At 67.8% G+C, this 459,725-nt stretch carries 423 protein-coding genes, 8 tRNA genes, 1 other RNA gene, 18 pseudogenes and 1 riboswitch (2 of these 451 running past the window's edge); of the genes and pseudogenes, 227 read left to right on the forward strand and 223 right to left on the reverse strand.

Features of this window, described 5'->3' with window-relative positions; genetic code table 11:
- From QAD21_RS01505 to QAD21_RS01515, 3 genes are all read left to right on the forward strand, one after another.
- Positions 1–44, forward strand: the 3' end of a protein-coding gene (locus QAD21_RS01505; RefSeq protein ID WP_223259011.1) for an MmpS family transport accessory protein. 424 nt of this gene lie to the left of the window's left edge; only the last 44 of its 468 coding nucleotides appear in the window; its start codon lies beyond the left edge, outside the window; its stop codon occupies positions 42–44.
- Between the two features lie 27 nt (positions 45–71).
- Positions 72–3,020, forward strand: coding sequence for an RND family transporter (locus QAD21_RS01510; RefSeq protein WP_223259010.1), 2,949 nt, complete (start codon positions 72–74; stop codon positions 3,018–3,020).
- A 76-nt stretch (positions 3,021–3,096) separates the two neighbouring features.
- Positions 3,097–3,414, forward strand: coding sequence for a hypothetical protein (locus tag QAD21_RS01515; RefSeq protein ID WP_058250957.1), 318 nt, complete (start codon positions 3,097–3,099; stop codon positions 3,412–3,414).
- Positions 3,415–3,432: 18 nt separating this feature from the next.
- Here the strand turns inward: QAD21_RS01515 and QAD21_RS01520 are convergent, their stop codons facing one another.
- From QAD21_RS01520 to QAD21_RS01535, 4 genes are all read right to left on the reverse strand, one after another.
- Complete coding sequence (locus QAD21_RS01520) at positions 3,433–4,074, reverse strand: response regulator (protein WP_058250958.1); 642 nt, start codon at positions 4,072–4,074, stop codon at positions 3,433–3,435.
- A 74-nt stretch (positions 4,075–4,148) separates the two neighbouring features.
- Entirely contained in the window at positions 4,149–5,570 is a 1,422-nt protein-coding gene (locus tag QAD21_RS01525) for an MFS transporter (protein ID WP_217491645.1), read from the reverse strand.
- 72 nt (positions 5,571–5,642) lie between these two features.
- The gene (locus tag QAD21_RS01530; RefSeq protein WP_058250959.1) at positions 5,643–7,073 is read right to left on the reverse strand and encodes an ATP-binding protein; all 1,431 of its coding nucleotides are present in this window, start codon (positions 7,071–7,073) and stop codon (positions 5,643–5,645) included.
- A gap of 163 nt (positions 7,074–7,236) precedes the next feature.
- Positions 7,237–8,829, reverse strand: coding sequence for an NAD(P)/FAD-dependent oxidoreductase (locus QAD21_RS01535; protein ID WP_068972000.1), 1,593 nt, complete (start codon positions 8,827–8,829; stop codon positions 7,237–7,239).
- A 109-nt stretch (positions 8,830–8,938) separates the two neighbouring features.
- Here QAD21_RS01535 and QAD21_RS01540 point away from each other — a divergent pair.
- Positions 8,939–9,720, forward strand: a pseudogene (locus tag QAD21_RS01540) (aldo/keto reductase).
- Between the two features lie 49 nt (positions 9,721–9,769).
- Here QAD21_RS01540 and QAD21_RS01545 read toward each other — a convergent pair.
- The 6 genes from QAD21_RS01545 to QAD21_RS01570 form a co-directional block, all read right to left on the reverse strand.
- The gene (locus tag QAD21_RS01545) at positions 9,770–10,282 is read right to left on the reverse strand and encodes a GtrA family protein (protein WP_083229456.1); all 513 of its coding nucleotides are present in this window, start codon (positions 10,280–10,282) and stop codon (positions 9,770–9,772) included.
- Between the two features lie 75 nt (positions 10,283–10,357).
- Complete coding sequence (locus tag QAD21_RS01550; RefSeq protein WP_068971998.1) at positions 10,358–12,991, reverse strand: dipeptide ABC transporter ATP-binding protein; 2,634 nt, start codon at positions 12,989–12,991, stop codon at positions 10,358–10,360.
- Positions 12,988–13,953, reverse strand: coding sequence for an ABC transporter permease (locus tag QAD21_RS01555; RefSeq protein WP_068971997.1), 966 nt, complete (start codon positions 13,951–13,953; stop codon positions 12,988–12,990). Before QAD21_RS01555 ends, QAD21_RS01550 begins: the two co-directional genes overlap by 4 nt.
- A 1-nt stretch (position 13,954) precedes the next feature.
- On the reverse strand, positions 13,955–15,565 hold the full coding sequence (locus tag QAD21_RS01560; protein WP_068971996.1) for an ABC transporter substrate-binding protein: 1,611 nt from the start codon (positions 15,563–15,565) through the stop codon (positions 13,955–13,957).
- Positions 15,566–15,731: 166 nt separating this feature from the next.
- Complete coding sequence (locus QAD21_RS01565; RefSeq protein ID WP_068972004.1) at positions 15,732–16,610, reverse strand: TIGR03619 family F420-dependent LLM class oxidoreductase; 879 nt, start codon at positions 16,608–16,610, stop codon at positions 15,732–15,734.
- Between the two features lie 132 nt (positions 16,611–16,742).
- Positions 16,743–17,216 carry a helix-turn-helix domain-containing protein gene (locus QAD21_RS01570; RefSeq protein WP_065631230.1) on the reverse strand — a complete coding sequence of 158 codons (474 nt, stop codon included), beginning with the start codon at positions 17,214–17,216 and terminating at the stop codon, positions 16,743–16,745.
- A 54-nt stretch (positions 17,217–17,270) separates the two neighbouring features.
- On the opposite strand from QAD21_RS01570, the gene QAD21_RS01575 reads away from it, so the two are divergent.
- Both QAD21_RS01575 and QAD21_RS01580 read left to right on the forward strand, forming a co-directional pair.
- Positions 17,271–18,098, forward strand: a complete 828-nt coding sequence (locus QAD21_RS01575; RefSeq protein ID WP_205333329.1) for a thioesterase family protein — start codon at positions 17,271–17,273, stop codon at positions 18,096–18,098.
- Positions 18,083–19,510 carry a DHA2 family efflux MFS transporter permease subunit gene (locus tag QAD21_RS01580; protein WP_205333288.1) on the forward strand — a complete coding sequence of 476 codons (1,428 nt, stop codon included), beginning with the start codon at positions 18,083–18,085 and terminating at the stop codon, positions 19,508–19,510. The genes QAD21_RS01575 and QAD21_RS01580 overlap by 16 nt, the downstream gene beginning before the upstream one ends.
- 173 nt (positions 19,511–19,683) lie before the next feature.
- Here the strand turns inward: QAD21_RS01580 and QAD21_RS01585 are convergent, their stop codons facing one another.
- From QAD21_RS01585 to QAD21_RS01600, 4 genes are all read right to left on the reverse strand, one after another.
- Positions 19,684–20,604, reverse strand: coding sequence for a glycosyltransferase family 2 protein (locus QAD21_RS01585; RefSeq protein WP_205333287.1), 921 nt, complete (start codon positions 20,602–20,604; stop codon positions 19,684–19,686).
- A complete protein-coding gene (locus QAD21_RS01590; protein ID WP_068971148.1) occupies positions 20,601–21,440 on the reverse strand; it encodes an ABC transporter ATP-binding protein in 840 nt (279 codons plus the stop codon). Before QAD21_RS01590 ends, QAD21_RS01585 begins: the two co-directional genes overlap by 4 nt.
- An 11-nt stretch (positions 21,441–21,451) precedes the next feature.
- Entirely contained in the window at positions 21,452–22,315 is an 864-nt protein-coding gene (locus tag QAD21_RS01595) for an ABC transporter permease (RefSeq protein ID WP_065631226.1), read from the reverse strand.
- 85 nt (positions 22,316–22,400) lie between these two features.
- Positions 22,401–22,961, reverse strand: a complete 561-nt coding sequence (locus tag QAD21_RS01600) for a bacterial proteasome activator family protein (RefSeq protein ID WP_068971149.1) — start codon at positions 22,959–22,961, stop codon at positions 22,401–22,403.
- Between the two features lie 60 nt (positions 22,962–23,021).
- Here QAD21_RS01600 and QAD21_RS01605 point away from each other — a divergent pair, with 60 nt between their 5' ends.
- Together QAD21_RS01605 and QAD21_RS01610 are read left to right on the forward strand one after the other, a co-directional pair.
- Positions 23,022–24,218, forward strand: a complete 1,197-nt coding sequence (locus QAD21_RS01605) for a cysteine desulfurase-like protein (RefSeq protein WP_205333286.1) — start codon at positions 23,022–23,024, stop codon at positions 24,216–24,218.
- A gap of 145 nt (positions 24,219–24,363) precedes the next feature.
- Positions 24,364–24,786, forward strand: coding sequence for a MarR family transcriptional regulator (locus QAD21_RS01610; RefSeq protein ID WP_159369850.1), 423 nt, complete (start codon positions 24,364–24,366; stop codon positions 24,784–24,786).
- A gap of 7 nt (positions 24,787–24,793) precedes the next feature.
- On the opposite strand, the gene QAD21_RS01615 is transcribed toward QAD21_RS01610, so the two are convergent.
- On the reverse strand, positions 24,794–25,765 hold the full coding sequence (locus QAD21_RS01615) for an NAD(P)H-quinone oxidoreductase (protein WP_205333285.1): 972 nt from the start codon (positions 25,763–25,765) through the stop codon (positions 24,794–24,796).
- 77 nt (positions 25,766–25,842) lie between these two features.
- Between QAD21_RS01615 and QAD21_RS01620 the strand changes: the two genes are divergently transcribed.
- From QAD21_RS01620 to QAD21_RS01630, 3 genes are all read left to right on the forward strand, one after another.
- Positions 25,843–25,930, forward strand: a tRNA-Ser gene (locus tag QAD21_RS01620).
- A 334-nt stretch (positions 25,931–26,264) separates the two neighbouring features.
- The gene (locus tag QAD21_RS01625) at positions 26,265–27,434 is read left to right on the forward strand and encodes a Fic/DOC family N-terminal domain-containing protein (protein ID WP_159369852.1); all 1,170 of its coding nucleotides are present in this window, start codon (positions 26,265–26,267) and stop codon (positions 27,432–27,434) included.
- A 28-nt stretch (positions 27,435–27,462) separates the two neighbouring features.
- Positions 27,463–28,335, forward strand: coding sequence for an exodeoxyribonuclease III (locus QAD21_RS01630; RefSeq protein WP_159371785.1), 873 nt, complete (start codon positions 27,463–27,465; stop codon positions 28,333–28,335).
- A gap of 257 nt (positions 28,336–28,592) precedes the next feature.
- Here the strand turns inward: QAD21_RS01630 and QAD21_RS01635 are convergent, their stop codons facing one another.
- Positions 28,593–29,408, reverse strand: coding sequence for a methyltransferase domain-containing protein (locus QAD21_RS01635; RefSeq protein WP_159369853.1), 816 nt, complete (start codon positions 29,406–29,408; stop codon positions 28,593–28,595).
- Between the two features lie 204 nt (positions 29,409–29,612).
- Between QAD21_RS01635 and QAD21_RS01640 the strand changes: the two genes are divergently transcribed.
- Positions 29,613–30,287 carry a helix-turn-helix domain-containing protein gene (locus QAD21_RS01640; protein WP_159369854.1) on the forward strand — a complete coding sequence of 225 codons (675 nt, stop codon included), beginning with the start codon at positions 29,613–29,615 and terminating at the stop codon, positions 30,285–30,287.
- Between the two features lie 15 nt (positions 30,288–30,302).
- On the opposite strand, the gene QAD21_RS01645 is transcribed toward QAD21_RS01640, so the two are convergent.
- From QAD21_RS01645 to QAD21_RS01655, 3 genes are all read right to left on the reverse strand, one after another.
- The gene (locus tag QAD21_RS01645; protein ID WP_159369855.1) at positions 30,303–31,103 is read right to left on the reverse strand and encodes an ABC transporter permease subunit; all 801 of its coding nucleotides are present in this window, start codon (positions 31,101–31,103) and stop codon (positions 30,303–30,305) included.
- Complete coding sequence (locus QAD21_RS01650) at positions 31,100–32,071, reverse strand: ATP-binding cassette domain-containing protein (RefSeq protein ID WP_159369856.1); 972 nt, start codon at positions 32,069–32,071, stop codon at positions 31,100–31,102. Before QAD21_RS01650 ends, QAD21_RS01645 begins: the two co-directional genes overlap by 4 nt.
- 124 nt (positions 32,072–32,195) lie before the next feature.
- On the reverse strand, positions 32,196–33,281 hold the full coding sequence (locus QAD21_RS01655) for a magnesium transporter CorA family protein (RefSeq protein ID WP_277244729.1): 1,086 nt from the start codon (positions 33,279–33,281) through the stop codon (positions 32,196–32,198).
- A 149-nt stretch (positions 33,282–33,430) separates the two neighbouring features.
- On the opposite strand from QAD21_RS01655, the gene QAD21_RS01660 reads away from it, so the two are divergent.
- Positions 33,431–34,678 (forward strand): hypothetical protein, encoded by a 1,248-nt coding sequence (locus QAD21_RS01660; RefSeq protein ID WP_159369858.1) that lies wholly within the window; start codon positions 33,431–33,433, stop codon positions 34,676–34,678.
- Here the strand turns inward: QAD21_RS01660 and QAD21_RS01665 are convergent.
- On the reverse strand, positions 34,652–35,161 hold the full coding sequence (locus tag QAD21_RS01665; RefSeq protein ID WP_159369859.1) for a thioesterase family protein: 510 nt from the start codon (positions 35,159–35,161) through the stop codon (positions 34,652–34,654). The genes QAD21_RS01660 and QAD21_RS01665 overlap by 27 nt on opposite strands.
- A 192-nt stretch (positions 35,162–35,353) precedes the next feature.
- On the opposite strand from QAD21_RS01665, the gene QAD21_RS01670 reads away from it, so the two are divergent.
- Positions 35,354–36,331 carry an alpha/beta hydrolase family protein gene (locus QAD21_RS01670; RefSeq protein WP_058250980.1) on the forward strand — a complete coding sequence of 326 codons (978 nt, stop codon included), beginning with the start codon at positions 35,354–35,356 and terminating at the stop codon, positions 36,329–36,331.
- Positions 36,332–36,358: 27 nt separating this feature from the next.
- On the opposite strand, the gene hisC is transcribed toward QAD21_RS01670, so the two are convergent.
- Entirely contained in the window at positions 36,359–37,426 is a 1,068-nt protein-coding gene (gene hisC, locus QAD21_RS01675) for a histidinol-phosphate transaminase (RefSeq protein WP_159369860.1), read from the reverse strand.
- Positions 37,427–37,544: 118 nt separating this feature from the next.
- On the opposite strand from hisC, the gene QAD21_RS01680 reads away from it, so the two are divergent.
- The 4 genes from QAD21_RS01680 to QAD21_RS01695 all read left to right on the forward strand — a co-directional run bounded on the left by QAD21_RS01680 (position 37,545) and on the right by QAD21_RS01695 (position 38,890).
- Positions 37,545–37,636, forward strand: a tRNA-Ser gene (locus QAD21_RS01680).
- A 36-nt stretch (positions 37,637–37,672) separates the two neighbouring features.
- A tRNA-Arg gene (locus QAD21_RS01685) sits at positions 37,673–37,745 on the forward strand.
- Between the two features lie 120 nt (positions 37,746–37,865).
- Positions 37,866–38,504 carry a nucleotidyltransferase domain-containing protein gene (locus tag QAD21_RS01690; RefSeq protein WP_159369861.1) on the forward strand — a complete coding sequence of 213 codons (639 nt, stop codon included), beginning with the start codon at positions 37,866–37,868 and terminating at the stop codon, positions 38,502–38,504.
- Positions 38,504–38,890 (forward strand): hypothetical protein, encoded by a 387-nt coding sequence (locus QAD21_RS01695; RefSeq protein WP_159369862.1) that lies wholly within the window; start codon positions 38,504–38,506, stop codon positions 38,888–38,890. The genes QAD21_RS01690 and QAD21_RS01695 overlap by 1 nt, the downstream gene beginning before the upstream one ends.
- Before the next feature lie 198 nt (positions 38,891–39,088).
- On the opposite strand, the pseudogene helR reads toward QAD21_RS01695, so the two are convergent.
- A pseudogene (helR, locus tag QAD21_RS01700) lies at positions 39,089–41,184 on the reverse strand (RNA polymerase recycling motor ATPase HelR).
- Between the two features lie 618 nt (positions 41,185–41,802).
- Here helR and QAD21_RS01705 point away from each other — a divergent pair.
- Entirely contained in the window at positions 41,803–42,588 is a 786-nt protein-coding gene (locus tag QAD21_RS01705) for a hypothetical protein (protein ID WP_068972623.1), read from the forward strand.
- 160 nt (positions 42,589–42,748) lie between these two features.
- A complete protein-coding gene (locus tag QAD21_RS01710; protein ID WP_082652894.1) occupies positions 42,749–43,303 on the forward strand; it encodes a putative glycolipid-binding domain-containing protein in 555 nt (184 codons plus the stop codon).
- A gap of 50 nt (positions 43,304–43,353) precedes the next feature.
- Here the strand turns inward: QAD21_RS01710 and QAD21_RS01715 are convergent, their stop codons facing one another.
- Entirely contained in the window at positions 43,354–44,328 is a 975-nt protein-coding gene (locus QAD21_RS01715; protein ID WP_226512220.1) for a prephenate dehydrogenase, read from the reverse strand.
- A 78-nt stretch (positions 44,329–44,406) separates the two neighbouring features.
- On the opposite strand from QAD21_RS01715, the gene QAD21_RS01720 reads away from it, so the two are divergent.
- The 5 genes from QAD21_RS01720 to QAD21_RS01740 all read left to right on the forward strand — a co-directional run bounded on the left by QAD21_RS01720 (position 44,407) and on the right by QAD21_RS01740 (position 46,376).
- A complete protein-coding gene (locus QAD21_RS01720; RefSeq protein WP_058250986.1) occupies positions 44,407–44,949 on the forward strand; it encodes a tRNA adenosine deaminase-associated protein in 543 nt (180 codons plus the stop codon).
- A 19-nt stretch (positions 44,950–44,968) separates the two neighbouring features.
- A complete protein-coding gene (locus tag QAD21_RS01725; protein WP_171011642.1) occupies positions 44,969–45,433 on the forward strand; it encodes a nucleoside deaminase in 465 nt (154 codons plus the stop codon).
- Positions 45,434–45,556: 123 nt separating this feature from the next.
- Positions 45,557–45,826 (forward strand): hypothetical protein, encoded by a 270-nt coding sequence (locus tag QAD21_RS01730; protein WP_137810127.1) that lies wholly within the window; start codon positions 45,557–45,559, stop codon positions 45,824–45,826.
- 172 nt (positions 45,827–45,998) lie between these two features.
- Positions 45,999–46,208 carry a CsbD family protein gene (locus QAD21_RS01735; protein ID WP_055476094.1) on the forward strand — a complete coding sequence of 70 codons (210 nt, stop codon included), beginning with the start codon at positions 45,999–46,001 and terminating at the stop codon, positions 46,206–46,208.
- Positions 46,209–46,285: 77 nt separating this feature from the next.
- Positions 46,286–46,376, forward strand: a tRNA-Ser gene (locus QAD21_RS01740).
- Between the two features lie 61 nt (positions 46,377–46,437).
- Here the strand turns inward: QAD21_RS01740 and QAD21_RS01745 are convergent.
- On the reverse strand, positions 46,438–47,118 hold the full coding sequence (locus QAD21_RS01745; RefSeq protein ID WP_280360415.1) for an MspA family porin: 681 nt from the start codon (positions 47,116–47,118) through the stop codon (positions 46,438–46,440).
- Between the two features lie 47 nt (positions 47,119–47,165).
- A complete protein-coding gene (locus QAD21_RS01750) occupies positions 47,166–47,834 on the reverse strand; it encodes an MspA family porin (RefSeq protein ID WP_068972621.1) in 669 nt (222 codons plus the stop codon).
- Between the two features lie 294 nt (positions 47,835–48,128).
- Between QAD21_RS01750 and QAD21_RS01755 the strand changes: the two genes are divergently transcribed.
- Positions 48,129–48,812, forward strand: coding sequence for an AMP-binding protein (locus tag QAD21_RS01755; RefSeq protein WP_280360417.1), 684 nt, complete (start codon positions 48,129–48,131; stop codon positions 48,810–48,812).
- Between the two features lie 14 nt (positions 48,813–48,826).
- Here the strand turns inward: QAD21_RS01755 and QAD21_RS01760 are convergent, their stop codons facing one another.
- Positions 48,827–50,332 carry a sigma factor-like helix-turn-helix DNA-binding protein gene (locus QAD21_RS01760; RefSeq protein WP_280360418.1) on the reverse strand — a complete coding sequence of 502 codons (1,506 nt, stop codon included), beginning with the start codon at positions 50,330–50,332 and terminating at the stop codon, positions 48,827–48,829.
- 271 nt (positions 50,333–50,603) lie between these two features.
- Between QAD21_RS01760 and QAD21_RS01765 the strand changes: the two genes are divergently transcribed.
- From QAD21_RS01765 to QAD21_RS01780, 4 genes are all read left to right on the forward strand, one after another.
- Positions 50,604–52,070 (forward strand): AMP-binding protein, encoded by a 1,467-nt coding sequence (locus QAD21_RS01765; RefSeq protein ID WP_137810122.1) that lies wholly within the window; start codon positions 50,604–50,606, stop codon positions 52,068–52,070.
- Between the two features lie 127 nt (positions 52,071–52,197).
- Entirely contained in the window at positions 52,198–54,060 is a 1,863-nt protein-coding gene (locus QAD21_RS01770; RefSeq protein WP_259935604.1) for a DUF3556 domain-containing protein, read from the forward strand.
- Positions 54,057–55,478: an NAD(P)/FAD-dependent oxidoreductase gene (locus tag QAD21_RS01775; protein ID WP_280360423.1), complete on the forward strand. Its 1,422-nt coding sequence runs from the start codon at positions 54,057–54,059 to the stop codon at positions 55,476–55,478. Before QAD21_RS01770 ends, QAD21_RS01775 begins: the two co-directional genes overlap by 4 nt.
- A complete protein-coding gene (locus tag QAD21_RS01780) occupies positions 55,475–56,797 on the forward strand; it encodes a helix-turn-helix domain-containing protein (protein ID WP_280360425.1) in 1,323 nt (440 codons plus the stop codon). The genes QAD21_RS01775 and QAD21_RS01780 overlap by 4 nt, the downstream gene beginning before the upstream one ends.
- A gap of 23 nt (positions 56,798–56,820) precedes the next feature.
- Here QAD21_RS01780 and QAD21_RS01785 read toward each other — a convergent pair whose 3' ends face one another.
- From QAD21_RS01785 to QAD21_RS01795, 3 genes and pseudogenes are all read right to left on the reverse strand, one after another.
- Positions 56,821–58,557 carry a SulP family inorganic anion transporter gene (locus QAD21_RS01785; protein ID WP_280360426.1) on the reverse strand — a complete coding sequence of 579 codons (1,737 nt, stop codon included), beginning with the start codon at positions 58,555–58,557 and terminating at the stop codon, positions 56,821–56,823.
- 73 nt (positions 58,558–58,630) lie between these two features.
- A pseudogene (locus tag QAD21_RS01790) lies at positions 58,631–59,148 on the reverse strand (hypothetical protein).
- A gap of 59 nt (positions 59,149–59,207) precedes the next feature.
- Positions 59,208–59,804, reverse strand: a complete 597-nt coding sequence (locus QAD21_RS01795; RefSeq protein WP_280360427.1) for a helix-turn-helix domain-containing protein — start codon at positions 59,802–59,804, stop codon at positions 59,208–59,210.
- Positions 59,805–59,840: 36 nt separating this feature from the next.
- Here QAD21_RS01795 and QAD21_RS01800 point away from each other — a divergent pair, with 36 nt between their 5' ends.
- Complete coding sequence (locus QAD21_RS01800) at positions 59,841–60,797, forward strand: DMT family transporter (protein WP_280360428.1); 957 nt, start codon at positions 59,841–59,843, stop codon at positions 60,795–60,797.
- A 28-nt stretch (positions 60,798–60,825) separates the two neighbouring features.
- On the opposite strand, the gene QAD21_RS01805 is transcribed toward QAD21_RS01800, so the two are convergent.
- Complete coding sequence (locus QAD21_RS01805) at positions 60,826–62,610, reverse strand: DUF3556 domain-containing protein (protein ID WP_280360430.1); 1,785 nt, start codon at positions 62,608–62,610, stop codon at positions 60,826–60,828.
- Positions 62,611–62,739: 129 nt separating this feature from the next.
- Here QAD21_RS01805 and QAD21_RS01810 point away from each other — a divergent pair, with 129 nt between their 5' ends.
- Positions 62,740–66,117 carry a DEAD/DEAH box helicase gene (locus QAD21_RS01810; protein ID WP_280360432.1) on the forward strand — a complete coding sequence of 1,126 codons (3,378 nt, stop codon included), beginning with the start codon at positions 62,740–62,742 and terminating at the stop codon, positions 66,115–66,117.
- A 174-nt stretch (positions 66,118–66,291) separates the two neighbouring features.
- Positions 66,292–67,254 (forward strand): hypothetical protein, encoded by a 963-nt coding sequence (locus tag QAD21_RS01815; RefSeq protein ID WP_058251002.1) that lies wholly within the window; start codon positions 66,292–66,294, stop codon positions 67,252–67,254.
- A gap of 12 nt (positions 67,255–67,266) precedes the next feature.
- Here the strand turns inward: QAD21_RS01815 and QAD21_RS01820 are convergent, their stop codons facing one another.
- The 3 genes from QAD21_RS01820 to QAD21_RS01830 all read right to left on the reverse strand — a co-directional run bounded on the left by QAD21_RS01820 (position 67,267) and on the right by QAD21_RS01830 (position 69,067).
- Positions 67,267–67,992 carry a GNAT family N-acetyltransferase gene (locus QAD21_RS01820; protein WP_058251003.1) on the reverse strand — a complete coding sequence of 242 codons (726 nt, stop codon included), beginning with the start codon at positions 67,990–67,992 and terminating at the stop codon, positions 67,267–67,269.
- A gap of 22 nt (positions 67,993–68,014) precedes the next feature.
- Positions 68,015–68,431: a DUF3761 domain-containing protein gene (locus tag QAD21_RS01825; protein ID WP_091344293.1), complete on the reverse strand. Its 417-nt coding sequence runs from the start codon at positions 68,429–68,431 to the stop codon at positions 68,015–68,017.
- 117 nt (positions 68,432–68,548) lie between these two features.
- The gene (locus QAD21_RS01830; protein WP_058251005.1) at positions 68,549–69,067 is read right to left on the reverse strand and encodes an OsmC family protein; all 519 of its coding nucleotides are present in this window, start codon (positions 69,065–69,067) and stop codon (positions 68,549–68,551) included.
- A 293-nt stretch (positions 69,068–69,360) separates the two neighbouring features.
- Here QAD21_RS01830 and QAD21_RS01835 point away from each other — a divergent pair, with 293 nt between their 5' ends.
- Positions 69,361–70,020, forward strand: a complete 660-nt coding sequence (locus QAD21_RS01835) for a hypothetical protein (RefSeq protein WP_058251006.1) — start codon at positions 69,361–69,363, stop codon at positions 70,018–70,020.
- A 7-nt stretch (positions 70,021–70,027) separates the two neighbouring features.
- On the opposite strand, the gene QAD21_RS01840 is transcribed toward QAD21_RS01835, so the two are convergent.
- The gene (locus QAD21_RS01840; protein ID WP_058251007.1) at positions 70,028–70,252 is read right to left on the reverse strand and encodes an amphi-Trp domain-containing protein; all 225 of its coding nucleotides are present in this window, start codon (positions 70,250–70,252) and stop codon (positions 70,028–70,030) included.
- A 133-nt stretch (positions 70,253–70,385) separates the two neighbouring features.
- On the opposite strand from QAD21_RS01840, the gene QAD21_RS01845 reads away from it, so the two are divergent.
- Complete coding sequence (locus tag QAD21_RS01845) at positions 70,386–71,987, forward strand: alkaline phosphatase D family protein (RefSeq protein WP_068972617.1); 1,602 nt, start codon at positions 70,386–70,388, stop codon at positions 71,985–71,987.
- Positions 71,988–72,054: 67 nt separating this feature from the next.
- On the opposite strand, the gene QAD21_RS01850 is transcribed toward QAD21_RS01845, so the two are convergent.
- From QAD21_RS01850 to QAD21_RS01945, 20 genes and pseudogenes are all read right to left on the reverse strand, one after another.
- Positions 72,055–73,845, reverse strand: a complete 1,791-nt coding sequence (locus QAD21_RS01850; RefSeq protein ID WP_280360433.1) for a penicillin-binding transpeptidase domain-containing protein — start codon at positions 73,843–73,845, stop codon at positions 72,055–72,057.
- A gap of 99 nt (positions 73,846–73,944) precedes the next feature.
- Positions 73,945–74,871: a serine hydrolase gene (locus QAD21_RS01855; protein ID WP_165630739.1), complete on the reverse strand. Its 927-nt coding sequence runs from the start codon at positions 74,869–74,871 to the stop codon at positions 73,945–73,947.
- Entirely contained in the window at positions 74,868–75,746 is an 879-nt protein-coding gene (locus tag QAD21_RS01860) for a LysR family transcriptional regulator (RefSeq protein ID WP_280360435.1), read from the reverse strand. Before QAD21_RS01860 ends, QAD21_RS01855 begins: the two co-directional genes overlap by 4 nt.
- A gap of 58 nt (positions 75,747–75,804) precedes the next feature.
- Positions 75,805–76,050 (reverse strand): hypothetical protein, encoded by a 246-nt coding sequence (locus QAD21_RS01865; RefSeq protein ID WP_223259070.1) that lies wholly within the window; start codon positions 76,048–76,050, stop codon positions 75,805–75,807.
- A gap of 49 nt (positions 76,051–76,099) precedes the next feature.
- Positions 76,100–76,543, reverse strand: coding sequence for an LpqN/LpqT family lipoprotein (locus QAD21_RS01870; RefSeq protein ID WP_159369887.1), 444 nt, complete (start codon positions 76,541–76,543; stop codon positions 76,100–76,102).
- A 367-nt stretch (positions 76,544–76,910) separates the two neighbouring features.
- Entirely contained in the window at positions 76,911–78,683 is a 1,773-nt protein-coding gene (gene nuoN / locus QAD21_RS01875; protein ID WP_165630737.1) for an NADH-quinone oxidoreductase subunit NuoN, read from the reverse strand.
- Positions 78,683–80,287: an NADH-quinone oxidoreductase subunit M gene (locus QAD21_RS01880; protein ID WP_165630736.1), complete on the reverse strand. Its 1,605-nt coding sequence runs from the start codon at positions 80,285–80,287 to the stop codon at positions 78,683–78,685. The genes nuoN and QAD21_RS01880 overlap by 1 nt, the downstream gene beginning before the upstream one ends.
- Complete coding sequence (gene nuoL / locus QAD21_RS01885) at positions 80,284–82,197, reverse strand: NADH-quinone oxidoreductase subunit L (protein WP_165630735.1); 1,914 nt, start codon at positions 82,195–82,197, stop codon at positions 80,284–80,286. Before nuoL ends, QAD21_RS01880 begins: the two co-directional genes overlap by 4 nt.
- Positions 82,198–82,207: 10 nt before the next feature.
- The gene (gene nuoK, locus QAD21_RS01890; protein WP_058251017.1) at positions 82,208–82,507 is read right to left on the reverse strand and encodes an NADH-quinone oxidoreductase subunit NuoK; all 300 of its coding nucleotides are present in this window, start codon (positions 82,505–82,507) and stop codon (positions 82,208–82,210) included.
- Positions 82,504–83,292 carry an NADH-quinone oxidoreductase subunit J gene (locus QAD21_RS01895; RefSeq protein WP_137810097.1) on the reverse strand — a complete coding sequence of 263 codons (789 nt, stop codon included), beginning with the start codon at positions 83,290–83,292 and terminating at the stop codon, positions 82,504–82,506. The genes nuoK and QAD21_RS01895 overlap by 4 nt, the downstream gene beginning before the upstream one ends.
- The gene (nuoI, locus tag QAD21_RS01900) at positions 83,289–83,852 is read right to left on the reverse strand and encodes an NADH-quinone oxidoreductase subunit NuoI (RefSeq protein WP_137810096.1); all 564 of its coding nucleotides are present in this window, start codon (positions 83,850–83,852) and stop codon (positions 83,289–83,291) included. The genes QAD21_RS01895 and nuoI overlap by 4 nt, the downstream gene beginning before the upstream one ends.
- Complete coding sequence (nuoH, locus tag QAD21_RS01905; RefSeq protein WP_068972607.1) at positions 83,845–85,125, reverse strand: NADH-quinone oxidoreductase subunit NuoH; 1,281 nt, start codon at positions 85,123–85,125, stop codon at positions 83,845–83,847. Before nuoH ends, nuoI begins: the two co-directional genes overlap by 8 nt.
- A pseudogene (locus tag QAD21_RS01910) lies at positions 85,122–87,538 on the reverse strand (NADH-quinone oxidoreductase subunit G). Before QAD21_RS01910 ends, nuoH begins: the two are co-directional and overlap by 4 nt.
- Complete coding sequence (gene nuoF / locus QAD21_RS01915) at positions 87,535–89,670, reverse strand: NADH-quinone oxidoreductase subunit NuoF (protein ID WP_280360437.1); 2,136 nt, start codon at positions 89,668–89,670, stop codon at positions 87,535–87,537. Before nuoF ends, QAD21_RS01910 begins: the two are co-directional and overlap by 4 nt.
- The gene (nuoD, locus tag QAD21_RS01920) at positions 89,667–90,980 is read right to left on the reverse strand and encodes an NADH dehydrogenase (quinone) subunit D (protein ID WP_065631169.1); all 1,314 of its coding nucleotides are present in this window, start codon (positions 90,978–90,980) and stop codon (positions 89,667–89,669) included. The genes nuoF and nuoD overlap by 4 nt, the downstream gene beginning before the upstream one ends.
- A complete protein-coding gene (locus tag QAD21_RS01925) occupies positions 90,980–91,687 on the reverse strand; it encodes an NADH-quinone oxidoreductase subunit C (RefSeq protein ID WP_065631168.1) in 708 nt (235 codons plus the stop codon). Before QAD21_RS01925 ends, nuoD begins: the two co-directional genes overlap by 1 nt.
- A complete protein-coding gene (locus QAD21_RS01930) occupies positions 91,684–92,238 on the reverse strand; it encodes an NADH-quinone oxidoreductase subunit B (RefSeq protein ID WP_004021558.1) in 555 nt (184 codons plus the stop codon). Before QAD21_RS01930 ends, QAD21_RS01925 begins: the two co-directional genes overlap by 4 nt.
- Positions 92,239–92,276: 38 nt before the next feature.
- Positions 92,277–92,681: an NADH-quinone oxidoreductase subunit A gene (locus tag QAD21_RS01935; RefSeq protein WP_004021559.1), complete on the reverse strand. Its 405-nt coding sequence runs from the start codon at positions 92,679–92,681 to the stop codon at positions 92,277–92,279.
- A 162-nt stretch (positions 92,682–92,843) separates the two neighbouring features.
- Complete coding sequence (locus QAD21_RS01940) at positions 92,844–93,251, reverse strand: hypothetical protein (protein ID WP_065631167.1); 408 nt, start codon at positions 93,249–93,251, stop codon at positions 92,844–92,846.
- A gap of 85 nt (positions 93,252–93,336) precedes the next feature.
- On the reverse strand, positions 93,337–94,413 hold the full coding sequence (locus tag QAD21_RS01945) for a D-alanine--D-alanine ligase family protein (protein WP_065631166.1): 1,077 nt from the start codon (positions 94,411–94,413) through the stop codon (positions 93,337–93,339).
- 69 nt (positions 94,414–94,482) lie between these two features.
- Between QAD21_RS01945 and murF the strand changes: the two genes are divergently transcribed.
- Positions 94,483–95,796 (forward strand): UDP-N-acetylmuramoyl-tripeptide--D-alanyl-D-alanine ligase, encoded by a 1,314-nt coding sequence (gene murF / locus QAD21_RS01950; protein WP_226512249.1) that lies wholly within the window; start codon positions 94,483–94,485, stop codon positions 95,794–95,796.
- A gap of 69 nt (positions 95,797–95,865) precedes the next feature.
- On the opposite strand, the gene QAD21_RS01955 is transcribed toward murF, so the two are convergent.
- Positions 95,866–97,290 (reverse strand): glutamate decarboxylase, encoded by a 1,425-nt coding sequence (locus tag QAD21_RS01955; protein WP_058251027.1) that lies wholly within the window; start codon positions 97,288–97,290, stop codon positions 95,866–95,868.
- 46 nt (positions 97,291–97,336) lie between these two features.
- Positions 97,337–98,101, reverse strand: a complete 765-nt coding sequence (locus tag QAD21_RS01960; RefSeq protein WP_280360441.1) for a MerR family transcriptional regulator — start codon at positions 98,099–98,101, stop codon at positions 97,337–97,339.
- A gap of 224 nt (positions 98,102–98,325) precedes the next feature.
- On the opposite strand from QAD21_RS01960, the gene QAD21_RS01965 reads away from it, so the two are divergent.
- Positions 98,326–99,219, forward strand: coding sequence for an SGNH/GDSL hydrolase family protein (locus tag QAD21_RS01965; RefSeq protein WP_280360442.1), 894 nt, complete (start codon positions 98,326–98,328; stop codon positions 99,217–99,219).
- Positions 99,220–99,283: 64 nt separating this feature from the next.
- A complete protein-coding gene (locus QAD21_RS01970) occupies positions 99,284–99,769 on the forward strand; it encodes a DUF1877 family protein (RefSeq protein ID WP_165630734.1) in 486 nt (161 codons plus the stop codon).
- 82 nt (positions 99,770–99,851) lie between these two features.
- On the opposite strand, the gene QAD21_RS01975 is transcribed toward QAD21_RS01970, so the two are convergent.
- Positions 99,852–100,355: a hypothetical protein gene (locus QAD21_RS01975; protein ID WP_165630733.1), complete on the reverse strand. Its 504-nt coding sequence runs from the start codon at positions 100,353–100,355 to the stop codon at positions 99,852–99,854.
- A 90-nt stretch (positions 100,356–100,445) separates the two neighbouring features.
- On the opposite strand from QAD21_RS01975, the gene tgt reads away from it, so the two are divergent.
- The gene (gene tgt, locus QAD21_RS01980; RefSeq protein WP_165630732.1) at positions 100,446–101,714 is read left to right on the forward strand and encodes a tRNA guanosine(34) transglycosylase Tgt; all 1,269 of its coding nucleotides are present in this window, start codon (positions 100,446–100,448) and stop codon (positions 101,712–101,714) included.
- A 13-nt stretch (positions 101,715–101,727) separates the two neighbouring features.
- Here the strand turns inward: tgt and QAD21_RS01985 are convergent, their stop codons facing one another.
- From QAD21_RS01985 to QAD21_RS02000, 4 genes are all read right to left on the reverse strand, one after another.
- Positions 101,728–103,425 (reverse strand): HNH endonuclease signature motif containing protein, encoded by a 1,698-nt coding sequence (locus QAD21_RS01985; protein ID WP_165630731.1) that lies wholly within the window; start codon positions 103,423–103,425, stop codon positions 101,728–101,730.
- A 285-nt stretch (positions 103,426–103,710) separates the two neighbouring features.
- On the reverse strand, positions 103,711–104,628 hold the full coding sequence (locus QAD21_RS01990; protein WP_078111811.1) for an SDR family NAD(P)-dependent oxidoreductase: 918 nt from the start codon (positions 104,626–104,628) through the stop codon (positions 103,711–103,713).
- Between the two features lie 49 nt (positions 104,629–104,677).
- Positions 104,678–105,631 carry a carbohydrate kinase family protein gene (locus QAD21_RS01995; RefSeq protein ID WP_078111810.1) on the reverse strand — a complete coding sequence of 318 codons (954 nt, stop codon included), beginning with the start codon at positions 105,629–105,631 and terminating at the stop codon, positions 104,678–104,680.
- A complete protein-coding gene (locus QAD21_RS02000) occupies positions 105,628–106,287 on the reverse strand; it encodes a class II aldolase/adducin family protein (protein WP_078111809.1) in 660 nt (219 codons plus the stop codon). Before QAD21_RS02000 ends, QAD21_RS01995 begins: the two co-directional genes overlap by 4 nt.
- 265 nt (positions 106,288–106,552) lie before the next feature.
- Here QAD21_RS02000 and QAD21_RS02005 point away from each other — a divergent pair, with 265 nt between their 5' ends.
- Positions 106,553–108,019: a hemolysin family protein gene (locus tag QAD21_RS02005; protein WP_058251033.1), complete on the forward strand. Its 1,467-nt coding sequence runs from the start codon at positions 106,553–106,555 to the stop codon at positions 108,017–108,019.
- Entirely contained in the window at positions 108,012–109,025 is a 1,014-nt protein-coding gene (locus QAD21_RS02010; RefSeq protein WP_058251034.1) for a hemolysin family protein, read from the forward strand. The genes QAD21_RS02005 and QAD21_RS02010 overlap by 8 nt, the downstream gene beginning before the upstream one ends.
- Positions 109,026–109,052: 27 nt before the next feature.
- Here QAD21_RS02010 and gluQRS read toward each other — a convergent pair whose 3' ends face one another.
- Entirely contained in the window at positions 109,053–109,961 is a 909-nt protein-coding gene (gene gluQRS / locus QAD21_RS02015; protein WP_078111808.1) for a tRNA glutamyl-Q(34) synthetase GluQRS, read from the reverse strand.
- 138 nt (positions 109,962–110,099) lie between these two features.
- On the opposite strand from gluQRS, the gene QAD21_RS02020 reads away from it, so the two are divergent.
- A complete protein-coding gene (locus QAD21_RS02020; protein ID WP_280361867.1) occupies positions 110,100–111,152 on the forward strand; it encodes an ATP-dependent DNA ligase in 1,053 nt (350 codons plus the stop codon).
- A gap of 2 nt (positions 111,153–111,154) precedes the next feature.
- On the forward strand, positions 111,155–112,255 hold the full coding sequence (locus QAD21_RS02025) for a DNA primase small subunit domain-containing protein (protein WP_226512266.1): 1,101 nt from the start codon (positions 111,155–111,157) through the stop codon (positions 112,253–112,255).
- 19 nt (positions 112,256–112,274) lie between these two features.
- On the opposite strand, the gene QAD21_RS02030 is transcribed toward QAD21_RS02025, so the two are convergent.
- On the reverse strand, positions 112,275–113,123 hold the full coding sequence (locus tag QAD21_RS02030; protein WP_078111806.1) for an NmrA/HSCARG family protein: 849 nt from the start codon (positions 113,121–113,123) through the stop codon (positions 112,275–112,277).
- Between the two features lie 78 nt (positions 113,124–113,201).
- On the opposite strand from QAD21_RS02030, the gene QAD21_RS02035 reads away from it, so the two are divergent.
- From QAD21_RS02035 to QAD21_RS02055, 5 genes and pseudogenes are all read left to right on the forward strand, one after another.
- Positions 113,202–113,290: transfer RNA gene (locus tag QAD21_RS02035), tRNA-Ser, on the forward strand.
- Positions 113,291–113,437: 147 nt separating this feature from the next.
- Positions 113,438–113,532, forward strand: an RNA gene (gene ffs / locus QAD21_RS02040) — signal recognition particle sRNA small type.
- A 71-nt stretch (positions 113,533–113,603) separates the two neighbouring features.
- Positions 113,604–114,878: an aminotransferase class I/II-fold pyridoxal phosphate-dependent enzyme gene (locus QAD21_RS02045; protein ID WP_226512267.1), complete on the forward strand. Its 1,275-nt coding sequence runs from the start codon at positions 113,604–113,606 to the stop codon at positions 114,876–114,878.
- Between the two features lie 88 nt (positions 114,879–114,966).
- The gene (locus tag QAD21_RS02050) at positions 114,967–116,475 is read left to right on the forward strand and encodes a glycosyltransferase 87 family protein (RefSeq protein WP_280360444.1); all 1,509 of its coding nucleotides are present in this window, start codon (positions 114,967–114,969) and stop codon (positions 116,473–116,475) included.
- A 43-nt stretch (positions 116,476–116,518) separates the two neighbouring features.
- Positions 116,519–118,995: pseudogene (locus QAD21_RS02055) on the forward strand (DNA polymerase III subunit gamma and tau).
- A gap of 107 nt (positions 118,996–119,102) precedes the next feature.
- Here the strand turns inward: QAD21_RS02055 and QAD21_RS02060 are convergent.
- Complete coding sequence (locus tag QAD21_RS02060; protein WP_280360446.1) at positions 119,103–120,425, reverse strand: class I SAM-dependent methyltransferase; 1,323 nt, start codon at positions 120,423–120,425, stop codon at positions 119,103–119,105.
- Positions 120,422–121,804, reverse strand: a complete 1,383-nt coding sequence (locus QAD21_RS02065) for an FAD-binding oxidoreductase (RefSeq protein WP_280361557.1) — start codon at positions 121,802–121,804, stop codon at positions 120,422–120,424. Before QAD21_RS02065 ends, QAD21_RS02060 begins: the two co-directional genes overlap by 4 nt.
- A gap of 82 nt (positions 121,805–121,886) precedes the next feature.
- Between QAD21_RS02065 and QAD21_RS02070 the strand changes: the two genes are divergently transcribed.
- The 8 genes from QAD21_RS02070 to QAD21_RS02105 all read left to right on the forward strand — a co-directional run bounded on the left by QAD21_RS02070 (position 121,887) and on the right by QAD21_RS02105 (position 127,792).
- Positions 121,887–122,324 (forward strand): SRPBCC family protein, encoded by a 438-nt coding sequence (locus QAD21_RS02070; RefSeq protein WP_058251042.1) that lies wholly within the window; start codon positions 121,887–121,889, stop codon positions 122,322–122,324.
- A gap of 124 nt (positions 122,325–122,448) precedes the next feature.
- Positions 122,449–123,342, forward strand: coding sequence for a pseudouridine synthase (locus QAD21_RS02075; protein ID WP_280361559.1), 894 nt, complete (start codon positions 122,449–122,451; stop codon positions 123,340–123,342).
- Positions 123,343–123,364: 22 nt separating this feature from the next.
- Positions 123,365–123,694, forward strand: a complete 330-nt coding sequence (locus QAD21_RS02080; RefSeq protein ID WP_280360447.1) for a hypothetical protein — start codon at positions 123,365–123,367, stop codon at positions 123,692–123,694.
- A 22-nt stretch (positions 123,695–123,716) separates the two neighbouring features.
- Complete coding sequence (locus QAD21_RS02085) at positions 123,717–124,088, forward strand: YbaB/EbfC family nucleoid-associated protein (RefSeq protein WP_058251044.1); 372 nt, start codon at positions 123,717–123,719, stop codon at positions 124,086–124,088.
- A gap of 67 nt (positions 124,089–124,155) precedes the next feature.
- Complete coding sequence (recR, locus tag QAD21_RS02090; protein WP_058251045.1) at positions 124,156–124,767, forward strand: recombination mediator RecR; 612 nt, start codon at positions 124,156–124,158, stop codon at positions 124,765–124,767.
- A 44-nt stretch (positions 124,768–124,811) separates the two neighbouring features.
- Entirely contained in the window at positions 124,812–126,443 is a 1,632-nt protein-coding gene (locus tag QAD21_RS02095) for an alpha/beta hydrolase (RefSeq protein WP_165630729.1), read from the forward strand.
- Positions 126,440–127,000 carry a (d)CMP kinase gene (locus QAD21_RS02100; RefSeq protein ID WP_068972275.1) on the forward strand — a complete coding sequence of 187 codons (561 nt, stop codon included), beginning with the start codon at positions 126,440–126,442 and terminating at the stop codon, positions 126,998–127,000. The genes QAD21_RS02095 and QAD21_RS02100 overlap by 4 nt, the downstream gene beginning before the upstream one ends.
- Before the next feature lie 69 nt (positions 127,001–127,069).
- Positions 127,070–127,792, forward strand: a complete 723-nt coding sequence (locus QAD21_RS02105; RefSeq protein ID WP_068972276.1) for a uracil-DNA glycosylase — start codon at positions 127,070–127,072, stop codon at positions 127,790–127,792.
- Positions 127,793–127,827: 35 nt separating this feature from the next.
- Here QAD21_RS02105 and QAD21_RS02110 read toward each other — a convergent pair whose 3' ends face one another.
- Together QAD21_RS02110 and QAD21_RS02115 are read right to left on the reverse strand one after the other, a co-directional pair.
- Positions 127,828–128,550: a type 1 glutamine amidotransferase gene (locus QAD21_RS02110; protein WP_159369903.1), complete on the reverse strand. Its 723-nt coding sequence runs from the start codon at positions 128,548–128,550 to the stop codon at positions 127,828–127,830.
- Positions 128,547–129,848 carry a MurT ligase domain-containing protein gene (locus tag QAD21_RS02115; RefSeq protein WP_165630728.1) on the reverse strand — a complete coding sequence of 434 codons (1,302 nt, stop codon included), beginning with the start codon at positions 129,846–129,848 and terminating at the stop codon, positions 128,547–128,549. Before QAD21_RS02115 ends, QAD21_RS02110 begins: the two co-directional genes overlap by 4 nt.
- 75 nt (positions 129,849–129,923) lie before the next feature.
- On the opposite strand from QAD21_RS02115, the gene QAD21_RS02120 reads away from it, so the two are divergent.
- Entirely contained in the window at positions 129,924–131,006 is a 1,083-nt protein-coding gene (locus QAD21_RS02120; protein ID WP_068972277.1) for an alpha/beta hydrolase, read from the forward strand.
- On the opposite strand, the gene QAD21_RS02125 is transcribed toward QAD21_RS02120, so the two are convergent.
- Both QAD21_RS02125 and trxA read right to left on the reverse strand, forming a co-directional pair.
- Positions 130,995–131,987 carry an EamA family transporter gene (locus QAD21_RS02125; RefSeq protein WP_165630727.1) on the reverse strand — a complete coding sequence of 331 codons (993 nt, stop codon included), beginning with the start codon at positions 131,985–131,987 and terminating at the stop codon, positions 130,995–130,997. The genes QAD21_RS02120 and QAD21_RS02125 overlap by 12 nt on opposite strands.
- A 75-nt stretch (positions 131,988–132,062) precedes the next feature.
- A complete protein-coding gene (gene trxA / locus QAD21_RS02130; RefSeq protein WP_058251053.1) occupies positions 132,063–132,425 on the reverse strand; it encodes a thioredoxin in 363 nt (120 codons plus the stop codon).
- A gap of 103 nt (positions 132,426–132,528) precedes the next feature.
- On the opposite strand from trxA, the gene QAD21_RS02135 reads away from it, so the two are divergent.
- Complete coding sequence (locus QAD21_RS02135) at positions 132,529–133,410, forward strand: LysR family transcriptional regulator (protein WP_137808664.1); 882 nt, start codon at positions 132,529–132,531, stop codon at positions 133,408–133,410.
- Between the two features lie 83 nt (positions 133,411–133,493).
- On the opposite strand, the gene QAD21_RS02140 is transcribed toward QAD21_RS02135, so the two are convergent.
- The 6 genes from QAD21_RS02140 to leuA all read right to left on the reverse strand — a co-directional run bounded on the left by QAD21_RS02140 (position 133,494) and on the right by leuA (position 140,128).
- Positions 133,494–134,645 carry an acyl-CoA dehydrogenase family protein gene (locus QAD21_RS02140; RefSeq protein ID WP_165630726.1) on the reverse strand — a complete coding sequence of 384 codons (1,152 nt, stop codon included), beginning with the start codon at positions 134,643–134,645 and terminating at the stop codon, positions 133,494–133,496.
- A 51-nt stretch (positions 134,646–134,696) separates the two neighbouring features.
- Complete coding sequence (locus QAD21_RS02145) at positions 134,697–135,368, reverse strand: TetR/AcrR family transcriptional regulator (protein ID WP_058251056.1); 672 nt, start codon at positions 135,366–135,368, stop codon at positions 134,697–134,699.
- The gene (locus QAD21_RS02150; protein WP_068972280.1) at positions 135,361–136,554 is read right to left on the reverse strand and encodes an acetyl-CoA C-acyltransferase; all 1,194 of its coding nucleotides are present in this window, start codon (positions 136,552–136,554) and stop codon (positions 135,361–135,363) included. Before QAD21_RS02150 ends, QAD21_RS02145 begins: the two co-directional genes overlap by 8 nt.
- Positions 136,555–136,730: 176 nt before the next feature.
- Entirely contained in the window at positions 136,731–137,051 is a 321-nt protein-coding gene (locus QAD21_RS02155; RefSeq protein WP_068972281.1) for a putative quinol monooxygenase, read from the reverse strand.
- 137 nt (positions 137,052–137,188) lie between these two features.
- Positions 137,189–138,208: an LLM class flavin-dependent oxidoreductase gene (locus QAD21_RS02160; protein ID WP_058251059.1), complete on the reverse strand. Its 1,020-nt coding sequence runs from the start codon at positions 138,206–138,208 to the stop codon at positions 137,189–137,191.
- Between the two features lie 69 nt (positions 138,209–138,277).
- Entirely contained in the window at positions 138,278–140,128 is a 1,851-nt protein-coding gene (leuA, locus tag QAD21_RS02165; protein ID WP_280360452.1) for a 2-isopropylmalate synthase, read from the reverse strand.
- Positions 140,129–140,485: 357 nt separating this feature from the next.
- Between leuA and QAD21_RS02170 the strand changes: the two genes are divergently transcribed.
- Entirely contained in the window at positions 140,486–141,889 is a 1,404-nt protein-coding gene (locus QAD21_RS02170) for an MFS transporter (RefSeq protein WP_259935289.1), read from the forward strand.
- Positions 141,890–141,987: 98 nt separating this feature from the next.
- On the opposite strand, the gene QAD21_RS02175 is transcribed toward QAD21_RS02170, so the two are convergent.
- From QAD21_RS02175 to QAD21_RS02185, 3 genes are read right to left on the reverse strand one after another with little or no spacing between them, the layout of a single operon-like run.
- The gene (locus QAD21_RS02175; RefSeq protein ID WP_280360455.1) at positions 141,988–142,893 is read right to left on the reverse strand and encodes a glycoside hydrolase family 16 protein; all 906 of its coding nucleotides are present in this window, start codon (positions 142,891–142,893) and stop codon (positions 141,988–141,990) included.
- 59 nt (positions 142,894–142,952) lie between these two features.
- Entirely contained in the window at positions 142,953–143,531 is a 579-nt protein-coding gene (locus tag QAD21_RS02180; protein WP_068972284.1) for a nitroreductase family protein, read from the reverse strand.
- A gap of 40 nt (positions 143,532–143,571) precedes the next feature.
- Entirely contained in the window at positions 143,572–145,188 is a 1,617-nt protein-coding gene (locus QAD21_RS02185; protein WP_280361560.1) for an MFS transporter, read from the reverse strand.
- Positions 145,189–145,308: 120 nt separating this feature from the next.
- Here QAD21_RS02185 and QAD21_RS02190 point away from each other — a divergent pair, with 120 nt between their 5' ends.
- Complete coding sequence (locus QAD21_RS02190) at positions 145,309–145,971, forward strand: TetR/AcrR family transcriptional regulator (protein WP_058251062.1); 663 nt, start codon at positions 145,309–145,311, stop codon at positions 145,969–145,971.
- A 336-nt stretch (positions 145,972–146,307) separates the two neighbouring features.
- Here QAD21_RS02190 and QAD21_RS02195 read toward each other — a convergent pair whose 3' ends face one another.
- Complete coding sequence (locus QAD21_RS02195; RefSeq protein ID WP_280361562.1) at positions 146,308–147,531, reverse strand: mannosyltransferase family protein; 1,224 nt, start codon at positions 147,529–147,531, stop codon at positions 146,308–146,310.
- A 226-nt stretch (positions 147,532–147,757) separates the two neighbouring features.
- On the opposite strand from QAD21_RS02195, the gene QAD21_RS02200 reads away from it, so the two are divergent.
- Both QAD21_RS02200 and QAD21_RS02205 read left to right on the forward strand, forming a co-directional pair.
- Positions 147,758–149,023, forward strand: a complete 1,266-nt coding sequence (locus tag QAD21_RS02200) for an aspartate kinase (RefSeq protein ID WP_058251064.1) — start codon at positions 147,758–147,760, stop codon at positions 149,021–149,023.
- 2 nt (positions 149,024–149,025) lie between these two features.
- Positions 149,026–150,051 carry an aspartate-semialdehyde dehydrogenase gene (locus QAD21_RS02205; protein ID WP_058251065.1) on the forward strand — a complete coding sequence of 342 codons (1,026 nt, stop codon included), beginning with the start codon at positions 149,026–149,028 and terminating at the stop codon, positions 150,049–150,051.
- On the opposite strand, the gene QAD21_RS02210 is transcribed toward QAD21_RS02205, so the two are convergent.
- The gene (locus QAD21_RS02210; protein WP_058251066.1) at positions 150,048–150,767 is read right to left on the reverse strand and encodes an FCD domain-containing protein; all 720 of its coding nucleotides are present in this window, start codon (positions 150,765–150,767) and stop codon (positions 150,048–150,050) included. The two genes, QAD21_RS02205 and QAD21_RS02210, sit on opposite strands and share 4 nt — an antisense overlap.
- A gap of 125 nt (positions 150,768–150,892) precedes the next feature.
- Between QAD21_RS02210 and QAD21_RS02215 the strand changes: the two genes are divergently transcribed.
- The 7 genes from QAD21_RS02215 (at position 150,893) to QAD21_RS02245 (ending at position 157,517) form a co-directional block, all read left to right on the forward strand.
- Positions 150,893–151,411: a gluconokinase gene (locus QAD21_RS02215; RefSeq protein ID WP_058251147.1), complete on the forward strand. Its 519-nt coding sequence runs from the start codon at positions 150,893–150,895 to the stop codon at positions 151,409–151,411.
- Complete coding sequence (locus tag QAD21_RS02220; protein ID WP_058251067.1) at positions 151,411–152,808, forward strand: gluconate:H+ symporter; 1,398 nt, start codon at positions 151,411–151,413, stop codon at positions 152,806–152,808. Before QAD21_RS02215 ends, QAD21_RS02220 begins: the two co-directional genes overlap by 1 nt.
- Before the next feature lie 31 nt (positions 152,809–152,839).
- Positions 152,840–154,261 carry a hypothetical protein gene (locus tag QAD21_RS02225; protein ID WP_058251068.1) on the forward strand — a complete coding sequence of 474 codons (1,422 nt, stop codon included), beginning with the start codon at positions 152,840–152,842 and terminating at the stop codon, positions 154,259–154,261.
- Between the two features lie 127 nt (positions 154,262–154,388).
- On the forward strand, positions 154,389–155,651 hold the full coding sequence (locus tag QAD21_RS02230) for a lipase family protein (RefSeq protein WP_058251069.1): 1,263 nt from the start codon (positions 154,389–154,391) through the stop codon (positions 155,649–155,651).
- Positions 155,652–155,714: 63 nt separating this feature from the next.
- Positions 155,715–156,404 (forward strand): hypothetical protein, encoded by a 690-nt coding sequence (locus QAD21_RS02235; protein WP_058251070.1) that lies wholly within the window; start codon positions 155,715–155,717, stop codon positions 156,402–156,404.
- A 129-nt stretch (positions 156,405–156,533) separates the two neighbouring features.
- The gene (locus QAD21_RS02240; RefSeq protein ID WP_058251071.1) at positions 156,534–156,965 is read left to right on the forward strand and encodes an organic hydroperoxide resistance protein; all 432 of its coding nucleotides are present in this window, start codon (positions 156,534–156,536) and stop codon (positions 156,963–156,965) included.
- Positions 156,966–157,043: 78 nt separating this feature from the next.
- Positions 157,044–157,517, forward strand: coding sequence for a DNA starvation/stationary phase protection protein (locus QAD21_RS02245; RefSeq protein ID WP_280360458.1), 474 nt, complete (start codon positions 157,044–157,046; stop codon positions 157,515–157,517).
- 77 nt (positions 157,518–157,594) lie between these two features.
- Here the strand turns inward: QAD21_RS02245 and QAD21_RS02250 are convergent, their stop codons facing one another.
- Positions 157,595–158,119 carry a hypothetical protein gene (locus tag QAD21_RS02250; protein ID WP_137808653.1) on the reverse strand — a complete coding sequence of 175 codons (525 nt, stop codon included), beginning with the start codon at positions 158,117–158,119 and terminating at the stop codon, positions 157,595–157,597.
- Positions 158,120–158,384: 265 nt separating this feature from the next.
- On the opposite strand from QAD21_RS02250, the gene QAD21_RS02255 reads away from it, so the two are divergent.
- Together QAD21_RS02255 and QAD21_RS02260 are read left to right on the forward strand one after the other, a co-directional pair.
- Complete coding sequence (locus QAD21_RS02255) at positions 158,385–159,761, forward strand: DUF2252 domain-containing protein (protein ID WP_137808652.1); 1,377 nt, start codon at positions 158,385–158,387, stop codon at positions 159,759–159,761.
- 78 nt (positions 159,762–159,839) lie between these two features.
- Positions 159,840–161,145 (forward strand): annotated as a pseudogene (locus QAD21_RS02260) (dipeptidase).
- Here QAD21_RS02260 and QAD21_RS02265 read toward each other — a convergent pair.
- The gene (locus QAD21_RS02265) at positions 161,132–162,199 is read right to left on the reverse strand and encodes an acyl-CoA dehydrogenase family protein (RefSeq protein ID WP_137808651.1); all 1,068 of its coding nucleotides are present in this window, start codon (positions 162,197–162,199) and stop codon (positions 161,132–161,134) included. The pseudogene QAD21_RS02260 and the gene QAD21_RS02265 sit on opposite strands and share 14 nt — an antisense overlap.
- A gap of 212 nt (positions 162,200–162,411) precedes the next feature.
- On the opposite strand from QAD21_RS02265, the gene QAD21_RS02270 reads away from it, so the two are divergent.
- The gene (locus QAD21_RS02270; RefSeq protein ID WP_165630708.1) at positions 162,412–162,855 is read left to right on the forward strand and encodes an AraC family transcriptional regulator; all 444 of its coding nucleotides are present in this window, start codon (positions 162,412–162,414) and stop codon (positions 162,853–162,855) included.
- 64 nt (positions 162,856–162,919) lie between these two features.
- Here QAD21_RS02270 and QAD21_RS02275 read toward each other — a convergent pair whose 3' ends face one another.
- Positions 162,920–163,534 carry a lipocalin family protein gene (locus QAD21_RS02275; RefSeq protein ID WP_068969838.1) on the reverse strand — a complete coding sequence of 205 codons (615 nt, stop codon included), beginning with the start codon at positions 163,532–163,534 and terminating at the stop codon, positions 162,920–162,922.
- 142 nt (positions 163,535–163,676) lie between these two features.
- Positions 163,677–164,102 carry a hypothetical protein gene (locus tag QAD21_RS02280; RefSeq protein ID WP_058251076.1) on the reverse strand — a complete coding sequence of 142 codons (426 nt, stop codon included), beginning with the start codon at positions 164,100–164,102 and terminating at the stop codon, positions 163,677–163,679.
- 200 nt (positions 164,103–164,302) lie between these two features.
- Between QAD21_RS02280 and QAD21_RS02285 the strand changes: the two genes are divergently transcribed.
- A tRNA-Pro gene (locus QAD21_RS02285) sits at positions 164,303–164,376 on the forward strand.
- A gap of 71 nt (positions 164,377–164,447) precedes the next feature.
- Here QAD21_RS02285 and QAD21_RS02290 read toward each other — a convergent pair.
- From QAD21_RS02290 to QAD21_RS02305, 4 genes are all read right to left on the reverse strand, one after another.
- On the reverse strand, positions 164,448–164,642 hold the full coding sequence (locus QAD21_RS02290; protein WP_058251077.1) for a hypothetical protein: 195 nt from the start codon (positions 164,640–164,642) through the stop codon (positions 164,448–164,450).
- Entirely contained in the window at positions 164,639–165,364 is a 726-nt protein-coding gene (locus QAD21_RS02295) for a haloacid dehalogenase type II (protein WP_238995003.1), read from the reverse strand. Before QAD21_RS02295 ends, QAD21_RS02290 begins: the two co-directional genes overlap by 4 nt.
- Positions 165,361–166,368: a metallophosphoesterase gene (locus QAD21_RS02300; protein WP_159369925.1), complete on the reverse strand. Its 1,008-nt coding sequence runs from the start codon at positions 166,366–166,368 to the stop codon at positions 165,361–165,363. Before QAD21_RS02300 ends, QAD21_RS02295 begins: the two co-directional genes overlap by 4 nt.
- A gap of 84 nt (positions 166,369–166,452) precedes the next feature.
- Positions 166,453–168,900 (reverse strand): penicillin-binding protein, encoded by a 2,448-nt coding sequence (locus tag QAD21_RS02305; RefSeq protein ID WP_159371798.1) that lies wholly within the window; start codon positions 168,898–168,900, stop codon positions 166,453–166,455.
- Positions 168,901–169,222: 322 nt separating this feature from the next.
- Here QAD21_RS02305 and QAD21_RS02310 point away from each other — a divergent pair, with 322 nt between their 5' ends.
- Positions 169,223–169,531, forward strand: a complete 309-nt coding sequence (locus tag QAD21_RS02310; protein ID WP_004022078.1) for a WhiB family transcriptional regulator — start codon at positions 169,223–169,225, stop codon at positions 169,529–169,531.
- Positions 169,532–169,708: 177 nt separating this feature from the next.
- Here the strand turns inward: QAD21_RS02310 and QAD21_RS02315 are convergent, their stop codons facing one another.
- Together QAD21_RS02315 and QAD21_RS02320 are read right to left on the reverse strand one after the other, a co-directional pair.
- On the reverse strand, positions 169,709–170,803 hold the full coding sequence (locus QAD21_RS02315; protein WP_058251081.1) for an ArsA family ATPase: 1,095 nt from the start codon (positions 170,801–170,803) through the stop codon (positions 169,709–169,711).
- A complete protein-coding gene (locus QAD21_RS02320) occupies positions 170,803–171,873 on the reverse strand; it encodes an ArsA-related P-loop ATPase (protein ID WP_058251082.1) in 1,071 nt (356 codons plus the stop codon). The genes QAD21_RS02315 and QAD21_RS02320 overlap by 1 nt, the downstream gene beginning before the upstream one ends.
- Positions 171,874–171,916: 43 nt before the next feature.
- On the opposite strand from QAD21_RS02320, the gene QAD21_RS02325 reads away from it, so the two are divergent.
- The 8 genes from QAD21_RS02325 (at position 171,917) to QAD21_RS02360 (ending at position 178,642) form a co-directional block, all read left to right on the forward strand.
- Positions 171,917–172,081: a DUF4177 domain-containing protein gene (locus tag QAD21_RS02325; protein ID WP_004022081.1), complete on the forward strand. Its 165-nt coding sequence runs from the start codon at positions 171,917–171,919 to the stop codon at positions 172,079–172,081.
- Positions 172,082–172,083: 2 nt separating this feature from the next.
- Positions 172,084–172,557 (forward strand): RidA family protein, encoded by a 474-nt coding sequence (locus QAD21_RS02330; RefSeq protein WP_159369926.1) that lies wholly within the window; start codon positions 172,084–172,086, stop codon positions 172,555–172,557.
- 8 nt (positions 172,558–172,565) lie between these two features.
- Positions 172,566–173,327 carry a TSUP family transporter gene (locus QAD21_RS02335; RefSeq protein ID WP_165630705.1) on the forward strand — a complete coding sequence of 254 codons (762 nt, stop codon included), beginning with the start codon at positions 172,566–172,568 and terminating at the stop codon, positions 173,325–173,327.
- 187 nt (positions 173,328–173,514) lie between these two features.
- A complete protein-coding gene (locus QAD21_RS02340; RefSeq protein WP_311199281.1) occupies positions 173,515–175,014 on the forward strand; it encodes an MFS transporter in 1,500 nt (499 codons plus the stop codon).
- Positions 175,011–176,246 (forward strand): MFS transporter, encoded by a 1,236-nt coding sequence (locus tag QAD21_RS02345; protein WP_247451102.1) that lies wholly within the window; start codon positions 175,011–175,013, stop codon positions 176,244–176,246. Before QAD21_RS02340 ends, QAD21_RS02345 begins: the two co-directional genes overlap by 4 nt.
- Positions 176,247–176,286: 40 nt before the next feature.
- Entirely contained in the window at positions 176,287–176,523 is a 237-nt protein-coding gene (locus QAD21_RS02350; protein WP_058251086.1) for a hypothetical protein, read from the forward strand.
- A 77-nt stretch (positions 176,524–176,600) separates the two neighbouring features.
- Positions 176,601–177,743 carry a flotillin family protein gene (locus tag QAD21_RS02355; RefSeq protein WP_058251087.1) on the forward strand — a complete coding sequence of 381 codons (1,143 nt, stop codon included), beginning with the start codon at positions 176,601–176,603 and terminating at the stop codon, positions 177,741–177,743.
- Between the two features lie 77 nt (positions 177,744–177,820).
- Entirely contained in the window at positions 177,821–178,642 is an 822-nt protein-coding gene (locus tag QAD21_RS02360; RefSeq protein WP_277244110.1) for an MBL fold metallo-hydrolase, read from the forward strand.
- 65 nt (positions 178,643–178,707) lie between these two features.
- On the opposite strand, the gene QAD21_RS02365 is transcribed toward QAD21_RS02360, so the two are convergent.
- Entirely contained in the window at positions 178,708–179,382 is a 675-nt protein-coding gene (locus tag QAD21_RS02365) for a Crp/Fnr family transcriptional regulator (RefSeq protein ID WP_004022089.1), read from the reverse strand.
- Positions 179,383–179,561: 179 nt separating this feature from the next.
- Entirely contained in the window at positions 179,562–179,825 is a 264-nt protein-coding gene (locus QAD21_RS02370; RefSeq protein WP_058251089.1) for a hypothetical protein, read from the reverse strand.
- A gap of 333 nt (positions 179,826–180,158) precedes the next feature.
- On the opposite strand from QAD21_RS02370, the gene nth reads away from it, so the two are divergent.
- Genes nth through QAD21_RS02390 form a run of 4 tightly spaced genes read left to right on the forward strand, consistent with a single transcriptional unit; the run spans position 180,159 to position 183,572 of the window.
- Entirely contained in the window at positions 180,159–180,848 is a 690-nt protein-coding gene (nth, locus tag QAD21_RS02375) for an endonuclease III (protein ID WP_249356304.1), read from the forward strand.
- A complete protein-coding gene (locus QAD21_RS02380; RefSeq protein ID WP_065630680.1) occupies positions 180,845–181,549 on the forward strand; it encodes a TlpA disulfide reductase family protein in 705 nt (234 codons plus the stop codon). Before nth ends, QAD21_RS02380 begins: the two co-directional genes overlap by 4 nt.
- Positions 181,546–182,382 carry a CoA pyrophosphatase gene (locus QAD21_RS02385; RefSeq protein WP_137808648.1) on the forward strand — a complete coding sequence of 279 codons (837 nt, stop codon included), beginning with the start codon at positions 181,546–181,548 and terminating at the stop codon, positions 182,380–182,382. Before QAD21_RS02380 ends, QAD21_RS02385 begins: the two co-directional genes overlap by 4 nt.
- Positions 182,379–183,572 carry a MarP family serine protease gene (locus QAD21_RS02390; RefSeq protein ID WP_065630682.1) on the forward strand — a complete coding sequence of 398 codons (1,194 nt, stop codon included), beginning with the start codon at positions 182,379–182,381 and terminating at the stop codon, positions 183,570–183,572. The genes QAD21_RS02385 and QAD21_RS02390 overlap by 4 nt, the downstream gene beginning before the upstream one ends.
- Here the strand turns inward: QAD21_RS02390 and QAD21_RS02395 are convergent.
- The 3 genes from QAD21_RS02395 to acs form a co-directional block, all read right to left on the reverse strand.
- Complete coding sequence (locus QAD21_RS02395; protein WP_137808647.1) at positions 183,487–184,551, reverse strand: alpha/beta hydrolase; 1,065 nt, start codon at positions 184,549–184,551, stop codon at positions 183,487–183,489. The genes QAD21_RS02390 and QAD21_RS02395 overlap by 86 nt on opposite strands.
- Positions 184,552–184,554: 3 nt before the next feature.
- Complete coding sequence (locus tag QAD21_RS02400; protein ID WP_165630700.1) at positions 184,555–185,064, reverse strand: phage holin family protein; 510 nt, start codon at positions 185,062–185,064, stop codon at positions 184,555–184,557.
- 192 nt (positions 185,065–185,256) lie between these two features.
- Positions 185,257–187,197 (reverse strand): acetate--CoA ligase, encoded by a 1,941-nt coding sequence (gene acs, locus QAD21_RS02405; protein ID WP_068970209.1) that lies wholly within the window; start codon positions 187,195–187,197, stop codon positions 185,257–185,259.
- Between the two features lie 394 nt (positions 187,198–187,591).
- Here acs and QAD21_RS02410 point away from each other — a divergent pair, with 394 nt between their 5' ends.
- The 14 genes and pseudogenes from QAD21_RS02410 to QAD21_RS02475 all read left to right on the forward strand — a co-directional run bounded on the left by QAD21_RS02410 (position 187,592) and on the right by QAD21_RS02475 (position 200,256).
- Positions 187,592–188,347: an oxidoreductase gene (locus QAD21_RS02410; RefSeq protein WP_165630699.1), complete on the forward strand. Its 756-nt coding sequence runs from the start codon at positions 187,592–187,594 to the stop codon at positions 188,345–188,347.
- Positions 188,348–189,302: 955 nt separating this feature from the next.
- Positions 189,303–190,364: a septum site-determining protein Ssd gene (gene ssd / locus QAD21_RS02415; protein WP_065630697.1), complete on the forward strand. Its 1,062-nt coding sequence runs from the start codon at positions 189,303–189,305 to the stop codon at positions 190,362–190,364.
- Positions 190,361–191,569 carry a TadA family conjugal transfer-associated ATPase gene (locus QAD21_RS02420; RefSeq protein WP_159369934.1) on the forward strand — a complete coding sequence of 403 codons (1,209 nt, stop codon included), beginning with the start codon at positions 190,361–190,363 and terminating at the stop codon, positions 191,567–191,569. The genes ssd and QAD21_RS02420 overlap by 4 nt, the downstream gene beginning before the upstream one ends.
- Positions 191,566–192,417 (forward strand): type II secretion system protein F, encoded by an 852-nt coding sequence (locus QAD21_RS02425; protein ID WP_165630698.1) that lies wholly within the window; start codon positions 191,566–191,568, stop codon positions 192,415–192,417. Before QAD21_RS02420 ends, QAD21_RS02425 begins: the two co-directional genes overlap by 4 nt.
- The gene (locus tag QAD21_RS02430) at positions 192,417–193,034 is read left to right on the forward strand and encodes a type II secretion system F family protein (RefSeq protein WP_159371800.1); all 618 of its coding nucleotides are present in this window, start codon (positions 192,417–192,419) and stop codon (positions 193,032–193,034) included. Before QAD21_RS02425 ends, QAD21_RS02430 begins: the two co-directional genes overlap by 1 nt.
- 35 nt (positions 193,035–193,069) lie before the next feature.
- A complete protein-coding gene (locus QAD21_RS02435) occupies positions 193,070–193,444 on the forward strand; it encodes a VOC family protein (RefSeq protein WP_165630696.1) in 375 nt (124 codons plus the stop codon).
- Positions 193,445–193,583: 139 nt separating this feature from the next.
- Positions 193,584–193,766: pseudogene (locus QAD21_RS02440) on the forward strand (DUF4244 domain-containing protein); the annotation flags it as partial.
- Between the two features lie 23 nt (positions 193,767–193,789).
- Entirely contained in the window at positions 193,790–195,169 is a 1,380-nt protein-coding gene (locus QAD21_RS02445; RefSeq protein ID WP_280360463.1) for a recombinase family protein, read from the forward strand.
- Positions 195,170–195,929: 760 nt separating this feature from the next.
- Entirely contained in the window at positions 195,930–196,184 is a 255-nt protein-coding gene (locus QAD21_RS02450) for a hypothetical protein (RefSeq protein WP_280360464.1), read from the forward strand.
- Positions 196,177–197,826 carry a DUF3631 domain-containing protein gene (locus QAD21_RS02455; RefSeq protein WP_280360465.1) on the forward strand — a complete coding sequence of 550 codons (1,650 nt, stop codon included), beginning with the start codon at positions 196,177–196,179 and terminating at the stop codon, positions 197,824–197,826. Before QAD21_RS02450 ends, QAD21_RS02455 begins: the two co-directional genes overlap by 8 nt.
- A 2-nt stretch (positions 197,827–197,828) precedes the next feature.
- A complete protein-coding gene (locus QAD21_RS02460) occupies positions 197,829–198,131 on the forward strand; it encodes a hypothetical protein (RefSeq protein ID WP_280360466.1) in 303 nt (100 codons plus the stop codon).
- A 154-nt stretch (positions 198,132–198,285) separates the two neighbouring features.
- Complete coding sequence (locus QAD21_RS02465; protein ID WP_280360467.1) at positions 198,286–198,798, forward strand: hypothetical protein; 513 nt, start codon at positions 198,286–198,288, stop codon at positions 198,796–198,798.
- Between the two features lie 145 nt (positions 198,799–198,943).
- A complete protein-coding gene (locus tag QAD21_RS02470) occupies positions 198,944–199,789 on the forward strand; it encodes a phage major capsid protein (RefSeq protein ID WP_280360468.1) in 846 nt (281 codons plus the stop codon).
- Positions 199,790–200,037: 248 nt separating this feature from the next.
- Entirely contained in the window at positions 200,038–200,256 is a 219-nt protein-coding gene (locus tag QAD21_RS02475; protein ID WP_280360469.1) for a hypothetical protein, read from the forward strand.
- 21 nt (positions 200,257–200,277) lie between these two features.
- On the opposite strand, the gene QAD21_RS02480 is transcribed toward QAD21_RS02475, so the two are convergent.
- The 3 genes from QAD21_RS02480 to QAD21_RS02490 all read right to left on the reverse strand — a co-directional run bounded on the left by QAD21_RS02480 (position 200,278) and on the right by QAD21_RS02490 (position 203,307).
- On the reverse strand, positions 200,278–201,537 hold the full coding sequence (locus QAD21_RS02480; RefSeq protein WP_096905832.1) for an IS256 family transposase: 1,260 nt from the start codon (positions 201,535–201,537) through the stop codon (positions 200,278–200,280).
- Positions 201,538–202,501: 964 nt separating this feature from the next.
- Positions 202,502–203,044: a hypothetical protein gene (locus QAD21_RS02485; protein WP_280360470.1), complete on the reverse strand. Its 543-nt coding sequence runs from the start codon at positions 203,042–203,044 to the stop codon at positions 202,502–202,504.
- Complete coding sequence (locus tag QAD21_RS02490; RefSeq protein ID WP_280360471.1) at positions 203,041–203,307, reverse strand: hypothetical protein; 267 nt, start codon at positions 203,305–203,307, stop codon at positions 203,041–203,043. Before QAD21_RS02490 ends, QAD21_RS02485 begins: the two co-directional genes overlap by 4 nt.
- Before the next feature lie 97 nt (positions 203,308–203,404).
- Between QAD21_RS02490 and QAD21_RS02495 the strand changes: the two are divergent.
- The 3 genes and pseudogenes from QAD21_RS02495 to QAD21_RS02505 form a co-directional block, all read left to right on the forward strand.
- Positions 203,405–203,482: pseudogene (locus tag QAD21_RS02495) on the forward strand (DUF4244 domain-containing protein); the annotation flags it as partial.
- Positions 203,482–203,877 (forward strand): TadE family type IV pilus minor pilin, encoded by a 396-nt coding sequence (locus QAD21_RS02500; RefSeq protein ID WP_065630535.1) that lies wholly within the window; start codon positions 203,482–203,484, stop codon positions 203,875–203,877. The pseudogene QAD21_RS02495 and the gene QAD21_RS02500, both read left to right, overlap by 1 nt.
- Positions 203,874–204,245 (forward strand): Rv3654c family TadE-like protein, encoded by a 372-nt coding sequence (locus QAD21_RS02505; protein WP_165630695.1) that lies wholly within the window; start codon positions 203,874–203,876, stop codon positions 204,243–204,245. The genes QAD21_RS02500 and QAD21_RS02505 overlap by 4 nt, the downstream gene beginning before the upstream one ends.
- 20 nt (positions 204,246–204,265) lie before the next feature.
- On the opposite strand, the gene QAD21_RS02510 is transcribed toward QAD21_RS02505, so the two are convergent.
- Positions 204,266–204,817, reverse strand: coding sequence for a hypothetical protein (locus tag QAD21_RS02510; protein WP_065630533.1), 552 nt, complete (start codon positions 204,815–204,817; stop codon positions 204,266–204,268).
- Positions 204,810–207,137 carry a DEAD/DEAH box helicase gene (locus QAD21_RS02515; protein WP_068970205.1) on the reverse strand — a complete coding sequence of 776 codons (2,328 nt, stop codon included), beginning with the start codon at positions 207,135–207,137 and terminating at the stop codon, positions 204,810–204,812. The genes QAD21_RS02510 and QAD21_RS02515 overlap by 8 nt, the downstream gene beginning before the upstream one ends.
- A 337-nt stretch (positions 207,138–207,474) precedes the next feature.
- Here QAD21_RS02515 and QAD21_RS02520 point away from each other — a divergent pair, with 337 nt between their 5' ends.
- The 6 genes from QAD21_RS02520 (at position 207,475) to QAD21_RS02545 (ending at position 214,716) form a co-directional block, all read left to right on the forward strand.
- Positions 207,475–207,678, forward strand: a complete 204-nt coding sequence (locus tag QAD21_RS02520) for a cold-shock protein (protein WP_004022110.1) — start codon at positions 207,475–207,477, stop codon at positions 207,676–207,678.
- Between the two features lie 173 nt (positions 207,679–207,851).
- Positions 207,852–208,436 carry a hypothetical protein gene (locus QAD21_RS02525; RefSeq protein WP_065630531.1) on the forward strand — a complete coding sequence of 195 codons (585 nt, stop codon included), beginning with the start codon at positions 207,852–207,854 and terminating at the stop codon, positions 208,434–208,436.
- Positions 208,437–208,621: 185 nt separating this feature from the next.
- The gene (gene topA / locus QAD21_RS02530) at positions 208,622–211,705 is read left to right on the forward strand and encodes a type I DNA topoisomerase (RefSeq protein ID WP_165630693.1); all 3,084 of its coding nucleotides are present in this window, start codon (positions 208,622–208,624) and stop codon (positions 211,703–211,705) included.
- A 200-nt stretch (positions 211,706–211,905) separates the two neighbouring features.
- Positions 211,906–212,202: a hypothetical protein gene (locus QAD21_RS02535; protein WP_280360472.1), complete on the forward strand. Its 297-nt coding sequence runs from the start codon at positions 211,906–211,908 to the stop codon at positions 212,200–212,202.
- Positions 212,203–212,213: 11 nt separating this feature from the next.
- The gene (locus tag QAD21_RS02540; protein ID WP_159370889.1) at positions 212,214–213,599 is read left to right on the forward strand and encodes an IS256 family transposase; all 1,386 of its coding nucleotides are present in this window, start codon (positions 212,214–212,216) and stop codon (positions 213,597–213,599) included.
- Positions 213,600–213,651: 52 nt separating this feature from the next.
- Positions 213,652–214,716 carry a transposase gene (locus QAD21_RS02545; protein WP_165630692.1) on the forward strand — a complete coding sequence of 355 codons (1,065 nt, stop codon included), beginning with the start codon at positions 213,652–213,654 and terminating at the stop codon, positions 214,714–214,716.
- Positions 214,717–215,020: 304 nt separating this feature from the next.
- Here the strand turns inward: QAD21_RS02545 and QAD21_RS02550 are convergent, their stop codons facing one another.
- Entirely contained in the window at positions 215,021–216,481 is a 1,461-nt protein-coding gene (locus tag QAD21_RS02550; RefSeq protein ID WP_083207337.1) for an adenylate/guanylate cyclase domain-containing protein, read from the reverse strand.
- A gap of 172 nt (positions 216,482–216,653) precedes the next feature.
- Here QAD21_RS02550 and QAD21_RS02555 point away from each other — a divergent pair, with 172 nt between their 5' ends.
- From QAD21_RS02555 to QAD21_RS02570, 4 genes are all read left to right on the forward strand, one after another.
- Positions 216,654–217,940: a DNA polymerase III subunit delta' gene (locus QAD21_RS02555; RefSeq protein ID WP_058251106.1), complete on the forward strand. Its 1,287-nt coding sequence runs from the start codon at positions 216,654–216,656 to the stop codon at positions 217,938–217,940.
- 47 nt (positions 217,941–217,987) lie between these two features.
- Positions 217,988–218,431, forward strand: coding sequence for a metalloregulator ArsR/SmtB family transcription factor (locus QAD21_RS02560; protein WP_068970201.1), 444 nt, complete (start codon positions 217,988–217,990; stop codon positions 218,429–218,431).
- Positions 218,428–218,952: an SRPBCC family protein gene (locus tag QAD21_RS02565; RefSeq protein WP_280360474.1), complete on the forward strand. Its 525-nt coding sequence runs from the start codon at positions 218,428–218,430 to the stop codon at positions 218,950–218,952. Before QAD21_RS02560 ends, QAD21_RS02565 begins: the two co-directional genes overlap by 4 nt.
- Before the next feature lie 103 nt (positions 218,953–219,055).
- On the forward strand, positions 219,056–219,235 hold the full coding sequence (locus QAD21_RS02570; protein ID WP_065630547.1) for a hypothetical protein: 180 nt from the start codon (positions 219,056–219,058) through the stop codon (positions 219,233–219,235).
- Positions 219,236–219,332: 97 nt separating this feature from the next.
- Here the strand turns inward: QAD21_RS02570 and QAD21_RS02575 are convergent, their stop codons facing one another.
- Complete coding sequence (locus tag QAD21_RS02575; RefSeq protein WP_280360476.1) at positions 219,333–220,175, reverse strand: alpha/beta hydrolase; 843 nt, start codon at positions 220,173–220,175, stop codon at positions 219,333–219,335.
- 153 nt (positions 220,176–220,328) lie between these two features.
- On the opposite strand from QAD21_RS02575, the gene QAD21_RS02580 reads away from it, so the two are divergent.
- Both QAD21_RS02580 and QAD21_RS02585 read left to right on the forward strand, forming a co-directional pair.
- Positions 220,329–220,889 (forward strand): TetR/AcrR family transcriptional regulator, encoded by a 561-nt coding sequence (locus QAD21_RS02580; protein ID WP_280360477.1) that lies wholly within the window; start codon positions 220,329–220,331, stop codon positions 220,887–220,889.
- A gap of 110 nt (positions 220,890–220,999) precedes the next feature.
- Entirely contained in the window at positions 221,000–221,716 is a 717-nt protein-coding gene (locus tag QAD21_RS02585) for a phytanoyl-CoA dioxygenase family protein (RefSeq protein ID WP_226514346.1), read from the forward strand.
- A 22-nt stretch (positions 221,717–221,738) separates the two neighbouring features.
- Here QAD21_RS02585 and QAD21_RS02590 read toward each other — a convergent pair whose 3' ends face one another.
- Together QAD21_RS02590 and QAD21_RS02595 are read right to left on the reverse strand one after the other, a co-directional pair.
- Positions 221,739–222,893, reverse strand: coding sequence for a hypothetical protein (locus QAD21_RS02590; protein WP_068970196.1), 1,155 nt, complete (start codon positions 222,891–222,893; stop codon positions 221,739–221,741).
- A gap of 108 nt (positions 222,894–223,001) precedes the next feature.
- A complete protein-coding gene (locus QAD21_RS02595) occupies positions 223,002–224,267 on the reverse strand; it encodes a Fic family protein (RefSeq protein ID WP_065630523.1) in 1,266 nt (421 codons plus the stop codon).
- Between the two features lie 554 nt (positions 224,268–224,821).
- On the opposite strand from QAD21_RS02595, the gene QAD21_RS02600 reads away from it, so the two are divergent.
- Together QAD21_RS02600 and QAD21_RS02605 are read left to right on the forward strand one after the other, a co-directional pair.
- Complete coding sequence (locus tag QAD21_RS02600) at positions 224,822–225,076, forward strand: hypothetical protein (RefSeq protein WP_280360478.1); 255 nt, start codon at positions 224,822–224,824, stop codon at positions 225,074–225,076.
- A 6-nt stretch (positions 225,077–225,082) separates the two neighbouring features.
- On the forward strand, positions 225,083–225,331 hold the full coding sequence (locus QAD21_RS02605) for a hypothetical protein (protein ID WP_280360479.1): 249 nt from the start codon (positions 225,083–225,085) through the stop codon (positions 225,329–225,331).
- On the opposite strand, the gene QAD21_RS02610 is transcribed toward QAD21_RS02605, so the two are convergent.
- Genes QAD21_RS02610 through QAD21_RS02625 form a run of 4 tightly spaced genes read right to left on the reverse strand, consistent with a single transcriptional unit; the run spans position 225,328 to position 228,156 of the window.
- Complete coding sequence (locus QAD21_RS02610; protein WP_280360480.1) at positions 225,328–226,794, reverse strand: terminase family protein; 1,467 nt, start codon at positions 226,792–226,794, stop codon at positions 225,328–225,330. The genes QAD21_RS02605 and QAD21_RS02610 overlap by 4 nt on opposite strands.
- Positions 226,791–227,276, reverse strand: coding sequence for a hypothetical protein (locus QAD21_RS02615; protein WP_280360481.1), 486 nt, complete (start codon positions 227,274–227,276; stop codon positions 226,791–226,793). The genes QAD21_RS02610 and QAD21_RS02615 overlap by 4 nt, the downstream gene beginning before the upstream one ends.
- A complete protein-coding gene (locus tag QAD21_RS02620) occupies positions 227,276–227,536 on the reverse strand; it encodes a hypothetical protein (RefSeq protein ID WP_280360483.1) in 261 nt (86 codons plus the stop codon). The genes QAD21_RS02615 and QAD21_RS02620 overlap by 1 nt, the downstream gene beginning before the upstream one ends.
- Positions 227,536–228,156, reverse strand: a complete 621-nt coding sequence (locus QAD21_RS02625; RefSeq protein WP_280360485.1) for a hypothetical protein — start codon at positions 228,154–228,156, stop codon at positions 227,536–227,538. Before QAD21_RS02625 ends, QAD21_RS02620 begins: the two co-directional genes overlap by 1 nt.
- 230 nt (positions 228,157–228,386) lie before the next feature.
- Here QAD21_RS02625 and QAD21_RS02630 point away from each other — a divergent pair, with 230 nt between their 5' ends.
- The 4 genes from QAD21_RS02630 (at position 228,387) to QAD21_RS02645 (ending at position 233,535) form a co-directional block, all read left to right on the forward strand.
- Positions 228,387–232,604, forward strand: a complete 4,218-nt coding sequence (locus tag QAD21_RS02630; protein ID WP_280360486.1) for a phage tail tape measure protein — start codon at positions 228,387–228,389, stop codon at positions 232,602–232,604.
- Entirely contained in the window at positions 232,604–232,834 is a 231-nt protein-coding gene (locus tag QAD21_RS02635; RefSeq protein ID WP_280360487.1) for a hypothetical protein, read from the forward strand. Before QAD21_RS02630 ends, QAD21_RS02635 begins: the two co-directional genes overlap by 1 nt.
- Positions 232,835–232,896: 62 nt before the next feature.
- Positions 232,897–233,133, forward strand: a complete 237-nt coding sequence (locus QAD21_RS02640; RefSeq protein WP_280360488.1) for a hypothetical protein — start codon at positions 232,897–232,899, stop codon at positions 233,131–233,133.
- A 24-nt stretch (positions 233,134–233,157) separates the two neighbouring features.
- Positions 233,158–233,535 (forward strand): hypothetical protein, encoded by a 378-nt coding sequence (locus QAD21_RS02645; protein WP_280360489.1) that lies wholly within the window; start codon positions 233,158–233,160, stop codon positions 233,533–233,535.
- Positions 233,536–233,653: 118 nt separating this feature from the next.
- On the opposite strand, the gene QAD21_RS02650 is transcribed toward QAD21_RS02645, so the two are convergent.
- The 7 genes from QAD21_RS02650 to QAD21_RS02680 form a co-directional block, all read right to left on the reverse strand.
- Positions 233,654–234,496 (reverse strand): hypothetical protein, encoded by an 843-nt coding sequence (locus QAD21_RS02650; RefSeq protein WP_280360490.1) that lies wholly within the window; start codon positions 234,494–234,496, stop codon positions 233,654–233,656.
- 232 nt (positions 234,497–234,728) lie between these two features.
- Positions 234,729–235,061, reverse strand: coding sequence for a hypothetical protein (locus tag QAD21_RS02655; RefSeq protein ID WP_280360491.1), 333 nt, complete (start codon positions 235,059–235,061; stop codon positions 234,729–234,731).
- Positions 235,062–235,355: 294 nt separating this feature from the next.
- Positions 235,356–236,726 carry a phage/plasmid primase, P4 family gene (locus QAD21_RS02660; RefSeq protein ID WP_280361567.1) on the reverse strand — a complete coding sequence of 457 codons (1,371 nt, stop codon included), beginning with the start codon at positions 236,724–236,726 and terminating at the stop codon, positions 235,356–235,358.
- Positions 236,727–237,835: 1,109 nt separating this feature from the next.
- Complete coding sequence (locus QAD21_RS02665; RefSeq protein ID WP_280360492.1) at positions 237,836–238,087, reverse strand: hypothetical protein; 252 nt, start codon at positions 238,085–238,087, stop codon at positions 237,836–237,838.
- 238 nt (positions 238,088–238,325) lie between these two features.
- The gene (locus tag QAD21_RS02670) at positions 238,326–238,502 is read right to left on the reverse strand and encodes a hypothetical protein (protein WP_280360493.1); all 177 of its coding nucleotides are present in this window, start codon (positions 238,500–238,502) and stop codon (positions 238,326–238,328) included.
- A complete protein-coding gene (locus QAD21_RS02675) occupies positions 238,502–238,933 on the reverse strand; it encodes a hypothetical protein (protein ID WP_280360494.1) in 432 nt (143 codons plus the stop codon). Before QAD21_RS02675 ends, QAD21_RS02670 begins: the two co-directional genes overlap by 1 nt.
- Positions 238,930–239,304: a hypothetical protein gene (locus tag QAD21_RS02680; RefSeq protein WP_280360495.1), complete on the reverse strand. Its 375-nt coding sequence runs from the start codon at positions 239,302–239,304 to the stop codon at positions 238,930–238,932. Before QAD21_RS02680 ends, QAD21_RS02675 begins: the two co-directional genes overlap by 4 nt.
- Before the next feature lie 519 nt (positions 239,305–239,823).
- Here QAD21_RS02680 and QAD21_RS02685 point away from each other — a divergent pair.
- A complete protein-coding gene (locus tag QAD21_RS02685) occupies positions 239,824–240,420 on the forward strand; it encodes a helix-turn-helix transcriptional regulator (protein WP_280360496.1) in 597 nt (198 codons plus the stop codon).
- 2 nt (positions 240,421–240,422) lie between these two features.
- Positions 240,423–241,523, forward strand: a pseudogene (locus QAD21_RS02690) (tyrosine-type recombinase/integrase); the annotation flags it as partial.
- Positions 241,524–241,774: 251 nt separating this feature from the next.
- Here the strand turns inward: QAD21_RS02690 and QAD21_RS02695 are convergent.
- From QAD21_RS02695 to QAD21_RS02715, 5 genes and pseudogenes are all read right to left on the reverse strand, one after another.
- A tRNA-Thr gene (locus tag QAD21_RS02695) sits at positions 241,775–241,850 on the reverse strand.
- Positions 241,851–241,933: 83 nt separating this feature from the next.
- Complete coding sequence (locus QAD21_RS02700; RefSeq protein WP_065630522.1) at positions 241,934–242,785, reverse strand: alpha/beta fold hydrolase; 852 nt, start codon at positions 242,783–242,785, stop codon at positions 241,934–241,936.
- Positions 242,786–242,845: 60 nt separating this feature from the next.
- Positions 242,846–242,953: pseudogene (locus QAD21_RS02705) on the reverse strand (VOC family protein); the annotation flags it as partial.
- Between the two features lie 59 nt (positions 242,954–243,012).
- The gene (locus QAD21_RS02710) at positions 243,013–243,513 is read right to left on the reverse strand and encodes a helix-turn-helix transcriptional regulator (RefSeq protein ID WP_083229310.1); all 501 of its coding nucleotides are present in this window, start codon (positions 243,511–243,513) and stop codon (positions 243,013–243,015) included.
- Between the two features lie 50 nt (positions 243,514–243,563).
- A complete protein-coding gene (locus QAD21_RS02715) occupies positions 243,564–244,145 on the reverse strand; it encodes a hypothetical protein (protein ID WP_068970195.1) in 582 nt (193 codons plus the stop codon).
- Between the two features lie 223 nt (positions 244,146–244,368).
- Between QAD21_RS02715 and QAD21_RS02720 the strand changes: the two genes are divergently transcribed.
- From QAD21_RS02720 to QAD21_RS02755, 7 genes are all read left to right on the forward strand, one after another.
- Complete coding sequence (locus QAD21_RS02720; protein WP_223258840.1) at positions 244,369–245,244, forward strand: hypothetical protein; 876 nt, start codon at positions 244,369–244,371, stop codon at positions 245,242–245,244.
- Between the two features lie 41 nt (positions 245,245–245,285).
- Entirely contained in the window at positions 245,286–246,473 is a 1,188-nt protein-coding gene (locus QAD21_RS02725; protein WP_277244086.1) for a hypothetical protein, read from the forward strand.
- Between the two features lie 18 nt (positions 246,474–246,491).
- Complete coding sequence (locus tag QAD21_RS02730) at positions 246,492–246,977, forward strand: hypothetical protein (RefSeq protein ID WP_065630519.1); 486 nt, start codon at positions 246,492–246,494, stop codon at positions 246,975–246,977.
- Positions 246,978–247,001: 24 nt separating this feature from the next.
- Entirely contained in the window at positions 247,002–247,490 is a 489-nt protein-coding gene (locus QAD21_RS02735; RefSeq protein WP_065630518.1) for a hypothetical protein, read from the forward strand.
- A gap of 649 nt (positions 247,491–248,139) precedes the next feature.
- Entirely contained in the window at positions 248,140–248,622 is a 483-nt protein-coding gene (locus QAD21_RS02745) for an enoyl-CoA hydratase (RefSeq protein ID WP_083229308.1), read from the forward strand.
- Between the two features lie 6 nt (positions 248,623–248,628).
- Positions 248,629–249,336, forward strand: coding sequence for a hypothetical protein (locus QAD21_RS02750; protein WP_277244085.1), 708 nt, complete (start codon positions 248,629–248,631; stop codon positions 249,334–249,336).
- A 48-nt stretch (positions 249,337–249,384) separates the two neighbouring features.
- Complete coding sequence (locus QAD21_RS02755) at positions 249,385–250,056, forward strand: VOC family protein (RefSeq protein ID WP_058251398.1); 672 nt, start codon at positions 249,385–249,387, stop codon at positions 250,054–250,056.
- Positions 250,057–250,180: 124 nt separating this feature from the next.
- Here QAD21_RS02755 and QAD21_RS02760 read toward each other — a convergent pair.
- Positions 250,181–251,376, reverse strand: a pseudogene (locus QAD21_RS02760) (NADP-dependent malic enzyme).
- A 267-nt stretch (positions 251,377–251,643) separates the two neighbouring features.
- Here QAD21_RS02760 and QAD21_RS02765 point away from each other — a divergent pair.
- The 4 genes from QAD21_RS02765 to QAD21_RS02780 all read left to right on the forward strand — a co-directional run bounded on the left by QAD21_RS02765 (position 251,644) and on the right by QAD21_RS02780 (position 256,981).
- Positions 251,644–252,309 carry a GntR family transcriptional regulator gene (locus QAD21_RS02765; protein ID WP_065630510.1) on the forward strand — a complete coding sequence of 222 codons (666 nt, stop codon included), beginning with the start codon at positions 251,644–251,646 and terminating at the stop codon, positions 252,307–252,309.
- The gene (locus tag QAD21_RS02770; protein ID WP_165630658.1) at positions 252,306–253,568 is read left to right on the forward strand and encodes an MFS transporter; all 1,263 of its coding nucleotides are present in this window, start codon (positions 252,306–252,308) and stop codon (positions 253,566–253,568) included. The genes QAD21_RS02765 and QAD21_RS02770 overlap by 4 nt, the downstream gene beginning before the upstream one ends.
- 111 nt (positions 253,569–253,679) lie before the next feature.
- Complete coding sequence (locus QAD21_RS02775; RefSeq protein ID WP_165630657.1) at positions 253,680–255,761, forward strand: DUF6541 family protein; 2,082 nt, start codon at positions 253,680–253,682, stop codon at positions 255,759–255,761.
- Between the two features lie 350 nt (positions 255,762–256,111).
- Entirely contained in the window at positions 256,112–256,981 is an 870-nt protein-coding gene (locus QAD21_RS02780; protein WP_165630656.1) for a hydrolase, read from the forward strand.
- Here QAD21_RS02780 and galE read toward each other — a convergent pair.
- Both galE and rfbB read right to left on the reverse strand, forming a co-directional pair.
- Positions 256,966–257,985: a UDP-glucose 4-epimerase GalE gene (galE, locus tag QAD21_RS02785; RefSeq protein WP_280360498.1), complete on the reverse strand. Its 1,020-nt coding sequence runs from the start codon at positions 257,983–257,985 to the stop codon at positions 256,966–256,968. The two genes, QAD21_RS02780 and galE, sit on opposite strands and share 16 nt — an antisense overlap.
- Before the next feature lie 365 nt (positions 257,986–258,350).
- Positions 258,351–259,355 (reverse strand): dTDP-glucose 4,6-dehydratase, encoded by a 1,005-nt coding sequence (gene rfbB, locus QAD21_RS02790; protein WP_159369962.1) that lies wholly within the window; start codon positions 259,353–259,355, stop codon positions 258,351–258,353.
- Between the two features lie 130 nt (positions 259,356–259,485).
- Here rfbB and rfbA point away from each other — a divergent pair, with 130 nt between their 5' ends.
- A complete protein-coding gene (rfbA, locus tag QAD21_RS02795) occupies positions 259,486–260,361 on the forward strand; it encodes a glucose-1-phosphate thymidylyltransferase RfbA (RefSeq protein ID WP_065630504.1) in 876 nt (291 codons plus the stop codon).
- 52 nt (positions 260,362–260,413) lie between these two features.
- The gene (rfbC, locus tag QAD21_RS02800; protein ID WP_137808614.1) at positions 260,414–261,031 is read left to right on the forward strand and encodes a dTDP-4-dehydrorhamnose 3,5-epimerase; all 618 of its coding nucleotides are present in this window, start codon (positions 260,414–260,416) and stop codon (positions 261,029–261,031) included.
- Between the two features lie 57 nt (positions 261,032–261,088).
- On the opposite strand, the gene QAD21_RS02805 is transcribed toward rfbC, so the two are convergent.
- From QAD21_RS02805 to QAD21_RS02815, 3 genes are all read right to left on the reverse strand, one after another.
- Complete coding sequence (locus QAD21_RS02805) at positions 261,089–261,883, reverse strand: ABC transporter permease (RefSeq protein WP_137808613.1); 795 nt, start codon at positions 261,881–261,883, stop codon at positions 261,089–261,091.
- A gap of 8 nt (positions 261,884–261,891) precedes the next feature.
- Positions 261,892–262,833, reverse strand: coding sequence for an ATP-binding cassette domain-containing protein (locus QAD21_RS02810; protein WP_137808612.1), 942 nt, complete (start codon positions 262,831–262,833; stop codon positions 261,892–261,894).
- A gap of 132 nt (positions 262,834–262,965) precedes the next feature.
- Entirely contained in the window at positions 262,966–263,508 is a 543-nt protein-coding gene (locus QAD21_RS02815; protein WP_068970632.1) for an EXLDI protein, read from the reverse strand.
- A 138-nt stretch (positions 263,509–263,646) separates the two neighbouring features.
- Here QAD21_RS02815 and QAD21_RS02820 point away from each other — a divergent pair, with 138 nt between their 5' ends.
- On the forward strand, positions 263,647–264,366 hold the full coding sequence (locus QAD21_RS02820) for a hypothetical protein (protein ID WP_207624924.1): 720 nt from the start codon (positions 263,647–263,649) through the stop codon (positions 264,364–264,366).
- On the opposite strand, the gene QAD21_RS02825 is transcribed toward QAD21_RS02820, so the two are convergent.
- On the reverse strand, positions 264,363–264,716 hold the full coding sequence (locus QAD21_RS02825; RefSeq protein ID WP_065630498.1) for a DUF2304 domain-containing protein: 354 nt from the start codon (positions 264,714–264,716) through the stop codon (positions 264,363–264,365). The two genes, QAD21_RS02820 and QAD21_RS02825, sit on opposite strands and share 4 nt — an antisense overlap.
- A 7-nt stretch (positions 264,717–264,723) precedes the next feature.
- On the reverse strand, positions 264,724–265,425 hold the full coding sequence (locus QAD21_RS02830; RefSeq protein WP_137808611.1) for a glycosyltransferase family 2 protein: 702 nt from the start codon (positions 265,423–265,425) through the stop codon (positions 264,724–264,726).
- 91 nt (positions 265,426–265,516) lie between these two features.
- Between QAD21_RS02830 and QAD21_RS02835 the strand changes: the two genes are divergently transcribed.
- A complete protein-coding gene (locus QAD21_RS02835; protein ID WP_137808610.1) occupies positions 265,517–266,371 on the forward strand; it encodes a glycosyltransferase family 2 protein in 855 nt (284 codons plus the stop codon).
- 298 nt (positions 266,372–266,669) lie between these two features.
- Here QAD21_RS02835 and QAD21_RS02840 read toward each other — a convergent pair whose 3' ends face one another.
- Positions 266,670–267,947: a polysaccharide biosynthesis protein gene (locus QAD21_RS02840; protein WP_137808609.1), complete on the reverse strand. Its 1,278-nt coding sequence runs from the start codon at positions 267,945–267,947 to the stop codon at positions 266,670–266,672.
- 8 nt (positions 267,948–267,955) lie between these two features.
- Positions 267,956–269,323: a M1 family metallopeptidase gene (locus QAD21_RS02845; RefSeq protein WP_280360503.1), complete on the reverse strand. Its 1,368-nt coding sequence runs from the start codon at positions 269,321–269,323 to the stop codon at positions 267,956–267,958.
- A 222-nt stretch (positions 269,324–269,545) separates the two neighbouring features.
- Here QAD21_RS02845 and QAD21_RS02850 point away from each other — a divergent pair.
- Positions 269,546–269,970, forward strand: a pseudogene (locus QAD21_RS02850) (DoxX family protein).
- A gap of 4 nt (positions 269,971–269,974) precedes the next feature.
- Here the strand turns inward: QAD21_RS02850 and QAD21_RS02855 are convergent.
- Positions 269,975–270,556, reverse strand: coding sequence for a hypothetical protein (locus tag QAD21_RS02855; RefSeq protein ID WP_280360504.1), 582 nt, complete (start codon positions 270,554–270,556; stop codon positions 269,975–269,977).
- A 129-nt stretch (positions 270,557–270,685) separates the two neighbouring features.
- On the opposite strand from QAD21_RS02855, the gene QAD21_RS02860 reads away from it, so the two are divergent.
- A complete protein-coding gene (locus tag QAD21_RS02860) occupies positions 270,686–271,180 on the forward strand; it encodes a DUF5709 domain-containing protein (protein WP_058251378.1) in 495 nt (164 codons plus the stop codon).
- Here the strand turns inward: QAD21_RS02860 and QAD21_RS02865 are convergent.
- The gene (locus tag QAD21_RS02865) at positions 271,177–272,028 is read right to left on the reverse strand and encodes a Clp protease N-terminal domain-containing protein (protein WP_137808606.1); all 852 of its coding nucleotides are present in this window, start codon (positions 272,026–272,028) and stop codon (positions 271,177–271,179) included. The genes QAD21_RS02860 and QAD21_RS02865 overlap by 4 nt on opposite strands.
- A gap of 172 nt (positions 272,029–272,200) precedes the next feature.
- Between QAD21_RS02865 and egtB the strand changes: the two genes are divergently transcribed.
- Positions 272,201–273,514, forward strand: a complete 1,314-nt coding sequence (egtB, locus tag QAD21_RS02870; protein ID WP_078111738.1) for an ergothioneine biosynthesis protein EgtB — start codon at positions 272,201–272,203, stop codon at positions 273,512–273,514.
- Positions 273,511–274,500: an L-histidine N(alpha)-methyltransferase gene (egtD, locus tag QAD21_RS02875; protein ID WP_058251376.1), complete on the forward strand. Its 990-nt coding sequence runs from the start codon at positions 273,511–273,513 to the stop codon at positions 274,498–274,500. The genes egtB and egtD overlap by 4 nt, the downstream gene beginning before the upstream one ends.
- Here egtD and QAD21_RS02880 read toward each other — a convergent pair.
- Positions 274,481–275,545, reverse strand: a complete 1,065-nt coding sequence (locus tag QAD21_RS02880) for an LLM class flavin-dependent oxidoreductase (RefSeq protein ID WP_078111737.1) — start codon at positions 275,543–275,545, stop codon at positions 274,481–274,483. The genes egtD and QAD21_RS02880 overlap by 20 nt on opposite strands.
- Before the next feature lie 192 nt (positions 275,546–275,737).
- On the opposite strand from QAD21_RS02880, the gene QAD21_RS02885 reads away from it, so the two are divergent.
- Positions 275,738–276,127 carry an SHOCT domain-containing protein gene (locus QAD21_RS02885; RefSeq protein WP_058251374.1) on the forward strand — a complete coding sequence of 130 codons (390 nt, stop codon included), beginning with the start codon at positions 275,738–275,740 and terminating at the stop codon, positions 276,125–276,127.
- A 77-nt stretch (positions 276,128–276,204) separates the two neighbouring features.
- Here the strand turns inward: QAD21_RS02885 and thiD are convergent, their stop codons facing one another.
- Together thiD and thiC are read right to left on the reverse strand one after the other, a co-directional pair.
- Positions 276,205–277,125, reverse strand: coding sequence for a bifunctional hydroxymethylpyrimidine kinase/phosphomethylpyrimidine kinase (thiD, locus tag QAD21_RS02890; RefSeq protein ID WP_078111736.1), 921 nt, complete (start codon positions 277,123–277,125; stop codon positions 276,205–276,207).
- A complete protein-coding gene (gene thiC / locus QAD21_RS02895) occupies positions 277,125–278,813 on the reverse strand; it encodes a phosphomethylpyrimidine synthase ThiC (RefSeq protein ID WP_078111735.1) in 1,689 nt (562 codons plus the stop codon). The genes thiD and thiC overlap by 1 nt, the downstream gene beginning before the upstream one ends.
- A riboswitch (TPP riboswitch) is annotated at positions 278,805–278,919 on the reverse strand. Its footprint overlaps the gene before it by 9 nt.
- A 210-nt stretch (positions 278,920–279,129) precedes the next feature.
- Between thiC and QAD21_RS02900 the strand changes: the two genes are divergently transcribed.
- The gene (locus QAD21_RS02900; protein WP_058251372.1) at positions 279,130–279,477 is read left to right on the forward strand and encodes a GNAT family N-acetyltransferase; all 348 of its coding nucleotides are present in this window, start codon (positions 279,130–279,132) and stop codon (positions 279,475–279,477) included.
- Between the two features lie 166 nt (positions 279,478–279,643).
- Here the strand turns inward: QAD21_RS02900 and QAD21_RS25300 are convergent, their stop codons facing one another.
- Both QAD21_RS25300 and QAD21_RS02905 read right to left on the reverse strand, forming a co-directional pair.
- A complete protein-coding gene (locus QAD21_RS25300) occupies positions 279,644–280,123 on the reverse strand; it encodes a hypothetical protein (RefSeq protein WP_348534514.1) in 480 nt (159 codons plus the stop codon).
- A gap of 27 nt (positions 280,124–280,150) precedes the next feature.
- Positions 280,151–281,313: pseudogene (locus QAD21_RS02905) on the reverse strand (AMP-binding protein); the annotation flags it as partial.
- A 157-nt stretch (positions 281,314–281,470) separates the two neighbouring features.
- Here QAD21_RS02905 and QAD21_RS02910 point away from each other — a divergent pair.
- From QAD21_RS02910 to QAD21_RS02935, 6 genes are all read left to right on the forward strand, one after another.
- Positions 281,471–282,811 (forward strand): salicylate synthase, encoded by a 1,341-nt coding sequence (locus QAD21_RS02910; protein WP_058251433.1) that lies wholly within the window; start codon positions 281,471–281,473, stop codon positions 282,809–282,811.
- 46 nt (positions 282,812–282,857) lie between these two features.
- A complete protein-coding gene (locus QAD21_RS02915; RefSeq protein WP_058251371.1) occupies positions 282,858–283,106 on the forward strand; it encodes an acyl carrier protein in 249 nt (82 codons plus the stop codon).
- 17 nt (positions 283,107–283,123) lie between these two features.
- Entirely contained in the window at positions 283,124–284,305 is a 1,182-nt protein-coding gene (locus QAD21_RS02920; protein WP_058251370.1) for an acyl-CoA dehydrogenase family protein, read from the forward strand.
- A gap of 41 nt (positions 284,306–284,346) precedes the next feature.
- Positions 284,347–285,654: a wax ester/triacylglycerol synthase domain-containing protein gene (locus QAD21_RS02925; RefSeq protein WP_058251369.1), complete on the forward strand. Its 1,308-nt coding sequence runs from the start codon at positions 284,347–284,349 to the stop codon at positions 285,652–285,654.
- A 58-nt stretch (positions 285,655–285,712) separates the two neighbouring features.
- Positions 285,713–286,600, forward strand: coding sequence for a hypothetical protein (locus QAD21_RS02930; protein WP_280360507.1), 888 nt, complete (start codon positions 285,713–285,715; stop codon positions 286,598–286,600).
- A gap of 63 nt (positions 286,601–286,663) precedes the next feature.
- Positions 286,664–287,638, forward strand: a complete 975-nt coding sequence (locus QAD21_RS02935) for an ABC transporter substrate-binding protein (protein ID WP_058251432.1) — start codon at positions 286,664–286,666, stop codon at positions 287,636–287,638.
- Positions 287,639–287,954: 316 nt separating this feature from the next.
- On the opposite strand, the gene QAD21_RS02940 is transcribed toward QAD21_RS02935, so the two are convergent.
- Genes QAD21_RS02940 through QAD21_RS02970 form a run of 7 tightly spaced genes read right to left on the reverse strand, consistent with a single transcriptional unit; the run spans position 287,955 to position 300,683 of the window.
- Entirely contained in the window at positions 287,955–289,289 is a 1,335-nt protein-coding gene (locus tag QAD21_RS02940) for a SidA/IucD/PvdA family monooxygenase (RefSeq protein WP_058251367.1), read from the reverse strand.
- Positions 289,286–290,830 (reverse strand): pyridoxal-dependent decarboxylase, encoded by a 1,545-nt coding sequence (locus QAD21_RS02945; protein WP_280360510.1) that lies wholly within the window; start codon positions 290,828–290,830, stop codon positions 289,286–289,288. The genes QAD21_RS02940 and QAD21_RS02945 overlap by 4 nt, the downstream gene beginning before the upstream one ends.
- Positions 290,831–290,880: 50 nt before the next feature.
- Positions 290,881–292,341: a condensation domain-containing protein gene (locus tag QAD21_RS02950; protein WP_058251365.1), complete on the reverse strand. Its 1,461-nt coding sequence runs from the start codon at positions 292,339–292,341 to the stop codon at positions 290,881–290,883.
- Positions 292,329–294,746 carry a penicillin acylase family protein gene (locus QAD21_RS02955; RefSeq protein WP_078111734.1) on the reverse strand — a complete coding sequence of 806 codons (2,418 nt, stop codon included), beginning with the start codon at positions 294,744–294,746 and terminating at the stop codon, positions 292,329–292,331. Before QAD21_RS02955 ends, QAD21_RS02950 begins: the two co-directional genes overlap by 13 nt.
- Before the next feature lie 5 nt (positions 294,747–294,751).
- On the reverse strand, positions 294,752–296,566 hold the full coding sequence (locus QAD21_RS02960) for an IucA/IucC family protein (RefSeq protein WP_068971005.1): 1,815 nt from the start codon (positions 296,564–296,566) through the stop codon (positions 294,752–294,754).
- Between the two features lie 4 nt (positions 296,567–296,570).
- Positions 296,571–297,179, reverse strand: a complete 609-nt coding sequence (locus QAD21_RS02965; protein WP_058251362.1) for a GNAT family N-acetyltransferase — start codon at positions 297,177–297,179, stop codon at positions 296,571–296,573.
- Positions 297,180–297,236: 57 nt separating this feature from the next.
- On the reverse strand, positions 297,237–300,683 hold the full coding sequence (locus tag QAD21_RS02970; RefSeq protein ID WP_280360514.1) for an amino acid adenylation domain-containing protein: 3,447 nt from the start codon (positions 300,681–300,683) through the stop codon (positions 297,237–297,239).
- Between the two features lie 378 nt (positions 300,684–301,061).
- Between QAD21_RS02970 and mbtM the strand changes: the two genes are divergently transcribed.
- Both mbtM and QAD21_RS02980 read left to right on the forward strand, forming a co-directional pair.
- A complete protein-coding gene (gene mbtM / locus QAD21_RS02975) occupies positions 301,062–302,711 on the forward strand; it encodes a long-chain-fatty acid--ACP ligase MbtM (protein WP_078111733.1) in 1,650 nt (549 codons plus the stop codon).
- 105 nt (positions 302,712–302,816) lie between these two features.
- A complete protein-coding gene (locus QAD21_RS02980) occupies positions 302,817–303,563 on the forward strand; it encodes a siderophore-interacting protein (RefSeq protein ID WP_058251359.1) in 747 nt (248 codons plus the stop codon).
- A gap of 61 nt (positions 303,564–303,624) precedes the next feature.
- Here QAD21_RS02980 and QAD21_RS02985 read toward each other — a convergent pair whose 3' ends face one another.
- The 6 genes from QAD21_RS02985 to QAD21_RS03010 all read right to left on the reverse strand — a co-directional run bounded on the left by QAD21_RS02985 (position 303,625) and on the right by QAD21_RS03010 (position 307,850).
- The gene (locus QAD21_RS02985) at positions 303,625–304,047 is read right to left on the reverse strand and encodes an organic hydroperoxide resistance protein (protein ID WP_068970669.1); all 423 of its coding nucleotides are present in this window, start codon (positions 304,045–304,047) and stop codon (positions 303,625–303,627) included.
- 25 nt (positions 304,048–304,072) lie between these two features.
- Entirely contained in the window at positions 304,073–304,504 is a 432-nt protein-coding gene (locus QAD21_RS02990) for a MarR family transcriptional regulator (protein ID WP_068970670.1), read from the reverse strand.
- An 84-nt stretch (positions 304,505–304,588) separates the two neighbouring features.
- A complete protein-coding gene (locus QAD21_RS02995) occupies positions 304,589–305,377 on the reverse strand; it encodes an exodeoxyribonuclease III (protein ID WP_068970671.1) in 789 nt (262 codons plus the stop codon).
- Positions 305,374–306,369, reverse strand: a complete 996-nt coding sequence (locus tag QAD21_RS03000; protein WP_280360516.1) for a GNAT family N-acetyltransferase — start codon at positions 306,367–306,369, stop codon at positions 305,374–305,376. The genes QAD21_RS02995 and QAD21_RS03000 overlap by 4 nt, the downstream gene beginning before the upstream one ends.
- 12 nt (positions 306,370–306,381) lie before the next feature.
- The gene (locus QAD21_RS03005) at positions 306,382–306,984 is read right to left on the reverse strand and encodes a peptide deformylase (RefSeq protein WP_068970680.1); all 603 of its coding nucleotides are present in this window, start codon (positions 306,982–306,984) and stop codon (positions 306,382–306,384) included.
- Positions 306,985–307,004: 20 nt separating this feature from the next.
- The gene (locus QAD21_RS03010) at positions 307,005–307,850 is read right to left on the reverse strand and encodes a lipase (RefSeq protein ID WP_065630536.1); all 846 of its coding nucleotides are present in this window, start codon (positions 307,848–307,850) and stop codon (positions 307,005–307,007) included.
- Positions 307,851–308,123: 273 nt separating this feature from the next.
- On the opposite strand from QAD21_RS03010, the gene QAD21_RS03015 reads away from it, so the two are divergent.
- From QAD21_RS03015 to QAD21_RS03030, 4 genes are all read left to right on the forward strand, one after another.
- Positions 308,124–308,489, forward strand: coding sequence for a DUF3263 domain-containing protein (locus QAD21_RS03015; protein WP_065630471.1), 366 nt, complete (start codon positions 308,124–308,126; stop codon positions 308,487–308,489).
- A 47-nt stretch (positions 308,490–308,536) separates the two neighbouring features.
- Positions 308,537–309,022 (forward strand): LytR C-terminal domain-containing protein, encoded by a 486-nt coding sequence (locus tag QAD21_RS03020; RefSeq protein WP_065630470.1) that lies wholly within the window; start codon positions 308,537–308,539, stop codon positions 309,020–309,022.
- 85 nt (positions 309,023–309,107) lie between these two features.
- Complete coding sequence (locus QAD21_RS03025) at positions 309,108–309,788, forward strand: superoxide dismutase family protein (protein ID WP_065630469.1); 681 nt, start codon at positions 309,108–309,110, stop codon at positions 309,786–309,788.
- A gap of 33 nt (positions 309,789–309,821) precedes the next feature.
- Complete coding sequence (locus QAD21_RS03030) at positions 309,822–310,949, forward strand: glutamate--cysteine ligase (RefSeq protein ID WP_058251353.1); 1,128 nt, start codon at positions 309,822–309,824, stop codon at positions 310,947–310,949.
- 38 nt (positions 310,950–310,987) lie between these two features.
- Here the strand turns inward: QAD21_RS03030 and QAD21_RS03035 are convergent.
- The 7 genes and pseudogenes from QAD21_RS03035 to QAD21_RS03065 form a co-directional block, all read right to left on the reverse strand.
- Positions 310,988–311,375, reverse strand: a pseudogene (locus QAD21_RS03035) (DUF1304 domain-containing protein).
- Positions 311,376–311,683: 308 nt separating this feature from the next.
- Entirely contained in the window at positions 311,684–312,016 is a 333-nt protein-coding gene (mnhG, locus tag QAD21_RS03040; RefSeq protein WP_068970673.1) for a monovalent cation/H(+) antiporter subunit G, read from the reverse strand.
- Positions 312,013–312,276 carry a monovalent cation/H+ antiporter complex subunit F gene (locus QAD21_RS03045; protein ID WP_068970674.1) on the reverse strand — a complete coding sequence of 88 codons (264 nt, stop codon included), beginning with the start codon at positions 312,274–312,276 and terminating at the stop codon, positions 312,013–312,015. Before QAD21_RS03045 ends, mnhG begins: the two co-directional genes overlap by 4 nt.
- Positions 312,273–313,130 (reverse strand): Na+/H+ antiporter subunit E, encoded by an 858-nt coding sequence (locus tag QAD21_RS03050; protein ID WP_058251349.1) that lies wholly within the window; start codon positions 313,128–313,130, stop codon positions 312,273–312,275. The genes QAD21_RS03045 and QAD21_RS03050 overlap by 4 nt, the downstream gene beginning before the upstream one ends.
- Positions 313,127–314,743, reverse strand: coding sequence for a Na+/H+ antiporter subunit D (locus QAD21_RS03055; RefSeq protein WP_058251348.1), 1,617 nt, complete (start codon positions 314,741–314,743; stop codon positions 313,127–313,129). Before QAD21_RS03055 ends, QAD21_RS03050 begins: the two co-directional genes overlap by 4 nt.
- Positions 314,740–315,534 carry a Na(+)/H(+) antiporter subunit C gene (locus tag QAD21_RS03060; protein ID WP_065630107.1) on the reverse strand — a complete coding sequence of 265 codons (795 nt, stop codon included), beginning with the start codon at positions 315,532–315,534 and terminating at the stop codon, positions 314,740–314,742. The genes QAD21_RS03055 and QAD21_RS03060 overlap by 4 nt, the downstream gene beginning before the upstream one ends.
- Positions 315,531–318,476, reverse strand: a complete 2,946-nt coding sequence (locus QAD21_RS03065) for a Na+/H+ antiporter subunit A (protein ID WP_068970675.1) — start codon at positions 318,474–318,476, stop codon at positions 315,531–315,533. Before QAD21_RS03065 ends, QAD21_RS03060 begins: the two co-directional genes overlap by 4 nt.
- Before the next feature lie 73 nt (positions 318,477–318,549).
- On the opposite strand from QAD21_RS03065, the gene QAD21_RS03070 reads away from it, so the two are divergent.
- A complete protein-coding gene (locus tag QAD21_RS03070) occupies positions 318,550–318,978 on the forward strand; it encodes a hypothetical protein (RefSeq protein WP_058251345.1) in 429 nt (142 codons plus the stop codon).
- A gap of 8 nt (positions 318,979–318,986) precedes the next feature.
- Here QAD21_RS03070 and QAD21_RS03075 read toward each other — a convergent pair whose 3' ends face one another.
- From QAD21_RS03075 to glp, 6 genes are all read right to left on the reverse strand, one after another.
- Positions 318,987–319,844: a universal stress protein gene (locus tag QAD21_RS03075; protein ID WP_068970676.1), complete on the reverse strand. Its 858-nt coding sequence runs from the start codon at positions 319,842–319,844 to the stop codon at positions 318,987–318,989.
- Entirely contained in the window at positions 319,841–321,520 is a 1,680-nt protein-coding gene (locus QAD21_RS03080) for an MDR family MFS transporter (protein ID WP_068970677.1), read from the reverse strand. Before QAD21_RS03080 ends, QAD21_RS03075 begins: the two co-directional genes overlap by 4 nt.
- Positions 321,521–321,713: 193 nt before the next feature.
- Positions 321,714–324,008, reverse strand: coding sequence for an AAA family ATPase (locus QAD21_RS03085; protein ID WP_068970678.1), 2,295 nt, complete (start codon positions 324,006–324,008; stop codon positions 321,714–321,716).
- Entirely contained in the window at positions 324,005–325,051 is a 1,047-nt protein-coding gene (locus QAD21_RS03090) for a phosphatidylcholine/phosphatidylserine synthase (protein WP_223258885.1), read from the reverse strand. The genes QAD21_RS03085 and QAD21_RS03090 overlap by 4 nt, the downstream gene beginning before the upstream one ends.
- 26 nt (positions 325,052–325,077) lie before the next feature.
- The gene (locus QAD21_RS03095) at positions 325,078–325,809 is read right to left on the reverse strand and encodes a phosphatidylserine decarboxylase (RefSeq protein ID WP_058251340.1); all 732 of its coding nucleotides are present in this window, start codon (positions 325,807–325,809) and stop codon (positions 325,078–325,080) included.
- A gap of 104 nt (positions 325,810–325,913) precedes the next feature.
- Positions 325,914–327,155 carry a gephyrin-like molybdotransferase Glp gene (glp, locus tag QAD21_RS03100; protein ID WP_058251429.1) on the reverse strand — a complete coding sequence of 414 codons (1,242 nt, stop codon included), beginning with the start codon at positions 327,153–327,155 and terminating at the stop codon, positions 325,914–325,916.
- Between the two features lie 99 nt (positions 327,156–327,254).
- On the opposite strand from glp, the gene QAD21_RS03105 reads away from it, so the two are divergent.
- Positions 327,255–328,055 (forward strand): HAD-IIA family hydrolase, encoded by an 801-nt coding sequence (locus QAD21_RS03105; RefSeq protein WP_065630114.1) that lies wholly within the window; start codon positions 327,255–327,257, stop codon positions 328,053–328,055.
- Positions 328,056–328,330: 275 nt separating this feature from the next.
- On the opposite strand, the gene QAD21_RS03110 is transcribed toward QAD21_RS03105, so the two are convergent.
- The 4 genes from QAD21_RS03110 to QAD21_RS03125 form a co-directional block, all read right to left on the reverse strand.
- Positions 328,331–328,789, reverse strand: coding sequence for an SRPBCC family protein (locus tag QAD21_RS03110; RefSeq protein WP_058251338.1), 459 nt, complete (start codon positions 328,787–328,789; stop codon positions 328,331–328,333).
- 101 nt (positions 328,790–328,890) lie between these two features.
- Positions 328,891–329,376 carry a DUF350 domain-containing protein gene (locus tag QAD21_RS03115; protein ID WP_058251337.1) on the reverse strand — a complete coding sequence of 162 codons (486 nt, stop codon included), beginning with the start codon at positions 329,374–329,376 and terminating at the stop codon, positions 328,891–328,893.
- Positions 329,377–329,518: 142 nt separating this feature from the next.
- Entirely contained in the window at positions 329,519–330,631 is a 1,113-nt protein-coding gene (locus tag QAD21_RS03120; RefSeq protein ID WP_058251336.1) for an acyl-CoA dehydrogenase family protein, read from the reverse strand.
- A 41-nt stretch (positions 330,632–330,672) separates the two neighbouring features.
- Positions 330,673–331,866: an acyl-CoA dehydrogenase family protein gene (locus QAD21_RS03125; RefSeq protein WP_058251335.1), complete on the reverse strand. Its 1,194-nt coding sequence runs from the start codon at positions 331,864–331,866 to the stop codon at positions 330,673–330,675.
- 209 nt (positions 331,867–332,075) lie between these two features.
- Here QAD21_RS03125 and QAD21_RS03130 point away from each other — a divergent pair, with 209 nt between their 5' ends.
- Positions 332,076–332,702 carry a TetR/AcrR family transcriptional regulator gene (locus QAD21_RS03130; protein WP_058251334.1) on the forward strand — a complete coding sequence of 209 codons (627 nt, stop codon included), beginning with the start codon at positions 332,076–332,078 and terminating at the stop codon, positions 332,700–332,702.
- Between the two features lies 1 nt (position 332,703).
- Here QAD21_RS03130 and QAD21_RS03135 read toward each other — a convergent pair whose 3' ends face one another.
- Complete coding sequence (locus tag QAD21_RS03135) at positions 332,704–333,957, reverse strand: MFS transporter (RefSeq protein WP_058251333.1); 1,254 nt, start codon at positions 333,955–333,957, stop codon at positions 332,704–332,706.
- 87 nt (positions 333,958–334,044) lie between these two features.
- On the opposite strand from QAD21_RS03135, the gene QAD21_RS03140 reads away from it, so the two are divergent.
- The 3 genes from QAD21_RS03140 (at position 334,045) to QAD21_RS03150 (ending at position 338,066) form a co-directional block, all read left to right on the forward strand.
- Entirely contained in the window at positions 334,045–334,659 is a 615-nt protein-coding gene (locus QAD21_RS03140; protein ID WP_068970598.1) for a TetR/AcrR family transcriptional regulator, read from the forward strand.
- Between the two features lie 23 nt (positions 334,660–334,682).
- On the forward strand, positions 334,683–336,095 hold the full coding sequence (locus QAD21_RS03145) for an amidase (protein ID WP_058251331.1): 1,413 nt from the start codon (positions 334,683–334,685) through the stop codon (positions 336,093–336,095).
- Positions 336,096–336,284: 189 nt separating this feature from the next.
- Positions 336,285–338,066, forward strand: coding sequence for a PQQ-binding-like beta-propeller repeat protein (locus tag QAD21_RS03150; protein WP_280360521.1), 1,782 nt, complete (start codon positions 336,285–336,287; stop codon positions 338,064–338,066).
- A gap of 89 nt (positions 338,067–338,155) precedes the next feature.
- On the opposite strand, the gene QAD21_RS03155 is transcribed toward QAD21_RS03150, so the two are convergent.
- The 7 genes from QAD21_RS03155 to QAD21_RS03185 form a co-directional block, all read right to left on the reverse strand.
- Complete coding sequence (locus QAD21_RS03155; protein ID WP_065630162.1) at positions 338,156–339,781, reverse strand: sodium/solute symporter; 1,626 nt, start codon at positions 339,779–339,781, stop codon at positions 338,156–338,158.
- 26 nt (positions 339,782–339,807) lie between these two features.
- Positions 339,808–340,164 carry a DUF485 domain-containing protein gene (locus tag QAD21_RS03160; RefSeq protein WP_058251329.1) on the reverse strand — a complete coding sequence of 119 codons (357 nt, stop codon included), beginning with the start codon at positions 340,162–340,164 and terminating at the stop codon, positions 339,808–339,810.
- Positions 340,165–340,337: 173 nt separating this feature from the next.
- Positions 340,338–342,101, reverse strand: coding sequence for a cation acetate symporter (locus QAD21_RS03165; RefSeq protein ID WP_280360522.1), 1,764 nt, complete (start codon positions 342,099–342,101; stop codon positions 340,338–340,340).
- A complete protein-coding gene (locus QAD21_RS03170) occupies positions 342,098–342,496 on the reverse strand; it encodes a hypothetical protein (protein WP_247451212.1) in 399 nt (132 codons plus the stop codon). Before QAD21_RS03170 ends, QAD21_RS03165 begins: the two co-directional genes overlap by 4 nt.
- Positions 342,489–343,304 carry a LytTR family DNA-binding domain-containing protein gene (locus QAD21_RS03175; protein ID WP_247451214.1) on the reverse strand — a complete coding sequence of 272 codons (816 nt, stop codon included), beginning with the start codon at positions 343,302–343,304 and terminating at the stop codon, positions 342,489–342,491. Before QAD21_RS03175 ends, QAD21_RS03170 begins: the two co-directional genes overlap by 8 nt.
- Before the next feature lie 79 nt (positions 343,305–343,383).
- Entirely contained in the window at positions 343,384–344,574 is a 1,191-nt protein-coding gene (locus QAD21_RS03180) for a histidine kinase (RefSeq protein ID WP_058251325.1), read from the reverse strand.
- The gene (locus QAD21_RS03185) at positions 344,567–345,160 is read right to left on the reverse strand and encodes a TetR/AcrR family transcriptional regulator (protein WP_058251324.1); all 594 of its coding nucleotides are present in this window, start codon (positions 345,158–345,160) and stop codon (positions 344,567–344,569) included. Before QAD21_RS03185 ends, QAD21_RS03180 begins: the two co-directional genes overlap by 8 nt.
- Before the next feature lie 81 nt (positions 345,161–345,241).
- On the opposite strand from QAD21_RS03185, the gene QAD21_RS03190 reads away from it, so the two are divergent.
- Positions 345,242–346,192 (forward strand): SDR family NAD(P)-dependent oxidoreductase, encoded by a 951-nt coding sequence (locus tag QAD21_RS03190; protein WP_058251323.1) that lies wholly within the window; start codon positions 345,242–345,244, stop codon positions 346,190–346,192.
- On the opposite strand, the gene QAD21_RS03195 is transcribed toward QAD21_RS03190, so the two are convergent.
- The 6 genes from QAD21_RS03195 to QAD21_RS03220 all read right to left on the reverse strand — a co-directional run bounded on the left by QAD21_RS03195 (position 346,186) and on the right by QAD21_RS03220 (position 351,046).
- Entirely contained in the window at positions 346,186–347,748 is a 1,563-nt protein-coding gene (locus QAD21_RS03195; protein ID WP_280361571.1) for a polyamine aminopropyltransferase, read from the reverse strand. The genes QAD21_RS03190 and QAD21_RS03195 overlap by 7 nt on opposite strands.
- A gap of 67 nt (positions 347,749–347,815) precedes the next feature.
- Positions 347,816–348,241, reverse strand: coding sequence for a DUF350 domain-containing protein (locus QAD21_RS03200; RefSeq protein WP_068970523.1), 426 nt, complete (start codon positions 348,239–348,241; stop codon positions 347,816–347,818).
- Between the two features lie 57 nt (positions 348,242–348,298).
- Positions 348,299–348,832, reverse strand: a complete 534-nt coding sequence (locus tag QAD21_RS03205) for a DUF4247 domain-containing protein (protein ID WP_137808566.1) — start codon at positions 348,830–348,832, stop codon at positions 348,299–348,301.
- A complete protein-coding gene (locus QAD21_RS03210; protein ID WP_068970517.1) occupies positions 348,829–349,377 on the reverse strand; it encodes a DUF2617 family protein in 549 nt (182 codons plus the stop codon). Before QAD21_RS03210 ends, QAD21_RS03205 begins: the two co-directional genes overlap by 4 nt.
- A gap of 59 nt (positions 349,378–349,436) precedes the next feature.
- Positions 349,437–350,072 carry a DUF4178 domain-containing protein gene (locus QAD21_RS03215; RefSeq protein WP_068970516.1) on the reverse strand — a complete coding sequence of 212 codons (636 nt, stop codon included), beginning with the start codon at positions 350,070–350,072 and terminating at the stop codon, positions 349,437–349,439.
- Complete coding sequence (locus QAD21_RS03220) at positions 350,057–351,046, reverse strand: TIGR03621 family F420-dependent LLM class oxidoreductase (RefSeq protein ID WP_277243876.1); 990 nt, start codon at positions 351,044–351,046, stop codon at positions 350,057–350,059. Before QAD21_RS03220 ends, QAD21_RS03215 begins: the two co-directional genes overlap by 16 nt.
- Positions 351,047–351,278: 232 nt before the next feature.
- Between QAD21_RS03220 and groL the strand changes: the two genes are divergently transcribed.
- Positions 351,279–352,904 carry a chaperonin GroEL gene (groL, locus tag QAD21_RS03225; RefSeq protein WP_205334474.1) on the forward strand — a complete coding sequence of 542 codons (1,626 nt, stop codon included), beginning with the start codon at positions 351,279–351,281 and terminating at the stop codon, positions 352,902–352,904.
- A gap of 51 nt (positions 352,905–352,955) precedes the next feature.
- Here groL and QAD21_RS03230 read toward each other — a convergent pair whose 3' ends face one another.
- The gene (locus QAD21_RS03230; protein WP_159370018.1) at positions 352,956–353,339 is read right to left on the reverse strand and encodes a VOC family protein; all 384 of its coding nucleotides are present in this window, start codon (positions 353,337–353,339) and stop codon (positions 352,956–352,958) included.
- A gap of 26 nt (positions 353,340–353,365) precedes the next feature.
- On the opposite strand from QAD21_RS03230, the gene QAD21_RS03235 reads away from it, so the two are divergent.
- The 8 genes from QAD21_RS03235 to QAD21_RS03270 all read left to right on the forward strand — a co-directional run bounded on the left by QAD21_RS03235 (position 353,366) and on the right by QAD21_RS03270 (position 362,257).
- Complete coding sequence (locus tag QAD21_RS03235; RefSeq protein ID WP_159370019.1) at positions 353,366–353,764, forward strand: helix-turn-helix domain-containing protein; 399 nt, start codon at positions 353,366–353,368, stop codon at positions 353,762–353,764.
- A gap of 44 nt (positions 353,765–353,808) precedes the next feature.
- Positions 353,809–354,468 carry a DsbA family oxidoreductase gene (locus tag QAD21_RS03240; RefSeq protein ID WP_205334473.1) on the forward strand — a complete coding sequence of 220 codons (660 nt, stop codon included), beginning with the start codon at positions 353,809–353,811 and terminating at the stop codon, positions 354,466–354,468.
- 441 nt (positions 354,469–354,909) lie between these two features.
- Positions 354,910–355,971 (forward strand): IS110 family transposase, encoded by a 1,062-nt coding sequence (locus QAD21_RS03245; protein ID WP_159370021.1) that lies wholly within the window; start codon positions 354,910–354,912, stop codon positions 355,969–355,971.
- A gap of 234 nt (positions 355,972–356,205) precedes the next feature.
- Positions 356,206–357,132: an MSMEG_6728 family protein gene (locus QAD21_RS03250; RefSeq protein ID WP_165630635.1), complete on the forward strand. Its 927-nt coding sequence runs from the start codon at positions 356,206–356,208 to the stop codon at positions 357,130–357,132.
- Between the two features lie 362 nt (positions 357,133–357,494).
- Positions 357,495–358,520, forward strand: a complete 1,026-nt coding sequence (locus QAD21_RS03255; RefSeq protein WP_165630634.1) for an alpha/beta hydrolase family protein — start codon at positions 357,495–357,497, stop codon at positions 358,518–358,520.
- Positions 358,521–358,548: 28 nt separating this feature from the next.
- Positions 358,549–359,352 carry a tyrosine-protein phosphatase gene (locus QAD21_RS03260; RefSeq protein WP_205334390.1) on the forward strand — a complete coding sequence of 268 codons (804 nt, stop codon included), beginning with the start codon at positions 358,549–358,551 and terminating at the stop codon, positions 359,350–359,352.
- 154 nt (positions 359,353–359,506) lie between these two features.
- A complete protein-coding gene (locus QAD21_RS03265; protein ID WP_165630632.1) occupies positions 359,507–360,028 on the forward strand; it encodes a hypothetical protein in 522 nt (173 codons plus the stop codon).
- A 30-nt stretch (positions 360,029–360,058) separates the two neighbouring features.
- The gene (locus QAD21_RS03270) at positions 360,059–362,257 is read left to right on the forward strand and encodes a glycoside hydrolase family 3 C-terminal domain-containing protein (RefSeq protein WP_165630631.1); all 2,199 of its coding nucleotides are present in this window, start codon (positions 360,059–360,061) and stop codon (positions 362,255–362,257) included.
- Between the two features lie 5 nt (positions 362,258–362,262).
- On the opposite strand, the gene QAD21_RS03275 is transcribed toward QAD21_RS03270, so the two are convergent.
- Positions 362,263–362,745 (reverse strand): PaaI family thioesterase, encoded by a 483-nt coding sequence (locus QAD21_RS03275; protein WP_058251304.1) that lies wholly within the window; start codon positions 362,743–362,745, stop codon positions 362,263–362,265.
- A 123-nt stretch (positions 362,746–362,868) separates the two neighbouring features.
- Here QAD21_RS03275 and QAD21_RS03280 point away from each other — a divergent pair, with 123 nt between their 5' ends.
- The 8 genes from QAD21_RS03280 (at position 362,869) to QAD21_RS03315 (ending at position 371,002) form a co-directional block, all read left to right on the forward strand.
- Positions 362,869–363,477 carry a TetR/AcrR family transcriptional regulator gene (locus tag QAD21_RS03280; RefSeq protein ID WP_058251303.1) on the forward strand — a complete coding sequence of 203 codons (609 nt, stop codon included), beginning with the start codon at positions 362,869–362,871 and terminating at the stop codon, positions 363,475–363,477.
- Between the two features lie 138 nt (positions 363,478–363,615).
- Complete coding sequence (locus QAD21_RS03285) at positions 363,616–364,293, forward strand: DUF4166 domain-containing protein (protein WP_058251302.1); 678 nt, start codon at positions 363,616–363,618, stop codon at positions 364,291–364,293.
- A 114-nt stretch (positions 364,294–364,407) separates the two neighbouring features.
- The gene (locus QAD21_RS03290) at positions 364,408–364,848 is read left to right on the forward strand and encodes an SRPBCC family protein (protein WP_058251301.1); all 441 of its coding nucleotides are present in this window, start codon (positions 364,408–364,410) and stop codon (positions 364,846–364,848) included.
- A gap of 109 nt (positions 364,849–364,957) precedes the next feature.
- Entirely contained in the window at positions 364,958–365,479 is a 522-nt protein-coding gene (locus QAD21_RS03295) for a DUF6764 family protein (protein ID WP_058251300.1), read from the forward strand.
- A 102-nt stretch (positions 365,480–365,581) separates the two neighbouring features.
- A complete protein-coding gene (gene ppk2, locus QAD21_RS03300) occupies positions 365,582–366,532 on the forward strand; it encodes a polyphosphate kinase 2 (RefSeq protein WP_058251299.1) in 951 nt (316 codons plus the stop codon).
- A 26-nt stretch (positions 366,533–366,558) separates the two neighbouring features.
- Positions 366,559–367,371 carry a hypothetical protein gene (locus QAD21_RS03305; protein ID WP_058251298.1) on the forward strand — a complete coding sequence of 271 codons (813 nt, stop codon included), beginning with the start codon at positions 366,559–366,561 and terminating at the stop codon, positions 367,369–367,371.
- A 380-nt stretch (positions 367,372–367,751) separates the two neighbouring features.
- Complete coding sequence (locus QAD21_RS03310; protein WP_275892326.1) at positions 367,752–369,128, forward strand: IS1380 family transposase; 1,377 nt, start codon at positions 367,752–367,754, stop codon at positions 369,126–369,128.
- A gap of 629 nt (positions 369,129–369,757) precedes the next feature.
- The gene (locus tag QAD21_RS03315) at positions 369,758–371,002 is read left to right on the forward strand and encodes an HNH endonuclease signature motif containing protein (protein ID WP_068970974.1); all 1,245 of its coding nucleotides are present in this window, start codon (positions 369,758–369,760) and stop codon (positions 371,000–371,002) included.
- Between the two features lie 88 nt (positions 371,003–371,090).
- Here QAD21_RS03315 and QAD21_RS03320 read toward each other — a convergent pair whose 3' ends face one another.
- The 5 genes from QAD21_RS03320 to QAD21_RS03340 are packed head-to-tail and all read right to left on the reverse strand — an operon-like array spanning position 371,091 to position 378,228.
- The gene (locus tag QAD21_RS03320) at positions 371,091–372,761 is read right to left on the reverse strand and encodes a thiamine pyrophosphate-binding protein (protein ID WP_068970975.1); all 1,671 of its coding nucleotides are present in this window, start codon (positions 372,759–372,761) and stop codon (positions 371,091–371,093) included.
- Positions 372,761–373,540 carry a cyclase family protein gene (locus tag QAD21_RS03325; protein ID WP_065630168.1) on the reverse strand — a complete coding sequence of 260 codons (780 nt, stop codon included), beginning with the start codon at positions 373,538–373,540 and terminating at the stop codon, positions 372,761–372,763. Before QAD21_RS03325 ends, QAD21_RS03320 begins: the two co-directional genes overlap by 1 nt.
- 14 nt (positions 373,541–373,554) lie before the next feature.
- Complete coding sequence (locus QAD21_RS03330) at positions 373,555–374,289, reverse strand: tellurium resistance protein (RefSeq protein WP_078111705.1); 735 nt, start codon at positions 374,287–374,289, stop codon at positions 373,555–373,557.
- Positions 374,290–374,298: 9 nt separating this feature from the next.
- Positions 374,299–376,524 carry an Ig-like domain repeat protein gene (locus QAD21_RS03335; RefSeq protein ID WP_280360529.1) on the reverse strand — a complete coding sequence of 742 codons (2,226 nt, stop codon included), beginning with the start codon at positions 376,522–376,524 and terminating at the stop codon, positions 374,299–374,301.
- Positions 376,525–376,551: 27 nt separating this feature from the next.
- Entirely contained in the window at positions 376,552–378,228 is a 1,677-nt protein-coding gene (locus tag QAD21_RS03340) for an Hsp70 family protein (protein ID WP_083229398.1), read from the reverse strand.
- 76 nt (positions 378,229–378,304) lie between these two features.
- Here QAD21_RS03340 and grpE point away from each other — a divergent pair, with 76 nt between their 5' ends.
- On the forward strand, positions 378,305–378,814 hold the full coding sequence (grpE, locus tag QAD21_RS03345; protein WP_065630140.1) for a nucleotide exchange factor GrpE: 510 nt from the start codon (positions 378,305–378,307) through the stop codon (positions 378,812–378,814).
- Here grpE and QAD21_RS03350 read toward each other — a convergent pair.
- Complete coding sequence (locus QAD21_RS03350; RefSeq protein WP_065630141.1) at positions 378,775–380,829, reverse strand: prolyl oligopeptidase family serine peptidase; 2,055 nt, start codon at positions 380,827–380,829, stop codon at positions 378,775–378,777. The two genes, grpE and QAD21_RS03350, sit on opposite strands and share 40 nt — an antisense overlap.
- 212 nt (positions 380,830–381,041) lie before the next feature.
- On the opposite strand from QAD21_RS03350, the gene QAD21_RS03355 reads away from it, so the two are divergent.
- Positions 381,042–382,619: a serine hydrolase gene (locus tag QAD21_RS03355; RefSeq protein WP_065630142.1), complete on the forward strand. Its 1,578-nt coding sequence runs from the start codon at positions 381,042–381,044 to the stop codon at positions 382,617–382,619.
- 3 nt (positions 382,620–382,622) lie between these two features.
- Here the strand turns inward: QAD21_RS03355 and QAD21_RS03360 are convergent, their stop codons facing one another.
- From QAD21_RS03360 to QAD21_RS03370, 3 genes are read right to left on the reverse strand one after another with little or no spacing between them, the layout of a single operon-like run.
- On the reverse strand, positions 382,623–383,111 hold the full coding sequence (locus tag QAD21_RS03360; RefSeq protein WP_058251289.1) for a DinB family protein: 489 nt from the start codon (positions 383,109–383,111) through the stop codon (positions 382,623–382,625).
- Between the two features lie 10 nt (positions 383,112–383,121).
- Positions 383,122–384,381, reverse strand: a complete 1,260-nt coding sequence (locus QAD21_RS03365) for an NADH:flavin oxidoreductase (protein WP_159370035.1) — start codon at positions 384,379–384,381, stop codon at positions 383,122–383,124.
- Positions 384,382–384,403: 22 nt separating this feature from the next.
- Entirely contained in the window at positions 384,404–385,006 is a 603-nt protein-coding gene (locus QAD21_RS03370) for a TetR/AcrR family transcriptional regulator (RefSeq protein WP_058251287.1), read from the reverse strand.
- Between the two features lie 118 nt (positions 385,007–385,124).
- Here QAD21_RS03370 and lpdA point away from each other — a divergent pair, with 118 nt between their 5' ends.
- Together lpdA and QAD21_RS03380 are read left to right on the forward strand one after the other, a co-directional pair.
- The gene (gene lpdA / locus QAD21_RS03375) at positions 385,125–386,510 is read left to right on the forward strand and encodes a dihydrolipoyl dehydrogenase (protein WP_159370036.1); all 1,386 of its coding nucleotides are present in this window, start codon (positions 385,125–385,127) and stop codon (positions 386,508–386,510) included.
- 4 nt (positions 386,511–386,514) lie between these two features.
- On the forward strand, positions 386,515–387,399 hold the full coding sequence (locus QAD21_RS03380) for a 3-methyladenine DNA glycosylase (RefSeq protein ID WP_159370037.1): 885 nt from the start codon (positions 386,515–386,517) through the stop codon (positions 387,397–387,399).
- A 13-nt stretch (positions 387,400–387,412) separates the two neighbouring features.
- Here QAD21_RS03380 and QAD21_RS03385 read toward each other — a convergent pair whose 3' ends face one another.
- Positions 387,413–388,057 carry a methyltransferase domain-containing protein gene (locus QAD21_RS03385; RefSeq protein WP_159370038.1) on the reverse strand — a complete coding sequence of 215 codons (645 nt, stop codon included), beginning with the start codon at positions 388,055–388,057 and terminating at the stop codon, positions 387,413–387,415.
- Positions 388,058–388,073: 16 nt separating this feature from the next.
- Positions 388,074–388,610, reverse strand: coding sequence for a carboxymuconolactone decarboxylase family protein (locus tag QAD21_RS03390; protein WP_247451241.1), 537 nt, complete (start codon positions 388,608–388,610; stop codon positions 388,074–388,076).
- A gap of 25 nt (positions 388,611–388,635) precedes the next feature.
- Here QAD21_RS03390 and QAD21_RS03395 point away from each other — a divergent pair, with 25 nt between their 5' ends.
- Positions 388,636–389,100: a MaoC family dehydratase gene (locus QAD21_RS03395; protein ID WP_065630148.1), complete on the forward strand. Its 465-nt coding sequence runs from the start codon at positions 388,636–388,638 to the stop codon at positions 389,098–389,100.
- A gap of 20 nt (positions 389,101–389,120) precedes the next feature.
- Here the strand turns inward: QAD21_RS03395 and QAD21_RS03400 are convergent.
- A pseudogene (locus tag QAD21_RS03400) lies at positions 389,121–390,395 on the reverse strand (lipase family protein).
- Between QAD21_RS03400 and QAD21_RS03405 the strand changes: the two are divergent.
- Both QAD21_RS03405 and QAD21_RS03410 read left to right on the forward strand, forming a co-directional pair.
- A complete protein-coding gene (locus QAD21_RS03405) occupies positions 390,319–390,561 on the forward strand; it encodes a hypothetical protein (RefSeq protein ID WP_280361869.1) in 243 nt (80 codons plus the stop codon). The pseudogene QAD21_RS03400 and the gene QAD21_RS03405 sit on opposite strands and share 77 nt — an antisense overlap.
- 260 nt (positions 390,562–390,821) lie before the next feature.
- Entirely contained in the window at positions 390,822–392,237 is a 1,416-nt protein-coding gene (locus tag QAD21_RS03410) for a lipase family protein (protein ID WP_083229437.1), read from the forward strand.
- Here QAD21_RS03410 and ramB read toward each other — a convergent pair.
- A complete protein-coding gene (gene ramB / locus QAD21_RS03415; protein WP_065630150.1) occupies positions 392,234–393,664 on the reverse strand; it encodes an acetate metabolism transcriptional regulator RamB in 1,431 nt (476 codons plus the stop codon). The genes QAD21_RS03410 and ramB overlap by 4 nt on opposite strands.
- A 60-nt stretch (positions 393,665–393,724) precedes the next feature.
- Here ramB and QAD21_RS03420 point away from each other — a divergent pair, with 60 nt between their 5' ends.
- From QAD21_RS03420 to QAD21_RS03435, 4 genes and pseudogenes are all read left to right on the forward strand, one after another.
- On the forward strand, positions 393,725–394,495 hold the full coding sequence (locus QAD21_RS03420; RefSeq protein ID WP_068971645.1) for a hypothetical protein: 771 nt from the start codon (positions 393,725–393,727) through the stop codon (positions 394,493–394,495).
- A 466-nt stretch (positions 394,496–394,961) separates the two neighbouring features.
- Positions 394,962–396,257 (forward strand): isocitrate lyase, encoded by a 1,296-nt coding sequence (gene aceA / locus QAD21_RS03425; protein WP_068971642.1) that lies wholly within the window; start codon positions 394,962–394,964, stop codon positions 396,255–396,257.
- A 162-nt stretch (positions 396,258–396,419) separates the two neighbouring features.
- The gene (locus tag QAD21_RS03430) at positions 396,420–397,286 is read left to right on the forward strand and encodes a 3-hydroxybutyryl-CoA dehydrogenase (RefSeq protein ID WP_068971643.1); all 867 of its coding nucleotides are present in this window, start codon (positions 396,420–396,422) and stop codon (positions 397,284–397,286) included.
- 287 nt (positions 397,287–397,573) lie between these two features.
- Positions 397,574–398,360: pseudogene (locus tag QAD21_RS03435) on the forward strand (heparin-binding hemagglutinin).
- A 158-nt stretch (positions 398,361–398,518) separates the two neighbouring features.
- On the opposite strand, the gene QAD21_RS03440 reads toward QAD21_RS03435, so the two are convergent.
- A complete protein-coding gene (locus QAD21_RS03440) occupies positions 398,519–399,457 on the reverse strand; it encodes a hypothetical protein (RefSeq protein ID WP_165630622.1) in 939 nt (312 codons plus the stop codon).
- Between the two features lie 142 nt (positions 399,458–399,599).
- Positions 399,600–400,124, reverse strand: coding sequence for an XRE family transcriptional regulator (locus QAD21_RS03445; protein ID WP_058251418.1), 525 nt, complete (start codon positions 400,122–400,124; stop codon positions 399,600–399,602).
- A gap of 73 nt (positions 400,125–400,197) precedes the next feature.
- Between QAD21_RS03445 and QAD21_RS03450 the strand changes: the two are divergent.
- Together QAD21_RS03450 and QAD21_RS03455 are read left to right on the forward strand one after the other, a co-directional pair.
- A pseudogene (locus QAD21_RS03450) lies at positions 400,198–401,390 on the forward strand (benzoate/H(+) symporter BenE family transporter).
- A gap of 365 nt (positions 401,391–401,755) precedes the next feature.
- Entirely contained in the window at positions 401,756–402,973 is a 1,218-nt protein-coding gene (locus QAD21_RS03455; RefSeq protein WP_159369979.1) for an IS110 family transposase, read from the forward strand.
- A 125-nt stretch (positions 402,974–403,098) separates the two neighbouring features.
- Here the strand turns inward: QAD21_RS03455 and QAD21_RS03460 are convergent, their stop codons facing one another.
- The 3 genes from QAD21_RS03460 to QAD21_RS03470 are packed head-to-tail and all read right to left on the reverse strand — an operon-like array spanning position 403,099 to position 405,598.
- On the reverse strand, positions 403,099–403,950 hold the full coding sequence (locus QAD21_RS03460; protein WP_165630621.1) for a polyphosphate kinase 2 family protein: 852 nt from the start codon (positions 403,948–403,950) through the stop codon (positions 403,099–403,101).
- Positions 403,947–404,771 carry an SDR family NAD(P)-dependent oxidoreductase gene (locus QAD21_RS03465; RefSeq protein ID WP_058251275.1) on the reverse strand — a complete coding sequence of 275 codons (825 nt, stop codon included), beginning with the start codon at positions 404,769–404,771 and terminating at the stop codon, positions 403,947–403,949. Before QAD21_RS03465 ends, QAD21_RS03460 begins: the two co-directional genes overlap by 4 nt.
- The gene (locus QAD21_RS03470; protein ID WP_176455861.1) at positions 404,771–405,598 is read right to left on the reverse strand and encodes a TetR/AcrR family transcriptional regulator; all 828 of its coding nucleotides are present in this window, start codon (positions 405,596–405,598) and stop codon (positions 404,771–404,773) included. Before QAD21_RS03470 ends, QAD21_RS03465 begins: the two co-directional genes overlap by 1 nt.
- Positions 405,599–405,639: 41 nt before the next feature.
- Here QAD21_RS03470 and QAD21_RS03475 point away from each other — a divergent pair, with 41 nt between their 5' ends.
- The 6 genes from QAD21_RS03475 to QAD21_RS03500 all read left to right on the forward strand — a co-directional run bounded on the left by QAD21_RS03475 (position 405,640) and on the right by QAD21_RS03500 (position 411,215).
- On the forward strand, positions 405,640–406,980 hold the full coding sequence (locus tag QAD21_RS03475; protein WP_078111699.1) for a DUF445 family protein: 1,341 nt from the start codon (positions 405,640–405,642) through the stop codon (positions 406,978–406,980).
- Positions 406,981–407,126: 146 nt separating this feature from the next.
- Positions 407,127–407,648, forward strand: a complete 522-nt coding sequence (locus QAD21_RS03480) for a helix-turn-helix transcriptional regulator (protein ID WP_280360533.1) — start codon at positions 407,127–407,129, stop codon at positions 407,646–407,648.
- A gap of 3 nt (positions 407,649–407,651) precedes the next feature.
- Positions 407,652–408,824, forward strand: a complete 1,173-nt coding sequence (locus tag QAD21_RS03485; protein ID WP_068970379.1) for a heparin-binding hemagglutinin — start codon at positions 407,652–407,654, stop codon at positions 408,822–408,824.
- A 68-nt stretch (positions 408,825–408,892) separates the two neighbouring features.
- Positions 408,893–409,216, forward strand: coding sequence for a DUF2516 family protein (locus QAD21_RS03490; protein ID WP_068970378.1), 324 nt, complete (start codon positions 408,893–408,895; stop codon positions 409,214–409,216).
- A 6-nt stretch (positions 409,217–409,222) separates the two neighbouring features.
- Complete coding sequence (locus tag QAD21_RS03495) at positions 409,223–410,041, forward strand: MerR family transcriptional regulator (protein WP_068970377.1); 819 nt, start codon at positions 409,223–409,225, stop codon at positions 410,039–410,041.
- A 58-nt stretch (positions 410,042–410,099) separates the two neighbouring features.
- The gene (locus tag QAD21_RS03500) at positions 410,100–411,215 is read left to right on the forward strand and encodes an alpha/beta hydrolase (RefSeq protein ID WP_068970376.1); all 1,116 of its coding nucleotides are present in this window, start codon (positions 410,100–410,102) and stop codon (positions 411,213–411,215) included.
- Between the two features lie 13 nt (positions 411,216–411,228).
- On the opposite strand, the gene QAD21_RS03505 is transcribed toward QAD21_RS03500, so the two are convergent.
- A complete protein-coding gene (locus QAD21_RS03505; RefSeq protein ID WP_068970375.1) occupies positions 411,229–412,323 on the reverse strand; it encodes a UDP-N-acetylmuramate dehydrogenase in 1,095 nt (364 codons plus the stop codon).
- Between the two features lie 38 nt (positions 412,324–412,361).
- On the opposite strand from QAD21_RS03505, the gene QAD21_RS03510 reads away from it, so the two are divergent.
- The 5 genes from QAD21_RS03510 to QAD21_RS03530 all read left to right on the forward strand — a co-directional run bounded on the left by QAD21_RS03510 (position 412,362) and on the right by QAD21_RS03530 (position 416,267).
- Positions 412,362–412,868 carry a DUF2505 domain-containing protein gene (locus tag QAD21_RS03510; protein ID WP_068970374.1) on the forward strand — a complete coding sequence of 169 codons (507 nt, stop codon included), beginning with the start codon at positions 412,362–412,364 and terminating at the stop codon, positions 412,866–412,868.
- A 10-nt stretch (positions 412,869–412,878) separates the two neighbouring features.
- Positions 412,879–413,391 (forward strand): DUF2505 domain-containing protein, encoded by a 513-nt coding sequence (locus QAD21_RS03515; RefSeq protein WP_058251265.1) that lies wholly within the window; start codon positions 412,879–412,881, stop codon positions 413,389–413,391.
- 110 nt (positions 413,392–413,501) lie between these two features.
- Positions 413,502–414,200, forward strand: coding sequence for a methylase (locus QAD21_RS03520; RefSeq protein ID WP_068970384.1), 699 nt, complete (start codon positions 413,502–413,504; stop codon positions 414,198–414,200).
- Between the two features lie 10 nt (positions 414,201–414,210).
- Positions 414,211–415,086: a carbon-nitrogen hydrolase family protein gene (locus QAD21_RS03525; RefSeq protein ID WP_068970383.1), complete on the forward strand. Its 876-nt coding sequence runs from the start codon at positions 414,211–414,213 to the stop codon at positions 415,084–415,086.
- Positions 415,083–416,267, forward strand: a complete 1,185-nt coding sequence (locus tag QAD21_RS03530; protein ID WP_068970373.1) for a DUF2993 domain-containing protein — start codon at positions 415,083–415,085, stop codon at positions 416,265–416,267. The genes QAD21_RS03525 and QAD21_RS03530 overlap by 4 nt, the downstream gene beginning before the upstream one ends.
- Positions 416,268–416,280: 13 nt before the next feature.
- Here QAD21_RS03530 and QAD21_RS03535 read toward each other — a convergent pair whose 3' ends face one another.
- Positions 416,281–416,904 (reverse strand): hypothetical protein, encoded by a 624-nt coding sequence (locus QAD21_RS03535; protein ID WP_068970372.1) that lies wholly within the window; start codon positions 416,902–416,904, stop codon positions 416,281–416,283.
- A 231-nt stretch (positions 416,905–417,135) separates the two neighbouring features.
- Between QAD21_RS03535 and QAD21_RS03540 the strand changes: the two genes are divergently transcribed.
- A complete protein-coding gene (locus QAD21_RS03540; RefSeq protein WP_275892296.1) occupies positions 417,136–417,264 on the forward strand; it encodes a hypothetical protein in 129 nt (42 codons plus the stop codon).
- Positions 417,265–417,363: 99 nt separating this feature from the next.
- On the opposite strand, the gene QAD21_RS03545 is transcribed toward QAD21_RS03540, so the two are convergent.
- Together QAD21_RS03545 and purU are read right to left on the reverse strand one after the other, a co-directional pair.
- Positions 417,364–418,623 (reverse strand): IS256 family transposase, encoded by a 1,260-nt coding sequence (locus QAD21_RS03545; RefSeq protein WP_096905832.1) that lies wholly within the window; start codon positions 418,621–418,623, stop codon positions 417,364–417,366.
- A 616-nt stretch (positions 418,624–419,239) separates the two neighbouring features.
- A complete protein-coding gene (purU, locus tag QAD21_RS03550; RefSeq protein WP_205333407.1) occupies positions 419,240–420,136 on the reverse strand; it encodes a formyltetrahydrofolate deformylase in 897 nt (298 codons plus the stop codon).
- A gap of 27 nt (positions 420,137–420,163) precedes the next feature.
- Here purU and deoC point away from each other — a divergent pair, with 27 nt between their 5' ends.
- The gene (gene deoC / locus QAD21_RS03555) at positions 420,164–420,841 is read left to right on the forward strand and encodes a deoxyribose-phosphate aldolase (protein WP_189340044.1); all 678 of its coding nucleotides are present in this window, start codon (positions 420,164–420,166) and stop codon (positions 420,839–420,841) included.
- A 33-nt stretch (positions 420,842–420,874) separates the two neighbouring features.
- Here deoC and QAD21_RS03560 read toward each other — a convergent pair whose 3' ends face one another.
- Together QAD21_RS03560 and QAD21_RS03565 are read right to left on the reverse strand one after the other, a co-directional pair.
- Positions 420,875–421,852: an NAD(P)/FAD-dependent oxidoreductase gene (locus tag QAD21_RS03560; protein ID WP_068970371.1), complete on the reverse strand. Its 978-nt coding sequence runs from the start codon at positions 421,850–421,852 to the stop codon at positions 420,875–420,877.
- Positions 421,849–422,742 (reverse strand): class I SAM-dependent methyltransferase, encoded by an 894-nt coding sequence (locus tag QAD21_RS03565; RefSeq protein ID WP_205333408.1) that lies wholly within the window; start codon positions 422,740–422,742, stop codon positions 421,849–421,851. Before QAD21_RS03565 ends, QAD21_RS03560 begins: the two co-directional genes overlap by 4 nt.
- Positions 422,743–422,789: 47 nt before the next feature.
- Between QAD21_RS03565 and QAD21_RS03570 the strand changes: the two genes are divergently transcribed.
- Positions 422,790–423,392, forward strand: a complete 603-nt coding sequence (locus tag QAD21_RS03570; RefSeq protein WP_058251259.1) for an XRE family transcriptional regulator — start codon at positions 422,790–422,792, stop codon at positions 423,390–423,392.
- A 63-nt stretch (positions 423,393–423,455) separates the two neighbouring features.
- Positions 423,456–424,712 carry an Ig-like domain-containing protein gene (locus QAD21_RS03575; protein ID WP_068972262.1) on the forward strand — a complete coding sequence of 419 codons (1,257 nt, stop codon included), beginning with the start codon at positions 423,456–423,458 and terminating at the stop codon, positions 424,710–424,712.
- Between the two features lie 3 nt (positions 424,713–424,715).
- Here QAD21_RS03575 and QAD21_RS03580 read toward each other — a convergent pair whose 3' ends face one another.
- Positions 424,716–425,480 (reverse strand): SDR family NAD(P)-dependent oxidoreductase, encoded by a 765-nt coding sequence (locus QAD21_RS03580; RefSeq protein WP_068972261.1) that lies wholly within the window; start codon positions 425,478–425,480, stop codon positions 424,716–424,718.
- A gap of 38 nt (positions 425,481–425,518) precedes the next feature.
- On the opposite strand from QAD21_RS03580, the gene QAD21_RS03585 reads away from it, so the two are divergent.
- From QAD21_RS03585 to QAD21_RS03595, 3 genes are read left to right on the forward strand one after another with little or no spacing between them, the layout of a single operon-like run.
- Positions 425,519–426,646, forward strand: coding sequence for an ROK family transcriptional regulator (locus QAD21_RS03585; RefSeq protein ID WP_068972260.1), 1,128 nt, complete (start codon positions 425,519–425,521; stop codon positions 426,644–426,646).
- Positions 426,647–426,704: 58 nt separating this feature from the next.
- The gene (locus tag QAD21_RS03590) at positions 426,705–427,514 is read left to right on the forward strand and encodes a transglutaminase-like domain-containing protein (protein WP_068972259.1); all 810 of its coding nucleotides are present in this window, start codon (positions 426,705–426,707) and stop codon (positions 427,512–427,514) included.
- A 4-nt stretch (positions 427,515–427,518) separates the two neighbouring features.
- Positions 427,519–428,670 carry a putative zinc-binding metallopeptidase gene (locus QAD21_RS03595; RefSeq protein ID WP_068972258.1) on the forward strand — a complete coding sequence of 384 codons (1,152 nt, stop codon included), beginning with the start codon at positions 427,519–427,521 and terminating at the stop codon, positions 428,668–428,670.
- A gap of 158 nt (positions 428,671–428,828) precedes the next feature.
- Here QAD21_RS03595 and otsB read toward each other — a convergent pair whose 3' ends face one another.
- From otsB to QAD21_RS03615, 4 genes are all read right to left on the reverse strand, one after another.
- Positions 428,829–429,617 (reverse strand): trehalose-phosphatase, encoded by a 789-nt coding sequence (gene otsB / locus QAD21_RS03600; protein ID WP_068972257.1) that lies wholly within the window; start codon positions 429,615–429,617, stop codon positions 428,829–428,831.
- Complete coding sequence (locus tag QAD21_RS03605; protein ID WP_068972256.1) at positions 429,614–431,101, reverse strand: trehalose-6-phosphate synthase; 1,488 nt, start codon at positions 431,099–431,101, stop codon at positions 429,614–429,616. Before QAD21_RS03605 ends, otsB begins: the two co-directional genes overlap by 4 nt.
- A gap of 46 nt (positions 431,102–431,147) precedes the next feature.
- Positions 431,148–431,318: a hypothetical protein gene (locus QAD21_RS03610; protein WP_165630609.1), complete on the reverse strand. Its 171-nt coding sequence runs from the start codon at positions 431,316–431,318 to the stop codon at positions 431,148–431,150.
- A 164-nt stretch (positions 431,319–431,482) separates the two neighbouring features.
- Entirely contained in the window at positions 431,483–432,979 is a 1,497-nt protein-coding gene (locus QAD21_RS03615; protein ID WP_068972255.1) for a threonine/serine exporter family protein, read from the reverse strand.
- A 189-nt stretch (positions 432,980–433,168) separates the two neighbouring features.
- On the opposite strand from QAD21_RS03615, the gene QAD21_RS03620 reads away from it, so the two are divergent.
- Both QAD21_RS03620 and QAD21_RS03625 read left to right on the forward strand, forming a co-directional pair.
- On the forward strand, positions 433,169–433,555 hold the full coding sequence (locus QAD21_RS03620; RefSeq protein ID WP_058251249.1) for a RidA family protein: 387 nt from the start codon (positions 433,169–433,171) through the stop codon (positions 433,553–433,555).
- Positions 433,556–433,623: 68 nt separating this feature from the next.
- Positions 433,624–433,698: transfer RNA gene (locus QAD21_RS03625), tRNA-Thr, on the forward strand.
- Positions 433,699–433,770: 72 nt separating this feature from the next.
- Here the strand turns inward: QAD21_RS03625 and QAD21_RS03630 are convergent.
- The gene (locus QAD21_RS03630; RefSeq protein ID WP_058251248.1) at positions 433,771–434,124 is read right to left on the reverse strand and encodes a hypothetical protein; all 354 of its coding nucleotides are present in this window, start codon (positions 434,122–434,124) and stop codon (positions 433,771–433,773) included.
- 72 nt (positions 434,125–434,196) lie between these two features.
- Here QAD21_RS03630 and QAD21_RS03635 point away from each other — a divergent pair, with 72 nt between their 5' ends.
- On the forward strand, positions 434,197–435,834 hold the full coding sequence (locus tag QAD21_RS03635; RefSeq protein WP_189340147.1) for a carboxylesterase/lipase family protein: 1,638 nt from the start codon (positions 434,197–434,199) through the stop codon (positions 435,832–435,834).
- Between the two features lie 12 nt (positions 435,835–435,846).
- Here the strand turns inward: QAD21_RS03635 and QAD21_RS03645 are convergent.
- A pseudogene (locus tag QAD21_RS03645) lies at positions 435,847–439,619 on the reverse strand (hypothetical protein).
- 499 nt (positions 439,620–440,118) lie between these two features.
- Here QAD21_RS03645 and QAD21_RS03650 point away from each other — a divergent pair.
- The 4 genes from QAD21_RS03650 to QAD21_RS03665 are packed head-to-tail and all read left to right on the forward strand — an operon-like array spanning position 440,119 to position 443,217.
- Positions 440,119–441,324 carry a winged helix DNA-binding domain-containing protein gene (locus QAD21_RS03650; RefSeq protein WP_280360538.1) on the forward strand — a complete coding sequence of 402 codons (1,206 nt, stop codon included), beginning with the start codon at positions 440,119–440,121 and terminating at the stop codon, positions 441,322–441,324.
- Between the two features lie 42 nt (positions 441,325–441,366).
- Positions 441,367–441,729 (forward strand): metalloregulator ArsR/SmtB family transcription factor, encoded by a 363-nt coding sequence (locus QAD21_RS03655; protein ID WP_280360539.1) that lies wholly within the window; start codon positions 441,367–441,369, stop codon positions 441,727–441,729.
- Entirely contained in the window at positions 441,726–442,814 is a 1,089-nt protein-coding gene (gene arsB / locus QAD21_RS03660; RefSeq protein WP_280360540.1) for an ACR3 family arsenite efflux transporter, read from the forward strand. Before QAD21_RS03655 ends, arsB begins: the two co-directional genes overlap by 4 nt.
- Positions 442,807–443,217 carry a low molecular weight phosphatase family protein gene (locus tag QAD21_RS03665; protein ID WP_280360541.1) on the forward strand — a complete coding sequence of 137 codons (411 nt, stop codon included), beginning with the start codon at positions 442,807–442,809 and terminating at the stop codon, positions 443,215–443,217. The genes arsB and QAD21_RS03665 overlap by 8 nt, the downstream gene beginning before the upstream one ends.
- 62 nt (positions 443,218–443,279) lie before the next feature.
- Here QAD21_RS03665 and QAD21_RS03670 read toward each other — a convergent pair whose 3' ends face one another.
- Positions 443,280–443,765 carry an ArsI/CadI family heavy metal resistance metalloenzyme gene (locus tag QAD21_RS03670; RefSeq protein ID WP_159370062.1) on the reverse strand — a complete coding sequence of 162 codons (486 nt, stop codon included), beginning with the start codon at positions 443,763–443,765 and terminating at the stop codon, positions 443,280–443,282.
- Positions 443,766–443,866: 101 nt separating this feature from the next.
- Here QAD21_RS03670 and QAD21_RS03675 point away from each other — a divergent pair, with 101 nt between their 5' ends.
- Entirely contained in the window at positions 443,867–444,229 is a 363-nt protein-coding gene (locus tag QAD21_RS03675; RefSeq protein WP_058251241.1) for an Rv2640c family ArsR-like transcriptional regulator, read from the forward strand.
- A gap of 28 nt (positions 444,230–444,257) precedes the next feature.
- On the opposite strand, the gene QAD21_RS03680 is transcribed toward QAD21_RS03675, so the two are convergent.
- A complete protein-coding gene (locus QAD21_RS03680) occupies positions 444,258–444,497 on the reverse strand; it encodes a hypothetical protein (protein ID WP_247451289.1) in 240 nt (79 codons plus the stop codon).
- 172 nt (positions 444,498–444,669) lie between these two features.
- Here QAD21_RS03680 and QAD21_RS03685 point away from each other — a divergent pair, with 172 nt between their 5' ends.
- From QAD21_RS03685 to QAD21_RS03700, 4 genes are all read left to right on the forward strand, one after another.
- Positions 444,670–444,879: a hypothetical protein gene (locus QAD21_RS03685; protein ID WP_058251239.1), complete on the forward strand. Its 210-nt coding sequence runs from the start codon at positions 444,670–444,672 to the stop codon at positions 444,877–444,879.
- Between the two features lie 114 nt (positions 444,880–444,993).
- Entirely contained in the window at positions 444,994–445,680 is a 687-nt protein-coding gene (locus QAD21_RS03690; protein WP_247451291.1) for a DUF899 family protein, read from the forward strand.
- Between the two features lie 95 nt (positions 445,681–445,775).
- On the forward strand, positions 445,776–446,498 hold the full coding sequence (locus QAD21_RS03695) for a response regulator transcription factor (protein WP_247451293.1): 723 nt from the start codon (positions 445,776–445,778) through the stop codon (positions 446,496–446,498).
- A 61-nt stretch (positions 446,499–446,559) separates the two neighbouring features.
- Complete coding sequence (locus QAD21_RS03700) at positions 446,560–447,954, forward strand: HAMP domain-containing sensor histidine kinase (RefSeq protein ID WP_247452049.1); 1,395 nt, start codon at positions 446,560–446,562, stop codon at positions 447,952–447,954.
- Here the strand turns inward: QAD21_RS03700 and QAD21_RS03705 are convergent.
- Both QAD21_RS03705 and QAD21_RS03710 read right to left on the reverse strand, forming a co-directional pair.
- Positions 447,951–448,790, reverse strand: a complete 840-nt coding sequence (locus QAD21_RS03705; RefSeq protein WP_259936646.1) for a hypothetical protein — start codon at positions 448,788–448,790, stop codon at positions 447,951–447,953. The two genes, QAD21_RS03700 and QAD21_RS03705, sit on opposite strands and share 4 nt — an antisense overlap.
- Positions 448,791–448,807: 17 nt before the next feature.
- Positions 448,808–449,803 (reverse strand): DNA adenine methylase, encoded by a 996-nt coding sequence (locus QAD21_RS03710; protein WP_247452050.1) that lies wholly within the window; start codon positions 449,801–449,803, stop codon positions 448,808–448,810.
- Positions 449,804–450,003: 200 nt separating this feature from the next.
- On the opposite strand from QAD21_RS03710, the gene QAD21_RS03715 reads away from it, so the two are divergent.
- Positions 450,004–450,429: an HIT family protein gene (locus QAD21_RS03715; protein ID WP_004020640.1), complete on the forward strand. Its 426-nt coding sequence runs from the start codon at positions 450,004–450,006 to the stop codon at positions 450,427–450,429.
- Positions 450,430–450,520: 91 nt separating this feature from the next.
- On the opposite strand, the gene QAD21_RS03720 is transcribed toward QAD21_RS03715, so the two are convergent.
- The gene (locus QAD21_RS03720) at positions 450,521–452,641 is read right to left on the reverse strand and encodes a DEAD/DEAH box helicase (RefSeq protein WP_280360542.1); all 2,121 of its coding nucleotides are present in this window, start codon (positions 452,639–452,641) and stop codon (positions 450,521–450,523) included.
- Positions 452,642–452,778: 137 nt separating this feature from the next.
- Between QAD21_RS03720 and QAD21_RS03725 the strand changes: the two genes are divergently transcribed.
- The 3 genes from QAD21_RS03725 to purD are packed head-to-tail and all read left to right on the forward strand — an operon-like array spanning position 452,779 to position 457,427.
- A complete protein-coding gene (locus tag QAD21_RS03725; RefSeq protein ID WP_159370074.1) occupies positions 452,779–454,044 on the forward strand; it encodes a bifunctional glycosyltransferase family 2/GtrA family protein in 1,266 nt (421 codons plus the stop codon).
- Complete coding sequence (locus QAD21_RS03730) at positions 454,041–456,119, forward strand: glycosyltransferase family 39 protein (RefSeq protein ID WP_280360543.1); 2,079 nt, start codon at positions 454,041–454,043, stop codon at positions 456,117–456,119. The genes QAD21_RS03725 and QAD21_RS03730 overlap by 4 nt, the downstream gene beginning before the upstream one ends.
- A gap of 54 nt (positions 456,120–456,173) precedes the next feature.
- On the forward strand, positions 456,174–457,427 hold the full coding sequence (gene purD / locus QAD21_RS03735; protein WP_175401151.1) for a phosphoribosylamine--glycine ligase: 1,254 nt from the start codon (positions 456,174–456,176) through the stop codon (positions 457,425–457,427).
- A 68-nt stretch (positions 457,428–457,495) separates the two neighbouring features.
- On the opposite strand, the gene QAD21_RS03740 is transcribed toward purD, so the two are convergent.
- From QAD21_RS03740 to QAD21_RS03755, 4 genes are all read right to left on the reverse strand, one after another.
- Positions 457,496–458,440 carry an alpha/beta hydrolase-fold protein gene (locus tag QAD21_RS03740; protein WP_280360544.1) on the reverse strand — a complete coding sequence of 315 codons (945 nt, stop codon included), beginning with the start codon at positions 458,438–458,440 and terminating at the stop codon, positions 457,496–457,498.
- 81 nt (positions 458,441–458,521) lie between these two features.
- A complete protein-coding gene (locus QAD21_RS03745; RefSeq protein WP_280360545.1) occupies positions 458,522–458,668 on the reverse strand; it encodes a hypothetical protein in 147 nt (48 codons plus the stop codon).
- A gap of 54 nt (positions 458,669–458,722) precedes the next feature.
- Positions 458,723–459,013, reverse strand: coding sequence for a nucleoside deaminase (locus QAD21_RS03750; RefSeq protein ID WP_280360546.1), 291 nt, complete (start codon positions 459,011–459,013; stop codon positions 458,723–458,725).
- Positions 459,014–459,066: 53 nt separating this feature from the next.
- Positions 459,067–459,725, reverse strand: the 3' portion of a protein-coding gene (locus tag QAD21_RS03755; RefSeq protein WP_280360547.1) for a DUF6882 domain-containing protein. 97 nt of this gene lie beyond the right edge of the window; 659 of the gene's 756 nt are visible here — the last part of the coding sequence; the start codon falls outside the window, past its right edge — the gene reads right to left on this strand; the stop codon is at positions 459,067–459,069.

The raw sequence follows: 459,725 nt of genomic DNA on the forward strand, positions 1-459,725 counted from the left end.
CCGATGGCAGTACGGTCGCCAATTGTCTGGTCCCGGTGGCGTAGATGAGCGCCGAGGACGGGGAGCGATCGATGACCGCACGTGAGCGGTTCGCTCGACTCAGGCGTGGGCTCGCCGCGGAGGTCCGGCGGCCGGTGCATCGTGAGGTACTGCGCGACAAAGATTCTGCTCGGCCACGTTTCGCACGATTTCTCTACGCGTGTTCGGTACCGGTCATCGTCATCTGGCTTCTCATCGCAGGTGGTCTCAACATCGTTGTACCGCAACTGGAATCGACGGTCACCGAACATGCGCAGTCCTTCCTGCCCGACGAGGCGTCGTCCGTGCAGGCGCTCGTCAAGATGGGTGAGTACTTCGGCGGCGGGGGCAGCAACAACTTCGTCTACGTCCTGATGGAGGGCGACGAACCCCTTGGGCCCGAATCCCGTACGTACTACACCGACCTGTTGGCCGAGTTGACCGCGGACACCGAGCACGTCAACTCTGCGATGGACCTGTGGTCGAACCCCGACCTCGCCCCGGCCGCGCAGAGTGCCGACGGCCACGTCGCCTACGTCCTGGTGAACCTCGCCGGCAACATGGGCACCGCGCTCGCCATGGAATCGACCCAGGCAGCGCGTGACACCATCGCCGCGTCGACGCCGCCACCCGGCATCGACGTGCACGTCACCGGGCCGTCGGCCGTCGTCAACGACGAGATGGTCGCGATCAACGACTCCATCATCCTGCTGGTGTCGGTGTGCGCGTTGCTGGTCGGTGCCGTGTTGCTGCTGGTCTACCGGTCCGTCGTCACCGCGATGGTGCCACTGCTCGGGGTGGGGCTGGCGTTGGCCGTGGCCCGCGCAACGATCTCCTTCCTGGCCGAGAACGAGGTCATCAAGGTCTCGATCTTCGCCGCGGCGCTGTCGGCGGTGATCGTCCTGGGCGCGGGCACCAACTACGGGATCTTCCTGGTGGGCCGATATCAGGAGGCGCGCCGAAAGGGACGTGACCCCGAAGACGCCTACTACGACGCACTGGCCGGCGTACAGCACATCGTCGTGGCGTCGGCGCTGACAGTGGCCGGTGCGATGGCGTGCCTCGCGGCAACGCGTCTGGCGATGTTCAGCACCTCGGGATTACCCTGCACCATAGCCATTCTCATCACCCTCGCGGCTGCGCTCACCCTCGGCCCCGCGGTCCTGGCCCTCGCCACCCGGCTCGGGTTCGTGGAGCCTCGCGAGTCGGCGTCGCCACGCCGCTGGCGCCGGATCGGGACCACGGTCGCCCGCTGGCCCGGCCCGATACTCGCCGCGGCACTCGCTGTTCTCGCCGTCATGATCATCCCGCTCGCGATGTACGCGCCGAGCTACAACGAACGTCGCGCCCAGCCGGCGGACTCGCCGGCGAACGTGGGTTTCGCTGCGGCAGAAAGGCACCTGCCGCCGAACATCATGGCGCCGAGCGTGCTCATCGTCGAATCCGACCATGACATGCGCAATGCGGCGGATCTGATCGCTCTCGCGCAGATGACCGATGCCGTCGCCTCGATCGACGGCGTGAACGCGGTGCAGGGGATCACCCGACCCCTCGGGGAGACCCTCGACCAAGGCACCCTCACCTCGCAGGCGGGGTACATCGGCAACCGCTTCGGACAGATGACATCGCTTCTGCGCGACCGCATCTCCGAACTCGACGCAATCGGTGCAACGGTCGATCGCCTGGACACCGCCATCGACGGCCTCGACACCGCGCTGCAGCAAGGGGCGGCCGGCGCGGGCTCATTGTCCGATGCCACTGCGCAATTGCAACGAACGAGCGAGTCGACACTCACCAAGGTCGACGAACTGTCGGCGGGGATCGCGCCGGTGCGTGGACTCGTCGAATCGGTCCCGCAGTGCCGGGGTGTCGACGCGTGCCGTACCGCGCTTACCGGACTTTCGGTGCTCGATGACGTTCCCGCACTGCGTGATTCCGTGCGGGAACTGGCGAGCGGCACTCGTTCCCTGGGCGATGCGCTGCCCACTGCGGCCGCGCAGATCCCGACGCTGCGCGCGACGGTCACCGAGATCCGCGAGCTGATCGGCCCGCTACGCACGACCCTGGGGGCCCTGCTGCCGCAGATCGGCGAGATCACCGACTTCCTCGACGAGGTCAGCGGGGCGTACTCGGCGGGCAGTCCCGCTTCCGGCGGGTTCTTCCTACCCAGCCAGGCGCTGGAGAGTCCGCTCTTCCAGAGCGGCATCCCCTACTACTTCTCCGACGACGGCAAGGCGACCCGGATGATCGTCACGCCGCAGCGCGAAGGTTTCAGCCGCGACGCGATGGACGTCAGCGCGGAGGTGATCCCGACGTCACTGGCGGCGATCAAGAACACCTCGCTCGCCGGATCGACCGTCAGCATCGGCGGGCCGGGCGGCACGCTGCTGAACATCGAGTCGTTCGCGCACGAGGACTTCATCGCGATTGTCGTCGCCGCGTTCGCCTTCGTGTTCTGCGTCGTCCTCTTCCTGCTGCGCAGTCTGGTCGCCGCGCTCGCGGTGATCGGGACCGTCGGGCTTTCCTATCTGTCCGCGATGGGTGTCTCAGTCTTCCTGTGGCAGGGCCTCATCGGCAATCCACTGCACTGGTCGGTCGCACCCATCGCGTTCACCTTTCTGGTCGCCGTGGGTGCCGACTACAACATGTTGCTGTTCAGTCGTTTTCGTGAGGAGTACGGCGCGGGCGGTGGAACCGGTCTGATCCGCGCGATGGTCGGTACGGGCAGCGTGGTCACCCAGGCCGGCCTCACCTTCGGGATCACGATGCTGGCCATGCTCGCCAGCTACGCCCACAACGTCGCGCAGATCGGCACGACCGTGGCGATCGGACTGCTGATCGACACCCTTCTCGTCCGCACGTTGGTGATGCCGGCGATCGCGCGACTGTCCGGTCGCTGGTTCTGGTGGCCGACGCCGTTCGTGTCGCTACCCGCGCGAAAGGCGGATCGGGCGACGACGACCATCGCCGATGACCGTCCCCTCGCCGAGATGCGCTTGTAGGGCCCCGTCGACGGTTTGGCGCCTGGCTCCGACGGGCACGCGGATATCTCACGACCCCGACGACAGGAGCGCGCAGATGAGTCACAAGCCACCGAAGGACGTCCAGGAGGCTGCCCAGCGCGCGGTGCGATGGATCGACGACGGCAAGGCGGGTAAGGGGTTCACCGACACCGGCCGTCATCGGGCCCATCAGTTGGCCGACGGCAAGGACGTCGACGACGACCAGATCAAGAAGATGCGCAACTACTTCTCTCGTCACGAGGTGGACAAGAACGCGACCGGGTTCAACAACGGCGAGGACGGCTTCCCGACAGCGGGACGTGTGGCCTGGGATGCGTGGGGCGGCGACCCGGGACGCCGGTGGGCGAATGCGCAGAAGATCGATGGGGACTGAACCGGATCGGGTCGATGATCACTGGTCCACCGCCACGTCGAAGCGAAGGATGTCGCGGACCAGAGTGGGGAGGCTGTCCGCACGAGATTTCGTCTTGATCCGTGTGCGGTGCACATCGACGGTCTTGACGCTCATGCCGAGTCTGGTCGCGATCTGCTGGCTGGGAAAGCCTTCGACGACCAAGCTGAGGATCTCCCGTTCACGCGGGGTCAGGATCGCCAGGTTCTCTTCGATCTCTCGCTTCTGCCGGAAGTTGGCGAACCTGTCCACCGCCGCATTCACGCCGCTCTCCACCGCGTCCAGGAGTTGCTGGGGATCGTAGGGCTTCTCCAGGAAGTCGAGCGCACCGGCACGCAGGGTCGTCACCGACAACCGGATGTCTCCGTGTGCCGAGACGAAGATGATCCCCACGTGTGGTGCGATCTCGTTGAGACGTTGCTGCAGCCTGGTGCCGCTCATTTGGGGCATCCGCACATCGAGGATGATGCACGCCGGATGCTCCCCGTCGTAGCGGGCCAGGAAGTCGTCGGCGGACAGGCAGATCTCCGGCGTGATGCCGATGGTCTCGAGGAGCAGCGCCACCGAATCGCAGAGGTCTCGGTCGTCGTCGACCACATAGACCTGCGGTTCTGGCGACTGGCTCGTCGACGGTCCCGGCATGTGTTCATCCTAAAGCGGTCCGGGGACGGTGGCGCGCGCTCAGGTGCGCCGCCGCCACCCGGTGCCGCTGTGGGTCATACCCGCGATCCCGCGTCGCTCGGTTCGTGCGCATCGCGAACCTGTCGGCGGATCGGAGCGGTCTCGGGGAGCACCAGCAGACACAGGAAGGACACCACGAGCAGCGCCGCGAGGTAGTAACCCACGTACTGTCCATTGCCGGTCTCGGCGATGATGCGATTCGCCACCAGCGGCGAGATCCCGCCGCCGAGGACCGCGCCCATGTGGAACGCGAATCCGAGGCCCGACTGGCGCTGCTCCTTGGGGAACAGCTCGGCGTAGAAGGTGTACATGGGTCCGAACAGGAAGCCCGTGGCGATGAAGCCGATGAAGATCGCCGTGTTCACGGCCGTGACGGTGCCGGCGGAGGTGATCTGGAACATGAACAACGCGGAGAAGAAGGACGCGACCGCGCCGAAGATCATGACGGGCTTCCGTCCGATCCGGTCGGACAACCATGCCGCGAACACGTTGACCACCGCGTGTCCGGCGAGGGCGAGCAGGGTGCCCTCGACGATGGGCTGACGTGAAAGCCCGAGGCCTTCCGGCGCGTCGGCGGCGGCGTAGGACAGCATGAAGGTCGCCAGCGCGAAGGTCGAAGCGTTCAGACCGATGTTCACGCCCGCGGCCAGCAGGAGGACACGCCAGCGGCGCCGCAGCACATCCATGAGCGGGACCTTGGGCAACTCGTCGGCCGGCTCGCCCTCGATCTCTTTGAACGCGGGGGTCTCGTCGACGCCCTTGCGTACCCAGATCCCGAACACCAGCACGACGCCGCCGGCGAGGAACGGCAGTCGCCATCCCCAGTCGGTGACCGCGTCGTCGGGCAGGAGTAGGACCAGCGCGAAGGCGAAGTTGGCCAGGATCAGTCCGATCGGCGACCCGATGGCGACGAAGGAGCCGTAGAGGCCTCGACTACGGTCCGGCGCGTGCTCGATGGCGAACACCGCGGCACCCGCGTTCTCACCGCCTCGAGCCAGCCCGTGACACAGGCGCAGCAGGACGAGGAGCAGGGGTGCGAGGATGCCGATCGCCGCGTATGTCGGGAGCAGCCCCATCAGGAGAGTCGATGCGCCCATGAGGCCGAAGGCGAGGAACAGCGACGGGCGGCGGCCGTAACGATCACCGATCCACCCGAACAGAACCGCACCCACCGGGGCCATCAGAAAGCCCAGAGCGAACGTCGCGAGGCTCATGAAAGTGGCGAACCATGCGTCGTCGGTCTGGAAGAAGATGTGCCCGAAGACGAGTGCGGCCGCAGTGCCGTAGATGGCGAAGTCGTAGAATTCCAGCGCTGTCCCGACGCCGGCGGCGAGCCCGACGCGGACTCTGCTGCTCTTGGTGTGGTGGGGGCTTGATGTCCGAGTCTTCATGTAGACCTTTTTCGTGGGGGCTGTGAAGTGCAATCCGTTGCGATCGGGCTGATCGATGAGTTGCATCTGCACAAAAATGCTAGGAACTACGCGAGTCACGGGCCATGAGGGAAGAGTGACAGGACCTAAAGGTTTCCCCTAGCGGCCTGAGTCAATCCCCCGACGGTTGGGTAGTCGGAATCCGAACTGGGAACCGACGGACAGGCGTCTCGCCCAGATCTGACCGCTCTGACGTGTGATGATCCGGTAGCTCAGCGCCAACCCGATGCCATTCCCGTCGGGCTTCGATGTGAACGATTCGGTGAAGGGATCGCGGGTGATCCCACGGCCTCGATCCTCGACGGTGAAGATCCCGGCCTCGTCGGCACTCCGGGTCGAGACGGTGATGGTGCGGACGTCTCGTTCGCTCTCCGCCATTTCGTCTATCGCGTTGAAACACAGGTTCAAGACGACCTGTCCGGTCAATACGCGCTCGCACCACACCGATACCTCGGTCGGTGAGATGTCTGTATTGACGGTGACCGCAGAAGCCTCCGCCCTCAGTCGGACGAAGTACAAGCACTCGTTCACGATGACGTTCAGATCGATTTGTTCCTGCGAGTGTTCGAGGTGCCCGACGAAGCGTCGCATGCTGGCGATCACCGCCGAGGCCCGGTCGACCTGCTTCTGGGCCCCCTGTAGGCCCCGGGTCACCGAGCCCGCAGCGATGTCATCGGCGACATGGCCGTTGGACACCGACGCCAGCGCGGCGGCGATGAAGTTTCTTGCCGCAGTCAGTGGTTGGCCGAGCTCGTGTGCGACGGCCATCGCGAGATCGCCCATGACGTTATAGCGGGCCTGATAGTTCTGCTGCTCCACATCGCGGGTGCGCTGCTGCTCGCGACGAATGCGATCGGAGATGTCGTAGACGGTGAGCAGCAGTTCCTCGTCAGGTCTGCCGGCCACGCGTTCGAGGGTGCCGCCGAGGAACGACGGGCCGCGTTGCAAACCGATTCGGACGGGGATCTCGAACTGCACGGTCGCGATCGGATCCATCGCCGCGACCGCGGCGCTCCACCCCGAGGCGTCATCGTCGGATCGGACACTGACGAACTCCTCGATCCGGTGATCGATGAAGGCGTTGCGCCTGATCCCGAACTGTTCCAGTGCGCGGTCGGTCGCATGAAGGATCGTGCCGTCGTGCGCCAATACGAGGAGACCGGCAGCAGTGTGCCGGCTCAGCGTCTCCACGTAGGTGGCGGTCAGCGACACCTCGTTGGGCTCCGCGTCCAGAGGTCCACGGTTGTCGACTTGGACCAACCAGCGCGCTTGTCCGTCGACGACGACGTCGACCACCGTCGCCTCGACCGAGGGGCCATCCTCGTCGTCGGAGGCGACCGTCGCCGACGACCCGGCCGGCCCGCTCGTCGGCGCGACGTGACGGTGCACCCGAGCGTTGGAGTACTCCGACGCGCTCTCGTTCGCCCAGGCGACACGGCCGGAGCTGGGCTCGGCGAGGAGTACGACTGCTGGCGACGCGCCGAACAAGGCGTCCACTTGGGACGAGTTGAGACGAATGATGCTGTCCACGGGTCGAGGCTAGAGTCGCCGGCAGCGGGACGCCACAGATACGTGGTTCGTCCCCGACGGTGCGCTCGCCACCGACCCGCGGGTTGAGCGAGCGGGTGCGGCGGTTGGCCGCCGAGCACGGCACTGTGCGCTGAGGGAGCCAAAAGTTTGTCCTAGCGCCCCATTACCGCGGCACATCGAGCGCATCCACACCCAGGACCGCCGCCGCGGCGTTGCGGCCCGGGATACCGCTGACCCCGCCGCCGCGTCGAGCGCCCGCGCCGCACAACAACACTCGCGGGTGAGGGGTCTCCACACCCCACCGGCCCACCTCGGATGCGGTCTCGGCCCACGGCCACTGCAGCGGTCGGTGGAAGATGTGACCACCGGGTAGCCCGACGGCACCCTCGAGGTCCTGCGGCGTCTTCGCCTCGATGCACGGCCGCCCGTTCTGATCATGCGCGATGACCGACTGAATCGGTTCCTCCAGAACCGAATTGAGCGATGCGAAGGTCGCGCCGACGGCGTGTTCGACGGCGCCGGGTTCGTCGAACACCTCGGGCGGCATGTGCAGTCCGAACAGGGTCAGCGTGTGTTTGCCCGCCAGTTCCGGTCCGAGGATCGACGGGTCGGTGAGGGTGTGGCAGTAGATCTCGCATGGCGGGACCTCTGGCACCTCACCACGATTCGCTTGCCGCCACGCGTCGTGCAGCTGGGTGGCGGTCTGGTTGATGTGGAAGGTCCCGGCGAACGCCGCAACCGGCGAGACCGACGTGTCGCGGAGTCGGGGTAGCCGGTCGAGCAGCAGGTTGATCTTCAGCTGCGATCCGCGGACGTCGGGCTCGCAGGGGATCGGCGTCCCGTCGAGGAATGTGTTGAACACCTGCGGCGCACAGGCCGCGTACAGCATCGAGCCGCCGAAGGTGTCGCTCGTCGTCTCGACTGTCCCGTCCGCCGGATCGATGCCGGTGATCTCGACACCCGTTCTGATGTCGGCGCCCGCCGAGGTCGCCGCCTGATAGAGCGCACCTGAGACGGCCCCCATTCCGCCGACCGGGACATCCCAGTCCCCGGTTCCGCCGCCGATCACGTGATAGAGGAAGCAGATGTTCTGGCGCAGGGACGGGTCGTCGAGGTCGGCGAAGGTACCGATGAATCCGTCGGTGGCGGCGATGCCGCGCACCAGATCGTCGTCGAAGTACTGGCCCAGGAGTGTGCCCAGCGGCAGCGTGGTGAGCGCCTCCCACAGTTCGGCGGTCGACGTGTCGGTGGTGGACTTGCCTGGGCCGACGACGAGGTCGTGCATGTCGGCGGCGGTCCGCAACGGCTGGGTCATGGTCGGGAAGACGCGGTCGGCGACCACGCCGAGCCGACGGTAGAACGACTGCCATGCGGTGAAACCGATGTCGGAGCCCGTCACGCGGCGGAAGGACGCGGCCGTCCCGTCGTCGTCGAGGTTGTCGACGAGGATGCCGCGCGCCGGATCCGACGGCAGGGGCGTGTAAGACGAATAGCGGCGTCGGATGAGTGTGACGTCGAGGTCAAGGTCGGTGATGATCTGGCGCGGCATCAACGAGACCAGGTACGAATACCGCGACAGGCGCGCGGAGAGACCGGCGAACGGCGTCGCCGACACCGTGGCGCCGCCGACGTGGTCGGCCTTCTCGAGGACGAGCACACGCCGGCCGGCACGAGCGAGGTAGGCGGCGGCCGTGAGGCCGTTGTGTCCCGCGCCCACCACGATGTCGTCGTACGACGCGTCGTCTCCGGTGCTCATCGGTCAAGCGTTCCAGATCGACCGGCGGCGCAGGATGTGGTTGTCGACATATCCTGATGCGGTGGACATCCCCTCGGTCGAGCTCAGCAACGGCACCTCGATCCCCCTGGTGGGGCTCGGCACCTACAACATGCTCGGCCGGCGGCTGTCAGTGCCGTCAGCTCGGCGATCAAGTCCGGTTACCGCCTCCTCGACACCGCGCCCCGGTACAGCAATGAGCTGAGTGTCGGGATGGGGCTGCACGGCACCGGCGTCCCGCGCGAGGAGATCGTCGTGCAGACCAAGCTGAGCGGCGGTGACCAGGGTTTCGACGAGGCGATCAACGCCGCCAAGGAGAGCGCTCGCCGGCTCGGTGTCGCGCATATCGACGTGTACCTCATCCACTGGCCGTGCCCGAGCCTGGGCCGCACCGTCGATTCCTGGAAAGCGTTGCTCACGCTCGCCGACGAGGGATACGTCCGCACACCCGGCGTCTCGAACTTCAAACAGCACCACCTGCAGATGCTCTTCGACGAGACTGGACGCTGGCCGGTTCTGAATCAGATCCAGTGCTCACCGTCGCTGCCGCGAACCGAGTTGCGGGAGTTCATGTCCGACAAGGGTATTCATGCTCAGGCGTGGCATCCGACCGGCCGCAAGGAAGGCCTGCTCGCCGACCCGGTCATCCTCCGGATCGCGCGCAAATACGGCAAGTCGCCGACGCAGATCGCATTGCGTTGGTCGGTGCAGAACGGCATCAGCGTCGTCCCGAAGTCGTCGCACACCGGCCGCCAGGTGGAGAACGCCGACCTGTTCGACTTCGCTCTCGACCCCGCCGACCTGGCCGAACTCGGCACCCTCGACCGCGGTGAGCGCGCCGCCCGTGACTCCGACGTCGACGAGGAGTTCTGACCCCGCCCGTCGACTGGGCGTCCGCTTTCGTTGACCGTGCGTTCTCGGGTCAGCGGATCTTGAAGATGACCATCCGCTGGACGACGAAGTTGATGACCGTCGCCGTGCCTTGGGCGACGACGTACGCCGCGAAGCTGTACAGCAGCGTCTCCTGCCAGGCATGCGACAGAAGCGTGTAGATGCCGACGTTGACGAAGTAGGTCACCACGTAGAGCGCGACGACCGACACGAACCGCGCCATGCTCGGTTCGGCTCGGAACGTCCATCGACGGTTCAGCAGGTACGCGACGGTGGTGCCGAGGATGAACCCCGCGGATTTCGCGGGCCAGAACGGCAGGTCCAGGCCGTATTGCAGGAGGATCGTCAGCCCGAAGTCCAGAAGTCCGGAGAACCCGCCGGTGATGACGAAGCGAACGAGCTGAGTCTTCAGACCGACGTTCGTCGACGCCTCTTCGTCGTCGAGGGGCAGCTCGATCGGCATCGGCGCATGGCGCGTGGCGAAGTCCTCGTGGCTCGGTTCTTCGTCATCGCGGACGTGGTCACCAGGGTCGGGTCGAGACACGCTGACACCCTAGCCGACGACGCCCTGGCAACCGTGCCGACGGGCGTGGCGGGGTTGCGACGCACAGTCGACGGGTCAGGCCCGCTGCGGGACCTCCGGCGGGATGGCCGCGAGGAGTGCGCGGGTGTAGTCGGTCGCGGGGTCGTGGAGGATGGTCGACGCCGGTCCGCTCTCGACGACCTTCCCGTCCTGCATCACCGCGACGGTGTCGCTGATCTGCTCGACGACGGCCAGGTCGTGCGCGATGAACAGGTACGTCAGACCCTTCTGACGCTGGAGTTCGGCGAGCAGGTCGAGGACGCTGGCCTGCACCGACACGTCGAGCGACGCCGTCGACTCGTCCAGGATCAGGACCTCCGGGTCGGACGCCAGCGCGCGGGCGATGCTCACCCGCTGCCGCTGGCCGCCGGACATCTCGTGCGGATAGCGGTCGAGGAAGGACGTGTCGAGGCTGACGTCGGCGAGCAACTCTTCGGCACGACTCCGCGTGCCGTCCCGGCCGTCGGTGAGGCCGTGCGTCCGCAGCGGTTCGGCGATCGACGCCGCTACCGTCATCCGCGGATCGAGCGAGGCGGCCGGGTCCTGGAACACCATGACGACGCGGCGTCGGAGCAGGGCCTCGTCGGCACCGCGCGCCCCGATGGCCTCGACCCTCCGGCCGTCGAGGGTGACGGTCACGCTGCCCCGCACCGTCGTGCCCTGGGCGGACGTGATGAGGCCGGTGATCACGCCGGCCACGGTCGATTTCCCCGATCCCGATTCGCCGACGATCCCGAGCGTCCGGCCACGAGCGACCTGCAGGTCGACCCCGTCGGCGGCGTGCACCACCCGGCGCCCCGACGGGCCGCGGACCACATAGTCGACGCCCAGCCCCGTGACGCGGAGCAGTGGGTCGGCGTCGGTTCGCTTCTGAAGAGGCGACGCGCCATCACGTTCGGTGACCTTGCTCAACAGCGGACGTGAGTCCAGCAGTGTGCGGCTGTACTCGTCCTGCGGGTCGTCGAACAGCGTTGTGACGTCATTGTTCTCGACGATCCGGCCGGATCGCAGCACCATCACCCGGTCGGCGATCCGCCCGATGACGCCGAGGTCGTGGCTGATCCAGACCACCGCCATACCGCGCTCGCGCTGTAGTTTCGCGACGAGGTCGATGATCTGTGCCTGCGTGGTCACGTCGAGTGCGGTGGTGGCCTCGTCGGCGATGAGGAGTTCCGGATCGCAGGCCAACGCGATCGCGATCATGACGCGCTGCCGTTGGCCGCCGGACAACTGATGCGGGTATGCGCGCAAACGGCTTTCGGGGTCGGGCAGGTTCACGTCGCGCAGCAGGGTAAGGGCCCGTTCGCGCGCCTCGCCCCGCGAGAGGCCGAGATGCCGGCGCGGACCCTCGGTCAGTTGTTGTTCGACGGTGAGCAGGGGATTGAGGCTCGACGACGGGTCCTGGAAAACGAAGCCGACTCGCGAACCGTGGAGGGCCCGGAGTTTCGCCGGTGTGGCGCCGACGATTTCGGTGTCGCCGAGGCGGGCCGACCCGCGGACGTAGGCGCTGGGCGCGTCGAAGAGACCGGTGGCCGACAGCACACTGAGCGACTTGCCCGATCCGCTCTCCCCGACGATCCCGAGCGTCTCACCCGGCGCGACCGAGAAACTGATGCCGTGCACGATCTCTCGCGGACCGACACCGACGACGAGGTCCTCCACGCGCAGCACCGATCCGTCGGAGCTGACGTGTTTCGCGGTCGACGGTGTGGTCACCGTCGGCGACTTGCGTTCGTACCCGCGGTTGCGCAGCAGCGTGCGCTGGCGCGGGTCGAGCACATCGCGTACGCCGTCGCCGACGAGGTTGAACGCGAAGACCGTCACGAGGATCGCCAGACCGGGGAACACACCCATCCACCAGGCGGTGGTGATGAACCCCTGTGCGTCGAAGAGCATCCGGCCCCACGACGGGTCCGGCGGCTGGACGCCCAGACCGAGGAACGACAGCGCCGCCTCCGACAGGATCGCGAACGCGAGCGAGATGGAGGTCTGGACGATGACCGGACCCGAGATGTTGGGCAGCACATGCCGCATGAGGATGGCCGGTGTCCCCACCCCCATCGTGCGTGACGCCTGGACGTACTGGGTCTGTCGCACACGCAGGGTGTCGGCGCGCGCCACCCGGGCGAAGATCGGTATGTAGACGACGCCGATCGCGATCATCGCCGAGGTGACTCCCGGTCCCAGGATGGCGACGATGGCCAGCGCGAGCAGCAGTACCGGGAAAGAGAAGACCACATCGACGATCCGCATGAGCGCGGTGTCGAGGACGCCACCGGCGAAACCGGCGACCATACCGAGGATCACGCCGACGGTGAGGGAGATCGCCACTGCGATGACCGCCACGCGCATGCTCACCGACGCGGCGAGCACCACCCGGGAGAAGACGTCGCGACCCAGGTCGTCGGTCCCGAAGAGATGGGACCAACTGGGTGCCTGCAGCGCATTCGGGACGTCGATCTCGTTGGCGCCGTATGGAGCGATGAGCGGACCGAACACCGCGCACACGAGGACGACTGCGATGATGATCAGCCCGATCACCGAGGTGCGGTTGCGTAGCAGCAATCGCCAGGCCGAATCGGTCGACGTTCCGCTGTTGAGCTCGGTGCCGGCCGGTTCGTCGTCGACTCCGGTACCGGGCTCCGGCGGGTCGGGTGAGGTGAGGGTCATGACAGTCGAATCCTGGGATCGATGACGGCGTAGAGGATGTCGACGACGAGGTTGACGACCAGGAAGATCACCGCGATGAGCAGGATCGCACCCTGTAGAACCGGGTAGTCGCGCGCGGCGACCGAGTCGTAGACCAGCAGACCCAGTCCGGGCCAGGCGAACACGACCTCTACGACGATGACACCGCCGAGCAGACCTGCGAACTGGATACCGGAGATGGTCAGCACGGGTACGAGCGCGTTGCGTCCGACGTGATCGAGGAGAACACGCTTGGTGCTCAGCCCTTTCGATTCGGCCGTCGTCACGAACGGTGCGTTCGCCACGTCGAGCACCGACGAGCGCACGTATCGCGTCATGATCGCCCCCGTCACGACCCCGACCGTGATCGCCGGCAGCACGAGGTGTTCGAGCCAACCGAGTGGGTCGTCGGCGAAGGGTTGGTACCCGGCCGATGGTAACCAGCCGAGCGCGGTGGAGAAGAGACCGATCAGCAGGATGCCCATCCAGAAGTCGGGCACGGAGATCCCGAACTGGCTCACCACGCGAATGACGTTGTCGGCCAACCGACCTTCCCGCAGTGCCGCCCAGAAACCGAGAGGGACGGCGATGAGCAATGCGACGACGATCGCCGCGGTCGCGAGTGTGATGGTGGCGGGAAGCCGATCGAAGAGCATCGTCGTGACCGGTTCGCTGTTGCGGAAGCTGACGCCCAGGTCGCCGGTGAAGGCACTGCCGACATAGTTCACCAGCTGTGATGCGAGCGGCTGGTCGAGTCCGGAGGCGCTGCGCAGGGCCTCATACGATTCCGGGGTGTAGCGGGTGCCGAGTGCGATGCGGACGGGATCACCGGGCACGACCTGCATCAGGAAGAACACCGCGACGATCACGCCGAGCAACACCGCGACCGTGTAGAGCAGCCGCACGATGATGAAGCGCGCCAGCGGCGAGTGCAATGCGGTCATCTCAGCTCCTCTCCAGCCGGGCATCGCGGAACCGGATGGCCTTGTCGGGTCGGACGACATATCCCCGGAGCTGCGTCACAAAAGCCTGGGTCGACGACGGGTTGTAGAGGTAGAGGTAGCTCACGTCGTCGGCGATGATGCTCGCGGCGTCGGCGTAGATCCGTTTGCGGGCCTCGACGTCGAGTTCGGTTCGGCCCCGGTCCAACAAGGCGTCGACCTCGGGATTCGAGTACTTCTGTGCGTTGGAGGTGCCCTTGGAATGGTGCTGGGCGTAGTAGAAGTCGTCAGGGTCGATGCTGCCCAGCCAGCCCAGGAGCAGGGCGTCGAAGTCGCCGGCGGCCTGGCGGTCGAGCCATGCGCCGAAGTCGAGTTGTTCGATCCGGACGTCGATCCCGACGTCGGCGAGGTTCGACGCGATCACCTGCGCCGCCGTCACCGTCTCGGGATACTCGGTGGTCACCATCAGGCGCATGTCGAGTCCGCGGATGCCGGCCTGCCGGAGCAGGTCTCTGGCGTTCGCGACGGCGGCGTCGCGGTCGAGTCCGGCGGTATAGCGGTCGTAGGGTGCGAACCAGGGACTGGTCGAGGGGATCGCGAGCTCGTTGGGCGTCGCGGTCCCGTATCCGACGACCTGCGCGATCGAGTCCCGGTCGATCGCATACGCGACCGCCTGGCGGACCCGGGTGTCGTCGAACGGTGGGGCGTCGAAGTTCATCGTGACGTACCAGTAGTCGTTGGCGACCACGGTCCCGACATCGAGTGTGTCGTCGCGGCGCAGGATGCTGAGCTGCTGGGCGGGAATGGCGTCGGTCCAATCGATCTCACCCGACCGTAGTGCGGACACCGCGGTCGTTCCCTGTGAGATGAAGCTGTAGCGCACGCCGTCGACGGCGGGCGCCCCACCCCAGTAGTCGGGATTCGACGCCAACACGATGGATGCGCCCGGCGACCGGGAGACGAACGAGAACGGCCCGGTGCCGATCGGCCTGGTCGTGATCTCACCGGATTCGACGTTGCGGCGGTTGACGATGGCCAGCCCCTTGAACCCGCCGATGCTGGTCAGCAGATTGGGGGTCGGTGCGCTGACGGTGAACCGGACCCGACGGTCGTCGAGGGCGGTGATCGACGCGATGGCCTCGAGTTTGTATGCGTTGGACAGTTCTTCGTCGATGATCCGACGGAAGGAGTATTCGACATCGGCTGCGGTCAGCGGGTCGCCGTTGTGGAACGTGACCCCGTCGCGCAGCGTGAACGTCCATTGCAGGCCGTCGGGGCTCACCTCCCAGCTCTCGGCCAGTGCCGGCCGCATCTGGAGTTGCTCGTCGGGTTCGACGAGGGTGTCGAAGACGTTCTCGAGTACTTCGAAGGTGAAGTAGGAGCTGGACTTCTGCGGGTCGAGCTGGTCGGGTTCACCGGCGATGGCGGCCTTGATGGTGTTGACGGTGTCCGACGACCCGCCACCGCATGCGGCCAGCACGGACGTGCCCAGCAAGGCGGTTCCGGCGACACCGGCGACGCGAAGGAACCCGCGGCGATCGAGAACGTCGGGTCTGCGCGGCGGAAGCTGCTCGCGCACAGATGAATACACCGACCCGCTCGGCGAATCGGTCATCACTGTCCTCCCGCCCGGCGAGTGTTCGCCTCGGAGTCTCACCGCACGTCGGACGCGCCACGGCATGCGTGGGGCGCCCCGCTGTGCAGTGTGCCCCAGCGGTACAGGTGGTGCAACCGTGCCATACCCCAGGGCAGGGCGGAGAATGCCGGGAGGGGCAGGACGATCAGCCGTTGACCTTGGCGATCACGTTGTCGGCGTACCAGTTCAGATGGTCGATCTTGGTCTGCAGCGGCTCGGTGTCGTCGCCCATGACATACGGCAGCCGGAAACCGACGATCACGTCGGTGATCCCCTTGTCTTCCAGCCGCTTACATCCGTCGACGGTGTAGGCGTCCATGGAGATCACGTGGATCTCGAACGGATCGTTGGTCTTTCCCTCGGCCTTGCGGATCTCGTTGATCCGGTCCAGCAGCGTCTCGAGCTCCTCGGGCGGACCGCCACCGTGCATCCAACCGTCGCCGCGGATGACCGCGCGACGCAGCGCGGCGTCGGCGTGACCGCCCACGAGTAGCGGGATCGGTTCGGTGGGCGCGGGGGTCATCTTGATCTTGGGGATGTCGTAGAACTCGCCGTGGAACTCGAAGTACTCGCCGGTGGTCAGGCCGCGGATGATGTCCATGCACTCGTCCATCCGCTTGCCGCGGCGCTTGAAGTCCACGCCCATGAAGTCGTAGTCCTCGGGCCACGGACTCGTGCCGACGCCCATCGCGAAGCGGTTGTTCGTCAGGTACGCCACCGAGCTGGCCTGCTTGGCGACCAGCGCGGGCGGGCGGACCGGCAGCTTCACCACGAACGGGGTGAAGCGGATGGTCGAGGTGACCGCGCCGAGCGCCGCGGCCTGGATGAAGGTCTCGATGAACGCCTTGCCGTCGAGGAACTCGCGATTGCCGTCGGGGGTGTACGGATACTTCGCGTCCGATTCCTCCGGATAGGCCAGCGAGTCGGGAATGGTGAAGCCGGCGTACCCCGCGGCTTCGGCGGCCTGCGCGAGCGGCGCGTAGTACGACGGATCGGTCATGGCCTCGGCATACGTGAACCGCATCATGCTCCTCGGGACGGCAGTGAAACTCCGTCCACAGTAGAACACGTTCTAGTTATTCGACATGGACTTCGTCATCGTCGCAGGTCTCCAGCGCGCAGGGGGATGGCAATTGTTGGCTGTGTCGGCCCAGGGTCAGCGAAGCCCCGCGAGGGGATTGTCCGTAGTCGCGCCGGGGCCCGGGTGTACCCGTAGTTCGCCGGTGCCGATTCGCTCGCCGCATGCCGAGCATGTCGGCTCGACCGTCATCGTCTGACCGCAGGAGTGTGTCGACACCACTGGTGCGCCGTCCTCGGCGGTCCACCGGTCACCCCACTGACGTAACGCGGCCAGAACCGTCCAGAGGTCCCGGCCCTTCTCGGTGAGGCGGTAGTCGTAGCGCACCGGGTTGTCCTGGTACGGCTCCTTCGCCAGGATCTCGTGTTCGACGAGGGTGTCCAGTCGCTGGGTCAACACGTTGCGCGCGATGCCGAGCCGCGACGAGAACTCGTCGAATCGCGTCACGCCGAACATCGCGTCCCGGACGATCAGCAGCGTCCACCATTCGCCGACGATCTCCAACGTTTGGGCGATCGAGCAGTTCATCTCGGCGAATGAGGCGCGGCGCATAGGATCGAGAGTAGTGGGTTGCGTGACGCAACTCAACCTGCTTGCATGAGTTGCGTGAAGCAACTCAGCAGGCAAGAAGCCGTTGATGACGGATTGTTGGACAGTTTCGAAGCAAGCCCGACCGGAGACGGTCGATGGTCGGCGACCATCGGCCCCTCCTGGTGGGGATGGTCGGGCCCGCACGGTGGTGCCATCGCGGCGCTGGCCGTCCGGGTCGGCGCCGACGCGGCGCCTGGTACGTCGGTGCGCGCTCTCGATCTGCGATTCGTCGGCAAGCCCGACGGCGGGGAGTTGCTCCTGACGCCGACGGTCCGGGAGGTCGGTCGGCACACGAGGGTCGTCGACGTCACGGTCACCCAGGCGGGTGTCGACATCGCGTCGGCATCAGTCACGACCGGGCGGGTCGGGGAATCGGCACCCACCGATGTCATCGACCGGGTCGCGGGCGTTCCCGGCCCGGAAGGGCTCGACCCCTTCATGGTTCCGCCGGAGATCGTGCCGATGGGCGCGCAGCTCGATGTGCGACCGGTCGACGGTCCGCTCGCGCTCACCGGAGCCGACGAGGCCTGGATGCGGGCATGGATCACCACCCGAACCCCGATGGCCGTCGACGCCGGTTACCTGGCCCTGCTGGCGGATTGCCTACCGCCCGCCGTCTTCCCGATTCTGACCGCGCCGCTTGCACTTCCGACGGTGGCATTCTCCATGCATGTGACGGCGCCGCTGGACGACGCCACTCCGGCGCCGATTCTCGTCCATACGCGTAACACCTCGACGTCCGGCGGCTGGTCGGTCGACGACACCACGCTGCGCGACCGCGGCGGCCGGCTCCTCGCCTCCGCGCGCCAGAGTCGCCGGGTTCTCGGATGGCCGGTCCGATGACGGTCACTCGAAGCGGCCCGGCGACGCCGGCGCCGACTGTCGCGCGGCCCGGCCTCGTCCTGCTCATCCTGTCTGGGGCGGCGTTCATGGCCAGCCTCGACGTCTTCATCGTCAACGTCGCCTTCGACGACATCGGCGCCGACTTCACCGGCGCGACCCTGTCCCAGATGTCCTGGATCCTCAACGCGTACGCCATCCTGTATGCGGCGCTCCTTGTTCCGGCGGGCCGGATCGTCGATCGGTACGGCCGCAAGGGCGGCTTCCTACTCGGTCTCGCGATATTCACCGCGGCGAGTGCCGCATGTGCCGCGGCGCAGGGCGTCTGGTGGCTGGTGGCATTCCGCGCACTGCAGGCACTGGGCGCGGCGATTCTGACCCCGGCGAGTCTGGGTCTGGTCGTGGCGACGTTGCCGCCGGAACGTCGGGCCCGGTCGGTGCGCATCTGGGCGGCCACCGGCGCCCTGGCCGCGGCCTTCGGACCGGCCGTCGGCGGACTCCTCGTCGAGGCGTCGTGGCGCTGGGTGTTCCTGGTCAACGTGCCCGTCGGCGTGGCGGCGATCGTCGCCGGGGCGATCGTACTGTCCCGCCCCCAAAACGTCTCGGCCAGTGGCTTTCCCGACGCGTTGGGCGCGCTTCTCCTGGTCGTCTCGGTGGGGGCCTTGACACTCGGTCTGGTCCAGGGGAGTGAGTGGGGTTGGACGGACGCGCGGATCACCGGTGCGTGGATCGTCGCCGGGGCAGGGCTCGTCGGCTTCGTCCTCAGTTCGGCGCGTCATCCCGAACCGGTGATCTCGCCTGCACTGCTGCGGATCCGGGCCTTCTCGGTCGCGAACGTGACGATGCTGCTGTTCTCCATCCCGTTCGCCGGCGCACTTCTCGCGAACATCCTGTGGTTGCAGCAGGTCTGGGGCTTCTCGCCGATCGTGACGGGTCTCGCGGTGTCAACCGGACCGCTGATGGTCCCGATCTTCGCGGCCGTGTCGCATCGCCTCAGTGCGCGGGTCCCGGTGGGGCGACTCGTCGCCTTCGGTTGTGTGCTCTTCGGTCTCGGGTCGGCCCTCATCGCCCTGTCGGTCGACGCCACACCGGATTTCGCCACCGAGTTCCTGCCGGGCTGGCTGATCGGCGGTGTCGGAGTGGGCTTCGCGTTGCCGTCGATCCTCTCCTCGGCGACCGCCGACCTCCCCGCAGATCAGGCCGCCACCGGAAGCGCGGTGGTCAACATGAGTCGTCAGATCGGCATGTCGCTGGGTGTCAGCTTGCTGGTCGCGATCATCGGCACCTCGGCGGTGTACGCCGATGTGCACAACTCGTTCCTGACCGCCTGGTGGGTACTCGCGGGAATCGCTGCGCTGGGCGCGATCTCGGCGTTGGGGATGACCCCGCGAGCGGTGCTGAATTCCGCTGCCTGAGGTGTGAGGACCCATTGCTCCCTGAGGTGTGAGGAGCGCAAGCCGCCGGGCCGAGCAAGCGACGAAGGAGCGCGTCGAGGTCGACGAGCCTCGAAGGGCATGGTGACGTGCCTTGTGAAACCCTTCGTGGCTCGCTTCGCTCGCAGCTCAGGGAGCAGTGAAGGATCAACACCTCAGGGCCGCGTGAACCGCTCTCGGCGACCGAGGCCGCGAAGACGCACCCACTCGGCGAAGCCCTTCGGATCACGTTGCTGCACAAGGAAGAACCAGCCGAACCGGGCGTACTCCTGGGGCAGCAGCCTGCGGAGTCCGGGCTGGCTCATCAGGTAGCCGCGGTTGCGGTAGGTGAAGAACCGCTTGGTGTCGTTGTCGGGGTACTGGGTGTGCATGCGACCGCCCAGGATCGGTCGGAATTCCGCCGAGCCGTCGGGGTGGAGGTATCCCGCGCGCAGGCAGGTGCCGAACCGCACGCCCGAGCGGACCAGCCGACGGTGCACCTCCACCTCGTCGCCGCGGAAGAACAGCCGCAGGTCCGGCACGCCCACCTGTTCGAGGCACCGTGCAGAGAACAGAGCGCCGTTGAACAGCGACGCGATGCCGGGCAGCAGATCGTCGTCCTGGGTCTCACCGTCGGCAAAGAGTTCCGACCGCTTCCGTCGCCACACGAGTCCGCGTCGCAGCGGGAAGGCGAGGGTGTCCGGGTCGTCGAGGTTGGCGACCACCGGTGACACCTCGTCGAGGTCGTGCCGTGCGGCGCAGTCGAGCAGCGTCGAGAGGACCGCCGGACCGTCGGGTCGGCCGTCGTCGTCGGCGCACCAGACCCAGTCGGCGCCGAGGGCGAGCGCATGCAGCATGCCCAGCGCGAATCCGCCGGCACCGCCGAGGTTTCGTCTCGACCCGAGGTAGGTCGTCGGAACGGGCTGCGCCGCAACGAGTTCGGCGACTTCTGGTTCGTCGGCGTTGTCGACGACGATCAGATGGTCGACGGGCCGGTCCTGGCCAGAGACCACGGCCAGCGACTCGGCGAGCAGCTCCACGCGACGGTGCGTGACCACGACCGCGATGACCTTCGGAGCGACGGCGCCGTCGGTCACTCCGGGGTCCCCTTCTTGTCCGCCTTCTCCAGGTCGGCGATCACCCTGCGGACGTGTGCCGCGGCATCGGGGCCCTCGTAGGCCTCGACGACCTCTTCGATGCCGCCTTCCATGCGGACCTGTCCGTGGTCGATCCACAGGGCGCGGTCGCACAGCTGGGCCAGGAACTCATTGGAATGGCTGGCGAACACCAGGATTCCCGACCGCTCGACGAGCGCCTGGAGCCGACCCCGCGCCTTGCGCATGAAGTCGGCGTCGACGGCACCGATGCCCTCGTCGAGGATGAGGATCTCCGGGTCGATGGAGGTCACCACGCCGAGTGCGATGCGCACCCGCATACCGGTGGAGTAGGTGCGCAGCGGCATCTGCAGGTAGTCGCCGAGCTCGGTGAACTCCGCGATGTCGTCGATCTTCTTGAGCATCTCCTTGCGCGTCATGCCCAGGAACATGCCGCGGATGATGATGTTCTCGTAGCCGGAGATCTCGGGGTCCATGCCGACGCCGAGGTCGAAGACGGGGGCGACCCGGCCGTGCACCCGGCAGGCGCCGCGCGTGGGTTCGTAGATGCCCGACAGCAGACGAAGCAGCGTCGACTTGCCGGCGCCGTTGTGGCCGACCAGCCCGATCCGGTCGCCGTGCTTGAGGTGCAGGTTGATGTCCTTGAGTGCCTCGACGACGACCACGTTCGACTCGGTGGAGCCGATGACGCCGCCGGCCGCGCCGATGACCGACTTCTTGAGCGACCGGGTCTTGGCGTCGAAGATCGGGAAGTCCACACACGCGTCCCACGTGTCCACGCGGACGCGGTTGTCTCCGAGATCGTTGTTCCTGGCCATCGAATCCGTCCCTACACCCAGTACGCCACGCGGGCCCGGTAGTTGCGCAACACCAGCATGGCCAGCACCCAGCCCACGGCGGTGCAGCCCAGGACGACGGCCCAGTGGTAGAACTCGACCGGCTCGCCCAGCAGCGGTCCGCGCGCTATTTCCAGATAATGGAACATCGGGTTCAGCTCGACGAGCTTCAACCTCGACGACGCCTCGCCGGTCGCGTTCCCGAGGCTCTGCGTCGTCCAGATGATCGGCGTCATGAAGAAGACCAGCTGCACCGCGGTGGTGAGGAGCTGGCCGATGTCGCGGAATCGGGTCGACAGGATGCCGAACACGATCGTCACCCAGATCGAATTGACCACATACAGCGCGAGGGCCGGGACGATCAGCGTGACGGTCCAGTTGAGCGGCGGCGGGAAGATCAGGAACAGGATGACGATGATGACGACGTTGTGCGCGAAGATGATCAACGCGCGCCACACCACGCGGTAGACGTGCACGCTCACGGGAGCCGGAAGCTGTTTGATCAGGCCCTCGTTCTTCGAGAACACCTCGGATCCCTCGAGGATCGAGCTCGAGATGAAGTTCCAGAAGATGAAGCCAAGCGCGACGTATGGCAGGAACACCCTGATGTCCATGCCGAAGAGCTCGCCATAGAGCAGACCCATCGCGATCGCGGTCACACCGGTCGCGATCACGATCCACAGCGGTCCCAGGACCGAACGTCGGTAGCGCTGCTTGATGTCCTGCCAGCCGAGGTGGAACCACAGTTCGCGGCTCGCGAAACCGTCGCGGAGGTCCTTGACCGCGCGCGCGAAGCTGCGCGAATCAGAGCCCTGGGGACGCGCGGGGATCGCGTCGTCGTCTACTACCGCTGACACGAGGAGTCAGCGTACCCCTCGGCCCATCCGCTGCCCGCTGCCGGTTGAGCGGGTGACCCTCAGCCGGTTGAGCCGGTGTGGCGACCTAGAGGTACTGCCCCGTGCTGTGGCCGGGTCCGCCGGCGCCGCCGGGGGTGGGCATGCCGGGCGGAAGCGCGCCCTGACGCATCTGTTCGAGCTGGGCGCGGGCGGCCATCTGCTGGGCGAACAGTGCGGTCTGGATGCCGTGGAAGAGTCCCTCGAGCCAGCCCACGAGCTGGGCTTGGGCGATGCGGAGCTCGGCGTCCGACGGGGTGCCCTCGTCGGAGAAGGGGAGCGCGAGACGTTCGAGTTCTTCGCGCAGCTCGGGCGCGAGCCCCTCTTCGAGTTCACGCACCGACGATTGGTGGATCTCACGCAGGCGATTGCGCGACGCGTCGTCGAGAGGAGCCGCACGCACCTCTTCGAGCAGCTGCTTGATCATCGTGCCGATGCGCATGACCTTGGCGGGTTGCTCGACCATGTCGGCGACGCTGGTCGATTCCGACGACTCGCCGTCCGTCTGCCCATCCGTGCCCGCGCCGACGACGATCACGTTGTCGGAGTCGCCGGCCGAGCCGAACGGTCCTGAGGTGGGGCCGGGTCCTGGAGTGCCTTCGATAGCCATGCGTCCCATTGTGCCCGGACACCGCGAAACGGCAGATGGCCGACGTCTATCCTCGTGCCCATGGCTTTCGACGTCGCCTACGTGCGTGGATTGATTCCATCGCTCGGCGACGGCTGGATCCACCTCGACCCGCAGGCGGGGATGCAGATCCCCGATTCGGTCGCGACCGCTGTGACCACCAGTTTCCGCTCTCTGTCCGCCGCCCCGGGCGGGGTCTACCCGTCGGCTCGCACGAGCGCGGAGGTGGTCGACGGTGCCCGGCGCGCGATCGCCGATCTCGTCGGCGGAGACGCCGCGGGTGTGGTGCTCGGACCGTCGCGGTACGTGCTGCTGGCCGGTCTGGCGGAGGCCCTCGCGCCGCATGCGTGGCTGCGGGGTGACGTCGTCGTCACGCGTCAGGATGACGAGCCGAACATCGTGCCGTGGCTGCGCGCGGCGGATCGTTACGGCGGCCGGGTTCGCTGGGCCGAGGTCGACGTCGAGACCGGCGGACTACCGGCCTGGCAGTTCGGCGATCTCGTCACGCCCGATACGGAGGTCGTCGCGGTGACCCTCGCGTCGTCCACGACCGGGGCCGTCACCGACATCAGCGAGATCGCGCCGCTGGTCCGCGAAGCCGGCGCGCTTCTGGTCGTCGACGCCACCAACGCGGCGCCGTACATCAGCCTGGACATCCACGACCTGGGTGCCGACGTCCTCGTCGTCTCGGCCGAGCGGTGGGGTGGTCCGCGCATGGCGGCCATGGCCTTCCGCGAACCCCACCTGATCGACCGGCTGAAGCTGATGTCGATGGACCCGTCCGCGCGCGGGCCCGCCCGGCTCGAACCCGAACCGCATCAGGGCGCGATGCTCGCCGGATTGGTCGCTTCGGTGGAACACCTCGCCGGACTCGACGAGGCCGGGATCGGCAAGCGTCGGCGGCGTCTCGTCACGTCGATGGACGGTGTCTACGAGTATCTGCAGCGCCTCAACTATTACCTGGTCACGACGCTGTCCCAGCTCAACCATGTGAACCTCGTGGGGACCGAGGAGAACCGGATACCGCTGGCGAGCTTCACCGTGGAGTCGGTGGGTGCCGACAAGGTCGTCCGGCGCCTGGCCGACAACGGTGTCTGCGCACTCGCCGACCTTCCCAACCGTGCCCTGGCTCGGATGGGCGCACCCGACTTCGGCGGTGCTGTCACGGTCGGGTTGGCCCCGTACTCGACCCCGTACGAGGTCGATCACCTGGTGCGAACGCTGGGTTCATTGGCCTGAAGTGCCCGGCAACCCTTCCGAAATTCACTATGGTGTTGTTTGGGTTAACGACAATGTATGTTGTCATGCTGTGTCGGCAAAAACGATTGATGGTCCAGAAAAGGGCCCGCCCCGGTCGCTCACCGCTGCGGAGGCCGAGAGCTGGATGAACCTCGTCGACGGCGGCTGGGCGCTCTTCGCCCGCGTCAACGACGAGTTCGCGAAACGCGGTCTATCCGTATCCGATCTGCGCATTCTCGAAGCGGTCTGTACCAACCGGCAGTTGAGCGTCAGCGAGGTCGCCGACGCCGTGCACATGCGGGTCAGCACGGTGTCGCGCATGATCGGCCGACTCAGTGACGACGGCAACATCCACCGGTTCGAGTCGAAGGCCGACGGCAGACACCGACTCGTGCGTCTGACCGATCACGGTCGGCGCACCCTCGCCCTCCATGTGAACGCCCGAGATCAGGTGATCCGGCAGTTCGTCGTCGACGCGATGACCCCGGAGGAGTTCACCGCCCTGGGCGTCGCGTTCCGCAAGATCCGCGAGGCCGTCGACGCCGCGGAGCCCGCGGCCTCCGACTGAGCCACTCTCAGCCCGCGACGCTCAGCAGTACCTTCCCGACCACGTCACCGCTGTTGAGATGGTCGTGCGCGGCGCCGGCGTCGGCGAGCGGGAACACGCGATCGACGACGGGTACGACCGTCCCGGCTTCGATCAGCGGCCAGGTCCGGGTCAGGGTCGACGCCACGACCTCGGCCTTGCCGCCGGGACCGTGCACGGGCCGGGCGCGCAGCGTCGTACCCATCACCGACAACCGCTTGGCCAGTAGATGTCCGAGGTTGATCTCGGTCGTGGTGCCGCCCTGCATGCCGATGATCACGAGGCGTCCATCAGTGCGCAGTGCTTTCAGGTTCGACTTCAGATACTTCGCGCCGATGATGTCGAGGATGACGTCGGCGCCGCCGGCGTCCTGGAGGATCTCGGCGAAGTCCTGGCTCGAGTAGTCGATGAGGATGTCGGCGCCGAACTCGCGGCAGCGCTCGAGCTTGTCCTGCGTGCGGGCGGTCACCGCGACGCGAGCGCCCATCGCGTGGGCGATCTGGGTGGCGTGGGTGCCGATGCCGCTGGACCCGCCGTGGATCAGCAGGAGCTCGCCGGTGGTCAGATGCGCGGTGTCGAAGATGTTCGACGACACGGTGCACGCCACCTCGGGCAGCGCCGCCGCGGACACCAGGTCGACGCCCTTGGGAACCGCCAGGAGCTGCTCGGCCGGGACCGCCACCTTCTCGGCGTAACCGCCGCCGGCGAGCAGCGCGCACACCTCGTCGCCCTCCGACCAGCCGCTGACCCCGTCGCCGAGGGCCGAGATCCGCCCTGAGACCTCGAGTCCGAGGGTGTCCGACGCACCGGGTGGCGGGGGATAGTTGCCCGCACGCTGCAGGATGTCGGCGCGGTTGACGCCGGCCGCGACCACATCGATCACGACTTCGCCGGACGCGGGAGTGGGGTCGGGCACATCGGACAGGGACAGGTTCTCTAATTCGACGACGATGGCTTTCACCTCTTCGATGGTGTCACAGCGCACCGCGGTGCCGGGCGGGGTCCGGTCCGGCGTTCGTGTGTAACCTTGCTCGTCAGGGAAGCGTGGCAGAGCGGCCGAATGCACTCGCCTTGAAAGCGAGCGTGGGTAAAACCACCGGGGGTTCAAATCCCTCCGCTTCCGCCAGAGGTGTTACTTGTTTGCGCAGGCAAGCCAGCCGCCTGAGTCCGCGCCACCCGTGTCCTGACTGCTCGACGCCGGCAGATGCCTGACGGTCTGCGGCGTTGACGACGGCCTTCAGATCGTCGTCTAGCGGATGACCTGCATCAGAGGGTGTTTGAGCAACAGTCTCTGTGGCGACCGTCGATGCGGCCCGCGAGTTGGCCTCACCTCACTGCATCGGTGCTCGACGGACCCGCTTTCCAGGGCTGCGGTGAACCTTGAAATTGACGGGGCCAATTTCAAGGTTAGTGCGTTAACCTTGAAATCACATCGTTGGTTTTCAAGGTTGGATCACCCAGTGGATCTCGAGAGATTGAGAAACAGCCCGGTCGGGGAGCTAGTGCCCATCAGGGGTTACGACCCTCGGTTCAACGAGGAGTACGAGTACTTCGGCTACGTCCCCAACAGACTGCCTGCGGGTTTCGAGTTGCAGGCGTCGACGTACTCGGTCGTTGTCGAAGCGACCGCAGCGCTCGCCCGAGCAGATCAGGCTTCTTCGCTGCTCCCCAATCCCACACTGCTGGCGCGGCCGGCGACGCGCCGCGAGGCAGTCAGCACGTCGGCCCTAGAAGGGACTTACGCGGCTCTGTCGGACGTGTTCGAGGCGGACTTCCTTGACAACGACGAGATGACCAGCTCAGTCAGTGAAGTTCGAAACTACGTAACCGCAGCGGAGCGCGCTTACGAGATGATCGGTCAAGGCCGATCGATCTCCATCCGAATGCTCGAAGACCTGCAAGCTGAACTACTCCGAGGCACACCCAGTGACGGTGCACACGCCGGTAGCGTGCGCACCTCTCAGGTCTTCATAGGTGTCGGCAACCGGCGTGTGGATTCGGCCCGCTTCGTTCCGCCTCCAGCGGACCATCGTTTGACCGATGGCTTGGAAGCGTGGCAAGCGTGGATACGCGAGGTCAACGACGTGCCCACGATCATCCGTGTTGCTGTGTCTCACTACCAGTTTGAGACGCTCCACCCGTTTCACGACGGAAACGGTCGCTTGGGTCGGCTCGTCGCGACTTTGCAGCTCATGTGCGCGGGCGAGTTGCGGTACCCCATCCTGAACTTGTCTCCATGGCTTGTGCAGAGGCGCTCTGAGTATCAAGAAGGATTGCTTCGCGTGTCACAGACGGGGGACTGGGACACGTGGATTTGCTTTATGTCTGCAGCAATTCACGCCGAGGCTCTCGAGGTTGTGGCCCGAGTCGATCGGCTACTCGCCCTGCGCGAGAGCTTCCAGCTGACACTGCGCGGGTCGAAGGGCGTCGCACTGCGTATCGCTGACGACTTGGTGGGGTACCCAATGATCACGGCCACCCTCGCTTCGAAGTTGTACGGCGTTTCGTACCAAGCAGCGAACTCTGCGATAGCGAAGTTAGTGGACCTGAAAATTCTTCGACAGCGTACCGCTGGTCGGTACGACCGGATCTTTCAGTGCGATTCCGTCCTGACTGCCCTGGAGTACTGAGCGACACCGAGGCCAGAGGAGAAAGATGATGAGCACCGGTGGATTCACCGTTGCGTCGTTCAACGTCAACGGGATCCGGGCGGCGCGTCGTCGCGGCTTCGACGCCTGGCTCGACGGACGGCAGCCCGACGTGGTCGGACTGCAGGAGTTGCGGTGTGGCATCGACGACGTCGGAGAGTTCGACTGTTACCACGCCGCCGTCGACGTCGGCTCCGTCGCCGGACGGAACGGTGTCGCGGTGCTCGCCCGGAACGAACCCGCCGCGGTGCGGACGTGGGTGACCCATCCGCCCAAGGCTCGCGGACTGTCCGCCTTCGCCCACGAGGGCCGCTACATCGAGGTCGATCTCGCCGATCGGCCGCTGACCGTCGCCAACCTCTACCTGCCCAAAGGTGGGCTTCCGGCCGAGTCGCAGCGCCCCGGCTCGATGCGTGAAGTACCGGACGGCGGCGCCAAATACGCACGCAAGCAACGCTTTCTGGCCGGGTTCACCCGTGAACTCGAGCGCAACCGGCTCGCCGCTCGCCGTGCCGGCCGGGAGTTCCTGCTCCTCGGCGACCTCAACGTGGCACACCTCGAACACGACGTCACCAACTGGCGCGCGGCCCGCAAGATGGAGGGCTTCCTGCCCGAGGAACGCGCCTGGTTCGGCGAGATCACCGGTCCGCGCCGGCTCGTCGACGTGGTACGCGCCCTGCACGGCGACCGTCCCGGACCGCTCACCTGGTGGAGCTGGGCGGGAGAGTCGTTCGTCAAGGACGTCGGATGGCGCATCGACCACCAGCTCGCCTCGCCCGCGCTTGCCCGGCGGGCACGCGCGGTGATGGTCGACAAGGAGGCGTCGCCGGACCTTCGGCTGTCCGATCACGCCCCGCTGGTTGTCGAGTACGCCGAGCCGTGATCCGGGGCTCCCGCGTCCCTGATCGATGGTGGTCGCCGAGTGGCTTCGACTCGGCGCCTCGCTGGCGCTCGGTGCCGGCTCAACCAGCGGTGGTTGCGGCTCGGGCAGTTGTGGTTGTCGGGTGGCTTCGACTCGGCGCCTCGCTGGCGCTCGGTGCCGGCTCAACCATCGGGAGGGTGGCTTCAGCCGGCGGATATATCGGCTTCACCAGCGGTGGGTGCGGTTGCGGCTGCGGCTCAACCAGCGGTGGTTGCGGCTCACCCGACCGTCAGCACCGCGCGGAGGTACTCCCACTCCATCCGTCCGTCGGTGAGATAGCGGTCGGCGTGGACGGCGATGGCGGCGTCGAGTTCGTCGACGCGCGCGGGGTCGTCACCGACGTTGCGGTACGCCATGATGGTCGGGCCGTAGTGGGCCTTGAAGAAATCGCGGAACGCCGCGCCGTCGTCGAACTCGCTGATCGCCACGGTCTCGGTGACGAATTCGTGGTCGGTCACACCGGTACCGAACAACGACCGCACGTGGTCGGCGTCGCCCCAGAGCGGCCCCGGCTGCGCACCGGGCGGCGGTGGCGGGGCGTACGGCTTCATGACCGCGAACAACTCACCGATGAATCCCGTTGGAGTCCAGTTGATCAGGCCGATCCGTCCGCCGGGACGCACGACTCGTAGGAGTTCGTCGGCACACCTCTGGTGACTCGGCGCGAACATGACGCCTACACACGACGTCGCGATGTCGAAGTCGTTGTCGTCGAACGGGAGATCTTCGGCGTCGGCGGTGCGCCAGGTGATCGGCAGGTCGCGGTGCCGGGCTTCGCCCACGGACAGGAGCTCGGGCGTGAGGTCGCTGGCGACGACGTGCCCGCCGGCTTCGGCCGCGGGCACGGCCACATTCCCCGCTCCGGCGGCGACGTCGAGGAGTTTGTCCCCGGCGGTGATGTGCAATGCGTCGACGAGGCGGCGGCCCAGCGGCGCGATGAGGTCGGCGACGGCTGGATAGTCGCCCGACGCCCACAGCTTGCGGTGGCGGGCCTTGATCTCGGCGTCGAACGGGGTGGGATGGGTCGTGGTCATGATGGCGGTCCCTCGAAGTCGTCGAATGGTGGTCGTCCGTGACCGGACACAACGAGCATCCGACGAAGTCCGACCCGTCCTCTAGACCAACATCTGTACTGGCGGCAGTTCAGTTTCCGTACTGGTTATCAGCCGGCGACGGGTGTGTACTGGGTGAAGACGTTTTGACACGGGGCCGGCTCGACCAGCAGTGGGGAGGCTGCGATGACATCGTATGGACAGTTCTGTCCGGTGGCCAAGGCGATGGAGTTGCTCGACGAGCGCTGGACGATTCTCATCGTCCGCGAACTGCTTTTGGGCAGTCGGCATTTCAACGAGTTGCGACGCGGGGTGCCGAAGATGTCGCCGGCTCTGCTCACCAAGCGCCTACGCAGTCTGGAACGTGCCGGGGTGATCAACCGCAGCGTTGTCGGCGGTCGTTCGGTGTACACGTTGACGACGATGGGTGAGGAGCTCACCACGGTCGTAGAGGCGTTGAGCGCGTGGGGTATCCGCTGGATCGGTGAGCTGGGCGACGCCGACCTCGACCCGCATCTGCTCCTGTGGGACATGCACCGCACCGTCCCGGTCGACCGGTGGCCGCGACGACGCACCATGGTGCAGTTCGTCTTTCACGATGTCATCGGCAAGGCGAGCACATGGTGGCTGGTCGTCGCGGGTGGTGAGGCGCAGGTGTGCGACTTCGACCCCGGTTACGAACTCGACGCCACCGTGATGACCGATCTGCGTACTCTCACCGAGATCTGGCGGGGCGACATCGACTGGCGTCTGGCGCTTGCCGCCGACCGCGTCGAGATCCACGGTGCCGCGGAGGTGGCACGAGACGTGCCGTCGTGGATCGGGCAGAGCATCTCCTCGGCGGTTCCGCGACCGGCGTGAGCGCCGCGGGCACCGTCAGGCGATGTCCCGGCGGAACGTTGTGTACCGGCCGATGACCGCGAACGCGGCGATGTAGGCGAGCATGACGAGGGCGCCGGCCCATTGCGGGAGCAGGTCGTCACTGCCACCGCCCATCGTGGCGAAGAAGCTGGAGCCGACGAGGGCGTCGGCGGCCGACCCGGGCAGGAACTTCGACACCGAGGACGTGACGTCGAAGGTCGCCAGCGCGATGCGTGCGATCGGTTCCACGAGCTGGGTGAAGGCCAGCAGGATCACGATCGCGGCGACCTGGTTGGACACCACCGCGCCGAACGCCACCCCCATCGCGGTCCACAGCACCATCACCAGCATCGACAGGGCGATCACCTCGAGGGTGGAGGTGTCGCCGAGGAATGCGCCGTCCCCGACCGTCGCGAGGATCGGTGCCGCCGTCGCGACGACCGCCAGAGTGCCGAGGACGCCGTAGAGGAGCCCCATCGGGATGCCGGCGATCAGCTTGGCCACCAACAGGATTCCGCGTCGCGGCTCGACGAGCAGACTCGCGGTGATCGTTTTGTGCCGGAACTCCCCGGTCACCGCGAGGCTGCCGATCACCAGGGCGAACACGTAACCGATCGGGCTGGTGAGGGCGTAGATCGAGCGGGCCAGATCGGCGCCGACGAGGGTCGTGGGTTGTTGCATGGCATTCTCGGTCGTCATCGAGAACGCCAGTGCCGCACCGATGAACCCGAGGTAGGCGACCATGGCGATGAGCAGGACCCACCACATCCGCGTGGAGGTGAACTTGCGGTACTCGGCGATCAGGGCGGCCCTCATCGGACTGCCCCCGGCGACGTCGGTGCCGAGTTCGGACCGGGATCGGCTGACCCGCCGGCGAAATGACTGGTCGGTGCGTCCGAAGACTTCGTGAGATGCAGGAAGACCGCCTCGAGGTCGGCGCCGACGTCGGCGAGCTGGTGCAGTTCGATGCCCGCGGTGAAGGCGGCCGTCCCGACCGTGGCCGCACTCACGCCGGGCACCCGGAAACCGTCGTGCGTGTCCTCGAGGTGCCACCCGCGTTCGCCGGCGAGTGCGACGAACGACGCGCGCGACGGAGTTCGGACGACGACCGCGTGCTCGGCCAGCGCCTCGAAGTCGGCGAGCGTGGAGGCCCGGACCAGTTTGCCGTTGCCGATCACCACCACGTCGTCGACGGTGCTCCGCACCTCGGCGAGCACGTGGCTGGAGACCAGGACCGTTCGACCCTCGTGGGCCAGTGACCGCAGCAGCCCGCGCAGCCACACGATGCCCTGGGGGTCGAGACCGTTGGCCGGCTCGTCGAGCAGGATGATCTGCGGATCGCCGAGCAGCGCGGTGGCCAGGCCGAGGCGCTGCCGCATGCCCATCGAGTAACCACCGACGCGGCGGTCCGCGGCCTGAGCGAGTCCGACGAAGTCGAGCACTTCCCGGCACCGCGACGTCGGGACCCCGACCTGCGGGGCGAGTGCCTTCAGGTGCCCGAGTCCGGTGCGCCCGGGGTGAAAGCTCGACGCCTCGAGCGCCGCGCCGACGTGCTGGGCGGGTCGCGGGATCTCCCGGAACGGGCGGTCGCCGATGAGTGCCCGGCCGGCGGTCGGTTCGACCAGGCCCAGGAGCATCCGCAGGGTCGTGGTCTTGCCCGAACCGTTCGGTCCGAGAAACCCGGTGACGCGACCGGGGGCAACGGTGAACGACAGGTCGTCGACCGCGGTAAGGCTGCCGAATCGCTTGGTGAGACCGTCGATCGTGATCGCGGGTGACTCCATCGGTGCCTTCCGTCGGTGGGCTGGCCCATACGCTATCAAACGCGCACGTGGTCAACCGCTTTCATGTCGAAACCCGCCGTGTACGAGTCACACCCGTTGCAGGACAACACATCCGACGACGCGGTCACAACCAGTCGCGTTTCCGGAACGACAGATAGAGTCCGACGACCACGACGAGGATCAGCGTCGTGCTGGTGATGAAGCCGAGTAGTCGCTCGAAACCGGGAAACGGCACGTTCTGTCCGTAAAAACCGGTGATGGCCGTCGGCACGGCGATGATCGCGGCCCACGCGGTCAGCTTCTTCATGACGGTGTTGAGTCGCGCGTCGGCGAGGGTCAGGTTGGTCTCGAAGACGGTGGTGATCATGTCGCGCAACGATTCCGTCCACTCCGACGCCCGGAGCGCGTGGTCGTAGAGGTCGGAGAAATGCGGGTCGAGTTCCGGCGGCGCGTGGTTGTCGAACCGCCGTCGTTGGATGCCGGCGATCACCTCGCGCATCGGCAGGACCACCCGTCGCAGGACGACGAGGTCCTTGCGCAGGTCGTAGGTTCGGCGCTGCAGTTCGCGGCCGGGGATGCGCTCGTCGAACAGCAGTGCCTCGAGGTCTTCGATCTCGTCGTCGAGACGTTGCACGGCGTCGAAGTGTCCGTCCACGACGACATCGAGCAATCCGTGCACGAGCGCGCCGATCCCGTATTGCGTGGCCCCGCTGTCCGACCAACGCCGCATGACCTCGTCGATGTCGAGCGCCGGGGTCGGTCGCACGGTGATGAGTGCGTTCCGTTTGACGAAGATCGAGATGCGGTGCAGGTCGAACATCCGCGCCCGACCGTTCGCGGAGGCACGGAAGTCGGTGGCCGCGGCGCCGTCGTCATCGTCCCGGTCGTTTGCCGGCGAGTCGCCGTCGTGTAGCGACACCGCGTAGACCATCACGAAGGTGTGCCCGGTGTAGGTGACTGTCTTGACCCGTTCGGCCGCCGCGACCGTGTCCTCGATCGCGAACGGGTCGAGGTCGAGTTCGGTCGCCAACCGGGACAGGGTCTCGTGGGTGGGGCTTTCCAGATCCGCCCAGATCAACTTCTCCGGATTGTCGAGACAGGTGGAGATCTCCTCGAGGTCGAAGCCATCCACCGGGTCGCCGTTCCGCCAGATCTGACCACGGATGCGTTCGACGCCGCGAGGTCCCGACACATCCGAGGGAACTGTCATGTGGCCATCGTGACACCCGTGGGGGTGTTCCGTCGGTGCGACAGGCAGGCGAGACGTCGACCACACCGGGTGGTCGTCGCCCGCGGGTAGCATCGAAATCGGTGTCTGTGGACGGGTGCGGACACCGATTCTCCAGGTAAGGCGGCGGCATGGTCGACAGCAGTTCCCGCGGACATCGCTTGATGCCCGCGCGCACGAGCGAACAGATCCGCGAGTGGTGCGATCGTTCGGCGGTACCGGGCGAGCGGCGCGAACTGTCGGACACCGCGGCGCTTCTCATCGCCTCCGGATACCTCACCCCGGGTGGTCGTGCCATCGTGGTGCGCCGGATCTCCACCGGTCGGCCGATGCCGTCCATGTCCGCGGGTTTCGGCGATCTGCGCCGCTTGCAGCGCGCGATCGTCCAGATCGAACACCAGTTGTCGAGCCCGGTGGTGCCCGGTGTGGTCGCGGCCGTGATGCGCAACCGGCTCAACGGCCTGCAACGACGCCGCGAGGACGCACGCAAGCAGATCGTCGCCGGTAAGGGTGTGTTCGCGTCGGGGACCCGGGCGATCCGACGCGAGCGACGGGAGAACGTCTATCTCGAGATCGAGGAACGAGACCGGTTGTTCGCCGGGCTGCTGTGCACTCCGACCCCCAACGTCAACGCGTCGAGCTATGTTCGTCGCGCCGGCACCGCCGCGTTCGACCGGATCGCCGGCGTGGTGGGGCAGGTCGCCGCGAAGTCGGGCAACTCGCAGGCGGGGCAGTGGGCGGACCAGTTCCTGTCGGGCGTGCGCGAGGCACCGGGTGGTGCCTCCCAGGCCGGTGCGCCGCGTGCCGCGGCCTTCGTCGACGGCTACGAGACGCTGCTGTTCATCACCGGTCACTACTACGACCGCATCCTCGGCAACCCCGCCTGGCGCTCCGACCATTTCGAGGTCCAGCGCACCCAGGTGAACCTGCACGCCGAAGTCGCCGAGATCGCCGCCGACGTCATCGCGTTGCGGGCGGTACGCATCGACCTCGACCGGGCCAAGCGCAATGGCGGCTTCGACCGCACCTTCGCCGCGCAGATCGATCAGCGTGAGACGACACTGCGACCGGTGTGGACCGAACTCATCGACCGTGTCCAGGCGCTCGGCGAGGTCGCGCATGTCGTCGAATCCGCGGCCGTCGAGCTGCAGGTCCTCGCCGAGTACAACAAAGCGGCGACCCTGGACGACCGCATCGACGCGTTGATCGCGCGGTCGGGCGACCGCGAGATCTCCGTCGACAACGCGAAACGGCTCACCGAACAGGTCCGCAGCGGCGAAGAGCAGTTGCGCATCTATCGGGATGTGTTGCAGGGCAACATCGCGCGGATCTCGCCGGCGGTGCCGCGCGAATTACCCGCTCGCTACGAGCCGTCGTGACCACGTGCTGAGGTAGTCCTTCTCGGTGGGGGACAGCCGCCGCAGGGTGTGCTTCTCGATGTCGACGACGGCCATCTGCGTGCTCGCCACGCACGCCGGACGACTGGTGGGTTCGGCGCCGGCGCTTCGAATCTCGTAACCGATGGTGAAGTCCACCGAACGGAAACCCTTGATACACATCCCGATTCGCAGCGGCGAGTCGTCGTGACGCAGCTGGGCCTGATATCGGATGTCGACGTGCACGATCATCGCGCTGGTGATAAGCGGGGCGTAGTCCTCGCCGGCGCTCAACAGCCACGCGATGCGCGCCTCCTCCATCAGCGTCACCATCCGCGCGTGGTTGATGTGTCCGAACGCGTCCATGTCCGACCAGCGCACCCCGACCTCGGCGACGAAGGCGAAGTCGCTCGGACCGAGTCCCGTGGTCGACGGTGGTTCGTGCCGCTCGGAACGCGCGTGGTGAACAGAAGGTGAAGCGGGCATCGTCGACTTTCCTCGGAGGTCCCGGTGCCCGTGAGATGCCGTGGTCACGACCTTCCACTCGGCTGAACGCCGGGTAGTCTGTGAGTCTAGATGTCCGCGTCGGGCCGATCCGGTCGGCGCGGACTCGCACGTGGTGACACGACGAGGTCCCGGGTGCACTCCGGGGGGATTGTCGGTGAGGGAGTTGGCGAGATGTCGAGGCGATTGATCGCGGGTCTGGTGTGCTTGATGGTGGGGATTCTGTCGACCCCGGCCATCGCCGACGCCGCTCCCAAACAGGTGGCGCGCATCGCCAAATCCGAGAAGCTGAGTGCGCTGCGTACCGACATCTGGGTCTTCTCACCGGCGATGAACGAGCGGATCAAGCTGTCGGTCCTCACCCCGGTCGGCGGCTCGACGCCGCGGTCGACGGTCTACATGCTCGACGGTGCCGGCGCCGAGGGTGAGGTCAGCGACTGGATCACGAAGGGTCGCGCCGGCCGCTTCTTCGCCGACAAGAACGTCAACGTCGTACTCCCCACCGGAGGAAAGGGCACCTTCTACACCGACTGGCAGAAGAAGGACGCCGCGCTCGGCAAGCCGATGTGGGAGACGTTCCTCACCAAGGAGCTGCCGCCGCTGATCGACGACCGGTTCGACGGCAACGGCCGCAACGCGGTCATCGGGCTGTCGATGGGTGGGCAGGCCGCGTTCTCCCTGGCCATCCGGCACCCGGAGATGTACACCGGCGTCGCCTCGCTCAGCGGCTGCCCGCCGGTGTCCGGTCCCGTCAACGAGGCCTACGTCCGTACGACGGTCGGTCGCGACGGCGGCGACGCCACCAACATGTGGGGCCCGTTCGGCTCCGCGGGCTGGCGCGCACACGACCCGAGTCTTCATCTCGACCGGTTGCGCGGAAAGAACATCTTCATCGCCGCCGGGTCCGGCGCCATCGGCCCCCTCGACCTCCAGCGTCAGATCGAGCCGGACGAGGGGCCGCGCGACGTCGTGACGGCATCCTCGTCGGCGCTCGAACTGGGTGCCTACCGCTGTTCGCTCGAGTTCGCCATCACGATGCGTGCCGCGGGGGTGCCCTACACCGACGGTTTCCGCCTCATCGGAACCCACACGTGGGCGTACTGGGAGCGCGACCTCGCGGCCCTGTGGCCGACCATCGGCCGGGGGCTCTGACCGGCTCGGTCGGCTCGCGGTCCAGGATCAGCTCCGGGGGCCGTCCCAGCCCTCGGCGAACCGCAGGAACACGTCGTCCTCGGCGGCGTTGGTGACGGTCACCCGCACGCCGTCGCCGTCGAACGGGCGGACCACCACCCCGGCGTCGACGCAGGCGCGCGCGAAGTCCATCGACGCCGCTCCCAGGTCGAGCCACACGAAGTTGGCCTGCGAATCGGGGACCCGGTAGCCCGCGTCGCGCAGTCGTGCGGTGACGCGGGCACGTTCGGCGACGACCGCGTCGGTGCGGGCCAGCAGCTGGTCGCCGGCGTCGAGGCTGGCGAGCGCGGCGGCCTGGGCGACGCTGCTGACCGAGAACGGAACGTGAACCTTGCCGAGGGCGGTGATGACCTCCGGATCGGCGATCGCGTAACCCACGCGCAGCCCGGCCAGCCCGTACGCCTTCGAGAAGGTGCGCAGCACCACGAGGTTGCGGAACTCGCGTCGGAGTTCGAGTGCGTCGTACGCCTGACTCGACGGCAGGCGCAGGTACTCGAAGTACGCCTCGTCGAGCGCGACGATGACGTCGGACGGCACGGTCTGCAGGAACTCCCGCAGGTCGGCTGCCTCGACCACGGTCCCGGTCGGGTTGTTCGGATTGCACACGAAGATCAACCGCGTGCGGTCGGTGACCGCGTCGGCCATCGCGCGCAGGTCGTAGGTCAGATCGCCGGTGAGCGGGACCTGGACCGGTGTCGCGCCCGCGACGCGCGTCGCCAGGGGATAGGTCTCGAAGGACCGCCACCCGAAGACCACCTCGTCGCCCGGTCCGCTGGTGACGAGGATGAGGTTCTGGCAGAGGATGACCGACCCGCATCCCACCTGGACCTCGTCTTCGGTGACCCCGAGGCTCTTGGCCAGCGCTGCGGTCAGCTCCACCATCCCGTTGTCGGGGTAGCGGTTCACGGCTGCGGCCGCCGCGCCGATGGCCTCGACGACGCTCGGCAACGGACCTTCGGTGACTTCGTTGCTGGCGAGTTTCACCGCTCCCGGAAACGTCTTGCCCGGTACGTATACGGGAAGGTCGTCCAGGTCGGGGCGGATTCGCAGGCTCACCCGACCAATGTAGGCCGCGACCCCGATGAGGCAGAAACCGGCTCTGACCAACCGGTTTGCTTGTGGACGCGGAGGGTGTGTAACCTTTCGACTCGGCAGTTCGAAAGGACTCCGCCAAGGAGGCGTGCCAGAGCGGCCGAATGGGACTCACTGCTAATGAGTTGTCTCGCTAAAACGGGACCGGAGGTTCAAATCCTCTCGCCTCCGCCACCGCAGTCGGCCGACGGCGGTACAACTGAATAGCACGCGCCCGTAGCTCAACGGATAGAGCATCTGACTACGGATCAGAAGGTTTGGGGTTCGAATCCCTACGGGCGCACAGAGAATCGCCAGGCGAGACCATGTCTCGCCTGGCGTTTTTGTTTCGTCTTCTCACCACGAGATGCTGATCCCCAACTATAGTTGCGATAATCTAACTTTAGTTGGAAGGGAGTCGGAGATGCAGCTGCACAAGCCGTTCGCGACGGTGACGCCGACCCTGGACGGCGACGTGCTCGACGTCCTTGCGAGCGCAGATGAGACATTCACGATCACTCAGGTCCAGCGTATTCTTGACTCCGCATCGGGAGAAGGTATTCGCAAGGTTCTCAACCGCCTCACCAAACAGGGCGTGGTGCTGCAGGACGAGGTGGGTAGGACCCACACTTACCGTCTCAACACCGAGCATCTAGCGGCTGACGCCATCATGGCGGTATCGCGCCTGAACTCGACTTTTCTGCGCCGACTCGAACAACACCTGGGCAGCTGGGGGAGCACGCTGCGTTACGCCGCCGTGTTCGGTTCGGCCGCCACGGGGCGGATGGCGCTCGACAGCGACATCGATTTGTTCCTGGTGCGGGGCCCTGATTCCTCCGACGACGGGGACGACGTGTGGGAACAACGGGTGACCGAACTCGCTCGACTGATCACCGCATGGACCGGTAACGACGGCCGGATTGTCGAGTACGCCGAGCAGGAGTTTCGGGCCGCGGCCTCTGCCGGTGAGCCTGTGCTCGACGATGTGTCGAAGCAGGGCCTGACCGTCGCGGGGACACGGTCCTGGTTCAACGCGCAGCTGCGTTCGGTGAGGAGGCCTTGATGGCCGGACAGCGGAACTGTGACTCCGGGGTCACCGCGGGGCGTCTGTCGAAGGCGAACGAATTTTTCGACGCCGCAGAACTTCTCGTCGACGAAATGCCCAACGCTGCCGGCGACTTGTACGTCGATGCGGGTATCGCTGCCGCGGACGCGATCTGCTGCGTGCGCCTCGGTGCGCACTCGAACACCGGCAACCACAGTGAGGCTGTTGCCCTGCTCCGGCGAGCGGACAGCGGATCCGAACGGCATCTGAATACTCTGCTCAATTTGAAGAACAAGGTTGCCTACACACATCAGGACCTGAGCTCCGCAGAGTTGAAGAAGATGAACCGCGCTGCGGAGCATTTGGTCGAGGCGGCGAAGCAGGCGGTTGCGGCTCGGGGGTAGCGCCGCGTGCAGAGAGTCTGGGGTTCGAATCCCTACGGGCGCACCACAAAGGCCCGTCACCGATCCCGGTGACGGGCCCTTTTCTGTGTGCACCGGAACCCTGGGTGGGTGGACGAGGTGCCGGTGCTGTCATCCATCCTCGCCGAGGTCCGGGACGTAGACACGAGTACGGCACTACCCCAATCGCCGGCGCCACCACTACGTGCGGAGGATCACCAACTGCTGAGTCGCCCGGGTCATCGACACGTAGCGGTCGTCGGGGTCGACGAGCACCACGAGGTCGAACTCGAGCCCCTTGGCGAGGGTGGGGGTGAGCGACCGCACGCGGTCGGTCCCGGCGAAGCCGGGTTCGCCGATCACACAGGCGATTCCGTCCGGATGCGTCGAGGTCCAGTCGTCGACCACCGTGTCGAGGCCTGCGCGGTCGCCGTAGGTGACCGGAATGCCCGCGCGCCGAACCGAAGTCGGCACGTTCGCGTCGGGGAGCGCCGCGCGGATGACGGGGGCGGCCGCATCCATGATCTCTTCCGGGGTCCGGTAGTTGATCGTGAGTCCCGCCGAGGTGACGTCGCGCAGACCGACGCGACGAAGTCGCTCTGCCCACGACTCGGGGAATCCGCGTCGTGCCTGCGCGCGGTCGCCGCCGACGGTGAAGCTCTTCGACGGGCAACGGTCGATCAGCATCTGCCACTGGGCGTCGGTGAGTTCCTGCGCTTCGTCGACGACGATGTGTGCGAACGGCCCGGACAGTGGGCGGGCGGTCTCGCTCACCGACCCGTCCCCGAGGTGGTGGCGCAGGTTCTCGTGCCGGAGCATCGTCATGAGTCCCTCGCCGTCGTCGTGGACCTCGGCGGCGATCAGATCGTCGACCACCTGGTCGATCCGCTCGCGTTCCCTCGTCAGGTCCGCGCGCCGCCGGCGACGTCGGGCCGACGCTGCCGGGTCCCCGATCCGGCGGTGGGCGCGGTCGAGGATCGGCAGGTCGGCATCGGTCCAGGCGTCGGGGACGCTGCGCTGGAGTGCACGTACCTCGCCGGGCGACAGCCACGGCGCACACATGCGGAGGAAGGCCGGCACCGACCACAGGTCACCGACGATCTCGGCGGCGTCCAGGATCGGCCACGCCCGCGAGAAGGCCGCCTCGAGTTCGTCATTCGCCGCCAACGCACGACGCAGCGCGTGCTGGGGCACGTCGTCGTCGTGTCGCGACGCGATGATCGACACCAGTTCTTCCCACACCTCGTCCCGCGCCTCGTTGTGTGCGGTTCCGCGCTCGGCTGCGTCGAAGGCGTCCGCCCAGTCGCCGGCGGTCAGAGTCGTCTCCGTCCAGGGTGTTTCGACCACGAACGGCGTCGTCGGCGGTTGTTCGTAGAACTTCACCGCCGGCTCGACCGCCTCGACCATGCGAGCCGACGACTTCAACCGTGCCACGTCGACGTCGGCTTCGGTTGTCGCCGAATCACCTTCGACGACGAGATCGGCGAGAGTGCACGTCTGGACGCTCTCCTCGCCGAGGCTCGGCAGCACATCGGCGACGTAGGCGAGGTACGGCCGATGAGGTCCGACGACGAGCAACCCGCCCCGATGACCGGCGAGGCGCGGATCGGCGTAGACGAGGTAGGCGGCACGATGCAGCGCGACGACGGTCTTGCCGGTTCCCGGCCCGCCGTCGACGACGAGGGTCCCGTGCGAGTCGGCTCGGATGATCGCGTCCTGATCGGTGGCGATGGTGCCCAGAACATCTCGCATGCGCGGGGAACGACTGGCGCCGAGGTCGGCGAGGAACGCGGACTGCTCGTCGAGCGTCGCGTGGGAGGCGAGCACCGGGGGTCGTCGACGAAGACCTCGTCCCAGTAGTCGGTGCTCCGGCCGTGGGTCCAGCGGTAGCGGCGTCGGCTCACCAGTCCCATCGGGTCGCGGCGGGTGGCGGCGAAGAACGGCGCGGCCAGCGGGGTGCGCCAGTCGACGAGCAGGGTCTCGCCGGCGGCATCGGTCAGCCCGAGCCGGCCGATGTAGAGGATCTCCCCGCCGTCGCGGACCAGCCGACCCAGGCACAGGTCGAGGCCGAACCGCCGCAGCGATCGGATACGTGCGCCGAGCTGGTGGATCTCCATGTCGCGGTCGACGGCCCGGCGACCCCTGCCACCGGCTTCGCGCCGAAGGTGCTGCAGGCGCTCGTCGGCGTAGGCCAAGGTGCGTCGAAGGTTCGTGGTGATCGAGGCGAAGTGTCGGGTGTCGTCGGCGACGAGGGCCGGATCGTTCTTCGGGGACAGGCTGTCGGGGAGGGCGAACACCGCGGTGGTCGTCGAAGTCGCGTCGTCGGGGACTGGGGCTTCGGGGACTGGGGTCTCGAGGACTGGGGTTTCGGGGACTGGGGGCACAGAGATGACTCCGAATCAGCAGGTGGCAGGGCTGGTCGTCGCAGGTGAGACAGCGATTCTGCACCGGATAGGGGGTCTTGCGGCAAGCCCCTGTCCAGGGCTTATGGTGAAAGGGGCAGAGATCGGCGGGTGCGCAGGTGAAACGGACCCCGATATCACTTGTCCTGGACGTCCGCGCAGCTGTTGCAGCCCACGGTGCTGTATGTGAAAGTACTTTCAGTTCACTACGGTGAACTCTTTTCGGTGGGGCCTGTCAGGGGGCTGCCGCCCCCGAGGGCACGGGGGTGGGGCGGCAGCGCGGCCACGGTTTCCGCGTCTCCGTCATCGATGTTCGGGCTCATTCGACCGACTGGTTCACTGTCGTCGCGGCATCGTCGTGGCCTGCGGTTTTCCGATCGTCGAGGTGGGCTCCCGACTTCGCGCCGTAAGGTCGGAGAGGGAATGACGCGCGGCGTCGAGCCGAACCGTAGGTTTCGGTCGAGGCCGCGCCGCGTCGGCGACGACGCTCGAGAATCCGACCGGAGGCCGACGATGGGACAGCCGTACGGGGGGCCGAACCCCGGCGCTCACGACCCTCGACGCCGCGACGGAGGCGGCAGCCAGACCGGCGGGTCGCCTCGCGATCTCTACGGGCAACCCGTCGCACCGCAGCTCTATCCGCCGCTCGGGTACGCCGCGGACGGGACCCCGATGTTCCGCCCCGGCCAGCCGACGAACACCGAGCTCACCATGGCCGAGCGCGCCGAGCGTGCCGAGGCCGAACGCGTCGCGACTGCCGAGCGGGAGGCCGAAAGCGCCGACGGCCGACCGGGATCACGCATTCGCAAGGTGCCCACCGCGACCCTGATCCTGACCCTGGGCGTGGTGGTGCTGCTCGTGGTGGCTTTCGTCGGGTTCCTCGGGCTGCGGGAGGAGGCACCGCAGGACCGCTTCGCCGACTCGCCGACGGTCACCGACACCATGCCGATCCCACGCACCTTCGAACCGCCCAGCCTGACCCCGCCCGACCCGGGACAGCGGCTCCCGGGTCAACCCGGTGAGCGCATCGATCCGCAGAACAAACCGGTGACCTACGAGGCGACCATCGACGGGCAGGCCACCATCCTCTACGTCGACGACAACGGCTTGCGCTCGGAGTTCGCCCCGACGAATCCGTGGACCGTCCAGTTCACCGGCGGGGTCAACCCGCTGCGCCTCCTGGTCATCGCCGGAACGGGCAGCTCGGTGAGTTGCTCGATCACGGTGGCGGGCGAGGTGGTGGTCGAAGACACCGTGACGCCGTCATCGACCCGCCGAACCGCGTCCTGTATCGCCTGAACGGTCACGTCTTCAGGGCCCCGGGCGGGGTGATCGGTCGGGTGACCAGGTCGTCCGATGTGTGATCGGGGCGGTTGCTCGCTACCGTGGTCACGTGAGTTCTCCGCAGACAGCCCCTGACAGCGGTCAGTCCTCCGCCACCAACGACGAGTTCAAGACGATGCTCACGTGGCGAGGCGAAGACACCGATCGACTGGAACAGGTCCGCCTGGTCGTGTCCGGCGCACGACTCAAGGCCTATGGACGGATCATCGCCGCGGCGACCGCCGACCACGAGGCGTTCTCCGCGTCGTACGAACTGCAGACCACCGATGCCGGTGTGGTCAAGCGGCTCACCGTTCACCTGGTACGCACTGACGGTGAGACGCAGTTCGGCATCACGCGCGACGACGAGGGCACGTGGCTGATCCGTCGTCCCGACGGTGAGACCACCCGCTCGGACTTCGACGGCGCCGAAGACGTGGACCTCGCACTGTCACCGATGTTCAACGCCTTGCCGATCCGGCGACGTGCCCTCTCGGCGTCGACTCCCGGAGCGGTCGAGATCCCCGTCGCCTACATGTACCTGCCCAGCGGAGACGTGAAGCCGGCGACGATGTCGTACACCCCGGGCACGGACGGATTCCGTGTGGTGTCGCCGTTGGCGACGACCACCATCACCGTCGACGAGAACAACTTCGTCGTCGACTACCCAGGCCTCGCACGCCGGGTCTGAAACGAAAGAAGCGCAACCGCACAACTCTTGATCCCTGAGGTGCGCGGCGGTCAGCCCACCCACACCCGGCCCTGATGGGCCTGCCGGCGTAGTTCCTGCTGCCAGCCGTCGTCGCCGACCGTCACCCCGGAGATCACCTCCGCGGCGCCGGAATGCAATTGTTCGTACGCCTTCCGCGCGCGGTGCCCGTCGTCGACGAGTACTTCGGCGGTTCCGTGGTCGCGGAGTTCGTCGCGCACGGCGGTGAGGCGGTCGATCGTCTCGCTGAGGACGTTGAGCACGGCGATGCCGTTGGCCTCGATCATCGCGCGTTGCAGGGCGGGTGCGGTGCCGGCGACCCGGGTGCCGTCACGGAAGCTGCCGGCGGCCAGGCGTAGGGCGAGGTCGCTCTCACCGGCCCCGACGGCGGCCGTGGCCGCGGCGGTCAGGTGTGGCAGATGCGAGATCGCGGCGACCGCCCGATCGTGCGCGTCGGGTGCGACCGGCACCACTCGCGAGCCGACCGTCACGGCCAGCGCGGCCACCGTGAGCCAGTCGTCGGCCGGGGTGTGGTCGGTGGTGGTGACCGCCCACATCGCCCCGTCGAAGAGGGTGGCGTCGGTTGCCGCCCAACCCGACGAACTGGTCCCGGCCATCGGATGCCCGCCGACGTATCGACCTCCGGGATGCAGATCGGCGAGTAGGCGCTCGACTTCCTGCTTGACGCTGATGACGTCGGTGACCAGGAGTCCGGGCGCGTTCTCGGCGATGGCCGTCACCAGGGGGCCGATCGTCGTCACCGGTGTCGCGAGCACGAGCAGCGCGTCCGACGACGCCGCGCGCCAAAGCGTCGCAACAAGATCCGCGGACGCGTCATACCCGTCGCCGATGGCCGCATCGACGGTCGTGGCCGACCGGTTGTAGCCGAACGCCTCGTGCCCGGCGTCGTGCAGGGCCCGCAGCAGCGAGCCGCCGATCAGGCCGAGACCCAGCACACAGACCGGCGTGGGAAGGGCGACAGCGGGGGACGACGGCGCGGCAGTCACCCTGACACGTTCCCATACCGGTCATGCCCGGTGAACCGGGACTTGGGAGTACCGGTGATAGGGGCTACGGTTTGTCGCATGGCCGGTGCCGGATTTGGGAAGTCGGGGTCGAACGCGCAGGACGTGGACGACGACATCGACGGTTTCGCCGTGGCGGTCGTCCGCGACGAGAGCGGGTGGAAGGTCACCGCGATGAAACCGTCGGCGCTCTCTGATCTCGAGGACGCCGAGACCCAGTTGCGTGAGCTGCGTTCGGCGGGCGCGGTCTTCGGGCTCCTCGACGTCGACGACGAGTTCTTCATCATCGTCCGGCCGTCGCCGACCGGGGCGCGTCTCCTGATCTCCGATGCGACCGCCTCCGTCGACTACGACATCGCGGTCGACGCATTGGACGCCCTCAACATCGAGGTCCCCGACATCGATCCGGACGAGCTCGATCAGATCGATCCGTGGGAGGAAGGGGACCTCGGGTTGCTCGCGGACCTGGGACTGCCCGACGCGGTCATGAGCATCATCGTCGGGGACACCGATCTGTACGCCGACGAACAGCTCGGCATGATCGCGGCGCGGCTCGGTTTCGCCGACGAGCTGGGCAAGGTTCTCGACTCGCTCGGCCACTGAGCCCGCACGAAGCCGCGCGATGAGTGCGCCCGCCTGGGAGGCTATGGTCCGCTCCGCGCTCGACGCGGCGGCACTGTCGGGGACCGACGACGTACCCATCGGGGCAGTCGTGTTCGACCCCGAGGGCGTCGAACTGGCCCGCGCCGCCAACCGTCGCGAGGCCGATTCCGATCCGACGGCCCACGCCGAGGTGCTTGCGCTGCGTGCCGCGGCGCGGGCGTTCGGTGATGGATGGCGGCTCCCGGGATGCACTATCGCGGTGACCGTCGAACCGTGCACCATGTGTGCCGGAGCGATCACGCTGTCCCGGGTCGACGCCGTCGTCTTCGGGGCGTGGGAGCCCAAGACCGGTGCCGTCGGTTCGCTGTGGGACGTCGTCCGCGATCCACGGCTGTCACATCGCCCCCAGGTGAAGGGCGGCGTCCTCGAAGCCGAGTGCCGCGCACTCATGGTCGACTTCTTCGCCACCCGACGACACCCGTGACCGTCGTCATCTCGGGGTCGTGAGGACTCAAGATCGGTGAGATCTCAGGGTGCAGACCGGTGGTCGGTGGCGGGCGGTCCTGGCAGATTGGACGTCAGCATCCCCGATCCGCGAGGAGTAATCATGACCGATCCGTCCGACAAGGTGACCGCGGCCTTCGACACCGCCAAGGCCAAGATCAACGAGTTCGCCGAGAGCGGCAAGGTCCAGGAGGCGCTGGGTACCGCGCGCGACAAGATCGACGAGTTCGTCGAGAGCAAGCAGGTCCAGGACGCGCTGGGCACCGCCAAGGACAAGCTCAACGATCTCGCCGAGAACGAGAAGGTCCAAGAGGCGTTCAGTACCGCCAAGGACAAGATCAACGAGGTGTCCCAGAAGTTCAACAGCCGCTGACAGGTCGCTGACCTGCGGTCATGCAGCTCAGTGCACACTTGTGGCACGGTGGGATGCGGGAGTCCGCTCCTTCAGGCGGCGCCAGTGTCGAGCAGCCGGCGCATCGGTCGTCGCCGAGTTCTTCCACATCGGACGGCACCCGGCCGCGCCGAACCTCAACCGAGGAGGCTTCATGGGAACCACGGACGACGCCAAGAACAAGGCCGAAGAGCTCAAGGGCCGCGGCAAGGAAGCCGCGGGCAGCCTCACCGACGATCAGGACCTCAAGAACGAGGGCAAGGGTGACCAGGCGCAGGCTCAGGGCAAGCAGAAGATCACCGACGCCGCCGACGCCGTCAAGGGCAAGATCGACGACGTCAAGGACAAGCTGACCGGCCACTAGTGCAGCCGGCCGCTCGACGAAGCCCGCCTGAGCAGCAGATTTAAGTCTGACCGCGGGTCTGCGGTACAGTCTTCGGCGGTGGCGTGTCCGAGCGGCCGAAGGTGCAGCACTCGAAATGCTGTGTGCGGTAACCCCGTACCGAGGGTTCAAATCCCTCCGCCACCGCCAGAGATGGCCCCCCATCCTCACGGATGGGGGGCCATTTCGCATCTCTGGGAGCGGTGGTCGGTCAGCCCATGCTGAACGGCTTTCCGTACACGGCGATCGACTGCGACACGTTGTCGGTGGTGATGCTCACCTTGGCGTACGACCGGGCCTGCGCGTAACCGGCGCAGCCGTTCACCATCATGGTCTCGTTGGTGTACGCCAGCGTGCCCTTGCCGCCGGAGAAGCTGATCGACGACGAGTGGCCGGCCGCACCGAACGCGTCTTTGTATTCACGGTCGTTGATGACGTAGTTGACCGCCTGGCCGGGCCCGATGGTCACGCCGGCGCCGGTCTCGGCCGTCGTGGTCGCGCTCTGGAGGTCGAAGTTGGGTGCGGTCGCGCCGGCCCTGCTGTTCGAGTTACCGCCCAGCGTCAGCTGGCAGCCGACGATGTAGCCGGCGCCGACACCGATCTTCGCGGCCGGGTCGGAGGTGGTCACCACATACTTGCCGGACACCCAGGCGTTGCGGTGCAGGGGCGTGGCGCCCATCGGCGGGGTGATCCGCGCGGACTCGTTGCTGCGCGTGATGGTCACCGTCGTACCGTCTTTCAACTTCTTCGTGACGGATTGCCCGGGGAGTTGGACGGTGGTGTCGGCGTGTGCGGGTGCGGCATCGAGGACGGGTATCAGTGCCGCGCAGGCGACTGCGGTCGTGGACGCGATGATCCGGGTGCGCGCGGTGCGGCGCTTGGTGACGGTCATGGGAGCTCCGATTCGGCGGGTCATGGTGGTGGGCAACGGGTTCGCGGTCAGCCGATGGAGAACGGCTTGCCGTAGAGGTTCACCTTCTGGTGCACCTCGCCGGTGGTCTCGATCGTGGTGAATGCTCGCGCCTGGGCGTAACCGCCGCAGTTCTGCACGTCGATCTGCGCGTCGTCGTAACCGAGGTGATAGGTACCGGCCTTCTCGATGTTCTTGGTGTTCAACACCACGAACGTGACGTCGCCGGCGGCCAGCGGGACGGTCAGGGTCCCCGACAGGGAGGGGGCGGTCGGGGTCAACGATCCGGACAGACCGCCCTGCAGGCCCTTGATGTTCACCTGGCACCCGATGATGTAGCCGGTGGAAAGGGTGGCGGCGGCGCCGTTCGTGGCGGTTCCGTTGCTTCCGGGCAGGGTTGTCTCGCCGGCCGCGCCGACGCTCGGTCCTGCCTTCGCGGGTTTGAGATTCGGTGCGTACAAGGTGATCTGGCCGCTGACCCAGGTGGTTCTGGACACGCCGTTGGCGGCCATCGACGTCGAGACCCGCGCGCTCTCCTCGGATCGGACGATCTGGACGCCCTCACCTTTCGCGGTGCCGCCCGGAAGCCGGACGAATGTGTCTGCGCCCGCCGACGCGGCGCCGGCGAGCAGCGCGGCAGTCACCGATCCGCCGATGAGTGCGGACAGTCCGACGGCCCGCAGGGTTCGTTGTGTCATCTCGTGCTCTCCTCGTGTCATGTACCCGTTCAGAAACGGGGTGTCGCATGAACGTCGGGACTCATCGCAGGGGGAGACCCGACAGCTGCGGCAGGGTGGGATCGTAGGTGAACGTACCCTAAATGCGAGATGAGTGAAAAACTATGTACGGGGGGTTGACACCGACCCGCTTGGTAAAGGTAGCCTAACCTCCGCAAGGCGAGGGTCTCATGCCGGTGCGAGACGGTGGAGTCGCCCGCGCGTTCTACGAGTTCGGCTGCACGGCAGACGAACTCGCTACGCATACGGGGATGTGTGAGTCAGACGTCGGCTTCATTTTCGCTGCTGAGCGGCGCCCACGACACCCATGGCTCGCTGCCCGCGGTGCACACCGGTGACGCCGTCATCGACTTCGAACGGTTCTACGAGTCCGTGGAATGGACGGCCGAACAACTGGTCTCCTGCGGGGTCCGCGCGGGCAGTCGGGTGGGTCTCGTGATCCGCACGGGCTGGGAATTCGTGCTCGCCTGGCATTCCTTGCTGGAGATCGACGCCGTCACGGTTCCGATCGCCCTCGGCCCAGCGAGCGAACCGGCACATTCGTGCGAGATCGGTTTCGTGCTCGCTCATGTCGATCAATGCAGCGAGGTCGAGGATCTGGTCGAAGCCACCGTGCCCCGGAGCCACTGTCGTCAGATGTACCGCGTCGGCGACGAGTTCGTCCACGCTGCACTCCGGACGGCGGACATGCTCCGGAACGAGGGCGGCCTCGTCGACCTCGGACACGGACCACAAGCCGCCACAGGCCAACTCATCGCCGAAGCGGAGCGGATGGTGGCGGACGTCGGGCTGCGTCGTGGCGAGTATGTGTCTTTCGAAGGCGATCTCGGTACTCGCGACACCATGGTCCGGATCCTCGCCTGCGCGTCGGCCGGCGCATGCGTCGCGGTCGACGCCCCGTACGGCGAGCCCCACTGGGGTGCCCCGAGCACTCGCTGACCGATGCCCGATGCTCAGCGCAGTGCGCCCGCGACCCGGTCCGAGAGGTCGGTCTCGCGACGCCTGCGGAGGAGCTCGACGACCTCGTCGATGCCGGATTTCGATGGCAACCAGAGTGATTCGGCGAGAACCTGGATGAGTCGGGTTCGGGTGAGCCGGGCCGGCTGCCGCCCGATCCGGGTCAGGATGTCCGCGGCGGACAACGCGGTTGCGTGCTCGGCCCGTCGAACGGCGAAGGTGTGCGGCCCGAAGTCGAGGAACACGGGCGTACCCGGTTCCAGTTCGAGCTCATCGATGAACCGCTTGATCGAGCCGGTCCGTGCCTGAACCGATGCCCACGTGAAAGCCTGTGTGCCCAGCTCGGTCTCGAGTGTGACCGGTGAACCGGGGCCGATGCCGAGAAGGCCGGCGAGTGCGCTGGGTATGTTGAAACCCGTTCCGCGACACTGCGCGGGAGTGATCGTCGTCGACCAGTGCACGACGTCGTCTTCGCGGTACAGTCCGCGCGTTCGTCCCGGCGTCCGCCGCGGCCGATGTGGTCGTTCGCGTCGGGTGACGATGCCGTCGCGGATCTGGAATTCGCCGGCACCGGCATACGAACGGATTGTGGCCTCGCTGACGTCGTGACGACCGCGGATCGTCGCGATGACGTCGTCGAGGGGCACGGCCCCGTCACGGTCGGAGAGAATCGCATCGATCTGCAGATGGACCGGCTCGTATCGTGGAAGGCCCCATTTGGCAAGGCCGTAGCGGGTGCGGTCGGTTCTGACGATACGCTCGTCCGAGGCGAGCGCGTTTCGAATACTGTTGTGGGCACGCGGGATCGCCGAAGTCGCGTCGATGATGTCGTCGAAGGTCAACGGCGCGCCGCGGATCGAGAGCGCTGCGACGACGATCTCGCCCGTCGTCGACCGGGCGGCGATCGCGTGGCCGTCGAGTAGTTCGTATCCCGCCCGCAGTAGCCACCGTGCGGCCGAATCTCCGGACAGGCCCAGGTGATCCGCGATGGTGATGACCGAAGCCGCCTCGCCGGGGCGCGCCGCCGCCTCGACCGCCGACTTCGTGAACTCGGCGACCGAGCGCAGGCTGCCCCGGATGATCCAGTTCTCGCTCGTGCGCAGACCCGACGCCGCGGCCACCACCCGCCAGCACGGGGCCTCGACGCCGCCCACCGGAGTCCCGGCGAGCGTCGAGTCGGCTATGAGCGCAGCGGCGTCCGCGACCGGAGCGGCCCGGCGGTTGATCATCGCCGACAGGTCGGCGAGGGCCGGGTCTGCGTCGATCAACGAGCGCAGGCGGTGTCGTGTGGAGCGATCGATCTGGGTGACTCGTTCGCGGGACAATCCGAGAAGGTCGGCGACCTCCGACTGGGTGCGAGGGTTGGCAGCGTAGACGCGCTCGGTCAGCACCCGCCGCTCCTGGTCGGACAGTCCGGCGTCGAAGGCGGTGACCGCGTCGAGCGCGCGTCCGTCGTCCGGCGACCGTCTCGACGGTAAGGGTCCGTTGGCGTGCGCGGTCATGGATGGTGCTTTCTCGGCGGTCGGGTGACGTCGTGCAACGGTGGCCCGCCTCGGGTTCGCCGAACGCTCGCGAGGGCCTGCGCGGAGCACCTCACACGCTACCGGGACCCCGCGCACGCAGAGCTCGACCGGACCGACGACGTCCGGTGTCGGATTGTCCCCCGAGCACAAAGGTCCGGACGAAGTCTGGCCTCCGCGACCGTTTCCGTTCGCCCCTCGATTTCATAGTGTTCTGGATCACATCGACCACGACGATTTCGGAGGTAGCCCGGTGACCAGCACGTACTTCGCATGGGACCTGACCCATCGCGCCGACGCTCCGTGTGTTCGCGACGACGTGGTCGCCCTGGACTACGCCGGTTTCGCGCGTCGCGTCGAGGGTGTCGCCGAACAACTGGGCCGTGCTGGCGTTCGACCCGGGGACGTCGTGGCGACCTTTCTGCCCAACCGGATCGAACTTCTGGTCACGTTGATGGCGGCATGGCGGATCGGCGCGGTCGCCACTCCGGTCAACCCGGCATTCACCCCGGAGGAAGCCGAGTACCAGCTGGCGGATTCGGGAGCACGGGTCGTCATCGGGACCCGCGCAGCAGAACTGGGGTCCGACCGTGCCCGGTTCGACGTGGAGGAACTGGCGACGGCGCCGAGCGCGGACTGGCGGGGCTCACTGTCACCGGCCGCCGGCGACGACGCCTTGCTCATCTACACCTCCGGTTCCACGGGCAGGCCCAAGGGTGTCCGGTTGTCGCACGACAATCTGCACTACATGGCGTCGACCATGGTCACGCATTTCGGTCTCACCGCTGCCGACCATGCCCTCCTGGTGCTGCCGCTGTTCCACGTGAACGCCATCTGCGTGAGCTTCCTGGCGCCGATGCTCGCGGGCGGACAGCTCAGCATCACCGGGAAGTTCTCGCCGTCACGGTTCTTCGACGACGTCGCACGGCTCACCCCGACATACTTCTCCGCCGTACCGACCATCTACGCGCTCCTCGTGTCGCAGGAAGGTCTGACAGCCGAGGCCACCGGGTCTCTCCGGTTCGCGGTCTGCGGGGCCGCCCCGATCTCGAGAGAACTGCTCGACCGGGTCGAGGGCGCCTTCGGGATACCTGTCGTCGAGGGTTACGGCCTGACCGAGGGCACCTGTGCGTCGGCCTGCAATCCGGTCGTCGGAGTACGCAAACTCGGGACGGTGGGCCCGGCGCTTCCGGGGCAGCGGATCGCCATCGTCGACGAACAGGGCACGGAGGTACCCACGGGTGAGATCGGTGAAGTCGTCATCAGTGGTCCGAATGTCATGCGCGGCTACCTGAATCGACCGGAGGCGACCGCGTCGACCATCGTCGGCGGCCGGCTGCACACCGGCGATGTGGGCCGCCTCGACGAGGACGGCTACCTCACCCTGGTGGACCGCATCAAGGACCTGATCATCCGCGGCGGGGAGAACATCTATCCCAAGGAGATTGAGAACGCGCTCGCGACGCATCCCGACGTGCTCGAGTGCGCGGTCGTGGGCGCACCCGACGAACTCTACGGTGAGTTGCCCGTCGCCTTCGTCGTCGCCTACCCACACCGTGGTGTCGACGCGGAGAAGCTGGCCGACCACCTCGTCGGGCGATTGGCAAAAATCAAGCAGCCGAGCACGATCCACGTCGTGGACCGACTGCCACGCAATCCGGTCGGGAAGATCGACAAACCGGCGCTGCGGTCCGGTCTCCGCAGTCCGCAGCCCATCTGATCCCCCTGATCGACACTATCTCGACGTCCCGCGGCGGACGCCGAGCCGGGGGCCCGCGCGCCGAGACCGGCGACGCCGGTCCCACACACCACAACCGACCCAACCACACGACAAGGAGTGCGCACCAATGGGACTCACACAACCAGACTTTCCCCAGGTGGATCCGGAGACATTTCTCCAGCGGCCGTTCTTCGATCGGATCCGCGTGCTGGGAGCACACTGGGCCGATCACGGCTTCGGCACGCCGAAGATGGTCCATCTGATCTATCTGATGAAAGTCTTCGTCTTCTACGGCGGTGTCGGGATCGTCCTCGCGACGCTGACGTCCGGACTCAACCCACTGCACGTGACCGAGTGGTGGAACCAGCCGATCGTCTATCAGAAGCTGGTCTTGTGGACCGTGCTGGTGGAGGTCCTGGGCATCGGAGGGTCGTGGGGGCCGCTGGCCGGACATTTCAAACCGATGACCGGCGGCTTCCTGTATTGGCTGCGGCCACAGACGATCCGGCTCCCACCGTGGCCCGGCAAGGTGCCCTTCACCAAGGGTGACTCCCGCACCGCGTTCGACATCGCGGTCTACGCACTCATTCTCGCGAATCTTGCTGTCGCGATTGCACTCCCGGGTATCGCGTCGAGCTCGCTGGACTCGGTGGTGGCCGACAACCAGGGACTGGTGAACCCCGTTCTGATGTACCCGCTCATCGCGCTGTTCGTCGTGATCGGCCTGCGGGACAAGGTCATCTTCATCGCGGCTCGCTCCGAGCAGTATCTCCCGGCGATGATCTTCTTCGGCGTCCTCCCGTTCGTCGACATGATCCTGGCGCTCAAACTGCTCATCGTGTCGGTGTGGGTGGGTGCCGGGATCTCCAAGCTGGGACATCACTTCTCGATGGTGATCCCGCCGATGCTGTCGAACACCCCGTGGTTGCCGAGCAAGAAGATCAAGCGGGCGCACTATCGCGACTTCCCCGAGGACATGCGGCCGTCGAAGCTGGCCGGCGGCGTCGGGCACGTCCTGGGCACCATTGTCGAGGTCGTCACCCCTCTGGTCTTGCTGTTCTCGTCGAGCAAGTCGCTCACCGTGGCGGCGGTCGTCCTCATGGTGTGCTTCCACTTCTTCATCCTGTCGACGTTCCCACTGGCCGTTCCGCTCGAGTGGAACCTGCTCTTTGCGTACGCCTCGGTGTTCCTGTTCCTCGGCTTCCCGGCCTGGGACGGCTACGCGCTGACCGACACGTCGATGCCGTGGGTGATGGTGCTGATCGCCGCGGCGCTCTGCTTCTTCCCCGTGCTCGGCAACCTCCGTCCGGACCTGGTCTCGTTCCTGCCGTCGATGCGCCAGTACGCGGGGAACTGGGCGTCGGCCACGTGGGCTTTCGCGCCCGGTGCCGAGGAGAAGCTCGACCAGCACATCGTGCGGCCGGCGAAGAACACCCGCACCCAGCTCCTCGCCTCGTACCCGGCCGAGGTGGCCGATGTCGTGATGCACCAGCTGCTGGCCTGGCGTTCGATGCACAGCCAGGGTCGCGCGCTGTACTCGCTGATGATCCGTCATCTCGGGTCGGACATCGACACCTACACGCTGAGGGAGGCGGAGTTCTCGTGTAACTCGCTGGTGGCCTTCAACTTCGGAGACGGGCATCTCCATGACGAGCGGCTCATCGCGGCGCTGCAGAAGCGGTGCGGCTTCGCGCCGGGTGAGTTCACGGTGGCCTGGATCGAGTCCCAGCCGATCCACCGGGGCACGCAGCGGTTCAAGGTGATCGATGCGGCGCTGGGCGTCATCGAGACCGGGACCTACCGGGTGGTCGACGCGGTGAACGAGCAACCGTGGCTGCCCAACGGGCCCATCCCGTTCCAGGTCGACTGGACTCTCGACGTTGACGCTCGCCGCGCCGTCACCGATCCTGAGGTGGTGCATGAACCGAAGATGCGCTCCGATGACCGCAGCGCGACACCGGTCCGGCTGACCGATCAGGCGCCGCAGTGACCACAGCTGTCGTGGTCGGCGGCGGGCCCAACGGGCTCGCCGCCGCTCTGCACCTGGCGCGAGACGGTGTCGACGTGCAGGTCCTGGAGGCGGCCGAGGTCGTCGGTGGTGGGGCCCGGTCGGGCGAACTGACGGTCCCGGGCGTCATCCACGACCACTGTTCGGCGTTCCATCCGCTGGGCGTGGGATCGCCGTTCTGGGCGGAGGTCGGTCTCGAGCGGTACGGGCTGGTGTGGAAATGGCCCGACGCCGACTGCGCGCACCCCCTCGATTCCGGCGACGCCGGATTGCTGTTCCGGTCGATCGGTGCCACGGCGGCGGGACTGGGCGCCGACGGATCGCGCTGGCAGGCGATGTTCGGTGATCTGGCCGAGCATTTCGACGATCTCGGCGACGATCTGCTCCGCCCGGTCGTGCACGTTCCCGGTCATCCGATTCGCCTCGCATCGTTCGGCCCGCGGGCCATCCTGCCGGCCACCGTGCTCGCGCGTTGGTTCCGTACCGAGCGTGCCCGTGCGCTGTACGGCGGGATCGCGGCACACCTGTTCTCCCGGTTGGACCGTCCGCTCACCGCGTCACTCGGGCTCATGATCGCCGCGAGCGGGCACCGTTACGGATGGCCGGTGGCCGAGGGCGGTTCGGGAGCGATCACCGCGGCAATCGTCGGCGCACTGCGGGACTCGGGCGGCAAGATCGAGACCGGTGTCCGGGTGAGCTCGCGTGCCGACCTGCCGCGGGCGGACATCACACTCCTGGACCTGTCCCCGGCGCAGGTGCTCTCGATCTTCGGTGACGAGATGCCGGCTCGAATTCGCCGCGCGTACCGGCGTTATCGGATCGGGTCGTCGGCGTACAAGGTCGACTTCGCGATCGACGGGGACATCCCGTGGTCGAATCCGGACTGCCTGCGGGCCGGGACAGTACACCTCGGCGGGAGTTTCGCGGAGATCGCCCACACCGAACGACAGCGCGCGGCCGGTGTGATGGTCCCACGGCCGTTCGTCCTGCTCGGTCAGCAGTACATCGCCGATCCCGGTCGCAGTGCGGGCGGCATCAATCCGATCTACGCGTACGCGCATGTCCCTCGAGGTTTCGACGGAGATGCCACCGAGCAGATCGTCGCGCAGATCGAGAGATTCGCACCGGGATTCCGCGACCGGATCGTGGCGACGGTCAGCACCGGTACCGAACAGCTCCACTCGTCGAACGCCAACTTCGCGGGTGGGGACATCATCGGCGGAGCGAACGACGGCCTGCAGATGGTCCTGCGACCCCGGGCCGCGCTCGATCCGTACGCAATCGGCGTACCGGGCGTGTACATCTGCTCGCAAGCGAGTCCACCCGGTGCCGGTATCCACGGGTTGTGCGGATACCACGCCGCGGAGTCGGCGTTGCGGTACGCACGGTCGCGACGATGACCGCGTCGCGACCGTCGCGTGCGCTGTGGACGGCGGGGGACGCCGCGCGCGACCGGTTGGCCGGAGTGCCCGCGGCGGCCGGGTCCGAGCTGCTCGAGCAGGCGGCCGTGATCGCGAAGACTCTGCACGAGAACGTGTCCGACATCGTCTCCGAGTTGAGCGCCATGATGGCCCGGGAGATCGATCAGCTCGACACCGATCCCAAGCTCGTGGAGTTGCTCGAGGCGAGCGTGCACGGCAACGTCTCGACGATCATCCACGTCCTGGCGAACGACATTCCGATCGAACACCTGCAACCGACCACCGCCGCAGTGGAATACGCGCTGCGTCTGGCGCAACGTGACGTGCCGTCGAACTCGCTCGTGCGTGCCTACCATCTCGGTCAGAACAGCGTGATGCGTGAATGTTACCGACTGGTCGAGGATCTCGACCTCGACGCCGGACAGTCGATGGCGCTGACCCGGCACATCTCCGATGTGTTGTCCGGTTACATCGATTGGATCTCCCTGTACGTGTTCGAGGCGTACGAAGACGAACGCCGACGGTGGCTCGGCGTCGAAGGCAACGTGCAATCGGCGGCCATCCACTCGTTCCTCGACGACGCCGATCCCGATGAGCGGGCCTTCGAGTCCGAGACCGGTTACGCGCTCGACCGCAGGCACCTCGCGCTCATCCTCTGGTCATCCGACGACGAACCCCGCGAACTGGTCGCGCTCACCCACGCGGCCCGCGAACTCGGTACCCGGTTGGGCGGAGGCGCCCCGCCGATCGTCACCGCGATCGACCGGTCGACGGTCTGGGCCTGGATTCCGTTGGTCGGCCGCGACGTCACCGACGATTCGTCGGTGACCGCGGTGCGCTCGACCATCCCGGCGGGAATCCGAGTCGCGGTGGGCCTTCCCGCATCCGGGGCACGGGGTTTTCGGAGAACCCACGAACAGGCACGAGCCGCCTACTCGGTGGCGACGATGCCGGGCGGCGCGGCGAATCGGGTGATCGGATTCGGCGACCGGGGTGTGGCCGTGGTGTCCCTGCTGGCGCAGGACCTCGAGTCGACGCGGGCGTGGGTCCACGAAGTCCTCGGCGGACTTGCCGAGGACTCCCCGAACGCGAACATGCTGCGGGAGACGCTGTCGGTGTATTTCGCGACAAAGGAGAGCCACCTCCACACCGCTGAACGGCTCAACCTCCACCGCAACACGGTGAAGTACCGCGTCGGCAAGGCTCTCGCCGAGGTCCCGGCTGACCGCGACCGCCTGGATCTCGCTCTGGCGCTGACGGTGTGCGAATTTCTCGGGCCGGTGATCCTCACGCGTTGACGTCGGTGTCCGATGTCGCGGTGTCAGGCGCCGTCGTTCGACGTCTGGATGTCCCGTCGGAGTTGTCCGGTGATCTCGTCGATCTTCGCTCCGGTCGTGGGCGCGAACCGCGGGTCGTCGAACCTGGGTCTGCCGTCGACGCGCAGGTCATAGCGTCGGAGAATGTCTCGCACCGGGTCCTTCATCTCCGCGAAGACAAGGGTGATGCCGTGGCTACGGAGATAATCGTCCAGTTCGACGAGTTCGTCGACGGCGGTGGCGTCGATGTCGACGATGGGTTCGGCGGCGATGATCACGGTGTGGAGCTCTCGCCCCGCTGTTCTCGCCTCGCGGACTTTGCCTCGGACGTAGTCGTCGAACATGCCGCCGTTGGCGAAGAACAACGGGGCGTCGAATCGGATGATGAGCACACCGTCGATGCGTTCGGCCTCGGGATGGCGGGTCACATCGTGATAGCCGCGCAGTCCCGGAACCCGCCCCAACTCCGTCCGGTACGGTCGCCACGCGAGATTCACGAAGGCGATGAACGACAGGCCGATCGCAACCAGGATGCCTTGCAGGACACCGATCAGCGCGACACCGAGGAACGCGGCGATCGACAGCGCACCCTCGACCCAGTTTGCGCGGAACAGCGCCACCACGCCGGAGATGTCGATCAGTGAGACGGCCGCGGCGATCACGACGGCGGCCAGCGCTGCTGACGGAAGGTAGGCGGTGACTCCCGGTGCGACGAAGATGAAGACGACGATCAACAGCGCCCCGACGACAGCGGCCAGTTGCGACTTGGCCCCGGCCTGTTCGGCGACCGGGGTCCGGGATGACGACGCCGAGATGGCGAAGCCGCTCAGGAAGCCGGTGGCGATGTTCGCGGTGCCGATGGCCGCCATCTCCTGGCTGCCGTTGACCTGGTCGCCCGCGCGCGCGGCGAAGGTCCGGGACAGCACGCTGGTGTCCGCGAACGCGATCAGCGCGATGCCGACGGCCGGGCCGATCAGGCTGATGACGTCGTCGAGGGTGACGCCTTCCAGTGACGGTGAGGGAAAGCCGCGGGGCATGGCGCCGACGACCGGCAAGTCGTCGGACCAGCCGAAGACCGCAACCGCGATGATCGAGGCCACCACGGCCACCAGGACGCCCGGAATGGCTTTGCGCCAGAACTTGAGTGCGAAGATCAGGACCAGACACGACGCCCCGATGACCGTCGGCAGCAGCTCGGCCTCGCCGGACGTGACGCCCCGGACGATGTTGACGGCTTCCTGGAGGGCCGAATCGCCATCGACGCTGAAGCCCAACAGTTTCGGCAACTGGCTGAGCACCACGACCAGTGCGATCCCGTTGAGGTAGCCGATGCGGATCGGTTTGGACAGCAGGTCGGTCACGAAGCCGAGCCGGAGGAGGCCGCCGATCAGCAGCACCAGACCGACCTCGATGGCGAGTACGCCGGCCAAAGCGATGCGCTCGGCGTCGAATGCTGCGAGCGGAATGATCGACGCCGCGATGATCGGGGCGAGCGACGAGTCGGGGCCGAGGACCAAGATGTGGGACGGTCCGACGACGGCGTAGACGAGCAGCGGTATGACCGTTGCGTAGAGACCGGTGACCGGTGGCAACCCGGCGACTTCGGCGTACCCCATGCCGGCGGGAATGAGCAACGCCGTCAGGACGATCCCGGCGACGATGTCACCCTTCAGCCATGACCGCTCGTAGCTGCGGAGCACTCCCAGTCCGGGGAGCAATCGTGAGACCGTTTCCGGTTGCATCAGGCGATTATGAGCCCTGGCGGCGGTTTCGGCCTCTCTTTGCCCAGTAGTTGTCGTGCCGTTTGCGATCGTGTCAGGCGGTGACCACCCGCGGGGCGTGTCGCGAGTCCGTTGTCCGCGGCGGGATCACGGGCGACAGGGCCAGGGCGATGGTACCGGTGACCGTGAGGTGTGCGGGAGCTTCGGCGTGCAGGGTGCGACGATGCCGGGACAGGTCGACGACGGTGATGTCGACCATGGTCGCACCCGTCAGATGAGTCCCCGGGAAAGCGACATCGAGCAGCGCGGAATGGAGTGGAAGGGCGGCGTCGACATGGACGACGACGCGGTCGTGGGCGACGACCGCGGCGGTGATCCGGGTGACCAGCGTCGGGAACCACACCCCGGTTGGGCACAGGGATTGGCAGACGGGCTCGCCGTCGGCGTCGAGGTAGAACGCGATCTTGCGGTGCAGCGATTCGGCCCGGAGGGAGAGGCCGCCGGCGAGAACGTCTGGCCCGACGGTGCGTAACGACGTTCCCACGTCGCGGTGTCGAACGATCTGGTCACGGTGACGCCTTTCAGAGAGGGCAGTATGTCGAACAAGGTCACCGCATCAGATCTACTCCGCATCATGTTGCTGCGGAACGCATCCGGGCGCTAGGAGTTCGTCAATTCGACTGCTGCCCGTCGAAGATCTCGAGTGCGAAGTCGCGAGCCGCGTCGAGGGCTCCCGGCTCGACCCCCATCCCGGCGGTCACCAGCGCGCCCTCATGGAGGATGAACAGTCGCTGTGCCAGTGAGCGCGGGTCGGGCGCGCCGGCCTTCGTCGCGATCGAGGCGAAGAGGCCCTGGAGCTCGTGCTTCTGCCCGACGATGATCGAGAACGCGGGATGCCCGGGATCGCTGATCTCGGCGTGCGCGTTGATCATTGCGCAGCCCTTGTGGCCGCGGTCCGCCGACCAGTCCCGCGTGGCGTCGAAGATCGCGGCGAGTTGCGCGGTCGGTGACGCGTCGGCGGCGTCCAGGCGGGTGCGGAGGAACTCCTGCCAGGCGGCGTTGCGGGCGCGTAGATACTCGACGACCAGTTGCTCCTTGGAGCCGAAGCGATCGTAGAGGGTGCGTTTCGTGACGCCCGCGGCTGCCGCGATGGAGTCGACACCGACCGCGTGGATGCCGTGTTCGTAGAACAGTGCTGAGGCCGCGTCGAGGATGAGTCGGGCCTTGGGTGTCCACTCCACGGTCGAGAGTGTGGTCTCGGCAGTCACATGACAAAGACTACACCGATCGGTAAGGTCGTCGGCATGCGAACTTCACAGATCGGTATACCTGCGCGATGGGTGACAGTTGTCATATCGGGGGTGTTCGTCGTCTGTTGGTCGTCGGGTTTCATCGGCGCGAAGCTGGGCGCGGGTGAGGCGCCGGTGCTCACGGTCCTCATGTGGCGATTCCTGGTGGTCGCGGTCGTACTCGGGGCCGCGGTGTACTTCCGGTGGCGTCGGCGTGGCCTCGCGCCGATGTCCGGGCGAGCGGTCGGTTCCCAGGTCGTCATCGGTGCGCTCTCGCAAGCCGGCTACACGGTCACGGTGTACTGGGCGATCGCTCTCGGCGTCAGCACCGGGACGACCGCACTCATCGACGGTGTCCAACCGCTCGTCGTCGCCGCACTGGCAGGTCCGTTGCTCGGGGCGGTCACCCACCGACGACAGTGGTGGGGGCTGCTCGTCGGGGCGGCCGGGGTTGTACTGGTCACCTGGTCCGACGCGACGTCATCCGCGGACGCGCCGTGGTGGGCGTACCTCGTCCCGCTGCTCGGTATGGCCGCGCTCGTTGCCGCCACCTTCCTCGAACGACGCGTCGTCGACCCGCCGTCACCCATGATCATCCTGGCGATCCACTGCGGCGTCTCCGCGGTGATCTTCACCGCGGCAGGCCTTCTCGCTGGAGTGGCGGTGCCACCGACCGACAGCACTTTCTGGCTGGCGATCGCCTGGCTGTCGATCCTGTCGACGCTCGGCGGTTACGGGCTGTACTGGATACTTCTACGACGGTCCGGCGTCACCTCGGTGAACACGCTGATGTTCCTGATGCCGCCCGTCACCGCGGTGTGGGGCACCGCGATGTACGGCGAACCCTTCGGCTGGGCAACGGCTCTCGGGCTTGCCATGGCCGGTGGCGCCACCTGGGTCGTGAATCGGGCGGAGTCGTCGACCAAGGTGCGTGACCGGCGCCGGGCTGCTGAAGCTGTGGGGGCATTGTGATCCGCCTGGCGGACCCAATCGCCCCGACTCACCCGGTGGGATCTGCCCGGCCGTCGTCGGCGCGCCAGGTCACCGTGACGGGAACCTGGTCGTCCCACGGCTGTCGCGTGACCAGGTCGGCAACGCGTACGTATCCGCGTTCGAACTCGCCGATGGCCGGGTCGACGAGTCGGTATTCCTGCGTCTGACGGTGGATCGGCTGCGCGTCGAGCAGCACGATCCGGACCTCCCCGGGCTCGAAATGACAACGCCGCTGTAGGGATTCGATGAGCTGCTCGTTGGAGAGATGCCCGTCGCCGAAGTTCCATCCCATCGCCGTGCTGCAGATTCGTTCGCCGTCGGTCAGTACATACTCCGACTCCGCAACGCCGTTCTCATCCGGCCCGCTCGCTCCGCTCCCGGCGCCGGCCATCGCTCGGTGCGCCAACGTGAACAGGGCCCGACCGTGACTGTTGAACGAGCGGAACGCATATCCCATGTAGAGCGGTATCTGGGCCGCTTCGGGGCTGCCGTAGAACCGTTCGAGCTGCGCGGCCGGCATCGACGCGATGGCGACGATGCCCTGTTCGATCTTCGCCGACGCGGACGGCTTGATGCACCACAGGCCGGTGTCCCAATTGCCGGCGTAGTAGCGCATGCCGGGCAGGAACGAGACCTTGCGCGGCATCAGGTTCCCGATGATCACCGTGCCGGCAGAAACTGCGAACAGCAGTAGCGGCCAGGGTGATTGGAGGTCGGCGAGTCCGATGTCGGGGTGACCCACGAAGATCGCCAGGATGCCGAACATCATGAAGACGTTCCACTCAAGCGGGACGCCCATCGGGATCGACGACAGGATGCCGAAATGGAAGATCAGCATGATCGTCGCCGCCACCGCGGTCACCCACCCGCCGTGGGAGAAGAACAGGACGAGCGGCACGAGTCCTTCGACCGCAGTGGAGAAGTGCGCGATCCATCGTGATCGACGGCCCGGCCGCAGGTCGTCGGGAAAGCTCTCGAAGAACTTCCGTTTGATCTTCGGGGAACGCCAGATCGGGTTGTTGGACATCATCGTCGCGATGACGAACGGAAAGTGTTTGTTCAGCTTCGACGTCGCTGCCCCGAGCCAGATGCAGACGAAGACCAGCTTCGCGGCGATGATCATGTCGACCCCGCTGAAGAGGAACGCCACGGTGAACGCGCCGTAGACCTCACCGCGCGCCGCGAGGAAGACGGTCTTGTCACGCAGACCGATCGCCGCGAGCACACCCAGGACGGCCCAGATCTGCCAGCTGGGGAGGACGCCGACGGTCGTGTCCAGCTCCGGGATCGCGCCGCTACCCGGACTGAACAGCGCTATGACCAGCAAGGCGAGCAGGGCGCCATAGAGGATGACGTCGACCGGGTTACGGGAATCACCGGCAGTCAACGGGATCCGCGGCCATGGTGGCTGCCGGATCGTCTTCGGACGTAGCCAGTAGAGGATCGAACCCAGCGGCGGGAAGAACCGGTTGTTCAGCGGACCGAACCCGCATCCCAGACCGACGACCTCGAACAGCATCGTGTAGAGCACGACCTTCTGGAAGACGATCGGCTCGTTGTACCAGTCGGTGACGTCGAAGAAGCCGTCGATCCCGGGTGTGCTGATCACGACGACCCAGCCGACAAGGACGTAGAGGAGGATCTTGCCGACGTAGAACAGGTGCAGCGCCACCGGTGTCCCGAACCCGACCTCGGCCCAGTGCCGCGCCATCGGCTTGATCTTCTCCGCGCGCGTGCCCTGACTCCAGGTCGGGAAGTCGATCTCTGGCGTGGTCTGCTTCAGGAATCCCATCGACGAGAAGCTAACAAACCAAGTGCTTGCTTGGCGCCGATTCGGTGACCCTGTGGAGAAACGTGGATGACATCCGATGCGGTGCAGACGTCGGGTCCCGCCGCCGGCAGAATCGCCTAGCCTCGTCGTGTGGCAGCGTTCGATCAGTTATCGCCCGCGGAGTCGGGCCTGCTCGCGCATTTCGACGTCGCGACGATAGGCCGAGGTGCCGAATACGCACAGCAGGGGCGCGTGGCTCTCGAGGACTGGGACCCGTTGTTCATGTCGGCGACCGGGACCTGCGTCGGTTCGAGTGGCGACCTGTACTCACTCGAGATCGGGTTCGGTGACGACGCCCGCGGATACGCGGTCGACGTCGCTGAGTGCGACTGTCCGGTCGGTGCCAACTGCAAGCACGCGGTTGCTCTGGCGCTGGGGGTGATGCGTGCAGGACTCCTCGGTGCGTCGCCTCGAGGCGTGAGGCATGCGTCAGCGCCGTGGCGAACATTGCTGGGCGACCTCGTTGCCGGGGCCACCCCGAAAGAGCCGGGATCGGCTCCCATCGGACTGCTCGTCGAGCTCGACGATCCCGAGTGGATGAGCCTGAAGACGGTGACATTGCGCCTGGTGACCCCCGGTAAGAAGGGCAACTGGGTACGCACGGGGATCACGTGGAGCTCCATCGAGCCGGGACATGTGACCGAGTACTACAGGTCCACCACCGACCATCCGGCTGAGCACTTCGACCCCGTTCACCTGGCACGAGTCCGTGCCGTCCACCTCTGCGCCGGGGACAAACACCAGTACGGGACCTCCCAGGTTCACCGATTGGACCAGGCGTCCGCCGAGATCTGGACCGCTCTACGGGCGGCGGTCGACGATGGTGTCGTACTGGTGGCGCATAAGTCGACGGGCGCGAAAAAGGTCGAGTTGCTTCCACCCGCGTCGGCCGCGTTGACCGTCGATCGCGACGACGAGGGTCTCGTGGTGTCCGGCGGTGTCGACTTCCCGACCGTCGGGCCGTCTGCGGACGACGCTTTGATGCTGTTCGGCTCGGTACCTCACGGAGCGAGCCTGGTACGAGGCGGCACGATGTTCCTGGCGCCGCTCGTCGACGACGGGACGTCGAAAGCCCTCCGGGCACTGCTCGACGCCGGGACGATCGGGATTCCCGACACCGACATCGCGGAGTTCGCCGACGAGGTCCTCCCCGACCTCGCCGGTCGGATGTCGGTGACCGTGGCCGATGGCGCCGTGACCCGACCCGAGATCACCGGTCCCGACGCGGCAGTCACGCTTCGGGTCGCCGACGATGGCGGCGCGCACCTCGAGTGGGGTGTCGTCTACCGCGTGAACGGGAGCAGACGATTCTTCCCGTCCGGGCAGAGCTCTGGGTTCGGTGACGACGTGGCCGAACGTCGCCTGTGGAAGCAACTCCGTGGCCACCTCGAAGCTGCGGCTCGGGTGTGTGATCGATGGCAGATTCAGGTCGCCGGATTTCCGGGCAGCAAGTTCGCAGACGATCCGGAACTCGCCGAGATGAGTCGCGACGAGGCTCTCGCATCGGCATCGATTGCGCTCCTGACCCGCCGTTACCGTTACTCGCCCGTCGACACTGCGCGGTTCGTCACCGAGGTCGCCCCGGAGCTGCGGGCTGACGGGATCGAGGTGGAGATCGTCGGCGAGCTCCCCGACTACCGTGCCGCCGAGGTCGTCCCCGAGATCGGTTTCGGTGCCGAACGGTCCGATGACAACGACTGGCTCGGCCTGTCGATCACCGTCGAGGTCGACGGCGTCGCAGTGCCGCTGCACCAGGTGCTGACGGCGTTGTCGAACGGAGCGACACACATGCTGTTGCCCGACGGGGCCTATTTCGTGCTAGACACCCCGGAGCTGCAACGCCTGGCCGAACTGGTGGCCGAGGCCCGCGCACTGGGTGAACTCGACCGTGGGCGGGTCCGCCGGGATACGCACAACGCCACGTTGTGGGACGAGCTGCTCGAACTGGGGACGGTCGACGACGATCTTACGAAGTGGCGCGAGCAGTTGCGTCGTCTGGCCGCCGCGACACCGCCGGTGCCTTGTCCGGTGCCGACCGGGCTGCATGCGGACTTGCGTGACTATCAGAGGGCCGGCCTCGACTGGCTGAACTTCCTGTGGGAGAACAGAATCGGCGGAGTGCTGGCCGACGACATGGGGCTGGGCAAGACCCTCCAGTCCCTGGCATTGATCGCGAAGGTCATCGAGGAGGAACCGCAGGCTCGCTTTCTCGTTGTCGCACCGACCAGCGTGATCTCGAACTGGGCGGTCGAAGCGGAACGGTTCGTACCAGGTCTGAGGATTGCAACGGTGACCGAGACGAGCGGACGGGCGAAGATCGCGTTCGCCGATCGTATTGCGGGAGCGCAACTGGTCGTCACCTCGTACGCGCTGATGCGCATCGGGATCGACGAGTTCACATCGGCCAGTTGGTCGGCCGTGTTCTTCGACGAGGCACAGTTCGTCAAGAATCACGCGAGCAAAGCTCATCAGTGCGCTCGCCGTCTTGATGCCGAGGTCAAGATCGCGATCACCGGCACGCCGCTGGAGAACAACCTGATGGAACTGTGGTCGCTGATGGCGTTGACCGTGCCGGGTCTGTTCCCGTCGGCGAAGACCTTCACGTCGTACTTCCGCAAGCCGATCGAAAGTGGCACGGAGCCCGGGCGGTTGGCGTTGCTACGACGACGGATCCGTCCGATCATGCTGCGGCGCACTAAGCATCAGGTTGCCACAGACCTGCCCGCCAAGCAGGAACAGGTACTGTCGATCAGCCTGAACGCGAAGCACGACAAGCTGTATCAGACGCGCCTCACTCGGGAGCGGCAGAGCGTGCTCGGCCTGCTCGACGACTTCGACGGCAACCGGTTCCAGATCTTCCGATCGCTCACCATGCTCCGGCAACTGAGTCTGCACGCCGGGCTCGTCGACGAGAAGCACACCGACATCGACTCGGCCAAGATCGAGTTCCTCGTCGAGCAAATTCCCGAGCTCATCGCCGAAGGGCATTCCGCCCTGATCTTCAGCCAGTTCACCGGCTTCCTCCGATTGCTCGAACGCGCCCTCGACGATGCCGGAGTCGAATACAGCTACCTCGACGGATCGATGACCGCGCGTCGGCGAACCGCGGCGATCAAGCAGTTCACGAGCGGGGCGTCGAAGGTGTTCCTGATCAGTCTCAAGGCAGGCGGTTTCGGGCTGAACCTGACCGAGGCGGACTACTGCTTCGTGTGTGATCCGTGGTGGAATCCCGCGGCCGAGGCCCAGGCCGTGGACCGCGCCCATCGCATCGGTCAGACTCGTCCGGTCACGGTCTATCGCTTGGTGTCGGCGAACACGATCGAAGAGAAAGTGGTTGCGCTGCAACAACGTAAACGCGACCTCTTCAACGCCGTCGTCGATGACGGCGACATGTTCGGTGCGGCCATCGACGCCGACGACATCCGCGAGTTGCTCGGCGGCTCGCCGGCCGGGTCTGACCCGAAGTGACTCACGGGCCTCGGCGACAGATGGACTTCATCTCGACCCATGAACGTCGGTCGGAGTCCATCACCCGAGTGTGAGTCCATTGGTCCGGACCACAGTGATGAAGGACTCCGTTGCGCCTCGCTGAGCTGCGCAGGAACCGACCTCAGTCGTCGTGAACCGTGGTCTACTGGACAGATGATGTACGTCGTGATCGCCGTTTTCGTGGTGGTGATCGCGGCCGCGCTGGTGGTGCTCCTCGGAATGCTGATCGGGGCGTTCTCGGCGATGTTCACCGGCATGCGCGACGACCTCCGGCATCGAAGGTCAGCGGCGCGGTCGACGACGAAAGCGTCGTCGACCGCCGGTTCCGGTACGTCCTCGTCTGCTCCGCTGGCCGACCTCGCCGACACGATCCGACTTGCGCAGGCCAGACGCTGGGCGTCGTGCCAGGCCATCCGGCAGCAGTTGGGTGATGATGCCGGTGCGGCCGTCGACAGCGATGCCGAGGGTGCCGACTTCGTCGCCTCGGCCGCCGACATCTGGCATGGCCGGGCGACCGGAGACGTAGAAGGCGGCGGAACCGGGGTCTCGGCGCTGTCCCGTCGTCGTAGTCGCGACAGGGGCGAACTGGAGCGTTTCTCGTCTGATCCCGTCGGCCAGATCGCGTGGACGACCGCCGCGGTGGCGGACCGCATCAGTGGATTCCCCGCGTGGCAGCTCGACTTCTTCGACCGTCACGCCGTCCGCGTCGACCTCGAGGGGGAGGTCACCGCCATCTCGACTGTCGCTGTCGGGCTGCGCGACCAACTCGCACTTCTGGGTGCGGAGCCGACCGGTCACCTGGCCGCCGATCCACAGGTGGTGTCCACGTTCGTCGAGAAGTCGCTCCTGCTGTCCGGCCGGCTCGACGAGCTGGTGCGGCGCCTCGAGGCATTCGCGGGGTACGAGTCGATCGTCGCGCGCATTCAACACCGGCAGGAGAAGCAGGCGTGGCTCGACCGCGTGAGTGGAATCGACGACTTCGAGCATGCCGTCGCCACCGAATGGGACCGGGCCGAGGGTGATCGGGTGCGGCACCTGGCCGACGAGTCGGACGTGTTGGCATCGATCTATCTCGACGAGATCGCTCCCTTGGCGAAGTCGTTGACGCGGGACTGACTGAGTCCGAGTTCAGCTAGGCGCCCGCAAGATCTGGAACAGGACCTCACGGCGAACGACGAACCCCAGTTGCTCGTACAGCCGGATCGCGCCGACGTTGCGGGCGTCGGCGTGGAGGATCGGAACATCACCGCGACGTCGGATGCGGTGCGCGAGGTCGAGTACGAGCCGGGACGCGAGTCCGTGTCCGCGGTGGTCGGGATCGGTGCAGACGGCGCTGATCTCGGTGTAACCCGGAAGTCTCAGCCGTTCACCACCCATTGCGATGAGGCGGCCGTTGCGTCGGATTCCGACGTAGGCGCCCATCTCGATCGTGCGGGGGCGGAAGGGCCCTGGGCGAGTGCGTTCGACCAGGTCGGTCATCTCCGGCACATCTGCGGCGGTCAACGGCGCGGCCTCATCGTCAGGCCGGGCGTCGACGCCGGCGTCGATCATCTGCACACCGGGCAGGTCCATCGTCGTATCCCATCCCGCGGGCGGACGATTCGTGACCACCGGCAAGAACAGGGAACCACCCGGGCCGATGAGTTCGGCAGCGTCCGACCAGTCTCGAGCGTTCGGGGAGTCGGGGAGAGCCGCTATGGGGCAGACATCGGGGTGATACCGCAGAGCACCACCGCGGCGCTGAGCGAAGTGCGCATGTGGCCCGGTGAGGGCCGCGAGAGCCGGGTTGTCGAGTAGCGCGTGACCGGTCATCTCGTGTTCGGCTGGTCGTTCATCGGTGATGCGGTCGGTCACGGGGCGACCATACGACAGAAGGTCAACTACTCCCGAACAGCAGGGCGCCCAGCAGTGCCGCACCGATCACGGAACTGCCGATCACCGCGCTCCCGACTCCCAGCTCGGAGCTGCCGCTCTCATCGCTGCCTGCCCCGGCTGTTCCGGAGTCGTCTGCGATTCCCCCGTGCCGGGAACACGCACCCTGTCGGTTCTTCGCGTGGCTGTACGTTCCGTCCTTGCAACGAATCCCCGTGGGTGAGTTGTCCGGCCCTGGGACGCAGTTGCCGTCCGAATTCTCGTACCACCCGGATCCGCAGCTGTAGTCGACCTCGTGGATGGCTGGGTCCGCCCCTGCCGGTGCGTCCCCGATGGCCGCGCCGGTCAGCAATGAACCAATCGTCAGCGCCAGCACGGTGGCGAGTCCAGCAAGAAGTCGACGCTCGGTCATCGTTGGCATTCGGTGATCCTTGATGACTTCAACGACTGTTTGGCAATCTCCGACGCTTCTGGCACAGATCTTCGGTTGTTGGCGGGGCGTGTGCTTTGCTTACGACTGCTGTGTCGTCGGTCGGCGTCAGTTCAACACGATCTCCACCGGCACCGCGTTCGCGAGGGTGTGCCCGACCGGTGAGCTGGCCTGGACCTTGGCGTGCAGCTCATCGAGCCTCTCGCGCGGGGCGTCGGAATCGATGGTGACTCTCGCGGTGATCGATCCGAATCCGGCATGTCCCTCCGCCAGTCCGAGGAAGACGTGCAGGTCGACGTCGCCCTTCAGATCGATTCGCAGGTCCTTCAGTTCGATGCCCGCCACTGTGGCGTTCGCGGCGTAACCGACGGCCAGGCAATTACCCAACGCACCGAGGAGCTGTTCGACCGGGTTGGGTGCCGTGTCGCCGCCGCCGAGTGCGGCGGGCTCGTCGGACGGGACCGGCGAGAAGTCGCGTATCCGTGCCGCCGACGCGAACGAACCGTTCCACTGGACATGCGCGGCCCATGTCGTCTGGGCCTTGCCGGCGTCGTCCTGAATCGCTTCGACCAGTTGGCCGACGGCGGCGATGTCCACGTCGTTGAGGCGGGTGGCGGTCTCGGTCATGGTGCTCCTTCGACGGTCCTGTTGCCGACGAAGGTAGCGAGGAGCATCGAGAACGACGACGTTCTGCATCATGGTGAGCGGAACACTTGGATGTTGCGGCGCGGAGGAGCACCCTGCGCGATCGCGTGGTCCGGTTGAACGGTCAGCGTCGTCGCCCTCGACCGCCCGAGCACCGAACGAACACCCCTCCGTTGGTGGCGCGGGTGAGCCGGACGAGCTAGATTGTTCAGCATGCTGAACAAATCCGGGGTTCCGACCGCGCTCCGATGCCGGCCGCAGTCTGAGGGGCGAGGGTGACACCCGCGGAACAGGTCACGGTCCCCCTGGCGCTGTTCGACTTCGTACCGGTCGCGTTCGGCGCGCTCGGTGCACTCCTGGTCGCGCGTCGAACCGACTGGCTACCTGCATATGTCGGCGCTGGTTTGATCTTTGCCGGAGGTTTCGCCAAAGCGTCGTGGAAGTTCCTGGCCGCCACGGACATCGCCGACATCCCGCGGCTCGCCGATTCGCTCTTCCCGCTGATGGGTTGCGGGTTTCCGCTCCTCGCCGCCGCTGCCTGGGGTCTTCGCAGACTCACGCCGGCCCTACTGCTCGCCGGTCTCTCGGTCGTCGGAGTGGCGGTCCCATCTATTGCCGGCTGGTTTCTGATCGCCGTGATCATCGGCGCGACAGCACTTTACGTGGCCCTCGCGCGCGACGCGTGGAGCGTTCGGGATGTGCGCACGGTGGCGTTGCTCGCGGTGTGCCTGGCGGGGACCTACACGCTCGGACCACTGGCCGGTCAGGAACAGACTCTCTCGCTGCAATGGATCGAGCAGTCGATCAACGCCGTCAGTCAAGCAGCCTTCGCTGTGGCCGCTTGGCGATTGATGCGCACCGAGCGGTCGGCCCTACAGACGCCGAACCCAGCCTCGTCATTGGCGTCCACCGATTCTGACGTACCCAGTCGATAAGAGCTGCCTACCAGGTGATCTCGATCTCGAGCTCGGATTCGTCTTCGCCCCGCTCGATCTCGATCTTCAGCTGCACCTTCGCCGGGATGTCGACACGGACGGTCTTGTTGTTCTCCACGAAAGACACCTCGTTGTGACGCGCGATGGCGTCCGCGAGCTCGTGGATCCTCTTCGCCGCCTCTTCACGGGTCAGTTCGGTCTTGGTCTTGTGCTCGAACAGTTCGTCGCTCATCAGTCCATCTGAGCCGACCGGACATATTCGGTCAAGCGGCACGCGTGCCGGATGACACCGAGCTCGGAGACGGACACCTTCTCGTCACCCATTTGTCACCAGCCATTGGAAGTGCTGCGCCACCCTGGCGCCCATGACCCGACCTCATCGAGCAGACCGTCCCACGTCCCGACGCACGATTCTGCGAACTGCCGCTACGGGCGCGCTCCTCGTCCCGGTCGGGTCCGCGCTGGCGGCCTGCGGGTCGTCGAATCCTGGTTCGGCGACGCCGAGTCTGGTCAGGAACCGGCCGGTCCTCACCCACGGGGTGGCCACCGGCGAGGTGACCAGCGGAGGGGCGCTGGTGTGGGCGCGGTCGGACCGGCCGGCGACCATGATCGTCGAGACCGCATCGAGCGAGTCCTTCGGTGCTGCACGGAAATTTCGCGGACCGCAGGTGACACCCGCCGGCGACGGGACCGGCCGACTGCGGGTGGCCGGCCTGGAGCCCGGCCAGACCGTGCACTATCGCGTCACCTTCGAAGGTGAGGACGGCGCGCTCTCCGAACCGGCGACCGGAATCTTCACGACAGCTCCGGTACGAGACGGCGACATCAGGTTTCAGTGGTCCGGCGACGTGGTCGGGCAGGGGTGGGGCATCAACCCAGGTATGGGCGGGATGACCATCTTCGCCACCATGGCCGACCGTGATCCGCAGTTCTTCATCCACTCCGGTGACGCCATCTACGCCGACAACCCGGTCGAGGCGACTCAGGAACAGAACGACGGCAAGACCTATCGGAACATCACCAGTCCGGCGAAGGCGCAGGTGGCGCAGACCGTCGATCAGTTTCGTGGAAACTACGCGTACAACCTGACCGACGACCACTTCCGACGCTTCGTCGGATCAGTCCCGCAACTGGTGCAGTGGGACGACCACGAGGTCGTCAACAACTGGTTCCCCGGGGAGAGTCTCGAGGGGCAGGGCCGCGAGGGATACACCGAGATGAGCGTCGACGTGTTGGCGCGCAACGGACGTCAGGCCTGGCAGGAATGGCAACCCGTCGAGATCGGTGCCTCGGATCGTCTGTACCGCAGGGTGTCATACGGTCCGCTGCTCGACGTCTTCATCCTCGACATGCGCAGCCACAAGGACCCGAACCCCGATGCGTGGTCGGGGGACAACGTCGACGGCTTGCTCGGTCCGGAACAGACCCAGTGGCTCATCGACGGACTGCGGGGTTCGACGGCGACCTGGAAGATCGTCGCCAATGACCTGCCGCTGAGCATCGTCGTGGCGGACAAGAACACGACACCGCCGGACGGTCCGAAGGCGATGGAAGCGGTGGCCCAGGGTGATGCCGGCGATCCGCTTGGTCGTGAGATCGCGTTCTCCCGCATACTGTCTCAGACGAAGAACGTCCGGAACGTGGTGTTCCTGACCGCCGATGTCCACTACACCGCCGCGATCTCCTACGAGCCCGACCGCGCCGGCTTCAAGGATTTTGCGCCGTTCTGGGAGTTCGTCGCCGGACCGTTGCACGCCGGTGCGTTCCCGGAGAGCCCGTTGGACAGCACATTCGGTGCCGAATACGAATTCGTTCACGCGCCCACCGAGTCGAATGTGTCACCGGCCGAGGGGTTTCAACACTTCGGCGAGGTGACGATCGACGGCAGGACCAAGGTGCTGAGCGTGGATCTGGTCGACGCGTCGGGCAAGACCCTGTACCGAAAGGACCTCGAACCGGCGTCGTGACGACCCGTCGACAGTGTGCGGGATTCGTCCCGGAATCCGGTACCGTTCCCGCACTCTGCGGAAGCGCTCACTCGCTCAGCGGCCGCAGGAACTCTCCGGTCACCTCGACAGCGGGTGCGGACGACCCGCCTCCGACGACGAGCGTCGCGAACGCGAGGTCCCCGACGATGCCGGCGAACCAGCCGTGCGGGTTCTCGTTGTTGCCGTACTCCGCCGTGCCGGTCTTTCCGCCGAGACCGGGAATGTCGCGGAGGGCGGTGGCCGTCCCACGGATGACGGTGTCGCGCATCATGCTTCGGAGTGCACGAGTGACGTCGACCGGGATCTGTTGCGGTTCCACGTCTCCCGTCGTGTCCCTTCCGCGAACCAGGCCGGGGGTCACGGTCTCACCGCGCGCGAGGCTCGCCTCGGCCAGGGCGAGACCGAAGGGGCTGACGGTCACCGTACCCTGACCGATGCCGTTCTCGACCCGCAACGCAGGTGAAGCGGCGCGGGGCACCGACCCGGTGACGGTCGTCAGGCCCGGAACGGTGTAGTCCGCGCCGATGCCGAACCGTCGTGCCATGGCGGTGAGCGCGTCGTCGGGCAGCCTGTTCGCGAGGGCGCCCATCGTCGTGTTGCACGATCGCGCGAAAGCTGTTGGAAGTGACACGGTCCCGAGGTCGAAGTCGTCCTCGTTCGGGATCGTCCGACCTTCGATGGTGGTGCGGCCGGGACAGCGGACCTGTGACGTCGGTTGCACGGCTCCGGCGTCCAGTGCGGCTGCGGTCGTGATGGTCTTGAACGTCGAACCCGGAGGGTAGAGCCCGGACAGCGAGAACGATCCCGACCTGTCGGCGGCATCGTTCTGCGCGACGGCGACGATGCCTCCGGTCGACGGTTCGATGGCCACGACCATGGCAGGGCGTCGTTCGCCGTCGACGGCGAGTTGCGCTCGGGTCTGGACATCGCGATCGAGGGTCGTGCGTACCGGTGGCGTGACACCGGGTTGCGCCGAGTCGACGAGATGAGTGGGTGTGCCGTCGGCGCCGACGATCTGGACGGACCACCCCGCCGTGGCGTCGATGTGCTCGCGCCAGATCTCCTCGAGTCCCGACATCGCCGGCGAATGCAGGGCTCTGGTGGCGCTGAGCAGCGCGCCTTGCTCGCTGAGCGCGACACCCGGGATCGACTCCACCGAGCGCTGGACGCGCCGGAGATCGGACTCGCGGAGCCGGATCACCGTGTGGGTCTCGACGGGGCTCGACCGGCTGGACGAGTTGCCCGCGAAGGCCGCGCGGATACCGGCGGCGGTCATACCGGGTTCGACGGGTCGGAGGGCGCGGGCGAGCATCTCCGCCGAACCGAGTTGCGCGCGTTGCAACGTGACCAGGGTGACGGCCTGCCAGGTCATGAGCGGCCGATCGTTGGTGTCGAGGACCGGCGTCCGGTAGGCGCGATCGTCGCTGTACGAGAACGATTCTCCGGCACGGAGTTGCCGGTGCAGGACGGAGGGCTGCCACCGGATCTTCCAGTGGGAATCCGACTCGGCGAGAACGACAGAAGTCTGATACCCGACAATCCGATCGCGGATCTGCCAGCGATGGTCGAGTGTGCCGCTGACCTCCTTGTCGTCGACCAGGTCGGCCGCGACCGAGAGCTTGGGCGTGCGGCCCATGCCGTCGAACATGGCGGTGATCGCCGCGCCTGCCGCGGCCGGATCGTCGGTGAGCGCCGCGGCTCTGGTGGCATCGCCCTCCTGCAGCGCGGCCGCGAACGACCGCAGCGCATCCTCAGGTGAGTCCGAGGACAGGAAGCAACCCGACACCGTGCCGGCGATCACCGCACATGCACTCACCAGTGCCCACCATCGACGCATGTCTCGAGCCAACCCATCGGGACGCCGAGATGCCAAGTTTCGGCACGCGATCGGCCGATAGCAGATCGCTATCGCCGCTGTTCGCGGGCCGGTTTCGGGTCACTCGTCCGGTCTTCGGAGTTCGGTGACGATCACGCGGGTCACCTCTCCGATGGCGCGGTCGACCTCGGGTAGCGCCATCTCGGATCTCGCGCTCATCGTGAACACCGCGACCGCGATCGGCACTTCACCGGGGAACTCGATGACGCCGATCTCGTTGCGAACGGCGACCAGCGTGCCCGTCTTTCCCGCGACGCTCACCCGGCGGAACGGGAACCCCGAAGCGAGGCGCGAAGTGAAGACCTGTTTCCTCATCGTCTGGCGAATGAACTCGCACGACGCCGCGGACGCTGCGCGATCGGTCCAGATCGCGTCGAGCAGCGTCGTGCAGTCGCGCGGTGTCGCGGCACTGGAGTAGGCGGCGTCGTAGGCGCTGACCGAGGCGTCGAAGTCGGGATCGGCCAGGGCGGCGAACGCCTCGGCGACGGTGCTCGTGCCGGTCTCTCGCTGAAGACGTGCGTGCGATTCGGCGACACCACCGACGATGCGGGTGTGGGTGAGGCCTAGGTCGACCAGGTCGTCGCGGATCTGCGGTAGTCCGATGTGGGCGAGGATGACGTCGGCGGCGACGTTGTCGGAGACGGTCATCATCGAGGTGGCGAGGTCGCGCCAGGAAATGGTGACCGGGTCCGAGAACAGTGCGAGCCCGGTCGGGCCCTGCGCCCATCGGGTGGGATCGACGGTGATCGACGCCGTGAGATCGATGTCGCCGCGATCTGCCATGCGGCACAGGGAGACCAACACCGCGAGTTTGTAGACCGACGCGAGGACGACCGGGGTGTCGGCGTGTTGGCAGTACTCGACCGGCGTCGGACCGATCGTCCGAACATGCACGCACCCCGAACAGCCGGCGTCGGCGAAGGTCTCGTGGACAGCGCGATCGAGCTCGGTGCGGACCGACTCGGGGAGGGGTGCCGACGAGCTCACGTCGCCTTGCCGATTCGGTAGAGGGCCGCGGTGACGACCTCCGCCACCTCGCTGAGGCCGGGTTCGCGGTAGACGACGCGAAGGCGCAGCGCGGTGGCGTCCGGTCCGACGGACAGACAGCGGACGGCATCGACCGCGGCGAGGACATCGCGATCGACGGTCAGCGCGAAGGCGTGCCCGGCGGCGACCGCGGCCAGCACTTGGTCGGCGGAGGTCACCGGATCGAGCTGAGGGTCGAGGCCGGACTCTCGGAGCCGGTCGATCAGCTGGTCGTGCGCGGGCGGGTTGAACGACCTTGGTGTGTGGCAGAAGTGCAACCCCGCGAGTTGGCGCAGGCGCGGCCGATCGGCATCTGCTGTCGGATGCGAAGCGGGCACCACGATCGAACGCTTGAGGACGACGACCGGTCCGGTGGCCAACGACCCGGTGACGCAGGGCGCTTCGACGACCGCAAGGTCGAGTGACCCGGCCGACACCTGTTCGACAAGATTCACCGTCGAGGAGCTGACCGTGTCCTGTCCGGACGCGACCCCGGCGATGCGGCGTGCCAGCGTGGCCGTGATCGTCGGGCCGACCAGTGATGGGGTACCCCAACGCAATACCTCGGTACGCTCGTGGAGCCGACGGGCCTCGCCGACGAATCTCGAGGCGTCGTCGACGAGTAGACGTGCGCGCGGAAGCAGTTCGCTTCCGGCATCGGTGAGTTCGGCGCCGCGAGTGGTGCGTCGGATGAGCTGGAGTCCCAGCTGCTTCTCCAGGCGACGCAGACCCTGCGACACCGGCGGTTGTGTCATCTCCAAGCGCGCAGCGGCCTCGCCGAAGTGGCCCTCCTCGGCCACGGCGACGAAGAACCGTAGGTGCCTGATCAGATCCACGGGTTCCAGGATGGCATGGTCGACCCCGGGAACGGTTCAGCTGAGAAGTGGGCGAGTGTCACTCGTGGAACTCGCCTTTGGGTAACCGAGGGCGCGCAGTTGGCGGCCATTGTGTCGTAGTCGCGATTGTCCAAGTGGCCGGAGGAGTTGAGAAGTCCATCCATCTGCCGTGACCGAGGTACAGCGAGAACGCCTCTTCATCGGGAAAGTTGCCCATACGCAGGTAGAGCGTATGTCGCTCGGCGTCACCCCTGTACCAGCTGGCATCATTCGGATCGGCGACGAAGTGGATGACGGTGTTCATGGCCGACTCCAGGTTGGACACAACGGAGTGCCGGGTCACCATGTCGCTCTCAATCCTCGAGGTGGGCTGACACCACGATGTCCTGCACATGCGCCTGCACCGTCGGGTTGGCGGACGCGGTGGTGGCAGAACTCTGCAGCAGATACACCACGTTCGCTCGTTGATACAGGACGTTCTTGTTCACCAGATACCGCGACCGTCCCTCCGGGCCGACCCAGTGCCCGGCATGGATGGTTCCGCCTTCGGTGCGATCGCTGATCGGGTATCGGTCCGCCCGTTCCTCGATCCACCCGGGGAGGCTACGAGACTCCACGAAGGCGTGATCGAGCAGGTCATTCACGTCGACCGAAGAATCGACGATGAATCTCGTCAGGGCGATGGAGATCGTGTCACGACCGTCACGGTCCGCGTGAGCGGTGGCGACGTAGCGGTCGAGGAGGCCGCACCGTGCCGCTGCTGGGTCGCGTTGATACGCCGCGTGATCAACGTCCACCCGAACGATTCCGGCAACCGATCGGTGATCGGTCACTTTTGCCTGAGACACCGCCATTAGGCGTAGACGCTCACCGAGGGGGTCGAGATCAGACATTGGCGGCGCTCCTATTTTGATGGATCGCTCACAATATCCGTTGCCGCTCGGTCTTTTGCTGAGCGTTGACGGAGACGGGACATCGGCTAGAGAAGACCCGCAGGTCGGACGATGCGTTTGGACGACGTAGCGCGACCATAGTGCCTGACGCGGGGGCAGTATGCGTCGCATACCGGACCCAAATGCCCCAACTCGATATGTGACCGTGCACGATCCTGCACAACTCCGCAGTGGTCGACGTTGCGTTGACGGATCCGTTCCTGATCATCTGTCAGCGCAAGAACACCGCCGCCGAGTCGGCGAGGTCGAGCAGCGGTTGCGGAAAGATGCCGAGGGCCACGGTCGCGAGGGTGCACAGGGCGATACCGGTCGTCGTCAGCACACTGGGTTTGACCACGTGCGGGGCGCCGGAGGCGGGGACGTCGTCGAAGAACATGGCGACGATGATGCGGACGTAGACATAGGCGGCGATGGCGCTGCTGATGACGCCGATGACCACGAGGACGCCGCCGCCGGAACCGGCCGCGGCGGCGAAGACGTCGAATTTGGCGATGAAGCCACTGGTCAGCGGAATGCCCGCGAAGGAGAGCAGGTACACCGAGAACATGGCGCCCACCAGCGGGTAACGGCGCCCCAACCCCGACCACTGGGTGAGGTCGGTGGCCTCGCGGCCGGACAGGTGTGGGTTTCGCGGCAGCGGTGCCGTGCCGTGGATGGCGACTGCGCGGGCAGAGGGACCGGCGTCGGTGTCGGGCTCACGGATGACGGCGACGGTGGCGAAGGCGCCGAGAGTGGTGAACGCGTAGGCGGCGAGGTAGAACAGCGTGGCGCCGAGTCCGGCTTCGTCGAAGGCGATCAGGCCGAGCAGGATGAACCCGGCGTGCGCGATGGACGAGTACGCGAGCATCCGCTTGACGTCGTTCTGGGTCACCGCCATGACCGAGGCGATGACCATCGACGCGATGGCCACCGCCCACAACGCGGGTTCCCACTGCTCCCTCAGGCCCGGGAAGCCGACGTAGAAGACCCGGAGCAGCGCGCCGAAAGCGGCGACCTTGGTGGCGGCGGCCATGAATGCGGTGACCGGCGTCGGAGCGCCCTGATAGACATCCGGAATCCACGAATGGAACGGCACCGCACCCACTTTGAACAGCAGGCCGACGGCGAGCAGCGCCAGCCCGATGAGTGCCAGTGTCGTGTCACCGCCGCTGTCGGCGATCGCCGAGATCGACGCACCGATCGTCGAGAGGTTGAGTGAACCGGTGGCTCCGTAGACGAAGGCCGCTCCGAACAGGAAGAACGCAGACGAGAAGGCGCCCAGCAGAAAGTACTTCAGGGAGGCTTCCTGCGAGATGAGGCGCCGACGCCGGGCCAGTCCGCACAGCAGATACAGCGGGAGCGAGAACACCTCCAGCGCGATGAACATCGTGAGCAGGTCCCCACACGCCGGGAACAGCATCATCCCGCCCACCGCGAGCAAGGCCAGGGGAAAGACCTCGGTCGTCACCGCTCCGGCGCGGGTGGCCTCGAACTCGGCATCGGTGTTGGGTACCGAGGCACCCGAGGGGGTGAACATGTCGGCGTCCACCCCGCCACCGGCCGGGCCGCCACTCGTGATCGCGTCGTCCCCGCCGCCGACCCCGGCGAGCCTTCGCATCGTCACCGGTGCGACCACTCGCTCGAGTCGGCGCTCGGCCATGAGCCCGACGGCGATGACCGCGATGATCAGCAGCAGCCCTTGTAGATACAGCGCCGGTCGATCGATCACGACCGCACCCGACATCGCGAACTCGCCGTTCGCGCCATCGTGTGTCTGCGCGACCGCCACCGCGATCAGGGCACCCAACCCGACGACCAACCCGCCGAGCGCGAGCGAGAGTTGCAGGGGATACCGCAGACGACGCGGCGCGAACGCCTCGACGAGCACCCCGACGACCCCGACGCCGAACACGATGAGCATCGGTGCGAGAGATGCGTATTCGACGCTGGGGGTGTCGATGGCGGCCAGCGTCATCGGACCGTCGACGAGGGTGGTCGATGTCATCAGTTGCCCTCCGGATCAGACTCGGCGACGGCTGGTTCGGGCGCCTCGACGCCGACAGTGGTGAGCGTGGCCTGTACCGCCGGATCGATCAGGTCGATCATCGGCTCCGGATACACCCCCAGCGCGATGAGCAGGGCGAGCAGCGGAGCGACGACCACGAGTTCGCGACCCGCCAGGTCCCGCATCGACGACAAGCGGTCGCCCGCCGGCTTCGTCGGTCCGCCCATCATGCGCTGATACGTCCACAGGATGTAGATCGCCGACAAAACGAGTGCCGAGCAGGCGATCACCGCGGCAACCGGGTAGCGGGTGAAGGTGCCGATGAGGACCAGGAACTCGCTGATGAACGGGGCCAGCCCCGGGAGCGAGAGGGTGGCGAGCCCGGCGACGAGAAAGGTGCCGGCGAGGACGGGCGCGACCTTCTGCACGCCGCCGTAGTCGGCGATCAGGGTGCTCCCACGGCGTGACACGAGGAAGCCGGCGATGAGGAACAGTGCGGCGGTGGAGATCCCGTGGTTGACCATGTAGAGGGTCGACCCGGTCTGGCCCTGGTCGGTCATCGCGAAGATGCCGAGGATGATGAAGCCGAAGTGCGAGATGGACGTGTAGGCGATGAGCCGCATCACGTCGGTCTGGCCGATTGCCAGAACCGCGCCGTAGACGATGCTGACGACCGCGAGTCCGCAGACGAGGGGCGCGAAGTACTGGGACGCGTCCGGGAACAGTTGCATGCAGAATCGCAGCATCGCGAAGGTCCCGACCTTGTCGATCACGGCCATCATCAGCACCGCCGAGGCGGGCGTGGCGGCGACGGCGGCGTCGGGCAACCACGAATGCAACGGCCACAGCGGCGCTTTCACCGCGAAGGCGAACAGGAAGCCGAGGAACAGGAGTTTGGCCAACCCGGTCGAGTCGTCGATCTGTCCGCTCGCGACAGCTGCGGCGATGTCCGGCAGCGCGAACGTCCCGCCACCGTCTGGGCCCACCCCGTCCTGGGCGGTCACCACGTAGAGTCCGATCACCGCAGCCAGCAGAAGGAGTCCGCCGAAGAGGTTGTACAGCAGGAACTTCACCGCGGCTGCCGATCGGTTGGGTCCGGTGCCGAACCCGCCGATCAGGAAGTACATCGGGATGAGCATCGCCTCGAAGAAGATGTAGAACAGCAGCACGTCGAGCGCGACGAAACTCATCAGCACCATCGCCTCGGTGGCGAGGAACAGCGCCAGGTAGATGTGCGGGCCCTTCTGCGCGCGGCCACCCGAATTGTCCAGCGAGCCGGCCGACTCGGCATCGCGCCAGCCGGCCACGAGCAGCAGGGGCAGGAGTGCCGCGGTCAGGAGCACCAGGACGAGTCCGATGCCGTCGAGCCCCAGCGCGTAACGCGTGCCCAGCGCCGGTATCCAGCTGACGTCTTCGACGAACTGGTAGCGCTCGCCACCGGGATCGAAACCGGCCGCGAGACCGATCGAGAGGACAAGGACAGCCACGGACACCACGAGCGCGAACCATCTCGCCGCGGTCGCCCGGTGCGCCGGGACCGCGAGGACAAGGGCCGCGCCGACGGCGGGCGCAACCCAGAGGATGGTCAACCAGGGGATGCTCACAGGACGTTCACCGCCATCACCAGGGCCACGATCACGGTGGTACCCGCGAACATCGACAAGGCATACGACCGGACATAACCGTTCTGCCACCCGCGTATTCGACGCGACGCGCCGGTCACCGCATCACCGACACCACTGGTGAGCGCGTCGACGCCGTCGGACTCGACCGCGACGAGGCCGGCGGTGACCCGCTGACCCGGCCGCATCAGCAGCTCCTCGTTGACGGCGTCGCCGTACAGATCGCGGCGAGCGGCGACGGTGAGCACCGATACGTCCTCGGGCGCGGTCACCGGCACCGGTCGAGTCGCGTACTGACGGTAGGCGACAGCCACGCCGACGGCGACCACGAGCAGGATGATCGCCGTCATGGCCCACACCGGGAGGAGATGGTGCTCGGTGTGTTCTCCGACAACGGGTTCGAGCCACGTCTCCAGCGACCCGCCGATGGCCAGGAGGCCGCCCGAGGCAACGGAGCCGAGCGCGATCAGGATCATCGGGCCGGTCATGACACGCGGCGACTCGTGCGGGTGAGGTGCCGGCGCGTGCGTGCCGTCGTGCCAACGCTTCTCGCCGAAGAAGGTGAGCAACATGACCCGGGTCATGTAGAACGCGGTGATCCCGGCGCCGAGAAGTGCTGCGCCACCGAGGATCAGACCTTTCGCTCCACCCGCTCCGAACGCGGCCTCGATGATGTGATCCTTCGAGTAGAAGCCCGCGAACGGCGGCACACCGATGATCGCGAGATACCCGACGCCGAAGGTGACGAACGTGATCGGCATGAGGGCGCGCAGTCCGCCGTAGCGACGCATGTCGGTCTCGTCGTTCATCCCGTGCATCACCGAACCCGCACCGAGGAACAACCCCGCCTTGAAGAACCCGTGGGTGAGGAGGTGCATGATGGCGAACGCGTAACCCGCCGGACCGAGCCCGGCGGCCAGCACCATGTACCCGATCTGGCTCATCGTCGACGCGGCGAGCGCCTTCTTGATGTCGTCCTTCGCGCAACCGATGACGGCACCGAACAACAGGGTGACCGCGCCGACGACCACGACCCCGACCTGGGCGGCGGGGGCGAGGTCGAAGATCGGGCCCGAGCGCACGATGAGGTAGACGCCGGCGGTCACCATGGTCGCGGCGTGGATCAGCGCCGACACCGGCGTCGGGCCCTCCATCGCGTCGCCCAGCCACGACTGCAGCGGCACCTGCGCCGACTTGCCGCATGCGGCGAGAAGCAGCACGAAACCCAGTGCGGTGAGTGTCGTCTCGCCTGCCTGGGAAGCACCGTCGAACACCGCGGTGAAGGCCACTGAGCCAAAGGCGGCGAACATGATCATCAGGGCGACAGCGAGTCCGATGTCGCCGACCCGGTTGACGACGAATGCCTTCTTGGCCGCGGTGGCCGCCGACGGCTTGTGCTGCCAGAAACCGATCAGCAGGTACGACGCGAGTCCGACGCCTTCCCAGCCGAGGTAGAGACCCAGGTAGTTGTCGGCCAGGACCAGGACGAGCATGGCCGCGAGAAACAGGTTGAGGTAGGCGAAGAATCGGCGACGATCTGGATCGTGCTGCATGTAGCCGATCGAATAGACGTGGATGAGCGAGCCGACGCCGGTGATCAGCAGGACGAAGCACATCGACAGCTGGTCGAGGAGAAACCCGAAGTCGACCTGGAGCTCGCCCACCGGTACCCAACTGAACAGGACGTCCGACACGACGCGGTCGTCAGCAGATCGGGACACCATGCCGGTGAACATGATCAGCGCCACCGCGAACGACGCGATCGCGAGGCCCGTCCCGAGCAGATGCCCCCACCGGTCCGTGGCGCGACCACCGAGAAGGAGGATCGCCGCACCCAGGAGCGGCAGAGCCGGGATCAGCCAGAGCAATGACGCAGTGAGTTCGGCGTTCACCAATCCTCCTCTACCTCTTCAGCAGATCCGCGTCGTCGACCGACGCCGAGCGGCGTGATCGGAAGATGGTCATGATGATCGCCAGCCCGACCACCACTTCCGCCGCGGCGACGACCATGGTGAAGAACGCGATGACCTGGCCGTCGAACGACTGGTTCATCCGGGCGAAGGTGACGAAGGCGAGGTTGGCCGCATTGAGCATGAGCTCGACGCACATGAACACGACGATCGCGTTGCGTCGCAGCAGTACTCCGGCCGCGCCGATGGTGAACAGCAGCGCTGCGAGGTAGAGGTAGTTCTCCGGGTTCACCGGTCGGTCCCCGGGTCGTCGGCCGGGCGGGTGCGGAGTGTCCGCGCGGCCAGGATGGCGTTGACCGACAGGTCCGACGGCGACCCGTCGGGCAGACGGGCCGGCACGTCGACCGCGTTGTGTCGCGCGTAGACCCCGGGTGTCGGCAGCGGGGTCAGGTTGACCCCACTGCGGAACCGCGCCTGCGACAGTTCTTTCTGGGTGAGTCGTGGGCCGAAACGCTCCCGGTGCGCGAGCACCATGGCGCCGAGCGTGGCGGCGATGAGGAGGGCTCCGGTGAGCTCGAACGCCCACAGGTAGCGGACGAAGATCAGCTCGGCGATGGCCTCCACACCGGCGTCGCTCTGCGCGGCCACCACGTCGGGGTTGGTGGCACCGGTGACGACACCGACGGTGGCGCTGCCGATCCCGGCGATCAACAGGATCCCGAAGCCGACACCGAGCAACACCGCGGACAGTCGCTGGCCGCGCAGGGTCTCCCGCAGTGAGTCCGACGAGTCGACGCCGATCAGCATGATGACGAACAGGAACAGCATCATCACCGCACCGGTGTACACGACCACCTGCACCACGCCCAGGAACAGCGCCCCCTGCGCGACGTAGAAGACGGCCAGCACGATCATCGTGGTGGCCAGGAAGATCGCCGAGTAGACGGCCTTGGTGGCGAAGACGACACCCAGCGCACCGGCAACCGCGACGGCCCCGAGAACCCAGAACTGGATCGCCTCACCGGTGGAGGTTCGCACCACCTCGTCGGCGAGCCACAGGGTGCCACCGGAAGTCATGACCGCGGCTCGCGTCTGGTCGGGACAGTCGGATCGGGCAGGGCGACCCGCCCGTCGGACGTCACCTCGCCCCGGTAGTAGTTCTCCTCGGTGGAGCCCGGCGCCATCGCGTGCGGCGGCGCGTCGACGCCGGGCTGCAGCGGGGCCAGCAGACGGTCCTTCTCGTAGATGAGGTCGGCGCGATTGTCATCGGCGAGTTCGTAGTCGTTGGTCATCGTGAGCGCGCGCGTGGGGCACGCCTCGATGCAGAGCCCGCAACCGATGCACCGCAGATAGTTGATCTGGTAGACGCGCCCGTACCGTTCGCCGGGCGAGTAGCGCTCGTCGGGTGTGTTGTCGGCGCCCTCCACATAGATGGCGTCAGCCGGGCACGCCCACGCGCACAGCTCGCACCCGATGCACTTCTCGAGACCGTCGGGGTGCCGATTCAGTTGATGGCGACCGTGATAGCGCGCTGCGGTCGGCCGTTTCTGCTCGGGGTACTGCTCCGTGATCGTGGGTTGGAACATGCCGCCGAAGGTGACGCGCAATCCGCTCACCGGTTTCAGGAAGTCAGGCATCGGTGGTCTCCCTCACGGTGCTGGGCATCGGCGGCACGGGGAATCCGCCGGCCATCGGGTCGAACTCGTCGGGTGCGGCGGACGGGTCTGCGGAGTCCTGCGTCGGGTCCGGGATGTCGGGGACCCGCATCAACCGCCACACCGCGTAGGCGATGAGCCCGGTGACGACGAGTCCGGCGCCGGCGGAGACCAGCGCGCGGGTGAGGTCGGCGTCCTCGCCGGCGAAGGCGGCGCGGATGATCGCGACGACCATCACCCAGGTGAGGGAGATGGGGATCAGGACCTTCCAACCCAGATTCATGAACTGGTCGTACCGCAAGCGCGGCAGACTGGTTCGCAGCCAGATGAACACGAACAGGAACGCCCACACCTTGAGCGTGAACCAGAGAACGGGCCACCAACCGGAATTCGCCCAGTCGAACGTGCTCAGCGGCCACGGCGCCTGCCAACCGCCGAGGAACAGAGTGGTGGCGAGCGCGGAGACGGTGACCATGTTGATGTACTCGGCGAGCATGAACATGGCGAACTTCAACGACGAGTACTCGGTGTGAAACCCGCCGACCAGCTCACCCTCGGCCTCGGGCAGATCGAAAGGCGCCCGGTTGGTCTCGCCGACCATCGAGATGGCGTAGATGACGAACGAGGGCAACAGCAGCAACACGTACCAGTGGTGTTCCTGGGCGGCAACGATTCCCGACGTCGACATGGTCGCGGCGTCGAGGAACACCGCGGCGAAGGTGAGTCCCATCGCAATCTCGTACGAGATGACCTGTGCCGTCGAGCGGAGTCCGCCGAGCAGCGGATAGGTCGAGCCCGACGACCAGCCGGCCAGCACGATCCCGTAGACACCCACCGACGTGACCGCCAGGACATACAGCACCCCGACGGGGAGATCGGTGAGCTGCAACGGAGTCTGGTGACCGAAGACCGACACCATCGGCCCGAACGGGATGACCGCGAAGGCCATCACCGCCGGGACGACCGCGATGATCGGTGCCAGCAGATAGATCACCTTGTCGACGCCGGTGGGGATGATCCCCTCCTTGAGTGCGAGTTTCACGCCGTCGGCAAGGCTCTGCAAGATTCCCTTGGGGCCGACCCGATTCGGCCCGAGGCGGGTCTGCATGCGTGCCATGATCTTTCGCTCGAGCAGGATGGCGATGAGCGGATTGAGCACAAGGAACACGAACACGGCCAGCGCCTTGGCGACGACGAGCCAGATCGGGTCCTGGCCGAAGTCGTCGAGGGTCGGGAAGTCGGTGGCGAGGTTCACGCGGCACCCCCTGCGGCGTCGGTGGCGTCGACCGGGGCCGGCGCGAGGGCCACGAGGTCACCCTCCTGCGCGCGAAGCGTGGCGTGGACGTGCGAGCCGGGAGAGAACAGCGGGAGCCAGACGACTCGATCCGGCATGTCGGTGATCTCCACCGGCAGAACGATGGCGCCGTCGGCGGTGCTGACGCGCAGGAGGTCGCCCGACCCGACACCGGCTTCGGCGGCGGTCGACGGCGCGAGCCGGGCCACCGGCGGGCGGGCGGTGCCGGCGAGGTGCGGTTCCCCGTCTTGCATCCGGCCGTCGTCGAGCAGCGTGTGCCACCCCGCCAGCACCGCCTGGCCGGCAGCCGGGTCGGGCTGGGGCCTGTCAGCGGCGTCGATGGGGGCCCGCCGGCCGGACCATGCGCCGATGCGTCGCAGGTCGATGTGGATGGTCGGGACGTCGGCGCACCGCAGGTCGACACCCATCTGCCGGGCGATCGCGTCAAGGATGCGGTGGTCGGACAGGTGGCCCGAGTCCGTCAGGGCGGTGGTGAAGCTCCGCGGGCGGCCCTCCCAGTCGACGAACGTGCCCTCCTTCTCCGCGACGGCAGCCACCGGGAAGACCACGTTCGCGCAGCGTGTGGCGGCGCTGCGGCGTTGCTCGAGGCTGACGACGAACGGTGCGGCGGTCAGCGCCTCGGTCGCCGCGACGGGGTCGGGGAGGTCGTCGACGTCGACGCCGCCGATCACCAGCGAGAGCCCGTGATAGCGCGCGGCGTCGATGATCCCGGCGGTGTCGCGTCCGGGCCGCGGGGCGAGATCGGTGCCCCAGATCTCCGACACCGCCGTACGGGCGTCCTCGTCGTCGAGTGGCCGGCCGCCGGGTAGCAGGCCCGGCAAGGCGCCCGCTTCGAGCGCGCCTCGTTCGCCGGCGCGGCGCGGAATCCAGGCCAGCCGGGCGCCGGTGCGGTCGGCCAGTGCCGCGACTGCGGCCAACGCGCCGGGCCGGGTGGCCAGCCGTTCACCGACGAGGATGACCGAGCCGGCGGGCCGCAGGTGCGCGGTCACCTCCTCCGATTGCAGCACCTGTGCCTCGCTGCCGGGAACGGACCGGAAGACCGCGGCGTCGAGTTTGGTGGCGCCGCGGCTCGCGAACGGGGCGACCGTCGCGACGCGCTGCCCGGCGGTGCGTACTGCCCGCCGGAGACGGAGGAAGACGATCGGGGACTCTTCCTCGGGTTCGAAACCGGCGAGCAGCACCGCGGGTGCGGCGGACAGGTCGTCGTAGGTGGTCGCGAGTCCGTGACCGGCGATGCGCGCGGCGAGGAAGGCGGCCTCCTCGGTGCTGTGGCTTCGGGCGCGGAAGTCGATGTCGTTGGTGTGCAACACGGTTCGCGCGAAGCGGGAGTACGCGTAGGCGTCCTCCACGGTCAACCGGCCACCCGTGAGTACACCGACGTTGCCCGGTGAACGGGTCAATCCCTCGGCCGCCGCGCGCACGGCGTCGGCCCACGACACCTCACGGAGATCGCCGTGCCGGTCCCGGACGAGCGGGGCGGTGATCCGGTCGGGCGACGACGTGTAGGCGAACGCCCATCGCCCCTTGTCGCAGTTCCACTCCGAGTTGACCTCGGGATCGTCACCGGCCAGCCGGCGCAGCACCTTTCCACGGCGGTGATCGGTGCGCTGGGCGCATCCACTCGCACAGTGTTCGCACACGCTCGGCGTCGACACCAGGTCGAACGGCCGGGCGCGGAACCGGTACTGCGCCCCCGTCAGCGCACCGACGGGGCAGATCTGCACGGTGTTGCCGGAGAAGTAGGAGTCGAACGGTTCGTCGGCGTAGATGCTGACCTGTTGTAGCGCACCGCGATCCGCGAGCTCGATGAGCGGATCACCCGCGACCTGTGTGGAGAACCGGGTGCAGCGGGCACACAACACACATCGCTCCCGGTCGAGCAGGACCTCCGACGACAACGGGACCGGCTTGGTGAAGGTCCGCTTGACGCCGTCGAACCGCGACTCGGAACGGCCGGCGACATCGCCTGGTTCTGCAGCGGGCACTCACCGCCCTTGTCGCATACCGGGCAGTCCAGCGGGTGGTTGATCAGGAGGAGTTCCATCACCCCGCGTTGCGCTCCCGCCGCGATCTCCGAGCTGAGCTGCGTCCGCACCACCATCCCCTCGGTGGCCACCGTCGTGCATGATGCGAGCGGTTTGCGCTGCCCCTCGACCTCGACGAGACACTGCCGGCAGGCACCGACCGGTTCGAGGAGCGGATGGTCGCAGAAGCGCGGGATCATGATGCCGATCTGTTCGGCCGCGCGGATCACCAACGTGCCCTTGGGTACCCGGACGGCGCGACCGTCGATGGTGATGCCGACCAGGTTGTCGGTCGCGGCCGCCGGGTCGCTCCCGTGGGTGAGTGTCATCGGACGCCTCCTGCCCAGACGGTCGAGCGTGAATGGTCGAACGGGCACCCGTGGTCGAGGTGGGCGAGGTACTCGTCGCGGAAGTACTTCAGCGACGACACGATCGGGCTGCCCGCTCCGTCCCCGAGCGCGCAGAACGACTTCCCGACGATGCTGTTGGTGACATCGGCGAGGGTGTCGAGGTCCGCGGCGGTTCCGCCCTCGTGCTCCAGCCGGTGCAGCAGTTGCACCAGCCAGTACGTGCCCTCGCGGCACGGGGTGCATTTGCCGCAGGACTCGTGTTCGTAGAACTCCGTCCACCGCAGGACCGCGCCGACGACACAGGTCGTCTCGTCGAAGATCTGCAGGGCCTTGGTGCCCAGCATCGAACCGGCCGCGCCGACGCCCTCGTAGTCGAGCGGGACGTCGAGGTGCTCCGGCGTCAGGAGTGGTGTCGACGACCCGCCCGGTGTCCAGAACTTCAGCTCGTGCCCGGCGCGCACCCCGCCCGCCCGGTCGAGTAGTTGCCGTAACGAAACCCCAAGTGGCGCTTCGTATTGTCCGGGACGCGTCACATGACCCGACAGCGAGTAGAGGGTGAACCCGGGTGACTTCTCGGTGCCCATGGACCGGAACCAGTCGACGCCGTTGCGGATGATCGCCGGGACGCTCGCGATCGACTCCACGTTGTTCACGACCGTCGGACTCGCGTACAGTCCGGCAACCGCCGGGAAGGGCGGGCGCAGACGCGGTTGTCCCCGCCGGCCCTCGAGCGAATCGAGCAGGGCGGTTTCCTCGCCGCAGATGTAGGCGCCCGCGCCGGCGTGGACGACCAGTTCGAGATCGAAGCCGGATCCCAGGATGTCCGTGCCGAGGTAGCCTGCGGCGTAGGCCTCGTCGACGGCGGTGCGCAGTCGACGGAGAACCGAGGCGACTTCACCGCGCACGTAGATGAACGCGTGGTGCGCGCGGATGGCATACGCCGCGATGATCACGCCTTCGACGAGGGTGTGCGGCGACGCGAGCATCAGCGGCATGTCCTTGCACGTGCCCGGCTCGGATTCGTCGGCGTTGACCACGAGATAGTGCGGGACAGACGGGTCGGTCTGCGTGGAATCCTGCTGGGGAATGAACGACCACTTCATCCCGACCGGGAAGCCCGCGCCGCCTCGGCCACGGAGACCGGAGGCCTTGACCGTCTCGATGATGTCGTCGGGGGGAGTGGTCAGTGCGGTCGCCAACGCTCGATAACCGTTGTGGCGCAGATAGTTGTCCAGGGTCCAGGATTGCGGTTCGTCCCAGTGGCGGGAGAGGATCGGCGTTTCCGGGGGTTCGGGTTCGGGGGTGGGTTGTGGTGGTTGCGAGGTGGCTTCGACTCGGCGCCTCGCTGCGCTCGGTGCCGGCTCAACCAGCGGAGGGGAGGGCTCAGCCAGCGGCGGGGTGGGCTGAACCAGCGGAGGGGCGCTCGGTGCCGGCTCAACCAGCGGAGGACGGGCCCCGGCGAGGTCGCGTTCGGTCTCGCGGAACGATCGCACGGGGCCGGTACCGCGAGCCGGGGTGACCTCGACACCGGCGCGAAGGTCCTCGATGAGCTCGATGGTCGACTCCGGGGTCTGGTCGTCGAAGAACTCCCAGTTGACCATCACCACCGGCGCGAAGTCGCAGGCCGCATTGCATTCGACGTGTTCGACGGTGATGCGGTGGTCGGCCGTCGTGTCCCCGGGTTCCACGCCCAGGTGCTCGCAGACCGAACGGAGGATCTCGTCGCCACCCAGGGTCGCGCACAGAGTGTTCGTGCAGACCCCGACGAGGTACTCGCCGGTGGGTGTGCGCCGGTACATGGAGTAGAAGGTGGCGACCGAGGCCACCTGTGCGGGGGTCAGATCCAGCTGTGCGGCACAGAATTCGATGCCGGCACGTGTGAGTCGGCCGTCGTGGGACTGCACCAGGTGCAGCAGCGGCAGCAGCGCCGACCGCGCCTGCGGATAGCGCGCGATGATCGGGAGCGCTTCTGCGGTCAGCTGTTCGATGACCTCGTCGGGATAGTCGGCCGGGCCGTCGAAGCTGATCGGTGGGACGGGTGCGCCGTGCGCCGGCGCCGACCCCTCCGGCTGGGGTGCGGTGCTCAGGTCCACGAACACGGGATCGGTCATCGGTCCACGCCTCCCATCACGGGGTCGATGCTGGCCACCGCCGTGATGACGTCGGCCACCATCCCCCCTTCGCACATCGCCGCGACGGCCTGCAGATTCGTGAACGACGGGTCGCGGAAGTGGACGCGGTACGGCCGGGTGCCGCCGTCGCTGACCATGTGCACGCCGAGCTCGCCCCGCGGTGATTCGACGGCGACGTAGCACTGGCCGGCCGGGACGCGCATCCCCTCGGTGACGAGTTTGAAGTGGTGGATGAGGGCTTCCATGGAGGTGCCCATGATCCGGGCGATGTGCTCGGGCGAGTTGCCCAGTCCGTCCGGTCCGAGCGCGAGGTCGGCCGGCCAGGCGAGCTTGCGGTCGGCGACCATCACCGGCCCCGGCCGGAGCCGTTCCAGGCACTGCTCCACGATGCGGATCGACTCGCGCATCTCGCGCACGCGGATCAGGTAGCGGCCGTAGGAGTCGCAGGTGTCCTCGGTGATGACGTCGAACTCGTAGTTCTCGTAGCCGCAGTACGGCTCGGCGCGGCGCAGGTCGTGGGGGTAACCGGTGGACCGCAGCACCGGACCGGTGATCCCGAGTGCCATGCAACCGGTGAGGTCGAGATAACCGACGCCCTGGGTCCGCGCCTTCCAGATGTAGTTGTCGTTCAGCAGGTCTCCGAGTTCGTCCAGGCGGCCGGGGAGCTGTCGGATGACCTCGGCGACCCGGTCGATGCCATCCTCCGGCAGGTCCTGTGCGACACCTCCGGGGCGGATGTAGGCGTGGTTCATCCGCAGGCCGGTGATGAGTTCGAAGAGGTCGAGAATCATCTCCCGCTCGCGGAAACCGAGGAACATCGCCGTCACGGCACCGAGTTCCATTCCGCCGGTGGCCAGCGCGACGAGATGGCTGGAGATGCGGTTGAGCTCCATCAGCATCACCCGGATGACGGTGGCGCGTTCCGGGATGTCGTCGGTGATACCGAGGAGCTTCTCCACGCCGAGGCAGTAGGCGGTCTCGTTGAAGAACGGTGACAAGTAGTCCATCCGGGTGACGAACGTGACGCCCTGCGTCCAGTTGCGGTACTCGAGGTTTTTCTCGATCCCGGTGTGCAGGTAGCCGATTCCGCAGCGGGCCTCGGTGACGGTCTCGCCTTCGATCTCGAGGATCAGGCGCAGGACGCCGTGCGTCGACGGGTGTTGCGGACCCATGTTGACGACGATGCGTTCGTCTCCCGGTTGCTGCTCGGCGCGGGTACGGACGTCGGACACGATCGAGTCCCAGTCCTGTCCCGACACGGTGTAGGTGTGCGTATGGGTGTCGGTCATCAGTTGTACGACCTCCTCCGGTCCGGCGGGTCGACGCGGGTTCCCTTGTATTCCACCGGGACTCCGCCGAGCGGGTAGTCCTTGCGCTGGGGGTGGCCCTCCCAGTCGTCGGGCATCTCGATCCGGGTCAGTGAGCGATGGCCGTCGAAGACGATGCCGAAGAAGTCGTAGGTCTCGCGTTCGTGCCAGTCATTGGTGGGGTAGATGTCGCAGATGCTCGGGATGTGCGGGTCGGCATCGGGCGCCGCGACCTCGAGACGGACGCGACGCCCGTGGGTCAGGGAGGCGAGCGGATAGATGGCATGGAGTTCGCGGCCCGGGTCGCCGGGATAGTGGACCCCGCTCACGCCGAGGCAGAGTTCGAATCGCAACGCGGGCGCGTTGCGCAGAGTCAGTGCGACGGCGGGAAGGTGCTGTCGTACAACGTGGATGGTCATCTCGCCCCGGAAGACCACGACCTTCTCGATCGCGTCGTCGTAGCCGTCGCCCATCTCGTGGAGCAGACAGTCGGCGATCTCGTCGAAATACCCGCCGTAGGGTCGGGACGTACTGGGCGGCAGCGTGACCGGCCGGACCAGGCCGCCGTACCCCGACGTGTCGCCGGTTCCGGGCGGACCGAACAACCCGTGTCGGACGCCGATCTGCTCCGCGTCGTGCGGAGGGGGTGCCGGGTTCTCGGGGTCCTGATGGCCTGCGGGCGTGGTCATCGGAGCAACCCCTTCAGCTCGATCGTCGGGGTGGCCTGGAGGGCGGCACGTTCGGCCGCCCAGATGGCCTCCTCGCGATTGACACCGAGCGGCATCTCCTGGATCTTCTCGTGCAGCTTCAGGATGGCGTGCAGCAACATCTCCGGGCGTGGCGGACAGCCCGGCAGGTAGATGTCGACAGGGACCACGTGATCGACGCCCTGGACGATCGCGTAGTTGTTGAACATCCCGCCCGACGACGCGCAGACCCCCATGGCAAGAACCCATTTGGGCTCCGGCATCTGGTCGTAGATCTGCCGGAGGACGGGGGCCATCTTCTGGCTGACGCGGCCGGCGACGATCATGAGATCGGCCTGTCGCGGCGACGCCCGGAACGCCTCCATGCCGAACCGGGCGAGGTCGTACCGTCCCGAGGTGGTGGCCATCATCTCGATGGCGCAGCAGGCCAGCCCGAAAGTCGCCGGCCAGAGCGAGCCCTTGCGCATGAACCCGGCCAGATCCTCGACGGTACTCAGCAGGAATCCGCTGGGGAGTCGTTCCTCGAGTCCCATGGGTGACCTCCTTGCCGTATCGGATCGGTGAAAAGTGCTCAGTCCCAACTCAGTCCGCCACGGCGCCACTCGTAGGCGTACGCGACGGAGACGTTGACGATGAAAAGGAGCATGGCCATGAGGCCGAACCACCCGAGTGAGTCGAAGGCGACCGCCCACGGGTAGAGGAACACGATCTCGATGTCGAAGATGATGAAGAGCATCGCGGTGAGGTAGTACTTGACCGGTACGCGCTGGATCGAGCCGGTGGCCACCGTGCCGCCGGCGGTGCGTCGCGTCGGGTAGAGCAGACTCTGTTCGACCGGCTCGATGCCGCACTCGTAGGGCTCGAGTTTGGCGCGGTTGTACCGTTTCGGACCGATCGCGATGCCGATGAAGACGCTGAAAACGGCAAACGCCACGCCGATTGCCCCGAGGACCATGATCGGGACGTAGGCGTTCAAAGCGCGGACCCCTCCTCGCTTGTGGCGACCGGAAGGCATCTGTTCGGTGCGGGCCGGCCCGGGTGTTCGTCCTATCCGTGCCGTCGGCCGATCTGGTCCGGCAGTACGAATGTGAGCTGCAACACAAGCCTAGTGTGAGTGTGTGGCGCGAGTCACTGTTTTCTAGAGTTCGGCGTTTCCGATCATGCCGACGAACGCACGCGGAAGAGTGATCGGATCGACGGGCAGGACGGCCACGGCGTCCGCGCGGGACCAGTCCGCGAGCCACCGGTCGTCGGCACGCCCGAGCAGGACGAGCACGGGTGGACAGGGATCGAGTTCGTCTTTCATCTGCTTGGCCAGGCCCATGCCACCGGCCGGGGTGGCTTCCCCGTCGGCGATCACGGCGTCGACGACACCGGCGTCGAGCTGCGCGAACACCATTGGGGCGGTGGCGACCTCGATGTAGCTGACCGGTGGGATGTCCGGGTCGGGCCGGGTTCCGATCGCGCCGATGACCTGCGCGCGGGTCTGCGCGTCGTCGGAATAGACCAGCACCCGCAGGGCCCGCGCAGACTGGGAGTCGGTCACGGTTGGCATGCTACAACCCGGCACCCTCGCCGAGCCCTGGAACATGCGCGCGTCTGCACATCGGCGTCACGAGCGTGCGCCGCGCTCAGTGCTCGGTGGAGAACCCCGTGCGACGCCGGTGCACCTCGAGCGCGAACGTGACGAGCTGATCGATCAGGTCCGGGTAGGGCACGCCGGTCGCCTCCCACAGCTTGGGGTACATCGATCCCGGGGTGAACCCCGGGATGGTGTTGACCTCGTTGAGCAGCCAGCCACGGCCGGACTCCTCGTAGAAGAAGTCGACGCGGGCCATGCCGGTGCAGCGCATCGCGGTGAACGTCCTCGCCGCGAGCTCGCGGACCTCGGCGGCCGCCGCGTCGGACACCGCAGCGGGGATGACCAGCTGGGCGGCGCCGGTGACGTACTTGTCCTCGTAGTCGTAGAACTCGCTCCCGGGTTTGATCTCGCCCGGCACCGAGGTCTCGGGCGCCGTGTCACCGAGAACGGCGACCTCGATCTCGCGCCCGGTGACGGCCTCCTCGATGATGACCACGTTGTCGTATCGGAGCGCGAGATTCACCGCCGCGTCGAGTTCGGCCTCGTCGTGCGCCTTGGTGATGCCCACCGACGAGCCGAGGTTCGCCGGCTTGACGAACACCGGGAGCCCCAGCGCGTCGATCGCGCGGGCGGTGATCGTCTCCGGGTCGTCGACACCGTCGCGGAACTCGACCCAGCGGCACTGCGGGATGCCTGCCTGCTCGGCGACGATCTTGGCCATCGCCTTGTCCATGCATACCGCGGACGACAACACACCCGCGCCCACATACGGCAGCTTGAACAGCTCGAGCATCCCCTGGATGGTGCCGTCCTCACCGTGCGGTCCATGGAGAAGGGGAAGGACGACCGTGATGGCCTCGTCCGCGTGACCACGCAGTTCGGTCAGCGGGTCGACGGCGGTTCCGGCGACCTCGAGGGTGTCGGGGAGTGGCGTGCCGTCGGCGATGGCGGCGATCGCCTTGTCGTTGCGCAACCACGTGCCGTCCTTGGCGATGCCGATGGGGACCAGGTCGTATTTGGCCCGGTCGGCCGCGGCCAGGACATGAGCCGCTGTGACCCGCGACACATCGTGCTCGGCGGAGACGCCACCGTAGAGAACCACCAGACGCAACAGCCGAGAAGACATGCCTGTCACGATACGGCCCCGTGCAATCGGGTTCTCGGCGTGTGCTGGGGACTCGGCTAGCGTGAGACCGTGCATTTCAGAGCAAGCGAGGTCGCGGAGGCCGTGGGCGGGGAGCTGCTGGGCCCCGACGTGCAGATCGACGGGGCGAGCATCGACTCGCGGAGTGTTCGGCCGGGCCAGCTGTTCGTGCCGATCGTCGCCGAGCGCGACGGCCACGATTTCATCGAGTCCGCACTCGACGGCGGGGCCACCGCCTACCTCTCCTCGAGGGTCGACCCGGTCGGCGGGACCGCCATCCGCGTCGCCGACACCGCGCTCGCCCTCGCCGACCTCGGTCGAGCGGTCCGCGCCCGGGTCCCCGATCGCGTGGTGGGCATCACCGGCTCGGTAGGCAAGACCTCGACCAAGGATCTGCTCGCGGGTGTGCTGCGCACCACCTACCGCACCGCGGCGAGCGAGAAGTCGTTCAACAACGAGCTCGGGCTGCCGATCACCCTCGCCGCGGCCGCCGACGACGTGGAGGCGGTGGTCCTCGAGATGGGCGCCCGCGGCGTCGGGCACATCGACCTGCTGTGTTCCATCGCGAAACCGACGGTCGGCGTGATCACCCGCGTCGAGGGCGTGCACCTGGAGCTGTTCGGTGACATCGAGTCCGTCGCGCGCGCGAAGGGTGAACTGGTGGAATCGCTCCCGGCCGACGGGATCGCGGTGCTCAATGCCGACCATCGGTACGTCGCGGCGATGGCGGATCGCACCTCGGCGCGTGTCCTGCGCTACGGGCTGTCGCCGGACGCCGATGTGTACGCGTCCGACATCGTCCTGGACGACGAGTTGCGCGCGACGTTCCGGCTGCACACACCGTGGGGTTCGACGGAGGTCCGACTGGGCGCCCGCGGCGAGCACCAGGTCCCCAACGCGCTGGCGGCGGCGGCTGCCGCCGGCGGGCTAGGGGTGCCGGTCGAGTCGATGGCGGACGGGTTCCTCGCCGCCGAATTGTCCGGTCTACGAATGGAACTCGCCACCTCGTCGCGAGGCGTCACGGTCCTCAACGATGCCTACAACGCCAACCCGACGTCGATGTCGGCTGCGCTGCGGTCGCTGGCGACACTCCCCGCGTCGCGTCGGGTGGCGGTTCTCGGCACCATGGCCGAACTCGGCGCCGACTCGCCAGACCAGCACCGTGCGATCGCACTGGAGGCCAGGGATCTGGGCATCGAGGTCATCGCGGTCGCCGAGGCCGACTACGGTGACACCGCTCGGCACGTTTCCGACGTCGACGGCGTGTCGGCCGAACTCGGCGACCTCGACGACGGGACCGCAGTGCTGGTCAAGGGGAGTCGGGTCGCCGCCCTCGAGCGCGTGGCGCAGGCGCTGCTGGACTGAGGGGGGTTTCGACAAGCTCAACCGGCGGGGGAGAGCTCAACCGGCGGGGGAGAGCTCAACCGGCGGGCATCAGTGGTGGAAGTGTGACCCGTCGCCCTCGCGTGGCATCGGGCTCTCCAGGCGGTTGAGGAAGTCGACCTCGGTCCGGATGTCGGCGATGAGTGCACGGGCGAGGTCGTGACTCAGCCCGGCGCGCACGACGATTCGCTGCACGGTCAGGTCGGCGAGGTCGTCGGCCATCGGGTATGCGGGAACGAGCCAGCCCTTCATGCGCAGGCGGTCGGACAGGTCGTAGAGGTTCCAGTTCTCGCTGTGCCCGGCCTTCAGTTTCCAGGCGAAGACCGGGATCGTGTCGCCCTTGCTGACCAATTCGAGGCCGTCGATCTGGGCGATCTGTCCGGAAAGCCATTGCGCCACATCGAGAGAACCCTGCTGGACCTGGGTGAAGCCGTCGCGGCCGAGCCGCAGGAACACGTAGTACTGCAGCAGGACCTGTGCGCCGGGACGGGAGAAGTTGAGTGCCAGGGTCGGCATGTCGCCGCCGAGGTAGGAGCAGTGGAACACCATGCTCTCGGGCAGTGCGTCGGTGTCGCGCCACACGATCCAGCCGACACCTGGATAGACCAGTCCGTACTTGTGGCCCGAGGTGTTGATCGAGACGACACGGTCGACACGGAAGTCCCATTCGAGGTCCGGCTGACAGAAGGGGGCGATCATCGCACCCGACGCGCCGTCGATGTGGATCTTCACGTCGAGTCCGGTGTCGGCCTGGATCTCGTCGAGCTTGGCCGCGATCGCGGTGACCGGCTCGTACATGCCGGTGTAGGTCTGTCCCATGATGGCGACGACCCCGATCGTGTTCTCGTCCACGTACTTCTCGAGCTCGTGACCGTCGAGGACGAGGTGGTCGGGGCTGATCGGTACCCATTTGGGCTCGACCTCGAAGTAGTTGCAGAACTTCTCCCAGCACACCTGGACCGCCGTCGACAGCACGATGTTGGGATTCTCGGTCGACTTGCCCTCGGCGCGGCGCCGGGTCTGCCAGTGCCGTTTGAGCGCGAGCCCACCGAGCATGCAGGCCTCCGACGAGCCGATCGTCGAGGTACCGATCGCGTTGTCGACGTCCGGGTTGTGCCACAGGTCGGCGAGGATGCGCCAGCACCGGTCCTCGATCGCGGCCGTCTGCGGGTACTCGTCCTTGTCGATCATGTTCTTGTCGAAGGTCTCCGAGTACAACTTCTTGGCCTCGTCGTCCATCCACGTCGACACGAAGGTCGCGAGGTTCAGGCGGGCGTTCCCGTCGAGCATCGCCTCGTCGTGCACGATCTGATAGGCGGTGTCGGGCAACAACATCGAGTCACCCAGTGCGAACTTGGGGAGGTCGGTGGCCTCGCCGTCGCGGTTGAAGACGGTGCGCAGGGTCATCGCATCGCCTATGTTGGTGGTGGCGCGGGCGCCACCGCTCTTGTTGTGGACGCCCGGGTCGGTGGTCATGGACACCGAACCTATCCGACCCGGACGACCGGCGGGTGGCGATCTTTCACCCTCGTCCCGCGTTTGCGTGGATCACCTCCCGCAGGTAGACGGCCAGGCCGGGGGCCTGCGCGTCGTAGTGCTCGGTGAACCGCGGGTCCGCGACGTACATGTCGGCGAGGCAGACCTGCATGTCGTGATCACAGTCGTAGAAGCGCCCGATCTGTGCGCGGTGCTCTTCGGCGAGCGAGTTCGCCTCGGCGGTGCCAGGAGTCACCCCGCGACGCATCGCGTCCGCGAGCCGCCGTTCCAGGTCGTCGGTCTCCTTTTTGATGCGCTGCCAGTCCTCCTTGGAGAACTGTTCGGTCCGCTTCTGGCTCTGCTTCCACGCGTCGGTGTTCCCCCAGCGTTCCTCGGCCTCGGCGGCGTACTCCTCGCCTGGCCATTGGTCGCCGAAGATCTCGGCCTGCTCGGCCGCCGACAGGGCAATGCCTTCCTTCTTGGCGTTCATCATCTCCTCCAGTGCTGCGACCATCCGGAGCAAGCGATCGATCCGGCCGGTCAGCAGCTCGCGCTGCGTCTCGAGGTGACCCATGGGGTCCACATCCGGATCGTCGAGCAGGGTCGCTATCTGCTCGAGGGAGAAGCCCAGCTCACGGTAGGTGAGTACCTGGTGGAGACGTTCGACGTCGGTGTCGTCGTAGACGCGATACCCGGCTGGTGTCCGACCGGACGGCACCACCAGGCCGATCTGGTCGTAGTGATGCAGCGTGCGGATGCTGACGCCGACCATGCCGGCGACGACACCGACGGTCAGCTCCCGGGTGTCCACCTTGGAAGTGTGCTTTTCCTCGCTCACATCGACAACCCTGCTGCCTGACGTCGCGTGAGGGTCAAGTGTGCGGAGCGACCGGTGCCGTCGGCGTCACAGAAACTTGACATGTGTATCAGATTGGAAACTGGGGTACGTGTGCACCGATCTCGGGCCGTCGGCCCGGTACTGTTGGTATCACCTGCAACACCAGTAACACGCGTACCACGATCTGGAGTCACCGCATGTCCGTGCCGTATGGCCGCAGCCCCCGCCGAGGCCTCGGCATCCGAACCCTGCTGACGGCGGCGGCCACCATCCTCGCTCTCCTCGCCGGACTCGTCACGGCCGGCGGGGCCCAGGCAGCGGACGGATACGCATACGTGAATCTCGGTGACAGCTACAGCGCAGGCGCATCGGTGTTCCCCCAGGCGACGAGCGCGGCGACCTTCTGCTCGAACTCGGCGATCAACTACTCCAGCCTCGTTGCCAAACGACGCGGGACCGAGGTCGTCGATGTCAGTTGCGCGGGCGCGACGACCGAAGACCTCACCAAGTCGCAGTATCGGTGGCAGGGACCGCAGATCAGCGCGATCGGACCGGCCACCCGCTTGATCACCCTCACGATCGGCGCGAACAACAACGGACTGTTCAGCAATTCGACCTCGGCCTGCCAGCGGGCGTGGATGGCCGCGCCGTTGTCAGCGACCCCATGTCGCGACGAGTTCGGTACCTCGTTGGTCGACGAGATCAAATCCTCGACCTACCCCGACCTCGTGAACGCCCTGCGCCTCGTCGGCCGCGAAGCGCCGCGCGCACGCGTCGTCCTCGTCGGATATCCGCAGATCTTCCCGGCCACGGGTTCGGCGCTCTGCTCGGCGTCGTTGCTCACCACGCCCGGGGACACCGCGTACCTGCATCGTGTCTTCAAAGCCCTCAACGCCGCCATGCGCCGCGCCGCCGCAGCCACCCGCGTGACCTTCGTCGACATGACCAAGGTCTCCGCGGGCCACGACGCCTGCGCGGGCGAACGGCGATGGGTCGAGCCGACGCTCGGTGCGGTCAGCTTCCCCGCGATGCACGCCAACGCGCGCGGCCAGAAGGCGATGGCCGACCAGGTCGTGGCCGCGCTGCGGTGAGGGACCGCTGTGCGGGCTGCTCGCCGTGTAGAGGCACTGCTCACTGGTCGGTAGGGGGGTACTCATGGGACTCATTCGGTCGTACACCAGGCTCAGCGACGATGAACTGCGCGAAATCAACATGATGGGTTCGGCCCGGGACACCGCCGACTTCGTCAGCAGCCTCCGTCAAGCCGACCCGACCATCTCCACCGACATCGACAAGGCGTATCAGGCACTCGAGCTGATGTTCGACCGATCGGCGATGCCGGTGAACCCGGTCCGAGGGCAAGGAATGGTGCCCGGCAACATCGACTTCGGCGAAGGTATCCCGAACTACATGAGTCCCGAGTACGTGGTGGCCACCCGGGACATCCTCGCGCACATCACCTTCGACACGTTGCTCGATGACACCACCGCGACAGAACTCGCTCGCCAGGAGGTGTGGCCGATGATGCGCCATTGGGACGATGGGGCTGTCGAGTACTTGCGAGAAAAGTACGCGATCATGGCTGGTTTCGTCAGCCTGGCCGCCGATCTCGACAACCACCTGGTGCTGGAGCTTGTGTAGACAGACGTGCCCGCCGTGGGTCGGTTCGAAGCCGGCTCGAACAGTTTGGCTCGGCTGCCCGACTGACGCCCCATAGAAAGAACTACGGCGCGAAACCGATGACCGCGGTGCCCTTCTGGCAGGCCGCAAGGACGCCTTCGAGCTGAGACGGCGCGCAGGTCCAGCCGGCCACCGACTGCTGCTGGCCGGTGGTGATCTTCGGTCCGTACTGGGTGGCGATGGACCGCGCCGAATCGCAGGACACGTCACCGGCGAGGATCATGACTCGCAACGCGCCGTCGGGGCCCGGGATGGTGCCGCAAGTGGTGTCTGAATCGTCGGACGCGGTCGCACTCGACGTCGTCGTCGACACCGGCTTGCGACCGGGGACCACCGGCGGCGAGGTGGCGGGCTGTTCGGCGGACGGTGATCCCGACTCCGCGGCAACGGCCTGAGAGGTCGACGACGCGGTGGTCACGTCCTGTTCCGCGCCGCAGGCCACGAGCATCGACATCGCCGCCGCGAGTACGAGGGTCGCCGCCGCGACCCTGATCGGTCGGCGAGAGCGGCTCGTGGAGGGACCGGTGGGACGAGATCTGCGCGACATGGTTCACCACGGTAGCGAATGCGGTCTCGTCGACCGCACCGGTGGCCGGTGTCGGTCGGCGGTTTGGGATGGCGCGCCCGACCTGCGAAGATGCTGGACGTGAGCAGTACCGGAACCGAAGTCGCCGACCCCACCTACGCCGTCGGCACCACCCTCGCCGGCACCCGTGGGCGCACGGGGACGATCACCACACCGCATGGTCAAATCCACACCCCCGCGTTCATCCCCGTCGGTACCAAGGCGACCGTGAAGACGGTCCTCCCGGAATCGGTCTCCGCCCTCGGCGCCCAGGCCGTGCTCGCCAACGCCTACCACCTGTATCTGCAGCCGGGGCCGGAGATCATCGACGCGGCCGGCGGGCTCGGCGCGTTCATGAACTGGCGGGGGCCCACGTACACCGACAGCGGCGGCTTCCAGGTGATGTCGCTGGGTGCGGGGTTCAAGAAGGTCATCTCGATGGAGGCCACCGGCACCCCCGACGACGACGTCACCGCCAACGGCAAAGAACGGCTCTCGCGGGTCGACGACGACGGGGTGACCTTCAAGTCGCACCTCGACGGTTCGGCGCATCGTTTCACGCCGGAGGTGTCGATGCAGATCCAACACCAGCTGGGCGCCGACATCATCTTTGCCTTCGACGAGCTGACCACCCTGATGAACACTCGCGAATACCAGGTGAATTCGCTCGAGCGCACCCGGTTGTGGGCGATTCGCTGTCTCGCCGAACACAATCGGCTGAGCGTCGAACGCGCACACCGGCCGCAGCAGTCGCTCTGGGGTGTCATCCAGGGCGCCCAGTACGAGGATCTGCGGCGCAAGGCCGCTCGCGACCTCGTCGCCTTGAGCGAGGCGGACCGCGCGGCCGGCGGAAAGGGCTTCGGCGGCTACGGCATCGGCGGAGCACTCGAGAAGGACAACCTCGGCACCATCGTCGGCTGGGTCAACGACGAACTCCCGGAGGACTCCCCGAAACACCTCTTGGGGATCAGTGAACCCGACGACATCTTCACCGCCATCGAGAACGGCGTCGACACCTTCGACTGCGTATCGCCGACCCGGGTCGCCCGCAACGGTGCGATCTACTCACTCGACGGCCGGTACAACGTCACGAATGCCAAGTATCGCAGTGACTTCCGGCCGCTCGACCCCGAGGTCGAGAACTACACCTCGCAGTACAGCCGGGCCTACCTGCATCATCTGTTCAAGGCGAAGGAAGGCCTCGGCCCCACGCTGGCGACGCTGCACAACGTGTCCTTCATCGTCACGCTCGTCGACCGGGCCCGCCAGGCCATCGAGAACGGCACATACACCGAGTACCGCGACGAGTTCCTCCGGCGTTACTACGGAGGTCCCCGGTAGGCGTGACCATTGCTCAGAACGGTGGCGGGTTGGCGTCGTTCCAGCGCTTCTCGGCGCGTTGGTGGCGTCGGAAGTCGTTGTCGCGCTGGGTGTTGAGTCTGTCTCGGGCGGGGTGATCGGGTGACCGTCTGGGGAAGAGCTTGTTGAACAGGTCGCGTCCGCTGAAGGCGTTGCCGACGAACATGTGCCCGGTGGGTGTGGTGAACCAGGCGGTCTGGAGTTCGTCTTGGTGGTCCTGCCAGCTGGTGAAGGTCTTGATGCGGTGATGGAACCGGCACAGCGGTTTGAGGTTGCGCGCATCGGTCGGGCCACCGCGACGCGGGTCGGCGTGGTCGAAGGGTTCGGTGTGGTCGAGATCGATCTGCCAGACCGGGGCGTTGCAGCCGGGGAAGGTGCAGCACAGTTCGCCGGCGCGCACCAGCGCCTGCAGCTTCTTCGAGGGGGTGTATCGCGTTGTCGAACTGTCCGCGTCGGGAGGCGGTGAACCGTCGGGTGCGTCGGGTGCGGGATGGATGTAGGTGCGGCGGGCTTCGGCGAGGAGTGTTCGGGCGGTGTCGGCGTCGATGATGCCGTGGCGGTCGAGGAAGGCGGGGTCGTCGTCGAGGCCGATCAGGGTCGACAGGTTCACCACGATGTGGAAAGTCGCGCGCGGCGCGGGTGAGTCCGACGCCGAGGCGGCCGGCGCGGCCGGGTCATCGACAACGACGTCGGCTGACGGGTCGACGTCGTTGTCCGCATCCACCATCTCAGCAGCTGATGTAGGCGGCTCGGCGGTATCCACTGTCGCTGCGTCGAGGTCTGGTGCTGTGTCGGGTTCGGTTGCGGTGATGACACAGTCGTCGCAGAGGCAGGTGATGGCGGCTTCACCCCGGGCGAGCGCTTTCAGAGCGTCGACTCGGCGGTTGGCCAACTTTCGAGGGTCACCGGCGTGGACCGCGGTGGCCATCGCCGTCAGGCGGGCGTCGAACTCGGCGGCATCAGCATTGGGCAGCGTGCCGGAGATCCGGGACTGCCCGGGTGTGAAGCGATCGGGGCTCACCGTCACCTTGCGATCACCCTTGACGCGTTCCTTGCGTCGACGGACCGCGTCGGGCGCCCACTTGGCGACGATGGAATCGACCATGGCGGTGAACCGCGCCGTCGACATCGGTGCGCGGGCGAAGATCGCCTCGGCCAGATGGGCGTCCACGGTCTGCATCTCTTCGTCGTCGGTGATGAGATCGGTGCGCTTGAGCGCGATGAGGAAGCGGCGCTTGTCGATTCGACCACACGCGAGTGCGTGTCCGGTAAAGGAGAGTCGGTAGCGCAGTGCGTCGCCGGCCTCGATGAGATCTTTCGCCTCGGCCGGCGTCACCGTGAGGGTGGCACCGACTTCGGCGATGGCCTGCTCGAGCCCGTTCGGCCCGAACTGCTCGTAGGGGTTCTCGCCCGCGGCCACTCGCGCGGACAGGTGCTCGAAGGCTTCGATGGAGTCGAGTTCGCCGTTGTGCGTCTCGGCGCGGCGCTGCGCGTAATCCATCTCGCGTTCGTCGTGAATGAGGCTGGCAACGACCATCATTCGATGCGCGGACGCTGCTGCCAAGCCCGCGCAGTGATTCAGGACCTCGACGAGTTCAGAAGCGGAGAGTTCGTGGTCGGGACGAAAGCGCGGCTCGACCGACTCCTGCGATGGGTCCACCGATGTGAATCCGGCCCCCGCCCCCGATGACATACCTCCACGATACTCGAACATACGTGCGAGTCAAGGGTGGTCTCTGGATTTCTCGGGGTGGTCTGGCAATCGAATCACGCCGCACCGACAGGAGTTACGCGTCGCCTCGGTGGCCTCGACGGACGCGGCGTCCTCGCTTCGCTCGGTCGACGCTGCTCGACCAGCGGGACACTGCGGCGCTGCTCGACCAGCGGGGCACTTCGACGCGGCTCGACCAGCGGGACACTGCGGCGGTGCTCGACCAACAGAGGGCGGCGCACCACAACGAGCGACGGCGGACGGGCGTCAGCGCGAGTCCTCGGCAACCATCCGTTCGCGGATGCCGCCGGCGACCCCGGTGCTGTCCGGGTTGGGGTCGTGGATCGCACCCGCGTGCGGCTCGACCGGTGTCCCCTTCTCGGTCTCGGACTTCGCCGTCGCCGCGGAGGACCGCTCGGTGATCCCGGGCATGAGATGGTGAGAAGCGTTGGCGGCCTTGGCCTTGTAGCCGACCGGTTGGTCCAGCTTCGGGTCGGTGCAGGCTGCCACGATCGCGTCGACCACGATCTGCGGATCGTCCATCGCGGACATCCGCGGTTCGTGTCCGGTGTAGTTGGCGGCGTGGACCCACCATGGGGTGTCCACGGCCCACGGCATGATGGTGCCGACCTTGATGGCGTCGTCGCCGGCCATGCGCAGCTCTTCGCTGATCGAGTGCCCGAGGCTCCGAACCGCCGCCTTCGTTGCGGCGTAGGTGTTCTGGAGTGCGATGGGTACCTCGCTGTCGACCGAGCCCACGTTGATGAGTGTGCCGCGACCCTGCGACCGGAAGACGCGCAGCGCCGCATGTGCGCCGTAGATCAGGCCCTTCAGGTTCACGTCGACGAGGCGAGCGTGGTCCTCGATCGGGATGTCCCAGAAGTATCCGACCGCGCCGACGCCGACGTTGTTCACCCACACGTCGATCGACCCGAACCGTTCGAGCGCGGCGGACGCGAGATGGGCGACGGCACGCGGATCGCTGACATCGGTGGGCACCGCCAGCGCCGACCCGCCCTTGCCGGTGATCTCTGCGACGACCTCGTCGAGGACCGCGGTTCGACGCGCCGCGACGACGACGTTCGCGCCGAGTTCTCCGAGTCGCACCGCGGCGCCGCGTCCGAATCCGCTCGACGCGCCGGCGATCACGACGGTGGAGCCGTTGATTTCCTTGTTGTCTGTCATGGTGATCGCCTACCCGAGGCGGGGTTCACCAAACCGAGAGGAGGCGCGCTCAGCCCGCGGCGCGGGACTGCCGGAAGGACTCGATCGCGGCGAGATCGTACGAGTTCGCCCCGGTCCCGATGCCCTGGGCGACGTGCGCGGCCACCGCGCAACCGAGTTCGGCGGAGTCGGCGAGACCGAGCCCGCGCAGGCGGCCGGTCAAGAACCCGGCGGAGAACGAGTCGCCGCAACCAGTGGTGTCCACGACGTCCACCTCGAACGCCGGCACCGTGACCACATCGTCGCCGGTCACGACCAGCGCGCCGTCGGCGCCGCGGGTGAGCGCCACGCAACCGACACCGCGGTCCAGGAGCGCCCGTGCGCCGTCGGTGAGGTCGTCGGTTCCGGTCAGTCCCCGGGTCTGCTCGTCGTTGGGCAGCAGGTAGTCGAGGTGGGGAAGTGCGTCGGCGATCCACTCGAGAAGGCCGGGGTCGCCACCCGACAGCAGATCGGCCGACGTCGTGATCCCGCGGTCGCGCGCCCGGCCGAGGAGCACGGCGGCGACCGCGCCGCCGAGGAACTCCGGGCCGCCGAGGTGCAGGTGGTCGAGCCCGGTCAGCGCGTCTGCACCCAGGTCGTCGAGCGTGAACTGCGCATTCGCCCCGATGCAGTGCCACGCGGGACGGTCCCCGTTGGGTTGCACGGGTATGACCGATGACGACGTCTGGACCCCGGGCTTCGGAACCAGGCCGCCGGTGTCGACGCCTTCGGCGTCCAGCAGTGCGGTCAGCGAACGCCCGATCGTGTCGTCGCCGATCGCTCCGTGGGTCCGGACCGTGGCGCCCAGCCGACTGAGGACGAGCGCGGTTCCGCCCGCGGTGCCGGCGGCGGAGAAACCGATGGACTGGACGAGCGCGCCGTCGGACCCCGCCGGGATGGACTCGATCCCGACGACGTGGATGTCCAGCACATGGACGCCCACGGTTGCGATCGTCGGCGGTTCGAGCCGCGGTGAGGGTGTCACGTCCGGTTCTCCTTGGGTGTCCCGTAGTCCAGCCGGATCGCCTGGGCGACAGTGGACTGCTGTTGGTCCTCGGTGAGTTCGCGAGGCCGGCCCATGCTGCTGGTCCGGTGAAAGAGGGTCGCGAGCCACTCCAGCAGCAGGGCGTTCTCCACCGCGTGGGCCAGGCTGGAGCCGCGTGCCACCGAACCGTGGTTCGCCATCAGCGCGACCTGGGTGTCGACCAGCGCGTCGGCGACGATCCCGGCGAGCTCCGGGCTCCCGAACGTGGCGTACGGCGCGACCGGGATGGCACCGCCGAGGCCGAGTTGTTGGTAGTGAAGCACCGGTAACGAGGTCAGTCCGCTGACGCAGGCGACCGCGGTCCCGAAGGGTGCGTGGGTGTGGACGATCGCCTGTGTGCCGGTTTCCTCGTAGACGCGGAGGTGCAGGTCCAGCTCGGACGACGGCGCGATCGGCCCGTCGACGACGTCGCCGGCAAGGGACACCACCGTCACGTCGGTCGCGGCACAGTTCGCGAGCACGACCCCGGTTCCGGTGATCGCGACGTGATCGCCCGCACGCGCCGACACGTTGCCGGAGGTGCCGATCAGCAGACCTTCGGCCGCCAGCCGTCGAGCGGCTGCGGCGACCTCGTCGCGTATCGACGGGTCGCTCATCGGCCGAATGCGTCGGTCCGCACTCCGCGGAGAAGGATCGCCGGGCATGTCGCGGAACTCGGAGCGCATTCGGTACGTTGGGACCACATACCGGACATTTACGCACATGCCTTTGCTCCCGGCACCCGGTATGAAACACCCGAGCACCAGCGAGAGAGACGATGAGACGCGGAAAGCGCCGAAAACGCCGACGACACCAGTCGGCCCCCTGTTGTGAATTGAATGACCCGGGTGTTCCGCCCGGCCCCGACACCGGGACGGTCTCATGCTGACCCTCCTCGGAATCGGACTCGGAATCCTGGTGGTCTTCCTGATCACCGCCCTCACCGGTTACTTCGTGGCCCAGGAATTCGGCTACATGGCGGTCGACCGGTCCCGCCTCAAAGCCCGTGCCGAAACCGGTGACGCCGCCGCGAGACGCGCGCTCGCGGTCACCCGCCGCACGTCCTTCATGCTCTCCGGCGCCCAGCTGGGCATCACTGTCACCGGCCTGCTCGTCGGCTACGTGGCCGAACCCCTGATCGGTTCCGGCGTCGGCGAGCTGCTCGGCGGCGTGGGTATCCCGGTGGGCGTGGGTGTCGCGATCGGCACGATCATCGCGATCATCTTCTCCACCGTCGTGCAGATGGTCTTCGGTGAGCTGTTCCCCAAGAACCTCGCCATCGCCCGGCCCGAGCCGGTCGCACGGTGGCTCGCCCGTTCGACGACGATCTACCTGGCCGTATTCGGTTGGCTCATCGCATTGTTCGACAAGTCGTCGAACCTGCTGCTGCGAGCGCTGCGCATCGAGCCCGTGCACGACGTCGAGCATTCGGCGTCGGTGCGCGACCTCGAGCACATCGTCGCCGAGTCCCGCGACGCGGGTGACCTGCCCGACGAGCTGTCCGTCCTGCTCGACCGTGTGCTCGAATTCCCCACGCGCACCGCAGAACACGCGATGATCCCGCGACCGAACACCGATCATGTCGACGCCGATCTGGCGGCGGGTGAGGTGCTGACACTGATGAGCACCGGCCACACGCGGTACCCCGTGCTGGCCGGCGGTGACGACGAGGTAAGCGGCGTGATCCACCTCCAGGACCTCCTGGAGTGGAGCTACGCGCTGAAAAAACAACCGCCGCAGGCTGATTCGTCGGCCACCGCGGTAGACCTGTGTCGTCCCGCGGTGGTGGTGCCCTCGACGCTCCCGCTGCCCGAGGTGTTGGAGACCCTCGCGGACGCACATGACGAGATGGCGGTGGTCATCGATGAATACGGCGGCTTCGCCGGGGTCGTGACCGCCGAGGACATCGCCGAGGAACTGGTCGGCGAGATCGACGACGAACACGACTCCGAGGCGACCGTCGCGATCGAGGAGAGCCCCGAGGGATGGCGCGTGCGGGGTGACGCACACGTCGACGAGGTCTCCCGGACCGTCGGCTGGGACCTCCCCGAAGGCGACTACGAGACGATGGCCGGACTGGTGATCGCCGAATTCGTCGGACTCCCGGAGGTCGGGGACACGGTGACGATCGAGATCGATCCCGATCCGTCGACCCTGCTCGAAGACGACGAGGCGCCACCCCGCACCGTGCGGGCCACGGTCCTCGAAGTCGACAAGCGCGTCCCCGCTCTGCTGTCGATGAGCGTGGCACACAACGACAACAACCCGGGCGAGAAGAGCCCGGACGACACGAACCGGGGCGAGAAGAAGAACCCGGCCGAGAACGGAGAGGAGAGCGACAATGGATAACCCGTGGGTCGTCGCGGCTGTCACCGTGGCCCTGATCGCGTCCAGCGCCTTCTTCGTCGCGGTCGAGTTCGCCCTCATCGCCGCGCGTCGGCACCGGCTCGAAGACGCGGCTGCGACCAGCGGCAGCGCCCGCGCAGCTCTGCGCAGCGCATCAGAACTGTCGGTGCTGCTCGCCGGGTCGCAGCTCGGCATCACGGTGTGCACGCTCGCACTGGGTTCGGTCACGAAACCCGCTGTGCACCACTGGCTCACGCCGCTGTTCGCCGGGTGGGGTCTGCCGTACTGGTCGGCCGACGTGATCGGCTTCGTCCTCGCCCTCGTCATCGTGACGTTCCTGCACCTCGTCGTCGGTGAGATGGCGCCGAAGTCGTGGGCCATCGCCCACCCCGAGAAGTCGGCGATCATGCTCGCGATCCCGATGCGCGCCTTCATGTGGGTGACCCGTCCGTTCATCGTCCAGCTCAACCACCTCGCCAACTGGTGCCTCAAGCGCGTCGGCGTCGAGCCGGTGGACCAGGTCGCGACCGGGCAGGACAGCGACGCCCTCCGCCACCTGGTGGAGCACTCGGCCACCGTGGGCACACTCGACGAGCGGTACCACGCCCACCTGACGAGTGCCCTGGAACTGGAGTCGTTGACCGTCGGCGACGTCGTGACCCCCAACGACCATCTGGCCGTGGTCGGTCCGGCCGCGGACGCCGATGAGATCCAGACGGCCGGCCGGACCTCGGGCCACCTGCGGCTGCTGGTGCGCGACGATGCGTCCGGGGCGCCGGTCCGCGGTGTCGTGCATGTGCGCGACAGCCTGGCCGCGTCGCCCGGCACCACGGCGGCCGATCTCATGCGCCCGGTCCTGAGCGTCGAGTCGGCGCAGCCGGTGTACGAGACGCTCACCGCCATGCGGGAACAGCGCGCCCACCTCGCGCTCGTCACCGATGGGGGCCGCGCGGTCGGACTCATCACCATCAACGACGTGCTCCAGCGGTTGCTGGCGACCACGGCGTAGGAGGCGGTCGGGGCGCAGGGTGGGCCGCTAGGTCCACTCGTCGGCCGTCAGGAACCACGGTTCGGCCGGCAGCGCGGCGGGGTCGAACCGGTTCGCCAGTTGCTCTGCGCGCACGGGCTCGTCCCGGCCGCCGAGCCCCAGTGAATGGGCGATGCGGGACAACACGGTCGACGTCGCCACCCCTGCGGCGGCGAGGTCGGCCAGGGTCACCGCCCCGTCCCGCTTGCTGAGCCGGATTCCGTTGGCGTTGAGCACCATCGGGACGTGCGCGTACGTCGGTGGGGCCTTCCCGAGCAGCGCCGCCAGGTAGGCCTGCCGGGGCGCCGACGACAACAGATCGTCCCCGCGGACGACCTGGTCGACGCCCTGCGCGGCATCGTCGACGACGACGGCCAGGTTGTAGGCCGGGGTGCCGTCGTTGCGCAGCAGCACGAAGTCGTCGACCGCGCCCATGTAGGGACCGTGCAGCAGGTCATCGACGCCGTACTCCCGGACGTCGGCCCGCAGCCGGATCGCGGGTGGCCGGGTGGCACGGCGTTCGTCGCGTTCGGCGGCGGTGAGGTCGCGGCACGTGCCCGGGTAGGCGCCCTGCGGCGCATGGGGTGCGGACGGCGCGTCGAGGATCTCTCGGCGGGTGCAGAAACACTCGAAGGTGCGGCCGGCGTCGCGCAGGTCGTCGAGGACGGCACGGTATGCCTCGAGCCGGTCGGTCTGGTGGACGACGGGCGGGTCCCAGTCGAGGCCCAGGGCCGCGAGATCGGACAACTGCCGGGAATCCGCGCCCTCGACGGCTCGGTCGAGATCCTCCATCCGGATCAGGAACCGCCGGCCGGTGGTCCGCGCGAAGAGCCAGGCGAGCAGGGCGGTCCGCAGATTGCCGACGTGGAGGTCCCCGGAGGGGGAGGGCGCGTACCGGCCCGCTCGCTGCGTCGACACCGCGTCGAGATTACCGGTCGGCGATGAGAATCCGCGCCGCGGCCGGTCTGCCTGTAACGGCACGGACGACGACACGCCGGGTGTGCGGCGGCGCGTAGGCGTTGCGGTCCCGTCGACGAGTGAGGAACGATGAGTTTCATGGATCTCCCGGTCATGCCGCCTGTTGCGCCGATGCTGGCCAAGGCGGTGACCAGCGTGCCGCCGCAGCCCGACGGTTCGGTGGCGTGGTCGTATGAACCCAAGTGGGATGGTTTTCGCGCGTTGGTCTTCCGCGACGGCGACGAGGTGACGATCGGATCGCGAGGCGGCAAGGACCTGGCCCGGTACTTCCCCGAGATCGTCGCGGCGGTGAAGGACGAACTGCCCGACAAGGTGGTCCTCGACGGTGAGATCGGGGTGCCGGCACTGATCGGCGACACGCATCGGCTCGACTGGGATTCGCTCGCGCAGCGCATCCATCCGGCGGAATCGCGCGTCACCTTGCTCGCGGAGAAGACACCGGCGATCTTCATCGGATTCGACGCGCTGGCGCTGGAGTCGACGAGCGTGATGGGCGAACCGTTCGAGGTGCGCCGGGAAGCGCTGCTACGGGCCGTCGGTCCGGGCGGCCGGGACCGACGCGTGCATGTCAGCCGGGTGACGAGCGACCCGGCGGTCGCCGAGGACTGGTTCTCCGCCTTCGAAGGCGCCGGGCTCGACGGCGTCGTCGCCAAGCGACTCGACGGCGTGTACGTCGAGAACAAGCGGGAGATGCTGAAGATCAAACACAAGCGGACCGCGGACTGTGTCATCTTCGGGTATCGAATCCACAAGTCGGGCACGGGGATCGGATCGATGCTGCTCGGACTGTACGGCGACGACGGCGAACTGCGGATGGTCGGCGGGGCGGGTGCCTTCTCCGACGCCAAGCGGATCGAGTTGCAGCAGATGTTCGAGCCGATGCGGCTGGACCCGGAGAAGGCGTCGCCGGGCGAGCCGACGCGGTGGCGTTCGGAGAAATCGGGGGAGTGGATCCCGATCCGTCCGGAGCTGGTCGCGGAGTTCGCCTATGACCAGATGGAGAACCATCGCTTTCGGCACACGGTGAAATTCCTTCGCTGGCGGCCCGATCGAGAACCGGAGAGCTGCGGTTACGACCAGCTCGACGTTCCGCTGACCTACGATCTCCACGACGTCCTCGAAGGAGAATGACCATGGCATCTCGTTCGCCCGCCGAGGAACTCGACGTCGACGGGGTCGCCGTCCGGATGAGCAACCCGGACAAGATCTACTTCCCCGAACTCGGCGAGAACGGCGGCCGCAAGCGCGATCTCGTCGGGTACTACCGCACCGTCGCACTCGGCGACACGGGTGGCAGGGCCGACGACAGCGGCGACGGACCGCTGATGCGCGCCACCCGCGACCGCCCGACCTTTCTGCAGCGCTTCCCCGACGGCGTCGAGGGCGAGGAGATCTACCAGAAGCACATCGCGAAGAAGCGGCCCGAGCATGTGCAGTCCACCCCGATCGTGTTCCCCTCCAAACGAACCGGCGACGCGATCCGTCCCACGGTGCCGGCTGATCTCGTGTGGGGCGCGAACCTGGGGACCGTCACCTTCCATACCTGGCCGACCCTCCACCCCGACAACGACCATCCCGATCAGCTTCGCATCGACCTCGATCCGCAACCCGGCACGACGTTCGAGGATGTCCGGCGTGTGGCGATCGAGGGGCTCAAGCCCCTGCTCGACGAACTGGGCTTCACCGGTTTCGTGAAGACCTCGGGCGGTCGGGGAGTACACGTGTACGTGCCCATCGAACCGCTGTGGGACTTCATCGCGACCCGACGCTGCGTCATCGCGATCGCCCGGGAACTCGAACGCCGCGACCCGGACGCGGTCACCACATCGTGGTGGAAAGAAGAACGCGGAGAACGGATCTTCATCGATTACAACCAGAACGCCCGCGACCGCACTATGGCATCCCCGTACTCCGTTCGACGCAGCGCCCGCGCCCGGGTGTCGACGCCGGTGACGTGGGACGAACTCGCCGACGTCGATCCGGACGACTGCACCATCGCGACCGTCCCGAAGCTCCTGGAAGATCGCGGCGACCCATGGGCCGACATCGCCGACCACCGGCGCGGCGTCGAGAAACTGCTGGAGATGGTGCAGGCCGACGACGCAAACGGACTGGGCGACATGCCTTATCCGCCCAGCTATCCCAAGATGCCGGGCGAGCCGCCGCGCGTACAGCCGAGCAAGAAGGTCGCCGAGCACTGGGATGAGAAGGGCAACCGACGCTCCGACGGCTGATGCCCGGGTTCCGTATGGGTCAGCGGCGCAGCGCCTCGGCCGCCCAGGTCGCGAAACTCTGCCAGCCCACATCAGGGAACCGGCGGTGCAGCGTCGGGATGTCGACCTCGTACCCGCGGTCGCCGAGGAACGTGAACATCGCCCGCATGTCCTCGGACTCGATACGTTCGGGATCGTAGGACTCCGCCGTGACCGTGGTGCCGAGAACGTCGCCGATGATGCGCGCCATCTCCTCGGGCGTCGGCTGATCGGACGCGAGGTCGATGCGCTGGCCGACGTGGACGTCCGGGGCGGCGAACAGAGTGGCGACGAGTCGGCCGAGGTCGCGCCGCGAGAGTTGTTGCAGCGGCTTGTCCGCGGGCATCGCGATCGGCATCACGCCCGCCGCGAGCGCGTCGGCTCCGCCGAGCAGGTTGTCGAAGAAGTAGGCCGGGCCGACGATCGTGTGCGGGATCTCGGTGGCTGCGAGCATCTGCTCGACCTCGAACTTGGAATCGAAATGCGGCACGCCGGTCTGACGATCGGCCGAGGCCACCGAGGAGAACACGAGGTACGGGATCGACGCGGACGTGGCGGCTTCGATCAGCGCACGACCCTGACCGATCTCGGCCTCGACGCCGGATTCGAACGGGGTGGTGAGCGCGAACACGCCCGCGGACCCGGTGAATGCCTCGGTGAGACCCGACCCGCTCACGATGTCCCCGACGGCGAGTTCGACGCCTCGGTCGGCCAGGCGTGCCGCCTTGCTCGACACCGCGTCCCGCACAACGGCGCGGACCGGGAAACCGGCCTCGAGCAGCGCGTCGAGCACAGCGCCGCCCTGCCCTCCGGTGGCTCCGACGACAACGACAGGAGAGGAATCGGCCATGTCGTCGACCCTAGCGGTCACACTCGACGGCCGGACGGTTTGGGTGAGTGCGCCGTCGGCGGCTATCATCTCGACGTTGGAGGATTCGCCTAGTGGCCTATGGCGCTCGCCTGGAACGCGGGTTGGGTTAACAGCCCTCAGGGGTTCGAATCCCCTATCCTCCGCCAACGAAGGTCCGCAGTGACACCCGTATTACCGGGTGACACTGCGGACCTTCGTCGTATCCCCGAGCGTGCGGGCCGAGTGTGATCGAGCCGCGCGGACCGGTTCGAGGACCCCGGCTCCGGCCGCCGGAACCCCTCGCTACACTGGACGACGGATCCCGCGCGGCGTGCATCCTGTGAACTCCCCCAGGGCCGGAAGGCAGCAAGGGTCAACGGGCTCTCTCGGGTGCGCGGGGTCCCCTATTTTCCCGATACGAAGTTTCAGGTCAGGGGCGTCGGCCACCCGCACCGGCGTCGAGCCGCGAGAGGGCCAACGTTGAATTTTCACTCGATGAGTGCCGACCAACTCCGGAACACCCAGACGGAACTGACCAAGCAATACGAGGCGCTGCGCGCGCTGGGTCTCAAGCTCGACCTCACCCGCGGCAAGCCGGCCCCCGAGCAGCTCGATCTCTCGAACGGTCTCCTGTCGCTGCCCGGTGACGAGTATCGAGACGGCGCGGGCACCGACACCCGCAACTACGGCGGACTCAACGGACTGCCCGAGTTGCGCGGCATCTTCGGGGAACTCCTCGCCGTCGACCCCGACAACCTGCTCGCGCTCGGCAACTCGAGCCTCGAGATCATGCACGACCTCACGGTCTTCGGGCTGCTGCACGGCACCGCCGACTCCGACGAGCCGTGGGGACGTCAGACGATCAAGTTCCTGTGCCCGTCGCCCGGTTATGACCGCCACTTCGCGATCACCGAGAGCTTCGGCATCGAGATGATCCCGGTGCCGATGCTGCCCGACGGCCCCGACGTGCGGGTGTGCGCCGAACTCGTCGCCTCCGACCCGAGCATCAAGGGCATGTGGGCGGTGCCCACCTACTCGAACCCGACCGGCGTCACCTTCTCCGAGGAGGTCACGCGCGGGCTGCTCGAGATGTCCGCGGCGCCGGACTTCCGGATCTACTGGGACAACGCCTACGTCGTCCACACGCTGGTGGAGACCCCGCCGACGCCGCTGCCGATCCTGGAGATGGCGGCGCAGGCCGGGCACCCGAACCGCGTGTACGTCCTCGGCTCGACGTCGAAGATCACCTTCGCCGGCGCCGGCGTCTCGTTCTTCGGGTCGTCGCCGGAGAATCTGGCCTGGTTCAGCAAGTACCTGTCGCTGAAGACCATCGGACCCGACAAGGTCAATCAGCTGCGTCACCTCAAGTTCTTCGGCGATGCCGACGGTGTGCGGGCGCACATGGCCCGCCACCGGGAGATCCTCGCTCCGAAATTCAAGCTCGTGCTCGACATCCTCGAGGACCGTCTCACGGAGTCGAAGGTGGCGTCGTGGTCGGAGCCGGAGGGCGGCTACTTCATCAGCCTCGACGTCGTCGACGGCGCGGCCCGACGCACCATCGAGCTGGCCAAAGAAGCCGGTATCGCGCTCACCGCCGCCGGATCGGCGTTCCCGTACAAGACCGATCCGCACGATCAGAACATCCGACTCGCACCGACGTTCCCGAACACCGACGACCTGCGGGCTGCGATGGACGGGGTGTCCACGTGCGTGCTGCTGGCCGCGGCGGAGACCCTGCTCGCCCGCTCCAGCTGACCCGACACGCCGATCCCGGCGTTAGATTGCTCTCATTCTCCGGCGAGTGCGCTGGCGTGCGCGCCACTTTGTGACAGGCTTTCAAATCGTGAATCTGCCCAGGCCGGTTCTTCTCGCAACCGGTTTCGCCGTCGTGGGGGTCATCGCACTGGCACTCCAGGATGTCGTCGTACCCCTGGGCGCCCAATTCTGGGGTTTGCTGCACAACCAGATCGATCTCTCGGTGTATCAGGCGGGTGCCCGGGCGGTCGCCAACGGCGTCAGTCTCTACGACGTCAAGATGATCGGCGACCTGGACTACACCTACTCGCCGTTCTCCGCCTTGCTGTTCAGTCCGCTGGCCTGGATGTCCTTCGACGTCGCTCGCATGTTGTGGTCGGCGGGCATCGTCGTGGCGCTCTATCTGGTGATCATGCTGAGCTTCCGCAGCCTCGGCCGGCCGGTGACCTGGCCACTGCGCGTGATCGCGGCGTCGCTGGTGGCGGTGGCGATGTTGTTCGAGCCGGTTCGTACGACGATCTGGTACGGGCAGATCAATGTGTTCCTGATGCTCGTGATCGTGGCCGATCTGGCGCGTCCGGACGGTGGACGCCTCAAGGGGTTCTGGACCGGAGTCGCCGCGGGAATCAAGCTGACGCCCCTCATCTTCGCCGGTTACTTCCTCGTGCAACGGAACTGGCGCGCCCTCGCCGGGGTCGTGGGCGGCTTCGCCACCACCATGCTCATCGGGTTCGCCGCCTTGCCCGGGGACTCGTGGTCGTACTGGACGGGCAAACTGTTCGAGTCCGACCGGGTCGGTTCCGCTCAGTTGCGCGGTAACCAGTCCCTGCGCGGCATGCTGGCCAACCACCTCGACACCGACAACCCGCCGACGCTGCTCTGGCTCGCCCTCGTGCTGGCAGTGCTGGCGGTCGGCTTCGCAGCGGCGACGTACGCCCATCGCAAAGGTCAGGAACTCCTCGCCGTCAGCATCGTCGGGATGACCGCCTGCGTGGTGTCGCCGATGTCGTGGGGCCATCACTGGGTGTGGTTCATCCCGATCCTGGTCATCGGAATCCACCTGGTCCTCGACACCCGGCAGCCGCGGTCGCCGCGGGTGTGGGCCGGCGTGGGCGTGGCGGGACTGGTGCTTCTCGCGTTTTCGTGGCCGACGCATGTACCGGCGCTGATCCCGGACGGTTACTACACGGGGCTGTACGTCAAGACCCGCATCACGTGGCTCAACTGGTTCACGGTCAGCCCTTATCTGTGGGCCTACCTCGGCGTGCTCGTCGCGACGGTCGTCGGCCTGCGGATGGTCGGCAGCCGCGGCTACTCCTCGCCGACGCCCGCCGACCCGATCATCCCGCCCGGCGTCGCGGCTGCCGTGATCGCCGAGGGCGGGCTGCCGACCGGCGATGCGGGCGGCACCGCCAGTGAGGGCACACGACGGCCGGACACGGGTGGCGAGGAGTCCGGGCCGCGCGACTCGCGAGGCACGTCCGGGCATACTCCGCGTACTTCGGAAGACACCCGCGGGATGGCCGATGACCTGGTCGGAACCGATGGCGAACCCGTCACAGAGACACCCGATCAGGGGCCCGCTGCACCAGTGTGAGGCACACTCATCGACTGTCACGGGTCGCCGGTAGTCTCGACGCGTGGCTCTGTATCGCACCTATCGCCCGGCTACCTTCGCCGACGTCGTGGGGCAGGAGCACGTCACCGATCCGTTGAGCCGTGCCCTGGATTCCGGTCGCATCAATCACGCGTATCTCTTCTCCGGTCCCCGCGGTTGTGGCAAGACGTCGTCGGCGCGGATCCTGGCTCGTTCGCTGAACTGTGTGCAGGGCCCCACCTCCACACCGTGCGGAACGTGCGTCTCCTGTGTGGCGCTCGCGCCGGGCGGCCCGGCAACCTCGACGTCATCGAGCTCGACGCCGCGAGTCACGGCGGTGTCGACGACACCCGCGAGCTGCGCGACCGCGCCTTCTATGCGCCCGCCGAGTCGCGCTACCGCGTGTTCATCGTCGACGAGGCGCACATGGTGACGAACGCGGGATTCAACGCGCTCCTGAAGATCGTCGAGGAGCCGCCGGAGCATCTGATCTTCGTGTTCGCGACCACCGAACCCGAGAAGGTGCTGCCGACCATCCGGTCGCGCACCCACCACTACCCGTTCCGGCTGCTCGCGCCGCCGGTCATGCGCGGTCTCCTGGAGACGATCTGTGAGCGCGAGGGCGTGACCGTCGCGTCCGAGGTGTACCCGCTCGTCATACGGGCGGGTGGCGGTTCGCCTCGTGACTCGCTGTCGATCCTCGATCAGCTGCTGGCCGGCGCCGACGACCAGGGTGTCGCCTACGAACGCGCGCTGGCGCTGCTCGGCGTCACCGACGTGGCGCTGATCGACACCGCGGTCGACGCTCTTGCCGACGCCGACGGTTCGGCATTGTTCGGCACGGTGGAGAAGGTGGTCGACGCCGGGCACGATCCTCGACGGTTCGCCGTCGACCTGCTGGAACGTCTGCGCGATCTGATTCTGCTGCAGGCTGTTCCGGACGCCGCGGACCGCGGACTCGTCGAGGCGCCGGGTGACCAGCTCGCCCGCATGCGCGCCCAGATCGAGACCCTCGGGCCCGCGTCGCTGACCAGGTTCGCCGAGATCGTGCACAACGCGCTCGGGGAGATGCGCGGCACGACGTCGCCGCGACTCCTGCTCGAGGTGATGTGCGCGCGGATGCTGCTGCCCGCGGTCTCCGCCGACGACGCAGCTCTGCTGCAGCGACTCGAACGACTCGAGTCGGGTATCGGCACGACGTCGATCCCGGTACCCGCGAAACCGGCTGAGCCGGAACCGGAACCGAAGTTCGTTCGACCCTCGCAGCGCAAGGCGATGGAAGAGGCCAAGGCTGCCGAGGCGTCCGAGCGCGCGGCCGCGGAAGCCGTCGAGGCGGACGCCGCGCAACCCGACACCGGCCGGGTGCCGAAACCGGTGGTCCCGGAACCGGTGGTGTCTGAGCCGGTTGCGCCGGAGACGGTGGTGGAGACTCCTGCGCCGGAACCCGTCGTTGCTGAAGCGGTCGCGGCAGGTGCGGCGCCCGAGGCGGTTGATCCCGACTCGACCGGCGTCGCAAAGGGTTCGGGGGTCGAGGCCGAGGCCGTGCTGCCCGCGGAGGAGCCCGCCGACGACGAGTCGATGTTCGACGAGCTGATCGCCGACCAACCGAGTGCCGGGGCGGCAGAGGTCGAACCGGCGCCGGCCGCTGACGCCTCATCGGACGACGAGACGGCGTCCCTGATCGAGGTGCCCGCCCCGCCGACGCCGCCGACTCAGCCGCCGGCACGGTCCGACCGGACCCCGTCCGCGCCCGAACCGCCGTCGCGCCATCGGGACGCGCCCTCGCCCGAACCGGAACCGATTGCCGAACCGGCGTCGACCGCGGCGTACGACGACATCCCGCTGCCCGATGAGCCCGTCGACGAGGACGACGTCCCGCCACCCGACGCGATGCCGGTCCGTGCCCGTCGGCCCGAGCCCGAGCCGGTGCCCGAACCGGAGCCCGAGCCCGAGGCGACCGCCGGGCTCGACGCCGACTCGGTTCGCAAGCGGTATCAGGACATCCGGGCCGCGGTGCGGGAACGGTCGAAGAGTCTCGAGCCGATGCTGTCGGCGGCGGTCATCGCCGACGTCGACGGGACGACCGTCGTGCTCTCGCATCCGGTCGAGGTGCTGGTCGGGCGGTTGTCCGCGCCGCACGCCGTGACGATCATCCGCGAGGCGCTCACCGAGGTCTTCGGCACCGAACTCGACGTGCGTACCGTGCACCAGGCGCCGGGCGCCGCCGCACCCTCCGCCACGTCGACCGCGCCGCCGTCGAAGCAAGCTGCCAAGGCGCGGCAGTCGTACTCGCGTCCGAGTCGCGCGCGTGACCAGTCGGCGACGCCGGCGCCCGCACCGGAGCCGGTCGCCGAACCGGAGGAGCCCGAGCCGCCACGTGCCGACGAGGACATCCCGCACGACGAACGCGCGGAGATGGTGGCCGATGCACGCACCGGCAGCCCCGAGCAGCGGCTCGACCCCGACCAGGTGGCGCTGGAGCTGCTCAAATCGGAGCTGGGGGCACGGCCGCTCGAGTGACCGGGTGCGCTCGGAAGCTTTGTCTGAAAACCGCCCCGCGCAACAGGTTCGACGACGATACGCCGCGTGTCCGATTTCTGAGGGCGGTCTTCAGAGGCGGGTCGGGCTCAGGCGTCCCACCACGGCCGGAGTGGCACCTGGTGGCCACCGTCCTCGTCCAGTTTGGTGGCGAGCACGTGGTGGAGCTGGATGATGTTGCGGTCGAACCCGATTCGGCAACCGGCCATGTAGAGGCCCCACAGCCGCGCGGTGCCCTCGCCGACTTCGGCCACCGCTTCGTCCCAGTGCTCGACGAGGTTGATGTTCCAGTCGCGCAGCGTCATCGCGTAGTGCTCGCGGAAGTTCTCCTCGTGGATGACCTCCATGCCGCCGATGTCCTGCAGCTTGGAGATGATCTTGCCGGAGCCGGTGAGCTCGCCGTCGGGGAAGACGTAGCGGTCGATGAACGATCCCGCCTTGCTGCGGCTCGCGTTGTCGGGGCGCGTGATGCAGTGGTTCAGCAGCATGCCGCCGGGACGGAGCTTGTCGCGCATGAACCCGAAGTAGGACGGGTAATTGTGGACACCGATGTGCTCGGTGAGCCCGATGGACGACACGGCGTCGAATCCGCTTTCGGTGACGTCGCGGTAGTCGCTGTGCCGGACCTCGGCGAACTCGCCGAGCCCTTCGTCGGCGATCGCCTTCTGGGCCCAATGTGCCTGCTCGGCGGACAGCGTCGCCCCGATCGTGTGGACGCCGCGTCGGGCGGCATAGCGGACCATTCCGCCCCAGCCGCATCCGATGTCGAGGAGGCGGTCGCCGGGCTTGAGGCGGAGCTTCTCGAAGATGAGGCGGTACTTGTTCTCCTGCGCGGCTTCGAGCGATGCGGCGCGTTCCGGGTAGACGGCGCAGGTGTACGTCATCGACGGTCCGAGCACCCACTCGTAGAAGGTGTTCGAGACGTCGTAGTGGTAGTGGATGACCTCGGCGTCGCGGGACTTGCTGTGCCGCAGTCCTTCCGCAAATCGACGCCAGCGCGGGACGGCCTCCTGCGGCGGCGGTGCGATCGGCTTGAAGTGATCGATGCCCAGCGAGCGTGCGATGTGGGCCAGCGACAGGGGGGAGGGGCGGTGGAACTGCAGGTTGCTGGCCAGTGCCTTCAGCGCGGGGTACGGATCGCCGGGGTGCGCGCCGATGAGTTCGAGATCGCCTGCGATGTAGGCGCGCGCGAGTCCGAGATCGCCGGGTGCGGTCACCAGATACGTTGTTCCGCGCGAGGTCTTCAGATCGAGGCCGTACTGGGCGTCGACGGGTCCGGCGCTGCTGCCGTCGTAGGCGGTGATCCGGATCGACAGGTTTCCGCCGAGGAGTGTTTCGAAGATCTCGGCGAGGGTCATCTTGCCGGCGTGCGAGTCCACACTCGACGCCGAACTCTCCTTGAACGTGGTCATTGGCGTTTCACCGCTTTCGAGTAGAGGTCCAGCAGACGACCCCGCGGGTCGTACCGCTTCTTGAGGAGCCGATAACTCTCTCCGCCGTAGAGTTCGTCGAACTCCTCCGGCGTGTAGAAACTCTCTGAATACAGCGACTTGTGGCCGTCGAGTTCGGCGACCTTGCGTTCGATGATCCTGTTGGTGTGCCCGGGATCGCCCGGGGTGACCGGCACGGCCGACCAGAAGCCGACGTTGACGTACGTGCGTTGCGGGGCAAGGGGATACAGCGGCCAGGGGCGTACCGGATCGGCGCCGGGGAGGGCGGGCTCGCGAAGCCGGAGGGGGCACAGCCAGATCGGTTCGATGGGAATCTCGGAGAGGAACCACTCGACGTAGTCGGCGGTCCGGTCAATGGGAACCTCGATGTCCTGCACGACGCGTTCACCCGCCGGTAGTCCCTTGCGGGCGTTCAGCCGGTCGCCGATGTCGAACCGCTGGTCGAGCCCGATCAGCTGCCAGTAGAAACTGCTGCGGAGGTACCGCTTCGGCCACCAGCGCCGGATTCGCGGGTTCTGTGCGCCGAAGGCGCGCGAGCACCAGAACCAGTCGGTGTCCCAGCGCCAGAGATAATCGTGGATCGTCAACCGGTCGGTCGTCTTCTGTTGGATGGACCGATAGAAGATGTCCATCCCGGTGTAATCGCTGACCGGTCCGTCCTCGTCGGTCTGCCGGCCCAGCGTCAGATAGGACTCGTTGGCGGAGAACACGACTCCGTCGAGGTAGTCGACCGGTTCGCCGTCGTGCGACTTCGTGGTGACGATCGTGTCCATCGCCGACTGGAGGTCGACGATGCTCGTGAACCGAATATGGCGCAGCGCGACATACGGCTTCACCGGCTCCAGTTCGATGCGTAACCGCACCGAATAGCCGAGCGTGCCATAGGAATTAGGGAAACCGAAGAAGAGGTCGGCGTGTTCGTTGGTCGGCGTCGCGGTCAGGATCTCGCCGTCGCCGGTGAGGATGTCGATCTCGAGAACAGACTCATGGGGCAGTCCGGAGCGGAAGGACGTGCTCTCGATGCCGAGTCCGGTGACCGCGCCGCCGAGGGTGATCGTCTTGAGCTGTGGGACGACCAGCGGTGCGAGACCGTACGGCAGAGTGGCCGCGACGAGGTTCTCGTAGGTGCACATGCCGGCGACGTCGGCGGTGCGCGCCTCGGGATTCACCGAGATGACCCGATCGAGTCCGGAGACGTCCAGTCCCGGATGCGGATTGGCGGCGCGCTTACGAAAGAGGTTGGACGTCTTCTTCGCAAGACGCACGGTTGCCTGCGGCGGGATGGCACGATAGCTGGCCAGGAGGTCGGCAACCCCCTGGTCGAATGCCGCTCCCCCCATCTCGAGCCCGTTGGTCACCCGGTTAGCCTAGGACTTGATCAGTTCGCCCGCCAATCGTTTCGTAACTGAGGAGTGTCCAATCGTGGGTCAGGTTTCCGCATCGCAGTCGCTCGACATCGCCGCCGCCCCGGACGCCGTGGTCGGAGCTCTCGCCGACTATGAGGTCGTGCGGCCGGCCATCCTCCCGGAGCAGTACCGCGACTACAAGGTGATCAGCGGCGGCAAGGGCGACGGCACCGTCGTGCACTGGATTCTGCAGGCGACGTCGAAGCGGCAGCGCGACGTGCAGGCGACCGTCAGCGTCACCCCGGACACCGTCACCGAGCGCGACGCCAACTCGACGATGGTGACCACCTACTCCGTCGCGGCATCGGGCAGCGGTTCGCGCGTCACGACCACTACCACGTGGCAGGGGGCCGGCGGCATCGGTGGGTTCTTCGAGAAGACATTTGCGCCGAAGGGTCTCAACCGGATTCAGGCCGAGGTCCTCGGCAACCTGAAGAAGCGCCTCGAGAGCTGACGGCTCGGCATCTCCGACCGCGGCGCTCGATGACCTGCTCACCCGACAGCGTGCGATGACCGGCGCGGGATCGACCGATCCCGTCCGGCGCCGCCGTGGCCGGGCAAGGCCGTCGCCCTTGCCCATGCGCGACGGCGTCGACGCCACGCGCGTGGTGTTGCGTTCGGGGCCGGAGCTGACCGTCGGTCAGGCGCTGCTGGCCGCGCCCGTGCTGGCGGGGCTGACCGCCGACGATCTGGGTCGACGCGCCGCCGCGGGCGAGATCGTCGATGCCGACGGCCGACCCGCGGATCTGGCCGCGCCGTCGAGCCGCAATGTCTCGCTGTACCTCTACCGCGACCTCGACGACGAGATCGCGGTACCGTTCGACCTGCCGGTGATCCACCGTGACGAGAACATCGTCGTGGTGGACAAACCGCACTTCCTCGCCACGATGCCGCGGGGCCGTCACGTGACCGAGACCGCGCTGGTGCGGCTGCGTCGAGAACTGGGCTCCGACACCGTCTCGCCGGCGCACCGTCTGGACCGCCTCACCGCCGGGGTGCTGCTGTTCACGCTGCGGCCCGAGGTGCGCGCGGCCTACCAGGATCTGTTCGCGTCCCGGACCGCCCGCAAGGAGTACCTCGCGCTCGCCCCGGCCGACGAGGCGCTGGCGTCGACCGTGACCGTGCGGGACCGGATCGAGAAGACGGCGGGCGACCTGCGCGCCCTCGTGGTGGACGGGCCGGTCAACGCCGTCAGCGACATCACGCTGACCGAGGTCCTCGGCGGCCTCGGCGTCTACCGACTGGTGCCGCACACCGGCCGCACTCATCAGCTCCGGTTGCACATGGCGTCGCTCGGGGTGCCCATCGTCGACGACCCGCTCTACCCCGATGTGCGGCCGGGGCTCGCCGCTCTTCCCGATCACGGGGACTTCACCCGGCCGCTGCGGCTGGTGGCCCGGTCGCTGGAGTTCACCGACCCGCTGACCGGCGAGGAGCGCCGGTTCGAGAGCCGACGGCCGGTGCCGGGATAGGGCCACGATCTACCCTGGCGCCATGACCATCCGCGCGTCCTACGAACGGCATCCCGACCTGGGCTGCGAGGCCGTGGTCTTCGTCGACGACGAGTCGCTGGCCTGTTTCCAGATCCAGCGCGATCTGGTCGGCGGGCCGCGCGCCGACGAATACTGCGTCACCACGGGAGCCAGTGCGCCCGTCTACGGCGGGATCACCCAATGGCGTCGCGTCGACGACCGGTTCGAGTTCGCGCTCACGGCGCGCGCGGGTCGGCTGTTCGGCGACGAGGTCCTGTCCTTCGAGGTGGCCGCCGTCGAGGAGTCGACCGTCGACGACATCGCCGCGCATGTCGATCGGTTGCTGCGCTGACGCTGCGACTACCCTGGGCCGGGTGACGCAACCATTCGATCCCAGCGCGTTGTTCGGCGGCGGTCAGGGCGGGGAGAACCCGATGGCCGGACTGCTGGCCCAGGCGCAGCAGATGCAGGAGAAGCTCCTGTCGGCGCAGAACGAGATCGCGGCGGCGGAGGTGGTCGGCAGTGCGGGCAACGGGCTCGTGACCGTGACCGGCAACGGCACCGGTGAGGTGACCGCCGTGTCGATCGATGCGAAGGTCGTCGATCCCGACGACGTGGAGACCCTGCAGGACCTGTTGCTCGGTGCGTTGGCCGACCTGTCGGAGAAGCGCGAGCAGCTGGCCAGTGAGAAGATGGGCCCGCTCGCCGGGGGTCTCGGCGGCGGCCTCCCCGGATTGGGCGGCTGAGTACGCCCACCCGCGTACGACGCCGAACGACGAGTAGGAATCCCGGACACCGTGGACGCAGATCAGCATGTATGAGGGACCGATCCAGGACCTGATCGACGAGCTGGCCAAACAGCCGGGCCTCGGTCCGAAGGGCGCCCAGCGCATCGCGTTCCACCTGCTGGCCGGGGAGAAGTCCGACATCGATCGACTTGTCGCCGCGCTGGGACGGGTCCGCGACGACGTCGTCTTCTGCGCGGAGTGCGGGAACGTCTCGGCCAATCGCCTGTGCCGGATCTGTTCCGACGCCCGCCGCGACGCCAGCAAGATCTGTGTCGTCGAGGAGCCGAAAGACGTGCACGCGATCGAACGGACCAAGGAGTTCACCGGGCGCTACCACGTACTCGGTGGTGCTCTCGACCCGTTGTCCGGGATAGGCCCGGATCAGTTGCGTATCCGTGAACTGCTGCGTCGGCTGGCCAATCAGGAAGACGGCGTCGACGTCTCCGAGGTGATTGTCGCGACCGACCCGAACACCGAGGGCGAGGCGACCGCGACCTACCTCCAGCGCATGCTGAAGGACTTTCCCGGCCTGTCGGTCACCCGGCTCGCGTCGGGGCTGCCGATGGGCGGCGACCTCGAGTTCGCCGACGAACTCACCTTGGGTCGTGCACTGTCGGGTCGTCGCATCCTGGCGTGAGGTCGGTGGCCGTCGTACCCGGCAAACCGGACGGCTAGGGTCATGTGGTGATCTCGCGTACTGGGTGGCGTCGTCGTGTCCGGGGTGTTGCAGCAGGCCTGACGGTGGTGGTCGCGGGCGGCCTGGTGGGTGCCGTACAAGGCGTGCAGCCGCCCGAAGCATCCGCTGCGCCGGCGCTCGATTGGCAGGCATGCCCCGCGGTGCACGGCGTACCGGCGACGGTCCGGTGCGCGACGGTCGAAGTTCCGCTCGACCACTCCGAGCCGAACGGCGAGACCATCGAGATCGGCGTGAGCCGTATGCAGGCGCGCGACCAATCCCGGCGTCGCGGTGTCGTGATGGGCAACCCGGGCGGCCCGGGCGGCGACGGCATCGCGATGTTCAGTCAGCTGCGCCCGCCGGCGGCCATGCTCGACGAATGGGATCTGGTGGCCGTGCAGCCGCGTGGTCTGGTGTCGGGCACACCGCTGCGCTGCGATCCGATCACCGGCGACGAGCCCGAACTGATGACGGCGCTGGGCAAGCTGAATCGCGATCGCTGCGAGGCGCGTACGCCGGGCCTCGGGGCGACGCTCACCACCGAGAACACCGCCCGCGACATGGAGGTCGTCCGGCGGCTGCTCGGCGAACCGAAGGTCAGCCTCTACGGCATCTCGTACGGCACCCTGCTGATGTCGACGTACGCGACACTGTTCCCGCAGCGCGTCGACCGGATGGTCCTCGACTCCGGCTTCGACCCGAGCGTGGTGTGGAACAGCCTTCTCTCCGTGCAGACACCCGGCTACAAGGCGCGGGTGCACGAGATGATGGCGTGGATCGCGCGCCACGACCGGATCTATCATCTCGGCACGACGCCACTCGCCGTGTACCGGAAGTGGAGCGACCGGGTCAGTGCCGAGGCCGGTGTGCCGCCATCGCTGCTGGCACCTCCCGCGCAGGTCGGGGACGTGCCGCCAGGCCTGCGGGCGGTCGCGCAGCAGTACATCGCGGGAACCGATCTGACCGCCGACGCGCGTGCCAGGTTCGAGAACCTGGTGTTCACCTTGCTCCGGCCCGGGTCGCTCCAGCTGACGTCGCAGCTACTGGTGCTCACCCGCGCGCTCGCGCCTGATCGCAACTCCTGGCCGACAGTGGCGCTGATGACCGCGAACCCCGGCCGGAAGCTGCCCACCCCGGGCCCCGCCGCGATCGAGGCCGCCCAGGTCTCGCAGGACATGCAGGCCGCGGTGCTGTGCAACGAGAACCAGGTCCCCGCACAACCGTCGCTCGGCTTCCAGGCGTTCGTCGCGAACTACGTGACCGGGGATCCTTTCGAAGCGCCAGGTCTCGCCTACGAGTCCGGCCTCGCGTGTGCCGGAGCGCCGGCGCTCGCGCGGCCGGTCGAGATCCGCAACCGCGGGCTGGCGGTGGCGCCCCTGCAGATCCAGAGCGTCGGCGACCCGCAGACCCTGTATCGCGGGTCGCTGAAGATGCGTGAACTCATGCGCAGCCACCTCATCACGGTCGGTGGTGGCGACCACGCGCAGCTCGGTCGCGCCAACAAGCCGCTCGACGACGCCATCGTCGAGTACCTCCGCGACGGCCGGACCTCGGTGCAGCGTGTCCCCGAAGCACCGATCACGGCTCCGCTCACCCGGTTGCCCTCGGCGTTCGCGTCCGGGGCGGCCGGTCGGTGACCCATCCTGATCTGGTGAACCTGCAGACCCGCGCCCGTGTGACCGAACTGGCCGCTCGCCTCGACGCCGGGATCGTCGCGATCGACGGACCGTCCGGAGCGGGCAAGTCGACGATCGCCGATCTCCTGGTCGCGGACCTGCGCGCTCGGGGAGTCGGGGTGACTCTGGTCCGCACCGACGACTTCGCGACGTGGGACGATCCCGTCGCGTGGTGGCCGGAGCTGGAAACCGATGTGCTGCACCCGTTCACCCGACGACGCGACTACCGGTACCGGCCCCGCGTGTGGCAGAACGGCGTCCCGGCCCCCGGGCCCCGCGTGTGGATCGAGTGGCAGCCGCTGCTGATCATCGAAGGGGTGTCCTCGGCGCGGCGCCGGATCGCCGACCGCCTGTCCCACGCGCTGTGGCTCGACGGCGGGACCCCGGGCGAACGGCTCGAGCGGACGGTCGCCCGCGACGGCGAGGACGCGCGAGGTCATCTTCAGGCGTGGCAGGAGTTCGAGCGCGGCTGGTTCGGCGTGGATCGCACGCGAGAACGGTGCGTCGTACTGGACTGAGCGGTCTCGGACTGACGGTCCCGTCGGCCGGCCGGGATGCCGAGCGGACGCCGCGGTTAGTGTCGAGGGATGGCCACCCGACGACGCTTCCGTGATCTGGCGGAGCTCGACGCGCAGCTGATCGAGTGCCGTGCATGCCCGCGCCTCGTCGAATGGCGGGAGTTGGTCGCGCAGGAGAAGCGACGCGCGTACGCCGACGAAAAGTACTGGGGGAGGCCGGTGGCCGGTATCGGTCCGGCGGATGCGCGACTGCTGATCGTCGGCCTCGCCCCCGCGGCGCACGGCGGGAATCGGACCGGGCGCATGTTCACGGGTGACCGCAGCGGCGATGTCCTGTTCTCGGCGCTGTATCGCGCCGGCCTTGCGAGCCAGCCGCTCTCGGTCGCGATCGGCGACGGGTTGGAGCTGTTCGACACGCGGATCACCGCACCGGTCCACTGTGCACCACCGCAGAACAAGCCGACGGTCGAAGAGCGCGACACCTGTTCGTACTGGCTGCACGCCGAACTCGAACTGCTCGCACCGACGGTCCGTTCGGTGATGACACTCGGTGGATTCGGTTGGCAGTCAACGCTTCGTATCTTCGCGAGGCTCGGCTGGACGGTCCCGAAGCCGATGCCGAAGTTCGGTCACGGTGTCTCCACCACCCTCGTCCGCGACGGTGCCGAACTCGAGGTCTTCGGCTGCTACCACGTGAGCCAGCAGAACACCTTCACCGGACGGCTCACCGTGGAGATGGTCGTCGACGTACTCACGGCGGCGGCGCGGGCGGCGGGGATCGAGAGAGCTTGAGGGAGCCCTCGGTCAGCGGAAGGCCGTCGTCGACGTTACCGACGCCGTCCGGCGGCGAGGCGTTCCCGGCGGAGCCGATCGACCTCGGGGAGGTCAAGCGGGGCAAGGGATTCGACGCCGAGCGCGGTGGCCAGGAGGTGGTCGGCGAGTTCGGGGTTGCGGGCCAGTGCCGGACCGTGCATGTACGTGCCGATGACACTGCCCTGGACGACGCCCTCGGTGCCGTCGCCCACACCGTTGCCGACGCCGTGCCGTACCCGGCCCAGTGGGGCCGCGTCGGACCCGAGAGTTGTTCCGCCGCGGTGGTTCTCGAAACCGGTGAGGGGCTGGGACAGCCCTGGCAGAGTCGGATCGATGAGCAATTCGCCGATACTCCGCTCCGCCTGGGGCGCCGTCGTGAGATCGAACAGGGAGATGCCGTCGACGCGTTCGCCCGCCGATGTCTCGTACCAGTGGCCGAGCACCTGGATGGCGGCGCAGATGGCCAGCACCGGCCGTCCGGCCGCCGCCGCCTGCTGCAGACCCGGGTAGCGCGTGAGGTGCCGGGTGGCGAGCCGCTGCGCGTAATCCTCGGCGCCACCGAGGGTGTAGACGTCGAGCGAGTCGGGGACCGGATCGTCGAGGGTGATGTGGATGACCTCGGCGTCGATGCCACGCATCAGTGCACGGCGCTTCAGGACGAGGGCGTTCCCACCGTCCCCGTAGGTACCCATGACGTCGGGCAGGACGAGGCCGATCCGCAGGGTCGATTCGCTCACTGCTCTGCCTTCCGCGATCGTGCTGCGCGTTCCAGGGCGGTGCCGAGATCGCGGAACGCCGTGTAGTTCGCCAGGACCTCGACGCGTCCCGGCGGACAGGATGCGATGGCGGCCATGGGATCCGGGATGGTGGTGTGTTCGGCGCCCGCGTAGAGCAGCCGGACCGACAGGTCGGCGGCGCGCTCGCCGGCCGCGACGACCTGCATGGTCTCGAACGCCTCGAAGCGCACGTCCCACAGCCAGGACAGGTCCTCGCCGTCGGGCACCTGGCCGTTGACCGCGATCACCAGCCCGTCGGCGTCCTGGTCGATCATCGACATCGCTTCCTGCCATCCGGCCGGGTTCTTCGCGAGAAGTGTTCGGACCGAGTGGTTTCCGACCTGGTGGATGCCGTACCGGCCGGCGACCTCGCCGACGGTGCCGACGGCGGCCACCGCGTTGCGCGGGTCGGCGCCCATCGCGACGGCCGCGGCCACCGCCTGCGTTGCGTTGCCGCGGTTGGCCCTGCCCGGCACCGCGAGCTCCAGGGGAGCGCTGAAACCGTCGGGGCCGTAGATGTTCTTGTCGTCGAACCACCAGTCGGGGGTGGGGCGGCGGAAGTTGTCGTCGCCGGTCGACCGCCACCCCTCCTCGGAACGGACGATGGGCTCGCCGGTACGGGGGCAGCTGACGGAATCGCCGACCCAGCTCGCGCCGGCGGCGACCCAGACCACGTCCGGGGCGTCGAAGGCGGCCGACGTCACCAGCACGTCGTCGCAGTTGGCGATCACCGTGGTCTCAGGATGACGTGCGATGCCTTCACGCAGCCGACGCTCGATCATGTTGATCTCCCCGACTCGGTCAAGCTGATCCCGGGAGAGGTTGAGCATCACGAGGACCTCGGGGTCGACGGCGTCGCTGACGTGCGGGACGTGCAGTTCGTCGACTTCGAGCGCGCAGAACGGAGCCGTCCGGCTCAGGGTCAGCGTCGCGATGATGCCGGCGTCCATGTTGGCGCCGTCGGCCTGGGTGGCGACCTCGCCGAGTTCGGCCATCGCGGCCGCGGTCATCCGTGTGGTCGTCGACTTCCCGTTGGTGCCGGTGACGATCGCGGTGCGTTTGCCCGCGGCGAGCCGACCCATGATCTGGGGGTCGATCTTCGCGGCGACCAGCCCGCCGATCATCGACCCCTTGCCCCGTCCCGCGGTGCGCGACGCCCACCGGGCCGCGGCCGCAGCACCCAGGGCGACGGCGGTACGGGCGGGAACACGGGTGTTCGTGCGGGTTGCGGAACCGGCGGAAGAGAGTCGGTCGGGCATGCGCACGAGTGTGTCACAGGCCGATCCGACGGGAGTGGTCGTGCCGTGCGCCGACGCCGCGTAGGCTCGGCGGCTGTGAGTCGCGACACCCATCTGCGCCTGTCCCTGCCCGCCCGAGTGCAACGCGGACTGTTGCTCGCCGTCGCACGAATCCCGGCCGGCGCGTTGGCCGTTCTGGGGCGACGGGCACCGGTCAACTCCGACGGTGAGCGGGTCGCCCCCGAGCTTGCCGCGATCGGCTGGGCCAATGACAACGTGCCCGGGCTGAACCCCTTCCAGGGCGAGGTGGCGCAGTCGCGCGCGCAGACCGACGAGGTCGGCGCGGCCATGGCCGAGGCGCTGCCGCCCATGGCGGTGGAAGAGGACCTCGTCATCGACGGACCCGCCGGCCCGATCCCGGCCACCCGGTATCGCTCCACCACCGACTCGGCCGGGCTGCTTGTCTACTTCCACGGCGGCGGCTTCGTCACCGGCAGCCGGATCAGCCACGACACTTTCGTCCGGCGTCTGGCACATGGCACCGGCCTCGACGTGCTCTCCGTCGACTACCGGTTGGCCCCCGACGCCCCGTTCCCCGCGGCCGTCGAGGACGCGGTGGCGGCGTGGCGCTTCGCCGTCGAGGTGGCGCCGCGGTGGGGTCTCGATCCGGCGCGGATCGTCGTCGCCGGTGACAGCGCGGGCGGAAATCTCGCGACCGTCGTCGCCCGGGAGGTCCGTGGCGAAGCGGTCACCCCGGCTTTCCAGCTGCTCATCTACCCGGTGACCGACCAGGCCGCCGACACACCCTCGCGCCGGGAGTTCGCGTCGGGGTACTTCCTCACCGCCGACGGCATCGACTGGTTCACCGATCGCTACCTGCCTGACGCCGCGCAGCGGAGCGACCCGCGCTGCTCGCCACTGCTTGCCGACGATCTCAGCGGTCTTCCGCCCGCGCATGTCATGGTCGCCGGCTTCGACCCGCTGCGTGACGAGGGCCTCGCGTACGCGCGCAGGCTCGAGGAGGCCGGCGTGCCGGTCACGGTCCGGCGGGAGGGCGCGATGATCCACGGGTTCGTCAACATGACCTTGATCAGTCCGGGTGCCCGGGCCGCGGTCGACCGTCTGTGCGCGGTGGTGCGCGAGGCCCTTCCGCCGGCCGGGTCCAGCTCAGCCGCCTGAGCGCACCGGTGTTCCGGCGCCCGCCCGAGCGCCCGTCACCGCCGACACGGAATCGGCCGGCGCCGGGGTGGCACTTGGAACGATCGAGCGCCTACGGGCTCTCGGCCGGGCCATCACCCCGGCAGCGCACCCCGCGACGACGATGACCGCACCGACGATCTCCCCGACGCTGGGGACCTCGCCGAGCACGAAGAACGCGGCCGAGATCCCCACGACAGGTACGAGCAGCGACATCGGCGAGACCCGGCTCGCGTCGTTGCGTCCGAGCAGGGTGGTCCACAGACCCGCACCGATGACGGTGCCGAAGATCGCGAGATAGGCGAGTCCGCCGAGCGCACGCAGTCCGCTCTCGGTACCGAGTGTGGCGAGCGCGTCGAAGCCGGCGGATGGTCCCTCGACGATCAGGCTCACCGCATACAGCGGCGGAGTGGCGACGACGGCCATCCACAACGTCATCCGCAAGGAGTCGTCGGGACGGGCGAGTCTGCCCCCGATGTTGCCCGCTGCCCAGCTCAGACCACCGAGCACGGTGAGACCGATCGGGAGCAGAGCGGCCACGCCGAGGTCGCTGCCGCGCATCCGGTCGATCGCGATGACCGCCATGCCGAGAACCGCGACCGCCAGGCCGAGGATCTGCCCGGCGGTCATCCGTTCCCGGAGGAACAGCACGCCGAGCATGACCGTGAAGGGCGCCGAGGTCTGGAGGACCAGCGAGGCGAGCCCGGTCGGCATGCCCAGATCCATGGCGAGGAACAGCATGATGAACTGCACGCTGCCGAAGCCGGCGACGTACAGCAGGAACCACTTCAGGCGCACCTTCGGGAACCGCACGAACAACATGACCGGTATCGCCATCACCGCGAATCGCATCGCGGCGAGGAAGAACGGCGGGAAGTGGTCGAGCCCGACTCGGATCGCGATGAAGTTCAGTCCCCAGAGCAGGACGACGAACAACGCGAGGAGGCGATCACGAGTGGACATGGCCCCATCGTCGGCGTGGACGATGTGAAGGACAATCGAATTTAACCGGAATAACCATTCAGTTTCTCTGAACGGTTACTCCTGTGCCGCGGCGACCTTCGCCCGCACGTCATCCATGTCGAGCCCCTCGACGGCGCCGATCAGTTCCTCGAGCTGAGCCGCAGGTAGTGCACCGGGCTGGTTGAAGACCAGGATCCCGTCCCGGAATGCCATGAGCGTCGGGATGGAACGGATTCCGAGACTGCCGGCGAGCTGCTGCTCGGCCTCGGTGTCGATCTTGCCGAACACGATGTCGGAGTGTGCTTCGGAGGCCTTCTCGAAGACGGGCGCGAACTGCCGGCACGGGCCGCACCAGCCGGCCCAGAAGTCGAGGAGGACGATGCCGTCCGAGGCGATGGTGTCCTCGAAGGTTTCCAGGGTGATGTCTTGTGATGCCATGCCCCCACCAACGGATCGGACCGCTCGGACATTCCACCCCGAGGGTCATGCCGTGACCCACGGCACCGCCTGACGACGACGTGGGCCTGAGTACCGTTGTCGCATGGAAGTCCGGCGTCTGCGGCTGCTGCGGGAATTCGCCGACCGGGAGTCGATCGGCGCGGTCGCCGAGGCGATGCACATGACCCCGTCGGCGGTGTCGCAACAGCTGAAGGTCCTGGCAGAGGAGGCCGGTGTCGCGTTGTTCGAACCCGATGGACGCCGAATCCGATTGACCGAGGCGGGGCGTGCGCTCGTACTGCGCGCCGATGACGTGATCGCGGCGGTGGATCGGGCGCAGGAGGAGATGTCGTCGTATCGGTCGGGCAAGACCCGGGTCCGCCTGGCGATGTTCCCGTCCGGTGCGACCCTGCTGCTGCCGGCGGTCCTGGAGCGGGCCACCGCATCGGGCATCGACGTACACGCGGTCCACCTCGACGTCGGATACCACGACGCGGCACCGGCTCTCGCCGATCACGACGTCGTGGTCACCCACCGCGACGAACGGACCCCGGCGATCAACATCCCGCGGGTCCGCGTCACCGAGTTGATGCGTGAACCCGTCGACGTGATCGTCGCCGCCGGCAGCGAACTCGCCGTGCGCGACCAGGTCGCGGTCGCCGAACTCGCCGACCACGACTGGATCAGCGTCGAGGGCGGCTTCCCGGTCGACGATGTGCTGCAATCGATCTCGGCGGCGACCGGGGTGGCGCCCCGGGTGACACAGCGGATGCTGGACTTCACCACCATCGAGGCGCTCGTGGCCCACGGCCACGGCATCGCGCTGATGCCGCGTTTCGCGGTCCGGCACCCGGAGGTGAAACGACTGGTGCTCAAAGGAGTTCGCGCCGCACGGGTCTACGAGGCGCTGGCCCGGCCGCGTTCGCGGGCGGCCGTGCAGCAGGTCGTCGATCACCTGCGTGCGGTGGGTGCCGAACAGGGCTGACGGCCCGACGCCACCTGAGCGGGCCCGGATACGCCGACAGCCCGGGGCGTGTGCCCCGGGTTGTCGGTGATCGATCGCTGGACTCAGACGCCGAGGCTCTTGCCGACGATGTCCTTCATGATCTCGGTGGTGCCACCGAAGATCGTCTTGATACGAGCGTCGGTGTAGGCGCGGGCAACCCGGTACTCGTTCATGTAGCCGTAGCCGCCGTGCAGCTGGAGGCAGCTGTCGATGACCCGCTTGGCGAGCTCGGTACACCACCACTTGTTCTTCGAGGCGTCGACGGCGTTCAGTTCACCATCGAGTACGCCCTGCAGGCAGCGGTCGATGTAGACCTCGGCGATGTCGAGCTCGGTCGCCATCTCGGCGAGACTGAAGCGGTTCGCCTGGAAGGTGCCGATCGGACGACCGAAGGCCTTGCGGTCCTTGGTGTACTGCAGGGTCTCGTCGAAGATCGCACGTGCACCGGCGATGGCGCCGATGCCGATCGACAGCCGCTCCGACGGCAGGTTCTGCATGAGGTGGTAGAAGCCCATGCCCTCCTGGCCGAGCAGGTTCTCGACCGGGACGCGCACGTCGTTGAAGTGCAGCTCGGCGGTGTCCTGGGCCTTGAGGCCCATCTTGTCGAGCTTGCGACCGCGCTCGAAGCCCTCCATGCCGCGCTCGACGACGAGCAGCGAGAACGCCTTGTGGCCCGCCTCGGGATCGGGGTTGGTCCGGCAGACCACGACCACGAGGTCGGAGTTGATGCCCGACGAGATGAACGTCTTGTTGCCGTTCAGGACATAGTGATCGCCCTCGAGCTTGGCCGAGGTCTTGATGCCCGCCAGGTCGGAGCCCGCGCCCGGCTCGGTCATCGCGACGGCGAGGATCGTCTCGCCGGTGGCGATCCCGGGCATCCAGCGCTTCTTCTGCTCGTCGTTGGCGAGATGCACGAAGTACGGTGCGACGACGTCGTTCTGCAGGCTGAGGCCGGGTGCCGCGCCGTCGAACTTCGCGAACTCCTCGACCACCACGGCGTTGAACCGGAAGTCGTCCATGGCACCGCCGCCGCCGTACTCCTCGGGGATGTTGAATCCGAGAAGACCTGCGTCACCGGCCTTCTTGAATGCGATGCGATCGACCTGACCGGCTCGCGTCCACTCCTCGGTGTACGGGGCGCATTCGCGCTGCAGGAACTGCCGCGCGGTTTCCCGCAGGGCCTCGTGCTCGTCTTCGAAGATGGTGCGTTTCATGGCTTCTGCCTTTCTGCTCTACTCACTCGTCGTTCAGGAGTTGTCGGTCGGTCAGTTGTCGTTCTGGTCGGCGTCGCGCGCGCCGACGACGCGCAGTGAGAGCAGCGCATACGACGCCGCGACCTCGGCCGGTGTCCGGGCACCCGAGGGGCGGTACCAGGTGGTGATCGCCTGGCATGCGCCGAACAGGTAGCGCAGCACGTCTTTCACGTCGTCGTCGAAGTGGAACTCACCGGATTCGACGCCACGCTCGATGACACTGGCGAGCAGCTCCTCGGTCTCGGTCCGCATCGCGACGTAGGTCTCCCGTCGCGGATCCTCGACGTCGAGGTGGCGGAACTCGCTTGCCACGCTGGCGAGTTCGACGTCGTTGGTCATGTGCAGGACGATCGACTCGATCGCGTTGGACAGCTGCTCGCTCGGCGTCCGTCCGGACTCGATGGCCGCACCCACCCACGCGAGCACAGCGGTCATCGCCGCCTCGAGCAGTTCGACCAGGATCCCCAGCTTGTTGTCGTGGTGGTAGTACAGCGTCGGCAGCGACACCCCCGCTCGCGAGGCGATGTCGCGGATCGAGGTGCCGTGGTAACCGCGTTCATAGAACGCGTGTTTCGCCGCGACGAGAGTGGCCGGCAGCGGAACCTGTTCGCGCAGCCGCCAGTCCAGACCGTCGGTCTCGATCGTGAATTTCCGGGCGGGAACCGCCCGGGCCGGCTCAGACACGTTCGATGATGGTGGCGTTGGCCATGCCCGCGCCCTCGCACATGGTCTGCAGGCCGTACCGGCCACCGGTCGCCTCGAGATGGTTGACGAGCGTGCCCAGCAGGCGGGTGCCCGACGATCCGAGCGCGTGGCCCAGCGCGATCGCGCCGCCCCGCGGGTTCAGCTTGGCCGGGTCGGCGCCGAACTCGTGGGCCCAGGCCAGGGGCACGGAGGCGAAGGCTTCGTTGACCTCGTAGGCGTCGATGTCGTCGATGGACAGTCCCGAGCGCGCGAGGATCTTGTGCGTGGCCGGGATGGGAGCGGTCAGCATGAAGATCGGATCGTCGCCGGCGACCGAGAACGAGTGGAACCGTGCGCGGGGGGTCAGGCCCAGCTTCGAGGCCATGACGTCGCTCATGATCAGTGCGCCCGACGCGCCGTCGGTCAGCGGCGACGAGTTACCGGGGGTGATGTGCCAGTTGATCTCCGGGAAGCGAGCCGCGAAGTCCTCGCTGTAGAACGACGGCTTCAGGCCCGACAAGCCCTCGGGAGTGGTGGTCGCGCGCACCGTCTCGTCGGTCTTGTGCGTGAACGTCGTGCCGTCGGCGTCAGCGACGTCGATGGGCAGGATCTCGCGATCGAAGAAGCCCTCGCCGGCCGCCGCGGCGGCACGCTGGTGGGACTGCGCGGCGAAGGCGTCGAGCGTGTCGCGGTCGAACTTCCACTTGGCGGCGACCAGTTCAGCGGAGATGCCCTGTCCGACAAGTCCATCCGGGTACCGTGCTTCGATGCTCGGGCCGTAGGGGCTGCGCCCGGCGGTGGTGAAGCCCATCGGGACGCGACTCATCGATTCCACGCCGGCGGCGATCACCACGTCGTAGGCGCCGGCGATGATGCCCTGCGCGGCGAAGTGGGCGGCCTGCTGGCTCGATCCGCACTGCCGGTCGACGGTGGTGGCGGGTACGGATTCGGGGAAGCCGGCGGACAGCAGCGCGGTCCGCGAGATGTTCAGGGCCTGCTCGCCGGCCTGACCGACGCAGCCGCCGATCACGTCGTCGACGAGTGCCGGATCGAGGTCGTTGCGCTCGACCAGGGAGCGCAGCACATGCGCGAGGAGCTCGACGGGCTTGGTCTCCGACAGCGAGCCACCGGGCTTGCCCTTTCCGGACGCGAGGCGGACGACGTCGACGATGACGGCTTCGGGCATGAGGGTTCCTCTCGGGAGCGGGTCACGGCGCAGCGCACCGCTTCGCGCGGCGTCCTTTATCTAACGATCGTTATACCGGTCTAGCACGCGCCCGGCAGGGGAATCAACAACACTGGCCGCGGAAATGCGCGAAGCCCCCACCCGACAGGTCGGATGGGGGCAGATGTCGCGGTGGGTCAGATGGTGCCTTTGTCCGGCTGACCTGCAGGAACGGCGGTGAAGGTCCGGACGTCCAGCGGTCCGGAAAGCAGGCCCCCGATCGCCTTGCCGAGCGTGGTGAGCGCCGGAGCGGAGCCGTGCGTCGCCAGGGCCTCCGTGGATTCCCAGCGCTCGATCATCACCAGGTCGGTCGAGTCGCCGGTGGCCTCGTGCAACGCGTACTTCCCGCATCCCGGCTCGCCGTGGACTTCGGGGATCGCGGCGAGCACGGCCTCCCGCACGGCCTGTTCCTCACCGGGTTTGGGGGAGATGGTGGCGACGACGATGACTTCGGACATTCGTGGAACTCCATTCGCGTCCAGCGGGTCGTGGACTCGGGACATGCCTGGCACGTGGACGCCGGACACCCCGGTGACGTTAGGTCAGCGAGACGACCCGGTGTGGCGGTTTCGTCAGGACCGCGGGTCGTCGGAGGTCAGCGCCAGCCGAGAGCCGGTGCGACGTGTGTGAGGATCGACTCGAGGACGTGTGCGTTGTACTCGACCCCGAGTTGGTTCGGCACCGTCAGCAGGAGTGTGTCGGCCGCCGCGATCGCCTCGTCCTCGCGTAACTGCTCGATGAGCTTGTCCGGCTCGTCGGCGTAGCTGCGTCCGAAGCGGGCGACGCTGTTGTCGATGACGCCGACCTGATCGGATTCGGCTCCGCCGCGGCCGAAGTAGGCGCGGTCACGGTCGTCGACGATGGCGAAGATGCTGCGGCTCACCGATACTCGTGGCTCGCGCGGGTGTCCGGCATCGGCCCAGGCCTTGCGGAACCGCTGGATCTGCTCGGCCTGCAACTGATGGAACGGCACCCCGGTGTCCTCGGTCAGCAGCGTCGAGCTCATCAGGTTCATGCCCTGCTGGGCAGTCCATTCCGCGGTCGCCCGCGTCCCGGCGCCCCACCAGATGCGGTCCCGAAGACCGGGCGACTGCGGCTCGATGGGCAGGAGTCCCGGCGGGTTGGGAAACATCGGACGTGGATTCGGCGTGGCGAAGCCGCCGCCTTCGATGACCTTCAGGAACACCTCGGTGTGCTGTCGCGCCATGTCCGCATCGGTCGACCCCTCGGGCGGGACGTAGCCGAAGTACTTGTAACCGTCGATGACCTGCTCGGGGGACCCACGACTGATCCCGAGCTGGAGCCGGCCGCCGGAGATGAGATCCGCGGCGCCGGCATCCTCGGCCATGTACAGCGGGTTCTCGTAGCGCATGTCGATGACCCCGGTGCCGATCTCGATGCGACTGGTCTTGGCGCCGATCGCCGCGAGAAGCGGGAACGGCGATGCGAGCTGCCGTGCGAAGTGATGGACGCGGAAGTACGCACCGTCGGCGCCGAGCTCCTCGGCGGCCACCGCGAGGTCGATGGACTGCAGCAGCGTGTCCGCGCCGGACCGCACCTGGGACCCGTGGGCGTCCGACCAGTGACCGAACGACAGGAAACCGATGTTCTTCATGCCCTCTAAATGAAACTCTGGTCCGTTTTGTTCCCGTCAGAACGATTCCGGGTCTTCGAAGGGGGACGGTCAGGGCGCCCAGGTGCCCGGGGCCGCCTCACCGTCGGCGACCGGGGTGGAGGTGACACGGTAGGCGCGGTTCACCGCCGAGACGACGGCGCGCAGACTCGCGGTGGTGATCGACGACGCGATGCCGACGCCCCACACGGTCTCGCCGTTGACCTCGGTCTCGACGTAGGCCGCGGCGCTGGCGTCGCCGCCCGCGGTCAGAGCGTGCTCGCTGTAGTCGAGGACGCGGACGTCGTAGCCCACGGCGCCCAGCGCGTCGACGAAGGCAGCCAGCGGACCGTTGCCCGAACCGGAGATCTCGCGCTCGTTCCCCTCGACCTTGACCACCGCGGTGATGTGGTCGTCGCCACCGTCGACCTCGGCGGCGTCGACCTTCTGGCGCATCCGCTCCAGCGGCCACACCGGGTGAAGGTAGTTCTCCGCGAAGACATCCCACATCTCCTTGGGATTGACCTCACCGCCCTCGCCGTCGGTGATCTTCTGGATCTCGCGACTGAACTCGATCTGCAGGCGCCGCGGCAGGTTCATGCCGTGGTCGGCCTTCATGATGTACGCGACGCCGCCCTTGCCGGACTGGCTGTTCACGCGGATGACCGCTTCGTAGTTGCGGCCGACGTCCTTGGGGTCGATCGGCAGATACGGGACGGCCCAGATGATGTCGTCGACGTCGGAGTCGGCGTTGTCCGCGTCGACCTTCATCTGGTCGAGGCCCTTGTTGATGGCGTCCTGATGGCTGCCCGAGAAGGCCGTGTACACCAGATCGCCACCGTAGGGGTGACGCTCGGGGACGTTGAGCTGGTTGCAGTACTCGACCGTCCGGCGGATCTCGTCGATGTCGGAAAAGCTGATCTGCGGGTCGACGCCGCGGCTGAACATGTTCATGCCGAGGGTCACCAGGCAGACGTTGCCGGTGCGCTCGCCGTTGCCGAACAGGCATCCCTCGATGCGGTCGGCGCCCGCCTGGTAGCCCAGTTCGGCTGCGGCGACGGCGGTTCCGCGGTCGTTGTGGGGGTGCAGGCTCAGGATGACCGAGTCGCGCCGGGCGAGATTGCGGTGCATCCACTCGATCGAGTCGGCGTAGACGTTGGGAGTGGCCATCTCGACGGTCGCCGGCAGATTGATGATCATCGGGCGCTCCGGGGTGGGGGCGATGATCTCGGTGACCGCGTCGCACACCTCCTTGGCGAAGCTCAGCTCGGTGCCCGTGTAGGACTCCGGCGAGTACTCGTACCGCCAGTTGGTGTCCGGGTAGTTCTGCTGTACCTCGAGGACCTTGTGTGCGGCGTCGGTCGCGATCTTGGTGATCGCCGCCTTGTCCGCGCGGAACACGACTCGACGCTGCAGGACCGACGTCGAGTTGTAGAAGTGGACGATCACGTTGGCCGCGCCGCGGCAGGCGTCGAAGGTGCGCTCGATCAGTTCGTCACGACACTGGGTCAGCACCTGGATCGTCACGTCGTCGGGGATGGCGCCGTCTTCGATGATCTCGCGGACGAAGTCGTAATCGGTCTGGCTGGCCGACGGGAAGCCGACCTCGATCTCTTTGTAACCCATCCGGACGAGGAGGTCGAACATGCGGCGCTTGCGTGCCGGGCTCATGGGGTCGATGAGTGCCTGGTTGCCGTCGCGGAGGTCGACCGCGCACCACATCGGGGCGGTGGTGATGACCTTGTCGGGCCAGGTGCGGTCGGGAACCGCCACCTTCTCGACCTCGTCGGCGAACTGTCGATAACGATGAACCGGCATCGCGGAGCTGCGCTGCGGGTTCCATGAGGGTTGTCCGGCGGGAATCGGGCCCGCGGGCTCGACGATTCGGCTGGCGCCGGAAGTGAAGCTGTCTGCTGGTGCCATGGTGGTCATTCTCCGTGTGTGGAAGGAAAGTGACCGGCGCGTGATGAGGCCCCGCGACGGAGGGCCGGTCGGTTCAGACCCCGCCGCGGCAACCGAGGAGGAGTGCGCGCTGCATGCGCTCGACTGTACTCCCCGGCGACGAGGTGGCCAAAGCTGCAGGTGAGGCCGGGTCATGACGTCCCCCTCTTCGGGGGGTGCCGCCTCACCGACACGGGCTCCAGACTATGACATGCCTCTCACCGCGCAGCCGGAGTGACCCAAATCATCCGAGCGGCGGACAGGGGCACCCGGACCGATGATGCCCGGGATCTCGAGCCGCCACCCCGACGCGGCCGTCTGCAGAAAGGGCTAACGCCAGTGACGACCATCCCCGCCGAACCGCCGGTGACCGAACCGCCGGAGGGTAAACGCACGAGCCTTCGACGCGTGGCCGCCGCGAGTTCCATCGGCACGACGATCGAGTTCTACGACTTCTTCATCTACGGCACCGCCGCCGCCCTGGTGTTCCCGACCGTGTTCTTCCCGGCCGCCGACGAGGTCACCGGGACCATCGCGTCCTTTGCCACCTTCGCCGTGGCCTTCTTCGCGCGGCCGGTCGGCGCGATGCTCTTCGGTCACTTCGGCGACCGGATCGGCCGTAAACGCACCCTGGTGTGGACCCTGCTCATCATGGGACTGGCGACGGTCGCGATCGGTCTTCTCCCCGGTTACGAGACCGGCGTGTTCGGCTTCGCCGAATCCGGGATCGGCATCGCGGCGCCCATCCTCCTCGTCTTCCTGCGGTTCCTGCAGGGCTTCGCCGTCGGCGGCGAATGGGCGGGCGCAACGCTTCTCACCGCCGAGTACGCCCCACCGGGCAAGCGGGGGCTGTACGCGATGTTCCCGCAACTCGGCCCGGCCTTCGCGTTCTTCCTGTCGAGCCTGACGTTCCTCATCGCGAGCCTGACGCTCGGCGAGACCAGTTCGGCCTTCCTCGACTACGGCTGGCGCATCCCGTTCATCCTGTCCTTCGCGCTCGTCGCCGTCGGGCTGTGGGTGCGGCTCGCGGTCGCGGAGACGCCGGTGTTCCGAGAAGCCCAGCAGCGCAGGGCAATCGACGGTCCCGTGGTCGACGGTCCGGCACTGCCGTTCCTCGACGCCTTCCGCCACCAGTGGCGCGAGATCCTCATCGCCGGCGGCGCGCTGGCGAGCCTGTTCTCGCTGTTCTACATGGGCACGGCGTTCCTCACGAACTACGGCACCAAGTCACTGGAGCTGTCCCGGACCTTCGTGCTGACCGCGGGGATGGGCGCGGCCGTGGTGTTCGGACTGTCCACCGCGGCGTCGGCGGTGTGGTCGGACCGCGTGGGTCGTCGCCGGGTCATCCTCACCTCGTGCAGCGTCGCGATCCCCTGGGCGCTGGTGCTGTTCCCGATCCTGGAGATCGGCGGCGGCTTCGCGTTCGTGGTCGGACTCTTCGGGACGCTGCTGATCTTCGGCATCGCCTACGGTCCGGCCGGTGCGCTTCTGCCCGAACTGTTCGAGGCGCGGTACCGCTACACCGGTGCGGGGATGGGTTACAACCTGGCCGGCATCCTCGGTGGGGCGATCCCGCCGCTGATCGCCGCCCCGCTGATCGCGGGTCCCGGTGCGATCTGGGTGGGTGTCCTGCTCGCCGGTCTGTCGGCACTCAGCGTCGTGTGCACGATCAAGATCGTCGAGACCAAGGACAAGACGATGCGGGCGTCGGTCACCGACGACGAGCAGGTGCCGGTCGCGTAAACGACTGTACCGCAATCAAATACAAGAAATCCGCCCCGGGCCTGTCGGCTCGGGGCGGAGTCGTTGCCACCGTCCGCAAGCTACGGGCGCTCCTCAGCTCAGGGAGCGGGAGTGGACGGCGTGTAGCGCAACCAGTCGACCTTCATGGTTGCCGGGCTCGGAGTCGTCGACGACGGGGGCCCGGGCCAGATGCCGCCGACCGCGACGTTGAGCAGCGCGTACATCGGCTTGTCGAAGACCCACCGTTCGTCGCCGGTGAGCGAGGAGCGGTTGATCGTGTAGACCGCGTTCCCGTCGATGGTGAAACGGATCTGCGACGACGACTTGGTCACCGCGTAGACGTGGAAGTCGCCCGGATCGATGCCGGTGAGGTCGTGGCCCCGCTCCCAGCGGCCGGCGAGCGGTCCCGGCAGCGGCAGTCCGGGGAGGAGATCGGCGAGCGAGAGATCGAGTGATCCCATCGCGGTGCCCAGCGCCGTCGGGCCGTGCACGCCCACGTGGACCCAGTCGGAGGTGTTGATCGTCTCGGCGATGTCGACCTCGCCGGCCGCCGGGTACCCGACGGAGTCGATGTCGCTCCCCAGCAGCCAGAACGCCGGGTGCAACCCGCGACCCTGCGGCAGGGAGATGCGCGCGGAGATCGTCCCGTAGGTGAACTCGAAGCTGTCCTTGGTGGTGAGCCGGGCCGACGTCCAGCCGCCGGTCGCCGCGCGGCGCGCCTCGATGAGCAGGTTGCCGTTGCCGTCGAGCCGCGAGTTCAGCCGATCGGCGGTGTAGTTCTGCACCTCGTTGTTGCCCCAGCCGCCGGCGCCGGTCTCGTGCTGCAGCGCCGACGGGAGAGTGCCGGCGGCGCCGTCGAATTCGAGGCTGAACGGCTCGTCGGCGTGGGCGGCCGCCGGCACGGACAGTGCTGCCGCGGCTGTCAGGGCGGTGACGGCGGCGACGGGCGCGAGGTGCGCTCCCAGTCGGCGGAGAAGTCCTCGAGGTTGAGGTGTGACAGTCATGGAGAACAAGTACCACACGTCACTTCTGTCTCATATGCCTCGTTCGTCACATTCGCCGGTCAGGCGCCTGCGGAGTCCGGGAACGCGGGACGTCCCCAGCGGCCCGCGAACGCGACCTCGGAGAGCGGGAGCCGGGTGCGGGGTTTCTCGTCGCGGGCGCGGATCTCCTCGGGAAGGGACGCCGGGTCGGCGAGCGCGCCGACCCCGAGCAGCACCAGCGGTCGTTTGTCGGCGGGGATCCCGAAGATGTCGCGGGCTGCCTCGGCGTCGAAACCGGCCATCGGATGGGCATTGAAGCCGAGGGCCTCGGACTGCAGGATCATCTGCGCCACCGCCAGTCCACAGTCGACGGCCCCGTACGTGTGGGCCTTCGCGTCGTCGGGGTCATCGGTTGTGCAGACCAGGATCAGGGCAGCCGAGCGCGGCGCCCACCCCGAGTTCCCCCGGGTCAGGACGCCGGCGAGGGCGTCGAACGTCGGGTCGCCGCGCAGTCCCGCGATGAAGCGCACCGGCTGCACCCGGCCCCAGGTGGGAGCCCAGCGCCCGGCGTCGACGATCGTGGTGACGTCGCCGAGCGAGATGGTCGCGGACGGATCGTAGCCGCGGGCGCTACGGCGGCCCGAGATGAGTTCGTGCATCCGCCCGAGGGTAGTGGCGCGGCGACCGCCGGGCTCGCCGTCAGGAGTCGGTGCGTGCGACGCCCACGGGGCCGGTCGCCGGGAGCGAAGCGAGCGGGACCGAATCAGCACCGTTCGGCAGTTGCACCTCGGCGACCTCGGCCTGCGGATCGGTGGGCTCGTCGCGCATCACGAACAGCAGGACCGTGCCGAGTGCGAGGAGCGCGAGACCGCTCGCCAGCGACGCCGCGTGCATGCCGTCGACGAAGGCCTGCTTCGCGGCGGTGGCCAACCCCTCTCCGGCCGAACCCATGTCGGTCGCCCGGTGCAGGGTCTCGCCCAGGGTGTCGCCGAACGACCAACCCCGATCGCCGTCTCGGAACACGAGGGTGGCCAGCGATCCGAGAAGGGCCAGGCCCATCGCGGTCCCGAGCTCGAAGCTCGTCTCGGAGATACCCGACGCGGCGCCCGACCGCTCCGGTGGAACCGAGCCGACGACCACGACCGACACCAGGCTGAACTGGATGCCGTAGCCGACGCCCGCGATCGTCGTGCACAGCACGTACACCCAGACCGGGGTCGAGGTGCCGAGGGTCAGCATGCCGAGATTGCCTGCGGCGGCCAGGCCGACAGAACCGACGAAGGCCAGCCGGGTGCCCAGGAACGCGGCAACCCGCGTCGCGCCGATGGAGAACACCGCCACCGCGACGGCCATCGGGAGGCCGGCGATGGCCGCGGCCAGGACGTCGTGGCCCATGACCGACTGGAGGTAGACGCCGGTCAGGTACGACATGCCGCCGAGGGCCATCATGCCGATCAGCGCAACGGCGACCGCGCCGCTGAACTGCGCATTGCCGAACAGCTTGAGGTCCAGGAGCGGTGACGTGACCCGGCGCTGGTGCAGCAGAAATGTGACGAGCAGTACGGCACCCACCACTCCGGCGACCACCACGCCGGTCGTGGCGCCTTCGCTCGCGACCGTCTTGACGGCATAGACGAGCGGGAGGATTCCGGCCATCGAGAGCACGACGCCGACGACATCGAACGGGTCGTTCGTCGCGGCCCGGTACTCGGGGATCAGGCGCGGCCCGAAGACGAACAGTGCGGCGAGCACCGGGACGTTGATGAGGAAGACCACGCCCCACCAGAAGTGGTGCAGCAGAACGCCTCCGATGACCGGGCCGACCGCGCTGCCGCCGGCGAACGCCGCGGTCCACACACCGATCGCGCGCCCGCGCTCGCGGGCGTCGGGGAACATGTTGGCGATGAGCGACAGGCTCGAGGGCAGCAGGGTGGCACCGCCGATGCCCATGAGGGCGCGCGCCGCGATCAGGATCTCGGGCGAGGGTGCGAAGGCGGCGATGACCGACGCGATGCCGAACAGGGCGGCGCCGGCGAGGAGGATGCGTCGCCGGCCGACGCGGTCGCCGACATTGCCCATCGTGATGAGCAGCCCGGCGATGAGGAAGCCATAGATGTCGAGAATCCACAGCTGCTGGGCCGCGGACGGCGCGAGGGCATCGGTGATCGACGGGATGGCGAGGTACAGCACCGAGACGTCCATCGAGACCAGGAACACCGGCAGGGTCAGCACGGCCAGTCCCAGCCACGTCCGCCGGTCGGCGGTACCCGAGGTGGTCGGGCGGAGCCGGTTCGACGGGCCGAGCTGGGCGGACATCATTCCTCCTTCGCGGCAGACGGCAGCACCTACGCGTACGGTGTACGCGGGTCAGCGTACGGGGATGAGTACGCTGTACGCAATCGGATTATTCCCGCCCTGAGCAGGAGGAACGAGAACGTGACGGCCGACACCTCGAAACTGTCGACGGCGACGATCGTCGATGCCGCCATCGCCGTGGCCGACGATGCCGGGATCGGCTCGCTGTCGATGCGGCGGGTCGCCGAGAAGCTCGGGGTCGGGGCCATGTCGCTGTATCGCCACGTCGAGGACAAGGACGCGCTGCTGCAGGCGATGTCGACCGAGGTCGGCCGGCGGTTTCCGTACCCCGTCGACACCGCGCCCGAGTGGCGGACCCGGGTCGGGATCGCCGTCGACGTCGACTGGGACCTCTACACCCGGCATCCGTGGGTGGTCCTGGCCTACTCGTCGCCCCGGCACAGTTACGGCGAGGATTCGCTGGCGTGCCTCGACTGGCTGGCGGCCGGATTCCTCGAGCTCGGCGTCGGCATCGAACGCGCCACCGACATGGCGCTGTCGGTCTGGAGCTTCGTCCACGGCGTCGCCCTTGTCGCAGTGAGCGATCAGTTGCTCCACGACGACGCCCTGCTGCCGTCCGCGGGACTGGCCGAGGTGATCTCGGGGGAGTCAGAGGTCGAAGTCCCGTCGCATCTCGCCCGCCTCGCCGGCCGTCGCGATGCCGGCCGGCTGCTCGATCCCCGGGCGCGGCTCGACGCCGGAATCGACTACCTCTGCCTGGGATTCGCGGCGTCGGCGGTGTGACAACCTTCGGCTCCCTGAGAGGCGAGCGAAGAGGGTTTTTCTGCTCCCTGAGGAGCGAGCGTAGCGGGTCGTCTCCTGCTCCCTGAGGTGCGAGCGTAGCGGGTCGTCTCCTGCTCCCTGAGGTGCGAGCGTAGCGAGCCTCGAAGGGTCTCGCACGGCATCTCACCAGGCCCTTCGAGGCTCGTCGCTATCGCTCCTCGCACCTCAGGGAGCAGAGGGTCCGCTCGTCGCGCATGGGGGCAGAGGGGGTCCGCTTGTCGCGCTTGGGGGTAGAGGGGTCGCGCTCCTCAGGGAGCAGGGGAACGTGGCTCCTTGGGGAACGGGGGTGCGCGACTCTCACATGGCGTGGGGGAACACGGTGAGCATGTGCGCGCCGAACCATGAGCTGCCGACCACGATCGGCACGACGATCAGTCCGGCGACCACCGGCCGCATCCGGGCGAGCGCCATCGCCAGCGGGATCAGCAGGACGAAGGCGGGCAGCAGCAACCGGGGCCGGCTCATCATCAGTCCGCTCGACAGCACGATCTGCGCGACCAGCAGCGAACCGTAGAGCAGGACCGGCCACGGCACCCGTGACCAGGCGGCGACGCCCAACATCACCAGCGTGCTCAGCACGATCCACGACGTGGCCACCGGGGCGATCTCGGCCGAATGGACGAGCATTTCGTTGATGAACTCGAAAGCTGCCACGCCCCAGTCGAACTGAGTGTCCCAGCCCTCGGTCTGGATGCGGAACCACCCGGTCGGCGAACCGGTGTGTGCCCACACCACGCAGAGATATGTGAGGTAACCGAGCGGGCTGATCGCGATGGCGACGATCGCGCGGACGCGTGCCGCTCTCGGGACGTCGGTCCCGCGCGCCTGCCACAAGAACACGAGGGCCGCGAGCATCACGACCCCGATCAGGACCGCCGCCGTCGGCCGGCACAGACCGCAGAGCGCGGCGACGACGCCGGCGAGGAGCCAGCGCTTCTCGAGGACCCCCACCAGCGCCCACACCGCGAGCGCGCAGAACAGCGCCTCGGTGTAGGCCATGTTCAGCACGATCGACATCGGCGTCGCCGCGAAGAGCACCACCAGGAACAGTCCGGTTCCGCGTTCGGGTGCCGGGCCGATCGGGGACCGTCGTGCCATGAGTCGGGCGCACACCATTCCGAGACGTGCCGCACCGACCGCCGCCACGCATCCCAGGACCAGGTTCACCGTGATCGCCGCACCGAAGGGACTCAGGCCCGGCAGCTTCGCGATCAAGCCCACCAGGTACGGGTAACCGGGAAAGAAGGCGTACGCGGTGTCGACGGTGTGCAGACCCCGGGCGTCGGTGAGCGTGTAGGGCACGCCGTCGTAGCCGTGGGTCGCGATCGCGATCATCCACTGCCCGTCCCAGACCGCCAGGGAGTCGCCCAGCGTGGTGCCGCGGAGATCGGCGAACCGCGCCAGGACGAGGATGCCGATGGCGCGGATGACGAGAAAGACGAGCAGCGCGTCGAGCCACCAGCGATGGCTGCGGACCGCGGCGGGAGACGAACCGAGCGGACCGAGATAGCCGCGGGTCATCGACGCCAGTCGACGGCCATAGCCGTTCGTACCGACGGGACCGGTTCCGGTGTCACCGACGTCGGTTGGGGAGGCCACGCGAGCGATCCTAGGGCGGATCACCTCGGTCCGGTCCCGTCGGGTGGGGCGGAGACCAGGTCAGAGCGGTCGCGGCGGTCCCGGTAAGGTTGTCCCGGCAAGTTGACGTCTATCGACCGGCACACTGGCCGGCGGGAGGTAACTCGACGTGGCCCTCGTGGTGCAGAAGTACGGCGGATCCTCGGTCGCAACGGCCGAACGCATCCGTCGCGTCGCCGAGCGGATCGTCGAGACCAAGAAGCAGGGCAACGACGTCGTCGTGGTCGTGTCGGCGATGGGCGACACCACCGATGAGCTCCTCGACCTCGCCCAGCAGGTCAACCCGGCGCCGCCGGCCCGTGAGATGGACATGCTGTTGACCTCGGGTGAGCGGATCTCCAACTCGCTCGTCGCGATGGCGATCAGCTCGATGGGCGCGCAGGCGCAGTCGTTCACCGGCTCGCAGGCCGGTGTCATCACGACGAGCAGCCACGGCAAGGCCAAGATCATCGACGTCACGCCCGGACGCGTCCGCAGCGCACTCGACGAGGGCAAGATCGTGCTGGTCGCCGGCTTCCAGGGCGTCTCGCAGGACACCAAGGACGTGACCACACTGGGACGCGGCGGCTCCGACACCACCGCGGTCGCGCTGGCGGCCGCGCTCGAGGCCGACGTCTGCGAGATCTACACCGACGTCGACGGCGTCTACTCGGCCGATCCGCGGATCGTGCCCGACGCCCGCCGTCTCGACACCGTCTGCTTCGAGGAGATGCTCGAGCTGGCTGCCTGTGGCGCCAAGGTGCTGATGCTGCGGTGCGTCGAATACGCGCGCCGATACAACGTTCCCGTTCACGTGCGCTCGTCGTACTCGACCAAACCCGGCACCATTGTGACCGGATCGATGGAGGACATCCCCGTGGAAGAAGCCATTCTCACCGGCGTCGCACATGACCGCAGCGAGGCCAAGATCACCGTCGTCGGCCTCGACGACAAGCCCGGTTACGCCGCGCGGGTGTTCCGCGCCGTGGCCGACGCCGAGATCAACATCGACATGGTGTTGCAGAACGTCTCGAAGGTCGACACCGGCAAGACCGACATCACCTTCACCCTGCCCCGCGAGCTGGGGCCGCTCGGCGTCGAGAAGCTCACCAAGCTGCAGTCCGAGATCGGGTTCACCGATCTGCTCTACGACGATCACATCGGCAAGGTGTCGCTCGTGGGCGCGGGCATGAAGTCGCACCCCGGCGTGACGGCCACGTTCTGTGAGGCCCTCAGCGAGGCCGGCGTGAACATCGAGCTGATCTCCACGTCGGAGATCCGGATCTCGGTGCTGTGCCGGGACACCGAACTCGACGACGCGGTGCGCGCTCTGCACGCCGCCTTCGATCTCGGCGGCGAAGAAGAAGCCGTCGTCTACGCCGGAACGGGGCGATAGCAGTGGGCGTACGTATCGGAGTCGTGGGCGCGACCGGTCAGGTCGGCGCCGTCATGCGAACCCTGTTGGCGGAGCGCAACTTCCCGGCCGACGAGGTGCGCTTCTTCGCGTCCTCGCGCTCGGCGGGCAAGAAGCTGCCGTGGGGCGACGGCGAGATCGTCGTCGAGGACACGGCCACCGCCGATCCGTCCGGACTCGACATCGCGCTGTTCTCGGCGGGTGCCACGATGTCGCGCGAGCAGGCGCCCCGCTTCGCCGAGGCCGGCGTGACCGTCATCGACAATTCGTCGGCCTGGCGCAAGGATCCCGAGGTGCCGCTGGTGGTCTCGGAGGTCAACGGTGAGCTGGCCAAGAACCCGCCCAAGGGCATCATCGCCAACCCGAACTGCACCACGATGGCGGCCATGCCGGTCCTCAAGCCGCTCCACGACGAGGCCGGTCTGCAGCGCCTGATCATCTCGAGCTACCAGGCGGTCTCGGGTAGCGGTCTGGCCGGTGTCGACGAATTGGCCACCCAGGTGCGTGCGGTCGCCGGCGACGCGGAGAAGCTCGTGCACGACGGTTCCGCCGTGGACTTCCCCGCCCCGAACAAATACGTCGCGCCCATCGCGTTCAACGTCGTGGCGCTCGCGGGTTCGCTCGTCGACGACGGTTCGGGTGAGACCGACGAGGACCAGAAGCTGCGCAACGAGTCGCGCAAGATCCTCGGGCTGCCCGAACTCCTCGTGAGCGGAACCTGCGTACGCGTGCCGGTGTTCACCGGCCACTCGCTGTCGATCAACGCGGAGTTCGCGAACCCGCTGTCGGTAGCACGTGCACAGGAGATCCTCGGTGGCGCAGCGGGTGTGGAGCTCGTGGACGTGCCGACGCCACTGGCCGCCGCCGGCAAGGACGCCTCGCTGGTCGGCCGGATCCGGCAGGACCCGGGTGTTCCGGACGGCCGGGGTCTCGCGCTGTTCGTCTCGGGGGACAACCTCCGGAAGGGCGCTGCCCTCAACACGATTCAGATCGCCGAGCTGCTGGTCTAGAGCACCTCAGGTGGCGGGGGCGATACAGCAGCCGCCGCCTCGGTGATGATCGCGCGCATCGACGCCTCCGCGGCCTCCGGGTCGCGGAGGCGTATTGCTCTGGCGACATCGTCGTGCAGTGCGATGGCCACCGGACTCGGTGTCGCGGGCATCATCCCGTGATGGGTGCGGCCGGCGAGGACCTCGTTCACCACGCCGGTGAGCGACCGGAACATTTCGTTGCCGCTGGCCTCCAAGAGCGTTCGATGAAAGACCTTGTCGGCCAACAGGTACGACTCGAGATCGCCGTTGCGCCCGTGCACCGACATGTCCGACACCGCCGCCGCCAGGATGCGGCACTGGTGCTCGTTCGCGCGCTCGGCGGCAAGGGCCGCCGCCACCGGCTCGAAGCCGCGTCGTAACTCCGAGAGGGTGGCGAGGAACTCGGCGCGGTCGGCGCCGTCGAGGCGCCAACGGATCAGCCGGGCGTCGAACACGCTCCATCGGGTCCGCGGCTGGATCGTGATGCCGACGCGGCGTCGGGATTCGACGAGGCCCATCGACTCGAGAACCCGGATCACCTCGCGGGATACCGTCCGCGACACCCCGTGTTCGGCGCTGATGGCGTCGAGGGTCAGCACGCTGCCGGCCGGCTGCGCTCCCGAGACGATGCGTCGGCCGATAGCCGCGAGGATCTCGTCGTGCCGCTCGCCTGTGCTCCGTGTGCCCTGACTCACCGTTTCATCTTCTCATTCATCGAGGTACGGACCAATGTGCGTACTTAAACTCAGCAAAGGCTTGCAAAAGTATGACTATTGAGGCAGCCTACGTGATCAGCAGCACAGCGTGGTGAGGAGTGAACATGCGATCGCCGATCGTCGTCATGGGGGTGTCGGGGTCCGGGAAGTCGACGGTCGGAGCGGCGTTGGCACAGCGCCTGCGGGTGCCGTTCGCCGACGCCGACGACTTCCACCCCGCCGAGAACATCGCCAAGATGTCGGCGGGAGAACCGCTCGACGACGACGACCGCCGACCCTGGCTCGAGTCGATCGGCGTCTGGCTCGCCGAACACGCCGACGGCGGTGTCATGAGCTGCTCCGCGCTCAAACGGCATTACCGCGACCATCTTCGTGATCACGCACCGACGACGCTGTTCGCGCATCTGGCCGGGTCGGTCGAGGTCATCTCGCGACGGCAGGCATCACGCCCGGGGCATTTCATGCCACCGGCCCTGCTCGCCTCGCAGTTCGAGACCCTCGAGCAGCTGACCCCCGACGAATGCGGCCTGACCGTCGACGTGGACCAGAGCGTGGACGCCATCATCGATGAACTGGTCGAGGCCCTCTCGCGCGGTTCCGATCTCGACGCCGAGGAGAACTGATGTCGCCGACCACCACCACGATCCTCGCCGCGAGCACAGATCTGCCGCAGCCGGTCGCGCCCGGCTGGCAACTCATCGTCGCGGCGCTGGCGGGTATCGCCGTCATCGTCGTGGCGATCACGATCGCCAAGGTCCATCCCTTCCTCGCGTTGGTGGGCGGCGGCGCGACCGTCGGCATCGTCGCGGGTGAGTCGATCCCGACGGTCCTCGAGTCGTTCACCGCCGGGTTCGGCACCACCGCAGCGGGAGTCGGCATCCTGATCGCACTCGGCGCCATGTTCGCCAAGCTGCTGGCCGACTCCGGTGGTGCCGACGAGATCGTGGACACGATCGTCGGTCACGCCTCACCGCGGATGCTGCCGTGGGCGATGGCGCTCGTCGGCGCGATCATCGGTCTGCCGATGTTCTTCGAGATCGGTCTCGTACTCTTGATGCCGGTGATCTACCTCGTGGCCCGACGCTCGGGTCTCGGCCTGATCCCGATCGGCATTCCCGCACTGGCCGGGTTGTCGGCGATGCACGGGTTCGTCCCGCCGCATCCCGGCCCACTTGTGGCGATCGACGCCCTCGGCGCGGATCTCGGCATGACACTCGGACTCGGTGTGCTGGTCGCCATCCCGACCATCATCGTGTCCGGGCCGCTCTTCGGCGTGCTCGCCGGGCGATGGGTGACGGTCGAGGCCCCGACAACCTTCGACGTCGATCCGTCCGACGGCCCGACCACCAAGCGACCGTCCTTCGCGATCACCATGTTCAGCGTTCTGCTGCCCGTCGTGCTGATGCTCGGCAAGGCACTCGCCGAGATCTTCATCGCCGACGAGGACCAGCCCGTGCGCAAGGTCCTCGACATCCTCGGCACGCCCCTCATCGCGCTGCTCATCGCGGTGATCGTCGCGATGTTCACCCTCGGCCGCGGTTCCGGCATGGACCGCGAGACCATCTCGAAGTGCACGGGCGCGGCACTCCCCGCGATCGCGGGCATCCTGCTGATCGTCTCCGCGGGTGGCGGATTCAAGGAGGTCCTCGTCGACACCGGGATCGGCACCCTGCTCGCCGACTGGGCGACCGGCGCGAACGTCTCGGTGCTCCTGCTGGCCTGGACGCTCGCGGCGCTGATCCGCCTGGCGACCGGATCGGCGACCGTTGCCACGATCACCGCGTCGTCGCTGATCCTGGGTCTGGTCGACGGGATGGGTTCGGGAGAACTCTCGCTGGTCGTCCTGGCGATCGGTGCCGGGTCGGTGTTCCTGTCCCACGTCAACGACGCCGGTTTCTGGCTGGTGAAGGAGTACTTCGGCATGACCGTCGGACAGACCTTCAAGACTTGGTCGATGATGGAGACGGTCCTCTCGGTGACCGGATTGATCGTGGTACTCGCACTCGGTCTGGTCATCTGAGCCGGCCCTCTGTGCGGTAGCTTGACCACTCATGACACGGAAGATGCGGGTCCGGGCGGCGGTGGTCACCGGGGTTCTGACGTTGGTGGCGACGCTCGCGTACCCCGCAGCGGCACAACCCGATTCGCCGAGCACCGGACTCGGACCGAGCGACACCTCGCTCATACACGGCGACCTCGCCTCCACGGACTCCACGGCGCATCGAGGCCCCGGCCGCGGGGCTCGACTGGCCGGCTCCTCGATCCCGGGCGGCGCCTGCGCGGCAACGTTCGTCGGACGCGACGGGATGCCCGTCGCGTTGTGCACGCAATTCGTCGGATCGTCGCCACCGGCATTCGCGGCGCCGTCGGTCGTCCTCTTCGATCCCCGGACCGCGCAACCACTGGCGTCGACGCAGCTGACGAAGGGCGGACTGCTCGGCGGCGTGTACGGCTATCTCGACGACCGCGACCGGGTGGTCGTCGCCGACGGGTCCGGGTCGATTCTCCGTGTCGCGCATGCGAAGACGGCCAGCGGCTGGCGGGTGTTCGTCGACGATCGGGTCGACGTCGACCACGCGGTACCGGCGGGTGACGCCATCACCGGCCTGGCGCCCGACTTCGACGGCCGCGTGTGGTTCGCGACGACGCGCGGGGTGGTCGGGACAGTCGACCGGCATGACACCGTGCAGGCCACCCGGCTGCCGGCGGGAGAGGAACTGGGCAACGGCTTGTCGATCCGGCGAACGGGGGCGTCGATCCTGACGACGCACGCGCTGTACGAGATGCGCGCCGAACCGGGGCGCGCACCGCGAGTCGTCTGGCGTCGCGCGTATGACCGGGGACCAGCACGCAAACCCGGACAGCTCACCTGGGGCTCGGGGACGACGCCGACGTACTTCGGTCCCGGTGGCGATGGCTGGGTCGCCATCGTCGACAACGCGGAACCGCCGGATCTCCGCGTGCTGCGCAGCGATGACGGCTCCGAGGTCTGCCGCATGCGGGCCTTTTCGACGTCCGGGCCGGGCACCGAGAACTCGCCGATGGCCTGGGGCGATTCGCTGGTCATCCCGAGCACCTACGGCTACCAGTACCCGCCGATGGCGGTACAGGGTCCGTCGGTCCCGGCCGACGCCCCGTTCGTCGGCGGCGCCACCCGGATCGACGTCGGGGAAGGCGGCTGCCGTCGCGTGTGGGAGAACGGCGACCGGATCGCGACGCTCCCCAAGTTGTCTCGCGCAGACGGTCTGATCCACGCGATCGGGTATGGCCCGATCCGGCCGAACCTCCCACAGCAGATCGGCGAAGTCGCCTACGTGGCAACCGACTTCGCGACCGGCCGGCGGGTGGCGACGGTGCCGGTCGGGACGGCGCCGTTCGACGAACCACTCGAGCTGACCGGGACGATCACGGCCGACGGATCGCTGTGGCAGGCAACTCTCAGCCGCATGCTCAAGGTGACGCCGGGCCGCTAGGCCGTCGATCGGCGACACCCCTGTGGCCCTCTGCGAGGCGTCGCGCGCCCGGAAGCGACACCAGTCACCTACCTCAAGTTACTGTGTGGTAGGTTACACAGCCATGAACTGGAAGTCGGGGAGAACCATGACCCATCGCAAGACATCGAGACGGACGCTCGGGATCGCCGCGCTGGTGGCAGCGTGCGTCGCGTCGCTGGCCCCAACAGCGGTCGGTACTGCAGCGGCGGCGGATTTCTACACCCCGCCGGCCCGGTTCGCGTCCGAGCCGGGATCGGTGATCCGCAGTCAGCCGAGTCCGCTGCTGCTCCAGATCCCCGGCATGGCGGGTCAGTGGCCGGGGACCGCCCGCAAGGTCATGTACACCTCGCGTTACCAGGACGGGAAACCCGCCGCGGTCACCGGAACCGTCATCGAACCCACCGCGCCATGGCGCGGCCCGGGTCCGCGCCCGACCGTCGTCGTCGGCTCCGGGACCATCGGTCAGGGCGACCAGTGTGCGCCATCGAAGCTGATGACCGTGCCCCTCGCGGTGGACATCACGAAGCCGGGCATCTCGGTCAACTACACCGCGCCGGAGATGTATTACATGCTCGTCAACGGCGTGCGGGTGTTCATCACCGATTACATCGGGATGGGCACGCCCGGTGTCCACACCTACGTCAACCGCGCGGAGACCGGTCAGGCGATGCTCGACGGCGCCCGGGCCGCACTCGCGATCTCGGGCGCCCCGAAGGACGCCCCCGTAGGTTTCGCCGGTTACTCGCAGGGCGGCGGCGCAGCCGCGTCGGCCGCCGAACTCGCCGAGACCTACGCACCGGAACTGGACGTGCGCGCGACCTACGCCGGCGCGCCCCCGGCCGACCTCGAGAAGGTCATCCCCGCGATCGACGGCACCACCATCGCGGGGGCGATCGGCTTCGCTGTCAACGGGCTGACCGAGCGGTATCCGAACGTCGCCGAAGTGGTGCGACGAGAGACCAACCCCACCGGCAAAGCCGCGCTGAAACAGCTCTCGACCAGCTGCATCGGGGACATCATCCCGGCCTTCGGTTTCCGCCGCGTCGAGACATGGACCCGAACCGGCGAGACACTGTCGTCCCTCATCGCACGATCCCCCGGACTGCAAGAGGCTGTCCGCCAGCAGCGGATCGGTCGCCTGAAGCCGAACGCGCCCGTCTTCGTCGAAGGCGGACTGCACGACGACGTGATCCCGTACGGCCAGGTCGCGCAACTCGTGGCGGACTGGCGCGCCCAGGGCGCCGACGTCACCTTCGTCACCGACCCCACCCCGCCCATCTTGACGAAGTCGATCGTGAACCATGTCGTCCCCATGCTCGGCACATTCGTCCCCGGGATGGAGTTCGTCCTCGCCGAGTTCCGGAAGTGAGCCGCTCGCGGCCGAACCTCCTCGACGCTGGAGGCCCGCCGGGGTGAGTGGCAGGATCGGGACATGACGGATCCGAAGGACCCGGCCGGGGGCGCGTCCGGCGATTCTGCCGCGGATGACCCCGATCGCGTCCCGAGCCAGGCCGAGCTGGACGCCGAGGATCTGGCGGCCATCGAGCGGTCCTCGCGCGATCGGGACCAGTCCGCGCTCTATCCGACGCGGCCGGGCGATGCGGGACCGCCGCCGGAGGCGCTGGCGGTGCACGCACGCATCGTGTGGTGGGGCGCGGCCGTGATCGGTCTCGTGCTGACGATCTACGGCTTCTTCAACCTCGGCACCATCACCGACGATCTGCGCAACCGACTGCTCGAAGGAGTGGTCTCGGACCCGGCGAACTCTGCACCCGAGAGTGAGGTCGAGACCCTCGCCGGCTTCTTCCCGCCGTTCATGCTGGTGATGATCGTCGTCGTGCTCGCCATCGAGTACGCGTGCCTGGTGACCGCTGCGTCGCAACACAGCCGCCATCTCCGCAACTTCTTCCTGGCCGCCGTCGTCGTGCATCTGCTGTGTATCCCCGTCGGCGTCGACCTGCTGTTCCGATACCCGGACGTGTCGTCCGTCATGGTCGTCCTGAGCTACCTCCAGTTCGGTCTCCTGGTGGTCGCCGCCCTCTGCACCCTCCGGCGACCGGTCAACCAGTGGCTGCCGGAGTCGACCCGGATGAAGCCCACGCGGATGATGCGGGGACGGTGAACCGGACTCCGACACCGGTGTCGTGACCATCACGTCGCTGTGGCCGGTGTCGTCGGAATGTTCCGCGAGCGGGTCGGGTTGAACCGACCGTTGGCCCGAACCCGCACTGAGCATCCAGGAGGATTTCGAATGGCAATCGAACCGGTGTACACCATCTCGTCGAAGGCGTCCGGCGGCGGACGCGACGGCGAAGTCGTCTCGGCGAGCGGCCAGATCGATCTGGACCTGCGGCCGCCGAAGGAACTGGGTGGCAGCGGTGAGGGGACCAATCCCGAGGAATTGTTCTCGGCGGGTTATGCGGCCTGCTTCCTGAGCGCGCTGCGCGCCACCGCCAAGCAGGCCGACACCCCGGTGCCCGACGGGGCGACCGTGGACGTGGCCGTCGGGATCGGAAAAGACCCCGCGGACAACGGATTCGGTCTGACCGTCGCCATCGAGGTCTCGCTGCCCGGCCTCGACGAGGTCAAGGCCAAGGAACTCGCCGACCTCGCCTACACATTCTGTCCGTACTCGAAGGCGACCAAGGGCAACATCGACTCGTCGGTCACCGTACGCGTCTGATCGCCCGGCCCCCCGGTAATCACCAGCGCAGTCGGAGTCGTACTGCGCGCAGATATGACAAGAAGGGAATTCTTGATCATGACCACCCCGATCACCAGCACGCTCACCGACGAACAGCAGTCCGTCGCCGGAAAGGCGTTGCAGGACACCCTCGTCGACCTCATCGACCTGTCCCTCATCGCGAAGCAGGCGCACTGGAACGTCGTCGGCAAGCAGTTCCGGTCGGTGCATCTCGACCTCGATGAACTGGTCACGGTGTCCAGGGAGTTCACCGACGCGGCCGCCGAGCGGGCCACCGCGATCGGCGTGAGCCCGGACGGCCGCGCCGAGACAGTTGCCAAGACCGCCCACACCAAGGGATTCGGTGAGGGTTGGACCAAGGACAGCGACGTCGTCGAGTCGATCGTCGACAATCTCAAGGCAGTGGTCGCGGGTCTCCGCGAGCGAATCGGGGTCACCGAGGAGGCCGATCCGGTCACTCAGGACCTGCTGATCTCGTTCGCGTCGAAACTCGAGCAGCTGCACTGGATGTGGCAGGCGCAGATCGCGTGAGCGAGTACGCCTGACCCTCTCACAGCAACGAACCCCCGTCGACTCGCGACGGGGGTTCGTTGTGTCCGGGGGCCTGTTCAGTCGACGGACCGAGCAGATCCGGGGATGCCGGGATCGGGGGCGTCGACGGCGGGATCGGCGTCATCGTCGGCATAGGAGTCGCTGAAGGAGACCCGAGGCGTGGTCGCCGAGTGGTACAGCGCGATGCCGACGTACACCAGGGCGGCCACCGCGAACACCGCGGACACGAGGATCGCCGCGATGTGTGCGACGGTCGCGAACACCCCGTCGAGCGGTCCGGTCGCGAGCGCTCCCGCACCGGCCAGCGCCGCGCCGAGCAGAGCCCACGCGGCACTCCGTATCCACGGGGCCACCACCGAGACGTAGAAGAGCCGTTGATAGATGGTCAGCGAGAACTCGTCGACCGCGGCCAGCCGGACCTCGTCGCCGCCGGCGAGGTCACGCAGTTCGCGCGCCAGCTGGGTCTGACGCTGCAGACTCGTCGATTCCCGCTCGCGGTACCGCACGAACCCGATGACGCCGAGCGCCGTCGCCACGAGCCCCAACCCGACCATCACACCCCAGTAATCCACGACGTTCACGCTACAACTAGAACCTGTTGCAGTCGTGAAGCGGGTCACACGCCCTGGGCGGCGGTCGGCAGATCCCGGTGGACCCGACGAGGACGCAACCGGGGGAACGTGGCGCAGATTGATCACCGATCCATCGGCGGAACTGCCGACGGGCTGGAAGAATTCTCCCTCGGAGGACTTCGTTTTCGGCGGCGTTCACCCGCGGGTTCCGACCGGGCCCGGACACACGGACCTCTGCCTGTGGCGGGGCCGCATCGACGTGAAGGAGCACTCCGTGTCGACACTTCTGTCCACTCCGCCCACCGCTGTCGAACTCGCCGCGTGCCCGACGCCGACGGAGCGGGCCGACCCGCTGCGCATCCTGGAAGCGCAGGCGCAGACCCGGGTCGCCGATCTCGTCCCGGTCCGGCACGCGCGGATGTCGGCGACGCCGTTCACCTTCTATCGTGGTGCGGCCGCGGTGATGTCCGACGACCTGTCGAGAACGCCGGACACCGGGATCATCACCCAGCTGTGCGGCGATGCGCACCTGAGCAATCTGGGCCTCTTCTTCAGCCCGGAGCGTCGAATGGTGTTCGACCTGAACGACTTCGACGAGACGCACATCGGACCGTTCGAGTGGGACGTCAAGCGTCTCGCCGCGAGCTTCGCGATCGCGGGACGTAACAACGGACTCGACGACGCGACCAATCGTAGGGTCGCCAAGACCGTTGCCAAGGCGTACCGGCGGGCGGTCGTGCGCAGCGCGTCGAAGACGACTCTGGAGAACTGGTACGCCGGGATCGACGTCGACCATTTCCTGGCGGAGTTCGGGCCCAAGCTGGACACGTCGATGAGCGAGCGGACGCAGAAGGCGCTGAAGAAGGCGCGGCACCGCGACAGTGCGCAGGCCCTCGCGAAGCTCTGTGTGATCGGCGCCGACGGCTCCGCGCACATCCGCAGCGACCCGCCGCTGCTGGTGCCGCTGCACGAGCGGTTCCCGGCCGAGACCGCCGAGATCGTGGCCGAACGGGTCCGCGAGCGGGTCAGCGCCTACCGCGACACCGTGCCCTTGCACGTGCAGGCGCTCCTCGACCAGTTCGCGATCGTCGACATCGCGTTCAAGGTGGTCGGCGTCGGCAGTGTCGGCACGCGGGCGTGGATCATCCTGCTCACCGGAAAGGAGCTGGGTGATCCGTTGTTCTTGCAGGTCAAAGAAGCGCAGCGATCGGTGCTCGCCGACCATGTGCCGGCATCGGGCTTCGACAACCAAGGGCAGCGGGTGGTCGAGGGTCAACGCCTGCTCCAGGCGACGAGCGACCTCTTCCTCGGCTGGTCGACCGGGATCGACGAGAACGGTGAGCGACGCGACTTCTATGTGCGGCAGCTCCGCGACGGAAAGGGCTCGGTCGTCGTCGAGGCCCTGAGCGCGGAGGGGATGAAGTTGTACGCACAGCTGTGCGGGCTGGTTCTCGGTCAGGCGCACGCCCGGACCGCGAGCCGGTTCCGGATCGCCGAGTACCTCGGGACCACCAAGGGTTTCAGTGACGCCATCGCCGAGTTCTCGCTCGCGTACGCGGATCTCAACGACTCCGACCACACCCGGATGATGGAGGCCATCGGCCGAGGCGAGCTCGAGGTGTACGACCTGGCGGCCGAGGGTAAGAGTTGAGTCCGACAGGGAAGGTCGCCGGTGGAACCGACTGCGCGCGAGGATGAGACGTCGTTGCGGGAGCAGGTCGCCGCGCTGATGCCGCAGGCGAGATCGGATCTCGCGGAGATGGTCCGGTTCCGGTCGGTGCACGACCCGCAGCAGTTTCCCGTCGAGGAGTGCGACGGGATGGTCGACTGGCTGCTGGCGGCCTTCGGTGCCGTCGGCGTCGACGACGCCGCCGCGCATGTCACCAGCGACGGCAGCAAGGCGATCACCGGGTCCATTCCCGGCCCGGAGGGTGCTCCGACCGTCCTGCTCTACTTCCACCACGACGTGCAACCGCCGCTCGGTGACGACGAATGGGACTCTCCCGTCTGGGAACTGACCGAGCGGGACGGGCGGTGGTACGGCCGCGGAGCTGCCGACTGCAAGGGCAACATCGCCGTGCACCTCACCGCGCTGCGCGCACTCGCCGCCGGGCCGGGGTGACGGTGAAGATCATCGGCGAGGGGTCGGAGGAGCAGGGGACGGGAGGCCTCGAGGACTTCGCGGTCCGCAATCCGGACTTGCTTGCCGCCGACGCGATCCTGATCGCGGACTCCGGCAACTTCGCGGTCGGGAAACCGAGTCTGACGACGACGCTGCGCGGCATCGCGAACGTCGTCGTGTCCGTGGAGACGCTGGGGTCGGCGATGCACTCCGGAATGTTCGGCGGGCCGCCCCGGATGCACTCGCGGCGCTCATCTCGATGCTCGCGACCCTGCGTGACGAGCACGGCAACACCACCGTCGCCGGACTCGACGCCGACGCCCGGTGGCCGGGTGTGTCCTACCCGCCCGACCGATTCCGCAGCGATGCAACGGTTCTCGACGGAGTCGACCTGGTCGGATCGGGATCGGTGTCCGACATGGTGTGGGCGCGCCCGGCCGCGACAGTGCTCGGCATCGACTGCCCGCCGGTGGTCGGATCGTCGGCGGCGGTGCAGCCGCGGGCGCGGGCGCGCATCAACCTCCGCGTGCCACCGGGGATGGACCCGATGGTTGCGCAGGACGCGCTCGTCGAGCACCTCCGTCGCGTCGCGCCCTGGAACTCACGGGTCTCCTTCGAGCGCGAGGCGGTGGGCGCGCCCTTCGTCGGATCCACCAGCGGTCCGGCGTACGACACGCTCACCGGCGCCCTGTCGACCGCCTACGACAGCGAGGTGCTGATCCAGGGGCAGGGTGGATCGATCCCGTTGTGCAACGTTCTCCAATCGCTGTACCCCGACGCCGAGATCATGCTGTTCGGCGTCGAGGAACCGCGGTGCCTGATCCACGCACCCAACGAGAGCGTCGACCCCTCCGAGATCGAGCGGATCGCCCTGGCCGAGGCACTCTTCCTGCGCGACTTCAGGTACCGCTGAAGCGGTGTAGCAGAGCTGTTTTGAGTTCCGGGCGGCTCGCGGCCACCAGGACGAACGCGGCTTCGCGGAACAACCGTTCGGAATCGCTCCCGCGCACGACGCCGCGGCCGCCGTCCGCGGACACCAACGCGGCCGCGGCATCGAGCGCCAGAGCCGCGGCGTCGGCCCGGGCCGCCAGCAGTGCGGTGGCATCCGCCATCCCGGCGTCGAGCGCGGTTCGGACGACGTCGGCGCGCTCGCGCAGCGCCCGCCCCTCCCGGTGATGGCCGCCGACATCGAGCAGTCCCGCACAGCGCCGCACCAGACCAAAGGGCAGGGTGCCGTTCAATCGGACGCCGACGTTCTGGGTCGCGAAGAATTCCGCGAGGCCCACGCGCGTGACCTCGCGATCGAACGGGACCATCAGACCGTCGACCCGTAGGGACACCGTGGTCGTCGCGGCGGCGGCGGACAGATCCACGGGCGTTGCCCGGACCGCTGCGGACGACCTGCCGCCGACCAGGTCGGGCATGCGCAGGATCGCGGAGATGACGTCATCGGTCGCGGCGTCGCGCGCCGAGATCTGGAGCAGGTCGACGACACCCCAGCCGCTGACGAACGGTGCGTGCCCGTTCAGGAGCCAACCGTCGTCGGTGCGCGTCGCGACCATCCGTGGTGGCGTGGGGACGACTCCGGCGTAGGCGACGCCCGCGTGTAGACGTCCGCTCACGGTCGCGTCGAGGAGTTCACCACGTAGCTCGTCGTTGGTGGTCCGGGAGAGGGACAGGACGACGCCGTGGTGCTGGATCCAGGTGAAAGCGGTGGCGAGGCACCCACTGGTGAGCACCTCGAGGATCTCGGTGACCTCACCGAATTCGAGTCCCGGCCCGCCGGCCTCGACCGGCGCCGCGATGCCGTACAGGCCGGCGTCGGCCAGCGCTCGCCAGTGGGATTCGGGGACCGCTCCGGTGCGGTCCACCTCGCCGGCCGCCGGGAACAGGACCTCGTCGGCCACCCTGAGCGCTGCTGTTCGCAACTCCGCTCGTCGCTCGGCTCCGGCGTCCTGGGTGGTCACGACTCTCACAGTACGACGAGTGTCCGGGCCGGCAGAAAGTTGGACGACTGACCGACTCCGCCATCGCGGCCGCTCACGGAAGTTCGCGTCGCGCAGCACAATCGCGGGACCGGGATCCTTGAAAGTGGGACCAAAGGCCCAAGACCGCAGGTGTGACCGTCGATAAACTCGTGTATCGGGTGGGAGCATTCTCTCGCGTGGAAGGAACCCAGGTGACCGCAGTCCTCAATGGTCGTGACGTTCAGTCGATACGTGTTGTGCCGGAATCGGTTTCGAGTGTAGTACGGTCGGACGTCCGGACGAGTGAGCGGTACCTGCGTGCCGCGGTCGCCGACCTCATCGAACAGAATTTTCGTGATCCCGACTTCAGTGTGGAGGTCGTCGCCCGGCACCTGCACGTGAGCCGCCGGCACCTGTACCGGGTGCTCGCCGGTGGCACCACGTCGCTCGCCGAGATGATCGCCGATCGACGTCTGGAGTGGGCGGAGGGGCTGCTCATGGGTCCGGGCAACCTGAAACTCGAGGCCATCGCCCACGCGTCGGGATTCGCCTCGACGGCGACGATGCGCAACCGCTTCCGGTCGAAGTTCGGCTGCACCCCCGACGAGTTCCGCCGGATGGCGCCGGCGTCGGGACCGGACGCCGAAGCCGGCTGAAACTACTCCGGCGCAGACCTTTTCATGTCTGCGCCGGAGTCGCGTCATCGTATGGCGTTGACCGTCACACCGTGCAGAGCGGTGAATAGTCGCTGCGACCACCGGTGGTCGGCGAGACGAGGAACGTGCACGGGTTGTACCCGACCTTCTCGATCTCCTTGGTCAGGCGACGCAACTCCGAGTTGGGGACCACCTTGTCGCGCGACAGCAGGAATCCCGATCCGCGCGAGGGGTCCCCGACGACCGCGTACCGGTACGGCCCGGCGGGATCCGGCCCGTCTTCGAGGTAGGCGACGATGTAGTTCGGTGCGCCGCCCGGGTTGATGCTGCCCGGTGTCTGTGGGAACCGGACGCTCAGTTGGGCATTGGTCTGCGGGTCGACGACCGTCGCACGGCCGACGACGCCACCACGCATGCCGGTGGGGCCGGTGCACTGGTTGTCGACGCCGATCGTCTTGGCGTCGATGTAGGTGTAGGTCGCGCTGGTGTCCCGGGCGCAGGTGACCCCGAAGAAGGACGGCACGGTGGCGAGCTGCCACCACTTGCCGAGGTAGCGATCCACCTCGACCTTCGCCACGGGGGCCAGCGGTGCGGCTTGCGCCGGACCCGTCCCGGCGGCGAAGCCGACGCTGAGGAGGACGCCGGCGACAAGGGCTGCGAGGGACCGGGTGATGCGCATGGTGTTCCTTTCGGGCGGTTCGTCGTCGCGCCGCCCAAGTGGAGCAGCGTCACCAGACGATTCGGACCGGATGCGCGTCGTGGATTGGTTACCCCGCAGCCCTCGTCTCAGCGAACTGTCGTCACTGCGTCAGAGCGGTCGGTCACAGGTTGTATTCGTTGTTGGGGTTCCAGGTGGAGACAGCCCAGATCACGATCAGGTCCAGCACGATGATCAGGATGGCCCACGCCGGGTAGTAGGGGAGCCACAGGAACTGGGCGATGATCGACAGCGAGGCGATGATGATCGCGGAGATCCGCGCCCAGTCGGCGCCCACCGCGAGACCGCCGGCGACGAGGACCCCGACGATGCCCAGGATCAGGTGGATCCAGCCCCAGGTGGTGAGGTCGAACTCGAAGATGTAGTTCTGGCCGGCGACGAACAGGTCGTCGTTCGCGATCGCCGAGATGCCCTGGAAGATCGAGACCAAGCCGGCTACGAAGAGCAGCGCGGCGGCCACGATCGCGATACCGAAGGCGAAACCCTGCTTGGCCGACGAGTTGGCCTGCTGATCGGGGGAAGCGCTCATTGTCTGGCGTGTCCTTTCAGTGGTTGTGCGCCGACTCCTTGGTCCCGACCGACGGCGCGGCGGCACTGGTACGGATGGACCACATCAAGGATGGGATGTGCGACGCTACTTCGCACGGGTTTCAGCCACACCGGGCACATCTTTGACCAGGCGATTTAGTAGTCGGCGGGGGCGGGGTATAAGCTATCGCAGGCTACACACGGGGTGTGGCGCAGCTTGGTAGCGCGCTTCGTTCGGGACGAAGAGGTCGTGGGTTCGAATCCCGCCACCCCGACGCAAGGTTGAGATTGCAGAAGAGACCCTGACCTGGAGAAATCCGGTCGGGGTCTCCTCGTCTCTGTGGGGTCACTCCGGTTCCTCGGCCGACGACGACCGGCCACCGATGTGGGCCAGGATGATCGGATCGTCGGTGACGACGCGGTCCACCTCCTCGCCACCGTCGCAGCGCAGCAGACCCAGGGTGATTCCATCCGGCCCGTGATGGACCACCCGCCACGACGCCCCCGAATCCTCCCAGCGCAGCAGGTCGTCGAGTGTCATCGGGACGGGCCGGTCACCGACGGGCCCAGCTGCCGCGCGAGGTCGAGGAGATCCGTCGCGTGGAAGTCGTTGTCCGGCGAGCCCGAATCGTCCTTCTCGTCCCCGCCCCACTCGTCCGGCCGCTCGACGAAGGCCGTCCGCAGGCCGAAGGAGCGCGCGGCGTCGAGATCGCTCTGGTGAGTGGCCACCATCATCACCTCGGCGGGCTCCACCTCGAGCAGATCCGCCAGCCCGCAGTAGGTCTCGCGCGCAGGTTTGTAGTGCCGCCAGAGGTCGGACCCGCCGATCACGTCCCAGGGGAACGCGTTGTACCGGGCCATGTCGGTGAGCAGCGCGACAGTGCCGTTGCTCAGTGCGCAGACGATGTGATCGCGCCTGAGGAGTTGCAGACCCTCGACCGCGTCCGGCCAGGCCGGAATCGTCCGCCACGCACGGACGAGGGTGCGGGCCTGATCGTCGTCGAGTGTCAGTGCAAACAGCGAGGCGACGTCGTGCAGCGTCTCGGTCTGCAGGTCGTCGAGGCGACGCCACGGCAGTTCGCCGGATTCCACGCGAGCCAGGATCGGCGAGTACCGGCGTCGCCACTTCTTGGCGAACGCCGCTGCGTCGACCTCCGGTGCGATCGCGCCGACGGCGCCGGAGATCCCGGTGAACCAGTCGGTGACCGTCCCGAAGGTGTCGAACGCCAGGACCTTCACGCGGGGATGAAGGTCAACGCTCACATGGTCTCCCGGGCCAGCTGCGGGAGCGACTGGTCGGCGTCGTAGTCGGCATCACCGTGCGACACAGGTGTGAGGGTGAGCAGGCTGGCCTCGGGGCGGCAGCAGAAGCGTGCCGGGGCGTACGGGGACGTGCCCAGGCCCGCACTCACGTGGAGCTTCATCGACGATCCCCAGCTCGACGGACCCTTGACCCGGGAGCGATCCAACTGGCAGTTCGTCACCAGAGCGCCGAAGAACGGCAGGCAGAGCTGGCCGCCGTGCGTGTGTCCGGCCATCACGAGGTCGTAGCCGTCCGCGGCGAACCGGTCGAGGACCCGCGGTTCGGGGGAGTGGGTGAGTCCGAGCCGCAAGTGTGCCAGGGGGTTCGGGCGGCCCGCGATCGTCTCGTAGCGGTCTCGCTCGATGTGGGGATCGTCGACGCCGGCCGCGACGACCCGCACGCCGCTGACCTCCAGCTCGCGGACCGTGTGCGTCGCGTCGAGCCATCCACGCTCGGTGAACGCCGCACGCAGATCCTGCCACGGCAGGGGCTCGCCGTGCGTGCGCTGATGGTCCTTCTTGAAGTACTTGAACGGATTCTTCGGCTTGGGGCCGAAATAGTCGTTGGACCCGAAGACGAACAGGCCGGGCCGCGACAACAACCCACCGAGCGACTGGATGACCGACGGCACGGCCTGCGGGTGCGCGAGGTTGTCCCCGGTGTTGACGACAAGGTCGGGTTCGAGCGCCTCGAGCTCGGCGATCCACGCCTGCTTGAGGCGTTGGTTGGGCATCATGTGCAGGTCGCTGATGTGCAGGACACGTAACGGCGAGGCGCCCGGTTCGAGAACGGACAGCGTCGTGTGTCGCAACGCAAAGGCGTTGCGCTCGATCACCGTCGAGTAGAGCAGTCCGGCGGCGGCGAGCCCCGCCACGCCGGCCAGAGCGCGCGCGGGTACCCCGGAACCGGACGGACCGAGGCGAGAGATGCCGAGGCGTGCGATGTCGAGTTCGGAGTGCTGCATCACCCCAGAATACGCATCCCCCACGACGATCCCGCCCCGGTTTCGTGAGCAGCGCGGGCGGGGCGTCGATTGTCTGATCGCGGGTCAGCCGGGTAGCTGGATCACCACCGGGCCGACACCGGGTACCACGACGGTGGTCTCGGTGGGGCCGCCCTCGTCCCCGCCGGCGCGGCGGCCGTTGCTGACGTAGATCGTCACGGTGCTGCCGGGCATGGCCGAGTCGGACGGTGCGGTGAAGACCACGGTGCCCTGCGGGCGTCCGCTGTCCACGTCGAGCTCGCTGACCTTGAACCCGGCACCCTGCAGGCGCGATGTGGCCTCGCTGGCGGGCAGGCCGCTGACCTGCGGGATACGGCCCCGGTCGCTGCCGTTCCAGTACTCGCGGTCGATCGGGGGCAGGCTGACGGGGCCGAACTTCGTCGCCACCGGTTTGACGGCCTGGAACCAGGTGCGCGCCGGTTCCATGCCGCCGTAGAGGTCGCCGTCGTAGCAGGAGCGCAGCGGACTGCTGCAGACGCCCTGCGGGTTCGGGCCGTCGCTGTAGACGTACGCGGCGCCGGCGATCTGGTTGGTGAACCCGACGAATGCCGAGGAGCGGTGCGCTTCCGTCGTGCCGGTCTTACCCGACATCGGCAGCGTCCAGCCCGCGGAGCCCGCGGCACCGGCCGCGGTGCCGGCGCCCACGTCGTCCTTGCTCATGGCGTTGGCCAGCGAGTGCGCCAGGCCTTCGTCCACGACCTGCTCGCACGGCGGTGGCGTGAACGGCACCGCGGTCAGGGCGCGCCGGCCGTCCGGTCCCATGACCGGGTTGCCGTACTGGTCCCGCTTGATCTGGCTGATCGACTTGATCGGGTTGGGCGGGCACCAGGTGCCACCCGACGCGATGGTGGCGGCGACGTTGGCGAGCTCGAGGCCGTTGAGCGGCAGCGGGCCGAGGGTGAAGGAGCCGAAGTTCCCGTCCTTGACGTACTGGGCCATGCTCTTCTCGCCGTAACCCGACGACCCGGGGATGGTGTACGAACGCAGGCCCAGGCGGACCGCCATGTCGACCGCCGGTTTGACGCCGACCTGCTGCAGCAGCTTCACGAACGCGGTGTTCGGCGACTGTGCCAGGGCGTTCGTCACCGACATCGACGCCGGGTAGCGGCCGTCGTTCTTGACGCAGTACGCATTGGCGGGACACCCGTTGGCCCCGCCGCTGTTGCCCATGCCCTCGACGGCGATGGACCCGGGGACGGGGATGGTGGAACCGGCGCCGAGACCCTTCTCCATCGCGGCGGCGACGGTGAAGATCTTGAACACCGAGCCGGCACCGTCGCCGACCATCGAGAAGGGTTGCGGCTGCATCGTCTCGCCGCGGTTGAGATCGAGACCGTAGTCGCGGCTCGACGCCATCGAGAGCACGTCGTGCGATTTCTTGCCCGGACGCAGGGTGCTCATCACGTCGGCGACGCCGTCGGCGGTCGGGCTGGCCTGACTCTTCACCGCCCGCACCGTGGACCGCTGGACCTCGGGGTCGAGCGTGGTCTGGATGATGTAGCCGCCGCGCAGGACCGAGTTGCGGGACATGCCGTTCTCGGCCAGGAACTGAAGGGCGTAGTCGCAGAAGAAGCCGTTGTTGTCGGCCGCGATGCAGCCCTGGGTCGGGGTCCGCGGACTCGGGAGCACGCCCACGGGTGCCTCCTTGGCCGCGACGAGCTCGGCGCGCCGTTCCGGGAAGTTGTCGATCATCGTGTCCAGCACGACGTTCCGGCGCGCGAGGGAGGCTTCGGGGTTCGAGTACGGATTCAGCGCAGAGCTGGACTGCACCATGCCGGCCAGCAACGCGGCCTGCTCGACCCGCAGGTCCTTGGCGGGGATGCCGAAATAGGTCTGCGCGGCGGCCTCGATGCCGTAGGCGTTGTTCCCGAACGGCACGACGTTCAGGTACCGGGTGACGATCTGCTTCTTGGCCTCCTGCTTGGCGGCGGCGTCGTCGAGCCCCTTGTCGCGCTTGGCCTGATCGATGAGGGTCTGCTCGAGGGTGAGCGCCATGCGCACCTCGCGGAGCTTGCGCGCGGGTGTGGTCTCGATCGCGGCCTGGCGGTCGGCCTCGGTCCGTGCGAGGACCAGGAGTTGATAGTTCTTGATGTACTGCTGGTCGAGCGTCGACGCACCCTGCTGGACCTCGCCCGACGACGAGTTCTTCAAAGCGGCACGGATGGTGCCCTTCCAGTCGACGCCGTCGTGTTCCAGGAACCGCCGGTCCTCGACGGAGATGATCGCTCGGATCATGTCGGGGGAGATGTCGTTGTAGCCCACCTGATACCGGTACTGGTCGAACAGCACCGCGATCGGCTTCCCGTCGACGTCGGTCATCGTGGTGACCTCCGGCAACGTGCCGTTGAGCAGTTCGGAGGACACGTTCTCGACAGCGGCCGCCGCCCGGTTGGAGACGACGCCGATTCCGCTGGCCACGGGGTACAGCAGGCCGGCGACGAGAACTCCGGCCAGCAGGCTCGCCCACGCCAGCGACCACAGTTTCTTCGACATCACCCCGACAGGATACGTGCGTTCGTTCCGAACATCGTCCTGCCTCGCCCGCGGCATCGGCGCAGCGTGGTCCCGAGCCGACGGTCGGGGTGCCCGCGGGTCGCCGGGCGGATGCGCCGGAGGCCACCGTCCGCGGGCCGTCTGTTCGGATGAGTTTGCACGGTTGTCCCACTTTGTTCGCTCCAGGGGTTGCGCCCCCAAGCACAGATCCCTAGATTGAGTGCAGAATGTGACTCACTTAACAGTTCGTTACAAATGTGGCTTGAGCAGCGAGGTCGAGACGTTCTCGCAGCTACGCAGACACGACAGGTAGGGGTGGCGGATGGCGACAGCGGCAGTTTCCAACGAAGAGGATCGCTTGGCGTGGGTTGCTCAGGCGCGTTGTCGAGGGGGAGACCCCGATGATCTGTTCGTGCGGGGCGCGGCCCAGCGCAAAGCCGCCACGATCTGCCGCCACTGCCCGGTGCAGCTCGAATGCGGTGCCGATGCACTCGACAACCGCGTCGAGTTCGGCGTCTGGGGCGGACTGACCGAACGTCAGCGTCGCGCACTCCTCCGCCAGCACCCCGAGGTCACGTCCTGGTCGGCGTTCTTCGCCGCGCAGCGCCGGCGTCATCGCGACGCCGTCTGACCTCTTCTCCGCCGAGCCGTGTCGAGTGGTTTCGACACGGCTCGTCGCACGCTCCTCGCCTGCTCAACCAGCAGGGGGGGCTCGGCGCACGCTCCTCGCCTGCAACCAGCGGGAGGCGGCTCGTCGCACGCTCCTCGCCTTCTCAACCAGCGGGGGACGGCTCGTCGCGCTCGGTGATCAGCCGCGGCCGGTGATCTGCTCGGCCACCGCGCGCAGGGCGGTCACATCGGCCACCTCGAACGGCAGCGCCGGGACCCCGACGATCGGCACCCGCGGGTGCGACGCCGTGAACCGTTGCAGCAGATGGAGTTCGCGCTTCCCGGTGGCGGCCCGATCCGCGTGAATCCGGAGTACACCGCGAGCCAGTTCGTCGTTGACCGATTCGAGGGCGACCAGCGCTGCCTCCTCGTGGATCGACGTCAGGTTCGGGTGGGTCCGGTTGAGGATCAGTCCGGCCAGTGGCATCGACTCCTCGGACAGGCGGTCGACGAAGAACGCGGCCTCCCGCAGGGCATCGGCCTCGGCCGCAGCCACCACCGCGAACTGGGTGCCCGGCTGTTTCAGCAGGGCATAGGTCTTCGCGGCGCGGTCCTGGAAGCCGCCGAACATCGAGTCCAGTGACTGCACGAAGGTCGCCACGTCGCGGAGCATCTCGCCGCCGATGATCGTCGAGACACCCCGCATGGCCAGGCTCATCGCGCCGGTCACCATCCGGCCGACGCCGCGACCGCCGCCGACCAGCACCTTCATCAGACGCCCGGACAGGAACGACCCCAACCGCTGCGGGGCGTCGAGGAAGTCCAGTGCGTTGCGCGACGGCGGGGTGTCGACGACGATCAGGTCCCAGTGGTCCTGCTCGAGAAGCTTGCCGAGCTTCTCCATCGCCATGTACTCCTGCGTCCCGGAGAACGACGAGGCGACCGTCTGATAGAAGGCGTTCTGCATGATCGCCTCGGCGCGTTCGGGAGTGGAGTACTCGAGCACCATCTCGTCGAACGTGCGCCGCATGTCGAGCATCATCGCGTCGAGCGTGCCCTTGCCGTCGATCGCGACCGGCTGCGGGTCGTTGGTGAGTTCGGACATCCCGAGCGACTGCGCCAGGCGCCGGGCCGGGTCGATCGTCAGCACGGCCACGGTCCGGCCCTGTTCGGCGGCGTACATCGCCATCGCGGCAGCAGTCGTTGTCTTGCCGACTCCGCCTGCGCCGCAACAGATCACGACGCGGGTCGCGGGGTCGGTGAGCACCGCGCCCATCTTGAGGTCGAGTGGCATCACGCACCCGCTTTCTGGAGGAGGTCGGCCAGCTCATAGATCGACCCCAGGTCGACGCCGTCACCGAGGGACGGCAGTTCGAGTGTCGGCATCTCCACCTCGTCGAGCTGCGCCTTGGCGATCTGCTGCGCCTGCAGGCGGGTCGCGTGCTCGATCGTCTCGGTGAGCAGGCCGGCCAGGTCCCCGTCGGCGAGCTTGAGTCCGGCGGCGGTGAGGCCGTCCTCGACACGCCCCGCGTCGACCCGACCTTCGGCGATCTCGTCGATCACCTCGGCCGGCAGGTGGGGTTCGCTGACGCGGTTGATGACGAGACTGCCGAGGTTGAGGTTCTTGCCCCGCAGTTCGTCGATCGCCTCGATCGTCTCCTGGATCGGCATCGCCTCGAGGAGCGTCACCAGGTGGATGATCGTCTCCTCCGAGTGGAGCAGGCGGACGACACCTTCGCTCTGGTTGCGGATCGGGCCGGTCTTGGCGAGGTCGGCCATGGCCTGGGTGACGTCGAGGAAATTGCCGATCCGGCCGGTCGGCGGCGCGTCGACGACCACCGCGTCGTACACGCGGTTGCCCTGCTTGTCGGTGTGGATGATGCGCTCTTTGATCTTGCCGGTGAGCAGGACGTCGCGGAGTCCGGGAGCGACGGTCGTCACGAAGTCGATCGCGCCGATCCGCTTCATCGCGCGGCCGGCGAAGCCGAGGTTGTAGAACATGTCGAGGTACTCGAGAAGGGCGTGCTCGATGTCGATGGCCAGCGCGGACACCTCGCCACCGCCCTCGGCGGTCGCGATGCGGGTGTCGGTGGGTGGCAGCGGCGGGATGTCGAAGACCTGCGCGATGCCCTGGCGACCCTCGGTCTCGACGAGGAGGACCTTCTTGCCGTCGGCGGCGAGCGCGAGTGCGAGCGCCGCGGCGATCGTGGTCTTGCCGGTGCCGCCCTTGCCCGTCACGAAGTGCAGGCGAGCGCGCGCGGCGGCCGCCGGCCACTCGTTCTCGCGCGCGACGGAGGAGTTGTCTGTCACGCCGGAATCGAGCGCCTCGCCCGACCCGGATCGTGAGCCCTGTTCGTTGGCCACCGCAACACCTTATCCATTGACCGTCGCCAGATAGGGTGAGTCCATGAGTGAAGTGACCGCGTGGGAATACGTGACCGTGCCGCTGCTGACGCACGCCACGAAGCAGATCCTCGATCAGTGGGGCGCAGACGGTTGGGAACTGGTTTCGGTTCTGCCCGGTCCCACCGGCGAGCAGCACGTCGCCTACCTGAAGCGACCGAAGGGCTGACCATGGCGACCACGTGGACCGATCGTCTGGCCGAACTGGGCATCGAACTCCCGTCGGTGGTGCCACCGGTGGCGAGCTACACCCCGGCCGTGCGCACCGGCAACCTCGTCTACACCTCGGGACAGCTGCCCATCGTCGACGGCGAACTGTCGGCGCGGGGCAAGGTCCACGAGGGCGCCGAAGGCGTCGTTCGGCCGGACGAGGCGACGGCAGCAGCCCGGGTCTGCGCGCTGAACGCGCTCGCCGCGATCCACGCACTCGTCGGGATCGACTCGGTCGTCCGGGTGGTCAAGGTCGTCGGGTTCGTCGCGTCCGCACCGGGCTTCACCGGTCAGCCGGCCGTGATCAACGGGGCTTCGGACGTCCTCGGTGAGATCTTCGGCGACGCCGGTGTGCACGCCCGGTCCGCGGTCGGCGTCGCCGAACTCCCGCTCGGTGCGCCGGTCGAGGTGGAACTGATCGTCGAAGTGGCCTGACGTCTCCATTGGACGTCGCGCTGCTGGTCGTGGCAGCCGCCGCGGCCGGGTGGGTCGACGCCGTGGTCGGCGGCGGTGGCCTCGTCCTGATCCCGGCGATGCTGATCGCCCAGCCGGGGTTGCCGATCGCGACGGCCCTGGGGACCAACAAGCTGGCGGCGGTCTTCGGGACCGCGTCGGCAGCGTGGCGTTACGTGCGGCACGTCCGGATCGATCTTCGTCGCCTGATCCCGGTGTTCGTTGCGGCGCTCGCCTTCTCGGCCCTCGGCGCGACGGTGGCCGTCGTCCTGCCCACCGAGATCTTCACGCCGATCGTGCTGGTCATGCTGGTCGGCGTCGGACTGTTCGTCGCGCTCAATCCCGGCTTCGGGACTGACGCGTCGACGGGACCGCGCTCGCGCGTCTCGACGATCGCGGGCCTCGTGCTGGCCGGTGTCGTCGTGGCCTTCTACGACGGGGTGATGGGTCCCGGGACCGGTACCTTCCTCATCATCAGCCTGACCGCGCTGGTCGGGACGAGTTTCCTGGAGAGCTCGGCGATGGCGAAGGTCATCAACACCGGTACCAACCTCGGCGCCCTCACGGTCTTCGGCCTGCAGGGAAATGTGCTGTGGCTCTTGGGTCTCGGCCTGGCCGTCGCCAACATCGTCGGCGCCCAGATCGGCTCGCACATGGCGATCGGCCGCGGCAGTTCGTTCGTGCGGTGGGTCCTGCTGGCCGTCGTCGTCGTGATGGTGGGGAAGCTCGGGTACGACCTGATCGTCGGCTGAGGTGGCCGGACTCGGCGGACAGCGCTGTGGAACGGCATCGGCCGAACTATGCTCTCCTCGTCGACCCCGCAGCGGACGGGTCGCGACCCGATCGTCGTAGAGGCGGTGCATCATCAGCGATTCGACGGCTTCCGAGGCCGCGACGCCGCTGTCGGGAAAGCAGCGGGTCCTCGCGCTGCTCCTCGCGATGGCGATGTTCGTTCTCGTCGTGGACACCTCGTTCATGAATGTGTCCATATCGGCGGTGGTCCGTGATCTGGACACGACCGTGAGCGGTGTGCAGTCGGCGATTGCGCTCGAGGCGTTGGTGTCCGCCGCGTTCATCCTGATCGGGGGCAAGGTCGGGGATCTGATCGGTCGCCGGCGGGCCTACGTGATCGGTTTGCTCGCCTATGCCGTGGGCGCGTCGGCCATGGCGCTCGCACAAGGTCTCACGACGATCATCGTCTTCTGGGCGATCGTCGGCGGGATAGGGGCTTCCCTGCTCCTGCCCGCGATGCAGTCGCTGGTACACGGCAACTTTCACGGCGGCGACCAGAAGCGGGTCTACGCCCTCGTGGGCGCCGCCGCCGCGATCGCGGCCGCCGTCGGCCCGCTCCTGGGCGGTTTCATCACCACATACCTGTCCTGGCGGATCGCCTTCGTCGGTGAGGTCGTCATCATCGCGATCGTGTTGTGCGGCATCGGTTTGGTCCGCGACGTCGAGTACACGGGTCCACGGGGAGTCGACCCCGTCGGTGCTCTGCTCTCGGTGCTGGGAATGGGTGGGATCGTGCTGGGGATCCTCGTCTGGCAGGAGGGCGGTGAGGCCGTCGGCATCCTGCTGGTCCTGGGTGCCGCGGGTCTGGGCGGACTGACCTGGTGGCTGACCCGCCGGCGGCGCGCCGGGCGGCCCACGCTATTGGACCCGGACCTGTTTCGCTCCAAGCCGTTCCGCCTGGGCGTCAGCCAGCAGTTGCTGCAGCAGATCGCTCTCGGCGGCATCATGATCTCGCTGCCGATCTATCTGCAGATGGTCCTCGAGTACGACGCCATGGAGGCCGGGTTGTCCCTGGCGCCCCTGTCGCTCAGCATGTTCGCGGTCGCGCTGGTCGCCGGTCGGCGGACACACACCCGGCCCCCGTCGACGTTGGTGCTCATCGGTTTCGGCTTGCTCACGCTCGGGGTCGCGGTTCTGCTCCCGATCGTGCCGCGGGCGGACTTCGGCTGGGGTCTCGTCGTGCCACTCGTCGTGGCGGGTGCCGGCCTGGGGCTGCTCGTCTCGCAGCTGAACGACTACACGCTCGGGCCGATGAGCGACGAGCGTGTGAGCGAGGCGGCCGGAACCAACTCTGCGGCCGGATCATTCGGTCTGTCCTTCGGACTCGCGAGTGCCGGTGCGATCCTGTTGGCCTCGCTCGCCTTCGGATTCGCGCGCGAGGCAGAGTCCAGCGAGGTCCTGGCGCCCGCGGAACAGCAGCGGGTGGCGCAGGTGCTCGACGACGACGCACAGGTCATGAGCAATACACAACTGACCGAGTTGCTGGCCGGGCAGCCCACGGACGTAAGCGACGAGATCATCCGGATCAACACCGAAGTCCGGCCGGTCGCGCTACAGGTGGCGCTGGTGGTCCCACTCGCTGCGGGTGTTCTCGGCACGATCAATTCGCTGCGGATGCGGAGCAGACCCGGTCGTCCGCGATCATGAGTGAGAACGTCGCTCTGCAACGGCGGACCATCGTCCTGCTGTGCACGGCCCAGATCCTGGCCGGCCTGTCGATGGGCGGAGCCCTGGCGCTTGGGGCGATCCTCGGTGAGGAACTGTCGGGAACGGCGTCCCTCGCCGGCATACCGACGACCGTGGTCACGCTGGGGGCCGCGGCCGCCGGTCTCCCGTTGGCGTCCCTGGCCGCCGGACGCGGGCGGCGTCCCGCGTTGACCACGGGCCTGGTGATCGCCGGGGCCGGTTCGCTGGTCGTGGCCGCCGCCGTCGATCGCGGCTGGTTCGCGTTGATGCTCGTCGGGATGGCCGGGGTGGGGTCGGGCACCGCGGTGAGCCTGCAGGCACGTTTCGCGGCAACGGATCTGTCGTCGGCCGGCACTCGTGGCCGCGACCTCTCGCTCGTGGTGTGGACGACGATGGTCGGCGCGGTGATCGGGCCGGCGGTGGTCCCGATCGGCGCCACCGTCGCCGGGTGGTTCGCGATGGCCGATCTGTCGGGTCCGTTCCTCGTGGGTGCGGTCGGGTGCTTCGGGGCGGCGGCCGTGCTGTTCGTCGGCCTCCGCCCCGACCCGCTGGTCGTGGTGACCTGCGAAACGGACGGGGGTCGTGTCAAAGTGTCGCTGGCCGAGGGGCTCTCGGCGATCACGCACTCGCCGCCGGCGCGGGCCGCGATGGCCGCGGTGGTGTCGGCGCACGCGGTCATGGTCGGGGTGATGGCGCTGACGCCGGTCCACATGCATCACGGGGGCGCCTCGGTGACGCTGGTCGGCCTGTCGATCAGCGCGCACATCGCCGGGATGTACGCGCTCGCACCGGTGATGGGCCTGCTCGCCGACCGGACCGGCCGGATCCCGGTGATCCTCGGCGGTCAGGCGACACTCGTCGTCAGCTGCGTCGTCGGATTCGTCGTCGCGGAATCGCAGACGGGTCTCGTCGTCGCGCTGGTCCTGCTCGGCGTGGGATGGTCGGCGTCGACGGTGGCGGCCTCCACGCTCCTCACCGACAGTGTCGACACCGCGCGACGCGCACCGGCGCAGGGGGTTTCGGACACCGCGATGAGTCTGGCCGGCGCGGCCGCGGGCGCGCTCTCCGGACTCGTCGTCGGGGCCTTCGGCTACGGGGTTCTGGTGCTCGGCGCCGCCGTGATCGCGGTGCTCACGGCGGCCTACGTGGTGCTCGACGGTGTCCGCGACCGACGACGGACCGCCATGGCCTAGGGTTCGACACACGGATCGGGGACACTGGGGAGGCCGTCGGATGGCAGCATCGCAACTCGTCGGGCGTACCGGGACGGTGACGATGTCGATACCGGGCGGCGAACTCCTCGGGGAGATCGAACTGCCGTTGGCCGGCGGAACCGAGCGGTTCCTCGCCCGCGCCGCCGCACCGATCGGGCTCGACGCGCCCGTTCTGGTCATCGCCGAACGTTCCGGCCGAGTCGTCGATGTCGAGCCATGGGTACCGGTCCCCGGCACGGCGAACCGAACCATGTGAACAACCGATCGTCGAAAGGTCCCGGATGCGGCAGGATCTGACGTCGACACATATCGCCTGCCGCTCGAGGAGAGACCATGCTCGGCTACTACGTTCCCGAACCCGATGAGGCGATGCTGATCTCCGGCGCCAAGTCCGACTTCGACGATGCGCCGTTCGTGGTCGTCGTCGGGCACGGGAAGTGGGTCATGCCCTTTTTCCGGAAGGTCCGTTTCCTGTCGATGGCGTTGCACGAGGCGACGATCCGCGAGGTCTGTGTGACGACCCAGGGCATCCAACTCAACGTGCGGGCGGTCATCGCCCACAAGGTCGGGAATGACGTGGCGTCGATCGTCAACGCCGGACAGCGCTTCATCTCCGAGCAGGAGAACGAGATGAATCAGCTGACCGGACAGATCTTCTCGGGTCACCTGCGTTCCATCGTGGGCTCGATGACCGTCGAGCAGATCATCCGCGAGCGCGACACCCTGGCTCGTCAGGTGCTCGACGCGTCCAAGCGTGAGATGGGATCGATCGGTCTCGTCGTCGACTCGTTCCAGATCCAGTCGATCGACGACATGGATTCCGGTTACATCAACGCGCTGGCTGCCCCGAACATCGCCAAGGTGCAGCGCGAGGCGGCGGTCGAGCGTGCTCGCGCCGACCAGGAGTCGGCGAAGGCGCAGCAGGAGTCGCTGCGGAACCAGGCCGACTACGAGCGGGAGACTGCGATCAAGCGGGCTGCGATCAAGGCCGAGACCGACAAGGCCAATGCCGAAGCCGCCCAGGCCGGTCCGCTCGCGCAGGCGCGGGTCAACCAAGAGGTCATCCGCGAACAGTCCGTGCTCGCGCAGGCGCAGGCCGAACTCCGTGAACAGGAACTGATCTCCGAAGTGGTGAAACCGGCCGAGGCCGAGGCGCTACGACGACAGATCATCGCCGAGGCGGAGGCCAAGGCGGTCGAGATCCAGTCGGCGGCCGCCGCACAGCACAACCGCATCGCCCTCGATCAGCAGCTCATCGAGGCCCTGCCCACGCTCGTCGGCGAGGTCGCCAAGGGCCTCAGCACCGCGAACCTCACCGTGTACAACGGGGCCGAGGGCGTCAACGAGATCATGACCGGTGTGATCACCCAGGGTGCCGCGCTGCTGCGCAGCCTGCAGGATCAGGTGGCGCCCACGGTGGTGGACGGGTCGGCCGGCGAGCAGTCCGTGAACGGTGCGACGGTCGGCGGGGTCTGACCCGGGGATCGACTCGGCATGGTCGGATCGTCGGGCTTCGCCCGGTTCTCCGCACCGAGTGGATAGGCTCGGGGACCATGGGCTCACCGAACGACGCCGCACCCACGCACCCTGCCTACGGGGTGCTGCGGGAAGTGACCCCCTTCGCGTCGGTCCTGCTGTGCGACAACTCGGGGATGATGGAACTCGACGGCACGAACACCTACGTGCTGCGCGCTCCCGGCAGCGAGGAATGCGTGGTCATCGACCCGGGACCGCCGAAGTACAAACACCACGCCCGGCGCCTCGCCGAATTGCCCGGGGTCGCACTGGTCTTGGTGACCCACCGGCACTTCGACCACACCGGCGGGGTGTCGCGCCTGCACAAGCGCACGGGTGCGCCGGTACGCGCTCGGTTGGAGAAGCACTGCCGCAACGGGGCGCCACTGCGGGATCGTGAGGTGATCGAGGCCGCGGGTCTGCGGATCACGGTGCTGTTCACCCCGGGACATACGGGGGATTCCGTCAGCTTCCTCGTCGAACACGACGGACAACGTGCGGTCCTGACCGGCGACACGATCCTCGGGAGTGGCACGACCGTGCTCGATCCCGCCGACGGCGGGTTGCGCGACTATCTGAACTCGCTGAACCGTCTGATCGTCGAAGGGGAAGGAGCGGCACTGCTCCCGGCGCACGGTCCGGACCATCCCGATCTGGGCCCCGTCGCGCGGTACTACAAGGCGCATCGCGAGGAGCGGATCGACCAGATCGTCGCCGCTCTGGACACGATGGGTGTCTCGGCCCGCGACGCGAAGCCGATGAAGGTGGTGCGCAAGGTGTACTCCGACGTCGACAAGAAGCTGTGGCCCGCCGCGCGGATGTCGGTGAAGGCACAGTTGGAGTATTTGCGCGAAGCCTGACCCTTCGAGGGAAGAGCAAAGCCGCCCGCTCCCGGAGGAGCGAGCGGCTTCGTGGTGAACTCGAGTCAGCGCGCGCGGCGCGCGAGACGCTCCGAGTCGGCGATGAGCACGCTCTTGCCCTCGAGGCGCAGCCATCCGCGCTGGGCGAAGTCGGCGAGCGCCTTGTTGACGGTCTCGCGCGACGCGCCGACGAGCTGGGCGATCTCTTCCTGGGTCAGGTCGTGGGTGACGCGCAGCGCGCCGCCCTCCTGGGTGCCGAAGCGCTGCGCAAGCTGCAGGAGCTGCTTGGCGACGCGACCGGGCACGTCGGTGAAGATGAGGTCGGCGAGGTTGTTGTTGGTGCGGCGCAAGCGGCGTGCCAGCACGCGCAGCAGCTGCTCGGCGATCTCCGGACGGTCCTTGATCCACGCCTTCAGCGCGTCACGGTCCATCGACACCGCGCGGACCTCGGTGACCGTCGTCGCCGACGAGGTACGGGGGCCGGGATCGAAGATGGAGAGTTCGCCGAACATGTCGGACGGGCCCATGATCGTCAGCAGGTTCTCGCGTCCGTCGGGCGAGCGTCGGCCGACCTTCACCTTGCCGGACATGATGATGTAGAGCCGATCGCCGGGCTCGCCTTCGTGGAAGATCACGTGTCCGCGAGGGAAGTCGACGGGCTGAAGCTGCTTGGTCAGCGCCGCGACGGCGGAGGGCTCGACGCCCTGGAATATGCCCGCCCGCGCCAGTACTTCTTCCACCTAGGGAACCTTTCTCGAATCTCTCTACAGCCCGCGTCAGATCGCGCCGTTGGCTACGCTACCCCGCGCACAAGCATATGTGTTGGATGGGTCACTGGAAGCTCATTGCGGGTGTGTCCGATTGGCGGAGTGTCGACGCGGTGGTCGGGCGGTACGGAAGCGGGGGCGGCGACGGCCGGTCAGCTGGCCCGCTGCGGCGATTCGGTGTGGCCGGACACCGCTGATTCGTGACGGGTGACCCGTCGGTCGCGGAGTTCGTCGAGCGCGGCCGGCATGCCCTCGCGGGCGAGGGTCTGGACGTTCTGGGCGTCGGCCGAGTCGAGGAAGTCCTCCACCTCATCGCGTGAGACCGCCGAGCGGTCGATCCGGGACTGGACCTTGTCCATGCCCATGGCGAACAACATGAGTACAGCCGGGAACAGCAGCGCCGCGAGACCGTGCATGGGGACAAGTAAACACAATCGACCCGCCCGGAACCGCATCGAGAGGGCCGCCGTCATTGACTTGTTACCTGACCGTAGGTTGCGCGTGAGCACGCCGATGTGGCCGTGACCAGCCCTTCTCCCAGGGCGAACACGCGGTTCTGACCTGCGGTGATGTTCCATTCAGGGGGTGTGTGAGAGTGCTTCGCCCCGTGTCGGGGGCCAGCGGAATCGGGCTTCGCCGTGCGCATCGCTAACCTGAATCAGGTGAGCGCACGCAAGTCTGCGGCCGCGGGACCGACCCCGGCACGCAAGCAGGAGACCCATCTCGGATTGGTCCGGCGCGCTCGGCGGATGAATCGGACCCTCCAGGTCGCCTTCCCGCACGTGTACTGCGAACTCGACTTCACCGACCCGCTCGAGCTCTCGGTGGCGACGATCCTGTCGGCGCAGTGCACCGATGTGCGTGTGAACATGACCACCCCCGCGCTGTTCGCCAGGTATCGGACGGCCGCGGACTATGCCGGGGCGGACCGCACCGAGCTCGAGGAGATGATCCGTCCCACCGGCTTCTATCGGAACAAGGCGAACTCGATCATCGGACTCGGGCAGGCGCTCGTCGAGCGGTTCGACGGGGAGGTCCCGGACAATCTGAAGGATCTGGTGTCGCTGCCCGGGTTCGGGCGCAAGACCGCGAACGTGGTGCTGGGCAACGCGTTCGGTGTGCCCGGCATCACCGTCGACACCCACTTCGGCCGCCTGGTCCGGCGCTGGCAGTGGACCGAGGAGACCGATTCGGTGAAGGTCGAGCACGCGGTCGGCGAGCTGATCGAGCGGCGGGAGTGGACGGACCTGTCGCACCGGGTGATCTTCCACGGCCGACGGGTGTGTCATGCGCGCAAGCCGGCGTGTGGGGTGTGCGTCCTCGCCAAGGACTGTCCGTCGGTGGGCACCGGACCGATGGACAAGACCGAGGCCGCGGCCCTGGTGAAGGGGCCGGAGACCGAGCATCTCCTCGCGCTGGCCGGGATCGCGGCCCCGTGAGCGAACCAAGCGGCCCGGCGTCGCCCCGGGGTTCTCGTTTCCCGCCCGCCGCGCGATGGACCGTGGTCTTCGTGGTCGTGATGATCGCGCTGATCGTGGCGATCTGGCCGCGCGGGGACGATCCGTCGCCGATGTCGAGCGCACCGCCCTCGTCGAGTGGAGTCCGCCCGATCGATGCGCCGGTGGACGAGGCGCGTCTGGCGGAGGCGCGCAGCACCGCCGACCTGCCGGACTGCCCGGTCACCGGACTGCCGGAGTCGCCGGACTCCGTCCTCGACGGCGTCGTCGAACCCTGCTTGAGTACCGGAGCGCCCTACGACCTCGGTGCCTCGACGGCCGGCCGGCCGCTCGTCATCAACGTCTGGGCGCAGTGGTGCGGTCCGTGCAAGACCGAGCTGCCCTACTTCGAGGAGTTCGCCGCGCGGGCCGGCGACCGGGTCACCGTGCTGGCCCTGCACGCCAAGGAAGGCGGTAGCAACCCGTTCTTCCCGCTGACGCTGCTCACCGAGATCGGAGTCCGCTTGCCGTCCGTGCTCGACCTCGACGGAAAGGTGGCCGCGGCCATCAACGCGCCCAGGGTGTTCCCCTCGACCGTCTTTCTTCGACCCGACGGCACGGTTGCCGAGGTCTATCCCGGTGTCTTCGACAGTCCGGAGGAGATCGCCGATTCGGTGGCCGAGCATCTGGGCGTGCGGATATGAGCGGGCGTTCGCGCGCCGATGCGGGACCGCTGGTCCCGAGGGACGAGATCCCGCCGTGGCTGCGGGCGTTGACCGACGATGTCAGCGCCGTCAGGAAAAGCGTCGACAACCGCGGCGGGGATCGATCGCGCTGGGCGTCGATGTTGCCGACCAACTCCCGGTCGGCGGCCGTTCTGATCCTGTTCTCGGGTTCGTGGGAGTCGGCCGACGATCATCCCGGCGGGGTGCCGGCCGACGCCGAGGTCCTGCTGACCGAGCGCGCTCCCACACTTCGCCAGCACAGCGGGCAGGTCGCGTTCCCCGGGGGCGCGGCCGATCCCGGCGACGACTTCCCGGTGGGCACCGCGCTGCGCGAGGCGGCGGAGGAGACCGGCCTCGACGCATCCGGGGTGACGATCCTCGCGACCCTGCCGAGCTTTCCCGTCGGGGTCTCGGGCTTCGACGTCGTCCCGGTGATCGGTTACTGGCACCGCCCGAGCGAGGTGCGCGTCGTCGACCAGGGCGAGACCGCGCGCGTGGACCGGATCAAACTGCGCGAGTTGCTGAACCCGGACAACCGGTTCCAGGTCCGCCGCAAGGCGGTCGGCATCGTCTACAAGGGGCCCGCGTTCTTCGTCGAACAGCTGCTCGTCTGGGGATTCACGGGTGGGCTCATCGCCGCCATCAGCGAGGTGTCCGGCTGGGACCGTCCGTGGGACTCCGCCGACGTTCGTTCGTTGGAGAAGATGATCGAGCTCGCCGGGAGCCGGCAGGAATCCGGGTTCGCGGAGCTGCACCCGGACGACCGCGACGTGGTCGACGCCGGTAACGCCGAGCCCGGAGGTACCCGATGACCGGCTCGACGTGGGTCGACATCATCGTGATCGGCATAGCCCTGCTCGCGGCGGCCAGCGGGTACCGGTCGGGTGCGGTCGCCTCGGCCCTGGCGTTCATCGGAGTCGCACTCGGCGCCGTAGCCGGTCTGCTGCTCGCGCCCCGCCTGATCGAGCAGTTCGACGATCTGCAGGTGCGGGTGCTCGCCGGGATTCTGGTGCTGGTCGTGCTCGTGGTCGTCGGCGAGGTGGCCGGCATGGTTCTGGGACGTGCGGCTCGCGGTGGCATCCGGTCGCCCGGGCTGCGCGCCGTCGACAGCGGAGTCGGCTCGCTCCTACAGGTGGTCGCGGTGTTGCTGGCCGCGGGCCTGCTGGCGATCCCGCTGCGCGAGTCCGCCGACCCGGCGATCGCCGGGGCGGTTCGGGACTCGAAGGTGCTCACCGGGGTCGACGCGGTGTCGCCGCAGTGGGTCGACGACATCCCGGACGACTTCAAGGCGCTCCTGGACAGTTCGGGACTCCCGAAGCTCCCGTTCGTCAGCACCCCGTCGACGAACGTCGACCCTCCCGATCAGGCGCTGGCCGAACTGCCGGTGGTGACGCAGGCGCGTCCCAGCGTGGTGAAGATCGAAGGCGTGGCACCGAGCTGCCGGCAGGCTCTCGAGGGGAGCGGGTTCGTCGTCTCTCCGGAGCGCGTCATGACGAACGCGCACGTGGTCGCGGGCACCGAACGGCTGGAGGTCCAGACCTCGACGGGGGCGCAGCTCCCGGCGCGCGTCGTGCTCTTCGACAGCGAGAACGACATCGCGGTTCTCGACGTCCCGGGCCTCCGGGCGCCGGCCCTGCGGTTCGCCTCACGCCCCGCGTCGACCGGGGACGACGCCATCGCACTCGGTTTCCCCGAGGCCGGACCGTTCTACGTGAGCCCGCTGCGGGTGCGTGCGGTCTTCGCCCACACCGGTGACGACATCTACCGGACCGGGCAGGTGACCCGTGAGGTCTACGCCGTCCGTGGTCTGATCCGGCAGGGCAATTCGGGTGGACCGCTGCTGAATTCGGACGGCGAGGTGCTCGGTGTGGTCTTCGGTGCGGCCGAGAATGCCGCCGACGAGACCGGTTTCGTGCTCACCGCCCGTCAGGTGCGCTCCGACTTCGACGAATCCGAGCGACGAAGCGAGCGGGTGAGTACGCAACGTTGCGTCCTCGCCTGACCTTGCGGGCCGATCGGCGCGCGCCGTCGGCCGTGGGTGCGGGTTCGTGGCGTAGGAACTCGAGGATGTGCTCGGTCACCGCGGCCGGTTGTTCTTGATGGACGAAGTGGCCGCTGCCCTCGACCTGCCGATACGTCTGGTGCGCGGCCCATCGGTGACTGTCGGCCATCGCGTCGTCGAGGATGTACGGGTCGTCGCGGCCCCGCAGGGCCAGCACGGGGAGATGCAGCCGCTGGTCCATCAGTTCCATGAAGCGGGCGCCGTCGGGTCGGAACTGCGAACGGAACGCCCAGCGCCGGTACTCCAGGCTGCAGTGCGCGACGTTGGGGATCAGCATGGCCGACCGGTTGAGTTCGACGGTGTGCGCGTAGTCGGGTTCACCGCGCCATGGAGCCGACGACCGTTCCGCGAAGTAGTCGGACACGAAGGCCGCGTCGTCGCGGGTGACCTGCCGTTCACCGAGGCGGGGGATCTGGTTGCGCAGGAACAGAGGTAGGAACTGTGTGCGTTGTGCCTTGTCGCGCAACACGCGTCGACGCAGGGCGCGGGGGTGCGGGGACGCGATGACGACGATCCGATCGACGACGCGTGGGTGCAGCGTGGCGGTCGCCCAGCAGACCAGGCCGCCGTCGGAGTGTCCGATCAGGGTGGCCCGGGTGTGTCCGAGCGCGCGGACGAGGCCGTTGGTGTCGCCGGCCAGGGTCCAGCCGTCGTAGCCGCGCGGCGGTTTGTCGGTGTCGCCGTAGCCGCGGAGGTCGACGGCGACGGCGCGGAAGCCGGCGTCGGTGAGCGCGGTCAGCTGATGTCGCCAGCTCCACCAGAACTCCCCGAAACCGTGCAGCAGCAGTACCAGCGGGCGGTCATCGGCGGGAACGCCGGCGGGCTGGACGGCGTGGAAACGGACTCCGTTGGCGCGGACGTCGAGATGCTCCCAATCACCCGGGAGACGAACGGTCGAGGGGTCGGGCTCCTCGCTCACGGATCACCCTTCGCGGGCGGGCGGGATTCTCGGGTGCGTGGTGGTGTCGTGCGCCGCGGCCCGGTGGGGCAGGACGGTCGGCAGCTCGTTGACCGTCTCGATCGTCTTCGCGGGTCCGCGCACGCGTTTGAAGAACAGGTATCCGACGAACGCGGCGATCAGCGTGACCGCCACCAGGATGAGGAACACGATGAGGAACGCCAGCCAGCGCCAGACCCACTCGTCGAGCAGTTCGGCGAGGAAGAAAAAGAAGAAGAAGCTCGCGTAGAGCGCCATCACACCGGCGACGATGAGCAGCCCGGTGCCCGCGCCGGCCTTCTTGGCCTCGGTGACCAGCTCGGCCTTGGCGAGCGCGACCTCAGATCGGAACAGGGTGGAGACACTGGCGGTCGCGTCCTTGACCAGGCTTCCGATCGTCGGCTCGCCGTTGCGGCCGGCGTTGGCGTCGGAGAGCGGGATCGACGGGACGGAGTCCCGGCCCGCGTCGGGCAGGCCGTGCTCGTTGGGGCTCACAGAATCCTCCGTTGTTCGGCTGATGGCCATATGTTGCCATGCGCGGGCGGTCCGGGTGGCGAGCCACCCGTCGAATGGGGTGGCGAGCCACCCGTCGAATGGGGTGGCGAGCCACCCGTCGAATGGAGTGGCGCGAAGACGGGCAGGGCCTGCCGACCTCAGGTCGGCAGGCCCTGGAGAACTCGAACGGCCTCAGGCCTTCTTCGCGCGGATCGCTTCGAAGACCGAGGGGTCGACGAGGGTGGAGGTGTCGCCGAGTTCGCGGCCTTCGGCGACGTCCTTGAGCAGGCGGCGCATGATCTTGCCCGAGCGTGTCTTGGGCAGTTCGGGGACGACGTTGATCTCGCGGGGTTTGGCGATCGGCGAGATCTCCACCGACACCTGCTGGCGCAGTTCGGCGATCAGCTGGTCGCCGGTGTTCTCCACGCCCTCGCGCAGGATGACGAAGGCGACGATGCCCTGGCCGGTGGTCTCGTCGGCGGCGCCGATGACCGCGGCTTCGGCGACTCCGGAGTGCCCGACGAGCGCGGACTCGACCTCGGCGGTGGAGATGCGGTGGCCGGAGACGTTCATGACGTCGTCGACGCGTCCGAGGACCCAGAGTGCGTGGTCCTCGTCGTAGCGGGCGCCGTCGCCGGCGAAGTACCAGCCCTGCTCGGCGAAACGTGACCAGTACGTGTCGCGGAAACGCTCGTCGTCGCCCCAGATCCCGCGCAGCATCGACGGCCACGGCTGGTCGAGCACGAGGTAGCCCTGCTCACCGGCGCCGACCGGGTTGCCCTGGTCGTCGACGATGTTGGCGCTGATACCGGGCAGGGGCTTCATCGCCGATCCCGGCTTGGTCGCGGTCACGCCGGGCAGCGGCGAGATCATGATGGCGCCGGTCTCGGTCTGCCACCAGGTGTCGACGATGGGCGCGGAGTTGCCGCCGATGACCTCGCGGTACCACTTCCAGGCCTCGGGGTTGATCGGTTCGCCGACGCTGCCGAGCAGCCGGATGCTGGACAGGTCGTGGGCGTCGGGAATCTCCCGTCCCCACTTCATGAAGGTGCGGATCAGGGTCGGCGCGATGTAGTAGATGGTGACGCCGTACTTCTGGATGATCTCGAAGTGGCGGTGTTCGTTGGGGGAGTTGGGGGTTCCCTCGTAGACGACCTCGGTCGCGCCGTTGGAGAGCGGACCGTAGACGAGGTAGGAGTGGCCGGTCACCCAGCCGATGTCGGCGCCACACCAGAAGACATCGCGGCCTTCTTTGTGGTCGAAGACGTAGTGGAACGTGTAGCTGACCTGGGTGAGGTAACCGCCGGAGGAGTGGACGATGCCCTTGGGCTTGCCGGTGGTGCCCGAGGTGTAGAGCAGGAAGAGTGGGTGTTCGGCATCGAAGGCCTCGGCGTCGTGGGTGTCCGACTGTTCGTCGACGGTGTCTTCCCACCACACGTCGCGGCCTTCGACCCAGTTCAGGTCGGGGTCGTGGTTGGTACGACGCACGACGAGGACCTTCTCCACGGATTCCGCCGCGTCGTCGCCGGTGCCGAGCGCCTCGTCGACCTGGGTCTTCAACGGCGCCGGCTGGCCACGGCGGTACTGCCCGTCGGTGGTGATGACGAGCTTGGCCTCGGCGTCGTCGACGCGGGAGCGCAGCGCTCCGGAGGAGAAGCCGGCGAAGACCACGGAGTGGGTGAGGCCGAGGCGGGCGCAGGCGAGCATCGAGATCAGGGCCTCGGGGACCATCGGCATGTAGATGGCGACACGATCACCGGCGACCAGCCCGATGGACGAGAAGTAATTGGCGGCCTTGCTGACCTCGGCGAGCAGCTGGCTGTAGGTGAGGTCGCGGGTGTCGCCGGGTTCACCGACCCAGTGGATGGCGACCCGATCGCCCTTGCCTGCGGCGACGTGCCGATCCACGCAGTTGACCGCGACGTTGAGCTTGCCACCGACGAACCACTTGGCGAACGGGGCGTCGGACCAGTCGAGGGTGGTGGTGAATTCGGTGGCCCAGTCCAGCCGCCGGGCCTGCTCGGCCCAGAACTCGAGGCGATCGGCATCGGCCTGGTCATACATCTCGGCGGTGCCGTTGGCCTGGGCGACGAACTCGTCGGAGGGAGGAAATGCCTGGACGGTGGAGGACATCGGTGACAAGGGCCTTTCGCTGTCGACGGCGGTCACCCAACAGTAGGGTGACCTGGCGTCAGAACGGGCAATCAGTGTGAGCGTAGTCACGTCGCGGTCTAGGCTGGAACCGTCCGGTATGTGAGCGCGGCCGATTGGCGACGAACGGCGGGTAAGCGGCGACGAGCGGTCGCGATGGTCTCTGGACCGCACCGACGTCGGGAGCGATGCGCTTCGGTCAGTCAACTGACGAACGTCACGGACAATTACAGGTGCGGAATTTCTGAAACGGTGACTAACAATGGATCATCGGTATCTATTCGGTTGTCGCCGCGGGTGTTCGAATCGGTAGCCCTGATCGACCGAACCGAGGGCGACCTGGTGAGCGGTCCGCGGCCGCAACTATCGTCGGTTCGTGACCACCGACCCACTGTTGCCCCTGCTGGAGCTGCCCGGCGTCGCCGCCGCCGCCGATCGAGCACGGGATGCCCTGTCCGCAGTGCACCGGCACCCCGCCAACCTGCGGGGATGGGACAAGACCGCCACCGAGGCGTCGTGGCGGGCGGGCCGGTCCTCGGCCGCGATCGACGGCGGAAGTGTCGAGCTCCGACGCGATGGCGACTTCGACGACCCGATCCTCGCCGGCGCGATGCGGGTGTCGCAGGCCCTCGACGGCGATTCTCTGCTCACACTCACCTCGGTGATCCGCCGAGCACCCGCACAGGCGCTGGCGAGGTTGCACACCCTCGCCGCCGCCGACCTCGTCGACGACCCGGAAGATCTCGGGCGGCCCCGAAGTGGGACGGATGTCGCCGAACGTCTCAACTTGTTGGGGCAGTTGACAACCGGCGCCACCTCGGTCCCGGCGCCGGTGCTCGTGGCGGTGGTGCACGGCGAGCTGCTGGCGGTGAACGCCTTCCCCGCTGCCAACGGTGTCGTCGCCCGTGCCGCGTCCCGGCTCGTCGGCGCCGCGACCGGGCTGGACCCGCACTGCCTCGGCGTGCCGGAGGTGACCTGGTTCAAGCGGGTAGGCGAGTACCGCACGTTGGCGACGAACTTCGGGGCGGGTACCGAGTCGGGCCTGCGGGACTGGATCATCTTCTGCTGCGAGGCTCTGGAAGCCGGTGCGGCCGAGGCGAAGTCGATTGCGGACGCGGCCCGGTCGGGTTAGTCTCGCGAGGTCTCGAACCCGGCCCGGACAGCACTGCGGGCGGCCGCCGGCGTCGTAAACGACGCGGTTGCCGCCCGCGTAGCACGGACTCAAGTTACCAAGCGTGCTTGGTGGGTTGTGGTCACCGCCTCGGCGATTGATCGCGAGTCGGGATTACTGACCGTCCACGTGCTGCCAGCTGTGGGCCATTCCTCTCGGGCCTGGCGCCTCACGAGAGGAAGGCGGTGGCGCATCGAGTGGTGGCGGTCGGTCGTCCTGACTGTGATGTCGCAGGCGCACAACACTTTTGCCATATGCGGCGTGCTCCGCGTGGGTGCTTGCCGCCCGTGCTGGGAAGTGCTCGGCGTGGGGGTCCGTTCCTTCTCTTCCGGATCGAACTTGGCCTTCCGAGATTCCGTAACCACTGTTCTACACCGTGACGCCGATCACATCAAGCGTTCGGCGTCGGAATGTTGAACAACTTGCGGATGGCGACGAATAACTCTGTGACGCAGCATCTTCGACGGAATTTGCCGGCGGTTCGGGGGTGGTGGGTGTCCGGTCAGGGCATTCGGCGGCCTCGAGCGGGAACGTTGCAAAGACGTTGCGCGATTCGCGGACCTGAATCGCGATTCCCGAATAGGCGCCCGGAACGGGCGTCGCATTCGATCTCCTGGTTACTCCGCAGTAGAACGGACATTAGTGAATAGGATTGTTGTGCTTGCAAATAATCCAAACCCGTGTGTATAGTCATCGGTACCCGGTTCTCATACCGGTGCGTTTCAGCCCGACCCCCCGGGGCTGAAACGTGACGACCCCGGCCTCCTCCCCCCCTGGCCGGGGTTGTCCTCTGTCTGGGGTCTGTTGTATCCCGAGACCCCGCCGGTTGCGCGAGTTTGTCCACAGCCTTCGTCGCCATCCCCAACCGCCCGCGATCCCGCCCGTCGGAACGCTCATCTGCCGGATGATCGGCCGCATGCCCGATGAACTCCTGGTTCTCGTAGACCCCGACCTCCACGACGACGTCGCACGCTGCGCCGCCGCAGCCGGATACCACGTGCTCAGCGCGCCGGCGGACGACTGCCGTCGCGAATGGCTGACCGCCCGGGCCGTCGCGGCCGACCCGTCCGCGATCGCCGTTCTCGCCCGGGTGCGCCCACCTCGGCGACCCGGTCTCGTACTGGTGAGTGCGACCGAACCGGGAGCACACATCTGGCGGATGGCGATGGAACTGGGTATCGAGGACGCGTCGACGCTCCCGGCCGACGAAGGACGCCTCGTCCGGGTACTGACGGAGTGCCGGGTGCCCAGACGCCGACCTGCGGGGGTCGTGGCGCTCATCGGTGCTCACGGTGGTGCCGGGGCGTCGACCCTGGCCGCGGCGGTTGCGCTGACGTCGGCAGGTGCCGAGTCGCCCACGCTTCTGCTCGACCTCGACGACATGGGCGCCGGAGCCGATCTCCTGCTGGGCATCGAGCGCCGCCGCGGGCTGCGGTGGCAGGATCTCTCGCTCGACGGCGGCGTCGTCGGCGGTACGGCGCTCCACCAGGCGCTGCCGAACGCGGGCGAGGGCCTGGCGGTGTTGACCTCACAACGCCTGCCGAGCGCCGGGTTGAGTGTCGACGCGGTCACCGCGGTCATCGACGCCGGGCACACTCATGGTGATCTCGTCGTGCTCGACCTGCCCAGGTCCGACGCGCCGGTGGTGCGCGCCGCGATCGCGTCGTCCGATGTCGTGGTGGTGGTGACCACACTCACCGTCGGCGGATGCGCCGCGGCTCGACGCATCGTCGACCGTGTCGTCGGTGACGAGGTGGCCGTCGAGCTGGTGGTGCGCGGCCCGTCGCCCGGCGGGTTGCGTCCGCAACAGGTCGCGGATGCCATCGGACTCCCACTGCTCGCCGCCTATCGGCCGGAGCCCCGTCTCGCGGGGCGGCTGGAGGGTGGTCCGTTGCGGTTGCGGCCTCGCAGTCCGCTCGGACGCGCGGCGCACACCGTGCACGCCAGGGTCGCCGAGCGCCGCCAGCGTGCGTCGTGACCCAGGCGCGAATCGACGGACCGGCCGACGAGGCGCTGTTGGACCGGGTTCGCTCGCGACTGGCCGCCGACGCGGCCGACCCGAGTCCGGCCGTCATCGCCGACGCGATCCGGGCAGAGGCCGGGGGAGTGCTGGGTGACACCGACCTGCTCGCCGCCCTCCGTTTCCTGCAGACCGAGCTGACCGGGGCGGGCAAGCTCGAGCAACTCCTCGCCGAACCCGACATCGCCGACATCCTGGTCGCCGGTCCCGACGAGGTCTGGGTCGACCGCGGCTCCGGACTCGAGCAGACGACGATCCGCTTCCCGGACGAGGCGTCGGTACGCCGCCTCGCGGGGCGGCTGGCCCTGGGCGCCGGGCGGCGGCTCGACGACGCCCAGCCCTGGGTCGACGGGCAGCTGTCGAACGTCGGTCGGCGCGGCTACACCGTGCGGCTGCACGCGATCATCCCACCGCTTGCCGCGGACGGGACATGTATCTCCTTGCGGGTCCTGCGTTCGGCGTCCAAGGATCTGCCCAGCCTCGTCGAGAGCGGCGCGATCCCGTCCGAGGTGGTGCCGATCATCGAGGACATCCTCCGGAACCGCCTGGCATTCCTGGTGATCGGCGGTACCGGGACCGGCAAGACGACCCTGCTCAACGCATTGATCGGAGCGATGGATCCGCGCGAGCGGGTCGTCTGCGTCGAAGATGCGCTCGAACTGGCCCCGCGCCATCCGCAGGTGGTGAGGTTGGTCGCGCGCGCGTCGAATGTCGAAGGCGTGGGCGAGGTGCCGGTGCGGACCCTGGTCCGTCAGGCACTTCGGATGAGACCCGACCGGATCATCGTCGGAGAGGTTCGCGGCGGTGAGGTCATCGACCTCCTCACCGCGCTGAACACCGGGCACGACGGGAGTGCCGGCACGGTCCACGCGAACTCGACGTCGGAGGTGCCGGCGCGGATGGAGGCCCTCGCCGCCCTCGGAGGCATGGCCCGCGACGCTCTTCACAGTCAGCTGGGTGCCGCACTGCAGGTGGTGCTAGGCGTGGCGCGCAACGCGGGCGGGACCCGCGGACTCGCCGAGATCGGGGTCGTCCGGCGTGACGACGCCGGACGCGTGACGATCGTGCCGATCTGGTTGCGGAACAGCGGTTTCACGGCGGAGCGCGATCACTTCGACCGGTTGGTCGCCGGGCGTGGGCCGGTGTCGGGGGACCGACGATGATGTCGACGCCGGTCGCCGCCGCGCTGGTCCTGGGAGCCGTCGGAATCGCGGTGCCGCTGTCGGCCGCGCCGCGAGCGAGAAGCCGACTCCAGACGGTGTCCGAACAACCCCGCCCCGCCCGGAGATCGGCACCGGCCGTGCTGATCCCGATGACGGTCCCGTTCGGGGCGCTCCTGGTCGGCGGGTTGCCGGCCGCCGTCGCTGCCGCGATCGTCGTGACGGTCGTGCTGTGGGTACGTCGGCGGCGGTCGGCGGAGAAGCGCCTCGACCGCCAGTCGGATGACTTGCTCCTGGGGCTGTCGCTGATGATCGCCGAACTGTCGGTGGGTGCGCCACCGGTCCGGGCCTGTGAGGTCGCGGTCGCCGAACTCCGTCGTCGCGAGCCCCATGACCCGGCCACCGGAGCGGAGATCGCGAACGGGTTGGAGTCGATGGCGTTCCGGGCCGCCCTGGGCGGGTCGGTGATCGACCCGGTGTCCGGGGCCGGCCTGGCGGGCAGGGTCTCGGGCGAGGCGTCCTGGCGTCGTATCGGCGTGGCCTGGCAGATCGCCGAGGACCGCGGCCTGCCGATGGTCGACCTGCTCGGTGCGGTGCGTTCGGATCTTCAGGCGCGGCGTGGCTTCGCGGATCGGACGCGAGCCGGACTGTCGGGACCGCGGGCGACGGCAGCGGTCCTCGCCGGTCTGCCATTACTCGGGATCGCCCTGGGTCAGGCGACCGGTGCGGGTCCGATCCAGGTCCTCCTCGGCGGTGGCCTGGGAGGGATCCTGCTGGTGGTCGGGTGTGCTCTGGTCGCGGCGGGGATCGGCTGGTCCGAGCGCATCACCGGCAAGGTGCTGGCACGTTGATGTCCGGCGGCCTCACCGGTACAGCGTGTTCGGCGGTGCTGCTCGCGGCCGCGCTGTGGATCTGGCCCGCGCCGCGCTGGCTGCTCTATCGGGTGACCGATCCGCCGCCGCCCGATCGCACGCCGCGGTGGCTCGGTGCCGGCCCTTCCGCCGACGACCCGTTCGCGGTCGCGGCGGCCTTCGATCTGTTCGCGGTGTGCCTACGCGCCGGTCTGCCGGTGGGGACCGCGGCCTCGGTGGTCGCCGAACGCGCGCCGGCGTCGATGGCGGCGCCCCTCGCTCATGTCGCCGACCTGCTGCAGCTGGGCGCCGATCCGGACGCGGCATGGTCGGCCCTGCTCGACGGACCGGACGGCGAGACGTCGGACGACCATCTCGATGCACTCGCCGCGATGGCGCGCCGGTCGGCGCGGGCCGGCTCGTCGCTGGCCGGCGGCCTCGCCGAACTCGCCGACGATGTTCGACGCCGGGCGCACGACGACGCACTCGCCGCCGCCGAACGGGCCGGTGTCGCGATCAGCGGCCCGCTCGGACTGTGCTTCCTGCCCGCGTTCATCTGTCTCGGGATCGTCCCGGTCGTCGTCGGGCTCGCCTCGTCGGTTCTGGGTTCGATCTGACGTGCTTGTCGGTGCGACGACGCAGAATGTTCTCCATGACCGACTCCGGGCACCGACACCATGCCATCGACTACATCGAACTCACCGTCACCGACTCGGCCGCGGCGCAGGCGTTCTACGCGGCTGCGTTCGGCTGGCAGTTCAACGACTACGGTCCCGTATACGCGGGAATCGCGAATCCGGGCGGCCCGGACCTGCCCGAGGTCGGGGGTCTCGCGACGAGCGAGGTCGCGGCCGTACGCGGTGGTCCCCTTGTGCTGCTCTACTCCGACGATCTCGACGCCTCAGTGGAGCGGGTGCGCGCGGCGGGTGGCGAGATCGTGAACGGCCCCTACGCTTTTCCCGGTGGTCGTAGGTTCCACTTCACGGATCCGAGCGGCAACGAACTCGGGGTGTGGTCGACCTCTTAGCCGGGAATCGTCGGGGTTTGCGCCGGAACGGCAGGGTCGGCAAATCCGAGGGATCCGAACGGCGACGCGCTGCGTCCAAGTACGTGCAACACCGTTCACTCGGTTCCATCGACTCCCAGGAGAGACCATGTCACGCACCATGTTCCGGACCCACGACGCCACCCAGGCCGCGGCGCCGCACGATCGAAGCGATGTGATCGGACGTCTAGGCGCGCACATGACGCGCCTGATGACCGACGAGGAAGGCATGTCCACGGCGGAGTACGCGATCGGCACCATCGCCGCGGCGGCGTTCGGGGCGATCCTCTACACGGTGGTGACCGAAAGTCAAGATACACTGTCTTCATGCCGGAGCGAACCGCGGTCGTCTACTGCCGCATATCCCAAGACCGAACAGGTCAGCGTGCAGGCGTGGAACGACAGCGAGCCGATTGTGAACGACTGGCAAAGTCCCTGGGCTGGTCCGTGTCCCACGTGTTCATCGACAATGATGTTTCCGCGTTCAGTCGCAGACCCCGACCCGAGTACAGACGACTGTTGGACATGCTTCGGGACGGGGGAGTGGGCGGTCTAATCGCCTGGCACACCGACCGTTTGTACCGCTCCATCCCTGACTTGTCCGAGCTCGTCGAAATCTGCGACGACCGAGAAATCGAGATCCGGACATGTAAGGCCGGCGAAGTGGACCTGTCGACGCCCAGCGGCCGTCTCTCTGCAACCATGTTCGCGAGCATCGCCCGGTACGAGGTCGAACGCTCTGCCGAGCGGTTGAAGTCCGCGAAAGACCAGCAAGCCCGCGAGGGTAAGTTCCGCGGTGGTCCAAGGCCGTTCGGCTACCGTGACGGCGGACTAGAGCTCGACGAGACCGAAGCGACGAGGCTTCGCGAAGCTGCCGACCACCTCTTGTCGGGCGGTTCGCTGATGGCGGTAACACGGCGATGGAACGCAGAAGGATTCACTACCGCTCGCGGTTCCAAGTGGACCGTGACGGCACTGCGAAAGGTTCTCACCCGAGGACGGAACGCCGGCCTGGTTGAGCAGCAAGGCAAGGTTGTCGGTCCCGCTCTGTGGCCGGCAATCTTCGACGAGGACACCCTGCACGCGATTCGCGCAGTTGTATCCGACCCGACGAGACGCACCTCAACCTCCTACGAGAAGAAACACCAGGGTGCCGGTGTCTATCGTTGCGGCAAGTGTGGTGCGCCGATGAAAACCATCAAGGCGCACGGCGGCGGCCGGGATTACCGATGTGCGGAGCAGCTGCACCTGTCGCAGAAGCAGGACCCGCTCGACGAGTTCGTGAGTGCGCTTGTGGTCGGCCGACTTTCACAGCCTGACGCCGTTGCGATGTTCACGAAAGAACCGGACCGGGAGTTGGTCCCCACCCTTTCTCGTACCCGCGAGGGAATCCAGGCGCGCAAGGATGAGCTAGCCGCACTGTTCGCGGCCGGGACAATTGACGGCTCGCAGCTGAAGCGGGGCAGCGGGGACCTGCAGGCGAAGCTCGACGTGGTCGACGCCGAGTTGGCCGCTGCACGGCAACGGTCCCCGGTCGCGGACCTCGCGCTTGCTCCCGACGTGGCGGACCGCTGGTCGGCACTGACCGCAGACGTGCGCGGAAAGGTCATTGACGCGCTGATGACCGTGACGGTTCTGCCCGTTGGTCCCGGAGCGAAACGGCGCGGATTCCATGTAAGTGAACGAGTCCGAGTGGAGTGGAAATGAGTCGACGTAGGCGAGCGCGCCCGAAGTCATCTATCCCAGGGAAGCTCGAGATCAAGATGGTCTGCACAGACCGTGGACATCACCCTGCCGTCAGTTTCGGGTCGGTTGCAGTCTGGCCGGACAGTGACGGCTGGCATGTATTCGTCAGTGATCTTGCGGTCGAGGAGTTTACCGACGTCGCGAGCGCTATAGGTCGAGTTGCGGCTGGCGACACCAGCGTCGGTCGCGCTGCGAAGACCTGGCCCTTCATCTGCCGGCGGTGTGGGCGCAACGTTCCGCTGAGGGAATCGACGCTCGAGCAACTCTGTTCCGACCTGGCGACCGCCCAACACGACACGCTCGACATCTCGGCTATTCCAACGTAGCCCGAGGTGGGCATGTAAGCTTTTGCTTAATAGCGCAAGCCGGTCATGGTGCCCTGGCCGATCACTCTGGCACCTTCATTCTCCCCATCGGGAGGTCGATTCAACGACCCCGTTGGAGGACTCGTGTCCACCTGGACAAAAGAGCGATCTCGTCTCGCTCGCCTGCACCAAACCCACTCACCCGACTCTTCCGAGATTCGGGAAGCTCGCCGCGACTTCGCCGCTGCCCGTTTAGAAGACCATGTAGCGAGAGTTCTCGCCGATGCACCACCTCTTACTCATGAGCAGCGCGAGCGCATCGCTTCGCTACTCCGCGTCAATCCTGCACGGCCACAGGCAGACCACGCCGACCTGGGGCTGACACATCCCACCGACGAAATCGGGGGCGATGTTTGATGACCGGAAAGAAGAAACCCCCGGTGGCGGCCGGGGGTTCCGAAGCAGTCTCGTGGGTGCGCGACTTCGTCCATCATAGCGAACCCCTCACGCCCGAGGAACGCTACGAGGTCGCCGTCGTGTCCGCTGCCGCCGAACTCGGATACCGCCCCGCCGTCCAATGCACCCGCTGCGGAGCCTGGCTCGTCGCCGCGAAATCCGTTGCACTGCACCGCGGTCCCGTCTGCCGAGAGATGGGAGGCGACGATGACTAGCACCGCATTCGAGCGTGTCATCGACGCGTTCCGAGACCAGGGCCTCACTGTCGACGAACGAGGCGACAAAGCAGCCGCCCAAGCTCCCGGCCACTCGCCCGCCGACAGGTCAGTGTCCATCGCACGCAGCGACGGCAAGGCACTCGTGCACTCCCACAGCGACGACACCGCCGAAGTGCTCGCCGCGGTCGGTCTCACCCACAATGACCTGTTCGACGACCGTCGAGGGTCGGGCAAGGCTCCCGAGTCGACGCTGACTGCCGGCCAGAAGTTGTTGCGTGACCGGCGCCGCACAGAACAGCGAGCACGGCGTTCTGAACTCGACCAGGCGCACGCCGACGAGTTCGCACGCGAGCTCGCAGAAGCCGGACGGATTGCAGCGCAGGAGAACCCCGGTCTGCCGAGCCGAGGCGACCACGTCCTCCAGCTCATCGAACGGTTCCTGTCGCGGTTCGTCTCCTACCCTTCAGAGGCCGCTCGCGTGGCGCACGTCCTCTGGATTGCCCACGCGTGGCTCATGCCGGCCTGGGAGTCAACACCCCGAATCGCGTTCCTTAGCCCCGAACCAGGGTCCGGGAAATCCCGGGCTCTCGAGGTCACGGAGCCCCTTGTGCCCCGGCCGGTCCATGCCGTCAACACAACGCCGGCCTACCTGTTCCGCAAGGTCGCGGACGAGGCCGGCCCGCCAACCATCCTCTACGACGAAATCGACACCGTCTTCGGTCCAAGGGCCAAAGACAACGAAGACATCCGCGGCATGTTGAACGCTGGTCATCGCAAAGGTGCTACCGCTGGCCGGTGCGTGATTCGCGGTAAGAACGTCGAAACAGAGGAACTGGAGGCTTATTGCGCCGTCGCCCTCGCCGGACTCGACGACCTCCCGGACACCATCATGACGAGGTCGGTTGTGGTGCGGATGCGACGGCGAGCACCGGGCGAGAAGGTCGAACCCTGGAGGCTGCGAATCAACGGGCCCGAGGCCGAGGAACTCGCCGCTGAAATCAAGGGGTGGACCGCCTCGGTCGCTCTGCAGGCCGGCGAATCATGGCCGGAGATGCCCGATGGTGTCGAAGACCGGGACGCCGACGTGTGGGAGGCACTGCTCGCCGTCGCAGACCTCGCCGGTGGTGATTGGCCGCAGCGGGCTCGTGGCTCGGCTGTCACGCTTGTCACGGCTTCTAAGGACCGCACCCCGAGCTTGGGTGTGATGCTGCTGCGCGACATTCGGATCGCCTTCGGCACGGAGACCAGGATGTCCACCGAGAACATCCTGTCGGCCTTGAACGACCTCGACGAATCCCCGTGGGCAACTATTCGGCGCGGTGACCCCCTCGACGCGCGAGGGCTGTCGACTCGACTCGGTAAGTACGGGATTAGGCCCGCCCAGTGGCGTGAAGGTGAAGATCGTCACCGCGGGTACCTCGCGGCCGACCTCACCGACGCCTGGGAGCGGTATCTACCCCCGGTAGACCCCCAGGAATCCGTGACACCCGTGACAACCGTGACACAACCCCCGGTTGTCACCGCTGTCACGGGTGTCACGGAATTATCCGGCCCTACCTTGTGCCCAATCTGCCAATCACCAATGACCTTCGCCGACGACCTAGCCGTCGGTCACCACATCGCCTGCAGGGAGAACTGAGAATGGACCGCGAGACGCTCGACAAACTGAGCCGGAACTGTGAGCTGTACACGGGTCGGCCGTGGGACGGGACGATCGAGCACCTCGACGCCGCCCACGCCCGACAGACCGAGATGATCGAAATTCTGAACGCTCACGTCGCGTGGCTCAGTGCGACCAAAGAGCGGGTGGAACGGCGCCGCGAGCCCTGGAACACGCGCACGTGCCGGGAGCAATCGCGCCGCGACGGCGACCTCGCAGCACCCCCCCAGTGGATCGGCAACTACAGCGAGAACTGCACGCCGGAATGGAAACTCAACCGGTGACCACCGTCCGCTGCTGGCGCGGACCACGCTGGTACGCCGCCGCGGTCGTCATCGACGCACCTGTTCCAGATGGAACACCTGCGGACCTGTCAAGGGAACCGGTATCCCTTGAAAAACTGAACAGACAGAAACCACATGCCCGAGAGGAAACACCATGTCCGACAACCTGACTGACAACAACGAAACCACCGACACGCCGCCGACCGGGGAAACTCCCCGGCCAGAGGACAACACCCCCGATCCGACGACACCGGACCAGAATCAGGACGGTGAAGTACAAGACGAGTACAACAGCGAAACCCCTGAGCCACAGAGCAAACGGGAAGCGCGGTATCGGGTCCAGTTGCGCGAGACCGAAGCCGAACGCGACACCCTCGCCGGCCGTATCGAAACGATGCAGCGCGCCGAAGTTGAACGCCTCGCCGCCGACGTAATCGGCAAGCCCACGGCGCTCTGGGCCACCGACACCACCCTCGCCGACCTCCTCGACGACGACGGCCAGGTCGACCGCGACAAGGTGGCCGCCGCCGCCCACGCCGCCAAGGAGAAACTCGGCCTCGAGATCGGGGAGGCAGCCCGGAAGAAGCGCGGCCCCGTCGTACCGCGCGAGGGCACCGGCACCGGACACTCATCACACAATGCTTGGAAGGAAGCCTTCAGCAAGTAGTACAATCACAGTCAGAACCGCGGTGAGACACCAGGTTCGACGACACACAGCCCACGCGGGCACCGGACGACGCGAGCCGCGCACCGAGAGAATCCACTCACTGGTGCGCGGCTCGCCGCGTATCCGAACCTCGTAAGGAATCACAATGGCTATCGCCACCACCAAGACCTCAGCCGACGCCTGGTCTCCCGACATCACTGCGGTTGCACCCACCGACGCCGTGCCGGACGCGCTGATCCTCCACACCTCCACCGTCGCAGGCGAGATCGAAGGTGACGCCCCACTGGTCCGCGTGCAATACGTGGACGACGCCGACGCCTCCTTCACCGCTGAGGGGGAACTGATCACCGAGGACGACCCCGGCCTGTCCGAGCGGGTCGTGCCCACCGGCAAAGTAGCCCAGCTCATCAAGCTCAGCCGCGAACAGTGGGCTCAGCCCAACGCCTCCGACCTGCTGTCCGCGAGCGTCACCCGCGCCGTAACCAAGGCAGGCAACGCCGCGTACATCAACCAGGTTGCACCCACCAGCCCCGCCGTCACGCCACCCGCCGGCCTGCTCAACATTCCCGGCATTGTCAACGGCGGCGCCGTCGACGCCGACCTCGACGGACTGGTCGACCTGCTCGCACTCCTCGCCACCAATGACGCGACGGCGAGTCACATCGTCGTCAGCCCCACCGCTTGGGCATCACTGCGCAAGTTCAAGACCGGTGTCGACTACAACACCTCGCTTCTCGGCACTGGCGCGACCGACGCCCAACGATTCCTGCTCGACCTCCCGGTGATCGTCACCCCGGCCGCGCCCGCCGACACCGGCCTCGTCATCGACAACACCGCCGTCGTCTCCGCAGTCGGACCCGTCATGGTCGCCACCAGCGAACACGCGTTCTTCGGCGCCGACAGCATCGCGGTCAGGTGCACATGGCGCTTCGGGGCCAACGTCGTCAAACCCAACCGCATCGGCAAATTCACCGTCACCGCACCCGAGTAAGACGACACAGACCGCGCGACCGAGGGCGTCAACCCGTGACCCACATGAGAGCACGGCAAGACCACCCCACGACGAGGGCCAGTTCCGATGCCCGAGGATGGCTCTGCGCCCCGGTCGCGCACCCTCAACAACCCCCAGGGGCAGGTCCCCTCGACCACCACGAATCCGGCCCCTCTTGGCATACACGGCCGTGTGTTGGACCCCCCCCTACCCCCCCCCTGCTGGCTGGTTCCGGAAAGGTGCCTGTGATGGCCAAGTACTCAACGTTGAGCGCGGCGATGGCCGCTGGCGACGAGCTCGCCGAGGCGGAGATCCGTTACGACCTGCTGGCGGAGACGTTCACGGACATGCCACAGTTGCGCGGCAATATGAACGGGCAGTTGGAGCGTGTGAAGGCCGAGATCATCCGGTTGCGGGCGGCCGAGGAGGTCGCGAAGAGGTCAAGCCCCTGGAAGTGGTGTAACTGAATGGTGATCCTTCGTGGGTGGTCAGGCGGGTAGTTGCATCAGGTCATCGGTGCTCACCTCCGTCGGCGAGCTGGTGGCGGGGTCGGTGGTCAGGGTGAGTCGGCAGCGGCTGAGGACTTCGAGACCGAGGTAGCGGCGGCCTTCGGCCCATTCGTCGGTCTGCTCGGCCAGGACGGCGCCGATGAGGCGAACGATGGCATCCCGGTTCGGGAAGATCCCGACCACGTCGGTGCGGCGTCGGATCTCCCGGTTGAGCCGCTCGGTGGGGTTGTTGGACCAGATCTGCCGCCACACATCGTCGGGGAACGCGATAAACGCCAGCAGGTCCTCGCGGGCATCGCCGAGGTGGTCAGCAACCTCGGGCAGTCTGCCTTCGGTGTAGTCCAAGAGCCGGTCGAACTGGGCATTGACAGCCTCGGCGGTGGGCTGGTCGTAGACGCTATGCAGCATCGCCTTCACGGCCGGCCACATCGACTTGGGGCACGCGGCCATGAGGTTTGCGGCGTAGTGGGTGCGACAGCGCTGCCAGGCGGCCCCGGGCAGGTTCGCCGCGATCGCCTCGATCAGCCCGGCGTGGGCATCGGAGGTCACCAGCCGGACTCCGCCCAGGCCACGGGCCACCAGGTCGGCGAAGAAGGTGTTCCACGAGGCCTTCGTCTCGCTGGTGGCGACTTGCATGCCCAGGACCTCGCGGTGGCCGTCACCGTTGACCCCGGTGGCCAGCAGCACCGAGGCTTTGACGACCTGCTTGTTCTCCCGGACCTTGATCGTCAGCGCATCGGCGGTGACGAACGTGAACGGTCCGGCCTCGTCCAGGCGCCGGTGCCGGAACGCCGCGACCTGCTCATCGAGGTCTTCGGCCATGCGGGAGACCTGGGACTTGGACAGCGAGTCGATGCCGAGAGTTTTGACCAGCTTGTCCATCCGGCGGGTGGAGACCCCGGCCAGGTAGCAGTCCGCCACGACGGTGATCAGCGCGGATTCGGCCCGCTTGCGACGCTCGAGCAGCCACTCGGGAAAGTAGGAGCCCGAGCGGAGCTTGGGGATGGCGACGTCGACGGTGCCGACCCGGGTATCCAGGGGCCGGTGGCGATAACCGTTGCGGTAGTTGGTGCGCTCTGACGAGCGGGCGTTCCACTCGGCGCCGCACACGGCGTCGGCGTCCGCGGACAGCAGGGCGTTGATCATGGTCTGCAGCAGCTCGCGCATCAGATCCGGTGACGCGTCGGTCAGGGCTTGGCTAAGCAGGCCTGCAGGGTCGACAATATGGGGTGCGGTCATCGTGATGACTCCGTTCGAGGATTCGGTAGAAGGTTGACTCGAAGGATCACACGGTGGCCGCTCTACATCCGTACACAACACGGAATCGCAGACGATCTCGGCCACCGAGTTACACCACTCTATGGGGCACTACTCGCGAAGAAGAGGTCGGCGCCGAAGTCTGAGTGTGACGGCACGGTGGTCTCGTTCGACGCTGGACGGTTCCGCAAGTCTGGGGCGTAGCTGCACTAGCATCACGCCAGTCCAGGTCCTTTAACCGTGTCTTCGGGGAACGGGCGAGGAACAGCGTCCTGTTCCTGCTGGTCAGGCGTGTTCCTCTGTTCCTGGGTATAGGGGTCGGGGAACGAGGAACACGGCAACCGTGTCTTCGAGAGCGGACGCAGCGATCGAACCAAAAGTTCCGAATCCGGAAAGTCTGCAACTCAGTGGTCGCACTTCAGCTCCGTGATTACCCTCTGCCAGACGGAGGTTTCGTTCACAGCCAACGGACACCCAAGGGTGGCAGAAGTGGTACCCCATCCCGGAATCGACCCACGAACCATGCCCGTAATCGCGTCAGGCCACGACGGGTTGCCACCTGACCCTGTGGGTAGGCGGTAACGCTGTGGCACCATCTCGTGTTTCGCGAGGACGCGAGCGGTGGCCCTCGTCGACGTCGAGGGACTGGGCTACGTCGAGCCTGCTGGTTTTCGTCGGGCGAGGCGATGACGACGGGTACGGGAGTTTGCGTGACCTAGCGCCCCGGCCGGGAGTCGAACCCGGCAACCACTGCTGTTACGGCGGTGGTCGACCGTCAGGGCTGTTGTGAGGGGGAGCTTTCTGGCGACTGTCTGAGGTGCGTCATTTGACACACCTTTCGAGGTGGACTTGTCGCCTGGAAGTGCATCTCGGGCGTCGCACGGCAAGTTCGCCGAGCGGGGCACGGGCTTAGGGGTACTCGCTGTCGAGTACCCCCCCCAATCCGTTAGCGGCGGTGGACCTTGCACCAGGGTCCATTGCGGCATGGCTTGCCTGAGCGGGTCATCCGGCCGCACCGAGTCCGACGCACCTTCACCTGGAATTCTTCAGGCAGCTTGCCCCGCAACTCGTGGGGAGGAAAATCCCGCCCCTTGAACGTCTCGTCGGCGTGGTCTTCGTGGACGATCCAGAGAGTTTCGCTGCCAGACTCTTCGACGTAGGTCTCGACAACGAACCCGTCCGTCATCTGGTGGGTGCGGGTGGTGTCGCCGATCGCTTTGCCCTCACCGTGCGCGTACTCGATCGTCACGCACGAGGGGCAGGCGTACCAGCGGTTCGGTTCGTTGTAAACGCGGCGGCAGTGCCGGCACCAGCGGTTGAGGACTATGGCGAGTTGATCGCGGTATCCGCGTTCGAAGTCGTCGTCATCACTGAGCGTCATCGTGTGCAACATCAGTTCAGCAACGCGGGCCTCGTCGTCGCCCGACGCTTCGGCCCGTTCGGCGATCTCCTCGCGGGCGGCTCGGACGCCGGCGTTGTAGGCGCTCACCGGTCCAGCCCCAACCATGCGGCGACGTCACCAATTGGTGACACGATGTCGTCGACTTCTTCGCCGGTCGCAATGGATAGAGCCTGCACGACCCGGCGGGCGCGCCGCTCCACGTCGTCGTGGTCGTAGTCGACGGCTTCCTCGAGCTGCCACACCGCGTGACGGACGGCGGTGGCGTGGTCGCACTCGGTGTCTTGCTCATAAAGGTCCCAAGCGTGACCGATAAGAGTCTCGGCGGGGGATATGCTGGATGCACGGTTCACGACGGAGTTCCGATCCGCTTGTTCCGAGGCTCTGGAATCGGTGTTGGTAGCACCGGCCCGGAGCCGTTCTCAATTCGAGAACTGTCCAAGTCGTACATCCGTCGTCACCGGTGACAACATCGTGAGTGCCCTGACGGGCATCATCGGAAAGGCGCTCAACACCTCGGTCGGTTGATGAACCGCCGAAAGTGGCTGCGACGCCTGCTCGCCGACGAATCAGGCATGGTGACGGTCGAGGCCGCGTACGCGATCGCCGCGATCGTCGTCATGGTGCTCATCGCCGTGGGTGCGGTCGCCGCGGTGACCACCCAGATCCGCTGTACCGATGCGGCGCGCGAGGTGGCTCGCCTGTCCGCTGCGGGTGATGCTTCGGGGCGCGAGGTCGCGCAACGGCTGGTCGGAGACGGTGCGCGCGTGTCGATCTCGGATGCGGACGATCGGGTCGTCGTGGTCGAGGTCCGATCGGGTGTGGCGATGCTGCCGGGTCTCACGGTGTCGGCCCGGGCGGTCGCGGCCAAGGAGCCGACAGGTGCGGATCAGGTGGTGTTCGCGCCGGGGGTGGGGCCATGACGCGCCGTCGTGGGCTGATCGCCGACGACGGCGGTCACGCAACGGTGTTGGGCGCATTCGTGATCGCGGCGCTGGCTGCGGTTCTCGTGATGGTGATCTATGTCGGGGCAGCGGTGCTCGCCCGCCACCGCGCCCAGTCGGCGGCCGATCTGTCCGCTCTGGCCGCGGCGATCGAGCATGCGGCGGGTGAGCCGAATCCATGCGCGGCGGCACGAGATCTGAGCCGCCGACAGGACTCGGGGGCCGAGCTCGTGGAGTGCCGTACCGCCGGAGACGATGTGGTGGTGACGGTTCGGGTGCCGGTGGCGCTCGGGAGTTTCGGGACGAGCGACGCCACCGTCCAGGCGCGCGCGGGACCGGTGGACTGACCCCGTGCCGAAGGGCGGCCCTACCCGAGACCGTCGGATTCGACGGAGATCCGCTTGGGGTACACCCGGATGGACTGCATGGGCGCGAACCACAATTGGTGGAAGTGCACGTCGGTGTCGCCGCGATAGGCGAGTTCGAGCGCATCGGTCCCGGTGTTCAGCGGAATCCACGATCGGGCGGCCCGGACGAACGACGACCAGTGGATGAGTTCCCCCTCGGTGAGGAAACCGCCTGCTGCTGCCCAGGTTTCACCGGAGTGGGCATCGGTGGACGCCAGATAGACCTCACCGAGGGAGGCGGTGACCCGCGGACCGACCATCGCCGTCTGCAGATACCACTGTGCCGTGGTCACGACATCGGTGAAACCTCCGGAACGGGCCGCGCACCAGGCGTAGTGGAGGTCCAGGGCGTCGAGCGCCTCGTCTTCGGAGAAGAACACGTCGCGCTCGCCGATGGACGACGGCAACTGGTCGGTGTTCTGCGTCGGGCGGGCGAGCAGGAAGAAGGCACGAGAGGGTCGGGTGACCTGACGATACGTGTGGGTCCCCCGGTCGGATGCCTCGTCATGCATGGGCCAAGTATTCCCGACGGAGAAGATCCAGGACGGCTACTGCGCCATTCTTGTCGAGCGGATCGTTACCGTTGCCGCATTTGGGACTCTGCACGCAGGACGGGCAACCGCTCTCACAACCGCAGCTGGCCACGGCGTCTCGGGTGGCGTCGATCCAGGTCAGGAACGCCGAATGCCCGCGTTCGGCGAAACCGGCACCGCCCATGTACCCGTCGTAGACGAAGACCGTCGGCAGACCGGTGTCCGGGTGGAGGTCGGTCGAGAGTCCACCGATGTCCCACCTGTCGCAGGTCGCAACGAGAGGGAGGAGGCCGATGGCCGCGTGTTCCGCGGCGTGCAACGAACCGGGCAACCGGGTCTCGTCGACACCGGCGTCGGCGAGTGCCTCCGGTGTGAGGGTGTACATCACGGCGCGGGTGCTCAGGGTCTGCTCGGGCATGTCGAGCTCGACGGCGTCGAGCACCTCTCCGGTGCGCAACGTGCGGAGGTAACCGACGACCTGATGGGTGACGTCGACCTCCACGAATGCGACCGTCAGCGGGCCGAATCGCCGGCTCGCGAGCGTCGCGGTGATGCTGATGTCCGTCGTCTCCCGCGCCGACGTCGTCCAGTCCGGGTCCTCCGGATGCGCCAGCGCGAGACCGTCGTCGAGATCGAGCTCGTCGACGAGATAGGTCTCGCCCTGGTGAATGTGGACGGCGCCGGGGTGCACCGTCGACATGGCCCGGCCGGTGTCGACGGTACCGAGCAGCTGCGACGTCGTGGTGTCGACGATCAGGACCTGCCCGCCGATGCCGCCGCGGATGTCGACGTCGGCGTGGGGTTCGGTTCCGGCCGTGACGTACCAGCCGGACTTACGTTTGCGCAGCAGGCCGTCGGCGGCCAGGTCCTGCGCCACGTCGCGGGCGTTCCAGGCGTCGATCTCGCTGTCCGACAGCGGTTTCTCCATGGCGGCGCACAGCAGGTGCGGACCGAGGATGTACGGGTTGGCGGGGTCGGTGACCGTGGCCTCGACGGGTTTGCCGAGGAGTGACTCCGGATGATGCACGAGGTAGGTGTCGAGCGGGTCGTCGCGGGCGACGAGCACGACGAGTGAGTCGCCGGACTCGCGCTGGCGTCCCGCGCGCCCGGCCTGCTGCCAGAACGAGGCGACCGTTCCGGGGTACCCGCTGACGATCACGGCGTCGAGTCCGCTGATGTCCACGCCGAGTTCGAGCGCATTGGTGGTGGCCACGCCCAGCAGTTCGCCGTCGGAGATGGCCTTCTCCAGACGTCGCCGATCGTCGGCCAGGTATCCCGCCCGGTACGCGCCGATCCGGGACTCGAGCTCGGGGGCGCTCTGTGACAACAGGTGTCGTGCGCTGAGTGCGGTCAGTTCGACGCCCCGCCGGCTCCGGGCGAAACACAGTGTACGAGCACCTTCCACCACGAAATCGGCCAGCAGTCGGGCGGATTCAGCGCCGGCCGAGCGTCGGACGGGTGCACCGTTCTCGCCGGTGACCACCGGCAGGAAATCGGGCTCCCAGAGGGCGACGGTCCGCTCCCCGCGGGGAGATGCGTCCTCTGTCACCGCGACGGCCGGTTCACCGATCAACCGGCCCAGCGCCTCGGCCGGTTCGGCGACCGTCGCACTCGCGCCGATGACGACCGGATCGGCACCGGCGGCCCGCGCGATCCGCAGCAGACGCCGCATCACCAGGGCGGTGTGAGACCCGAACACGCCTCGGTAGTGGTGACATTCGTCGACGACGATGAACCGCAGATGCCGGAAGAACTGACGCCATCGGTGGTGATGGGACAGGATGCCGATGTGCAGCATGTCGGGGTTGGTGAAGATCCAGCGCGAATGGGCGCGCGCCCACTGCCGGATCTCGGGGTCGGTGTCGCCGTCGTATGCGCACGGCTGGAGGTGCCCGAACTCCGGTCGCCCGGCGATGATCGAGGACACCGCCCGGATCTGGTCGGCCCCGAGAGCTTTTGTCGGCGCGAGGTATAACGCGGTCGCATTCTTTTCGTTCAGAAAAGAAGTGAGAATGGGCATTTGATACGACATCGATTTGCCCGATGCGGTCCCGGTGCAAATAGCCACATGATTGCCGCGGAATGCGGCGTCGGCCGCGCGCGCCTGGTGAGTCCACACCTTCTCGATGCCGTTGTCGGCGTAGGCGTCGATCAGGGGCTGCGGCACCCACTCCGGCCAGGCGTCGAAAGATGGTGAGCGCGATGGGATTACCGAGAGGTGGGTGAGCGGGGAGGGGTCGGCGTCGGACCCCGCGAGGGTGCGGGCCAACAGGCCTGTCCCGAATGTGGAGTACTGCATCTTCTGGTGAGAACTCTTCGAAATAGTGTTGCAGCGACGGGTCTCCGACCTGCGTCGATGTTACCGGCTGGTGTCGTTGGTCTGAAGTTTGACGAGGTTTTGACTCACTTTGGTTCGTGTGACTATCGCTGGGGGGCCGAACATGATTGACTGGTTCCGGCCGCAGCTTTCGCGACCCACCGCCCGGTGGGCGACAAGCATGTTGCAGCCGTGGTACTGAGGTTAGTTTGGCGGATCGATGCAGATCTTCGCGGGGCTCTTTGAGGTATGGCGGTCGACCGGCCACGACACGATGACCCATCGTGTCGCGACAGTTGATATGTAAAGGATTGCAAGAATGGCACAGGGAACTGTGAAGTGGTTCAACGCGGAAAAGGGCTTCGGCTTCATCGCGCCTGATGAGGGTTCCGACGACGTGTTCGTCCACTATTCCGAGATCCAGGGATCCGGTTTCCGCACCCTCGAGGAGAACCAGCGGGTCGAGTTCGAGGTCGGTCAGGGCACCAAGGGGCCGCAGGCCACCGGCGTCCGCGCTGTCTGAGAAGACCCGCGTGTGACTGCACCAAGCAGTCGGGGCAAACCACCGCTCCCGTTTCGATTCGTCGAGGCGGGAGCGGTTTGTTGTCTGGCTCCCGTTCCGCAGCGCTCCGCGCGTCGCGAACGCGCCACCTGAACCGCCCACCTATTTCCGAGACACAGCACTAGTCTCGAATCGTGGGCCAGTTGTCGTTTTTCTCCGCGGAGACCGAACAGCCCGCGTACGCCGACCTCGCGGGGCTGCTCGCGGCGCACGGACAGGCCGTCCGCTCCGAAACCGGTACGCGGGTCTCGATCGTGGTCGCCGACCGCTGGCGGGCAGAGCAGATCGTCGTCGAGATGCGTGCGGCCGGCCTCGAAGCCGAGTCGACGGTCTCGGACGAGGGCACGCCGCTGGCCCGGACCGCGCCCTGCCATGAACTCGATCCCCTGCACGCGGCCTGGTCCGCGGGAGCGGTCAAGGCGATGCCCCCCGGCTGGGTTCCGAGTTTCCGGGCCCTGCGCCTGTGGGTGATCGCCGCCGGTCACTCGGATGCCGGCCGCTACCAGCTCGGATTGGATCCCCACGCTCCGGAGTCGCACGCGGCACTCGCCACGGCGCTGATGCGGGTCGGCATCGCACCAACCCTCGTCGGTACGCGCGGGCATTCCCCGGCCCTGCGGATCGCAGGCCACCGGCGCCTGTCCCGGTTGCACGAGTACGTCGGCGTCCCGCCCTGTGCCGAGGCCGTCGCCGACTGGCCTCCGGTCGACGAGCATTAGTCATCCCGCATTCGAGCCGTTGAGCTGCTACAACGGGTCGGAACGGTGTCGGATCGGTCACCTCGCCGGGTCCGAGACGGAATTCAGATGTGCAAACGGCGCTATACATAAGGTACAAACCCATCGAACACACCTGAACTGACACGCAGGAACGTTCTCCACCCAGTCAACCGAAGGACGCCCCGGTGGCAGAGACCAGCACCGCATCCCGCTCGAACAGGGGTATTCGACGCCTCGTGATCGTCGAGTCCCCGACCAAGGCCCGCAAGATCGCCGGGTACCTGGGGGCGAACTATGTGGTGGAGTCGTCCCGAGGGCACATCCGCGACCTCCCGCGCGGTGCCGCCGACGTGCCGGCCAAGTACAAGGGGCAGTCCTGGGCACGTCTCGGCGTGAACGTCGACGAGAACTTCGAGCCGCTGTACGTGGTGTCGCCCGACAAGAAGTCGACCGTCAGCGAACTCAAGTCGCTGATGAAGGACGTCGACGAGCTCTACCTCGCCACCGACGGTGACCGTGAGGGGGAGGCGATCGCCTGGCATCTCCTCGAGACGCTCAAGCCGAAGATCCCCGTCAAGCGCATGGTGTTCCACGAGATCACCGAGCCGGCCATCCGGGCGGCTGCCGAGAACCCGCGTGACCTCGACATCGACCTCGTCGACGCGCAGGAGACCCGACGCATCCTCGACCGCCTCTACGGCTACGAGGTGTCGCCGGTGCTGTGGAAGAAGGTCATGCCGAAGCTGTCTGCGGGCCGTGTGCAGTCGGTGGCGACGCGCATCATCGTCGAACGGGAGCGCGAGCGCATGGCGTTCGTGTCGGCCGAGTACTGGGACATCTCCGCGACGATGGACGCGAGCGCGGAGAGTGCGGACAGCTCCAATCCGCAGACCTTCAAGGCGCGGCTGGTCAACGTCGACGAAGCCCGGGTCGCCACGGGACGCGACTTCGAGTCGACGGGTGTCCTGAAGAGGTCCGACGGCGTCATCGTGCTCGACGCCGACCGCGCCGAGAGTCTGGCCACCGGCCTGCGAGGTGCGGGGATGACCGTCACCTCGGTCGAGGAGAAGCCCTACACGCGCCGTCCGTACGCGCCGTTCATGACCTCGACGCTGCAGCAGGAGGCCGGCCGCAAGTTGCGGTTCACCTCCGACCGCACGATGCGGATCGCGCAGCGGTTGTACGAGAACGGCTTCATCACCTACATGCGTACCGACTCGACGAGCCTCAGCGAGTCGGCGATCAACGCCGCCCGCGCCCAGGCCCGCGAGCTCTACGGCGACAACTTCGTCCACTCGACGCCGCGCCAGTACACCCGCAAGGTCAAGAACGCCCAGGAAGCACACGAGGCGATCCGACCCGCCGGTGAGACCTTCCGTACCCCCGGCCAGGTGGCCGGGCAGCTCGAGGCCGATGAGTTCCGCCTGTACGAACTGATCTGGCAGCGCACGGTCGCGTCGCAGATGGCCGACGCCAAGGGCACCACGCTGAGCCTGCGTATCGCCGGCACCGCGTCGTCAGGAGAGCGCTGCACCTTCGCCGCGTCAGGTCGCACGATCACCTTCCCGGGCTTCCTGTCGGCCTACGTGGAGACGGTCGACGAGCTCAGCGGCGGCCAGGCCGACGACGCCGAGAACCGGTTGCCGCAGCTCACCGAGGGGCAGTCGCTGACGGCCACCGACCTGACCGCAGACGGTCACTCCACCAACCCGCCGGCGCGCTTCACCGAGGCGTCGCTGGTGAAGGTGCTCGAGGAACTCGGGATCGGCCGACCGTCGACGTATGCGTCGATCATCGGCACCATTCAGGACCGCGGGTACGTGGTCAAGAAGGGCAACGCCCTGGTGCCGTCGTGGATCGCGTTCGCGGTCGTCGGTCTGCTGGAGGCGTACTTTGAGAGCCTCGTCGACTACGACTTCACCGCGACCCTCGAAGACGACCTCGATCAGATCGCCACGGGTAACGAGAACCGCACGAAGTGGTTGTCGGAGTTCTACTTCGGCGACGACCATTCCGGTGCCGACGGTGAAACCCGTTCCGCCCACTCGGCAATCGCGCAATACGGCGGTCTGAAGAAGCTCGTCGGTGTCAATCTCGAGGAGATCGACGCGCGGCAGGTCAACTCCATCCGTCTGTTCAACGACGAAGAGGGCCGCCCGATCTATGTGCGGGTCGGCCGATACGGGCCGTATCTCGAGCGCAATGTCGCCGCGGACGGTGCGGAAGAGGATCTGCAGCGCGCCAACCTGCCCGCCGACATCACCCCGGACGAGTTGACCCTCGCGGTTGCCGAAAAGCTCTTCGCGACACCGCAAGAGGGACGTTCGCTCGGTACGGACCCCGTCACCGGTCACGAGATCGTCGCCAAGGAAGGACGTTTCGGTCCGTACGTGACCGAGGTCCTGCCGTCGGACGACGATGACGACGACGGGGACACGCCCGCAACCATTCCCGCGGGCCCGACGCCGCGTGACGGCGGGTCGGGCGGCGGCACCGGAGGTTCGGACACCGCCGACGGCGACGTCGTCCCGCTCGACTCGCCCGGCGGGGGCACGGCCACCAAGACGAAGCCGGCGGCGAAGAAGACCGCGAAGAAGGCGGCGAAGAAGGCCGGTCCCAAGCCGCGTACGGGCTCGCTGTTCAAGACGATGGACATCTCGACGGTCACGCTCGAGGACGCGCTGAAGCTGCTGTCGCTGCCGCGCGTCGTCGGCGTAGACCCGGAGTCGGGCGACGAGATCACCGCGCAGAACGGCCGGTACGGCCCGTATCTCAAGAAGGGCTCGGACTCGCGGTCCCTCGGCACCGAGGAGCAGCTCTTCGAGATCACCCTCGACGAGGCGCTGAAGATCTACTCGGAGCCCAAGCGTCGCGGTCGTCAGGCCGCCGCGCCGCCGCTGCGTGAGCTCGGCAAGGACGACGAGGTCAGCGGCAAGCCGATGGTCATCAAGGACGGTCGGTTCGGACCGTACGTGACCGACGGCGAGACCAACGCCAGCCTGCGCAAGGGCGACGAGGTCGCCTCGATCACGCCGGAGCGCGCGATGGAGTTGCTCGCCGATCGTCGGGCTCGTGGCCCGGCCAAGAAGGCTGCCAAGAAGACCACGAAGAAGGCGGCGGCGAAGAAGGCCCCCGCCAAGAAGGCAGCGGCCAAGAAGACGGCGGCGAAGAAGACCGCAGCCAAGAAGACGACGGCGAAGAAGACCGCAGCCAAGAAGTCGACCGCCAAGAAGACGGCGGCCAAGAAGGCGACGCCGGACGCCGAGTAAGAGCGCTCAATAATCGCTAATCGCTGGGGCAAGCGACGGCGAGTCCCTGCTCGCACCTAGTAATAGCTGGAAGGGCTTTGGTAACTGGGACATCCTCCTGATGTGGTCATAAGGGGCTTGGTTATCCCAACCACAAAAGGAGGATGTCAATGTCTAAGGCTAGTCGTTTGAGTCGAGGTGACAAGCGTCGGAACGATCGGTTGACCCGGTTCCGGGGGATCGTGCGCCGCGACCACGCGGTCGCAGCGATCGATCTGGCATCGAACAAACAAGTCGTCGCGGTGGTCGATCACGACTCCCGCATCGTGGCGCGCCGCACGTTTCACTGCGCGCCACCACAGTTGGCCACCGCGATCGAGTGGAGCCGTACCGCCGCTGCTGCTGCGGGGTTTGCCGGCATCGTCATCGCGTGTGAACCGACCGGGCATCGCTGGAAAACAGTCCGAGAACCTCAGGGGGTGTCAGATGGTCTGTGTAAGTCCAGTGCTCATCAGTGAGAGGACAATCTATGAGCATGGCGTTAGACGATAAGCAGCACGACGACGGTCAGCAGCTGCCTGAGTTGGCTGAGCCGCGTTCGACCGCGGAGGTGGCCGAGGCGCTGGAGGCCTCGGGCATGGTCGATGAGTTGTTGGCCCAGATCGATACCGGCCAGGTCCAGATCACCGGCGACGGCGGCCTGATCCCGGGTCTGATCAAACTCGCCCTCGAACGCGGCCTGAAGGCCGAGCTGACCGATCACCTCGGCTATGCCAAGGGCGATCCGGCCGGTCGGCAACTGCCCAACGCCCGCAACGGGTCGAGCCCGAAAACGGTGGACTCCGCGGCCGGGCCGGTCGAGTTGAACGTTCCTCGTGACCGTGCCGGCACGTTCACCCCACGCCTGGTACCGAAGGGTTCCCGCCGGCTCGGCGGGCTCGACGACATGATCATCTCGCTGTATGCCGGTGGCATGACGTTGCGCGACATTCAGCATCATCTGGCCTCGACGATCGGCACCGATCTGTCGCATGAGACGATCTCGAAGATCTGCGACGAGGTCCTCGACGCGGTCGATGAATGGCAGAACCGGCCGCTGGAGGCGTTGTATCCCGTCATCTACCTCGACGCCCTGGTGGTGAAGGTCAAAGACGGCGGTCATGTCCGAAACAGGCACGCCCACATCGCTATTGGTGTCGACATGGCCGGCGTCAAGCACGTGCTGGGCATCTGGATTCAGGCCGAGGAAGGCGCGAAGTTCTGGGCCGGGGTGTGTGCGAATCTGGCCAACCGCGGCGTCAAGGACGTGCTCATCGTGTGCTGCGACGGGTTGACCGGGTTCCCCGAGGCGATCGAGGCGACCTGGCCATTGGCCACGGTGCAAACGTGTGTGGTGCATCTGATTCGCAACTCGATGCGGTTCGTGAACTACAAGGACCGCAAAGAGGTCGCGCGGGCGATCAAACCGATCTACACCGCCCCCGACGCCGAGACCGCCCGCCGCGAATGGGAAGCCTTCCGAGACTCGGAACTGGGGACCAAATATCCGAGTGCCGCAGCAGCTTTCGATCGAGCGTGGGACCGGTTCATTCCGTTCTTGGCGTTCCCGCCCGAGCTCCGCAAAGTCATCTACACCACCAACTCGATCGAGTCGCTGAACTACCAGCTCCGCAAGGTCATCAAGAATCGGGGACACTTCCCCAACGATCTCGCGGCGCGCAAACTGCTGTGGCTGGCGATCTGCGACATCGAGGACAAACGGGCCCGGCAACGCGAGAAGGAACGCGGCAAGCCCGCCGCCACGCGCAGAGCCCCCGGCAGACTCGTCGAGGGCCAAGTCGTGACGAACTGGAAACAGGCCCTCGGGCAACTAGCCCTGGCCTACCCCGACCGCATCGAACCCCACCTCAACTAGACCCAACCAGCAACCACAGGAAACCCAGGAGTCACGTTCTTACACAGACATCTTGACAAGCTCAGACCTCACCGCTGCGGTCGGGGTGCAGATGGTGTGCGTGCAACCGATCGCCGTCTCTCGCGCCCGGGAGACCGAAGACTTCACCCACGACAAATCCGACGACAAAGACGCCCTGCTGATCGCACGGTTGACCACCCAACTCCACCTCTACCTACCCGAACACGCCGACGAGCAATGGAGCAGGCTACGCCACCTCGGTGTGCGCCGATCCCAGCAACTCACCCGCCGTAGCGCAGCCCAACAACAAGCCCGCGATCTGCTCGAGAGCAGCTGGCCAGAAGCGCTCGACTGCGCCGGGCAGCCGTTCAAATCGGTGACCTGGCTGGCCGCGATGGCCGTCATCGGCGCTGACCCGACACCCCTGACCGCCCAGAGCAGCCGCGACCAGGCGGTGGCGTGGCTACGGGAGCAGGTGCGCGCCGAGCTGCCCCGCTGGGGTGGGCGTCGGGTCACCACCCGCATCCTGGTCGCACTCGTCGACGCCGCCTTCGCGACCGAGACCACGATCACCGGCGAGGCTGGTGCGTTGGAACGGGCCCGCTACGCTCTCGACGATTTCGGGCACGCCCGCACCGCCTGCGAGCAGGTCGAACACCTCATGATCGAGGTCCTCACCGGGCTGGGCCTACGCGCCCTCGCCGAGTCCATCCCGGGGGTTTCGGCGGTCTCGGTCGCGGCGATCCTCGCCGAAACCGGGGACCTGACCCGCTTCGATTCCGCACGCGCGGTGGTCAAACACGCCGGACTGTGCCCGCGGGAGAACTCCTCCGGCAACTACCGCGGCACCACCCGCATCAGCGGGCGTGGCCGGCCCTTGTTGCGGGTCGCCGCCTGGCGGGCGGCATTCGCCGCGCTCACCCACAACGAGGTCTACGCCGCCCGCTACCGCCACCTGACCAGCCGAGACACCAACCAGCTCAACCCCAACCAGGCCCGGGTCGCGATCGCTGCCGCCCTATTGCGGCAACTGTTCGTCGTCATCACCACCAACACTGCCTGGAACCCCGACATCGCTGCCGGCCGTACCCGACCCGCCGAAAGGACCGCCGCCTGACCCCTAAACCCTCCGGCCGGACAAGCTCGCTGCACCTTGGGCACCCAAGCCCGACCCTGAGCCTGAGCAGTCCCCACCCCCGGCGCGAACCAAGCTCGAATGAAGGCTGTTGGGTAGCAACCCGTTTGAACGCTAGGTAGAGCCCGCGCCAGGCACGACCCCGGCCAACCCGAACCCCCCCACCACGCACCCATCCCGACACGCCAACCGGCCGCCGGGCCGAACACCCACGCCCACACCCACCACAGGACCCTGTTGACACAAACCCTCATAGGCTGCTCAGGGGGCAGGGGAGGGGGGGAGCTCAGTCCCGCCGGTCCGGCTCGAGGTGCGGGCGCGCGAGGAGCGTCTCGATCCCGCGGCCGCGGAGTTCCACGCCCTCGCCGATCTCCCAATGCTCGGCTTCCTCGTGAGACGCCAGGAACACCGCGCGAGCGGACCCGAGGACGCGGGTGGGTTCGTCCTTCGCGAGCTCGGTGAGGCGGGCCGCCTCGTTGACCGGGTCGCCGATGACCGTGTACTCGAGTCGCTGTTCGGCGCCGATGTGGCCGGCGATGGCCTTGCCGGCCGACACCCCGATGCCGATGTCGGTGTCACCCAGGGTCTCGTAGAGCTCGGCCCGCAGCTCACGCGCGGAGGCAAGCGCGCGGCCGGCGAAGTCGTCGAGGTCGAGCGGCGCACCGAAGATGGCGAGCGCGGCGTCGCCCTGGAATTTGTTGACGAACCCGCCGTGGCGACCGACCACGCCGACGACGACCCGGAAGAACTCGTTGAGCAGTTCGACGATCTCGCGGGGCGGCCGATTCACCGCCAGGCGCGTCGAGCCGACGATGTCGACGAACAGGACGCCGACGTAGCGTTCCTCGCCACCGAGTTCGGTGCCGGTCTCGATGGCCCGCCGCGCGACGTCCTCGCCGACGTAGCGGCCGAACAGGTTGCGCAGCTGCTGGCGTTCGCGCAGGTCGGCGACCATGTCGTTGAATCCGGCCTGCAGCAGGCCGAGATCACTGCCGTCGTAGATCTTCACCGCGACGTTGAGGTCGCCCTCGCTGACCTTGGACTGTGCGCGCCGCAGCTGCTTGATCGGGTCGTTGATGGCGGCGACAACGCGCACGATCGCGATCACGCTGAACGCGAGCGCCGAGATCGCCATCCACAGGATCGGCCGCTCCAGGCCGGTGGAGTCGGCCTCGATGATGCCGAGCCGGTGCAGCACGATCATCCCGATGATCACCAACATCGGGGCGACCACGCTGATCACCCAGAACGCGGTGATGCGGGTGGTGACACTGGGCGCGATGGCGTTGTCGGGATTGTTGGCCATCGCCGCGACCGTGATCGGCCGCATGACCTTCTCCGCCTGCATGTAGCTGAGCGCACACGTGACCATCGCGCCGATCGTGCTGGCGATCGCGACGATGAAGGCGTTCTTCGACGAGACGGTCAGGTTGACGAACGTGAACAGCGTGCCGCCCACGACCCACAGTGCGGCGTTCACCGCGGTCAGCAACATCGGTAGCGCGAGGGCGCGGCGTCGTGCGGCCTCGTTGTCGAGTCGGGTGCGACGCCGATGCCAGATGAGCACCGGTAGCGAGAGCTGGATGCTGGCGAAGCCGCCGATGACCATCGCGATCAACAAGTAGGCAGCGAAGATGACCTGGTTCAGCGCGGTGATCTCGTCGAGGCTGATCGAATCCTGGATCGGCATGCCGAAGCGCAGGAACGCGAAGGTGAACAGTGCACCGACGAGGTTCGCCCGCAGCATGTCCAGCGCGAGAATGGGCCACGGCGTATGAATCAGCCATCGGGCCAGATGCAGGCCCTTTGACCACCGCGACCGTTGTTGAACCACGGAGACTACGGTAGCTGGCTGCTTGCAATCGTTAAACACGGTTCCGCGCCTCAGGCGTGTCCGAACTGCGGATTAGGGTGTTGCTGTGACAAATGTCTTCGATCGGCTGACCGGGCAAGAGGCCATCGCCGACGATCTGCGGGCCGCCGCACGGGCCGCGCGTGCTCTTGCGGCGAGGCTCGACGCGGGTACCTCGGACGACCTGTTCCTCGCCGACGACGAGATCCCGGCCGTCGATGCGGGGTGGTCGCGGGCGTCGATGACCCACTCGTGGCTGTTCACCGGACCGCCGGGCAGCGGTCGGTCGGTGGCCGCGCAATGCTTCGCCGCGGCTCTCCAGTGCCAGGCGCCCGACGCCGCGAACGTCGGCTGTGGCGAGTGTCGTGCGTGCGTCACGGTGATGGCGAAGACCCATGCCGATGTCCGCCACGTCGTGCCGGAGGGGCTGAGCCTCGCCGTCGGGGCGATGCGCGACATCGTGCAGGCCGCCGCGCGCCGGCCCGGCACGGGGCGCTGGCAGATCGTCATCGTGGAGGACGCCGACCGGCTCACCGAGCAGGCCGCGAACGCACTGCTGAAGGTCGTCGAGGAGCCGCCGTCACGCACGGTGTTCCTGCTGTGTGCGCCGTCGGTGGACCCGGAGGACATCTCGGTGACCCTGCGGTCGCGCTGCCGGCACGTCGCACTGGTGACGCCGACGACCGCCGACATCGAGCGGGTTCTCGTCGAGCGCGACGGTCTCGATCCGGAGCAGGCTCGGTGGGCGGCGTCGGTGTGCGGCGGCCACATCGGGCGCGCGCGTCGGCTGGCGACGGATCCCGAGGCGCGCACGCAACGCGAGAAGGCGCTCGGGCTGGCGCGTGCCGCCGCCCGCGACTCGACCGCCTATGCCGCTGCCGAGGAGCTCGTCCGGTCGGCCGATGAGGCCGCCAAGGCGATCAGTGCCGAACTCGACGCGGCCGAGACCGAGGAGATGAAGACCGCGCTCGGGGCGGGCGGCACGGGCAAGGGCACCGCGCGGATGCCGCGCGGAAGTGCCGGCGCGCTCAAGGAACTGGAGAAGCGGCAGAAGTCGAGGGCGACCCGGGTCGGACGCGACGTCCTCGACCGTGCCCTGGTCGACCTCGCCGCGCTGTTCCGCGACGCGCTCGTCGTCGGCGTCGGCGCCCAGGTCACCGCGATGCATCCGGACAAGGCCGACGACCTCGCGAATCCGCTCGCCGGCTACGCCAAGCCCGAGCAGCTGCTGCAGTGCGTCGAAGCCGTGCTCGCGTGCCGGGAGGCCCTCGACATGAACGTGAAGCCGAAGTTCGCGGTCGACGACATGGTCGCGCGGATCGGACTCGCGCTCGCGCGACCGGTCGGGGCGTAGACAGCTTCACCCTTCCCTATTGGTAACTCATGTGTTACCAATAGGTCGTGGATGACTTCGAGGCGATTGCCGACCCGGTGCGTCGTGCGCTGATCGAGCGGCTCGCTCGCGGGTCGGCGCGCGTCGTCGATCTCGCGGCCGACCACCCGATCAGCCGACCGGCGATCTCGCGTCACCTTCGTGTGCTCGGCGAAGCTGGCGTGACGACGGCCGTCGACCACGGCCGGGAGCGGCATTACGAGCTGGCGTCCGGCGCGCTGGCCGGGGTCCGGGCGTGGCTCGACGCGGTGGACTCGGCGGTTGCGGGCTCGCACGCCGTGGACTCGCGCGCCGTGGACTCGCACGCCGTGCAGCCGAGATTCGATGAGCGTCATCTCGACGCGCTCGACCTCGAGGTGCGACGTACCGTGCGCGAGTTCGTCGATGAGGAATCCGCGGACTCCCCTCTTGCACAGCCCGATTCAGGCAGACGACACAAGGAGACAGGATGACTGCGGACATCACGGCCACGGGCCGTCGAGAGGTGCGGGCCGGCGTGCCGCACGTGGTGCTCGAACGGAGTTTCGCGGCGCCGGTAGACGCCGTATGGGCGGCGATCACCGAACCCGCGCGCCTCGAACGCTGGATCGGAACATGGGCCGGCGACCCCGTCGACGGTTTCGTCGACTTCCGGATGACCGCCGAGGGCGACGACGTGGAGCCGGAGCGGTTCACGATCCTGGAATGCGATCCGCCGCGCCGGCTGGTCGTCGAATCGAAGTCCCCGGCCCAGGACGGGAATGAGGACGTGTGGCGGCTGGAACTGGACCTGGCGGAGGCTCACGGAACGACGACACTGAGCTTCGCCCAGGGACTGCCACGGGCCGACATGGCCGAGAACGTGGGCCCGGGATGGGAGTACTACCTCGACCGTCTGGTGGCGGCCGAGGCCGGCCGTAGCGTCGCCGAGGTCGACTGGGACGCCTACTACCCGGCGTTGTCGTCGTCGTACGCGGACCTGTTCCGGGACTGATCGGTCGCGCCCGGACTCCGATCGCCGAAGGGCGACGCGGGCCTCGACCTATCATGAGGTCACGGTCGCGTGCCGCGGCCGGACGATGAGCGAGGAGCGAGCGATGTCGGACTTCATCCGCAAGATCAAGGAAGATGCCAAGGCCGTCTCGGCCGCCATCGATCAGGAACTGACGGTGCTCGAGGGTGTTCCCGGCTACGACCCCCTCGCTGACAACAAGGATGCCGAGACGTCCGACGAGAGTGCCGACGATTCGGCGCCGGTCGAGGGCGAGTCGCGGTAGGGAAGCAGACGGCAAACGGCCGCCGGATGGAGAATTCATCCGGCGGCCGTCCTGCTGTCACGCGGGTGTGCTCACTGCTGAACTCACCCCGGGGCGCTCACTTCTGAACGAACCCCAGCAGCGCCTCGTTCACCTCGGCGGCGTGAGTCCACAGCAGGCCGTGCGGCGCATCGGGGACCTCGACGTACTCGGCCTCCGGAACGGCCTGGTGGAAGCGGCGACCAGTGGCATCGATCGGCAGGATGTTGTCGGCCGTGCCGTGCAGGATCAGGGTCGGCTTGCCCGAGTCGCGCACTGCGGCAACATCTTCGCGGAAGTCCTCGATCCAGGCGGGGACAACCGAGTAGGCGGCGACCGGCGCACTGCCGACCGCGGTGTTCCAGTTCGCGTCGACGACCTCCTGGGTGATGCGGGTGCCGAGGTTGTCGTCGAGGTTGTAGAAGTCCTTGTAGAACTGCGTGTACCAGGCGTAGCGGTTCTCCTTGGCGGCCGCCGCGATACCGTCGAAGACGGACCGGTCGACGCCTTCGGGATTGTCGTCGGTCTTCACCAGGAACGGTTCGAGCGACGCCAGGAACGCGAACTTCGCGACCCGATCGATGCCGTGGTTCTTGGCGTAACGGGCGAGTTCGCCGGTGCCCATGGAGAATCCGACGAGGATGACGTCGCGGAGATCGAGCGTCTCCAGGACGGTGTTCAGGTCCGCGGCGAAGGTGTCGTAGTCGTAGCCGGTGCCGACCTTGCTCGACTTCCCGAACCCGCGACGGTCATAGGTGATCACGCGGTAGCCGGCGTCGATGAGCTCGCGCGCCTGCAGTTCCCAGCTGTTGCCGTCGAGCGGATAGCCGTGGATCAGCACGACGGCCTGGCCGGTGCCGTGATCTTCGTAGTAAAGCTCGACGTCGGTGGAGTTCTCGGTGCCGACTTTGATGTAGCCCATTGCGATCACTTCTCTCTGTTGAGGCGACCCGATCGGGATCGGAATCGATGCGGCGGGCGGGAGAACGATCGTTCTCACCGGTGATTGCTACACTAGAGAACGATCGTTCCCCGCGCAACCCCCAGCCGGGAACCGGCAGTAGAGGAGATCGAGGTGACCGACGCCGTGGACCCACGCGAGCAGGTGGTCCGCGCCGCTGACCAGCTGTTCAATGCGCACGGGGTCCACGCGGTGGGGATGGACAAGGTCCGCGATGCGGCGGGGGTGTCGCTGAAGAAGATCTACTCGATGTTCCCGTCGAAGGAGGCGTTGATCCTCGCGGTGCTCGACGATCGGACCCGGCAGTGGAACAGCGGGATCGCCGCGTGCGCGGATGGGCTGTCAACACCGCGGGAGAGGTTGCTCGCCGTGTTCGACTTCTTGCTCCAGTGGTTCGGCACCGACGAGTTCCGCGGGTGCGCGTTCATCAACGCCTACGGCGAACTCGGGGCCGAGATGCCCTCGGTCGCCGCCGCGGTCCGTGCGCAGAAAGCTGATTTCCAGCGTTACGTCGCGGGTCTGGTGGCCGAACTGGGAGGCCCCGACGGCCTCGGCGCGCAGCTGTCCATCCTCGCCGAGGGGGCCCAGACCACGGCGGCGATCGCGGGCTCGGCGCGTGCCGCCGACGATGCACGAGCCGCCGCCGAAGTCCTGATCGACCAAGCTCTCCCGTAGTCGATTCCAGAGGGCCTGCGGCCGTGAGCTTCTCGACGGTTCGTGATCTGCCGCCCTTGGTGCGGCGAAAATCGCTCGCGGGAGACGCCCGATGGTGGGAGGCTGCGACGGTGATCGACGTCGACAGGTTCAGCGCAGACGGTTTCCTCAAGATCGAGCGTCCGTCGCTGCGCGAGGCCGCGGACCGGGCGCGGGCAGGATTGTGGGCTCAGCTGGGTCTGTCCGAGGACGACCCGGACGCCTGGACCGATCCGGTGCGCTGGGCGTCGGACATGGTGGGGGCCGGCCCATTCGGGTTGCTCGCGAACAGTCCGGAGCTGACCGAGGCGCTCGATGCGATCTGTGGCGTCGGCGGTTGGACACCGCGCGGCGCCCTGGGCAACATACCGGTCCGCTTCCCGCTGCCGCCGACGGTCGATGACCGCGGCTGGCACATCGACGCCAACACACCGCGCGAGGACGGATCGTGGGTGGTGAGTCGACGGCCCCACACCGTGCTGATCCTGACCCTGCTCTCCGAAGTCGGACCGACCGACGCACCGACACGCATCCGGGTGGGGTCACATCGCGACGCAGTCGCCGTCCTCGACGACGACGGGATGAGCCCCTTCGACGCCGGTCCGCTACTGGACGCCGCGAGTCGCGAGCGTCGCGTCGCTTACGCGACCGGCAGTCCCGGTGACGTCTACGTGGTCCATCCGTTCACCGTGCACGCGGCCGACGAACATCGTGGTGCGACTCCACGATTCATGGCGCAGGGGCCGGTGATGCTGACCTCGCCGTTGTCGCCCGACTCGGCAGCACCACTCGGGTCCGTGTTCGGTTGAGCAGTTGATCTACGACGACGGATCAGGCGGCGGATTCCGAGGATTCGCTGTCGGAACCACCGTGGTCGGAAGAGTCGCTGTCGTCGCCCGCGCCGGAGCTGTCACGGCTCGACGAGTCGGATCGCGAGTTGCCCGAGCCCTCGGACGGACCGTCGTCGCCCGCTTCGCCTGAGTCCGGTCCGGTGTCCCCGTCGTCTTCGACATCGGCGGACTCGGTCGGCAAGTCCTGGTCATCGTCGACCACGATGTCCCGCAGGGTTTCCCGGCCCACGTCCCGTGTCTCGACGGTGTTCCTGGGCGTCTCGGCATCGGCTCCGGCGTCGGATGTGGTGTCGCCACGGTCGGTGGTCGGCTCGATGGGCCGTCCGCGGGGTGGTTCGGTGACCTCCGGCTCGCTGCCCGTGCCGGCATCGGGACGTGGCGTCTCGACAGGGCGGTCCGTCCGGGGCGGGTCGACCTTCCATCCGATCGACTTCAGGAGTGCCGAGACGAGCGGGATGGTCTCCAGCCAGACTCGAATGCTCCACGGCCCGCGCGGATCCGACACCAGCACGATGACCGGCCCGTCGGTACCCGGCGGGGGCGGAGTCAGGCTGGTGCCGCCCTCGGGTACACCGGGCGCGCCGGGCCCGCCGGAGCCCTGGGCGTCGCCGGTGTAGACGACGAACGGACTGTTCGCGTCGAGTCCGGCGATGACGGTCATGACCGCCAGGTTCTGTTGCACCGCACGTTCTTTGAGTTCGTCGTCGAGCTCCGTCGACAACACTGCGCGGGTTCGGGGACCGCCGGCGATGATGGGGCCGACCGAGTGCGGAAAGTCGATGACCAGCGTTCTCGGTGTACCCGTGGAAGACAGGTCGCGTGTCATGGGAGCGGCCGGCCCGCCGGTCGGTGTCGCAGCGACGGACGGGGCGGCGGGGCCGCCGGCGCCCGGCGACAACGGGATCGGTTGGCTCCACCCGGTGGTCGATTCGGTGGCCACCTGGACGGTGTCCGGCGCGGCGAGAGCGTGGATCAGGGTGGTCACGTTGATCGATGCGACCGCGGTCGGGATGACGGTGGCCAGCGAGAGCGCGCCGAGGGTGAGAGAGGCGTTGGAGAGGCCCGAGGGTCGTCGAAGAGGACCGACGCCGTCGTTCTCGACGGCGCGTCGTGTGCCGCGCCGATATCCTGCCACCCCTGGGCCCCCTCTTTGTCGATCAGATATTAGACGACGAGTGGGCTGCTCGCTGTCGTCTGAATGACACAAATCGGGACATCTACTCGGAGGGTCAGCTACTGGAGATCACGGTCCTTCCAGATCCAGCAGCGCGGCCACCCGCTGGGTGAGCCGGAAACGCAGCGGTTTCCTCGTGACGGTCTCGATGATCCCGGCGTCGTCCAAGAGCTGGAGTCGCGGTCGGACGAACTGACTGGATCTTCCCAGCACGTCGGCCAGGGTGTTCGATCGGACGGCGCGGTTCACATCGAAGTAGTAGGCCTGGCCGAGGGTGTACAAGATCGCGCCGAAGTCGTCAGGACTTATCGGCGGTGACGACTCGCGGTCGAGCCCTACGCTGAGCGGAAACTGTTCGTCATCAACCAGATCGCGAAGGCGTGCCCTGAGCGCCTCGATCTTCTGCCGACGTTCGGAGAGGTCGAGCAGCAGCCGATGTTGTGCCTCGGCGATGATCTCCAACATTCTGATCAAGAAAGGCGTCAGATCCCCGCGATTCAGTGGATTCTCCACGTCCGCGAACGCGCGATAGTAACGGTCCTTGTTGTCGGCGACGGTCGCCGACAGCGCGAGGCTCGCGTACGGAGCGATCACCTGTCGGAGGTCGAGTGCGAGAAGGTAGCGCCCGGTTCGGCCGTTGCCGTCGTAGAACGGGTGCGTGTACTCGAAGATGAAGTGCGCAGCCACGGCCCTGATGAGTTGGGGGACCGAATCGTCGCGCGCCTGGCTCAGCATCAGGGTGAGCGCTGCGTCGATCGCTGACTCGGGCACGACTCCGGTATGCACGATCTTGGTCCCGGATTCGATCGATACCGGTCCCTGCCGGAACAGCCGCCCATCGGGAGCGTCTTCATCACGGATCTCTCCCGCGGTCACCGCGTCGTAGACAGCCCGGATGTCGTCCAGCGTATGCGGACTTTCGGCCTCGTCGTTGCCGATGTCGAGGTAGAGACGCGCCATCTCCGCGAAGCGCTTGTTTTCGATGGGTTGTCGCGCCCGGACGGCCCTGATCGCAGCACCGATCTCCTGTCGGGTCGAACGGACCTGTTCGATCTCGTTGGTCGCTTGGATTTCGTCGATGACCATGCGATGGAGATAGTGGGTCCGTGCTCGTCCTGGCAGATCTTTCCACTCGGACTGAATCTTCGGCTCAAAGCTCATGATTCGTTCGATCAGCACTGCGATCTCGGGGGTCAGCAGCGCGAACATCGGGTACTCGCCGATCATCAAGTCCCAGCGGAGGGCGGCGGGAGACTCGCGTCGGACCCGTTCCTCAGCGTCGGCGCCGACTTGATCGCGCTGGTGGAAGACGGACTTGAGCGTTCTGTATGACACTTGATCTATCTCCGCATCCATACGCAAAAGCGGGGTGGCCTGTATGGCCTATGTTATACAGAGACGGAGATAGATAAAATAAGGAACAGTCGGAGTGGCCTCTATTGTTCCAATGGTGCCCAGGGCTGCGTTCGCAGGGTCGGTCGACGGGGGTCGCGCACCGCGGGGCTGCCACACGCCCGCCTGTTCATGGTTGAACGAGTGAACTAAACGGCCTGCGGTCAGTGCGTCGAGGCGGCCGCGCGGCGGATTTCTGACGACGCAGGGGTGGGCCAGAACCGAGGCATGAGTGGCCGGGAGGAGATGGAGCCGCCCAGGGGAATCGAACCCCTGACCTATTCATTACGAGTGGCGAACCGTCCGTGTCGGATAGTGATGTCGAGTGATGGGTAGTTGGGATCCGCGCAGGCCACCGGCCGTTGTGGACTTCCGCAGGTGCTGTCCTGTGATGGCCGGTTATGGGTGGTGTGTGACCACGGCGTGACCGGCCGAACGGACGAATCTCGCGCCGTAGAGGCTACTCATTGGGTGCGCAGGTGCCAGTCTTGGTTCTCATGAACGACACACAAGTCGACGGTTACAACCGGCACGTCCGCGCCATGATCGAGAGCAACGCCGCCCTCCTCCACGAGGGCAGGCCCTTCGACCGAAAGCGGGAGATCTCGGCACACACGTCGATGCTCGACAAGCATCAGCCGACCAGCGGTCGGTATGGCGAACCCTGCTTGGGCGAGCATGATGAAGCAGCGAGTTGGCCGTGCGAGCTCGTGCGCTTTCTCCAGGAGCCGGCCAGTCGCCTGGATCGATGAGTGTCGATGGACACCCCGCGGAAGGTCCCCGATCTCGATCAGCTCGCTCACAATGACCCGTCGCGGGCGCACATCCCGCCGGAGATCAGGGCAGCCAACCGGCGTCGAGCCGTCGAGTTTGCCGAACGCAACGCACACATCCCCAAGTCGCCGGAGTTTGCGCGCTGGATGCGTGAGGCGTTCTTGCCCGCGTACCGCAAGCTGCTCGCCGAACGACAAGCGCAGCGCGACGCTGAACAGAACTCCGACGACTAGACCTTGGTGCCGTCGCCGCCCCAGAAGATCGAGTCGTTCGGGCTGCACGACGGCTGCCGGGTGATCCGGGTACCGCGGTCGGTGGTCAGGACCTCGCCAGTGCCGCAGAGGGGCGCCGGCCACGCCTCGATCGGGATGCGTGTCTGGATGGTTGAGGCCGCCTGCATGAGCGCCATGGCTAGGTCGTCGTGGCCGACATTCTCCGGCACCGAGATCTTGAGGGTGCCGGAGTCCGTCTCCTCGTAGGTGAGCGCGTGGAGCTGGCGCAGTAGGTCGGGGTGCTTCGGCAGCACCAGGCGGCCGGTCTGCAAGAGCACCTTGATGCGACTGAACCCGGCGTTCTTGCGGGCGGCCGTGGTCGTCACGGCGCTGACGAGGTGGGTGGTGTTGTAGAGGTCGTTGATGGCGCGCTTGAGCACCTGGGTGGGCATCTGTCCGACACCGTTGGTCTCAGATATGAAGCGCTGCACGCTCAGTCGCTTCGCGTGGTCGGTCAGTCTCTCGATGAAGGTGGCGTACTCCATGCGGAAGTGCTGTTCGATGGCCGGTATCCAGAACACTGGATCGGTGCCGTGCTTGGCGGCGTTGAGGTCGACGTCGCCGGAGGCTGCCAGGTAGACGACGGCGTTGGCGTCGTGGGCCATGCCCCAGTCGATCCCGCCAACGACGCGGTAGTCACCGCGCGCGGCCATCGGGTCGATCAGGTCGTAGTCGGCGACGGCGCTGTCGATCTCCTCGGTCGAGAAGAAAGCGCCGGCCTCGTCGGTCCACTCGGCCAGGTACTCGCGGTTGAAGTAGTGCGACGGCTCGCGCTCGCGGATGGCTTCGAGGTCGTCGGCACTGATGAGCGGATTGAGGGACGACGGCCAGTGAAACGATGCGTAACGCGCGTCCGGCGACGTCATGCCGCGGTTGAAGAGCTGCCGGAAGAAGTGGTCGACGCCGCCCCACGGTGACGACGACAGGATGATGCGGGACCCTGGGCGGGCGATGATGGCCGGTTCGGCGGCGCGCCAGATCTCGTTGTCGACCCATCCGGCCTCGTCAATGATCAGCAGGTCGACGGGCCACCCTCGAATCTGCTTCTGAGAGGCAGGAACCGAGATGATGCGTGACCCGTTCGACAGGGTGAGTTGGGCGCGTTGGTCGTCGATGACCGACCCGCGGAGGAGTGGCGAGGCGCTCGCCAGGGTGGCGCACTCCTCGAGGAGACGTCGGGCGGCAACCTCGCCCGCGGAGATCAGCAGGACCAAAGCCCGCTGTTGGGTGAACGCCCGGTACAGGGCTTCGATCGCCAGCGTGCGGGACTTGCCCACCTGGCGGCCGGCGCACATCACACGGATGCGTGCGGGGGAGGACACCATCTCTTGCTGATGTGGCCAGAGCGGTTCGCCGACAAGGTGTTCGGCGAATGCTGCGGGCGAGGTGATACCGGCTCGGAAGTCCTCGGCAGTGATCGTCACGGCGCACCCTTGTCTTTCATGAGATCGGCGATGAGCTTCGCGACATCGACTGTCGCCGACGCGGTGTCCTTGCCTAGGCGTGCGTTCGCGAGCGGGGTGAGGCCGAGTCGGTCGGCGAGGTTGCTGGCGTGCTTGCGGACTCGGAGGAGGTAGTCCGCGGCGCCGGTGGTTTTGCCACCCTCGTCGAACATGCCGTGCTCGTCGACCCACGTTTGCAGTACCTCGACCTGGGCCAGCACACGCGCGTACTCGAGGACCGCCTCGCGATAGAGCGGGTCACGCAACCGCGTGTGCTGCTCGAGTAGGTCGTTGCCGATGGCAGCGGCGAGCGGGGCGATCACACGCTCGGACCGGGCGCCGTGCTTCAGGGCCGCAGTGTTGTTGGCCTTGAACGGCTCCCACGAGTAGCCGCGGGCCGGCCCCCCGGTCGTGGGCACGATGCCCACGACCGGGGCGGGATCGGTGCCGGGAGTGCCGGCCATCAGTCGGCCATGTCGAGTCGGGCCGCGGCCGCCGACAGTGCCGCTGCGTTCTCGTTCGCCGGCACATCGCCCGCGAGGCTGCGCGCCCAGTCCGCGGCGATGGCGATGAGGGCGGCAACGGTTCGCGCGGTGGCGCGGTCGTTGATCTTCAGGTCGGCCAGGTTCATCGACACCGGATCGATCTGCTGGGCGATGACCCGGTAGGCGCGGGCCATCGCTGGGCGATCCGGTCGGACGAGGGTGTCGACGGCGGTCGTCATCACGCCTCCACCCGCGCATACTTGCCGTAGCCGAGCTCGATCACCCTCTGGCTATTCGCCATCGCCGCGGCCTCACGCTCGGCCTGGGCTTCGCGGGCGTGCTGCTGGCGCGCCTCGTAGTCGGCGATGACGGCGTCGCTGTGGAGGGCGTGCGGTGTGGCGCCGTTGCCGATGGCCCAGTACGTGCCGGTCGCCTCGTCGGCGGCGTGCTTCATGTAGGTCGCAGGCGTCTGGGACGGGATGCGGAACATGTCTTCGCACTGGACCGAGACGCCGAGCTCGAGCGCCTTATCCATCACCGCTCGCCGTTTCGGCTCGAACTCAGTGAGGGCGGCGTGCAGCTTCGAGGTTGCGCGCACCAGGTCGGCGTACGCCTTGCGGGCGGGGGCGCTGTCGGCGTCCTGCAAGGCGGCGTAATCCTTCGTGAGCTGTTCGACCGCGGCCTTGTGTTCTGCGGCCTGAGCGGCCTGCTGAGCGCGGTTCTCGGCATCCCGCCGCAACGATGCCAGGTGGCCGGCCTCGCGGGCCTCTGCGAGCTGCTGGGCGGTGATGGTGGTGTCGCCGTCGCGGACTCGTTCCTCGAGCTCGGCGAGTGTGGGGGTGGGGTCAGTCGTCGTCATGGCTGCCTTCCTTCGTCTTCGCTCAACCTCGCCGCCGGCACGGCCTGCTCGTCGTGGACAAACGATGCGCGACCGCGAGACCTTTTCGGCGTCATCACCGAGAAGTCCGCACGTGATCAATGTGTGATCACTGACGCTGTGACCAGCACGAATGACATACCCAGCGGATACCAAATCCGAAGGTCGGAGGCCAACGACCACCATCGCCCACCACAGTCAGGACACCGCTGATGCCTCTGAACGTCGCCACCCTCCTCGCCGAGATCAAGCTCGACGGCGCCGACCGCGTCACCACCGAGCTACGCCGTCTCGACCAGGAGTTCACGCAACTAAGCCGAGCCGCCGAGCGCAGCGGCGACCAGACCCGCAGCTCCTTCGAGGGCGCAGGCCGGGGTCTCAACGACCTCGGACAGTCCGGACGCCAGGCCGCAGGCGACATCGACCGAGCAGCCGACGACATGCGACGCAGCATCGAGGAAGTCGAGCGCGACAGCCGCAGGGCGGGCAATGAGATCGCCGGCAACCTCGGCAACGCTGGCCAGGAGGGCGGCAACCGCCTACGAGACGGCCTGCGGGGCGCGCTCGAGGGCGCCGCCGAGGAGGCCCAGGGCGCCGGCGAGGGCATGGGCGGCGGCCTGGTGGGTGGCATCACCGCCCGACTGGCAGGGGCAGGTGGCCCCATCGGTGGAGCAATCGCCGCTGCCCTGGCCGTCCAGGTGGGTATCCCCATGGCCGCGGGCTCGAAGATCGCCGACCTCGTGTTGCAGGGCTTCGATGCCCGTGCCTCCCAGGGCCAGATCAAGGCGGAGTTCGGCTGGACGGAAGGCCAGGCCGCCGAGGCGGGCCGCGCCGCCTCCGACGCCTACGTCAATGCCTGGGGTGAGTCGGTCGACGAGAACCGGCGGGTGGCCGGCCTCGCGATCCAGTCGGGGTTGCTGGACGGCACGGCTACCGCCTCCGAGATGCAACCGGTGATCGAACAGCTACAGATCGTGTCGACGATCATGGGCGAGGAGATCCCGGCCGTAGCACGTGCTGCGGGCCAGATGATCAAGACCGAGTTGGTCGGCAGCCCCACCGAGGCGTTCGACCTTTTGACCGCGGCTCAGCAGCAGGGCCTCAATCTGTCCGAGGACATCCTCGATACCTGGACTGAGTACGGCACCCAGTTCCGCAAGGTCGGCCTGGATGGTGCTGATGCCCTCGGGCTCATCAACCAGGCCTCGAAGGCCGGCGCCCGCGACGCCGACGTGGCAGCGGATGCGGTGAAAGAGTTCGCGATCCGCGCCCAGGATGGCTCCGAGCAGACCGCGGCGGCATTCACCGCGCTCGGCTTGCCTGTCGACGAGATGACCAAGAAGTTCGCCGAGGGTGGCCCGGCCGCCCGCGAGGGGCTGGACATGGTCCTCGACAAGATCCGAGACATCCCCGACGCGGCCACCCGCGGTCAAGTGGCTGCTGCCCTGTTCGGCACCCAGTGGGAAGACCTCGGCGCAGCCTTCGACCACTTCGACCTATCGACCGCGCGACAGGAGCTCGGCAACTTCAGCGGAGCCACGAAGCGAGCCGGTGACGACATGTCCAACGCCGCAAGCGGTATCGAGGGCGCCAAGCGTGCCATCGAGGTGGCCGTCAGTGGCATGAAGACCAGCCTGTCGGATGCGTTCGACCCCCTCGTCTCTGACATCACTACATGGGTCACGGAGAACAAAGAAGAGATCGTCACCTTCTTCTCGAACGCCGCGAAAGCCATCGGCGTCGTGACCGGCGAAACCATCACGTTCGCAGGTGCTTTCATCAGTGGACTCGGCCACGTCGTCAAGTACGCCGGCGACGCTGCTGGTGCTGTCGTCCAGTCGTTCGGCGCCATTGCCGGAGGTATGGGCAGCGTCATCAAGGAGATCCCTGGGATGGAGGATCTCGGGCACCGACTGCTCAAGGCATCGCGCGACGCAGACACCATCGCGCAGAGCATGTTTGGCGCTGGCGACGGGATGATCGCCTTTGGCGAGACGGTCGGCGAAGCTGGCCTCAAGGTCGCCGAACTGTCGTTGAAGATCGGTGAAGTCCCTGCGGGCAAGGAGATCAAGGTGGACGCCCCGGGCGGCAACGACGTTCTCGAGATGCTGAAGCAGATGGGCGCCAAGGTGTCTACCGACAACGAGAAGAACATCGTCGTCGACGCGCCGCTGGCCCCCGAGGTGCTGGAACGCCTGAAGCAGATCGGCGTCGAGTCGCGCATCGTCGACAACAAGACCGTGCTGGTGAAGGCGGAGACGACCGAGTTCGACGGTGTCATCCGGCGCATCACCGACCCGGTCACCAAGCGGGTCACGATGGTGGTCTACGGGCAGAACGGAGTTGACGGCCGCACCATCAACCCCGACTCGCTGGTCTCCAACACTCCCGGCGCTGCACGCGAGTTGCGCGGCACCGGATACTCCGACGGCGGTTACACAGGCCCAGGCGGTAAGTACCAGCCCGCGGGCATCGTCCACGCGGATGAGTTCGTGGTGAAGTCGGAGTCCCGAGCGCAGCTCGAGCGCACACATCCCGGCTGGCTGGACTACATGAACCGCACCGGCGCGCTCCCGGGCTACGCCGAGGGCGGGCAGGTTCTCGACTCGCTCATCGCGATTCAACGTCAGGTCGCCCCCGGCTTGCAGATGACTTCCGGCGTGCGCAGTGAGCCCGGCTCGTTCCACAACACCGGCCAGGCGGGCGACTTCTCGAATGGGTCGTCGCCGACGCAGGAGATGCTGTCGTTCGCCAACTTTATGGCCGATAACTATCGGGCGCAGCTCGCCGAACTCATCTACCACGACGATCGGTTCTCGGGCCGTCAGGTCGACGAGGGTCAGTTTGTCCCCGACAGCTTCTTCGCCAACGCCGGCTACCACGGTGACCATGTCCACCTGGCCGCCCATCAGCCGCTCGGGGCACCCACGGGCGGCGGCGCAGCACCCATCCAGGACGTCCAGTTGTCCGCGGAGTCCTCGCGCGAGGACGTCGCCCGCAAGATCATCACCGAGGGTCGCAAGCGCGGCTACAGCGACGAAGAGATCACCGCGATCCTCTCCACGGCCATCCAGGAATCGAATCTGTCGCCGTCGGCGATCGGCGGCGGCGGCGCCTGGCACGGAATCTTCCAGCAGGACACCAGCTATCCAGGTCGATCGGACCCGAACCAGAACATCGCCGAGTTCTACAACCGCCTCGACGCCAAGCGGTCAGGCCCGGGCGCGAGCTCCGACATCTGGAAGAACATCTTCTGGTTGCAGCAGCGTCCCGGCGAGGCCGGCGGCGATGCGGCTTACGCCAACGGACGGCAGGCGTACTTATCCGAGATCCAGTCTCGCCAGGGTGAGGCGAGTCAACTCGTCGGCACGCTCGGCCCCAGTGTCGGATCGGGTGTCGGGTCGGCGTCTGATCCGCAGTACTCCAGCTACAGCGGCAGCGAGAGCTACGACGACTACGGCCGCTTCGACAGTGGTAGTGGACAGTCCACGCCGCCGGAGGACCCGTCGGTCGCCACCTTCACGTTCACCAACCCGCTCGAGCCGTGGTGGTGGCAGGGTGAGCGGGAGTACCGCGAGCGCATCATCTCGGAGAACGAGAAGCAGAAGGCGTGGGACGAGTACATCTCGGGCAGCGCCGAGGACCGCGCCACAGGGTTGGAGAAGGCGACACGAGATCTCGCCGACGCCGAGGACAAGCTGCGGGTGGCACGCCTGAAGGCCAACGAGCTCGCCCCGACCGCGCAGCCATCACAGCGCGAGCTCGCCAAGCAGGACGTGGCCAAGGCCGAGCAAGCCGTCGAGGATGCCCGTCTCGCACTCGAGAAGGCGCAGACGGCCGCCAACAACCCAGGCGCACTCGCCGGCACTCCCCCGCCCATGTTGCGCATGGCGGCGGGCGGCACCATCCCCGGCGTCGGCAACACCGACAGCGAACTCATCCTCGGAACGCCCGGCGAAGAGGTCATCCGCAAGAGCGTCGCCGAACAGCCCGGTATGCGGCGTTTCCTCAAGGCCATCAACGCCGGCGCGGTCGATGCCCCGGCGTTCGCCAATGGCGGCACGGTCGGCGCAGGCTTCGGCGGCTACGTCCACGACGACTCCGATGTGATGGCGCCGAAAAACTGGCGCGACTGGATGGGCCTGGCCACTGGTGCGGGGTTCGCCGCCTACAACCTCGCGGAGCCGTTCGTGAATGCCGCGGTCACCGGCAAGGTCGACCTCGGCAACATCACCCCGCAGCTCAACACCGGCACCACCGACACCTCGATGGTGACGTCGACTCTCTCCGCAGCGGCCGGGCAGCTGAGCGACCAGATCGACGAACTGATCTGGGCCGTCAAGGAGGGCAAGAACATCACGGTGAAGATCGACGGCGCCAACGATCCGTTCGACGTAGCAGGGACGGCCCAGAAGGCACACGGTTTCTGATGCAGACCCCACCCGACTACTCAGACATCAACGCCGACAACGTCATGGGCGCGACAGACGACATCACGGCCGCGATCCGAAGGGCACTGTTCGACGAGCACACGGCGGAGCAACTGACCGACGCCGTGCTCGAGCACATCGCCCACCTCAACCGCAACGAGATCGCCGCCACGCTGGCCTCGTTCGTTGTGGCCCACTTCCACCTCGACCCGGAGGCCTACCGCAGATGAGCCGACCACGCCGCGCAAAGCGTCTGTCCCGCAACCGAACCCGTATACCATTGGATCAGGAGATGATCCGCGCCGCCAAGGCGGACGCGCTCGACTTCGTCGCCGCGTTCCTCACCCGCGGCCAGGTCGATCTCGGCTACATCCCCGACCCGCGAGAGTGGGCATTGATGGGCGCGCTCGCCGAGCTCGCCAGCGACGCCGCGGTCACTCGATGGCCGGAGCTGACCGACGAAGCCCGTGCCGCCGTGCTGCGCGTCAGCGCACAAGACCTCCGACGGGCAGCCAAACAGGCTGTCTAACAACCACCTACGAAGGAGCACACCATGACATCCTCAACCTCGCCCGACGTCCACCGCGTCTACACCGACTTCGGTATGGGCTCCGACTTCGGTCGCAACCAACTCTCCCCGCTCGGGTTCGTCGACAACGCCGGCGTCTACCACTTCCCCGGTGGCGGACGCGTGCTCGCCAATGGCGACTACATCGAACCCGAGGGCGCGAAGCTGGGCACGTCCGTCGTCGTCGCCGAGGACGGCTCCCGCCTGAGTGGCGCGCCCCTTCGTGACGCCGCCTTCCCCGAGGACAACGAGGCTCGCGCCAAGCATCACGTCGACGCGCGCTACCAGGCCGCCTACGACGCCGATCCCGAGGCGTTCGCCGGCAAACCTGCCGCCGTCTTCGTCGCCGTGGACGGTGCCTGATGCCCGACCCTCACGGGTCGCTCCGCGACGCGCTGCACAAGGCGTTCACGTCCGGCCAGAAACAGAAGCGCACAACCACCCCGACGGCGACCTCGATCGACGACGCCGTCGCTCAGCACTACACCCCCAACTCGGTCTTGATCATCTGGCCCGCAGCACGTGCTACGGCCGGGATCTCCTCGCCCATGATCGTCGACACGATCTGTAGCTGTTCGATCACCGGTTGCATCTCGGAGGCGGTAGCCGTGCCGTCCAGCAACCCCGACTGGATCGCGAGGCCGGCCACCCGCCGGTTCTCGTCGACCGACTCACCCCAGGCATTGACGTAGGCGTCGGAGGCGGCGCGGCCCGCCTCGGCGGCCTGGCCTTCCGTCCAGCCGAACTCCGCCTTGATCTGGCCCTGGGAGGCACGGGCATCGAAGCCCTGCAACACGAGGTCGGCGATCTTCGAGCCCGCGGCCATGGGGATACCCACCTGGACGGCCAGGGCAGCGGCGATTGCTCCACCGATGGGGCCACCTGCCCCTGCCAGTCGGGCGGTGATGCCACCCACCAGGCCGCCGCCCATGCCCTCGCCGGCGCCCTGGGCCTCCTCGGCGGCGCCCTCGAGCGCGCCCCGCAGGCCGTCTCGTAGGCGGTTGCCGCCCTCCTGGCCAGCGTTGCCGAGGTTGCCGGCGATCTCATTGCCCGCCCTGCGGCTGTCGCGCTCGACTTCCTCGATGCTGCGTCGCATGTCGTCGGCTGCTCGGTCGATGTCGCCTGCGGCCTGGCGTCCGGACTGTCCGAGGTCGTTGAGACCCCGGCCTGCGCCCTCGAAGGAGCTGCGGGTCTGGTCGCCGCTGCGCTCGGCGGCTCGGCTTAGTTGCGTGAACTCCTGGTCGAGACGGCGTAGCTCGGTGGTGACGCGGTCGGCGCCGTCGAGCTTGATCTCGGCGAGGAGGGTGGCGACGTTCAGAGGCATCAGCGGTGTCCTGACTGTGGTGGGCGATGGTGGTCGTTGGCCTCCGACCTTCGGATTTGGTATCCGCTGGGTATGTCATTCGTGCTGGTCACAGCGTCAGTGATCACACATTGATCACGTGCGGACTTCTCGGTGATGACGCCGAAAAGGTCTCGCGGTCGCGCATCGTTTGTCCACGACGAGCAGGCCGTGCCGGCGGCGAGGTTGAGCGTCACTGCATTCGCGTCGGCGCTCATGACAGCGCATCCCGGAATTCGTCGGCGACGGCTTCGATGATGCGATCGGCGTGACGATGGGCTGCGGTCTCGAGGAACTTGGCCTGGCGTCCTTCGTCGTGGCGGTAGCTCAGGTCCTCGTGCTGACGAGGGCCGTAGACGCTGTTGTAGCCGACCACGGCACGCTCAGGGTCGACGGCGGTGTTGCTGGAGCGGATCAGGTCGCCCGTCTCGATCGGAGCCAGGCGGTTGCTCTCGTCGAGCAGGAGGTCGGCGCCGGCCTGCAATCCACGCTCTGCGGCTTCCTCGAGCGCTGCGATGACGGCGTCGATGTCGGACTCGAAGCTCACGATGCATCCCCCTTGAGTGCTTCGAGGCGTCGTCGTCGAACCCATCCATCGAAGAGGTCGAGGAGTTCTGCGAGCTGTCGTTCTTCGTCGCGGTCGTAGGCGCCGTCTTTGGCTTGGCCACCGAGGGAGTGGAGGCGTGCGCTCAGCGGTCTCCGTCGTGGACGTCGATCGGGGCTATTCCCGTCTACCGCCGTTGACCTGCGGGGATGCTGAGGCGTGACGCATGTGACGCATTGTTGTATTACTTCCTTGTGTGCGCACGCGTAGGACGAACCTATAAATGCGTCACATGCGTCACGCTGCGTCATCTGACACCTCCACTTTGAGGCCGATTCCGGCCCGGAAACGGCCGATTCGGGTCTTGTCGGTCACCGGATATCCGTGTTTGTCGAGCGCTTGCCCGAACGCCTTTTGGCTGACTGCTTCGGCGCCGTCTTCCGCGCGCCATGCGTCCCAGGCCTTGAAGAGCTGCGAGGTGGTTGCCTTGAGGGCTGGCGTCGAGGTGATGCAGCAGTCGTCGACGAAGCGGCTGATGGCGTCGGAGGCCTTGTGGTACTCGTCGGTGGCCACCACCACGGCCGCGGGCTCAGCGAGATCGCCCCTCGTCCGGTAGTCACGCCATCCGGCAATTGCCCACGCCAGTACCACGTCGGCGTCGATCTGGAGCCGTTCGTCGAGGGTCTTCTCGCGCTCCGCTGGCGGAATCTCGACCGCGAACGGGATGACTCGGAGTCGGCGCCAGATGGCGGGATCATCTCCCGAGACCTTCGGAAGGTGGTTGGTGATCAGTAGCGGCGTGTGCGAGGGCTCGAACTCGATGAAGTCCTGGCGCATCCGTCGGGCGCGGATCGTGTCGCCACCGGTGAGGCGTTTCATGGTGGCCTCGGCCAGCCGACGGTCCTTCTCTGACTCGGAGACGACGATCAGCCGCCGTCCGAGGAGGTCCATCTCTCCGGTCGGGTGGGCGCCCTGGCGATGCATGAACAGGTCGGGTTCTGCGGTGCTCGCGTAGTCGCCCAGCGCCCAGCACAGGGCCTTGTAGAACGTGCCCTTGCCGTTGGCGCCGGTGCCGGTGAGGATCGCCAGGATGTGCTCAGTGACACGGCCGAGTAGCGCAACTCCGGCGACGCGTTGCAGGTAATCGCGGACCTCGGGGTCGGGGAGCACTCGGTCGAGGAAGCCCTGCCACGAGGAGGTCGGATCGACGGTGTCAGCGACCGCAGCTCGAGTCACCTTCGTGATGCGGTCGGCCGGGTTGTGTGGGCGCAGTGTGCCGGTGCGGAGGTCGAATGTGCCTGAGGCGGTGTTCAACAGGTACGGGTCGGCGTCGAGGTCGCGCACGGTCGCGCAGAAGTCGGTCAGCGTGCCGGCGATCGCCAGGACCCCGGTGATGCCGGCGTGTGATTCGCACTTGCGGACATCGGCGGTGAGGTCCTTGTCGTCCCGCGCTTCACGCCACGCCCGCTCGAGGATGTCCAGGACCGCACGGCTGGCGGCCCCGGTGTCGTCGTAGGCCCAGCGTTGTCCGTCCCAGCGATGCCAGCCGATGCCGGTCACGTGGAGCAGGCGACCCTTGTAGGCACCCGCGAGGCGGTAGGCCATGCGGACCTGCCCGCGGTGGATCTCGGTTGTGGGTGCGGCGTTGTCTGGTGGTGCTTGCGGCATCGTTGCGAGCTCCTCGACGTTGTCGGTGTGGGTGTGTCCGTTGAGTTCACGGGCGACCCGCTCGGCGGCCATCTGCGCGACTTTCTGCTCGCCCCAGGTGAGTGCATCTGGGATCTCGTTCGCCAGGACACGGCGCGGCGTCCCCTGTGCGCACAGTTCGTCCATCCGCTTTCGGAGGGTCTCGACGCCGCGGCGATGCTCCTCGGCTGTGAGGCAACCGTGCCGTCGGGCCGCGGCGAGGCGGGTGGCCTGTCCGAGGAGCCACTGATGACGACCGGCGCGGGGAGTGTCTTTCGACCAGCCCGTGATCATCGCGGGGGCGTACCAGCACGTCTTGTCTGCCCACTCATAGGTGCTGGGATCGACTGCCTCACCGATGATCTCGTCTTCGGGGAAGGGGATTCCGTAGGCGTCGAGCACTTCGTCGATCTCGTTGAGCGTGAGCGGACCGCCGGTGCCGCGGGTCGCTATGACAGGTACCGGAGCCTCTTTGTAGTTCGTCGTTCCGGGGATTCGCAGGATGCGCGCGAGATCGAAGACCGCATCGACACCCGCGCCGCGCTTTTCGGCGAAGTTCTCGACCAGACGCCGCCATCGCTTGATCAGCGTTGCCGCTCGGGCGCGGTCCTCAGGACTGGTGAAGACGGCGTCATCGTCCTCGATGAGCCAGAGCGGTTGCACGCCATGACCGGACCAGATGAGGACCGCGGGCTTGGTGCCGATGACCGCGGACAGGTCGTCGATGATCGTGACCGCGTCGGCGAGGGTGGCGCAGGCGCCCTCCTTGACGTCGAAGTCGACCCACAGGCAGGACAGCTTGGTGACGTCGTCAGAGCTGCCGCGACCACCACGTCGGGGTCCGGTCACGGGATTGATGCCGAACCACAGGTCGGCATCAGCGACATTCGACAGGCTGGCGGCGTCGGCGGACTCGGTTACCGAACTGCGAAAGCTGCCGCCGACGGGCAGGTGACAAACCGCGGTGAACCCGTCATGGCCGAGCATGGTCAGTAGCTCATCGAAGTCGACCGTGCCGGGAGCGGACCGCAACCCCGACGGCGCAGCACTGTCGGTGCTCACGCCGTCGGAGAAACGACTGGAGGATACGGTCACTGCGCCACCTGTTCGTAGATGACGCTGTAGCTCATCCCGAACCGGACCTCGCCTGTCCCGTTGGGGATCTCTTCGACGGGGAGGTACTCGGCGCCGACGAGGAAGCCGAGGACCGCTCGGGTGTTCCCGGTCTCGTTGCGCTGCAACAGAATTACCTCTGCGGACAGTCGGCGACCATCGGCGGTGATGGCGTCCGGACCGTAGCGATCATCGCGTCGCTTCACATTGAAGGTCTGCCAAGAAGTCAAGGTGTGTCCCTCCGTTCGAGTCGGGCGGCCAATCGTGCCCATCCGCCGCCTGCCGCAGTCATCCGCTCAGCGGCCCGACTCCCGAGAGTCGGCCTGTAGCCGCGCGATTCGTAGACGGCGATGAGGTAGCCAAGCCGATCGAGGGACGCGACCTGGCCATCGACGTGCGGGCGGCCGTCGATCCAGTCACCTGCGGGTCGGTCGCGGCCGATGCGAAGCGGGTACATGTCGACGACGCTCACGAGGCATCACCTCGCACGAGGGTCAGCACCGGCGCCGCCTGAGGCCGAGCGTCGATGCCCATCATCGTCTCGAGCGTGACGGTGATGGCCGCGAGCTGCTCAGTGGTGAGCACCCTCTCGTCGAAGGCTTCCAGCGCGTTGCAGAGGCGGTCGATCCATTCGGTGCGTGTCATCAGCGCACCTCGATCGTCGCTGTGCTGGCAGCGACGTACGCATCGACGAACTTGGCCGCCGCCTCGGTGATCTTCGCGACGTCGCGCAGGAGCGCCACGCGCCCGACGTCTTCACTGCTGAACCCGACCTTGCCCTCGCCGATGGCGTCGCGGTTGCCGTCAGGTAGGAAGATGGACACCTCCAAGGTGGAGGGCTCAGGGGTGCCATCCAGGTCCGTGGCGTCGAAGCGCTCGACGTTGGCGACCACGCGTCCGCTGACGAGTGTGGCGATCAGCTCGATTCCGCCGTCACCCGCCGGCAGGGCGGCGTGGATCTGCTGGGCGCTATGGACGTGGTCGGGGATCTCGACGTGGACGCCGACGTCAGATGCCGCGCTGGCGATCGTCTGATGCTCGGTCTCGATGGACTGCACGGTGCTTGCAATGCTCACGACGCCACCGCCCCGAAGCTCGCATTGTGCACCAGGTCGGCCTTGCCGCGCTCGACGGCCGCGGCCAACAGGCTTACGAACCGCTCGGCTTGCTCGAGGTCGAGGGCGATGACGTCGTCGAAACCGCGGGTGGTTTCTTCGCCGATCGCGATGTCGATGCGGTAATCGAGCAGCGGGACATCGAACAGGGGTGCGTTGTCTGCGGCCCTGGTTATCGACACCTGTACCGGGCGGGTGTCGTCTTCGTGCTGGCTGTCGACGGCCGCCGAGACGAGGGTGACCATCTCATCGACGTAGCCACGCTTCGCCCTGACGGCGCCGAGGGGCGGGAACTCGAATGTGTCGGTCTGTTGTGTCAGAATGTGTGTCATCGGATCTTTCCTTTGGTGAGGGTGGCGTTCGATCGACCGGCTTCGAGGTGGTGCTCGGGCCGGTCATTCTTTTGTCTATGTCTGCTCGCTCCGCGGTCACGCGGTGAGCTGCCGCTCGTCTTCTTGGGACGGAATGTCCAGAGCTGCAAGGAGACCGGCAACTGGAACGATGTAGCGTCGTCCTGCTCGGAGCACCTTGACGGGGTAGTCCCCGGACCTGGCCAGTTCGTAACCGGTGAATCGATTGAGTCCCAAGATGCTGTTGGCGGTCTCGAGGTCCGTTCGCACTCCGAGAGCCCGAACCTCACTCGGTGACCACACGTGCTGCATGGCGTCCTCCTGATTTGTATGAAGCAATCGAGCCATCATTTGCTCGATGTAGTCCAATCTAGGCTAATGCAGCGTAGTAAGCAAGCACCTGCTATTTTGATCTGTATGGAGCAACAGGATTGGCCGAAGGCGACTACCGCTCGAGTGGGTCGCGGCATACGGGCTCTTCGCGTGAGTGACCGACGGAAGATGTCGGCCCAGGAGCTGTCAGACAGAACGGCTGAGCTCGGCATGAGGGTCTCGCGACCTCGCATCGCTGCCCTCGAAGGCGGCAAGCGCGGCGGGGACATCAGCGTTCCGGAGCTGCTCGTGCTTGCGCGGGCGCTTGGGGTGCCACCCCTGGGGTTGTTGTACCCGGGTATCCCGGGAGAGTTTGTCGAGCCACTACCAGAGTCAGGTGGCGTGCCCTCGATGACCACGTCTATTGCTGCGGCGCTGTGGTTTTCGGGTGAACGGCCTCTCGAGGTTCTTGTGACCGACCCCGATGGCAATCAGGCGCTCACCCACTGGGGTATCGACTATGAAGACTACGAAGAGGGCGGCCGCCCGCTCAGGCTCGGACGTCGCGAACGGCGCGTACTCGATTTCATCGAACGGGCAGAGGCGCAACTCGCAGGAATCCGCCGGGGCGGCGAGCAGGATCAGCTCCTTCGGGAACGACTCGAGGAAGAGATCCGCGGCCTCGAGCAAGAGTTGGAGGAAGTCCGTCGAGACCAGAGAGGAGCCGGCCTTGCGCCAGCACCTCTGGACACCCGCCGGGCGCACATCGAACCTGAGGTTGGGTAGCCATGCGCGGCAGCATCAAGAAGTCGGACAGCTCGTGGTTTTACGTCGTCGACCTCGGGCGTGATCCGGCAACTGGTAAGCGCCGGCAGGAGCGCAAGCGCGGCTTCCGCACCAAGCGCGAGGCCCAGGACGCACTCGACGAACGACTGGCAGAGGTTCGCACGGGCGAAGTCGTCGTCGATCGCCGGCTGACTGTGGCGACCTACCTCGAGCAGTGGCTCGAGGCCAAACGAATGGCCGGGGTCCGGCCGACGACGCTGCACAGCTACCAGCGTCATGTCGACCTGTACTTCGTCCCACACTTCGGCCACGTCCGCCTTCGAGACCTCCGCGGCGCCCACATCGAAGCGATGCTCACTGCCATCGCCAAGCCGCCGGTGAAGCCGGCCAAAGACGCGAAGCTCACCAAGGGGCAGCGCCGCAATCCAAAACAGTTGGGGCCGGCGTCGATTCAGCGCATCCATGCCACCCTGCGATCGGCACTCGGATCAGCAAAGAAGCAACGCCTCATCGCGTTCAATCCGGCTATCGATGTCGAGCTGCCTCGGGTGCCGAAGCCGAAGGTGCATCCGTGGGAGCCTGACGAGCTCGGGAAGTTCCTCGCCCACGCGCAGGCTGATCGCCTTGGGGCGGTGTTCGAGACGATCGCGATGACCGGCCTACGGCGCGGCGAGGCGCTCGGCCTGCGATGGCCCGACGTCAACTTCGAACGCAAGGTGCTCGTCGTGCGCCAGCAACTCGTCGAGGTGGACGGCACCGGCGTTCCCTGCCCTTACTGCGGCGAGGAGCATCGGCAGATCCAGTTCGGCGCACCCAAGACCTCGAGCGGTGAAGCGCGCGTCATCGACCTCGACCCCGACACGCTCGGCACACTCATGGCTCACAGGCTCAATCAGGAGGCCGAGCAGGCGCAGTGGGGGAGTGCCTACAACGACCACCAGCTCGTGTTCGCTCGCGAGGATGGCGCGCCTCTGGTGCCGGGCAAGGTGACCGAGCGGTTCCATCAACTGTGCGAGGGCGCCGGCGTGCGTCGAGTCCGGCTGCACGACCTCCGACACCTTCAGGCCTCGCTACTCCTGGCGTCGGGGGCACCGATGGTGCTCGTCTCGAAGCGCTTGGGCCACTCGTCGTTGTCGATCACGAGCGACATCTACACCCACCTCATCGGCGGCATCGGCGCGGAAGCCGCGGCGGCTGCGGCCGGGCTGGTGCCACGGACCAAGCGCGCGCAGCCGATCGGTGACCAACGTGACCACGAAAGCAGTTCACCGGCAGACGGTGACCAATCGGTGACCACGCCCGTCCCGAGAGACGACGAAAGCGACCCGCTCGAAAGCGAATCGCCTGGTCAAGATGGAGCCGCCCAGGGGAATCGAACCCCTGACCTATTCATTACGAGTGAATTGCTCTACCGACTGAGCTAGGGCGGCGTGCTACGCGAGGCAGCGCAGACGAGTCTAGCGAGGGTCGGGGATCGAACAAAACTCGGGTCGTCGAAGCCAGAGGGCCCAGGTCAACCCGGGAAGTCGGAACCGCAGACGACCGGCACCCGACGCTGCGGATCGAGTGCGTTGCGGACGAGCGCAGCGACGGTCGGGGAGTAGGCCATCCCGACGTGACCGATCTTCGACGCCGGGCACACGTCCTGGATCACCGTGTTGGTGATGTTGGGGCCGGGCGGCATCAAGGTCACGGTGTACGGCGTCGAGATCTCGTCGAATCGCGTCGCGAGGTTCACGTATCGGATCGAGCGATGCGTCGGACCCCAGTAGCTCTGACCGGGGGCACGGGCCGGTAGGCGGTCGGTGATCGACCCGACGCGGGAGTATCCCCGGTTCGACGCGGACAGCCCGACGATCGTGCCCACCTGTTCGGCGCGTCCGGGCAATTGGGTGACGAGCTGTGCGATCGCGCCGCCCTGGCTGTGGCCGACGACATCGACCTTCTGGGCACCGGTGGCAGCCAGAACCCGTCCGACGAAAGCCGGGACCACACGGGCGGACTGCTCCTTGTTGCCCAGGCCGCCGGTGTTGCCGCTCCAGCTCGTCTGGCCGTAGGTCAGGCTGAACACGCAGTACCCCGCGTTGGCCAGGGTCGGCGCGAGATACGCCCAGTTGGCGCTCTGGTTCATGGCGGTCGCGTGCAATAGCACGACCGGATTGCGTCCGTCCCGGTCGCGGCAGCCGAAGCGGTTGGCGCCGGCGGGCGACTCCGATGCCGGACTCAGGTAGCGAGTGGCGATGGCGGTCGGCGCATCCGTGATCACCGGGAACGGCGCGGCGTTCGCGCTTCCGGCCACGAGGCACAAACCTGCGGCGGCTAGCGCGAGCACAGCCGCCGTGACTCCGGATCGGATGCTGTTCATGGTCGGATTGTCGCCGACGACGCGGCGACGCGACCCGCGATTGCCGGAACGCCGGGCGGTCTAGGCGAGTACCTCGGCCAGTTGCGTCAGGCGAACACTGTTTCCCGACGGGTCGCGGAAACCCGCGTCGATGCCGTACGGCCGTTCTTCGGGTGTCTCGGTGAACTCGGCGCTGGCGATGCGAATCATGTTGTCTTCCTTCGCTTGAGGGATGTTGCGGTGTGAGATCAACGTAAGTCGCTGCGGCCGTCGGGGTCTTCTCCCCGTGTGCTGTCCTCACGTCGCCCGTCGCGTGTTGCTTCACTTCCCGGGGATTGCGCGGTCCGGCTCGTCGGAGCCGGGCGCGAGTAGACGCGCAGAACGCATGCCGGTATCCGTGCGTACATGGAGGCGGGTGGGAACGAATCCCGATATGCGGTCGGCGTCTTGCCGAATGCGCGAGTGAAGCTCGTGGTGAACGAACCGACACTGGAAAGACCCACCGCCATGCAGATGTCGGCGACGGTACGGTCTGTCGTTCGCAGCATCGCCGCTGCCCGCTCCAGTCGTCGAGTCTGCAGATACGCGTGTGGCGACTGTCCGTATGCGGCCGCGAAGGCCCGCGAGAAGTGGGCGCGGGACAGTTTCGCCGCGGCGGCCATGTCGTCGACCGTCAGCGGCTCGGCGAAGCGCACGTCCGCGAGATCCTTGGCGCGCAGCAGGTGACGGGCCGGGTGTGCGCTGGGCATGAATTCGATGATGCCCACGTCGACACGTCACCGTCGGATGTTCGGTGACCTCAGTCGCGGTCGCGTCGCCGGAACTCGACGCCGCGCGGCGACAGTTCGTACCCGACGACGAGGCTGTCGGTCAGCCCGAGCTTCTTGAGCTTGGTGATGTCCTGCTTCAATCCTGCTCGGTCCCTGCCGAGTTCGGCCGCCAGATCGGTCGACACCACGCCCGGGCGGCGCGCGATGAGGTCGAGGGTTTCTCGGGTCCACGGCCCGATCTTGGACCGGGAGTCCATCCGGTCGAGACGGGTTCGGATCTCCTCCACGTCCGGGTCCGACAGATCGTCGTCGGCGCGCAGGGCAATGCGCGGGTCCTCGCCGATGCACTGCAGTCCGATGCGGTAGGTCGGATTGTGGACGTTGACGCAGAGGGCGGCCCGGACGGCGTCGGGATCGTCGTATCCTGCGCGCCGCGCCTCGTCGCGCGTGATCCGTTCGGGGTCGACGCGTTCCAGAGACGTCACCTCGATGACGTGAGTCAGCGCGATGAAGCTCGAACCCGGATGTATGCGCGGATGGCCCCATCGCCGGAAGGCGAGGTCGACGGTCCCGTCCGCGACCCCGCGGGCGACTGCGGCCGTGAGAAGCACACTCGCGACCCTAGTCAGCGCGACATCTGTGTGCATGAATTCGCAGCGCAGGATCGCCTGTCACCCCTGTGGATGACAGCTGAGAAGGTCCTGAGAGCTGTTGTAGGGTGTCCCGAGGTCAGCGACGGCATATGCCGACGTCATCGGGGGACCCCCTGCGTCGTGCCGTCGTTGAGCGCAACTTCACGACGACATGATCACCGGCCGGGGGGAGGGATCTTTGGTGCCGCCGCGCGCTTCCGCACTGTGGTTCCCCGACGTCCCGCCGTCGCCCGCTTCCGACGCGACGCCAGCCGCCGATCTGGCCGCTCACCTGGCCCGATACCGCTCCGTCGGTCCAGCTCAGGTGGCCTCGCAGCCATCCGCGGTGGCGGTTCTCGAGCGTCCAGTTCCACAGCTCGAGGAGCCGATTCGGCCGGCGGTCGCCGCACCGCAGATCGTCGCGCCGCGCCCGGCGTCGGAGCTTGACGCGTTCCTGGCGGAGGCGGAAAAGTCGGTCCGTGCGAAGCGGAAGAGCGGATCGGCCGCACGCGGTGAGAAGCCCGCACGTCTCGGTTCACCACTGCGAATCGCAGGTGCGGCAGCAGCGATTCTTGTGATTGTCGCCACAGCCTTGGGTGTGGTCCTGACGCGCGGCGGCGAGCCCGAATCGACGACGGCATCGACGTCCACCGCTGACGCCTCCGATTCGCTGTTGCCATCCACGTCCGCTGTGGCGAGCAAGCCCGCCTGTACGCAGCGCCCGGTGGGGTCGGGGACGACGGTGTCCGACGGCGACGATGCCGGTGATCAAGAGTCCGGCGCCGGTGCGATCCGCGCCTTCAACCACGCCTATTACATTCTGCGCTCGGCGAGGGCGGCACGGGCGGTCGCGGCGCCGGGCGCCGTGGCCTCTGAGTACGTGATGCAGCAGTACATCAATCAGCGTCCACTCGGTACCCGGCACTGTCTGACGGTCGCCGAGCGCGGCCCGAAGGAGTACTCGGTGGTGCTCACCGAACTGCAGCCCGACGCGGCGCCCATCACCTACCGCCAGGTCATCCGCACGACGACCATCGGCGGCAAGTCCTACATCCAGTCCATTCGATCAGTTGAGTGAGATCTCGCCCGCCGTGGGCGCACCAGAGAGGTAGTCGAGTAATGAGTCATAGTCGGGGTCGGCATCGGAAGCGTCGGGTGCCGAGTGGTCCATTGCTGTCGGTGACGTCGGCGGTGGTCGCGGTGTCGATCACTGCGGGCGCGGGAGCGGCGTTTGCGGTGCCGGAGCAGGGGGGCACGAGTCCGGGTGACACGGCGCCGGGGCAGGGTGGCACGAGTCCGAGCGATGTGTCGCCGGATGGTGGTGCCGGTGCTGAGGCCACGGTCGAGCCGGTCGTGGTTCCGGGGCCGGGCAGTATTCCGGGGCCGCCGGTGGAGGCGCCGTATCAGGCGTACACCGCGCCTGGGTCGTATTCGTATGACGAGCCCTACACGCCGTTGATCAATAATCAGGTGGCTCCGCGGGTTGCTCCGCCGGTTCGGCCGATCGCGCCGCCGCCGGAGAAGATCCGTGTGGGCAACTTTGTCACCGACATTCCGGAGGGGATGTCGAAGCGTGATGTGAACTCGATCAATGCGTGGTCGGCGTACGGTGAGGCGAAGATCGCGCAGGGTTTGATCTCTGCTGGTGTTCCTGAGGATGAGGCGACGCGTCGTGCTGCCGCCACGATCATCGGTGTCATGGCCGGTGGTACGGCTGGTGCTGTCGCGCTTGGTATTCCGTCGGCGGTTGTGGGCGCGGGAGTTGGTGCGGGAGTCGGGGCGTTGATCGGCTCCGCGTTCCCGCCGCAGCCGTTTCAGACGGGTGTAGGTGCACTAATCGGTGCCGGGGTTGGAGGTGCCGGGGCTGGCGCTGCAGGCGCAATAGTCGGTTTCGCCATCGGTGGGACTGCTGGCGGAGCCCTCGCGTATGCGCTTGGCGCGGGTGACCCCGGCGCGAACCCGGATGAGCCATGGAATCAGAACGGTCCACGGCACGCGCTCCCGCAGCCTGATGGGCCGAATCAGTTTGAATTCCACCTGACAGCAGATCGCGCGCGCAGCGCGGGGTTGCCAGCCGTCGACTATGTCGTCAACCATCGTGGCGACGTTGACGCAAGAATAGGGGCTTCGACCTTCAAATGGTCGGGAGCGCAAGCTCGGTCACCCTATGTAGTGTTCGGCCCGCAGACTGAGAAGTCGGTACGCGACTGGACTCGCGCACAGTCCGACAGCCTGAAGAACGCGGTCCCTGGAAGTGACGTCTTGTGGCCGGCTGAGGTTGGCAACTCTTCAGCCGAACATCACTGAGAACAAGGGCCTTTGAATATGAAACGTCTGTTGTGTGTAGTGATCGGCCTTGTCGTCGTGTCCGCGGGTGTTGTCGTCGGAGTTGGGAAAAGCGATGCTGCACCACAGTTGCCACGCATAGGTATTACCGGCGACACCATGGGAACCTTTGGCGATCATTCCTACTGCAGAGGAGTCCTGCACGTGGGCTTGACTGCCGCCCCATCCAAGCCCGGGGTCGTCCGGGTCACCCTCACGTCTTCTGGCTTCACAGGAAACGGTCCGAGTTGGAAGCGGAAGCCGGTGTGCAAGCTTCTGATCGGCACAGTGCATACGAGCATCGAGGCGTATGCCAAATGGAACTTCTTTAACGCCGATTTTGGACCGCGCCGCGGACAGAAGGTGGTCCACGACATCAGGACCGGGTCCGGTCTTGTTCAGTTCCAGGCCGTCTCGTATGCGCGCAACAACCCCGTTCGCGTCATGCAGTCCTACGGAGTGTCGCACTACATGTTGGTCCCGTAGCTTACGAAGTGAGTTGAGTTTCTGATGTCAAGACGTATTGCAGTTGCACTGACGGTGGCTGTAGCAGCGCTGACCGGGGTGATCGCTGGTCCAGGAGATGTCAACGCGGCGCCCGAACTGCAGAGAATCTCGGTCAGCGGCAACCAGTTTGCTACGGTGGGCAACCATTCATTCTGCAACGGTGTACTACACGTCAGTCTCACCGCAGCGCCCAGGGAGCCGGGAGTTGTCCGCGTCTCGCTCACGTCTCGCGGATTTACCGGCCAGGGGCCGAGTTGGAAGCGGAATCCGGTGTGCAAGCTGTTGGTCGGCACGGTGCACACCAGTGCGATTGGGTACGCGCAATGGAACTTCTTCAATGCCAATTTTGGTCCGAGGCGTGGGCAGAAGGTGGTTCACGAGGTCAGGACTGGGTCGGGAGTGGTCGAGTTTCTGGTGTCGACGTATGCCCGTAACAACCCGATTCGTCTGAGGCAGTCGGTGGGCGTGTCGTACTACATGCTGGTTCCTTGACGAACCCAGCGAAAACTGACGATCTAGTACGCCGCACCGCGCCGACAAGATATTCGGTGCGTGCTCACAGATGGGTGGCGCACCGACGCGGGGCCACTTCCAATTTTTGATCCGAATCGAATAGTGAGGGACGAATGAATAAACTCATGGTCTTTATGGTCGTGCTTGTCTTGGCAAGTATCGCTACGGTTGCTGGCGGTGGTCACTCAACCGCAGCCCCTATTCCCCAGCTATCAACGACCGGGAACAATTTCGGCACCTTTGGTGACCACTCCTTCTGCCGCGGAGCTGTCAACATCGGTCTCGATGCGCCGGCAGGGAAGCCCGGCGTGGTTCGAGTAACTGCACGGTCGCACGGGTTCACAGGCGACGGCCCGGGATGGAGGAAGAATCCGAGGTGTCGAGTCCTCTTCGCGACAACGTACACAAGCGGTCGAGGACTCAACATTCAGAAGTGGGTAAGAGCTGGCTTCGGGCCGCGACGCGGTGAGAGCAAGACTTGGGACGTTCATACGGGTTCGGGTGTGGTCGTATTCGGCGTAACTGCCTACTCGGCTAACAGCCCGATCGCCTCACCCCAGTCATACGGGGCGGGTTTCTACCTGTTGGTCCCGTAACTGAGCGCCCGCAGAAGGTAAAGAGGGATCAAATGAAGCGATTACTCGCGACTATTTTTGTCGGACTTATCGTTGGCGCCTTGTGCATGGCGGGCGTCGGTCAGGCGTCCGCGGCTCCGATTCCCCAAGTTTCGACTACCGGCTACAACTTCGGGATATTCGGCGACCACTCCTACTGCCGGGGTGCGGTCAACGCGACTGTGGATGCGCCGAAGGGTAAGCGGGGTGTAGTCAGGGTCACGGTGCGGTCGCACGGGTTCACCGGGGCTGGGGCGAGTTGGAAACGTAATCCGAATTGCCGAGTGCTGTTTGGGAACTACTACACCAGCGTGCGGGGTTACAACCTGGAAAAATGGGTTACCGCAACGCTCGGCCCGCGTCCGGGCGAGAAGAAGGTTTGGGAGATCAACACCGGCTCAGGTCCAGTCAGCCTTGGGTTCGGTGGGTTTTCGCCCAATAGTCCTGTTCGAGTCCCTTCCGGCTACGGTTCGACCATCTACATGCTCGTTCCCTGAATCCACATGACCAACCCGACCACACCACGCGACGGCGACCCGCAGGCCTGGGCCGAGCGGGCCGTCGTCGTGTGCGGGACAGCGGGAGGCGTTGGCACGTCGGTTGTTTCGGCGCTGCTCGCGGAGCATCGGGCGTCGTCGACGCTCGGGCTGCTCTCGTGGTGGGTGGACGCGTCGGGCAACGACTGCGACATCGAGCTGCGGCTCCGCGGGTCGGGTAACCCCGAACTGTTGCGCACGGCGTCGGGCACGGGTCTGTGGCTTCCGCCCGAGGAGGCGACGGTCACCGACGCCGTCGTCGAGACGTGGCGGCAGGGCGCGGTTCCCGTCGTCGACGCCGGTGCGCATCCGCTCACGTTGCTGCCCGAACTCGCCGAAGACGACCTCCCGAACCTCACCCCGGTGCTCGTCATCGCCGCGAGACCCGACTTACTCAACCGCGCCCGGGTCGTCTTCACCGAATGGGACCGGGCCGGGGTGCTGGAGAAGACGATCGTCGTCATCTCCTCCCAACTACCGGCCACCCATCAGGACGGACTCGCCGACATGCTGGTCAACGTGGTGTCCGGTGCGGTCGGCGGAGTGATCGGACTCGACTACGACCCCGTCATCGGCGCCGGCACCCCCCTGGACCAGGAGGCGCGCCGCGGGTTCCTCCCGGCGACGCACCAGGCGATCGCGACCTTGGCCGCGGCGACCACCAACAGGCACTGAGGCGCGCCCCCTTTCGCAATCCACCGGAACGGGGCAGCATGGGGCGACATGACCGGGTCCACTCGCTCACCGCTCACCACCGCCGAGGCCGCCGAGATGGTCGCCGATCCCTGGCGTGTCATCGCCGACAGACTCGCCGCCGCCTACAACACCGGATCGATGGTGCGGGGCGGCGAGTTCGTCGCCAAGATCATCGACGCCGCCGAAGAGGCGAACCACCACCCCGACATCGATCTGCGTTACGGCACGGTGCATCTCGTGCTCACCACGCACAGCGCGCACCAGCTCACGGAAGCCGATGTCGCGCTGGCGAACCGGATCACGGGCATCGCCGCCGACCTCGGCCTCGAGCCGGTGTCCGCGCCCGTCACCCAGTTCAACCTCGCCATCGACGCCCTCGACATCCCGGCCATCAGGCCCTTCTGGAAAGCCGTCCTGGGCTACGGCGACGCGGCCGATCGCGAACCTGTCGACCTCGTCGATCCGGCTGGGCGCCTACCCAGCGTTTGGTTCCAGCAGATGGACGAACCTCGTCCCCAGCGGAGCAGGATGCACGTCGACCTGTGGATCCCGACCGACGAACTACACGAGCGGCTGCAGTCGGCCATCACCGCCGGCGGCCAACTCCTCACCGACGAGTACGCCCCGGCCTTCTGGGTCCTCGCCGACGCCGAGGGCAACGAGGTGTGCCTGTGCACCTGGCAGGACCAGAACTACTGATCAATCGGGGTGGTGAGTGACGCCGCCGAACTGCTGAAAACCACCCTCCACAGGCGGACCGACGACAAATTGCCGTCGGCGCCCTCCTGGAGGGTGGTTTTCAGTCGAGATCGAAGCCCTACGGCTAGGAGCAATGCCCCTCGGCGCGGGCGACGTCGGCGACGGCGGCCGCGACCGCCGGGGCGACCCGGTCGTCGAGCGGGCTGGGCACGATGCGGTCGGCGCGCAGGTCGTCGGCGACGACCGAGAAGATGGCTTCGGCCGCAGCGATTTTCATGCCCTCGCTGATGCGTCGTGCACCGGCGTCGAGCGCACCCTTGAAGACGCCGGGGAAGGCGAGCACGTTGTTGATCTGGTTCGGGAAGTCGCTGCGCCCGGTCGCGACGATCGCCGCGTACTTGGCGGCGGCCTCCGGATGGATCTCCGGGTCGGGGTTCGACAGGGCGAAGACGATCGAATCGTCGTTCATCGACGCGATGAGCTCTTCGGGGATCAGACCTGCCGACACACCGATGAAGACGTCGGCGCCGGCGAGCGCCTCGACCGCGCCACCGGTCAGCCCGCGCGGTTGGTGCGTGACGCCAGTTCGCTCTTCGACTCGTTCAGGCCGTCACGTCCCGCAGACACGATGCCCTTGGAATCCAACACGACGACATCGGAGATGCCCACTGCCAGAAGGATGTTCGCGCACGCGACACCCGCGGCACCGGCGCCGGAGATCACGACCTTCAGGCCGGCGAGATCGCGGCCGAGGTGGGTCGTCGCGCCCTTGAGGGCGGCGAGGACGACGATCGCGGTGCCGTGCTGGTCGTCGTGCATGACCGGGCAGTCGAGGGCCTCGATGACGCGGCGCTCGATCTCGAAGCAGCGCGGCGCGGAGATGTCCTCGAGGTTCACGGCGCCGAAGCTCGGGCGGAGTCGGATGAGGGTCTCGACGATCTCGTCGGGATCCTGGGTGTCGAGAACGATGGGGATCGAGTTGAGTCCGGCGAAGCTGCGGAACAGTGCGGACTTGCCCTCCATGACCGGCAGCGAGGCGCGGGGGCCGATGTCGCCGAGTCCGAGGACCGCCGAGCCGTCGCTCACCACTGCGACCAGGCGATCGGTCCAGGTGTACTTGTTCACCAGGGTCGCATCGGTGTCGATCGCACGCGACACCTGGGCCACACCCGGGGTGTAGGCGATCGACAGGTCGCGCTGGGTGTCGATGGGTGCGCGCAGCTCCACCGAGAGCTTGCCGCCGACGTGGGCCAAGAAGATCTCTTCGTCGGTGATGGGGTGGTCGGCGATCGTGGGTTCGGTGTAGGGGGTCTCACCCATACGTGTGTCCTCCGTGCTCGTCACGGGTCCTCCTGAAAAGCCGCGAAAATGCGGGTTGCATCGTCTCGCCGGCCACGCTGCCCGCGAGCTAGAAGTGATCCGCATCGACGCGAGCAGGTGAGCTCAGCGGACGCGGGCCGGGCTCGTGTGAGCGGGGTGACGCTCGTTACGGCCGGATTAAGTGTCTCACCGTCTGGGATCGTTCCGGAAGGTGGGTCGGCCCAGGTGAAGTGTCCAATGATCATTGATAAGGTACAACTTGTGTCTATGTTGCATGCGACGTCCGAATCCGCTGCTGAGCGGGTATATGTCGAGGTCAAGGAGCAAATTCTCACAAACGCGATCGCCGGCGGTGAGCTGATCAGCGAGGGTGAGATCGCCGCGAAGTGCTCGGTGAGCCGTACTCCGGTGCGCGAGGCGTTCCTGCGGTTGGAGACCGAAGGCTGGATGCGTCTCTACCCGAAACGGGGAGCCCTCGTGGTCCCCATCGGTGAGCGCGAGATCCGCGACGTCGTGGACGCACGCCTGCTCCTCGAACGGCACGCGGTGCGTGCGGTCGTCGGCCGGCCGGGCGCGGTGGCCGGACTCGTGCGGAGTCTGCGCGCCAACCTCGACGCCCATCGTCGGTCCGACGCCTCGGACATCCGAGAGTTCTCCCGCATCGACGCCGAGTTCCATCAGCTCATCGCCGCCGCCGGCGACAACGCATTGCTGTCCGGCTTCTACACCACGCTCGGGGAGCGGCATCGACGGATGACGACGGCGTCGGTGCACCGGGACGCGAGTGTCGCGGCCCGAATCCTCGACGACCACCGCGCGCTCCTCGACGCGATCGAGTCCGCCGACGCCGAACGTTTCGACACCCTGCTCGCCGGCCACCTCGTCGCGGTTCACGATCTACCCGGGCACGACCTCCCCGGGGCACCGGCATGAGCGCCGACCGCGCGCGCTTCGGATGGCCCGCCGTCGCGCTCGCCGTGTTCGCCACCGCGTGGGGCGGCAACGAATTCACGCCGCTGCTGGTCATGTACCGGCAGATCACCGACATGTCGCCGGTCGTCGTCGACGCGTTGCTCTTCGCCTACGTCCTGGGCATCGTGCCCGCCCTGCTGATCGGCGGCCCGTTGTCGGATCGGCTGGGCCGACGGCCACTCATGCTGCCCGCCCCGCTGTTCGCGGCGGTCGGCTCGGGACTGCTGGCCGCGGGCTCGGAGTCGGTGGCACTGCTGACCGCCGGGCGGGTGTGCAGCGGCATCGCGCTGGGTCTCTCGATGGCCGTGGGCGGGAGTTGGATCAAGGAACTCTCCGACCGAGACGGTGCGCAGACGGGTGCCGGCGCCGGTCGCGCGGCCATGAGTCTCACCGCCGGCTTCGGCGTCGGCGCCGGGGTGGCCGGGGTGCTCGCGCAGTGGGGGCCGTGGCCGCATGTGCTGCCGTACCTGATCAACATCGTCGTCGCGGTCGTCGCGACGAACCTGATCGTGCTGGTGCCGGAGACACGTCCCAGACAAGACTCGCCGGGGCGTCTGCGTGACGACCTGCGCATCCCGTCCGCGGGCCATTGTCGTTTCCTGTTCGTCGTGCTGCCACTGGCGCCCTGGGTTTTCGGTGCCGCCGCATCGGGTTACGCGATCGTCCCCGCCCTCATGTCCGCCCGCACCGCGGGAGCGCCGATCGCGTTCGCCGGCCTGTGCTGCGTCCTCGGCCTGTCCGCCGGTTTCGGCATCCAGTCGTTGGGTCGGCGGATCAACCGGCCGGGGAGTCTCCGCGGTGTCGTCGTCGCCTTCGTGGTGCTCGTGGCCGGAATGGTCCTCGCGGCCGTGGCGGCACACGTGCTGACCGTATGGGTCGCGCTCCTGGCGTCGACGCTGCTCGGCTGCGGATACGGCATGGCGATGATCGTCGGCCTGCTGGAGGTGCAGCGCATCGCCGGACCCGACGACCTCGCCGGGCTCACGGCCGTGTTCTACGGCGTGACCTACCTCGGCTTCGGGGTTCCGGCGGTTCTGGCCTGGATCTCGGAGAGCTGGCCGGCGATCACCTACCCGGTCATGTTCGGCTTCGGCGCCGTCGCCGCGATGATGAGCCTGATCGTCGCTCTGCTCGGACATCGTCGCCACGGTGCGCCCGTCGACGAACCCGGTACCGCCGCAATGGCAGGCTCGGCCGCCGGGGCCGCCCGCACACGGTGACGCGTCGTCGATCGACCACCCGGTAACCTGCTGAGAGTTTGATCAGGCACCGCGCAGTGACACCGCGGTGCGACGGGGAGTGCAGCGGGCGAGTGTGGAAAGGCGCAGACGATGATGCTGGGAGCATGGGTCGTCGTCGTGACCGCGCTCGTGCTCATCCTGCCCGGCGCGTTCGTCGGCCGACGGATGAACCTCCCGTGGCCGGTCGCGCTGGCCGCCGGTCCGCCCATCACGTTCGCCCTGGTCTCGATCCTGACGGTGCTGTACTCCGTCGTCGGCTTCGAGTGGAATGCCGTCTCGGCCCTGGTGGGTCTGGTCTTCGCGGTCGGCGGTGCCTGGGTCTACTCGGCACTGCTGCTCACCCGCTGGGGTCAGCGGCTGGCGCCGGTACCCGACGCCGACGGCGAATCCCGCGTGGGACGGACCGCGGTGGTGAGGGTCGCCGCCGGGCTCGGACTCGGTGGACTCGTCATCGCCGTCACCTGTATCCGGCCGATCGCGACGACCGCATTCGCCGGTCTCGGCAACATCTCGCAGGTGTGGGATTCGTTGTGGCACGCCAGTTCGCTGCGCTGGATCCACGAGACGGGCGTCGGCTCGGCCATGCGGATGGGCGAGCTGATGAACTACGACACCCAGGGGTTCAACTACTACCCGAACACCTGGCATGCGCTGGGTGCGTTGCTGTTCCCGCTGACCGGTACCGACCCGGTCGAGCTCTACAACACGTATTCGCCCGCCGTGCTGGCGATCACCGTTCCGCTCGGTGTCGCGTCGCTGGCCTACTGGTTCGCGCGGCACCGCTACGACGTCGACTCGTCGGCTCTCATCGCCGGTACAGCGGGTGCGCTGAGCGCGCTGTTCCCGTCCCTGCCCTACGTCGAGGTCCAGCTGACCTCGGTGCCGAACGCGGTCGGCGTGAGCCTGGCGCCGGTCGCCGCCGTCCTCGTGATGAGCGTGGTGTCGGACAGATCGCGTGTGCTGCCGGCCGCGCTGGCCGTGGCCGGTGTGACCGCCACCCACCCCTCCGGCCTGATCGTCGTCGGCGTGATCGTCGGCCTCTGGTGGCTGTGCGAGGGTCTGTGGCGTCCGGTCGCCGGTCGCCTGCGCGATCTCGCGACGCTGGCCGTCACGGCGGTGGTGACGCTGGTCCTCATCGCACCGGTCGTCCTGGGCACCATCCGGGTCGCCGACACCAACGAACTCCCGTTCTTCGACTTCCGTGAGGAGACGATCGGCGTTCTCGACGGGCTCGTCAAGGGCGCGTTCAACGGGACGATCCCGCTCGAGCTCGACCACTTCCCGGTGTGGCCGCTGATCGTCGTCACCCTGCTCGGGCTGATCGCGCTCGTATGGCTGCGATGCTGGGCCGGCCTGGTCGCATGGTTCGTGTTCGCCCTGGTGACCGCCAACGCGATGGTGTCCCTGGGGCCGCTGTCCTACCCGCTCGGGGCGATCGGCGGCTACTTCTACAACTCACCCCACCGGCTCACGTTCGTGGTCGCGATCCTCTCGGCCGCGGCGGCAGGCGTCGCGATCGGGGTTCTCGCGCTCGGCGTCGCAGGTCTGGTCCGACGCCGCGTGGCGTCGGAACCGGCCGACGGTCAGGAGAAGGCCGAGGCGACTTCGGGGAAGGCGCGCTGGGTGGTGGCCGCGACATACGTGGTGTTGCTGGGGCTGATCGCCGGCGCCGCCGTCGTGCGTTATCCGCCGAACGCGCAGATCGCGTCGAAGGAGCGGGGCGGCAAGTATGTCGGGCCCGACGATCTCGCCGCCTACGAGTGGCTCGCCGCGCAACCCGACGCCCAGGACGTCCTCGTCCTCAACAACCTCGACCAGGGCACCGGCTGGCTGTACCCGGTCACCGGGGTCACCCCGATGTTCCCCTTCTACCGGGCCAACGAGTTCTCCGAGCGGCAGCGCGACCTGTTCTGGGGTGTGTCGGAGATCGGCGCCGACCCGGACATCGACCAGATCGTGCGAGACATGAACGTGCACTACGTGATCGACTCGCCGCCGAGTTACTGGGAGTTCCAGCGCGGCATGCCCGACCCCGCCCGTGGTCACCAGGGCGACCCCTTCCTGGCGTTGCGTCAGAACGGCGCTCCCGGATTGACCGAGGTGTTCCGCCGCGGCGACGCGGTGGTCTACCGCGTCAACGACCTCGTCTACCCGCCGCCGCCCGCGCCCTGAGTGTCTCCGCTCCTCAGTAACTGCGGCTCGGCGGCCGTCGTGGGCCACGGAAGACCAATCCTGGGCGACTGAACTCATGCTCCCTGAGGTGCGAGCGAAGCGAGCCACGAAGGGCTCCGCAACGTGTCTCACCAGGCCCTTCGTGGCTCGTCGCTATCGCTCCTCACACCTCAGGGAGCAATGGGGTCGCTTCTTTCGGATTAGGGAGCAGTGGGGCCGCGTCTTGCTCCTCGGAAGCAGTGGGGCCGCGTCTCGCTCCTCGGGGAGCAGTGGGGTCGCGTCTCGCACCTCACGGAGCGAGGGCGGCCATTCACCCCGTTCGACGAGCGGGCACGGGCTAGCGTCGGGACATGCGGCCCTGGATGTGTGTCTTCTGCGCCAACGAGTTCCCGCCGGGCGAGACGCCGCCCGCGATGTGCCCGATCTGCGACGACGACCGGCAGTGGCTTCCGGTCAGCGGTCCCAGCTGGACTCCGCTCGACGAGACCGCCGACAACGCGCTGACCGCCCACGAACTGGAGCCCGGTCTGACCGCGCTGTCGGTGCAGCCCTCCGTCGGGATCGGGCAGCGTGCCCTGTTCGTCACGACTCCCGACGGGAACGTCCTCTGGGAACCGCCGGGTTTCCTCGGGCCGTCCCTCGTCGACTGGCTGGAGCAGCACGGCGGGGTCGGCGCCATCGCCGCGAGTCATCCGCATCTGGTGGGCGCGAGCGTCTCGCTCAGTCATCGATTCGGTCGAGTTCCGGTGTACTACAACGACTCCGACCGGCGATGGGTCACCCGCCCCGACCCCGTCGTGCGCTTCTGGACGGACACCACCGAAGTCCTCGGCGGGGTCCGACTCGTCCAGTGCGGCGGTCATTTTCCCGGCAGCGCGGTACTACACCTCCCCGACGCCGCCGACGGCCGGGCTTCGGTGCTGACCGGCGACACCATCAAGGGCGTGATGCAGCCCGGCATGGTGACCTTCATGCGCAGCTATCCGAACATGATCCCGCTGTCACCGCGGCTCGTCCGCCAGATCGTCGATCGGGTGAACGAACTCCGGTTCGACCGGCTCTACGACGCGTTCGGTGTCGTCGTGGCCGAGAACGCCCGGGACGTGGTGGACAGTTCGGCGCGGCGCTACATCGGCTGGGTCACCGACTCGATCGTCGATCCCGACGATCCGCACGCGCCGGCCCGAGGACCTGCCGGTTCGAGTCAGGCGTCCGGGTAGCCCTTCGGGTTGCCCGACTGCCAGCGCCAGGTGTCGGCGCACATGTCGTCGATTGTCTTGGCGGCGTGCCAGTTCAGGTCGTCGTTCGCCCGGGTCGGATCGGCGTAGGACGCGGCGATGTCGCCGGCCCGCCGCGGGGCGACCTCGTAGGGGATGGGGCGCCCACTGGCCTTCTCGAACGCGTGCACGACCTCCAAGACCGAAACCCCTTGCCCGGTACCGAGATTCCAGGTCGACATGCCGGTCTCGCCGGTGCTGATGCGGTCGAGGGCCGCGACGTGGCCGGCGGCCAGGTCGTCGACGTGGATGTAGTCGCGCACGCCGGTGCCGTCGGGGGTGTCGTAGTCGTTGCCGAAGACCGCCAGCTTCTCGCGCCGGCCGACCGCGACCTGCGCGACGAACGGCATCAGGTTGTTCGGAATGCCCGACGGGTCCTCGCCGATCTGCCCGCTCGGATGCGCGCCCACCGGATTGAAGTACCGCAGTGCCGCGATGCGCCACACGTCCGAACTGGCGGCGACATCGCGCAGGATCTGCTCGATCATCACCTTGGTCCAGCCGTACGGGTTGGTCGCCGACGTGGGTAGGTCCTCGGTCATCGGCAACTGTGGCTCGGCGCCGTAGACCGTTGCCGACGACGAGAACACCAGCGTGTGCACGTCGTGGCGCTCCATCGCGCGGAGCAGGGCGAACGTGGTGCCGAGGTTGTTCTGGTAATAGTCGAGCGGCTTGGCCACCGACTCGCCTACCGCCTTGAACCCCGCGAAGTGGATGACCGCGTCGATGTCCTCGTGGGCGAAGAAGTGTTCGGTCTTGTCGACGTTGGCGAGGTCGAAGGCGTGGACGGGGATGGAACGGTCGGTCAGTGCCTCGAGCCGGCCCACGACAGTGGGTTTGGCATTGCTGAAATCGTCGACGATGACGACGTTGTGTCCGGCCGAGACCAATTGGATGACGGTGTGCGAGCCGATGTAGCCCGCTCCTCCGCTCACGAGTACGCGCATGACGACCACCGTAAGCGGCGACCCTGGGAATGGGCCAAGTGGACTGCATGGAGGTCACCAGGTGGCTTCGACTCGGCGCCTCGCTTCGCTCGGGGCCGGCTCAACCAGCGGAGGGTGCGGGTCAACCAGTGGAGGGGCCGGGTCACCAGCGGAGGGGCTAATTAATTAGCGGAGGGGCCAGGTCAACCAGCGGAGTGGCGGCTCAACCAGGGGAGTGGCGGGTCAACCAGCGGGAGGGCCGGCTCAACCAGCGGGAGGGCCGGCTCAACCAGCGGGGGGCGGGTCAACCAGCGGAGGGGCCGGCTTAACCAGCGGAGGGGGCGGGTCAATTAGTGGAGGGCTGGGTCGATAAGCGGAGGTGCCGGTCAGCCGGTGACGCGTTCGGTGGTGGCGTACTTCTGTTCGACGGCTTCTTTGGCGGGTTGCCACCAGCCGGGGTGGTCGCGGTACCAGTCGATGGTGGCGGCGAGGCCGGCGCGGAAGTCGAGGTAGGAGGGGGTCCAGCCGAGTTCGGTGCGCAGGCGGGTGGAGTCGATGGCGTAGCGGCGGTCGTGGCCGGGGCGGTCGGTGACGAAGTCGAAGGCGTCGGCGGGCTGGTCGAGGAGTTCGAGGATGGTCTCCACGACGGTGCGGTTGTCGACCTCGCCGTCGGCGCCGATGAGGTAGGTTTCGCCGATCTGGCCGCGGTCGATGATGGTCCACACGGCGTCGTTGTGGTCGTCGACGTGGATCCAGTCCCGGACGTTGCGGCCGTCGCCGTAGAGCTTGGGTCGCACCCCGGAGAGCACGTTGGTGATCTGGCGGGGGATGAACTTCTCGATGTGCTGGTACGGGCCGTAGTTGTTGGAGCAGTTGGAGATGGTGGCGGCCACGCCGAAGGAGCGGACCCAGGCGCGCACGAGCAGGTCGCTGCCGGCTTTGGTCGAGGAGTAGGGGCTCGACGGGTTGTAGGCGGTCTGTTCGGTGAAGCGGGCCGGGTCGTCTAGATCGAGGTCGCCGTAGACCTCGTCGGTGCTGATGTGGTGGTAGCGCACCTGGTGGGCGCGGACGGCTTCGAGCAGGGTGTAGGTGCCCACGAGGTTGGTGGAGACGAACGCCGACGGGTCGGCCAGGGAGTTGTCGTTGTGGGATTCGGCGGCGAAGTGCACGACGAGGTCTGCTTCGGCGACGAGTCGGCCGACCAGGGCGGCGTCGGTGATGTCGCCCTCGATGAGTTCGACGCGGTCGGCGACCGGGGCGAGGGTGTCGGGGTTGGCGGCGTAGGTGAGTTTGTCCAGGACCCGGATCGAGACGTCGGGGCGGGTCGTCAGGGTGCGCAGCACGAAGTTGGCGCCGATGAACCCGGCACCCCCGGTCACGAGAACACGCACGCGCGGCGCCTTTCGTCGAGGTCGATGGTCGCAGTCACTCTACCGAGCAGCTGACCTGCTCGCCTCGGGTGAGCGCAGCGGTGCGACTCGCGTGCCGTCGCGAAAGGCCGCGGGCATTACCCTGATCGCCATGAAAGGGATCATCCTGGCCGGCGGTACGGGCACGCGGCTGCACCCCATCACGCAGGGGGTGAGCAAGCAACTCGTCCCGGTCTACGACAAGCCGATGATCTATTACCCACTGTCGACGCTCATGCTGGCCGGGATCCGCGACATCCTGATCATCACCACCCCGCACGACGCCCCGGCCTTCGAGAACCTGCTCGGCAACGGCGACCAGTTCGGCATCGACCTGACCTACAAGACCCAGCCCTCCCCGGACGGACTCGCACAGGCCTTCGTACTCGGCGCCGACCACATCGGTACCGACTCGGTTGCTCTCGTCCTCGGCGACAACATCTTCTACGGCCCCGGACTCGGCAGCCGGTTGCAGGGTTTCGAGAACGTCGACGGCGGTGCGGTGTTCGCCTACTGGGTGGCCAACCCGGAGGCCTACGGCGTGGTCGACTTCGACGCCGACGGCACCGCCATCTCACTGGAAGAGAAACCGGCACAACCGAAGTCGAACTTCGCGGTGCCCGGCCTGTACTTCTACGACAACGACGTCGTCGACATCGCCCGCAACCTGCGCCCCAGCTCCCGCGGCGAGTACGAGATCACCGACGTCAACGCCCACTACCTCGACCGCGGCAAACTGTCGGTCACCGTCCTGCCGCGCGGCACGGCGTGGCTCGACACCGGCACCTTCGACAGCCTCCTGGACGCCGGCAACTTCGTCCGCACCGTCGAACAACGCCAGGGACTCAAAATCGCTGTCCCAGAAGAGATCGCGTGGCGGCAAGGCTATCTCTCCGACGAGGAGTTGCGGGCTCGTGCCGACAAACTCCGCAAGTCGGGTTACGGTGACTACCTGCTCGAACTGTTGCAGCGGGGCAAGGGTTTCTGAGCGCCGCCCCCGAGGCGCATGTCCGACGACCGACTCTGGGAAAGGTGTCCGCATGAAGGTCCGCCCGCTCGCCATCGACGGAGCGTGGGAGTTCACCCCGGTCCAACACGGCGATGCCCGTGGGTTGTTCGCCGAGGCGTTCAAGGCCGACGTGATCGGCGAGACCATCGGCCACCGCTTCGACCTCGCGCAGGTGAATCTCTCGGTGTCCGCGGCCGGCGTGCTGCGCGGCGTGCACTTCGCCGACGTCCCGCCCGGACAGGCGAAATACGTCACCTGCCCCACCGGCGCGATTCTCGACGTCATCGTCGACATCCGCGTCGGCTCACCCACTTTCGGTACCTACGACACCGTCCTGCTCGACGACGTGGATCGTCGTGCGGTCTACCTGTCCGAGGGTCTCGGCCACGCATTCTGCGCGCTCGCCGACAACTCGACCGTGACCTACCTCTGCTCCACCGGATACAACCCGACGGGTGAACACGGCATCAACCCGCTCGATCCGGAACTGGGTATCGAATGGCCGACGCACGCCCGGGACGGTTCACCGCTGGAGTTCGAACTCTCGCCGAAGGACACCGCGGCACCGGGGCTCACCGAGGCGCGTGAGTCGGGTCTGCTGCCGAACCACGACGAGGTGGCCGACTTCCTGGGTTCGCTGCGGGATTGAGGCGCGAACGCCGAAACGTGCACGGCGCGAGCCGTACACGTCGCGGGGCGGGAAGCGTCAGCCGGTAGTGGATCGCCGAAACGCGGTGACCGCCCAGAAGTAGCCGACCACCAGGAACACCACGCACCATCCCAGCGCCCACGGCCAGCGATCACTGATGTCGAGACCCATGAGGAGTCCGCGCAGCGTGTCGGCGATGGGACTGAACGGCTGGTACTCGGCGAACTGGCGGACACCGTTGGGCATGCTGTCGGTCGGGACCAGCCCACTGCCCAGATAGGGCAGGAACAGCAGCGGCAGCGGCATGTTGCTCGCACTCTCCGGATTCGGCGCGACGACGCCCATGGCAACCGCGATCCACACGAGGCCGGCGGTCAGTAGCAGGAGCAATCCGCCGGCCGCGAACCAGTCGAGAAGGCTTGCGTCGGCACGGAAGCCCATCGCGAACGCGACCGCGAGCAGGAAGCAGACCGCGACCCCACCTTGGATGAGGGCGCCGACGAAGTGTCCGGCCAGGATCGCTGTCGGCGGAGTGGCCAGTGATCGCAACCGATTGATGATGCCCTCGGTGACGTCCTGATTGACCGAGACCGCAACCGCCACCGTCAGGAACGACGGCACGAAGAGCAGTAGGCCGGGGAGAAGATAGTTGATGTACTTGCCTTCTAGCGGTCCGTCCGCGGCGAGTGCGCTCTCGATGGCACCGCCGAAGAAGTAGGTCATCATCAGCAGGATCACGACCGGCATCGCAATCGTGGAGAACATCATGGTGGGGTATCGCCGTAGCCGGATCAGGTTGCGGCGCACCATCACCGCGGAGTCGGACAGGGTGTGGTCGAGCGTGGTGGTCATGACTTCTCCTAGTTGGCGGTGGTAGCGGCGGTGCGGCCGGTGATGGTGAGGAAGACGTCGTCGAGATCCGGTGTGTGGACCGAGATCCCGGCAGCGTCGATCCGGGCGTCGTCGAGGGTGGCGAGCACGCCGCGGACAGCGCCGATCCCGGCGCCACCGGGGACGGCGAGGGTGTTCTCGCCCGGGGTGTCGACCGCCGAGGGGAACTGCGACCGCGCCCGTTCGAGGTCGTCGGCGTTCGTGAAGTCGATCCGGATGTATCCGCCCGGCACGAGACGCTTCAGTTCGGCCGCCGTCCCCTCGGCCACGATGCGGCCGCGGTCGAGCACAGCGATCCGGTCCGCGAGGTGATCCGCTTCCTCGAGGTACTGCGTGGTGAGGAAGATGGTGGTGCCGCCGGCGACGAGACCGCGGACGGTGTCCCAGACCGCGCGGCGGGACCGTGGATCGAGTCCGGTCGTCGGCTCGTCGAGAAAGATGATCGACGGTTCGCCCACCAAAGTCATGGCCAGGTCGAGGCGCCTGGTCATACCGCCGGAGTATTCGGCGACCCGACGGTCCGCGGCGTCGGTGAGGTCGAAGTCGCGCAGCAACCGGTCGACCCGTTCGCGGGTCGCCGCTTTCGAGAGATGTCGCAGGCGGGCGACCATGGTGAGGTTCTCCCGCCCGGTCAGCAACGTGTCGACGGCGGCGAACTGCCCGGTCAGGCCGATCTGCGCGCAGATCTCGGCGCGGTCGGTCCGCGGATCGAGTCCGGCGACCTCCACCTCACCAGCGTCCTGTTGCGACAACGTGGACAGAATCTTCACGGTGGTCGTCTTCCCGGAGCCGTTGGGTCCGAGCAGGGCGAACACCGTGCCCGCCGGTACGTCGAGATCGATACCGTCGAGGACGGTGTGGTCGCCGAAGGACTTCGTGAGTCCGGAGGCGCGGATGGCGGTTGTTGTCATGATCGTGCTCCCAGTGGTTGATGGATCAATAAATAAACTCATGCGCATATATGCATGTGTGGGTAGACGACCGTCCCTGATGGACGTCGCCGGGAAGTACTCGGTGGTTCTAGCGGTGCGGTCGGGTGGGGTTCACACGTCCAGGTCTTCGACCTCGGGTCGGAGGGCGGCGGCGGTACGTGCGTAGAAGCGTTCGGGGACAAGCGGTTTGAGCTGGTCGGGAGAGTCGACGATGTCGACGCGGTAGTCACCCCAGTCGGGTAGGTCGGCGGTGAACAGGCTGCGGACACTGGGAAGGCCGGTCAGGTCTTTCAGCCAGTTACCGGTCTTCTGGCGATGTGTCACCCCGTAGTTCGCCCAGTCGACGTGGTGGACCGCGAGGACGATCTTTCCGGTCCGCCCTTCGTAAGCGGTCAATTTGGTTGCATTGCCGGTGGTTTCGTCGTACTCGGTCTCCTCGGCGAGGAGTCTGCCGAAGAACCGTTTACGACGCACTCCGTCGGGACCGTCGCGCAGGACGACCTCGTCGTAGCCGGCGTCGCGGTAGTCGGCCGCCCGCACGTACGCGCGTAGTGCCTCCACGACTGCGCCGGAGAGATTGCCTCCCGACACCTGTTGAGCGCGTTCGAGGACTTTGAGGTCCTCGTCGGAGACGTAGATGGTCTTGTTGGGCATGCGGTAACTATATGTAGATGTATACGTAGACGCAAGGGATTGGTGAAACTGCATCCGAGTGGGCGGTCCGGAAGGGTGACGGCTCCGAATCGTTCAGTAAGCTGAGCGATGGGAGGTGGCGAGCAGATGCTCACTGGAGTGATCGGAAATTCGGCGATCATGGCCGCGATAGGGCTGGGGATGATCGCGTTGACGGCGTGTGTGTTCCGCCTGAGGCGGTCGGGTGGGGCCGTCACCTGGTTGGTGGTCCTGCTCGGCGTGGCACTGACATTCGACAACGTGGCGGTTGCCGTAGGCCGGATGGTCGTCTTAGGTGACCTCCTGTACGCGATCAACCTGCCGCGCTTCTGGATTCACGGGCTGATGACTCCGCTGATCGTTGTCGCCGCGGCCGTGCTCGCCTGGCGTCTGGGGGTGCGGTGGAGTCGCCCGGTGGTCGTGGTCGGGGCCGTTCTCGTCGCCACATTGGTGGTCGTCGGGATCGTCGAGTGCTTCGTGGCGCTGGAGCTGACGCCGGCGACCGACGGTGATGCGCTGCGGTACGCCAACGCCGCCGCTGCCGGCCCGCCGGTCCCCGCACTGGGCACCGTGCTGATCCTCATCGCGATCGGGATGACCGCGTGGCGTCAGGTGCGGTCGTTCTGGCTGTTGCTCGGCTCGGTGACGATGCTGGTCACCGCGGCCGCGGGCACGTCGGTTCTCTGGCTCGGCAACTTCGGTGAGCTGGTGTTGTACGCCTCCATCGTCGCCACCATGTTCCAGGTGGCCGCGGCCGAAAGCCGTTCCGCCGCCGATGGTGCGAACGATCGGCTGGAGTCGGGGAGGGTCGCGGCGCAGTCGACGACGGTCCGGAGCTAGTCGCCCGTTCCGGAATGGTTCTCGCGCTCCGCGTCCTGCAGCGCGATCGCGCGGGCCAGCCGCGCGTACTTGACCTCCAGGTCGCGGAACCGCAGATACGTCGACACCGTCGTGAAGGCGAATGCGATGACCAGCAGGAACAGGACCAGGTCGAGGCCGCGTTGGATGCCGATTTTGTTGGCCACCCATGTGACGTCGTCCTGCCGCAGCATCGCGTAGAGGCCGAAGCCGATGAACGCGACGAACAGCAGCTTCACGCCTGCCGACGCGCGGGCCGTGCCCCGGTTCACCACGAAGAACCCGACGAGCGCGACCAGACCCAGGATCGCGAAGATCTGGAACCAGATCATCGTGGCATCACTTCCTCATCCGGGTGTGGAACAGGCCATCGGCGACGATGTTGACCCCGTTGATCAGCGACTGTCCCTTCGCCCGCGAGTAGTCGGTGTAGAGGATCGTCACCGGTTGTTCGGCCACCCGCCACCGGTGGTGATCGATGAGCGCGATGAACTCCGACGCGTGGCTCATCCCGCTCATGAGCAGGTCGAGCTGATCGGCCACGGTCTTGTTGAACGCCCGAAGTCCGTTGTGCGCGTCGGACAATCCGAGGCGACGGGTGCGCGGGCTCAGGAACACGATGGTGCGCAACGCCATCCGGCGCAGGATCGGAACCGATTCGCTGCGACCATCGGCGAAGCGGGTTCCGACGATGATGTCGACCGGCTCGCGTCGTAAGCGCTCGATCATGGCCGACACGTCGTCGACCCGGTGCTGTCCGTCGGCGTCGAAGGTCACGAAGAACCGTGCCCCCGGCCGGCGACGCGCATACTCGACGCCGGTCTGGATCGCGGCACCCTGGCCGAGGTTCACCGGGTGCCGAACCAGATGCACCCCGGCGGTCCGGATCTCCTCGGCCGAGTTGTCCGAGCTGCCGTCGTCGACGCAGACGATGTTGGGAAACGTCTCGCGGGCCTTGGCCGCCACCTCGCGGATCACCTGGCCCTCGTTGAAAACGGGTACCACCAGCCACACGTCGGCGTTGGTACTGGGTTCGGCCATGGTCAACAACCCTAACCCGCTTCCGCGCGGGGTCTGCCGCCCGGCACGCCTCGGGGGTCGCGTCGTGATCGGACCTGGTTAGTCTTGTCCTGTGACGATCGACGTGATGATGCCGTTCTACGGCGACGTCGCCCAGTTCCGGCAAGCCGTCACCAGTGTGCTCGACCAGGACGACCCGGACCTCCGGCTCGTCGTCGTCGACGACTGCTACCCGGATCCGACGCCGCGGCAATGGCTGGAGTCGCTCGGCGACGCCCGGGTCCAGTACCTCCGCAACGAGACCAACCTCGGCGTGAACGGGAACTTCCGGCGTTGCGTCGAGCTGGTCACCGCCGACTGGTTCGTGGTCATGGGGTGCGACGACGTGATGCACCGCGCCTACCTCGCCGCCGTCCGTACGATGGCCCGCCACCATCCCGACGCCGCGGTCCTCGCGCCCGGCGTCGACGTCATCGACGAGAACGGTCAACCGGTCACGCCGCTCGGTGACCGGATCAAGTCGGTTCTCGCGCCGCCGCGGGCGACCGTGCTGTCGGGGGAACGGCTGGCCACCTCGCTGTACCACGGCAACTGGACCTATTTTCCGTCCCTGTTGTGGCGGACCGCCGCCGTGCGCGAGGTCGGGTTCCGGCCCGGACTCGAGATCGTCCTCGATCTCGCACTCCTCGTCGATTTGGCGAGCGCCGGCGGGTCACTGGTCTACGACCCCGAGGTGGTCTTCTCCTACCGCAGGCACCGCGCCTCGGTGAGTTCCGTGCAGGCCGTCGACGGTCGGCGGTTCGCCGAGGAGAACCGATTCTTCGCCGACGAAGCGCAGCGTTGCGAGGCGCACGGCTGGCCGAAGGCGGCACGCGCCGCCAGGTGGCACGCGACGTCGAGGCTGAACCACCTCTCGGCTCGCGTCGGGGCGGGGGTCGGCCGGTTGCGGGGTTCGGCCGGGAGCTAGGAGCGCCCCCCGCTCCTCGAGGTGCGTGTGAAGCGAGCCCAACCCCTGCTCCCTGAGGTGCGGGCGAAGCGAGCTTAACCCCTGCTCCCTGAGGTGCGAGCGAAGCGAGCCTCGAAGGGCTCGTAGCGCGCCTCACCAGCCCTTCGAGGCTCGTCGCTTGCGCTCCTCGCACCTCAGGGAGCAGGGGGTATGCGGTTCTTTCGGTCAACGACGGCCGCGAGGCCGCAGGTACTGAGGAGCGAGCTTGCGAGCCGACCCCCTGCTCCCTGAGGAGCGAGCTTGCGAGCGTCACGAAGGGTCAGGCCCGCAGCACCCCGACGAGATGCACGCCGAGGCCGACCAGCGGTCCGACGACGAGGGCGACGCAGGTCCGGGTCGCGACGTCGAGCGGCAGCAACAACATCGCGATTGCGACCAGGGTCGACACCCACCATCCGGCCGCGTGCCAGCGGTGGGCGCCCGCGGCGATCGCGGCGGCGCCGGTCACGGTCAGCAGCGCCAAGCACGTCGCGCCGAGCGTCAGCAGCGCCACAACCACACCGTCGAGATCGAAGTCGGCGCCGAACACCGATCGCAACAGCCACGGGCCCACCAGCCACGCGGCCAGTACCCCCACGCCACCGACCGCGGCGACGATCCCGAGGGGAGCACCCAGCGCGCCGAGGCGACGGTCCCGGCGGTCGACGAACCTCGAGATCAGCACACCCTGAAAGCTGTTGAGCGGCACCAGTAGCGGCGCGCGGGTCAGGGTGACGGCGAGGATCAGCGCGCCGATTGTCCGGACTTCGTCGGCGTCGGGGCCGCCACGCAGGTCGGTGGTCAGGTTGATGAGAACGGGAAAACCCATGACGAGGACGGCGCTCGCGGCGGCGGCGGCCATCGCGGTCAGGGTGTTGCCCGTCAGACGTCGGGGCGCGACGTCGCCGGCGACGCCGATGGCACGGCGGGCCGAGGCCGACACCACGAGCAGCAGGCACCACGACACCGACCCGACGACGGTGACGACCAGGAACGCGGTGACGCCCCAGCCGGCCGCGACCGCGACACCGGCACCAGCGAGCCGGATCAGCGCGTCGACCGACAGCAGCACCGCGAACGACGACCAGTCCAGCCGCCCCGACAACGCTCCGCACAGGTGCGCGTACACCGCGAAGCTCGCCACGCCGACGGCGAGCAGCAGCACCGACAGGCCGCGATCCGCGGTGAACACCCGTGAGCTCCACAACGGTGACGTCGCGACGACCAGAACGGCCAGGCCGAGCCCGATGCCCGCATTGACCAGCAACGGGCGCGACCGTGCGAGCCCCTCCGATGCGGCGGTCCGGACCGCCCGCGTCGTCTCCTGCAGTTGCCCGTTCTGCGCCCCGGTCACCAGGCCGTAGGCGGCCCAGAACACGGCGAACACGCCGTAACCGACGGCCCCGAGATGCCTGGCCGCCAAGAGCAGGACGACATACCCCGACGCGGCCGCGACGATCGTCGCCATCGTGACCCGGCCCAGTGACCGTGCGTCGGTGTCGCCTGGCGGACTGGCCGAACCGGCGTCCGGACCCGGCGTCGTCGGATCGGTCGTCATCGAACGGTTCAGGAAGGACCCGGGAACGGCGGCAACTCGGGCGTGAACAGCCAGTCGTCCCAGAGATCCTTGAGCGGCTTCGACGAGTGGGTGGCGGCGAGCGCCATGAAGTCCTCGGTGGTCACCGAGCCGTACCGATACTTGTCGGTCCACCGCTGCAGCAGCGCGAAGAAGTCGCCGTCACCGATGGTCAGCCGCAGTGCGTGCAGGGTGAGTGCGCCGCGTTTGTAGATCCAGTCGTCGAACATCTTGCGCGGACCGGGATCGGTGAGTGGCACACGCACCGGCGACGATTCGAGTTTCGCGTAGTAGTGACGCGCCCATTCGTCGGCGCTGCGGCCGCCCGAGTGCTGACTCCACAGCCACTCGGCGTAACAGGCGAAACCCTCGTGGAGCCAGATGTCGCGCCAGCGGGCCGCGGTCACCGAGTTGCCGAACCACTGATGCGCGAGCTCGTGGGCGATCAACCGCTCCGCGTGCCGGCTGCCGTCGCAGTGATTGGCCCCGAAGGTGGAGAAACTCTGTGCCTCGATGGGGATCTCGAGTTCGTCGTCGGTGACCACGACGGTGTACTGGGGGAACGGATACGGCCCGAACATCTCGACGAACGCGGACATCATCTCGGTCTGCTGACCGAAATCGACCCCGAAGTTCTCCTCGAGTCGCGAGGGGACGAGGCCCGAGACCGGAATCGGTTTGGACGCCAACGAGATCTGCTTGTACTGACCGATCTGGATCGACGCCAGGTAGGTGGGCATCGGTTCCACCTGCTCGTAGACCCAGGTGGTCTGCGCGGCGCGGACCCGCTTGGACTCCAGGACGCCGTTGGCGAGCGCGTGATACGGGCTGTCGGTGGTGATCGAGATCCGGTACGGCGCCTTGGCGCTCGGGTGGTCGTCGCAGGGGAACCACGACGCCGCCCCGTTGGGCTGGTTCGCACAGAGCGAGCCGTCGGTCAGTTCCTCCCAACCGACCTCACCCCACGGGCCGCGGATCGGATGCGGACTGCCGTGGTATCGGACGGTGACGGTCATCGCCCCGCCCGGGGGGAGTGGAGTGTCGGGGGTGATGGTCAGCTTGTGCCGACGATGCGAATAGCGGGCGCGCTTGTCGTTGACCGACACCCGTTGCACCGACAGCGAGCTCGCCAGGTCGAGGGTGAAACGCTTGAGCTCGGCATACGACGTCGCGGTCAGGATCGCGGTGCCCTCGAGTCGATTGCTCGACACCTTGTACTCGAGTTCCAGATCGTATCGAGAGATGCGATAGCCCAGATTGCCGTTGTCGGGCAGATATGTATCGAGGACGTCGGCGGGTGCCCCCAGCACGGGTTGCCCTAAGTTGCCACGTGAACCCAGCCCAGACTTTCCCGGCACTCTCGACTCCTACTCCGTTCTGCCCCGGCGGGCTGACGTGCGGCGGCGCGCCTCGACGAGTCGCGTCGGCGACGCGCTGCGACCGGTCACGAAGCGGTTGCGGTTCGGTGGTGACGTCTCGATTCGGCTGTTCACCCGCGACGGGGCGATGCTGTCCCGGACACTGAGAGAGTACCTGGCGGCGGCACAGCCGGCCCGCCCGATCGATTCGAGGAGTGCGGAATGAGCGGATTCGGTAGTGTGGCGCAGTTTCTCGCGCGCCTGATACTCGGCATCATCTTCATCGCCCACGGGTGGCAGAAGCTGGTCACCCAGGGTATGGACGCCACCAAGGCGGCATTCGGCCGGCCGGCATGGACATCCCCTACCCAGAGCTCGCCGCGTACTACGCGACATGGGTCGAGCTGATCGGCGGCATCCTGCTGATCCTCGGACTGCTGCTGCCCATCGTCGCGACCCTGCTGATCGCCGATATGATCGGCGCGATCGTGTTCGTGCACTGGGACGCCGGGTTCTGGAACATGGACGGCGGTTACGAGTGGCCGCTCGCGCTGATCGCGGGCCTGCTGGCCGTCGGCTACACCTCGGCCGGCCGGATGGGCGCCGACAGCTACATCATGCGACGCCGACGCCGAGACGTCGTCTGACGGCTCACACCAGAGCCAGACCGTCGATGGTGGTCGCGCTCGCCGGGGCGCCGCCACCATCGGCCAACCTATCGACCAGGCGCGTGAGCAGTTCTCGCTCCTCGTCGGCGTGACGGAGTCCGACTCCGTCGATGAGTCCCGGCGAGATCAGCGCGAGGGGATCGGTGTCGTGCCGGTGGACCACCGCCGCGCCGAGCAGACGTTGCGCCTGGGCGGGATCGGACTCCCAGAGCGCGTCGGCGGTCAGCAGGTACAACCGGACGGCCGGCGAATAGTCGTGCAGGTGCACGAGCGCCCAAGCCCAGTGCTTCGCGACGTCGATCGTGTCGGCTTCGGCGCGCCCGTGCGTGCGCACGTACTTGCCGTGCAGTTCACGACACAGGTGGCTGGCGTCGGACCACAGCATGAGATGGGACATGCAGCGGACGCAGTCGTGCAGATTGGACAGATACATCACCGAATACGGTCCCTCGCGGCGCGATCTGATCTCGCGGAGCACGGAGAACTCGGCCAGCGCGTGGTCGTATTCACCGGCCGAGAGCAGCGCCCGGGCCTCGGCCTGCATTTCCTCGATCACCCTCGACATTGTCGCCGATCCGGCACGCCGGCATCGGCGATTCGGCCGAACCGGGTGAGCGCGACCGACAGCGGTCGGCCACGTCGCGCCATCGGGTCGTCCTGGCAGGACTCCCGGCGGGCTGGCATCGTGGCAAGGATGAAGGACGACATCGGTAGCACCCCGGAGGGTTCGGACGGCGAGTACAGCCTGGACGAGGACGACCAACTGCAGCCGGAGGACACTCTGGACGACCGCGGCGTCGACGACGTCCTCGACGAGGGGTACTCACCGCCCGACTATGCGCCCAAGGGCGCCGTCCACGGGCTGACCTCTCGCGAGCAGGCCGAGGGCGAGACGCTCGACGAGCGGCTGGCCGAAGAGGAACCCGACGTCGGAGCGGTCGATCCGCTCGACGAGATCACCGCCGAGGAACGTGCGCGGACCGACTGGCGCGCACACGATTCCGATCGTGACGACGAGTTCGAGGAAGACGACGAGGTCGGGGACCGCCGCGCCGGACGTCTCATCGCCCCGGACGCCGGATCGGGTATCGACACCGAGTCGGACGCCGTCGCCGAGGACGCCGGGATCGACGGCGCCGGAGCCTCCGCGGAAGAGGCTGCGGTGCACTACATCTCCGATTCGGACTAGTCGGTCTGACCCGGCCCGCTCCCTTCGCTCCCGGCGCCGGCTTGATTCGGCCCGCTCGCTTCGCTCCCGGGGCCGGTTTGATTCGGCCCGCTCGCTTCGCTCCCGGCGCCGGGTTGCTCCAGTACCTGCGCCAACGTCGCGACGATGGTCGAGCGGACGGCGTCGGCCGTGAGGCCCAGCGCGCTCATCGCCTCGGCAAGCGTGCCATCGGCGAAGAAGCCGAGCAGGAGATGCTCCGTGCCGATGTAGTTGTGCCCGAGATCGAGGGCGGCGCCGACGGTCGACTCCAAGACCGACTTCGACGCGTCGTCGTAGGGCACCACGCTCGTTGCTTCGTCGTCGGCGATGTCCCGCGGTGCCGGGAGCAGCGGCGCGATGGCCGCACGCCAGGTGTCGGCGTCGACGCCGGAGTCCCGCAACACATGGAACACGAGGGACTTCGGTTCGGCCGTGAGGGCCTGCGCGATGTGGGCCGGGGTCACGTGCTCGGCACGGCCCGCGGCAGCTGCCGCGTTCGCGGCCATCAGTACGTTCGCGGCCCGAGGTGTGAAACGCGAGAACGGGTTGTCCGCGCCGGGAGCATCGTTCTCGCCCGCGGACGACACCCGATCGACGAACCGCTTCTGAGCGGCCTGTTTGCTCACGCCCATGCTGGTGCCGATGGCGGTCCACGATGCTCCCGAGCGGCGGGCCTGGTCGACGAAGTGACCGATCAGGCTGTCGGCGATGTCGCCCAGGTGCTGGGCGGCGACCACTGCGTCGGAGAGTTGGTCCAGCGGGTCCTCGTGGACCTTGCGGATGGCATGGATCAGGTCGTCGAGGCGGATGGAGACTGAATTCTGGGGCATGCGTCAACCGTAGGTTGACGAGTCGATCGCGTCAACCCCGAGTTGACGACGACACGTCGAGGCCTATCAAGCGCGTGTGCGTTGACAGGAACGGCAAGCGTCATGACGATGGATGCGGAGATCGGCGAAGTCGTCGCCGGCCGCTCCAGGCTTTGCCACGGGAGGTTATCCAGTGAGCATCACCGAACCGTCGGTTCGTCCCCAGTCCACAGACACCCGGTCCGCCGAGAGCCCGCCGGCGAACGGTGTCGTCACCGATGTCGCGCGTCGCTACCTCGACGTCCGCGCCCTGACCGACACGCTGTCCGAACGGCTTTCGCCCGAGGACCAGACACCGCAGTCGATGACCGAGGCGAGCCCGGCGAAATGGCACCGGGCGCACGTCACCTGGTTCTTCGAGGAGTTCATCCTGCGGCGTGACCCCGCGTACAAGGTCTACGACGACACGTTCCGGTACCTGTTCAACAGCTACTACGAGGCTGTGGGAGAACGGCATCCACGACCTGATCGCGGTCTCGTCACGCGGCCGGGTGTCCGCGATGTGACCCGCTATCGCGAGCATGTCGACGCCGCGATGGTGGATCTCCTCGAGCGCGGCGACCTCGACGAGGCCGCACTCGAACTCGTCGAACTCGGCTTCAATCACGAACAGCAGCACCAGGAGCTGCTGCTCATGGACATCAAGCATCTCTTCTCCACCAATACGTTCGGGCCGGTGTACGTCGATCGCGAACCCGACGAACCGGGCATCGCGAAAGCGTTGGGCTGGCGGCAGTTCGAGGGCGGCGTCAACGAGATCGGCGCGTTGGGCAGCGGATTCTCCTACGACAACGAGGGCCCCCGACACCGGGTGTATCTCGAGGACTTCGAGATCGCCGACCGCGCGGTCACCAACGCCGACTGGCTGGAGTTCATGGCCGACGACGGTTACCGGCGCGCCGAATTCTGGTTGTCCGACGGGTGGGCGACCATCCGCCAGACCGGATGGGACGCACCGGGATACTGGCGCGACGAGACCGGTGCGCGCTCCACCGACCCGTCGGACTGGACGACGTACACCCTGTCCGGTCGGCGGCGCATCGTGCCCGACGAGCCCGTCCTGCACGTCTCGTTCTACGAGGCCGACGCCTACGCCCGCTGGGCGGGGGCCCGGTTGCCCACCGAATTCGAGTGGGAGATCGCCGCCGGCTCACTGGGTACCGAGCGCGGGGCCCTGCTCGACCCGGACCGATGTCATCCCGGCCGCGTCGGTGCGGCGATGATCGGGGATGTGTGGGAGTGGACGGCCAGTGCGTACCTGCCCTATCCCGGCTTCGTGCCCGCCAACGGCGCGGTGGGTGAATACAACGGCAAGTTCATGTCCGACCAGCATGTGCTGCGTGGGGCGAGCGCGGTGACGCCTGTGGGTCACGAACGACTGACGTACCGGAACTTCTTCCCGGCGCCGTCGCGCTGGGTCTTCTCGGGACTCCGGCTGGCCCGATGAGCCTCGACAGCGACACCCCGGTGACGGCGACCACCGGGGACACGGCCATCGGGGGCCTTGCCGCAGACGCACTCTCGGGATTGTGGCAGCAACCGCCGGTCCTCCCGACGAAGTGGTTGTACGACGAGCGCGGCAGCAAGCTCTTCGACGAGATCACCCGTCTGCCCGAGTACTATCCCACCCGCCGCGAGACCGCGATCCTGCGCGCGCGGTCGGCCGAGATCGCCTCGACGACCCGTGCCGACGTCATCGTCGAACTGGGCTCGGGCACATCGACCAAGACGCGTCTGCTGCTCGACGCCTTCGTGGACGCGGCCGCCGACGGTGAGCGTCCGACCTACGTCCCCGTCGACGTCAGCACCGAGATGCTCACGACGACAGCCGAAGTGCTCGCCGTCGACTATCCCGGGATCGACGTCGTCCCCGTGGTCGCCGACTTCACCGAGCCCGACCTGGATCTCCCGCCCGCCGACGGCCCGCGCCTCGCGGTGTTCCTCGGTGGCACGATCGGCAACTTCGATCCTGCTGCGCGCGCGGAGTTCTATCGTTCGATGGTCGGCTCGTTGTCCCCGGGTGACTACTTTCTCCTCGGTACCGACCTCGTCAAGGACACCGGGCGGCTCGTCGCCGCCTACGACGACAGTGCCGGTGTGACCGCCGATTTCAACCGGAACATGATCGAGGTGCTCCGTGCCGGCCTCGACGCTCGCGGGCTCTACGCCGACGACTTCGAACACATCGCCCGCTGGAATCCGGGCGAGCACCGCGTCGAGATGTGGCTTCGCGCCCGGCGGGACGTCGACGCGTACTTCGGTGTGCTGGGCCGATCGTGGCGGGTGCCCGCGGGAACCGAGATCCACACCGAGATCAGCACCAAGTTCCAGCCCGGGGCGCTCGCGGAAGAACTCGAGTCGGCCGGACTGTCCGTCGTGTCGGCGTGGACCGATCCCGCGGGCGACTTCCAGCTCACCCTGACCCGACGCTGAGCAGTTCGCGCACCCGCGGGATGACCTGCGTTCCATAGAGTTCGATGCTGCGCATGAGCTCGGGGTGGCCGAGTGTCCCGTGCGAGTACTTCAGGTCGAATCGGCTCAGTCCCAGTGCTTGGACGGTCGACGCGATCTTGCGGGCGACGGTGTCGGGCGACCCGACGTAGAGCGAGCCGCCGGGTCCGGTCGACCGCTCGAACTCGATGCGGGTCGGCGGCGGCCAGCCGCGTTCGCGACCGATGCGTCCGACGTACTCGCGGTAGTGCGGCCACAGGTCGTCGCGTGCCTGCGCGTCGGTGTCGGCGACATGTCCCGGTGAGTGCACGCCGACGGGCAATAGCGGCTTGTCCATCTCGCGCAGGGCGCGGTGATAGAGATCGACGTACGGCTTGAAGCGCAGCGGGTCGCCGCCGATGATCGCCAGCATGAGCGGCAGGCCGTACGACGCGGCACGTACCACCGACTCCGGGCTGCCGCCGACCGCGATCCACGTCGGCAGGGGCGGGTTCTCGAGTTCGGGGTAGACCGTCTGGGACTGCAGCGGACTGCGCGTGGAACCCGACCAGGAGACCGGTCGGCCGGTGCGCAGTTCGGCGAACAGGGCCAGCTTGTCGCTGAACAGTTCCTCGTAATCGGAGAGGTCGAAACCGAACAGCGGAAACGACTCGGTGAACGACCCGCGCCCGAGGATCACCTCGGCGCGACCCGACGACAACGCATCGACTGTCGAGAACCGCTGGAACACGCGGATCGGATCATCGGAACTCAGGACGGTGACGGCCGAACCGAGACGCGTCCGGGTGGTGCGCGCCGCGATCGCGCCGAGTACGACCTCGGGTGCCGACACCGCGTAGTCGTCGCGGTGATGCTCACCGACACCGAGGAAGTCGACGCCGACCGTGTCGGCGAGGATGGCCTGCTCGAGCAGATCGCGCAGGGTCTGCGACCCCGAGCGCAATGTGCCGTCGGGTTCGGCGGTGATGTCCCCGAACGTGTCGAGACCGAGCTCGACCTTCTCGATACCTACCGGGTGAGATTCCATGTCGCCCTTCGCGAAGTTGTGATCGTGCGGGGCGAAATCGGAGGAATTGCGCCCGCATTGGTCTCTTCACACGATTTCACTAAATTCTTTCCAGTTCGTCACGGTGTCGAGGTCGGTGCTGTGTAATGCTTCATATCGGTTCATGTGCTCGGCGTGCGAGCGCCGATTCTTCTAGACAAGGGAGACACTCCGATGTGGGATTCATTCTGGGACTTCATCTGGTACACGATCGTCATCTTCGCGTTCGTCGCATACCTGATCGTCCTGTGGCACATCATCAGCGACCTGTTCCGCGACAAGGCGGCTTCGGGGTGGGCGAAGGCGGCGTGGGTGGTCTTCCTGATCATCTTCCCGTACATCACCGCCATCGTGTACCTGCTCGCGAAGGGCAAGGGGATGGCCGAGCGTCAGCGTGAGGCGTACAGCGAGGCCAAGCAGGCGTCCGACGAGTACATCCGGTCCGTCGCAGGCACCTCACCGACCCAGCAGATCGCCGACGCGAAGAACCTGCTCGACTCGGGCGCGATCACACCCCAGGAGTTCGAGCACTTGAAGAGCAAGGCCCTCAGCGGAACCGCCTGACGGTCCCTCGACACAGACAACGCTCCCCGATGGCGCCGGTCGCCGTCGGGGAGCGTTGTCTGTTTCTCGTGTTCGCGTCAGTCCGCCGACCCGACGCCCACACGCCACAGCGGATTGACCGGACCGTGGCCGGCGCCCAGTGGATACGCGGCCGCCAGGCAGCGGGTCACCCAGTCCTTGCCGAAGCCGACCGCCGCGGGAACGTCGTGCCCGTGGGCCAGCGCGCATGCGATCGCGGCGGCGAGGGTGTCGCCGGCGCCGTGGTCGTGCGGGGTGTCGATGCGTTCGTGGCTGAGCTCGATGAACTGGTCGCCGTCGTAGAGCAGATCGGGGGAGTGGTCCGAGGTTCGCAGGTGCCCGCCTTTCACCAGCGCCCAGCGCGGCCCGAGATCGAGCAGTGCCCTGGCCGCGTCGCGCTGCGACGCGGCATCGGTGACCGCGATGCCGGTGATGAGCCGGACCTCGTCCAGGTTCGGTGTCACCACCGTCGCGAGGGGAAACAGGCTGTGCCGCAGGGTGTCGAGTGCCGAGTCGGCGAGCAGCTGGTTGCCGTGCATCGACGCGCACACTGGATCGACCACCAGCGGAACGGATGTGTCCCGGCCGATTCCGCTCGTGCGGCACTGCTCGACGATGGCCTCGATGATGGGCGCCGACGCGAGCATCCCGGTCTTCGCCGCGGCCACACCGATGTCACCGGACACGGAGTCGATCTGCGCCGCCACGGTCTGCGGTGAGATCTCCTCGAACCCGCTCACGCCCACCGAGTTCTGGACCGTCACCGCGGTCACCGCGACACACCCGTGCACCCCGAGCAGGGCGAAGGTGCGCATGTCTGCCTGTATTCCCGCGCCCCCGCCGGAGTCCGAACCCGCGATGGTCAGGACCCGTACCGGGGCCGTTCCGGGCGGTGACAGCGGGAGTCCCGTGTAGGCCTGTTCGTCGACCGTGCGCTGATTCGCGTCGACTGTGCGTCGTCGTGCGTCGTCTGTGCGCATCAGGCGCCGCCGGTCGTCTGGAGCGGGAGGTACACGCGGTTACCAGCCTCGGCGAACTCGGCCGACTTCGCGGCCATGCCCTCGGCGATAGTCCGGTCGATGTCGTCCGCGGTGACGAGACCGTGCTCCTCGGCGTAGGCGCGGACGTCCGCCGAGATCCGCATCGAGCAGAACTTGGGTCCGCACATCGAGCAGAAGTGGGCGGTCTTCGCGGGCTCGGCGGGCAGCGTCTCGTCGTGGTATGCGCGCGCGGTGTCGGGGTCGAGGGCGAGATTGAACTGGTCGGTCCAGCGGAACTCGAAGCGCGCCTTGCTCAGTGCGTCGTCGCGTTCCTGTGCCCGCGGGTGGCCTTTGGCCAGGTCGGCCGAGTGCGCCGCGATCTTGTACGTGATCACGCCGACCTTGACGTCGTCGCGGTCCGGAAGTCCTAAATGCTCTTTCGGAGTCACGTAGCACAGCATCGCGGTGCCGGCCTGAGCGATCATCGCCGCGCCGATGGCCGAGGTGATGTGGTCGTAGGCCGGCGCGATGTCGGTGGCGAGCGGACCCAGGGTGTAGAAGGGGGCCTCCTCGCACAACTCCTCCTCCAGGCGCACGTTCTCGGCGATCTTGTGCATCGGGACGTGCCCGGGGCCTTCGATCATGACCTGCACACCATGCGATTTGGCGATCGCGGTCAGCTCGCCGAGAGTGCGGAGTTCGGCGAACTGGGCCTCGTCGTTCGCGTCGGCGATCGATCCGGGGCGCAAGCCGTCGCCGAGGGAGAACGTGATGTCGTAGCGGCGGAAGATCTCGCACAACTCGTCGAAGTGCGTGTACAGGAACGACTCCCGGTGGTGCGCGAGACACCAGGCCGCCATGATCGAACCGCCGCGCGACACGATGCCCGTCACCCGCTTCGCGGTCAGCGGAACGTAGCGCAGCAGGACACCGGCATGCACGGTCATGTAGTCGACACCCTGCTCGGCCTGCTCGATCACGGTGTCGCGATACAGTTCCCAGGTCAGCGAGGCGGGATCGCCGTTGACCTTCTCCAGCGCCTGGTAGATCGGAACCGTCCCCACGGGGACCGGCGAGTTACGCATGATCCACTCGCGGGTGGTGTGGATGTCGGCGCCGGTCGAGAGATCCATGATCGTGTCGGCGCCCCAGCGGGTGGCCCACACCATCTTCTCGACCTCGTCGGAGATCGAGCTGCGCACCGCCGAATTTCCGATGTTCGCATTGACTTTCACCGCGAAGTTCTTGCCTATGATCATCGGTTCGGACTCCGGATGCCGGTGGTTCGCCGGGATGACCGCTCGCCCGATCGCCACCTCCGACCGGACCAGTTCGGGGTCGATGCCCTCTCGGGCGGCGATGAACCGCATCTCTTCGGTGATGATCCCGGCCCGCGCCCAAGCTAGCTGGGTGCTCGCGCCGTCGACCGGTTCCGGGCGGCGCCAGTTGTCGCGGGTGGGGGCGAGGCCCTTCTCGACGTCGATGCGCGCCGTCGGATCGGTGTACGGACCCGAGGTGTCGTAGACGTCGAGGTGTTCGCCGTTGGTGAGGTGGATACGACGCTGCGGGACGCGCAGGTCGCCGACCGTGAGGTGGTGCTTGGTGCTGCCCTCGATCGGACCGAGGGTCAGGAACCCTGAGTCGGCGGGTGCGCTGCCGTCGCGAGTCGCGGATACACGTGTGCCCATGGCTTGTCTCCCTACGCCGGCATTACCCGGACAGGTTCGAGCGGTCGGCGACCGCCCGTCGCCATCTCAGCCCTCGGTCATCGTGAGAGCCCCCGCGGTGTAGTTGTCGTGCGTCCGCCACCCTACAGCGCGGAGTTCGTTCGGGTCGTAGGGGTGCGCGCGACCGTCTCGATGTGCGACGACCGGACGATCGGGGTCATCAGTTACGGTTCCGTAAGGTACCGTGTGACCCGGATCACAAGCGGGGCCTATGCCGAGGTTCGGACGGCACATGTCAGTGGTCCGATGTCCACGATCAAGAGGTGAGGAGGGTCGGGTGCTACGCAAGCATCGTCAGCGACCACCACAGTCGGCGAAGTCGATCCTGCAGCAGATCTCGCAGGTGGTGCACAATCCCGACCGCGACCGGTTCGAGCTGTGGGTCGCCGGCGACCTGGTCGGCGTGCTCGGCTATTCGACCGAGACGGTCGACGGTCAGACCACCATCACCGTCCTACACACCGTGCTCTACGACGAGTACACCGGACATGGTCTCGCCACCCGACTCACCCGCACCGTCGTGCACTTCACCCGCGAGCAGGGCGCCCGCCTGCGGCCCGTGTGCACCTTCACCAAGCACTATCTCGACGGCCATCCCGGGATCGTGACCCTCGCGCCGGTGTGATCCGAAGGTAAGCCTCGGCGGCTCCGGAACATTCCTCGCCGGACCCTTCGAGGCTCGTCGCTATCGCTCCTCGCACCTCAGGGAGCAGGGGTTATGCGCTTCCTTGGGATTATGGTGCGGTGGTCGCGCTCCTCGCGCCGGTGTGAGGAGCGGGCTCCGACTCGGCTCAGCCTGCCGACGGCTCCGACAGCAGTGTCTCGCGGAGCACCTTTTTGTCGATCTTGCCTACTGCGGTGACCGGGAGCGTGCGCACGACGCGGACCACGTCGGGCAGTTTGAAGGAGGCGAGTCCGCGGTCGGCGAGGAAGGTGCGGATCGCGGCCAGCTCGAGTGGTCGGGCCGGGGGGTGTTCGTGCGAGAGCACGACTGCCGCACAGATCTTCTCACCGAGCGCGTCGTCGGGCAGCCCGACCACCGCGACCTGCCGGACCGAATCGTGGGCGAGGAGGTTCTCCTCGACGTCGTCGGCGGCGACGTTCTCCCCGGCGCGCACGATGGTGTCCTTGATGCGGCCGGTCACGGCCAGGTGCCCCGACGGCAGCCGGGTGACCTTGTCCCCGGACCGGTAGAAGCCGTCCGGCGTGAAGGACTTCTCGTTGTGCGCCGTGGCGCGGTAGTAACCGCGGATCGTGTAGGGCCCCCGCACCAGCAGTTCACCTTCTTCCCCGTCGGGGACATCGGCTCCGCCCTCGTCGACGACCCGCACCTCGTCGAGCTCCGACATCGGTGCCCCTTGCACTTGGTGCACCAAGTCACGCGGGTCGTCGGTCCGGGTGTAGCAGATCAGCCCCTCGGCCATGCCGAAGACCTGCTGGACGACGGGGCCGAGGGCCGCGTCGAGGGCGACGGCGTCGGACTGTGCCAGCTTGGCGCCGCCCACCTGCAGCAGGCGCAGGGAGCTGATGTCCGCCGGCTCCCACTCGGTCGCCGCGCACCAGAGTTGCGCGAGCGCGGGGACGAGCGCGGTCACCGTGACGCGGTGCCGCTCGATGAGGTCGAAAGTGTTGTCCGGACTGGGGTTGTCGGCTAAGACGACGTGGCCGCCCGCACCGAAGACGCCCAGGATTCCCGGGCAGCACAGCGGAAAGTTGTGCGCGGCCGGCAGGGCGACGAGGTAGGTGTCGTCGGCGGTGAGGCCGGCGACGTCCGCGGACAGCCGGGCGTTGAGGTCGTAGTCGTCGTGCGTGCGCGCGATGAGTTTCGGCAGTCCGGTGGTGCCCCCCGACACGAGGAACAGGGCGGGTAGCCCGGCGTCGGGGGCAGCCGGGAGCTCGACCGAGGCGGGGTCGGCGTCGGGGAGCGGTGTGAATCGACCAGGTTCGCCGGAGATGAAGACCTGCGCGACGTCGGGCACCCGTGACTGCAGCTCGGTCGCGAGCTCGCGATAGTCGAACCCCCGGCGGCCGTCCTCACCGATGTAGGCGACCGCGCCGGCACCGGCTGCGAGATGGGCGATCTCGGTGATCCGGTGCGCGGGCAGCGTCATCACCGGAACGACACCGCGCGTAGGAGGCCGTACAGGGTGACCGCGAAGTCGAGGGAGTTGTTCAGCTGCAACACGACCCGTTGCGTCGGCCGCAGTCCGGCCGCGACGAAACCGGCGGCACGACGGAGGGTGGCGTCGCGGAACTCGGCATAGGTGAGCGTGCGCGGCCCGTCGGTGGAGGCGTCGGTCAGCGCAGGGGAGTCGGGAGTTCGCTCGGCGGCCAGATCGAGGCCGGCGAACAACGGGCGGTCGAGGAAGACGCCGGCGTCGCGGTACTTCTGTGCCTGTGCGTCGGTGTGGGGAGCGAAACCGTCGAGCAGATCGGTCGCGGGGTCGAGATGCGTCGGCATGAGTTCATTCAAACACAGGCAGGATAGGGTAACCTTACCGGTCGATGCAGGGCGGGAGGCCGGCTGTCGACCCGCGGGGGATTGTTTGATTAGGCTGCCCTAAGATTCCCTATGATCATCGGTGCTCGAGTGCATCACGACCGGAGGAACGAAGGACATGTCGCTGACAACCGAATCGCACGCCGCGCAGTTCGTCGACCTGCTCGCGCCGGCCTCGCCGCTGAGCGAGTCCGATGCCGCGCGGATCACGGCGGCCTGGGCCGGCTCCGGCGAATTCGGCGACCATGTCGTCTACGAGCGCGACCGGCGCTGGACCTTCGCGGCGGGTGTCCGCGCCCGCGTGGTGATCACACGCAGTGAGGTCATCGTCGACGATCAGGGCGACCGCACGACGACGCCCTGGCGCGGCGACCCCGCCGACGCGCTCGCCGCCGCGACCGCGTCGCTGTCGATTTCCGACTGGCGCGTCTACGGCTGGGTCGGTTTCGACTTCTGCGCCCCGTATCACGGCATCCTCGAGCGCGTTCCCGAGGACACGGTGCTGGCGCACCTCATCGTTCCCGAGTTCGAGGCGACTGTCGATGCCGACGGGGTCGACACCGGGTCGCTCGACGCCGAGCGTGCCGGTCGTCTCCTCGAGATCGCCTCGCGAGCAACCGTTCCCGGCGAGTCGCGGCCGGTGGACGTGCAGTCCGACCCGGACGACTACCGCGGCCGTGTGGCCACCGCTGTCGCCGAGATCGAAGCCGGGCGGTACCAGAAGGTGATCCTCTCGCGTGCCGTCGACATCCCGTTCGACGTCGACATCCCTGCCACCTACGCCCGCGGCCGCGCCGACAACAACCCCGCCCGGAGCTACCTGCTCTCGCTCGGTGACCTGCAGGCGGCCGGGTTCAGTCCCGAACTCGTCGTCGCGGTGCACGACGACCGGACCGTGGTCACCGAACCACTGGCCGGCACAAGGGCTTTCGGGATCTCCGCGGAGCAGGACGCGGCGGCCCGCGCCGACCTGCTCTCGGATGCCAAGGAGATCGCCGAGCACGCCATGTCGGTGCGCGCGTGCTTCGACGAGATCTCCTCGATCGCCGCTGCGGACACCACGGCCGTGAGTGAGTTCATGGAGGTTCGTGAGCGCGGGAGCGTCCAGCATCTGGCCTCGACCGTGCGCGGGACCCTCGCCGATCACGAAACGCCTTGGCGTGCAATCGAGGTGGTGTTCCCGTCGATCACCGCGTCGGGCATCCCCAAGACCCCGGCCGTGGAGGCGATCGACCGTCTCGAGCCCCGACGCCGCGGCCTGTATTCCGGCGCGATCCTCACCGCCTCGTCGACGGGCGAGCTCGAGGCGACCCTGGCCCTGCGCACCATCTTCTCGTCCGGGCAAGGCGCATGGCTGCGTGCCGGTGCCGGGATCGTCGCGCAGTCCACGCCGGAGCGCGAGTTCACCGAGACCTGCGAGAAGCTGGCCAGCGTCGCCCCGTACGTGGTCCCGCGCTGACCGACCGATACTTTCGACCGAACATCACCACCCCAGGAGCCACCACATGTCCGACCACATCACCGAAGCCCTGCGCGGCATCCTCGAAGAGGACCTCGACCTCGCGCTCGGCGACATCAGCCGCGACTCGAAGCTGATCGACGACCTCGGGCTGGACTCGGTGGCGTTCGCCATCGGCGTGGTGGCGATCGAAGAGCGTCTCGGCGTGAAGCTGTCGGAACGGGAGCTCTTCGAGTCCAAGACCGTCGGCGACCTCGAGGACCTCATCCGGTCGAAGGCCGGCACCCCGGCCTGAGAGGACCCGGACCCGACATGACTGTGGAGACCCCAGTGCAGACGTACGCCGAACTGCTCGACGCCGCGTTCGACGAGCAGGTGACGGCCTGGACGGCGCAGGCCGAGCGGGATCATCGATTCCCGCGGCCCCTGCTCGAACACCTCGGTGCCGAGGGCGTCTTCGTCCGCAAGTGGGAGGACCGCAAGGTCACCGACCTCCACGACCATTTCGCCCTCGGCGCACATCTCGGCGCGCTGGGCTCCGCGGCCATCGGAGTGGGTGTGAGCCTGCACGATTCGGCCATCGCAATCCTCCGCCGCTTCGGCCGCAACGACTATCTCAGAGACCTGGCCCAGCGCGCCCTGACCGCCGAGACCGTGCTGTGTATCGGGGCCTCTGAGGAGCAAGGCGGGTCGGATCTACAGAACTCCGAGACCCGGATCCTGCCGGAGAACGGCGGGTTCCGCGTCGTCGGGCACAAGAAGTTCGTGTCTCTCTCGCCGATCGCGGACCACGTGTTCGTGGTCTGCCGTGGCGTCGACGACGGTCCTGACGTGGGCGGCAACGTGGCGTTGGCCGCCGTCCCGATCGAGTCGGTGACGGTGGGGAAGCCGTATGCGAAACTCGGCGCCGGGCCCCTCGACACCGCGCCGGTGACCATCGACGCCTGGATTCCCGACGAGGCGCTGATCGCCCGGCCGGGGACGGGCCTGGCGATCATCAGCTGGGGACTGGCGCACGAGCGGTACTCGGTGGCCGCCCAGATCGCCGCCGCGTGCGACGTGATGATCGGCGTGACACTCGCCCGGATGGTGGAGCGTACCCAGTTCGGCAAGAAGCTCTACGACCATCAGGCGCTCCGGCTGCGCGTCGCCGATCTGCAGGCCAGGGTCGACGTCCTGCGCTATTCGCTGGCCGGTGTCGCCGCGGAGGGCAAGATCAACCTGCGCACCGCCGCGGCGCTGAAGGCCACCGCCGCCAACCTCGGGGAAGAGGTCGCGTCGGAGTGCCTGCACATCTTCGGCGGTATCGGTTACCTCGAGACCGGATCCCCCATCGGTCGCTGGTGGCGGGACATGAAACTGGCCCGCGTCGGCGGCGGCACCGACGAGGTGCTGTGGGAACTGGTCGCGGCGGCGATGAAACCCGACACCGAGCGTTATAAGGCCATGTTCGTCGACTCCGAACTCCACGGCACCGGCTCGCCGGTGTCCTGAAGCGCTCGAGCCATCGTCCCTCTTACCCAGGCGGTCATCCCATGAACAGCCCAGCCAGCCAGGCGCCGGCCGACGCGCGTGTCACCGAACTCGCGCCGCCCGACCACACCTACCTGCACATGGACAAAGACAGCGCGCCCATGCACTGGTCGATGATCCTGCAGCTCGAGAGCAACGGGGCGTTGCTCGGCCTCGACGAGGTGCGGACGCGGGTCCGGGAGCGGGCCGGGCTGTTCGAGATCTTCCGGCTGGGTATCCGCAACGGCCGCTGGCGCAAGCCCGAAATGGTGCTCGCCGACGACAGCTGGGATGCCGGCGAGCACGTGACCGAGTTCGGGTTCACCGATCGCGCCCATCTCCAGCGACGGGTGACGAAACTGCTCGAGTCGCCGCTGCCGCGTCCGCGCCCGTTCTGGGACATCACCCTGTTCACGCCGTCGGCGGGTGCCGAAGGCGTCGGACAGTGGGTCCTGCTCCGGGTGCACCACAGCATCTCCGACGGCATCGCGGGGGCGGCCTTCGCCGCTCTCCTCGCCGACGGGGAACCCGACGATCTCGCGGAGTTCGAGCGATTCGCCACAAGTCCCCGCTTCCGGATCAGCGGCATCGACCCCGAGGAACTCAAAGAGGCGAAGGCCGCCTATGGCGACCAGCACGCGGCGGGCGGTGGCAAGAAACGAGCCTGGCCCGCGCTGACGAAGTCGGGCGAGCGCGAGTACGCCCTGTTCGCCGCGTCGACCCGGACGCTGCGCAAGGCTGCCAAGGGCAACGGCGCGACCGTTCACGAGTTCCTCCTCGCCGCCATCGGCCGGGCGATCAGCCTCAACCCGCCCGCGTCCCCACAGGCCGACGTCGTCCGCGTGACACTGCCGGTGACCCTCGACGACGAGTTCCGGCACACCGGCAACGCGGTGTCCGTGGCGCTCCTCAACCTGCTCGGCAACGAGCCCGATCTGTCACGTCAGATCGGCCGTGCGCGAAGCGAACTCGAAACCATAGCGACGCGGAAGCCGGAGCTGTACCTGGCCGCCGCCGACGATCTGCCGCGCGCCCCGCTGTGGGGTCTGCAGCGCGCGATCGTGAACGCGTCGATGTCCCACATGCACCCCGACATCCACATCGGCATCAACCCCGGGTTCTCGCGGGTCCGGTCGGTGCTGGGGCGCTCGATCGTCACCCTGACACCGTTGTCGCCGCTCGCGGGTTACTCGCTGTCGGTGACGACCCTGATCCTCGGACACACCACCACGTTCGGCGTCGTCACCGACGCGCAGGCGCTACCCGGGTACGCCGAACGGTTCGTGGCCGCGCTCGACGAAGTGCTGCAGGAGGCCCTCCCGTCAACCTGACGGGGGTGCGAGCTTAGGCTTGCCTTGTAATCCGGGGTCCGAGGGCTGCAATATACAGGTGGCCGTCGGCTCGGCGGGGGCGAAGACATACACGGAGAAAGAACAACATGAGCAACGACGTCAACTACCAGGACCCGGCCGGGCCGATTACTACTCGGGGGTCGACCACCGCGAGTCGGACACCGGTTCGTCTCGCCGGTCGGGCGGGGTCAGCGTCCCGACCGTCCTGGCGTCGGCAGGCATCGCTGCCATCATCTCCGCGATCGTCGTGACGATCGGCGTGGTGGGCATCGTGGTGAGCGAGCGCAACGACTCCGCCACCGCCGCACAGCCGACCGTCGTCAACCTCGGTGCCGCGCAGACCGCGCTGCCCCAGCAGGGCATTGCCGGCCAGCAGCCCGTCCCCGGTCAGCCCGCACCCGCCGGCGCACCGGCAGCGGCCCCGACGGAAAACGTGCCCGAAGGCGGCGGAGCGATCGGTGGACCGGTCGGTCCTCCCGGTGAAGGAGCCGCGCCGGCTCCGGGTGCGGCCCCCGCACCTGCTCCCGCGCCGGGCACCACGGCCGCCCCGCAGCAGAGCGTTGCCGCCGGCCCGACCGCGCTGACGCCCGGACAGCTCAACACCAAGGTCCGCATCGTCATGAACTCCAACGGCAGCCGCGCCGCACGCGCCGCCGAACTCGAGGGCGGTGAGCGCGCGCTCCGTCAGATCGACCTCGTCGCCCGCGCGATCACGACCTACGGCAACGTCGGGCTCAGCTACCAGATGGTCGGGCCCGTCCAGGTCAGCGGCAACACGCTGACCGCTCCGCTGCAGATCAGCGTGGTCGGCCGCGGTAGCCAGAATCGCTCGATGACGTTCGTGTGGAGCGGCAACAAGTGGAAGCTCTCCAACCGAAGCGTCTGCACCATCGCGGGATTCGTCCTGCTGCCCTGCTCGCTCTGACCGCGCGGGGTGACACGGTCCGGTCCGCCGGACGACACCGACAACCCATTGGGGGATCTTCACGTGATTTCACGACCACGCCTGGGCGCACTCGCCGCGAGTGCACTCCTGTTCGCGGGCCTGCTGGCCGGTTGCTCGAGCTCGGATGACGAATCCGCCGGTGGCACCGTTCAACTCAACCTTCCGGACGGCCGGTCGGTGACGATCCCGGACACCCCGGAGCGGATCGTGACCCTGGGTGATCAATGGACCGACGTCGTTCTGTCCTTCGGTGAGACGCCGGTGGGGTACTACGATTACTCGAAGTCGGCGACCGGCGAGATGCAGCCGTGGTACGGCGAGAAGCTGGCCGACGCGACGTTCGTCGATCCCACCAAGGGCGACGACGCGACGACCATCGCCAAGCTGAACCCGGACCTGATCTTCGCACCCGGCTTCGCCTCGGACAGCCCGGAGTTCCAGCAGATCTCGAAGCTGGCCCCGACGGTCAATGCCATCAGCGACCAGGAGATCGATCCCTGGCAGGACATGGTCACGGTGATGGGCACCGTGCTGCACGACCCGGAGAAGGCGAAGTCGATCATCGACGACACCAACGCGAAGATCGCGGCGGTGGCGCAGGAGTACCCGGATCTGAAGGGTAAGACCTACGCCTTCGCGTTCATGTACGGCAACGACCAGCTGTCGGTGCTCGGCGACGAGAACGACGGCGCCGGAAAGCTGTTCACCTCGCTCGGGATGAAGATGGCTCCCAAGCTGGTCGCCGAGTACCAGCGGACCGGCCAGCCGCGCTTCGGGCTGAGCACCGAGAACATCCCGATGCTCGACGCCGACGTACTCGTCGTGGCCACGGCCACCCCCGAGCAGGCGGAGACCCTGAAGTCGCTGCCCGGGTACAAGAACCTGAAGGCGGTCAAGGACAACGCCGTCACGTTCATGACCCAGTCGCAGATCACGGGTCTCAACGCGCCGACGCCGAACTCGATCCCGTACGTCCTCGACCTGCTGAAGCCGTCGTTCGCCGCGGCGTCCAACTGAGCTCGGTCTGAAACGAACTCGCCCTCCGCGGAATGTGGAGGGCGAGTTGGTTTTCGGGGTCGCCGGACCCTTCGTGGCTCGTCGCTATCGCTCCTCACACCTCAGGGAGCAGGGGGGGTGCCCGTCGCTATCGCTCCTCGCACCTCAGGGAGCAGCGGATCGCCCCCGCTGGTTGAGCAGGCGACGAGCGCAGCGGATCACCCCCGCTGGTTGAGCAGGCGACGAGCGCAGTGAGGAGCCGTGTCGAAGCCACTTCGCAACAACGACAACGGCCCGAGCCGCACGTGGCGGATCGGGCCGTGAGCCGGCTAGCGGGTTACGGCGCGACGATGTCGTCGTCGTCCGAGGCGCCGAAACTTGTGAACGCGGTGTGCCTGGGCAGGCGGTAGGCCTCGCGGCCCAGCACGGTGTTCAGGATGCGTGCGTTGCGGACCGCGCCGATGTCGAGGTTCGGGGCCGAGACGCCGTGCGCGTGCTCCTCGGCATTGGCGACGAAGATCCGGTTGGTCAGGGCGTCGTCGGTCTCGATCTCGTGGTTGGCGCCGATGACCAGGCGTCCGCGCGAATCCCGGTGCAGCGCAGACTCGATCGGGGCCAGGAAGTCCGCCCTGCGGGCCTGGTAGCCGGTACTGGCGATGACCATGTCGGTGGTGTGGGCCAGCTCGGAGCCGGTGTCGAGGTGACGGCCGCGGACCCGGAGCTTGCCGTCGGCGAGGGTGTCGATGCCTTCGACCTCGACCGAGATCCGCAGCTGCACCGGGTTGAGCTTGTCCTGCAACTGGCGCCGGTACAGCAGGTCGTGCAGGCGCTCCAGGGTGTCGGTGGAGATGCCCTTGTGGAACTGCCAGTGCTGCGGGCGAACCCGATCCCGTGCGGCCTCGGGAAGGCTGTGGAAGTAGTCCATGTAGGCCGGCGTGGTCATCTCCAGCGAGAGCTTCGTGAAGTCCAGCGGCGCGAACCATGGTGTGCGCGTCCACCATCGGACCGCGGGGCCGCCGCGTAGGTTGGATTCCAGCAGATCGATGACGATCTCGGCACCCGACTGGCCGGAGCCGATGACGGTGACGGTGTCGGCGGCGAGCGCCTTCTCCTGGTTGAACAGGTAGTCGGAGCTGTGGACCACCGCGGGCGAGTCCGACGAGAGTGCCTGCGGGACGAACGGTTCGGTGCCGATGCCGACCACCACGTGTCGTGCGATGACCGTCGAGGAGGTGGTGCCGGTGTGCATGGTCACCCGGAACGCGTCGGCCTCGGCGTCCCAGGCCACCTCGTCGACGGTGGTGCCCCATCGGAGCGAGTCGAGCCGGGACACGCACCAGAGCAGGTAGGCCTCGTACTCGATGCGGGTCGGGAAAAAGTTCTCGCGTACCAGGAACCGGTACATGCGATCGATGTCGGCCATGTAGTTCAGGAACGACAGCGGATGGGTCGGGTCGACGAGCGTCACCAGGTCCGACAGGAAGCTCACCTGGAGGGTGGCGTCGTCGAACATCAGGCCCGGATGCCACCGGAACTCGTCTCGCGAGTCGACGACCAGGAGGTTCACGTCGTCGAGCGTCGAGGCGAGCGCGGCGAGGCCCAGATTGAATGGGCCGCAACCGATCGCGAGTACGTCTACATTCTCGACAGTGGTCTTCTCTTCTGGGGTCATTCGGACACTCTCACCATTTCTTCACTGTGGACTTCCGCGCCGGGTGCGGCGGTGCCTTCCGACTCCACCTCGAGCGCGACGCGCAACAGTTCGTCGAACAGCTCGTCGATGTCGCTCTCCGAGGTTTCCGGGTTGAGGAGGGTCAGCTTCAGGCAGGTCTGGGGCTCTTCCTCACCGGGCACCCGGACCTGGGTACGGCCGATGAGTGCCTTGCCGTCGGCGATCAACCGACGCCGCAGTTCGCCGTTGACCGCGTCGAGATCGGTGCACCGATACCGGAACACGACGGTGGTCAGCGTGACCGGCGCGATGAGCTCGAGCTGCAGTTCGGTGGCGATTCGCTGTTCGGCGTACACCGCGAGGTCGTTGCACTTGTCGAGCATGTCACCCAGAGTGCGGCGTCCGTAGGCGAGCAGGGTCGCCGCGACCTTGAGGACGTCGGGCCGTCGCGTCGTCTGCAGCGTCTGACCCAGGAGGCCGCTGTACCCGGCCTCCACGTCGTCGTCGGGGTTGAGGTAGGCCACCGAACGGTTCAGGGACACGAAGCGATCGGCGTCGGACAGCAGCATGAGGCTCGCGGCCGCCGGCTGCCAACCGACCTTGTGCAGGTCGAGGGTGACCGAGTCGGCGCGTTCGACGCCGGTGAGCAGACCGGCGAGGCGGTCGGAGAACAGCGAGCCGAAACCGTAGGCGGCGTCGACGTGCATCCAGATCTCGTGCCGCTCGGCGATGTCGGCGATCTCCCCGAGCGGGTCGACGGTACCGAAGTCGGTGGTACCCGCGGTGGCGACGATCGCCAGCGGTGTCGCCGCGCCGGCCTCGCGGATGGTCGCTTCCAGCGCCTCCGGGATCATCCGGTGATGCGAGTCGACCTCGACCGGGATGACCGCGGTCTCGCCCAGTCCCAGTGCCGCACAGGCGCGGTGAACCGAGAAGTGCGCCACGCGCGAGCAGAAGACGACCGGGCGGTGCAACGCGCCGACGCCGTCGTGCCGCACGTCGATGCCCCGCCGGGCAGCGGTGTGGTCGCGAGCGATCATGAGCGCCAGCAGATTCGAGATCGATCCACCGGGACTGAAGACACCGCCGGCATGTTCGCCGAACCCGGCCATACGAGCCAGCGACTGTACGGTCCAGGTCTCGAGCGCCAGTGTGGCCGGGCCGGAATCGTAGGTGTCGAGTGAGGCATTGGTGGCCGAGGCCAGGGCGTCGGCGGCGACCGCGACCGACAGCGGCGCGGGTTGCAGATGCGCCGCCGCCATCGGATGGGTGAGGTCCAGTCCGAACTCGGCCACCAGGCGGGCGAGCCGGGTCAGCGCCTGGGACTCCCCGATCCCGTTCTCCGGGACTCCGTGCGGGCCGAGTAGTGCCGTCACCCCGCCGAGCACCGCGACGGGGTCACCGCTCGGCAGCGGGGCGCCGTGGTGGTCGTCGCCGACCGCGGCCGCGACCTCCGCCAAGCCGCGCCCGACGTCGGCCCAGCCATCGCCGGGACGGGCGAATCGCGAGGCACCCCATACGGACTGGCGGTCTTCGGACACTGAGTTCCCCCCTGTTGACTCTGGCGCGCGGTGGCGCGGTGGCAGGCCGGTCATCCGGCGCTGCCCTTCTGTGGTGCGCTCTCGGCGAGGGTTTCGACGAGTGCGGAGACGTTCTGGTGCAACGACGTCGGAATCAGGTCGACGAGTGCGGTGAGTACTGCGGTGGCGCGGTCGGCCACCGCGTCGGGGACGATCCCCGGCTGGTGGTCGACCTCGACGTGGGTGCTCTCGTCGTCGGCCTCGAAGGCGATCGAGAGCGGGTAGTTGGCGATCCCGTTGAACACCGACCGGCAGGTGACCGGGGCGTCGGCGGGTTGTGGGATCCCGCGCAGCGGCGCGGGCCGGACCGACGCCATGATCTCGATGACGGGAAAACGGCCGCCCTGCTGCCGCAACGCGGTCAGGATCGGCCCGAAATCGGTGCCGGAGTGTTCCATCGATCGGTAGATGGCCGCACCCGCATCCCGCAGAGCCTGCTCGACCGTGGCGTCGGGGTCGATGCGGAACCGCATCGGGATGATGTTGCCGCAGTATCCGACGTTCTGGGGTGACTGCGTCCGACGACGGTTGTCGGCCGGCACCACCAGGACGTGGTCGGCGGCGCCGGTCAGGGCATACGCGGCCAGCGAACACACACCGATCAGCAACGCGTTCGGGGTGGCGCCGACGGTCTGCGCGACCCGGCCGAAAGCGGCCAGCGAGTCGGCCGCAACCGGGGCGGCGACCTTGATGCCGTCCCGGTCGTCCATCGGCGAGAGCCAGCTGTCGGCGGCACTTTCGGTGGGCAACTCGCCGCTGAGCGGATAGCGGACGTCGTCGGCGGCCCAGGTCGTGAGCGCGTGGCGCACCGCGTCCTCGGCGGCTGCCGAGGCGGCCGCGGAATTTGGTGAGACCGGGCGGGAGTCGGCGTTGACGTCGCCGGGCCACGAACCTGACACCAGGGTGCCCAGCAGCAGCGGCCATGAGGTGTCGTCGACGGCGAGATGGTGCACGACGAGGATCATGGTGACGTCGCCGTCCGAGCCCGAGACCCGAAGCCGGAGTGGCACATCCGACGTCAGATCGAATGGCGTGCGGGTCAGCGCGGTCGCGATCGCGTCGGCATCGTCGACGGGTCCGGTTGCCTCCGCGTCCGGCAGGCCCCAGGTCCACACCGTGCCCGATGCGTCCCACGATCCCGCGTGCGAAACGGCGCGGCGACGCGGCGTGCCCGCGTTGTCGACCTCGACCACCGATTTCAGGACCCCGAAGCGCTCGACGAGTAGTTCGGCGGAGTCGACGACCGATCGGAGCGTTCGCGTACCGCCGAACTGCAGGACGAGTCCGATGTTGTGCGACACCGATTCCGGATCCAGTTCGTAGATCCGCCACATCCGCCGTTCGGCGGTGCCGAACTCGCCGAACGGCACGGAGGCCCTTGGTTCGTCAGCTGCGGCCGTGCGGGCGGGTTCGCCGGTCTGCGCGATTCGACGACGCAACAGCGTCAGTCGCGCTTCGGTCAACGCGGGCATGGCTCCCTCTCGGTCGATGTGGCGGTGGACGTCGTCGACGCTGCTGCGGTCTTGCCACGCAACACATCCCAATCGCGGACGACCTCGATCAGCTCGCCCGCCGCCCACCGCGGCGCCTGGTCCTGGAAGTGATCGGAACGGGGATCACCGCTCACGCCCAGCGGGACGATCCAACGGCTCGCCCCGCGGTCGGCGAGGTCCCACACGTAGCGTGCGGCGGCACCCGTGATGCACAGGTGGGTGCCGACCGCCGCGGCGTTGGCGAAGACGCACTCGGCGTCCCCCGCCAGGGGCAGGGGAGTCGGACGAAGGGTGGCGAACAGATCCGGGTGCTGCGGCGACGCGCCGACCAGGTCGAATCCGTGGATCGGTGCCAGGCGATGGACGCTGCCCCACGTGGGCGTCGAACCGAAGGTCCCGATCCGGGCCACCACGGCATCGAGGGCGGCGACCGCCACGGCCTCGATGTCGATGCCGATCCCCGCCGTGTTGGCGACGACGGAGGTCAGCGCGGTCGCGAGACGGGGCTCGGGCACGAACCACGGCTGGAACACCGCCGGGAATCCGTGCGGCCCGCGCAGCGGCGCGAGCACGTCGGTACTCGCGACCCCGAGAACCAACTGGGTACGGAACTCGGCATAGAGATACGCGTCGGTGCTGTCGGCGATCATCGACCGGTCCCACGCCACCAGGCGCTCCCGGATGCCTTCGGCCTCGGCGTCGGCGCCGCGTACACGTGACAGCAACTCCTGGACGACGGTCGCCTGCTCGAGCCGGACATCGGTGTGGATGTCGGCGCAATCCGCCGGACTCACCGAACCGAGATCGTCGAGTCGCGCGGTGATCCGGTCGGCCCGGAACGGTTCGACGCACTCACTCGTGAGCGGCTGCAACGCAGGCACATCGGACATCCGCTGGTTGGCGGTGACGGTGAAGGCGGGACCCTTCGAGACGCCCTCCGCAAGCTCCGGGCTCCTCAGGGAGCGGGGGGTGGCCTCCGCGAGCTCCGGATTCCTCAGGGAGCGGAGGGTCGCGTCGAAGCCGGGGTCACCGAGCGAACCCGCCTCGTATCCGCGCCACTGGTAGCGCTCGTCCCAGCCCGGGACCGGCAACCAGTAGTTCTCGGGCGCGCGGACCGGCACCCGGCCGGCCACGTGGGTGGCGACGGTGCCGTCGGCGTGGGCGATGACCGCGCGGTTGACCGGCTCGACCCACTTCGTCAGGGCTGCTTCGACATCGGCGACGGTGTGCGCGAAGAGGAGGTCGATCGGCGCGTCGAAGGTGACTTCTTCGGTGAGCAGCGGGGACCGGATGCTCATCGCGAACGACTCGTCGGGGCCGCCGAAGACGACGGCACCGTTCGGGGTGGTGAGGAGCTGCACGGCAACGGGTTCGGCATCCCGGACGAGGATCGTCTCGGTGCTCACCCCGGCCGGCACCCGCCCGCCGCCCGGTACCTCGACCAGGAGCGTGCCGGCCTCGTCGCGCGTCAATCGCTCGAGGTACAGATCTTGATAGTCACCCATGGCATTCGTGATGCCCCAGGCGATGTCGTCGCCCTGACAGAAGTGCGGGACTCCCGGGACGCCGGCAAAGGCGAACCCGGCCATGTCGAACGCTTCGTGCGGACCTGTCGAGGCGAGGTGGAACTGCTGATAGATGCCCGGCAGTTCGAGGAATCGATGCGGGTCGCCGGCGACGATGGGCGCACCGGTCGAGCTCCGCTCGGCGGACACACCCCAGGCGTTGCTGCCCGACGTCGGATCGCCGAGATCCACCGCCGGGGCGGGTTGCTCGGGCGACGCCGGGCGGGTGATCGCGAGGATCTCCCCCAGGAACGCCTCATCGGGCATCGCGGGCACCGTGGGGTCGGTCTCCCGCGTCTCGAAGTCCCAGAACCGCAGCGCATCCAAACCGAGCGTGCGGCAGGCGTGCAGGCGGAAGAGTTTCGTGGTGAACCGGCCGAAGAGCACGTGGTGCATGATGAACACCGAGATCGGCGTCCACGGCCGCCACGGCAGCGGGCGATGCGCCAACGCCTCGAGTTCCGGTGCAGCAGAGGCCTTCTCGAGGTCGCCGAGGGTGCTGTTCACGCCGTTGGCGTAGGCGGTGACGAGCTCGCGGGTCCGGGTGGACGATGCGTCGAAGATGCGTTTCGCCGCCACGTCGAGCTGGGCGCGGCGGGCGAAGGTGTCCCATTCGACGCAGCCGGCCCCGAAGACCTCGGCGGTACGTCCCTCGGCGCGCAGCCGCATGAACTCGATCTGCCAGCGCCGGTCCTCGCCGCATGCCCGGCCCTGTCCGTACAGTGCGCCGCGCGGCGTCGAGGCGAGGACGTGCGGGATGCCGTGGCCATCACGCAGGATCTCCGCGTCGTCGGGTGCGTGGGTGCGGGTGGTGGTCATCTCCCTCACCGGTCCCTCGGCGGCGCAATCGGATTGACGAGCCGGTGACCCGCGTCGATCAGCGATGCGTAGGAGTCCTCGATGTCGACCATGCGCTTGTTGTTGCGCAGTTGCAGCCCGTTCATGTGCACCGCCCCGAACTCCGGTGCGAACAGATCCCAGCGAGCGAACCTGTCTTCCAGATCGGGGTGGGCCGCGACGAACTCACGCAGGCTCTCGGCCACCAGCGACCAGAACTCGTCGTCGCCGACGATGCCGTGCGTGTGCAGGATCTCGGCGAGTGGACGCAGGAAGTCGTCGAAGACGTCCGACAGCACACCCAGGTTGCGGATCTCGTCCGGTTCGGTGGTCCGGACGCGGGCGCAGCTCTCCGGGAGTCCGTCCGCCTCGCCGAACACCGAGACCTCCTCGCCGATGTCCTTGAGGATCGCTCGCACCGGGATGCCCTCGGCGAGAACGAGGATGAGGTTCTCCCCGTGCGGCGAGAACTTCAGCTCGTATCGGTAGAGCAGGTAGGCGATGGGATGTAGATAGGTGCGCAGGTAGCGACGGATCCACTCGGTCGCGGGGACACCCGAACGGTCGATGAACGCGCCGACCAGTGGCTCCCCCAGGTGGTCGATGTGAAGCAGCGCGGCCATGGTCGACAGTTGCTCGTCGGCGGCTGCCAGCGGCACCGGGCTCTGTCGCCACAGCGCGGACAGGATCTTGCGGTACTCCGACCCCGGCTGCGTGATCGGCGTGAACGTCGGGCTGCGGTAACCGATCGCCGCGACCTCGAAGATCATCTCGAAGCCGATCGCGGCGAGGTACTGGTCGTCGGCGACGAGTCCACGGACCCAGTTGTTGATCAGCGGCGTCGTCCGCATGTAGTCGGCCGACATCCCGCGTGTGAAACCCATGTTCACGATCGACAGTGCGACCTTGACGTAGTTGCGGGTCGGGGTGGTCGCGTTGAACACCGTGCGGATCGACTGCTGTGCCTGATAGAGGTCGGGGCTCGTGCCGACCTCGACGATGCGCTGGTCGGCGATGTCGGCGGAGTAGAGCTTGCGTACCTTCTCGACCCACTGCCAGGGATGCACCGGGAGGTATCGGTAATCGGCCGGGTCACAACCGACTTCGCGCAGGGCGTCCCCGAAGTCGGACAGCGTCTCGGGTCCGAGCTCGTCGAGGAGCAGCGCGTCGTAGTCGACGTCGCTGACGGTGGCGACGTCACAGTCCTCGCGACGGACGGCGAGCCAGACGAGCCTGAAGTGGTTGCCCACCTCGGGGGCGTAGCGCTCGATGTCGTCCGCGCTGAACCCAAGACGGCCGGCGTTGGCGACGATGCACGGGTGCCCCTCCGTCATCGTCGCCTCGATGGTCTGGAAGTCGGCGTGAGCGAGATCCGTTGCTGGGATGCGTCGTTCGTCCGGACGGTCGGCGCTGATCGCCAGGGTGTTGATGAACTCCTCGAGGTACTCCGGCAGCGCCTGGGGACCGATCCCCAGGAACGGTGCCAGGTCGACGATCATCGCCACCGCGTCGATCGGGAGTTCGGCGCCGTCGCGCACACGACGCAGCGTCGACTCGTCGATCGCCCAGCTGTCCAGGGCGAGTCGGTCGGCGCGGAAGTGGTAGTCGGTGCGGCCGTCGGCGGAGGAGACGATGTACCCGTCGCCACTCGCCACCGGGGCGAGTGCCCGCTCGTGGGAGAACTCGGCGAGGATCTTCTTCGCGATCCTGGTGTGATACGTCTGGCGAAGGCTTCGCGCACCCGACCCCCCGGCCGTGCGCGTCGCGAATCCCGGAATGGTCCCGATGTCCTGGAGAGTCAACGATCTACGCCCCCAGGTCCGTGACCTCGACGGGTCCGACGCACTTGCCGTTGTCGGTCACCTCGAGGAAGTCGGCTCGGGTGCAATAGCTCAGGTGCGCGGTCTTGTTCCCGACGGGGTAGTCGCCGTCGACGCGGAAGCCGACACTCGCGTTGAGGCGGTGCACGGCCTTGTTGCGGACGTCGGGCTCGACGACGACGCGCGCGGCGCCGACCTCCAGGATCGCGGTCCGCATGATGTGCAGCATCACCGCGCCGGTGAAGCCCGGCAGGGACTGTTCGGCGTGGGCGACCAGCAGGTGCATGCCGATGTCACCGTCGGCGGGTACGTAACCGCTCGCGGGGTCGGCGAGTTCGCTGGTGGCCGGGTCGTAGAGCTCGAACAGGAACTGCGGGCGCCCGTCGTGGTAGCCCAGGCGCATTCCGTAGGGCGTGCCGGCGGTGGCCTCGGCCGACTCGCGAATCATCTTCTCCACGTCTGCAACCGAGCTGTCGAGCATGTCCCAGTACTTGGCCTTGGGATGGGTGAGCCATCCGTGGACCGTCGCGGCGTGCGATACGTCGTCGAGGTCGACCGAGGTCAGGTCGTAGGTCGGGGCGGAGGAAATGGTCATGATGCCTTTGCTCTGGGAGGTGGTCTGTTGGTGTGCCGGAGAAGGTGCCGGATGCGGTCAGCCGCGCGCGATCTCGGCCTCCACCTGTTCGTCGGTGAGTTGCAGGACGTCGAGGAAGGTCTGTGCCACGAACTCAGCGCGTTCCCCGCCGAGTTCGGTGAGTCGTCCGGCGAGCCCCGCGATCGTCCGCCGCGAGAAGATGTCGGCGACCGAGAGGCCGGGTGCGTCGAGCCATTGGCGCGTCAGTGCGACCACGCGGGTGGCCTGGACGGAATCGCCGCCGAGGGAGATGAAGTCCTCGGTGACGCTCGCGGGCGGTGTCGGCAGGACCTCCCCGAAGATCAGGGTGAGGGCCTCTTCGACCGGGCCGCGCGGCGCGACCGACTCGACGTCGTCGTCGTCGGACCGGACGCCGGCGGCGATGGCCTTGCGGTCATGCTTGCCGTTCGGAGTCAGCGGGAACCGGTCCAGGACCGTGATGGACCGCGGGACCATGTGCCGTGGAAGGGCTTCCGACAACCGGGCGCGCAGGGCGGCGTCGTCCTCGGTCGATCCGTCGGTGAGTACCACCGCGGCACGCAGGTCGCGACCGTCGGACCAGGCGACGGCCGAGCCCACCCCGGCCAGACCCAGCAACCCGGCCTCGACCTCACCGAGTTCGACGCGGTACCCGCGGATCTTCACCATGTGATCGGCGCGGCCCAGGAAGTCGAGGAAGCCACCCGGGAGGTAACGCGCGAGATCGCCGGTGCGGTACCAACGCTGTCCCTCGTGCTCGACGAAACGATCGGCGGTGCGCTCGGGGTCGCCGCGGTAACCGTCGGCCACGCCGGCTCCGCCGATCCACAGTTCACCCGGCACGAGGTCGGGGCGGTCGCGGCCGGCGTCGTCGACGACCCGGCAGCGGACGCCGCGGAGCGGAATCCCGTACGGCACGAACGCCATTCCGGCCGGGACGGCATCCGCTTCGCAGATGGTGGAATGGATCGCCGTCTCGGTGGTCCCGCCGAGGCCGGCCACGCGACAATCGGGCAGCTGTGCGCCGACGCGCTCGAGCAGCGACACGTCGACCTTGTCGCCGCCCATGATGATCATCCGTAGCGACGCGGGCAGGGGGTTGAGATCGAGGAGCATGCCGAGGATCGACGGCACGCAGTTGAGCACGCTCACCGAGTGCTGGGTGAGCAGCCGCGCCCAGTCGTCGACCCTGGTCTGCTCGTCGTCGCCGGGCACGACGACGGCGCCGCCGACGGCGAGCAGGCCGAAGATGTCGAAGACCGAGAGGTCGAACTCCAGCGAGGACACCTGCAGGCTACGATCGTCGGCTCCGATCGCATACCGGTCGACGAGGTCGGTGATCGTGGCGACCGCGGCCCGGTGCGGAACCTGGACGCCCTTGGGCAATCCGGTGGAGCCCGAGGTGAACAGGACGTAGGCGAGGGCGTCGCCGCCGATCGCGACCGGGTCGACCGGATCGGTGCGTCGGGCGTCGTTCACCTCGAGCACGGTGGCTTCGGCAGAGGTCCAGGCGGCGGGTTCGGAGGTGAGAATTGCGGCCGGGGTGGCGACGTCGACGATGCGCTCGCGGCGCGCCCGGGGCTGGGTGGGGGCGATCGGGACGTAGGCCGCGCCGGCGGCGAGCACTCCGAGTGCGGCGACGACCTGGTCGCCGCCCTTGGGGAGGTGCACGACGACCGTGTCACCCGGTGTGACCCCGGCTGCGACCAGGGCTCCGGCGACTCGGCGGGCCTCGTCGGCCAATTCGGCGTGGGTCCAGATGCGTGCGTCGGACACGACTGCCGGTGCCCCGGCACGCTCGGCGGCGCGGGCGAAGAAGGTTCCGTGCAGGGTGCCGTCGAAGGTGTCGGTGGCCGGGAGCGGACTCTCCACCGAAAGACGCTGTGCTCGAACCTCGGCCGTGATCGGAGCCGGCGCGGGCACATCCCACTCACCGTCGACGAGGAGCCCGAGCAGACGGACATAGTGGTCGAACATCGAACGTGCGGTGGTGAGTTCGAGGTCGGAGGCACGGACGTCCCAGTTGAGGAGCAGTCCGCCGGCCACCTCGGTCACCTGTGCGTCGAGCAGTACCTGAGGGCCCTGCGAGACGATCCACGACGGATCACCCAGCACGTCGGTTGCCTGTTGCGAGAAGAGGTCTCCCAGTCCCAGCGCGCTGGTGAACACGATCGGCGAGACCACCGGTTCGCCGCGGTGGCGACTCAGTTCGCGAAGCACGTCCAGTCCGTTCATCGAACCGTGCGCGGCGGCCTCGTGCATCGATGCCCGCATCGATCGCGCACGTTCGGCGAGCGTCGCCGGCTCGCTCAGGTCGACGCCCACGAGGATCGACGACGTGAAGTCGCCCACCACCCGCTCGACGTCCGGATGGACCTGTGGACGATCGAACAACGGTACCGTGAGCAGGAATCGCGGTGTGGCCGAATGTGTTCCGACGGCTTCGGCGAAGACTGCGGCCACCGCGGCCGCGGGGGTGACGCCGCGCCGGTGCGCGTGCTCCTCGAGTCGCTTCCAGTCCGACGCGGACACCGAATGGTGGAGGCGGACGCTGTGCGGTTCGACATCGCCGCGCATCGCACGTTCGTCGAGCGGGAGTTCGGGCGGGCCGGGGAGTGTGGGAATCCTTTCGCGCCACCAGGTCACGTCGTCGTCGCGGATCTCCCGCGACGTGCGATCCGCGGTGATCGTCGCGAAGGTGACGCCGAGTTCCGGCAGGGACTCGCCGCGGTACAGGCGAGCGAAGTCGTCGACGAGGACGCGGTAGCTCATCGCGTCGGCGGCGATCATGTCGACGTCGAGATGGACACGGGTCGAGTTCCCCGGCAGCAGACTCAGTTCGGCGCGGATCACCGCTCCCTCGTCGACCGGCAGGGCGCGGTGGGTGCCGTCCGCGCGGCGGGCCGCCAGGACCTGCTCGACCGTCTCCGGTGAGTGTTCCCGAAGGTCGTGCACCGCAATGGCTTCGGGGTGTGCCGGGCCGATCTCCTGGGTGCCGTCGGGAAGTACTCGGACGCGCAGCATCGGGTGGCGTTCCAGCAGCGCGGCCATCGCCGAGGTGAAGCGGTCGCGGTCGACGTCGGAACCGTCGAACTCGATGTAGAGGTGAGCGGCGACATTGCCGAACGCGTGGCTGTCCGACCTGCCGATCCAGTAGGCGTGCTGCATCGGAGCGAGGGGGAACGGTCCTTCGGTCGGTTCCGATGACGAAGGTGCGAGGTCGTCGGTGGTCGGCGCGGGCGTGCCGCCCAGCAACGCCGCCCACGCGGTGATGGTCGGTTGCGCGGCGAGGCGGGCGAAGTCGACGTCGAGGCCGCGTTTGCGCCAGGTGCCGGCCAGTCGCATCATCCGCAGCGAGTCGAGTCCCTGGGCGATGAGGTCCTGCTCCGGGTCTATCGACTCGGGCGTCAGGCCGAGGGCCTCGGACACCTCGGCGACGATGTCGGCCGCGGTGACAAGATCCGTGGTCTGGGAATTCGTGGCCATCAGCCGGCGTGCCTCTCGCAGTTCGGTGAGATGTTTACTCAGTCCGGGGAACCCGCATTTAGGGTAGGTTATACTAACTAACCGCTCCGCCCAATCTCTGGGCAATGTCGGCGAGGGCCCCGCGAGCCGACGCGAATTAGGTTAGCCTAAGTTTCACGTATTGGTCTCATCGGATGACGCGGATCACGTAGTCGCGATGATCGACTCGGGGTCTTGTGTCCGAGAAAGATTAGGCTACCCTACCCAAATGGTGCGAGCAGTTGTGTTCGCCGAGACCAGCGGTCGGGGACGACCCGCGGTATGACCACTCGGTCGCTCACACGACCGGAAGACGATCAGACGACCGACGCCAGGTGCTGGCGAGAACGGGAAACGAGAATGTCGCAGAACAGCGTGATCCTGGAGGAAGCGGGCTCGACCAATGCGTTGGCGGCCACCGTTCGTGAGGCGATGCTGGCGGGGGATACGAGTCTGTCCGTCCTGGACTCCGACACCGGCGAGTGGGTGACGGCGCCGTGGCGCGAGGTCCATGCCCGCGCGGAGCAGATCGCGGTCCAGTTGCTGGCTGACAGCGAACTGCACGAGCCGCAGGCGCTCGGCCTCATCGGGGACCCCACGGTGGACCTGATCGCCGCCATCCAGGGCGCGTGGCTCGCCGGTGTTCCGGTCACCATCCTGCCGGGCCCCATCCGGGGGGCCGACGAGGAGCGATGGGCGCAGAACACCTACCACCGGTACGTGTCGATCGGCGTCGGCACCGTCCTCGGCAGCGGAGCCCAGCTCGACCTGCTGTCGAAGGTCGAGGGACGGCTGCACATCGCGCGAGTGGGCGAGTACGGCCTCGGCGCCGACACCACCGACTTCGTCGCCCGTAACGTCAACGGCAACACCATCGCCGTCCTCCAGGGAACCGCCGGATCGACCGGAGACCCCAAGACCGTCGCCCTGACGGCCTCGGCCGTCTACTCGAACGCCATCGAACTGGTCAGCCGGCTCGGCCTCCACCGCACCCGCGACACCGGGTTCAGCTGGCTGCCGCTCTACCACGACATGGGTCTGATGTTCCTGCTCGCCGGGATGACCACCGGCATCCCCGCCTACATCGTGCCGAACACCGCCTTCGCGGCGGCGCCCTTCAAGTGGATGCAGTGGCTCACCGAGACCAAGACGACCGTCACCGCGGCGCCGAACTTCGCCTACGACATCCTCGGCCGCTACGGCAAACTGCTGCGCGACATCGACCTCTCACACCTGCGCGTCGCGATCAGCGGCGGTGAGCCGATCGACGCCGATGCCTTCGACAAGTTCCTCGAGGCGACCGCGCCGTTCGGATTCGATCGTTCCGCCGCGGCACCCGCCTACGGTATGGCCGAATCCGCCTGCGCGGTGACGATGCCCGCGGTCGGCGAGGGGGTGCACTACGACGAGGTCACCGTGACCCCGCCCGGCGGTGGCGAGCCCATTCGCCGCCGGTACGCGATCCTCGGTAAGCCGCTGGGCGGCATGCAGGTTCGCATCGTCGAGCCGAATGTCGACGTCCCGGTCATCGACGGGCGCAACGTCGGACACGTGGAGATCCGCGGCGCGTCGATGATGCGCGGCTACCTGGGCGACGCCGATCTCGGTGCGGGCGAATGGTTCTCGACCGGCGACCTCGGTTACCTGATCGACGATCGGCTGGTGATCTGCGGCCGGGCCAAGGAGGTCATCATCGTCGCGGGCCGCAACCTGTTCCCGATCGAGATCGAGCGCGCGGCCGCCGAAGTCGCCGGTGTGCGTCGCGGCGGCGTCGTCGCCATGGCGCGGGGGGAGGGTTCGGCCCGGCCGGGCCTGGTGATCCTCGCCGAGTACAAGGGGTCCGATCCCGACCAGGCGCGTGCAGAGGTCAACTCCGAGGTCGCGTCGGCGTGCGGGATCATGCCCGCCGAGGTCATCTTCGTCGCGCCGGACTCGGTGCCGCGCACCACATCCGGCAAGATCCGTCGCCTCGAGGCCCGTCAGATGGTCGAGAACGGCACCTTCCAGTAGGTCCGGTTTTCCGTGGTGCGTCGTGTCATGCCGACGGTCACGAGAATGACAGTGTCTCCCCGGCCCGGACCCCGGGCCGGGGAGGCACTGTAGAGAGGTTCAGACATGAGCGAGGTATCCACGAAGGGGCGCGGCTGGCAGGGCGCCGTCATGAAGATCCTTGGCGGTGACGACTTCACCTTCACCCTCACCGGCAAAGAGGCGGTGACGGATCACTATCTGCGACTGCGTTTCCACGGTGGCGGGCTCCTCACCGGTTCCGCGATCCACCCGACCATGTGGGTGCGCCTCTGGTTCGCCGACGGTGGCAAGCTGCATCAGCGCGGTTACACGCTCGTCGATCCCGACCCGGCGACGGACACCTTCGACATCGAGTTCGCGATCCACGACGGCACCGCCGCCCGATGGGCTCAGGACGCACATGTGGGTGACGCCATCGGCGCGACCCTGATGGGCTCGAAGTTCGCGATCCCCGACCCCGCGCCGGCGGGATGGCTCGTCGCCGGTGACACCGCCTCGCTACCGGCGATCAACTCGCTGCTGGACTCGCTCGGCGACTCCGGGGCGGGTGCGACGATCTGGTTCGAGTATCAGCACGAGAGCGACAGGTCGCTGCCGCTGCGCGCCCGCGCGCAGGATACGGTGCACTGGCTTCCGCGTGAGCGCGACGGCGCGGCCCTCGTCGACGCGGTCCGATCCGCCGCCTTCGACGCCGCCGACCACTTCGGTTGGGTTGCACTCGATTCCACGAGCACCCGCACGGTCGCCGGATTGTTCAGGAACGATTATGGGATTCCCAAGAAGTCGGTGAAGTCGCAGGCCTACTGGATCGTCGGGAAGTCGTTCGCCTGAGCGGCCCGGCGCCGACGGAATGTCGGGGACGGGCCGTGAGAGCCGGAGGACCTGCGCGGGGTCAGTCGTTGGTGACGGTAACGGAGACGTCGATGTTTCCGCGGGTGGCGTTGGAGTACGGGCAAACTTGGTGTGCCTTGTCCGCGAGTTCCTGCGCCTGTGCGTGGTCGAGGTGGGGCAGGGTCACTTCCAACTTCACGGCGAGACCGAAGGCTCCTCCGTCGAGTGCCCCGATGCTCACCTGGGCGCCCACTGCGGAGTCTTCTACGTTCGCGCCGGCCTGCTTGGCAACCAAGCGCAAAGCGGAGTGGAAGCAGGCGGCGTATCCGACTGCGAAGAGTTGTTCGGGGTTGGTCCCGTCGCCGGTACCGCCCAGGGCGGGTGGCGTGGCGAGGGTGACGTCGAGCAGCCCGTCGCTGGTGCGCCCGTGACCGTTACGCCCGTCGCCGGTCGCGATTGCCTCGGCCGTGTAGATGGCTTTCATGGTGTTCTCCTCGTTGGTGAGTGATTCACATCGATTGATGCAGTCGGGCGGTCAGGGAGTCGAGAGTCGAACGCAGGTCGTTCATCTCGTCGGTGGACAAATTCGTGCAGGAACCCAGCAGCCGAGGTATCGCCCGTGCCCGTGTGCGGAGTGCTGTGCCGGACGGCGTGAGGTGAACGGTGACCCGGCGCTCGTCCTCAGGTGATCGGCGACGGTCGATGAGCTGCTGCGCCTCGAGCCGTTTGAGAAGCGGCGAGAGGGTGCCGGTGTCCAACTCCAACTGCTCGCTCAACTCGTTCACGTACCGGCCGTCCTGATCCCAGAGAGCCAGCAACACCAGGTACTGGGGGTACGTGATCCCGAGTTCGGCGAGAAGGGGCCGGTACACCGCGGTGGCCGCGCGCGACGCCTTGTACAGGGCGAAGCACAATTGCTGATCCAGGGCCAACTCGTTCACACCAAGAAAGATAGCGCACGATTAAGTTGTGCGCAATGTTTATCGGATGGAGAAGTGTGGTCCGAGATGGCCTGGGGCAGATGGTCAGTCGGCGATGTCGAAGACCACCGGGGCGTGATCGCTGGCGCCCTTCGCTTTTCGCGCGGCGCGATCGACGACGGCGCCCATGATGCGGGTGTCGAGAGCGGGCGAGCAGAACGCGTAGTCGATGCGCATGCCCTCGTTCCGGGGGAACCGCAGCTGGGTGTAGTCCCAGAAGGTGTACCCCGGGGCGTACGGAAGGGCCGAGTCGACGAGGCCGGCCTCCAGAAACCCCTGCACTGCAGCGCGTTCGGGTGGGGTCACGTGTGTGCGTCCCTCGAAGTACTCGCGATCCCACACGTCGTCGTCGGTCTGGGCGACGTTCCAGTCGCCGGCGAGCATCATGTCCGCGGCGGGGTCGTGGGCCAGCCGCAGGGTGATGTGATTCCGCAGCGCGTCGAGCCAGGCGAGCTTGTACGTGTAGTGCGGGTCGTCGGGTGTCCTGCCGTTGGGTACATAGAGGCTCCAGACGCGAACACCGTTGCAGCGCGCGGAGATCGACCGCGCCTCCCGGATCGGCTGGCCGTCGACCGGGTGCGTCGGCACGCCGTCGAAGGAGATCTCGACCTCGTCGAGCCCGACCCGTGAGGCGATCGCGACACCGTTGTAGGCGCCTTGCCCGACGTGCGCGACGTCGTAACCGGCGGCGAGGAAACTCATCAGCGGGAACGCGTCGTCGTGACACTTGGTCTCCTGCATCGCGAGAACGTCGACGCCGGCGGTCTCCGCCCAGGCGACGACGGACTCGGACCGGGCGCGGATCGAGTTGACGTTCCAGGTGGCGATCCTCATCGGATGTCCTCCGACGCGGCCGGCACGTGCGGTGTCACATAGCGATAGGTGTGATGCAGCCCGAAACCCAGGCGGCGATACCACGATCCGGCCAACCGGTTGGTGGACTCGACCTGCAGGTAGACCGAGTCGGCGCCCAGCTCGACCCCCCACGCCGTCAGCGCCGCGACCACCGCGGAGGAGAGCCCGCCCCCGCGCGAGCCCGGGTCGGTCCACAGGGCGGTCAACCCCAGCCACCGGTGTCCGTCCGGCGACTCGGTCACCGAACCCCGCCCGATCGCTGCTGCATCGTCGACGGTCGCGAAGGTCATCGGGCCGTCCCCGGCGGTCACGACGCCGGCCACGGTGTCGAGTCCGCGCGACGCGCGCCCACCGGCGTATGCGCTCAACCAGCGGGTGTCCGGTTGCGGATCGAGTTGCACTGTCCGTCCGTGCATCTCGCCGGTGCGCGCGCGGAGCCCCGGCAGGTCGGCGGTCAGCATCTGTACCTCGACCCCGGGGTCTCCGGGAACGGAGCCCGACGGGATGAGGCGATCCGGGGAGGCGAGGAGCGGAGGGAGGCCGCGGTCGGCGTACCACTCACCGATATGTCGCAGGGTCGCGGCGTCGGGACGTGCGTGGCGTGCCAGGGGCACAGCCGAGTTGGCGCGTCTGCTGAAGCCGTGACCGGCCCGCAGGAGCCAGTCGTCGACCCACTCCGTCTCGACACCGGGCCAGGCGAGGGCGGCGGCGTGCTCGAGCGCGCGGATCTCGCTGTTGCGCACCGGTTTCGCGGACAACAGACGGACCGAGGTGATCGCCGCGAACGGGATCGACAACTCCTCGTCGTCGCGTCGTATCCGCAGCGGGTCGGAGTCGTCGAGCAGGACGCCCGTCACGTCCGACCGGGCGGCCGTGGGATCTCCCCGCCAATCGGCGGGGGTCGCATCGCCCAGCAGATAGCGAACGACGACGCGGTCGCCCGCGACGGCACCCGACAATGAGACCTCCACGCGGAAGCGGGATCAGTCGTCGTCGTGCCCGAACGGGTCGGCGACCTCGCCGGGCGTCCACGTCAGACCGGGGACCCCCCACTTGTTACGTTTGATCGCCTTCTTCGCGGCCCGGGCGTTGCGCCCCACGAGCACGTCGACGTAGAGGAAGCCGTCGAGGTGGCCGACCTCGTGCTGGAGCATCCGGGCGAAGAATCCCTCGCCCTCGATGACGACCTCGGTGCCGGTCCGGTCGGTGCCGGTGACGCGGGCCCAGTCGGCACGGCCGGTGGGGAACTGCTCACCCGGCACCGACAGGCATCCCTCGTCGTTGTCGTCGGGATCCGGCATGGTCTCGGGGATCTCGGAGGTCTCGAGGACCGGGTTGATGACCTCGCCGCGGCGGCGGGCCGCTGAGCGGTCGCCGTCGGGGCAGTCGTAGACGAACACCCGGGACCCGACGCCCACCTGATTGGCGGCCAGGCCCACACCGTGGGCGGCGTCCATGGTGTCGTACATGTCGTCGATGAGGCCGACGACCTCGTCGGACGGACGGCCGTCCGCGTCGAGGGGGACCGGAGTGGTCGGCTGGTGCAGGACCGGCTCGCCCACGATGCAGATCGGGAGAATCGCCATGGCGATCACCTTAGCGCTGCTCAGGGCGCAGGAACGACGCCGGGTACGGCGTCGCGGATGGCGTCACCGGCAGGGCCGGGAATGCCGGGGAACAGCGTCGACTGCCAGTCGAAGCTGTCGACCGGCTCGGTCACCACCGAGCCCGCGCACGACCCGCGCAGCGACGTCCGCACGTTGGCGATGATCGTCGGGTCGCGCATCTCGATGACGTGGTCGTACCCGGTGTTCGCCAGGGGGACGGGGGAGTATGCGCGGCACTGTGCGGTTCCGTCGAGGCGACCGTCGGTCCATTCGCCGTCGCTCTGCACCACCGAGTACCGGGTGGGGCCGGGGGCGTCGGGACCACGGTTGAGCTCGGTGACCGCGTCGGCGTACATGCAGGTGTCGTAACCGCCGTCGCGCGGCTGCGCGCAACCGCCGGGCGAGCCGTACTGGGCGGTCCCGATCGCGACGTACTCGTCGACGACGTCGGACCCGCCGAGGAACTTCAGGTAGTGCCGGGCGCCGAGCCCGCCCGCACTGTGGGTGACGAGCCCGATCGACTTCGCGGTGCCGGCGAAAGGTGCGATCGTCCGCTGGATCAGCCGGGCGTCGGACGCCACGTCGCGTCCCCCGGCGTGCGCGTACACCACGGTGTTCCCGTCGGCGCGGATCGCCTCGGCCAGCGGACGGAACGTCTCCTCGTTCTGTGCGTTGCCGGCGTAGAGCTGCTGGCCGGGCACGATGACCACGACGCGCTCGGCGGGCGCGGCGGCAGCGGGCGCGGCGAGTGCCGCGGTCGCGCCGGCGGCCGTGGAGGCCAGCGCCGCGATGGCTCCCAACACTGCTCGCCGGGTCCTCGCCACCCCGGATCCGGTTGTCGTCATCCCGACCGTCGTCATCTCTGTCCCCCGCCTCGACCCATCCCGGACGGGGATGGGTGAGGGCAGCCTAACAGTGGCCGCCGTCCGACGGAATGGTCGTGATGCGCGCCGTGGCGAGTCACACCGCGATCGGACCGGCCCGCCGTGGTTAGATTGGCTGCGAACCACACCGCTGTCATTCGTCTCCGTGAGGAGACGTCCGCGCCCGCGTCGCGTCGCGAATAGGTGCACGTCAGCGGTGGTGTGAGGTCGTCGACTGGTATCTGAGGGAGTGAGATGGACGGCGCAGCTGCGCGTAGCCAGAAACAGGGCGATCAAACCACCCCCGGCCAGGACGCAGAGGCCGGGGCGGCCGGCCGGCCGGTCGATCCGCACGAGGTCGGTGCGGACGGTCTGACCCGCCGCGAACACGACATCCTCGCGTTCGAGCGCCAGTGGTGGAAGTACGCCGGCGCCAAGGAAGAAGCGATCAAAGAGCTGTTCGGTTTGTCGGCGACCCGGTACTACCAGGTGCTCAACGCGCTGGTCGACCGGCCGGAGGCGCTCGCGGCCGATCCGATGCTCGTCAAGCGGCTCCGGCGCCTGCGCGCGACCCGTCAGAAGGCCCGTGCGGCGCGCCGTCTGGGCTTCGAGATCACCTGAGACGCTGAACCCGGTCGCCCTCGCGCGGTGCGTTAAGGTCGTCGGTGATGAATGCAGATCGTGAGCCCAATCGCCTGCCGCTTCGTGCGGGGGCGATGATGCTCTTCGCAGTCGCCGTGGTCTTCATCGGCCTCGGCTGGCATTCCGCGGCGACCGCCGGGAACGACGCCCCGACGACCGAGGCCGCGACGACCGTGAGTTCGTCGCCCACGTCGACGCCGGCGTCCACGAGTGCGGCGTCGACCGACAAGCGGCTCTGCGTGATCAACGCCGGCCAGGTCGCGGGCCTCGCCTCGGACGTCACCGATCTGCTGGAGGCCAGGGGTTACCAGATGGCGGAGCCCGGCAACTACACCGCGGGCGGGTTCAGCGAGAACACGGTCTTCCACGAGGACGACACGGACAAGGCCCAGGCCGACGAGGTCGCCGAGGCACTCGGCGGCCAGGTCGCGGTCGAGGAGCGGCCGGCCTCGTTCACCCGGTGCCGCGGCGGCATCCCGGTGGTCGTGGTGACCGCGGTCAGCGGCGCATGACCCGGGCCGAGCCGCGAACCTCTGAATCACGAAGCAGCTGAACCGAGAATTACCGAAAACCACTGTCCGCCAACCAAGGAGTGACATGTCCGGACGTTCCACACTCGCCGCGCCCCGCGCTCTCGCCGCGTTGTTCTCCGCAGGACTGATCGGCGTGACACTGGCCGGGTGCAGCCCCGACCAGGAACCCACGGACGTCCCGGGCACGACGCCGCCCGTCGTCAGCGATGCGCCGCTCCCGCCGGGCGCCGAGGACGACGTCGACGGCGAGCCCAGCGGCCAGATCGCCGTCGCCGAGATCAAGGACACCTCCGGCGAGGTCGTGGGCCAAGCAACCTTCACCGCGGCCACCGAAACCGCCGAGCCGGTCACCATCAACGTGCGCGTCACCGCCGGTGAGCTGCCGGCCGGGTTCCACGGCATGCACATCCACGAGACCGGCACCTGTGACGCGGGCGCCGGCGGCTCGCAGGCGTTCACCTCGGCGGGCGGACATCTGCAGGTGGACGGCAACACCGATCATCCCTCGAGCGGAGATCTGATCTCGATCAACATCCTCGAGGACCACACCGGCCGGACGGTCACCACGACCGACGCGGTGACCATCCAGCAGCTGATCGGCAAGTCGATCATGATCCACGAGAAGCCCGACAACTTCGGGAACATCCCGGCTGACAAGTACCCGGGCGGCCCGAACCCCGACACCCTGCGGACCGGCGACGCCGGCGCACGCATCGCGTGCGGTGTCATCGAAGAGGAGAGCTAGGGGTTCTGGCGCCGTCCGACGCCACCTGAGCACATGACACCGATCGAGTTCGACGGGTCACCGACCCCCACCCTCGGGGTCGAATGGGAGTTCGCCCTGACCGACAAGGGAACCGGCGATCTGTCGAACTCGGCGGCGGCGCTCTTCGCCGCCGTCGGCGAACACCATCCCGACTTCGCGGGCAGAATTCACAAGGAGCTGCTGCGGAACACCGTCGAGTTGGTGACCGGCATCTGCCGGACCGCGGGCGAGGCGATCGCCGACCTCACGGGCACGCTCGGCGTGGTGCGGGGGCTGACCGAGGACCTCGGCGTCGATCTGTACGGCGCCGGTACGCATCCGTTCGCGGAGTACTCGACCCAACTGCTCACCGAGGGGCACCGATACGCGGAGCTGATCGAGCGCACCCAGTGGTGGGGGCGGCAGATGCTGATCTGGGGCGTTCACGTCCACGTCGGGATCAGCCACCGCGACAAGGTGTTACCCGTTCTCGACGCGCTCCTGAACTACTATCCGCACCTGCTCGCGCTGTCTTCGTCGTCGCCGATGTGGGCCGGTCAGGACACCGGATACGCGAGCAATCGAGCCATGATGTTCCAGCAACTCCCGACCGCCGGGCTGCCGTTCCAGTTCGAGACCTGGGAGCAGTTCGAGGCCTTCGTCGCAGACCAGAAGACGACCGGGATCATCGACCATCTCAACGAGATCCGCTGGGACATCCGGCCTTCCCCGCATCTGGGGACCATCGAGGTCCGCGTGTGCGACGGCATGACCAACCTCGGCGAGCTGTCGGCGATCGTCGCGCTCATCCACTGCCTGGTCGTCGACCTGGACCGGCGGTTCTCGGCGGGCGAGAAGCTGCCGACGATGGCGCCCTGGCTCGTCCAGGAGAACAAATGGCGGGCAGCCCGCTACGGACTCGACGCCATCGTCATCCTCGACTCCGACTGCACCGAGAAACTCGTGACCGAGGACCTCACCGCTCTGCTCGAACGACTCGAACCGATTGCGCGCGAACTCGATTGCGTCGACGAGCTGGCCGGCGTCGAGCGCATCATCGCCCAGGGCGCGAGCTATCAGCGGCAGCGTGACGTGCATCGTCGCACCGGGTCGCTACGCGAGGTGGTCGCGTCGGTGGTCGCCGAGCTGGACGCTCCCTGATCTCGGTCGGCGCGAGATCCGGGAGGCAGGGCCCGGGCTCAGAGGGCCAGACCAATGGCGAGCACGACGATTCCGAGAGCGGGAACCACACCCTGCTTCAGTGCGGCCGCGATCTTGTCGGGGCTCGACAGCGCCAGCACAAGTGCCGCGGCCGCCATCGAGGCCGTGCCGGTGATGACGAGTGTTGCGCCGATCGCGATGGATCCGCCGATGACAAAGGCGATCCCGACGAACACGGCGATCGCGAGGAACAGGTTGTAGAACCCCTGGTTGAACGCCAGTTCCTTTTGTGCGCTCGCCTGTTCCACCGTTCCGGTGCCGAACGTCGCGCGTGCGCGCGCTCGTCCATGCGATGGACTCCAGATAGAAGATGAAGACGTGGACGAGCGCCGCGATCGCGGCGAGCACCAGACCTGCGATGACCATTTCGTACTCCTCGTTGTCGACGGGCCCGTCGGAGAATAGCGTTCCGACCTTCGGATCGAAGCGAGGTCTCTTCGACGCGGCCGTACACAGTTATCTCGACGAGGTAGTCCGCCCGCGGCTGCGTCCACTGACCGCCGGCATCGTCGCGGCCGATGCCGCCGAGAACTACCTGAACGGGCTGCGATCGGCGCCGACCGATGACACGTCTCCGGCTCGCGAGGGCTGTCTGCTCATCAACACCGCCGGTGCCCCCATCGGGCGCGACGCTGCTGTCGCTCGGCGAGGGGCGTCGGACGATCGGTCCGCAGTCAGTCCCGGTCCGGTGACTCCATGTCCCGCTGATCCATGAGCCCGTCGCGGGCCCGTTGCTCCTGGTATGCGAGCCGGCCGATCCGATGCGCCACGACGGGCGCGGTGATCAGGGCGAAGAGCCCGGCGAGAATCAGCATCCCGCTGTCGACGTTGTCGCCGAGCCGGAGCACGGCGCCCAGCAGGATGAGGAGCAGGCCGAAGGTCTGCGGTTTGGTGGCCGCGTGCATCCGGCTCAGGGTGTCCGGGAACCGGACGAGTCCGATGGCGGCGGTGACCGCCATCAGGCATCCGAGGAGCAGCAGCGTCGCGCTGACGATGTCGATGATCATGTCTGGTCGTCCCGGACTCGGAACCGCGCGATCGACACCGACCCGACGAAGCTGAGGAGGGCCAGGGCCACGATCGCCGGGACCACCGTCGAATCACGGCTGAACGCCGCCCAGGTCCCCAGGCCGCACATGCACAGCGCGATGAGCACGTCGAGTGCGACGAGTCGGTCGAGCGTGGTCGGGCCGCGCAGGATGCGGATCATCGTCAGCACCGCGGCGACGAGCAGCATGGCGGAGGCGATCGTCCAGACGTAGCTCATGAGTCACCTCGTTCCCGCTCGGGCTCGCCCTGTCGACGTTCCGGTTCGGTGTCGTCGATCGACCGGGCGTTGTCCACCGACCGGTCCACCGTGCGGACGTGGTGGAAGTCCTCGTCGATGCCGTGGAACGGACTCGGATGCCATTCGCTGTCCCGCTCGAACGCCTTGATGAACATCCGCTCGACATAGGCGACCTGATCGTAGAAGGCCCGCACCTTCTTCTCCGAACGGACGTCGAAGACGTGCACGTAGAGCATCCGGCGTCGATGGTCGATCTCCAGGACCATGGTGCCCGGCACCAGGTTGAGGTAGTCGACGGCCAGGGTCAGCACCATGTCGGACTTGATCGCGACGCGCACCCGTACCACGGCGCCCAGCGGTGGCCGGCCGGGACGGATGGCCATCCAGCCGATCTGCACACTCGACACGAAGAAGTCGACGATCAGACGGCCGACGAGCTGCAGTACCGACAGGGGATGGATACGGCCCTCGACCGGGACCCGCGGCAACGGCAGCACGGTCAGCACGAGCATCGCCAGCACGATCCCTGCGATCACATTGGCCCAGGACAGCGTGCCCCACAGCAGGACCCAGACGAACGTCAGCCACGCGATGGTCCACAACCGGACCGCGACCTCGCGGCCGTCGCTGCCCAGCCACCTGGGCACACGGGTGTGCGTGCGCAACCACACCAGCGCGCCGACGAAGTGCCAGAAGACGAACAGGAGCGACACGCGCCAGACGTTGATGACCAGGGACAGGACCGGTCCCTTGGTCGAGACGACCGGCGGCCGCCGCTTGGGCGCCGCGGATGCTCCGCGGGCGCGGTCGTCGGCCCGATCCTGCGCGCTCATCGGGTACCACCCACTCCCAGCACGGCGTCGACGTAGACGGCGCGGTCGACGACGTCGGTCGCCGCATGGTCGGTGAAGTCGAAGATCGGCCCGGCCCAGAGGGTGAGCACGAGTCCCGCGGCCACCATCGCCATCGTCGGCAGCACCATCATCACGGGCATCCGACCGACGTCCTCACGGTCGGAGAACGCGGCGTCGTCGGCGCTCTCGTCGATCAGTGCGGACGGGCCCTTGTCGGCGAGATCGCCTTCGGGGGCGTCGGCGCGCGGTCGCCAGAATCCCTTGGTCCAGATGCGGGCCATGACGTAGAGGGTGAGCAGGCTGGTGACCACCGACCCGGCGACGAGGATCCAGGCCAGCACGGACCCGTCCTGGGTGCCCGCCTCGAGGAGGGCGACCTTGCCGATGAAACCGGAGAACGGTGGGATGCCGCCGAGATTCAGCGCGGGTACCAGGAACAGGACGGCCAGCAGGGGGCTGGCGATGAGCCCGCCCAGGCGGCGGAGCGAGGCCGAACCGGCTTGACGTTCGATCAGGCCGACGACCAGGAACAGCGTCGTCTGCACGAGGATGTGGTGGGCGACGTAGTAGATCGCCGCCGACATCCCGAGGTCCGACGACAGCGCGATGCCGAAGATCATGTAGCCGATGTGGCTGACGAGGGTGAACGACAGCAGTCGCTTGATGTCGGCCTGGGCGATCGCGCCGAAGATGCCCACGAGCATCGTCAACAAGCCGGCGACCAGCAGCACCGCGTCCATCGTGCCGCCGGGGAACAGCAGCGAGTGGGCGCGCACGATCGCGTACACACCGACCTTGGTGAGCAGGCCGGCGAAGACCGCCGTGACGGGTGCCGGCGCGGTGGGGTAGGAGTCGGGTAGCCACGTCGACAGCGGGAACACCGCCGCCTTGATGCCGAACGCCACGAGTAGCACCGCGAACAGCGCGTTGCGGGTCCCGTCGGGGACGTCGTCGAGGCGCACGGCCATCTCGGCGAGGTTGAGGGTGCCGGTCGTCGCGTACGCGAACGCGATGCCCGCGAGGAAGATCAGCGACGACACCATCGACACCATCACGTACGACGCGCCCGCTCGGACACGTTCGGCGCTCGCCCCGAGGGTCAGCAGCACGTAACTCGCGGTCAGCAGGATCTCGAACGAGACGTACAGGTTGAACAGGTCGCCGGCGAGGAACGCGTTGCAGACACCCGCGGTCAGGATGAGGTAGGTCGGCAGGAAGATCGACGTCGGCTGCTGGGCCGTGCCGTCACGGATACCCTGCCCGATCGCGTACACGACGACGCACAGCAGCACGATCGTCGAGACGACGAGCATCAGGGCCGCGAGCTGGTCGACGACCAGCGTGATCCCGAGCGGTCCGTTCGGGTAGCCCTTGTCTCCCCAGCCGCCGATCGCGACCGCGAAGGTCCCGTGGCGGTCGGTCAGGTACAGCATCAGGCACGACGCGACGAACGCGACGGTGATGGCGACGATCGACACCGCCCGCTGGATCTTGGGGCTGCGGCCGAGCAGCAGCGAGACGGCGGCAGCGCCCAGCGGCACCAGCGTCGGCAGCGTGATCAGGACGGGGATCCACGACTCCTGCGGGGTCATCGGTCACCCCCGTTCTCGTCGCCGTGCTTCTTCTTGTCCGGCCCGACCACGTCGCGGTCCGGCATCTCGCGCTGGTCGATGACGTCGGGGTCGGCGTCGTCCTCGCCGGACCCGTCGGGAGGTGCGACGGCCGACTTGGGACCTACCTCGTCGGGACCGAGTTCGCCCGGCCCGTACACGTCCGGCCCGTCCTCGCGGGCGGCGGTCTGCGCCGAGGTCTCGGGGTCGGGCTCCTCCTCCGCGCCGCCGATCTCGTCGACGACGTCGGAGTCCGTCGGCATGATGTCGGTCTCGTAGAGCGCGGCGTGCCGGGCGGCGGCCTCCTCCGCGGTGAGCGGATTGCCCTTGTCGTCGAAGTGATCGCCGGTCGGGGTGTCGGAGAGGGTCAGTGGATCGTCGCTGCGATCGCGGTCGGGTGCCGTCCCCAGCGATCCGCTCAAGATCTTGACGTCCTCCTCGTCGTCCTCGACGTCGTCGTCGTCCCGATTGATCACGAACAGCCGGTAGACCAGCGCCAGGACGAACGCGGCGACGCCCATCATGATCACGATCGCGGTCAGGACCATGCCCTGCGCGAGGGGATCGGCGTCGGACGCCCGGTTCTCCGACGACCGGCCCATGATCGGCGGGTTCCCCATGCCGCCCGACACGACGATGATCATCAGGTTGAGCGCATTGCCGACGAGCAGGAGCCCGAACAGCATCCGGACCAGACTGCGTTCCATCAGCAGGTACACGCCGCACGCCGCCATCGCGCCGATGACCAGCATCAGCGAGAGATTGGTGGTCATCGGCTCACCTGCTCGCCGGTGGTGCTCGCGGCGTCGTCCGCCGCGGTGTCGCCACGCGAGTTCTCGATGCGCGCCGCGGTGCGGGCGATCGTGGTCTCCACATCGAGACGCGCGCCGAGACTTCGCAGCACGTCCAGGACGAGCCCGACAACGATCAGGTAGATGCCGAGGTCGAAGAACAGGGCGGTCACGAACTTGATGTCGCCGAGGACCGGGACGGTGACCTCGAAGACCGCCGACGAGAGTGCGGGGGCGCCGAGGAACATCGAGACGATCGCCGTGGTCGCCGAGACGGCCAGGCCGGCGCCCAGGATGCGGCCGGGCTCGATCGGCAGCGCCTCACCGAGTTCGTAGCGTCCGCCCGCCAGGTAGCGGAGGACGAGCGCGAGACCCATCGTCAGGCCGCCGGCGAAGCCACCGCCCGGCGCATTGTGGCCGGCGTAGAAGAAGTAGATCGACAGCACGACCATCGTCGGGAACAGCAATCGCGTCGTGGCCTCGAGAACCATCGACCGGTGGCGCGGGTCGCGCAGTCCGGAACCGAGGAGCCACGTGGTGCGGTCCGGTGGGACGTGATCGTCGTCGTCCCCGTTGTCGCCGGCCTGCAGCCGGGCGGCGTCGGCCACCCGCGGCGCCGCCCCGAAGCGGCGGTTGCGGAAGACCATCGACGCGACGCCGGTGGCGGCCGCGATGAGCACCGACACCTCGCCGAGGGTGTCCCAGGCGCGGATGTCGACGAGCAGGACGTTGACCGCGTTGGCGCCGTGGCCGTACTTGTAGGCGGCCTCGGGCAGGTCGACGTGCAGCGGTTCGGTCGAGCGGGCGGACGCCGCGAACAACCCGATCAGGACCAGCATCGCGCCGAAGGCGAGTCCGATGAGGGCGCGCAGCGGCTTGAACCCGGTGGCGTGCCGCTTCTCCGGTTCGGCGGGCAGCTTGCGCAGTACCAGCACGAAGATGACCAGGGTGAGCGTCTCGACGAGGAACTGGGTGAGCGCGAGGTCGGGGGCGCCGTACAGCGCGAACAGCATCGCGCAGCCGTAGCCGGTGATCCCGACGACGAGCGTCGCGGCGAGGCGGTTGCGCAGCAGCACGGCGGCCAACGACGCGGCGACGATGCACCCGCCGATCACCAGCTGGACCGGCTTGGCGTCGTAGTCGATCTCCAGTCGGTCGCGAGCGCCGGCGAACAGCACGACGGTCGGCAGCAGGATCGCGGTGCACAGGATGACGCCCTGCGTCACCGGCAGTGACCCGCGCTGGGTGTTGCGCGTCAGCAGCAGCGACAGGGTGTCGGCTCCGCGCAGCGTTGCGTCGTAGATGCGGTCGGCGTTCACCAGCGGGCGGAAGCCGAAGACGCGGTCGCGGACCCGGCGGATACCGAGGAACAGCAGGGCGCCGCCGACGATGACGATGATCGAGAACACGACGGGAAGGCCGAACCCGTGCCACAGCGCGAGATGCTCGAGTTCGTGCCCGTACCCGTCGAGGGTCTCGGCGTACGGCTCGAAGAGAGCGCCTAGCTGCGGGCTGAACACGCCGGCCGCCACACCGGCCGCGGCGAGCGCCACGGGCGAGAAGTAGAAGGGCCACTTCGGCGGGTGCATCTTGGCGACCGCCGGACTCGGGGTGCTGCGCACCTTGCGGCCGAACGCGCCCCACAGGAAGCGGAGCGTGTAGGCACAGGTGATGATCGAGCCGACCAGCAGGATGATGTCGACGGCGTGGGCCTGCCACGAGACGAACGCCCCGGTCTCCCACACCGAGGCGAAAGCTGTTTCCTTGCCGACGAATCCGAGGGTGACGGGGATGCCGGCCATGCTCGCCCCGGCGACCGCGGCGGTGATCGCCAGCCCCGGGAGACGATGGCCGAGCCGGGCGAGTTTGCGGACATCGCGGGTGCCGGTGGAGTGGTCGATGATGCCGACGACCATGAACAGCGACGCTTTGAACAGCGCGTGCGCGACGAGCATCGCGATGCCCGCCATGGCGACGTTCGCGTCGCCGATGCCGACCAGCACGGCCATGAAGCCGAGCTGGGACACCGTGCCGAACGCGAGGATGAGTTTGAGGTCGAGCTCGCGCAGCGAGCGCCATCCGCCGAGCACCATCGTCACCAGGCCGAGCCCCACCACGGCGATCTGCCAACTGATCGTCACCGAGAAGGCGGGGGCGAGACGTGCGATGAGGTAGATGCCGGCCTTGACCATCGCGGCCGCGTGCAGGTACGCGCTGACCGGGGTCGGTGCGGCCATGGCGCCGGGCAGCCAGAAGTGGAACGGGACGATGGCCGATTTGGTGAGCGCGCCGATCAGCAGCAGGACCACCGCGATGTCGACGTAGACGCCGGTCGGCGGTGCCGAGACGATCTCCGACAGCAGGTAGGTGCCCGACCGCTCGCCCAGCATGATGATGCCGACGAGCATGGCCAGACCGCCGAACGTGGTGACCAGCAGCGCCTGGGTGGCGGACCGTCGAGCCGTCGCGCGCACCCCGTAGAAGCCGACCAGCATGAACGAGAGCACGGTCGTGAGCTCCCAGAACACATACAGCACCAGCATGTTGTCGGAGATGACGAGGCCGAACATGGCCGCGGCGAACGCGACCATCTCGCCGCCGAACACGGCGACGCGGGGACGGGCGTCGTCGAAGTAGTGGGCGCAGTAGCAGAGGACGAGCGCACCGACCCCGAGGATCAGCACCGACAGGATCGCGGTCAGGGTGTCGAAGCGGGTGGCGATGTCCATCTGGAGTGATGGGACCCAGCTGACCGTCTCGACGCGGGCGGCAGCCGCATCGGCCGGCGGCCAGTTGAGCACGACCCAGATCAGCGCGCCGAGGGGCGCCAGTGCGAGAACGTAGAAACCGCGGGTACCCATCCAATGGATGACTGCGGGCGCGACGAGTGCGCACACTGCCAACGCAGCCAACACAGAGATCAAAAGGGCACTCCGTCTTTCTCCCGGCGGGGTGTCACGGGCGAGCACCCGCGGTGGCTACTTTACCGTTGCCCGTATGTTCCGGTTCGACTGGCTCCGGCGTACCGCCGTCAGCATCGCCGCTGTCCTGCTGGTGTTCGGCCTCGTCGTGGGTTGTGCGGACGAGGAGCAGGCCGGACCGGACGGCGTCCCGTTGCCGTCGGATTTCCCGGCCGCGCAGGTCCCGCTCATCGACGGTCACGTGCTCTCGGCGAGCGGCAGTCGCTCCGACGGTTGGGAGGTCGCGGTGCAGGGCCCGGCCAACGCGGGCAATCAGCTCGAGGCCGCGACCGAGACGCTCACCGAGGCCGGTTACGTCGAATCGCACCGTTCGACCGAGGGTGGACAATCGGTCGTCGTGCTGTCGGCGACCAAGGAGGGTTCGACCTACTGGGTCCAGATCGGCGCGTCCCCGCAGGCCGCGGGCGGTGGGTCGTCGGTCTTCTATCTGGTCAACGTGGAGTAGTCGCACCCCTAGCCTGTCGATCGACGGTCGTACCGATCGGGGCGGCCGTGGTCCACGATCGCTATCGGGCACCGCGTGTGATGCTGCGCTGCGCGTGCCACCGAGCCCGCCCAGGCGGTGAAGGTGCTCCCGGCCCGGGGGCGGGTCACGACCAGAAGCGAGGCCTGCGGAACCGCCTCGCCGACGGCCCTCGACGGGTTGCCGTTCACCAACTGCAGCGTCGTGTCGCGGTCGGGGAAGCGTCGGCGCCAGGGGTCGAGCAGCGCGTCGGCTCGCGCGTACAGCGCTTCGATCCGAGCGGGCGGGGCGTCGTCGGGGATCGCGCACACGATCGCCACGGGGTTGCCGGTGGCATCGGCGTACTCGAAGGCGGTCGACAGCGCGAGGTCGGACGGGGCGTCGGCATCGATGGCCGCGACGACCGGACCGCCCGTCGCGAGGTTGCCGTACGGAACCGTCACGACCGGGCATCGCGACCGGGCCGAGAGCGCGGAGCTGATGCTCCCGGTGGTGAGGCGTTCGATGAGGCCGGGTCGATGATGGCCGAGGACCATCAGATCGACCTGACCCGACAGCCTGGTGAGCAGGGGTATCGCGAAGTCGTGTTCGACGACGGTCTCGATGCGCAGGCCCGGACGCCGGGTGCCGAGACGGCCGGCCAGCGCGGTCAGGTGGGCGGCCGCTGCCTGCCGCGTGGCGGTGACGTCGAAGTCGAGTTCGAACTCGCTGAGTGGTTGCAGCGCAACGGCTGCCGCGAATCCGTGGATCAGTAGCAGGCGGTCCCTGTCGCGGGCCGAAGCGGCCGCCCAGTGAGCGGCCGCCTCGGATTCGGGACTCAGATCGACCCCGACGGCGATGGTGTTCATCGGGCGCGGGTGGCGTCGCCCGTCCGCGTCTCGCCGGCGATGGCGTCGTCCGCGACGGGACCGACCGCCGCCGGTGCCACGGCTGCGGGCACGGCGACGTCGGCGACCGCCGCCTCCTGCGCGCGGCGCTCCTCGTCGCTGCTCATCGTCTTCAGCGCAACCTCCTTGATGAACGCGATGGCGATGAAGCTCAGGGCCGCCATGACCGCCGCGACCAGGAACACCCGGGCGGTGCCGTCGCCGTACGCGCCGCGCACGATGGCCGCGATCGGGGCGGGCAGTTCGTTCAGGTTCGCCAGCCCGGCACTGCCGCCGCTCGACGCACCGGCGCCGATGCCCAGCGCGCCGAGCCCCTTCGCGATGAGGTCGGTGACGTGGTTGGACAGGACCGCGCCGAGCACCGACACACCCGCGGCGCCGCCGAGTGAGCGGAAGAAGGTGACCGTCGAGGTCGCCGCACCGAGGTTGTCCGGGCTGACGTTGTTCTGTACCGCCAGCACGAGGTTCTGCATCGTCATGCCCATGCCGCAGCCCAGGATGAAGAGGAACACGCCGACCACGACCATGTCCGTGTGTGCGTCGATGGTCGCGAGCAGTCCGAAGCCGATCGTCATCATCGCGGCACCGGCCACGAGGAATCGCTTCCACCGCCCGTACCGGGTGATCAGGTTGCCCGACACGGTCGCCGACAGCATCGAACCGATGACCATCGGCAGCGTCAGCAGGCCGGCCGCGGTGGGGGAGTAGCCACGTGCGATCTGGAAGTACTGGCCGAGGAAGACCGCACCGCCGAACAGCGCGACGCCGACGCCGACGCTGGCGAGGGTGGCCAGGGTGGTGGTGCGGTCGCGGAAGATGTGCAGCGGGATGATCGGGCTGGAGACCTTCGACTCGACGAAGATCGCCAGGGCGAGGAGCACGACACCGAGTGCGACGAGACCGTACGAGGTCAGCGAGGCCCAGTCGAAGTTCTTACCGGCCAGCGTCACCCAGATGAGCAGGGTGCTGACGCCCGAGGCGATGAGGGCGGCACCGAGGTAGTCGATGCTGACCTTCTTGCGGACCACCGGGACGTTCAGCGTGCGCTGGATGACGAGAAGGGCGATGACGGCGAGCGGGACGCAGACGTAGAACGTCCAGCGCCAGCCGAGCCAACTGGTGTCGACGATGACGCCGCCGATGAGCGGACCGGCGACGGTCGCGACGGACATCACCGCGGCCATCGGGCCCTGGTAGCGGCCGCGTTCGCGCGGGCTGAACATCGTCGCGACGACGATCACGACCAGCGCCTGCAGGCCGCCGAGGCCCAGACCCTGGATGACGCGGAAGCCGATCAGCATGTCGACCGAGGTGGAGAGCCCGGCGAGGACCGAACCCAGGGTGAACAGGAACAGCGCGCCCTGCACCAGGAGTTTCTTGCTGACCAGGTCGGCGAACTTGCCCCAGATGGGCGTGGTCGCGGTGGACGCGAGTAGGGTCGCGGTGATGACCCAGGTGTACTGGTCCTGGGTGCCATGCAGGTCGGTGATGATCGTCGGCAGGGCGTTGGACACCACGGTCGACGACAGGAACGCGACGAACATGCCGAGCAGGAGGCCGATGAGGGCCTCGATCTTCTGACGATGCGTCATCGGCACGTCTTCGGCCGGCGCCATCGCGGACGCGGGTGCACTCATATGGCGAACCTCCGAGAAAGAGAGCTGCCCGCGACGAGGAGACGGGCGGGCGGCGAATAGGCGCGCGCGGTGGCGCACCCGATTGGTTGATTGATGCAACTATAAGTCGTGATGGTTGCAACCAACAACTATCGGAGGTTATTCCGGGTGTGTTCCGGGACTCACCCGGACGCAGCGGGGAGCGCAGCGGTGCTCAGTCGAGCCGACGCTCGGCGTAGGCCTTGAGGTCGGCGACCTGCGCGGGATCGAGCGACGGCCGAACCCGCTTGCGGGCCTCCTCGACGTCGGCCACGGTCACCGCGGCGGCGTCGATGTCCCGGCGCATCGCCGACAGGGCGGCCTCGCGCAGCAGGGCCGAACAGTCGGCCGCCGAGTAGCCCTCGAGGTCGCCGGCCAACTCATCGAGGTCGACTCCGTCGAGTGGGACGTCGCGCCCGGTGGCGCGCAGGATGTCGCCGCGGGCGTCGGCGTCCGGCGGCGGCACGAAGACGAGCCGTTCCAGTCGCCCGGGCCGCAGCAGCGCCGGGTCGATGAGGTCGGGTCGGTTCGTCGCACCGAGCACCACGACGTCCTGGAGCGGTTCGACGCCGTCCAGTTCGGTCAGCAGCGCGGCGACCACCCGGTCGCCGACACCGGAGTCGGTGGACTGACCGCGGCGCGGTGCCAGCGCGTCGACCTCGTCGAGGAAGATCAGCGAGGGCGCCGACTCGCGGGCACGGGCGAACAGATCCCGCACCGCCTTCTCCGACGACCCGACCCACTTGTCCATCAGCTCGGCGCCCTTGACCGTGTGCACCGACAGCTGACCCGACGCCGCGAGCGCGCGGACGACGAAGGTCTTGCCGCAGCCCGGCGGGCCGAACAGCAGCACCCCACGCGGCGGGTCGACGCCGAGCCGGGCGAAGGTGTCGGGGTGTTGCAGCGGCCACAGGACCGCTTCGGTCAGAGCCTGTTTCGTCTCGACCATGTCGCCGACGTCGGCGAGGGTGATCGAGCCAAGCGCGACTTCGGGGGAATCCGAGCGGGACACCGGCCGGATGACGTCGAGGGCGCCGACGAGATCCTCGGTGCGCAGCGACGGCGCGGACTTCTCGGCACTCGCACGCGTCGCGGCGCGCAGTGCGGCCTCGCGGGCCAGCGCGGCGAGATCCCCGGCGACGAAACCGGGGGTGCGCGAGGCGACCGACGTGAGGTCGAGGTCGCCGTCGGTCGGGACGTTCGACAGGATCGCCGAGAGCAACCGCGCCCGGGTCGCGGCGTCGGGGAGGCCGATGACCAGTTCCCGGTCGCAGAGCGACGGGTCGCGCAACCGGGCGTCGAGGCGTACCGGTTCGGCGGTGGTCGCGATGAGTGCGATGCGGCCGTCGACGATGCCGGAACGCAGTTCGTCGAGGATCAGTGCGGCGACGGGTTCGGGTTCGGCGGGTAACAGCGCGTCGACGTCGGTGATCAGCAGGACCCCGGCGGCCGCCCGGGTGCGGGCCACCGCGTCGGCGACCGTCCGCAGGCGGGTGTTGGCCTCCGTCGCGCCGACCGTCGGGCCGTCGATGGTCACCAGCGTGCGCGACGCGCACACCGAACGGACGAAGGTCGCCTTGCCGCCGCCGGCCGGGCCGGTGACCAGGACGCCGAGACGCGGTGTCGCACCGAGGGTGCGCAGCACCTCCGGCTCGTCGAGGGTGATGGTGAGCCACTCGGTGAGCTTGGTGATCTGGGAGTCGACGCCGACCAGCTCCGACACCGGCCGGACCGGGATCTCGGGCTCCCGGGCGGGCTCGCGGACCGGGCTGGGCGCGGCGGCCGGCCGCGGGCGGGAGTCGGACTCCGACACCATGCCGAGGGCGCCGGGGATCCGGGGTGAACCGGGACCGGTCCGATCGCCCAGCGGTGCCACCTCGCCCGCGGTGGTCGACCACAGCACGGCGGTGTTGGTCTGCACGCTGACCGGCGCCGACACCCGGCCACCCGCCGGCGGGCCGGGCTCGGTTGCCGTGACGGTGAGCAACTCGGTGGTCCAGGTGATCCCGACCGACCTGGCCAGCGCACGCGTGGCCTCGGTGGCGGCGAGCTCGGGACCGAGGTCGCGGGGGAGGAGCGACACGGCGTCACCGACGGACAGGACCTTGCCTAGCAGTGCGCGCCGCAGCGTCGATTCGGTGATCGACTGGGTGGCCAGCGCCGAACCGCTCACCACCACCCGGCTCGCGCCCTGCACCTCGACCGGCGCGAGGACGACCGCCGAGTTCTCCCGGACACCGGCGTTGGAGAACGCGATCTCGTCGAGGAGAGCGACACCCGTAGGCGCTGAGGCTTCGGTCGCGGCCACCACGGCCGCCGTGACCCGTGCGCCGGTGATGGACACCGCGTCCCATTCACGCAGCGACAATGCGGTCAGCACCTCGGGATGCACCCGAATGATGCCGCGTCGCGCCTCGGCCGCTGATGGGTTGTGACGCGCGGTCAGCGTGAGGGAGGCGGGCGTGGTCATTCGGGCTCGCTTTCGGTCGTCTCGCCGGTCGTGCGTGCCGCGGGGACGCCTTGGCCGGTGGGGCGGTTCAGGCCCAGGCGTCCCAGCGAGTTGATGACAGGCCTGCGACGACGGCCACCAGGTGACGTGGCCCGCAGCGCCCGGCGCTGTGCACGACGCTCGGCCGGTTTGTCGTCCCAGTGCTCGGGCCGGGAGGCGACCCAGCGGCGCGCGCGCCACGCGTACGGGATGTGCAGGACGTATCCGGCGATGGCGATCATCATCAGCACGTACGGGAAGGTCACCAACAGTGCCGCGGCCGCGGCGACCAGCACCAGCAGGCCGGTCACCGCGCGAGCCGGGATCGATGCGGTCTTCAGCGAGGACGTCGGGACGCGACTTACGGCCAGGAAGGCGACGAAGATCAGCCACCCGCCGACGGCCGGCAGCGACGTCCACCACCCGTCGCCGAACTGTTGTTCCAGCCCGATGGGCAGGAGCGCGCAGATCGCCGCGGCGGGCGCGGGGACACCGACGAAGAAATCCTTGGTGTACGCGGGTGCCTCGTCGTCGTCGAGCAGGGTGTTGAACCTCGCGAGGCGCAGGACGATGGCGCAGCAGTAGATCAGCGCGAGCACCCAGCCGAGGTCATGCCCGTCGATGAAATAGAAGTAGATGATCATCGCCGGGACCACACCGAAGTTGATCGCGTCGGCCAGCGAGTCGATCTCGGCGCCGATCCGGCTCGTGGCTCCCATCAGGCGTGCGACCCGACCGTCGATGCCGTCGAGGAACGCGGCCGCGACCAGGAGAGCCATCGCGGTGTCGACGTCGCCGTTGATCGCTGACCGCATGGCCGTCAGGCCCGCGCAGATCGCGAGGATCGTCAGCGACGACGGGATGACGATGCGGCTGGCCTGTGCCTGGCGCCGCAGACGCCGGCGCTCCGGCTCCCGCGGAACCGGATGTGTCTGTGCGTGCCGGCTGGCCGAGCGCGCGGTCGGGTTGCGCGCGGTGCGCGAGCCGGGGCGTCGCCGGCCGGGGTTCGTGCCGGGTGAGGTCATGTCGGTCGGGTTCACCGGGCCGGAGTTCACTGATCCAGGTACGCGAACGGGGTCTCGCCGCCGACCGCGCGCTGGCCGACCGAGACGCGGGGCCGGGTGCCGGCCGGGAAGTAGACGTCGACGCGCGATCCGAATCGGATGAGCCCGTAGGTCTCGCCGATCGTCAGCGAGTCCCCGACCGACGGCTCGCACACGATCCGACGGGCGACGAGACCGGCGATCTGCACGACCGCCAGCTCAGGGCCGGGCGTGCCGCCTGCGGCGGTGGTGCGGATGGTCATCGTGGTGCGCTCGTTGTCGCGGCTGGCCTCGGGGAGGTCGGCGGAGACGAACGCGCCGGGCGTGTGGGTCACAGTGGTCACCGTGCCCGCGATCGGCACGCGCTGCACGTGGACGTCGAAGATCGACAGGAAGGTCGAGACCCGGGGCAGCGGCTGTGTGCCCAGGCCGGACTCGGCGGGCGGGACAGCCTCGTCGACCAGGGCGATGGTCCCGTCCGCGGGGGCGACCACCACGCCGGGTTCGGTCGGGGTGACCCGCTTCGGATGCCGGAAGAAGGCTGCGCACGCGGCGGCGGTCAGCGTGGCCGGTCGGGCGATCCAGCGGTGTCGACGCCCGAGGAGCGCGACGGCTGCAGGCGCGGCGACGAACGGCACACCCGCCGGATGGATCGGAGGGATGGTCTCTCGGGCCAGATCGAGAAAATGGGCGACACGGCCGGTGTCACCGGAGCCGTCCGGACGCGGACGTCGGGCCACGATCAACCTCCTCTGGCCTGTGTCCAGGCCGGATAAATGGTGCGCACCGCATCGCCGGGTGCATCGGCGTCCACTCTAGAGCGCCGCGCCCGGAGACCTCGTCGTCAGCGCAGGACCAGCACGTCCACCAGGGTGCCCGCCTCGACCGCCTCGACGTCGGCGGGGACGTCGATGAGCGCGTCGGCCTCGGCGAGGTAGCGCAGGTGATGGGACGCCGGCGGGCCGATCGGGTCCACCCCGACCACCCCGTCGCGAGGCCCGGCGTCGAGCACGCCCCGCAGGAACTGTCGTTTGCCGCGGGGTGAGCGGATGTCGGCACCGAGACGAGCTCGGATTCGTTCCCGGTCGGCGGGCAGTGCCATCGCGGCCCGCAGCGCGGGCCGGATGAAGACCTCGAAGGACACGAGTGCACTGACGGGATTTCCCGGCAGCGTGATGATCGGCACGCGCCGGCCGCGGGAGGAGGGGAAGTGGCCGCACCCCTGGGGCATGCCCGGCTGCATCGCAACCTTCACGAACTCGACGGTCCCGGTCGCCGACAGTGCGTCCTTGACCACCTCGAAGGCGCCGGCGCTGACACCGCCCGAGGTGATGATCAGATCGGCGTCGTCGGCGACCTCGTCGAGCCGCGCGGCGAAGTCCGCGGTGTTGTCGGGCACGAAGTGCAGGTGACGGCCGGCCGCGCCGGCCTCGATGACCGCGGCGGTCAGCATCGCGCCGTTCGACTCGTAGATCTGCCCGTGGCGCAACGGTTTTCCGGGTTCGACGAGTTCAGAACCGGTGGACAGCACGACGACCCGCAGCCGCCGGGCGACGGTGATCTCGGCGAGGCCCAGTGCGGCGAGCAGGCCGATCTGCGGTGCGCCGATCACCGTGCCGGCCGGCAGCGCCCGGGTGCCGGCCTCGATGTCGGAGCCGCCGCGCCGGATGTGCCTGCCGCGCTCGGGTGCTGCGGTGAACGTGACGGTCGGCGCCGCGGCCACCGGGCCCACCACGGCGTCGGTCAGTTCGACCGGGACGACCGCGTCGGCGCCCGCGGGCATCGGGGCGCCGGTCATGATGCGGTGCGCGGTGCCCGGCTCGAGAGTGAGGTCGTCGGTACGGCCGGCGGGGATGTCCGCGGCGACCGGCAGGGTGACCGGCTCGTCGGCGCTCGCGTCCGCGAGATCGTCTGCGCGGACCGCGAATCCGTCCATCGCGGAGTTGTCGAAGCCGGGCAGCGACAGCGGGGCGTCCACGTCGGTGAACGTGGCGAAGCCGAGCGATTCCGGCACGGCGACCTCCGACGGTTCGGCGGGGCCGAACAACGCCGCGACGATGCGCTGATGCTCTACGACGGTACGCATCCGCTCAGCATGCCAGGTGTCGACGGAGACCATGGCGTCGTCCCGGCAGGTGACCGGGCCGTCCTGCGACGCCGCTGGGCGAGGACTACATTCGTGCGCATGGCGCTGGGTCTGCTGTTCGACATCGACGGGGTGATGGTCACCTCGTGGCAGGCGCTGCCCGGCGCGGTCGAGGCGATCGCCGATCTCGCCGACCAGGGCATCCCGCGGATGTTCTTGACCAACACGACGTCCCGCTCGCGTGGCGAGATCGCCGAGGCGCTCAACGAATGCGGTTTCGAGGTGAAGCCGGACGAGATCCTGTCGGCCGCCAAGCTGACCGCCGAACACGTCGCCGCCACCTATCCGGGCAAGCGCGTGTGGGTGCTCAACCAGGGCCCGATCGCCGAGGACATGACCGGCGTGGAGTTGACCGACGACCCGGCGTCGGCCGAGGTGGTGGTACTCGGCGGTGCCGGTTCGGTCTTCACGCACGCCACGCTGTCCAAGGTCCTGGAGATGATGCTCGACGGGATTCCGGTGATCGCGATGCACCGGTCCATGACCTGGTCGACGGCGGACGGCTTGAGCATCGACACCGGGGTGTACCTCGAGGGTCTCGAAAAGGCTTCGGGCGCAAAGATCAAGGCGATCGGCAAGCCCTCGCCGGTCGGTTTCCGGGCGGCCACCGAGGTCCTCGGTCTGGAGCCGACCCAGGTGGTGATGGTCGGCGACGACATGCACAATGACGTTCTCGGTGCCCAGGCGGCGGCGCTGATCGGCGTGCTGGTCCGCACCGGCAAGTTCCGCGAGGAGGCGCTGCATGCGCTGCAGCGTGACGAGTTCGGGCCCTACCCCGACCACATCATCGACTCGGTCGCCGATCTCCCCGAGCTCATCGGCAAGCTCGGCGGAACCTGATCGCCGAGCTCATCGGCAAGCTCAGCGGGACCTGAGCGTCCACAACTCTGCTCCCTGAGGTGCGAGCGAAGCGAGCCACGAACGGGCTCGCAAGCTGCCTCACCAGGCCCTTCGTGGCTCGTCGCTTGCGCTCCTCGCACCTCAGGGAGCAGAGGGGCGAGCGTCTCTCCGCTCCCTGAGGAGCGAGCTTGCGAGCGTCTCCCCGCTCCCTGAGGAGCGAGCTTGCGAGCGTCTCCCCGCTCCCTGAGGAGCGAGCTTGCGAGCGTCTCGAAGGGTCAGTTGGACTCGGCGGCGCGCTTGATCTTGCCCAGCGTCTCGGCCATCCCGAGCTTGAGCTCCTCTTCGAACGACTCGGCGCCGCCGAAGAGCTTGTCGACGAGTACCGACGACACCTTGGTGGTCGACCCGTTGACCTCGCGCCGCTCGGTGACCGTGACCCCGGCGTCCTTCGGGGTGATGGTGTAGCTCCAGATGGTGTGGTTCTCCGCGACCCGGAAGCCGAGTTCCTGGTTCGGGGTGAACCGGACGACCTTGGAGGTGGTCGGCCACACCAGCGGGCCCCGGCGGTTGATGTTGATGGTCTTGGTCCCCAACCCGACGGTGCCGCCGCGGATGATCATCTTCTTGCACTGGGGGCTCCACTCGCCCATGCGCTTCAGATCGGAGATCACCGACCACACCTGTTCGGGCGTGGCGTCGATGTCGATGGATTCCTCGATGAGTGCTGCGGTCATGGTCGCTCACCCTATGTGCTTGTTGGCCGAGGGTCAATAAGCATGTTCGGGTGCCCGAGTCAACCCCGGAAAACGCGTGGACCAGCGATGTCGCGCCGAACTCAGACCAGCAGGGTGATCCCGATGACGGCACCGATGGCCAGGAAGACGGCGGCGGTGATCCACCCGGCGGGGTGTTCGTCGGCGGCCCGGCGGCCGGTGGTCACGGCGTCGTCGGGGGTCTCGTCACTGCGCGGCGCGCCGTCGAAGAGCAGCGTGCCGAGCTTCCCGGGTGTGAGCCAGTCGATCAGCACGAACGACCACATCATCACCGCGATCGCCAAGACCGTGTACGCGACGGTGTAGAGCAGCGCGCGCCACAGTTCCAGGAGTTCGGTGTCGATGACCGAACAGACCAGCACGATCGCGAGGCCGATGACCATCGATGTGGTCAGCAGCACCGCGTTGCGGTTGTGCTCGATCCACACCAGCTGCCGCAGCCGGCCCGGTGTCACCAGGTCGAGGGCGGCGAAGCCGAGGACGAGCACGGCGATCCCCACCAGGCTGAACGATGCCCCCGCGGCCAGGTTGTCCCGCAGCAGTTCCATCCGGCTCCCTCTCGCCTCGCATCGACATCAGCGGGCTGCCGCCCGACTGCAACACCTCGAGCGGGCTGCCGCCCGAAAGGACTTCAGCGAAGGCCTGCGCGCGAGAACGCGCAGGGCCTTCGCTGAAGGACAGTAGCCGGTATCAGCCGACGCTGAGCATGTCGTAGGTGTCGATGTTCTCCGCCAGGCGGGTCACATGGTCCGACGCGTCGCCCAGGGTGTGGCTGATCGCCGTCAGACGGCTCACGTAATGGGCGATCGGGTACTCGGCGGTCATACCGATACCGCCGTGCATCTGGATCGCTTCCTGACCGATCAGGCGCGCCGAGCGGCAGATCTGCAGCTTGGCCCGCGACGCGATGATGGGATCGGCGATCCCATCCGCCAGCGCCGACGTCGCGTAGAGGCTCAGGCTGCGAGCGAGTTCGAGCTGGACGTACATGTCGGCGGCACGGTGGGTCAGTGCCTGGAAGGCCGACAGCGTGACGCCGAACTGCTTGCGCGACTTGAGGTATTCGACGGTCAGGTCCAGGCTCCGCTCCATCGCGCCGACGGCCTCGGCGCACAGTGCGGTCTGGATGCCGACCTCGGCGTCGGCGATGGTCTGCGACGCGTCGCCGGTGCCCAGTCGCGTCGCCTTGACGTCGCTGAACTCGATCTGCGCGCCGCGACGGCGGTCGTGCGTCCGGTACGGCGTCCGGGTGATGCCCTGGGCATCGGCGTCGACGAGGTAGAGGCCGACGCCGTTGTCGTCGCGCGCCGACACGATCAGCTTCGCAGCGCAATCGCCATGTCCGACAAGGCTCTTGGTGCCTTTGAGGACGCCGTCGGCCGACGCGGTGGTCTCCACCCGCGCCTCCGGCCAGCGGTCGCCCGGCTCGGTGTGGGCGAAGGCCATCAGCAGTTCGCCCGACGCCAGCGCGGTCCGCAGCTCGGCGCGGGTCGCGTCGTCGGCGAGGCCGAGGAGCGAGCCGGGGACGAGGACCGAGTCGAGGTAGGGCTCAGGTGCCAGTGCGCGGCCGAGTTCGGTCATGACACTGGTGAATTCGACGGGGCCGGCGTCCATGCCGCCCTCGTCCTCCGGGAAGGTGAGGCCGAGGATGCCGATCTCGGCCAGCGACTTCCACACCTTCTCGCTCCAGCCGAGATCGGTGTCGGTGACCTTGCGCAGCGTCTCGACGTCGTAGGTCTTGGTGAGGACCTCGCGAACGGTGTCGCGCAGCATCCCCTGCTCTTCGGAAAGCTCGAAATCCATGGTGTTCCTTAGTGAAAGGTCGAAAGGTGCGGGGTCGGCGCTCAGAGGCCGAGGACAGCCTTGTCGATGATCTGGCGCTGGACCTCCGACGACCCGCCGTAGATCGTGACCTTGCGGTAGTTGAGGTAGGTCGGGGCGGCGAGCTGGGCCCATTCGGGGGCGCTCACCTCGGCGCTGCCATTCGGAGCCGAGGCGTCGAGCTGGGCGACCGGGAGCGAGTCGGGGCCCGCGATGTCGGCGAGGAGTTCCATGGCGGCCTGCTGCAACTGGCTGCCGGTCAGCTTGAGCAGCGACGATGCCGGGTTCGGCTTGCCGTCGGCCGACGAGGCGGCGACGCGCAGCTGGGTGAGCTCGAGGGCGAGCAGTTCGTTCTCGACCTCGGCCAGGCGGGCGGCGAACAGCGGATCGTCGAGGAGGGTGCCCTTGGCGGTCCGGGTCTGCTTGGCGAGTTCCTTGGCGCGGGCGAGCTTGGCCTTGGTGTAACCGACGCGGGCGATGCCGTTGCGCTCGTTGCCGAGCAGGAACTTCGCCTGGGTCCAGCCGCTGTTCTCCTCGCCGACCATGTTCTCGGCGGGCACGCGGACGTCGTTGAAGAAGACCTCGTTGACCTCGTAGCTGCCGTCGATGAGCTGGATCGGGCGGATCTCGACGCCCGGCGTGTCCATCGGGAACAGGAACATGCTGATGCCGGCCTGCTTCTTGACATCGGGGTTGGTACGCGCGAGGCAGAAGATCCAGTCGGCGAACTGTCCGAGTGTGGTCCAGGTCTTCTGTCCGTTGATCACGTAGTCGTCGCCGTCGCGGACCGCGCGGGTCTTCAGCGAGGCGAGGTCGGAGCCGGCCTCTGGCTCGGAGAAGCCCTGGCACCACCAGATGTCGAGGTTGGCGGTCTTGGCCAGGAAGCGTTCCTTCATCTCGTCGGAACCGAACTGGGCGATGACCGGGCCGATCATGCCGACGTTGAACGGCAGCATGTCGGGGACGAACGCGAGGCTCATCTCCTCGCGGTAGATGTGATGCTGGATCGGGGTCCAGTCCTTGCCGCCGTGCTCCACCGGCCAGCTGGGGGTGGCCACACCGTGCTCGTTGAGGATGCGCGTCGTGGTGACGAGGTCCTCGGGGTACTGGAGCTTGCCCTCTTCGCACCGCTTGCGGACGTCTTCGGGGACCTTGGCGAAGATGCTGCGCAACTCCTCGCGGAAGGCCTCTTCTTCAGGACTGAATTTCAGCTGCATGGGTTCTTCTCTACTCCTGTCGAGGGTGTCCGTACCCCGGGCGGTGTGGTCGAACTGGGGACCTCTGCCGTGTGCACCCAAGCTGGGGAAACCCAACCGAGCCACGAATGACTAAGCGCTTGCTTAGTGATAGGTTGCACTATGCCGCGCGGGCTGGATGCTGTCAATCACGGGCTCGTCGCGATGACCAGTCCGACCGTTCCGAGAAGGTGACCGTGGGCCCGTCTGCCGATCCGACGCCCGAAGTCCGGCCCGTGGCCGCCCGGGCCCGGCTCCTGCGCGCCGCCGTCGAGGCGTTCGCCGCCAAGGGGTTCAACGGGACGACCACGAGAGACATCGCCAACGGCGCGCAGATGAGTTCGGCGGCGGTCTACGTGCACTTCCGCTCCAAGGAGGAGCTGCTGTTCGAGATCTCCGACGCCGGGCATCGCGCGATTCTCGCGGCGATCGACGACGCCGACGATCCGTCGGCGTCCCCCGGCGACCGGCTGCGGGCGATCTTCCACGCCTTCACCGAGCACCACGCGCGCGAGCACGTGGGGGGTCGGGTGGTGAACTACGAACTCAACGCCCTCGCGCCCGACCATCTGGACACGGTGATGGCCATGCGTCGCGAGATCACCAGACGGGTGCGCGAGATCATCGAAGCCGGGATCGCATGCGGGGACTTCGATGTCGCTGACTCGCTCGCCACCACCAACGCGATGCTGTCCATGGGGATCGATGTCGCGCGCTGGTATCGCGACGGGGGGTCACTCTCGCCCGAGGAGATGGGGGGCTTCTACGCGGAGCTGGCCACGCGGATGGTGGGATGGCGACCGCCCGTCGGCGGGTGACTCAGCCCCTGCATGCCGGTTCCGGTTGCGACGGAGAGACTTCGACTGCGTTCCGGGCTGCGGATGCTGCCCGGCGGCGCACTGTCACCGCGAATACCGCCGCAATCATCACCATCGCGAGAACGTAACCGACGTAGCCGATGATGGTGTCGCGCAAACCGATGTGCGAGACGACGATCCCGGCGATCACGGCCGGGACGCTGAATGCGAGGTAGCTCGCCACGAACACCGACGAGAAGACCTGACCGCGCATCGCGGGAGGTGTCGCGGCGGTGATGTTGTCCATCGCGGAGAGGAAGGTGGCGGCCCAGCCCGAGCCGGCCACGATCGAACCGACGATGTAGAAGGGCAGGGATTCGATGAGGACCCCGGCCAGTGAGATCACCACGCCGGCGGCGAGTGCGGGAAATCCGTACGCAGCCTTGATCGTCGACGAGCGATCGGTGATGAACAGGGACGTGACGGCCGCGCAGGCGAAGAAGACGAACAGGATCGCGCCCGCCGCGCCGTGGTTGCCCACACCGAACACACGGGAGACCACCGACGACCCGAGCGAGAGATACAGGCCGCCGAGCGACCAGGTGGCGACGAGCGCGGGAACTGACGCCAGGAACACCGTGCGGACCTCGCGAGGCACGCGCACCTGCGGCGCGAGCGTGCCGGCCAGGTGCCGTCGAGAATCGAAGCCGATTCGCTCGCGGGTCTCCGGGACGACGAGAAGTGCGATCAGCAGTGCGGCGAACAGGCCGAGGATGATCTCGTAGATCAGCACGCGGGGTGCGGGTGCGTACTCGACGAGCACCCCGGCCACGGCGACGCCGCTCGCCAGGCCGACCGCCGGGGCTGCGCCGACGATCGTCGATCCGGCACGGGCCGAGGGCTGCAGATCGACCGTCGTCGCGGTCAAGGTGCCCATCGCCGCGCCGGTGGCCAGGCCTTGCAGGGCGCGCGCGGCGAGTAGGGTGCCGACGTCCTCGGCTACGACGAACAGCACCATGCTCGCGATGAGCAGGACGAGCGCGACGGCGAGGACAGGCCGCCGGCCGACATGATCGGACAGAGACCCGACCGTCAGGAGGCTCACCAGCATGGTCACCACGTACACCGCGAACACGAGCGTCAGTGTGAGCGCGGAGAATCCCCACAGTTCCTGATACACGGGGTACAGCGGCGACGGTGCCGCGGACGCGAACAGGACCATCATGTACGTCGCCGCGATCAGCCAGAACGCGCGATGTGGGTGCAGTGGCGCCACGAGGTCTCCTTAAAGCAAACAGGTTTGCATTCAGAAACTAGCCCGGACTGCGTTCCAAAAGCAATCAGCTTTGCAATAATGGCTTCCATGACGACGGCCCGCACCCCCGACAGCCCGATTTCTGGTGCTCCCGCCTCGCCGACCCGTCGTCCAGGTGGTCGTAGCGCGCGCGTGCAATCGGCGGTCTACACGGCAGTCGGTCAGCTCGTCGGGGCCGGACGCCGCGAGACGATGACGATCCCCGAGGTCGCCGAACTCGCCGGGGTGAATCCGACCAGCATCTATCGACGCTGGGGAACGATCGACGCGCTTCTCGGGGAGGTCGCCGTTGCGGCGTTGACGCAGGGCGAACCCCTGCCCGACACCGGCACTCTCGCCGAGGACCTGTCCGAGTGGGCGCAGATCATCGCCGCCGACATCGCACGCCCGAAGCGCCGCGCCTACCTTCGGGCCATGGTCGCCGCGCGCGAGGACATCGTCGAGGTCTGCCCCTGCTGGGAGATCCGGCGTGGGCACGCCGAACAGATGATCGCGCGGGCGCGGGACCGCGGCGAACCCACGCCGTCGGTCCGACAGGTGCTCGACCACGTGATCGCCCCGCTGTATCACCATGCGGTCTTCGGACTCGAGCTCGACGCCGATCATGCCGCCGGCCTGGTCGATGACGTCTTGTCGATGATCGGAGCTGCGCCGAGAAGGTAGGCCGAGACGATAGGGTCCCGGGAATGAAACACGTTCACGCGTTCACCGACGACGCACTCGGCGAGCACGACGCGGTCGGCGTCGCCCAGGCCATCGCATCCGGAGAGATCTCCGCTTCCGAGGCGGTCGAGGCCGCGATCGCGCGGATCGATGCCGTCAACCCGCACCTCAACGCCATCGCCTTCGACGATCGCGAGCGTGCGCGCAAACGCGCGGTCGACAACGACTTCCCGCTGGGATCGTTCATCGGGGTGCCGTCGATCATCAAGAACAACACCGACCTCGCGGGGCTGCCGACCTGTCACGGTTCGGCTGCGGTGCCCCAACGACCGGCGAAGGCCAACGAGGCGTTCACCAATCAGTTCCTGGCGAGCGGCGTCAATGTGGTCGGCGCGTCGACGATGCCGGCCTTCGGGCTGACCTCGACGACGGAGTTCGTCGACCGCGAGCCGACCCGCAACCCGTGGGACACCGACTACTCGTCGGGCGGCTCGTCCGGTGGTTCCGCGGCGCTCGTCGCGGCCGGTGCACTGCCGATCGCCCACGCCAACGACGGTGGCGGATCGATTCGCATCCCCGCCGCCATCTGTGGGCTGGTCGGACTGAAGCCGAGTCGCGGGCGCGTCGAGGCGTCGAAAGAGACACGGGACGCGCCGATTGACCTCGTGTCGAACGGGATCGTCAGCCGATCGGTGCGCGACACCGCCCGATTCCTCGCCGACACACAGGGTTTCCGGCCCGCGCCCGGGATGCCGCCGGTCGGGCTGGTCGAGGGGCCGGGGACCAAACGGCTCAAGATCGCGCTGATCACCGAGCCGCTGACCGGCTCGCTGCTCGACCGGGACACACAACGGTGTGTCACCGAGGCCGCCGAGCTGGTCGAGTCCCTCGGACATCGCACCGAGATGGTGCCGCTGCCGGTGGACCGGGACTACGTCCGGGACTTCATCGACTACTGGTCACTGCTCGCACTGGCGCTGGACCGATTCGGAAAACGGGTGGTCGACAAGGGCTTCGACCGTTCCCAGGTGGACTCGTTCACCCGTGGGCTCTCGCGCGGCGCGCTCCGGCACTTCTACCGGCTGCCCGGGGCGGTCCGCGGGCTGCGGAGGTCCACGGCCGCGATCCGCGGACTGCACGACACCTTCGACGTGGTCCTCAACCCGACCGTCGTCCACGCGACCCCGGAGATCGGATACCTCGATCCCGCACTCGACTTCGACGAGGCGATGGGCCGGCTGACCCGGTTCATCGCCTTCACCCCGGCCAACAACACCGCGGGCACCCCGGCGATCAGTCTGCCGCTGGGACAGACGGAATCGGGCATGCCCGTGGGCATCCACTTCGCGGCCGACCTCGGCCAGGAACGCACCCTCCTCGAGTTGGCCTTCGAACTCGAGGCGGCCCGGCCGTTCGCGCGGATTCAGGACGCCTGAGATACGTAATTCGTTCCCGCGGTGACGTTTCCGTCGCGCTTATTGGATCCTATAAGCACGACGGAAACTGCGCCGCGGGAGTGTTGGTCGGCCTGGGGACGCGCGACTGACCGAGATGCCGAACTCCGATAGTCTGCCCGGCAGCACCGAATGAGTTCAGTCGACGGGGGTGGGATGAACGGTCATGGGATGGCGCAAGAGTCCGAGACGATCAGCGCCGGACATTGTGGCGTCACGGTGGGCGGAAGTTATCGAAGGTCGTCCGCCGCATCCCGCTTCGCCGGCTACGTGACTACTGTTTCCGCGGTTGCCGGAATCGTCCTCTCCGGGCTGGCGTTTGTTCAACGGGCTCCGTCGGGTCGGGTGTCTGACGGATTCTGGACCGGACCACAATGGGCCGCAACAACACTCGTGCTCGGAGTATCACTCGGGTTGTCGCTCGTGATTGGTGTCGTACTGCTCAGCTTCGTCGGTCGCGGTCCGGCAATCGGGTCGGCCCTGGTCTCGGGGGTCTGCCTCGCCTATTCGGTCCGATCCGAGGCGGTCGATACCATCGCGGCGCTGACGGGAGGCCCGGGCGGACATGACGTGGTACGAACGGTCCTGGCGGCGTGGGCGTGCCTGCTCGTCGCCGCGGTCGCGGCGACGTTTCGACGAGATCGATTGTCTCTAAGAGAGGTCGGCGCAATCGCCGTTGTCGCTCTCGTCGTGACACTGGCGATCGGTCTCATGCCGTTCGAGCGCAGTGGAGCGACGGGGGCCGACGCCATTCGGATTCCCGAAGTGCCGCCTTCGGTCACCGGGGAACCAGCCTACCGAGTGGATGATGTCGATCCCTGGTCGATCACCCCGGCCGGCCCGGGCTTCGCCGCAGTCGTCGATGACATCCTGGTCGCCTACGACGGCACGACGGGCCGACCACGGTGGAGCCTCACTCCCGATGGCGTCGGAGCGGCGAATTGCGCTGAGCGAGGGTTCGATCGCGTCACCAGTACCGGAACGGGAACCGATTCAGTGGTCGTGGTCGGTTGTGACTACGCCCGCGCAGGGCGGGTGGGGTATTTCACGACCGGGATCGATGCGATGACAGGACAGGTCCTCTGGACCAACGATTCGCCGTGGATTCTGATTTCCGACGTACCACGCGCCGGACGCGTCGATCAGCCAGTGGCTGTGATCCGTGACGGCGAGATGGCAGTTCTCGAACCTCGGAGCGGAGAGGTCAGATGGCAGCGACGTGTGTCGCCGCCGACCGGACGTGATGAACCGAACCCGCATCCGCGCTCGGTCTTCGCTGCCGGTCATCATGTGGTCTATGTGACTCCTGACAGGGGTCATGTGAAGGTCGTTGTCTTCGACGCCCTGACCGGAGCGGATCGGACCCATCGCATCGCAATCACGGCGGCGGACGAGCGGTTCGACGTCAGCGTCGGCGAGACAGGCGACTCCGAGTTCGTGGCTCACCTGTGGGACCTCGATGACGTCCCCCGGGCATTGGTGGTCTCCATAGCGAACGGCGGCCACGAGCCGGTGGACAGATGGTGGTGGGGTTCAGATGCTCGAGGGCGCCGGATGACGGGGATCCATGTGAACGCGCAGCCGTCCTGGGGTATGTACTTCGACCAGCCCGGGGCGGTAGTCATCGGACATCTGGATTCTCGCTCGTCGACCCGCGTCACGATCCCGAAAGGTACCGACTGGCCACGCGATCCGATCCCGGAGTCGCAGAGCTGGGTTCTTCTGCACGACTCCGTGGTGACGGCCCAACTGGAGAGACCTCTTGATAGCCCGAGGCGGTACGACCTGACAACGATCCACCCGGACGGTTCGATCGCGTCCGTACCGTCGCCGTGCGGGCAGACGTTGGGTGGCGTCGTACCCGTTCCGGGAGCCGTGCTGGTTACATGCTTCGGCGATCCCGGTGATCTCAGCTCACCGGTGAGTGTGGCGGCACTTCGCCCGGATAGCTGAGCGTGCCCCCAAAAATCCACCCCTGTTCCGCACACCCACCGCCTTGCAAGGCAGTGGGTTCACGGAACAGGGGTGGGTTTGCGAATGACCTAGTGCTGCACGGCCTTCTCGGCGCCGATGCCGGTGAGGGAGCGAACCTCCATCTCGGCGTTGCGTTCCGGGGTGCCGTTGTCCGACGGGCTGGTCAGCGTGCCGACGATGCCGAGGACGAAGGCCAGCGGGATCGAGATGATGCCCGGGTTGGCCAGCGGGAACCAGGCGAAGTCGGCGCCGGAGATCATGGCGGTCGACGACCCGGAGACGGCGGGGGAGAAGACGATCAGGACGATCGTGGAGATCAGGCCGCCGTACATGCTCCACAGGGCGCCGCGGGTGTTGAACCGCTTCCAGTAGAGCGAGTAGACGATCGTCGGCAGGTTCGCGGCCGCGGCGATCGCGAAGGCCAGCGCCACCAGGAAGGCGATGTTCTGGCCGTTGGCGAGGATGCCGAGGACGATGCTGACGATGCCGAGGACCACGACGGTGTATCGCGAGACGCGGACCTGGTCGTCCTCACTTGCCTTGTTGCGCTTGATCACCGAGGCGTAGATGTCGTGGGCGAACGACGCCGACGCGGTGATGGCGAGGCCGGCGACCACGGCGAGGATCGTCGCGAAGGCGACCGCCGAGATGATGCCCAGCAGGACCACGCCACCGAGTTCGAACGCGAGCAACGGTGCGGCCGAGTTCTGTCCGCCGGCGGCGTCGAGGATCTTGTCCGGTCCGACCAGGGCGGCCGCTCCGTAACCGAGAACCAGGGTGAACAGGTAGAAGGCGCCGATGAGGGCGATGGCCCAGACCACCGACTTGCGAGCCTCTTTCGCGGTCGGCACGGTGTAGAACCGCATCAGCACGTGCGGGAGGCCCGCGGTGCCGAGGACGAGCGCGATGGCGAGCGAGATGAAGTTGATCTGGCTCGTCAGGGACCCGCCATACTGGGCACCGGGAGCGAGAACGTCACGCGCGGCGACCTTTTCGCTGGTCGAGTCGGTCACCGCGTCCTGTGCCGCACCGAGGATCGACGACAGGTTCATGCCGAACTTGGCCAGCACGATGACGGTCATGATGCCGGCACCCGCGATGAGCAGGACGGCCTTGATGATCTGCACCCAGGTGGTGCCCTTCATGCCGCCGATGAGCACGTAGACGATCATCAGCGCACCGACGACGGCGATGACGATGGACTGGCCGAGGCGCCCCTCGATGTCGAGGAGCAACGCGACCAGGCCGCCGGCGCCGGCCATCTGGGCGAGCAGGTAGAACAGCGACACCGCGAGGGTGGAGATCGCCGCGGCCAGACGCACCGGGCGTTGCTTGAGGCGGAAGCTGAGGACGTCCGCCATCGTGAACTTGCCGGTGTTGCGCAGCAGTTCCGCCACGAGCAGCAGCGCGACCAGCCACGCGACGAGGAACCCGATGGAGTAGAGGAAGCCGTCGTAGCCGTAGACCGCGATGGCGCCCGCGATGCCGAGGAAGCTGGCCGCCGACAGGTAGTCGCCGGCGATGGCGACGCCGTTCTGCGGTCCGGAGAAGCCGCGACCGCCGGTGAAGAAGTCGGCGGCGGTGTTGTTGTTCTTGCTGGCCTTGATGACCACGAACATCGTGACCGCGACGAACGCGGCGAAGATGGCGATGTTGGCGGCCGGGCTGCCGACGGTCGCCGCGAGGACGGTCACGTCGGTGGTGGGTACGGCAGTGGTGTTCACAGTGCGGGCCCGCCTTCCATCTCGTTGCGGATCGCCTCGGCCTTCGGGTCGAGATTGCGATTGGCGAAGCGTACGTACATGCCGGTGATGACGAAGGTGCTGACGAACTGCAACAGACCGAGGATCAGGCCGAGGTTGATGTTGCCCCAGACCTGGGTCGCCATGAAGTCATGCGCGAAGGCGCCGAGCAGCACGTAGAGGGCGTACCAGATCAGGAAGAACGCGGTCAGCGGGAAGACGAACTTCCGCAGCGTCCGCCGCAGCTCCTGGAACTCCGGACTGGCCTGCATCTCGATGAACTCTTCGCCGGTCGGCGCGTGTGGCGCCGGTGGTGGTTGGTCGACGGTCGACACGTTTCCTCCCAGGGTGACGTGGCCACATGTGTGATGGCTCTACGGAAGTCAGCCTGAATGAGGTGCAGATCACAGACAATCGGGTGGCCTGGGTCACACGCCGAAACCCGCGGTCCGTGCGCCGGACGGTCGGTGAGATCCGACGAGCGGCGAACGGTCACCTGTCCGAACGGTCAGGTCGCCCGCTCGTCCGGGGCCCGTCCCGGGGTGCGATCGAGCCCCATCCCGACGCGTTCCGGGACGTGCATCCGGGCAAAGGTCCGTGCGAGGTCGACGGGTACCCGTCCCCGGGTTGCCTTGCTGACCAGCACCATCGTGCCGAACGCGAGTGGGACCGTCACAGCGGCCGGGTAGCCGATCATGACCGCAAGCCACCCGCCCAGCACGTCGTCGTCGACGACCCCGGCGATCGCCAGCATCGTCGCCGACCCCGACGACGCGCCGCCGACGACGAGTCCGGCGATCGCGCCGACGGCCGTGAGTCCGCGCCACCAGATCCCGAGGACCAGCAGCGGGCACAGCGTCGACGCGGCGACGGCGAACACCAACCCGACGGTCCGGGACAGTTCCAGGGACGCGGCGGCCAGCGACAAGCCGATCGGGATCAGTCCGCCGATGACCGCGGCCACCCGGAAGTCGCGCACCCGGCCGCGCAGCAGGTCGGTGGCGAGCGCCCCGGCGACCGACACCAGCAGTCCCGACGACGTGGCGAGGAAGGCGGCGATCGCCCCGGCGGCGACGAGCGCGGCCAGGATCTGACCGGCGATCCCGCCAACCGCCGCGCTCGGCAGCAACAGGACCGCGGCGTCGGCGGTGCCGGTGATCAGCAGTTCGGGGACATAGAGCCGTGCGAACACCCCCAGCAGGATGGGGAACAGGTAGAACAACGAGAGCAGTGCGATGACGGCCAGCGCGGTTCGCCGCGCCGATCGCCCGTCGGGGTTGGTGTAGAAGCGCACCAGCACGTGGGGCAGACCCATCACGCCGAGGAACATCGCGATGATGAGCGACAGCACCTGGTACAGCGGGTGACTGCCGCCGAAGCCCCCGCCGGGGGCGATCCAGTCCGCGTTCTGTGCCGGCGCGCCCGCGACGACCGGGGTGGCCGCACCGGCGTCGAGGAAGATCGTCGAGCCCGCGGAGATGACGTGGGGTCCGGTGGTGTCCACCGGCGCGTCGTCGACGACGACCCCGTCCAGCGTCCCCGTGACCCGCACGCCGGTGGTCTCGGCGACGGTGACCGAGACGTCGGTGGTCACGTCGACGGTCGTCGCGGTGGTGATGCGCGGCGGCGCGGGTTCGCCGACGGGCGTGGGGTCCTGGGCGAAGACGCCGATCAGGACGAGCGCGGGAACCGCGATCGCGGTCAGCTTGAGCCAGTACTGGAAGGCCTGCACGAAGGTGATCGACCGCATGCCGCCGCCCACCACGTTCACGATCACAATCAGTCCGACGCCGACCACGCCTGCCCACACCGGTGCGCCGAGAAGGATGTTGAGGGTGAGTCCAGCGCCCTGGAACTGCGGGATCAGGTACAGCACGCAGACGACGACCACGACGAGCATCGCGGTCTTCCGTGCCGCCGGCGAGGCGAGGCGGAACTCGGCGAAGTCGGGCACCGTGTAGGCCCCGGAACGACGCAGGGGCGCGGCGACGAACAGCAACAGGCCCAGGTAGCCGGCGGTGAACCCGACGGGGTACCAGAGTGCGTCCGCACCGTACTTCGCAATGAGGCCCGCCACGCCGAGAAACGATGCTGCCGACAGGTATTCACCGGAGACCGCGGCGGCGTTCCAGCGTGAGCCGACGCTCCGCGACGCCACCAGGAAGTCCGACGTGGTCCGTGAGAAACGCCCGCCCCACGCGCCGACCGCGATCGTGGCGATGGCAGCGGCGAACAGGCCGATCGCGGTGAGGGCGTGGACGTCGGTCGTCACGGCGGGCCCGGTTCGGGTGCGTCGGACAGATCGTCATCCACGAGGCCCATGAAGTCGCGTTCGGCCTGCTCGGCGAGGTGGACGTAGAGCCGTCCGGTCAGATACAGGAGTGGGAAGGCGAGTACTCCCAGCATCAGCCAGATGAGTCGAATCCCGAAGACGCCGGCGTCGGCGATGCCCGGAAACACCCAGGCGGCAACGGGTATGGCGGCGGCAACGGCGAGCAGGGCGCCCCCGAGCCGCAGGCCGAGACCGAGTTGGGCGCGCATGAGGCCGCGGACGAGCGCGTCGCCGACCTCGGTCTGTTCCTGGACCTCGACGCGGGTGCGGACCATTCGCGCCCCGCGGCGGGAGGCGAGCACCACCCGTTCGCGCTGGGGCGGGTGCTCAGCCATCGTCCCGTGCGGTGGGGGAACGATACTGACGCAGCGGGTCCCGGATGAGGCGGTCCTTGAGTTCGCGGACCTGTCGGCGGCTCACGGGCAGCTCGACGGCCTCGGATGCGCCGTTCGCGCGGACACACACCACCGTGCCGCCGCCGACCGTCCGCAATCCGGTGACCATCGGCAGCGCGACGAGGTAGGACCGGTGCACCCGAGCGAATCCGGTGTCCTGCCAGCGGGATTCGAGCGTCGACAACGGGATGCGGACGAGATGTGCGCCCGAGTCGGCGTGCAGTCGGGCGTAGTCGCCGACGGCCTCGACCCAGGAGATCGAATCGCGCCGGACGAGCGAGGTCACGCCGCTCATCTCCACCGGGATGACCTCGTCCGGCGCGGCGCGGCGCTCCGGACGAACGGTCGGTTGCGCGGGCTCGGGTGCACGCTCCCGACTGTCGAGGCTCGCGCGGACCCGGTCGACCGCCTGGGTGAGACGTTGTTCGCGTAGGGGTTTGAGCAGGTAGTCGACGGCTCCGACCTCGAAGGCGTCGACGGCCCGGTCGTCGTGGGCCGTGACGAACACGATCGCCGGGGGCGAGGCGTATTTCGCGAGGACGCCGGCGAGTTCGAGTCCCGACAGGCCGGGCATGTTGATGTCGAGGAAGATCGCGTCGATGCGGTGCTCGTTGAGTTCGCGGAGGGCGCCGGTGGCGTCGGACGCGGAGCGGACCTCGGCGACGTCGTCCTGCCGGTTCAACAGGTAGCCGAGCTCGTCGAGAGCTGGTGGTTCGTCGTCGACCGCGAGTACGACCAGTGCGGTCATGGAACACCTCCCGCCTCGACGACAGCCCGCAGTTTACCGCCTGGGAGTTCGGGCACCGCCGGAACTCGGGCGTTGCGTTTCACGCCCGGATGCCCGCGCGGAACTTCGGGACACGCATCCCCACCTTGGTGCCGGCGCCGACCGCCGTCTCGACGACGAGTCCGTAGTCGTTGCCGAACGCGGCGCGGAGCCGGTGGTCGACGTTGGTCAGGCCAACGTGGGCACCCTCGCTGTGGTCGAGGGCGTCGAGAGCGCCGCTGCGCAGGAGCTCCGGTTCCATGCCCACGCCGTCGTCCTCGACCGTGATGACACAGTCGGTGCCCTCGTCGGCCGCGACGATGGTGATGGTCCCGCCGCCCTTCGACGCCAGGCCGTGCCGGACGGCGTTCTCGACGAGCGGCTGCAACGCGAGGAACGGCACGACGACGTTCAGGACCTCCGGTGCGACATGCAGTTTGACGTCCAGGGCATTGCCGAAACGGGCTCGTTCGAGGGTGAGATAGCGGTCGATGTTCCGTAGCTCGTCGGCCAGCACGGTGTATTCGCCGGCGGCCCGGAAGGAGTACCGGGTGAAGTCGGCGAAGTCGAGGACGAGATCGCGCGCCCGGTCGGGGTCGGTCCGCACGAACGAGGCGATGGTGTTGAGCGCGTTGTAGATGAAGTGCGGACTGATCTGCGCGCGCAGGGCGAGGACCTCGGCGCGGTTGAGCCGTGCGCGAGAGGCGTCGAGGTCGGCGAGTTCGATCTGGCTCGACGCGTACCGCGCGACTTCGGCGATGGCGCCGAGCATCCCGGGTCCGGGGCGTCGCGTGGTGGCGACCACGAGGACCCCGACCCCGACGTCGTCGGCGAGGAGCGGCTGGGCCACCAGCGCGCGCACAGGCGACTCGGCGCCGCTGGGGTCGGTGAGCAGCACGCGCCGGAGGTCACCCAGCGCGGACGACGCCGCACGGTCGGCGTGGCCGAGCATCTCGGCGTCCCAGATGGCCTCGCCGTCCGGCTCGTGGGCCAGGCGGCTCGGTTCGCCGTCGTACAGTGCGACCGCTTCGGCGCCGGTCAGGGTGTGCAGGTGCGGCAGTGCTTCGCGAGCCGACTCCGCCGACAGTCCGGTGCGCAGTGAGCGGGCGGCGAGCGAAGCGGTGTGCAGGGCCAGATGAACTGCCCGCTCGGCCGGGGTCCGCACGACGCGACGGGTGCGGATCAGCGCGACTGCGCCGACGCACGCGAGCACGCCGAGGAGAACGAGAGCGATGGTCACGCCGCTAGACATCGATGCCCCGATCGGCGTCCGTGGTGTGCGGCAACGACGACACGGCGAGGTCGATGAGGGTGTGCCGGTCGGCGTGCCACTTGTCGGGCGGCAGATGGCCGTGGGTGTCGAGGTCGGTGAGGCCGTGGGCCGCCGCGAAGAGCAGCGCTGCGTGGTGTCGCGCGGCATCGGCACCGACGATGCGACTCACGAGGGACACCAGGCCGTCCTGAGCGCGTGCCGCTGCGGGGATCGCCGGCGCGCCTGCCGGGGTTGCGAACATGAGCCGGTACAGGTGTGGCCGGTGCACGCCGAGGTCGGACAGCGCGTGCAGGGCCGATCGGACGGCATCCTCGGGCGACGGTTTCGGGTCGGCGGCGATGGCGTCGAGACCGTCCGCGACGACCGCCCATGCGTCGGTGGCGAGGGCCGCCAGCAACTCCTCTTTCCCGATGAAGTGGCGGTAGGCGGCCGAGCGGGAAACCCCGGCGCCACTGCCGACTTCGCGTAGGGTCACCGCCTCCGGCCCGCCGTGGTCGAGAAGTGCCGACGCCGCGGCCAGTAGTGCCTGCCTGGTGTGTGCCGCGCTCTCCGCTCTCGTGGTCATCACCCGACCCTACAGTTGACATCGTCAACCGAATGGCGTCTTCTTGTGTTGACAACGTCAACTCAAACGGCGGGAGCCGCTATGACTCGACCACTCACCCCGAATCCGGACTGGACGCTGGTCATGACGGGAGCCACCCGCGGGCTCGGTCTGGTCGCCGCCCGGTCCATCGTGTCGACGGACCGGTCATGTCATCTCGTGGTACTCGCTCGCGGCGGCGGACCCGCGGGATTCGTCGACGGCTTCGGCGAGGGCGCCGGGCGCGTCATCGCCGTCGACACCGATCTCGCCGACACCGCCGGGACGATGAGGGCGGCGGCGGAGATCCGGCAGATGCTCGACGACGCGACGTTGCCGCCGCTGCGCGGGCTGGCGGGCAACGCGGGCATCCAGTACCTCGACGACGAGCACGTCACCGCCGACGGACTGGAGGCGACCTTCGCGGTCAACGTACTCGCGAACCACCTGCTGATCGGTGAGCTCGTCCGACATCTGACCCGTGGCTCCCGGATCACCATCACGGTGAGCGACACGCACTTCGGCGATCTCCGGCACAACCTCGGGATGGTACCCGCGCCGCGGTGGACGAGCCCGGCACGCATGTCCCGCCCGGGTGCGTTCGGGCGTTCGAGTCCGGCCGCCGGCCGCACCGCGTACTCGACCAGCAAACTGGCGGCCATCCATCTCGTCCACGAGTGGGCACGCCGGCTCCCCGACGGCGTCGAGATCGTCTCGTACAACCCGGGTTACGTGCCCGGTACGGACCTGGCCCGGGCGGCGAGCGCACCGCAGCGTCTCGCGAACAGATGGGTCCTGCCGGGTCTGACCCTGGTCGGCCCGTTCGATCGGGTGCCGACGGCCGGTCGACGCCTCGCCGAAACGATTCTCGTTGTACCGCAGGCGGACACCGGTGCCTACATCGATCGCGGACGGGTGTCGGAGTCATCCGCGGACAGTCGTGACCCCGATCGTGAGCGCGACCTGTGGGATCACCTGGAGTATCTGCGCGTGGAGACGTTCCGGCGTCAGTAGGTCGCCCACTCGCCCTGTGCGTACCGGAGAATCCGCGGGTCCATGAGGGTCGACGGCGGCAGATCCAGTCGCTGCCGATCCAGTGGGAAAACCGTTGCTGCTGCCAACTGTTCAGGACTGAGGAACCGGAGGGGTCCGGGCGCCGCCACGGTCGGGGTCACCCTGCCCCCGGCGCCGGCCAGGTAGAATCCCCAGTCGCCGAAGGCCGGCACATCGACGTGGTACGGGGTCGGGTCCAGCCCGGCCGCGCGCATGGTCGAGGCCACGCACCAGAACGACTTCGGCGCGAAGTACGGGGACCCGGCCTGGACCACGGTGCGGCCCGCCTCGGCGAGATGCGCCCGGACCATCGCGTAGAACTCGGTGGAATACAGCTTCGCGGTGGCCGAGTCGTCGGGGTCGGGCATGTCGACGATGATGACGTCGAACCGGCGGTCGGTGCCGCGCAGCCAGGAGAAGGCGTCGGCGGCGATCACCTCGGCTCGGGGGTCGGTCATCGAACCCCGGTTCAACGTGGTGAGACGCTCGTCGGTCCGGGCGAGTCGGATCATCTCCGGGTCGAGTTCGACGAGCGTGACGTCGCGGGCGTCGGGGTAGGTGAGCACCTCGCGGAGCGCGAGTCCGTCACCGCCGCCGAGGATCAGCACGGAGTCGTGGTTCCCGGACATCGCCGGATGCACCAGCGTCTCGTGGTAGCGATGCTCGTCGACCGAGGAGAACTGCAGGTCGCCGTTCAGGTACAGGCGGGTGTCGGCCGTTGCGCCGAAACGGTTCTCGGTGATGACGATGTCCTGGTACGCACTACGTTCGGCGGCGACGATGGGATCGCGGTACAGCGCTTGGCGCGCGGTGATCTCGAAGCGGCCGGACAGCAGCAGGCCGGCGATCAGGACGGCGACGACGGCGACGGCCGACGCGGAGAGGACACCCATCTGGGTGCGCGACATCGACTTGCGGAAGATGACGAAGACGAGGAAGCAGCCGGCCGCGGCGTTGACCAGCCCGACCACGAGAGCACCCCGCAACTGGCCGAAGAACGGCAGCAACAGGAACGGGAAGCACAGGCCGCCGATGAGGGCGCCGATGTAGTCGACCGCGAACATGTCGGCGACCGCCGAACCCGCCTCCTGGCGTCGAATCCGTTGCAGCAGAACCATCAGCAGCGGGATCTCGGCGCCGATCAGGATGCCGAGCACGAAGGCCACCAGGACGAGGGCGGGCGTGTACAACTCGAGGTAGGCGAACGCCGCGTAGAGCGCCATCACCGACAGTCCGCCGATGAGGGCGAGCAGCAGTTCGATGACCGCGAAGGCCGTGACCGATTGTGGCTGGAGCGGTTTCGCGGCGAGTGACCCGATGCCCATCGCGAAGACCATGACCGCGAGGACGATCGACGCCTGCGTCGCGGTGTTGCCGATCAGGAACGAGCCGAGCGAGACCAGCGCGAGCTCGTACACCAACCCGCAGGCGGCGCAGACGAAGACGACGGCCAGCAGTCCGGCGCGGGCGAATCGCGGTCGTATCGCCAGCGCGTCCGGAACGGGTTCGGTCGTCACCGGTTCGGTGTCGGCGGCAGCGGAGTCGTGACCGGTCACGGACAAACGGGGGAGTGCGGGAACCCGGTCACAGGATGGAGGCGGCCACGATGATCGACACCCCGATGTGTGCGACGCCCTGCACCCACACCGCCGGGTGGCTCTCCGGGTGGACCAGCAACTCGCCGAGATTGCCGGGGGTCAGCAGGTCGATGACGAGGAAGGTCACCGCCATCACGACCAGGCCGATCGCCGAGTACACCGCGGTGTAGGTGAGCCCCTCGAGCAGTCGTCCCTCGCTCGCGACGATGGCGGCGGTGACGATCACGGCGACGGCGAGCATGTTGGAACCCACCAGGATGCCGGCGTTGCGGTTGCGGTCCGTCCACAGCTGCGAACGGAGCTTGCCGGGCGTGAGCAGGTCGAGGATGCCGAACGAGACGATCATCAGGATCACGCCGACACCGGCGTAAGCGCCTGCAGCGTAGGCGTTCTCAGCGATATCAGCGAGCATGGTCTTCTCCGTTGGTTGGTCGGACGAATTCGATGGCACGTGCCGGGCGGACGACGATCATTTGCCACCACCGCCGCTCCCGCCGCCGCGGTTTCCGCTGCCGCTACCCGCATAGCGGGGGGTCGGGACCCAGAACGCGCCGACGTAGGGGTGGTAGTGGTGATACCCCGACCGGTAGTCCCGGCTGAGCATCACCCGGGTGGCGCCGGCCGCCAGCGGGAAGAGGCCCACGAGGTAGTCGGGGTACTGGAGGAACTGCGTGCCGGCGATGTTGCCCGCGCCGGCGGCGCCGCTCCGCTGGTCGCTGGGACGTTCGGCGTCGCGGATCTCGGCCGCGACCTGCTCCGGTGTCCCGTCGGCGACATAGGCGTCGACGTCGCCCTCGTCGAGGGAGGTGTCGCGCTCGTAGTTCTGCGTGATGTAGTCGCGCGCCGACCCCCCGATGCCGCCGCCACGGGCAACTCGCGCGGTGCACGCACCGATCAGCGCGAAGATGGTGAGCACGACGATCACGCCGATGATGATGTTGCGGGTCTTGTTCAGACGACGGCGTGGGTCCGGCGGGCCGCCGGGCGGTGGTTGCCCGGTCATGGACGGGCCACCGGACCGCGGTCGATCCTGCTGGAGGTGATCACGACCTCGGCGGCCTTGGGATAGGTGTGCCAGGTGTGCCAGCTGATGGAGTCATCGGTGGACTCCGACACGATCGCGGTGACGGCGTGCGGCTCCCCCGGGAACCGTCCCATCACGCACGGGTGTCCGGTGGCCAGCTGTTCGGTGACGCGGGCGCTCAGCTGTTCGACGAGGGCGGCGAGCTGGTCGGGATTCACCTGTTCCACACGGGAACTGAAGTAGTAACCGCTCTCCTGGAAACTCTCCGGCAGTGCCGAGGTCACCTCCGGCAGGCAGGCGACGGTCTCGCAGATCCGCTGCACCCCGTCTTCGACGAGTACCTGATGGCTCGCGCCGAGCAACCGCACCGACACCGTGATGCCGTCGATCTCGCGATCCTCTTGTGCCAGGGGCTCCTGCAAGGGTGCGCTCAGCGAGAAGCCGAGCTGGCTCGCGCTGGTGTCGGCGTAGGCCACCGCGAGTTGCGCGGCGGGGTCGCCGGGATGTTCGGAATTCTCGGTCATGCGGTGTGGGGTCTCCGTGCTCAGGGCGTCGTGTGGATGGGCGGGCGTCGGGGCCCCCGTCAGGGTGTTTCCGGAGCCGGGTTGGTGGGGTAGATGCGGTAGTCCGCGCGGGACAACAGTTCGCCGCGGGCGCATTCCCAGCCGCTGCCGTAGTCCTCGAAGGACAGACGGTCGTCGCCGGCCTGGTAGTCGTGATAGGCCATCCGGCCCGAGGTCGCGACGCCGGTGGTCCCCGCGGAGGTGAAACGCGCCGAGCCCGCCTCCTCCGACTGGTATCGACGCCCCTCGAGCTCCACGGTGTCGGGGCCGGGGGTGACGGCGGCACCGGGTACCTCGTGCCACAGCACGACCTCGAGGTCGGGATCGTCCTCGACCGAGATCCAGGCCTTGGACCCGACACCGGTGTCGAGGAAGTTCTCGGTCCAGGTGTAGCCGTCCTGCGTCAGGCGCAGGGTGCCCCGGACCGCGTAGGTCTGACCGCGCAGTTCGACGAGATCGCCGGGTTTGAGATCGCGGGGGTCGCCGTAGACGGAATCGTCGTCGGCCGACGAGAACGGATCGCCGGGGCGATAGGTCCGCTCACGCAGGGCGTCCTGCTCGGCCTGCCGGGCCCGCCGATTGCCCAGGAAGTTGAAGATGACGACCACCGCGATGATCGCCAGCAGCGCCACGATGATGATCAGCAGGAATTCCACGGTTCAGACCCTAGTCGACCGGCAGCTTGCGGGACGTCGGTCGTCGGGGGTGCGAATGACCGTGACCGCCTCACCGCTCCGGCGTCGACGGCGCGCAGCTCCGCGATCACCGGGGCGAACACCTCGAGCGCGGGTTCGAGCACGGTGAGATAGCTGATCCCGGTCCGCTCCCGGAGGTCGACGAGGCGGGCGGCGATGTCGGAGACCGATCCGATGAGCACCGACGGCAGGCCCAGGAACTCCTGGGCGCTCATCGACAGTTCGTGCTTCGCGATGAGCTCGTCGGCCACCGCCGTCGGATCATCGGTCACGGTGACGATCTGTAGCAGGAGATTCCACTCCACCTCGACGGCGCGGTCCCCGGCGGCGGCGCGTGCTAAGGCCACCCGTTCGTCGAAATCGCCGGCGGACAGCGGTTCCAGATCGCCGTCGGGTCCCGTTCGGGCCGCGGTGAAGCCGACGATGTCGGCGTGTTCGGCGGCCATCGTCAGCACGCGGTCGCCGTTGCCGGCGAGCAGGAGCGGAATCCTGGGCTGCACGGGTCGGGGCTGATGATCCTCGTCGGCGAGCAGCTCAGTCACGCGGGCGGCGGTCGCCGACAGGTGATCGACGCGCCGGCCCGCGGACCGGAATTCGATCCCGGCTGCGTCGAACTCATCCCGGGCGTAGCCGGTGCCCAGTCCGAGTTCCACGCGGCCGTCGGACAACCGGTCGACGGTGGCGGCGTCCCGGGCGAGCAGCGCGGGGTTGGTGAACGCGGCGTTGAGGACGAACGGGCCGACGCGCAGGCGCTGCGTCGCGGTGGCCGCGACGGCCAGTGCCGGCCACGGGCTCGGAATGCCCAGGTGGTCGGGGACGAGCAGGACGTCGTAGCCGAGTTCCTCCACCGATCGGGCACGCGTCTGCCACGACGACGCGGTGTCGGCCGCGAGCATGTTGACCCCGAACCTGAACTCCCTGGAGGCGAGTGACATGTCCTCAACGTAGTCAGCGTCGCGGCGGCCGACCACGCAGCCGACCGGGACACCTGATCCAGCCTTGCACTCGCACTGGTCGAGTGCTAAAAACGAGGTTGGCACTCGCGAGCTGTGAGTGCCAGGTCGGGACGGTGAGGCCGGTACCGAATGACACACCGGTCGTCCGTCGCGGGCACCGAGTTCCGGCCATACGAACCTAGTGTCACCCCCTTCGGAGGATCACTTACCCATGGCCAAGCAAATTGCGTTCGACGAAGAGGCCCGTCGCGGCCTCGAGCGGGGCCTCAACAGCCTTGCCGACGCCGTCAAGGTGACGTTGGGACCCAAGGGTCGCAACGTCGTCCTGGAGAAGAAGTGGGGCGCCCCCACGATCACCAACGATGGTGTGTCCATCGCCAAGGAGATCGAGCTGGAGGACCCGTACGAGAAGATCGGCGCCGAGCTGGTCAAGGAAGTCGCCAAGAAGACCGACGACGTCGCGGGCGACGGCACCACCACCGCCACCGTTCTCGCCCAGGCTCTCGTCCGTGAGGGTCTGCGCAACGTCGCTGCCGGCGCCAACCCGCTGGGTCTGAAGCGCGGCATCGAGAAGGCCGTCGAGGCCGTCACCGAGTCGCTGCTGAAGAGCGCCAAGGAGGTCGAGACCAAGGAGCAGATCGCTGCCACCGCCGGTATCTCGGCCGGCGACGCCTCGATCGGCGAGCTCATCGCCGAGGCGATGGACAAGGTCGGCAAGGAAGGCGTCATCACGGTCGAGGAGTCCAACACCTTCGGCCTGCAGCTCGAGCTCACCGAGGGCATGCGCTTCGACAAGGGCTACATCTCGGGTTACTTCGTCACCGACGCCGACCGCCAGGAAGCCGTCCTCGACGACCCGTACATCCTGCTGGTCTCGGGCAAGGTCTCGACCATCAAGGACCTGCTGCCGCTGCTGGAGAAGGTCATCCAGGCCGGCAAGCCGCTGCTGATCATCGCCGAGGACGTCGAGGGCGAAGCTCTCTCGACCCTCGTCGTCAACAAGCTCAAGGGCACCTTCAAGTCCGTCGCCGTCAAGGCCCCGGGCTTCGGTGACCGCCGCAAGGCCATGCTGGCCGACATCGCCATCCTCACCGGTGGCGAGGTCATCAGCGAAGAGGTCGGCCTCTCGCTCGAGGGCGCGGGCATCGAGCTGCTCGGTACCGCTCGCAAGGTCGTCGTGACCAAGGACGAGACCACCATCGTCGAGGGCGCGGGCGATCCCGACGCCATCGCCGGTCGTGTCGCCCAGATCCGCGGCGAGATCGAGAACAGCGACTCCGACTACGACCGCGAGAAGCTGCAGGAGCGTCTGGCCAAGCTGGCCGGCGGTGTTGCGGTCATCAAGGCGGGCGCGGCCACCGAGGTCGAGCTCAAGGAGCGCAAGCACCGCATCGAGGACGCCGTCCGCAACGCGAAGGCTGCCGTCGAAGAGGGCATCGTCGCCGGCGGTGGCGTGGCCCTGCTGCAGTCGGAGCCGGCCATCGACGCACTCTCGCTCGAGGGTGACGAGGCCACCGGCGCCAACATCGTCAAGGTCGCCCTGTCGGCTCCGGCCAAGCAGATTGCGATCAACGCCGGCCTCGAGCCGGGCGTCGTCGCCGACAAGGTCCTCAACTCGCCCACCGGCACCGGCCTCAACGCCGCCACCGGTGTGTACGAGGACCTGCTCAAGGCCGGCATCAACGACCCGGTGAAGGTCACCCGCTCGGCGCTGCAGAACGCAGCCTCGATCGCGGCTCTGTTCCTCACCACCGAGGCCGTCGTCGCCGACAAGCCCGAGAAGAACACCGCACCGGCCATGCCGGGTGGCGACGAGATGGGCGGGATGGGCTTCTGATCTCCTGATCAGATCCCTGCGTCCACTCACGCAGCACCAACCGAAGGCCGGTCACCCAAGCGGGTGGCCGGCCTTCGGCGTTCCGAGCACGGCTTCGGCGACTTCCCGCGACCACTGGACATACTCGAGGACCGCACCGTCGGGATGGCGAAGGTAGGCGAATCGTCCAGTCGCGCTCTCGGATCCGGCTCCGCCGCTGACCTGCGAGATCAAGGCGTCGAGATCGTCGACGATGACCGGTCCGACGGTCGACCGGTAGGCCTCGACGTCGTCGTCGGCTCCCGCGATGAGGAGGAAGTCGCCGACGGCGGCGAGTTCGGCCCTCTCGAAAGCGAATCGGAGATCGGCCGATGCACCGACGATCGTCTCGTACAGCGGAAGCGACTCGTCGAGGTCGGCGACGAATATCCTGGCGTAGGTCTTCAGCACTCGCATCGACCCCACGCTAGGAGCGCAGGCGGATGAGCGGCAGTACGCACTTCGATGTGAGCGGGGACGCCGCGCCGTCGTCCGAGGCCGAAGAGCGCGCCCGGCACCTCGCGCGGTCGGTGTTCACCGTCGTGTCGACGAAATGGGGTCTGACCGTCCTCGAGGAGATCCGGCAGCGACCCCGCCGGTTTCGTGAGTTGAAGCGATCGATCGGGACGATCAGCGACAAGGTGCTCACCCAGACGCTGCGCGATCTCGAGGCGCACGGCCTGATCCATCGGCACGACCATCGCAGCGCGAATCCGCGGGTGGACTACACCCTGACGGACGCCGGCCGCGACCTCGTCTCGACGGTCCACGGCCTGTGCGACTGGTCGCGAACGCATCTCGACGACCTGCTCGACGCGCCTGGGGCGGCTGATCGGGTGTGACGCACTCCGGGAACGTTCTCGATCCGCGAGGTGTTGAGAGGGCAATGAGCGCTCCCATCACCGTCGACATCTGGTCCGACATCGCCTGCCCCTGGTGCTACATCGGCAAACGCAAGTTCGAGGCGGGCCTCGCCGAGTTCGACGGACGCGACGACGTCGAAGTGACCTACCACAGCTTCGAGCTCGCACCGGATACGCCGGTCGACTTCGACGGTTCAGAGGTCGACTTCCTCGTCCGGCACAAGGGCATGCCGGCCGATCAGGTCCGGAGGATGCTCGACCAGGTCCGCGGGATCGCCGCCGAGGTCGGTCTCGACTACGACTTCGACCGGCTGCAGCACACCAAGACCCTGAAAGCGCATGAGGCCCTGCACTTCGCGAAAGCGCATGGCCGACAGGCGGATCTGGCCGAGCGTCTGTTCCAGGCGTACTTCGAGCAGGGGCGCCACGTCGGCCGCGCCGACGAACTCGCCGATCTGGCGGCCGATGTCGGTCTCGATCGCGACGCCGTGCTGGCCGCGCTCGAGTCGGGCGAGTACGCCGCGGCCGTCGAAGCCGACATCGACCAAGCCCGTGCATACGGGATCAGCGGGGTTCCCTTCTTCGTGATCAACAGCAAGTACGGCATCTCCGGAGCCCAGGCGCCGGAAACCTTCGCGCAGGCCCTCGACAAGGTCCGCGCCGAGGAGTCCGATCGTGTCTGACCCGCTTGTGCCCTTCGAGATGATCGGCGACGACGACGCGGCCGTCTGCGTCGACGGCGTGTGTGCGGTGCCGGAGGTCGGGACCGACGCGTCGGACTCCGCATCCGACTGAGCCCCGAAGGCCGAGCGTCGATCACCTCCTCGAGGCCATCGCGGGCTTCGGCTGACGCTGCGCGGCAGTAGATCGCACCCACCGCTGGTTTCAGTGTCAGGGTTGTCTAGCCACTTCGGTGGTGGTTGGGTTCTGACCATCAGGCATCTGGCTCTACCGCTGGTTACCGCCCCTGGCTGTATTGGGCTGGTGTTGGCTCATTGTGCCGATGCCTGGTGTGTCAGGACCGGCCGGCGTGACTTGATAGGAGCGTGGCATCGCCCCGACTGAGATGTGTCCGCCGACCGGCCCGACTGTCGCCACTCCACTCTGACAGGAAGGCATCTTCCATGATCGTTATCGGTGCCGATGTACACAAGCGCACGCACACCTTCGTCGCGGTCGACGCTGTCGGCAAACAACTCGGATCCACGGTGGTGCCGGCCACGACGGCCGGTCACCGCACAGCCATGCAGTGGGCTCACGCTCGTTTCGGTACCGAGGTGTTGTGGGCCATCGAGGACTGCCGCAACATGTCGGCCCGGCTCGAACGCGACCTGCTGGGCGCCGATCAGAAGGTGGTGCGGGTAGCGCCGCACTTGATGGCCGAACATCGGCGTACCGGACGTGAACGCGGCAAGTCCGATCCGATCGACGCGTTGGCTGTGGCTCGGGCCGCTGCACGCGAACCCGACCTTCCGGTGGCGTCTCACGATGCCGTGTCCTACGAGATGAAAGCTCTCGTGGACTATCGGGATTGCCTTGTGCGCGAACGAACCTCGAAGATCAACCGGGTGTTGTGGCGGGTGCATCAACTCGATCCCGAGTACCACATCAAAAAGGGTGGGTTGACGGCGAAGAAGCATCAGAAAGCGCTGCAAACCTGGCTGGAGCCTCACAGCAGTGTCGATGCCCGCCTGGCAGGCAAGGAAGTCGCCGCCATCTACGACCTGACCGTGGAGATCAATGAGGTCGAAAAGGAGATCACCAAGAAGGTTTCCGACGCGGTGCCCACCCTGTTGGCGATGCCCGGCTGTGGCGCGCTCAGCGCCGCGAAACTCCTCGGCGAATCCGCCGACATCACCCGCTTCCCCGGGGAGGCCCAGTTCGCCCGCCACGCGGGAATCGCCCCAGTGCCGGTGTGGTCGGCCAACCCCGGACGCCATCGACTCACCCGGTCGGGCAACCGCCAGATCAATGCCGCGATCCACCGCATCGCGCTGACCCAGGCACGCATGCCCGACACCCTCGGCCACGCCTATTACGAGAAGAAGAAGGCCGAAAACAAGACCCCTCGCGAGGCGATGCGCTGCCTCAAACGCCGCCTCACCCGCGTCGTCTACAACCACCTCACCACCGACCACCACGCCCGCACCCGCAAAGCCGACAACCCAACACCCGCCGCCGCTTGACATAGGAGCTATGAGCCGGTGACGAGCGAAGCGAGGAGCCGAGTCGAAGCCACTGAGGTGACCTGGGTCCACGTTGTGCGGCAGTAGATCGCACCCGCCGCTGGTTGAGCAGGGCCTGGTGTGACGCCGGGGCCGGGATCGCCGATCTTCGGTAGCAGCTGACAACTCTGAGTTCGGCGCCGCGCGGAGCTCCGCCGGGTGTGAGCGCCCGTCCGAAGTGGGTAAGCGGGCGCCATGCAGACGTTCCTGCCGTACCCGGACTTCCGACGCTCCGCCGAGGTCCTGGACCCCGCGCGCCTCGGTAAGCAGCGCGTGGAGACGTTGCAGATCCTGCGGGCGCTCGAACTCTTCGATTACGGCTGGGCCAGCCATCCCGCGGTCACGATGTGGCGTGGGCACACTCCGGCGTTGGTCGCCTACGGGCTCGCTTTCGTCGACGTGTGGACCGGCGGCGGTCGTGCGGACACCACTGCTCCGATGATCGCCGAGTTCGCGCCCGAGGTGGTGGGTGCGTCCCAAGCCGAGCTGACCGCGCAGGGTCTGATGCCCGCGTGGCTGGGCGACGACCGACTCCATCGCAGTCACCGTTCGGCGCTGCTCCGCAAGGCGCCGGACTTCTACGGCTCCGTGTTCGACGACGTCGACCTCGACGACGAGATGCCGTACTTCTGGCCGGATCCGCCGGCCACCGACGCGCACGATCTGGACGAACCGACCCGCACCGTGTGGATCATCCGGGCCGGATCCGACGAACAGTTCGCTCAGTTCCGACGCCGGCAAATCGTCGGATTGGGCGTCGAATCCGGCATCGACACCGACGCCTCGGTGGGCACCGAGACCGGCCTGCGCGTGTTGCTGAAGGAGCGAAGTCCCGGGCGGCGGCCGGGCAAGGACCTCCGCGTGCTCGCGTCGTTCGTCTCCGATCTGCGGGTGGGGGACGAGGTCGCCGTCGTCGACCCCACCGACCCGAACGTGCTGCCACTGGGGACGTTGATCGGCGAGTACGAGTTCTCCCGTCGAGGCAGGGTGCTCACCCCGCATCGGCGTCGGGTCCGCTGGACCGGCACGCTCGAGCGGTCGGCCGTCGCCCCGCCGGCGCTGCTCCAGAATCCACGAATGCTGTTTCCGGTGTCGGTGCGATCAGAGGCGGTCCGGTTGTAGTCCGATCGGCCGAATCTGGCACCGGGTGGTCGGTGAAAGCGTTCCCTGCGCCTTTCGAAGTGGCCGGTCGTTTTTCGACGGCAGAGACGATCACGGCCGGCGCACTCGCACGAGATCAGCTGCTCAGGAGCACGACGTCTCGACCGGCCAGGATCAGTCATCGTGAAATCGCCTCCAATAATGACCATGGTGTGCGCAATCGCGAGGTGAACAGCGATGGCCCCGGCCGTGGTAATCCGGACGGGGCCGTCTCCGGTGCGTATGGTGAAACGTATTCGGATCGATATCTGCGTGTGTGAATTCCGTTGTCGAGACGGCGGCGCGGTAGTGATGTGAGCATGTAGTGATGTGAAGGGACTGTGATGTCCGCAGTGGGTGGTCAGTTCCGCCGACGCCTGGTCGCCACAACGGTCTCGATCGTTGTACTCGTTGTCGCGCTTGCGGTTCCGTCGTTCGCCGGCGCCGACTCGGGAGATTCCTCGTCCCGGGCGAAGGCGCTGGCCCGCGCTGTCGCCGATGGCCGGGTCCTGGACCTGTCGGTGTATTCGCCGTCGATGAAACGTCACGTACCGGTCCGGGTTCTCGTGCCCGCCGACCGCTCGGTGCCCCGACCGACGCTGTATCTGCTGAATGGCGCGGGTGGCGGCGAGGGCACCGGACACTGGTTCGAGCAAACCGACATCGTCGATTTCGTCGCCGACAAGAATGTGAATGTTGTCGTGCCGATGCGCGGCGCGTACAGCTATTACACCGACTGGGTGAAAGTCGACCCGGTGCTGGGGCGAAACAAATGGACAACGTTTCTGACCAGCGAATTACCGCCGCTCATCGATCGGAAGCTGAACACCACCGGCGTGAACGCGATCGCGGGGATCTCCATGGCGGGAACGTCGTCGTTGAGTCTCGCCGAAGCCGCACCTCAGCTCTACCGCGCGGTCGCCTCCTACAGCGGTTGTGCCGAGACGAGTACGAATCTCGGCCGACTCGCCATCCGCGCGGTCGTCGAAGGACGTGGCGGTGGCGACATCGCCAACATCTGGGGTCCGGTCGGCTCCCCGGGGTGGCGGGCGCACGACCCGGTCGTCAACGCCTACAAGCTGCGCGGCAAGGCGATCTACATCAGCACCGGCACGGGGGTCCCCGGACCGCACGACCAGTTGCAGGGCCAGGGAATCGACGGGAAGACCACGATCTACATCGACCAGATCGCGGTCGGCGGCGCCATCGAGGCCGCCACCCACCAGTGCACGCTCAATCTCGATCGTCGACTCAAGCAACTCGGCATTCCCGCGACCGTCGACTATGCACCGGGAACGCACGCCTGGCCCTACTGGCAGGACCAGCTCGTGAAGTCGTGGCCGATGCTCGAAAGCGCGCTCACCGACTGACCGCCGCACAATCTGTCACGATGTGACCGTGACTGCGACCCCCGGCGCGCCCAGCCCCATCTCCAGCCTGCCCAATCTCCGCGATCTCGGCGGCTGGCGGACCGGGGACGGGCAGACGGTTCGATCCGGCGTCCTGTACCGGTCCACGGATTTCTCTGCGCTCGACACCGCCGACGTCTCCGCGCTCGAGTCGCTCGGTCTGAAGACCGTCTACGACCTGAGATCGGCGCACGAGAGCGAGGCCATTCCCGACCCCGTCCTGCCCGGTGCGTCGAACATCGCACTCGATGTCCTCGCCGATGCGCAGATGTCGATTCCCGCCAACATCGGTGCTGTCCTCGCCGACCCTGCCGTCGTCGCGCAGGCCGACGAGATGCTGTCCGGCGGCAAGGCGCGCGAGATGATCTGCGGGACCTATCGCGAGATGATCACCCTGCCCAGTGCGACGGCGTCGTACACGCAGTTGTTTCGTGGACTGATCGACGGCTCGACGCCGGCCCTGGTGCACTGCACCACCGGCAAGGACCGAACTGGTTGGGCCGCAGCATCTCTGCTGACACTGCTCGGGGTGCCGAAGGACGACGTCTATCGCGACTACCTGCTCACCAATGAACGTCTGATCCCGTCGCTCGCACCCATCTTCGACGGGTTCGCCGCCGCCGGGGGCGAACCCGAGCTCCTCGTCGGCGTGCTGGGTGTCGACTCCGGCTACCTCGACGCCGCGTTCGACGAGGTGGACAAGCGGTACGGCGGAATCGAGGGTTACTTCGGCGAGGCGTTGGGTCTGGGTGCCGCGGACCAGAAGGCGCTCCGGGACCGATATCTGACGTAGGGGCTGGCCGCCCGAGACGCTGTGGCAGCGAGGTGTCACCCGCACGGGTGTCATCTGGTCGTCGTGCTTTCACCCGATGAGGGGATATCCGCGGATGGCAGGTCGCGTTAGCGTCGGAACCACCCCCGAAACGACTCGACTGCCGGAGAAATCGATGCGCACAACCATTTTCGTTCGAGCTGCCCTCATCCTGGCCGCGACGGCGACCGCTGCGGTCGTCCCGGCCGCGATCGCCGATGCCGCGCCACTCGAGTCCGGGAGCCTCGACGGCGGAAGCGTCGACGGGGGCAGTCTCGAGGAATACGGTCTGGGCGGCCTCGACTATTTCGGGAGTCTCGGGGGCAATCAGGCTCCGCCGTCGACCCAGCGGTGCAACTCCGAGACCAAGTCCGGCGGCTACGGTGTCACCGAGACCCGGCACATCCTCGGCCTGCGAGGCCCGACGAGCTTCACGCTGAACTACGACACCTACGACATCCCGGACGAGATCCGCGTGTTCTACGGTGGCCGGCAGATCTACAACACCGGTTACGTCGGAGACGACATCAACCAGGGAACCGGCAGTGTCCGGATCACGGTGCCACCCGGTGGCGACACCTCGGTCGTGGTGCGAGTGACCGGGCCGGACCGGAACACGGAGTGGGACTACACCGTGAACTGCCCGGGAGCGAGCTGACCGCCCGACGATCGTCGGTAGTGTCTTGGAGTGAGTGAATTCAGCTCGACCGAGAAGGCCGCGTTGGGCAGCGGCGCCGATTTCTGGACCACCAAATCGGTCGGTTCCGTTCCCGCGCTGACACTCACGGACGGTCCGCACGGGGTCCGGAAACAGACCGGCGCCACCGATCACCTCGGCCTCGCCGGCAGCGAACCCGCCACCTGCTTCCCGCCCGCGGTCGGACTCGGCCAGAGTTGGGACACCGAGCTGATCCGTCGTGTCGGCGAAGCGCTCGGCCGCGAGGCACGCGGTCTCGACGTCGACGTACTGCTCGGCCCGGGCGTGAACATCAAGCGAGATCCCCGGTGCGGCCGCAACTTCGAGTACTTCTCCGAGGATCCGTTCGTCACGGGCCGGCTCGGCGCGGCGTGGGTGAGCGGCGTACAGAGCATCGGGGTCGGCACGTCGCTCAAACACTTCGCGCTGAACAACGCCGAGGACGACCGGATGCGGTCGAATTCGGACGTCGACCCGCGCCCGATCCGGGAGATCTACCTCCGCGCCTTCGCGCACATCATCCGCACGGCGAACCCGTGGACCGTGATGTGCTCCTACAACCGCATCAACGGCACGTACGCGGCGGAGAACCGGTGGCTGCTCACCGACTTGTTGCGGGGTGAGTGGGGCTACGACGGCGTGGTGGTCTCCGACTGGGGTGCGGTCGCCGACCGCGTTCGGGCGGTCGCCGCCGGCCTGGATCTCGAGATGCCCGGCCCGGGGGACCGCACCGACGCGCAGGTCGTGGACGCGGTCCGGAACGGAACCCTCGACGAGGCGGCGGTGGACCGGTCGGCCCGGGCGGTCCGGGAACTCGCGGAGCGGGCCGCCGCGGGCCGGGCGAACCGGTCCGTCGTCGACTTCGATCTCCACCACCGACTCGCGCGCGAGGCCGCGTCGCGGTCCATCGTCCTGCTCAAGAACAACGGCGATCTGCTCCCGTTGAGCCCCGAACGCTCCGTCGCGGTCGTCGGCTCGTTCGCGCACGACCCCCGCTATCAGGGCGGCGGGAGTTCGCACGTGAACCCGACGCGCCTCGACGTACCGGTGGACGAGATCCGGGCAGCAGGTGGCACGGTGACCTACGCACAGGGTTTCAGCACCGACGGCTCGCCGGTGGATACGGCCGACGCGATCGCCGCGGCGGCGGACGCCGATGCCGCCGTGCTGTTCCTGGGACTCGCGGCCGCACAGGAGTCGGAGGGCTTCGACCGCGACGACATCGAACTGCCGGCGGACCAGGTCGAGTTGCTGACCGCGATCCTGGCGGTGCAACCGCGAACGGTGGTCGTGCTCGCTCACGGAGGCGTCCTCCGCCTGGGATCGATCGCCGCGGCCCCGGCAATCCTCGACGGCGCGCTCCTCGGCCAGGCCGGGGGCGGGGCCATCGCCGACGTGCTCTTCGGGGCGGTCAACCCGTCGGGTCGGCTCACCGAGACCGTGCCGGTCAGGTTGCAGGACACCCCGGCATACCTGAATTTCCCGAACGAGAACTCGCACATCCGCTACGGCGAGGGCATCTTCGTCGGCTACCGCTGGTACGACGCCCGGGACATCGAGATCGCCTACCCGTTCGGGCACGGATTGTCCTACACGACCTTCGAGTACTCGGATCTGTCCGTCGCATCGGATGATCCGGGCGTCACCGGTGTGGTCGCCGGGTTGACGGTGACCAACACCGGTTCTCGAGCCGGACGTGACATCGTCCAGGTCTACACGTCGAAGCCGGACTCACGAGTCGGACGACCGCCGCGCGAGCTGACGGGCTTCGCGACCACCCGCGGCCTCGAACCAGGTGAGTCGCAGATCATCTCGATCGCAATCGACCGCAACGACCTCGCCTACTGGGACACCCGCGTCGACCGCTGGATCGTCGAACCGGGTGAGTACGGCGTCGAGGTCGGCGCGTCGAGCCGGGACATCCGGCTGACCACCACCGTCGAGATCGCGGGCGACGAGGTTCGCCTCGCGATCGACGAGAACTCGACCCTCGGCGAGGTCCTGGCGAATCCTGCTGCGGCGCAAGCGCTCGCGTCCCGGTTCGAGGACAACCCGCTGACGAGCTTCGACGACGCCCTGGGCGTCGACATGGCACGGATGATGGCGTCTATACCGCTCGGACGCCTCGCCGGGTTCGGGATGCGCGACGAGGACATCGCCGCGATCATCGCGGCGGCACGCACGGACTGATCGCGCTACCGGAACACGATGCAGGTGGTGGTCCCGTGGGCGACGAGCTTGCCGTCGGCGGAGAACACCTTGCCCTCGGCGGTCGCGGTGGTGCGGCCGGCGTGGATGACGGTACCCACGCCGGTCAGCTCCCCGGCGTCCACGGCGACCGAGCGGATGTAGTTCACCTTCAGCTCCAGCGTCGTGTAGCCGACCCCGGCGGGCAGGGTGGTGTGGACGGCGCACCCCATCACCGAGTCCAGCAGCGTGGCGCAGATGCCGCCGTGAACGGTGCCGAGAGGGTTGGCGAAGTCGGGCTGCGGAGTCACGGCGAAGGTGACCGCGCCCTCGTCGATCTGCTTGGGCACCATGCCCAGGAGGCGGCCGATGCTCGGGCGGTCGGAGCCGGCGCCGCCCGCCTGCCAGGCTCGCAGCAGTTCGAGTCCGGACATGGCGGTGGGGTCGGTGGGTGCGTCGGTCGTGGTAGTCATGACTATGCATGGTTGCATACTCCGCCGCGATTATGAAGGTCTGCATATCGGCGCGGCCTCGCGTACGGGATGACCTCGGCCGATGCTATGTATGCTGGCCACAATCGGTTGTATGAGGGTCGGCATAGGAGTTGTTGCTGCATGGCGTCACATCCCGCCGAGTCCGTGATCACCGGCGCGGACGACCGCGGCCCCCGCGAACGCATGGTCGTGCACGCGGCCGATCTGATCGGCCGCGACGGGGTCGCCGCCACCTCCATCGGCGACGTGATCTCGGCGAGTTCCGCACCACGGGGATCGATCTACCACCATTTTCCGGGCGGTAAGACCCAACTGATGACCGAAGCCGTCCGGTACGCCGGTGAGTTCATCGCCGAACGCATCGGGCGTCCGACCACGATGACCCCGGCGGACACGGTGCGCGAGATCGGCGGGGTGTGGCGGCGACTACTGGTCAACACCGACTTCCAGTTCGGCTGCCCCGTGCTGGCCGGCGGACTCGCCCGCCGCAGCGAACCCGCGGTGGCGGACGCATCCGCCGAGATCCTGCAGCGCTGGGCCGACCTGGTCACCGCGCGGCTGGTGGTCGACGGCGTCGACAGCGACCGTGCCGACTCACTGGCCAACCTCATCATCGCGGCGGTCGAGGGAGCGGTCGGACTGTGCCAGACACGGCGCAGCGTCGAACCCCTCGATCGCGTCATCGCCGAGCTGGCGAGCCTCTGCGACGCGGCCGTCGATCGGGTCTGATCCGGGGCGAGACGTTGGACACAGGTGTGCTCCGTTAGTAGGTTCACCATGTCGTCACCGCCGTGGTGGCGTCTGGCCTGTATCCGTTCATCGTCGGGACGGGCTCGAATCGGTGGGTGAGCTCGGGGAGGTTGCGCCATGACGCCGGTCTTCCGGCATGCGCTGGGTTCGGACTTCGACCGTCTGCATCCCAACGTCGCATGGCGCTACGGCATCGACTCGACTTCCGGTGTCGCGCAGGTCTGTAGCGGGATCTACGAGTCGGTCTACGTGTCGTCGGCGCTGCCGCCGCCCGCCCTGTGGCATTACGCCAAGCGCAATGCGCTGCCCTCGAAGACCAGTCGCATGGTTCCGTTCACCCAGGGTTACTACTGCTACTCCGACGAGCTGGGGCGCGAGTCGCTCGCGGTGCTGCGGAACTTCCAGTACACGACCGGCCCGCGCAAGCTGAACTCCCTGCTGGTGGCCGGGCGCACGGGCCTGGTCGACTATTTCGGCGACGGCCCCGAGTTCCTGTATCCGATCGAACCGTCGGTGACGCGATCCGGCGAACTGCTGCTCGAGAGCGGACCGATGCGCTGGCTCGGACGCGGACCCAAGGTCGGGATGAAGGGGCTGTTCACCGCTCAGATGAAGTACATCGAGGGGTGGGACGAGAAACGGGATCGATTCCGGTGCGACGCGACCGTCCGCAACCCGGTCATCGGCGAGATCATGCACTTCCGCGGCTGGTTCACCGCCGTCGACCAGGCGTGCTCGTTGCGTGACATCCCGGACGAGGCGTGGCCGGTCAACCTGGTCGACCGAGAGAGCTGAACGGTTCGATCCAGGGCGACTCCGTCGCGGCAATCCAGGGCGACTCCGTCGCGGCTCGACACAGCCTCGACAGTTCGTTGCATCGGCGGCCAGGGCGCGCGGTAGGTTCAACGCATGGCTGTCTCAGCGAACATCGAATTCGACGTCGCCGCCCCCGTCTCGGTGGTGATGGAAGTGCTCATGGACATCGAGTCCCTACCGGACTGGTCGGGACCGCACAAGGAAGCCGAGATCCTGTCCAGTTACGACGACGGCACGCCGCAGAAGGTGCGGATGGTCGTCACCGCCGCGGGTATCTCCGACGAGCAGACCTGCACCTATGACTGGACCGAGAACTCGTGCGAATGGCACCTCATCGAGTCGAATCAGTTGAGCGAGCAGCACGGCAAGTACACCGTCACCGAATCCGACAAGGGTGCCCATGTCCGCTTCGACCTGGCCGTCGAGCTGAAGATCAAGCTGCCCGGACTCATCGTGAAACGCGCCCAGAAGATGGCCGTGGACACCGCGCGCAAGGGACTCACCGCGGAAGTGGAGAAGCGCGCGGCGGCCTGAGGACGATCGTGACCGGGACGTGACGAGTCGATCGTCTCCTCCACGGCGCCGGCCCCTGTACGCTGAGGGCGTTCCTTACCGGGCGCCCGAGCTATGGAGGCCAAAGCAGTTGAGAATCAAGAAGTTTGCCGTTCGCGGCCTGGTCCTGGCGGCGGGGCTCGCCGGATGTGTTGGTTTCGCCGGGTTGTCGGGCGAAGGGGTCGCCGCGGCGGACACGCGTTGCTCGGTGTCGAACGGTCATCAGGTCGAGCGTGTCGAGGGGCGCAGCGGTTGCGGCGCCAAGGCCGGAGTCGGCAGTCGCGCGAGTGCCGATGAATACAGCGGTCGCGGCACCGCGGTCTCGGTCTCGGACAACGGCGGCAACGCCGCGGCCTACAACCTGCAGCCCGGTTCGACGGCGCTCGCCGGCGCCAACAGCCGGGGCAACGCCTACTCGGTCACGACCGGCCCGAGCGCACTGTCCGTCGCCCAGGCGCGTCGCGGTGGTACGACGGTGGCGATCGGCGGCTGGGGCGGCGAGGCCTACGCCGGTCCCGAAGGTGCCCGCTGCAGTGGCGGTTTCGCGACCGCGTTCGACACCAGCACGGGTAAGGCATGTCTGCACGCCGGTTCGATCGACCTGCGGAACTGAGCGGCTCCACCTCACGACACCTGAGAGACAGAACACGCCCGGCGCGACGGTAGTTCACCGGAGCGTCGGGCGTCGTTCGCCGCTTCGACCTATCGTTGTGGAGTGACCGACCTCCACGATCCCGAGACCCAGATCGGCCCCGACTTCAGCGTGCTCAACGGCCGCGAAGCACTTCAGCAACTCGTCGACCTCCACGACACCACGCACTTCACGGTCAACGACGACGATGACGACGACCCGGTCCTGCTGACCCTGCCCGAACGGAATGTCGTCGACACCTGGCGCGAGGACTACCCGTACGAGGAGCGCATGAGCCGCCGCGAGTACGAGGTCACCAAGCGGCGGCTGCAGATCGAACTGCTGAAGCTGCAGAAGTGGTCCAAGCAGACCGGGCAGCGGCATCTGCTGGTCTTCGAGGGCCGAGACGCGGCGGGCAAGGGCGGCACCATCAAACGATTCAACGAGCACCTCAACCCGCGCGGCGCACGCACGATCGCCCTGGAGAAGCCCAGCGAACGCGAGGCCACCGAGTGGTACTTCCAGCGGTATGTGCAGCACCTGCCCGCCGGCGGGGAGATGGTGTTCTTCGATCGCTCCTGGTACAACCGCGCCGGCGTCGAACGGGTCATGGGGTTCTGCAGTCCGCAGCAGTACACGCAGTTCGTCGCCCAGGTCCCGGCGTTCGAGAAGATGCTCGTCGACGACGGGATCAACCTGGTCAAGTTCTGGTTCTCGGTCACCCCGCTCGAGCAGCGGACCCGGTTCGCGATCCGTCAGATCGACCCGGTGCGCCAGTGGAAGCTGTCGCCCATGGACCTGGCGTCGCTGGACAAGTGGGATGCCTACACCGAGGCGAAAGAGGCGATGTTCGCCACCACCGACACCGACCACGCACCCTGGACGGTGGTGAAGTCCAACGACAAGAAGCGGGCGCGCATCAACGCCATGCGTCACGTGCTGAGTCTCTTCGACTACGACGGCAAGAACGAGTCCTTCGTGGGCACACCCGACCCGCTGATCGTCGGCCGCGCCGCGGATGTGATCGGGGAGTAGTTCCCCGGCTCGGTAGCCTCGTGGCTGTGCGTAGCTTCCTGAGTGCCCTGTTGACACTAGTCGCGATCGCGGCGACCGTTCTCGCCGTACCGTCTTTCTGGCTGGATCAACGCATCGTCGACCAGGCGGGGTTCGTCGCCACGGTCGCGCCGATGGCCGAGAACCAGCAGGTCAAGGACTACCTCGCAGATGAGATCGCCGCGCAGGCGACCGCGCGGACAGACCTGCCGATCGCCGGCGTCCTGGTGCGGCCGCTGGCGGGCCGCTACACCGAGAGTGAACAGTTCCAGCAGGACTTCGCCGATGTCGTCGGCCAGCAGCACGCGTTCCTGTTCGAGGAGCCGGCGCCCGGTTCGGACACCTCGGTGATGCAACTCGACATCACGAACATGATCAACCGCTCCCTGAACCTGACCGGTGGCAACGCGATCCAGGGGCCGGTGGTCGTCGAGTTGACCAACGGCTCCTCGGGCCTCGAGGCGGGCCGGTACGCGGAGGTGGGTAGCCAGATCACGCTGCTCGCCTGGGGCTCGGCGGCGGTGGCCGTGATCGCAGCCGTGCTCGCGCTGCTGATCGCCCGACGACGCGGCACCGTCTTCGCGTGGCTCGGGCTCGGCGTGCTTGCAGCCGGCGTCTCGACCTGGGCCATGGGCCTGTTCTTCGCCGACCGCGCCAAGCAGGAGGTGGCCGGCGCAGAGCGCTCGGGCCGCCAGGTCGCCGAGCTCATCATCGACGGCGCCTACGACGACGTCACCCGGGTCGCACTGATCGTCGGCGGCGTGGGCGTCGCGATGTTCGCCGTCGGGATCCTGGGACGGCTGATCATCGGGCGGCGCTGAGGGAGGGTGCGTCAACCCTGCCCCCTGATCCGAAAGAACGACATGACCATTGGTCCCTGAGGTGCGAGAGCGCAGGCGATGCCTTCCCTCTGCTCCCTGCGGTGCGAGGAGCGCAGGCGATGCCTTCCCTCTGCTCCCTGAGGTGCGAGGAGCGATAGCGACGAGCCTCGAAGGGTTGGCGACGCATCTCGCCAGGACCCTTCGAGACGGCCTCCGCAGGCTCCGGCCTCCTCAGCCTGGATATTTCACTGATGTTGCTGGTGTTCGGCGTGTGATACGCGAAAGTGCCTGTCTGCCTTGTGATTATTGATTCACCACAAACAAATAGTCACAAGAAGAAAGGCACCTCGCAGGTGAAGAATAACGTGTATCCCGAGTTGATGGTGGACCCTACGCGCACTGAGTCGGTGCTGACGACCTCGGGCGGGGTGTTGCTGACGAAAACCGTGCAGGTCTCGGGCCTGGGAGCCGAGCTGACCGCGGCGATGGCGCCGTGGCGGACCGCGGCGACGGTCCATGATCCGGCCAAGATCGTGCTGGATCTGGCGCTCACCTTGGCGACCGGTGGTGACTGTGTGGCCGATGTGGCCACAGTCCGGGCTCAGCCACAGTTGTACGGGCAGGTGGCCTCTGATCCGACGATTTCGCGGGTGATCAGCAGGCTGGCTACCGATGTCGAGGCGGTCAGTACCGCGATCAGCGCGGCTCGCGCCGCGGCGCGGGAGCGGGTGTGGGGCATTGCCCGCCCGTTGGAGGGCACTGCGGGCAGCATCGATGGCGGGCTGGTGATCGTTGATCTCGATGCCACGACCGTGACCGCCGGCTCGGCCAAAGAACAGGCCCAGAAAACGTATAAGCGGGTGTTCGGGCATTCCCCGATGTGTTCGTTCGTCGACCACGGCGCCTTCGGCACCGGGGAAACACTGAACCTGGACCTGCGGCGTGGAGGTGCCTCACCCAAAGGTGCGGACATGCACATCGCGGCCCTCGAGGCGGCGTTGGCCCAGCTGCCCGCCGCTGAACGCGCCCAGGTGCTCATACGTACCGATTCGGCCGGGTGTGCCAAAAAGTTCCTGGCCCACCTGGCCGAGCAACGCCTGCAGTACTCGGTCGGGTTCACCATCTCCGAACTGGTCAAAGACGCATTGGACGTGCTGCCTGAGGCCGCCTGGGTGACCGCGATCAACACCGACGACGCCGATCCACGAGCTGATGCCCAGGTCGCCGAGATCACCGACCACATGCCGCGCTCGGTCCGTGACACCGAAACCGCCTACGAGCCCTGGCCACCCGGGATGCGGCTGATCGCGCGCCGCGAATATCCCCACAACGGAGCCCAACACCTCATCACCGACATCGAGGGCCGCCGCTACACCGTGTTCGCCACCAACACCCGCGGCCGCGGCTGGACACTGCCGATCCTGGAACTGCGTCACCGTCAACGTGCCCGCGCCGAAGACCGTATCCGCTGCCTCAAAGACACCGGCATGGCCAACCTACCGTTCGACTCATTCGCCAAAAACCAACTGTGGCTCGATATCGTCGCCCTGGCCTCCGACCTCATTGCCTGGACTCAAACCCTCGGCTACCACCGCCACGACCCCATCCGCCGCTGGGAACCCAAACGCTTGCGCCACCGCCTGTTCACCGTCGGCGGCAAGATCATCACCCACGCCCGCACCACCACCCTGCGACTACCCACCGACTGGCCCTACAACCACCACATACGCCACGGCTGGCAACGCCTCACCGCCTAACCAGCCCCTCGGTCACCGCGCCCCGTCACCGCCGCCCACCCCACCTCAGAACCCGAACAACCAGCGAACCCAACGCTGGCGATCCACCCTGCCCACACACCAGCACCAACCATCAAAAGGCGACACCGACAACCGATCGGCGAAACCCTACCCACCCGTGAAAGATTCAGGCTCAGGGAGCAGAGTTCTTTCGTCTCCACGACGGGTCGCCAGGCCTCGGATACTGAGGATTGCCCGGAGTGTGCGTCACGCCCGTTCCCTGAGGAGTGCCCGGAGCTTGCGGAGGGCGTGTCACGCAGGGTCCGCCGAGCACCCCCGACTGATGGACCTCAACTCGACCGATGGACTTCGATCGAAGTGCATCCGTCGAGTTCGAGTTCATCGGTCGGAGCCGGATGCAGTGCGAGGTCGGGCCGGCTCGCTGAAGCAGTTCGTCTGAGCTCTACCACGGTGGTTGTTGGGTCGCAGACGCTGACCCTATGTGACTGGTGGGGTTTTTGTTCACCGCAGTTCACCACCGTTCACCGCTGAGACGTGAGTGGCAGCGACTGCGGTGCAACAGGATTCGATGACGATGAGGGCTGTGGAGAAATCTCGTCGTCGAACGTGATTGCGAGTAGCTTGGTGTCATGCCCTCGATCACCGAGCTCCGCGACACCCTCATCTCACTGCCGTCACCACCCGACGACGGCAGTGGCCGTGCTCTGCACGAGCGGCTCGACGAGCTGCGGATGCTGAGCAACGTGCTCGATCACCAGATCGCCGTACATACAGCACTTTTCGACGCCACGGGTACGGCAGCGCGGGCGGGGTCGACCACACGGAACGCACTGATCGAGATGGGCATGCCACCCGCGGCCGCGCACCGCTATGTGCGGATCGCCGACGGGCTGGAGTCGGTGCCGAAGGTCGCCGACTGTGCTGCCGAGGGCTATCTGTCTGCCGAGTGTGTCGACGCGGTGATCCGCGGGCTAGCGCTCATCGACAAACGTTCTGCCACAGCGCCGTCCGACGACGAGCGCAGCGGATACGAGAGTGAGTTGCTTGCGCAGGCGTTCTCCGGAGCCACCCCCGCTCAGATCGACGACCACGCGCGTGGGATCGCCATCCGGGTCGCCGCCACCGACCCCAGCACTGTGGCAGCGGCCGATGACGCATCACTGAACACCGTGCACACCAGGATCACCGAAGACGGGCGGGTCGCGATCGCCGGAGATGTGACCGCGGTGATCGGAGAGAAGTTCGTGTCCATGATCGACGAACGGTCCTGTCCGCGTCCCGAACCCGACGGCGCTGCCGATCGTCGAGGTGCGGCCGAGCGACGCGCCGATGCGCTGGAGTTGTTGTTGGATCAAGCCGCGATCGGCGCGGCGATGACCACCGCCGGCGCACCCCGCACCCAGCTGATGGTGACCATCCCCGCCGACTGCGCTGATCCGGCGCGCCTGCCGTGGATGGGGGCGGTCTCAGAGTCGACGACACGGCGACTGTCGTGTGATGGTGGGGTGGCCGAGATCGTCCTCGACGACGAAGGGGTGCCGTTGCGGATGGGCACCACGAAGCGACTGTTCCCGCATCACCTGCGGCAGGCGATCATCGTGCGCGATCGGTGTTGTGTGAAATGCGGGGCGCCAGCCGCGCATACGCAGGTTCACCATCTGGTTCATTGGGTCGATGGTGGTCCGACCGATCTGGACAACGGGTGCCTGTTGTGCCAACGCTGTCACACCCAGGTCCATCACCACGGCTGGCAGGTCGTGATGGGGCCCGACCGGCACCCATGGCTCATCCCACCCGCCGACATCGACCCCCGACGCCTGCCCCGACCCGCCTACAACCGGCGCACCATGCGACTCGACGACGCCCTCGTATAACTGCCCCGCGCAGACCAGACCCTCCGGCGTCGACCCCGGCGCCACACGACCTTTGACAACTCCACAGTGTGAGGCGATCCCGGCGGGGTCAGTGCCCGGCAAAGGCCTCCGCGAGCCACCAGGCGCCGCCGTCGTCAGTGATCTTGGCGTCGATGACGAGAGGCCCGGAAGGTTCGGGTGAGGGCAGCGAGGCGACCCAGTCCCGTACCTCGTCGAGGTCGTCGAGGCCGGTGACCGTCACGCCCGTCGCGCCGTGTCCACGGGCGATCGCGGCGATGTCGACCTCAGGGAACGTCACCGTCGTCATGTCGGCGTCGCCGAAGTGATGCACTTCGGCACCATAGGCGGAGTCGTTGTAGACGATCACGACCAGCGGCAGTGCCAGACGTACGGCGGTCTCCAATTCGGCGATGGCCATGAGGAATCCGCCGTCGCCGGTCCCTAGCACCGGGACCCGGTCCGGTTGCGCGAACGCCGCGCCGATGGCTGTGCCGAGGCCCAGTCCGATCGACTGGAAGGCCTGCGTGAAACAGAAGCCGAACTCGTCTGGCACGGACAGATGCGTCGACGGATAACCCATGAAGTTGCCGGAGTCGATGGAGACGACGCGGTCGGCGGGCAAGATCTCGTCGAGCGCGATCGTCAGTGCCCTCGGATCGACCCGGCCGGCGGTCACCTCGCCGGTGACGGGGACGTCCTGCCACCTCGATGACACCGAGATCCGTTCCCTGACTTCCTCGGTGCGATAACCGGTGGTGCCGCCATCGGCCGCGAGGATCGTGTGCACATCCGTCGCCGTTGCACCGCAGTCGCCGACCACCCCGAGGTCGATCGGGCGATGCGCGCCGATGGCGTCGATGTCGACGTCGACCTGCACCACGGTCGTGTCCGTGCCGATGAGTCGGCCGTGCCGCATCGTCCACATGTTCAGGGCGCAACCCCATCCGACGATGAGGTCGGCGTCGGCGATCAGCTCGGCGGTGGTGGGGGAGGAGAAGCCGCCGGAGATGCCCAACGAGAACGGGTTTCCCGCGAACAGGCCGTTCGCGACCGCCGACGTCGCCACCAGCGCACCGGCGGCCTCGGCCAGGGCCGCGATTTCGGGACCGGCGCAGCGCGCCCCTCGGCCCGCGACGAACATGGGACGCCGGGCGGCACGGAGCAACTCGGCCAGGCGAGTGGCCGACCGGGCTTCGGGCCGCGGCCGTGGCGGTTCGGCGGAGAGCTCGACAGGTCCTTCGAAATCCGCTGCGGCGGCGGCGATGTCGATGGCGACATGGAGCATGACGGTCCGGCGCTGCGTCACCGCGGTGCGGAAGGCGCGGATCACATCCGCCACCACCGTGGTCGGCCCGTAGACACGGTCGTTCACGGCGCCGACGCTCGCGGCGAGGGCCTCCTGGTCGATCCGGAAGTTCGACCGCAACGCCGACGCGGGTGCATCGGCGGTGAGCACGATCGTCGGCGTGCGGCTCTTGGCGGCCTCGGCGATGCCGGTCATCGCGTTGGTGAGCCCACAGCCCTGGTGCACCGACAGCACGCCCACCCGTCCCGACATCCGCGCATAGGCGTCGGCCATGCTGGCAGCCCCGCCCTCGTGGCGGGCGGCGGTGAACGGGACACCGCCGGCCCGAAGGGCGTTGGTCAGCACGAAGTTCCCGCTGCCGACCACACCGAAGGCATGGCCGACGCCGAGATCGGCGAGAACGCGGCCCGCGACGTCGGCGACCGTCGGGCCGTAGCGGCCGGGTGCCGCCATCAACTCTCGACGATCGCCAGCACGCGCGACGGACTGCCGGTGCCGCCGACGATCGGCAACGGGCTCACGACGATCACCGCGCCGGTCGGCGGGAGCGAGCCCAGGTTGCGCAGGGAGGTGAGCCCGTACTTGTCGTTGCCGAGGAAGTGGTAGTGCACGGGGAAGGCGGGATCGAAGCCGCCCGCCAGCCCTGCGTCGACACCGACGGTCTCGACTCCGAGGCCGGTGATCTCGCGCTCGGTGGCCAGCCACTGCGCGCACTCCACCGACACCCCGGGGGTGTGCGACCCGGTCTCGTCGGCGTTGAGGAACTCGGCTTCGGAGCCGCCCCGCGACTCCCAGCCGGTCCGCAACAGCAACCAGGTGCCGGCGGTGAGGCGTCCGTGTTCGGCTTCCCAGGCCTCGACCTCGGCGACGCTCAGGAGATGATCCGGGTCGTCGGCGACCTCGTCGGTCAGGTCGAGGACGGCCGCCGGGCCGATCAGCCGCTGCACCGGGATCTGCGAGACGTCATCCCCGTCGCGTCCGCTGATCCAGTGGATCGGTGCGTCGAGATGGGTGCCGATGTGCTCGCCGGTGTGGATGTTGTTGTGCCGCCAGTACGGCCCCGGCTCGTTGTAGGCGCTGACCTCTTCGAGACTGAAGTCGATCAGGTTCGCGAACGGGGCAGGCAGTCGCAGCGCGGGCGTCGCCGCACTCAACGGAGTCGTCAGATCGACGACGCGGAGCGACCCGTCGGCGAGGCCGGCGACGAAGCCGGACAGGGCGGTGTCGGGCACGAAGGAGCCGGCCACTACTTGCGCGCTCCGCGCCAGTTCATGCCCCAGCCGTACGCCTCGTCGACCTTGTCCTGTGCCCCGCGGATGTAGCGCACCTCGCGGTTGAGAACCAGCTCGCCACCACGGTTCTCGAACAAGGCGATCGCGCACGAGAGCGCCGACTGATCCGCCTCGTCGAGCCGGACCTCGATCTCCGGGCCGTTGGCCGGGAACAGGGTGACGACGCCGTTGGCGCCGGCCCAGTTCGGGGTGCCCTCGTAGATGTAGGCGAAGATCAGGATCCGGCGGATCCGGTCGGTCGCGGAGAGGTCGATGTACATGTTCTCGCCACCGGAACCCGACCGGTCGTCGCCGTCGAGATAGATGATCGGCTGTCCGTCACGGGGCGCCCGGAACGAGTTGCCCAGGGCCTGCACGATGCCCTTGCTCCCGTCGGTGAACTCCCACAGGCAGGCGAGGTCGAGGTCGATACCCTGCGCCTTGCGGAAGAGCCCGCCGCCCTTGGAGTTCGACGTCCAGCTCAGATTGACGCGCACCTGACCGGAGGTCGCACCCTGCTTGCTCAGCGAGATGCTCGGCGCCGACTTCGTGAGGGTGATCTTCGACAGCGAGACCGGCGGCGCGGGCGGCTGCTGACCGTAGCCCGCGGGGGTGGGCGGCTGCTGGCCGTAACCCGCGGGAGCGGCCGGGGGCTGGGCGGGCGGCTGCGGCGGCTGGGCCTTCGGACGCTTCGTGTAGTCGATCCCCATCTCGGTTCCTCATCTCGTCGTGGTGACATCGTCGTCGGGTGCGGTGATCGGACGGCGAAAACACACTCGCCGCAGGTGTTGGCGCCCAGCGTAGTGGACCAACGTCAACGGCCGGTGTCCGTTGCCGGGGCGTGAGCCCGCGCGGACGGGCCGAAACTCGATGCGACGTCGAGCCGCCCCTGCGGATTCCGGCGGCAGCTGGCAACGGCGACATGGCACGGACGTGGGACGTTCGCGGGGATCGGAAAGCCGTCGTCGATCTGGTACCGGGTGTTGGTGATCTTCGACGCGACCGCCGCCGGGTCGGCGGGGTGTTCCGGAGCGGCATCCGCCCGAATGACCACCATCGCTTCGGTGACACCGGCCGGCCACTCGAAGCGCACGGTGTCGGCGTCGACGCGGACCGCGGTGATCGGCGGCGGATCGTCGGGATGGGGGGGTCGCCGGCGGCTGCGGCGCTGTGGTCGCCGAGGCGGGGGCGGCCGGCGCGGGGGCGGCGTCGGAGCGGGCGGGGGCGGACTGGTTTCCGGCCAGCACGGCGGTGACCTCGTACACCGGCGGCACCGGGTCGGGCCGACTGCCGTCGGAGAGTTCGGTCCCCGCGGTGCGGCCGAGCGTCCGGGTCGACCCGTCGAACCCGATGCGCACGACGCGGTAGGTCACCGACTCCGTCGCGGACGGATCCCAGGAGACGGTGATCGCACCACTCTCGGCGACGAACCGGACGTTGCGCGGCGGCTCCACGGTCAGCACCGTCGCCGCCGAGTTGAGGCCTTCGTGATCGGTGATCCGACGTCGCATCTCGGCAGCGGCGGTGAGGCTTGCCGGGTTGCTCACGGATGCCGACCGCGCGATCTCGCCCGCCTGGGCGACGATGTCCCGCGACGCCTCGAGGCGGGCCTGGAGCGACCCGCCCGAGTCGGGAAGACGGTCGATGTCCCGGGCCCGCCGGAACACGTCCTCCAGCAGTTCGAGCGCCGCGACGTGGCGCATCTCGTCCGCGAGATCCCGGGCCCGGCGGGAGTCCGCCACCGCCTGCGCGATGACCCGTTCGACCTCGTCGGCGACCGCCGCGATCTGCCGGAGCGCCGCGGCATCGTCGCCGGCTCCGGCACGCGCATCGGCGATGGCCGCGCGCGCCCGGACGGGCAGGCCGTCGCGCAAGGCCGCGCGGGCGGCGCGGAGATCGTTCTCCCACAACCGCTTCGGCGGCGTGGGTGGCTCGGCCGACGGCGGGGGGCCGGCCGGTGGGCTCACGGCTGCTCCGAATTCGGCGGCGAGTCCGGCGATCACGGTGCGCGCATCGCGGGCGCCGAGTCCGCGGGTGCGAGCCTCGTCGAGCAGGAAATCATGGTCCTGCGCACCCAGTTCGTCCTCGACCAGGACCGCGGCCCGGACCCGTGGCCGGAGATGGTCGGTCACGGCGTCGATGACCGATTGCCGATACTCCTGCGCCAGCACGGGATCGGAGAGCAGGACGTCGTGGACGTGGACCAGCAGTTCGTCGAGGACCGCGCGGAAGCGGCCGGCGGCGAGCTCACGGGCTCGTTCGTTGACCGCGGCGGCCCGGGACTCGATGAGGCCGCGATCGGCGGCGGCGTCGGTGTCGAGGTGTAGCAGGGTCAGGAGCGTCGGGGTGGGATCGCCGTCGCGGAGTCGGTCGAACTCGGCGAGCAGGTCGGCGATCTGACCGCGTTGCTGCGCCGACAAGGACACCCGCGGCGGCGCGGGTTCGGCCGACGCGGGCGGGGCATCGTCGACGATGCGGTGACGCCGCAGTCGGGTGGCGATCTCGGCGGGGTCGAGGCCGCCCATGGCGCCGATCTCGTCGAGCCCGGCGCGCTTGGATCTCGGGATCCCGCCGTAGCGTTCGTTGAGCCGCGCGATCGCGTTGTCGAGGAGTTCGAATCGCTGCTGATCGCGCAGTTCGCGTCGGGTGCTCACCGCACGGGCCTCGGCGATCCGTCCGGTCTTGTGCCGCAACGGCGCCGACCGCTCGTCGTGCTCGGCAACCAACCGGGCCACCAGGATGCGGTACTTCGGGTGGTCGCGTTGCTTCTGCCAGAAGGCCCACACCTCGTCGAGGCGGGCGGCCACCGCGGCGTCGTCGAGCCGCTCGGCCTCCTCGATCGGGAGGTCATACAGTTCGAACGAATCCGATTCGCTCGGTCCTCCGCGTTTCTCGACCGCGGCGAGCACACGTTTGCGATAGTCGTTGCCGACGAACGGTTCCATCAGGTCTCTCCCCTCCGGCGGAGGCGGTCAGTGGTCGCGGCGCCGGGAGCGGTGGACCTGGTCGAGTTCTCGCTCGACCTCCGATTTCGACAACGATGCACCGGTTTTGGCCGACAGCGTGAGCGGGATCTGGGCATCGACGTGGAATGCCGTGACATGCAGGACGCCGTCGAAGGCCATCTCGAAGGTCACCGACACCTCGCTGCCCTCGTCGTATCCGGGCGGGATGTCGGTGATCGCACCCTCGATGAGGACCTTGGCGTCCTCCGGTCGCGGGGAAGCCGACTGTCCCTGCTGTTCCAGTACGACCAATTCGATGCGGGACTGGTCGCGTCGCATGGTCCCGAACGACCGGCGCACCCGGATGGGGAGCGTCGAATTCCGCTGGACCAGCCAGCTGGCCTCCAGTTCGCCGTTGTGGCCGTTGACCACCAGCACCCCGAAACCGCGGGAGACCACTGTGTCCACGACGACCTCGAGCGTGCGGCGGACACTGCTGACGGGCAGCGCGAACGCGTGGGCGACCCGGGTGCAGGACTCGTCGAGGTCGGCCGGTGCGACGCCGTCGAGACCGCGGTCCTCGCGCAGGCGTCCGCGGGTGGTGAGGTCGGCGCGGACGAGTCGTTCGATCTCCAGCTTCTCGCCGTAGATCGCTGCCCCGCGGGCGACGGCGAGGTCGGGGTCGTTCAGTTCCGGTGTCGTGCCCAGTGCGGCGGCGAGTTCCCGCGCGACCATCGGCATCCGCGACGAACCGCCGACCAGCAGGACACGGTCGACGGCTGACACGCCTCGGCGTTCGGCGGCGGCCAGGCATGACCGGGTGAGTTCGACGGTCCGGGCCAGCAGCGGACGGGTGAGTTCCTCGAGTTCGGCCCGGGTGAGCGTGATGACCGACCGGGCGCCGTCGTGGGCGACGATGACCGAGGTCGAATCCGACTCGGTCAGTTCGTGTTTGGCGCGCTCCGCGGCGAGGATGAGCGACTGCGAGCCGGCCGAGTCGTCGAGCGGGTCCTCGGCGTCGGGGTGCTCGGCGCAGAACGCGCGCGAGAGATGCAGCGCCAACCGCTCATCCCAGTCGGCACCGCCGAGCTGGTGATCGCCGTCGACGGCGAGCACGGTGATCCGGCGGTCGGCGAGTTCGATGACCGTCGCATCGAAGGTCCCGCCGCCGAGGTCGTAGACCAGGACCGTCTCGTCGGGTGTGCCCTTGGCCAGGGGGTCGGTCAGGCGGCTGAAGCCGTAGGACAGAGCGGCGGCGATCGGCTCGGACAGGACCCCCGCGACCTCGAGGCCGGCATAGGTGCCGGCCTGGATCGTCGCGCGCCGCTCCTCGTCGCCGAAGTAGGCGGGCACCGTGATCACGGCCCGCTCGACCTGCTCGCCGGCGAACGCGGCGTCGGAGATCAGCGACTTGAGGATGAGTGCCGAGATCGCCGGCGCCGACCACGTCTGGCCGTGCGCGACGAAACGCCACTGGGCATCGCCCATCCGCCGCTTCACCAGGCTGCAGACGTTCTCCGGGTCGAGCCTGGCCTGCCGGCGGGCCCCTTCGCCGACGACGTGATCCGTCGGCGACGTCAGCAACACCGTCGACGGGGTGGTCGGTGCGCCGGTCAGTCCGACGATCACCTCCGGGCGGCCGTCGGCGTCGATCTTCGCCATCGCCGAGTTGGTGGTTCCGAGGTCGATCCCGATTACGCCCACGATCGGGGATGCTAGCAGCGCAGACGGTCTCGCCGGTCCCGGACGATCGGCCTGTGGAGTTGATTACGCTGGCGGAATGACGTCTCCGGAGGGCTCTGCGCCTGGGCGAACCGACGGGCTCGCGGAGCTGGGCGAGCAGGTGTCCGACCTCGCCCTCATGGTTGCGCGGCAGACCAGGACGATCGAGCGGCTCGTCGACGCCGCCAGATCCCCGGCCGCCGCGGCCGGCGTGGACACCGCCCTGCTGGTCGACCTCTTCGCGCTCCACACCGACGCGGCGACGTGCGCGGTCTCGGCGTCGGAAGCCGACCGGCCGGCGTTCGAGCTGCTGCGCGCCGGACTGGAACGCCTCATCGTCGGCCGCGGGGGAGCGGTCGTCGCACCGCCGGCCGGGACCGACTTCGATGCCCGCACCATGGAGGCGGTCGACGTCCATCCGACCGACGACACCTCCGCGGACCGCACCGTCGCCGAGCTGCTCCGTCCCGGGCTGGTCGTCGGCGAGCGCTCGGTCCGGCCGGCGGCCGTGGTGGTCTTCCGGAGCGGTCAGTCCTCGGGAGACAGCGTCCGCCAGAGGAACTCGTAGGCCAGGGCCGATTTGAACGCGGCCTGCTTGTTGTCCGCCGCGCCGCCGTGGCCGCCCTCGATGTTCTCGTAGTACTGCACGTCGTGACCGGTTTCCTCCAGGCGGGCAACGAGTTTGCGCGCGTGACCGGGGTGGACGCGATCGTCGCGGGTCGACGTCGTGACCAGGATGGGCGGGTAGGTCGCGTCCGCGTCGACGTTCTGATAGGGCGAGAACGGCTTCATGAACTCCCACTGTTCGGGGTCGTCGGGGTCGCCGTACTCGGCCATCCACGACGCCCCGGCCAGCAGGAGGTGGTAGCGCTTCATGTCGATGAGCGGGACCTGGCAGACCAGGGCGCCGAACAGCTCGGGATAGCGCGTCAGCATCACGCCCATGAGCAACCCGCCGTTGGACCCGCCCTGGGCGCCCAGCTGTGACGCAGTGGTGAGTCCGGTGTCGACGAGGGCACGCGCGACGGCGGCGAAATCCTCGTACACCCTGTGCCGCCCCGCTTTCTGCGCCTGGGTGTGCCACGACGGGCCGTATTCGCCGCCGCCCCGGATGTTGGCGATGACGTAGATCCCGCCGCGCTCGATCCAGCTCTGCCCGGCGATCGCGAGATAGCTCGGGGTGAGGGCATTCTCGAATCCGCCGTAGCCGTAGAGCAGCGTCGGTCCCTGGGACACGTCGCGCCGACGCACCACGAAGTACGGCACCTGCGTGCCGTCGTCGGACGTCGCGAAGTGCTGCTCGGCGGTCACGGCGTCGGAGTCGAAGAACGCGGGGCTGTGTTTGATGACCTCCGGAGCCCGGCCGCTCTGGCCGTGGAGCAGACTCGGCGGATCGGTGAACGACGTCGCCGACCAGAACACCTCGTCGCTCTCGTCGGGATCGGTGTCGAGGACCGAGACCGTGGCGAGGTCGGGCAGACCCGGCATGTCCACGGCCTGCCAGGTGCCGAGTTCGAGTACCTCGACCCGCGTGTGCACGTCGTGCAGCTTCACGATGATGAGATGCGAACGCGTGTAGGCGTAGTCGACGAGGCTCGTGTGCGCATCGGGCGCGAAGAGCACGGCCGCGTCGCGGTCGCCCGCCCGGTAGGCCTCGTAGTCGAAGGCCAGCAGTGTGCCCGGTGCGTGCGCGGTGCCGTCGATCTCCCACTCCGATCGCGTGAGCACCAGCAGCCAGTTCATCCGGACCCCGGCGTGCGCGTCGGTGGGCACGTCGAGCAACTCGGGGCGGCCGTCGCGCAGTTCGTAGTCGAGTGAGTTGAAGAAGTCGGTGGCGCGACCGACGAAGTGGCGTTCGAATCCCGGTGTGCTGTCGTAGCTCGCCCGCACTGACACGTCCCCGGTCTCGCCCGCGAAGACCGTCACGGCCTCCGACAGCGGGGTGCCGCGCGTCCAGCGCTTGACGATGCGGGGGTAACCGGAATCGGTCAGCGAGCTCAGCCCGTCCGGTTGCACGCCGAAATCCGTTCCGACATATACGGTGTCACGATCGATCCACCCGACGTCGGATTTGTTCTCCGCCAGCTTGAAGCCGTCGGCGACCCAGGTGCGCGACGGGATGTCGAACTCACGGACCACGGAGGCGTCGGCGCCGCCGCGCGAGAGGGAGATCAGCGCGCGCTCGTACTCGGGGCGCAGTACGGAGGCGCCGGCCCACACCCAGTTCTCGTCCTCGGCGCGTGCGAGTTCGTCGACGTCGATGAGGACATCCCAGTCGGGGGTGTCGGTCACGTAGGAGTCGTACGTCGTGCGACGCCAGAGGCCACGCGGGTTGGTCGCGTCGCGCCAGAAGTTGTACAGGTACTCCCCGCGGCGACGCGCGTAGGGGATGCGGTCGTCGGTGTCCAGGGCGGCAAGCGTTGCGGCCTCCAACTCGCGGAAGCGTTCCGACGACGTCAACGCCGCCACCGTGGGCTCGTTGTGCGCGCGCACCCAGGACAGCGCGTCGTCGCCGGTGACGTCCTCCAGCCACAGGTACGGGTCGGTGTCGGACGTGGGGGCGTCGTAGCCGTGCTCGGTCATGGCGTCCAAACTACGCGGGCGGCCGTCGCGACCGTGCTCCGCGCAGGAGCGCTCACGGTGTCGGCCCCGGCAAAACGCCCACTACAGGTTGTCCGCGCGGGGTATCGTGACGCAGCGACGTCGAGGAGACCCCCATGGCCACTGCCCATTCCGTTCCCGCCCGCTGTCCCGGCCATGAACCCCCGCGGACGTCGAGATGGGCCCGCCTCTCGATGGCCACCTGTTCCGTCGTCGCCGTGGTCGCGCTCGTCGCGGCTTGCGACAGCGGGTCGTCGGGCACCGGGGCGCCGCCGTCTGCATCGGAGTCTCTGGAGAACCCGAATGCCGTCGCCGCCGAACCGCTGCCGGCCGATGCGGTCGACAAGGCGGTCGGGCAACTCGACGACCTGGTCAACTCGATGATGGAGTCGACCAAGATCCCGGGTGTGGCCGTGGCGGTCGTGTCCGGTGGGGAGACCAAGTACGCCAAGGGGTTCGGCGTCAAGGACATCACGACCGGTGAGGCCGTCGACCCGAACACCGTCTTCCAGCTGGCGTCGGTGTCGAAGTCGGTGGGATCGACGGTGGTCGCGGCCGCCGTCACCGACAAGACGGTGACGTGGGAGATGCCGATCGTGGAATCGCTGCCTTGGTTCGCGCTCGCCGAACCGTACGTCACGCGCACCGTGACCGTCGGCGACATGTATTCGCACCGATCCGGTCTGCCGGACCACGCGGGCGACAAACTGGAGGACATGGGGTACTCGCAGCAGGAGATCATGCAGCGCATGCGCTTCATGCCGCTCGACCCGTTCCGGATCAGCTACGCCTACACCAACTTCGGGGTGACGACCGGTGGCGAGGCGGTGGCGGTGAAGGCCGGGACGGACTGGGCGACGCTGTCGCAGGACCTCATCTACGGTCCGCTGGGCATGACCAGCACCAGCTCCCGCTACGTCGACTTCGAGCGCCGGGCCGACCGCGCGGTGGGGCACATCAAGGAAGACGACAAGTGGGTCAAGACCCCGATCCCGCGCGATCCCGATGCGCAGTCACCCGCCGGCGGTGTGAGCTCGAACGTCAACGACATGGCGACGTGGCTGAAGATGGTGCTGGCGCAGGGCAAGCACAACGGCCAGGAGGTCGTGGCCCCCGACGCGCTGCTCCCGGCCCTCTCACCGCAGATCGTGTCGAGCCCGCCCCAGACGCCCGACAACCGCGCCGGATCGTACGGCTACGGCTTCAACGTCGGGGTGACCGAGGACGCGCGGACGCAGTTCAACCATGCCGGCGCGTTCGCGTCGGGCGCCGGCACGGTGTTCTCGATCCTGCCGTCGGCCGACACCGCAATCGTCGTCCTGTCCAACGCCGCGCCCCTCGGTGCGGTGGACTCGATCGCCGCCGAGTTCATGGATCTCGTGCAGTTCGGCGAGATCCGCAACGACTGGCGCGACCTCTACGCCAAGGCGTATGCGCCCCTGAGCGTGCCGAGCGGCGAACTCGTCGGCAAGGAACCGCCGTCGAATCCCGCACCGTCGCAACCACTGCCGTCGTATGTGGGTACCTACGCCAACGCGGTGTACGGACCGGCGGAGATCGTCGAACGCGACGGGAAGCTCGTCCTGGAGATGGGGCCGGGCGGAGTCCGCAAACACGAACTCGCTCACTGGGACGGCAACACGTTCACGTTCGATCTGCTCAACGAGAACGCCGAACCGGGCTCGATCTCGCAGGTCACGTTCGACGGCCCGCGTATGACGATCGAGTACTACGACGACGAGGAGAGCAACGGCGAGTTCATCCGGCGCTGACGGTCAGCGGCCCGTCCGGCCGTCGACGCCCTCGCGGATGATGTCGAGATGGCCGGCGTGACGGGCGGTCTCCTCGATCATGTGGGTCAACGCCCACCGCATCGACGGGGAGGAGCGACGTCCGCTCGCCCTGGGCGCCGCCTCGGCGAGATCGGTGTAGGCGTCGATGACCTCGCCGGCCTCGGACACCGCGCGGCGGTACGCCGCCTGCACCGACGCCACGGTCTCGTCGTCGGGGCAGGTGAACGTCGCCTGCCAGTCGTCCGCGTCCTCGCCCAGGAAGAAGAACCGTTCGACGAACGTCAGGTGGCGGACCACCCCCAACAGGCTGGTGCCCGACGGCACCGCGGCCGCACGCGCGTCGACCTCGGAGACGCCGTCGAGTTTGGCCACCGCGGAGGCGCGCAGATAGTCGAGGAAACCGACCAGCACCTCCTTCTCCGAACCGCCGGTCGCCGGTGGCGGGGTGTCCTTGCGACGGCGGGGAGGCATGGCCCCCACCCTAATGCTGTGCGGCCACCGGGTCGGGGACCTCGCCGGTCCGGACCGGGCATCGGGTGTGGGAGTAGATCGTCGGCATGCAGAGATTGCAGTGGACGCATTTCGACGTCGTCGACGGGTCGGCGGCGAGGCGTAGCGGTAGGTCGGGTTCACGCAGGAGCGCGCGCCCCATCGCCATGAAATCGAAGCCCTCGGCGAGCGCGAGATCCATCGAGGCGCGATCGGTGACGCCGCCCAGGAGGATGAGCGGCAGATCGACGGCCTTACGGAGTTCGCGCGCGAGAGGCAGCAGATAGGCGTCGTGATAGCGGTAGTGCTTCAGGAAGACCGGTGCGAAGGCCTTCAGTCCGTACTTCATGGCACCGGAGAACGCATCGGCGAACTCCTTACGGGGTGCCTCGCCGTGAAAGAGGTACATCGGGTTGAGCAGTGAACTCCCCGCGGTGGGTTCGATGGCGTCGAGGTGGCCGTCGGATTCCAGTAGCTGTGCCACCTCGCATGCCTCGTCGACGTTGAAGCCACTCAGCCTCGCCCGGCCCCGGGCCCGCGCCGCGGGCGAGCGCTCGAGGTCGACCCGGCCGACGCCGTCGAAGAGGTTGAGCTTCACCCAGATCGCAGCCTCGTCCCCGACCTCGTCGCGCACGCTCTCGACCACCTCACGGGCGAGGCGGGCGCGGTTGACGAGGCTCCCGCCGTAGGCGTCACGACGCCGGTTCAGCAGCGGGGACAGGAAGCTGGAGATGAGATAGTTGTGGCCGCAGTGGATCTCGAGTCCGTCGAAGCCGGAGTCCACCGCAAGCCGTGCGGCCCGGCGGAACGTGGTCCGCAGGTCGGCGATGTCGTCGACGCTGATCGCACGGGTCACCGACATTCCCATCGGCGCGGGTATCCGTGACGGTCCCAGGGAGGCGGCCCGGTTCGACGCCGAGTTCGCGACCGCGCCCGCGTGCCCCAGTTGGGCCGCCGCAAGTGCGCCCTCGGCGTGGACTGCGTCGGTGAGTCTGCGCAATCCGGGAACCGCCTCGGGGCGCATCCAGATCTGGTGGCGGTCGGTGCGGCCCTCAGGTGAGATCGCGCAGTAGGCGACCGTGCTCATGGCCACCCCGCCGGCGGCGACCTCGCGATGGAACTCGATGAGTTCGTCGGTCACCAGGGCGTCGGGCGTCATCCCCTCGAAGGTGGCGCATTTGATCAGGCGGTTCCGCAGGTGCAGCGGTCCCAGCCGGGCGGGGCTGAACGGTCCGGTGGTGGGGCTGTCCACAACGGGTCCTCTCACTCGTGTCTCACGTGGCGGGTGCGGTCAGTCCGGCGGTGACGAAGCCGGCCAGGGCCGTCACGGCGGCGGGGCTCGAGGTCTCGGTGCCCCCGAACCGCAGGAGGATCAACTGGAAGGCGAGTGCCCAGCGTCGGCGCGCCTCGCTCGCCGTCAGGCCGGGGACGGCCTCGGCGAGCATGTCGGCGAACGGATCGAGATCGAACCAGCGCGACGTCCAGCTCGCGGTGGGATGGGCGAACACAAACCGTGCGAGCAGCTGTAGGTGCAGATGTCCGGTTGGGTCGGACTGCAGGTCGACGAAGGGGGCCACCACAACGTCGACGACATGCGCGATCGGCGTACCGGCCGGGTCGAGGGAGGCCAGCGGGTCGGCCCACAGCGGACCCAGGCGAGACTCCAGCAGCGCGATGGTGAGGTCGTCCTTGGTGCCGAAGTGATAGTGCACCGCCGCCGGGTTCGCCTCGGCGGCCGCGCAGATCGCCCGGACGGACACCTTGTCGTATCCCTCGGCGAGGAAGAGACGTTCGGCGACGGCCAGCAGGGCGTCGCGGGTGGGCAGCGACGTCGAATCGCGGCGCTCACCGCGTCCGGCGCGCGTGGTCTGGGTCACACGTCGAGGAAAGCACAGTTCAGTCGATGTTTCAATCAATGATTGAATGCGCAGGTTGCTACCGGCGAGTAGTGGGACACTCTGCGGCGACGGTCGGGCGCGACGTAGGCTGGCAGTCGTGGCTGAACACTTTCAAACAGTTGTATTGGGTGCAGGTCCAGGTGGGTACGTAGCCGCGATCCGGTCGGCTCAACTGGGCATGAAAACCGCCGTCATCGAGGAGAAGTACTGGGGCGGTGTGTGTCTGAACGTCGGATGTATCCCGTCCAAGGCCCTGTTGCGCAATGCGGAGCTCGCACACATCTTCAACCATCAGGCCAAGACCTTCGGCATGAGTGGTGAGGTGTCCTTCGACTTCGGCGCGGCATTCGACCGCAGCCGCAAGGTCTCGGACGGCATCGTCAAGGGCGTCCACTACCTGATGAAGAAGAACAAGATCACCGAGATCGACGGTTACGGCGTGTTCACCGACGCCAAGACCATCAAGGTGGGCGACCGGGAGATCACGTTCGACAACGTCATCATCGACACCGGGTCGACCGTCAAGCTGCTCCCCGGCGTCGAACTGTCGGAGAACGTGGTCACCTACGAAGAGCAGATCCTGACCCGTGAGCTGCCCGAGTCCATCGTCATCGTCGGTGCGGGCGCCATCGGCATGGAGTTCGGTTACGTCATGGCCAACTACGGCGTCGACGTCACGATCGTCGAGTTCCTCGATCGCGTGCTCCCCAACGAGGACGCCGACTCCTCGAAGGCCCTCGCCAAGGAGTACAAGAAGCTCGGCATCAAGTTGCTGACCTCCACCCGGGTCCAGAAGGTCACCGACAACGGCGACAGCGTCACCGTCGCCTACACCGACGCCAAGGACAAAGAGGGTGAGCTCACCGTCGACAAGGTTCTCATGTCCGTCGGATTCGCCCCGCGTGTCGAGGGCTTCGGCCTCGACAAGACCGGTGTCGAACTCACCGATCGCGGCGCCATCGCCATCGACGACTACATGCGCACCAACGTCGACGGCATCTACGCCATCGGCGACGTCACCGCCAAACTGCAGCTCGCGCACGTCGCCGAGGCCCAGGGCGTGGTGGCCGCCGAGACCATCGCCGGCGTCGAGACCATGACCCTCGGTGATTACCGGTTCATGCCGCGTGCCACCTTCTGTCAGCCGCAGGTCGCATCGTTCGGCCTCACCGAGGCGCAGGCCAAGGACGAGGGCTACAACGTCAAAGCGACCACGTTCCCGTTCTCGGCCAACGGCAAGGCCCAGGGGCTCGGCGAGACCGCGGGCTTCGCCAAGCTCGTCACCAATGCCGACACCGACGAGCTGCTCGGCGGACACCTGGTGGGCGACAACGTCTCCGAGATGCTCCCGGAGATGACGCTGGCCCACAAGTGGGATCTCACGGCCAAGGAGCTGGCGCGGAACGTGCACACGCACCCGACCATGTCGGAAGCACTGCAGGAGACGTTCCACGGCGCTCTCGGGCACATGATCAACCTGTAGACGTGTGAGTGCAGACGAGCGGGTCCGGGAGTGGACGCTCCCGTGGCCGCTCGACCTGCGGGCAACGGTCGGCCTGCACCGGCGCGGTGCGGGCGACCCGGCGTTCGTCTACGCCAGGGACGGTTCGGTCTGGCGGGCGGTGCACACCCCCGACGGGCCGGGCACCCTGACGATCGCCGTGCGGTCCGGCGTCGTCGTCGGTCGCGCATGGGGTCCCGGCGCGGACTGGTTGCTCGACCAGATGCCGGATTTCCTCGGTGCGCGAGACGATCCCGACGCCCTCGTCCCCCGCGATCCCGTTGTGCGGGAACTGGTGCGCCGCGCCGAGGGTTTGCGGCTCTCACGCACCGACCGGGTCTGGGAGGCGCTCGTCCCCGCGATCCTGGAACAGAAGGTCGTCGGCGCGGAGGCGTTCCGTGCCTGGCGATATCTGGTGCGCCGCTTCGGCTCTCCCGCGCCCGGACCGGTCCCGGAGACCATGCGGGTGCCGCCCGCCCGGCAGGACTGGGTGCGCATCCCGAGCTGGGAGTGGCACCGCAGCGGCATCGAACCGGTCCGCATGCGGACCATTCGCGGCGCCACCACCATCGACGTCGAGCGACATGCGCGGAAGCTCACCGTGCTCCGCGGTGTCGGCCAGTGGACCGAGGCCGAGACGCTGTCGCGGTCACTCGGCGACCCCGACGTGGTCAACGTCGGCGACTACCACATCCCGAAACTGGTGGGACTCACGTTGATCGGCGAGGCCGTCGACGACGCGGGCATGCTCGAACTACTCGAACCCTATGCGGGGCAACGTCAACGAATCATCAGGCTGGTCGCGCGACGGGGCGTCCGGCCCGAACGACGCGGCCCGCGGATGACGGTCCGCGACTACCGGGACTTCTGACGCCTCGGGCCGCCTACGACGCCGTCTTGCGTGCCAGCACGAACTGCCCCTGACCGGTGATCGTCTGCTCGACGTCGTCCAGGCCCGCGCGTCGGAGGCGTTCGACGATCTCGTGGTCGTCGAAGATGCGGTACCCGCTCGCCCCGGCGAGCGGCCGGACGCCGGGGAACGAGGTGAGCGGCGTCGTCACCGAGGTGAAGACCACGATCTCGCCGCCCGGTGCGGTCACCCGCACCAGCTCGTCGACGACCGGAAGCGGGTCGGGGATCAGATAGAGGGCCGCCAGGCAGGTCACCACGTCGAAAGTGTTGTCGGCGAACGGCAATGCGTGGGCATCACCCCGCAGGAACGCGGCCCGCCCCACCGCGTTGGTCTGCGCGGCCCGCGCCAGCATGGGCGCGGAGAAGTCGATCCCGATGCAGCGACCGTCGCCGGTGAGTCCGTCGGCGATCTCGCGTATGTAATTGCCGGGGCCGCAGGCGACATCGAGGACCAACCGGTCACCGGGGCGGGCGAGGTAGGCGCGTAGTGCACGGTCGAAGTCGGCGGTGGAACGGCCGCCGAGGCTGAAGAGCCGGGTGAAGGTCGGCCGCCAGAGATGCTCGTAGATCTCGGCGAAGTACTCGTTGCGCATCAGGCGCTGCGCGATCGACTCCATGTCAGGGCTGTCGCAGTCAGGAGCGGGCGTCGCGCTGGACGCGCAGCGTGTGGATGGTGGTCGCGAGGCTGTCGTATTGACCGACGAGCAGGGTGAACCCGATGAGTTTCCGGTCGTCGAGGTGCCGGGACAACGCCTGCCAGGCGATGTCGGAGACGTCCTTGGTCTCGACGAGTTCGTCGACCGCGCGCAGGATCGCCCGTTCACGATCACCCCACCCGGCGTCGGGACCCTCGAGGATGCGGTCGAACTCGTCGGCGGTGATCCCGGCCCGACGGCCGAGGCGTCGGTGATGGTCGAGTTCGTAGTCGCAATGCCTCAGGTGGGCCACCCGGAGGATCACCATCTCGGAGTCCTTGCGCGGCAACACACCGAACGGCATCAGCCGGCTGCTGAAGTGGAGCCAACCGCGGAACAACCCCTTCGCGCGACCCAGGGTCGAGAAGATGTGCGCGTCGTCGACACCCATGACGCGTGCGGCCCCCCGCGCGAAGACGAAATTGACCGGCCCGAGCTCCCGGAAACCACCCGGTGCGACGCGAGGTGTGCCCATGGGCCCACGGTAGACTACGCGGACTATGACGCACACCACACGGACGTTCACCAGTGTCGACGAACTGAAGGCCGCGATCGGGGAGGACCTCGGCTCGGGCGAGTGGCTCGAGATCACCCAGGAACGGGTCGACGCCTTCGCCGATGCGACCGGCGATCACCAGTGGATTCACGTCGACCCCGAGCGTGCGAAGTCCGGTCCGTTCGGGACGACCATCGCGCACGGATACCTGACGGTGTCGCTGCTGCCGATGATCGCGGGGAAGATCTTCACCGTCGAGGGCCCCAAGCTGGTCCTGAACTACGGTATGAACAAGCTGCGCTTCCCGAACCCGGTGAAGGTCGGCGCCCGCATCCGCTCGAACGCGGTGATCACCTCGGTCGAGGAGACCCCCAAGGGCGTGAACATGGTCGTCACCAACACCGTCGAGATCGAGGGCGAGGCGAAGCCCGCGTGCGTCGCCGAGAACCTTCGCGTCCTCGTCTTCTGACCGGGGCGGCTCCTCGACGCTCAGCGGCGGCACTCGTCGACGGCCGGTTCGCCGCGTAGCCGGCGGTCGAGCCAGTCGAGGGCGACGGGGAAGCCGAGCAGCGCCGCGCTGATGTGTTCACCGAAGACCTCGCGGTAGGCCATGACCGCACCGAGGGCGCATTGTTCGCGGTAGAGGGCGCGGGCGCCGGCCGCGGGTATCCACCACTCGTGGGTCCCGTGGTAGATCAGCAGCGGGATCACCGAGGCGCGGTCGGCCATCGCGGTCAGCCGATAGATCCGCTGGGCGGTCGGCGACCGGAACGGGTCGGGATCACTCGAGAGCAACTGCATCGGCAGGAAGGTGCCACCGGCCACCGCCTCGGGGATCACGCACACGTTCTTCAACGGCGACGACGCGAGCCAACGCGCGGGCCGGTTCGTGAGGGTCAGGATCTCCGGGCGCTCGCGCGCGATGCCGACGGTGGCCGCGTGGAACAGGCCGGTCGCGAGGTTCGCGTTCATGCTCCCGACCAGCATGCGGAAGTCGGCCGGGACACCGCCGAGACCCGCGCCGACGACACGGTCGGTGAGCTCGGGTGCGTACTCGCCCAGTAGTTTCGCCGCACCGTGGGTGGCGATGGCGCCGCCCGAGTACCCGGTCATGGCGATCCGGCTGCGGCGCAACAATTCCGGGCGCACATGGAGGGCCGCGCGGACGGCGTCGAGGATCACGTGCCCGGCGAGTACCGGCTCCGCGTAGGCCATCCGGGGTCCCTGGTGGTCGGGCACGAGCACCGCATAGCCCTCGTGCAGCGCCAGCTGGGTCGTCGGCGGGATCAGGTCGGTGATGCCCGTCGCGATGGAAAACCCATGCGCGAGTGTGTGTCCCGGTGTGCAGGCGGCACCGAGTGAGTCGATCGGCAGGTTGTTCACGAGCATCGGCGTCGGTGCCCTGGCCGTTCGACGCGGGACCAGCAGGGTCGCGGTGCCGAAGATCGGCGCCCCGACGGCATCGGTGCTGCGGAACTCGATCAGCGTCGCCGATCGGAGCGGTACCGTCACCACCGGCCCGGCGGCGGCGGTGACGTCGCGGGTGGCGATCACGTCTCCCGGGGCGCGTGAATCCAGGTCGCCGGCCACCGGTCGAACATCGGGTCACCTGTCGGGGACGGCAGGATAGATTCGCGCAATTCGAGTGCGCGGTGGTCGAATCCGTCGGCGCGCACGAGGCGGGATCGTGCGAAGCCGAGGAATGGGCGGCGGTGGCACCGCGCGGTCGATGGCGCCTGCGACGGGCGGCGGCAGCGGCATCATGTTCGGCGGGTCCGCGGCCGATGGCCCGGCGGACAGCGAGCCGACGGCGGCCACCAGCAGCACGGCGACCACCAGCACGGTGGCCGTCCACACCGCCCGGCATCGAAGCGCGTGCCGGGTTCTCGTCATGGCGGTGCCTCCGCGTCGAAGAGCGCTTCGTCGGTGACCTTAGGACAGTAGACCCGGCGCGGACCTCCGTTGCGCATCGATGGTCGCCGCACCGAGACGCAACCGTGATGTGCGGCGCGATAGGCGGTTTCGCGTGTCACCCGACCGGACTACATGGGTGCCGCCATGGATGGTCGCTCCCGCGCAGGCCGTCGTCACCGACTAGCATTGGCGGAGGTCATCGCGGTTCGAGTCGTCAGAGGTGCTGCCGGGGGGCGGGCGACTCGACGATGGCCGAGGTGAGACGGGAGGTTGGCGATGCCGACCAGGGGTGTTCTTCGACGATCGGTCCGACGCGCAGCGGTCGCGGTGACGGCGACGTGTGCCGCCGTGGCGCTCCTCGCGGGCCCGACCGAGACGAGTGGTCCCGCCGACGCCGAGCCGCCCAATCTCACCGCGGTCCCGCCACAGTTGCCGGCGGACGTCGACGGCCTGATCCCGGCGCCGCCGGTCGCGAAGCTGTCGCGCATCCCGGAACGGTCCCGGATTCCCGGCGCTTCCCGTGAACTGCAAGAACTGCGCGAGGCGATCATGCCGTCGCCCAGTGGCGACCGGTTCTTCGACCACTGGCCGGCCGGTCTGGCCGCGCGGACACCCGGTGAGGTCCTGACCACGCGGTCGGTGACCCGGGTGGCGCAGCCCCTGGTCTTCGTCCCGCTGCGATCGGCGCGGCAGGTCAAGTTCCGGACGACCGACGCCAACGGCGCCCCGATGTTCGGCACGGCCACCCTGCTGGTGCCGGCCAAGGCCTGGACCGGGCGGGGAGACCGCCCCGTCCTGGTCAACAACTCGCCGATCGTCGCGCTGGGCACCAAGTGCACGACGGGCTTCACCTACGCGCACGGTTTCACCAACAACACGAACGAGACCGATCTCATCCCGCCGTTCACCCAGCTCGCGTTGGACCGGGGTTATGCGGTGCTCGTGCCCGACCACACCGGGCCCCGGATGGCCTACGCCGAGCCGTATGTCGCGGGCCACGTGATCCTCGACTCGTTGCGCGCGGCCGGCGCTCTCGACCCGGCGAACTTCGCCCGCGGACCGGTCGCCATGGTCGGCTACTCCGGCGGGGCGATCGCCACCCACGGCGCGGCCAAGCTGGCCGCGAAGTATGCGCCCGACATCGCCGGGCGGTTCGTGGGGGCGGCCATCGGCGGGGTGCCCGCCGACTACCGGACACTCGCCGGCGCCATGAACGCGAACCTCGCGTCCGGGGTCTTCCACGCCGCGATGCTCGGCGTCGCCCGGGAACGGCCCGAGGTCCTCCAGATGTCGAACCATCTGGCGAGATGGCTTGCGACGTCGGAGATCCGCAACATCTGCACCGATGACATGGGCAACCTCGGGATCGCTCACCTGCCGACGCAGCTCCTGTCGACCGACCCCGATCCGTTCCACTCCGCGATCGCCGAGGAGCTCTTCGAGGTCACGTCCATGTCGGATCTGAAGGCGTCGATGCCATTGCTGATCTACCACGGGCGCTACGAGTGGTGGGTTCCCGCAACCCAGGCACGGGCGCTCGCCGCCCAGCAGTGCGATCTCGGTGCGACGGTGACGTATCGGGAGTACGAGGCCGAGCACGTCACGGCGGCTGCGGTCGGGTTCCCGGACACCGCGACCTGGCTCGACGAACGTCTGCGCGGAGTGCCCGCACCGAACGGGTGTCGTCGTTAACGGTTCTCGGTGAGGCTCATGTACGGCGAGACGCTGCTGGTGTGTTCGTCGATGCGGAGTGACGCTCCGACTGCGGGGAATGCGCGCTGGGCGCAGTTGGTCCGCTCACACACCCGGCAGCCGGCGCCGATCGGGGTCACATGCGCCTGCGGTCCGATCTCCAGACCGTCGGAATAGATCACCCGCGCGGCATGGCGCAGTTCGCATCCCATGCCGATCGCGAAGGTCTTGCCCGGTTGTCCGTAGCGGGTGGCGCGGCGTTCGACGGTGCGCGCAACCCAGAAGTAGTTCCGGCCGTCGGGCATCTCGGCGATCTGGGTGATGATCTTGCCGGGATAGGCGAACGTCTCGTAGACGTTCCACAGCGGACAGGTGCCGCCACTGGACGAGAAGTGGAAACCGGTGGCGGACTGACGTTTCGACATGTTCCCGGCTCGGTCCACGCGCACGAACGACCAGGGGATGCCCCGCAGGTTGGGCCGCTGCAGCGTCGAGAGGCGGTGGCAGATCGTCTCGTAGGAGACGGCGTAGAAGGCCGAGAGGCGTTCGATGTCGTACCGGAAATCCTCTGCGGCGCCGTGGAATTGGCTGTAGGGAAGGACGACTGCGGCGGCGAAGTAATTCGCCAGACCGAGAAGTCCCAGCGCCCGGGCGTCCTCACCGCTGAAGTTGGCCTCGTCGACCAGTTTGTCCAGGAGGTCCTGGTACTCGAGATAGCAGAGCTCGCTGGCGAGTTTGAACGTCCGCTGACCTGCCGAGAGCGACGCGGAGAACTCCAGACGCCGGGCCTCGCGGTCGAACCGGTGCAGGGTGTAGTCCCCGAGGTCGACGCGGCGCACGATGCTGATGCCGTGGACGCTCTCGATGCGGTTCATGATCTCGCGCCGGATGTCGGCGGAGTGCATCCGCATCCGGGTCGTCATCTCCTCGGCGACGACATCGAGCTCGTGAATGTAGTTGCGGCGCTGGTAGAAATAGTCCCGCACCTCCTCGTGCGGCGCGCTGATGGTGCCGCGCATGCTGCGGTCGCCCCGCTCGTCGGTCGCCGCCGCGAGCTGATCGGTGGCGACCCGGTAGCGGCGGTGCAGGTTCACCATCGCCTGGGCCATCTCGGGATGCGACGCGACCATCGCGCTGAGCCCCTGCGCGTCGAGTGCGCCGGGGGAGGCCTCCAGGTCGTCGTCGAGCAGCGCCTCACGCAGCTCGGCGACCAGCCGGACATCGTCCTGGCTGTCGAAGAACCCGGCGTCGACACCGAAGGCCTCGGTGATCTTGGACAGCACCGACGCGGTCAGCGGACGGGCATCGTGTTCGATCTGGTTCAGGTACGACGCCGAGATCGACAGGGTCTGTGCGAGCGCAACCTGCGACAGGCCGCGCTCGGAACGCAACTGGCGCAACCGCGAGCCCACGTAGGTCCTGCTCATCGTCCACCTCCCGGACAGGTGCTGCCGCGTCGCGCGTCGTTCCCAGGGTACGGTGACCGCGTGCTACCCCTCCTCGGCCGACGCCGCCCGCCGGCAGCGCTGGCCGCGTCGGTCGTGGCAGTGGCGCTCGGCCTCGCGGGGTGCGCGGGCGATCCGGAAGCAGCGACGGCTCCCCGCGGTCCCGCCGATCTCGTGCTGTCCGAAGCCCAGCTGCCGCCCGCGTACACCTCCGCCCCGCTGTCGGTGGCGGATCTCGTCGCCGGGAACCGGGCCGCCATCGACGCCTCTCGATCGGTGCGCGTCACGCCCGAGTACTGCCGGCCCACCTCCGACGCCGCGCTCAACGACCGGCTGACCGCCGACAACTCGGCGGTGCTGGCCGCCCGTGACGGCGCGACGGGCACCCTCGTCGAACTGGTCACCACCACATCGCGCGACATCGACGCCGACCGGCTCACCACGACCGGCCGCTGCTCTCGGACCACGACGGAGATCACCACCGGCAACCTCGCGGGCAGTCGGGTGCTCACGGTGTACACCGAACTGCCCCAGCCGGAGATCGACGGCGGGTTGCTGCCCGGGGAGCAGATGCTGCTCACGCGATCCGACGTCACGACGACCCTGCCCGACGGCGGTGTCCGGCGGCAGATCGGGTTCGCCGGGTACGCCCTACTCGACCGGCCGGCGTCGGGGCCGGTGTCGGTGCAGCTGACGGTGTCGGGCGCGACCACCCGTGCGAGCGATCCGCCGTCCATCCCGGTGGAGCCGATCGAACCGTCGGTGTTCGCGGATCTCTTCGAGACCGCCGTCGAGCGCGTCACCACACCCTGACGGCCGCCGTCCGCTGTCCGCGGACCGTTCCGGCCAGGTGTGATGGACGTCACTTTCGGGTATCCGGTCGTCCGGGTGGGGGTCCGAGGACCTCCGGGCCCCAGGATCGGCTCGACTACTCGTGAGTAGAAAATCCCAGTACGGACGTACTTTTTGGCAGAAGTAGGCCCTGCGTTCACAGAACCATATTCGCAAACTTTGCAAACAGGTGGCGAAAAATAGCCCACATTTACACGCTTCAAGGGTTGGACCTGCGGGTTTGTGTTGTGGCACCCTTGCTGCAGGCACCACCGATACCACGTCGACGGGTTCGCAAATTCGGCCGAGACTGACGCCGATCGCGATCACACACCCCAGGCGAGGGCATCGGCTGTCTGTCAGCAGAGAGGTTCCGGCGGCGCGCCGGGCCGTCGCCCCGATCCGGTCCCCGGTCGGGACGAGCAGGACAACGAAAGCGAAGCAGCCAATGAGCAACGTCGGAAAGCCCCGTACCGCCGCGGAGATCCAGCAGGACTGGGACACCAACCCGCGCTGGAAGGGCATCAAGCGCGATTACACCGCCGAGCAGGTCGCCGAGCTCCAGGGCTCGGTCGTCGAGGAGCACACCCTCGCCCGCCGCGGCGCCGAGATCCTGTGGGACGGCGTGACCAAGGGTGACGGCAGCTACATCAACGCCCTGGGCGCTCTCACCGGTAACCAGGCCGTGCAGCAGGTCCGCGCCGGCCTGAAGGCCGTGTACCTCTCGGGTTGGCAGGTCGCTGGTGACGCGAACCTGTCCGGCCACACCTACCCCGACCAGTCGCTCTACCCGGCCAACTCGGTCCCGAGCGTCGTGCGTCGCATCAACAACGCGCTGCTGCGTGCCGACGAGATCGCCCGCGTCGAGGGTGACAACTCGGTCGACAACTGGGTCGTTCCGATAGTGGCCGACGGTGAGGCCGGCTTCGGCGGCGCCCTCAACGTCTACGAACTGCAGAAGGCCATGATCGCCGCGGGTGCCGCCGGTACCCACTGGGAGGATCAGCTCGCGTCGGAGAAGAAGTGCGGCCACCTCGGTGGCAAGGTGCTCATCCCGACCCAGCAGCACATCCGCACCCTGAACTCGGCTCGTCTCGCCGCCGACGTCGCTGGTGTCCCCACCGTCGTGATCGCCCGCACCGATGCCGAGGCCGCCACGCTGATCACCTCCGACGTCGACGATCGCGACAAGCAGTTCGTCACCGGTGAGCGCACCGCCGAGGGCTACTACCACGTGAAGAACGGCATCGAGCCGTGCATCGAGCGTGCGAAGTCCTACGCGCCGTACGCCGACATGATCTGGATGGAGACCGGTACCCCGGATCTCGAGCTGGCCCGCAAGTTCGCCGAGGCCGTCAAGGCCGAGTACCCCGACCAGCTGCTGTCCTACAACTGCAGCCCGTCGTTCAACTGGAGCAAGCACCTCGACGACAGCACCATCGCGAAGTTCCAGAACGAGCTGGGCGCCATGGGCTTCACCTTCCAGTTCATCACGCTGGCCGGCTTCCACTCGCTGAACTACGGCATGTTCGACCTGGCCTACGGCTACGCCCGCGAGCAGATGTCGGCGTTCGTCGACCTGCAGAACCGCGAGTTCAAGGCTGCCGAAGAGCGCGGCTTCACCGCCGTCAAGCACCAGCGTGAGGTCGGCGCCGGCTACTTCGACAACATCGCCACCACCGTCGACCCCAACACCTCGACCGCTGCTCTCAAGGGCTCGACCGAGGAAGGCCAGTTCCACTAGGAACTCGCCACCGTCGTGATCTAGGCGAACCAGGCAGGCGGTCCGCGGCTTTCGCTGCGGGCCGCCTGTTGGCGTATCCCGGGCTCGGCGCGTGCCCGGAGGGTCACCCATGTTCTTGCGAAATCGGTTCTTGCCGAGGACGATTCCACCCGAGGAGCCGACATGACAAACCAGAAGATCTCCCGCGTCGGCGTGGTGGGGGCAGGACAGATGGGCGCGGGGATCGCCGAGGTGTGCGCGCGGGCCCACGCCGACGTGCTCGTCTACGAGCACAGCCGAGAACTCGTCGTCGCCGGTCGCGCCCGGATTCTCCGATCACTCGATCGCGGTGTGTCGAGCGGCAAACTGACCGAACGCGAACGCGACCAGGCGTCGATGCGACTCCGCTTCACCACTGACCTGGGCGACTTCGCCGATCGCCACCTCGTGTGCGAGGCCGTCGTCGAGGACGAGGTGGTCAAGACCGAGATCTTCGCCCAACTGGACAAGGTCGTGACCGACCCCGGGGCGATCCTGGCGTCGAACACATCGTCCATCCCGATCATGAAGCTGGGCATGGCAACCCAGAACACCGCCCGCGTCATCGGCATGCACTTCTTCAACCCCGTACCGGTTCTCCCGCTGGTCGAACTCGTCACCACCCTGACGACCGCTCCGGAGATCGTCGAGCGCGCCGAGGCCTTCGCCCACGACGTGTTGGGCAAGCAGGTGGTCCGGTCGGCCGATCGATCCGGATTCGTCGTGAACGCGCTGCTGGTCCCGTATCTGCTCTCATCCATCCGGATGGTGGAGAGCGGTGTCGCGACCGTCGACGACATAGACAAGGCCATGGTCCTCGGGTGTGCGCACCCGATGGGTCCCCTCAAGCTGGCCGATCTGGTCGGACTCGACACGATCAAGGCCATCGCCGACCGGATGTACGAGGAGTTCAAGGAGCCGCTCTACGCACCGCCTCCGCTGCTGTTGCGCATGGTCGAGGCGGGGCGACTGGGCAAGAAGGCCGACCACGGCTTCTACCGTTACGCCTGATCGACGACGGTCCGGCGCGCGTCCGAGGTGACGTGCGTCACGAGTGTTAGCACGATGCTTGCATTTGCTAGCACAGCGTGGATACTGGTTATCGGAAACACCAATACCGATGGCGCCGCGGTTCCCTTATCTCGCGCGGTGTGAGCCGAATCGAATTGGCTTGCAACACCGACCGTTTCGAGGCGGCAGGCGACGGATTGTTCCGACATGCGCCCGGCGAAGACGCCGAGATCAACGAGACCGCATGTGCTGCAGCGCGATTGGTGACCCGACCGAAGGAGTTCACTGTGACCACCACCGAACGTAACTACGCCCCCCCTCTATGCCGCCGTCGGCGCCGGCGACTACGCCTTCGCCCAGGTGACCGAGAAGCTGACCGAACTGCGTGAGCGCACCGAGGCTGCTGCCGAGACCGCTCAGTCGCGTCTCGAGGCCCGCTACGCCGAGACCAAGACCCTGATCACGGATCTGCCCGAGACCGCCCAGACGCGTTTCGACGAGGCCAAGACCCGCATCGGCTCGCTGTCCGAGGAGGTCCCGAGCGACCTCGACGAGCTGCGCGGCAAGCTGACCGCCGAGGAGCTCAAGCGCCTCGCCGACCCCTACGTCGAGAAGGCCTACGGCTTCTACACCTCGCTCGCCGAGCGCGGCGAGGCCACCCTCGAGCGCCTGCGCACCAAGCCGCTCGTCCAGGAGAACCTGTCGCGCGCCGAGAAGGTCTACAACGACGCCGTCGACCTGACCGAGGACGCCCTCGGCGTCGTGTCGACCCAGACCCGCCTCGTCGGTGATCGTGCGGCGAAGCTCGCCGGCCGTGCGAGCGAGCAGGTCGAGGACGTCGCCGTCGCGATCGAAGAGGCCGGCAGCAGCGTCAAGGAGCAGGCCGACGACGCGGCCAAGGAGATCGACGGCGCCGCAGGCACTGTCGAGGCCAAGGGTCGTGCCGCCAAGGCTTCGCCGGCCAAGAAGGTCGCCGAGGCCAAGGACACCCCGGTGCCGGCCGTGAAGAAGACCGCCGCCAAGAAGGCGCCGGCCAAGAAGGCCCCGGTCAAGAAGCCGACCACCGCGAAGTAAGTCGCACACAGTCGCATACGGCAACGCCCCCGCTTCCGGCGGGGGCGTTGTCGTGTGTGGGGGGCGCCTTTGTCTCGGGACGAGGTCCCTGTCCCGCGGTGGTGTTTCCGTCCCGCTGATGAGATCCGATCAGCGGGAGGGAAGCGGGGCCGCGGGACTCAGCTCATCGACTCGAACTTCTCCAGCCATGGCCGGAGCAGGCCGATGAAGGACCCGTCCTCGAGCATCGACCAGGTCCAGCGCACGACGACGGGGCCCAGCGCGCGGATCTCGTCCTCGCGCAGCTTCTCCTGCAGCACGACGTCGGCCACCGTCATCCCTGATGGCCGAAGGCGGCCGTATTTGACCATGCCGTCGAACTCCCCGACGAGCTTCGCCCCCCAGTCGAAGTCGACACGGTAGACGCCGCTCCGCGCACAGTACTCGCGTTGCAGTCGTGGAGCAGGCAGGCCGGCCTCGATCATCTGCGCCCGACTCCACGATTCGCCGACGCTTTCGGCCGCCCCATCGGCCAGTGCCAGCGCACGCCGAGCCACTCGACCTCCGCGCCGACGACGAGAGGCGAGCATCCGGCCCATGAGCTCACGATCGGCGCCTGCTCGAAGTGCCTGGTCGAAGGCGGTGAGGGCCTGTGCGAAGTCGCCCCCGGCCGCTACATCGACAGCGGTTCGCTCGATTCTGGTGACGGGTATTCCGTCGACGACGGCGAGCTCGTCTGCCGTCAGGGCGGCGGCGTGAACGTGACGATGCGTCGCGATGAATCCGCCGGCCTTCTTGCCGTTGGTGACGTGAACGCGTTCGGTGGCGGGCTTCAGCAGCGGAATGCCGAGCACCGCGGCGGCCGAGACGTGACTCAGTGGCAACTGTGGTGCGCTCGCCGGCTGTGACGTGGCGATCGCGACAGACTTGAGGCGGTGCAACTCCTGGTCGCCTTCGTGCCCGGCGAAGTCGTCGGATGCCGGCACGTAGACGCCGGGGATGAGCCGGATCAGGTCCCCGGCGGATACCGCTGCAGCAAGCAGGTTGTCGGAGAAGGCCGCATCGAGTGCGGCGCCGCGACGGATCAGACCGTAGCGGTCCAGTGGGTAGCTGGTCATCTCTATTCGACGCAGCGGAGGGCGTCTCGGCTCCATCGGGTTTTCCCCAACCTTCCCGCGGTCCCGCTTCCGTCCCGCTGATGAGATCCGATCAGCGGGACGGAAACAGCACCGCTGGAGCGAGACTCCGCGACGGCGCCGGTCAGGGCGTCCGGATGGTGAGGACCGCGAGCGCGCCGTCGTCGCTGCGGTAGGTGTGCGCAACATCGGACAGCCAGTGCAGGGATTCGCCCGGCCCCGCCGCGCGTTCCTCGCCGGCGCGACCGGCCCGGAGATGGCCGCTGACGACATGTACGTGCTCGACGACGCCGGGCCCGTGCGCGGGCGACTCCCTGGTCCCGCCCGGGCTGACGCGCAACCAGAAGACCTCGGTGACCGAGCCGTCGTCGTGATGCTCGACGTGCAGCACCCGGGCGGCGAGGTGGGGGCCGGCGCCCTCGACTCCGGATTCCTCGCCCAGGAGGGCGGACAGCGGCACGCCGAGCGGACCGGCAATGGCGTACAGCGTGTCGAGGGTCGGATTTCGTTGTCCACCTTCGAGTTCGGACAACGAACCCTTGCCGATCCGCGCTTCCCGGGCGAGGCCTGACAAGCTCAGGCCCCGCTGCTTTCGGATGGCGGAGATCCGGGCCCCGACCGCGCGTCGTCGATCCTCGCCGGGTGTCATCGTCCTCGTCTCGTTCGCGTCGCTGCCGACAACCACTGTTCTGTTTACGGAACGATACCGCTATGCTCGCGACATGACCAGTCCCGCGCCGCGGGCTCGCAGTGAGCCGATCATCGCCGGAGTCGTCACTTCCCTGGTCGGTTTCACCTCGTCGTTCGTCGTGGTGGTCACCGGCTTGCGGGCCGTGGGCGCCAGTCCGGCACAAGCCGCGTCGGGTCTGCTCGTGCTGACGATTCTGTTCGGACTCGGATCGATTGCGCTGTCGCTGCGCACCCGCCGACCGGTGACACTGGCGTGGTCGACCCCGGGCGCGGCACTCCTCGTGTCGGCGGGTGCGTCCTACGACGCCGGGTGGGCGGCGGCGGTCGGGGCGTTCCTGGTGGTGGGGTTGCTGATCCTCGCGACCGGACTGGTCCCCGCACTCGGCGAACTCATCGGCCGGATTCCGACGCCGATCGCCCAGGCCATGCTGGCCGGCGTGCTGCTCACCCTCTGCCTCGCGCCGATGACGTCGCTGGCCGCACAACCGTGGTCGACACTTCCGATCCTCGTCGTGTGGCTCCTCGCAATGCGGTGGCTGCCCCGGTGGGCGCTGCCACTGGCCTTGGTCACCGCGCTGGTCGTGATCGGGGTGAACCTCGCCGTCGACGGATACGACGGCTGGGAGGGTGAGACGTGGTGGCCGCAGTTGGTCTGGACGACACCGACTTTCGACGCGACGGCGATCGTCGGACTGGCGGTCCCGCTCTACATCGTCACCATGGCCTCGCAGAACGTTCCCGGGGTGGCCGTGCTCAAGTCCTTCGGCTATGAGACGCCCTGGCGTCCGGCGATGTTCGTGACCGGCACGGGAACCGTACTCGGAGCGCCGTTCGGCGGACACGCCATCAACCTCGCGGCTCTGTCCGCGGCACTGGCCGCGGGTCCGGAGGCGGGCGCCGACCGATCACGGCGATGGATCGCCGGTGTGGCGACGGGGTCGACGAGCCTCGTACTAGCGGTGCTGTCGGGTGCGCTGGTCGTCGTCACGGCGATCGCGCCGGACGGACTGCTCGAAGCCGTTGCGGGACTTGCGCTCCTGGCCACGTTCGTGGCCGCGATCATGGGGGCGTTCGAGAAGCCGGAGTTCCGCATTCCCGCGGCACTGGCGTTCGTGACCGCGGCCGCGGGCGTCACCTTCGGGGGATCGGTGGCGCGTTCTGGGCGCTTGTCGTCGGGCTGGCGGCGCACGGGGTGCTCAGTCGGCGCCCGGTTCCTGCTCCCTGATCCGAAAGAACCGCATAACCCCTGGTCCCTGAGGTGCGAGGAGCGCAAGCGACGAGCCACGAAGGGCCTGGCGAGGCGAGTTGCGAAGACCCTAATGGGGGTGGATCGGCGTCCTGCAGGGGATGCTGGTTTGTGTGAGCCTTCCCGGCCGGTGACCACTCCGAGACCCTGAAACGGTGTCGGATTTCTACACGAAGACCGTGGCCCGGCCGGGTAAGGATCACCCGCTAGAACGCTTCTGGGATGTCGTGCCCCCTGAACCATGTGGGGTGAGCACTGATCCATTAGGCCGCGTCAAGGGTGATCACCCCAAGGTTCACACCGACGATCGATCGAGACGACCGAAGACGAGGTGAACGACCGACATGATCTGTGTGGGCAACGACTGGGCGTCGGATCATCACGACGTGTGCGTGATGGATGAACACGGCACCACCCTGGCCACCCGCCGACTACCCGAGAACGCGGCCGGCGTGACGGCGATGCATGACCTGCTCGCCCGGTTCGCCCACGACCCCTCTGAGGTGGTGGTGGGGATCGAAACCGATCACGGCATGTGGGTCGCCGCCCTGGTCGCCGCGGGCTATCAGGTGTATGCGATCAACCCGTTGTCGGTGTCGCGGTACCGCGACCGCCACCATGTCGGGGGCACCAAATCCGATAAGGCTGACGCGAAAACGCTGGCTGATCTGGTGCGGACCGACCGGCACAATCATCGATTGGTCGCCGCCGACACCGTCGAGGTCAAGGCGATCACGGTGATGGCCCGTACGCATCAGAATCTGGTGTGGGCGCGCTCAGCACAACAGAACGTGTTGCGCGCTCAACTGGGCGCCTACTATCCGGCCGCGGTCGATGCCTTCGGCGGCGACCTCGCCCACAAAGACTGCCTGGCGGTGTTGCGTCGCGCTCCCACCCCACGACAGGGAGCGGCACTGACGGTCGCGGCGATCCGATCAGCTCTGAAAAAGGGTGGCCGCCAACGCAATACCGATACCCGTGCCCGCGAGATCCAGCAGGCCCTGCGTGGGGGCGGTCATCTGAGCGCACCGGAGGCACTTACCGCAGCGTATGCGGCGACCGTGACCGTGACGGTGAACATGCTGACGACGCTCAACACCCAAATTGATCAACTGGAAACCAGTATGGCCCAGTCTTTTAGAGCGCATCCGGACGCCGAGATCTACCTGTCCATGCCCGGAGTCGGTGACATCACCGGCGCCCGGATGCTTGGCGAGTTCGGGGACGACCCCGAACGCTATGCCACCGCCAAGTCTCGCAGAAACTATGCCGGCACCTCACCACGGACCATCGCCTCAGGCAAAGGGCACGTCGTGCTGGCCCGCCATATCCGCAACACCCGCCTCAACGCCGCGGCCATGGCGATGGCGCAAAGCGCGCTGACCGGCAGTCCCGGCGCCCGCGTCTACTACGACAGCCTGCGAGATCAGAAGAAGTCCCACCCCCAAGCCTTGCGTGCGCTCGCCAACCGGCTCATCGGCATCCTCCACGGCTGCCTCAAACACCGCACCCTCTACAACGAACACACCGCCTGGAACCACCGCGCCAACCTCGCCGCTTGACACCTTGCACCCCTGGGATGTCTTCGTGGCTCGCTTCGCTCGCACCTCAGGGACCAATAAGTGTGTGGCTCTTTCGGATCAGGGACCAATAAGTGTGTGGCTCTTTCGGATTGGGGAGCGGAAATTCAGTCCGCGGCGGCGAGTCGTCTCTTCTCGGCCTCGACGTCGAAATCGGCGGCGGGCCAGTCGAGGTCGAGGCGAGTGAGCGCGTCGATGAGTAGTTCGCACACCGCGAGGCGCGCGAACCACTTGCGGTTCGACGGGATGACGAACCACGGCGCGGAGTCACGATCGGTCAGGTCGAAGATGGCCTGATACGCCTCGAGGTAGTCATCCCAGTGGCCGCGTTCGTCGACATCGCCCGGGTTGTACTTCCAGTACTTGTCCGGTCTTTCGAGGCGCGCGGCGAGGCGGCTCTTCTGCTCGTCCTTCGACACCACGAGGCAACACTTGACGACGGTGGTCCCGCCGGCGACGAGTTCGGACTCGAACTGGTTGATCAGGTCGTAGCGTTTCTCCCACACCGACTGCGGGACGAGGTCGTGCACCCGGACGGGGAGGACGTCCTCGTAGTGCGACCGGTCGAAGATCCCGATCCGGCCCGCGGGCGGCAGGGCGCGGTGGATACGCCACAGGAAGTCGTGCTGCAACTCCTCTTTGGTGGGTTTGCCGAACCCTTTGATCGACAGACCCTGAGGGTCCATCATCCCGCCCACGTGGCGCACGATGCCGCCCTTGCCGGCGGTGTCCATGCCCTGCAGCACGAGCAGAACCGAGCGGTGGTCACCGGCCCGCCCGTTGGCGTACAACAACTCCTGGAGATCGGCGAGAACCTCGCCGCGCTGCGCGAGCAACTCCGTGCCGGAGGCCTTGTCGCCGTCGAAGCCCGGCGTCGTCTCCGGGTCGAACGACGCGATCGGCCCGATGGCCCCGACGCGCAGGGCATCGGCGGCGGGAGTGGTCCAACCAGCGGTCATGGGGTCCTCTCGGGGTCGGATGCGGGCGCCGGATCGGCCGGGGGTGGGAACAGCGGCCCGCCACCGAACGCCGTGCGGTGTGAATCCGGCGGCGTGCCATCGTTGTTCACGATCCCATAGGCGGAACCGAGTTCGGCGGTGACGAGCGTGCGGCCGCTGAGGTCGGACAGCCCGGGATCGCCCGCCAGCCGGGAGATGACCCGGCCGACGAACTCGGGGTCCTCCGCGCGGGCGAGCGAGAAACCGGCGAATTCGTCGACGCCCAGCGACAGCAACAGCTCGGTGCGGATCAGGCCGAGCCACAACGAGATCGAGCTGACGCCGGTGCCCCGCAGCTCCACCGCCATGTCCGCGGCCATCTTGTCCAGGGCGGTCTTGCTCATCCCGTACAGGACCGAGTGCAGATGACCGCGCGAGCCGAACGACGAGATGTTGACGATGAGACCGCGGCCGGCGTCGGTCATGAGCCGGGCCGCGTGCACCGAGGCCACGTAATGCGCTCGCAGTCCGACGCCGATCAGGGTGTCCCAGTCGTCGACCGGTCGCTTCCAGAACGGGTCGGAGAACCCGCCGAAACCCTTCGGCGCGGCCCACGCGTTGTTGACGAGAAGATCCAGACCGCCTGCGCCGGTGGCGATCTCGTCGAACACCGCGGCCACCGCGGCGTCGTCGGTGTGATCGCAGGGCAACGCGCGGGCGCCGTCGGGGCCGGTTCCCTGTCGCGACGTGACATACGTCGTCCACCCGTCGTCGATGAGCGCACGAGCGATGCCGTACCCGACGCCGCGACTGCCGCCGGTGACGAGAGCGACGCGCGTCATCAGGCGCCGGGGGTCCCGGAGGCGGGATCGGCGGGCAGGGGGTCGGCGGGTGGGGGATCGAAGAGCGCAGGCGGCGCCGCCAGGAACTTCTCCCGGGACCCGTTGACCTGCCAGACACCCACGACCGCGCTCCAGACCATCATGGTCAGATAATCCACGACTTCGTCGGCGCTGAGGGTGCGTTTGGTCATCCACCAGTCCACGACGTGCTGGATACCGCCCACGAGCGCGTGCGACCAGAGCTCGGCGCCGGTGGTGTCCGCGCCGCGTTCGGCCATCCGCAGCTGGATGTTCCCCATCACCAACTGGGTGACAAGTCGCACCGAATCGGCGGGCGCCGGTGACGAGGTGGGCGAACTGGCCAGGGCGAACCGGTACAGCTGCGGTTCGTCGTCGACGGCGTGCACGTACACCCCGATGATGGTGTGGGTGAGCGTGTACTCGTCGAGATCGTCGGCGATCGCCTCGGTCAGCCGCGGGTAGATCGTCGTCTCGAAGAACCGCACCGTCGTCGCGACGCCGAGGTCGCTCTTGTCGGCGAAGTAGCGGTACAGGACGGTCTTGGAGACGCCGATGTGGGTGGCGATCTCGTCCATGCCGACGTCGGCGCCCAGTTCACGGACCGCGGCGATGACACCGTCGGTGAGTTCGGTGCGTCGGGCGAGCTTGTGCTTCTCCCACCGCTGTTTGCGACCGTCGGGTTTGGCGCCGGTCTCGGCGACCGACTCGGTGACCGTCGTCAGGACCTGTTCCAGCCCGCGCGTCACGTTGGCCGCGGCCGCCACTGCGGCGCGCGCGGCCGCGGCGGGATTCGGGCGGTTGGCCATCACGCAGCCAGCGTAGTCGCTCGATGGGTGACACTGGTTCCATGGCATCGACAGTCATCCCAGGAGTCGCCGTTCAGCACGACGGTCCGCCGGCCACGGCGTCCGCGCCCGGATTCGGCGGGAACAGCGCCGGCGACGAGGGCAGACGCAGGGACCTTCGCAAGATGAAAGCGGTGGCCACCGGCTTCTTGGTCTTCGCCGCGATCGTGTATCTGTTCACCCGCTACCTCGAGCATCGCGACGGCGCCGACGTCGCGGCCTGGGTCGGCTACGTCCGCGCGGCCTCCGAAGCCGGGATGGTCGGCGCGCTGGCCGACTGGTTCGCGGTGACCGCCCTGTTCCGCCACCCGCTGGGCATCCCGATCCCGCACACGGCCCTGATCCGCAAGAAGAAGGACGACATCGGCGAACAACTCGGCGGCTTCATCGAAGAGAACTTCATGACGCCCGATGTGGTGGTGTACCGAGCCGAGCAGCTGGATCTGCCCCGACGGTTGTCGACGTGGGTGGCCGACCCGCGCAACGCGCCGCGGGTGAGTGGCGAAGCCGCCCGAGCGATCAAGCTCGCCGCGGAGATGCTGCGCGACGAGGATGTCGAACAACTCATCCAGGCCGCGTTGAAGTGGGCGGCCGAACCCCAGTGGGCGCCGCCCACCGGCCGCATCCTCGAACAGCTGATCGCCGAGGATCGTCTGGAGCCGGTATTCCAGCTGCTGTGTGACCGGGCTCATGAATGGGCGGTCGGCAGCCAGGATCTGATCGATCGGGTCGTGGACCGGGACGGACCCCAGTGGACGCCGAAGTTCGTCAACAGTCTGGTGGGGGACCGGATCTATCGCGAGCTCGTCGACTTCACCTACAAGGTGCGGGTGGATCCCGATCACGAATTACGGCGTGCCATGCACGAATTCGTGGAGAAGTTCGCCGATGATCTGCAGCACGACCCCGAGATGATCGCCAAGTTCGAGGCTCTCAAGCTCGAACTGGTCGGGCGCGACGAGGTGACCGGTGCCGCGTCGACGGCGTGGCAGACCGGCAAGGCCGTCATCGAGGAGATGCTGTCGGACCCGAACAGCACGCTGCGGAACACTTTGTCGGACTCCATCATCCAACTCGCGGAACGTGTCCGCGACGACCGGCCGCTGCAGGAGAAGATGAACGGTTGGGTGGCGCGGGTCGCGCACCACGTCGCCGCGAACTACTCACAGGAGATCATCTCGGTCATCACCGAGACCGTGCGTGGTTGGGATGCCGATGACACGAGCCGCAAGATCGAACTACAGGTCGGCCGCGACCTGCAGTTCATCCGGATCAACGGCACCGTCGTCGGCGCACTCGCTGGGCTCGTCATCTACTCCACCTCGGTGCTGATCTTCTCCTGACGCATCGTCGCCGCATCGTCCGCGGCGTCGAACCGGGAGTTTGCTGTGTGCTTGCACGGGCTAGCACTGGTGTTGATACTGGGAGAACGGGCCGAAAGTCGGACACATCGCCGAACGTCGGGCCCCACCATGAGAACGGAGCGTTGATGCAGTCCGAGAAGGATGAAGCGTCCCCCGGCGCGGACCACGCCTCGGCCGCCGACTCCGCCGCACCGGGTGAAAGCTCCACTGCTGACCGCGTTTCCGGCGTCGAGGTGGCCGGCGACGACCCTGATTCGACGACCCCCATCGCGGTGGAGGCGGTCGAGGCCGTCGCCAACGCGGCCCAGGACATCGGTGCGTTCATCCGGTCCCAGCGGGTCGCGGGCAAGGTCTCGCTGCGCCAGCTCGCCGAGCGGGCGGGCGTGAGCAACCCCTACCTGAGCCAGATCGAACGCGGCCTGCGGAAACCGTCGGCGGAAGTGCTCGCCCAGATCGCCAAGGGTCTCCGCGTGTCGGCCGAGGTCCTGTACGTGCGGGCGGGGATACTCGAAGAACGGCCCGCGAGCCCGGTCCGTGATGCTCTCATCGCAGATGACTCCATCAACGAACGTCAGAAGCAGATGTTGCTGGAGATCTACGAGTCGTTCCGGAAAGAGAACACGATCGAGTCGACCGGCAAGGAGTAGTTGATGAGCGAGAACCCGTTGACCACAGCCGTGGGGCAGGTGGCTGCCTTGCTCGCAGACGTGCGTGAGCGCGGCGAGGCCGCGAGCGAGCAAGCCCAATCGAAGCTCGTCGAGACCGTCGGGTCGACCCAGGCGAAGGTCGCCGACGCGCAATCCAAGATCGCCGAGACCGTCGAGAACACCCAGTCCAAACTCGCCGAGACGGTCGGTTCGACACAGTCCAAGCTCGAGGCGCGGATCACCGGTTCGCGGGACGACGCCCAGGCCCGGATCGACGAGGCGCTAGCCACGGCACTGGCCATCTTCGAGGACGCGAGGACCAAACTGTCGGCGCTGCCGGTCGAATTGCCCGCCGAGATCGAGGATCTGAAGGCGCGGTTCTCCCCGGAGGAACTGCGCAAGGTGGCCGAGGCGTACCTCGCGGTGGCCGCGGGACTGCTGACTGCGCTGGCGGAACGACGCGACGAGGCGGTGGAGAAGCTCAAGTCACAACCGCTCGTCGGCGAGAACCTGCCGAAGCTCGAGAAGGTGTACAACGACGCCGTCGGTCTCACCGAAGACGCGCTGGGGACGATCTCCGAGCAGACGCGGGCGGTCGGCGAACGTGCGCTGAAGCTGGCGAACCGGGCCGACGATGCGCCCCGCGACGAGAAGCCACGCATCGAGCCGCCGGTGAAGTCGGGAGGCGACATCGTTCCGCCGGCGAAGGCCGCGACGAAGGCGGCGCCGGCGAAGAAGGCGGCACCCGCCGAGAAAGCCGCAGTCAAGACGGCGCCGGCCAAGGAAGCGGCGAAGAAGGCATCGCCGGCGAAGGAAGTGGCGAAGACGGCCCCGGCGACAAAGACTCCGGCGACCAAGGTCCCGGCCAAGAGTGCGCCGGCCAAGAGCACTCCGGCGAAGAAGGCGGCGACGGAGAAGGCGGCGCCGGCCAAGGCGCCCGCCAAGAAGGCCGCCGCCGTCAAGGGTCCGGCCGAGCGGGCTGCCGCGAAGACCGCCGCCAAGAAGGCACCGGCCAAGAAGACCCCGGCGAAGAAGGCTCCGGCGAAGAAGGCTGCGACCACACAGACCGCGGTCAAGAAGACCCCGGCGAAAAAGGCCGCCGCGAAGCAGACCCCGGCCAAGAAGGCTGCTACCCAAAAGGCCCCGGCGAAGAAGGCGTCTCCCGGCGCCGAATGATCGTCGACGTGCCGGGTGACCGCACCGCGTCGTAGGGTGTCGCAGCAAACGGCACTCGCGCGACTACAGTGTTCGACGTGGACTTCTTGATGGTTATGGCAGCTGGACAGAGCTTGATCTTGTGGGCGCTTACTGTGGTCGCGGGTGTCGCAGCGGTCGTCGCTCTCATCCACGCGGCAATTCAACGTCCGGATGCGTTCCCTGCGGTTGACCGCCAGAGCAAGGTCATTTGGGTGTCGATCCTTGCTGCGGCGGTCCTATTCATCTGGTTTTTCCAGGCGCCGACGTTGCTGTACATCATCGGAGTGGTCGCGATGCTCGTCTACCTCGTCGACGTACGCAAACGGGTCGACGACATCCAGGGCAAATCCTGGTTCAGCAAAAGGGCCTGACGCATCGTGGCGGAGTATCGGATCAACGACCTGGCGGAGGCGTCCGGGGTCAGCGTTCGCAACATCCGGGTCTATCAGGACCGCGGACTGTTGCCGCCGCCCACCATTCGCGGACGCGCCGGTTGGTATTCCGACCAGCACCTCGTCCGGCTGAACCTGATCTCGCGCATGCTCGAGCGCGGTTACACCTTCGCCACCATCAGTGAGCTGCTGCACGCGGCGCATCACGGCATGCGGGTGGAGCAGATCCTGCGCGGCACACCGAAGGGCGGCCGGTTCCGCAACTTCAAGCGCGCGGCGACGATCACCATCACCGAGTTGCGCAAGACGCTGAACGCCAGCGACCGGTCGATCGCGCTCAGCCAGAAGCTCGGACTGCTGGCGAAGGACGGCGCGCACTACGCGATTCGCAACCCGGAATTGCTCGAGGGGGCCGAGATCCTGGTCAAGAGCGGGGTCGACATCGATGTCCTGCTCGACCGGTGGGTCCGCGTCCAGGAAGACCTCGAAGATGTCGCCACCAGCTTCGTCTCGATCATCACCGACAAGTACTTCGACGAGAACCTCCCCGACCTGGGCGAGGCCGGCGTCAGCGAGATGGCCGACCTGATCCAGACGGTTCGGCCCATCGCCCACGAGATCGTCGAGACGACGTTCCGCAAGGCGCTCGACGAGCAGATCTCCAAGGCGATCGGGGAGGCGGCGACCTACTTCGACGCCGAGGTGCCCCCGCCGGTCCTGCCCGCCGACGAGGAGTCGGAGCCGGCACAGACGGACTATGAGACAACGGACGTTGGTACATTGAACCCCGAGACGGGGCGCTGAGCCGGATTCGGTGCCTCGCAGAGGACCAGTGAGGTCCTCGACAGGTGAGGAGTGCCGGATGAACACGAAGTCTGTGGCCAGTGCGGGCAGCGTTGCCACCGCGATCGGGGCGGGCGTGGTCGCGCTGGGAATCGGAACCGTCTTCGCGCGACTCGCGCGCGAGGCACTGCAGGCCGAATTCGCCGTCGACGACGGCCCGGACGATCTCCTCACCCGCCCGGACAACGCCCCGCAACGTCTCGAGGTCCCGACCGCGGACGGGGCCCGTCTCAATGTCGAGGTCTACGGTGACCCCGACGGCCCCGGCGCCGACGACACCGGCGACGTCATCGTGATGGTCCACGGCTGGACCTGCAACACCGCCTACTGGTACCCGCAGATCAACCACCTGGCCGCCTCCGAGGGCGGCTCCCGCCGGGTCGTCACGTACGACCAGCGCGGCCACGGTGGCAGTGAGCGCGGCCACCGCCGACCGACCGTCGCCATGCTCGGTGAGGACCTCGACGCGGTGCTCGAGGCGGCAGTGCCGGCCGGTCGCCGCGCAATCCTGGTGGGGCACAGCATGGGCGGCATGACCATCATGTCGTGGGCGGCCCAATACCCCGAGAAGGTCGGATCGCTGGTGTCGTCGGTGGTGCTGGTCTCGACCGCCGCCAAGGCGGTCATGGACAACCACCTGCTGATCCCGGTCGATCTGCCGGTGTACGCCAAACCGTTCGCGCCGGCCGCCGCGAAGATGATCACCTCGGTCCCGGTTCCGATCCCGAAGACGTCCTACGGCGTCCGCTTCTCGCACTACGTCGCCCTCGGGCCGCACGCCCGCCGGGCGCACGTCGAGTTCGTCGACGAGATGATCGGCTCGTGCCCGCCGCGCGCTCGGGCCGGGTGGGGTTCGGCGATGGGGAAGCTCGATGTGACCGCCGGACTCGAGGCGTTGACGGTGCCGACCACCGTGGTCGTCGGCACCGAGGACCGGCTCACCCCGCAGGTACACGCCGAGCAGATCGCCGAGGTGTTGCGCCGCAACGGTTCGCTGCGAGAGCTGGTCGTCTACGACGGCGTCGGACACATGTCGAGCATCGAGGCCGCCGAGCGCTTCAACGCCCTGCTCGACGACGTCGTCGCCGAGAGTTCCCGGGAGACAGCGGATCTGAAGGACGCCCAGTCGGTCTGACCGGTCCTTCCCGTCACAGACTGCAGTTGACCAGAACCGGCTCGGGCCGCAATGTCACCCCGAACGCCTCGACGACGCCGTCGCGGACCTCGCGAGCCAGATCGAGGAGCTGGGCGGTGGTGGCGGCGCCCCGATTGGTCAGCGCCAGAGTGTGCTTCGTCGAGAGTCGGACCGCCGCGTCCGGGCCCGGGTGCCCACGGTGGAAGCCTGCCCGTTCGATCAGCCACCCGGCCGACAGTTTGATCGCCGCGTCGGTGTCATCGGTGCCTGCGCGATAGGCGGGGATCGCGACATCGTCGCCGACGCGCGCCGCGATCCGGTCGAGCACCGCCGGGGCGTCATCGCCCGGCACGATCGGGTTGGTGAAGAACGAACCGGCGCTCCAGGTGTCGAAGTCCGTCGCGTCGAGCACCATGCCCTTGCCCGCGCGCAGGTCGAGCACGGCTGCACGCACCGTGGCGGCGTCGACCCGATCGTCCGGCTCGACCCCCACGCAGGTCGCGAGTTCGCGGTAGCGGATCGGCTGGCTCACGCGATCGTCGTTGAGCCAGAACGAGACCGCGACGACCACGAAGTCGTGCCGGTGCTTGAGATTGCTGGTCCGGTAGCCCAGACCGAGCTCGGTGGGGGAGACCCACCGCAGGTTGCCTGAGCGTCGATCGAGGACCTGAACCGATCGGAGGATGTCGGCCACCTCGACGCCGTATGCCCCGACGTTCTGCACCGGGGTCGCCCCGGCCGCGCCGGGGATCCCGGAGAGGCACTCGAGCCCGCCGAAACCGGCGTCGACCGTCGCGGCGACCAGCTGGTCCCAGCCCACGCCGGCGTCGGCGACCACGTGCGGCCGTCCCGACTCACGGCCAGAACCGAACTCGACGCGGCCGCTGGCGAGTACGACCGCCGTCCCGTCGAACCCGGCGTCGCCGATGACGAGGTTGGAACCGCCGCCGACGACGAGGACCGGCTCGGACCGTGCATCGAGGTCGAGGATGGTCTCCACGATGGTGCGGGTGTCTTCGCAGCGGATGATCTCGCGGGCGGGCCCACCCAGACGCAGGGTGGTCAGCTCGGCGAGGGGCGCGCTCAGCGGCGCCTGCGTGTCGGTCACGTCCTCAACGTTAACCGGCGGGCGGTAGCGTTCTCATCATGGCGAGCAAGCTGCAGCACACGGTGTCCTATCCCTTCTCCACCGCGCGTCTGTGGGCGATCTACACCACCGAGAAGTACTGGCACGACCTGGTGGAGCGTATGAACTCCGGGCACGGGCATGTCGAGAAGGTGACCATCGGCGAGGACACGGTCACCGTCGAGATCCAGCAGGGCATTCCCGCCGACAAGCTGCCCTCCGCGGTCACCAAGGTCATGCCGGGCGACCTCCGAATCCCGCGCAAGAACACATACCGCCTGGTCGGCGACCGGATCGAGGGGGAGACGCATGCCACGGTCGACGGGGCGCCGGTGCCGGTCGACGTCACCGGCACCACCGTGACGTCGGGTGACCCGGCGACCACCGACAACCGCGCCGAGGTGTCGGTGAATCTCCCGCTGTTCGGCGGGAAGATCGAGAAGTCGGTGGTCAGCGAGCTGTCGGCGCTGCTCGACGCCGAGCGCGGACACACCGTCGAGTGGGAGACCGAGAATCCGCTGACGTAGCCTGGTCTGCATGGCACGACGGCTCAGCTACTCCGCTCGGTACACGCAGTCCGCGGAGAAGCTCTACCAGGCCCAGAGCATCAAGCAGTACTGGGACGACATGATGGCGGGCTTCCAGATGATCTCCCCGCATTGCGAGGTCGATTCCTTCGTCTCCGACGAGACGGGTATCCGGGTGGTCCTCAAGCAGACGATCGGGCGCGACCAGCTGCCCGCGCTCGCGCAGACGGTGATGAAGAAGGACATGGTCATCACCCGCGAGGAGACCCTGGGCCCGTTCGACCCGGACAACACGAAGGGCACCTACAACGCCTCGATCCCGGCGGGACCGGGCAGCCTCAACGGTTGGCAGGAACTCTTCCCCACCGAGAACGGTGGCTGCACGATCCGCCGGACCAGTGAGGCGAAGGTCTTCGTCCCGTTCGTCAACGGCAAGCTCGAGCAGATGATCCTGATCAACCTCGTCGACCTGTTCCGCGCCGAGGCGGAGTACGCCAAGGACTGGGTCGACAAGAACTTGTGATCCGAGCCGGCCGCCCGTCCGTCAGGTCCGAGCGCATCGAGCACAGACCGCAGGGCCGGGTCACCCGGGGCACGACGAACATCAACCGGCTCCGGCGGGTGGACAGGTGGATGGTCCACTCCCCGCGGGTGCGTGCCGCCCTGGACGTGCCCCGGCCGCTGGTCGTCGACCTCGGCTACGGTGCGCGTCCGGACACGACCGTCGAGATGGCCGAACGGCTCCGCGCGGTCGCCCCGGATCTGGAGATGGTCGGTCTCGAGATCGACCCTGCCCGCGTGGTCGAGCCCCGTGCCGGCGTGCGGTTCGGTCTCGGCGGCTTCGAGCTGGGCGGCCTGCGACCCCGGGTGGTGCGCGCGTTCAACGTGCTGCGTCAGTACGACGAGAACGAGGTCGACGACGCATGGGCACGAATGCGCTCCGCGCTTGCGCCGGGCGGGGTCATCGTCGAGGGCACGTGCGATGAGATCGGCCGACGGTGCAGCTGGGTCCTGCTCGACGTCGACGGGCCGGTGAGCCTGACCCTCAGCTGGGCGCCGGAGCATTCGGACCGTCCGTCGGACCTGGCCGAGCGACTGCCCAAGGCGCTGATCCATCGCAACGTGCCGGGCGAGCGGATCCATACGCTGCTGGCCCTGGCCGATCAGTGCTGGGACATCGCCGCGCCGCTGGCGCCGTACGGCCCGCGCGCCCGCTGGGTGCATGCGGTCGGTCTGCTGCGCGACCGTGGGGTCGACTGCGAGGTGCCGCGGCGCCGCCTGTCCGACAACGTGCTCACGGTTCCCTGGGAGACCGTCGCACCGGCTGGATAATGTGGCCGTCATGCGTGTCGCGATGGCCCAGATCAGTTCGACCGACGACCCCACCGCCAACCTCGAGACGGTGCGTGCGGCCACCGCCGACGCGGCGTCACGCGGCGCGGAGCTCGTCGTCTTCCCCGAGGCCACGATGTGCCGGTTCGGGGTGCCGCTGAAGCCGGTCGCCGAGGATCTCGACGGTCCGTGGGCGCGCGGGGTGTCCGAAGTCGCCGCGGCGTCAGGGGTCACGGTGGTGGCCGGGATGTTCACACCCGCCGGCGACGGCCGGGTCCGCAACACCGTCGTCGTCGCACACCCGGACGGGACACGCCGCGGGTACCACAAGATCCATCTCTACGACGCCTTCGGATTCACCGAGTCGAAGAATGTGGCCGCCGGAGCGGAGCCGCTGACCTTCGCGGTCGGCGACGTCACCGTCGGCGTGGCCACCTGCTACGACATCCGATTCCCCGCCTTGTTCACCCACCTCGCACGGAGGGGCGCCCAGGTGATCGTGGTACCCACGTCGTGGGGTTCCGGACCGGGCAAACTCCGTCAGTGGGAGGTGCTGGCCTCGGCCCGAGCGCTGGACTCGACGACCTTCGTCGTGGCCGTCGACCAGGCGTTTCCCACCGACGAGGCGGCCGCGTCGTCGAGTGCGCCGACCGGAATCGGACACAGCCAAATCACAGACCCATTCGGTACGTTGGTCGCCGCGTATCCGGATAGCATCCGGGTGGACGTGCACGACCTCGACCTAGCACTGGTCGACCAAGCCCGTACGCAACTGGCAGTCCTCGCCAACGAGCGCCCACTGCCGGTCGGCGGCGAGACGGACAACGACGTGACGCCGGCCCACACGCGGCTCCGCGAGTCAGACGACCCAGGACGGAACCCATGAGCGACAGCAACACGCCCCGCCCCGATTCCTCATCCGGGGACCCCGCCGACGCAACCGGCAAGCACGATCCGAACACGAACAACCCCGGCGATCCCGATCCCGCGACCGGTGAGCCGACCTCGACGGGCCAGGGCGGCGAATGGCGTCCGGTGTCCGGCACCGAACAGGGCGAGCCGCCCGCGACCGAGCAGTTCGCGACCGAACCGATCGTCCCGGGAGCACAGGCCTACTCGGCCATCCCGCCGTCCGACGCCGACACCGGCACCATCGGCGGTGCCAAGCCCCCCACCTCGCAGTTCGCGCCCGGCGAAGACCCGTACGGGGCCGGGACGGCCGCCTCGGGACCGATTCCTCCGGGACCCGCCGACTCCACCGGCAGCGGACCGGTCCTCACCTCCCCGCGCAAGAAGCGGAGCACCCGCAAGATCGTCGCCCTCAGCGTCGTCGGTGTGCTGCTCCTCGCGGTCATCGCCGCGGTCGGCAGCGAGCTGTACCTGCGCAACAAGGTCACCAACTGTCTCGAGGAATCCTTCAGCGGGCTGACCGGCGTGCCGACCGAGGTGTCGCTCAGCCGTAAGCCGATCCTCCTGCAGGGCAGCGGCGACATCCCGTTCGTACAGGTCGACACCGATGACAGTGCCGGGGGCGTCCGTCTGCACATGCGTGCGGACGGAATCTCGGGCACCGAGAACTCCACCGACATCCAGAGTCTCGACGGCACGGGTTTCATCCCCTACGAGCGGATCGTCGAACTCAGCAAGGAGCAGGCCGGGGCGTCCGGTCAGAGCACCGGCACCCCGACCGGTGGCGTCGGCGCGGTCGAGCAGATCACCGGCAATGCGGCCGACGGCACCTTCGAGGTGCAGGCCGCCTTCCCGGTCATGGTCTTCCAGGTGCCGGTGTCGGCGACCATCAAACCGGTGCTGAACGACGGCCGGGTCGACTTCGAGGTCGTGAAGGCCAGCGCCCTGGTCTTCGGCATCCCGCCGGACTTCGCGCAGCAGATCGTCGACCAGATCACGACGTCGTCGCTCGGCCCGTTCTTCGACGAGGTGCAGGTCGACTCGCTCGAGGTGACCGACAGCGGGCTAGAGTTCGCCATCAGCGGTTCGGACGTGCAGCTGACCAGTGAGATGACCGGCACGTCGTCGCAGAGCCAGTCGGGCGGTTGCTCGGTCTGACCGGGACTGGGACTCAGACCGCCGGCGGCGGGTCGACGGTCAGGAACCAGACCGTCGGTCCGTCGGTCAGCGTGAACTCTTCGTAGACCCGGCCGCCCCACTTCCGTGCGTACACGTCGACCATGTGGGCGTCGGCCGTGCTGGCGGTGACCGGCGACCCCGCGCCGAGGGCCTCCTGCAGGACGGGTTCGAGCATCGCCGCGAGAGTGCCGTTCCTTCGATGGGCCGGGTGGACGAGCGCGAACACGATGCTGTGCGCGGAATCGATCGCGAGCGCACGCGATTTCTCCTGGAGTTCACGGAATCGTGGAATCAAACCATCCAGGGCGGTCACGAAATGGCGTGTACGGTTCGCCAGTTCGTCGTCGACCGGTTGGGTCCGATGATCGGGGCCCGCCACCGCGATCAGTCCGGTCAATTCCCCGGTGGTGGCGAACAGGCCCCGCAGGCCCGGTAGGAGATCGGTGAAGAGGACGTCGCCATACCACCGGAACACTTCGGGCGGGGAGTTCTCGCCCAGGAGCCATCGATAGACCGGGACCTCCTGCATTCCCGCCGCGAGAAGGTCGAGCGCGGGCGGGCGGTCGGCGGCCGTCAACGACCGTGATCGAGTCCCGGTCGCGTGAATGCTGACCATTGTTCCATGCCACCATGAAATCCCCGCGAATGTTTCCGGTCGGGTGTATTCCGCGGTCGATGGCACGAGATTCATGTGTTGTTTAGAACGGCATTTGAGAACCCAAACCAAGAATTATTCATATCGCAGGACGATTCCGTGATCGGTCTGTAACGTCGCCCCCGAGTCGTGTGACCAGGTGAGACGCGCGACCGACACTCAGGCATCTCACCATCATCAGAGGAGACGGATATGGCAGGCATAGTCGAGGGCGGTCTCGCGGGTGCGATCGGAGGCGCGGTCGAGGCGATCATCGGCGGGCTCGGTGACGCGGGTTCGATCGGCGGCGGTTCGCTCGATGGCAGCGATTCGGAGACCTGAATCGACCCGACTCACCACCGGTTCAGCAGTTGATGGCCCCGACGGCATCGGTCAAGCCCCTGGAAGTGGTGTAACTGAATGGTGATCCTTCGTGGGTGGTCAGGCGGGTAGTTGCATCAGGTCATCGGTGCTCACCTCCGTCGGCGAGCTGGTGGCGGGGTCGGTGGTCAGGGTGAGTCGGCAGCGGCTGAGGACTTCGAGACCGAGGTAGCGGCGGCCTTCGGCCCATTCGTCGGTCTGCTCGGCCAGGACGGCGCCGATGAGGCGAACGATGGCATCCCGGTTCGGGAAGATCCCGACCACGTCGGTGCGGCGTCGGATCTCCCGGTTGAGCCGCTCGGTGGGGTTGTTGGACCAGATCTGCCGCCACACATCGTCGGGGAACGCGATAAACGCCAGCAGGTCCTCGCGGGCATCGCCGAGGTGGTCAGCAACCTCGGGCAGTCTGCCTTCGGTGTAGTCCAAGAGCCGGTCGAACTGGGCATTGACAGCCTCGGCGGTGGGCTGGTCGTAGACGCTATGCAGCATCGCCTTCACGGCCGGCCACATCGACTTGGGGCACGCGGCCATGAGGTTTGCGGCGTAGTGGGTGCGACAGCGCTGCCAGGCGGCCCCGGGCAGGTTCGCCGCGATCGCCTCGATCAGCCCGGCGTGGGCATCGGAGGTCACCAGCCGGACTCCGCCCAGGCCACGGGCCACCAGGTCGGCGAAGAAGGTGTTCCACGAGGCCTTCGTCTCGCTGGTGGCGACTTGCATGCCCAGGACCTCGCGGTGGCCGTCACCGTTGACCCCGGTGGCCAGCAGCACCGAGGCTTTGACGACCTGCTTGTTCTCCCGGACCTTGATCGTCAGCGCATCGGCGGTGACGAACGTGAACGGTCCGGCCTCGTCCAGGCGCCGGTGCCGGAACGCCGCGACCTGCTCATCGAGGTCTTCGGCCATGCGGGAGACCTGGGACTTGGACAGCGAGTCGATGCCGAGAGTTTTGACCAGCTTGTCCATCCGGCGGGTGGAGACCCCGGCCAGGTAGCAGTCCGCCACGACGGTGATCAGCGCGGATTCGGCCCGCTTGCGACGCTCGAGCAGCCACTCGGGAAAGTAGGAGCCCGAGCGGAGCTTGGGGATGGCGACGTCGACGGTGCCGACCCGGGTATCCAGGGGCCGGTGGCGATAACCGTTGCGGTAGTTGGTGCGCTCTGACGAGCGGGCGTTCCACTCGGCGCCGCACACGGCGTCGGCGTCCGCGGACAGCAGGGCGTTGATCATGGTCTGCAGCAGCTCGCGCATCAGATCCGGTGACGCGTCGGTCAGGGCTTGGCTAAGCAGGCCTGCAGGGTCGACAATATGGGGTGCGGTCATCGTGATGACTCCGTTCGAGGATTCGGTAGAAGGTTGACTCGAAGGATCACACGGTGGCCGCTCTACATCCGTACACAACACGGAATCGCAGACGATCTCGGCCACCGAGTTACACCACTCTATGGGGCACTACTACGGCATCAACTGCTGAACTGTTTCTGGGCCGAGTCTGTATTTGACGCAGGCGTCCGGACGTTGCATTTTCGATGCATTACACGGGTGATCACATTCGATTTCCGATGATTTCAATTCGGGCAACGTTGCGCTTTCAGCAGGGAAAACGCTGTTTCCGTGGGTCCGATTGTTGCGATATGCGAAAGCTGGTTTCGCTGATAGGGGAGACATTCCCGAAATGAATATGTAACGTCGGCGTCGAGCCGACGCACGGGTGAGAGCGGACGGTGATCAACGAACAATCTCACCGATGACGAAGGGAGCAGATATGTCTGACGCAATCGAGGGTGGCATCTCCGGCGCTATCGAGGAGATCATCGGCAACCTGGTCACCGGTTCGCTCGGTGGCGACGATGGCGGAACCGTCGAGTAGTCGCCTACGACACAGACTTCACACCGCCCCGCGACGCCACGTCGCGGGGCGGTGTGCTGTGTAGGGACCTCAGGTGAAGACGACGGTCTTGCGCCCGTGGACCAGTACGCGGTCCTCGAGATGCCAGCGCAGACCGCGGGAAAGCACCAGGGCCTCGATGTCGCGACCCTGTCGGACCATGTCGGCGACCGAGTCGCTGTGGTCGACGCGGATGACGTCCTGTTCGATGATCGGACCGGCGTCGAGGTCGGCGGTGACGTAGTGGCAGGTGGCGCCGATCAGTTTCACACCGCGCGCGAAGGCCTGATGATAGGGCCGGGCGCCGATGAAGCTGGGCAGGAAGCTGTGGTGGATGTTGATGGCCCGCCCGGCCCACGCATCGCACAGCTGCGGCGGCAGGATCTGCATGAAGCGCGCGAGCACCACGGCGTCGGGGTCATAACCCTCGACGATCCGCCCCAGCTCGCCGAAGGCCTCGGCCTTGCGCTCGCTCGCGAACGGAACATGGTGGAACGGGATACCGAACCGAGTGGCCAGGTCTTCCAGCTCGCGGTGGTTGCCGACGACCGCCCGGATGGCCGCCGGCAGTTCTCCACGATGTGCACGTCCGAGCAGGTCGATGAGGCAGTGGGTCTCCTTGCTCACCAGGAGGACCACGGACTTCGTCTCTCGCGAATCGGTGAGGCGCCACTCCGTTTCGGGTCCGAGTTCGGCGGCCACCTCCGACGCGAAGCGCGCGCGCAGTTCGTCCGCGGTCGACGACACCGAATCCGCGCGGATGGCCTGGCGGGTGAAGAACCACCCGGTCTCCTCGTCGGAGTGATAGGCCGCCTCGGTGATCCAGCCCCCGACATCGGTGAGGAAGGTCGAGATCCGCGCCACGATGCCGGTGCGGTCGGGGCAGCCGAGCGTCAGCACGTAGCGGCGCTCGGTCTGGTCTGTCGGGATCGTCTGTGCGGGGGCCACGACAGTCAGTGTGCCAAGCTCGTCGGTGTGACGAACAAGGACCTGCGACGCGGCGACGTCGCCGCCATCATCGACCACACCTTGCTCAAACCCGAGGCGACCCGGGCCGACGCGGAGGCCACGGTCGCCGAGGCCGCACGACTCGGGGTGCTCGCCGTCTGCCTCTCGCCGTCGATGTTGCCGATCGACACCGGGGAACTGCGGACCTGTGTCGTGGCCGGGTTCCCGTCAGGGAAACACCACTCGCTGGTCAAGGCGGCCGAGGCGCGTCTGGCCGTCGACTCCGGGGCCGACGAGATCGACATGGTGATCGATGTGGGTGCGGCCGTCGACGGCCGGTTCGACGAGGTGTTCGCCGACGTCCTGACCGTCCGGGAGGCCGTCGGCGACGACACCCTCCTGAAGGTGATCATCGAATCGGCCGCGCTGCTGCAGTTCGCCGGGCCTGACACCGTCACCGAGGTGTGCCGCCGCGCCGAGCGGGCCGGTGCGTCGATGGTGAAGACGTCGACCGGGTTCCATCCGGCGGGCGGCGCGAGCGTCGAGGCGGTGCAACTGATGCGCGCCGCGGTGAGCGACCGGGTGGGAGTCAAGGCGAGCGGTGGCATCCGGACCGCCGAGGCGGCCGCTGAGCTCATCGCCGGGGGGGCGACCCGGCTCGGGCTGTCCGCGTCGGCCGCCGTGCTCGACGGATTCCCCGAGTAGGCGGCCGGCCGCGGATCTGCGGACCGGCATCGGTCACGCCAGGGCGGAGACCTTGGCGTCGAGGTCGGCCATGACCAGGCTGGCGTTGACCGCGGCACCGGCGGACACGCCCTCGCCCATGGCGACGGTCACCATCGCATGCACGGTGGTGGTGTTGCCCACTGCCCACACGCCCGGCAACGCGGTCTCGCCCATCGGGCCGGTCCCGACCAACCCGCCCATCGGGCCGTCGTCGAGGGTGCCGCCGAGTCGCTCGTAGAGGTCGCCGCGGACGATGAATCGCGGCGAGACGACCACCGCGTCGGCCTCGACCACGGTGCCGTCGGTCAGGAGCACGCCGTCGAGGTGGGCAGAACCGTTCTCCGCGCGCGTCCGGACGCGCTCGACGCGGGCGTCGACGATGTCGATGCCGACCGCGGCGAAGTGCGACCGGTCGTCGTCCGACAGGGCGTCGGGATCGTGCGCGACCACGGTCACCCGGTCGCTGAGCTGGCGGAACATCAGTGCCTGATGCGCCGACATCGGGCTCGTCGCGATCTGCACGATGCGTGTTCCGCGGACCTCGTAGCCGTGGCAGTACGGGCAGTGCAGCACATCGTGTCCCCACAACTCCGCGACGCCGGGGAGGTCGGGGAGTTCGTCGACCAGGCCGGTCGCCAGGATGAGGCGACGGGCCGCGACGACCTCGCCGGAGGACAGACGCAGGGTGAAGTCGTCGACGGTGCCGGCCGCGTCGGCGACTGTGCCGGAACGGATCTCGGCGCCGTATCCCGTCGCCTCCGCCCGGCCGCGGGCGAGTAGCTCCAGGGGTGCGATCCCGTCCTGCCCCAGCACATTGTGGGCGCCGGCCGCCGGTGCGTTGCGCGGTTGCCCCGCGTCGATGACCACGACCTTGCGCAGTGATCGCGCGAGGACGGTCGCGGCGCTGAGTCCGGCAGCTCCGCCGCCGACGATGGCCACGTCGTATTCGGTTGTGGGGAAATCTTTTCGGGCGGATGAGGAGTTGGTCATCGTTGCTCGCTCTCGGGGGTGGGAATGGGGGAGGTGCGCGGCCGGGCGATCCAGAGGAGTCGTCCGGCGGCGAGGGTCAGGTCATCGAGACGATTCCGCGCGTCTGCCTCGGTCAAGTCGTCGAGCAGGGCGAGGTCGGCGGGATCGAGGGTGTCGGCCAAGCGATGCCGGAACTGGGCGAACCAGTGCCGGGCGTACCGCGCGACCGACTGGCTCGGGTCGCTGCGCCGGACGTGGACGGTCTCCGCGCGGAGTACCTCGTAGTCGACGTCGTGAAACGCGTCGGTCCAGTCCACGAGCGCCTCCCACCCGGCCCCGGCGGCCGCGGTCTGGCAGCGGTCCTGCAGCCCGAGCAGTTCGGCGTCCTCGTGGGCGGGGACGAAACGCGGGACGCCCGCCATCTCGGTGATCACGACGATGCCCTCCGGTCCGAGCGAGGTCGCGGCCTCCCGCAACAGGCGCCGCGGATCGGCGACGTGATGCAGCGACATCGCCGCCCACACGACGTCGGGCGTTCCGAGCGGCGGCAGTCCGTCGTCGAGATCGGCGACGACGGCGGTCACCCGATCGTCGAAACCGCCCTCCCGTGCGCGTCGTTCGACGAGCGCGACCATGTCGGACGACCCGTCCACCGCCAGGATCGAGGCGTGCGGGAAGCGGCGGGCGAGTGCCTCGGTGCCGGTCCCGGTCCCCGCCCCGAGATCGGCGATTCGCGCGGGTACGCGCCCCAGGGTCTCCGCGACGAGGCGGGCGGCGTCCTCGAGGTAGTCGGCCATGAGCTCGGCGTCGAGGTCGAGGACCGCGGCGAGCCGGGCGTGGTTGTGGTGGTCGGTGTGGTTCGCGTGCTCGTGATGTCCGGCGGTCGGATGGGGATGGTGCGTGCTGGTCATGACCCCACGGTAGCGCCGCCATGCCCGGATGGCATAGCATCTTGCCAATGACGCAAGAACTCGACGCGGTCGTCCGCCAGCGCATCCGCGGCCTCCGCATCGCCAGGGGCTGGACGCTCGACGCGCTCGCCGCCCGGTGCTATCTGTCGCCGTCCACACTGAGTCGGATCGAGACCGGGCATCGGCGGGTGGCGCTCGACCAGCTCGTACCGATCGCCCGCGCGCTGGGCACGACCCTGGATCAGCTGGTCGAACCGGCGGACGACACCGATGTCGTGATCCGGCCCCAGCCACACGAGGTGGAGGGCATGACGATGTGGCTGCTCTCGCGGGAGAACGCCCCACAGGGTGTCACCGTGGCGAAGATGCGGTTCGACCGCGAGCAACCCGTCGGTGACCTGCGCGTCCATCCGGGCTACGAATGGTTCACGGTGCTGTCGGGAACCGTGAGGCTGTGGCTGGGCGACCGCACGATCCTCGTGCCCGAAGGTGACGCCGCGGAGTTCTCGACGATGATCCCGCACGCCATCTGCGCGTATCAGGGCCCGGCGGAGGTGCTGTCGATGATGGACCACGCCGGCGAGCGCGCGCACCTGCCGTCCGTGCGAACCGGACGCGCGGCCCGCGACGACGACGCCCCGGACGCCTGACCACCTGCCCCGCGGCCGCACACCACCGATGCGAGGCGGCGCATCGGTACTGTTGTTGCGGTGATGACTCCCCAGACCTCGGTGAACCGACGCTCCGTGCTCGCCGCGGCCGGGGTCGGAGCGCTCGGGGTCGCGGTGGCGGCCTGCTCCGGCTCCGGCCTCGGCCCCGGAGACGACACACCGGCCGACCCGCCGGTCACCCTGACTTTCACCCCGGCCCTCGATGCCGAGCCGGCCACCCCGACCGCCGAGTTCTCGGTCAAGGCGACCGACGGTTCCCTCAACCCCGACGTGAAGCTGACCAACCCGCGCGGCGTCGTGGTGAAGGGTCAGTTGTCGGAGGACCGGACGACCTACACGATCGGCGAGCCCCTCGGTTACGGCACCGAATACACCTGGAGCGGAACGGCGGTGGGTCTCGATCGCAAGGTCGTGCCGGTCGCCGGGACGTTCACCACGCTGCAGCCGTCGAGTCAGGTGAACGTCGTCGTCAACATCGGCGACGGTCAGGAGGTCGGCATCGCGGCGCCGATCATCCTGAAGTTCAACGGGACGGTCGAGGACAAGGAGGCCGTGGAGCGGGCGCTGACCGTCACCACCACACCACCCACCGAGGGGTCGTGGGCGTGGCTCGGCGAGGACAACGGCTCCCGCGTGCACTGGCGCCCCCGCGAGTACTACGCACCCGGCACGAAGGTCAGCATGGCAGCCAAGCTGTACGGCCTCGACCACGGCGGCGGCGCGTACGGCGCGGCCGACGTGACCAGCGACTTCGCCATCGGGCGGGCCCAGGTGGTGAAGGCCGAGGAGTCCTCGCACCGGATCGTGGTGCTCCGCGACGGTGTCGAACTCATGGCGCTGCCGTGCAGCTACGGCGGCGGCGACCTCGACCGGAACGTCACGCGCTCGGGCATCCACGTGGTCACCGAGAAGTACGAAGAGTTCTTCATGAGCAACCCGGCCGCGGGTTACTTCAACATCCGCGAACGCTGGGCCGTGCGGATCTCCAACAACGGCGAGTTCATCCACGCGAACCCGGCGACCGTGAACGTGCAGGGATCGGCGAACGTCACCAACGGATGCATCAACCTGTCGGAGGCCGACGCCGAACGCTACTTCCGGGTCGCGGTCTACGGCGACCCGGTGGAGGTGACCGGGACGCGGATCGCGTTGTCGGAGGCCGACGGCGACATCTACGACTGGATCTACGACTGGGAGACCTGGCAGGGCATGTCGGCCATCAAGGGCGAGGTCCGCGAGACCTCGGTCCCGGCCACGCCCAGCGGGGCGCCCACCTCGAACGCCCCGGCCCCGCGCTAGCCGTTAGCCGGTCTTGATGTTCCGCCGGGCCGAGGCCTGATCGCGCGGCTTGAGGATGATCTGGTCCAGGTTGACGTGCGGCGGCCGGGACGCGACGAACCCGATGACCTCGGCCACGTCCTCGGCGACGAGCGGTGTCAGGCCCTCGTAGACCTTGTCGGCGCGTTCCTGGTCGCCCTCGAAGCGGACGAGGGAGAAGTCGGTCTCGACCATGCCCGGCGCGATCTCGGTGAGCCGGACCGGCTTCCCGAGGAGTTCATAGCGCAGGGTCCGGTGGGTGACACCCTGCGCATGCTTCGCCGAGGTGTACCCGGCGCCGTTGTCGTAGGCCTCGAACGCCGCGATCGAGGTGACGGAGACGATCAGGCCGTCACCCGAGGCGATGAGTGCGGGGAGCAACGCCTTGGTGACCCGCAGGCTCCCCAGCACGTTGGTCTCCCACATCCAGCGCCAGTCGTCGAGGTCGGCGGTCGACACCGGGTCGAGACCCTTGGCGCCACCGGCGTTGTTCACCAGCACGTGCACCGTGTCGAGGCCGTCGACGAAGGCGGCCACGGACTGCTCGTCGGTGACGTCGAGTTGCCTTCCGGTGCCGCCGATCTCGTCGGCGAGCGCGGTCACCCGATCGACCCGGCGCGCCCCCAGCACCACGTGGAAGCCCTGCGAGGCGAGCTGCCGCGCGGTGGCCGCGCCGATCCCCGAACTCGCGCCGGTGACCACGGCGATCGGTCGGTTGTCCTTCGACTGGGAGGCGGTGTCGGTGCTCATGGGCTCAACCTTACGGACCGCGCTGCTACATTCGTCGCATGCGTGGGGGAGTGATCCCGGCGGCGCTGCAACTGACCTCCACCCCGGCGGCGGCGGTACTGCACGCGATCCGGGTCGGCGGACCGGTGACGCGGGATCAGCTCGCCGCGACGACGGGTCTGTCGCCGGCCACCATCAACCGTCAGGTGCACGCGCTGGCCGCTCACGGTCTGGTCGTCGAACGCCCCGATCTCGCCGGGCCGAAAGCGATTGGCCGGCCCAAGAATCCGCTGACCATCGACCGCGACTCGCTGTGCGTCGCGGGTATGCACATCGGCGCCCGCCGGACCGTGCTCGTCATCGCCGACCTCGGCGGCCGCACACTGCACAGTCACGCCGTGCTGACGCCGACCGGCGATCAGGAGGACGCGCTCGCGCACCTCAGCGGACTGCTCGCCGAACTCGCCGCCCGGTTCAGCGGGCGGCGGGTGCTGTGGGGAGGTGTCGCGGTCGGTGGCGCGGTCGACGCCGAGACCGGGGTGGTGAACCACCGGGTCCTGGGCTGGCATCAACTCGCCGTGGGCGCAACACTTGCCGGGCGCCTCGACACGCCGGTGTCGGTCTGTGAGCACGTCGAGGCGATGGCGGCCGCCGAGTTGCTCCTGTCGCATCCGCGCGACGACGGGGGCTCCGGGCTGTTCTTCTACGCCCGCGAAACGGCCGGGATGGCAATGACTCTCGACGGCCGCGTGCACGTACCGGAGCGTGGCGCGGGCACCATCGCGCACCTGCCGGTCACGGCTCCGGTGCTCGCCCCCGGTCTCACCCGGGTCCGGTTGCAGAACGTCATCGGCAACGACGCCGCGGAGGCCGCGGCGCGTCGGCTGAGGATCAGCCCCACGGCCGCCCGGATCGCCGACGAGCGGGCCCGCGTGCTCGGCGAATCGGTCGCGCTCATCCGGGATGTGATCAACCCCGATGCCATCGTCGTGGCCGGTGATGCCTTCGCCGCACACCCGCACGGGCTCGCGCCGGTGCAGGCGGCCTTCGACGAGGCGACCACCCTGACCTGGCCGCTGGAGATCGCGCCGTCGAGATTCGGTGTGCGCGTGCAGGAGAGCGCAGCGGTCGTGGTGGCGCTCAGCGTCATCTACGCGGATCCGATCGCGGCGATGGCGACGCTGTAGACAGGCCGTCGGCCCGCCTGCCGCTGCCGTCCGCGCCGGTATCCCCTACGGTGTGTCCATGACGCTGCCCCGCGATGTATCCGCACGGCTCGAGCTGCGGGTCGACGACCCCACCGAACTGGAGATGCAGATCACCGTCGCCCGACTGCCCGGCCTCCAGTTGGAAGAAGAACTCGAGGTCGAATTCGACGGCCAGTCGGTGACGCCCGAGGAGATCATCGGGCCGCACGGTTCCCGGATCCATCGGCTGCAGCTCGAGCGGGGTGTCCTGAACATCGACTACTGGGCGTCGGTCCTCACCCCGGCCGATCCGCTGCCCGTCGACATCACCGACCGCTCGACCTATCTGCGCCCGAGTCGATATGCCGAGTGCGACAAGTTCTTCGGCTTCGCCGCGGGACAGTTCGACGCGTCGCTGCCCGACGGGGAGATCCTGAACCAGGTCGCCGCATACGTCTCGGACCGCCTCAGCTACATCCCCGGGACTTCCGACCCCATCGACGGCGCCGCCGACACCCTGCTGGCCGGTGCCGGGGTCTGCCGCGACTACGCACACCTCGTCGTCGCGCTGCTGCGGGCGCTGAACATCCCGGCCCGCCTCGTCGCGGTGTACGCCCCGGGATGTTCGCCGATGGATTTCCACGCCGTCGCCGAGGCGATCGTCGACGGTGAGTGGGTGGTGGTCGACGCGACCGGGCTGGCCCCACGTCAGAGCCTGGTGCGGATCTCGACCGGCCGCGATGCCGCCGACACCGCGTTCCTCGACAACCATCGCGGATCGATCAACCTCAACTCCTACGAGGTGACGGCGACGGTGCGCGGCGAGCTTCCGATCGACGACGGGAATGCGCGCGTCCGGATAGGGTGAGCGCGTGCATGCGCTCACCTGTCCGGTCTGCAATGCGTTGTCGGGCTTCGATCGTCAGACCTGCCCGAACTGTGCGACGACCGTGGGCGTGCACCTGCCGTCGCGGTCGCTGTACGCGGTCGGCGAGGAGGGGGTCGAGATCGACGGTGCCGGCGCCGGGAGCGGAGCGAGCGGGCCGAAGAAGCAATTGTGGGTGTGGTGTGCGAATCGGGATCGGACGCACTGCAACTGGCTGACGCTCGCCGAGGTCACCGAGGACAGCATCGGCCTGAGGGGTCGGTGTCTCCCCGAGTCGCTGATCCGGCGTCAGCCCGACGCCGAGGACACCATCGCGCTCGAGAAGCTCGCGCCGGCATCGTTCGACCTGCGGCTGCTGGTGTACCAACTCGTCGATCTGGGTCTGCCGGTGGAGCCGTTCTGGCGCACCGAGGGCGGCCTGGCCTTCGACCTGTTGTCGAGTCAGACCCTCGGCCGGCCGGTGATGATCGGGCACGCGGGCGGGGTGGTGACCATCGACCTCGCCGAGACCCAGGACGCCTATCGGGAGCGCCTCCGGGTCGACCTCGGCGAGCAGTACCGCACCCTGCTGGGTCATTTCCGCCACGAGACCGGGCACTACTACGAACACGTCCTCGTCGAGACCGGCCCGGGCGCGGAACGCTACCTCGACCGGTGTCGGGACCTGTTCGGCGACGAACGCGCGAGCTACGCCGACGCGATCAACCGCCACTATCGGTTCGGGTCACCGGAGAACTGGCGGGAGTCGTACATCTCCGAGTACGCCACGATGCATCCGTGGGAGGACTTCGCGGAGCGCTTCGCGCACTACCTCCACATCACCGGGACCATCGACACCGCCCGGGAATCCGGGCTGAATCTCGACGCGCAGCAGGTCCAGTTCACCATGGACCGTGACATCGTGCCGCTCCGGTCGTACGCCGACAAGCCGATCGAACGGCTGCTCTACGACTGGAAGTGGTTGTCGCTCATGCTGAACCGGGTGAACGTGGCCATGGGACGCCGCCCGCTCTATCCGTTCACCATCCCCGAACCCGTCGTGCGCAAACTCGGCTTCGTGCACGAGGTGATCCGGGAGAGCGCCCGGCGGGCGGTGACGACGGACCCGCTCGTCGTCGCACCCGCCCAGCCGGCCTAGTGGTGCGTCTCGGAAATAGGCGACTGGTCTCCGGCGCTCGATCGGCGCCTGGCTGCGTTGTCGTCGGTCGAGATAGCTCCGCTATCCCTCCCTCCTCCGCCTTGCCAGACCACCGATCGCTCCACCGGATACCGGCCACCTATTTCCAAGACACACCACTAGCGAGCCGAGGCCGTCCGCGCCCGCTGCTCGGCCACGAACGCGAGAACCGTTGCCACATCGTCGGTGTCGGCGATGCGATAGTCGGCGGCGGTGTCACCTTCGCCGACCTTGATGCCGATGTCACCGGTCTGGGGACGCAGGTGCGCGAAGGCCTTCTCATCGGTCACGTCGTCGCCGAGATAGATGACCGCGTCGGCGCCGACGGCCGCGCGCAGGGTGTCGAGGGCGTGGCCCTTGCTGGTCTCGATCACCGCGAGTTCGAGGACGGCCTTGCCCTCGGTGGTGTGCACCCCCGGCCAGGAGGCCGGACCGGTGCGGGCGCGATCGAGCGCGGCGACGGCGTCGGACGCCGACGCGTTGCGCACGTGCAACACCGTGCTCGCCGGTTTGACCTCGACGGTGCTGCCCGGGAATTCCGCGGCGATGGCGCGCAACTCGTCGATCAGGCGGGTCAACAGCGCGCGCGCTTTGTCGGTGACCTCGACCGCGAACCCGGACTCGAACTCACTGCCGTGACTACCTACCAGCACGACCGGGGCGGTGAGGCCGGACAGTTCCGCGAGCACGGCCCGTTCGCGGCCGGACACCACGGCGACGACGGTGTCGGGAAGTGCCGCGGCGGCGACGAGCGCGTCGATCGACGCGGGTTCGGGGACGGCGTCCTCGGGACGCGCGACGATCGGCGAGACACATCCGTCGTAATCGCTGGCCACGAGCAGCACCCCCACGCCGGCGGCCCGGACCAGCGCGTCGGTGAGTTCGGCGGGAATCCCGGTGTGGTTCACTCGGGCTCGTCCACCAGATGAACACCCCGGTTGGGCGACAGTTCGGTGTCGGAGTCGGCGCCGAGGGTGCCGAGGAAGCTCTCCGCCCACTTCGCGACGTCGTGGGCGAGGACCTGCCTGCGCAGCGCGCGCATGCGCCGCCTGCCCTCGTGTTCGCTCTGTTCGACCGCGGCCTCGATCGCGTCCTTGACGCCGTCGAGGTCGTACGGGTTGGCCTGGTACGCCGAGCGCAGTTCGGCTGCCGCGCCGGTGAACTCGCTGAGGACGAGTGCGCCGCCCAGGTCGCCCCGGCAGGCCACGTACTCCTTGGCGACGAGGTTCATGCCGTCGCGCAGGGGCGTGACCAGCATGACGTCGGCCGCGACGAAGAAGGCGACGAGTTCCTCACGCGGCACCGGTCGGTGCAGGTACTGCACCACCGGCTGGCCCACGGTCGCGTGGGTGCCGTTGATGTTCCCGACGAGTTGCTCGATACCGGCGCGCATCTGCTTGTAGCTCTCGACGCGCTCGCGGCTCGGCGTCGCGAGTTGCAGCATCACCGTGTCGGCGGGATCGAGTCGCTTCTCGGCCAGCAACTCGGAGATGGCCTTGAGCCGGACGTCGATGCCCTTGGTGTAGTCGAGCCGGTCGACGCCGAGCATGATCGTCTTCGGATTGCCCAGCTCGCGGCGGATCTCGGCGGCGCGCTCCCGGATCTTGCGGGTCTTGGACAGTGCGTCGAGCTTCCCGGAGTCGATCGAGATGGGGAACGCGCCGACGCGCACGGTGCGGAATCCGACCTGCACCACGCCGAAGCGCGACCGCACCCCAACGGTGCCCTTGCTGGTGGCCTGCCCGGCGAGGCGTCGGGCGAGGAAGAGGAAGTTCTGTGCCCCACCCGGCAGGTGGAAGCCGATGAGATCGGCGCCGAGCAGGCCTTCGACGATCTCGGTCCGCCACGGCATCTGCATGAACAGCTCGACCGGCGGGAACGGGATGTGCAGGAAGAAGCCGATCTTGACGTCGGGCCGCAGCATGCGCAGCATCTTCGGCACCAGTTGGAGCTGGTAGTCCTGCACCCAGACGACGGCCCCCTCGCCCGCGGCTCGCGAGGCCGCCTCGGCGAAGCGCCGGTTCACCTCGACGTAGGTGTTCCACCATTCGCGGTGGTACTCGGGCTTGACGATGACGTCGTGGTAGAGCGGCCACAGGGTGGCGTTGGAGAAGCCCTCGTAGTATTCGGCGATCTCTTGCGCCGACAGCGGGACCGCGTGGATGTCGATGCCCTCGATGTCGGGGTTGTCATCGGAGTCGGGGATGCCCGACCAGCCGACCCAGGCCCCGGTGTTGGCGCGCAGGATCGGCTCGAGCGCGGTCACGAGTCCGCCGGGGCTCTGCTTCCAGTTGACGGTGCCGTCGGGAAGGACCTCTTTGTCGACGGGCAGGCGGTTCGCGACGACCACGAACTCGGCCCCGTCATGGGTGGACCGGTCGGTGCCGGTCACTCCGCCGGTGTCGGGGTTGGTTTCTCCTGCTCGCGGAGCCACCTGCTCAGGCGTTCTCGCCCGGCGCGATCCCCAGCATGGCGAACAGCATCCGGCACTCGTCGGCGTCGGTGGCGTACGCGGCGACGACTCGGCGCGCCGAGTTGGCGGTCTCGTCGGCCACCGGCTCCAGTTCGTCGTCGGTGATGTCGGTCGCGTCGGTGGTCTTCGCGGGCATGTGAGTCCCCTCGTTGTGCGGCATGGTGTGCGGTTCGGTGCGCGGTGACGAGGCGCAGCCGTGCGGTGTCTCGGTCCGTTGCTGACTGGAGCGGCCGTCCGATGACACGCCCGACTCCGCATTCTACCCGGACATCGGTGGTGCTCACGGCCACCCGTCCGGCGTCAGCGTCGTGGCGGTGGCGGCCGCCACCGGTTCGCCCGGGCCCGGCGTGCGGCCGCGTCGGCCTGCCGCGCCTCACGGGCTTCGCGCAGGGCGATCCGGCGGCGGAGACGCCAGTCCGGACGGGGTGGCAGCTGAGGGCGACGCAGCGACCGGGCGACGAACTCGCCCAGCGTGACCCCCGCAGCGAGGGCGCAGCCGATGGCCAGCGCGTTCGCGATCCAGGTGAATCCGTCGAGCGTCTGGTCGCCGAGGATGCCGTAGAGGCCGCGATACACCGCGAGACCGGGCAGCAGCGGGGTGATGCCGGCCACCGCGACGACCAGCGGCGGGGTCAACGCGCGGCGTGCCAGCAGGCCGCCGATCAGTCCGACGAACGCCGCCGCGAGACCGTTGGCGATGACGTCGCCGATGTCGGTGAACGTCGAGGCCGCCGCGACCGCGGTGCCGATGAAACCGCCGAGGAACGCCACGCCGAGGGCGCGCGTCTCGGCGTAGCTGGCCAGCGCGTAGGCGCAGGCGGCGACCGCGCCGGCGACCACCCGGATCGGCAGTTCGACGACCTCGAAGCTGGTGGTCGTGGTGATCGTGGGCAGGAAGATGCCGCCCGCCTCCAGGATTCGGATCGCGACGCCGACACCGGCGATGATGCCGCCGGTCATCAGCAGCAACTCGAAGAACCGGGCGACACCGGTGATCGGTGCGCCGGTGATCGCGTCCTGGACCGAGCCGACGAGGGACAACCCCGAGAGCAACACGACGATGCCGGCCGCGATGACCTGCGACGGCGCGATCTGCACACCGAGTCGTTCGGCCGCGGCGAAGACCAGGGCGGCCGGGACCACCGCGATGAAACCGCCGGTCAGCTGCTGGAAGAAGACCGGTGTCCCGATGCGGTTGAGCCAGCGGTTGACGGTGACCGTCACCACGGTCGTCAGGAAGGCGAGCGCGGCGACGAGGTATTCGCCGCCGAGGAGCACCGCGATGCCCGACGCCATGATCCCCCAGGCGGTCGTGGCCAGCCAGTGCGGATAGGGGTGCGGCGCGGTGATGATCTCGTCGACCATCTGGTGGGCGGTGGACGGGCTGATGAACGAATCGCGGATGCGGCGGACGAGCCGGTCGACCTGCGCGAGCCGGGTGAAGTCCATCGACCGGTAGTAGACCTGCTCCATGGTCGTGATCGGCGGGAGCGTCGCGCCGCGCCGCGCGCTGACGACGATCGTGTTGTAGGTGACATCGACGTCGACGTCCTCGAGGCCGTACACGCCGGCGACGAACTTGATCTGCGTCTGGGTGTCGATGGCCCCGGTGCCCGAGTCGAGCAGCACCGCCCCGATCTTCGTGGCGAGATCGAGGACCTCGGTGATCGCCGCGACGTCGAACGGTTCGATCGGCTTACGTGGCGACACCATGATGCTGCCCGGTTCGATGGTGTCGATCGTCGCCTGCCGGCTGCCGCTGAGCCGACGCAGGACACGGCCGATCTGTTCGCGCACGCAGGCCTCCTCGGGTCGATGGTGGAGTGCTCGCGGGGTAACCGACACCCGGCCGGTGCAACCCTGACAGGAGACTGGATACACCTCGTCCGTCCGGACGACTCCGGCAGGGTCGGCGGAGGAGCCGGGAGCGGCGGTGAGCGCCGGTGACCGGGGTGACGACGGCGACCACTCGTCTACGATCGCGGCATGTCCTCGGTGCAGATCAACGGTCCGCGAGACGGCCACACCCGCAGTGCCACGGTGAGTCCCGGGAGTCTCGTCTTCACCGCCGGTGCGGCCCCCATCGACGACGACGGCGCCACCGTCGCACCCGGGAACGTTCGCGAACAGGCCGTGCAGTGCATGAGAAACCTCGAGGCCGCGCTGATCGAGTCCGGCGCGACGCTGCGCGACGTCGCGAAGGTCACCGTCTTCGTCGCCGAACACCTGCAGGCCGATCTGGTGGTCGCGTGGGACGCGGTGACCGAGGCCTTCGGCGATCACAAGCCGGCCGGCAGCCTGCTGGGCGTCTCGGTCCTCGCCTACGACGATCAGCTGGTGGAGATCGAAGCGGTCGCGGCCATCCGGGGCTGATCGCGGCCCGGTCGGTCCGCCGGGTGCGGATGAAGCGGAAGAGGTCCGGCGGATATACTCGCTCGCGCGCCTCCTTAGCTCAGTGGTAGAGCACTCGCCTTGTAAGCGAGCGGTCGTCGGTTCAATCCCGACAGGGGGCTCCACGCACGAACGCCGCGCACCTCTTCCGGTGCGCGGCGTCTGACATTTCGTGGGTTTCGGCTCGCCGGCCGGGGCTACCAGATCACGGCGAGGCCCGCGGCGAGCAGGGACAGGGCGCCGGCGGACCAGAAGAGGGCGCGCGGTACGGGTTCGCCGGTGCGCTTCTGCCGAGCGCTGCCCATGCCGAGGATTCCGCCGAGGACGAGCAGGATCACCAGCTTGATGCCGATCTTCGGGTAGTTCAGCTCGATACCGGCCGGCCACGGCGCCGCGAGCGCGAGCCCGGTCAGCAGGGACAGCAGCAGTCCGTAGTCCATCACGCGGGTGAACCGGAACTCGCGAGCCACGAGTTGGGTGACCCAGCCACCGAAGGTCACGGCGAAGCCGATGATGTGCAGGAAGATTACGACGTTGCGTAGTAGCTCCATGCGGTCACCATACCCAGCAGACACGGCCGAGTTCTGGATTACGAGAACAGGTTCACGGTGCACGATGGACGGATGAAGCACGACGAACCGGGCACCTCCGCCAACTCGACGTCCCCGACCGACGGCGTGGCTCCGGACGGGACCCGCCCAACGGCCCAGACCCGGGTCGGCACCTTCCGCGGGGTCGCCGGGGAACGGGCCGACGTGTGGCGGGGAATCCGGTACGCCCGCCCGCCCGTGGGGGAGTTGCGCTGGCGCCGTGCGGTTCCCCTCGAGGAGGCCGATGCGCCCGAGGACGTGGTGGACGCCTCGACCTTCGGCGCGGTCTGCCCGCAACAACTCAACCCCGCCGTGCGTCTCGGTCCCGATGTGGTCATGGACGAGGACTGCCTGTTCCTCAACGTCTGGACCCCGCCGGGGGCCGCGGAGCACGCCGACGACGCCGTCGGACTCCCGGTCATGGTGTGGCTGCACGGCGGCGCCTACGTGCTGGGGTCGGGAGCCCAGCCGTTCTACGAGGGTTCGAACCTCGCCGCCACCGGCGACGTGGTCGTCGTGACGTTGAACTATCGGCTCGGCGTGCTCGGGTTCGCCGATCTGTCGTCGATCGACCCGCGGTTCGAGTCGAATGCCGGCCTCAGCGACGTGCTCACGGCGTTGCGCTGGGTCCGCGACCACATCGCCGCCTTCGGCGGTGACCCCGACAAGGTGACGGTGTTCGGCGAGTCGGCCGGCGCGGGACTGGTCACCGCGCTGCTCACCATGCCGGCCGCGGCCGGGCTCTTCGGCCGGGCCATCGCGCAGAGTTCGCCCGTGACGTCGATGTACGGCGCCGACCGGGCCGCGCGGGTCGCCGACCAACTGCTCGAGGTCGCCGGGATCGACGCCGGTGAACTCGACACCGGCGAGATCGTCGGGCGTCTCGAACAACTCGACGGCATGACGTGTTCGGCAATCACCACCACCCTGTTCGAGAAGGTCCCCACCGAGGTGCCGGGGACCATCGCGTTCGCGCCGGTCATCGACGGCGATCTGCTGCCCGAACATCCCCTCGACGTCTATCGCGCGGGTCGGGCGCATCCGGTGCCGCTGATCATCGGGACCAACCGCGACGAGGCGAATCTCTTCAAGTACATGAAGTCGCCGCTGATGCCGATCACCACCGCCGACATCGAGCGCATGTTCGCCGGGATGGCGAAGGAGTATCCGGACGTCGTCCTGCCCGAACGTGCGCAGGTGCTCTCCGCGTATTCCGGTCTGCGCCCGAAGGTCACCGGGCTCGGCGTCGCGCGTGACGTGGCGTTCCGCATGCCCACGCTGTGGCTCGCGGAGGCGCATGCGCGTTCGGCGCCGGTCTATGTGTACCGCTACGACTGGACGACGCGGATGTTTCGGCTGCTCGGTCTGGGGGCCGCCCATGCGACCGAGGTCCCGTACGTGTGGGGGAATCTGGGCAACGGGCCGAAGGACATCACGTTCTTGCTCGGCGGGCGTAAGCAGGGAGAAGCGGTGTCGGAGAGGATGATCCGACGGTGGACCGCATTCGCACACGGTCAGGAGCCGGACGCCGGGGCGCTCGGGGATCCCTGGCCGACCTACGACACCGGCCATCGCCCGGTGCTGCGCATCGACGCCGAGGATCGGGTCGTGCAGAACCTCGACGGCGACATCTGGGAGGCGTGGGGCGACGAGGTGCTCGGCTTCCGCTGAGTCGCAACGGCCTCAGTCCCGACGGCAGTCCGCACGAACGTCGATGTGCGGGAGATAGGCGTCGCGCTGGGCGTCGGTGACGGGTGCGGTGCTGGCGCAGATCCAGTCGCGGGCTTCGTCGAGATCGAGCGTGTGCAGGTAGACGTTCCCGGTGGTGTCGCCGCCGGAGATGATGTCCTCGTCGGTGGGGAGTTGGGCGGGTAGTTGCCAGGTGGTGGTCGTGTCCGTGGTCGCGAGCAGCGTCCCGACCGGTTGCGGGTCGGTGAGCCGGCCGTCGTCGTCGAGGGCGAAGCTGATCAGCTCGTGCGTCGCTGTACCCACCGTGAGGCGGTTCGGCGCGACGGACACCGTCGAGGCGAACATGTCCTCCTCCCGGTCGATCAGTTCGGGTTCGGCGTCCGTGCCGGCCGGCGGGAGCCGCCACGTGGAGAGGTCGCGGGAGGCGACCACCAGCACATCGCCGTCGAATACGGCCTGGGCGGCCGGCGCCTCGGCGGTGATGACGTCGACCGGGTCCGCGCCCGGCGACGTCAGGTCGTACAGGTAGACGCGTTTGTCGTCGGAGGTGACCGCGAGCCGCGCGCCGTCGGAGCTGAAGGCGACATTGCGGATGAGGTCGGTGGGTCCGCGCAGCGGTGCGCCCACGCGTCGCGGGGAGCCGGGCACCGAGGTGTCCCACAGGGCCACGGTGGTGTCGGTGTCTCCGGTCGCGAGCAGATGGCCCGACGGCGCGAAGGCGACCGGGAACGAATAGCGGGTGGCGACGTCGAGGGCCGCGGCGCGTCGCGGGGCCGCGGTGTCGGTGATGTCCCACAACTCGACGAGCCCGCCGTTGTTGTTCGCGGTCGCGGCGAGGGTGCCGGGGCCGTTGAGGCTGACCCGCGGATGGTCGTTGACCCGACGCTGGATGGGCGTGCGCGATCGCAGGGTGAGGCCGTCGGACATCGTCCACAGGTTCAGGGTGGTGTCGGCGCGACCGTCGCCAGGACTCGTTGGGCGTCGTCGGTGTCCACGCCGGTGATGGTCCCGCCGCGGTCGGGTTCGGTTCGGCCGGGCAGGCTCCAGACGTCTATCGTCCCGTCGGAGCGGCCGGAGACGAGTTGGCGGCCGCTGGGGTCGAACCGGGCCGCGAAGGTCCGCACCGAGCCCTGTTCGGAGGTCGTCTGCAGCGCCCACTGCAGGATCGGCGAGGCCGGGTTCGCGGTGTTCCACACCCGGACCAGGCCGTCGGCGCGGGCGGAGGCCAACTGCGCACCCGAACCGTCGAAGGCGATCGACCACGACCCGGCCGTGCTGTTGGGCAGCGACGTGCTCAGCGGGCGGGGTGCGAGTGGGTCGGCCACGTCCCACAGCTGGGTGTTCGGACTGTCGCCGGTGACTGCCAGCGAGCGGCTGTCCGGGCTGAACGCGACGGCATGGGTGATGCTGGGGAAGCCGGTCAGCGGCCCGCCCAGCGGCTGCGGCGATTCGCCGGTCGTCCACAGCCGGACGGTCCGGTCGTCGCCGCCGCTGGCCAGGACGCGTCCGTCGGGGCTGAAGGAGAGGGTGCGCGCCGCGGCGGTGTGGCCGCGCAGGACGGCCGTCTCCCGGATCGCTCCGGTCGGTGAGACGGCGTACATCGTGATCGTGCCGTCGTCGGACGATGCGGCCAGGGTCCGCCCGTCGGCGGCGAACCGCACCATGTAGACGGTGCCGTGGCCCGGGGACACCGTCGTCGCCAGCCGCGGGTTCAGTGCGTCGGTCAGGTCCCACATCCGGACGGAACCGTCCCCGCTGCTGCTCGCCAGCAGTTGCCGTGTCGGGTGGAAGTCGGTGCTGGTGACGTAGTTGCCGAAGCCGCGCAGGACCGCGACCTCCCGATAGTCCGACGAGCCGGACCGGGCCCAGACGCGCACGGTCCGGTCGCCGCTCGCCGACGCGAGCTGCGTGCCCGTCCGGTTGAACGACAGGTCGTAGACCGGGCCGGTGTGGCCGGTCAGCGGGGCCACCAGGGGCGTCGTCGCGGCGCCGCGCAGACGGCTCTGGACGGTCGGGTCGTCGGGATAGACCTCGTGGGCGACGAGCAACAGTCGCGCGGCCAGCGACGGGTTGGAGTACTGGATGCTGTCGATGTGCGACAACAGCGCCGAGCGTTCGGCGGCGTTGCGCTGTTCGCGCAGGTCGTGGGCCTGTCGGAAGCCGATGGCGGCGGTGATGGACGCCGCGATGGCCAGCACGACGATCACCGACACCGCGCCGACGCGCGTGATGCGGCGCCGCTGCTGCATGGCGACCGCCGCGTCGAGGAAGGCGTCGTTCTCGTTGCTCAGCAGATGCAGGTAATCGCTGCGCAGGGTTCGTCGCCGGCGCTTGGCGTCCTCGAGGCGCGACCCGGTGTAGAGGAACGACCGGCCGCGCCCGTTGGCCAGCCACGCCGCGGTGTCGGCGTCGACCTGCTGACGCCAGAGGTGGTTGTCGGTGTCGTCGGCGATCCACTCGGCCAGACGTGGCCAGGCGGTGAGCACCACGTCGTGCACGAGCATCACTGAGTCGGTGGACACTGTGAGCAACCTGGCCTGGGCGAATTCGTCGATGACGGTCGCGACCTCGGGCGGGAACCGGTTCGCGATGGTCGCCGTGGAGAGCGGCACGCGCAGCGCGATGCCGGCCGGCCCGACGTGCACCAGGGCGAGGAGGACCGCGCGTGCGAGATCCCGATGACGCGGATCGATCGCCGCCCAGGCCGTCTCGGCGGTGTCGGCGACCGCGCGGGCGATACCGCCGGTGGCCCGGTACCCGGACAGGGTCATGCGGTTACCGGTCCGGCGTGCCCAGGTCGCCTGGAGAACGTGCGCCAGCAACGGCAGGCGGCCGGCGCGGTCACCGCCGGTCGACGCCTCGTACAGCTCGGTGATCATCACGTCGGCGAGTCCGGTCTCGATGCGGCCGCCGGCGAGTCGGACGGGCGCGGTGATCACCTCGCGCAACTGCGTGCGGGTCATCTCCGAGACGATCACGCAGCGGTGCTGCCACGCGTCGGCGAGGAACGGATGCTCGACGCACTGACTGAAGAAGTCGGCTCGCACGCCGACCACGACCACGACGTCGGACGCCAGTTCTTCGACCTCGCGCAGCGTCTCGGTCCGCAGCGGGTCCTCGAGCGAGAAGACGTTCTCGAACTGGTCGATGACGATGACCGCGTCCCCGGTCGTCGAGGCCGGCGCATCGGTGGCGCCCGGCTCGTCCGGGTCGGCGATGGCGAGTCCGCTGGGGGTGATCTCGCCGAGTCGGGGCGACGACAATCGCGCGTCCCGGGCGAGGCCGGCACGGAGCAGCGACGACTTGCCCGATCCCGAGACCCCGGTGACCACCACCAGCCGCGACGCGGGGGACAGCGGTGGCGGTCCGGAGCGGGCCGACAGGATCGCATCCACAAGGGTGCCGACGACGTCGTCCCGGCCGAAGTACATCTGACTGTCGGCCGCGGTCAGGGTGGCGAGGCCGGGGAACGGCCGGGCATGCTGCGGTGCGGGCGGCTCGGCGGTGGGGGTCTCGTCGGGCGTCCGGCGGTCCCACATCTCCCGCCACTGCGGGATGGTCAGGACGTCGTCGGCCCCGGCGGCGACGGCGCGGGCGGTCAGCCAGACGAGCAGCGGTTCGACCGTCGCGAAGTCGCGGGGGAGATGACGGCCGTTGCGCCAGTCACTGATCCGTTGCGCCGAGACCCGGGCCCGCGTCGCCGCGGCGCGCAGCGTGGGACGTCCCGCTTGCACGAACAGACGCGTGAGTGCCTGACCGAAATCCACTCAGCTGTCCTTGTGCTCGCCCCGACAGATCGACCGCACCATCATGCGATAGCCGATCCCGCCGCGCCACCATCGGCGATCCGATGTGGTGACGGCCACACCGCGGACCGCGGATCACCGGACGTGGCAAGCGGATCCGGAACCGGTTCTGTCCGGTCCGGATAGTCCGTTAGCGGCTTGATCTGCGCTTATGTGCCGGGTTCCGGAACGGGGGTGGAGTGGGTCGCGTTCGTGGGGTCTGCTGGTGGGGCGCAACTCGACGGGGGTCGGGAAGCGTACAGGTTGCGTCGGTCGAAGGACACACCGAAAGTGTCGCGAAACACTGCCCGTCGGGGGCTGTGTGTCGTTCGGCCCACACGACCGCGCGGGTGCCGGACACCGGGTCGACGGGGGTCGGCGGTCTCCGGCACCCGCGTCCCCTCCTCGCCTGCCGGGTCACCCGTGCTGTCGGCGTCGATCACTACGATCTGTCCATGCGACCACCCCGGGTGCCCGTGCGATGAGCCGCCTGTTGATCTCCGACTCGCAACGCCGCACTCGCCTCATGCGCCGGCAACACCTCGATGTCTCGTCTCGAGCCGCCGACTCCGTAGAAGCCGCTGCCACGATGGTCGGTCTGCACGCCACCACACCGTCGACCGTCCACCTGGCCGCATGGGCCCGGGTCTGTCCGGAGCTCTCGCGCGAGTCGGTCGACGCCGCCCTCTACGACGACCGGTCGCTCGTCAAGCACCTCGCGATGCGTCGCACGTTGTTCGTCTTCCCTCGGGACATCCTGGCCGAGTCCGTCGGAGCCCTCGGGCCGCGGATCTCGGCGTCGGAACGCACCAACATGTTGCGCGACCTCCGGCGCAGTCCCGACTTCGACGACCCGGAGGGCTGGATCGAGACCGCGCGGCAGGCGGTCCTGGCCGAACTCGCCGGTGGTGAGTCGCTGACCTCCACCGAACTCCGCGAACGTCTGCCCGCACTCGACGGTTACATCAGCCACGGCGCGGGCACCACATGGGCGGGACGTGCCCCGATGGGGCCGCGCGTGCTCAACATGCTCGACGCCGAGGGGGCGATCGTCCGCGGACCCAACCGGCTGCGCTGGCATCTGTCGCGGCCGGCGTGGACGTCCATGCCGCTCTGGCTCGGCGAGGATCTGCCGCCGATGAGCGTCCACGACGGGCACTGCGCGCTGATCGGACGCTGGTTGCGGACCTACGGGCCCGGCACCGAGACGGACCTGGTGTGGTGGCTGGGGTCGACGAAGACCGCGGTCCGCGCGGCGCTGGCCGAACTCGAGACCGTCCAGGTCGACCTGGAGGGTGGCGGAGTCGGCCACGTCCTGCCCGACGATCTACCCGACGGCACCGGGGTCGACGGCACGGGGGACGAGCCGGTCGAACCGCAGGCCGTGCTCCTGCCGGAACTCGACCCGACCACCATGGGCTACAAGGAGCGCGGCTTCTATCTCCGCGGCCACGCGCCGCAGGTCTTCGACTCCGCGGGCAACGGTGGCCAGACCGCCTGGTGGGATGGTCGCATCGTCGGTGGCTGGTATCGCCGCGCCGACTCGACGATCGACGTCGTCCCGCTCGAACCGTTGTCACGGGAAGCGCGTCGGGCTCTCGATGCCCGGGCCGAGGAGCTCGCGGCGTGGCTGGGGGACGAACCGCTGAAGACCGGCTACACCGCGCCGTATGCGAAAGGGTTGTAGGTCGACGCTTTCGCTTGGTTCGACATCTGTCAATATTGACGAATGTCGAACCAGAACCTGCTGGCGACGGTCTCCCGCGGCCTGACGACCGACGAGGCGGAGACCGTCGCTCCGGCGTTGAAGGCACTCGCGGACCCGGTCCGGTTGCGGTTGTTGTCCGAGATCGCCGCCCATCCGGGGGGTGAGGCGTGCGTGTGCGACATCTCCGGACCGTTCGACCTCTCGCAGCCGACGATCTCGCACCATCTGAGAGTGCTTCGCGAAGCCGGTCTGGTGACGAGCGAGCGACGCGCGACCTGGGTGTACTACCGCGTGAACACTGTTGCACTACAAGAACTGTCGGGGCTGCTCGGCTGTCTCGCCACGGTTCTGGGGGAAGCACGTTCGTGTGAGGCCGGACGATGAACGTCACGGAAACCGCCGTCGCGGGCAGGCTGTCGATCCTCGACCGGTTCCTGCCGGTGTGGATCGGCGCCGCGATGGTGGTGGGTCTGCTGCTGGGCCGCAGTGTTCCCGGCGTGGGCGACGCGCTGGCGGCCGTCGAGCTCGACGGCATCTCGTTGCCGATCGCACTCGGGTTGCTGATCATGATGTATCCGGTGCTGGCCAAGGTGCGCTACGACCGACTCGACTCGGTAGCCGCCGACCGTCGCCTGCTGCTCGGGTCGCTGGCTTTGAACTGGATCATCGGCCCGGCGTTGATGTTCGCGCTGGCCTGGCTCCTGCTCCCGGACCTGCCGGAGTACCGGACCGGACTGATCATCGTCGGGCTGGCCCGCTGCATCGCTATGGTCATCATCTGGAACGACCTGGCCTGCGGCGACCGCGAAGCCGCTGCCGTCCTGGTCGCGCTGAACTCGGTATTCCAGGTGATCATGTTCGCCGTGCTGGGTTGGTTCTACCTCTCCGTGTTGCCCGGCTGGCTCGGCCTCGAACAGACGACCATCGACGCCTCGCCGTGGCAGATCGCGAAGTCGGTGCTGATCTTCCTCGGCATCCCGCTGGTGGCCGGATACCTCACCCGTCGTATCGGAGAGCGCGCCAAGGGCCGCGAGTGGTACGAGTCCGCGTTCCTGCCGCGTCTCGGGCCGTGGGCCCTCTACGGTTTGTTGTTCACCATCGTCATCCTGTTCGCATTGCAGGGTGAGCAGATCATGTCGCAGCCCTGGGACGTCGCGCGTATCGCTCTGCCGCTGCTGATCTACTTCGCGGTGATGTGGGGCGGTGGGTTCGTGCTCGGCGCCGCGATGGGTCTGGGGTATGCGCGCACCACCACGCTCGCGTTCACCGCCGCCGGCAACAACTTCGAACTCGCCATCGCCGTCGCGATCGCCACCTACGGTGCGACCTCCGGCCAAGCGCTCGCCGGGGTCATCGGACCGCTCATCGAAGTGCCGGTCCTCGTCGCCCTGGTCTATGTGTCCCTGGCACTGCGGAAGCGGTTCTCTGCAACACCCGACTCGACTGGGGAGCCCGCGCGCCATGTCTGACCCCATCAATGTGCTGTTCGTGTGCGTCAGCAACCGTGGCAAATCCGTGATGGCCGAACGTCTCTCGGTGACGGTCACCGACCGGATCGCGGCGTCGTCCGCCGGAACCAACGCGAAGATCGGCGGGCAGGTCAATGACTTGTCCGCGCAGGTGCTCGCCGAGGTCGGCGCCGACGCCGTCGGACATCAGCCGCGGCAGCTGACGGATGACCTGATGCGAGCCGCGGATCTGGTCGTGGTGGTCGGCACCGCCGAGGTCACCCCGCCCGACGGGGTGAGTGTCGAGGTGTGGAACACCGACGAACCCTCCGATCGAGGCATCGACGGCCTCGAACGGATGCGGTTGATCCGCGACGACATCACCACCCGCATCCGCGACCTCGCCGACCGCTTGGAGCAGTGAGCGTCTCAGAACGGTGGTGGGTCGGTGGCGTTCCACCCACCGACAAGAACGACGACGCTCGGTCAGCAGCAGGCTGTGCGAGCGTCGGCGGGGTCGGTGGCGCTACCGCCGCAGCACACCGAACCCTCGGCGGATTCGTCGACACCGCTCTCGGCCAACAGCTTCGGGCTGGTTCCGAAGGTGTCGGAATCCGCGAGCACGGTATAGATCTCCCACTTTTCGTCGCTCGGACCGGTGACCCACACCTTGTCTTGCGTTGCGAAACAACAGGTGGAGTTGATCTCCTGCTGTGTGAACATGCCTTCGCCGGACAGTCGGGCGATCTCGGCATGCACCGTCTCGCTCGATTCGACCTCCACTCCGAGATGGTTGATCGTGCCGCCCCGGCCCGGGTTCTCCAGGAGCACCAGTTTCAGCGGCGGTTCGACGATCGCGAAGTTCGCGTATCCGGGCTTTCGCTTGGCCGGCGGGGTGTCGAACAGCTTGGAGTAGAACTCGATCGCGGTATCGAGGTCATCGACATTGAGTGCGAGTTGCATGCGGGACATGAGGGGAACCACCTTCACCTGTGAGACATATGTCGAAAACATTGGTTCTTGCAGGATGTCACCTTTTCGACATATGTCAATGACGAAGGTATGGTCGGCTCATGCCCAAGACCTTGCCGGTGGTCGACATCAGCGCTCCCATCTGCTGTCCGCCGGTGTCGTCGGCGCCGCTGGACGACGAGGCCGCTCTCGAGATCGCGTTGCGACTCAAGGCACTTGCCGACCCGGTGCGCATCAAGCTCGTGTCGATCCTCCTCGCCGACAAGGAGGACGGGATCTGCACGTGCGATCTGGCGACGGCCGTCGGACTCGCCGAGGCCACGACGAGCCATCACCTGGGGCAGCTGCGAAAGGCCGGCATGGTGGCGCCCGAGCGTCGCGGCATGAACGTCTACTACCGTGCCCGGCCAGAATCGCTGGAGGCCGTGCGCAACGTTCTCAGCGCGACCGCCGGCTGCTGCTGAACGCGGGGGCCCTACGACTGGTCAGGGGTCACTCACCGACATGCGGCGGGACGGCGGCGGGGTCGGCCATCACGTCGGTGCCGCCGAGAGCCTTGTTCGCGCGGCGTTCCACCAGCAGCGGCACGAAGTCGCGGACTTCGGTCCCGCTGAAGTGCTCGTAGGCCTGCTCGACCGCGGCGGCGACGTCTTCTGGTCGTCGGTGTGAATAGAGGCCGATCAGCCGGTCCTGTACTTCGCTGATCTGACGAAGTTCGTCATTCGCATCCATGGACACAATTTAGTTCGAACACGACGAAGCGGTCTCTCCTGACGAATGGGTTCACGCACCGTTCATCTCGCCGCTATCGGCGCTCCACCTCGATCGGGGAGTGAGTCGACTGCCCGCAGGGCGAGACGGGGAGGGTCGGCGGTGAACGATCCGAGAACCTACGATGTCAGCCATGGTTCGTTCCGGCCGTCCCGTCGATCCCGTCGCACAGGCGCAGGCACGCGTGCTGATGGAGGAGCTCGAACGTGTCGCGGATTCCCTCGTGGACAGGCTGCAGAACGGAACCGGGGGCGAGAAGGCCCTCCGCACGGCGCGTCGGGAACTCTACGAAGTCCGCGAGCACGTACGACGCCTCCAGGACAGATACGAACTCTCCGCCTGACCGCGCGCCCCGCGTTTCGATGAATTCGAGGGTCGGACCGGGTCTGACCCGGTGGACTGTACTCACCATCGACATTCACCGAGCGAAAGGCACCGTCATGCGAGAGGAATCGTCATGAGCGCGGCATTCCCACCCGTCGCCGACCGCGACACCTGGGCGGCGGCGCTGGCCGACCTGCGGCGCCGCGAGAAGGCGGCGACCCGCGAACTCGACGCCATCGCCGCGCAGCGTCGTCGACTCCCGATGGTCGAGATGGACGACTACGTCCTCACTGGGCCCGCCGGGCCGATCCGTCTGGTCGACATCTTCGACGGACGCTCACAGCTGATCGTCTACAACCACATGTGGACCGACGGCGCCCGGTTCCAGTGCCCGGGTTGTACCGGGTTCACCACCCAGTTCTCTCGGCTCGACTACCTCGCCGACTACGACGCGCGGTTCGTCATCATCACGCACGGGCCGATGGACGAGATCCTGGCCTACAAGCGGCGCGTCGGTAACCGCATGGACTGGTACTCGTCGGGGGGTACGACCTTCTCCGCCGACGTCGACGCCGCCCCGGGCGAAGGCTTCGCCCTCAACGTCTTCCTCCGCGACGGTGACACCGTGTATCGCACCTGGCACTCGACCGGTCGTGGTACCGAACAACTCGGCTTCACCTTCGGACTCCTCGACGTCCTGCCCTACGGACGCCAGGAGGAGTGGCAGGATTCGCCGGACGGCTGGCCGCAGAGCCCGACCTACTCGCGCTGGCGCGGTTCGGAGGAGATGGCCGCCGCGTACGGTGACCCTGACGCGTGACCCACGCCCACGCGCAGAACCCGCTGGTCAGCGTTCACAGGAATCTCCCAGCGTGCCTACAGTGAGGTTCCAGGGCCGGCTGGAACTCTGGTCGTGTGAGTGAAGTGGCGAAACAGAACAGCACGCGCGGCGCGAAGGTCCTCGTGGTCGACGATGAGGAGAACATCCGTCAACTGCTGTCGGTGTCGCTGAAGTTCCAGGGTTACGAGGTCGAGACCGCCGCCGACGGTCCGGCGGCCCTCGACCGATGCCGCATCGCCAAACCCGACGTCCTCGTCCTCGACGTGATGATGCCGGGGATGGACGGGTTCGGGCTGCTGCGCCGGCTGCGTGCCGACGGGGTCGAGGCGCCGGCCCTGTTCCTGTCGGCGCGCGACACGGTGGAGGACAAGATCAACGGCCTCACCATCCGCGGGGACGACTACGTCACCAAACCCTTCAGTCTCGAAGAGGTCGTCGCCCGGTTGCAGGTGTTGCTGCGCCGCAGCGGTTTCGACGACCAGAAGCGCGCGTCGTCGAAGATCACCTTCGCCGACATCGAACTCGACGACGAGACCCACGAGGTGTTCAAGGCGGGCGAACTGGTCGCCCTCTCGCCGACGGAGTTCACGCTGTTGCGCTACTTCATGGTGAACGCGGGCACGGTGTTGTCGAAGCCGCGCATCCTCGACCATGTCTGGAACTACGACTTCGGCGGCGAGGTGAACGTCGTCGAATCCTATGTGTCGTACCTTCGGCGCAAGCTCGACACCGGGGACAAGCGACTCATCCACACCCTCCGCGGCGTCGGCTACGTGATGCGTGAGCCCCGTGACTGATGCGACGGTGACGGGTACCGGCCGCGGCACGCGGAAGCGCGGTGTCCCCCTGCGGATCTCGATGGTGGCGCTGACGGTGCTGCTCGTCGCCATCGGACTCCTCGCCTCCGGTGTCGCGGTGACCTCGTCGATGCGGCAGGACCTCATCTCCCGCGCCGACGAGGGGCTGGAGAACGCGGTACGCACGTGGGCCGAACCCCGTGGTCTCCTCGGCGACGGCCCCGGCCCACCCGGGCCCCGCCGGCCGCCGTCGCCCTACTACGTCGAGTCCGTCGTCTACGGGCCCGGCGGGATGTCGGCCGACAACGTCTACAACCAGTTCGACGACGCACCCGACCTGAGTGGACTGACCGGTGACAACGCCGGACCCGTCACCGTCCCGTCGGTCGACGGGGACGGGCCACAGTGGCGGGTCATCAAGCACAGCAACAGCTTCGGCAGATCCATCGTGGCCACCCCGATGTCCGACATCGACGACACGGTCAGCAGGCTAGTCTGGCTGCAGCTCGCGATCGGCGCGCTGGTCGTCCTGCTCATCGGGGTGCTGAGCTACGTCCTGGTGCGCACGAGTCTGCGCCCGCTCCGCCGGGTCGAGGAGACCGCGCACGAGATCGCGGAGGGCAATCTGACGCGGCGGGTGCCGCCGGCGCCGCCGAACACCGAGGTCGGCAGTCTGTCGGACTCGCTGAACCGGATGCTCGGCCAGATCCAGCATGCGTTCGCCTCGACGGCCGCGTCCGAACAGCAGGCCCGCGCCTCCGAGGAGCGGATGCGCCGTTTCGTCGCCGACGCCAGCCACGAACTACGGACCCCGCTCACGTCCATCAAGGGATTCGCCGAACTCTATTCACAGGGCGGCGTCCCCGACGTGACCGACGCGATGCGGCGCATCGACGACGAGGCCGGCCGGATGAACCTGCTGGTGGAGGATCTGCTGATGCTCGCGCGACTCGACGCGCAGCGGCCGCTGGACTCGGCACCCGTCGACCTCCTCGGCCTGGCCGCCGATGCCGTGCAGAGCGCCCGTGTCGCCGCCCCCGAGCGCGAGATCCGGCTCGACGTCGTCCCGGGCGATCGGCCGCCGGTCGTGCTCGGCGACGGGCCCCGCCTGGTCCAGGTGCTGCGCAACCTCATCGGCAACGCCGTGAACCACACCCCGGCGGACGCCTCGATCACGGTCGGGGTGAGCGTCGACGACGCCGCGAGCCCCGGGGAGGCGGTGCTGACCGTCGCCGACACCGGGCCGGGGCTCTCGCCGGAGGACGCCGAGCGCGTCTTCGAACGCTTCTACCGCGGGGACTCGTCCCGACATCGCGGCTCCGGCGGCGGTAGCGGCCTCGGCCTCTCGATCGTCGCGGCACTGGTCGCCGCGCACGGCGGCCGCGTCGGCGTGGACACGAGCCCCGGTGTGGGAGCCACGTTCTGGGTGCGCCTACCGCTCGCGGAGGCCGATTAGATCAACCGGCGCAACTTCGCGAACTCGGTGACGTCGTCCCGGAACCGATCGAGTCCGACGAGGGTGTACATGCCGTCGATCTGCCGGTTGGCCCACAGCTGATGGATGCGGCGCAGGTCGGATTGCCGTGACTTCCAGCCGATCCCGTCGATCACCGCGAGTACCAGCTGGGTGGGCAACCGCACCTCGGCCATCTCCTCGATCTCACGGACCGCGTCGGTGAGTTTGGAACCGGTCGAGTCGAAACCCTTGGCCGCCACCACGATGTCGGCCGACGACGGGTCGCCGACGATGAGGTCGGCGGGCGCGGTCCGGCCGTTGCGTCCCGCGAACCGCGAGCGGGTGACGTAGTCGAGGCCGATGTCGCGGGCGATGTCCTCGATCTCGTCCTCGATACGCCGGCCCGACGCGCCCGCGCGAGTGGCGGTGGCGCGGGTGCCGGCGCGGGCCACGAGGATGTCGGCGAAGGTGAACGTGCGGGACAGCTGGGTGCGCAGCATGCGGACCAGGTCGAATTCGGTGTCGAGCCAGGTCACCAGCTCGACCGGTTGTGTCCGGGCCAGCGCGTGCCAGCCGCTGGTGTCGAACCGGTCGCGCAGCGCGTTCTTCAGCTTCTCCTGGGACAGCCCGACCGCGAGCCCCAGTACGGGGACATCGGTGGGGTTGTCGCGCACCCACGCCGCCAGTCCCGCGATGTCGGTGTCGAGCAGTTCACCGAGACGCGCCGTGGCCTGGGTGATCCGCTCGGCCTCCGGCGTCGACGCGGTCGGGTCGACGTGAGAGGTCAACCGGCCCAACGATTGCAGATAGTCGTCGAAGTCGCCCGCGGTGCTCATCGTGGAGAGTCGTCCGCTCAGTCCCGGCCGATGAACAGGTACTCGCTCACGTCGCGGCGGGTCGCGGCCGCGTGGGTGCCGAAGCTGTACTTGTGGTCGATCGCGATGACCTCCACCGACGGCTTGACCTTCCCGAGCAGGTCGACGATGCGATCTTTGCCCGGCAACGCATTCGACGAGTACGACAGCACGATGGCGCCGGCGTCCTCGAAATGCTCGAACGTACGCAGCAGCGCGTCCTCGATCGTCCGCTTGTAGGCGAACGGCGTGAAGCGTTTCGGCAGCTTCTTGGTCTTGGTGTTCTCCATGATGCTCATCCCGCGCCAGTAGGCCGACAGGCCTTCGAGGAAGTGGTAGCGCTTGATGTAGTCGTTGTCGTCGGTCGGCGGGGCGTACGGAGGATCGAGGTACACGAGGTCTGGTGCCGCCCAGGGTAATTCGAGGTCGAAGATGTCGCCCTGCACGCTCCGGCTGTTGCGTCCGTTGCTGAACACGGTCGCGTTGTAGTCCGCGGCCGCCCGCAGGCGGAAGTGGTCGCGCAGCGACATCGTCAGGTCGCGACGACCGTCGGCGTAACGCGTCGAGTCGGTGAAGGTGAACACACCACGGGGTTGTTTGCGCGCGGCCGAGAGAACGAGGGCGGCGATCGCAAGGTCGCGCCGGTACCCGCGCAAGGCGTCGACGTGCGACCACGCCGAGTCCAGGAAGGCCCGGTCCTCGGTGGTGAAGTACAGGCCGTCGAACGTCCGTGAGATGTAATCGCGATCGTCGGCGGGGGGACCGCAGATGGCGTCGATCAGGTCCGGCTCGAGCCGGACACTCGAATTGGCCACCGACGCCCTGGTGATGATGTGCGGGAAGTTGAGGAAGTCGTTGCTGACGACCTCGAAGCCCTGCGCCTTCAGGAGATACGACACGACCCCGGAACCGGAGAACGCGTCGACCGCGGTGGACCCGCCGATCTCCGCGAAGGTGCGTTCGAGGTGGGGCAGCAGCCGGTATTTGGAGCCCATGTACCGGAGGCGGGGGAACCGTTGGGCGCGGGCCAGGATGTCGCTGGATCCGACGACGGCTCGGGACGTGCGTCCTGCCCGGGATGATTCTGGCCCACTCACACCGAAAAGAATGTCATGGACCCCTGACATCCGGGGACAACACTCGCCGTCGCCGGCGGCGTCACCGTGGCGACGCCCGCAACACCTAGACTCGGCCCATGGCATCGGTCTTCAGCATGATCATCAATGGCGATCTCCCCGGTCGATTCGTCTGGAAGGACGGCGAGGCGGTCGCGTTCCTCACGATCGAACCGGTCACGCCCGGTCACGTCCTGGTGGTTCCCCGCGCCGAGGTCGACCACTGGGAGCAGATGGACACCGCCGCGTTCGCCCATCTCAGCGCGGTCGCACAGAACGTGGGACGCGCGGTGAAGGACGCCTTCGACGCACCTCGGATGGGTCTGCTCATCGCCGGCCTCGAAGTCCCGCACGTGCACGTCCACGTGTTCCCGGCGCTCTCGATGCAGACCTTCGACCTCGCGAACGCGAACAAGAACGCACGTCCCGAGGACCTCGACGCCGCGGCCGAGAAGATCCGCGCGAGCCTGCGTTCACTCGGGTACGGCGAGTACGTCGCCGACTGACCCGACCGTCCGGCAAACCCACCACTTTTCGGCGAACCCACCCCTCGTCAGGGTGCTGGGTATGCCGAAAAGGGGTGGGTTTGCGTAGGGCTCACACCGTCCGGTGGATCAGCAGCGGTAGCACCGCGGTGGCGCCGGCCTCGCGGAGGGCGGCGGCGGCCAGGGTGATCGGCCAGCCCGAGCCGTTGGCGTCGACCACGAGCAGCACGGCGCGGCCCGCGACGTCGGGCGGGTCGCCGAGGTGGTCGCGCCAGTACGCGGCCTCGACCGCGCCGGTCGCGTCGGTGGGCGGATCGCCCATGCGCACGGGAAAGCTGTCGCCCTCGCGTTTCCCGACCTTCCGCAGGTGGTCGGCCAGGGTCTCGGCCAGGACGGTGCCGGTCAGACGGAGCGACACGATGACGTCGGCCCGGATGCCGGTGTCGCGCACCCACGCGGCCAGCGTCGCAACCGCGGCGTCGCCCAACTCGGCGAGTGCGCGCTCGTCGCCGTTGCGGGCCGCGGCCAGCACCTCGACCCACTCCGGGGCGTCGGCATGGGCCAGGACACGACCCGGCTCGGCCAGGAGATCGGCGGAAATTCTTCCGCGACGCCCGAATTCGCCACCGGGCCACATCTTGCGGGGGTCCAGGGTCTGGGCCTTGCGACGCAGCGTCGAGGTCACGGTGCGGACGATCTCGGCGTCGACCGAATCGGGGAGTCCTTCGCTGAGGGCGCCCCGGCAGACCGAGCAGCGTCCGCAGTCCGCGGCCTGCGGGTCGTCGAGGGATTCGGTCAGCAACCGCATGAGGCACGTGCGGCCCGCGATGTAGGCGCGCATGATGTCGGCCTCCCGACGGCGCACGGCGAGGATGCCGTCGTAGTGCTCGGCGTCGTAGGTCCAGGGCTTGCCGGTGACGACCCACCCGTCGGCGGTCCGGTCGGTGACGCCGTCGACCGCCAGTTGCTTCAGCATCAACTCGATACGCGTGCGCCGGAAGCGGGTGGCAGCCTCGAGCTGCACCACCGACTGCGGCTCCGCCGCGGATTCCAGGGCGGCGAGCAGGTCACGCATCTTGTCGGGATCGGGGATGGTCGCGGTCGCGAAATGGTCCCAGATCCGGTCGTCGGTCTGCGACGCGAGCAGCATGACGACGGCATCGTCGAGGGCGCGTCCGGCACGGCCGACCTGCTGGTAGTAGGAGACCGGCGACGGCGGGGACCCGACATGCACGACGAATCCGAGATCGGGTTTGTCGTAACCCATTCCGAGCGCCGACGTCGCGACGAGCGCCTTGACCTCGTTGCGCAGCAACGCGTCTTCGAGTTCGTGGCGGCGGTCGGCGTCGAGCTGACCGGTGTAGGCCGCCACCGCGACGGTGTCGCCATGGACAGCCCGGATCGCCTCGACCAGGCGGTCGGCGTCGGCGACGGTCAGCACGTAGACGATGCCCGACCCCGGCAGAGCCGGCAGCGACTGTGCGACCCACCCGTACCGCTGGACCGGGGAGAGGCCGTCGAGGACGTTGAGATGCAGGGACTTCCGCGCCAGCGGACCGCGGAGGACGAGTGTCGGCTCACCACCGGACCCGGCATCGAGCTGAGCGGCGACGTCGTCGGTGACGCGGGCATTGGCGGTGGCGGTGGTGGCCAGGACCGGCGTCGTCGGGTTGACGGTACGCAGCACGTCGGCGACGCGGCGGTAGTCCGGGCGGAAGTCGTGACCCCAGTCGGACACCGCATGTGCTTCGTCGATGACGAGCAGGCCGAGGTTGCCGGCCAAGACGTCGAGAACCCGGCGACCGAAGCCCGGATTGGCGAGCCGTTCCGGTGACACGAGCAGCACGTCGAGGTCGCCGGCGCGCAGCTGTGCCTCGATCATGGACCACTCGTCGACGTTGGACGAGTTGAGCGTCGCCGCCGACAACCCACCGCGAGCGGCGGCGGCGACCTGGTCGCGCATGAGGGACAGCAGCGGCGACACGATGAGCGTCGGCCCCCCGCCACCCGCCCGAATGATCGCGGTCGCCGACCAGTAGACCGCCGACTTGCCCCACCCCGTCGCCTGGACGACCAGTACGCGTGCGCCGCGCTCGGTGGGATCGGCGGGCCGGCCGGCCAGTGCGGTCACGGCCCGGAGCTGGTCGTCGCGCAGCGCGGCGCCCTCGCCGGCCAGGCTGGTGATGACGCGGTTGGCGGCGGTCAGCTGGTCCGGGGCGAGGGTTGCGGCCATGCGCCCCAATGTAGTGGCGCCCTCGGACACGCCGACGCGGTCCGTCCACACCGCGGCGTGTACCCGGCGAAGCGTTCACAGGAACCTGGCAGTTCACATGCAGGGTGACGCGAGGCTGGGAATCGAGAGTTGTCCGCATGATCCCAGAAGCACCGCCGGGCGCCCCGGCGCAGATGTACACCGTCGCCGACACCTCTACGCCGAATCCAGTACTCGACATCGTGGTCCCCGTCTACAACGAACAGGACGACATCGCCTCGTCGGTGCGACGCCTGGCCGACCACCTGCGCGCGCATGTGCCGTACGCGTCGCGGATCACCGTCGCCGACAATGCCAGCACCGACGAGACCCTCGAGATCGCCGTCGCACTGGCCGGTGAACTCGAGGGCGTTCGGGTCGTCCATCTCGAGCAGAAGGGCCGCGGACGCGCGCTGAGCGCGGTGTGGCAGCACAGTGACGCCGAGATCGTCGCGTACTGCGACGTCGACCTCTCGACCGACCTCAACGCCCTGATGCCGCTCATCGCCCCGCTGGTGTCGCGGCACTCCGACATCGCGATCGGGACGCGCCTCAACCGCTCCGCACGCGTGGTCCGAGGACCCAAGCGCGAGTTCATCTCCCGCTCGTACAACCTGATGCTGCGTACTGCGATGGGCGCCCGGTTCTCCGATGCGCAGTGCGGATTCAAGGCCATGCGCACCGACATCGCCCGCGAACTGCTGCCGTTCGTCGCCGACACCGGCTGGTTCTTCGACACCGAGCTCCTGGTCCTCGCCGAACAGATCGGTCTGCGCATCGCCGAGGTGCCGGTGGACTGGGTCGACGACCCCGACAGCACCGTCGACATCGTGCCGACCGCGATCGCGGATCTGAAAGGCTGTGCGCGCGTGGGCCTCGCACTCGCCATGGGCCGGTTGCCGATCGCCCAGCTGCGCGCCTCCATCGGCCGCGACCGGGCCGCGGGACCACAGCTCGACGGGGTGCCGACGGGCATGGTCGGGCAGCTCGCCCGCTTCTGCGTGGTGGGCGTGGCCTCGACGCTGGCCTACGCGGTCCTGTTCCTGGCGCTGCACTCGTTCTTGGGCGCCCAGGTCTCCAACGTGGTCGCGCTCGCGATCACCGCGGTCCTCAACACCGCCGCCAACCGGCGCTTCAGCTTCGGCATCCGCGGACGCGACAACGCCCTGCGTCACCAGCTCTTCGGCCTCGGCGTCTTCCTCTTCGGCTGGGTCGTCACCTCGGGTGCGCTGTTCGTTCTCCACACCGTCGCCCCCGACGCGACGAAACACATCGAACTGATGATCCTGGTGATCGCGAACCTGGTGGCGACGCTCACCCGGTTCGTCGGTCTCCGCTGGGTGTTCCGCAAGGCGCCCGCTCACCACACGGAGGTTGCCGCATGAGTACCACCCTCGTCTCCCCGTCGGGCTCGGTGGCGCCCGCGGACTCCTCAGAAGCAACGCGTTCACCGGCGAAAAGTGCCATCTGGGAACGTCTCTCGCTGGCGGTGCTGCTGATCGGCACCACGGTGGCCTACCTGTGGAATCTGTCGATCAACGGGTGGGCCAACTCCTTCTACTCGGCTGCGATCCAGGCCGGTTCCCAGTCGTGGAAGGCGTGGTTCTTCGGGTCGTCGGACATGGCGAACTCCATCACGGTCGACAAACCGCCTGCCTCGCTGTGGATTCCGGGGCTCAGCGCCCGGATCTTCGGGGTCAACCCGTGGTCGATCCTGGTGCCCGAGGCGCTGATGGGCGTCGCCTCGGTGGCGCTGCTCTACGTGATCACCCGGAAGTACTTCGGCCACTGGGCCGGCATCGTCGCGGGGGTGACCCTCGCGGTGACACCGGTCGCGGCGATGATGTTCCGCTTCGACAACCCCGAGGCGCTGCTCATCCTGCTGATGATCGCCGCGGTCTGGTCGATGATGAAGGGACTCGAGGACGGACGGTGGCGATGGCTGGTTCTGACCGGCGTGTTCGTCGGCTTCGGTTTCCTCACCAAGCAACTCCAGGTCATGCTGATCGTGCCGCCGCTGGCGGTCACCTACCTCGCCTTCGGGCCGCGTGGTTGGTTGCGCCGGATCGGACAACTGTTCGCCGCGCTCGGCGCGATGATCGTCAGCGCCGGCTGGTGGATTCTCGCCGTCGAGCTGTGGCCCGCGTCGTCGCGTCCGTACATCGGTGGCTCGCAGAACAACTCGATCCTCGAGTTGACCCTCGGCTACAACGGCCTGGGCCGGCTCAACGGCAACGAGACCGGCGCCGTCGTCCCCGGTGGTGGGGGAAACGCGATGGAGGGCATGGGCGGTGGACCGGGTGGCCCCGGAGGCGGGGGCGGCGCGTGGGGCGAGACCGGCTGGCTGCGGATGTTCGAACCCGCGCAGGGCGGTCAGATCGCCTGGCTCATCCCGACCGGCCTGATCCTCGCTGCCGTGGCACTCGTACTGATCGGCAGGGCCCGACGAACCGACCCGCGCCGTGCGTATCTGGTCGTCTGGGCGCTGTGGCTGCTGGTCACGATGGGTGTCTTCAGCTTCATGGCCGGGATCTTCCATCAGTACTACACGGCGGCACTGGCTCCCGCGGTCGCCGCGGTCGTCGCCGGCGGCGCGGCGGTGTGCTGGTCGCACCGGGACCGCCTGTGGGTGCGGATCGCGCTCGGGATCTCCGTCGCGGCCGCCGCGATCTGGGGCTTCGTCCTGCTCGATCGCACACCCGACTTCGTGCCGTGGCTGCGATACGCGGTCCTCGTCGTGGGACTCCTCGCCGCGGTGGCCATGGTCTTCACCCAGCGTCGGACCGTCGCGGCCGCAGCGCTCATCGGGGCCATCATGGCGGGCCTGGCCGGGCCGGTCGCCTACACCGTCGACACCATCGCGACCGAGAAGAGCGGATCCATCATCACCGCCGGACCGCGCGTCGAGGGCGAATTCGGTCCCGGTGGCGGTGGGCCGGGTGGACGAGGTGGCCCGGGTGGTCCCGGCGGACGGGGCATGCCCGGCATGCCACCGCAGGGATCGGGAGCACCCGGGCAGGGGATGCCCGGTATGGGTCAACAGGATGGGGGCGGTCGCGGTGGCGACGGAGCCGCCGGGGGACTGCTCCGTGGTTCGACGCCGTCGGCGGCGCTCGTGGACAGGCTCACCGCCGACGCCGACGAGTACACGTGGGTCGCAGCTGCCGTGGGCTCGATGTCGGCGTCGGGCTACCAGCTCGAGACCGGACACTCGGTGATGCCGATCGGCGGATTCAACGGCAGCGATCCGTCGCCGACCCTGGCCGAATTCCAGCAGCTCGTGGCCGCGAAGAAGATCCACTACTTCATCGGTGGCGGTTCTGGTCCCGGTATGGGGGGCGGCATGGGCGGCAACTCGTCGCAACCGTCGTCGCAGATCAGCACCTGGGTGCAGGAGAACTTCACCGCCGCAACCGTCGACGGCGTGACCCTGTACGACCTCACCCAGCCCACGAGCTGACCGGCGCCGACACCGTTTGGGCGGTCACGGGTACCGGCGTTTAGAGTCATGGACGTGCGCGTACTCGTGATCGGCTCGGGCGGCCGCGAACATGCCCTCCTCATCGGTCTGGCGAACGATCCGGCGGTCACCGACCTGCACGTCGCCCCGGGCAACGCCGGCACCTCGTCGATCGCCACGAACCATCCCGTCGACGCCGTCTCCGGCGACGCGGTCGTCGCGCTGGCACGCGAGATCGGCGCCGACCTCGTGGTCATCGGTCCCGAGGTGCCCCTGGTCCTCGGGGTCGCCGACGCCCTGCGCGCGGCCGGCATCGCGACCTTCGGTCCGAGTGCCGAGGCCGCGCAGATCGAGGGGTCGAAGGCCTTCGCGAAGGACGTCATGAAGGCCGCGGGGGTCACGACCGCCCACGCCGAGATCGTCGACAATCCCGCCCGGCTCGACGCCGCACTCGACCGGTTCGGCCCGACCTGGGTCGTCAAGGACGACGGTCTGGCCGCGGGCAAGGGCGTCGTCGTCACCGCGGACCGTGACGTCGCCCGCGATCACGCGGCCGAGTGCCTCGAGAGCGGCCACCCCGTCCTGCTGGAGAGCTTCCTCGACGGGCCGGAGGTGTCGCTGTTCTGCCTCGTCGACGGCGAGACCGTGGTGCCCCTGCTGCCCGCCCAGGACCACAAGCGCGTCGGGGACGACGACGCCGGACCGAACACCGGCGGGATGGGTGCCTACACGCCGTTGCCCTGGCTGCCCGCCGAGATGACCACGCGCATCGTCGACGAGGTCGTCAAACCCGTTGCCGCCGAGATGGTTCGACGCGGCATCCCGTTCTCCGGCCTGCTGTACGCCGGCCTGGCGATCGGGTCGGACGGGCCGGCCGTCGTCGAATTCAACTGTCGTTTCGGCGATCCGGAGACCCAGGCGGTGCTGGCCCTGCTCGAATCGCCGCTCGGGCAGGCGCTGCACGCGACCGCCACCGGCACCCTCGCCGACCTCCCGCCGCTGCAGTGGCGCGACGGGGCCGCGGTCACCGTCGTGGTCGCCGCGGAGAACTACCCCGGCAAGCCGCGCACCGGCGACCTCATCACCGGTGCCGACACCGACGGGGTGCTGCACGCCGGCACCGCGCGCAACGCCGACGGAGCCGTCGTCTCCTCGGGTGGGCGGGTGCTCGCGGTGGTGGGCACCGGCGCCGATCTCGCCGAAGCTCGCGAGCAGGCCTACGCGCGGATCGCGAACATCAAGCTCCCCGGTTCGCACTTCCGCCGCGACATCGGCCGCAACGCCCTCGAGGGCCGGATCAGCATCTGAGTCTCGCTCCCTCGTTCCCGTTCACCGAAATCGGTTGTGCGAGAACGGAATAGGGAATGACGGTCGACTCAGACCGCCAGGTTCCGCCCGAGGAACTCGACCTGCTCGGGCAGGACGCTGCGCCAGTAGCGATTGGTGTGACCACCCGCCGCGGTCCCGAACGCCGCCGGTGGCCGGAGTCCGGCGGCCCACTGCCGCGTGTAGGTGTAGAACTGGTCGCTCGAGCCGATGTTGATCAGCAGCGGGATCTTCGCGAACTTCGGCTGGGCCCCGAACAGCGAGTTCGCCTGGTAGTCGGCGAGGCCGTCGAAGGCGCGCGGCGGGAAGTTGCGCGGGTCGGCCCACATCGCGGGGGAGCTGACCGCGACCGCGGCGACACGCGGCGAACCCAGCATGGCCGCCAGGCGCAACGCGCCGTACCCGCCCATCGACCATCCGAACAGGCCGATGCGTTCGGTGGACAGGTCCAGGTCCGGATTGCTCGCGAGCATCGGCAGGAACTCGTCGAGGATCATCGCGCCCCCGTCGGCGCCGTCGGTGCGTCGGTGATAGTAGTTGCGCCCGATGTCGGCGGCGGCCAGCGCGAACGGCGCGTTCCCGGCGTCGACGTACTGCTGCATCACCGACTGCATCTCGAGCTTCGGCCCGAAGATCGACTTCTCGTTGGTGTTGAGCGCGTGCAGCACGACGACGACGGGCAGGGTGCCCGTCACCCCGTTGGGCCGGGCGACGGCCCAGCGCGTGTCACGCCCGGCCATGCGCGCCGAGCGGAAGCTGCCGGTGATCAGCGGTGGGCCGCCGGTGACCGGTGGCGGTGACGCCTCGACCGGTAGTTCATCGTCGGCCCGGCCCTCGAGCTTGCGGGGCTCCACGGACGTCGGCGGGGTCGACCCCGAGCACGCGGCGACCCCCAGGGCGGCGGCGCCGAGGCCGGCGGCCAGGACAGCACGACGCCCGACGATCGCACGGGCGTGTTCGTCGGGATTGCTCGGGAGGGGTGGCACTCGGGTCATCGAGTCAACAGGGTAATGGCCGACCCCCGTCCCGCCGCAACGGAATGGCTCCCGACGCGCACCGTTGTGAGGAATCTCCTCTCAGCTGTGCTGCCAGAAACCGGCGTGGACCTCGTGTGCGGCGTCGATCGCGAACGGACCGCGTACCACGATCGGCCGACTGCCCGCCTCGAAGATCCGTCGGCACGGCATCGCCAGCGTGGGATTGGCGGGATCGTCGCCGGTCATCTCCCGCAGGTCGTCCTCGCCGAGCGCGTAGACGACCGTCCCGACCCCGGCCCATTAGATCGCGCCGGCGCACATGGCGCACGGCTCGGTGCTGGTGTACAGCGTCAGCTCGGCGCGCGTGTCGAGATCGAGGTGCCCGACCGCGCGGACGACGTTCGTCTCGGCATGCCCGGTCGGGTCACCCGCGGTGTCCACGGAATTCATCGCTTCGGCGACCACGCTGCCGTCCGGCGCCACCAGCAGTGAGCCGAACGGGTGGTCGCCGCGCGTCCGGGCCCGGGCGGCGAGGTCGATCGCCTGCCGGAGATGGGTGATGTCTGGGTCCTCGTGACTGTCGGGGGACATGTCCCGATCGTCGCACGGTTCCGCACGCCGGCGTGGGGCGAACGGCGAGTGTCTCAGGCCTGCCCGACGAGTTCACAGCTGAAGTCGACGGGCCGCGCGCGCCGGTCGAACTCGACGTGCGCCACCGACTCGCCGTCGGTGACGTCGCAGATCGGCGACCGGCCGCCGTCGGAGCCGGTGCGCCAGCTGATGTGCCAGCCGCGGCGGGCGGCCATCCCGTGGATCGCCACCCGATGATCGTTGACCGCAAGTGATCTCATCACCGTCGGCATCGTGGTGGCGAAGTCGGCGAAGGTCGGTTCGGGCAGCGCGACGTCGTCGAGGAGGTACACCGCGAGATCCCCGTCGTCGTGCTGTGCCGTCCAGTACGGACTGATCCCGGTGCTCTCGACCGCGGCCGCGGCCACGATGTCGATCGCCTCTGTCCGGTAGTCGGCGATCTGGTCGCGAGACAGGCTGGGCGGCAACGACACCCGGGGAACGGCGAAATCATCGACGCCGAATCGGGCGCCGACGTCGCGCAGCGCGGCGGCTGGACCCGCCGGTTCGCCGCGGGGATGGGCCCACCCCCACACGATCGCGTCCGATTCGATGACCGCGATCAGGGTGGCACGTGAACGGACACAGTCGCGCTGCCCGTCCGGGTCGGACGAGACTGTCGAGGTGAAGACGACGGACCGCTCCGCCGGGTCGCAGCGCGACTCGAAGCTAC

Source organism: Gordonia sp. SMJS1 (assembly GCF_029866425.1).
In the GTDB taxonomy this organism is placed as follows: domain Bacteria; phylum Actinomycetota; class Actinomycetes; order Mycobacteriales; family Mycobacteriaceae; genus Gordonia; species Gordonia hongkongensis.

Coding starts and splice junctions, on each gene's coding strand:
- QAD21_RS03360 (WP_058251289.1), bottom strand. CDS start 383,111: ATGCCTCCCCGCCGTCGCAAGGACACCCCGCCACCGGCGACCGGCGGT.
- QAD21_RS03055 (WP_058251348.1), bottom strand. CDS start 314,743: ATGACCCCGCAGGAGTCGTGGATCCCCGTCCTGATCACGCTGCCGACG.
- QAD21_RS02815 (WP_068970632.1), bottom strand. CDS start 263,508: ATGCCCAACAAGACCATCTACGTCTCCGACGAGGACCTCAAAGTCCTC.
- QAD21_RS02515 (WP_068970205.1), bottom strand. CDS start 207,137: ATGCAGTACTCCACATTCGGGACAGGCCTGTTGGCCCGCACCCTCGCG.
- QAD21_RS01770 (WP_259935604.1), top strand. CDS start 52,198: ATGGGACTCACACAACCAGACTTTCCCCAGGTGGATCCGGAGACATTT.
- QAD21_RS02125 (WP_165630727.1), bottom strand. CDS start 131,987: ATGTCCACTCGTGATCGCCTCCTCGCGTTGTTCGTCGTCCTGCTCTGG.
- QAD21_RS03190 (WP_058251323.1), top strand. CDS start 345,242: ATGACTCGACCACTCACCCCGAATCCGGACTGGACGCTGGTCATGACG.
- nuoD (WP_065631169.1), bottom strand. CDS start 90,980: ATGACCGACACCCATACGCACACCTACACCGTGTCGGGACAGGACTGG.
- QAD21_RS03145 (WP_058251331.1), top strand. CDS start 334,683: ATGAAACACGTTCACGCGTTCACCGACGACGCACTCGGCGAGCACGAC.
- QAD21_RS03265 (WP_165630632.1), top strand. CDS start 359,507: ATGCGCACAACCATTTTCGTTCGAGCTGCCCTCATCCTGGCCGCGACG.
- QAD21_RS02140 (WP_165630726.1), bottom strand. CDS start 134,645: ATGAAACGCACCATCTTCGAAGACGAGCACGAGGCCCTGCGGGAAACC.
- QAD21_RS02625 (WP_280360485.1), bottom strand. CDS start 228,156: ATGACGACGACTGACCCCACCCCCACACTCGCCGAGCTCGAGGAACGA.
- QAD21_RS03355 (WP_065630142.1), top strand. CDS start 381,042: ATGGCCACCTGTTCCGTCGTCGCCGTGGTCGCGCTCGTCGCGGCTTGC.
- QAD21_RS02865 (WP_137808606.1), bottom strand. CDS start 272,028: ATGCCCCAGAATTCAGTCTCCATCCGCCTCGACGACCTGATCCATGCC.
- QAD21_RS02725 (WP_277244086.1), top strand. CDS start 245,286: ATGAGTCATAGTCGGGGTCGGCATCGGAAGCGTCGGGTGCCGAGTGGT.
- QAD21_RS02770 (WP_165630658.1), top strand. CDS start 252,306: ATGAGCGCCGACCGCGCGCGCTTCGGATGGCCCGCCGTCGCGCTCGCC.
- QAD21_RS02020 (WP_280361867.1), top strand. CDS start 110,100: ATGGATCTCCCGGTCATGCCGCCTGTTGCGCCGATGCTGGCCAAGGCG.
- QAD21_RS03530 (WP_068970373.1), top strand. CDS start 415,083: ATGAGCGACAGCAACACGCCCCGCCCCGATTCCTCATCCGGGGACCCC.
- QAD21_RS02505 (WP_165630695.1), top strand. CDS start 203,874: ATGACGCGCCGTCGTGGGCTGATCGCCGACGACGGCGGTCACGCAACG.
- QAD21_RS02860 (WP_058251378.1), top strand. CDS start 270,686: ATGAAGGACGACATCGGTAGCACCCCGGAGGGTTCGGACGGCGAGTAC.
- QAD21_RS01645 (WP_159369855.1), bottom strand. CDS start 31,103: ATGAGGGCCGCCCTGATCGCCGAGTACCGCAAGTTCACCTCCACGCGG.
- QAD21_RS02315 (WP_058251081.1), bottom strand. CDS start 170,803: ATGCCACTCGACCTCAAGATGGGCGCGGTGCTCACCGACCCCGCGACC.
- QAD21_RS02330 (WP_159369926.1), top strand. CDS start 172,084: ATGGCGACCACGTGGACCGATCGTCTGGCCGAACTGGGCATCGAACTC.
- QAD21_RS03465 (WP_058251275.1), bottom strand. CDS start 404,771: ATGACGCGCGTCGCTCTCGTCACCGGCGGCAGTCGCGGCGTCGGGTAC.
- QAD21_RS02700 (WP_065630522.1), bottom strand. CDS start 242,785: ATGAACAGCATCCGATCCGGAGTCACGGCGGCTGTGCTCGCGCTAGCC.
- acs (WP_068970209.1), bottom strand. CDS start 187,197: ATGTCCTCCACCGTCCAGGCATTTCCTCCCTCCGACGAGTTCGTCGCC.
- QAD21_RS03510 (WP_068970374.1), top strand. CDS start 412,362: ATGGCGAGCAAGCTGCAGCACACGGTGTCCTATCCCTTCTCCACCGCG.
- QAD21_RS02445 (WP_280360463.1), top strand. CDS start 193,790: ATGCCGGAGCGAACCGCGGTCGTCTACTGCCGCATATCCCAAGACCGA.
- QAD21_RS02345 (WP_247451102.1), top strand. CDS start 175,011: ATGAGTGAGAACGTCGCTCTGCAACGGCGGACCATCGTCCTGCTGTGC.
- rfbA (WP_065630504.1), top strand. CDS start 259,486: ATGAAAGGGATCATCCTGGCCGGCGGTACGGGCACGCGGCTGCACCCC.
- QAD21_RS02355 (WP_058251087.1), top strand. CDS start 176,601: ATGCTCGGCTACTACGTTCCCGAACCCGATGAGGCGATGCTGATCTCC.
- QAD21_RS02755 (WP_058251398.1), top strand. CDS start 249,385: ATGACCGGGTCCACTCGCTCACCGCTCACCACCGCCGAGGCCGCCGAG.
- QAD21_RS01550 (WP_068971998.1), bottom strand. CDS start 12,991: ATGACCCTCACCTCACCCGACCCGCCGGAGCCCGGTACCGGAGTCGAC.
- QAD21_RS02290 (WP_058251077.1), bottom strand. CDS start 164,642: ATGACACTCGACGACCTGCTGCGCTGGGAGGATTCGGGGGCGTCGTGG.
- QAD21_RS02310 (WP_004022078.1), top strand. CDS start 169,223: ATGGCGACAGCGGCAGTTTCCAACGAAGAGGATCGCTTGGCGTGGGTT.
- QAD21_RS02280 (WP_058251076.1), bottom strand. CDS start 164,102: ATGAGCGCTTCCCCCGATCAGCAGGCCAACTCGTCGGCCAAGCAGGGT.
- QAD21_RS01845 (WP_068972617.1), top strand. CDS start 70,386: ATGACCCGACCTCATCGAGCAGACCGTCCCACGTCCCGACGCACGATT.
- QAD21_RS02235 (WP_058251070.1), top strand. CDS start 155,715: ATGACGGATCCGAAGGACCCGGCCGGGGGCGCGTCCGGCGATTCTGCC.
- recR (WP_058251045.1), top strand. CDS start 124,156: ATGTATGAGGGACCGATCCAGGACCTGATCGACGAGCTGGCCAAACAG.
- QAD21_RS01805 (WP_280360430.1), bottom strand. CDS start 62,610: ATGGGATTCCTGAAGCAGACCACGCCAGAGATCGACTTCCCGACCTGG.
- QAD21_RS01800 (WP_280360428.1), top strand. CDS start 59,841: ATGCGAACTTCACAGATCGGTATACCTGCGCGATGGGTGACAGTTGTC.
- QAD21_RS02060 (WP_280360446.1), bottom strand. CDS start 120,425: ATGACCACGTTCAAGGAGAGTTCGGCGTCGAGTGTGGACTCGCACGCC.
- QAD21_RS01865 (WP_223259070.1), bottom strand. CDS start 76,050: ATGAACACCGTCATCCACTTCGTCGCCGATCCGAATGATGCCAGCTGG.
- mbtM (WP_078111733.1), top strand. CDS start 301,062: ATGTCGCAGAACAGCGTGATCCTGGAGGAAGCGGGCTCGACCAATGCG.
- QAD21_RS01780 (WP_280360425.1), top strand. CDS start 55,475: ATGACCGCGTCGCGACCGTCGCGTGCGCTGTGGACGGCGGGGGACGCC.
- QAD21_RS01815 (WP_058251002.1), top strand. CDS start 66,292: ATGATGTACGTCGTGATCGCCGTTTTCGTGGTGGTGATCGCGGCCGCG.
- QAD21_RS02570 (WP_065630547.1), top strand. CDS start 219,056: ATGTCGGACTTCATCCGCAAGATCAAGGAAGATGCCAAGGCCGTCTCG.
- QAD21_RS01840 (WP_058251007.1), bottom strand. CDS start 70,252: ATGAGCGACGAACTGTTCGAGCACAAGACCAAGACCGAACTGACCCGT.
- QAD21_RS03480 (WP_280360533.1), top strand. CDS start 407,127: ATGCAGTCCGAGAAGGATGAAGCGTCCCCCGGCGCGGACCACGCCTCG.
- QAD21_RS02680 (WP_280360495.1), bottom strand. CDS start 239,304: ATGACACACATTCTGACACAACAGACCGACACATTCGAGTTCCCGCCC.
- QAD21_RS02920 (WP_058251370.1), top strand. CDS start 283,124: ATGACTGTGGAGACCCCAGTGCAGACGTACGCCGAACTGCTCGACGCC.
- QAD21_RS01510 (WP_223259010.1), top strand. CDS start 72: ATGACCGCACGTGAGCGGTTCGCTCGACTCAGGCGTGGGCTCGCCGCG.
- QAD21_RS01600 (WP_068971149.1), bottom strand. CDS start 22,961: ATGGCTATCGAAGGCACTCCAGGACCCGGCCCCACCTCAGGACCGTTC.
- QAD21_RS02300 (WP_159369925.1), bottom strand. CDS start 166,368: ATGCAGCACTCCGAACTCGACATCGCACGCCTCGGCATCTCTCGCCTC.
- QAD21_RS02670 (WP_280360493.1), bottom strand. CDS start 238,502: ATGACACGCACCGAATGGATCGACCGCCTCTGCAACGCGCTGGAAGCC.
- QAD21_RS01735 (WP_055476094.1), top strand. CDS start 45,999: ATGGGAACCACGGACGACGCCAAGAACAAGGCCGAAGAGCTCAAGGGC.
- tgt (WP_165630732.1), top strand. CDS start 100,446: ATGCTGGACGTGAGCAGTACCGGAACCGAAGTCGCCGACCCCACCTAC.
- QAD21_RS02010 (WP_058251034.1), top strand. CDS start 108,012: ATGGATAACCCGTGGGTCGTCGCGGCTGTCACCGTGGCCCTGATCGCG.
- QAD21_RS03720 (WP_280360542.1), bottom strand. CDS start 452,641: ATGGCCGCAACCCTCGCCCCGGACCAGCTGACCGCCGCCAACCGCGTC.
- leuA (WP_280360452.1), bottom strand. CDS start 140,128: ATGGCACCAGCAGACAGCTTCACTTCCGGCGCCAGCCGAATCGTCGAG.
- QAD21_RS03110 (WP_058251338.1), bottom strand. CDS start 328,789: ATGACCGCAGCACTCATCGAGGAATCCATCGACATCGACGCCACGCCC.
- QAD21_RS02160 (WP_058251059.1), bottom strand. CDS start 138,208: ATGAAGAACATCGGTTTCCTGTCGTTCGGTCACTGGTCGGACGCCCAC.
- QAD21_RS01660 (WP_159369858.1), top strand. CDS start 33,431: ATGGTCGACAGCAGTTCCCGCGGACATCGCTTGATGCCCGCGCGCACG.
- QAD21_RS02430 (WP_159371800.1), top strand. CDS start 192,417: ATGTCCGGCGGCCTCACCGGTACAGCGTGTTCGGCGGTGCTGCTCGCG.
- QAD21_RS03705 (WP_259936646.1), bottom strand. CDS start 448,790: ATGAGCACCGCGGGCGACTTCGACGACTATCTGCAATCGTTGGGCCGG.
- QAD21_RS01895 (WP_137810097.1), bottom strand. CDS start 83,292: ATGACTTCCGGTGGCACCCTGTGGCTCGCCGACGAGGTGGTGCGAACC.
- QAD21_RS01990 (WP_078111811.1), bottom strand. CDS start 104,628: ATGACAGACAACAAGGAAATCAACGGCTCCACCGTCGTGATCGCCGGC.
- QAD21_RS03725 (WP_159370074.1), top strand. CDS start 452,779: ATGATCCCAGAAGCACCGCCGGGCGCCCCGGCGCAGATGTACACCGTC.
- QAD21_RS01525 (WP_217491645.1), bottom strand. CDS start 5,570: ATGCAACTCATCGATCAGCCCGATCGCAACGGATTGCACTTCACAGCC.
- QAD21_RS03410 (WP_083229437.1), top strand. CDS start 390,822: ATGCCGACCAGGGGTGTTCTTCGACGATCGGTCCGACGCGCAGCGGTC.
- QAD21_RS01725 (WP_171011642.1), top strand. CDS start 44,969: ATGAGTGCGCCCGCCTGGGAGGCTATGGTCCGCTCCGCGCTCGACGCG.
- QAD21_RS02385 (WP_137808648.1), top strand. CDS start 181,546: ATGAGCGGGCGTTCGCGCGCCGATGCGGGACCGCTGGTCCCGAGGGAC.
- QAD21_RS03290 (WP_058251301.1), top strand. CDS start 364,408: ATGGCTGTCTCAGCGAACATCGAATTCGACGTCGCCGCCCCCGTCTCG.
- QAD21_RS01745 (WP_280360415.1), bottom strand. CDS start 47,118: ATGACCGTCACCAAGCGCCGCACCGCGCGCACCCGGATCATCGCGTCC.
- QAD21_RS03085 (WP_068970678.1), bottom strand. CDS start 324,008: ATGACCACGCCCGCCTCCCTCACGCTGACCGCGCGTCACAACCCATCA.
- QAD21_RS01925 (WP_065631168.1), bottom strand. CDS start 91,687: ATGACCACGCCCGCAGGCCATCAGGACCCCGAGAACCCGGCACCCCCT.
- QAD21_RS03610 (WP_165630609.1), bottom strand. CDS start 431,318: ATGCCCGCGAAGACCACCGACGCGACCGACATCACCGACGACGAACTG.
- QAD21_RS02475 (WP_280360469.1), top strand. CDS start 200,038: ATGGCCAAGTACTCAACGTTGAGCGCGGCGATGGCCGCTGGCGACGAG.
- QAD21_RS02195 (WP_280361562.1), bottom strand. CDS start 147,531: ATGACCCGCGGCTATCTCGGTCCGCTCGGTTCGTCTCCCGCCGCGGTC.
- QAD21_RS02325 (WP_004022081.1), top strand. CDS start 171,917: ATGAGTGAAGTGACCGCGTGGGAATACGTGACCGTGCCGCTGCTGACG.
- QAD21_RS02005 (WP_058251033.1), top strand. CDS start 106,553: ATGCTGACCCTCCTCGGAATCGGACTCGGAATCCTGGTGGTCTTCCTG.
- QAD21_RS02185 (WP_280361560.1), bottom strand. CDS start 145,188: ATGTCCGCCCAGCTCGGCCCGTCGAACCGGCTCCGCCCGACCACCTCG.
- QAD21_RS02105 (WP_068972276.1), top strand. CDS start 127,070: ATGGCCACCCGACGACGCTTCCGTGATCTGGCGGAGCTCGACGCGCAG.
- QAD21_RS03445 (WP_058251418.1), bottom strand. CDS start 400,124: ATGACACCCGGCGAGGATCGACGACGCGCGGTCGGGGCCCGGATCTCC.
- QAD21_RS03280 (WP_058251303.1), top strand. CDS start 362,869: ATGGCGTCACATCCCGCCGAGTCCGTGATCACCGGCGCGGACGACCGC.
- QAD21_RS01555 (WP_068971997.1), bottom strand. CDS start 13,953: ATGACCGCATTGCACTCGCCGCTGGCGCGCTTCATCATCGTGCGGCTG.
- QAD21_RS02435 (WP_165630696.1), top strand. CDS start 193,070: ATGACCGACTCCGGGCACCGACACCATGCCATCGACTACATCGAACTC.
- QAD21_RS03025 (WP_065630469.1), top strand. CDS start 309,108: ATGTCCGGACGTTCCACACTCGCCGCGCCCCGCGCTCTCGCCGCGTTG.
- QAD21_RS02360 (WP_277244110.1), top strand. CDS start 177,821: ATGGGCTCACCGAACGACGCCGCACCCACGCACCCTGCCTACGGGGTG.
- QAD21_RS01570 (WP_065631230.1), bottom strand. CDS start 17,216: ATGCGCCGCGCCTCATTCGCCGAGATGAACTGCTCGATCGCCCAAACG.
- QAD21_RS02600 (WP_280360478.1), top strand. CDS start 224,822: ATGAACGACACACAAGTCGACGGTTACAACCGGCACGTCCGCGCCATG.
- QAD21_RS02840 (WP_137808609.1), bottom strand. CDS start 267,947: ATGACGACCGATCCGACGACGCCGGGTCCGGACGCCGGTTCGGCCAGT.
- QAD21_RS03650 (WP_280360538.1), top strand. CDS start 440,119: ATGAGCCGCCTGTTGATCTCCGACTCGCAACGCCGCACTCGCCTCATG.
- QAD21_RS02510 (WP_065630533.1), bottom strand. CDS start 204,817: ATGCATGACGAGGCATCCGACCGGGGGACCCACACGTATCGTCAGGTC.
- QAD21_RS03140 (WP_068970598.1), top strand. CDS start 334,045: ATGACGACGGCCCGCACCCCCGACAGCCCGATTTCTGGTGCTCCCGCC.
- QAD21_RS02175 (WP_280360455.1), bottom strand. CDS start 142,893: ATGACTGTCACACCTCAACCTCGAGGACTTCTCCGCCGACTGGGAGCG.
- QAD21_RS02915 (WP_058251371.1), top strand. CDS start 282,858: ATGTCCGACCACATCACCGAAGCCCTGCGCGGCATCCTCGAAGAGGAC.
- nuoN (WP_165630737.1), bottom strand. CDS start 78,683: ATGACATCGACCACCCTCGTCGACGGTCCGATGACGCTGGCCGCCATC.
- QAD21_RS01985 (WP_165630731.1), bottom strand. CDS start 103,425: ATGTCATCGGGGGCGGGGGCCGGATTCACATCGGTGGACCCATCGCAG.
- QAD21_RS02000 (WP_078111809.1), bottom strand. CDS start 106,287: ATGAGCGACCCGTCGATACGCGACGAGGTCGCCGCAGCCGCTCGACGG.
- grpE (WP_065630140.1), top strand. CDS start 378,305: ATGACGTCTCCGGAGGGCTCTGCGCCTGGGCGAACCGACGGGCTCGCG.
- nuoF (WP_280360437.1), bottom strand. CDS start 89,670: ATGACCGATCCCGTGTTCGTGGACCTGAGCACCGCACCCCAGCCGGAG.
- QAD21_RS02115 (WP_165630728.1), bottom strand. CDS start 129,848: ATGCCCGACCGACTCTCTTCCGCCGGTTCCGCAACCCGCACGAACACC.
- QAD21_RS01630 (WP_159371785.1), top strand. CDS start 27,463: ATGAGCACCGGTGGATTCACCGTTGCGTCGTTCAACGTCAACGGGATC.
- QAD21_RS03745 (WP_280360545.1), bottom strand. CDS start 458,668: ATGACCGGCGACGATCCCGCCAATCCCACGCTGGCGATGCCGTGCCGA.
- QAD21_RS03715 (WP_004020640.1), top strand. CDS start 450,004: ATGGCATCGGTCTTCAGCATGATCATCAATGGCGATCTCCCCGGTCGA.
- QAD21_RS01580 (WP_205333288.1), top strand. CDS start 18,083: ATGGCCGGTCCGATGACGGTCACTCGAAGCGGCCCGGCGACGCCGGCG.
- trxA (WP_058251053.1), bottom strand. CDS start 132,425: ATGGCATCACAAGACATCACCCTGGAAACCTTCGAGGACACCATCGCC.
- QAD21_RS03700 (WP_247452049.1), top strand. CDS start 446,560: ATGGTGGCGCTGACGGTGCTGCTCGTCGCCATCGGACTCCTCGCCTCC.
- QAD21_RS03690 (WP_247451291.1), top strand. CDS start 444,994: ATGAGCGCGGCATTCCCACCCGTCGCCGACCGCGACACCTGGGCGGCG.
- QAD21_RS02135 (WP_137808664.1), top strand. CDS start 132,529: ATGGAAGTCCGGCGTCTGCGGCTGCTGCGGGAATTCGCCGACCGGGAG.
- QAD21_RS03020 (WP_065630470.1), top strand. CDS start 308,537: ATGAATGCAGATCGTGAGCCCAATCGCCTGCCGCTTCGTGCGGGGGCG.
- QAD21_RS02225 (WP_058251068.1), top strand. CDS start 152,840: ATGACACGGAAGATGCGGGTCCGGGCGGCGGTGGTCACCGGGGTTCTG.
- QAD21_RS03180 (WP_058251325.1), bottom strand. CDS start 344,574: ATGTCTAGCGGCGTGACCATCGCTCTCGTTCTCCTCGGCGTGCTCGCG.
- groL (WP_205334474.1), top strand. CDS start 351,279: ATGGCCAAGCAAATTGCGTTCGACGAAGAGGCCCGTCGCGGCCTCGAG.
- QAD21_RS02830 (WP_137808611.1), bottom strand. CDS start 265,425: ATGGCCGAACCCAGTACCAACGCCGACGTGTGGCTGGTGGTACCCGTT.
- QAD21_RS03010 (WP_065630536.1), bottom strand. CDS start 307,850: ATGACGACAACCGGATCCGGGGTGGCGAGGACCCGGCGAGCAGTGTTG.
- QAD21_RS01975 (WP_165630733.1), bottom strand. CDS start 100,355: ATGTCGCGCAGATCTCGTCCCACCGGTCCCTCCACGAGCCGCTCTCGC.
- QAD21_RS02810 (WP_137808612.1), bottom strand. CDS start 262,833: ATGACAACAACCGCCATCCGCGCCTCCGGACTCACGAAGTCCTTCGGC.
- QAD21_RS03205 (WP_137808566.1), bottom strand. CDS start 348,832: ATGACCGGGCAACCACCGCCCGGCGGCCCGCCGGACCCACGCCGTCGT.
- QAD21_RS02455 (WP_280360465.1), top strand. CDS start 196,177: ATGACTAGCACCGCATTCGAGCGTGTCATCGACGCGTTCCGAGACCAG.
- QAD21_RS01515 (WP_058250957.1), top strand. CDS start 3,097: ATGAGTCACAAGCCACCGAAGGACGTCCAGGAGGCTGCCCAGCGCGCG.
- arsB (WP_280360540.1), top strand. CDS start 441,726: ATGAACGTCACGGAAACCGCCGTCGCGGGCAGGCTGTCGATCCTCGAC.
- QAD21_RS01690 (WP_159369861.1), top strand. CDS start 37,866: ATGCAGCTGCACAAGCCGTTCGCGACGGTGACGCCGACCCTGGACGGC.
- QAD21_RS03470 (WP_176455861.1), bottom strand. CDS start 405,598: ATGGCCAACCGCCCGAATCCCGCCGCGGCCGCGCGCGCCGCAGTGGCG.
- QAD21_RS02605 (WP_280360479.1), top strand. CDS start 225,083: ATGGACACCCCGCGGAAGGTCCCCGATCTCGATCAGCTCGCTCACAAT.
- QAD21_RS03255 (WP_165630634.1), top strand. CDS start 357,495: ATGTCCGCAGTGGGTGGTCAGTTCCGCCGACGCCTGGTCGCCACAACG.
- QAD21_RS02635 (WP_280360487.1), top strand. CDS start 232,604: ATGCAGACCCCACCCGACTACTCAGACATCAACGCCGACAACGTCATG.
- QAD21_RS03670 (WP_159370062.1), bottom strand. CDS start 443,765: ATGTCCCGCATGCAACTCGCACTCAATGTCGATGACCTCGATACCGCG.
- QAD21_RS03120 (WP_058251336.1), bottom strand. CDS start 330,631: ATGGATTTCGAGCTTTCCGAAGAGCAGGGGATGCTGCGCGACACCGTT.
- QAD21_RS02080 (WP_280360447.1), top strand. CDS start 123,365: ATGACCATCCGCGCGTCCTACGAACGGCATCCCGACCTGGGCTGCGAG.
- ramB (WP_065630150.1), bottom strand. CDS start 393,664: ATGAGCAGGACCTACGTGGGCTCGCGGTTGCGCCAGTTGCGTTCCGAG.
- QAD21_RS03045 (WP_068970674.1), bottom strand. CDS start 312,276: ATGAGCTACGTCTGGACGATCGCCTCCGCCATGCTGCTCGTCGCCGCG.
- QAD21_RS03090 (WP_223258885.1), bottom strand. CDS start 325,051: ATGACCTCACCCGGCACGAACCCCGGCCGGCGACGCCCCGGCTCGCGC.
- QAD21_RS02775 (WP_165630657.1), top strand. CDS start 253,680: ATGATGCTGGGAGCATGGGTCGTCGTCGTGACCGCGCTCGTGCTCATC.
- QAD21_RS03395 (WP_065630148.1), top strand. CDS start 388,636: ATGACGCACACCACACGGACGTTCACCAGTGTCGACGAACTGAAGGCC.
- QAD21_RS01610 (WP_159369850.1), top strand. CDS start 24,364: ATGAACCTCGTCGACGGCGGCTGGGCGCTCTTCGCCCGCGTCAACGAC.
- QAD21_RS03580 (WP_068972261.1), bottom strand. CDS start 425,480: ATGAGCACCGACACCGCCTCCCAGTCGAAGGACAACCGACCGATCGCC.
- QAD21_RS02855 (WP_280360504.1), bottom strand. CDS start 270,556: ATGTCGAGGGTGATCGAGGAAATGCAGGCCGAGGCCCGGGCGCTGCTC.
- QAD21_RS02025 (WP_226512266.1), top strand. CDS start 111,155: ATGGCATCTCGTTCGCCCGCCGAGGAACTCGACGTCGACGGGGTCGCC.
- QAD21_RS02950 (WP_058251365.1), bottom strand. CDS start 292,341: ATGCCCGCGTTGACCGAAGCGCGACTGACGCTGTTGCGTCGTCGAATC.
- QAD21_RS02710 (WP_083229310.1), bottom strand. CDS start 243,513: ATGCCCAGCGCACACCCGGCCCGTCACCTGCTGCGCGCCAAGGATCTC.
- QAD21_RS03210 (WP_068970517.1), bottom strand. CDS start 349,377: ATGACCGAGAATTCCGAACATCCCGGCGACCCCGCCGCGCAACTCGCG.
- QAD21_RS01705 (WP_068972623.1), top strand. CDS start 41,803: ATGGGACAGCCGTACGGGGGGCCGAACCCCGGCGCTCACGACCCTCGA.
- QAD21_RS02305 (WP_159371798.1), bottom strand. CDS start 168,900: ATGTCGAAGAAACTGTGGTCGCTGGCGTGGGCGAGCCTGCTGGCCGGA.
- QAD21_RS03535 (WP_068970372.1), bottom strand. CDS start 416,904: ATGGTCAGCATTCACGCGACCGGGACTCGATCACGGTCGTTGACGGCC.
- QAD21_RS02910 (WP_058251433.1), top strand. CDS start 281,471: ATGTCGCTGACAACCGAATCGCACGCCGCGCAGTTCGTCGACCTGCTC.
- QAD21_RS02735 (WP_065630518.1), top strand. CDS start 247,002: ATGTCAAGACGTATTGCAGTTGCACTGACGGTGGCTGTAGCAGCGCTG.
- QAD21_RS03390 (WP_247451241.1), bottom strand. CDS start 388,610: ATGGGCACACCTCGCGTCGCACCGGGTGGTTTCCGGGAGCTCGGGCCG.
- QAD21_RS03680 (WP_247451289.1), bottom strand. CDS start 444,497: ATGGATGCGAATGACGAACTTCGTCAGATCAGCGAAGTACAGGACCGG.
- QAD21_RS03310 (WP_275892326.1), top strand. CDS start 367,752: ATGGTGGACCCTACGCGCACTGAGTCGGTGCTGACGACCTCGGGCGGG.
- QAD21_RS02340 (WP_311199281.1), top strand. CDS start 173,515: ATGGCGATGTTCGTTCTCGTCGTGGACACCTCGTTCATGAATGTGTCC.
- QAD21_RS01560 (WP_068971996.1), bottom strand. CDS start 15,565: ATGACCGATTCGCCGAGCGGGTCGGTGTATTCATCTGTGCGCGAGCAG.
- QAD21_RS02805 (WP_137808613.1), bottom strand. CDS start 261,883: ATGACCACCACGCTCGACCACACCCTGTCCGACTCCGCGGTGATGGTG.
- QAD21_RS02460 (WP_280360466.1), top strand. CDS start 197,829: ATGGACCGCGAGACGCTCGACAAACTGAGCCGGAACTGTGAGCTGTAC.
- QAD21_RS03675 (WP_058251241.1), top strand. CDS start 443,867: ATGCCCAAGACCTTGCCGGTGGTCGACATCAGCGCTCCCATCTGCTGT.
- QAD21_RS01760 (WP_280360418.1), bottom strand. CDS start 50,332: ATGACCGCGCACGCCAACGGACCCTTACCGTCGAGACGGTCGCCGGAC.
- QAD21_RS03200 (WP_068970523.1), bottom strand. CDS start 348,241: ATGCTCGCTGATATCGCTGAGAACGCCTACGCTGCAGGCGCTTACGCC.
- QAD21_RS02995 (WP_068970671.1), bottom strand. CDS start 305,377: ATGAGGATCGCCACCTGGAACGTCAACTCGATCCGCGCCCGGTCCGAG.
- QAD21_RS02030 (WP_078111806.1), bottom strand. CDS start 113,123: ATGGCCGATTCCTCTCCTGTCGTTGTCGTCGGAGCCACCGGAGGGCAG.
- QAD21_RS03050 (WP_058251349.1), bottom strand. CDS start 313,130: ATGAGCGCGCAGGATCGGGCCGACGACCGCGCCCGCGGAGCATCCGCG.
- QAD21_RS02550 (WP_083207337.1), bottom strand. CDS start 216,481: ATGCTGCGGGCGAACCTCGTCGGTGCACTGTTCACCTTCGCGTTCCTG.
- QAD21_RS01825 (WP_091344293.1), bottom strand. CDS start 68,431: ATGCCAACGATGACCGAGCGTCGACTTCTTGCTGGACTCGCCACCGTG.
- QAD21_RS03070 (WP_058251345.1), top strand. CDS start 318,550: ATGTTCCGGTTCGACTGGCTCCGGCGTACCGCCGTCAGCATCGCCGCT.
- QAD21_RS03350 (WP_065630141.1), bottom strand. CDS start 380,829: ATGACCGAGCACGGCTACGACGCCCCCACGTCCGACACCGACCCGTAC.
- QAD21_RS03150 (WP_280360521.1), top strand. CDS start 336,285: ATGGCGCAAGAGTCCGAGACGATCAGCGCCGGACATTGTGGCGTCACG.
- QAD21_RS02230 (WP_058251069.1), top strand. CDS start 154,389: ATGACCCATCGCAAGACATCGAGACGGACGCTCGGGATCGCCGCGCTG.
- QAD21_RS02215 (WP_058251147.1), top strand. CDS start 150,893: ATGCGATCGCCGATCGTCGTCATGGGGGTGTCGGGGTCCGGGAAGTCG.
- QAD21_RS02540 (WP_159370889.1), top strand. CDS start 212,214: ATGAGCATGGCGTTAGACGATAAGCAGCACGACGACGGTCAGCAGCTG.
- QAD21_RS03730 (WP_280360543.1), top strand. CDS start 454,041: ATGAGTACCACCCTCGTCTCCCCGTCGGGCTCGGTGGCGCCCGCGGAC.
- QAD21_RS03335 (WP_280360529.1), bottom strand. CDS start 376,524: ATGGAACCGTTCGTCGGCAACGACTATCGCAAACGTGTGCTCGCCGCG.
- QAD21_RS02155 (WP_068972281.1), bottom strand. CDS start 137,051: ATGTCCGAAGTCATCGTCGTCGCCACCATCTCCCCCAAACCCGGTGAG.
- QAD21_RS01930 (WP_004021558.1), bottom strand. CDS start 92,238: ATGGGACTCGAGGAACGACTCCCCAGCGGATTCCTGCTGAGTACCGTC.
- QAD21_RS03455 (WP_159369979.1), top strand. CDS start 401,756: ATGATCTGTGTGGGCAACGACTGGGCGTCGGATCATCACGACGTGTGC.
- QAD21_RS01850 (WP_280360433.1), bottom strand. CDS start 73,845: ATGCGTCGATGGTGGGCACTGGTGAGTGCATGTGCGGTGATCGCCGGC.
- QAD21_RS02425 (WP_165630698.1), top strand. CDS start 191,566: ATGATGTCGACGCCGGTCGCCGCCGCGCTGGTCCTGGGAGCCGTCGGA.
- galE (WP_280360498.1), bottom strand. CDS start 257,985: ATGCGCGTACTCGTGAGCGGAGGAGCGGGCTACATCGGCTCGCACACC.
- QAD21_RS01650 (WP_159369856.1), bottom strand. CDS start 32,071: ATGGAGTCACCCGCGATCACGATCGACGGTCTCACCAAGCGATTCGGC.
- QAD21_RS02245 (WP_280360458.1), top strand. CDS start 157,044: ATGACCACCCCGATCACCAGCACGCTCACCGACGAACAGCAGTCCGTC.
- QAD21_RS03635 (WP_189340147.1), top strand. CDS start 434,197: ATGAAGCACGACGAACCGGGCACCTCCGCCAACTCGACGTCCCCGACC.
- QAD21_RS02150 (WP_068972280.1), bottom strand. CDS start 136,554: ATGCCCGAAGCCGTCATCGTCGACGTCGTCCGCCTCGCGTCCGGAAAG.
- QAD21_RS02450 (WP_280360464.1), top strand. CDS start 195,930: ATGACCGGAAAGAAGAAACCCCCGGTGGCGGCCGGGGGTTCCGAAGCA.
- QAD21_RS03655 (WP_280360539.1), top strand. CDS start 441,367: ATGTCGAACCAGAACCTGCTGGCGACGGTCTCCCGCGGCCTGACGACC.
- QAD21_RS02955 (WP_078111734.1), bottom strand. CDS start 294,746: ATGACCACCACCCGCACCCACGCACCCGACGACGCGGAGATCCTGCGT.
- QAD21_RS02750 (WP_277244085.1), top strand. CDS start 248,629: ATGACCAACCCGACCACACCACGCGACGGCGACCCGCAGGCCTGGGCC.
- QAD21_RS02500 (WP_065630535.1), top strand. CDS start 203,482: ATGAACCGCCGAAAGTGGCTGCGACGCCTGCTCGCCGACGAATCAGGC.
- QAD21_RS01710 (WP_082652894.1), top strand. CDS start 42,749: ATGCTCACGTGGCGAGGCGAAGACACCGATCGACTGGAACAGGTCCGC.
- QAD21_RS03385 (WP_159370038.1), bottom strand. CDS start 388,057: ATGGAGTCGATCGCGCAGCGCCTGATGCGCAACGAGTACTTCGCCGAG.
- QAD21_RS03750 (WP_280360546.1), bottom strand. CDS start 459,013: ATGTCCCCCGACAGTCACGAGGACCCAGACATCACCCATCTCCGGCAG.
- QAD21_RS01670 (WP_058250980.1), top strand. CDS start 35,354: ATGTCGAGGCGATTGATCGCGGGTCTGGTGTGCTTGATGGTGGGGATT.
- QAD21_RS03005 (WP_068970680.1), bottom strand. CDS start 306,984: ATGGCGATTCTCCCGATCTGCATCGTGGGCGAGCCGGTCCTGCACCAG.
- QAD21_RS03320 (WP_068970975.1), bottom strand. CDS start 372,761: ATGGCGGCACCCGGCCGCTACGGCCCGACGGTCGCCGACGTCGCGGGC.
- QAD21_RS03560 (WP_068970371.1), bottom strand. CDS start 421,852: ATGACCAACTCCTCATCCGCCCGAAAAGATTTCCCCACAACCGAATAC.
- QAD21_RS01730 (WP_137810127.1), top strand. CDS start 45,557: ATGACCGATCCGTCCGACAAGGTGACCGCGGCCTTCGACACCGCCAAG.
- QAD21_RS03630 (WP_058251248.1), bottom strand. CDS start 434,124: ATGGAGCTACTACGCAACGTCGTAATCTTCCTGCACATCATCGGCTTC.
- nth (WP_249356304.1), top strand. CDS start 180,159: ATGAATCGGACCCTCCAGGTCGCCTTCCCGCACGTGTACTGCGAACTC.
- QAD21_RS01750 (WP_068972621.1), bottom strand. CDS start 47,834: ATGACACAACGAACCCTGCGGGCCGTCGGACTGTCCGCACTCATCGGC.
- glp (WP_058251429.1), bottom strand. CDS start 327,155: ATGCGTACCGTCGTAGAGCATCAGCGCATCGTCGCGGCGTTGTTCGGC.
- QAD21_RS02880 (WP_078111737.1), bottom strand. CDS start 275,545: ATGGAATCTCACCCGGTAGGTATCGAGAAGGTCGAGCTCGGTCTCGAC.
- QAD21_RS03030 (WP_058251353.1), top strand. CDS start 309,822: ATGACACCGATCGAGTTCGACGGGTCACCGACCCCCACCCTCGGGGTC.
- QAD21_RS03175 (WP_247451214.1), bottom strand. CDS start 343,304: ATGACCGCACTGGTCGTACTCGCGGTCGACGACGAACCACCAGCTCTC.
- QAD21_RS02925 (WP_058251369.1), top strand. CDS start 284,347: ATGAACAGCCCAGCCAGCCAGGCGCCGGCCGACGCGCGTGTCACCGAA.
- rfbC (WP_137808614.1), top strand. CDS start 260,414: ATGAAGGTCCGCCCGCTCGCCATCGACGGAGCGTGGGAGTTCACCCCG.
- QAD21_RS03115 (WP_058251337.1), bottom strand. CDS start 329,376: ATGGAACTGCTGCGGGACAACCTGGCCGCGGGGGCATCGTTCAGCCTG.
- QAD21_RS01565 (WP_068972004.1), bottom strand. CDS start 16,610: ATGCGGTTCACGTATGCCGAGGCCATGACCGATCCGTCGTACTACGCG.
- QAD21_RS02465 (WP_280360467.1), top strand. CDS start 198,286: ATGTCCGACAACCTGACTGACAACAACGAAACCACCGACACGCCGCCG.
- QAD21_RS02685 (WP_280360496.1), top strand. CDS start 239,824: ATGTCGGCCCAGGAGCTGTCAGACAGAACGGCTGAGCTCGGCATGAGG.
- QAD21_RS02065 (WP_280361557.1), bottom strand. CDS start 121,804: ATGGGGGGAGCGGCATTCGACCAGGGGGTTGCCGACCTCCTGGCCAGC.
- QAD21_RS03485 (WP_068970379.1), top strand. CDS start 407,652: ATGAGCGAGAACCCGTTGACCACAGCCGTGGGGCAGGTGGCTGCCTTG.
- QAD21_RS03710 (WP_247452050.1), bottom strand. CDS start 449,803: ATGGGCTCCAAATACCGGCTGCTGCCCCACCTCGAACGCACCTTCGCG.
- QAD21_RS02825 (WP_065630498.1), bottom strand. CDS start 264,716: ATGATCTGGTTCCAGATCTTCGCGATCCTGGGTCTGGTCGCGCTCGTC.
- QAD21_RS02645 (WP_280360489.1), top strand. CDS start 233,158: ATGACATCCTCAACCTCGCCCGACGTCCACCGCGTCTACACCGACTTC.
- QAD21_RS03245 (WP_159370021.1), top strand. CDS start 354,910: ATGATCGTTATCGGTGCCGATGTACACAAGCGCACGCACACCTTCGTC.
- QAD21_RS02940 (WP_058251367.1), bottom strand. CDS start 289,289: ATGACCCCAGAAGAGAAGACCACTGTCGAGAATGTAGACGTACTCGCG.
- QAD21_RS01785 (WP_280360426.1), bottom strand. CDS start 58,557: ATGCAACCGGAAACGGTCTCACGATTGCTCCCCGGACTGGGAGTGCTC.
- QAD21_RS01655 (WP_277244729.1), bottom strand. CDS start 33,281: ATGACAGTTCCCTCGGATGTGTCGGGACCTCGCGGCGTCGAACGCATC.
- QAD21_RS02630 (WP_280360486.1), top strand. CDS start 228,387: ATGCCTCTGAACGTCGCCACCCTCCTCGCCGAGATCAAGCTCGACGGC.
- QAD21_RS02275 (WP_068969838.1), bottom strand. CDS start 163,534: ATGCGCATCACCCGGTCCCTCGCAGCCCTTGTCGCCGGCGTCCTCCTC.
- thiC (WP_078111735.1), bottom strand. CDS start 278,813: ATGGGCACACGTGTATCCGCGACTCGCGACGGCAGCGCACCCGCCGAC.
- QAD21_RS02220 (WP_058251067.1), top strand. CDS start 151,411: ATGTCGCCGACCACCACCACGATCCTCGCCGCGAGCACAGATCTGCCG.
- QAD21_RS01970 (WP_165630734.1), top strand. CDS start 99,284: ATGGGACTCATTCGGTCGTACACCAGGCTCAGCGACGATGAACTGCGC.
- QAD21_RS03460 (WP_165630621.1), bottom strand. CDS start 403,950: ATGACCGCTGGTTGGACCACTCCCGCCGCCGATGCCCTGCGCGTCGGG.
- QAD21_RS03525 (WP_068970383.1), top strand. CDS start 414,211: ATGCGTGTCGCGATGGCCCAGATCAGTTCGACCGACGACCCCACCGCC.
- QAD21_RS03740 (WP_280360544.1), bottom strand. CDS start 458,440: ATGACCCGAGTGCCACCCCTCCCGAGCAATCCCGACGAACACGCCCGT.
- thiD (WP_078111736.1), bottom strand. CDS start 277,125: ATGCGCACAGACGACGCACGACGACGCACAGTCGACGCGAATCAGCGC.
- QAD21_RS02575 (WP_280360476.1), bottom strand. CDS start 220,175: ATGGGCTACATCAAAGTCGGCACCGAGAACTCCACCGACGTCGAGCTT.
- QAD21_RS02660 (WP_280361567.1), bottom strand. CDS start 236,726: ATGCCGCAAGCACCACCAGACAACGCCGCACCCACAACCGAGATCCAC.
- QAD21_RS03565 (WP_205333408.1), bottom strand. CDS start 422,742: ATGACCAGCACGCACCATCCCCATCCGACCGCCGGACATCACGAGCAC.
- QAD21_RS03220 (WP_277243876.1), bottom strand. CDS start 351,046: ATGTCACTCGCCTCCAGGGAGTTCAGGTTCGGGGTCAACATGCTCGCG.
- QAD21_RS02390 (WP_065630682.1), top strand. CDS start 182,379: ATGACCGGCTCGACGTGGGTCGACATCATCGTGATCGGCATAGCCCTG.
- QAD21_RS03620 (WP_058251249.1), top strand. CDS start 433,169: ATGTCCTCGGTGCAGATCAACGGTCCGCGAGACGGCCACACCCGCAGT.
- mnhG (WP_068970673.1), bottom strand. CDS start 312,016: ATGATCATCGACATCGTCAGCGCGACGCTGCTGCTCCTCGGATGCCTG.
- QAD21_RS03475 (WP_078111699.1), top strand. CDS start 405,640: ATGGCATCGACAGTCATCCCAGGAGTCGCCGTTCAGCACGACGGTCCG.
- ssd (WP_065630697.1), top strand. CDS start 189,303: ATGCCCGATGAACTCCTGGTTCTCGTAGACCCCGACCTCCACGACGAC.
- QAD21_RS02180 (WP_068972284.1), bottom strand. CDS start 143,531: ATGCACGAACTCATCTCGGGCCGCCGTAGCGCCCGCGGCTACGATCCG.
- QAD21_RS01535 (WP_068972000.1), bottom strand. CDS start 8,829: ATGAGCACCGGAGACGACGCGTCGTACGACGACATCGTGGTGGGCGCG.
- QAD21_RS02985 (WP_068970669.1), bottom strand. CDS start 304,047: ATGAAAGCCATCTACACGGCCGAGGCAATCGCGACCGGCGACGGGCGT.
- QAD21_RS01605 (WP_205333286.1), top strand. CDS start 23,022: ATGGCTTTCGACGTCGCCTACGTGCGTGGATTGATTCCATCGCTCGGC.
- QAD21_RS03545 (WP_096905832.1), bottom strand. CDS start 418,623: ATGACCGCACCCCATATTGTCGACCCTGCAGGCCTGCTTAGCCAAGCC.
- QAD21_RS03060 (WP_065630107.1), bottom strand. CDS start 315,534: ATGACCACCAATCTCTCGCTGATGCTGGTCATCGGCGCGATGGCGGCG.
- QAD21_RS03520 (WP_068970384.1), top strand. CDS start 413,502: ATGGTCCACTCCCCGCGGGTGCGTGCCGCCCTGGACGTGCCCCGGCCG.
- QAD21_RS01665 (WP_159369859.1), bottom strand. CDS start 35,161: ATGCCCGCTTCACCTTCTGTTCACCACGCGCGTTCCGAGCGGCACGAA.
- QAD21_RS02745 (WP_083229308.1), top strand. CDS start 248,140: ATGAAGCGATTACTCGCGACTATTTTTGTCGGACTTATCGTTGGCGCC.
- QAD21_RS03430 (WP_068971643.1), top strand. CDS start 396,420: ATGACAAACCAGAAGATCTCCCGCGTCGGCGTGGTGGGGGCAGGACAG.
- QAD21_RS02480 (WP_096905832.1), bottom strand. CDS start 201,537: ATGACCGCACCCCATATTGTCGACCCTGCAGGCCTGCTTAGCCAAGCC.
- QAD21_RS02640 (WP_280360488.1), top strand. CDS start 232,897: ATGATCCGCGCCGCCAAGGCGGACGCGCTCGACTTCGTCGCCGCGTTC.
- QAD21_RS02730 (WP_065630519.1), top strand. CDS start 246,492: ATGAAACGTCTGTTGTGTGTAGTGATCGGCCTTGTCGTCGTGTCCGCG.
- QAD21_RS03285 (WP_058251302.1), top strand. CDS start 363,616: ATGACGCCGGTCTTCCGGCATGCGCTGGGTTCGGACTTCGACCGTCTG.
- QAD21_RS03125 (WP_058251335.1), bottom strand. CDS start 331,866: ATGCAGCTGAAATTCAGTCCTGAAGAAGAGGCCTTCCGCGAGGAGTTG.
- QAD21_RS01635 (WP_159369853.1), bottom strand. CDS start 29,408: ATGACCACGACCCATCCCACCCCGTTCGACGCCGAGATCAAGGCCCGC.
- QAD21_RS03315 (WP_068970974.1), top strand. CDS start 369,758: ATGCCCTCGATCACCGAGCTCCGCGACACCCTCATCTCACTGCCGTCA.
- QAD21_RS01520 (WP_058250958.1), bottom strand. CDS start 4,074: ATGCCGGGACCGTCGACGAGCCAGTCGCCAGAACCGCAGGTCTATGTG.
- QAD21_RS01695 (WP_159369862.1), top strand. CDS start 38,504: ATGGCCGGACAGCGGAACTGTGACTCCGGGGTCACCGCGGGGCGTCTG.
- QAD21_RS02780 (WP_165630656.1), top strand. CDS start 256,112: ATGCGGCCCTGGATGTGTGTCTTCTGCGCCAACGAGTTCCCGCCGGGC.
- QAD21_RS02885 (WP_058251374.1), top strand. CDS start 275,738: ATGTGGGATTCATTCTGGGACTTCATCTGGTACACGATCGTCATCTTC.
- QAD21_RS01965 (WP_280360442.1), top strand. CDS start 98,326: ATGTCCGTGCCGTATGGCCGCAGCCCCCGCCGAGGCCTCGGCATCCGA.
- QAD21_RS01945 (WP_065631166.1), bottom strand. CDS start 94,413: ATGTCTTCTCGGCTGTTGCGTCTGGTGGTTCTCTACGGTGGCGTCTCC.
- QAD21_RS03080 (WP_068970677.1), bottom strand. CDS start 321,520: ATGAGTGCACCCGCGTCCGCGATGGCGCCGGCCGAAGACGTGCCGATG.
- QAD21_RS03585 (WP_068972260.1), top strand. CDS start 425,519: ATGCGTGGGGGAGTGATCCCGGCGGCGCTGCAACTGACCTCCACCCCG.
- QAD21_RS02970 (WP_280360514.1), bottom strand. CDS start 300,683: ATGGCCACGAATTCCCAGACCACGGATCTTGTCACCGCGGCCGACATC.
- QAD21_RS03240 (WP_205334473.1), top strand. CDS start 353,809: ATGAGCGCTCCCATCACCGTCGACATCTGGTCCGACATCGCCTGCCCC.
- QAD21_RS02620 (WP_280360483.1), bottom strand. CDS start 227,536: ATGACGACCGCCGTCGACACCCTCGTCCGACCGGATCGCCCAGCGATG.
- QAD21_RS03540 (WP_275892296.1), top strand. CDS start 417,136: ATGGCAGGCATAGTCGAGGGCGGTCTCGCGGGTGCGATCGGAGGCGCG.
- QAD21_RS02075 (WP_280361559.1), top strand. CDS start 122,449: ATGCGCGACGGCGTCGACGCCACGCGCGTGGTGTTGCGTTCGGGGCCG.
- QAD21_RS03105 (WP_065630114.1), top strand. CDS start 327,255: ATGGCGCTGGGTCTGCTGTTCGACATCGACGGGGTGATGGTCACCTCG.
- QAD21_RS02350 (WP_058251086.1), top strand. CDS start 176,287: ATGGCAGCATCGCAACTCGTCGGGCGTACCGGGACGGTGACGATGTCG.
- QAD21_RS01640 (WP_159369854.1), top strand. CDS start 29,613: ATGACATCGTATGGACAGTTCTGTCCGGTGGCCAAGGCGATGGAGTTG.
- egtD (WP_058251376.1), top strand. CDS start 273,511: ATGAGCCTCGACAGCGACACCCCGGTGACGGCGACCACCGGGGACACG.
- QAD21_RS01590 (WP_068971148.1), bottom strand. CDS start 21,440: ATGGCCAGGAACAACGATCTCGGAGACAACCGCGTCCGCGTGGACACG.
- QAD21_RS02615 (WP_280360481.1), bottom strand. CDS start 227,276: ATGGCCGGCACTCCCGGCACCGATCCCGCCCCGGTCGTGGGCATCGTG.
- QAD21_RS01830 (WP_058251005.1), bottom strand. CDS start 69,067: ATGACCGAGACCGCCACCCGCCTCAACGACGTGGACATCGCCGCCGTC.
- QAD21_RS01720 (WP_058250986.1), top strand. CDS start 44,407: ATGGCCGGTGCCGGATTTGGGAAGTCGGGGTCGAACGCGCAGGACGTG.
- QAD21_RS01955 (WP_058251027.1), bottom strand. CDS start 97,290: ATGACCACCGACCCGGGCGTCCACAACAAGAGCGGTGGCGCCCGCGCC.
- QAD21_RS03665 (WP_280360541.1), top strand. CDS start 442,807: ATGTCTGACCCCATCAATGTGCTGTTCGTGTGCGTCAGCAACCGTGGC.
- QAD21_RS02470 (WP_280360468.1), top strand. CDS start 198,944: ATGGCTATCGCCACCACCAAGACCTCAGCCGACGCCTGGTCTCCCGAC.
- QAD21_RS03015 (WP_065630471.1), top strand. CDS start 308,124: ATGGACGGCGCAGCTGCGCGTAGCCAGAAACAGGGCGATCAAACCACC.
- QAD21_RS03075 (WP_068970676.1), bottom strand. CDS start 319,844: ATGAACACCATCGCCGTCGGGGTCGATCTGAGTCCCGAATCCGAGGCG.
- QAD21_RS02980 (WP_058251359.1), top strand. CDS start 302,817: ATGAGCGAGGTATCCACGAAGGGGCGCGGCTGGCAGGGCGCCGTCATG.
- QAD21_RS03250 (WP_165630635.1), top strand. CDS start 356,206: ATGCAGACGTTCCTGCCGTACCCGGACTTCCGACGCTCCGCCGAGGTC.
- QAD21_RS03275 (WP_058251304.1), bottom strand. CDS start 362,745: ATGCAACCATGCATAGTCATGACTACCACGACCGACGCACCCACCGAC.
- QAD21_RS03570 (WP_058251259.1), top strand. CDS start 422,790: ATGACGCAAGAACTCGACGCGGTCGTCCGCCAGCGCATCCGCGGCCTC.
- QAD21_RS03230 (WP_159370018.1), bottom strand. CDS start 353,339: ATGCGAGTGCTGAAGACCTACGCCAGGATATTCGTCGCCGACCTCGAC.
- QAD21_RS02370 (WP_058251089.1), bottom strand. CDS start 179,825: ATGCACGGTCTCGCGGCGCTGCTGTTCCCGGCTGTACTCATGTTGTTC.
- QAD21_RS02965 (WP_058251362.1), bottom strand. CDS start 297,179: ATGACCATTTCCTCCGCCCCGACCTACGACCTGACCTCGGTCGACCTC.
- QAD21_RS03235 (WP_159370019.1), top strand. CDS start 353,366: ATGAGCGGCAGTACGCACTTCGATGTGAGCGGGGACGCCGCGCCGTCG.
- QAD21_RS03500 (WP_068970376.1), top strand. CDS start 410,100: ATGAACACGAAGTCTGTGGCCAGTGCGGGCAGCGTTGCCACCGCGATC.
- QAD21_RS02520 (WP_004022110.1), top strand. CDS start 207,475: ATGGCACAGGGAACTGTGAAGTGGTTCAACGCGGAAAAGGGCTTCGGC.
- QAD21_RS02565 (WP_280360474.1), top strand. CDS start 218,428: ATGACTGCGGACATCACGGCCACGGGCCGTCGAGAGGTGCGGGCCGGC.
- QAD21_RS03515 (WP_058251265.1), top strand. CDS start 412,879: ATGGCACGACGGCTCAGCTACTCCGCTCGGTACACGCAGTCCGCGGAG.
- QAD21_RS03330 (WP_078111705.1), bottom strand. CDS start 374,289: ATGGGGATCGACTACACGAAGCGTCCGAAGGCCCAGCCGCCGCAGCCG.
- QAD21_RS02650 (WP_280360490.1), bottom strand. CDS start 234,496: ATGCCTCTGAACGTCGCCACCCTCCTCGCCGAGATCAAGCTCGACGGC.
- aceA (WP_068971642.1), top strand. CDS start 394,962: ATGAGCAACGTCGGAAAGCCCCGTACCGCCGCGGAGATCCAGCAGGAC.
- QAD21_RS02765 (WP_065630510.1), top strand. CDS start 251,644: ATGTTGCATGCGACGTCCGAATCCGCTGCTGAGCGGGTATATGTCGAG.
- QAD21_RS03440 (WP_165630622.1), bottom strand. CDS start 399,457: ATGACCAGCTACCCACTGGACCGCTACGGTCTGATCCGTCGCGGCGCC.
- QAD21_RS03170 (WP_247451212.1), bottom strand. CDS start 342,496: ATGGCTGAGCACCCGCCCCAGCGCGAACGGGTGGTGCTCGCCTCCCGC.
- nuoI (WP_137810096.1), bottom strand. CDS start 83,852: ATGCCTGACTTCCTGAAACCGGTGAGCGGATTGCGCGTCACCTTCGGC.
- QAD21_RS03575 (WP_068972262.1), top strand. CDS start 423,456: ATGACTCCCCAGACCTCGGTGAACCGACGCTCCGTGCTCGCCGCGGCC.
- QAD21_RS03185 (WP_058251324.1), bottom strand. CDS start 345,160: ATGACCACGAGAGCGGAGAGCGCGGCACACACCAGGCAGGCACTACTG.
- QAD21_RS03590 (WP_068972259.1), top strand. CDS start 426,705: ATGACGCTGCCCCGCGATGTATCCGCACGGCTCGAGCTGCGGGTCGAC.
- QAD21_RS03685 (WP_058251239.1), top strand. CDS start 444,670: ATGGTTCGTTCCGGCCGTCCCGTCGATCCCGTCGCACAGGCGCAGGCA.
- QAD21_RS02240 (WP_058251071.1), top strand. CDS start 156,534: ATGGCAATCGAACCGGTGTACACCATCTCGTCGAAGGCGTCCGGCGGC.